The organism is Pseudomonas sp. JZ114 (assembly GCF_051027705.1).
Classification (GTDB): Bacteria; Pseudomonadota; Gammaproteobacteria; order Pseudomonadales; family Pseudomonadaceae; genus Chryseomonas; species Chryseomonas luteola.
Window position 1 is genome coordinate 57672 of sequence record NZ_CP069256.1, and the last position, 461373, is coordinate 519044.

Below are 461373 nucleotides of genomic sequence, written 5' to 3' on the forward strand. Positions count from 1 at the left end.
CAGCTATGTGGATGCCAATATAGGCAAGTTGCTCAAGACTCTGGAAGAGTGCGGACTTGCAGAGGATACGATCATTGTCTTCTCGGGCGATCATGGCGACATGCTGGGTGAACGCGGCCTCTGGTACAAGATGCACTGGTTCGAGATGTCTGCCCGTGTACCCCTGCTTATCCACGCCCCCAAACAGTTTGCGGCGCGGCACGTCAGTGCGTCGGTTTCCACCATGGACCTCCTGCCGACCCTCGTGGAGCTGGCCGGAGGCTGTGTGCAGGACGGCCTGCCCCTGGATGGTCGATCACTGCTGCCGCACCTGGAAAACCGTGAGGGCCACGATGAAGTGATCGGCGAATACATGGCCGAAGGTACTCATAGCCCGCTGATGATGATTCGGCGTGGCCGCTACAAGTTCATCTACTCCGAGCAGGACCCGCTGCTTCTATTCGATCTTGCCAATGATCCCCAGGAGCTGGAAAACCTTGCAACCAGCGGTGAATACCAGAGCGTGTTGGATACCTTTGTACAGGAGGCCCGTACCCGATGGTCCATACCCCATATCCATGCCGATGTGCTGGCCAGCCAGCGGCGTCGCCGCTTTGTCGCCGAGGCGCTGAATAAGGGCATGCGCACGGCGTGGGACCACCAGCCGTTCGTGGATGCGAGCCAGCAATACATGCGCAACCACATCGACCTGGATGATCTGGAGCGGCGTGCCCGTTATCCACAGCCGCTGTAATCAACCCTTGCCCGAAGGATGCTGACGGGCCACTGTAGACCCGATAACACACGCTGAAGGACGCACGCATGAAACCAATACCCACGCTTTTGATGGTTGGCGCCGCCCTGTTTGGTATGCAGGTTCACGCTGAAGATGCCGCTTGCGGCACTGTTCGTATGGCTGATCCGGGTTGGAGCGATATATCCACTACCAACGCCGTTGCCGGCTTTCTGCTCGAATCGCTGGGCTACCAGAGCACGGTCGACACGCTTTCCGTCCCCATCGTGTTTGGCGGCTTGAAGGATGGCAAGATCGACGCCTTCCTGGGCAACTGGATGCCTGCGCAGCAAGGGTATTACGATCAATTCGTTAAAAGCGGCCAGGTGACCGACCTCAGGGAAAACCTGAACGGGACCGAATTCACTCTGGCCGTGCCCAAGTATGTCTGGGACGCCGGTGTGAAAGACTTTAGCGATCTGGCCAAGCATGCTGGCAAGTTCAACAAGAAAGTCTACGGCATCGGCTCGGGTGCCCCGGGTAACCAGTCGATCCAGAAGATGATCGACGGTAACGAGTTTGATCTGGGCGGCTGGCAACTGGTGGAATCGAGTGAGCAGGCCATGCTGGCGCAGGTAGGCCGCTCTGTGAAGCGCAACCAGTGGGTGGTCTTCCTGGGCTGGACGCCTCACCCCATGAACATCAATTACGAGATGAAGTACCTCACCGGCGGTGAGAAATACTTTGGCGAGGCGGGCACGGTTCATACGTTGACACGTAAAGGGTATGCCGAGCAGTGCCCGAACGTAGGCAAGCTACTCTCCAACCTTGCGTTCACGTTGGATATGGAAAACGCCATCATGAACGACGTGGTGGAGAAAAAGATCAGTTATGCCGACTCTGTACAGAACTGGCTCAAGGCTAATCCACAGGCCATTGAGCCCTGGCTGCAGGGTGTGAAAACCAAGGACGGCAACGATGGTCTGGACGCGGTCAAGGCAAAGTTGTAGAACATGATTGCGCAGGGAAAACGGGATGTATTACTAACCCGTTTTCCCTGCAGCTACAGGCTGAAACAGCCCCTATCGATAGCCATATTCACTAGGCTGTCACAACACGGCGATAGCCTTTATCGCACCGTGTGCAGCGGAAAAAAAATGTCCCTTATCGGCTATACCCCCTTATTTCCTGTATTCCATGAGCTTATGAAACGTCATACGTCAGACATCGTATGACTTAAAAGGCTGTGCGAAATCGCCAGATAAATAGTCATACCTATTGCTAACGAAGTGGGGCGGTTATGAGTAACTTCACTGGGTCGTGTAGCGAGCTTTAGAGAGCGCTACACATGATTTCGCGGCCTACATTGGAGGGAATATCGGCGGTTAAGGAGCATGTTGAGCGAAGCGATTTTGCTGCTTTTCTCTGTATTCAGTGGCATGAGTGTTTTGATGATGGGTATCGCGTAGCTCAACCCATCCTGCTCGTCACGCCAGCGCTTCTTTCAACGCCTCCAGTGTCTCAAACACAAACCGCGGCCCTTCCGCTTCCAGCTCTGCACGGCCTCCATAACCGTAGCTCACACCGGCTGCATCTACACCATTGCGTCGAGCACCTATGAGGTCGTGTTTGCGGTCTCCAATCATCAGGCAGGTCTCGGGCTGCAGCTTTTCCGTCTCCAGCACATGTTTGATCAGATCGCCCTTATCCGTACGCGTGCCATCCAGCTCGCTGCCATAAATGGCCTTGAAATACCCCGTTAGCTCAAAGTGGCGCGCGATTTCATTAGCAAACACCCAAGGCTTGGACGTCACCACATACAGGCTGTACCCCTTCTCTTTGAGCGCTGCCAGCGTTTCACGGATGGCTGGGTACGGCGTATTTTCATACAGGCCCTTCTCTTTAAAGCGCACCCGATAGTGCTCCACGGCCTGCCAGGCCTGGGCATCGTCGAATCCATAAGATGCCATGAAGGCGCTGTGCAGCGGTGGGCCGATAAAATGAGTGAGCGTGTCTGGATCCGGCTCATTGATACCCATCTGAGCCAGTGCATATTGGATGGACAGTGTGATGCCGAGCTTGGGATCGGTCAGTGTGCCGTCCAGATCGAACAGGAGATTGGCATAAGGCATAAAGTCTTCTCATCAAGGCTGTGGATAACAGAGCCTACCCTAACCGCGCGGGCTGGTTTAGGCTCAGGCCTTACCTAATAAGAAGAAGGATTCACGCATGAACGCAGCCGGTAAAGTCGCGCTTGTCACCGGGGCCTCCCAAGGGATCGGCAAGGCCGTTGCCCAGGCGCTATTGAATGATGGGTATCGCGTCTTAGTCGCTGCTCGCCGCGAAGCGCCATTGCAGGCGTTTATGGAAGAAGCCAAGGCTGCAGGTCAGGAAGCCCTGGCCGTTGTCTGCGATGTGACGGACGAGCAAAGCGTAGACGCCCTATTCGAGCGCATTAAGGCTACTTATGGCCGGCTCGACGTCCTATTCAACAATGCGGGTATCGGTGCCCAGGCCGTACCTATTGATGAGCTGGACGTCAGTGCCTGGCGCGCTACGGTCGACACCAACCTGACCGGCGTCTTTCTGTGCAGCCGCGCCGCCTTCCGCCTCATGCGCCACCAGACACCCCGCGGCGGTCGGATCATCAATAATGGCTCCATCTCCGCCCACGCCCCACGGCCTTTCAGCGTAGCCTATACCGCGACCAAACATGCCATTACCGGCCTGACCAAATCCCTCTCCCTCGACGGCCGCGCTTATGACATCGCGTGCAGCCAAATCGACATCGGCAACGCCGCCACCGAAATGACCGAGCGCATGAGCACAGGCATCTTGCAAGCCAACGGCGAAAAAGCCATCGAGCCACGCATGGATGTGCAGCACGTGGCAGACGCGGTGCGTTATATGGCCGGTTTGCCGCTGGAGGCGAATGTGCAATTCATGACAGTGATGGCGACTAAGATGCCGTATATAGGGCGGGGATAAACATAGCGGTTGTCTTCGATTAATTAAGAAAAGCTGTATAAGAAGCTTAACTGACCCTGAAAGCTAATTTTATTTAAAGGGGAGTTTGCGATGTTAGGTAGATTTAGTCGTTATATGAGGTCGCAGCTAAGTTGTTTTGGAAAAGAATCATTATGGTCTGCGCGTGATATAAATGTAGGAATGCTGATTATATTTTGCTGGGCTATTCCTGCTTTTTTAATAGTTTGTCTTGTGGAGTATTTTCATGATTATCTTCCTGCTAATTATTTGAAGGCGGCTGTTTCAGAGGGAATAGGCCCTCATTTGTGGAATGTAATTGGGGTCATATCTTTTGTTTTTGTTGGCTTCGCAATTTTGTTGCCTCGATCAAAGTTTATTGCAAGGTGTGCTTATCATCTTTTGGTAAATACTTATGCGATTGGGGGGCTTTCACTTGGTTTATTGACTGGACAATTGCTGATATATTCAGATCCAGTGGTTGGGAGTGTTGATTTATGGAAGGCTTGGATTATAAGCACAGGATTAATACTATTAGTTGCGCTAGCCTTTTTACTTAACTTTTCTTTTTGGTATCTTGGGGTTTTAATGAATTCACAAGGGAAAAGTGGTGGTTTTCTTCACTGTATGGAAAGTGTGGATTTATGGATAAGAGTATTTGCATTTATATTTTTATCTATTTTATCCACTGTTTTTTTGTTTATGGAAACTTAGAGCCGTATTTTTAAGCTAGGCAAGCTGTAGCTGAAAGAATTTTAGCTTCAAAAAACAATTTACTAACGAACCTAAGGCTGAGTAGGCAGCTGTAAAAATACTAACTCTTGTAGCTGCGATACGGTCCGTTTTAGGAATGTAGATTTTTCATACCTTTTTGATCAATCTCTACTGCTCTTGGTATATTTTAGTTTGTTTTATATTTACTCCAATTTTTCTAAGTTTCTATAAGAAACAAGCCCATCCAACAATAAGTTTTACTTAGCTTCTAGCTCGAATACAGAGTGATTATAAATCTAGTTCCTATATCTATGATTTGCAGCCATTAGCACTTATGAAGCCGGAAGTTTTGAGGAGTCGTATTGAGGAAATATTTTGCGAATGAAGGTAAAGATCTGAATTAGCTATTAGGTAAACTTGTTTGATGCAGAAACTATTAAGTCACTCAATTTCTTTGTTCGGCGATTTCTTTTCTGCTTCACATAGTCTCGCGCCTTATTTAAAAGCCCGTGCTATAAATTAATGGCTCCCTAATCTTTGCCTGCATAAGGATTTTCTACTTATATAAATAGACAAATTTAATTTTTAGTGCTGCATGTCTGAGGTCTTCTAGGTTTTCAATAGGTGTTCAAATTCCATAAAAGCTGAATTATTTATTCTGCGAATAGAAATTTACTTTTTATATAGAATTAAGCTGGGTGATTTCATCATTCCCATGCGCTTAACCATATAATGGGTAGTTCCTCATAGAAGCAGCTCAGTATTTTTTAAACTTGTGTAGTTGTTACAAGCTTTATATTTTTAAGCAAGACCATATGCGCCTCAGAAAAGGATGGTCATTTTAAGTGCGATACATTGTGGCCATTCTAAAAGCTGAATTGAGCGCATAGCCTGCTTATGCTAACTACACAAGAATGCATGTTCTTTTTTGACTTGCCTATTTGAAAATTGTTGCCTCACTTAGCCATATCAAGCATGCGTCAAATACCACCGCCAATCCTGCTCCCCTACCTCCCCCATGAACTGGCGGTACTCGGCCCATTTAATGGCGAGATAGACTTTCAAGAACTCCTCACCCAAAGCCTCCCGGGCCCAGGTTGAAGTTTCCAGACTGCGCAGCGCCGTGAGCCAATCGGTGGGCAGGGTTTCGCGGGCTTGTTGGTAGCCATTGCCGGTGATGGGCTCGCCGGGTTCGATTTCTTCACGAATCCCTTTATGAATACCGGAAAGAAGCGCGGCGGCGGCGAGGTACGGGTTGGCGTCGGCGCCGCAGATGCGGTGCTCGATGTGGCGGCTGGGTGCCGGGCCGCCAGGAACACGGAAAGAGACGGTGCGGTTGTTTACACCCCAGCTCTTGGCCAGCGGGGCGTAGCTGTTGGCCTGGAAACGACGGAACGAGTTGGCGTTGGGGCAGAAGATCGCCAAGGCGTCATTCAGCGTCGCCATCATGCCGCCAATACTGTGGCGCAGTAACGGCGTACCGTGTGGGTCTTCGCTGGCCATAAGGTTGTTACCGTTGGCATCGGCCAGGCTCACGTGCAAATGCAGGCCGCTGCCCGCCAGATCACCAAAGGGTTTGGCCATAAAGCAGGCCTGCAAGCCGTGCCGGTTGGCTACGCCACGGACCAGCCGCTTGTAACGTACGCCCTCATCTACCGCCTGCAGCGCATCGAAGCGGTGCTCCAGGGTCAGTTCAATCTGGGATGGAGCGTATTCGGAGATGGCTGTGCGTACCGGCAGCCCTTGCACCTGGCAGGCGGCGTACAGGTCATCCAGGAACGGCTGTAGCTGCTCCAGCTCATACACTCCGTATACCTGCGGAGCCTGTGGGCGGATGCCATTCATTTGCACGGCAGGCTGTGGGCGGCCCTGGGCGTCGCGCTGCTTGTCCAACAGATAGAACTCAAGCTCCACCGCCATGACCGGGTGATAACCGTCCGCCTTGAGTCGATCCACGGCGCGCACCAGCACATGCCGAGGGTCTGCCGGAGCGGCAGGCAGGCCCTTCTCCGGGTGCATGCTGACCTGCACCTGCCCGGTGGGCACGGTGCGCCAGGGTTGCAGCGTCAGGCTGCCGGGCAGTGGGTATGTCCAACAGTCGGCATCCGCCACGTCCCAGACGAGCCCTGTCTCGTCAACGTCCTCTCCCTGGATGGTCAGCGCCAGGATAGAGCTGGGCAGCGGGCGACCATTTTCATAAATGGCCAGCAGCTCATCGCGATGCAGGAGCTTGCCGCGTGGGACACCGTTGGCGTCGATCAATATCAGCTCAATGCTACGCACGTCAGGGTGCTGGGCAAGAAAATCGTGGGCTTCCTGGGGATCGGCAAAGGTCATGATCAGAGCTCTTGTTGTTAGGGTTATTCGCGGGCGTTGGGCAGGGCCAGCAGATCGATCAGGGCATTATCCAGCGTGGCGATGAGACGATCCACGTCTGCCTCGGTGGTGTCGGGGCAGCACAACGTCATGTTGTGAAACGGCGTGATCAGGATGCCGCGATTGATCAGATACAGGTGCAGCGCCATCTGTAATTCATCATGAAAGGCTGCCTCGGCTTCGGCACCCGTCTTGGGCAGGGTTGGGCAGAACTGAAACTCACACCGTGCGCCCAGCTCGGTCACAGACCACTTCAAGTCATGTCCGGCGATCAACCGGCGGAAGCCATCAGCGAGGCGCTTGGCTAGCGGCAGCATGTGAGCATAGGCAGCGGGTGTCATCACCTGTTCCAGGTTGGCGCGCATGCAGTGCATGGCCAGGGCGTTGGCGGAAAGTGTGGTGCCCATGCCGCTATGGCCGTGCCCGTGGCTATGTGCCTGCGCCTGTTCGCGCGCCGTGTGCATGCGTTCGGCCATTTCCGCACTGCAACCAAATACGCCGCAGGGTACGCCGCCAGCGATGGGTTTACCCATCACAAAAAAGTCTGGCTCAAGGTTCCACAGGCGGGTGCAGCCGCCAATATCGGTAGAGATCGTGTGAGTCTCGTCGATGATCAACAGCACGCCATACTGGCGGGTCAGCTGCCGACACTTTTGTAGAAAGCCTGTTTCCGGCAGGACCATGCCGATATTGGTCATGGCGGGCTCGCATAACAGCGCGCAGACATCCCCTTCGGCCAGGGCCGCCTCCAAAGCTGCCACATCGTTGAAGGGAATAGCGCGGCTGTATTCGGTCAGGTCATACGCTTGGCCAATCAGGCCAGAACGAGGCACCGTCCGACCGTTGCGGTGGCGCACCATCACATCGTCCACCGTGCCATGGTAGCAGCCATCGAATACCAGAAGCGTCTTGCGCCCGGTTACGGCACGCGCCCAGCGCAGCACGTAGCGATTGGCATCGGTTGCCGTGGCGGTGACCTGCCAATACGGCAAGCCGAAGCGTTCGGCCAGCAACTCGCCGCACACGACCGCATCCTCGCCCGGTAACATGGTGGTAAGGCCGTTGGACGCCTGTTCGGCCAATGCCTTGGCAATGGGGGCCGGTGAGTGACCAAACATGGTACCGGTATCGCCCAGGCAGAAGTCCATGTATTCATGGCCATCCACGTCGTAGAAGCGTGCGCCCTTGGCCCGCTCGACGAACAGGGGCACCGGTGTCGACCAGTCGGCCATCCAGTGCATGGGAACGCCCCCGTAAAGCGACTTTCGGGCGCGTTCGGCCAGTGCCACGGAGTTCGGATTGTTGGCGAGAAAACGCTCGCGCTCTTGAGCGGTAAAGGTTTCTACAGCAGATGGGTGGATGCCACTGGCGGTCATGCCGATCACCTCGCTTGGACGTCTCCTCATGCTATGAGTAACCGCGTAAAACGCAAGGTGTTGGCGAGAGGCCGTTTTCTATTAAAAGGGCCTTACAACGTGTTCATGTCCCGGACATTGTAAGATGACGTTTTTGCTGCCGTGCGGCCTGACTCCTGTATGAGGTTACAGCCTTGATTCTCTACGATCTGGAACGATCCGGTAATTGCTACAAGATCCGTCTGCTACTGTCCGTGCTGGAGTTGAACTATCAGCGGGTCAAGGTCGATCTCAATGCCGGCGAGAACCGGCAGCCGGAGTTTCTAGCCATCAACCCTCGGGGGCAGATTCCGGTTCTGGTGGATGACAGCGTGACGCTCTGGGACTCCACATCGATCCTGGTGTATCTGGCTCGTCAGTATGGACGTGGTTTGTGGCTGCCTACCGATCCCGTGACCATGGCCAAGGTGATGCAATGGCTGGCCTTCGAACAGAACGAAGGTCGCTATGGACTAGGCCGTGCCCGGTCGATCAGCCTTAACAACACGTCGGTCTTTGCGCGTACCGGCAACCTGACGGATTGTCAGGCCTTGGGTCTGGCTGGACTAGAGGTTCTGGAGAAACAGCTGACTGGCGAAGAGTGGCTGGTGCCGGAGGCCGGCGGCCCGACGATTGCCGATATCGCCTGCTACCCATACACCGCCATGGCGCCGGAAGGCGGCATTGACCTTGCCCCCTTTGTAGCCGTTCAGAAATGGCTACGTCGTGTGCAGGCGTTGAAGGGTTATGTAGAGCTGCCAACGGCTACCCCTGCCTGAGCTTGATCTTAGGAAAGGTCCTGCTCAGTCGGGGCCTTAAGGGCCGACGCTTTTATGAGCGCTGTGTCCTGGGTGATTTGGGTGGCAGCTGACTCATGGAAGTGAGCCCGGCCTTTACCGGCGCGCTTGGCGCTATACAGTGCTTGGTCAGCCAAGGTTATAGCCTCTTCGATGTCCATCGCATCCTGTGGCCACAGGGCTATGCCTATGCTGCACCCTACCTTGATTTTTTCGTTGGCCAAGAAGAAGGGGTTATCAAGGGAACGGATGATGCGCAGGGCGACGGCATCGATAACCTCTTTCGTATCGGTGATAGCGAACGGTACAAGCATCAGAAATTCGTCACCGCCTAGCCGTACAACTAGATCATTCTCTCGAAAACATGTGAGCAATCGTTGTGCAACGCCTTGCAGAAGCAGGTCTCCCGTACCATGGCCGAAACGGTCATTGACGGGCTTGAACCCATCAAGGTCCAGGCATAGCAAAGCAAGGCTACCGCCCTGCTGTTGGATATGTTGTTGAACCTGCGGTAGATAGCGTTCAAGCGCAGCTCTATTGGCTAAACCAGTCAATGTGTCCTGGTAGGCAATGCTTTCCATCGCATCCAGTTGGTCTCCCTGATGGCTCAGGCTCTGAACGAGTTGGCGGATGGCCTGGCTCAAGCTGTGTACTTCGACAGTTCCCTTCAATTCGGGAATTTCAACGTTTTCACCGGCTGATAGACGCCTGGCGGCCGTTACGATTTGATTGAGCGGTTTGGTAATGAACCCCGCCAGCAGCCAGCCGATGACGGCAAATATCACAGCCAGCACAATGCCCCCTGTGAGTATTTCTGTCTGTAGTTCATGGGCAGAGGCATATGCAGCGTCCAGTGGTTGGCGTGCTACAACAGTCCAGCCCAGGCCGGGATAGTCACCGTGCCCATCACTCATTGCGAAGCCGGTAAGGTAAACCTGTCCATCCGGCCAACGTTGAAGCGACCAAGACTGTTGTTCAATAGCGTCCCATTTGAAGTTCAGCTGTTGGCCAATCATCTCCTTCGGGCCTAAGAGGATGGTGTGGTCTTTGCTAACCACCATGAACTCAAGCCCTGGCAAGCGTTGCTGAATGGGCTTGAGCAAAGACTGCCTCACCTCATCAGCCCAGCCCCAGGAGAGATGCGACGCCAATACCCCAATCAATTTTCCATTGTCGTCCTTGATGGGCAGGCTTATATCCACAAATTTCATTGCCTCACCAGTAGGGTTAGGCAAAAGCTTGGCCAGCAGTACAGCTTCGTGCACGTCTCCTATAAAAGGCTCTTGCAGCGCGTTCAAGTAAACCGGACGCTTGGCAATGCTGGCGCCTTCCAGAATACCGTCATTGGATGCCATGACGTTTCCTTGGGCATCTGTGAGCCCAATCCAGGCAATACTGGGGAACTGCTCCTGCAGGTGATTAAGTAGCCGCTTCGCCTCTTTGTTGTGACTAGGATCGCGCAGTGCCTGGAGCTGGCTCAATACAGTCAGCTCTCGGGCGCGGCCATCCATGTCCCGGTCGAGATGATCGACCATGTCGAGCGCCGATTCGGCCAGTTCGCGTCCGATCTGATCCCTCAAGCGGTTGACCGAGGCGGTTCCGATGAGCGCGCCAAAGATCCAGCTTAGGGAAATAATGAGAAGCGCCACAATTAACGCGAATCGAGTACGTAAACTGGAGAAAATGAGCATTTGTTCAGGAGTGCATGTGAAAGAGCAACAAGAAGCGCTGCGGCTTGTTAAGGGGAGGAAGTGTGAGACTTATCGGCCATTAGTGGCAAAGCTGTAGGCCATCAAAAAAGTGCTGGAGGCCCACAACTATCTAGTATGAAGCGAAACGGCCAATAGACGTTAACCGTTTCGTGGGCGGTTCGCTTAGGCAGACTAACTGTTACAACGCGCGGAACATCACGTAGCAGTCCACAAGCCCCTGGGTGCGGTGGCGGTAGGCCTTGGGCAGCGTGCCGACGATCTCAAAGCCATGCTTTTTCCACAGGGCGACCGCCACCTGATTGGTGGAGACCACCGAGTTGAACTGCATCGCCAGAAAGCCCAGCTCGCGGCCTGTTCCCAGCGAATGGGCGCACAAGGCACTGGCGACTCCCTGCCCACGTGCGGCTTCGGCAGTCATGTAGCCGCAGTTGCACACATGGCTGCCCGGCCCGGCGGCATTGGGCTTAATATAATAGGTACCCAGAATCTGCCCGTCCCGCTCAGCGACAAAGGTGGCCTTGGGTAGCTCGACCCAGAGCTTCCAGGCGGCGTCACGGTCCATGGCCGGATCAAGCGCATAGGTTTCCTGGCTTTGGACGACTGCCTGGATGATCGGCCAGACCTGATCAAAGTCAGCGGCGGTAATGGGGCGAATATTCATAAGAGCACTCCTGCGTTCGTTCTGGCTTTGATAATGCCAGCTCACGCCTGAAAACGTTACGTTTGTCGCTTTGCGAAACGTTCTGTTTCATCTCCACACTTTGCACACAATCCCTCGACAGGCCAGCAAGGTTGCCTTTGCACAATGCATGGCAGTTGTCATCGCGCGTCTGCTGTAGACCACGGTGATCCTCACCCAATCGCAGTCTGGAGCAATCCATGAACAACGAAGCCTTGCTGGCTGACGAAGCCAAATACTGTTCTTTTGGCGACACCGTCCACTACGTTAATCCGCCCAAGATTTTTACTGGCTGCGAAGGCAGCTACATGTATGACGCCGAGGGCACACCCTACCTCGACCTGCAGATGTGGTACTCGGCCGTCAACTTCGGCTACAAGAATCCGCGTCTCGACGCCGTGATGCGCAAGCAGCTGGATGTCCTGCCCCAGGTTGCCAGCCAGTATCTACACCCCACCAAGATCGAGTTGGCCAAGACCATCGCTCAGGACGCCGAGCGCAAGTTTGGTTTGCCGGGCCGCGTGCATTTCAACGTTGGCGGCTCTCAGTCCGTTGAAGACTCCCTGAAGATCGTCCGTAACGCTACTGGCGGCAAGAGCCTGATGTTTGCCTTCGAAGGCGGCTACCATGGCCGTACGCTGGGCGCATCGAGCATTACCTCCAGCTACCGCTACCGTCGCCGTTACGGCCACTTTGGCGAGCGCGCCAACTTCGTGCCGTTCCCTTATCCCTTCCGCCGCCCGAAAGGCATGACGGCCGAAGAGTACGGCGAGCACCTGGTGAAGGACTTTGCCCGTAAGTTCGAGAACGAATACCACGCAGTGTGGGATCCCAAGGCGAAGGAGTCGGAATATGCGGCCTTCTACGTCGAGGCCATCCAGGGCACCGGCGGCTATATCGTTCCACCGAAAAACTACTATACCGGCCTGAAAAAGGTCTTGGACGATCACGGCATTCTGATGGTGGTCGACGAGATCCAGATGGGCTTCTACCGTACCGGCAAGCTGTGGTCGATCGAGCATTTTGGCGTGAAGCCGGACATCATCGTCTTCGGCAAGGCGCTCACCAACGGCATGAACCCGCTGGGCGGCGTGTGGGCCCGCGAAGAGCTGATCAACCCCGATGTATTCCCGCCGGGCTCCACGCACTCCACTTTCGCGTCCAACCCGTTGGGTACGGCGCTGGGCCTCGAAACCCTGCGCATGACCTCGGAAGTGGACTACGAGAAGCACGTGATGGATCGCGGTGCGTACTTCCTGGAAGGCCTGAAGGACCTGCAGAAGCGTCACAAGGAAATCGGTGATGTCGACGGTCTGGGTCTGGCCCTGCGCGCCGAGATCTGCACCGAGGACGGCTTTACCCCGAACCGCGAGCTGTTGGACAAGATGGTGGACATCGGTCTGGCTGGCGATCTCGAATACCAGGGCAAGAAGACCGGTCTGGTGCTGGACGTGGGCGGCTACTACAAGAACGTCATCACGTTTGCACCGTCGCTGGAAATCTCCTTCGCCGAGATCGATCAGGCGATGGTACTGCTTGACCAGCTGATCACTCGCGCCAAGCAGGCCTGACGCGGTGGGGCTCGAACAAAGGTCCGGCTCTGCCGGACCGCTGTACGGCAATCAGCTCGAGCCTGGGGCGCTGATCAATCAGTTCAGCGCCCATCCGCCCGACGGGTTTCAGGTGCTGCGCCTGCCCCAGGCAACACCGGGCTTCGAGGCGGAGTTCGATCTGCTGACTACAGTAGACGGATCGCTCAAGCGCAGGATTGAATCACTCCCCCTTTATCGCCATTGGTCCAAATGGCTGCGTATCCGTACAGCCTTCATCGGCACGACGGTTTCCGAATATGCCCTCTTCCCGGCAGCCTGGTCGGCTCGCTCGCTGGTCAAGCGTCTGCGTAAGGCGCTGGGGTGGTGCTATCCGATGATGATCATCAAGGATATTCCCCAACACTCCCCCCTGCTGGACGACTCGGCCAACCGGTATGCGGAGCGGCTGCTTGAGGCCTGCAAGGCAGAGGGTTTCGTTCTGGTGGAAGGTCAGGCACTGGCCTATGTACCCATCGATTTCGCCTCCGTGGAGGAATACCTGGGCCGTCTTTCGTCGAGCCGCCGCAAGGATATTCGCCGTAAATGGCGCAAGCGCGAGGCGTTGACGATTTGTGAGGTGTCGACAGGCGATGCGCAGTTCCTGTGTGACGAGCTGATCGACGAGTATTACCGGCTATACCTGAATGTGTACGACCAGAGCGAGATTCACTTCGATCGTCTGTCTCGAGGGTTTTTCGAGCAGATGCTGCGAGATGCAGGCAGCGGTGGAATGGTATTCGAGTATCGCCATGAAGATCGTCTGATCGGCTATAACGTGTGCTTCGTGCATGACGGCAAGCTGATCGACAAGTACATCGGGCTGCAATATCCCGAAGCCCGGTCGTTCAACCTGTACTTCATCAGTTGGCTCATCAATCTGGACTATGCCCTCAGCCACGGCCTGACCCATTACGTAGCCGGCTGGACAGACCCGGAAATCAAATCCTACCTGGGTGCTTCCTTTACTTTCACCTGTCACGCCGTCTATGTGCGCAACACCCTGTTGCGTGGCCTGGCGCGACGCTTTTCCCGGTACTTTGAAAGTGACCGCCAATGGAGTGACAGCCGTGAACCAGCCTATCGTTCTGGATCTTGATGGCTCTATCGGTGCAGTAGACAACGCCCTGCGCCTGGACCTGCGTGACTGGCAGGCACGGGTGCGGTTTGGCTGCCGCGTCTCGACTCTCGATGCCTTCGGCCGTGATGTGGTGGCCCGCCTACCCGTCAACCACGGCCCTGTACTGATGGGTAGTGGTGATTTTCATCATTTGAGTTGGCCGCTCATTGCCCGGCAGACATCCCGTACACGGGGCGTTCGGGTCGTAGTGTTCGATAATCACCCGGACAACATGCGTTATCTGTTTGGTATCCATTGCGGTTCCTGGGTGCGTCGTGTCGCCCTGTTGCCGCAGGTCAGCCACGTTCATGTGGTGGGTATCACCTCGCCAGACATCGGCCGTGGACATGCTTGGGAGAATTACCTGACGCCACTGCGCAGCGGTAAGCTGAGCTACTGGAGCCTGGGCGTAGACACGGGGTGGGCGCGTTGGCTGGGTGTGCAGTCGGCCTTTCGCAACTTTGCCGATGCCGACACCCTGGCTGATACCCTGAGTGAGCTCCTGATCCGTGAGCAGCACCCCACGTACCTATCCATCGACAAGGATGTTTTCAGTCCTTCGGTCGTCCGCACCAACTGGGATCAGGGTGTCATGCTTGAGCATCATGTCATGCAGGCGATTGAGGCCTTGAAAGGGCAGCTCTTGGGCAGTGATATCACCGGTGATGTCTCAGTCTATCGGCACCCCAGTGCCTGGAAGCGTTGGCTAAGCGCCGGCGATGGCCAGACGCTGGAAATACCTGATTTGACCTTACAATCCTGGCAGGTGGAGCAGCATGTGCTCAATCAGCGTCTGGTTAGCCGGCTGAACACGGCGCAGGGCTATGAGCGTGTCATGCGCTCGGCGTGACAAGCCTCTTCAATCCCCCCATAGACCACATCGAAATCAGCCTCGCTCAACCAGGGGCTATTGCTGATGGCCAGGATTCGATCCGCCAGCCGGCGGGCTTCCTGGCATTCGACGGGCGGCTTGTAGGTAAGCGTCGTGTTCAGATAGTGGTAATCCGGCAAGGCATGCACGAAGGGAATGCTCAGACCATAGCCATTTCCCCAGAGTGCTTCCAGTACCGAGTCACGGGCCTCGCGGCTGGGCATGAGCACTAATAAAACGGGCCAGCTCCCCTCGCCCTCATGACCTACAAGGGGAACCAGCCCAGAAAGGGTGCGCAGGCGCTTGAGCCTGCGTTCGGCCTGCATGCGCTGTTGTGCGAGGAAGTCGGGCAGGCGCTTCAGGGCGCGAACGCCAACGGCCTGCCGCCAAGACCCAACCTGATGCAACGTAATGGGCAGGGAAAAATATTCATCGGCAGCGGCCACCCAATCCCCTTTCTTCAGCGCACGCCGCAGTGGCAGGCCGTAAGCGAGCCGCAGACCCGCAGGCCGATAGAGGGCGGCATAGCCCAGTAGCTCAACACTGCGCTTGAATTCCAGCCAGGGTTTTGGATGCGCCAGCGCCTGACTGGCATGACGCAAGGCCTGACGAATCGTCTCCTCGCGGGCGATAAGGGCGCCGCCTTCAAAAATCGTAAGCCCCTTGCCCACTGCCAGGCTGAAAAAGGCAATGTCGCTGCGTGTGCCGATGCTATGACCACCGACACGGCTGCCCAAGCCCTGGGCGGCATCCTCGATCACCCAGGCGCCTACCGCCCGGGCGCATTCAAGCGCTGGGTCGATATCGCTGATCCGGCCGCACAGGTGGGTTGGGACGACGGCCAAGGTCTGCTCGTTGCACAAAGCCTCGAGCATTAATGGATCAAGGTCGAGGCTGTCCGGCTTGAGGTCACAGAGTTGTAGCTCAAGCCCACACTGGACAACCGCCAGCGCCACCAGCGGGCAGGTATAGGCCGGAACGATAACGGTCGTACGTGCAGGTGACAGCCTTTTCAGCGCTGTAAGCGCAATGACCATTGCCGCGGTGCCAGAGCTTTCCAGCTGAACATGCTCCACGCCTAGAAAACGCGCCAGGGCGGTGCTCAGGTTACGCTCGCCGCCGGGCAGCAGGTCGCGCAACCGCAAGGGCAGGCCCGCTGTGGGCGGTGCGTCGAAGTAGGCTTTACGAGGAAGCGGCTTCACGGTGTTCACTCAGGGCCAGGCAAACGATGCCCAGGATGATCAAACCGGCAGCCAGCAGTTGCGGCCAGCCCAGATGCTCGTTGAACAGCCACACGGACAGCAGCATCACGGAGACGATCTCCAGATGCGAGGCCGCAAAGGCCGGGCCGACCGGCACGTGCTTGAGCAGGGTCATCCAGCAGAAAAAGGCGCCGATGTAGCCTACGAACGCACCGTAGATCCATGGATGGCCGAATACCCGCCACAGCCACTCGGTGGTCATCGACAGGGGTTCGGCCTGCATGGCGGCGTATTTGAAGCTCAGCTGCGCCAGCGTATCGAACGCCATGAGCAGCAGAAAACCAATCAGGTAGAAACGCTTCATGCCTGTATCCCCACTACGGCAACGCCAATGGAAATGAGGCTGATGCCCAACACCCGCAATGGCGTGAGCTTTTCAGCGAAGAAAAAGCGCCCCGCCAGCATGATGGCCACAATATTGATAGAGCCCAGCAGTACACCCTGGGACAGCGGCACCAACGACAGAAACGCCAGCCACACGACAAACTCCATCACGTAGCAGCCGATTCCCAGCCACAGCCACGGGCGACGGCTCATCTCTATCCAGTGCGCAAGTCCGTCCTTGTCCGCCGACTCGGTCGCTGCAGCCTTGAACGCCAGCTGGCCGACACTGTCGATCACCACATTGGCGATCCACAGCACGATGACGAGCCCCGGAAAGGTTTCGGCCGTCATGCCGTGACCCTGTCCGCCACAGGCGATACTGCCTGCTCGCCCAGCGCGCTCTTGATGAACGCAACCGTTTCGGAGGCCACCTTGCGCCGCTCACGGTCCACTGTGATCATGTGATAGCTGTCTTCCAGCCAGACCGTTGTCACCGGTCCCTTGACCGAGCGCTCTACCAGTCGCGCGTTGTAGTCGAGGCTGGCAATGTCGTCCTGGGTCGCGTGCATCACGAGACAGGGTGAGGTGATGTCGCCGAGCTGTTTGCGTACCTGGGTAGCCAGGGCATACATCTCTGCCACGGCCCACCAGGGATTGCCCGGCAAGCCTGCTGCGGCGCTGTCGCCAGAATTCATCTGGTCGACGATGTAGGTGCGCAGCATTTCATCCTTGATGCCATAGGGCGGCTGCTCGATGAACATGGTCTTGCGACCGATGCCCAGCGCCTTGCAGATCGGAAGGATGAAGCAGAAACGGGTGTAGAACGGCATGCTCCAGCCGTCGTGGCGGAACATGGTTGCCAGCGCGGCTACGCCGGCAATCCGGTCCGGCTGATCGGCTGCCAGCTTGAGTGCCAGTAGCGCGCCCATGGACAGGCCCGCCACGAAGACATGATCGACCTGCTCGCGCAGCTTGTCCGCTGCAGCGCAAACACTGGCATACCAGTCCTGCCAGCGTGTTTCGACCAGATCATCGGCTGTGCCGCAGTGGCCGGCCAGTTGAACACCATAGACTGTGAAGCCAGCCTTGTTCAGCCCACGGCCGAACAGGCGCATCTCGTTGGGCGTTCCGGTCAGGCCGTGGATCAGAAGGACGCCGGTGCGGCCGCCTTCCAGAAGAAATTCATGTTCAGTCATCGAGAGGGTTGCTCTTGAGGAACGAGCTCGTCCAGCCAGGACAGGGCGTCGTTGAAAGTGGAAATCGGTGCGAAGGGATAGCCGCGCTGGCGGCAATGATCGATCAGCTTGTACTTGGCCAGCACAAAGTCGGCACGGCCCGAGACGCAGAAGTCCGAAGTGCTGTCGCCAATGAATAACACGCGTTGCTGGCGCTGGTGCTGAAGGGCAAGCCGCTCGCACTTGCAGGTGCCGCTGTCGCGAAGGCAGTGCGGGCTGGCAAAGGGAGAGGCAAGTTCCCAGCTGCGCTCGCCGGTCTGGGTCAGGTAGTTAGCCTGCACGGGCAGCCCGCCCAGTCCGTGGCGGCGCAGGATATAGCGGATCGCATAATCCAGCCCGTCACTGATGACTTGAATCAGCAGCCCCCGCTCGCCAGCGGCCTCGACAAAAGCACGAAAGCCCGGATCGATGGCGATGCCGTCGAGATGCGCGTGGAACTCCTCCTGTGACATGTCCAGCAGTGCCACCTGGCCCTGCATGCAGTCCCGTGAGCCGATCCGACCGGCCTCCCAATCGTCTTCCAGCTCTTGCCAGCCGGGGCGGCCAAAGCGTTCGAGCAGGGAGTCGATCACATCGACCTGGCTGATGGTGCCGTCGAAATCGCACTGGATCATCCAGGGCTGCGAAGGGTTCGGCAAAACCTCGCGAACGACAGGCGTATAGGGCCTGAGCGATTCGTCGAGCACGGAGTGTGAAAGATTATTCATGGAAATTCACCCGTACATTCTGGCCGATACGAAGCGTCGGCGGCTGTTCGAACGCGAGCAGGCAGTCGACCACTCGCACGTTGGGATGTCCCTGGCTGTCGTCGTCCAGGTGGCTGCTGCCAAAGAGATCGCCCAGGCGTGTGACGTGCGCCTTCAGGGGCGGCTGGCCGGGTTCGGCTTCCAGCACAACATCTGCCGTCATGCCCGGCTTCACACGATGCACAAAGCTTTCATTGAGTTCGGCGCGGATTTGCAGCGGGCGCTCCGGCAGGATCACCAGCAGCGGCCTGGCATCCTCTGGCGAAACGAGCGAACCCTGGGTGGCGTTGACGCGCACTACCGTCCCGGCCTGCGGTGCGTGTAGAACGCGCTCGGCCAGCCGATCCTTGGCCAGCGCGACATGCTGGCGGGCAATCTCGACCCCTGCCTTGGCAACGGCCTGTGCCGATTCCAGCTGCTGAACCTGTTGCCGGGCCTCGGTTGCCTGTTGCGGGTCCACTGCACCCTGACGGGCGGCCTTCTGCAATTGCTGCGCGCGCTGGCGTGCTGGCGGCAGACGCTGCTCCGCCGCTTTCTGCCGGGCCTGCGCCTGCGCCAGCTCTGCTTCATAGGCCTTGAGTTCGGTACGGGCGCTCCGGTCGTCCAGCGCTGCCAGTTCGGCGCCGCGCTGGACCGTGTCGCCTTCGGCCACGGTAAGGCGTGCAAGTCGGCCGGCCTGCAGGGATTTAAGCTCCAGCAGCCCACCCTGCACCTCTACCTTGCCCCTCGCCATGGCTACATATTTTGCGGCTTCGGTCGCAGCCGGTTTCGCCGGTCGCGGAGGTTTCTTGTCCGAGCAGCCTACGACCGACGCGATCATCAAGGCGGCCAGCAGATTGTGGGTAATACGCATGTTCATCAGGCAAACTCCCTGCGGGCGTGGCTGCCCTGTTCGGAGGGTCGCCAGTCACGTTGAATCTGTCCGTCCTCCATCTCCAGCACCCGGTCGGCATGACGGATCAGGCGCGGATCGTGGCTGACGCACAACACGGTGGAGCCTTGCTCATGGGCGATGCGTTGCAGCATCCGGGCGACGTTTTGTCCGTTTTCGGCATCCAGGGCACTGGTAGGCTCATCGGCAAACAGCAGTTGGGGGCGCTTGGCCAAGGCGCGGGCAAGTGCCACACGCTGCCGCTCGCCGCCAGACAGCGAAGCCGGGCGCAGGTCGAGCCGGTGAGCCAGCCCCACTTCCTTGAGCACCTGCCGGGCGCGCTCCAAGGCGTCCTGGTTGGAAAAGCCCAGATAGCCCAACGGCAATGCCACCTGCTCGGTAGCGGTCAGCGCCGGAAACAGATTGAAGCCCTGAAAGACAAAGCCGGTGTGCTTGAGACGAAAGCGCTCAAGGGCACGCTTGGCCAGTCCACCTAGCTTCTGGCCCAGAGCGCGGGTCTCACCTTCGTCCGGCGCCTGCAACCCACTGAGCAGCGACAGCAAGGTGCTCTTGCCACAGCCCGAAGGCCCTGAAATCAGGGTCAGCTCACCCGGATAGATGGAGACGGACAGCCGTTGCAATACGTGCAGGCGAACCATGCCCATGAGGAAGGATTTGCTGACCTCATCGGCTTCCAGGCTGGGAGCGGGACGCTTCACAGGAGTCATGTCATTACCTCAACAGCAGTGCAGGGTCAGCGCGCAGCAGGCCGCGCATGGCAATGAGCCCGGACACGAGCGCAAGGCCCAGGACCAGGGCGGCGCAAATCAACGCGATCGGGGTGTTCATGGCCACGGGGACGTCATGGCGGGCGGCGACGCTTAGCAGGACCGTGCTGGTAAGCCCGGTAACAAGCAAGCCGAGCCCGCCAACCCAGCAGGACTGTTCAAGCACCACCTGACACAGTGATCGGAAGCTGGCGCCCAAGGCGTTGAGCACCGCATATTCGCGAGCAGAGGCGGCTACCATGGCCATCAGCGACTGGCTGGTGATCACCCCGCCGACCAGGCAGACAATGCCTGCCATGAACAGCACGGCTACCCCCGCGCCGGTATCGAACATCCAGTAGAGCTGGGAGCGCCAGGCAAACTGCTTGGCTGTCCAGACCTCGAAGGGACCGAAAGATGGGTTGGCGACCAGGCGGGCCTGGGCCGCCTCGACATGGCTGGGCTTGCGCACCTTGGCAACGTAATAGGTCGGTCCGCTGCCAGGATTGTCATCCCCCTGCAGCAGGCGGGCCGTGTCCAGTGAGGCCAGCACGTTGACGCCACCCAGGCCGCGCAGACCGGCAATGGCCGCGACGACATGAACGCGATGGCCATTGATCCATGCGGATTGATCCAGGCTGACGCCCAGCTGATTCAGTTCCGAGCGGTCGACAATGACGGCGTTGGGCTCTTCCAGGCGCTGGCGCAGTCCTGAGGAGAGCAGGCTGGAAAACATCATGCCCTGGCGGCCCGGATTGATCCCCGATACAAAGACCGAGACTCCACCGCTTTTCTCATGGGTGCCATGCCAGTCGCCTTCCACCCAGATATAGGGTTCTACATCGGTAACATCCGGGTCCATGCGCAGGCGCATTTCTACGTCAGGACTGATCGTCCGACCAAAGTTGACGCTCTGGGTACCTGGATAGCCCGCCCATAAATCGGCGGATGAGGACGAGACGTACACCGCCGCGCTGCCAAAGATACCCAGCACCAGTGCAGCCTGGACCGTCAGCAGCACACCGGAAAAGCCAATGGCCAGAATGGCGGGTAGAAAGCGGCGCCATTCGTGGAACAGCGTCTTGCGGGCCAAGGCAATCATGTGTGCTTCTCCCCGGCTCCGGCAGGAAGCGGTGCGCCGCCCAGCGCCTTATAGAGCGCCACGAATGCCAGGCTTCGACGAGCCTGGGCCGTGGTAAGTTGAAGCGAGGCCTGCAACTGGTCACGCTGGGCGTCTAGCTGCTCCCATTGGCTGGTCAGGCCTAGTTGAGTCAGGGTCAGGCCGTGCTGCGCCCGTTTGTCCAGTGCCGCTTCTGCCTGCTGCAGGTGCGTGACCCGCTCCTGCTCCTGGCCAAAGGCCGCCAGGGCTGCTTCGGTCTGGGCAACGCTGTCGAGCAAGACCTGGCGGTAACCCTGCAAGGCGGCCTTCATAGCGTACTTCTGGGCTTTCTCTGCGGCTTTGCGCTGGCCCCAATTGAAGATAGGCAGGTCGATAATCGGACCTACCATGGGAACGCTGTTTGAGCGGACCTTTTCGTGCATTGTCATGTTGTAGGCATACAGATAGGAAGTGCCCAGCGCGACGTGAGGATAGAGATTGGCATGGGCCAGACCCAGCTCACCGGCTGCCTGCAGGACGTCGGCTTCTGCCCTTTGGATATCGGGACGGGTGCGCAGGAGGTCACTGGGCACCTGCTGCACCGAGACCTGCTTGATGCGCGGCAGCGGCTGTACCGTATTCCAAGAGGCATCTGGTGAGGTCTGCCCCAGCAGGGCGGCCAGGGATTGCAGGGCTCGTGCCTGGACCTGGCGGGGTTGCGCCAGGCGTGCCAGGGTCTCGGCCTGTTGGGCCTGGAGTTGCAGGCGCTGATCGGGCGACGCCAGATGGCTGGGAATACGGATATCCAGCAGGGCCAGGGCCTTCTGATCCAGCGCCGCCAGGGCTTCAAGCGTCTGGATCTGTTGCTGGGCGGCGCGCAGTTCGAGGTACTGGCGCACCACTTCCGAAACTACAGTGACCTGGGCGGCCTGCTGCTCGGCTTTGGCCTGCTTTATCCTGGCTTCGGCCTGCTTTTCAGCACCTTCACGCGCGCCAAACAATCCCAGGTCCCAGACCGCGTCCAGGCTGATCTGGAAAAAGGTATCCGTGGCTGAGACTTCCTCGCTGCTGCGGGTTGCCAATGACAGTTGGGGCAGATAATCGGCGTCAGTCTGGCGTGTCAGCGCGCGGGCCTGCTTCAGACGGCTCGAGGCTTGGGCCAGCGTCAGGTTATCGGATACCGCACGTGCCAACAGCTTATCCAGTACGGGGTCGTTGAAGGACTTCCACCAGCCGTGCAGATCAACGGTCGGCGCTGCCGATGCAGGCTGGGCAACCTGTTGCTGCCACTGGCCCGGCAGCGTCTGGGGCAGCGCCGGTGCATCGATCTGCGAGCAACCCGCCAGCACCGTAAGTGCCAGGCTGCAGGTAGAGCAAAAACTGACCGGAAAGCGAACCATACGACAGCGAACCCTGGACAGCGAGTATCCAATCGAAAGAGGTTTGTGTAGCCCGAGGCTACGGCGTGAGGGAATTGTGCAAAGTCAAACTTGCGTGGCTTTGCAGGTTTTGTGGAGGAACGATGGAGACGCGAACGTCCGGTGCGGATGAATGAACGCGCAGGCATGAAGTCCAAGTCGATACGCTTGGTTTGCGCTAGTTTGGTAGTCCGCGGGCTACCCTCGTAGAGGTGTGAGCAGGTCCGTATACTGCTTCGGATTGAACTCAGAGGCGCTATGTATGAGTAACGACCCCCGGCCATCAGGTCCTCTCGTCCTGTTCGTGGAGGATGAGCCGAGCATCTCGGATATTCTGGTGGCTTATCTGCAACGTGACGGCTTGCGTACCGTGCATACGGCGGACGGGCTCGAAGCCCTCCAGCTGTTCCGTCGCCTGCGTCCGGATATCGTGCTGCTCGATATCCGCCTGCCCGGCATGGATGGTGTGGATATCCTCAAGACCATTCGCAACGAAAGCGAGACGCCGGTCATCATGGTCAGCGCCCTGGCCGACGATCTCGACAAAATGCTCAGCCTCCGCCTGGGGGCCGACGACTATGTGGTCAAGCCGTATAACCCGGCCGAGGTTGTGGCCCGTGTCCGGGCGGTATTGCGCCGCACCAGCGCTGTCCAGACGCAGACACATACGTCTGCCCCGCTGCGCGTAGGTCGTCTGGAAATCGACCAGCAGGCCTACATGGCCCGGGCATACAGCGAAGGCGGCGAAGCTCAGGTCCTGCCACTGACCCTGACCGAATTTCGTCTGTTGAGCACGCTGGCCAACCAGCCTCGCCGCTGCTTTTCGCGCAGCGAGCTGATCGAGTCCTGCCTGCCGGAAAGCGACGCGCTGGACCGGGTTATCGACTCGCACCTGAGCAAGCTGCGGCGCAAGCTTCAGGATGCCGGTTGTGATGATCTGATCGAAACTGTACGCGGCATTGGGTATCGACTATGGCCCGAGTCCTAGACCGCATATGGGTCCGCTTCGGGCTGAATATTGTTGCCACGGTCTTTGTGACCATCGGCCTGCTCTGGGCCACCATCTTCATCTACACACAGTACGAGTACGACCGCTTCTACAACAACCTACCCGTCAACGTCCGGCAGGAGATGGATCAGCTCGAGGCGCAGGATCAGGACAACAGTCCTCGGATGATTGAGATCTACAGCCAGTACTGGCGGGGCGATCCCTGGGACGGCGAGCAGCTGGCGCTTGTCCTGGGGCTGGTGTTCTGTCTGCCGTTCGGTCTGATCGCCGGGCTCTGGACGTCGCGACTCGTGACCTTGCCGGTGGGGTCCATTGCCGAGGCGGCCAACCGGATCGCCCTGGGCGATTTCAGCGTGCGGGCGCACAGCAAGAGCCAGCGTGGCGAGCTGGCGGATCTAGTACGCGATTTCAACCACATGACCGATTCCCTGGAATCTTTAGAGCATGAGCGCAAGGCCACTGCGGCTGCTATCTCCCATGAGCTGCGCACACCTATCGCTATCCTGCAGGCTCGGTTACATGCCTTGTGCGATGGCGTTATTCCGGCTGAGCCGCTGGAATTTCAAAAGCTACTCGAACAGGCTGAACACCTGGGGCGGCTGGTGGATGATCTGCATACCCTGTCGGTAGCCGATGCCGGGCGTTTGTCGCTCCATATGGTCACGGTGGATCTGGCTGAAGTGGCGCGGGACACCCTGGGCAAATATGCCAGCCGTCTGGACAGTTATGGGATTGAGGCCGAGCTGGCGGTGGAGGCCCCGGACCTCACGGTCAAGGCCGACGAGGATCGGCTGCGACAGATCCTTAACAACCTGATCGAAAATGCGCTGCGCTATGCACGGGAAGGCGGCTGGCTGGAGCTTCGCCTGAGTACCCATGCCGAACAGGCCGTAATCGTGCTGAGCGATGCCGGCCCCGGCCTGCCTGATGTCATCAAGGCCAATCTGTTCAAACGCTTTCAACGCGCGGATGCCTCGCGCAATCGGGCCAGTGGCGGAACCGGCCTGGGCCTTGCCATCGTCAAGACGCTCACGGTGCTGCAGGGTGGTCGCATTGAGGCCGGTGAGTCGGCGCGTGGCGGCGCACAGTTTCGTATCTATCTGCCGTTGAGCCGTGTCTGATCACGTATCAACATAGCCGATACCCAAGGCGATTGGCATAATCGCGCCGGCTTGCAGGCCTGAAACCGCAAGCCGGACCTTTCGACTGGCCGCGCCGCTGGTGCTCGACCGGCTGAAAATGGATTTTCACCCCTTATACGAGTTCTCTCATGAAAAAAGCAGCTGGAATTGCTGTCGGTGTTGCCCTGGTCGTTGGAGCGGTCGCTGTAGGCGGTGCCTGGTATACAAGTACCCAACTGGAAGGTGCGCTCAACCAGGCCATTGACCAGACCAATGCACAATGGGCCAAGACGCTACCTGATCAATCGGCGCATATGGAGCTGGTCAGTCTGGACAAGGGGCTCTTCAAGAGCACCGCCCATTACCGCATCGTCCTGCCGGGTAGCGGCTTGGGATTGGACACGCCGATTGAAGTGCTCATGGTCGACCACCTGGAGCACGGCCCTTTCCCTGCGTCCCGTCTGGCCTCCTTCAAGCTGGCGCCGGTCATGGCCAGCAGCCATTTTGCGCTGGAATCCAGCCCCAGCCTGCAGGCTTGGTTCACGGCTGCCAACAATGCGGTACCCGCGTACGGCACAGCGGTAATTGGTTACGACCAGCAGGTGAATGGCACGCTGACACTGCAGCCCTTCGAGCTTAATGAGGATGAGCGACACGTAGCCTTCGCTGGGGCAACGCTTGGGTTCAAGACTGACCTTGAGCTGAAACGCTATCAGCTCGACCTGTCGGCGGATAGCCTGGTATTGACCTCGCCGACCAAAAACGGAGCGATGGTCAGCACAACGTTGAAAGGCATGCGTGTTACCGCCGATCGCAGCCTGGGACAGAGCGGGCTGTATACGGGCCGCTCGGACCTGGGCCTCCAGTCGATGCAGATCCAGGGGGACACCCTTCCACCGGTGGTCATGCGCGATATTACCGCCCAGGACAATCTGCAGGAGCACGGCCTGAGGCTCGCCGATACCATCCACTACACACTGGGTGGTATGACGGTTGACGGTAAGGAGGTAGGAAGTGGCCGTATGTCCCTGAGTTTCAGGGATATCGATGCGGCAGCCTTGCAAGGCATGGCGACCACCTATTCGCAGTATGCCGAGCGTGTCCAAATCGATCCGGAAACCCAGCAGATGCCCGCAATGCTGCCGGAAGAGCGGGCCCGTATGCAGTCCTTTGGCAGTACGTTGCTGGCGGCCAATCCCGTGGTCACGCTGGACGAGTTGTCCTTCAAGACCGCCCACGGCGAGAGCCGCTTCAACATGGCGGTCAATCTGACGCGTCCGGCGGAATATGATCATCTGTCGCCCGCCGAGGTGTACCAGCAGATGATCAGCCGGCTGGATATGCAGCTTCGCCTTTCCAAGCCGATGATCGCTGACCTGCTTGCGCTCAAGAATGACCCGTCCCAGGATGTTGCCGACGCTGCCCAGGATGCCAAGGCGGCAGGTGAGGCGATAGGCGACATGGCGGCGTCGTCGCAGATGGCTCGGGTGGAAGGCGATGACATTGTCGCTACGCTCAACTATGCCGACCAGATGGTCGACTTCAACGGCCAGAAAATGACCCCGGAGCAGTTCGCCATGCTAATGCAGAACACCGCGCTGGCGGCTATCACCATGTCAGCACTGGCGCCCCAAGCACAGTGATTCTGGTGCACGCGGTGGCTGGCTGATGCCGCCGCGTTTCATCGGTCTCGGCAAATAGCACTCCCCGCCCCCGGACAATGGCGCTATAACTAACCCACCTTAGTCAGGGAGCGGTCGCCATGTTGTGGAGTCAGTTCGCCGAAACGCACGAGGTGTTAAATCAGGTCCCGCCGTTGGAAGGAGTCAACCTCTATCGGCTGGATACGCCACTTCAGGAGTGGATACACCGCTACCGCGGTGGTTGGGCGGATGACCGTCTCGGCGTCTATGGGGCGCTGGCGGGAGGACCTCTGATGGCGGCCGGTTTTCTGACGAACCGGTATCCCCCCGAATTTCACAGCCATGACCGGTACGGTCATCGTATCGACCAGGTCGAGTTTCACCCTGCCTACCACGAGTTGATGCGTACCGCCGTCGAGCACGGTATCCCTTCCCTGCCATGGACCGATCCGCAGCCTGGCGCTCATGTGGCACGGGCAGGCCTCATGTACCTGCATAATCAGGCCGAAGCCGGTACGAGCTGCCCGCTGACGATGACCTTTGCCAGCGTACCAGCCCTGTTGCACCAGCCGGAGCTGGCTGCGCGCTGGCTTCCCAAGGTCACGGCGCGCGTCTACGATCCGTCCCATGCGCCCATGGAGACCAAGGGCGGTGTGACACTTGGCATGGCCATGACCGAGAAGCAAGGCGGCACTGATGTGCGCGCCAACACCACTCAGGCTCACCCTGTGGGCTCCCCTGGCCCGGGCGAGGCCTATGAACTGGTTGGCCACAAGTGGTTCTGCTCGGCGCCCATGTGTGATGCCTTCCTGACGCTGGCACAGACCGCCCAAGGGCTCTCGTGCTTCCTGCTGCCACGCTTCCGGCCGGACGGCAGCCGCAATCAATTCTACATCCAGCGGCTCAAGGACAAGCTGGGTAACCGCTCCAATGCCTCCAGCGAGGTGGAGTACCGCGGTGCGCTGGCCTGGCTGATCGGCGAGGAAGGCCGTGGTGTGGCGAATATTCTGACCATGGTGGGGATGACCCGCTTCGACTGCATGATTGGCTCCAGCTCGCTCATGCGGCAGGCGCTTACGCAAGCCATGCACCATTGCGCCCATCGGCAGGTCAGTGGCAAACGGCTGATTGAGCAGCCGCTCATGCAAAATGTTCTGGCTGACCTGGCCCTGGAAAGCGAGGCCGCCCTGGCACTTACGCTGCGTCTGGCGCAAGCGCTGGATCAGCCGGACGATACGGGCGAACGGGCCTTCGCGCGGCTGGCCACAGCGGTGGGCAAATACTGGATCTGCAAGCGGGCTCCCGCCTTTATCAACGAGGCGCAGGAGTGCCTGGGCGGGGCGGGCTATATCGAGGACAGCCTCCTGCCACGGTTATATCGCGAGGCGCCGGTGAATTCCATCTGGGAGGGCTCCGGCAATGTGCAGTGTCTGGATGTGCTTCGTACGCTGTCACGTGATCCGGACGTGGCAGCCGTCCTGTTCCAACATCTGGATGAAGGCCGTGGAGATGTGCGGTTGCAAACCCATGTAGCGCGGTTGAAGGCCGCCTTGGCTAAGCAGGATGATCTGCCGTACCGCGCCCGACAGGTCACGGAGAGCATCGCCCTGGCCCTCCAGGCGCGTCTGCTGCTGGATGCGGGCAACCATGAGGTAAGCGATGCCTTTCTGGTCAGCCGGTTGGGCGAGCGCCACGGTTATGTCTATGGCACGCTGCCTCTGGGCGTGGCGCATGAGGCAATCCTGCGCCGCAGCGCACCCTTGATGGTATAGCGCCAGCTTTCCTGCCCAGGGATGAAACCTTGGGCGGCTCCTGCGGTTCATACCTGTATCGTGTACAAGCAGGTGACGACAGGCATGGGTATGCGCGCCTCCTTTCTGGTGCTGTTGCTGGGCTTCTTCCTTGGAAGTGGCTACGCCCAGGCATGCCGTGCGCCCGGATCTCCGTGCCCCTTCATGCAGGCCGAACAGATTGACGTTCGCTACTCGTCGCCCTCTCCTGCCTCTCAGAATACCCTGATGGTCAAGGCATGCTGCTGCGTTCCGGCACAGGCTGCTGCGGTACGACTAACATTTGCCCGTGCCCCCCTTCCTTCGGACCCTTACGCGCCGTTCTTCTACCACTCCGTATACCCCTCCCTGCCTGATCCACCTCCCAAGGCCGTGCCCGTTTGAGCCCATCGATTAACCCTTATTTCAAACGGAGAACGATCATGACGACTTCTGCTTACGACGCCTGCATCAAAGCCTGCTCCAACTGTGCCCTCGTCTGCGAAATGTGCGCATCGGCGTGCCTACGGGAAGAGGACGTGAAAATGATGGCACGCTGTATCCAGCTTGACCGGGACTGCGCCGACCTGTGCGCCCTGGCAGCGGTGCTGATGCAGCGCGAGAGCCCTTTGGCCAAGGAGTTTTGTGCACTGTGCGCCAAGGCCTGCCGTGCTTGCGGTGAAGAGTGTGCCAAGCATGACATGGACCACTGCCAGGCCTGTGCCAAGGCTTGCCTGAGCTGCGCGGAAGAATGCGAGCGCATGGCGGCCTGATCCATCCGTACCCCGGCGCTCCGGCGCCGGGCCCTTTCGCTTTGGAATGTGGCCAACCGTGAGCTGACAAGGTCAGCGGCCATCTGCCTGCAAGGAGCTACGCGTGAACAAACCTCGTTTCAAGCCTTATAAATCAGCCTCTGGTGGCTGGGGTTCAGCTTTCTCAGTCGCGAATATCCTGATCCGTGAGAAGTCGCCTGTCGGCTCCGGTCTTCTTTTACTCAAGCAAAACAAGCCGATCGAAGGCTTTGCCTGCGTCAGCTGCGCCTGGGCCAAACCCCACCCGGCCCGCCCTTTTGAATTCTGCGAAAACGGGGCCAAGGCCACCGCCTGGGAAAACACCAGCAACCGCTGCGGACCTGATTTTTTCGCGCAGCATACCGTGACGGAATTACTCAACTGGCGTGACTACGACCTAGAGCAGCAGGGTCGACTTACTCACCCGCTGCGCTGGAATGCCGAGACGGACAAATACGAGCCGATTCGCTGGGACGTTGCCTTTCGCGAGATTGGCGATGAGCTGAGGGCCATGGCCGACCCAAACGACGTGGTGTTCTACACCTCGGGCCGGGCGGCGCTGGAAACTTCCTACATGTTCCAGCTGTTTGCCCGTATGTATGGGACAAACAACCTGCCCGACAGCTCCAACATGTGTCACGAGAGCACCTCCATCGCCCTGCCGGAAAGCATTGGTGTGCCGGTGGCCACTGTGACGCTTAACGACATGGAAAAAACCGACGGCCTGTTTTTCTTCGGTCAGAACGTCGGTACCAGCAGTCCGCGCATGCTTCACCAGCTTGAAGAGGCGCGTCAGCGCGGCGCGCCTATCGTTACCTTTAACCCGATCCGTGAGCGCGGGCTGGAGAAATTTACTAACCCGCAGTCCCCGACCGAGATGGCGACCGGCAAGGAAATCACCATCAGCACCCATTACAATCAGGTCGCCATTGGGGGTGATATTGCGGCCATGGCCGGGATGTGCAAAAAGCTGTTCGAGATGGACGACCAGGCGCGTGCCGCCGGGAAACCACGCGTGTTGGATGTAGACTTTATCGAACAGCATACCCATGGCCTGGAGGCTTTCGAAGCGAAGATTCGCAGCTATACCTGGGAAGAGCTGGAGCGTCGTTCCGGCCTTACCCGCAGTGCCATGGAGCTGGCGGCAATGGTCTATGCCCGCTGCGAGCGCGTCATTGGCGTATATGGCATGGGGCTTACCCAGCACCGCCAGGGCGTAATGAACATCCAGATGCTTGTCAATTTGCTGCTGCTGCGCGGCAACATGGGCAAGGAAGGCGCCGGTATCCTGCCCGTTCGTGGTCATTCGAACGTGCAAGGGCAGCGTACCGTCGGAATCACCGAGAAGGCCAGCCACGTCCCGGCGGAAAACCTCAAGAAGCAGTTCGGCTTCCAAGCGCCCCAGGATGACGGCGTGAACACCGTCGAGGCGTGCGAAGGCATTGTCAGCGGTAAGGTAAAGGCCTTTATCGGTTTGGGCGGCAACTTTGTACGGGCCGTTCCGGAAACACTGCTGATGGAGCCGGCCTGGCGCAGGCTCAGGCTTACCGTGCAGATTTCCACCAAGCTCAACCGTAACCATCTGGTGCACGGTGAGAAATCCTACATCCTGCCATGCCTGGGCCGTACGGAAATCGATGTGCAGGCCACCGGTGAACAGCGCCATACCACCGAAGACAGCACAGGGTGCATCCGGGCCTGGCGCGGCGTTGCCAAGCCGGCGGCGCCTAATCTGTTATCGGAGCCCGCCATCGTGGCGGCACTGGCCAAGGCGACACTGGAGCCCAATCCCCGGCTCGACTGGGATGCCTGGGTCGCCGACTACAGTCTGATCCGTGACGCCATCGCCGAGAGCTATCCCGATATCTTCCATGACTTCAACGTGCGGATGCTGGAGCCCGGCGGTTTCCATCGTCCACTCGGTGCCTCCGAGCGCAAGTGGGCCACCGAGACCGGCAAGGCCAACTTCATCACTCCCGACAAGCTCACGCCTGATGATGACATCGAGCCTGATCTCAAAAAGCAGGGCGTGCTGCAGCTGATGACGCTGCGCAGTAACGATCAGTTCAACACCACCGTTTATGGCTACAGCGACCGCTTCCGCGGCGTCTATGGGACGCGGGCGGTCATCCTCATGAACCGTCGTGATATGGCCCGCCACGGGCTGGCCGAAGGCGACATGATCCAGGCCATTACTGCGGTGGATGATGGCGTACACCGGGAAGTCGGCCCACTCCGGGTGACGCCGTACGACATCCCTGAGGGCTGTTGCGGTGGCTACTACCCCGAATGCAATCCGCTGATTCCGCTCTGGCATTACGCGGAGCGCAGCAAAGTGCCTGCCGCCAAGTCCATTCCGATTCGGCTGCGCAAGGTCATCGCCGTGGTGAAGGATCGCAACGTCCCGTCCGAGCCGGCTTCACCGGCCGGGGTGGGCGCGGTGTAAGTGAACTGAGCCCTGGCAGTCCGGCCAGGGCTCAGCGATTGATCAGCCACAGCACGATGGATACCACCGCACTGATCAGAATCATGGTGGTGATAGGGAAAAAGAACGAGACGTTCTCCCGTTTGACGACGATATCGCCCGGTAGATGACCCAGCGGTAAGCGTCCGATCCAGGGCCATAGCAGGCCAACGGCAACTATCAGCAGTCCTATGACGATCAGAGTACGAGACATATCATCATTCGATTCGAGAGCCATGCCTAAACAGATTTCACGAGTGTGCCTTGCGTTCCTTTTAATCCTTTCTCTAGGCCACGCCCTAGCGGCCGATCAATCCGCAACGGCTGATGAAACCATTTCTCCAGGCGATGCTCGCCGCGCTGTTAGCGTACTGCAGGATGAACAGCAGCGCGCCGAGGCGGTGCGGGCCCTCAAGGCGATTGCCGACACGGCTCCAGCCAAGGACGCCGATGCAGCGAAGTCCGATGATCAATTGGCGGACGATACTGCTGCCGATACCGCTGCCCCTGCCGAAGCACCTGCTGCCGTGGCGATCGAAGCGAACGGTCTGATTGCCAGAACGCTCCGTCAGGTCAGTCGGTGGGGTGATGGGCTGGAAGATCAGCTTCACCAGATCAAACAGGCCGCCCTGGCGTTCCCGGTGTGGTTACGAACCCATTCCGCCAGTGGCCAGGGCAAGCATATCCTGAGCGAGGCGCTGGTCGATCTAACCATTGTTTTCGGCGTAGGCCTCGCCCTTGAATGGGGGTTGCGCTACCTGTTGGGCAGACCCCGCCGCGCCTTGATCCAGCATGCTGAAGAAGCAGACGAACGCGCCCGACGCGAGCAGGCCGAGCGGGATGAAAGGCAACGACTGGCTCAGGCCCAGGCCAGGGCGCGGGCCGAGCGGGAACAGGCCGAGCAGGCAGCTGCCGTTAATGCTGCCGAGGTGGGCGGCATTCGCCCGGCCAGCGAAGAAGTGGCGCTGGTACAGACGACGCGTGATGGTGTCGAGCAGATCGAGGCCGTACCGGTCGGTGCGACAAATGCCGCCAAGGGTGGCCCTGCCAGTACCGCGTCCGACTCCGCAGCCCAGTCCCAACAGCAGGCGACTGCTGATGCCGCTACGCATGATACAGCTGCTTCACCCCGGCATACCGCCATGCCGGGCGAGCATTGGAGTACCCTGCGCCACCTGCCCTATGCACTGGGCTCGCTAATCTTCGACCTGTTGCCGCTGGCGTTATTCTTTGGTGCAGCGGCGCTGATCATGCGGGCACTGTCGGGTGATGAACAGAGCGTCATGACGGTTGTTCAGGGCTTCGTGGGCGCCTACGTTACAGTGCGCGTCTGCATGGCCGTGGTTCGCCTGCTGATCTCGCCGATAGGCCACGGGATGCGCATCATCCGCGTCAGAACCGATATTGCCCAAACCCTGGAAACCTGGATACGGTTCACCGTTGTGCTGGCGGCGTTCGGTATCGCCCTGGCTGAGGCAGTCGAGGCGCTGGGCGCAGGCCGGGCGGGCCATCTGGCAATCGTCAAACTGTTCTCGCTGCTGGTTCACCTCTGTCTGGTCGTGCTTATCTTCAAGGTCCGCAAGCCGGTCGGTGCGTTGATCGAAGCACCTGCCGAGGCAACCGGGCCGGTGGCCGCCCTGCGTAACTGGCTGGCGCTCGTCTGGGCCTTCTTTGCCGCAGCATTCGTTATCGGGCTGTGGGTGGTGTGGGCGCTGGGTGTCGAGAACGGCTTTCCCAAGCTGATCAACTTTATTGCCCTATCGGGGGCGGTGGTCATTGCAGCGCGGCTGCTGGCGATCCTCGTCCTGGGCGCAGTAGGGCGTGCTTTTCAACCTAAGACCGACGCGCCTTCAGATGAGAGCAATACGCCTGCCTCGTCTGTACGCAGCCGCTTGGCTGATCGTTACTACCCGCTCGCCCGCCGGTTGATCACCGCAGCCATCACCGTGTGCACCGTCATTGTCCTGTTTCAGCTCTGGGGCCTTGACGCGCTGAGCTGGTTTGCCAGTGGCACCATCGGGCGCAGTCTGCTTTCTGCCGTATTGACGATCCTGGTGGCGGCTCTTGTGGCGATTGTTGTCTGGGAGTCGGCCAACGCCTCGGTGCAGCGGCGTCTGACGCAGTGGACAAACGAGGGGGATCTGGTCCGGGCTGCGCGCCTGCGTACGCTCTTGCCCATGCTACGCAGCTTCCTGCTCATCATTATCGTACTGGTGGTCGGCCTGACAGCACTCAGCCAGATCGGTATCAACACCACGCCGCTGCTGGCCGGTGCCAGTATTATCGGTGTGGCTGTCGGTTTCGGCTCGCAGAAACTGGTGCAGGACTTCATTACCGGTATCTTCCTGCTGATGGAAAACGCCATGCAGGTGGGGGACTGGGTCACCGTGGCAGGCGTCTCCGGTACGGTAGAGTACCTGTCGATTCGGACGGTACGTATCCGGGCCGGTGACGGTTCGCTGCATATCGTGCCGTTCAGTTCGGTCTCGACGGTCAACAATATCAACCGTGGAATCGGCAATGCGTCCATTCGTATCAACGTGGGCTACAACACCGACATCGATCAGGTCTTTGACGAGCTGAAAGCCATCGGTGCGGAAATGCGACAGGACCCGGCCTTCAAGGATCTGATCATCAATGATCTGGAGGTCTGGGGGGTGGACGCGGTCGACGGCTCCATGGTGACAGTACTGGGTCAGATGCGGTGTATCGACAAGGGCCGCTGGGGTGTGCAACGCGAAACCAACCGCCGCATCCTCAAGCGCTTCCGCGAGCTGGGTATCACCATTGCCGACCCACGTACCTATCTGGTCATGCCAAGCGAAACTGCTGCCACGGATCGGTCGCCCCTGCCACACGGTAACTATTTGCCCAGCAACCAGCCAAGCCCTGACGCCTGAGGGCTTGGCTGATAGGAGGAGGAGCGCTGTGCTCCGGCAAAGCGCTCTTCCTCTTCCCAACCGTAAATCCGTTGCCGCCGTGGCTCAGGCGTCGTGTTGGTCGTAGCCCTCGGCAAGGTGTTGGTCCTTCAACTTCACGTAGTTGGCTGCGCTGTACTCAAAGAAGCTACGCTCCTTTTCCGTTAGCGGGCGCGCCTGCTTGACCGGGCTGCCTACATACAAGAACCCGCTTTCCAGTGTCTTGCCCGGCGGCACCAGACTACCGGCGCCGATGATCACCTGACTCTCCACTACGGCCCCGTCCATGACGATGCTGCCCATCCCCACCAGGACCTGATTGCCGATGGTGCAGCCGTGCAGGGTGACCTTGTGGCCGACCGTCACATCATCGCCTACGATCAGAGGATAGCCGTCCGGGTTGTATGGGCCGGCATGGGTGATGTGTAGCACGCTGCCGTCCTGAATGCTGGTACGCGCACCAATGCGCACGCGGTGCATGTCACCGCGGATCACGGTCAGCGGCCAGACGGAGCTGTCTGCGCCCAGCTCCACGTCACCGATGACCACGGCGGTTGCGTCTACAAAAGCGCGTTCGCCCAGGACGGGCGTTTTATTCTGGTAAGTGCGAATGGTCACGATAGATACCTTTTCTAATCAGGCGAGCCTTGAGTCTGGTTAAGATGGGCTCCATATAGTCTTCTTTGAGAGCCTTTCGTTGACTGGGCAGACCCGGCCAATGCGTCCTCTGAGGCAGCATAGCCGTATCCCGGTCGGCGTGGGGCTCAAGCTACCCGTATATATCCTTAAGGGGAACACCGTGAGCGCCAGCAATCCTCTGTTACAGCCCTACGATCTGCCACCCTATTCCGCGATCAAGCCTGAATTTGTCGAGCCGGCCATTGATCAGATTCTGGCAGACAACCGCGCCGCCATTGCCGAGCTGCTGAAGACCCAAAAGGAAAACCCGACCTGGCAGGGGCTGGTCGTGGCGTTCGACGAGCTGAACGACCGCTTGGGCCAGGCATGGAGCCCGGTTACTCATCTGAATGCCGTGTGTAACAATCCTGAGCTGCGTACGGCCTATGAGGCCTGCCTGCCTAAGCTTTCTGCTTACTCCACGGAGATCGGGCAGAACAAGGACCTTTTTGAGGCCTACCGGAAACTGTCTGAAAGCGAAGAGGCCAAGGGCTTCGACGCTGCTCAGAAGAAGATTCTCGACAACGCCCTGCGTGATTTCCGCTTATCGGGTATCGATCTGCCGCCTGAACAGCAGAAGCGCTACGGCGAGATCCAGTCGCGCAAGTCCGAGCTGTCCAGCAAATTTTCCAACCAATTGTTGGATGCTACCCAGGCCTGGACCAAGCATGTGACTGACGAATCTGCTTTGGCAGGTCTACCAGATTCCGCCAAGGCCCAGATGGCCGCTGCTGCCCAGGCCAAAGGGCTCGACGGCTGGCTGATCAATCTGGAATTTCCCAGCTACTACGCCGTGATGACCTACGCCGACGACCGTGCCCTGCGTGAGGAAGTCTATGCGGCTTACTGCACCCGTGCCTCCGACCAAGGCCCCAATGCCGGCCAGTTCAACAATGGTCCGGTGATGGAGGAGATCCTCGACCTGCGCCAGGAGCTGGCGCGCCTGCTGGGCTACGCCAACTATGCCGAGCTATCCCTGGCGACCAAGATGGCTGAATCCAGCGAGCAGGTCCTGAATTTCCTGCGTGATCTGGCCCAGCGCAGCAAACCTTTTGCCCAGCGCGATCTGAATCAGCTTAAGGCCTTTGCTGCTGAGCAGGGCGTAACTGATCTCAAGAGCTGGGACACCGGCTACTTCGCCGAGAAGCTGCGCCAGGCCCGCTATTCACTTTCCCAGGAAGAGCTACGCGCCTACTTCCCGGTCGACAAGGTACTGTCCGGTCTCTTCGCTGTGGTGCAAAAGCTTTACGGTATCGAGATCAGCGAGATCAAGGATGGCTTCGACAAATGGCACCCGGACGTCCGTCTATTCGAAATCACCGAAAACGGTAAGCACGTAGGTCGTTTCTTCTTCGACCTCTACGCCCGTGCCAACAAGCGTGGCGGTGCCTGGATGGACGGTGCTCGCGACAAGCGTCGCAACGCCCAGGGCGAGCTGATCAACCCGATTGCTTACCTGGTCTGCAACTTCACCCCGGCCAGCGGTGGCAAGCCTGCCCTGCTGACCCATGATGAAGTGACCACCCTGTTCCACGAGTTCGGTCATGGCCTGCATCATCTGTTGACCCGCATTGAGCATGCAGGTGTTTCCGGCATCAACGGTGTGGCATGGGATGCGGTCGAGCTGCCGAGCCAGTTCATGGAAAACTGGTGCTGGGAGCCAGAAGGTCTGGCATTGATCTCCGGCCATTACGAGACCGGCGAGCCACTGCCCCAGGAACTCCTGGACAAAATGCTGGCTGCGAAAAACTTCCAGTCCGGACTGATGATGGTGCGTCAGCTGGAGTTCTCGCTCTTCGACTTCGAGCTGCATGCCACCCACGGCGATGGCCGTAGCGTACTGGACGTGCTGGAATCCATCCGCGATGAAGTCTCGGTTATGCGTCCGCCGGCCTACAACCGCTTCGCCAATAGCTTTGCCCACATCTTTGCTGGCGGTTATGCCGCGGGGTACTACAGCTACAAGTGGGCGGAAGTCCTGTCAGCCGATGCCTTCTCCAAGTTCGAGGAAGAAGGTGTGTTCAATGCTGAAACCGGCCGCGCCTTCCGTGAGGCCGTCCTGGCTCGTGGTGGTTCGCTGGAACCTATGGTGCTGTTCGTGGACTTCCGCGGCCGTGAGCCCAGCATCGACGCGCTGCTACGCCACTCCGGTCTTACCGAGGAGGCTGCATGAGCGGACCGGTAAAACGCTTCATCGCCGGGGCCGTGTGCCCCGCCTGCCAATCGGTAGACACGATGAAGATGTGGAATGAGGATGGCGTACCGCATCGCGAGTGCGCCTCCTGTGGCTATGGGGATACGCTGGACGAGCGAGGCAATTCGGTTCCCAAGGAATTGCCTACGCGCGTCAATGCGCCCAAGCAGTCAAAGCCTGCCACGGCTCAGGTCAAGGTGGCTCAGTTCTTTCCGAATCCCAAGCTCAAGAAGGACAAGCTTGACTGATGTGGCACGTTGTCTGTGGTGATGTCGCGGCTGAAGGTGTCCGTCAGGTGATTGATACCGAGGCCACTTCATCGCTACGGATAATGCGTGACGATCTGGCCGTAGGGCCGCTGGTGGATGTACATCAGCCGCCCTGTCCGGTTCGGTCGGCATTCTGGGAGGCCGTCTGGCCAGACGATGTTCCCGCTCCCGACTTTTCCCGCCAACTGGCGGACGATGCCACGTGGCTTGAGCATGCAGCACAAGGCAATCGCCCCATTACTGTCTGGCACGGCGATAGTGCCTCTGAGCAGCTTCTGCTCTATCGTATCGCTGCCGCTCTGCATGATTCTTCTGTTGCGCTATACAGTGTTCCATGTGGAACACATCGTAGCGATGTACAGACTCGCCGTGCGGTTGGCCAATGCTCACCTGAGTTGTTGAAGCAACTGTATAGCCCTGTCCTCATCCTGCCCGAGCAGCAACAGGATCTGGCTAAAGCCTGGCATGAGGCAGTCGAAGCCAAGGCCGGTATCAGGCGATGGTTAGACGGTGGTTTTTGGTACAGCGACTACGAAACGGTCGACACTATCCTCCTCCAGCATTGCACGCCAGAATGGCAACCGCTCGCACGAGTGATAGCCGAAGTCATGGTACGCAGCGAAGGATTTTTCGCGACGGATACCTTTCTAGGCTGGCGTGCCCGCGAGCTTAGCCATAAAGGCCACCTTATTTTGCAAGGGCCTGAAAAGGGACATTACTCCCAACAAATGGTCTGCCTGCCAACGGCCTGAACAATGACAGGTACAGGCCGGTCTTATCATGGCCTTCTGCCTTGCTCCTCTGAATTTAACTGCAACGTAAGCGTCGAAGGGATACGCATTCGACCTGGAGGGAATCTGTGTACGCCCGTTTATTACTGCTGTCCTTCGTCCTGTTGACGGGTTGCGCTCAGGTCCAGACACCAACTCCCTCATCCATGCTCGCGCCAGCCGGCACGCACCTCAACAGTGTGCTTCAACGGCAGGCCGTCAAGCATCCCGGACAATCAGGGTTTCGCCTTCTGGAGTCCAGCACCGACGCCTTTACCGCTCGCGCCGAGCTGATCCGCATGGCCCAGCGCAGTTTGGATATTCAGTACTACATTGTTCACGATGGGGTGACCACGCGCATGCTGGTCAATGAGCTGTTGGCCGCTGCTGACCGTGGTGTGCGGATTCGCTTCCTGCTTGACGACACCAGCAGCGATGGTAATGACTATGCCCTGGCGGCACTGGCAGCCCATCCCAACATCGAAGTTCGCGTCTTCAACCCGCTGCATATCGGTCGCAGTACCGGCGTTACGCGTTACATGGGGCGCTTCCTGCACCTGTCGCAGCAGCATCGCCGCATGCATAACAAGCTGCTGCTTGCCGATAACAGCGTAGCCATTGTAGGCGGTCGCAACCTGGGGGATGAGTATTTCGATGCCAAGCCCGAAATGAATTTCACGGACCTCGACCTGCTTGGAGCGGGTCCTGTCGCCCATCAGCTCGGTGTAAGCTTCGACCAATACTGGAACAGCGAGATCAGCCAGCCCATTACAGGCTTTCTGCGCCGCCCGCCCACAGCTCACGCGCTGACTCGAATGCGCACAGGGCTCAAGCGCTATCTGGACAGCGAGCGGGTAAAGGATTCGGCGCTCTACAACCGATTGCGCCGTTACGACACTGCACCGCAAATGGAGGGTTGGCTTCATGAGCTGACCTGGGCCAATGGCAAGGCGCTCTGGGACGCGCCACGTAAAGTGTTGGCAGAGGGCGAGCCGGACCGAAATCTGTTACTGACGACTCAGTTGATGCCCAGCCTTGACGACATGCACAAGGAGCTTTTCCTGGTCTCTGCCTATTTCGTTCCAACCCAGACAGGAGTGGAATACTTGGGTGAGAAAGCCCACGAGGGGGTAGATATTCGCGTGCTGACCAACTCGCTGGAGGCAACGGACGTTCCCGCTGTTCATGGCGGATATGCGCCGTACCGCGACGAACTGCTCAAGCAGGGCATCAAGCTCTATGAAATGCGCAACCGCCCGGAAAAGGGCCTGCATGCCTCGCCTTATAGCTTTGGTCAGTCGGCTTCCAGCCTGCACAGCAAAGCCATGGTGATTGACCGTGAGCATACCTTTGTCGGGTCCTTCAACTTCGACCCGCGTTCTATCCTGTGGAATACCGAGGTTGGCATCATGGTAGACAGCCCTGCCCTTGCCGGCCGGGTCCGTCAGCTGATTCTCGATGGTATGGCCTTGGGTGTCAGCTATCAGGTGAAGCGGGTCGACCGCGACGGAACAACCAAGCTGATCTGGCTGGAAGAACGCGACGGCAAACTGTATGAGCTGGACCATGAGCCTGGCGGATTGTGGCGCCGATTCAACGCCTGGATCGTGCGTGCAGTAGGCCTTGAGCGTATGCTCTGATCAGCCTTTTGCCGCCTTTACGCATTCCAGAAAGAACGACAGCGCCGCTTGCTTGCGCAGCCCCCGGCGGCAAATGGCGACCAGCTCGCGGTGAAACGTGAGCGGCCCTAGGGAAAGCGTGCGCACGCGCGCCTGAGCCAGCTGCAGACCAGCCTGAGGAATCAACGCCACCCCCAGGCCACACTCGACCATTCTGACGATAGCTTCCAGCTCATCAAGCTCTAGCGCTTCGCGAACGGTAATCCGGTGCTCCTGAAGGAACCGGCTCACCTGTCGGCCACCAAAGGAGCCTCGGTCATAACGAACGAAGGGCTGTGTTGCCAATAAGGCCAGCGGATCGTCGCCTGGCAACGTGGCGGGCGTGATGAGCACGAATGGCTCCTGGGCCAACGGAATTTCATCCAGCTCCTTGGGTAAGGCAAATGGCGGTTTGATCAGTAGCGCCAGATCGATCTCGCCAGCGTCCACACGGCCCAGGAGCTGCAGCGAGACACCAGGAATCAGCTTGAGGTCTACCTGGGGAGCATCTTGGCGAAAGTGCATCAGCGCCTCGGGCAGCACGCCGGTTTGAACCGTGGCGATTGCGCCGATCTTTAGTTCACCCTGCCAGTGGGCGACATCTGTGGGGGCCGCCATCTGCTCGTACAGCGAGAGGATCTGCTCCGCCAGCGGAAGCGCTTGCTGGCCGGAAGCATTGAGCAGCGCCGCGCGGCCGGTCCGGTCAAAGAGCCGTACGCCCAGGTCGCGTTCCAGCTGGCGCATTTGTGCACTGACTGCCGACTGCGTCAGGCCAACCTGTTGCCCAGCCGCTGAGAAGGTGCCATGTCGTGCAACTGCAATAAAGGTTTTCAATTCCCGAAGCACTGTCAGCCTCAAAATAGTTGCTGCTCGGCAGCAAGAATATTCGTTTTTCCATCGAAACGCTTGTGGCTGACAATAGGGTCTTGCCCAATCTGATGAGATTTCTCATGGCGCTCTCCCCTTTCCACCTGGCTATTCCTGTGTACGACCTGGCGGCCGCCCGGCATTTTTATGGTGACGTTTTTGGCTGCCCTGAAGGTCGCAGCAGCGAGCAATGGGTCGATTTCGACTTTTTTGGCCATCAGTTGGTGATTCACGAGCACCCGCCTACCGCTGCGCAGGAACATGCCCATACCAATCCGGTGGATGGCCATGATGTGCCTGTGCCGCACTTTGGTGTCGTATTGAGATGGGAGGAATGGGAAGCGTTGGCGGATCGCCTGAAGGCACGTGAAACAGCGTTTGTTATCGAGCCCTACGTGCGCTTCAAGGGACAAGTAGGTGAACAGGCCACCATGTTCCTGCTGGACCCATGCGGTAACGCGCTGGAGTTCAAGGCGTTCAAGGACATCGGTCAACTATTCGCCAAGTGAGGCTATTAGCCGTCGCTATAGGGTTCGCCATAAAAGCGCAGCAGGCAGAAGCCATGGCCAAAAGGATCACGAAGCACGGCCATGTCTCGAAATGCCGAACGCCGGACGTCACCCTCCAATGTAGCCCCGGCGGCTAACACCCTTGCCAGGGCAGCATCAAGATTATCGACTACAACGTCGAGATGTACAGGTGTCCAGTGCTGGCCGTACTGGCGCACCTGTCCTGCGGTTTCGCTACCCGCTGGCTTTTGTAGCAGATAGATCGGAACATCTGCCCCGGCTAGCTCAACGACTTGTCCATCATAGAGCTTACGCTGCACCGTCAGATCCAGCGCCTGCGTATAAAACTGGATGCCGCGCTCCAGGTCGTCGACATCCAGATTGATCAGCAAGCGTATAGTCATTAGCGCTTGGCTTCCATCAGACGTGGCAATTGCTGGGCCAACAGATCCAGCTGCATGGGCTGGCGTACATAACCGACAGCACGGCCGTTCGGGTCGATCAGAACCAGATTGGCGCCATGGTCCACGGTGTAGCTCTGCTGGGTGGTATCGGCCGGAATGAAGGGAATCCCGACGGTATTGGCCAGCGTCTGGGTGTCGGCCATGTCACCTGCCAGGGCTTTGAAGCCTGGGTTGAAAAACTCTACGTATTGTTTCAGCCGCTCCGGTGTATCCCGGGCAGGATCGACGGTTACAAACGTTACGCCCAGCGCATTGCGATCCTTTTCAGGCAGTTTGGTGAACAGCTGCTTGAGTTGCGCCAGGGTCGCCGGACAGACGTCCGGGCAGAAGGTATAGCCGAAGAACATCAATCGCCACTGCCCTTTCAGCGAGTCGAGCGTAATCGCTTCCTTGTCCTGATTCGTAAAGTTGAGTGCAGGAAGTGCCTTGCCTTGAGGCAGCATGACGATGCCCGCGTCCATCAGCTCGGCAGGTGTTGGCGCCGCATCGGTTCGATAGGCACGGTAGCCGAGGGCTGCCACCGCAATCACGGCAAGAAAGATGGCAAGAATAAGAACGAGACGGCGAGCATTGGTCATGACGGACAACCTTGAGCAACGGAATGTGCATCAGGGTACTGGATGTAGGCCCGCCTCGCACCGTCAGCAGGCCGGATTGACCCGCGAAGCGTTTCAAGACGCTTCGCGAGCCTGTAACAGCATCAGGTGGTAGGTTCGGTGGTATTGATGTAGTCCGGCACCTTGGCGAGCGGCAGTGTACGCACCTGCGCCTGAGTAGGACCCTGGCGGGGCGGCAATGGCTCCAGCGTCTGGGTCTGTCCGGTTTCCAGCGCCCGCTCGATGGCAGCCAACACCCGAATGTCCCGCCAGCCTTCATCGCCGTCCATTTCAGGTGCCCGATCATTCAGGATGCAGTCGGAAAAATACTCGGTCTCGCCACCAAACTGGTCGACAACAGGATGTTTATGTTCCTGCGTTTCACCCTCGATGGTCGCACGATAGGTGATAGCTACACCTTCACCAAAACCGAAACAGGGCGACGCCTCGATTTCGCCTTTCGAGCCGACTACCTGGAAGCGCTCGGTATTGGGTGCACTGTAGCTGACGGTAAACTGCGCCAGGCGCTCCTGAGGGAAGCGCAGGGTGACGGACACTGCGTCATAGGTCGTGATGTCACGCCCGGGTGTATTGACCCCCACGGCATGCACTTCGATCGGCTCGTCACCAAACAGGTTGCGAACGGCATTGAGTGGATATGGCCCCATGTCCGGAACTGGCCCTGCCCAGTAACCATTCAGGGCGCGATGATTCTGAGGGTCTAAAGGCTGGGCGAACGTGGAGGTGAAGATACGCGGGTCGCCAATGTCGCCGTTGCGAATGCGCTCGACCATCTCGACCGTCCCCGGCTCGCAGTGCAGCCTGTAAGCGATCATGAGCTTGGCACCCGACTTCTTGGACGCCTCGATAATGGCCTTGCAGTCTTCCTCGCTGGTGGCCATGGGCTTTTCCAGCAGCACGTGGATACCTGCCTCAAGTGCCGGTACGGCAAATTCGCGGTGGCGGAAGTTGGGTGTAGCCAGGTAAATGGCGTCGATCTCACCGGAGGACAGCAGTGCCGGAAAGTCCTCGTAGCGATAGCTCTTGAGGTTGTACCGTTTGGCCAGTTCGTCGGCCTTGACCGGATCGCCTGTCACCAACGCTGTCATGACCGAATTGCTGGTCTGGCCGACACCCGGCATGAACGCACCCTGGGAAATCCAGCCACCCGCGACAACCGCATAACGGATCTTGCCCTCTGCACTTGGCATGTTGCTTGTCCTCCATTCGATGGGCAGGCGAAAAGCCTGACCCTTATTTCTGTCGGCAAGCAAGCGAGGGGTGAAGTTCCTCAGGCTGGACGACTGTTCATGAAGAAAGCCGTCTAGCCTGCAGTTTTTACTGAGGCAGTTGAGACGCCAGTTCGCGCAGGGCCGCTTCGGCACCCATGATGCGGCTCAGGCATTCCTGCGCCTTTTCAGGAGTCAGCCCCAGGCGCTCATACAGCTCAGGCGGAATGGGACGTGCCGGGCCGCTGCCAATGCCTTCAGCGCGCAGCAGTTGCACGGCCATGAAGGTCAGGTTGGCATAGATGGCGTTGGGCCCGTCATAGGCCGGATAGGCCTGGAAGCGAAGCGCGGCTACCAGTTCTTCCGGCATTTCCCAGTTACGCATCAGCCAGGCGCCGATCTGCTCACGGGTGATGCCGATCAGGTGGCGCTCAATCAGGCTGCTGTCCAGATGCGGGTTGGCTTCCACGTGACGGCAGATCAGTGAGAAATGCGGCGGGAATACATGAGCCAGCACCAGATAGCCAAAGTTATGTAACAGTCCGCACAGGTAGGCAATGCCCATCTCAGGACGAACCTTGCGTGGCATGGCGCGTGCCAGCCCTTCGATGACGGCGGCGGTAAAGATGGACTGCTTCCAGTACGGCGTTGCGCTTTGCGGCTTGTCCTTGGGCAACGTGATCGTCTTGCCGAGTGTCAGGCCCAACGCCAGGTTGATGACTAGGTCGAAACCCAGAACCCGGACGATTGCATCTTCCACGGAGCGAATCTTGCCGGGTGCCGCGTAATACGGAGAAGACGCCCAGCTGATAACCTGAGCGGCTAGCGCCGGGTCGGTTTCCACCACGCCGGCCAGATCATCGACCGTCGCTTCGGGATTGACGCGCAGCTTGATGATTTTCTCGGCTGTCTTGGACAGCGGCGGAATTTCCAGCGTCTCATCGAGGCGCTGCTTGATACGGCGCGCCGTGAAATGCGTGACGGCGCGGGTGATTTCCGCATCGTCCGCTTCCGGGCGCGTCTGATTGGGTTGAATGTCCAGCAACGGCTCGCCGAAACGGCCCGGGTTGGCCTCGGCCAGCAAGCGACGGAAATCATCCACAGAGACTTCCAGCAAGACATCTTCCTCGCCAGACTCCAACAGCAGGTTGGGCTCCTTGAGCAGGCGTTCGTCATACAGGCAGGGCGAACTACTCAACGTAGGCAGGCCCGGCAGCACCTTGAGTTCGTGCTTGTGCAGCGCCTGGGACAGCCGTTCAGGCTTCATGACGGTCAGCGTGCGGCCGGTTAATTCCGACAGACGGTTAAGGTCGAGCAGCTGGTTCTGCGGAAACAGAACCATCAGAACCCCAGTCGAGTCATCCAGCAGGACGGCCTGTACGCGTTGGGCATTGGAAGAGAGGCCCATCGTGGAATTCACTTCACGATAGGACACCCCCAGCTTATCCAGCATCTCCTTGATGGGCGCTGGTGCATGAGGGGTTGGCTCGGAGGTGTGGGCTACGTCAGTCATGGTATTTCCGCTAGGCCAGATGTAGCCAGTATAACTACCTCGCGCCGCACTGGAATGCCTCTGACCAAAGGTCACAAACTTTTATTTAGACCTGGCCGTATTGCTGACCATGGCGTAGCCAACGTTCCAACAGTGGACTGACATGGGCGGGCCATTTTGCCAGCAGTTCCTGAGCGGCATCCCGTACCGCCGGGAGCAGATCGGCATCGCGCATCAGATCGGCGACCTTGAATTGCAGGAGACCGGTTTGCCGGGTACCCAGCATTTCACCCGGGCCACGCAATTCCAGATCCCGTTCGGCAATCACGAAGCCGTCGTTCGTCTCCCGCATGATCGCCAGCCGCTCACGGCCAATATGCGACAGCGGAGGATGGAACAGCAGCACACAGTGGCTGACCGCACTGCCCCGCCCTACCCGGCCGCGCAACTGGTGCAACTGGGCAAGGCCCAGCCGCTCGGGGTTCTCGATGATCATGAGGCTCGCGTTGGGTACGTCCACGCCAACCTCGATCACTGTGGTGGCTACCAGCAGCTGCAACTCGCCCGCCTTGAACTGCGCCATGATCTCGGCCTTCTCAGCGGGCTTCATCCGGCCGTGGATCAAGCCGACCCGCAGCTCGCCCAGGGCCAGCGACAATTCCTCGAAGGTGGTTTCCGCGGCCTGACAGGTCAGCTCCTCAGACTCTTCAATCAGCGTACACACCCAATAGGCCTGTCGGCCTTCCAGGCAGGCGGCGCGCACACGCTCCACGACTTCTTCGCGACGGGTATCGGTAATGGTGACGGTATTGACCGGCGTACGGCCTGGGGGCAATTCGTCCAGCACCGAGGTATCCAGATCCGCATAGGCGCTCATGGCTAGTGTGCGCGGAATGGGCGTTGCGGTCATGATGAGCTGATGGGGGCTCAGGCGCCCTTCTACACCCTTCTGCCTCAAGGCCAGCCGCTGTTGAACACCGAAGCGGTGCTGCTCATCAATGATGACAAGGGCCAGCCGTGCAAAGTGGACTTCACTTTGAAAAAGAGCATGCGTGCCGACAACCATGGGCGTTCCGGCCGCAATGCGCTCCAGTGACGCGGTGCGCGCCTTGCCCTTGAGCTTGCCAGCCAGCCAGGCAACCTCCAGCCCCAGAGGCTCGAACCAACGTTGAAAATTCAGGTAGTGCTGCTCGGCTAGGATTTCTGTCGGTGCCATCAGGGCGACCTGATACCCAGCCTCAATGGCCTGCAGTGCAGCCATGGCCGCGACCACGGTCTTGCCTGCCCCTACGTCACCCTGTACCAGACGCAGCATGGGCTCATGCTGGGCCAGATCATGGGCAATTTCTGCACCGACCCGCTGCTGGGCGCCGGTAGGCTTGAAGCCCAGGTTGGCCAGGTATTGTTTGGGTAGTTTTTTAGCAGGTGGCAATGGCGGTGCCTGCTGCGCGCGCATGGTTTCACGCAGGCGTTGCAGGGAGAGCTGATGGGTCAACAGCTCCTCGAAAACCAGCCGGCGCTGTGCCCAATGATGACCTATTGCCAGCTCCTCAACATCGGCGTCCGGCGGCGGGCGGTGGAGATAGCGCAGGGCCTCGGCCAGAGGGCCAAGCTTGTACTGTTTTGCCATTTCCGGCGGCAGCCAGTCTGGCAGGCTATGCGGCCCCAGTCGCTCCAGTGCCTGTTCGGTCAACTGTCGCAGACGCAGCTGGGTCAGCCCTTCGGTGGTCGGATAGATCGGCGTCAGTGTCTGTTCGACAGGCGCTGGCGCGTCATCCTTCAGGGCCCGGTATTCCGGATGATAGATTTCAAGCCCCGATGCACCGGGCCTTACTTCACCGTAGCAGCGCAGGTGCGTGCCACGCTTCATGCCATCCTTCTGGGCCTGGCTGAAATGAAAGAAGCGCAGGCTCAATGTGCCACTGCCGTCCTGCAGGCGAACCAGTAGGCTGCGTCGGCGACCCATGATGACATCAGCGGTGGCTACGACGCCTTCTACAACAGCGTCCTGCCCAGGGCGCAAGGCCCCGATCGGGACGACTCGGGTACGGTCCTGGTAGCGCAAAGGCAGATGAAACAGGACATCCTGCAGATTCTCGAGCCCTACCCTGGCCAACTTCTCTGCCATGGCCGCGCCGATGCCTTTCAGCGCGGTAACCGGGATAGCAGACAGTTCGGTCATGCCGGTTGTACGACTCCTGCCGCTTCAGGTCGGGCCACGGAGCACAGGCGTACCGAGTCGGCCAGCACCTCGATGGCGCGTGGACGCGGGAAGCTGGCTCGCCAGGCAATGGCGACCGTACGATAAGGCACCGGCGCGGTGAACGGGCGAACCTCGATCACGCCCGGCGCATAATGATGGCTTTCCACTGCCGAGAACGGCAGAACAGACACGCCTAGCCCGGAGGCCACCATGTGGCGGATGGTTTCCAGCGACGAGGACTCGACCTGGGTATGCTTGGCTTCGTCCCCATGCTTGCGCACCGTCGGACAGGCCTCAAGCACCTGATCGCGGAAGCAGTGCCCTTCACCCAGCAGCAACAGGCTCTTGTCGCTGAGCTGGGCATTATCGATCGACTTGAGCTCCGTCCATGGGTGGCGTGCGGGCATCATGACGTAGAAGGGCTCGTCATAGAGCGCCTTGGTCAGAACGTCCGGCTCGCTGAACGGCAACGCGATGATGATGGCGTCGAGTTCACCGGTGCGCAACTTGTCCCGCAGGACGTGCGTGAAATTCTCTTCGATATACAGCGGCATTTCCGGCGCCACACGGTTCAGCTGGGGAACCAGGTGGGGAAACAGATAAGGGCCAATCGTATAGATGGCGCCGATCTTCAGCGGAGCGCTGAGCTGGTTCTTGCCCGCCTGGGCCAGCTCGCGAATACCCTGGGCCTGTTCCAGCACCTTCTGGGCCTGGGCCACAATGCTTTCACCCGTGGGTGTCAGGCGAACCGCACTCTTGCTGCGTTCAAAGATCAGGATGCCCAATTCGTCCTCAAGCTTTTTCACCCCGACCGACAGAGTCGGCTGGCTGACATGGCAACGTTCGGCGGCACGGCCGAAATGCTGCTCCTGGGCAAGAGTCACGATATAGCGCAGTTCAGTGAGGGTCATGATTGAATCAATCCTTAGAGCCTTTCCATACACAGCGGCGCACGAGGCTCGGCGAGGTGTCAGGCAAGGCGCCATTCCGAAATGACGGCGACGCTTGAAGGTCGTCCGTTCCGAGTCGTTCGCCAGACGGGTCAGCTAATGACCAATTAACAAATACTATCACTTGCAAGCATAACGGCTGCTCTTTTTTGAACCAAGCTGTGTTGCAAGGCTTGAGGCTTAAAACGTGACTGGGCAAGCTACTCCATTCGATCGCTATTGATGCAGGTATTCCTATGTCCGTCTCCCCTCGTGTTCTGATTGCCGGCTGTGGCGACGTTGGCAGCCGCCTGGGTATACGCCTGCAGGCAGCTGGCTGGACGGTGCATGGGCTGCGCCGCTCGGTGGAGCAACTGCCCAAGGCTATTCTACCGGTCGCAGGCGACCTGACCGCCGCGGAGGCGCCAGCGCAATGGCCAACCGAGCCGCTGGATTATGTCGTATACGCCGCTGCGGCGACGCAGCACGATGAGGTCGGTTACCGCACTGCCTACATCGAGGGCCTTCAGCATGTGCTGGCGTGGCTTGAACAGCACCAGCAAACGCCGCGTCGGCTGGTCTTTATTTCCAGCTCTGGCGTATACGGGCAGAAAAACGGCGAGTGGGTGGACGAGACCTCAGCGACCGAGCCCGAAGGTTATTCCGGAAAGATCCTGCTGGAGGCCGAGCAGGTGGCACAGGCAAGCGGCCTGCCTGCTACAGCTGTACGCTTGAGCGGTATTTATGGCCCTGGCCGCGAATGGCTACTCAATCAGGTTCGCCAGGGGTATCGCGTCGCCAGTGAGCCACCGCTGTATGGCAACCGTATTCACGTTGACGATGCTGCCGCGCTGCTCGCTCATCTGTTGAGCGCGGATCAACAGGGCGTTGCGCTGGAGTCTGTTTACCTGGGGGTGGATGATGAGCCCGCTCCGCTCCACGATGTCGTCATGTGGTTGCGTGAGCAACTGGGCGTTACCCATTGGGCGGAGGAATCTGCCGTACGCCGGGCCGGTAGCAAGCGCTGCCGCAATACGCGCGCCCGTGAATTAGGATGGACGCCGCAATACCCCAACTTTCGCGAAGGCTATTCCGCTATCCTGAATGCCTAGGACAAGCAGGCGCAGCCGTGGGGCTGCGCCCTGTCGTGCTTATTCCAGAACCAGGATACCGTCCATTTCAACCTGGGCACCCTTGGGCAGCGCTGCTACGCCAATGGCGGCACGCGCCGGATAGGGCTGCTGGAAGTAACGACCCATGATCTCGTTCACCTTGGCAAAGTGGCTGAGGTCAGTCAGGAAGATGTTCAGCTTGGCGATATCAGCCAGCGAACCGCCCGCGGCTTCCGCAACGGCTTTCAGGTTCTCGAATACCTGTACGGTCTGCGCCTCGAAGCCTTCTACCAGCTCCATGGTCTTGGGATCCAGCGGGATCTGCCCGGACAGGTAAACCGTATTCCCGACCTTGATCGCCTGGGAGTAGGTGCCGATGGCGGCCGGTGCATTCTCGGTATGGATCACGGTCTTGCTCATGGAGTCGCTCCTTTATCCAGATGACAAAAAGCCTGTCGATAGAACCGACAGGCTAGCAGGCATCAGGGACAGGTGGAAAGGCTCGTTAACTGCGAACGCGTGTGATGCTGGCGACGCCGGAAAGCGTACGCAGTTTTCGAATGACCCGAGCCAGGTGTACACGGTCATGCACGCTGACCACCAGCTGAACCACGCTGATGCGGCCGTCGCGCTCGTTCATGCTGATCTTTTCAACGTTGGCATCTACTGCCGTTACGCTGGTCGCCAGCATGGCGATCAGGCCGCGCTGATGCTCCAGTTGAACGCGTAGCTCCACATTGAATTCGCCAACCACATCCTTTGCCCAGGTGAGCGGGATGCATTTCTCGGGATTCTGACGAATCTCGGCGATGTTCTTGCAGGTGTCCAGGTGGACGACCATGCCCTTGCCCGCCGACAGGTGCCCAACGATCGGGTCGCCTGGAATCGGCGTACAGCACTTGGCATAGCTGAGGACCAGCCCTTCGGTACCCCGAATCGCGAGCGGGCCTTCGGTCTGCGCCTTATCTTCCTGGCTTTCGGCATCGGCCGATACCAGGCGACGGGCGACCACGTAGGCCATCTGGTTGCCCAGGCCGATCTCTTCCAGCAGGTCTTCGAGTACCACTACCTTGTATTCCGCCAAGACCGGCAGGATACGCGGCAGGGAAATCCTGGAGAGCTGGGTATTGAAGTTGGCCAGCGCCTTGTTGAGCAGACGCTCGCCCAGGCTGATCGATTCGGATCGGCGCTGCTGCTTGAGTGCATGGCGGATATTCGTCCGCGCTTTGCCGGTCACGACAAAATTCAGCCAGGCCGGATTAGGCCGTGTGCCAGGTGCAGTAATGATCTCTACCGTCTCGCCACTGTTGAGCGGCTGTGACAGCGGTGCCAGACGGCGGTTGATGCGGCAGGCAATGCAGCTGTTGCCCACATCGGTGTGTACCGCATAAGCAAAGTCGACCGGCGTGGAGCCCTTGGGCAGCTCCATGATCCGGCCTTTTGGCGTGAAGACGTAGACCTCGTCCGGGAACAGGTCGATCTTCACGTTCTCGATGAATTCAAGGGAGTTGCCGGCGCGCTGCTGGAGTTCAAGGATGCCCTTTACCCACTGGCGAGCACGGGCGTGGGAGCCCTTTGGCTCCTCTTCACCTGACTTGTAGAGCCAGTGCGCTGCAATGCCGTTGTTAGCCATGTCTTCCATTTCGCGGGTGCGAATCTGGATTTCAATCGGTACGCCATGCATGCCGAACAGGGTCGTATGCAGGGATTGGTACCCGTTGGCCTTGGGAATGGCGATGTAATCCTTGAAGCGGCCCGGAATCGGCTTGTACAGGCTGTGCACCGCGCCCAGGACGCGGTAGCAGGTGTCGACCTTGTCGACGATAAGGCGGAAGGCATAGACGTCCATGATTTCATTGAACGACTTACGCTTGCCCCGCATCTTCTGGTAGATGCTGTAGAGGTGCTTTTCGCGACCGATCACCTCGCCCGGAAGCCCTTCACGCTGCAGACAGCTGGTCAGCGACTCCTGGATCTTGCTGACGATCTCGCGGCGATTGCCCCGGGCGGCCTTGACTGCACGCCGGATACGCTCGGCGCGCATGGGATGCATGGCCCGAAAACCCAGATCCTCGAACTCGGCATACATATTGTGCATGCCCAGCCGGTTGGCGATCGGCGCGTAGATTTCCAGGGTTTCCTTGGCGATGCGACGGCTCTTGTCCGGCGGCATGGCATCAAGGGTACGCATGTTGTGCAGCCGGTCGGCCAGCTTGACCAGAATGACGCGAATGTCACGCGCCATGGCCATGGCCATTTTCTGAAAGTTTTCCGCCTGGGCTTCGGCTTTGGTCTCGAATTGCATCTGGGTCAGTTTGCTGACCCCGTCCACCAGCTCGGCCACGGTTTCGCCGAACTGCGCCGTGAGCGCCTCTTTGGCAATGCCGGTATCCTCGATGACGTCGTGCAGCATGGCGGCCATCAGGCTCTGATGGTCCATGTGCATATCGGCCAGGATATTGGCGACCGCAAGCGGGTGGGTCACGTAGGGCTCACCGCTGCGGCGGCGCTGCCCATCGTGAGCTTGCTCGGCGTAGTAATAGGCGCGGCGGACCAGGTTGACCTGATCAGGGCCCAAATAGGACGCGAGCCGTTCGGAGAACGTGTCTATGGCTGGCATAGATGGCTTATCTCCTGCCGGCCCACGTAACGGCTCGTCGGTCCGGCATCTTACAGCGCCTCGCTATCGGCCTCGTTGTTTTCTTCGAAAGCAGCGAACAGCGGCTCTTCTTCAACGATATCTTCCTGACGAACCACTTCGTCATCGACCAGGCCTTCAGCGATTTCACGCAGGGCCACTACGGTCGGCTTGTCATTATCCCACGGTACTTTGGGCTCTTTGCCGCCGGTTGCGAGCTGACGCGAGCGCTTGGTGGCGAGCATGACCAGTTCGAAACGGTTATCGACGTTATCCAGGCAGTCTTCAACGGTGACGCGGGCCATGGTGTTCCTCGGTGGTAATGTGATCCCGAAGCGGGAGGACTGTGTAGTCTAAAAAATCGGCAGTGCTAAGGGAAGTGCCGTTTGGCTCATGACCGCTGGATCAGGAGCTTTTCGAGCAATTCGTTGTGTCGGCGTTGCTGGCGGTCCAGACGCAGTTGCCTGGCTCGGAAGACGGACTTTAGATCTTCCAGTGCCGAGGCGAAGTCATCATTGATGATCAGGTAGTCATATTCGACATAGTGGCTCATCTCGCTGACCGCTTCGTGCATGCGTCGCTCGATCACCTCATGGCTATCCTGCCCGCGGTTGTTCAGTCGCTGGCGCAGGGCTTCCTGGCTGGGCGGCAGGATAAAGATGGACTGAGCATGAGGCATCTTGCGACGCACCTGTTGGGCACCCTGCCAATCGATCTCGAGGATCAGGTCGTGACCTTCGGCGAGGGTCTGCTCCAGCTGGCGCTGGGACGTGCCGTAATAATTGCCGAACACTTCGGCGTGCTCCAGGAAATCGCCATGCTCCAGCAGGCCCTGGAAGGTCGAGACATCCACGAAGTGATAGTTGACCCCATCAACCTCGCCCGGGCGCATGGCGCGTGTGGTGTGGGAGACGGATACACGGACTTCAGGCAGGGCATCGAGCAGGGCCTTGACCAGGCTGGTCTTGCCTGCACCCGAAGGCGCCGAAACGATGTAAAGGGTGCCAGGGAGGGCTGTCATAGTGAATGGCCTATTCGATGTTCTGCACTTGTTCGCGCATTTGTTCTATCAATACTTTGAGGTTGACCGCCGCCTGGGTGGAGCGCGGGTCAAAGGCTTTTGAGCCTAGGGTGTTGGCTTCGCGGTTGAGTTCCTGCATGAGGAAGTCCAGGCGACGGCCGGCGGCGCCTCCAGCCTTGAGCACACGGCTCACCTCGCCTACGTGCGTCGTCAGACGGTCCAGCTCTTCTGCCACGTCGCTTTTCTGGGCCAGCATGACCAGCTCCTGTTCGAGCCGCTGTGGATCGGCCTCAAGGCTTAGCTCGGCAAAGCGGTCGAGAATCTTCTGGCGCTGGGCGGCGAGCATCTCGGGAATCAGCTCACGAAGCGCGGCCACTTCGACCAGAATGGCCTGCAGGCGCTCCTCGATCAGGCGGGCCAGCTCCGCTCCCTCACGGTTGCGGCCGGCCTTGAGTTCATCCAGTGCGGCTGCAAACAGGGCTTTTGCCTCGGCATTCAGGGCCTGTGGGTCGGCGCTCTGGGAAATCAGTACACCCGGCCAGCTCAGGACGGTCATCGGATCGATCAGGGCGGGCTGTTGGATCATCGACGCCAGGCGTTCGGCTGCTGCAATCAGCTGACCGGCGCGCTGTTCATCAATCTGTAGGCTGGGTGCGGCATTCTCTTCGCTGAAACGCAGGGTGCATTCCACCTTGCCACGTGACAGGCCCTGGCGCAGTGCCTCGCGGACACTGCCTTCAAGGTCACGAAACGCTTCAGGCAAACGCAGGTGCGGCTCCAGATAGCGATGATTGACCGAGCGCAACTCCCAGCTCAGCGTACCGTACACACCCGCGCGTTCAACGCGGGCGAAGGCCGTCATGCTATGCACCATGGAATGTCCTCGCTTAAGCAGTGCGGGAATACCCGGCAACGATCACGGAAGCGTTTTCGCTGCAGAGCGGTCCGCAAAAAAGAGGTAAGTCTACCCCAGCCTGACGGTGGGCCCAACGTAGTGATGTCGCATGATCCTCTATGGGGCCTATAATGACGACCAGTTTTCTCCTGCAACAGGTATCCCTACATGAATCGTCCGAGTGGTCGCGCTGCCGACCAGTTACGCGAGATCCGCATCACCCGTCACTACACCAAGCATGCCGAAGGTTCGGTTCTGGTGGAGTTCGGTGACACCAAAGTGATCTGCACGGTCAGCGTCGAGGCCGGAGTGCCACGCTTCCTGAAGGGCAAGGGTCAAGGTTGGCTGACGGCCGAATACGGCATGCTGCCACGTGCGACCGGCGAACGTACCCAGCGTGAAGCCTCCCGTGGCAAGCAGGGTGGCCGTACCCTGGAAATCCAGCGCCTGATCGGCCGCTCGCTGCGTGCGGCGGTAGATCTGACCAAGCTGGGCGAGAACACCCTGTACATCGACTGCGACGTGATCCAGGCCGATGGCGGTACCCGTACGGCCTCTGTGACCGGAGCCTGTGTGGCGCTGGTCGATGCGCTGGCGGCGCTCAAGAAGCGTAGCGGGCTCAAGGGCAACCCGCTCAAGCAGATGGTTGCAGCCGTCTCTGTGGGTATCTACCAGGGCGCACCGGTGCTGGATCTGGACTATCTTGAAGATTCCACTGCCGAGACCGATCTAAACGTGATCATGACCGATGCTGGCGGCTTCATCGAAGTCCAGGGCACGGCGGAAGGTGCACCCTTCCAACCTGAAGAGTTCAACGCCATGCTGGCGCTGGCTCAGAAAGGCATCAAGGATCTGTTCGAGATACAAAAGGCCGCCTTGGCCGAATGACCTGACGAGGGCGTATGAACGAACTACAGCAAGTCCCCAGTGCAGATGCACGCCGTTGGGCCATGCTCTGCCATTATTCGGCGTTTCTGTGGTTCGTGGCGCCCATGATCGGCAATGTCATCGGACCGCTCGTCGTGTGGCAGTTCAAGCGGGAAGCTGATCCATTCATTGATGATCAGGGCAAGGAAGCACTCAACTTCCAGCTCACCATCACGGTGGCCACCCTGCTCTGCTGGCTGCTCGCCTGGGTACTGATCGGTTTTCCTCTGATGGTTCTCGTAGGCGTGTGGGCCTTTGTGCTGACCGTTATCGCGGGCCTCAAGGCCAACAAGGGCCGCCCTTACCGGTATCCCTTCTGCTGGCGACCGGTGGACTGAGCGTCAGACAATAAAAAACCGGCCCTGGGCCGGTTTTTTATTTATTACCAACAACTCTCAGATGCTGAGCGCCCAATCGTAATCGATCATCAGCGGAGCATGCTGTGAGAAGCGCGGCTGCCGAGGCAGGCGTGCCGAACGCACGAAACGGCGCAGACCCGGTGTCAGGATCTGATAGTCGAAGCGCCAGCCAAGGTTCAGGTGCTCGGCCTGCTCACTGTCCGGCCACCAGCTGAACTGGTCGCCATCACGGCTGATCTCGCGCAGGGCATCCACATAGCCCATATTGCCGATCACTTCGTCCATCCAGGCCCGCTCAGGTGCCAGGAAGCCCGGCATCTGCTGGCATTCGCGCCAGTTTTTCACATCGATCTTCTGATGTGCGACGTAGAGCGAACCGCAATAGATGTACTCGCGGCGCTTGCGGCGCTGCTTGTTCAGGTAATTGGTGAAGTCGTCCATGAACTTGAACTTGTGGTTCAGTTCATCATCACCGCCCATGCCGGAAGGCAAAAGCAGTGTGGCAATACTCACCTTGTCAAAATCAGCTTGCAGGTAGCGTCCGTAACGATCTGCAGTCTCAAAACCCAGGCCGCTGATGACCGCTTTGGGCTGGAGCTTGCTATACAGCGCAACACCGCCCTGGCTGGGTACCTCGGCGTCGCAGGCATAGAGGAAGTAGCCATCCAGTTGGTAGGCAGGATCTTCCAGATCGAAGGCGGAGGCGCGGGTGTCCTGCAAGCAGATCACGTCGGCATTCTGGCCTTGAAGCCAATTGAGCAACCCTCGCTCAACGGCAGCCTGAATACCATTCACGTTCATACTAATGATCCGCATAAATGGCCCCCAAAAAATCGTGGATGTATGATACCCGAGCTCAAACGCTTTAGCTAAATTCATGCCGCCCGGGATTTTCGTAATGCAGGCGTATCAACGCAATTTCATTCGTTTTGCTATCGAGCGCGGAGTTCTGCGCTTCGGTGAATTCACATTGAAGTCCGGACGTGTTAGTCCGTATTTCTTCAATGCCGGTTTGTTCAACAGCGGAAACGCCTTGGCTCAGCTAGGACGTTTCTACGCCGCTGCGGTCACAGACTCAGGCCTTAATTTCGACGTATTGTTCGGTCCGGCCTATAAAGGGATTCCGCTGGCTGCCTCTACAGCCGTTGCGCTGGCCGAAGAACATGGTCGTGACCTGCCTTGGTGCTTCAACCGAAAAGAGGCCAAGGATCACGGTGAAGGCGGCATGTTGGTGGGGGCTCCGCTGGCGGGTCGCGTCCTGATTATCGACGATGTCATCACGGCCGGTACTGCAATCCGCGAGGTCATGCAGATCATTCAGGCACAAGGTGCCACGCCTGCTGGCGTATTGATTGCATTGAATCGCCAGGAGCGTGGTAAAGGCGAGCTGTCGGCCATTCAAGAGGTCGAGCGGGACTTTGGAATGCCGGTCGTCAGTATCGTGGCCCTGGATCAGGTACTGGAGTATCTGGCCGGTGACACTGAGCTGAAGCAGCATCTGCCGGCTGTTGAAGCCTACCGCGCGAATTACGGTATCTGAACTGACGCATGAGGCGAGATGGCGGTGGCGAGAAGAAAAAAGGCGGTGCTTGGGAGCGCCCTGATTTTACTGACAAGTAGTGTTCTGGCTGCTGAGTCCACCCCCATCCAGCTGTATCGCTATGTGGATCGCAACGGTGTGACCGTGATCGATCGGCAGGGCGTGCCGGCCGAATATGCAGGCAAGGGATACGATATTCTCAACGAGCAGGGGCGCGTCATGAAGGTCGTGCCCCCTGCCCCGCCTGCTGAAGAAATTCTCCGACGGGCGGCAGCCAAACAGCAGGCCCAGGCGGACGCAAATCTCCTCAGGCTGTACAGCAGTGTGGCGGATGTCGATCGCGCCAAGGTGCGTAAACTGAACGAGCTGGACGGCTTGGCGGCCGTCAAGCGCGGGAATCTTCAGGCGCTCAACCAGCAGCGCGACACGCTCATGAGCCAGGCGGCCAGTTATCAGCGTGGTGGTCAGGCTGTGCCGGACGATCTGCTTCAGCGGATCGAGGCGCTCAAGGGGGAAGAGCATCGCCTGCAGAGCGAGCTGGACCGGTATATCAAGGATCGCCAGACGGCAGAGGCCAACTTCAATGCGGATCGCGCCCGGATCGTACAGCTTCTGGATGAGTAAGCGATTCCACTGAAAACGGGGCCTGAGCCCCGTTTTTAGGCTTACAGCTGCTGATTGGTAATCAATGTGCCCACACCGATATCGGTGAAGATCTCCAGCAGTACAGCATTAGGGACGCGGCCATCAATAATGTGGGCGCTTTGTACCCCACCCTGCACCGCTTCCAGAGCACAGCGAATCTTGGGCAGCATGCCCCCGTAAATGGTGCCGTCGGCAATCAGGCCGTTTACCTGCTCAGTGGTCAATCCGGTCAGAACCTGCCCTTCTTTGTCCATCAAACCGGCGATATTTGTGAGAAGCATCAACTTTTCAGCCTTGAGGGCTTCGGCTACCTTCCCTGCCACCAGGTCCGCGTTGATGTTGTAGGACTCCCCGTTTGCGCCCACACCAATGGGTGCAATGACGGGAATGAAATCGCCTGATACCAGCATGTTCAAAAGTTCGGTGTTTACACCGCTGACCTCTCCGACCTGACCGATATCGATGATTTCCGGCTTGGTCATTTCCGGTGTCTGACGGCTGACAGTGAGCTTGGTCGCTCGAATCAGGTTGGCATCTTTGCCGGTCAGGCCAATGGCACGACCGCCATGACGGTTGATCAGGTTGACGATGTCCTTGTTCACCTGACCGCCCAGCACCATTTCCACGACGTCCATGGTCTGACTGTCGGTGACGCGCATGCCGTCGATGAAATTACTTTCGATGCTCAGGCGCTTGAGCAGATCACCGATCTGGGGGCCGCCACCATGCACCACGACCGGGTTGATCCCCACGGCCTTCATCAACACGATGTCTCGGGCGAAGCCGGCCTTGAGCTCATCGCTTTCCATGGCGTTGCCGCCGTACTTGATTACCAGCGTCTTGCCGACGAAACGGCGAATATAGGGCAGCGCTTCGGAAAGCACTTGGGCGACATGCGAGGCATCATCGCGGCTCAGGGTCATGGCGTACTCCTCAGGTCGATAAAAATAAAGGGCGCCTGGGCGCCCTTTATTCTGCGGTTCGAATGTTAGAACGGCAGGTTCAGGTCAGGCTGAACGGCAAGCAGCTGCTTGCGGAAGACATCCTTGATACGGTCCAGCTCTTCTTGGGTTTCAGCCTCGAAGCGCAGCACCAGTACCGGCGTGGTGTTGGACGCACGGACCAGACCCCAGCCTTCTTGATAGTCGACACGCACGCCGTCCAGTGTGGTGATCTGTGCGTCACCCCACTTGGCATCGCGCTGCAGGGCATCGATGATGCCGAACTTGCCTTCTTCGGTCACCTGGATATTGATCTCGGGTGTAGAGATATCCACCGGGAAGGTATCAAATACTTGCTGGGCGGTGCCCTTCTCCTGGCTCAGGATCTCGAGCAGACGCACGGCGCTGTAGATGCCATCGTCAAAGCCATACCAGCGCTCTTTGAAGAACACATGACCGCTCATCTCGCCCGCCAGCAGCGCGCCGGTTTCCTTCATCTTCTTCTTGATGAGGGAGTGACCGGTCTTCCACATGATCGGACGACCGCCGTAGCCGGCGATGAGGTTGTTCAGGCGGCGGGTGCACTTGACGTCAAAGATGATATCGGCGCCCGGGTTGCGGGATACCACATCCTTGGCGAACAGCATCAGCAGCTGGTCTGGATAGATAATGTTGCCTTCGTTGGTCACGACGCCTACGCGGTCGCCGTCGCCATCAAAGGCCAGACCCAGGTCGGCGCCGGTTTCCTTGACCTTGGCGATCAGGTCTTCCAGGTTCTCGGGCTTGCCCGGATCCGGATGGTGATTCGGGAAGTTGCCGTCAACGTCGCAGAACAGCGGAATAACCGTGCAGCCCAGGGCTTCGATCAGCTGGGGTGCAACCACACCGGCCACACCGTTGCCGCAGTCGACCACGACTTTCAGCTTCTTGGCCAGGACGATGTCGTTCTTGATCTGGTCGAAATAGCGATCCAGTACGTTGATCTTTTCAACGGTACCCTGACCGGTTGCAACGTCGCCGGTCTCGATGCGCTCGCGTAGGCGCTGAATGCTTTCGTTGGCCAGGGTCTCGCCGGCGATCACGATTTTGAAACCGTTGTAATCCGGCGGATTGTGGCTACCTGTGAGCATCACACCGGACTTGCCAGCCAGAACGTTGGCTGCGTAGTACAGAACGGGTGTGGGCACCATGCCGATGTCGCTGACGGTTGCGCCGGTATCAGCGATCCCCTTGATCAGCTGCTCGACCAGTTCCGGGCCGGACAAGCGGCCATCACGGCCTACGGCCACGTTGGGCTCGTTACGGGCCAGACTTTCGGAGCCGATGGCGCGACCGATCCAGTACGCGGTTTCCGGCGTCAGGGAGTCGCCCACTACGCCACGGATGTCGTAGGCGCGGAAAATGCTGGTATTGAGTTTCGGGGCTTGAACGGTGTTGCTCATTAGGGGTTTCTCCAATCCCAGGAGATCCTGGTCTTCGTCGAGGATATCGATATCAAGTATGTCGTCACTGCTTGGAAACATCGGGTCTGTATACGACGCGCTGCCTTGCTTGGCCAATGCCGTTACGGTCGCCTCTACAGGCGCCGTGACCGAAGCGGCTGCTTCGGTGGATTTCGGCGGTGGCCCGACCAGTGCCTGTGTCAGGGGTTCGAGTTGTGAGAACCGCAAAACAGGCCGTTGGGCCACAAGACCGCTAACAAGTTCCTGATGAAAACGGGAGAGACTGCACACATCGTCAACGAGACGCCGTTGCAGGTGCCTGCGCAGCAGCAAAAGCCCGGCCCCGGCCCCGGCCAGCGACAGGATGAGCGCCGCTGGCAACGTCCATAACGGCCAGCCAGCACTGAACGAGGTGGCCGGTATTACTTCCAGCGTCCAGAGAGGGTTATTGGTCTTGAAGGTATGCGTATCGGCAGTGACCGGTATGCCGCCCTCTGCCAACCGTTGAGGCGCAGCCTGGTTGAAGCGCTGGGTCAGCTGCCAGTGGCCCGCCTCGATGGGCATGCCTGTCAGGCCGCTTAGCAGGACGCGCAGGTCCTGTACCAGCAGGACGGTGCCAACGACCCGGCTGTCGCTTGCAGTAACGGGGGCTGCGGTATAGACCAGCCATTTCTGGCCGACCCGGTAGGCTTCTGATCCGGCAGGCTGCCCTGAGCTGACACGACGTGCCAGATCCAGAGCGGCGAAGTTCAAGGGCCCCGGCCTTGTCTCGTTGGGCTGGCTGCTGTTCTGACGAACCAGATGGGCATCGATCAGGCCGCCGTGCTGAAGAATCTGCTCAGCTGATGAGCGCAAGTCCTCGTTGGACTGGGTCAGTGCCTGGACCACCATGGGCTCGGCAGCAGTCATGCGGGCGCGATTTTCCAGCTGGCTCAGCGCCTGGCTCACAGCGGCGGCCTGCCCTTGTCCCCAGGCCTGGGTCAATTGTGTCTGGGAGTCCCGCTGCAGCGGCTCGATGGCGAGACCCCACAGCAGGCCCAGTCCCAGGAGGGAGCCCGCCAGGGCAGGTAGAAGACTGGGTAGCAGAGAGACGTTCTTGTTCTTTTCTTGAGCGGGGCCTTTGGGCGTGGCCTTGCGCTTGGTGTTTTTCAATGCAGCACCTCGTTTCTGTCCCTGGGAGGCAGGCTCGGCGGTCAGCGGGTACCGGAGTGTCCGAAACCACCTGCGCCTCGCTCGGTTTGCTCGAACTCGTCCACCAGTTTGAAATGCGCCTGAACGACCGGTACCAGCATGAGCTGGGCGATGCGTTCACCCACAGTAATGGTGAAAGTGGTTTGACCACGGTTCCAGCATGAGACCATCAGTTCGCCCTGATAGTCCGAGTCGATCAGACCAACCAGATTGCCCAGCACGATGCCGTGCTTATGGCCCAGGCCCGAGCGCGGCAGAACAAGAGCCGCCAGGCCCGGATCGGCAATGTAGATGGACAGGCCGGTTGGAATCAGAACCGTCTGGCCCGGCTCCAGGGTTATGTCGTCCTTGAGCATGGCGCGCAGATCGAGCCCGGCAGAGCCGGACGTTGCGTAGGCTGGCAACGGAAAATCAGTACCGAGGCGGGGATCGAGAATCTTGGCTTGAAGGCTATGCATGAGTCTGTGTTTGTCTGAGTCGGTTGGCGATAAAGTCGATCAGCTGGCGGGCGATCTTGCCCTTGCTGGTCTGGGCGAAGCGGGTTTCGTGCAGGTCGCGGTCAATGACGCTGACGGCATTGTCTTCGCTGTTGAAGCCAATGGCCGGGTTGGCTACGTCGTTGGCGACGATGAGGTCGAGATTCTTGTCCACCAGCTTGCGCGAGGCGTAGTCGAGCAGGTGCTCCGTCTCGGCGGCAAAACCTACGCTGAACGGCCGATCCGGGCGGCGCGCCAGGGTGGCCAGGATATCTGGGTTGCGCACCATCTGAAGCAGCATGCCCTCGCCGCTGGCGGGATCTTTCTTGAGCTTGTGTGGCGCGACGACTTCTGGGCGAAAGTCAGCCACGGCGGCTGCGGCGATCAACACATCACATGGCATGGCCGCCTCACAGGCGGCCAGCATGTCGCGGGCACTGACGACATCCACACGGCTGACGCGATCAGGCGTCGGCAGGTGGACGGGGCCCGTCACCAGGGTGACGCGAGCCCCTGCTTCCACGGCCGCCTCGGCCAGGGCAAAGCCCATTTTCCCAGAGCTGTGATTGGTGATGTAGCGCACCGGGTCGATGTTTTCCTGCGTGGGGCCTGCAGTGATCAGCATGTGCTGACCCGTCAGGCTCTGCCGGGCGAAACAGTCAGCGGCAAGTTGCGCCAGATCATCCGGTTCGAGCATGCGACCCATGCCCACATCTCCGCAGGCCTGGCTGCCTGAGGCGGGGCCGAAGAGCTTGAAGCCACGGCTTTTCAGCAGTTCGGTGTTGGCCAGGGTCGCCGGGTCCCGCCACATGGCCTGGTTCATGGCTGGAGCCAGCGCCACGGGTGCATCGGTCGCCAGCACGACCGTGGTCAGCAGGTCATTGGCGATGCCCTGGCTCAGGCGGGCCATCAGGTCGGCTGTAGCCGGCGCGATCAGGACGAGGTCCGCCCAGCGGGCCAGCTCGATATGTCCCATCGCCGCTTCGGCTGCCGGATCGAGCAGATCAAGATGCACCGGGTGGCCCGATAGGGCCTGAAGGGTCAGGGGAGTGATGAATTCACGGCCGCCCTGAGTCATGACGACCCGGACTTCCGCGCCACAGGTGCGCAAGCGACGCACCAGCTCGGCACTCTTGTATGCGGCGATTCCGCCGCCGACGCCAAGCACGATGCGTTTACGATAAAGCCGTTGCATGAGCCTGCCTTATGTTGAGCCTGACTGGCCCGGAGGCCGGTTACAGGAGCTTTTTATGACGGATATCGCGTCTGTACGAACGGCGGTCGATAAGCCGTTCGCCAGGCAAAAAGTGCGGCTAAGATAGCACAGCGCCCGCCATGGAGTAGCGGGCCGATATCGACAAGGAGCGTTCGATGAGTATTCGCGACTGGCCCGCCAACGAGCGGCCCCGTGAGAAGTTGCTGGAGCAGGGCGCGGCTGCCCTGACCGATGCCGAGCTGCTGGCTATCTTTCTGCGTACCGGTGTGACCGGAAAGAGCGCGGTAGACCTGGCGCGCCACCTGTTGCAGGAATTCGGCAGCCTGCGGGCGCTTCTGGAGGCTGATCTGCCCTCGTTCAGCGCGCATTTGGGACTGGGGCCGGCCAAGTTCACCCAGCTGCAGGCCGTTCTGGAAATGGGCCGCCGCCACTTGGCAGAGCGTCTGCGGCGTGATTCCGCGCTGGAGAGTCCGCAAGCCGTCAAGGACTACCTGAAGGCCCGCCTGCGTCATGAGCCCCATGAGATCTTCGGCTGCCTGTTCCTGGACGCCAAACACCGTGTTCTGGCGTTCGAAGCGCTGTTTCACGGCACCATCGATGGCGCTAGCGTCTACCCACGACAAGTCGTCAAGCGCGCCCTGGCCCATAACGCGGCAGCCCTGATCCTCACCCATAACCACCCTTCCGGCATCGCGGAACCCAGCCAGTCGGATCGCATTCTCACCCAGCGGCTCAAGGAAGCGCTTTCGCTGATCGATGTGCGGGTGCTCGATCACTTCATCGTGGGCGAAGGCGAGCCGTTGTCCATGGCTGAATATGGTTGGCTGTAAAAGTATTGAGGCGACAGGCTATTGCATGACGCAAGCCTGCCGCCCTCGCCTCATCGTCTGACGCTGGCCTTGGAGAAGTCCTGGCGACCGAAGGGGTTGGCCTGATAACCCTCAACACCCTGACGGGTCAGAACCGAGACGGTGGGATGAGCCAGCGGTAGCCATAGGGCCTGATCGTGAATGATCTGCTGAGCCGTGTGATAACGCTTGGTGCGTTCCGCCTGATTGGATACTGCCTTGCCCTCGCGTATGGCCGTGTCGAGCGTCTGATCGCAATAACGGGCGAAGTTAAGGCCGGATTTGACCGAAGCACAGGAGAACTGCGGTGTCAGGTAGTTATCCGGGTCGCCGTTATCGCCTGCCCAACCCATGAACAGGAGGTCGTGCTCGCCATTCTTGGCGCGGCGGATCAGCTCACCCCATTCAATCACGCGGATGTCTGCTTTGACGCCAATCTTGGCCAGGTCCGCCTGCAGCATCTGGGCGCCCAGGCTGGGATTGGGGTTCAACAGGCTGCCGCTGGGGCGCGTCCAGATGGTGGTACTGAAACCCTCTTTCTGCCCTGCATCGGCCAGTAGCGCCTTGGCTTTTTCCGGATCGTAGGCATACGGCGTGATGTCCTTGGCATAGCCCCAGGTAGTGGGGGGGTAGATACCGTCAGCCGGGGTTGCGCTGTTTTCAAATACAGCCTTCACATAGTTTTTCTTGTCGAACGCCAGGTTGATGGCCTGCCGGACCTTGGGATTATCAAGGGGAGCATGCTGGGTATTGATTCCTACGAAGGCAGTCATGAATGCTGGCGTCTGGACAACCTTCAGGGTCGAATCCTTCTGAGCATCGGTGACATCCTGTGGTTTGGGGGAAAGTGCAACCTGGCACTCGCCACGCTTGAGACGCTGCATGCGCACAGCGGCATCGGGCGTGATGGCATAGATCAGGTTATCGACCTTGGGCTTGCCGCCAAAATAATTGGCATTGGCCTCGTAACGGATGGCTGCATCTTTTTGAAAGCGGTTAAACACAAACGGGCCGGTGCCGATGGGCTCGCTGTTGAGCTGTTCGGGCTTGCCTGCCTTGAGCAGCTGATCGGCGTACTCGGCGGAATAGATCGAGGCGAACCCCATACTCAACGTGGGCAGGAATGTCGCATCCGGACGGTTCAGGACGATACGCACCTGATGGTCGCCAACCTTTTCCACTGACTTGATCAGGTCAGGCCACTGCATGGATTGCGCATGAGGATAGCCACCCTTGGCGACCCCATGCCAGGGATGCTTGGGGTCGAGCATGCGCTCGAAGCTGAACACCACATCGTCTGCATTGAGGTCCCGACTGGGCTTGAAGTAGTCGGTCTGGTGAAATTTCACATCCGGGCGCAGCGTGAAATCATAGGTTAGACCGTCCTGGGAGACCTGCCACCGCTCGGCAAGGCTCGGGACCAGCTCTCCACGCGTCGGATCGAACTCCACCAGTCGGTTCATTAACACATCTGCTGAAGCATTCGTCGTGGTCAGCGAGTTATACTGCACCACATCAAAGCCGTCAGGGCTTGCTTCGGTACAGACGCTCAATGTGGCGGCCTGGGCCAGCAGCGGCGCGAACAGCAGTGGCAAAGCGGCAAAGCGCATGGGGTGCTCCTTCTGAAGAGGTAGGTGGTCGTCCATGGAGCTCATGGTGCCAAGGGTCTACGCTAGACCACTGCACCGTTCATCTCAATTCAATTTCACGACGAATGGTCGAATTGTTTTGGGAAGCCCCTCTGCAGCGCAGTATCCATGCGGGTCTCACCTGGTCGGCCCAATAGGTTATGTCCTTGATACATCAAGGCTCTTCTGGTATAAAACAGCGCTCTTTTTTCGGGGCATGGCTCTGTGAGTGTTGCAGAAAAGCCGACACCGCCCCGACTAAACGGAATTTTCAAACGATTCAAGCGGCCAACCCATGCCGGGTTTGGCATGTGGTTTATGAGGGCTGAGGCATGTCTAGAGTCTGTCAAGTGACCGGTAAGGGTCCGGTTACTGGGAACAATGTTTCCCACGCTAACAACAAAACCCGTCGTCGTTTCCTGCCGAATCTGCACTACCATCGTTTCTGGGTTGAGTCCGAGAAGCGTTTCGTGCGTCTGCGCGTTTCTGCCAAGGGCATGCGTATCATCGACAAGCGCGGTATTGATACCGTACTGTCCGAGCTGCGCACTCGCGGCGAAAAATTCTAAGGAGCTTCATCATGCGTGAATTGATCCGTTTGGTGTCCAGTGCCGGTACCGGTCACTTCTACACCACCGACAAGAACAAGCGCACCAAGCCCGAAAAGATCGAAATCAAAAAGTTCGATCCGGTTGTGCGTAAGCACGTGATGTACAAGGAAGCCAAGATCAAGTAATTGATCCTGTCTTTCGTGACCGCTTCGGCGGAATCACGGCACACAAAAAACCCAGCCTAACCGCTGGGTTTTTTGCTTTTTGATATCGAAAAATGGTGTGCTGAAGCCTTAGCCCTTGGGCTTGTAGGCGCAGTAGCCTGGACGCGGCCCAATCTGCGGGTGGTTGCGGCACGTATCGGGGCGCTTGTCGTAGATGGTGCACAGGCGGCTCTTGCGATCCAGATAGAGGCAGTCGTTATTGGCCAGGCGGGTCAGGGTAAAGATGCCGCTTTTCTGGTTGAAGCGTTCGACAATGCCTTCCTTCATGAGGCGCTTGGCGACGTTCTTGGGCGGCTCGCCCGCTTCGAACTCATCCACTACACCAATCCGTATCAGGTCCTTGATGCGGACCTCTACGGGAAGCGTGCAGCAGGTAGCCATGCAATCACGGCACAGCCCTTTGTAGTATTTGGCCCAGGTATCAAGACGGTCGAGTTCGGCCGCGGCGACCAGTTGCGGTTTTTTCATGGATCAATCAGCAGGAGAAGCGGGGCGCGGATCATACCGGGCCTGACGAGCGCTTGCTCGCCGATTGATCGATCACATACGGCGATCCGTCGCTTTTATCGCGGGGTGAAAGCCCTGCCTTCGCGGTGTTAAGCGGCAGGCAGGGTAGGCAGCCTCAGTGTCGGCGTCCTTTTACCAGCGCACCAATGACGAGACCGCCCAGCACAGCCAGGGCTGTGCTGGCAATCGGATGCTGGGAGGCCTGGGTGTACAGGCTGTGCTGCATCTTGGGGCCGGGATTGCGGCCGCTGGCCTGACCGTAATTGCCTGGGGTGTAATCGGCCGAATACATCTCGCCCTCACGGTTATTGTCGGAGCGTCCGCTGGGAATGACATTAGCCAGGAGCTTCTCGCTGATGAGGTCATACAGCTGCGGGAAGTTTTGAGCGATCTTGGTCATGGTCTTGGCGGGGCTGCCGACAAACACATCGCGTTGCGGGTGGACGGCTGCCTTCAGGATGGCTCTGGCGACGGTTTCCGGGGTATAGATGGGTGGGGGAAGCACAGGCGCACTGGACAGGTAGTTCTTGGCGTGGTCGTTGAACAGCGTGTCGATGGAGGCTGGGCGGATCAGCGTCACCGATACAGGTGCCTTCTCCTTGCGCAGTTCGACCCGCAATACATCCGTCATCGCCTTGATAGCGTGTTTGCTGGCGCTGTACATGGAGTGGTAGGGAAGCGGTGCGGCGGACTCGAGGCTACCGATGTTAATGATCGAACCGCCACGCTCACGCAGGTGGGCCGCCGCGATTTTTGAGCCATATACGGTACCCCAGAAATTGGTCTCGAACAGTTGGCGGCAGTCCTCGTCGCTGACCTCCTCAACCGTGCCCCAGACGGAGGTCGCCGCGTTATTGATCCACGTATCGAAGCCACCAAAGCGCTCCAGTGCCTTATCGGCCACCTTCTGCAGCTCGTCACGCTGGCCAACATCGGCAACAACCGTCACTACCGTATCGCCGCCTCCAAGGCTGCGCTCGATCTCCTGCAGCGCTTCTTCATTGCGTGCCGTCAGAACCAGACGGGCACCCTGCTGCGCAGCCATTCGGGCCGTCGCAAGACCGATACCACTGGAGGCACCGGTAATAACGATCACTTGCTCGTTGAGCGGTTTAAGCCTGACGTTCATGTGTCCTCCTTTCTGTGAGGAAAAGAAACCGAGCACAACCGCTGGCTGTGTCGGGCATTCACATCAGTAGAAGGTCAGGCATTCAGCGAGGTTCCTTGTTTCCGGGAACCGACTGTCGATCAATCGTGAAGGATCGCAACCGTTTATGGCAAAAGACGGCTGTTTTCGTGCTAACGGCTTCGCGCGTCGCTATCGAGGCCAGGATTACTCGACGAACGTGACCTGTCCGCCTTCCAGCGATTTCACTCGAGCCAGGGACTCGACACGATACCCTTGTTTCTCAAGCTCCTGACGGCCGACCTGGAAGGACTTCTCGATCACGATGCCCAGTCCGGCGATGCTGGCGCCAGCCTGCTGGATGATGGAGATCAGTGCCTGGGCCGCCTTACCGTTGGCCAGGAAGTCATCAATGATCAGGACGTGGTCGTCGCTGGACAGATGCGTCATGGAGATCGCGATGGTGCTCTCGACACGCTTGGTGAACGAGTAGACCGTGGAGGTCAGCAGGTTGTCGGTAAGCGTCAGGGACTGATGCTTGCGAGCGAAAATCACCGGCACACCCATCTTCAGACCAGTCATGATGGCGGGCGCGATGCCAGAGGCCTCGATCGTAACGATCTTGGTCACGCCTGCATCGGCGAACCGGCGGGCAAACTCGTCGCCAATTTCACCCATCAGGCTCGGATCGATCTGATGGTTTAGAAAGGCATCGACTTTCAGTACTTGGTCGGAAAGAACTTGGCCTTCAGCCTGGATCTTGCTTTTAAGGGTGTCCACACAGGTGTCCTTCAAAGGCGATCAGAGACGGTAAAAAAATACTGTCAACGCCTTGGTAAGAGGCGCTGCTGATCGAAATCGTTTAAGGGGAAAAGACAATTTTGCCGGATATTAAGACGTATCGACATACCACTAATAAAAAACAGCAGTAATTTTGTTTCATCTCATCGTTTTTTGGCGTTATTACGCCTGCAGATCACCTCTGAATTGACTCTGTGCATGGATTGTTTACAGCACACCGCCCATGTTGAACGCCAGCGTGATACAACCACTTTATCGAAAAGGCGCGTACCGCTTCGATGGCCTAAAGACTTCTTGCATGACAGCACCGGCTTGCTCACTCTTTAGCGATTACACCAATTTTCTGGAAACGCTGTGATCGAGCAAACTCTGGCCGATGTGTTCGGCTATACCTCTTTTCGCCCTGGTCAGGGTCAGGTAGTTCGTACCGTCATGGCTAGCCGTTCGGCTGCTGCTATCTTTCCAACCGGCTCGGGTAAGTCGCTGTGCTATCAATTGCCCGCCTTGCTTCTGCCACACCTCACTCTGGTCATTTCGCCTCTGCTGGCCCTGATGCAGGACCAGCTTGCGTTTCTGAAGGCCCGCGGGATCGCTGCTGCCAGTATCGATTCGGCACAGCGCCGTGAAGATATCCAAGCCACTATGGCCAGAGCCCGCTCCGGTGAATTGAAGATTCTGATGATCTCGGTAGAGCGGCTTAAGAATGAACGCTTTCGCCAGTTTATCGCCCAAGTACCTATCTCTCTGTTGGTAATCGACGAAGCCCATTGCCTATCCGAATGGGGCCATAATTTTCGTCCTGACTACCTTAAGCTCCCTGATTATCAACGTGATTTCAGGATCCCTCAGGTCTTGCTGCTAACTGCGACGGCAACGCCTCGGGTTATTGCAGACATGCAGGCCCGCTTTGGAATCGCTCATGACGATGTGGTGACGACCGGCTTCTATCGCTCCAATCTGGACCTGCAGGTCGAACCTGTCAGCGGGGAGGACAAACGACGTTATTTGCTGGATTGGATTGCGCCACGGACCAGTCAATCCAGCATTGTTTATGTCACGCAGCAGAAAACAGCCGAGCAGCTGGCGGATGAGTTGGTACGTGCCGGGATTCGTGCCGGGGCTTACCACGCTGGTCTGCCTCATGAACGGCGCGACAGCATTCAGCAGCAGTTCATGGCCGGCACACTGACCTGCATTGTGGCCACCATTGCTTTTGGCATGGGAATCGACAAGCGCGATATCCGTTACGTAGTGCACTACGACCTGCCCAAATCAATCGAGAGCTATAGCCAGGAAATCGGTCGCGCCGGACGTGATGGTGAGCGCTCCGAGTGCCTGGTACTGGCTAACCGCGATGCCTTGAATGTGCTGGAAAATTTTGTTTATGGTGACACACCGGAGCTGAGTGGTATCCGCAGCGTTCTTGAGGACTTGCAGGCGGCGCCGAAAGGCGAATGGGTGCTGCAGTTCAACAGCCTGTCCGATCAAAGTGACATTCGCCTGTTGCCGCTCAAGACTTTGCTCGTGCAACTGGAGCTTCAGGGCCTGATTGCGCCGCAATACAGTTATTTCGCTGATTATCGTTTCAAATACCTTCGTGAACCTGAAGCCTTGATTGAACGATTTGAAGGTGAGCGTCGGCAATTTGTTGAGGCTATTGTCGAAACCTCTGTTCGGGCGCGTACCTGGTGCACGGTCAATTTTGATCAGTTGCACCGTGAGTATCGCGCTGAACGTAGCCGGGTAATCACTGCGCTGGAGTGGCTTCACGAGCAAGGCTGGATTGAACTGGAAAGTAAGCAGATGACCGAGGTGTATCGTCGCTTACAGGCTGCAATCGACGTCGAGACACTAGGCGCTACGTTGCATCGGTACTTCCAGGAAAAAGAGCAGGCCGAGGTTGCACGAACCCACGCCATGCTTGATCTATTCGCCAGTGACCGTTGCCTGAGCCACCGTCTGGCTGAGTGGTTTGGTGATACGCAGGCGCCTGAGCAATGCGGGCATTGTTCCGTCTGCCGCGGCACGGTGGCAGTCCTTCCAGCCCCGGCCGCCTTACCGCCTTTGGATAGGCAAAACCCTGAAACGCTATGTGGCGCCTTTCGGGAGCACTATATGGCCTCCCGGGGAGAAGTACCCAGTGTTGAGTCCATGACACGGTTTCTATGTGGCCTCAACACACCCGCCTTCACTCGACTCAAAGCCAGAAGCTTGCCTGGTTTTGCTGCGCTGGAGGCTTATCCCTATGCGGAAGTAAGAGCCTGGCTGGCCCAGGCCGGCTTCAACGTCAAATGATGACGTGCCCGTGATGAGATCACTGCGTCTGCCCATAACAGACGCAACTGTGCCACGGCTGCCCTGTCATGAGGCTTGAGGGCTCGTTGCCAGGCTAGTCACGCCCCTCCAGCGGGGTGAGAGTCGATAGGGTGTGCCTGAATCAACGGCTTACGCGGTCCGGCAGCCTATGGGCATCACTCTGTGGTGCAGGGCAGCTTGATGCAGGTGTGATCCATCCTGTTTTGCGCCGCCATAAGGGGTCAGTACTTGCATCGCTAACGAAGGCCGTATAGAACGCAGCTTTTGCTGCTGAATAACCCTCTGATGATCACTTCTGCTGCATCCTCCAGACCTGAGGCCCACGTCCCGCTGGTGTTTCTTCCCGGACTTCTGTGCGATGCCGCCTTGTGGCGTTTGCAAGCCGAAGCGCTGGCCGACGTGGCCGATACGCACATTGCCGACCTGACCCGTGACGGAAGCATTCAAGGCATGGCGAGACGGGTACTGGCCGAGGCACCGGCCCGGTTTGCGCTGGCGGGGTTGTCCATGGGGGGATACGTGGCGTTCGAGATCATGCGACAGGCGCCGGAGCGGGTCATGCGGCTGGCGCTTGTCGACACCATGGCCAGCCTCGATGCCCCTGAGCGTACCCGCCAGCGGGTCGGCATGAAGGCCCTGGCCGAGCGTGGACGCTTCTTGGGAATCAGCCCTCAGTTGTTGCCAAATCTGATCCATCCAAGCCGGATCGGTACGCCGGTTGCCGATGAGGTGATCGCCATGGGCAAGCGGGTAGGGCGCGATGCGTTTCTACGCCAGCAGCAGGCCATTATCGATCGTCCGGATTCGATTCCGACCCTGGCGAGCATTACTGTGCCGACGCTGATTATCGTGGGTGAAAACGACAAGCTCACTCCCGTCGATGAGGCGCAGAAGATGCACGCCAGCATCCCGGGCTCATGCCTGGAGATACTGCCCGAGTGCGGTCATTTACCGCCCCTAGAATGGCCGGAGCGGACTACCGAGCTGCTGAGGAACTGGCTGCACGGCCTGTGAAACTTCCCACCCGGATAGCCCTTCGAATCTGTTATACCTATCGGGGGAATAGCTATGGGTTCCACACGCTCTACCTACAATGCGGTGCTGTTTGCCTTGAGTCTTGCGCCCGCGGTGTCGGCGCTGAGTATGCCCGCCCAGGCGGGCGAGCCGGATCGGTTGTTCTTCAAGGATGATGGACGTATTCCCAACAGCCCATTCCCGGTGCTGGTCTATCGTGCCGTACCGCTTGAGGGTAAGGACAACGCCGCGGCCTTCGAAAAGCTGTTCGCTGCGAACGGCTGGCCACCGCAATGGCGGGCAGGCATCTTCGACTATCACCATTACCACTCGACTGCTCACGAGGTGCTAGGTGTGGCATCCGGACACGCGCGGATCATTCTGGGAGGCGAGTCCGGCCAGGAGCTGACGGTGGAGGCAGGGGATGTGCTGGTGTTGCCCGCCGGAACCGGGCACTGCCGCATCGAGGAAAGCGATGACTTCGTGGTCGTTGGGGCCTATCCGCGCGGGCAGGAGGACTATGATATCCAGCGTGCCAATGCCGCCACTCATGATGCCTCGGTTACTCGTATTGCTCACGTGCCCATGCCAGAGGCCGATCCGGTCACAGGCAAGGACGGCGTACTGCTTAAGGCATGGCGTCTACAGCAGTGATCAGAGCAAGGCTTCGACTTGCAGGCAACGAAAACACACTTCATCGCCATGGTGCTGAAGGATGATATGTCCCTCTGTGAGACCAAAATCAGGATTGTGTTTGAACTTACTCTGGCTGATGGCCTCACGCAGGGCAGTATCGTACAGGTCGTAGCGTAATACACATCGTCCAGCGAGCCAGTGTTCAACGTGGTTTTCGCGAACGATGAGTTGGCCGCTCATGAATTCGCCGGGCTGAATCGGAGTGGGCTCGGTAGGTGCCAATAGCTGATAAAGCGCGCCATGGGTGGTGAGCGGATTCTGCCCGTCCGGGTGGCTGGCATTGTCCAGGAGCTGCATCTCTGGGCCGCCCTGCCAGGATTCGGGCCAGGATTCGGCAACCCGGTACAGCACCCCGGCATTTCCACCCGCCGCCAGGCTGAATTCAAACGTCAGGGAAAAGTTTCGATACGATTGCCGTGAGATCAGATCGACTCGCGCGGCAGCAGGATCGGCACGCAGGATTCCGTTGTCGTCTTTCCAGCTGCCAAGCGGGAAGTCTTCACCTTGATAAGCCCGCCACTGATGGGCATCGAGTACCTCGATCATGGTGTTGCGCCTCCTGTAAAGCGATACGCCTGACCATAAGACTGGCATCCCGTCTGCCCGGTTCAGAGCCGTAAACCCGATGGGCGTCATCGCAGCGGAGTGAACTGGCTTCCTGACAGGGCAGTCCGTTGAAGACACCTCCAACAATGTCGGGGCATCAACATGGCGCATGAATCACCTGTAGTCGTCATCACGGGCGGCACGGCCGGTATCGGTCGCGCAACCGCTCACTATTTTGCTCAAGCGGGTTACAAGGTCGCAGTCATCGCCCGGGGCGAGCAGGGGCTGACCGAGACGGTTGCCGAGCTGGAGGCCTTGGGTGCCAAGGCGTTGGGCTGCAAGGCTGATGTGGCTGATGCCGCCCAGGTCGAGCAGGCCGCGGAGCGTGTGGAAACAGAACTCGGACCGATCAACGTCTGGGTCAATGCGGCCATGACCACAGTTCTTGGGGCTTTTGGCTCGATGACGCCGGAGGAATACCGCCGCGTGACAGATGTGACCTACCTGGGCTGCACGTACGGCACCATGGCTGCCCTCAAGCGCATGAAGGTGCGGGACCGTGGCACTATCGTGCAGGTTGGCTCGGCGGTGGCGTACCGGTCGATCCCTTTGCAATCGGCCTATTGCGGTGCCAAGGCGGCCATTCGTGGATTTACTGATTCCCTGCGCAGTGAGCTGATCCATGACAAGAGTCGTGTCCGGCTTACCATGGTTCACCTGCCAGCCCTCAACACGCCGCAATTCGACTGGGCCCGCAACAAGTTGGGCAAGCGCGGCCAGCCATTGCCTCCCATCTATCAGCCGGAAGTCGCAGCACGGGCCATCTTTGATGCCGCCATGCGTGCGCCCCGCGAGATCTGGCTGGGCAAGACTACGATCCAGGCCATCCTGGGCAATATGGTGGCGCCAGGGCTTCTGGATACGGTCATGGCTAAACAGGCCTACAGCGGGCAGATGACCAACGAGCCGGAAAACCCCGAGCGGGCGGATTACCTGTTCGAGCCGGTCGAAGGGTTGCACCGCACCCACGGGCGCTTCAACCAAAAGGCCAGCAACAAGGCCGTTTCGGTGGATTCGGATATCGTCAGCATGGTGGCCCTTGTGGCTGCGGGTGCCGGACTGATGGCGCTGGCCAAGCTGCGTCGCCTGAAGCCCTTCTAAATGCCTGTGCGGGAGGCATAAGTCTCCCGCAGACGCAAAGGCTCACGGACGAGTCGGCCATCTATTTTCAGATATTGAGGACCTTCTCGCCGAGTGAGCCTGTCTAGGTCAGTAAGCACCCATTCCGCTTACAGCCGATCTAGGGAGGTTCTCATGGCGATGACCGTCGGTGATTTCATAGTCGAACGCTTGTACCAGTGGGGCGTACGCCGCATCTATGGCTACCCGGGTGACGGGATCAATGGTGTCTTTGGCGCACTGAACCGTTCGAACGAGAAGATCAAGTTCATCCAGGCCCGCCATGAGGAAATGGCCGCCTTCATGGCGGCAGCCGATGCGAAATTCACCGGTGAACTGGGTGTCTGCATCTCTACCTCAGGCCCTGGCGCCTCGCATTTGCTGACCGGCCTTTACGATGCCCGCATGGACCACGTACCGGTGCTGGCCATCTGCGGACAGCAGGCCCGCACTGCCTTGGGCGGCCATTACCAGCAGGAGCTGGATCTGGTCTCCATGTTCAAGGACGTAGCGGGTGCGTTCGTACAACAGGCTTCGGCGCCGTCTCAGGTTCGTCATCTGGTGGATCGTGCGATTCGTACGGCGGTAGGTGAGCGGCGTGTCACGGCCATCATCCTGCCCAATGACATTCAGGAGCTTGAGTACTCCGATCCGCCCCACAAGCACGGCACCATCCACTCCGGTGTGGGCTACAGCAAGCCCAAGGTCGTACCCTACGAGGCGGATCTGCAACGCGCCGCCGACGTCCTCAATGCGGGCGAGAAGGTTGCCATTCTGGTGGGCGCCGGCGCGCTGGGCGCAACGGATGAAGTGATTTCGGTAGCCGAAAAGCTGGGTGCCGGCGTCGCCAAGGCACTGCTGGGCAAAGCCGCGCTTCCCGATGCGCTGCCTTGGGTGACCGGCTCCATCGGCCTGCTTGGCACCGAGGCGAGCTACAAGCTGATGAGCGAATGCGACACGCTTCTAATGATCGGTTCCGGCTTTCCTTATTCTGAGTTCCTCCCTGAAGAGGGCAAGGCTCGCGGCGTGCAAATCGATTTGAAGGCCGACATGCTCAGCCTGCGCTATCCCATGGAGGTGAACCTTGAAGGTGACTCGGCCGAGACCCTGCGCGCCCTGTTGCCGCTGCTGCGCGAGAAGACAGATCGCGCCTGGCGCTCGTCCATCGAAAACTGGCGCAAGGACTCGGACGAGACGCTCAAGGCCCGTGCACTCACGGATGCCAAACCGATCAATCCACAGCGGGTGGCCTACGAGCTGTCGCCGCGCCTGCCGGATCGCGCCATCGTGACGAGTGACTCGGGCTCCTGCGCCAACTGGTTTGCCCGTGACGTCCAGATGCGCCGCGGCATGATGTGCTCGTTGTCCGGTGGCCTTGCCTCCATGGGCGCGGCAGTGCCATACGCCATCGCCGCCAAGTTTGCCCACCCAGACCGCCCGGTGGTGGCCCTGGTGGGTGACGGTGCGATGCAGATGAACAACATGGCCGAGCTGATCACGGTAGCGAAATACTGGCGCGAGTGGGGCAACGGCAAATGGATCTGCGCCGTCTTCAATAACGAAGACCTGAACCAGGTGACCTGGGAGCAGCGGGTCATGAACGGCGATCCCAAGTTCGAAGCCTCGCAGAACATTCCGGATGTGCCCTATCACCAGTTCGCCGAGTCCATCGGTCTCAAGGGTATCTATGTCGACAGCGCCGACCGGGTAGCTTCCGCCTGGGAAGAGGCACTCGCCTCCGAGCGTCCAGTCGTTATCACCTTCAAGACCGATCCGGATGTACCACCGCTGCCACCGCATTTCACTATCGAGCAGGCCAAGAGCTTTGCCTCATCGCTTCTGCATGGCGACCCGAATGAAGGCGGCATCATCAAGGAAACGGCCAAGCAGGTACTTAATTCAGTGCTGCCCGGACGCAAGAACAAAGACAAGTAGGACCGCCGTTTCGGCGCTGCCAATAGACCGGGGCGTGTAGCGAATACAGCGCCCCGATCTATCAATGTACTCTCCCTTGGCAAGATGGGTAGAGCAGGGCGATCCCCATCGCTTGATCAGCAGGGCACAGTCCTTGCGTAAGGAAATACGTGGTCACAACCACGTTTTCCCGGTTCACAGTAAGGACATTGCATGCCTGTTCGTTTTACCCCTGCGTTCCTGAGCGTTGCCCTTGCGCTCTCTACAGCCTCCCTGTTTGCCGCAGACGCCAAGCCCGGCGTCGTCATCTACGCCACTGGCGGCACCATTGCTGGCAGCTCGGCATCCAGCACCGATACCACTGACTACGACGCCGGTAAGCTGGGTATCGAAACCCTGATCAAGGCTGTGCCGGAGCTGAATCAGGTGGCTACGGTGACAGGCGAGCAACTCGCTAACATGCCCAGCCAGGACATGGACCAGAAGACACTGTTGAAGCTGTCAAAAACGATCAGCCAAAAACTGGAAGACCCGGCAGTACATGGCGTGGTCGTAACCCATGGTACCGATACGCTGGAAGAAACGGCTTTCTTCCTCGACCTGACCGTCAAAAGCGAAAAGCCTGTGGTAGTAGTGGGAGCGATGCGCCCTGCTACAGCTGTAGGGGCCGACGGGCCCATGAACCTGCTCGAGGCGGTCAGTCTGGCAGCCAATGACAAGGCCAACGGCCGTGGCACCCTGGTCGTTCTGAACGACCGCATCGGCTCGGCCTTCTATACCACTAAGACCAACTCCACCACGCCCGACACCTTCCGCGCGGCCGAGCAGGGCTACCTGGGCGGTTTTGTCGGCGTTACGCCCCGGTTCTACTATTCTCCTGCCACACCGACCGGCAAGAGGCATTTCGATGTCTCCAAGCAGGAAAGCCTGCCCAAGGTCGTAATTCTCTACAGCTACCAAGACCAAGACAGTGCACTAATCGATGCAGCGATCAAGGATGGTGCAAAAGGCATTGTGATCGCCGGTACGGGTAACGGCTCCATCCCCACGCGCACCAAGGAGACGGTCAAACGGCTCATGGAGCAGGGCATTCCCGTGATCCGCTCTACCCGTACCAGCTCTGGATTCGTCAGCAGGAAGGAAGAGGGCATTGGCAGCGGCTTTTCCAATCCTCAGAAGTCACGCATTCTCCTGTCGCTGGCCCTCGCAACCGGGGCGGACATGGCCACTATCGAACGGTATTTCAGAGCAGAGGAATAGGGCGCGGTTGAGGGCTGATGTGGCTAGTCAGGTTGGCATATGCGAGAGGGGTATCGCTTCGCCTATTCTCTGTATGTGCCACTCACCGGCCTCGTCACAAAACGCTTCGTAGGATGGTTTGAGCAGAGCCATACCTATCATTTCATTCTCAAAAGACACCCGTCGAGCTAGGCATTCCGCCAGACTAAACCCTCTCCGGGCTGTCCTTCATACCGAACGCTTCGCCATCGCGTTCGGTCTACCGCTTTCCTGATCATTTCCGGTCGGGCTGTTCAAATAATGATCAATACGCCTAGGAGCAAGCATGCCTGCGAGTGCTTCACATCCCCGTCGCGCCTTTATTTGGGTGGCCTGTGCCTTTCTGATCACGATGATGGGTACCACACTGCCCACGCCGCTGTATGTGTTTTATCAACGGGAGATGGGCTTTGGTGAAACATGGGTGACGCTGATCTTTTCGATCTATGCGGCCGGTGTGATTGCGGCGCTGCTGGTGGCTGGAAGCTGGTCCGATCAGCTGGGACGGCGGCCGATGCTGTTGGCCGGTATCGCGTTGTCGGCCATCAGTACGGTGATGTTTCTTTTCAGCCACAGCATTAGCGGATTAATGCTGGCACGGTTGTTCTCCGGTTTTTCCGCCGGGATTTATACCGGTACGGCCACCGTGGCGGTGTTGGAGCTGGCGCCTGAGCCGTGGCGCAATGTCTCGACCCTGGTGGCTACGGCTTCCAACATGCTCGGGCTGGGGTTGGGCCCTCTGGTGGCAGGCATCCTATCGATGTATCTGCCCTATCCAACGCATCTGGTGTTCAGCCTGTACCTGATCTTATTGGTTGTTGCAGCAGTGGGTGTGCTGTTGGCACACGAGACGGTCCAGCGCCCGGCTAAGCCGAGGTTACGAATACAGAAGCCTCATCTGCCGCGGGAGGTGCGAGCCCTGTTTATCCCGGCTGCCCTCTCGGGGATGGCGGGTTTTAGCGTGGCGGGGCTGTTTACGGCCGTCGTGCCGGCCATTATGGGCCAAGTCATGGGGCATACCCATGGCGTTACCATTGGCGCGGTTATCTGCCTGCTGTTTGTCTCATCCATCATCGGGCAGGCATTGCTGAAAAAGCTGCCCGCACACTTACACATGACGATTGGCTGCATTGCCCTATCACTGGGCACGGCCACTATTGGTGTCAGCATTGCCACTGCACAGGTCGGGTTTCTGCTCTTGGGAACGGTAATCGCAGGAGCGGGCCAGGGCATCGTATTTCGAGCCGGTATGAACGCCGTGACAGGTGCCAGCCCGCGGGAGCACAAGGCAGCTGTAACCTCAACGCTCTTTGTGACCTATTACGTGGCGATGTCGGTGCCGGTGATTGGCGTAGGGGTATCGGCGGAGGCATTCGGGCTACGGCAGACAGGGGAATTCTTTGCCGCCGTGGTGACGCTGGTGCCGCTTCTGGCGATGGTAATCATGTGGATCGTGCAGTCCCGTCAGCGCGAGACTGGCAGGGCGTAAGGAGAAATGGCCCAACCTCATGCGGTTGGGCCATGCCATGCAGCGTCAGTGGTCGTGGCGCTGCTGGTAAGGGTAGAAGCGGTGCTCGCGCAACTCGTGTTCGATCTTCTCCAGGCTCTTGCCACGGGTTTCAGGCACGAAGCGCCAGATGAAGACCAGAGCCAGCAACGAGATTCCGGCATAAACCCAGAACGTATGGGCAGCGCCCAGCCACGTTACTAGGCTCAGCGTAGTCAGCGTGACGACCAGATCGAAGAACCAGTGGCTGAAGGCCCCAACACTGGCGCCCTTGCCGCGCACGAACAGTGGGTAGACTTCCGAGTTGATCAGCCAGATGCACACACCGAAGCCGCCGCAGTTGAACATCAGGTAGGCCGCCAGACAACCCACGACCAGCCAGCGCTGCACGTCAGTGGTGGGGCCTGCACCCTGGAACAGGTAGCCCATGATGGCCAGCGCAATGATCGAGCCGGGGATCAGGATCAGCAGGTAGCGACGGCGGCCGATGCGGTCCACCAGGAGGCTGCCGATCACGGTCATGATCACCACCAGGATGGTGCTGCAGCCAGTGGCCAGAACCGCCGTCTGATCGGAAAAGCCCGCCTGAGTCAGAATAGTCGGTGCGTAATAGACAAGGGCGTTGTTGCCGGTGATCTGCGAGAACATAGAGATGCAGGCACCCACGAGCAACGCAGGGCGAACCCAGGGCTGGAGCAGGTCCCGCCAGGTGCCTTCCGGTGCATCGCTCACGGTCTTGATTTCGGTCAGCTCCCGGCGGGCAGCCGCCTCATCACCACGGACGCGCTCCAGGACCGCCAGTGCGTCCTGCTCGCGTCCACGGGACAGGAGCCAGCGTGGACTTTCAGGCAGTACCGACATACCGGCGAGCAGGATCACGGCCGGAACCACGCCCAGCGCAAACATCCAGCGCCAGTGCTCGTCCAGCGCAAAGCCGGTGAAGTAGGCGACGGTAATGCCGCTGACCACCATGAACTGGAACAGTACCACCAGCTTTCCGCGATGCTGTGGCGGGGCCACTTCGGCAATGTAGACCGGAATGATCTGCGTCGAGCTGCCGGCACTCAGGCCAAGCAGAAAGCGCGACAGGATCAGCAGCGTCACGTTGGGCGAGACGGCCGATAGAATCGACCCGAGCGCGAATACTATGCCCACCAGGATGATGGTTCGGCGTCGGCCGAGTCGATCGGAGATCGGGCCGGTGCCCAGGCAGCCAAACAGCGCACCAAAGATGATGGCGCCCGTGACGAGCTGTTTGAGGGTGTCATTCAGCGCAAACTCACGGCCAAGGCCGAGCAGGGCGACGCCAATAATGCCAGTGTCGTAACCGAAGAGAAGGCCACCCAGGGCGGCAATGATTGCGATGAGAAGGACGAGGCCTTTACGCGCCGGAGCGGCAGGGGCCGAGAGGGTGAGCGTGGGAGATTCCATGTAATGCTGCCTGCTTTTATTGTATCCAGACGCGCCTGCCAGAGCAGGCGAACCGCTAAAAGACTGCTCTGACGCCACAGGGTTCAGAAACAAATTGTCATCAAACGGGATTCGATCACCTTTTTGCGCAATCGTTTCAGCAAAAACAGCTAGCGAAGCGGTATTGGCGATATCGATGGAATGAATCAGTACGCTTGATTGGATAAATGCGCGGCTATCCTTTACGTTCTGCGCCACGATTTCCAAACGGCCGTTGCGGCTCCAAACGCTTGTGCTGGCCTGACTTTTATTTAAAGGAACGCAGTATGAATATCCTTGAAACCATCAATGCACGTCGCGCCATCCGTCATTACGATGCTTCTCACCGGATGACCGATGACGAGCAACGCCAACTGCTGAGTCATGCCCTGCTGGCGCCGACGTCGTTCAACCTGCAGCATGTGCGTCTGGTGGCAGTGACAGATCCGGCGCTGCGTCAGCAGATTCGTGCGGTAGGTTGGGATCAGGCCCAGATCACCGATTCCTCGTTGCTCGTCATCGTGTGTGCCGATGTTGCCAGCTGGGAGAAGAATGCCGCCCGTATCTGGAGCGAAGCTCCCCAGGCCGTGCAGGACTTCATGGTGCCCGCTATCGACGCGTACTATCGTGACAAGCCACAGACCCAGCGTGACGAAGCCATGCGCAGCACCGGCCTGGTGGCCCAGACGCTGATGCTCGCTGCTAAGGGCATGGGCTATGACAGCTGCCCTATGGTCGGCTTTGATTTCGAGGCCGTTGGCCAGCTGATCAATCTGCCGGACGACCATGTTGTCAGCCTGATGATTTCCGTCGGTAAGGCCGCCGAGCCGGCGCATGCGCGCACTGGCAAGCTGCCCTACGACGAAGTGGTCATTCGCGACCGCTTCTAAGCTGTCCGTTATCAGGAGCCTGATCTTCGAGATCAGGCTCCTGTGATGAGAGCCGCTGCGTTCAACCATCCTGTGTATGAAAGTCGGATAGCCATCCGCTTTTCCAACAAGACATCCCTCGCCACACCAACCGATGATCGGTTGCAACCTCCCGCTGCGATTACCGGACTAAGCTAAAACAGCATTCATCGGTATTTCCTGGGAGGGACTCAAGATGATTACCGGTATTCCTGCACACACCTGCCGCCTGGCCAACTACAGCACCCTGCTTGCGGCCAATGAGCTCTGGTGCGCGGATCAGGCTCCTCTTAATGACCTGGACGAAGCCGATGGGGAGCTGGAGGATCTCGATCCCGAGACTCGCAGCCTGCCGGTGGAAGATCGCAAGAAGTTAATGGACGAATGATTTGCTGCCCCTTTGGCGTCCTGCCACGGGTGTCAATCGACTAACGGTCACGTTCTTCATGAGCTGTACGTGACCCCACAGTTGACCTCATAACCCCTCGCAACACACTATCCCGTCCTCCGGTGCGAAGCCTTCTCTTCGTATAGCCCATTAAAACTATAAGGACGTCCCCATGTATCTCTCTGCGCCTTGCCTGTTTGCTCCGTCCTGTATGACGTACGAGTAATCGGCCACCCCTGCGCCTGTTTCACACCTTCCCGTCTGCTTTCCTTCCTGTACCTGCAGTATGAATGTGCCGACGGGCGGATTTTTGAGCCACTTCTGACGGCTCGCCTCCTGTTATCAGTACCCAAGCCATGACCGCAATAACCCATGCAACCGACGCATCGCCCCCGGGGCGCTCCGATTCACAGGCCCGCAAGGCCGCCCTTGGCAGTTTTGTCGGGGCGGTTGTGGACTGGTACGACTTTCTGCTCTACGGCATCGTGGCGGCGCTGATTTTCAACAAGGAATTCTTTCCCAACGTAAGCCCGGCCATGGGGACATTGGCTGCTTTTGCCACGTTTGGCGTGGGCTTTCTGTTCCGTCCCCTGGGTGGTTTTATATTCGGTCACTACGGCGACAAACTTGGCCGCAAACGCATGCTGGTGCTGACGGTCATGCTCATGGGCATTTCGACCGCCCTGATTGGCCTGTTACCGACTTATGCGAGCATTGGCTGGTGGGCACCTGTGCTGTTGGTTATTTTGCGTGCAATCCAGGGGTTTGCCGTAGGCGGCGAGTGGGGCGGCGCGGCCCTGATGGCCGTGGAGAGTGCACCGCCGCTCCGGCGTGCCTTCTACAGCAGCGGCGTGCAGGTAGGCTTTGGCGTAGGGTTGATCCTGGCCACGGGCAGCGTATCGCTACTTGATCGTTTTTTGAGCGACGAAGCCTTTCACAGCTGGGGCTGGCGCCTGCCGTTCCTGTTTAGCATCGTGCTTGTGCTGATTGCCTTATGGGTGCGCTCCAGCATGGAAGAATCCCGCGAGTTCGTGCGTGAGGTCAGACAGGCTCACAAGGCCGTCAAGCTACCCATCGTGGAAGCGCTACGTCGCCATCCACGCGCGTTCCTCCTGATCATCGCGTTGCGTATGGCCGAATTGTTCACCATGTACATCGTGACGACCTTTGCGCTCAGTTATTCGACTGCCAACCTGGGCCTTTCCCGCGAGCTGTTCCTGAATATCGGCCTGCTGGTGGGTGCCATCAGCTGCGTAACCATTCCCTGCTTCGCCTGGCTGGCGGACCGCTATGGGCTGCGCCGTATCTACCTGATCGGCGCCACGATTGGTGTGCTCTCGGCTGTGCCCTTCTTCCTGGCCCTGGAAGCGCGCTCGATTGGCTGGATTGTGTTCTTTGCCGTCATGCTTGCCAACATGGCCCATGACATGATCGTCAGCGTGCAACAGCCGCTGTTCACGGAAGCCTTTGGCACCGAGTATCGCTACAGCGGGGCCGGTGTCGGTTATCAGGTTGCCAGCGTGGTTGGCGGCGGCTTTACACCGTTCATTGCCGCCTCGCTGGTCAGTGCCAATAACGGGTCCTGGCATCTGGTCGCGGCGTATCTGGCTGGCGGCTGTCTTGTTTCCTTGCTCGTAGCGGCACAAATGCGTCATCGGTAAGCGGTTGCAACCTATTCTCGGGTGGCTGGACTAAACAAAAGAGCCCAGCCATGAGGATATGCCGATGCTAACGCACCCAAGTCCTTCAGCGTTCACGCCTGATCCGGCCGTTATAGGCCTCTATTGTGCTGATCAGGCGCCTTTGAACGATCTTGACGAAGCCGATAGTGAGCTGGAAAGCGAGCTTGATCCCGAGACCCGCCCGGAAGACCTGCCTGAGGAAGCACGCGAAAACCTGGAAGAGCCAGCCAAGATTCCTGGCCCGATTCCGGACCCCGGCCCGCTGTAGAGAGACTTAACCGACGGCGAGGCCCAGTGTGGCCTCGTCCCGATGAAAATGCAGGAATGATCCTTTGTAGGCTTCGCCGGTACTTAGTACGCAGTCTGCTCGCGTACTCCGATACGAGTATTCCAGCTCCTCCATCTCACGGCAGAAGCTGGAGCGCTGGCGGCGGTCTGGGTCGACAATGATGATGTCCACTTCATCTGCCGAGTGCCGGTCAATGAAGTCGGCCAGGATGGCAGGCTGGTCGCGCTCGTAGATCAGGTCACTGCCGATGATGAGATCGAACTGGCCCAGGTCCAGGTCGGCTCTACCCCAATCTGCCGCCTGGTATTTGATCGGCCCCAGGTTGTTGAGCCGCAGATTCTCGTTCAGAAAGGTCGGGATCAACGGGTGGTAGTCACTCACCGTCATGTTGCCGCCCCGGCTATGCACCACAAGGCTGGCCAAGGCAAGACCCGCACCCAACTCCAGGATACGTTTGCCCTTGAGATCAATGGTCTGCATGGCCGTAGCCAGTACATAGCTTGAAGGCCAGACCTGACCAAACAGCGGCCAGCTTTCGGGCGAGATGCCCAGCAGCTCCGCTTCGCCATTGGGGTCATAGTATTGCTGATGGTCTTTCAGGGACTGGATGTGAAAATCCACATCACCAACGGTGACGGTTTGATATTTGATTCGATAACCGGACATGCTGATCCATTAGGTTGGATGATGTTGGCGTCAAGACAGGGCTTGATCGAACAGGCACCACTCTGAAAGAGCAGCAGTACAGGACGAAGGGCTTGCCATTGAGGCGATAGCGGCGAACAGCCGACTTTAAAAAACGCAGGCAATAAAAAAGCCCCGCTAGGCGGGGCTTTTTGGATCAGGCGTCTTAGACGACTTGAACCTGATCAGCCTGCATGCCTTTCTGGCCCTTGACGGCCACGAAAGAAACGCGCTGACCTTCGCTCAGGCTCTTGAAGCCGGCGCTTTCGATCGAACGGTAATGAACGAACAGGTCAGGACCGCTCTCAGGCGTGATGAAGCCGAAACCTTTCTCATCGTTGAACCACTTGACGGTACCCGTTTGGCGAGTAGACATGATGTATCTCCAAGGTAAAAGTAAGACTGCGGCGCTGAACCGTTCAGGCCGAGACTGAGATGCGAAAGTAAAACGAGCCAAGGAGATGAAACGTGAAGCAGTACATCAAGCCAGGGTATCGAAGTGACAATTGCAGAGCAGTGACGTCACCATACGCGCTTTTGAGCCGTTGTATACCTTTATTTTCCGGCAAGCAGCGGCAGTAGGCACAATTCTCTTATTTATCAACGCTCTGCCTGTTTAATTATTTTTGTACTCCTCGCCTTCTTTTACCGGGCCCTCGTTCAGAGTTCAACCGTTACCTGTGTAATGCCATAGCCAAGCCGTTCTGCAAACTCTTCAAGAAAGGTGGGCTGAAAGACGGCTTTTGCCCAGCCGTTGAAAATAAAGCCCAGATTAGAAAAGCCACAGGGCTGCAGGAACAGGAACCCGTTGATGTCATCTTCGTGTCCACATTCGGGGCAGCGGAAATTGTCGGTATGGCCGGGCATCCAGTCTTCCAGGCTGTCGAACAGCGCCTCGCCGATCTCCCGGCGGCACTCAGGGCAACCCGCCTCTTCCTTGAATCCCTTGTCCGGCGTAAAGATGCAGCGGCGAGTGATGATTTCCAGTCCGTTGACAGGATGACCGAACGGCAGGCGTTCAGGGTATCTGACCACCCGTTCGGCGCCTGGAGCAATGCCATAGGCCATGCCCCACGAGCCGCGGCCGCAGGTCGTTACCTGTTCCTGCACGATGCCCCTGCGTATCAGCCAGCGCAGCGCGCTCAATGCCTTGGCTTCATGGCCTGGCAGGGTGGAAATGGATGGAACGAGGATGAGCTGGTTATCGTACATACGTGCAATCTGTATAAGGGCTGGAAAGACGCGAACTGAACAGCCGACATTCACGTCCGTGTCTGAAAACAACAAACCGTTATTTTCGCTCAGGTCGACCCGTTGTGCAGGAGATGTTATGCAGGTGCCGAAGCAGCACGATTCATGACAGTTGCCACGCTGTATGTAAACAGCAGGCATAAAAAATCCGGAACCCCGCAGGATTCCGGATTGATCGAATTCGGCAGTGTTCAGGCATCTCTACAAAAGAGAGCCAAAGCCTGCCAATAATGCTTACTTACCGACAGTCTTGCCCAGGAACCAGGCGCGCTCTTCAGCTTGGTCGATCCACTCTTCCAGCAGGCTGGTGGTCGCCACGTCGTTACCATCGCTGGTCAGGGTGTGGGTGGTGCGCATGAACGCAGCCAGCGCCTGGTTATCGGCATGCAGCTCTTCCAGCATCTGCTCAGCGGTCAGGTCTTCAGCTTCGCTGCTGGCCAGACGCTTTTGCTGCACCATCTGCTCCAGAGAGCGAATGGTAGGCTGACCGATCTTGCGTGCACGCTCGGCCATGGGGTCAGTCATGGCGAACAACTGGGTTGCCTGCTCTTCCAGCAACAGGTGATAGTCGCGAAAGTGGGTGCCGTGCATGTGCCAGTGGTAATTCTTGGTCTTGATGTACAGGGCGAAGACATCCGACAGCAGGACACTTAGCGCCTTACCAATTTCACCCTGTTGAGTCAGGGTAGCGTCCTGACCAGTGGACGCGCGGGCATTAATGGTTTCAACGGATTTCAGTTCTTGCTTGGCATTTGCAGTAGCCATATCTAGACCTCTCTGTTGAGAACGATACAAAGGCCATCATTAAGGCCGTACATAGCTTGTATATATGTGAACTCTAAAGGCTAGGATAGTTCATTATAGTTATAATTTTTTAGCTCAATTTCTTGGCTAAAGGCTGCGGTTGCTTTAGCGCTATTCTTTGTAAATTATTTTTTACTTCTGAAGTCAGTGGTTCGTGCTTCTCTAATTACGCTTAAATTATTTATTATAAAGAGAGGAGCTTTAGCTTAGTTGGTAGGTAGATGCTATATACTTCTCCATGCTTTAGAAAACTTGCAGATAATTTAAATTTATTAAAGCTAGAGATGAGCAGGCCAAAAATCTTTAGATATTAAGTTGATATGTTCGATTAGTAAATTAACGCATTGATCAATAGTCAGTATCTCGGTGTTAAGCAACAGGTCAGGCGCTATAGGTGGTTCATAAGGTGAGCCGATGCCTGTAAAATCTTTGATAAGCCCCATTCTAGCTTTTTTATAAAGACCTTTGCAGTCTCTTTTTTCGCACGTATCTAAACTAGTATTTACATATACCTCATAAAAGCGTGATTTCCCAATAATTTCTCTTGCTAGTAATCTGTCTTTAGCTAAAGGTGAAATAAAGGCACTTATAGTTATTAGGCCTGCATTGTTCATTAAGTTGGATACTTCTGCTACGCGTCTTATGTTCTCAGAGCGATCTTCTTCACTAAATCCTAGATCTTTACAAAGCCCATGCCTAAGGTTGTCTCCATCTAATACAAAGGCTAGTTTATTTATATTCAACAAGGCTTTTTCTAAAGCAAAGGCGATAGTAGATTTTCCTGATCCGCTAAGGCCTGTGAGCCAAATGGTGACAGGCTCTTGACGTAGAATGTTAGACCTAATGCGAGGTAGGACTAAACTGTTTTGCCAGACAATATTTTTATCTTTTATCATAAAACCAAAATTTAAAATAAAGTTGTATAAATGGGTTTCTGTAAGCCTGCGTTGAACGCGGTGGTATAGTTGCAAACACTACCATGCTGTAACTTCTAATCTAATTTATTATTCTTGTGCAACTGGTTAGCCATCCATTCAGCAGTTCTAGCTATACCATCTTTCAGATGCACAGTAGGTGACCATCCTAACTCATGCTGGGCTAAGCTGTTTCCTAATACGCTAACCGGAACATCGAATGGCCTTCCAGGTAGGTAATTACAATGTATAGGTTTCCCTAATACATCCTCAATTGTGCTTACCAATTGATTTAAACTAGTTCCTCTACCGGAGCTAATATTAAAAACCGATTTAGATCCATCGTAGTGAACAATTTTTGCAAAGGCATCTGCTACGTCGCCAACATATAGATAATCACGCGTAACAGTACCGTCCCCCCAGATATCAATAGCTTTATTCCGCAGAGCTCTACTAAGGAAAACTCCTACCGCCCCTTGCGCTGTTTCTATCCTTTGCCTCTCTCCAAATGGATTTGTTACGCGTAAAATATGGGCTTTAATCCCATGCAAATGCTCATACATTAATAAATATTTTTCTATGGCTAGTTTTGTTATTCCATAAGACACTAGGGGTTCAGTAGGATGTCTTTCATCAATAGGAAGGTAGCTTGGAGGGCCGTATACTGTTCCTCCTGAAGATATAAATACGATTCGTCGTACGCCCTGAGCATCCATGGCATTTAACATTTGTAAGGTAGCGACTAAATTAGTCTGCACATCATAAAGAGGATCGTCATTTGAACTTTTAGGCAAAGTAGTTGAGACAAGGTGTAATACGACATCCGCGCCTGAAACCGCTTGGCTTACGTCATGAGTGCTCATGAGGTCGCCTGTTACCCATTCAACATGTTCAGTTGGTCTGAACTTTCGATAAGGTTCTATGCGAGGCCTTTCAAAAATCCTTAGCTCATGGTTATCCATAAGCAAGCGATCAGCGATAGCTGAACCAATAAAACCACCGCCGCCAAAAATCACAATCTTCATCTTGATACACCTGAAATATAAGTCACTGCACTATAACTGTTTGACTTTTCTAAGACCAACGGAAATATTCTTTCCAGTGCATGAAGCAACGAGCCATCATAGGGCAGCGGTTCTTTAGGATAGTCCTGCCAGCTGAGATTCAAATCCCATAGTGGCTTTAGGGCCGCTACTCTAGCCCAAAACATTGTACCAACGGGAAAATTGAAGTGCTCTGGTAGCTCCTTCAGTTTCAGTCGTGCCTTTAACTTTTCAGCGAATAGCTTATTGGCCCCCCAGCCGATAACATTAGGATCATCAGGAAAAACTAAACCTAAACTTGAATCATTTGCAAAATGACTAATTATGATATCAATCATTTTATTATAGTTATTACCTAATAAATTATCTTGCAAGAACTCATACCAAGTTTTTCCTATCTCTTTATCTGCAATATCGGCACTTGCTTTAGTATGCATGTGTCCTATTAAGTCATAGGAACAGATGTCATTTCTGAATGTGGTCAGGAACGGTCCTATGTCTCTACCAATGTTAGGTACAACTTCAATTTTATTGACACGCCCTTGGTAGTTGGATAGATATTTTTCAATGAGATCTAGAGACGCGCTATCTTTTACACTTATAAAGAGATCAGGATGGAAGCTGTTCTTGTTAATTCTATTTAAAAGCTCGGGAAATAATGCTGGGTAATAAGCGTGTATATGTAAGGCTACTTTGCCTTGGAATTTATTCGATAATGAAATTGTTCGGCTTTTTGGTGTAATTACTTTTTGGAGCCAAGGACCTTTAGGGCATCCTGCTCTCAAATAATCTGCATAGGGGTCACCGCCCCTTATACTTGTGCCGTGTCGTTCAGTGTATACATCTGGATGAAAACCTGGAAAAGGCTTACGCTTACCAATACCGCTAGCCCATGACCTAATGTAAACTCGTAATGAACTATCAAGGTCGTTTGTACGGGGATAGCAGAATTCGATATTAAGGTCTCCGTATTCTCTAACAGTTTCTAAATCAGCTTTCTCCTGTATGTTTTTCATGGCTACATTTCTAGCTAGCTGGTCTAGCTCTTTAATGTATTTTTCCATGTTAAAGTATTTTGTAGCAGTGCTCTTTGAAACTTGTGAAGTGTGCTTATAGTGGTCTTCAGAAAAAATAAGATTAATAGCCTTTTCAGCCATGTCTTTTGTATCAAGGTAGCTAGCTACACAGCTGTTGGAAATAGTTGCTTGTTCTAAGAACTCAGATATACCAGTCGTTTTTTCAAAGCAGACTATAGGTAAACCTGCTGTTAAGGCGTCAATAGCTACGTTTGGTAGAGGATCTAAGCGGGATGTTAATAAAAGAATTTTTGCTAAGCTATATATGCTTTCTATTTCTTCTGTTTCTCTTAAAAAGGTTACTGTGCTTTCTAAGTTTGATCTTTGAATTTGATCTTTTAGGTAAACAGAATAGTTGGCGTCATGTATTGGATCATATCCCTTACCGATCCAAACAAAATGAAAATTAGAGTTTGGACGTTTGCTTACCATATGGGCCGCACAATCAATAAATAAATCCACCCCTTTGCGAAGTTGTACTGAGCCTGCACCAAGGATCAGTATTTTTTCTTCCCTGATAATTTTTCCAAGCACTTTGTCTTTGATTAATTCTAATTCATAAGTGTCTCTTTTATGGATTGAGTTTTTCTGAACAAGGGTACATTTTCCCTGAGGGATAATAGGAGAGTTTTCAATTTTTAATTCAGGGTGGTCCTTAATTGCACTTTGTAGAGTTAGTTTCGTTGAGAATACGGTTGAGTTAGACCAAAATATTGCATCCTTAAAAGCTCCTAGAGGTCTAGTATATGCAGAGAACTCATGTAGTAAGCTTATCGTAGGGATTAATCTGTTCGCTAATGAAGGAAGTACAAAGCGGGACTCTATACTGTTTACAAATGCATATTTTATTTCTAATTTATCTAGATTTTTCTCAAAAAAACCATTGAGCGCCCACGGGTTCCTACGTAAGTCTATTGGGCCAATTAGTATGTTGCTAAGTTTTGAGAAAGATTCTTTTAAAGGGCCGTCGCCTAAAATTATAGTTATTATATTATAAGTATTAGCAAAGCCTTTTACCAAGTTAAGACTTAGAACTGGCGCGCCAGTGAGCGAGGCTTCATGACTTACTATTAGAATAGTTTCTCGCTCAGGTGATAAATTTTCAAAACTACCGGACCAAATAAGCTTTTCAGGCTTGGCTAGACGGCCCTCCCTTAAACCATACCGAAGATAGTGTTCGGCAGGGTCAATGCCTGCATTTCTTACGTCTGGATACTGCTCTAAATAAAATAATCTATCAAAATTTTTTGCTTTTCCTGCTATATGTAGAAGGGTTGTAGCAACAATTCTTTTTAATATGCTCACTATTAATAACATTAGCCTATCCCTGTACTATCTGGCTAAGACATATTAGCGAGATACATCTTTTACATAAGTAAGTAAGACTTCAAAGCCGGCCTCTTTGCATACAAGAGGAAAGAGACGCTCTAGCGCGTGCAGCATGCTACCGTCATAAGGTAGTGGCTCTGCTGGGTAAAGGTCCCAGCTTTTGAATTCATTAAACATAATTTTTAAAGCTTGAGAGCGAGCCCAAAACATAGTTCCAACAGGAAAGCTAAAGCTTTTAGGGAGTTCGTTGAGATGCAAACGGTGGGCTAGGTTTTCTGCATAGAATTTATTTAGGCCCCAAGATACGACATGTGGATCATCAGGAAATACTATGCCTATATTCTTCCTAGATCTCATAGTGGCTAATATTGTATCAGCCGCTGTTAAGTCGTCACTGCCTATTAAATTGTCGAGTAGGAAGCGATACCATGTCTGCCCCATTGTTTGGTCTGCGACATCAGCAGTTTTTTTAGTATGCAAATGTCCTACAAACTCATAATTTAGTAGTTTTTCACCGAAGGCTGTTAAGAAAGGGCCAATATCCCTGCCGCAGTTTTTTACAGCTTGAATAACTACAACCTTTCCTTGGTAAGACTCTAGTAGAGCAGAAATATGATTTACTGCAGAATTATCTTTAGTGCTAATGAAAAGGTCGGGTAATAACTGGTTTTTCTCAAGTCGAGATAATATTTCTGATAAAAGCTCCGGATAATATGCATGAATATGCAAAGCCACTTCACTATTTTGAGGGAGCTCTGATTTATTGTTTGAAAGCGAAAGGGTAGGGCTCAGCCAAGGCCCTTTAGGTTGACCATCGCGTAAAAATTCTGCAAAAGGATCCGCTCGTAACTCAGAACCTCCTTTATGCTCTAAGTAAATTTCGGGGTTGAAACCAGGAAAGGGTTTTCTTTTATTTATACCGGTAGCCCACGAACGGACATACTTTCGTAATATTTCAGCGTGAGTTTTGTCTTTTTCATCAGGTGCAGTAAGGAAGCCAAAGTCAGTTAAATTAGATTTAGCAATTTCTTCAAGATCCAGCTGTTCTTGATTTGATAGATTAATAACATGGTGAGCAATATTTTTAATTTCTTTAATATACTTCTTCATATTGAAATATTCTAAAGATTTATTTTTCGACGCATCACTAACGGTATTATATAGTTCCTTGTTGTTAACTAGCTTCAAAATTTTACTAGCCATGTCTGATGTATCTAAATATTTTGCCACACATGAATCTTCTAATTTAGCAGATTTTAAAAAGTCTACTATTCCTGTTGTCTTATCGAAGCAGACAACAGGCAGACCATGTGCCATTGCGTCAATAGCTACATTAGGTAAAGGATCTAAACGCGAAGACAGTAAAAGTAAATCTGCTTGCTCATATACAGCATCTATAGCAGAGGTCTCTTCAATAAACGTCAGGTTTTTTTCCAAGCCTGCACGGTGAATTTGATCAGCTAAATATACTGAATAAGAGGCGTCATTTTCTGAGTCGAAGCCTTTACCAACCCAGACAAATCTACATTTGCTTCCAACGGCCGATTGCGCAATTTTTGAAGCACAATCTATAAAAAGGTCAACGCCTTTACGAAGCTGCACATAACCTGCGCCTAATATTATGAAAGAATCTGTATTGCCATTATTATTAGGTCGCATAGCATGTCGAATGCGCTTGATCTCGTCTTCAACTAGTTTCTCATCAACTTCATCATTTGGTACCAGGCTACGCCCTTGCGGAAGCACATGAAAATTACGATTCCTCATCTCAGGATATTCTTTCTGTGCACTTTCTAATGTAAGGGATGTGGAGAAAATCGCTTCTCCTGACCAAAATAGCGCTTCATAGAAAGCATGTCTAGGTCTGGTATATGAAGCGAATTCATGGATTAGACTTAAAGTAGGTACGAAATTCTTAGCTAAGCTAGAAAGAACAACACGAGATTCAATGCTATTGATTATTGCAAAATCAAATTTACACATACTTACTAGCTGATTCATCATGAGCTCAGCAAGTATAGGATGCCCTCTTAACTCCAAAGGTCCTATACAAATAGCACCAGCTTTGTAAAATTCATTTACTAGAGGACCTGGCCCAAGTAATAAGGCTACTACATTATTTTCCTTAATCAACTCCTGGACGATGTTTAGACTTAATACAGGCGCGCCTGTTCTTGATGCTTCATGACTAACGACAAGAATTGTTTTCTTATTTTGAGAGAGTTTTTCAAGGTTTCCCTTATAAATCAGATCGGGCATTCGGCCTAAGCGTTTTTCACTTCGGCCATGGTTTATATAATGCTGATACGGATCTATCCCAGCGTTCTTTAAATCAGGATATAAGGCAAGATAGAACTCAGGATCAAGTTCGTTATCATGTAAGTAGTGTTGTCTATGAAGTTCACTTTCTACATTATTCAGTTGTGCTGATTCTACACCGTGAATTTCAATGCTTTCGTTGTTAGATGTTTTTTCCATTAATGGATTTAGATTTATATTATTTAAGACATCATGTTCTTCGATTGAATTATCATTTTTTTGCGCTTCTTTAACCGAGTGATCTCCATGCTCTATCGTTCGGACCATGCCTCCGCCATATTCTGTATTTTTGTTAGGCTTCCTCCTTTCTAATGCTCCGTATAAAATAAAGTGGTCCTCTGCGGAGATTTTAGAGGCCGCTACGTCCTTGTATTGACTTAAGTAAAAACTCTTATCGAAATCATAAAATTTCGTAAGTAAATGATTTAAAGGGTGAGCTTTAGATTTAACTTTGCTTAGGTTTTTTATAGATGTTGAAAAGCGCCAAACCTTAGACTTTAATATTGCCTCTAAAGTGCTGGAGGAAAATTTTGAATATTTTTCAAGATAATTTATATGCTCTGAGAGTTTAAGCTCTGATCTGGTCTTCTGCTCTATTAAAGAGAGATATGATTTTTCTTTTTCTTTCTCAGCTTCGATCTCTGAAAGGAAAGAAGCTATTTCTTTATCTTTTTTTGCAAGTAAATTATTTAAAGCTTCAATTTCTTGTGACATTTCTTCGGTTTTTCTAATTTGTAGCGAGGTGTATAATTTTTCCTTTTCTTTTCCGCTATTAATTTCTGAGAGAAGAGAGGATATTTCTTTTTCTTTTTCAGTAAGTGAATTTTTTAATGCTTCAATTTCTTGGGACATGGCTTTTATTCTACTGCTTTGTAGCGCTAGATTATTATTTTGCTCTGTAATAATTTCTTGTGTTTTTTTCAGTTGATCAATAGTGCTTTCTATAAGGCTGCTTTGGTTGATGATTTCCTTTGCACGATCATCTATTAAATTTTCTAACTCTATATTTCTATCAGCAGCGCTTGCGAGTTTTTGTTCTAAAGAAATTATATGGTCATTTAGCTCTTCAATATTTTTATTAGCTAACTGTAGTTTCGTTTCCAGGCTTAGATAGTTTTCTGTTATGTGCTTAATAGAGCTATCTCTGCTTACTATTTGCTCATTTGCGGAAATTAGACTACTCTCCCTTTTGGCTATAAGTTTAAGGGCTGGCTCGATTTCATTTAAATTTTGAAGAAGCTCATTAATAGAGTTGATATATTGGGGAGAGCTTATATCGATATGATCTAATGCCGCTGTGTGTAAAAAATTATAAGTTCTCTTCACGAGTTCTGGGACATCCTGGGCGGTCTCTAGGTCGTCTTGAGTATGCGCCGTATGCCTTAAGGAATTATCTATAAAGCTTTTTTCAAATTCTTGAAGCTCATCATTCGATACTTTTAAATCTAAGGCTTCTGCTATACGGGTAAGCTGATCTCTAGGCGCACTGAGAACTTGGTCATAACTAACAATGACATGGTTTTCATTCTTTACTATGTTTAATGCGGGCAGTACATGCTCTAGCCACAAATAGTAAGATTTGGAGCTTTCAAACCCATTTCTCTTTTCGAGGGAGGCCGCGACACTGAGGGGGTTTCTTAAAGAGATTACGTATCTTATATCTATTTCTAATGTCTCAAAAACCTTTTTCCAAAAAGGGAGTAGTCTGGAAATTCGAGGATCCTTAACTCCCCATAAAGAAGTGTTTTCAATTTTTTTCTTTAAGATACCAACAGCACGGCTAAGATGCTCTTGGATAATAGGCTCGCTCATAAAAGCTGATGAAGTAAGTCCTAATCTATCGTAGGCTGAGCCAATATCTCTTAATAGAAGCTCGTTTAGCTGGATAACGTCTTCGTCCTCCCAAAAGCCTTTAGGATTATCAAAGCCAGCCGGATGCAACTTGTCTCCTAAAGATACTCCTAGCGCTTGAAGGCTGCGGGTTATAGTGCTGGTCCCACTTCTATGCATGCCTAATACAACAATAATTTTTTTGCTATTCATATGTTATCAACGCCAGAAATTTCAAAGTTAGGTTCACAGCTAAAATCAACAAGGCTGGTTGCCAGTAAATTTTCTTCTGGCTGAACCCTGAAGGTCGCTACATCCAACAATCTATGAAGATATGTTTCTGCGCCGTCTCTTGTTCCCTGTACTCCTGCATTTAAGAAATACAGGCCTGGGTTTAGGGCGCAGGTAAATTTGAATTGCACTATTATCTTTTGCCCAGCGGCGACATAGGGTATTCCTTCGCTAGTTTTACTAGCGGAAATTGCTCCGCCTAACTCAATCCCACTAAGGCTTTTTATAAGCATGCCGAAACGTACTAAAAAAGCTGGTTCACTAAAGGACACGGTATATTTGTAAAAATAGTTTTTCCCGCGAATTATGTTATTAACTTTTTTGCCGTCTAAAGTTTCGATTCTTGGTGCCTCAATACAAGCGCCTTTTTCTTCATAAGCTATTGTACTTGAAGGTACAAGCGACGCATCAAAAGTTTCATTTTGATGGAACTCATCTAATTTTAATTTTTCGGTTTTTTTGTTTTGACTATTCTTATTTTTAGATGAATCAATAGATCCATTTAATATACTGTTTCTTATTTCTTCGCGGTTCTGTGGTGATGCATATAGCAACTTTTGATATTTGCCTACTACTTCTTTAGGGGCAGCGTCAATTAGTAGCTGGCCAGAGTCTATAAGTATAGCTCTATCACATAATTCAATTACTGTACCACCTGAGTGGGATACAAATAGTATGGTTGCACCGTTTTTCTTTATCTGCTCTATACGAGAGAAGCATTTTCTCTGAAATAATTCATCTCCTACCGAGAGCGCTTCATCAATAACTAGTATCTCCGGATCAGCATTTATAGCTACTGCGAAAGCTAAGCGCACACTCATGCCGCTTGAGTAAGATTTCACCGGTTGCTCAATAAAATCTCCAATATCTGCGAAATGGACAATAGCTTCGAATCGCTGGTCAATTTCCTCTTTACTTAACCCAAGAACTGCTCCATTTAAATAAATATTTTCTCGACCTGTAAATTCTGGGTTAAAGCCGGAGCCTAGCTCAAGCAGTGCAGCTACTCTTCCATTTGTTTCTACTCTTCCGGACGTGGGTGTCAATGTCCCACAAATAATTTGTAGAAGGGTAGACTTACCGGATCCATTCTTTCCAATAATTCCAATCGTCTCTCCTCTATATATTTTAAAGCTTATATCGCGTAGAGCCCAAAATTCCTTATAGAGCTTTAGGTTTTTATTAAATATCGGAGCGAAAATTAACTGTTGGAGCCTGTGTCGCGGAAGGTCATAAATATGGAAGCATTTGCTCAGCGCTGTGACGTCAATAGCTAAACTGTCTTTTAATGACACTGTGTAAGGCTTAGTCTGATTTAATTCAGAGGACATCTGAAAATCCTTTACGTGTTATTTGAAACCAAGCATAACCAAACCAAGCTACAGCTAAAGCAGAAATAAAATATACTAATAATCCTAGAAAGTCAGGCAAAATTCCTTCGACTAAGACCAGTCTGGCCTGCTCTATTATGAAGGTTAACGGGTTTGCCAAAATAAATGGCTGAAATTCTTTTGGTAATGCACTGATAGGGAAAAATACAGGAGATAGAAACAGCATTATGGTTGTTACTATCCCAATAGTTTGTGCTACATCTCTAAGGTAAGTTCCTATGGATGCTAGAAACAGGGCCAAGCCTATCGTCAAGATCATTAAAGGAATAAAAATAATAGGTATAAGAAAAGCTGTTATTGGCGGAAGGCCTATAAAAATTGTCTGAGCGACTAATAGGACTACAGTGCTTATAATTGCATGGAAAAATGCTGTTCCCATGGATATGAAAGGCAGTATTTCAAGAGGAAATATTACTTTTTTTACATAATTTGAGTTGCTTATTATTAGGCTAGGGGCTTTGTTTAGAACCTCTGCAAAGATGCCGTGAATGATCAGTCCTACAAAAAGCATAATTGCAAATATTGCTTGGTTACTCTCGCTCTGTACGTTGCTAGTGCTCCATTTGGCTTTAAAGACAACTGAGAAAACAAATGTATATACACTCAACATGAGAATAGGATTCAAGAACGACCATGCTAGGCCTAATGCAGAGCCTCTATAGCGTCCGATCACTTCCCGCTTCGTCATTTGTAAAATTAATTGTTTGTTGCTCCATAAACTAGAAATAATTGATTGAGGCGAGACAGGCTGTCTTGTGTGCGGGTTCATTGCTCTTAACCTTGCGTTGTTTTGCTAATTTTTAGTTTATTTTTATACCTTAATTTAAAATTAGGTAAAATTTTATTAAAAGTAATCCGCAAAAAAGTTTCTCTAAAAGCCATATAAATATGTTCAAAAGTTTCTGTTTTTTACAAGGCTTAGATATAGTTTCACATTACCTGACTGATTGGCAGATGTAGATACTACTATGCTTTATCGCTTGAGCATCGCCCTCATCGCAGCCAGTGCGTCATTGCCCCGCGCCGCTTTGACTTCTACCGGAGCATCTTCCTGTCCTTCCCACTCTAGGTCTTCAGGTGGTAGTTCATCAAGGAAACGGCTCGGGGTGCAATCAATCACCTCGCCGTACTGCTTGCGCTTGGCGGCAAAGGTGAAGGCCAGCGTCTGGCGAGCGCGGGTAATACCTACATAGGCCAGACGGCGCTCTTCCTCCACGCTGTCCGTCTCGATGCTGGAGCGGTGCGGAAGGATTTCCTCTTCCATGCCCATGATGAACACGTAGGGAAACTCCAGACCCTTGGAGGCGTGCAGCGTCATCATCTGCACACCATCGGCGCCTTCCTCTTCTTCCTGCTGGCGTTCAAGCATGTCCCGCAGGACCAGCTTGGCGATGGCCTCTTCGATGGTCATGTCGCCGTCTTCGTCCTTTTCGAGCGTGTTCTTCAGCGCGTCGATCAGGAACCAGACGTTGCCCATGCGGAATTCGGCCACCTTGTCGCTGGAGGCGTTCTGGCGAATCCAATTCTCGTAGTCGATGTCCATGACCATGCTGCGCAACGCCATGATCGGATCGTTCTGAGCGCACTGCTGGCGCACACCATCAATGAAGCGCTTGAAGCGGGCAAGGCGCTCGGTGTAGCGCGCATCCAAGTGCTCGGACAGCCCCATCTCGTCGGCTGCGGCATACATGGAGATCTGCCGCTGCGTGGCGTAGTTGCCAAGCTTTTCAAGCGTTGTCGAGCCGATCTCGCGGCGCGGTACGTTGATCACACGCAAAAAGGCGTTGTCATCATCCGGGTTTACCAACAGGCGGAAATAGGACATCAGGTCCTTTACCTCCTGACGAGAGAAGAAGCTCGTGCCGCCCGACAGCCGATACGGAATCTGATGGTGCTGGAGCTTGAGCTCCATCAGCTTGGCTTGGTGGTTGCCTCGGTAGAGGATGGCAAAGTCCGAATATGGTCGTTGCGTCTTCAGGTGCAGGGTAAGGATTTCCAGCGCGATGCGCTCGGCCTCGGCATCCTCGTTGCGGCAGCGGATCACGCGGATCGGATCGCCATGACCCATCTCGCTCCACAGCTGCTTTTCGAATACGTGCGGGTTGTTAGCGATCAGGATATTTGCGCACTTGAGAATACGGCTGGTGGAGCGATAGTTCTGCTCCAGCATCACGACCTTGAGCGAAGGAAAGTCATCCTTGAGCTGCATGAGGTTTTCCGGCCGTGCCCCACGCCACGCATAAATGGACTGGTCATCATCGCCCACCACAGTGAACTGCGCGCGATCCTGCACCAGGAGCTTGACCAGCAGGTACTGGCTCGCGTTGGTGTCCTGGTATTCGTCCACCAGCATGTAACGGATGCGGTTGCGCCACTTCTCCAGCACGTCGGGGTTGTCCTGGAAGAGCTTGACCGGCAGCAGGATCAGGTCGTCAAAGTCTACGGCGTTATAGGCCTTGAGCGTGCGCTGATAATGCAGGTACACCACGGCGGCCGTCTGCTCCTTGGGCGTACGGGCCTTAGCCAGCGCTTCCTCAGGCAGCACGAGGTCATTCTTCCAGTTGCCGATGTAGTTCTTGATCTCATCGGCGCCGTCGTCTCCGGAATACTCCTTCTGCATGATGTCCGTGAGCAGCGCCTTGATGTCGCCCTCATCGAAGATGGAAAAGCCCGGCTTGTACCCCAGCTTGGCGTATTCCTTGCGGATAATGTTCAGGCCCAGGTTGTGGAAGGTCGACACGGTCAGACCCTTGCCTTCCCCGCCACGCAACAGGCTGCTGACCCGCTCCTTCATCTCCCGCGCGGCTTTGTTGGTAAAAGTCACGGCACAAATGTACTGGGCGCGGATACCGCACTGCTGGATCAGGTAGGCGATCTTGCGGGTGATCACGCTGGTCTTGCCGGAACCGGCACCGGCCAGCACCAGGAGCGGCCCGCTGATGTAATTTACGGCTTCCTGTTGACGAGGATTCAATCGGGACATGGAGACATCGAGGGCTGGTGGAACAGGCGGCGCATTCTACCAGCGGTGATGGCACGATAGGGCACCGGTTGGCTGACGGTAGTCATATAGCGCCGCAGCCTGGATCGGAGCACCTGACCCGTAGGCAAGGCGATATCCATCAAGGGAGAGGCATCCGGCACGGCCGTACCAAACGCCTCCCTCCAATCACGCCTGCACTCTATCAAGGTGCGGGTGCTATGAACCTCAGTCTTTTCGGATATCCCACCAATTCTGGATTCAATACGGGACTGTCCAGAAACACCGCCATGCTTGTCCCCACTACCTGGGCGGATTTCACCAGCAGCTCTTGCCCATCCCCCAGGCGAACAATTGCGCCGGGCTTGAAGCCCTTGCGGTTCATGGTAGTAACGGGAATGGAAAAACCGGCTGCCTTTCGATACACGCCCTTGAGCCAGTCCTCGTTCGTAAGGTTATTGATACGCGTGCTGAACTCTTCCTGCGGCACGACCTTGGGCGGGACGGGATCGCCGCCATTGAGCCCAACCGTCAGCCGACGCGGATAACCTACGGTGCTGCCATCCAGCAGCGGACCCTCTACCCATACGGCCATGTTCTTGTCGCCGACCTGCACCTGCTTGACCAACACAACCGCGCCCGTTGCCAAGAGCACCTTTGCTCCAGGCTTGAACGCATTCTGGTTGGTCTGCGTGGCCGGGATCGAAAAGCCGGCGGCCTTGCGATAGACCCCGTTCTGCCAGTCCTCATTGGTGAAGTCATTGATGGAGCTGGTAACAGAAGTATTCACCTGACTGACGGCTACCGGCGTTGCGGTAGACGGCTCGGCAGCCAGCGCCGCATGGCTCCCCAAGGCTAAGGTCGTGAAGGCCAGCACGTTCAGTAAGGGGCGGGAAAGGAAAGTAGGTAGTCTCATATTGTTTTAGGGTATGAGTGACGGAGCCCCTTTGAGTACAAAAATGTGAAATAAATCGCTCTTGGCAAAAAAATAATGGCCGTTTGCCAACGATGGTTAAAACAGCGTGTCGTCCACCTTTTTAGGCACCGGCTCTTTTCAACGGGGCCGCTAATCGGTACACCGGATAAACCCGACCTTAACCTGGAGCGCCCACCCATGTTCTCTGGTTTTCAAAAAGCGCAGTGCCATGTCAACGGTGTCGATATTGCCTACCGGATCGGAGGTAGTGGGCCTGGATTGCTCCTGCTGCATGGGCATCCGCAAACACATATTATCTGGCGCAAGGTAGCGCCTGTGCTGGCTGAGCGATTCACCGTTGTGGCGGCGGACCTGCGTGGTTATGGCGATAGCGGCAAGCCGCCTGCTGACCCGCAGCACCTGACGTATGCCAAGCGCACCCTGGCGCAAGACAATATCGAGCTCATGCAAACGTTGGGCTTCGACACATTTGATCTGCTCGCCCATGACCGCGGCGCCCGAGTGGCCCACCGCCTGGCGATGGATCACCCCGCCGCGGTACGGCGAATGATCCTGCTCGATATCGCTCCTACGCTGGCCATGTACAGCCAGACCGACGAAACCTTTGCTCGCGCTTATTGGCACTGGTTTTTCCTGATCCGCCCGGCGCCGTTGCCAGAAACTCTTATCGACGCCGACCCGGATCTCTACCTGCGCAGCGTTATGGGCACTCGCAGCGCAGGCCTTGCGCCGTTCATGGATGGCGCGTTTGAAGAGTATCTGCGCTGCCTCAAATTGCCCGGCACGGCCAGAGGCATCTGCGAAGACTACCGGGCTAGCGCCACGATTGACCTTGAGCACGACCGCGCCGATCGCGCCGCCAATCGAATGCTGACCATGCCCACCCTTGCACTCTGGGGCGCTAACGGCATCGTAGGCAAATGCTTCGACCCGCTTGCAGAGTGGAAAAAGGTAGCCAGCGATGTGCAGGGCAGGGCGCTACCCGGTGGGCATTACTTGCCGGAAGAAGTGCCGGAAGCGTTATTGGATGAGGTAACGGCGTTTTTATAGGCATGAATAAAAAGAAGGGTGTCGGCTCACTCGTCAGGCTGACTGTTTAAGTTTGCATACCTGCAACGCCTCGAGTGATTCGGGGCGTTGTCGTTTCCGGCCTTTATCTCGCAATTCGTGGCAGGCGGGATGCCGACGTAAGGTCAGGAATTGCCGCAAAGGCGCTACGGTCTAGTCATGACAGCCATCTGTGCTGCTCCTCGCTTGATGTTTCCCCCTCGTATTCCAAGGACCGCTATGCACGAACAACAACTCCTGTTCGCTTTTGCCGGTATCGGCATTATTGCCCTGATGTGCCAGTGGCTGGCCTGGCGGCTGCGCTTGCCGGCGATCTTGTTTCTGCTGGTCTGCGGCATCCTCGCTGGCCCGGTCACGGGCTGGCTCGATCCGCAGGCGCTGCTGGGACCCCTCCTGTTTCCTGTCGTCTCGATGGCGGTGGCGCTGATCCTGTTCGAAGGCAGCCTTACGCTGCATCTGTCCGAGTGGCGGGAAATCGGCAGTGTGGTGCATCGGCTGGTGACGGCCGGAGCACTGGTGACGTGGGCGGTCATTACCATTGCCACCCACTATCTGCTCGACTTTGCCTGGGATCTGGCGCTGCTGTTTGGCAGCATGACACTGGTAACCGGCCCAACGGTGATCGTGCCGATGCTAAGGGTGGTGCGCCCTCGGGCGTCGGTGGCCAACATCCTGCGTTGGGAAGGCATCGTCATCGACCCTATTGGCGCGCTGCTGGCGGTAGTGGTGTACAGCTTTGTGGTCGCCCGGGATGCCGGTAGCGGGGTCAGTCAGAGCCTGACGACGTTTGCCGCAGTGATTGTGTGCGGCTGTGTGTTCGGTCTGGCCGGAGGCTGGCTGCTGGGGCAGGTACTGAAGCGGCAGTGGTTGCCGGATTACCTGTACAACCTGGCGAGCCTGGCAGCGGTGTTGGGCGTCTTCATCGTATCCAATCACTTTGTGCATGAGTCGGGTCTCCTGGCGGTTACGCTGATGGGCATGTGCCTGGCGAACATGAAGGATGTCGATGTACGGGAGATCCTGCATTTCAAGGAGAACCTGAGCGTCCTGCTCATTTCCGGGCTGTTCATTCTCCTGGCGGCGCGGCTGGACCTGAATGCCTTGCTGGCGCTAGGACCTGCGGTACTCATCCTGCTGCTGGTAATCCTGTTCGTGGCGCGACCGCTGAACGTGCTGGTCTCGACCTGGGGGTCGACGCTGTCGTGGCGCGAGCGGGTACTGCTGGGCTGGATTGCGCCGCGTGGCATCGTGGCGGCCGCCGTCTCGGCAATCTTTGCGATTCGCCTGACCAGCGAAGGAAATGATGATGCCGCCTTACTGGTGCCGCTCACCTTTGCAGTCATCATCGGCACGGTGGTGCTGCAAAGCGCAACGGCCCGTCCGCTCGCTCGTCTGCTCAAGGTGGCCGAACCCGCGCCGACCGGCTTTCTCATCATCGGTGCCAACCCAGTGGCTCGCGCCTTGGGCAAAGCCCTGCAACAGCTGGGCGTGCACGTCATGTTGACCGATTCGAACTGGGATAACATCAGTAGCGCGCGCATGGATGAGCTGCCCACTTACTTTGGCAATCCGGCGTCTCAGCACGCCGAGGCGCATATGGATCTGGTAGGGATCGGCCGTCTGCTTGGCGTATCTCCCGCGGGCGAACTGAACACCCTCGCCAGCATGCGGTTTCGCCATGAGTTCGGTGCCAACGAGCTGTACACCGTGTACAGCGGCAAGGACAGCCAGCGGAGCGATAAGCATCGCGCGAGTGAAGAGCACCGTGGTCAGGCGCTTGGCAGTCCGGCCCTTACTTATCCACAGCTGGCCGGGCGACTGGCGCGGGGAGACGAGATCCGAACCACGCGGCTAACGGACGGTTTTGGCTGGGCTGACTATCAGGCGCTGCATGAAGGCAAGGCGCTGGTACTGTTCGCCCGCGACCCGCAGGACAAGATCCGTGTCGTCACACCGGACAGCAGCTGGCAGCCCCAGGCAAGCTGGACGGTAGTAGCACTTATTGAACCTGTACAGAAGTTAGCATCAAGCGAGCCAGCATGATGGATAGTTAAACACAGCTCTTAGCTCATTTAGAACTTTTAACCTATAGGTTAGCGAAGAATACTCTGTTGAATAAGTAAACATTTACTCAGCAAAGGGCATTACTTGCTTTGGAACATTGATGGTAGGGTCGGGCAATTATTTACCCGACAATCCGCATGGCAGACGGCCATGCATCGCTCCAAGGTAGGACATGAAAGATAGATCTCGCACCTTCGCCGAATACTGGCGTAACTCTCTCGCTGATGCCGCATTAGGGTGTGGCAGTCTCTCTAAAAATGATTTGAATGCATACACTCGGCTGGATAAAAACATTCTATACGAAGGGCGGTTACCGCTACCCTTGACCGAAAAGCTATTCGAGGAACAGTTGCCTTCGGTAGATAGCCTCAACGTTATCGTGCGGCCACTTTTGTATCAGGTAAAGCTTGAACATGGGAAGCAGCGTAATCGAGGGCTTCCTGAATTTGTTGCACCGATTTTAAGCAAGGCTTGTCTTAGGCGTGACGGACGCCTATATCCGCAAGCCTGTACAGTAATCCCACGTGATTTGCTAGAACCCGTTGAGCAGGGATCGTTTGCGCTGGGGACTATGGACGACCTAGATACATACTTGACGACTTATCCATTCGAGGCCGTGACGGTATTTGTCGAGGATGAAGATGATGAGCAGGCTGTAGCGCGCTATAGGCAAGCGTGGACAAAATATCTTGAAGCTTGCCGGCGATTGCTGGAGAAGGTTGGGCGGGGATTTTCTTCAGACGATACTGGCTTCCTGCCTTTGGATCATGGGCTGCTATTGCCAGAGAATCAGCTCTCTAGTCCGAGCCATAAGCATGTTCTGCCTCTATATGATCACTTGCGCGAGTCGAATCCCGCCGTACCGTTGTTTGATACCTACGCTAACGAAACGGTAAGCGAGCCTGAACCGTGCTTGCCCAAACATGCAGCCTTTTCCGCTCGGTTGGCACATTCTGGAAATACTTTCCCCCTGGCTGAAGCTCAGCGAGATGCGCTGGCGCATTTGTTAGTGGCGCGGCACGGAGACATTCTGGCCGTGAATGGCCCGCCGGGAACAGGTAAGACAACCATGTTGCTGTCGGTTGTCGCGACCCTCTGGGCCCGCGCGGCTTTGGCTGGAGGCGAGCCTCCAGTGATTGTGGCAGCCTCCACCAATAATCAGGCGGTCACTAATGTAATCGATGCCTTTGGTAAGGACTTTGCTGAGGGAGAAGGGCCTCTGGCTGGACGCTGGTTACCCTCGGTAAAGAGTTTTGGCGCTTATTTCCCCGCTATCGGCAAAGAAGGCAAACAAACGGAGCACTATCAGACTCGTGCATTTTTCGAGCGTGTCGAAACGTCCGGATATGCTGACCAAGCTGAAATTGATTATTTGAAGGCAGGACGGATCGCATTTCCAGAGCTGGGTGACGCTGATGTTGGTGTATTGGTAGCGCGACTACGAAAGGAACTGCAAGGTGAGGCCGATAAGTTAATAGCGCTGGAGTCTGCATGGGCAGCTCTGGCACAGGCACGCATGGCAGTACAGGCCGAGCTAGGCGAAAACCCGGTGCAGACCATGGCTCAGCGCCGCGAACAGGCCGCCAAGCTCGAAGCGGCTGTACAACGCTATGCACACCTGTTGCAGCAATGGGAAGCATGGCGAGCTAATGAGTCACTATTTTACGGCTTATTCGCTTGGCTACCGCCAGTAGCCGCAAAGCGACTACGCCGGGCGCGTCTGTTCGTGCATGAGCATTGGCCTAGAGAAAACGAGGAATCGCCTATCTGGACGAGCCTTAACCACATTGAATCTACCGTGCAGACGCGCTTGTCAGATGCCAAACAAGCTGAGCATGTCCAGCGGCAGCGCATATTGAATGCCGAGTTCCTGCAACAAGCCGAGCAGCGTGCTTTAGGGCGCTGGAAAGATGCTCTTGCTGTACTGAATATCTCCAGTTCTGCAGAAACGCTTACCTTGTCAGAAGCTGATGCGCTTGCCGATACGCAGATCCGCTTTCACGCCTTCCGGCTTGCAACGCACTATTGGGAGGGGCGTTGGTTACTTGAAATGCGCGAGCTAGATGTAGAAAAGGAGCGGCGCAGTCAAGGTCCCAAGGCCATGCAGCGCCGCTGGCATCGTCGCATGAAGCTCACGCCGTGTGTGGTGTCAACGTTCTTCATGTTACCCAGCCTCATGGCCGTCAAGCGGCATGTCGCCGACAAGGATTTCCGCACGGACTATCTGTATGACTTTGCCGATCTATTGATCGTGGACGAGGCGGGTCAGGTATTACCTGAAGTAGCTGGTGCGTCATTTGCCCTGGCGAGGCAGGCATTAGTCATTGGCGATACCTTGCAGATCGAGCCTATTTGGTCGGTTCCATCTCGCGTAGATGTTGGCAATTTAATCAGTACTGGACTAATTAACACCGATACTTACGAACAGTTCTACAAACGGCTATCTGACTTAGGTAAGACCGCTGCAAGCGGGAGTGTCATGCGAATCGCACAGCAAGCCACACGTTACCATTACGACCCAAACTTGGCCCGCGGTATGTTCCTGTACGAGCACCGCCGCTGTTATGACGATATTATTCGCTACTGCAACCGGCTCTGTTATCACGACAAGCTAATACCACGGCGAGGCCCCAAAAGCGTTCAGAGTCAGTGGCCTGCCTTGGGCTATCTGCACGTTGACGGGATCTGTCAGCAGGGCCATGGTGGTAGCCGGCAAAACAGGCTGGAAGCTGACACTTTGGCGGCTTGGCTGGTATCACAAAAAGCTGAGCTTGAGAGTATCTATAACAAACCACTGGCTGACATTATTGGCGTAGTCACGCCCTTTAGCGGGCAAGTGGCTGCTATTGCACATGCTTGTGAAAAACATGGTATCGCTGTGGGTGGCAAGGATGGCATGACAGTAGGTACGGTACATTCGCTACAGGGTGCTGAACGCCCCGTCGTTATTTTCTCCGCTGTATATTCCAAGCACGCTGACGGTGGTTTTATCGATCGCAGTCCAAGTATGTTGAACGTAGCGGTTTCGCGAGCCAAGGATAGCTTCCTGGTGTTTGGTGACATGGATGTATTCGAGCTTGTACCCAAAAGCCAGCCACGCGGTCTTTTGGCGCATTACCTTTTCGCCCGAGCTGATAATCGGTTGTCCTTTGAGTATCTACCGCGGCCAGATTTGCGTGGGGCTTCTCACGGGCTGACCGTTCTGCGTGACGCGGTCGAGCATGACGCTTTTTTATTAAAGCTTTTTGATGAGGCCTGCCAGGAAGTCCATCTAGTAACCCCTTGGATAAACCTTGACCGTATTCATGAAATTGGAGCAATGGAGGCTATGCGTTTGGCCGTACAGCGGGGTGTTCGTATTCATGTGTATACGGACCCAGGCTGGGTGACAAAAGCGACCGACCCGGAGGCTAATGCAAAGCAATGGCAACGGTTGGAAAAAACGCGGCATGCGCTTGGACAGGAGGGAGTTGAACTCCTCTTTGTGCACCGTGTGCATAGCAAATCGTTGACTGGTGATGACACCGTGTACTGCAACGGCTCGTTCAACTGGTTCAGTGCCAGTCGCCATGAGCAATACGTTAATCACGAGACGTCGTTTGCTTACCGCGGCCCACAAATGGCGCATGAAATCGAGGCGCTAGTCGAAAGTTTGCGTAAGCGGACTAAGCGGTTCCAACAGGAAAGTAACCGTTGAGTAGGGCTTGATTACAGGAGCAGGCAGCTACATATGATCCACTTTAAAGGAGCCCCTTCATGACCACATCAACCCGCCGCCCCGTTCCTCTCCCCAAGGCCTATCGGCTGCTTAACCATGGGCCGACGGTGCTGGTCAGTGCGGCACACGAAGGCAAGCGCAACATCATGGCGGCGGCCTGGGCGATGGCGATCGATTTCGAGCCGCCCAAGGTGGCGGTTGTCCTGGATAAGTCCACCTGGACGCGGGAGCTGCTGGAGCAGTCCGGCACCTTTGTGCTGAACGTGCCGGTGGTAACGCAGGCGGACATCGCCCAGACCGTGGGAACCACGTCGGGCCGCGAGCTGGATCGGGGCGGAAAGGATAAGTTTGCGCTGTATGGGCTGGAGACCTTTACCGGTGAGCAGGCCGAAGCGCCGCTGCTGGAAGGCTGCGTGGCGTGGCTGGAGTGCCGCCTGCTGCCGGAGCCGCACAATGAGCAGCAGTATGATTTGTTCCTGGGTGAGGTGATTGCTGCCCAGGCCGACGAGCGCGTCTTCAAGGATGGGCACTGGTCATTCGAGGGGCACGATGAGCTGCGCACGCTGCACCATATTGCGGGCGGACATTTCCTGGTGATTGGCGATTCGGTGGTGGGAACGCCGCTGTCCCCCAAACAGGAATAGCCCCGCATTCACCGGCCCGGCAGCCTGTCGGGTCAGCCTTGATGCCTGCACTTCGGCATCCGTTTTTGACTCCATCTACTGCATTACGGCAGAGTACGCGCCTTTTTGGGTAGGCTTGCACTCCGCTGGAGGATGGTAATGAATGCAGTAGTCGCGGCCGTAGGACTCATGTTGGTCCTCAGCCTGTGCCGCGTAAACGTGGTGATCGCCATGGTCGCCAGTGCGCTCGTCGGCGGGATGCTGGGCGGGTTGGGAATGGATGGCACGCTCAAGGCCTTCAATACGGGGCTGGGTTCAGGGGCCACGGTGGCGTTGTCCTACGCCATGTTGGGAGCCTTTGCGGTCGCTATCAGCAAATCCGGGCTGGCACATGCGTTGGCGAGCAAGGTGCTCGTCATGGTCGGTCGCAGCGAGAACAAGGGCGGCGGCATGGTGAAATGGATCTTGATGGCCCTGATCCTGGCGGTTTCCATTTCGTCGCAAAACATCCTGCCGATTCATATTGCGTTTATTCCGTTGCTGATTCCGCCGCTCCTGTATGTGCTGACACGTCTGCAGATCGACCGTCGGCTGATTGCTTGTGTGATGACGTTTGGTCTGGTGACGCCCTACATGTTTCTGCCGGTGGGGTTTGGCACCATCTTCCTGAACGATATCCTGCTGGCCAATGTGGCAAAGGCGGGCGTGGATATCAGTGGTATCAGCATCACGCACGCGATGGCCATTCCGGCGCTGGGGATGGTGTGTGGGCTGGCAATCGCCTCTTTCAGCTATCGCCGCAAGCGTGTCTATGATCTGGCGCGGCTGGAGCAGGCCGAGCATGTCGAGGCGAGCTACAACCCCAAGAGTCTGCTGATGGCGGGTGTGGCGGTTGCGGTCGCCTTTAGCGTACAGCTGTGGCTGGACTCCATGATCATCGGTGCACTGGCTGGCTTTCTGGTGTTTTCGGCCTCCGGCGTTGTGCGGTGGAAGGAGTCGGATGACCTCTTTACCGAAGGCATGAAGATGATGGCGGCTATCGGCTTTATCATGATTACCGCCCAGGGCTTTGCCGAGGTAATGACCGCAACAGGACAGGTGAAGAGCCTGGTGGATGCGTCTGCGGACTGGATTGGCCATAGCAAGGCGGTAGGGGCATTCCTGATGCTGCTGGTAGGCCTTCTGGTCACCATGGGGATTGGTTCGTCGTTCTCGACGGTCCCGATTATTGCCGCGATCTTTGTGCCGCTTAGCGTGCAGCTGGGCTTTAGCCCGCTGGCTATCGTGACCCTGATCGGAACCGCAGGTGCGCTGGGTGACGCGGGTTCGCCGGCGTCTGACTCCACCCTTGGCCCAACCGCTGGCCTCAACGTGGACGGTCAGCACAACCACATCTGGGATACCGTGGTGCCCACCTTTCTGCATTACAACCTGCCGCTGCTGGTGTTCGGCTGGGTTGCCGCGATGGTGTTGTAAGCCTCGCTGCATACAAAAAGCCGCCCTTTCAAGGCGGCTTTTTTGTGGGTTAAGAATGTAGGGCGTAGCGTTTGTTGATGGGTTGAACAACGCGATACCCATCACTCCCACATCCCTGCCCCTTACTCAACGCGGTGTCCCAAACACCTGCGTCCAGTAGATAACCTCGCTGCTCTTGGGATTGACGGCATAAGCCGTACCCATCTGGGTGTAGTCCGGGTTCATGATGTTGCTGCAATGGCCGGGGCTGGCCAGCCAGCCGGAGACGACCTGCTTGGGTGAGCCGGGACCACCGGCAATGTTCTCGCCGATCCGTCGCCATTGATAACCTTGTTGCTGGGCGCGCTTGTCCACCTGACTGCCATCCTTGCCGGCATGGCTGAAGTAATCGAGCGAGGCCATCTCGCGGCTGTGAGCGAGGGCGGCGTTGGCCAGCTTGGCGTCCCAGGTGAGCGGCTTGGCACTCTTGAAGGATTGATTCCCGCAGCGGCGCGGCTTGGCGCGCGCCTCGTTGACCAGCCTGAGGACTTCCTTACCGGCAGACTGCCAGTCGCCGATATTGCCCGACAACACCGGCTGGGCCAGGACGATTTGCCAGCGATTACCCGAATGCGAGACGCCAACCTCGGCGTAATGTGAGTCCAAGAGCGCCTTGCAATAACTCTGGGTCAACACCTGCATGGCAGCTTCCGCCCCGACCGGTGCCGAAATAGCCATGGCTTGCACCTGGGCTGCCTGATAACCCGCCCCGCGCAAGACCTCACGCAGCTGCATGCCCTGTGAAAGACGCACCTGGGCCAATTTTTCGTTGGCGGCCAGTGGACCGGCAGGAGCCGTACGCTGCCCGTTACAGTGTTGTGGCGCAGCACGGTACTGGTTGATCAGGCTGATGAGCTGGCTGCTGTCGCTGGCCTGCGCAAAAGGCATCATGGACAGGTTTGCCAGCAGCGCGGCACCCATCACGGTGGATAAACGAAGCGTGGAGCAGGACGAAGTAGGCATGATAGTCATTGGCAGAACGGCAACCGATAGAAACAGTGGCTGCTCCAGGCTGGAACAGTCATCACCGCGCAGGCATGACGATACGTCAATTTGCCTGTATGGCATTTGAAAAAAGCGATTTTCGTTTAGTCAATCACTGGAGTGTCATGGATTGACTCATGCCTTCCTGTAAACGGTAGGGTGCCAGAAGTCCTTCAGGATCAAGTGAAGCGGTCCGGCCCAGCCCTGTTTACGCAGGTGGTGAGCGATCAGCACGTTCATGATCCCATGGCCCATCAACAGAACCGAGCCATGTTCCTGGGCGAGGGCGATCAGCTTGTCGGCGGCCTGCTTGGCCCGTCGGTTGGACGCAAAGATGGACTCAGTGTGAGTGGATAAGCCTAGAAACCAGGCTGACCGCAGCATCAAACGCCACATTTTTACGGGGAGTTTGGGCCAAGGGAGATCGAACCCAGGCAGGTGTGCCTCAGCAAAGGTTTTATCGCATGTATAAGGACGCTCACCGGCCAGATGATTGAGCGATTGCATGCAGCGTGACAAGGAGCTGCAAACCAACACACCGGCACTGCTCGCCAGCTCGACGAGATCGGCTGGAAGCTTATGGCAGAGTACATCGGCCTTCTGGTAGCCCTCGACCCACTCCATCATCTCTCGGGGTGATAGCCATTTCGTGCCGGAGTGATCGGGTTTGCCATGGCGTACAAGGGTGATTTGCATGAAGTCTCCGCTCCCGCGGGTGAGTCCGTTCAAAGGCAGGCGATACCTGTGAAGCGATATGACGGCTGCGCTCGCGTTTTATTCCGTAGGGGATAAAAAATAGCTGCCCTGAGTGTCGTCGAGTCATGAAATTGAGCATCAGCACCGGAATGCTCAAAAGTCTTCTGACCGGTCAGAGTGGATTGCGTTTGAGTATGTCTTGGGTTACGCATTCGAACTTATTTCGCTCCTGAATGGACATGCAAGTTCGATCGATTCCAGGAAAGCTTTTGAAATATTCCGCTGCTTCAAACGAGTCCGGCCTAACGCCTAACTACATATTTATTTGCATGTAAAAGTACATATTAATGGACGCCAAAACGAAACGGTTACCGCTCCGCTATAAAGCAGACTAGATGCCGCCTTGATGAGTATTGCGTCATTTTGGTGCCAGTCACCTGAAACCTAAAAACACTTATAAATCAGCCGCTTCGCTTGTTCTGAGTGGTAGCTGAACAGCTCCTGTACCGCTCGTCTGCACCTGATCGAGACGGTTAAAAAGTAGGAACTCCCTTCAATAACAACCCTCAGAAATTACGAACGCTGACGGAAAACGGTTAGCGAAACACAAGGCATGACGTCCCAATCCATTAGGAGAAAGACAATGGCAAACAGTAACTCAGGCAACTTTGCAAACGATCGTGAAAAAGCATCTGAAGCTGGAAAGAAAGGTGGTCAGAACAGCGGCGGTAACTTCGCCAATGACCGCGAAAAAGCTTCTGAAGCGGGCCGCAAAGGTGGTCAGAACAGCCACGGCGGTGGTCGTAGCTAATTCCTGAGCCGAACAGGTTTTTACAGTCCGTCCCAATCCGAAAGAAAAGAGGAGCAAGACCATGACTCAGAATTCCAATCCGGGCAACTTTGCCAACGATCGCGAGAAAGCGTCTGAAGCCGGTAAAAAAGGCGGCCAAAACAGTGGCGGTAATTTTGCCAATGATCGTGAAAAGGCTTCCGAAGCAGGCAAGAAAGGTGGTCAGAACAGCCATGGCGGTGGCCGTAGCTGATTGATCACTAAGAGGATGGAGCATGTGACTCCATCCACTCTGAACTGAGATGTTTATCAGTCCAGTCCCAATCCGAAAGAGGAGCAAGACCATGACTCAGAACAGCAATCCAGGCAACTTTGCAAACGATCGTGAAAAAGCGTCCGAAGCCGGCAAGAAAGGCGGACAGAACAGCGGCGGTAATTTCGCCAATGATCGCGAGAAAGCATCCGAAGCAGGTAAGAAAGGCGGTCAGAATAGCCACGGCGGCGGCCGTAGCTAAGTGACCCCAGACAGGCGAAGCCTTGTGCTTCGCTCACCTAGCTGAACTGACACGTTGTATTTCAGTCCAGTCCCAATCCGTATATGAGGAGAAAGACAATGGCAAATAACAACCCAGGCAATTTCGCAAACGATCGTGAGAAAGCATCTGAAGCAGGTCGTAAAGGCGGTCACAACAGCGGCGGTAACTTTGCCAATGACCGTGAAAAGGCTTCCGAAGCTGGCCGCAAAGGCGGTCAGAACAGTCACGGCGGTGGCCGTAGCTAAGTAGCTAAGTAGTATCAGGGGCAGTGGCGTCAAGCCATTGCCCCATTTCTTCATCCGTCCTGTTCTTGGTCGGATTCAGTTTTTACTTTATACAGCCAGTCATGAGCATCCGTACGGCAGCTCTGTATGGCATACCGTCTGCCTCCTGATTTCGTACACACCACTCTGTTTTCAAGGCGCTGTTACCAAGCAGCTTTGAACAGAATTTAAGCCGTTTCGAGTTACCCACATGCCTTTTATTTAATGCACATGGTCTTCGCCATCAGCGTGCTTGTGTATAACTCTGGGTTGGTGAGTGGATGGAGCAATCTTTTCCACAGGCTGATTTTCCTGGGCTTCACGCTCATCCTGTGGATAGCTCAGCGTTCCGTGTGCATGGCGGTCCAGTTGTCCACCGCCGTGAGAATGCCCTTCGCTGGAAGCTACTAATACATGGTACTGCTGGGCATCCAAGGTTGGCAGTTTTTGCAGGAACGCGACAAGTCCCCAGATATAGTCGTCGCTCATGCTTTTGCCCCAAGCCGGCATACCGGTGGCCTTGACGCCATGCTTGATAATCCAGAACGCCTCTGCCGGATCGGTGATTCCCTGCTGGCTGAGGTTGGGAGGAGGCGGATAAAGGCCTTTGCTCAGCTCCGTCTCATTGATTCCGGGTGCAAGATGGCAGGCGGCACACATCGCATCGTAATTACCCGCGCCGCTGCGAATCAGTGCCTTGCTTTCCAGGTTGGGGACCGTAATCCGTTCGGATCGCACTTCAATAGAGCGATCACGCAACATGACGATCAAGCGGTGTACCGGCTCTACGTGAGGCGTATCCGCTCCTATGTTGATCACACCTGAATAGACTGCCACTGCAATGAGCGCCAGAACAGCAAGCGTCAGCAGCAGGGCAGCCTTCAGGATGGTCATGGGTTAGAACCACATACGAACACCGGCTACCAGCCGGGCATCGTGAGTATCTTCGCCTTCTTCTCGAGCATAGGATGCCGTCTGACCATGGGTGTTGTTCCATGACACGCCAACATAGGGTGCAAACTGCGGGGTGATTTCGTAGCGCAAGCGCAGACCGAACTCGGTTTCGGAAATACCGGACCCCGTGCCACGAGCCTCATCGTTCTTGCCGTAGAAGTTGAGCTCGGTATGCGGCTGCAAGATGAGATTGTTGGTCAGCATCATGTCGTACTCGGCCTCTATGCGCAGACCGGTCTGGCTGCCTTCGCCAAGGAAGGCCGTTATTTCCAGATCCAGATCCTTGATGGCTTCGCCCTGGATACCAAACGCTGCCCATGTTTGAGGCGAACCGGGTTTGAAATCCTGCCGGACACCGGCCACCGTTTCCCACCAGGGCGTGATGGCATGTCCCCAGAGTGCCTGAATTTCGGCTTCTTCGGTATGACCGTTGGTACGCTGGCCTTCGGAGCGGAAGTTAAATCGGTTTACATCGCCACCAATCCAACCTTCGGCCTGCCAGTTAAGCGTGCTGCCCTCCTTGGCGTCCTGCCACTCCAATTGGTCGAAGAGCAGGTAGCTGTGGATGGCGCTGTCATGCACCGCATGGCCGGCGAGGGGAGGAAAGGCCGCCTCGCGCATGGCCGCGGTGACAGGCGGGATGGGTGTACGGCTCTGGGATGTGGCCGTGCTGTCTGGAGTAGGGCTGCCGTGCGCCATGCCGTCATGATTCATCGAATGGGAGTCCATGGAGCCGTGCGACATCCGGCTATGGTCCATCTGCCCATGATCCATGCCACCATGCGCGTGTTGCGCCTGGGTGGGATTTCCCGTGGCGCCAGCCTGAGAAGCCGGATCTGCCGCATGGGCTACAGAGATGCTGCCCAATACCAGCGCAAACGTACAAGCCGGCAGGCGGGTCGATAATGTGCTCACAGGCCTCTCCTTAAACATCGACAATAACTTCGCGGAACATGCCGGTTTCCATGTGGAAGAGCATGTGGCAATGATAGGCCCAGCGGCCAAGCGCATCGGCGGTCACGCGGTAGCTGCGCTTCGACCCGGGCGGCATGTCGATGGTGTGTTTGCGGACCATAAAGCGGCCGTGTTCGTCTTCCAGGTCACTCCACATGCCGTGCAGGTGGATGGGGTGCATCATCATGGTGTCGTTGACCAGCACGATACGAACCCGCTCGCCGTAAGTAAGCCTGATGGGCTCGGCATCCGAGAATTTCATCCCGTCGAATGACCAGGCAAAGCGCTCCATATGCCCCGTCAGGTGCAGCTCCAGGGTGCGGGTTGGCTCACGGCCATCCGGGTCGGGAAAGGTACTTTTGAGATCGGCATAGGTAAGGACACGGCGGCCGTTGTCCCGCAGGCCCATTCCGGGGTCGTCCAGTTTGGGGGCAGGCATCATGGTCTGCATGTCTACCAGCGGATTGCCGTCTTCGCTGGCCGGGTGCGTCTGCATGGCTCCGGTGTCATGCCCGCCGTGTGGTGTGCCATGGTTCATGGCGCTGTGATCCATGCCGTGACTGCCGTGATCCATCCCTGCGTGGCCCTGGGACGACGGTGCGCTGTGGTCGCCGTGCCCCATGTCCGCCATGCTTACCAGCGGGCGGGGGTCCATGTCTGGTACCGGTGCGTTAAGGCCTTCGCGAAGGGCCAGCGTGCCGCGGGCATAACCGGTGCGGTCCAGGGACTGGGCGAAAATCGTGTAGGCCTGCTGGTCGGACGGCTCGACGATGACGTCATAGGTCTCCGCCACCGCGATACGGAATTCGTCTACGCTGACCGGCTCGATGGGTTGGCCATCTGCCGCCACGACTGTCATCTTCAGACCGGGAATGCGCACATCGAAATAGGACATGGCCGACCCATTGATGAAGCGCAGCCGAATCTTTTCCCCAGGCTTGAAAATACCGGTCCAGTTGCCGTCAGGCGCTGCCCCGTTCATGAGATAGGTGTAGGTAGCGCCTGTCACATCAGCCAGATCGGTAGGCGTCATCCGCATCTCGGCCCACATTGCGCGGTCCTTTACCGTGGCGGACCAGCCGTTCTCGCTCACATCGTTGACGAAGTCGACCACGGTGCGCTGGTTGTTGTTGTAGTAATCGGCCTGCTTCTTGAGCGTCGAGAGGATATGCTCGGGCTTCTCATCGCTCCAGTCCGTCAGCATCACTACATAATCACGGTCATAGGCAAAGGCCTCCGGTTCACGCGGCTCGATGATCAGCGGGCCATAGACCCCCCGCTGCTCCTGAAAGCCCGAGTGGCTGTGATACCAGTACGTGCCGTGCTGCTGGACCTTGAAGCGGTACTCGTACAGACCGTCAGGTGCGATGCCGCTAAAGCTCAGCCCGGGTACGCCATCCATCGTGGCCGGCAGGATGATGCCGTGCCAGTGGATCGAGGTGGCCTCATCGAGTTGGTTGCGAACGCGCAGCGTAACGGTATCCCCTTCGCGCCAGCGCAGAAGCGGGCCGGGCAGGCTGCCGTTGATGGTCAGGGCGGTGCGCTTGGCACCGGTGATGGTGACGGGCGTTTCGCCAATGACCAGATCGAATTCGGTACCGGACAGCACGGTGGGTTGTCCGGGGCTGGTCAATGCCCAGACGGGGGTTCGCCAGAGGCCTAGGCCGCTCAGCAGACTGCCTGCTGCCAAGCCTTTCACGAACGTGCGCCTCGATGTAGTGGATGCCATGCAGTTGTTATCCCGTCGGTGGGCTGTGAGGGCCTTGTTCTTTTCACATAATCCGTTTCGGCTGAGGCGTATAAACCGCTTCGCCGCTACCTGTGGACGTTGCATAGACTGCCGATACGGCTGAGCGCTCCGTAACATCCGGAAATATTTAGCCGCCCTCTGGCCGATGCCGTATCGATAGCCTGAGGGGATGACAGTAGCGGAGCCAGGAGATGGTGGAAACAGGCAGAGCGCATGGCTGAGCTGACGGTATATGTCGGGTTGTTTCTGGTTGCCCTAGCCGCTGCTACCTTGTTGCCAGCCCAGTCTGAGGCAGCGCTGGCCGCGTTGTTATTACAGGGCAGTTATTCCGTGCCCTTGTTACTCTTGGCGGCGATTCTTGGTAATACGCTGGGCTCGGTGGTGAACTGGTTTCTAGGGCGCTCAATCGAGCACTTTCGGGACCGCCGCTGGTTCCCTGTTTCGCCCTGTCAGCTCAAACGCGCGCAACGGGGGTATCGCCGTTATGGACGTTGGTCGCTGCTACTGAGCTGGGTACCGGTCATTGGCGATCCGCTGACGCTGGTAGCAGGCGTTATGCGCGAACCGCTGCCCGTCTTTATCCTGCTCGTCGGCTTCGCCAAGACGGCGCGTTATCTGGCCGTCTCGGCACTGCTCCTTGGCTGGTACTGAGCGGACCGCGTGTCACCGCGGCTGCCATGACTGGCAATTCTCGAAAAGGCGCGCTTAACTCTGGGTAGCCCATTGTTTTTCCGCAGGCGATTCGACGTTCTTATGGCAGAGCAGACCCCGCATATGCCGCTCGAAGGCCCAGGTGAGCGCAACCGCTGCGCAGGCCAGACCCAGAGCCATCCCCCACCAGACGCCACGAGCATCAAAGCCTAATACCAGCCCTAAGAGCCAGGCTGAGACAATTCCCACACAGCAGTAGCAAACCAGGCCGATCAGCATGGCCTGGCGAGCCTGCCGGATACCCCGCAGCGCGCCCGAGGCGATGCCCTGAATACCATCGAAGAACTCAAACCAGGCGGCGATCGCCAGCAGGCTTACGGCCAATGCCATAACGGTGCGGCCGGCAGGGTCGTCCCGATCAATGAACAGACCCACCAGGGTCTCCGGCATGAGCCAGAATGCAATGGCGACGGCCAGCATGCAGGTGGCACCAACGGTAATGCCGATACGGCCAGCCAGACGTGATTCCGCAAACCGGCCCGCACCAAAGTGCAGCCCGACCCGCAGGCTGGAGGCATAAGCCAACCCCACCGGAATCATGAAGGCAACGTACACCAGCTGATTGGCGATCTGGTGCGCGGCGAGCTGAGTGCTTCCCAGCGCGCCCATGCACAGGGCAGCGGCGGCAAACAGGGCGGTCTCGACGGCATAGGTGCCGCCGATAGGCAGGCCCAGGCGCAGGGTTTCGCTGATAGCGCCCCGGTTGAGGCTGAGCAGTTTTCGCGCGATCGGGTAGGCTACATAGGCGCTGCGTGCCCGGATGGTCAGTGCCATGGCTAGTGCCATGGCCGTCATGACCAGCGCTGTGATCAGGCCGATACCCTTCAAACCAAGAAACGGCAGACCCATCCAGCCTTCGATAAAGGCCAGATTGAGCACCAGATTGGCCAGTGCGCCGCCAATAGCAATCGACATCACCGGCCCGGGGCGGCCGATACCGCTGGTAAAGCCGCGCAGGGACATGAACACCAGATAGCCGGGCAGGGCAAAGCTTACGGCGTGGATAAAGCCCATGGCTTCGCCTGTTGTTGCAGGGGCCTGCCCCAGGGTCAGCAGCGCCGGTTCCAGACTCCAGAGGATAAGCCCGGCGATCAATGCAAGGCCAAGGGCGATCCAGACGCCTGCGCAGGCGACATCTGTTACGCCCTCGGTATCGTCTTGACCGTGCCGGATTGCCACCAGATTACCGACCGCGGCGATGATCCCCACGCAAACTACCGTCACGAAGGAATAAGTGGCGGCCCCTAGTCCTCCACTGGCCAGCGCCTCGGAGCCGATGCGGCCCATCATGACCGTGTCGGTAAAGACCATGGCCACGTAGGCCAGCTGGGCGGTAATCAGTGGAACGGCCAGACGAGCCAGCGCGGACAGTTCGGTACGTAGCAGGGTCATGAATGAGTCAAACTCACCAAGGCAGAGAAGACGTCTGCCGGTCAGGCAGAAAGGCAGGGTGATTGTGGGTACACTTGGGCTGGCCCACAAACCGAAAATAAACCTGCCTGCCATGAGTTTTAATCATGTCTGAGTCGACTCGTCTTCCTCCGCTTTATGCCTTGCGCGCCTTTGAGTCGGCGGCCCGGCATTCGTCTTTCACGCGTGCCGCGCAGGAGCTTTCACTGACCCAGAGCGCCGTGAGCCGACATATCCGCACCCTGGAGGCCCATTTTGGGTGTCGACTGTTCGAGCGCTCGGGGCGGCAGCTGATCCTTACGGAACCGGCCAAACTGTTGCTGCCGGGCATCAGCGAAGGTTTCGAGGCATTGGGCCGGGCGTGCTCCGTGTTGTCGGTGGACGAAGGTGCGCTCCGGCTCAAGGCGCCCTCCACGTTGTCCCTACGCTGGTTGCTGGCGCGACTGTCCCGCTTTCGGCAGGCGAATGAGGGGATCGAAGTGCAGCTGACCAGTGCCTGGATGGACAGTGATCATGTCGACTTCATCCACGAACCCTTCGATTGTGCGGTGCTGCTGAGCCACGGTCGTTTCCCGGAAGAGTGGGAAAGCACCTTGTTGTTTCAGGAATGGCTGATTCCAGTTTGCTCGCCTGAAGCCGCAGCGGAGGGTCCCTGGGATGTACAGCGGTTGCGGGAGACCGAGCTGCTGCATCCCACGCCCGATCGTCGCGACTGGCGTCGCTGGCTTCAAGCTATGGCGCTGTCGGACGACATACCGATCAGAGGCGGACAGGTATTCGATACGTTGGAGCTTGGAATGGCGGCCGCTGCCCGTGGGTATGGGGTATCCATTGGAGACCTGGTAATGGTCTCGGAGGATCTTCAGCTTGGGCGGACGGCGCTCCCCTGGCCTACAGCGGTGGCGAGTGGTGAGGCGTATTACCTGGTATGGCCCAAGGCTCGACGCAACCCGAAGCGTTTCTCTCTGCTAAGAGATTTTCTTCTGGCTGAGGTCAACGCCATGACCTTACCTGATGTGACCTACCACTCATAATAAACATTCCGACGTCCATCGTGCTGATGGGTCAAGTTGTCTTACATCCCGCCGATAATCAAACGACCGACTTAGAAGATTCGCCCCGAAGAGGGCCTTGCGTGTACAGCATCTCAGGTCGTCAAAAGCCAACCTAACGTGAATGCCAGTCGGGGAATGCTGGTGTTCTTGAGGAGAATACCCCCATGTCGGGACGTCGTTTCGGTATCGCCGGGCAGCTTGCGCTTGCTCTGACGGTCATATTGGTTGTGGTTATCACAGGAAGTGGGCTGTTTGCGTTGCGCTCCTTGAGTATGTCGACGGAAGAGGCTCACCATCAACATCTGGCCAGTGAGGCACGGTTACTTGCTGATCAGCTCAAGACTTTCCATGGCACATTGAAAATCAGTACCCAACGCTTGGCCGGGTTGTTTGAGCGTCGCTTTGCGGCCGGACTGACACGCGATACGAGCGAGCGTGTCACCGTGGGAAGTGCCTCCACCCCTGCGCTTAGCCTGCAAGGCAATCGCCTGAACGGCGATTTCACACTGGTCGACGAGTTCACCTCGCTTACAGGCGGCGCCGCTACGGTATTCGTCCGTGATGGTGACGAATTTGTCCGTATCACCACGTCGGTCAAAAAAGAAGACGGCTCCCGTGCCATCGGTACGCAACTGGACCATAAGCACCCAGCGTATGCGGGCCTGCTCCAGGGGCAACCCTATGTTGGACGCGCGGTACTGTTTGGCCGCAACTACATGAACCAGTACACGCCGGTGCGTGATGCCTCGGGTCAGGTCATGGCTGTTCTGTATGTCGGCTTCGACTACACCGACGCCCAGAAAGAGCAGTTCGATAACCTGTCCGCGTTCCGTATCGGTAAGACCGGCTCGCTGGCCCTGCTGGATGAACAGAATAAATGGCTGGTAACACCGGCAGGTACCGACAAACCTGATGCGGCGCTGGCTTCCATCAACCTGAACACCAAGCAGGGCACGACGGTTGAGTGGGAGGATGGCAAGGCGGCATTCCAGAGCGTTGTCGCTCAGGTGCCAGGTGATGCCTGGAAAGTGATCGCCACGCTGCCAAAAGCGGAAGTGGGCGAGCTGATCTGGAAAGTAGGTACGCAGCTGGCGCTGGGTAGCCTGCTGGCCATGATCCTGGCAATTGGCGCCTCGGTCGTGATGCTGCGTCACAAGCTCAAGCCGCTGGATAACCTCGTCAAGCAGGCCCAGGCGCTAGGCGAAGGTCAATTGAGTGTCCGTCTGAAGGTTGAAAGCCACGATGAAATCGGCAAGCTTTCCCACAGCTTCAACCAGATGGCTGAAGCTCTGTCGAACACGGTAGATCGCGTACGTCATTCATCCCACGATGTGACTACTCGCTCCGATCAGCTGAGCACCCTGTCCGGTGCTACCCAGCGCCGTTCGGCCGAGCAGTCTTCCCAGATCGACAGCATGGCGAGCGCCGTGGAAGAGTTCAGCGCCACTGCACAGAACATTGCCGACAGCATGCGTAAAACCGAGCAGCTGACTAACGAAAACGCCGCTGAGACTCGTAACGGTACGGCCTCCATGCGTGCTGCCTCAAAAGCACTGGAGCAGATCGCCCAATCGCTGGGCACGACGGCTACCGTGGTCAATAACCTGGGCGAGCGTTCACAACAGATTGGCGGGATCATTAGCGTGATCAGTGGCATCGCCGAGCAGACCAACCTGCTGGCGCTCAACGCCGCCATCGAGGCTGCGCGAGCGGGTGAGCAGGGCCGTGGCTTTGCCGTGGTGGCTGACGAGGTTCGCAGCCTGGCCGGCCGTACCAGTCAGGCGACGCGTGAAATTTCCGAGATGATCGGTTCGGTGCAGGAAGAAACCAACCGCGCCATGAGTTCTATCGATGAAGGCAACCGCCTGATGCAGCAAGGTTTGTCGCTTAACGGTGACGTTGCCCAGGCCCTGCAGCGTATTGAAGCGCAGATCGATCAGGCCGTAGAGCAGTTCACCAGCATTGCCCAGGCTACCCAGGAGCAGAGCAGCACGGCGACTGCCCTGAGCCGCAACATCCAGACCATTGCCGTCGATAACGCCTCCCAGCGCGAAGCGGCGGAAGAGCTAGCCAGCACGGCCTATGAGCTCAAGCGTCTGGCAGAAGAGCTGAGCCATGAGGTAAATCGCTTTAGCTGATCGATGCGGTAGCAGGCACAAAAAAGCCGGTGCAGAGGCACCGGCTTTTTTATGGGTAACGATCAGCGAACGATATGCAGGAAATGCATGTGCCGCTCGTACTGATCCAGAATGTCGCCGATCACGTCGTCCCGGCTCCAGCCCATCACGTCATAATCCTGACCGCCTTCCTTCAGGTGCACATCGGCGCGGAAGTATTTGCGATCCTCGCGCTCGTTCTGGTCGCTCTGTGTGTCCCCCATGACAAAGCTCGGCATGGCATACGCGCGCGGGCGAACCTCATACACGAACTCAGGGTTCTCCTCAGGACCGACCTCAATACGTACCCGGCCATCGTCGCCATCTTTTACGCTGACAAGATAGCTCTGCTTACGTAGTTCTTCAGCAACAGATTCACACGCAGGCTTAACCACCTCCCCGATGAAGCGCACCACGTGGGTACGACGCGGGAACATGGCCAGATTACGCAGGCGACGCTGCCAGCCACCGGCTGAACGAGGCGCAGGGCGAGAGATGTTCAGCGCCTGGTAGCGGATACCCCGCTTGGTGGCATCGAGCTTGAGCGCCTTGAGCAGACCCCACATCGAACAGAGCAGTGCGATGGTAAAGGGCAGCGCCGTGGCAATTGTCGCCGTTTGCAGGGCCTTGAGACCATCGGCCAGGAGCAGTGCAATCGCCACGATGCCCATGGAGGAGGCCCAAAATACTCGCTGCCAGATCGGTGTCTTGTCGAGCCCGCCTGAAGCAAGCATGTCGACGACCATGGCACCGGAGTCGGCCGAGGTAACAAAAAACACCACAACCATGATAATGGCCACTATTGAAATAGCCGACGCAAAGGGGAAATGCTCGAGGAAGGCAAATAGCGCCAGGGAGCTGTCTTTGTTCACGGCATCGCCTAGTGACGTAATGCCCTGCCAGGAGATCATGTGGATGGCGGTATCGCCAAACACCGTCATCCAGAACAATGTAAAGCCGGCCGGTACTAATAATACCCCGGAAACAAACTCGCGGATCGTGCGGCCACGGGAGATGCGGGCGATGAACAGGCCCACGAAAGGCGACCATGCCAGCCACCAGCCCCAGTAGAACAGCGTCCAGCCGCCGATCCAATCGTTGGGCTTATAGGCATAGAGGTTAAAGGTACGGCTGACAATCTCAGTCAGGTAGCCACCGGTGTTCTGCACAAAGGTTTGCAGAATGAACACGGTGGGCCCCAGGACCAGCACCATCAGGAGCAGCAGCACGGCCAGTCCCAGGTTCAGCTCTGACAGGCGACGAACCCCCTTGTCCAGGCCGGTAACCACCGACAGGGTCGCCAGGGCCGTAGTCGCAATGATCAGGCCGATCTGCACCGGTACCGACACTTCCAGGCCAAACAGGTAGTTGAGACCGGTATTGATCTGCGCGACGCCAAAGCCCAGGGATGTTGCCACCCCTAGAACGGTACCCAGGATGGCGAAAATATCCACCGCATGGCCGATTGGCCCGTAGATACGTTCACCAATCAGGGGATACAACGCTGAGCGCAGCGTTAGCGGCAGCCCGTGACGGAAGCTGAAGTACGCCAGGATCAGCGCCACGATGGCGTAGATGGCCCAGGCATGCAGGCCCCAGTGGAAGAAGGTGATGATCAACGCCTCACGGGCGGCGTCCACTGTGCCAGACTGGCCAGTGGGCGGCGACAGGAAGTGCATGACCGGCTCGGCCACGCCAAAGAACATCAGGCCGATCCCCATGCCCGCCGAAAACAACATGGCAAACCAGGTCGTGCTGCTGTAGTCCGGCTCGCTGTGGTCCGGGCCGAGCTTGATGTCGCCATAACGGCTGACGCCCAGAAAGACTACGGTCAAGAGGATCAGCGCCACCGCCAGAATGTAGAACCAGCTGACGTTCGTAATAATCCAGGACTGAATGAGACCAAAGACGCTTTGCGCGCTCTCGTGAAAGGCACTGGCATAGATGACCAGGATAAGGATAAGCAAGGTCGAGCCCCAGAAAACCGGGGGATTGAGGGTACGGGTAGGTGGTGATTGGCTTTCGGTGGCCATCAGGCACTTTCTCCTTTTCTGTCGGCGCCAAGGTGGCTGCAAAGGAGTGCCTAGCCGACCCGCTCCGAGGGTCGGCATTGAAACACGAGGTGGTTGTCGCTCAGGTCACCTCAGGCACTCGCGGGTCTGTACTGCAATGCTTCAGCCAGATGAGACCGCAAAATCTGCGGCTCTGCTGCAAGATCGGCTAACGTACGTGCCACCTTGATCACTCGGTGCAGGGCGCGCAGGGACAGCCCCAGCCGTTCACCTGCGCTCTCGATCCACCGCTGGTCGTCTGCCGTCAATGCACAGTGTTGGTGCAAGGCACGCAAATCCAGAAAGGCATTCGCCACCCCTTGGCGAGCCAGTTGCCGCTCACGGGCGGCGGCGACCTGTTCGGCAGCCTGTTGCGTTGTAAGGCGGCCGGAATCGTTCTTGGTGTCAGGGCCGCCCAGACGCACACTTTCCCGGGCGACAGTGATATGCATGTCGATCCGGTCCAGCAGTGGACCGGAAAGTTTACCACGATAACGTTGTACCTGATCGGGCGAGCAACGGCAGCGGCCGGCCGGATCACCCAGATAGCCGCATGGGCAGGGGTTCATGGCGGCGACCAGTTGGAAGCGGGCCGGAAAGCGGACACGGTCCCGGGCACGGGAAATCACGATCTCGCCACTTTCCAGCGGCTCGCGCAGGACTTCCAGCACCTTGCGGTCAAATTCGGGCAGCTCGTCCAGAAACAGCACGCCCTGATGCGCCAGAGTGATCTCGCCCGGGCGAGGGCGACTACCGCCACCCACCAGGGCGGGGCCCGAGGCCGAGTGATGCGGCTGCCGGAATGGCCGCTGCGGCCAGTGAGCCATGGGCGTGTGGCTGGCAACCGAATGAATTGCAGCCACTTCCAGGGCTTCGAATTCATTCAGGGGCGGCAGCAGACCGGGCAGCCGGCTGGCTAGCAGAGTTTTTCCAGTCCCAGGAGGGCCTGCCAGCAAGAGGTTGTGCGAGCCTGCCGCTGCAACCACCAGAGCGCGTTTGGCAGCCACTTGGCCCTGCACGTCAACAAGGTCGGGATAGGGTTGCTCCTGCCGTCTCAACCCCTGGGCTTCGTACGGCGTAAGGGGCGTCTGCCCGGTAAAGTGCGCTGCGATCTCCAGCAGATGGCCCACCGCGATGACTTTAAGCCCGCCAGCCAGGCTGGCTTCCTCGGCGTTTTCATGGGGCACGATCAGTGTGCGTCCGGCTTCCCGTGCGGCAAGCGCTGCGGGTAATACGCCCTGGACGGGGCGCAGTGCACCGGAGAGCGCCAGCTCACCCAGGCATTCGATATCGGCCAGGGCATCCGCGGGTAACTGCGCACTGGCCGCCAGAATGCCAAGAGCAATGGCCAGATCGAAGCGGCCACCATCCTTGGGCAGGTCGGCAGGAGCAAGATTTAGGGTGATGCGGCGTGCCGGAAAGTCGAAGCCTGAATTGAGGATGGCGCTACGCACGCGATCCTTACTCTCCTTGACGGCGGTTTCCGGCAGGCCGACCAGGGTTAATGCTGGCAGACCGTTGGCCAGATGCGCTTCTACAGTGACGCAGGGGGCTTCCACGCCCACCTGGGCGCGGCTACAAACGATGGCGAGGGACATGATCACTCCTTGATCAGTGTCCCGCCGGCCGGGTTATTCGGCGGTCGGCGGGGTGGGTTCCGTTTTGTTGTTCTGGAAAGCCATTTTGGCTGATGTCGGTGTGTCTTGTGCAGGCTGGGCGGCAGCAACAGGCTCTTTGCCCTGGCCTTCCAATTCGGCCAGGCGAGCTTCCAAGGCCTCAAGGCGAGCGCGGGTGCGTTCAAGGACCAGCATCTGGGTGTCGAATTCTTCACGGCTAACCAGATCGAGCTTGCTGAATCCGCTCTGCATCAGCGCCTTGAACTGGTTTTCGATATCGGCACGGGGCGAGCCTTCACCAAATAGACGGCTGGCTTGTTGGGTCAGGGAGTCGAGTAGCGCTTTGGGTGGGAACATACGCTTCATCCATTAAAAAGTGTTCGGACCAGTGTATCACGCTCCTTTCCAGCGCCAGGATGCCGGGCATCTGCACATTTTTTGGGCACTTCTTCCGGGCGCTGTGCGCCAAGATGGTGCGATCTGCTGTGAAATAGACGCTATCTCATTCAACCGAAGCGCATAGAGGCGTTGCGCCATGCGGCTTTGCACGAAATGGCAAGGTTTCTGCTTTAGCCGTTATGACAGAGGCATCACGCACCAGGGATGCGGAAGCGAAGCGGTGATTGCTTCGTAGGCGGGCGAGGGTGGCGGCGAACCGTTTTAGAGCGGGGCGACGTTACAAAGCCACAGACTGCGCTTAGACTTGAGACGGGGTTCGTTCCTGGGGCAAGTCCACTTTTCGGGAGAAGTTCATGAAACTAGTCACCGCCATCATCAAGCCGTTCAAGCTCGACGACGTCCGCGAGTCGTTGTCCGAGATCGGCGTTCAAGGCATTACCGTCACCGAGGTCAAGGGTTTCGGTCGCCAGAAGGGGCACACGGAGCTATACCGTGGCGCCGAGTACGTTGTCGATTTCCTGCCAAAGGTGAAGATCGACGTCGCCATTGCCGATGACCAGCTCGACCGTGTCATCGAGGCCATTACCAAGGCAGCCAACACCGGCAAGATCGGTGACGGCAAGATTTTCGTTGTAAATCTGGAACAAGCCATCCGCATCCGGACCGGCGAAACCGATACCGACGCTATTTAAAAAACACCGTACTCCATACCCCCAAAGCCCCAGGAGAACATCATGACTCTGCGCAAGTACGCAGGGCTAGGAGCCCTTTTGTCCCTCGCTATGCCGAGCCTTGCTATGGCTCAGGAAGCAGCGGCGGAGCCGACGTTGAATAGCGGCGATACGGCATGGATGCTGGTGTCTACAGCACTCGTGCTTTTCATGACCATTCCGGGTCTGGCGCTGTTTTATGGCGGCATGGTTCGTGCCAAGAACATCCTGTCGGTAATGATGCAGTGTTTCGCCATTACCGGCCTGATCAGTATTCTCTGGATGATCTACGGTTATAGCCTTGCCTTCGATACCACAGGCATGGAAAAAGGCGTAACCAATTTCAATTCCTTTATTGGCGGTTTCGGCAAGGCCTTCCTGAGTTCCATTACCCATGATGGGCTGACAGGACCGGCTGCGCTGTTCCCCGAAAGCATTTTCGTCACCTTTCAGATGACCTTTGCGATCATCACCCCGGCGCTGATCGTGGGTGCATTCGCCGAGCGCATGAAGTTCTCTGCCATGCTGGTCTTTACCGGTGTGTGGTTCACCCTGGTCTATGCACCGATCGCCCACATGGTGTGGAGCGGTGACGGTGGCCTGATGTGGGATTGGGGCGTGCTGGATTTTGCTGGCGGCACCGTGGTTCACATCAACGCCGGTATTGCTGGTCTCGTGGCTGCCCTGGTGCTGGGCAAGCGCAAGGGCTATCCGACCACCCCGATGGCACCGCACAACCTGGGGTATACCTTGGTCGGCGCCGCCATGCTGTGGGTGGGCTGGTTCGGTTTCAACGCAGGCTCCGCCGTTGCGGCAAACGGCACTGCCGGCATGGCGATGCTGGTTACCCAGATCGCAACCGCCTCGGCAGCTCTGGCCTGGATGTTTGCTGAATGGATCACCCACGGTAAGCCCAGCGCCCTGGGGATTGCCTCGGGTGTGGTTGCCGGTCTGGTGGCCATTACTCCGGCTGCCGGTACAGTCGGCCCGATGGGTGCGCTGATCATTGGTGCGGTCTCGGGTGTGATCTGTTTCTTCTGCGCCACCAGCCTCAAGCGCAAGATTGGGTATGACGATTCCCTGGACGCCTTTGGTGTGCATGGCGTCGGCGGTATCGTGGGCGCGCTGCTGACCGGTATCTTCGCAGCACCGGCTCTGGGCGGCTTCGGCACCGTGACCGATATTGGCGGCCAGCTGTGGATTCAGCTCAAAGGCGTGCTGTTCACACTGGTGTATACCGGCATCCTGACCTTTGTCATCCTGAAGGTGATCGACATGGTCATGGGCCTGCGTGTCAGCGATGAGGAAGAGACCGTGGGTCTGGACCTGACGCTGCACAACGAGCGTGGTTACAATATGTAATAGCGAGCCGGCTACCGTTTGTCGGTCAAAAAAGGGCGCCTTCGGGCGCTCTTTTCGTATGCGCGAAAGAAAGTCATTTTTCGTGCGTTATTGCCCGGAACACCCGCTCGCAGCCCCGGTCTGAACGTCAGCTTTAAAGAGCCTCTTTGTTTTTTCGAAAGCCGCGCTAGAATGCGCGCCCAGCAAGCCTAGGAGTCCGCCATGTGGCATCAGCGACAGATCACGCTGCGCGCCCGAAGCCGTGGATTCCATCTCATCACGGATGAGGTGGAATCGGCCTTGCCCGAACTGGAAAGCTGTCAGATCGGGCTGCTGAACCTGTGGCTGCAGCACACGTCGGCTTCATTGACGATCAATGAAAATGCCGACAGTGCGGTGCGTCGCGATTTCGAGCGGTTCTTCAACCAGCTTGTGCCGCAGAACGTGCCAGGGTACGAACACGATTACGAAGGGCCGGACGATCTACCGGCACACTTCAAGAGCAGCCTTCTGGGCTGCAGCCTGACCATACCTGTGCAGGCCGGAAGACTGGCGCTAGGGACGTGGCAGGGGATTTACCTGGGTGAGCACCGCGACCATGGCGGCGCTCGTCGGATAATGGCTACCTTACAGGGTGTGCCAGCATGAATTTTTCTTGAGCAGCCACGTCAAACTCGCGGCTGGTCAGTAACTAACCTGGTTTTCGAGGGTTTTTTATGAGTGATGAAGAGCTGGAACAGGACGATATCGAATCCACTGACGATGACGATACCGAGGACTTTGCTGCGGCCGCAGACGAGCCCGATGTAGAAGTCGACGACAGTGCCGAGGCGGAAGAACCTGCTGCAGGCAAAGGGAAGAAGAAAAAAGAAGCCGAGCCCGAGGAGTTGCCCTCCATCGAGGCCAAGCAGAAGGAGCGTGATGCGCTCGCCAAGGCCATGGAAGAGTTTCTGGCCCGTGGCGGTAAAGTGCAGGAGATCGACGCGAATGTTGTTGCTGACCCGCCTAAAAAGCCTGACAGCAAGTACGGCAGCCGCCCGATATGATTTTAAAACCCGCCTGTATGGCGGGTTTTTTATGGGTGGCGGATTCTGGCGTGGACATTATCCTGTGCAGTCCATCTGCAGGAAGACTTCATACCGATGACCTCAACCCCAACCCTTCAGGCGCGCTGGCAGAGCCTGCGTGACCTTGCCTCCAGTACCATTGTCCAGGAGCGCGCCCTGGAGCCCTGGCTGACCGAATCCATTCTGGAGCAGAAAGAGCTGGGGAGTGCCCTGGCGTTTCGCCTGAGCCGAACGCTTACCGTCGATGCGGTGCAACGGCAGACGCTGCACGCGCGTTTCGTGAGCGTGCAGCAGGAGCATCCTGCGCTGATCGAGAGCGCCTGGGCTGACCTTGAGGCCACTGTTACACGCGATCCTGCCTTCGATACCCCGTTGGAGGTTTTCCTGTTTTCCAAGGGCTTCCTGGCGATCCAGGCCTACCGCCTCGGACACCGGCTCTGGCTCGACGGGAACCGCATGCTGCCGCTTTATATACAGGCTCGCTGTAACGAGATGCTGGCTGTAGACATCCATCCGGCCAGCCGTATCGGGCAGGGCATCATGCTTGATCATGGTACCGGGATCGTGATTGGCGAGACGGCGGTGGTCGAGGATGACGTGTCCATTCTGCAGGCGGTCACCCTCGGCGGGACGGGCAAGGAGTGTGGTGACCGGCATCCCAAGGTGCGACGCGGCGTGATGATCGGCGCCGGCGCGAAGATTCTGGGCAACATCGAAATTGGCGAAGGAGCCAAAGTTGGGGCGGGCAGCATCGTGCTCAAGCCGGTCGCACCGCATACCACCGTGGTCGGCAACCCGGCCCGACCGGTTGGCACGCCACGCCACGAACAACCGGCACTGGTGATGGATCAGTCGTTCGATCAGGACTGATCCACCGTGTCGGTTAGCTCCAGCGCTCCAATACCACGGGGAGCTCGTTGAGGCTGCGGATCTCGGCATCCGGCGCATTTTCACCGGACCAGGGCTTGCCTGTAGGGTTGAACCAGATGGCCCGTAGCCCGGCCTGCTGAGCGCCCTGGATGTCATCGACAGGGTTATCGCCTACGTGCACCGCCGCATCGGCGGTCACGCCTGCCCGGCGTAGCGCTTCGTTGAAGGGGTGCGGGTCGGGCTTGCCGATACCCAGCTCTTCTGCGCATAGGGCAAAACGGAAATAGTCAGCCAGGCCGATCTCGTGAACATCAGCATTGCCATTGGTCAGTACGCCCAGGTCATAGCGCAGCGATAGCTGCTCCAGCGTCTCGTGCACGTCCTCGTACAGGGTGACCTGCTGACGAGCAGCCAGGTAGATGGCGAAACCGGCTTCGGCCAGCTGCCCGGCCTCAGGTTCTTCGTAACCAGCATCCTGCAAGGCCCCATGAATGACGCGGCGACGCAGTTCGCTGACGCGGTGCCGGAGGCCGGGGTCGCGCTCCAGGAGCCGATCCCTGATCTGCCACAGGTGCTCAACCGGGACCGGTCCCAGCCGTGATGCCTCGGTTTCCATCCAGGTACGAAGCGCATCTTCGGCGCTGTGGATGACCGGGGCTATATCCCAGAGGGTGTCATCGAGATCGAAGGTAATCAGGCGGATAGTCATGTGGATTCTGTTTTTCGCTTGGCACGTGGATGGGCATCATCATAGACCTGTGCCAGGTGCTGGAAATCCAGATGGGTATAGATCTGGGTTGTGGCGATGTCCGCGTGGCCCAGCAGCTCCTGTACGGCGCGCAGATCACGGGAAGTTTCCAGCATATGGCTGGCAAAGCTATGGCGCAGCATGTGTGGGTGCAGGTGCTGGCCCAGTTCGCGTACGCCCGCTTCACGGACGCGCAGCTGAATCGCTCTTGGCGTGAGGCGTCGGCCGCTCTGACCGATGAACACGGCATCATCCTGGGCGGCCAGGGCGCGTGGCGGCAGCCAGCGTTCCATAGCCTCCCGCGCCTTGCTGCCCACCGGGACGATACGCCGCTTGTTGCCCTTGCCGCGAACACTGATCAGGCCATCTTTAAGGTCCAGATCGACAATATCCAGCCCGACCAGCTCGGACAGGCGTAGACCAGAGGAGTAGAAGAGCTCAAGCATCGCCTGGTCGCGCAGGGCAATGAAGTCATCCTCCACAGCGCCATCCAGGAGCTGTGTGGTGCGGTCCACGTCGAGGTTCTTGGGTAGCTGTTTCTGGCCTTTGGGTGCACTGACACCATTGGCGGGATCATGCTGGCAGATCCCCTCGCGAATGAGGTACTGATAAAAGCCCCGGATAGCTGAGAGCAGACGGGAAAGACTGCGGCTGGACTGTCCCTTGCGGTGCAGCTGAACGATCAGGGCGCGCAGCCGACGCGCATCGAGGCTGCTCCAGTCGGTGAGCTGTTCCTCGCGGCAGAAGGCCAGGAGTTTCAGCAGGTCACGGCGGTAACCATCGAGAGTATGGACCGACACCTGACGCTCGCTGCGTAGGTGTTGGCAGTAAGCGTCGAGGCGTTCTTCCATGTCAGCGTACCGAGCGAAGGGGAGTGGGAAAGCGCAGCAGGGCGCGAGACAGCACTTCGGCAACATGGGTTAGAAACACCGTGCCTAGTGAACTCTTGTAATGCTGTGGATCAGGACTGCCAATGGCAAGTACGCCATGCATGCCTTGGTGAATCAAGGGTGCAACCGCGGCCGATCCAACCTCGTCCTGCGCGGCTTCGCCAAACAGGAATTTCAGTTCATGTGAGCGCAACGCCCCGCTGACCGCCTTGCCGCCCGACAGCAGTCCACCAATACACTGGTGCGCCTCGGCGCTGGTCACGCTGCGGCCTACCGGCAAGGGCGATTCATGGAACAGAATCAGCCCTACATAAGGCACCTTGAACTCATGGCGCAAGCTGTCTTCGACTGTGCTGATCACATCTTCCAATGTATTGGCATCCATGAGATCAAGCACGAGACGGCGGGTTTTATCGAACAACCGGTCATTATCACGAGCCACATCCATCAGATGCGCCAGCCGATGACGCATCTCGACGTTGCGGTCGCGCAGCAGACCCAGCTGGCGCTCCACAAGGGAGACCGCCGTGCCGCGCTGGTGCGGAATGCGCATCTCGGCCAGCAGGTCCTCGCGGTCTGCAAAGAAGTCCGGATGCTGTTCCAGCCAGGCCGCAACCTGATCGGCATCGAGCGGGGGCGTTTGGTCTGTCATAAACGTACCTGGCCTTCGTATACACGGACGGCGGGTCCTGTCATGAGCACCGGCTTGCCGGGGCCGGCCCATTCGATATCGAGCAGGCCGCCGGGCAGCTCGATCTGTACAGGCGAATTTAGCCAGCCCTGGCGAATACCCGCAACCACGGCTGCACAGGCGCCGGTCCCGCAGGCCTGGGTTTCACCGGCACCGCGCTCCCAGACGCGCAGGCGCGCCCGGTGTTCATCGATGACCTGGAGAAAACCGATATTGGCCCGGTTCGGAAAACGGGGATGATGCTCAAGTTTGGGGCCGAGTTCATGCACTGGCGCGGTATCGACATTGTCGACCCGCAGGACGCCGTGAGGGTTGCCCATGGACACCGCTGCAAGTTCGACGGTACGACCCTCGACCTGTACCGGGTAGCTGATCGCCTCGGCGTCGGCCTCGAATGGAATCTGCCTGGGCTCAAGGCGTGGCGCACCCATGTCGACCATCACCTGATTGTCGTTACGCAGCCGCAGCTCGATAATGCCGCCTTTGGTCTCGACCTTGATAACTTTCTTGACCGTCAGACGCTTGTCGAAGACAAAGCGGGCAAAGCAGCGAGCACCATTGCCGCACTGCTCGACCTCTGAGCCGTCGGAGTTGAAAATCCGATAGCGGAAATCGACATCCGGGTTGCTTGGCGTTTCGACGATCAGGAGCTGATCGAAGCCGACCCCCGTGTGCCGATCGCCCCACTGGCGGGCGTGCTTGGGCTGGATATGCGCGTGCTGGCTGATCAGGTCAAGGACCATGAAATCATTGCCAAGCCCGTGCATCTTGGTAAACCGCAATAGCATGAGAGGTCACTCCGGTAGCCGGCTTTCGCCTGCATAGAGTTCCTTGACCGTCTCACGGCGGCGCACCTCGAAGGCCTGCTCGCCATCTACCAGCACCTCAGCCGCACGACCGCGACTGTTGTAATTCGAACTCATGGTAAAGCCATAGGCACCTGCTGAGCGAATGGCCAGCAGATCACCTTCAGCCAGAGCCAGGTCGCGGTTCTTGGCTAGAAAGTCACCGGTCTCGCAGATAGGGCCGACCAGATCATACGCACGAGTTTGGCTGTCGCGAGGCGTAACCGGCACAACGTCCATCCAGGCGTCGTAAAGCGCTGGGCGGATCAGGTCGTTCATGGCTGCATCGATAATGGCGAAGTCCTTGTGCTCGGTGTGCTTGAGATATTCCACACGCGTAAGCAGCACGCCCGCATTGGCCACGATGAAGCGGCCGGGCTCGAAAACCAGAGCGATATTCCGTCCGGCAATGCGCTCGCGGATCGCCTTGATGTAATCGCTCGCCAGAGGCGGCTCCTCGTTGCGGTAGCGCACGCCCAGGCCGCCACCGAGGTCCAGGTGACGGATTGTGATGCCACGCTCGGCCAAGCGGTCAATCAGTGCCAGCAAACGATCCAGCGCATCGATGAACGGCTCGAGCGTGGTGAGCTGGGAGCCGATGTGGCAGTCCACTCCGATGATCTCAAGGTTTGGCAGCTCCGCTGCGCGGGCGTATACGGCCTCGGCCTCGGCGATATCGATACCAAACTTGTTTTCCTTGAGGCCGGTGGAGATGTACGGGTGGGTGCCGGCATCCACATCAGGATTCACCCGCAGCGAGACGGGTGCCTTGCGGCCCATTTCGGCGGCGACTTCCTGCAGGCGCTCAAGCTCCACCCGGGACTCCACATTGAAGCAGTGCACGCCGACTTCCAACGCACGGCGCATGTCGTCACGGGTCTTGCCGACCCCGGAGAACACCACCTTGGCGGCTTCGCCGCCAGCGGCCAGTACACGCTCCAGCTCGCCGCGGGACACGATGTCGAACCCTGCACCCATCCGTGCCAGGACGTTAAGAACGCCCAGGTTGGAGTTGGCCTTGACGGCAAAGCAGACGAGATGAGGCAGCCCGGCCAGCGCATCGGTATAGGCGCGGTACTGGCCCTCGATGTGTGCCCGGGAATACACGTAAGTGGGCGTGCCGAAGCGCTCTGCAATAGCGCTCAGCGGCACACCTTCCGCATGCAGACTACCTGCGCGGGATGTAAATGACTCCATGGAAGGCTCCCTGGTCAGAACGTGTCGTGGCGATGCTCGTGAGCCGCTTTTTCATCGTCCGGAAGGTACAGGTCACCTTTTTGGCCGCAGCCTGCCAGCAGGCATGCGAAAGCAATTAGAGCAAGGGAAAGGCGCTTCATGGCGAATCCTTTGAAAAGCATGATTGACCCGGAGTATACCCGGCACCTGCCCCCTTGCCTATGTAACGCCGCGCGTGCCTGACAGGCCTGGGCGGTGCAGCCGTCTTTGCGACTGGACGAGGGGCGGTCTCCGGGGTAACGTCGAGGTCTTTTCAATACCGATTCAAGGAATCCCATGAGCAGTCTGAGCGAAGCCCGCTTCCACGATCTTGTCGATACTACCCAGCAGGCGGTCGAAGACATCCTCGACGACAGCGATCTGGACCTGGATCTGGAGAACAGCGCCGGTGTCCTCACGATTCGCCTGGAAAACGGCAGTCAGGTCATTCTGAGTCGTCAGCCTCCGCTACGGCAGCTCTGGGTGGCGGCCCGCTCGGGTGGCTATCACTTCGATTATGACGAGGCGGGCAGCCAGTGGATCTGCGACAGCACCCAGGAGCCGCTGGGCGAACTGCTGACCCGTGTCATTCGCGAGCAGACGGGCGATGAGCTCGATTTCAGCCAGCTCTGATCTCTCGTTATCAGGGGAGGACGCCGAATCGGTGCCCTCGCCCTGCATTCGACGCTGTTGCCTGGACGGTCATGATATCTGCCTAGGCTGCGGCCGCACGCTGGATGAGATTCTGGCCTGGGGCGAAGCGTCAGCCGAAGCGCGTCGGGCCATCATTCTGGCCGCACAGGCGCGCAGGAACCATCGATCCGCTACTAGCTGACCGGTGGTTCCGTCTACCCTGATCCCTGTGTTACGGTCAGTCCATCTGCAGCCGAAGGGCTGCACTCCCAACGCCGCCCATGCGGCATCCGTTTCGGCATGAGACATGCTGTTCAGTACCTCGAAGCGCCGCCTGTAGCCGTTGCTGCAAGCGCGTTTCCGACATCCAGCCGCCAAAGGAGGCATCATGCGCCAGATCGCTCAGCCCATCATTACGCAGACTGACTATCAGCAGCTCGACCGCCTGCTCGATAGCCTTGAGGAATTTGGCCCTGCCGCCGAGGCGCTCGAAGAGGAGCTGGAGCGCGCCAAGGTGGTACCGCCTGATGAGGCGGAAGGTGTTGTGACCATGCATTCCCAAGTGCATTGCCGCGAAGAAGGCAGTGGCAAGGAATACCATCTGCGTCTGGTGTATCCCAACGAAGCCCGGGAAGAAGGCACCGTATCCGTGCTGACGCCCGTGGGCAGTGCACTGCTAGGGCAGACGGTAGGTCAGCGCGTTGAGTGCACGGCACCCGGCGGGAAAACGCTGCACCTATCGCTACTTGAGCTGGAGCCGACGGCCAAGGCAGTCGGCTACTGATCAGACTGCCATGAACGCCTGGTTGAGCGCCTCTTCCAGCTCTGCCTTGAGCCTCAGGTAGGCCAGGGTGTGCGGGCGAGGCTCGCCAGGCACGTGCAGAAGATCCAGATCCGTCAGGTAGCAGCGGTAACGTTCTCCGGTACGGCGGCGCGCCAGGATATGGCGTGCCACCTCCTGGTACAGCCGTGGGCCGTAGTCGAGCTCGGAAAACTCACGGTGATCGCAGTATAGGGTTACCAGACGGCGCCCGGCCTTGGTGGCGGTCACAATGGCCTGAACCGCATAGTACGGCACCGTTTCCAGGGGCAGATCAATCTGTCGCCGCTCCAGATGCCGCGCCCGTTGAGGTGCTGGGGGCAGGACCTGGAAATAGTGCATCTCAGCCAGCGGTACCCGACTGGCCTCCAGGGGCACTTGGGCACTCTGCCGGCGGTGAATGGAATGCAGGAAACGCTGCAGGGGGGCCAGCAGCGTATGCTCATCATGGAAAGGCAAGCGCTGTGACCAGAGGGCGTTGTGCTCATCCAGTACGTAGACACGTGCCGTTTCACCTTCCTGTCGATAAAACACCTGAATGCTGCCGGTACGGCCCAGCGGCAGGATAAGGCCGAGTTCGTCACCCTCCAGCGCATGGGGGTCCAGGCTCAGGGGCGTCCATTCCTGCTTTGGAGCGGACAGGTGCAGCAGCAACGAATCCCGGTCGGCCAGTGGCGTATGGCTCAGCTTGCCCTCGCGCAGCTCGAGCATGTGGAAACGCTGCTGGATCTGGAGCAGATAGCGCGTCTTGTGCTCACGCAGCATGGCCGTGCGGACTTCGTCGAACACTGCTTCCACGCGTTCTACGATCAGCGGTGCCCGGTTCCGGCAAAAGCTGCGTATCGACAGGCGAGGCAATGACTCCTGATCGCCAGAGGGCAGGCTGTTGAAGTAGGCGCATAAGCAGTCGAGCAGGGCATTGGCCCCTTCGAAGCGGTTGACGTACAGTTCGTTCCAGCTGTTGAGGGTGATCTGGTCCAGCGTCAGCACCAGGTTTTCACGCATCCCGGCGTAGCCCAGGGCGTCGATACGATCGCTGGTGAGGTAGACGTTGCGCTGACTGTGCTGGTAGAGCGGATCGATCCCTACGTTGATCAGCAGCAACACCTCGCGGGGCGCGGCCGGGCGTAGCAAGACGGCTTCCGGTACGGTGTCCGGTCGGTCGTTGAAGCTCTGCTGGAAACTCTGGATCAGATTGTTGAGTTCGAACGGGGTAAGGTCGCTCTCGCCGGCATGCAAGGTCAGGCGGGTGGCATTGTCGATAATGCCGTTGTAGCGACACCAGGCCAGCAGCTCGGCCAGTTCCCAGGTGCGCTTGAGTGGGGAGTGCGAATGGCACTCTTCTGCCGTCAGGTTGCCACGGTGCAATGACCACGGGCGGCGGCGCTCGCCAAAGGGGCGCTCTTCCTGCACCAGGGTAACGAACTCTTCGGCCAAGTCTGGCGCAATGCCCGGGTTGATAAAGTCGATTTTGCCGGCCTTGCGCTCGAACGCCGCATACAGGCGGCGCCCCAGAATACTCAGGTCGCGCGGGGCGAGGTGGCTTTCAACCTGCTGTTGCTGGGCGAACTGCGCCAGGAAGCGGTAGCTGTGAGTCAGGGCATTGACCAGAATCCGACGCTCGGCGCTGACGTCATCTACCTTCCAGCCCTGGCGCTCGTCCAGCTTGCGCAGCATATGCTCATCCCAGCCCCAGGACTGGGTCAGCTTTTCCATCAGCAGACGTTGCCAGCTCTTGCGGCCTTGCCGGGGCGGACGGCTCAGGGGCTTGCCAACCTTGAGGTACAGGCAACGACGGACCAGTTCGAGCCGATCCAGGTCGCCGCGCAGGAGCAGATATTCTTCCAGGCGCTGGTACACCAGCCTATAGGGATCGACCTGATCGAGATCCGTGACGCCCGAATGGACCAGCTGTTTGAGGCGTCGGCTGAGCGTGACCGTGTGCGGGTGCTCGCAGGCGTACAGCTCGGTCACCATGAGTTTCAGGACTGATTTGTAGGGCGAGCTGATCCCTTTGAATAGTTGCCACAGCCCGGCGCCAATGTATTCGCCTGGAGGGATGTGGTCGATATGGCCGAAATCCAGTACCTCGCGCGCCTTGATGAAGCGATGGTGCAATAGTCGCTGGGTAAAGCCTTCGTAGTCGCTCTCCTCCTGAGCGACCGGCACCTGCCACCATAAAGGCGTACGGCCGCCTAGCCAGATGGCGGTGCGATAGAACTCGTCGAGTAGCAGAAAGTGCTGCGCCGTACCGCAATCGTCCGACGTCAGGAGCCCCGGGCGCTGGCCCTGGCTGAACTGGTCGGCGTCAATCAGAAAGATATGCAGCTCGGCATTGAGCGAGGCCGCCCAGGTTTCAAGCAGGGCACACTTGCGCTGCAACTCGGCGAGCGCCTGTGCACTCATGCCGGGGGCATGGCAGAGCCAGATATCCAGGTCGCTGCTGTCGGCCTGGGTCAGGGTGCCCAGGCTGCCCATGAGGTAAAGGCCATGCAGCGGCTCGTCCCGATGTGTACGTGCGGGCTTATAGGCAAACGAGCGGGTCAGGCGACGGGCTTCTGCCAGCTGCTCGTCCGTCGGCTCAAAGCCGGTCAGGCCGGCCGGCGTACTGGCCGAGACATAGCCCGGCAGCATGGGATGATTGACGTGCAGCAACAGGGGCAGCAGGGTCAATACCGGCTGCTGTCGGCTGGGCAGGCCTTCCAGAGCGCGAACGAGGCGACCAGTGTTGATGGTCAGAAAGCGCGCGCGCACCTGCTTGAGGGCTTTGCGATCAATGCCCTCGTCGTCATCCAGTTGAAGGTCAGGGAAACGGGTCATGACGGGTCCATAGCTAAGCCGCAAGCGTACCAGTCGTACCCATAAAGTACGACTGGTTCACAGTGCGTTCGTCTCGCTGGACGCTACCGCCTGTCCAAAAGCACCGGTGGGCGGTTCGCTCTGTGCTACTCCACGTCCGTACCAGTTTCCGGCAGGTCCGGCAGCGCCCGCAGCAATTGTTCGTAGCGGGCCGTGTCGAAGGGGCGGTCTTCGGTCATCATGGTTTCGATCTCGTTGGCCAGCACGATCGCCATCAGGTGGACGATTTCCTCACGTTCGTGCCCTACCAGGGTCAGTTTATTGAAGACGGCCTGTGTAAAAGGCGGTTCGCCGGCCGCCAACTGGTTCTCGATCGCCGAGATCAGATGGGATTCGACAAAGGATTCTTCGTTGTCATCATGGTCAGACATGGTATTGGTTCACTCAGGACAGTTGATGCCAGTCACTGGCAGATAATGGAGTTCAAGCAGCAATGATTACCTGCTACACCCTCGTTAACGGTATGTTAACCCCTAAGACCATCACGCCCGACGAGCCTTTCCCTCAGGATGCCTTGTGGATCGATCTTTTATCGCCTACCGATGAGGAAGAGCAGTTCCTGGAAAAGAGCCTGGCGGTAAACATTCCGACCCGGGAAGAGATGGCCGAAATCGAAGAGTCGTCCCGTCTGTACGAGAGTGAGCGGGCCCTGCACATGACGACAACGGTCGTCAGCGGATTCAGCGAACACCAGCCGACGGCTTCGGTGCTCAACTTTGTTTTGACGCCCGAGTGGCTGGTAACGGTGCGTTACGCTGAGCTGTCAGCGTTTCGTGCGTTTCGCACCAAGCTCAGCCAGCACCCGGGACTGCACAAGCGCAGCGACACCATTTTCATCTCGCTGCTCGACAGTCTGGTCGACCGGATCGCTGATATTCTCGAATCGGTGCAGGCCCATCATAACCGGCTGGCCAATGCCATTTTTCGGGAGCCCAAGCCTGATGACGAAGGCCCCAAGGCACCCAAGTCGGATCTGCAATCCATTCTGAAGCAGTTAGGACGCAGCAGCCTGCTGCTGGCCCGGTTGAGCGATAGCCTTCTGGGCATCAATCGATTGCTCAGCTACCTGCGCCGAGCCGCCAGCGAGTGGATCTGTCGTGAAGCCAAAGCCTGGATGAAAACCGTCGAGCGTGACTCCCGCTCGCTGGGGGACTACCAGAACCGCATGAACAACGAAATCAGCTTTCTACTTGATGCCACCCTGGGCCTGATCAATATCGAGCAGAACGGCATCATCAAGGTGTTCTCGATTGCTGCCGTTCTGTTCCTGCCGCCCACGCTGGTCGGTACGGTGTACGGGATGAACTTTGAAAACATGCCCGAACTGAGCTGGCACTTCGGTTATCCCCTTGCCCTGGTGGCCATGGTGGTATCGGCCATCATTCCATATGCCTGGTTCAAATTCCGCGACTGGCTGTAAGAATCAGGTTGTCGTGCTGACAACGGAGCCCGTGCTACCGCTGGTGGCTTGCAGCAGCGCCGCATAGGCCTGTTGCAGCGAGGCACTGAGGCTGCTGATCTGGGCTTGCGCCGCCTGTACTCGTATCTGCTTTTCCTGCTCGGAGGCATTGCTGGCCTGGGCCTGCTGCAACTCCTTTTGTGCACGCTGCAGCTGTTTTTCCAGATCCTTGATGGTCTTCTTGAGCTTTTCGATCGTGCTATCGGAGTCACTGCCGCTCTGAACCTGACCGCCACCGGCAGGCGCATCCTTTAGTGTCAGGCCTTGATCGGTTTTCCCGCTCTTTTCCACGGACGTCGCAGAGGTGTCAGTGTCTGCAGAAGTGGCAGATGAAGGCGAAGTGGATGGCGGTTGGAAGGCAACGTTCAGCGAGGTGGCGAGTCGGTCGGTTATTGTGGACATGGCATCCTGTCTCTTCGAAAGGGTGCCATGCCATCGGCTGGTTATCGCGGAAGTTGATTCAGTATCGATGAGTGGTTGCTAACCGTTACTCGTCGGTCGTAACGGCGTTGTTGGCAACGTTTGTAGAGGCTGACCGATGATCAGCAGCTCACATCCGTAGCCTTTTACTTAGCCGTACAGCAGATGCAGCGAGACCGCCAGCACACCCAGAAACGCCCATACCACACTAAAGATAAGCGGGGAGCGCAGCGAAAACAGCAGCGATTTTCGGTAACGGCTGCCATTGAGAGGCTCGTTTCCTGCGCCGTAAAGCGGCGTCACGCGGATTACACAGGGTTCGTTCAGGGTGTCCAGCAGCTCGCATTGTTTGCGGTGCCAATGCTCGATTACATCAAAGGCAGCCTTGATGCCAGGCCAGGCGTGGATCGATGTCACCAACCCCAACAATGCCAGCAGAGTGGGCACATATAGGGTGAACTGAGTGCCCCATTGGCTGTTGGTATTGCTCATTGAAGACGCGAACGCAATCATCAGAAAGGACTGCGACGACAGATAGGCGTTGGTCCGGTTGGACAACATCGACGACTCAAACTGGATCTCCGCGCGGTAGAAATCAAGCTGCTCCCGGAGGCTGCCAAAGAGTGTTTCCGCCTTGTCCGTACGGGGATGCGCGGCTCCCGTAGAGCTCATCATGTGGATCGCTCCTGCTCAAAAAGCTCTCTTGTAGGGCTTTTAAGACCGTGTAGAGTTCCGGTTCAAAGGCAGCGCGCGAAGTCTTGTACAAGAAAAACTTTTCACCGACGCATTGGGCGTCTACGGTTATCTGGCTTATCTGTCCAATGCCTTGGAGGCATGTCGAATGCTCAAGCTCTATGGGTTTCCCGTCAGCAACTACTACAACATGGTTAAGTTTGCGTTGCTCGAAAAGGGGCTGGAATTCGAATCCGTTACGGTTTTCCCCAGCCAGGACGAACAGTTTCTTGCGATCAGCCCCTGCGGCAAGATACCGGTGCTGGAAACCGAACATGGCTTTATCAGCGAAACCAGCGTGATTCTCGAGTACATCGAGGAAACCCAACCGGGAACGCCGCTGTTGCCGACCGATCCGTTCGCGCGTGCCCGCGTGCGTACTCTCATGCGCGAAATCGAACTCTATATCGAGCTGCCGGCGCGCCAGTGTTACCCGGAAGTGTTCTTTGGCGCCAAGGTCGACGAAGCCATCAAGGAAAAGGCCCGTCACGAATTAAGGTCCGGTATCGCTACGCTCAAGCGGCAGGGGTCGTTCTCGCCTTATGTGGCAGGCGATACTCTGACCCTGGCCGATGTCTACTTTCTCTACAGCATCGACCTTGCCCGTGGGGTTGCCGAGCAATTGTTCAGTCTTGACCTGATGGCAGGCTTTCCGGCTGCCCAGGCGCTGCTGGATCGCCTGAAGCAGAACGCCCATGTGCAGCAGCTATATGAAGAAAAGGCTCAATCCATGAGCAGTTTCCTGGCCATGGTTCGCAAGCGTCTGGAAAGCGCCTGACCCAAGCGTTTTGTCGATCGCAGGGCACACTCGTCTGGCATGATGGTCAATCCAGCACTTAGCCATCAGTAACGAGGACATTGTCATGCGTATCGGATTCATCGGTTTGGGTGGAATGGGCAAGGGCATGGCCGGCAACCTGATCAAGGCCGGCCATGAGGTCCTGGTCTGGAATCGCTCGCAGCAGGCGGTTCAGGAAATGGTCAGCCAGGGTGCCAAGGCCGCCAGCGAGCCCGCGGACGCATTTGATGCCGAGGTGGTGGTGTCCATGCTGGCGGACGACGCCTCTACCCGCGCCGTCATTCTCGACAGTGGCGCGCTGGACCGTGCCCGCGCGGGGGCGATCCACCTCAGCATGGCCACGCTGTCGGTTGCCTTTGTAGCCGAATTGATCGAGCGTCATGCCAAGGCAGGCGTCGACTACATCTCCGCACCAGTCTTCGGGCGTACCGATGTGGCCGTGGCGGGCAAGCTGAACATTGTGGTGGCCGGCCCGCAGGCTGCGGTGGATAAGGTCCAACCGTTGTTGGATGCCATGGGCCAAACGACGTGGCCGCTGGGCGAGGACCCGCTACGGGCCAATATCGTCAAGATTGCCGGTAATTTCATGCTGGCAAGCGCTATCGAGACGATGGGCGAAGCGTCCGCCTTGACCAAGAGTTATGGCGTCGAGCCAGCCGATCTGCTGAATATCCTCACCAACACCCTGTTTGCGGCACCGGCTTACAAGAATTACGGAGCAATGATTGCTGAGCAGCGCTTCGAGCCGGCTGCCTTCAAGCTGACCCTTGGTCTGAAGGATGTCGGGCTGGCGCTGAGTGCTGGTCAGGCGAAGAACGTACCGCTGCCGTTTGGCAGTGTGCTGCGGGATAACTTGCTGGAAGCCGTCGCCCAGGGCGAGGGGCATCTGGACTGGTCTGCATTGGGCGGTCGTGCGCTCAAGCGCTCCGGGCAGGCATAGGCAGAGCAGGGCGCCATCACGTATATGGCGCCCTGTTCCGATTTACCGGCTCGCCAGTAATTCCCGGCCGCGCTGAACGGCGGCGCGGACCTGCGCCGGTGCGGTGCCGCCGATGTGGTCACGGGCGTTGACCGAGCCTTCCAGGGTGAGGACTTCAAATACGTCCTGCTCGATCTGGTCGCTAAAGCGGCGCAGTTCTTCCAGGCTCATCTCGGCCAGATCCTTGCCGGAATCCACGCCATACTTCACTGCATGTCCCACGATCTCGTGGCAGTCACGGAAGGGCAGCCCCTTGCGCACCAGATAATCAGCCAGGTCGGTAGCCGTGGAGAAACCACGACGGGCGGCTTCACGCATGACGTCGCGTTTGGGCTTGATAGCCGGGATCATATCGGCAAAGGCGCGCAGGGAGTCACGCAGCGTGTCGGCAGCGTCGAACAGCGGCTCCTTGTCTTCCTGGTTGTCCTTGTTGTAGGCCAGGGGCTGGCCCTTCATCAGCGTCAACAGGCCTGTGAGGGCACCGAATACGCGACCTGTCTTACCACGTACCAGCTCCGGCACATCCGGGTTCTTCTTTTGCGGCATGATCGAGGAGCCCGTGCAAAAGCGGTCGGGCAGGTCGATGAACTGGAACTGGGCGCTCGTCCACAGTACTAGCTCTTCAGAGAAGCGCGACAGGTGCATCATGGCCAGCGAGGCAGCTGAGCAGAATTCGATAGCGAAGTCACGATCGGATACACCATCCAGCGAATTACCGCCAACGGCCTCGAAGCCCAGCAGCTCGCATGTGATCTCGCGTTGGATCGGGTACGTGGTTCCGGCCAGGGCGGCGCTGCCCAGCGGCATGCGGTTCACGCGCTTGCGGCAGTCCACCAGACGCTCATGGTCGCGTGACAGCATCTCGAACCAGGCCAGCAGGTGATGCCCGAACGTCACGGGCTGCGCGGTCTGCAAATGTGTGAAGCCGGGCATGATGGTGTCGGCTTCACGCTCGGCCTGCTCCAGCAGACCCTGCTGCAAGCGGGTGATCTCTGCGAGGATCACATCGATCTCGTCGCGTAGCCACAACCGAATGTCTGTCGCGACTTGATCATTTCGACTGCGACCGGTGTGAAGTTTTTTACCAGTGATGCCGATACGGTCAGTAAGACGGGCTTCTATGTTCATGTGCACGTCTTCGAGATCGACGCGCCACTCGAACTGGCCTGTCTCGATTTCGTGCTGGATCTGGTTCAGTCCGTCTGCAATGGCGTCGCGTTCGGCATCCGTCAATACACCCACTTTGGCCAGCATGGTGGCGTGAGCGATGGAGCCCATGATGTCGTGGCGGTACAGGCGCTTATCGAAGTCGACCGAAGCGGTAAAACGTGCGACGAAGGCGTCGACGGGTTCGCTGAAGCGACCGCCCCAGGATTGATTGGTTTTTTCGTTGCTCATTGGTGGGCTCGCAAATGGCACTGAACGTGAATGGACGTAACGGGATGATAACAGCCTTGCGCTGGTGCAACGTGCACCACAGTTATCCCGTTAACTTTAAAACAACCTTGCCGTTCGTCGGATAGTAGTAAACACTTTGACCATGCCTATCAAATACCTGACCAAGCGCCGGCCTGCCCCGGTCGATGAGTTTTTCGTACCGGAGCTATGCGAGTCGGAAGCCCTGCTTGTCCTGATTGTGCTGGCGGAACTGCTGGTCCTGGTGCTCGTTTTGGCCGATCCCCTGACCACATCCTTCAACTGGGTACGGTTGGCGCTGGTCTCGCTGTTCGTGCAATGGAACGTGCTGCTCTCGGCTGCCGTTCTCTGCCGTTTGCGGCCTTTTCTGGCACGCCTGAAGCCGGCATTGGCTGGAGTTATCTGCTGCGCCCTGGTGGTGGGGCTGACCCTGGCCTGCACTGCCGTGGCTGACTGGCTGGAGCTGGCCGGCCCTATGCAGCAGTCCGGCGAGGTCAAGCTGTATGAGCGGCATGCCCTTATCGCGCTGATCATGTCGGCCTTGATGCTGCGGTATTTCTACCTGCAGAGCCAGTGGCGGCGCCAGCAGCAGGCCGAACTCAAGGCACGGATCGAGTCGCTTCAGGCCCGTATCCGTCCGCATTTTCTATTCAACAGCCTCAACAGTATTGCCAGCCTGATCGCCATCGATGCCGACAAGGCTGAGCGTGCCGTGCTAGACCTGTCCAGCCTGTTCAGGGCAAGCCTGTCCAAGCCTGGAACACGGGTTCGCTGGTCGGAAGAACTGGAGCTGTCACGTCGCTACCTGGAGATCGAGAAGCTACGCTTGGGAGATCGTCTTCAGGTCGACTGGCGCATCGATGGTGTGCCGGATGATCTGCCGATCCCGCAGTTGACGCTGCAACCGCTTCTGGAAAACGCCTTGATCTACGGGATTGCGCCGCGGATCGAGGGTGGATGTGTGGTGGTCGAGGCGACCTATGTCGCAGGGATATTCGAATTGTCGATGAGCAATCCATTCGATGAGCAGGCCGAGCAACATCCTCGGCCGCCAAAAGGTACGAAACAGGCTTTAACCAATATCGAATCGCGACTAACGGCACTTTTCGGCCCGGGAGCGAGTCTCAAAATCGAACGCCGTGACCAACGGCACATAACCTGTCTTCGCTATCCATGCGAGCGACTCACGCAGGAAGCCTGAGCCTATGAACGTCCTAATCGTCGATGACGAACCGTTGGCGCGCGAGCGTCTGGCCCGTCTGGTTGGGCAACTAGACGGCTATAAAGTCTTGGAGCCCTCCGCCAGCAATGGCGAAGAAGCGTTGGCCCTGGTCGAAAGCCTGAAGCCGGATATCGTATTGCTCGATATTCGTATGCCAGGTCTGGACGGGCTACAAGTAGCTGCCCGACTATGCGAGCGAGAAGCACCGCCTGCGGTTATTTTCGTAACCGCCCATGATGAATTTGCACTGGAGGCCTTCAAGGTCAGTGCCGTGGGGTATCTGGTCAAGCCGGTACGCCAGGAAGATCTTGAGGAGGCCCTGAAAAAAGCCGAACGCCCTAATCGCGTTCAGCTGGCTGCACTGACCAAGCCGCCGTCCAGCGGCGGTCCGGGGCCGCGCAGCCATATCAGCGCCCGGACCCGCAAGGGCATCGAGCTGATTCCGCTGGATGATGTCGTTTATTTCATTGCCGATCACAAATACGTGACCCTGCGTCACGGCAACGGTGAAGTCCTGCTGGACGAGCCGCTGAAGGCGCTGGAAGACGAGTTCGGTGACCGGTTCGTCCGTATCCACCGCAATGCCCTGGTGGCGCGGGAGCGGATCGAGCGCTTGCAGCGTACGCCGCTGGGCCATTTCCAGCTGTATCTGAAAGGGCTCAATGGCGATGCGTTGACGGTCAGCCGACGACATGTAGCCGGTGTACGACGCCTGATGCAGAACCTGTGACGCTGAGGGGCAGGACCTGCCGTTCTGTGCGCACGGCGCGCGGACGATTGGTCTTGCCTATCAGGGCGAAAGCGGCTTGCGACAGGAGAGCCTGTTATCATTCCGGTCATGTTTCAATCCCGGAATAGGCTCATGAACCGCGAGATTCGCATTGCCACGCGTCAAAGTGCGCTTGCCCTGTGGCAGGCCGAGTATGTAAAGGCCCGTCTGGAGGCAGCCCACCCGGGGTTGCACGTCAGTCTGTTGCCGATGACCAGCCGGGGCGACAAGCTGCTCGATGCACCGCTGGCGAAGATTGGTGGCAAGGGCTTGTTCGTCAAGGAGTTGGAAACGGCGCTGCTCGAAGGCGAGGCCGACATTGCCGTGCATTCCATGAAGGATGTGCCGATGGAGTTTCCCGAAGGCCTTGGGCTCTACGCCATCTGCGAGCGGGAAGATGCACGCGATGCCTTCGTTTCCAACACCTATTCCAGTCTGGCGGATCTGCCGGCCGGTAGCATTGTGGGTACTTCCAGTCTGCGCCGTCAGGCCCAGCTGCTGGCCCAACGCCCAGACCTTGAGATCCGTTTCCTAAGGGGCAACGTCAATACGCGCCTTGCCAAGCTGGATGCAGGCGATTATCACGCCATCATTCTGGCAGCGGCCGGGCTGATCCGTCTGGGTTTTCAGGACCGCATCCGTGAATCCATCAGTGTCGAAGACAGCCTTCCGGCAGGTGGACAGGGCGCGGTAGGCATCGAGTGCCGCACGGACGATGCCGAAGTCCACGAACTCCTGAAGCCGCTCCATCATCTGGAGACCGAGCAGCGCGTCATTGCCGAGCGCGCCATGAACCGCCATCTCAACGGCGGTTGCCAGGTGCCCATTGCCTGCTATGCCATCCGCGAAGGCGAAGAACTCTGGTTGCGTGGCCTGGTGGGTCAGCCGGATGGCACCCTGCTGCTGCGCGCCGAGGCGCGGGGATCGGTTATCGACCCGTCTGCATTGGGTATCCAGGTTGCGGATGAGCTACTTGCCCAGGGCGCCGGTGACATTCTACGGGCCGTTTACGACGAGGCTGCCCAGCCATGACGGCTTGGCGGCTGCTTCTGACCCGTCCGGCCGAAGAGTGCATACCCCTGGCGGCTGCACTGGACGAGCGGGGCATTTACAGCGCCAGCCTGCCGTTACTGGCCATCGAGCCGCTGCCTGAGACACCGGAGCAGCGCACCCTTATGCTGGATCTGGACCGCTACAAGGCGGTCATCGTGGTCAGCAAGCCGGCCGCCCGACTCGGCCTGGAGCGGCTTGACCAGTACTGGCCGCAGCTGCCCATTAACCAGACCTGGTTCGCCGTAGGCGCCGCCACGGCGGATATTCTCGAAGCGTATGGTCTTTCGATCATCACGCCCGACCAGAGCGAAGACAGCGAGGGCATCCTGGCCTTGCCGCAGCTTGATCAAGCCTTGCAGGAGGCCGATTCCCGCGTGCTGATCCTGCGGGGCGAAGGTGGCCGGGAAACCATGGCCGACACGCTGCGTGAGCGAGGCGTGCAGGTCGACTACCTTGAGTTGTACCGGCGCGTATTGCCGGATCATCCACAAAATGCCCTGACCGAGTGCCTTGCAGCGGAACGCCTCAATGGCATCATGGTCAGCAGTGGGCAGAGTTTCGCGCACCTGCGTACCCTGGCCGGCTCCGCATGGCCGGACGTGTGTTCGGTGCCGCTGCTGGTACCCAGCGAGCGTGTGGCCGAGCAGGCCCGCGCGGCCGGTATCCAGCGTGTCATTACCTGTCATGGCGCCAGTACCGCTGCGGTACTGGCGGCGCTTGAAGAGCATCATCCTTGAATAACCGATCAAAGGAAGGACTTGTGAGCGAAACAGTCACTCCCACTGACGATGCCGTACCGGCATCTGGCGAGACCGTCAACGCGACGCCTCCACCTGCCCCGACTCCGGAAAAGCCCCGGCGTGGCAGTGCCGGGCTGGCTCTGCTGGCATTGCTGGTAGGCGCTGCCGGCCTGGCGGCCGGTGGCTGGAGCCTCTGGCAGACACGGACCCTGCATGAGCAGGATCATGCCCAGCTGGCTCAGCTTGAAGATGCCCGTAGCCTGACGCGTCAGGTCGAGCAGCGTGAGCAGGCCCTGGCCGCTCAGCTGGAAAAACTGCCCAATGCAGAAGATTTCGAAAGCCGCCGCCGGCTGATGAGCCAGCTGCAGGCCGACCAGCAGCACCTGGCCCAGCAATTCAATGAAGTGGTTGGGCAGAGCCGGCAAGTCTGGCGCCTGACCGAGGCCGAGCACCTGATGCGCATGGCCACGCTGCGCCTGACAGCGCTGCAGGATGTGCCCAGCGCGCAAAACCTGCTCCAGGCGGTCGATGAGATTCTCAAGTCGCAGAACGATCCGGGCGCCTTTGCCGTGCGCCAGCAGCTGGCGAACAGTCAGCAGGCGCTGCGCCAGCTGCCGGACTTGGACCGCACCGGCCTGTTCGTTCAGCTGTCCGCTTTGCGAGATCAGGTACAAACGCTTGAGCCGCTGCCGCCGCGCTTTGTGCATCCCGAAGGGGATCAGCCCGGTGTCCAGGCCAGCGAGGAAAGCACGAACCGCTTCGTGCGTGCCTGGCAGCGTCTGCGCGAGCGTGTTTCCGGCTACTTCCGGATCGATTTTTCAGCGGACAAACCCATCAAGCCGCTGCTGGCTGAGGAAAGCCTGGCCCAGGTCCGCCTGGCCATGAACCTGGCCCTTGAGCAAGCTCAGTGGGGAGCACTCAATGGCAACCAGGCGGTCTACCAGCGTGCGCTGACCCAGGCGCAAGGCGTTCTTGAGGCTCACTTCAATAGCCAGAACGCTGAAAGCCGCGCGGTTCGTGAGACCTTGAGCGAGCTGGCGGACAAGCCTGTAACGCTCAATCCACCGGATCTCAGCCCGACGCTGTCGGCTCTTCAGGCGTATATCGCCCGCCGTCAGCAACCTGAATCGACTACTTCTGCCCAGCCTGCACCCCCGGCTGCGTCGCCTGCCCAGGAGGAGCAACTGTGAAACGATTGACCCTGCTGTTCCTATTTGCCGTACTGGTTGCCCTCGGGGTAGCCGTCATCATGGCGGATGAGTCAGGCTATGTGCTGTTCTCCTACAACAGCTTCCGTTACGAATCGAGCTTCTGGGGGTTCCTCGCCCTGATCGTAGCGGCCGTGATCGTCCTGTACCTGTTGCGGCTGGCCTTGTCGGCCCTTGGCGTTTCGGGCCGAGTGGTCAATCCCTGGTCGCGTTACAACAAGCAACGCCGTGTCGCCCAGGCCGCTCATCGTGGTCAGCTGGAGCTGGCTGAAGGTGACTGGTCGTCAGCGCTCAAGCACCTGAAGACTGCAGCGGAAAGCGATGCACACCCGCTGACTCACTATCTGGGTGCCGCCCGGGCTGCCAACGAGATGGGTCAGTACGAAGAAAGCGACGCGCTTCTGCAGAAGGCCCGAGAGCGCGAGCCCCATGCCGATGTGGCCATCGGTCTGACTCAGACTCAATTGCAGATCCATCGGGCGCAGTATTCCGAGGCACTGGCAAGCCTGGCGCCTTTGCATGCAAAGTATCCCAAGCATCCCTACGTACTCTCACTGATGCAGCGCCTGTATGTGACCACGCGTGATTGGCCGGCACTGATCGGCCTGTTGCCGGAGTTGCGCAAACAGCGGGTTCTGGGCGAATCGGAATTAAGTGATCTTGAGCGCCGCGCCTGGTTGGCCTCGCTGGATGAGGTTAGCCCCATTGGCGATGAGGCACCTACACAGGCAATAGCGCGCCAATGGCAGCAGGTCCCCAGTGCGCTGAAAAGCGACGTGGAAATCGCCCATGCCTACGCGGCTCGTTTGCATGAGCTGAACCGAGAGGATGATGCCGAGGACGTACTGCGTGCTGCCATCAAGCGTAATTACGACGACCGGTTGGTCCGCCTGTATGGCTACATCAAGAGCCGTGACCCGGCCAAACAGCTGCAGTTGGCCGAGGGTTGGCTGCGCAACCGTCCAAACGACCCCGTTCTGTTGCTGACGCTGGGCCGTCTGTGTCAGACCAACCAACTCTGGGGTAAGGCGCGGGATTATCTCGAGGCCAGCCTGAGCGCCCAGCGCACACCCGAGGCCTGCGGTGAATTGGCGCGTCTTCTGATCCATCTGGGCGAGACGGATCGCAGCAACCAATTGCTGCTGGAAAGCACCGGCAGCCGCCCGACTCCTCCGGCGCTGCGGGCTTAAGAGGTGTTCAGGCAGGGTCTGGTGCGGTTCTTCACGCCAGACCCTTTATCCCTCTTGCAGCACCTCTCATCCGCCCTACCGCGTATAAGCTGCTTTACTTCGCTTGAAAGGCCGCAACGCTTTCACTACCGTAGCGACCTCTATTTCTTTTGGAGCCGTCCTGCTCGTGACTAGCCCGCGTTTTATTTTTTCGCTGATCGCTATTGCTTGCGCCGTGCTCATGGCCGCCGGCCTTTACCTTGAGCACGTCCTCGGCCTTGAACCCTGCCCGCTCTGTATCGTCCAGCGGATATTCTTCATCATCGCCGGTATCCTGGCGTTCATCGCGGCCCTGCATAATCCGGCTACCCGCGGCCAGCGTGTCTATGCGGTCCTGATCTTTCTGTCCTCGGCCCTGGGCGCTGCGACCGCCGGTCGGCAAGTGTGGCTGCAGACATTACCGGCCGACCAGCTGCCTGCCTGCCTGCCCAGCCTGGATTACATGATGCAGGCCCTGCCATTCCAGGACGTTGTGCGCCTGGTTCTGCATGGCACGGCCGATTGCGCTGAAGTGAACTGGACATTGTTTGGCATGAGCGTGCCGGAGTGGAGCCTGCTGGCCTTTACCGGCTTTATTCTGCTTTCGATCTATCAGTTCTTCCGCCGCTCCCGTGGTGTCATTGTCCGATAATCGGAATGCCGTTCAGCAGGTCACAGGGGTTGCAGTCGATCACTGAACGGCACTACTCTGCTTCGACGGTGTCCGAACAGTCTCTGGTTGGATTAACCGGGTCGAACGCCTTACGACGAAGACCGTCGGGGCTATTGTTTCGCCGCTGAGGAAGAGTTCGTCATGCTTGAACGTTGCCGAAATGCACAAGAACGTTGGGGTGGGGTGCACCAGATGATTGATCGCTGGTTGCAGGAACGTCAAAAACTGGTAACGGCATATCAAGCCCTGCAGCTAGAGCCTCAGTTGGCTCCGATGGTAAACCACAAGGGCCTTGAGCAGCTGTGCGATCTGCTCGTGGACTATGTATCGGCAGGGCACTTCGAAATCTATGAGCAACTGATGAACGAGGCAAAGGCCTTTGATGATCAGCGTGCCATGGAATTTGCCCATACCGTTTATCCACGCCTGCAGGCCTTGACCGAGGCTGCCCTGAATTTCAATGACCGTTGCGACAGTGGCGACTGCCATGAGCCGGCTCGCCTGCTGGTTGAGCTGCAGCAACTGGGCAAACTGCTCGATGAGCGCTTCGAGCTTGAAGACTGCCTGATCGAAGTGCTGCACAATTCGCATCAGCTGCAGCCAATGTCCACGCCCGGCGTGGCCGCGTCTCAACAGCCGGTCTATTGAGTGACGCGCTGATCGATGCACATGAAAAACCCCGCCTAAGCGGGGTTTTTTGTGCCCGATGGATTAGCAGAATTCTGCCGGGTCCGGGCCCAGGCGCTTGCCTTCATCCAGAGCGGCGATCTTTTGCATGTCATCGCTGTCGAGGCTGAAGTCGAAAATATCGGCATTTTCGCGGATACGTTCGGGATTGGTGGATTTGGGAAAAATGATTGAACCAAGCTCGACATGCCAGCGCAGGATGACTTGGGCAGGCGTCTTGCCATGCTTTTTCGCCAGTTCCTGGAACAAGGGATGCTTGAGCAGCTCGCCGCCCTGAGCGAGCGGACTCCAGGCTTCGGTCAGGATATTCTTCTGACGGTTCACTTCGCGCAGGTCATTTTGCTGTAGCAGCGGATGAACTTCGATCTGGTTCACCACTGGGGTTACACCAGTCTCCAGAATGATCTGCTCCAGATCTTCCTGGCGGAAGTTGGATACGCCTACCGAGCGAACGCGACCCTCTTCACGCAGGCGCAGGAACGCTTTCCAGGTATCCAGAAACTTGCCAGCCTTGGGGCAGGGCCAGTGAATGAGGTAGAGGTCTACGTAGTCCAGCTTGAGCTTGGACAGGCTCTCGTCAAAGGCCTTGAGGGTTTCGTCGAAGCCCTGGCGCTCGTTCCACAGCTTGGTTGTCACGAAGAGTTCGCTGCGGTCGATGCCGGATTCGGCGATGCCCTGGCCTACGCCTTCCTCGTTGTTATAGGCAGCCGCTGTATCGATGTGGCGGTAGCCCATTTCGAGGGCTGAGCGGATCAGCTGGGGCGCTTCTTCGTTCGGGGTTTTCCAAGTGCCCAGGCCGAACTGGGGAATATGGTGACCGTCATTGAGTTGAAGGCTCGGAATCGAGGACATGATTACTCCTGTGTCGAGATGAAGGGAGTCGTATATTTCCGGCGGTATCGGTGATACGACCGGGGAGGAGCCGTTTCTATCCCGGCGCGTTACGAACGGGCTCGGGAGCATTGGGCAGGCGCGCCTCCAACGCTTGGGCCAGATAGCGGACAAAGACCTTGATACGGCGAGGCACGTGCCGGCGGTACGGGTAGACCGCGTAGATGTCGGCACGGGGTGCCTCGTACGCGGTCAGCAGCGGCAGCAGGGCGCCCGAGGCGAGGTGCTCATGGACATCCCACCAGGAGCGCAGGATCAGGCCATGGCCGTCCAGCGCCCATTGCAGGGCAACTTCTCCATCATTGCTCGACAGGCTGCCGCTGACCTTGTGAGCGTACTCACGTCCCTCCTTATGGAAACGCCAGATAGCGTAGTCGCTGCCATCCTGGCGCAGCACGATGCAGTTATGTGCACTCAGCTCGGATACCTCATGGGGCGTACCGGCGCGGCTCAGATAGGCTGGAGAGGCACAGAGCAGGCGCGGATTGCCCAGCAGGCGATGGCCGACCAGGCGTGAGTCCGGCGGCTCGCCCATGCGAATACCGATATCCATGCCCTGGTCCAGCAGGCTGAGCGGCTGGCTGGTCAGCTCAAGGGATAGCTCGACATCAGGGTACTCCTGGGCAAAGCGGGACAGGACAGGGGCGAGGTGGCGTCGCCCAAAGCCAAAGGTTGCGTTGATTCTGAGCTGCCCGCGCAAGGTCTGGCGTTGGTTGCCCAAGGCGCTTTCTAACTCCTCCAGCTGCTGGAGAATCGGCCGGGCGCCCTCCAGGTACAGCTCGCCTTCTGCCGTCAGGTCAAGCCGTCTCGTCGTGCGTTGTACCAGCTGAACACCCAGGCGCTGTTCCAGCTGCGTCAGTCGCTTGCTTACTGCAGGGAGTGACAGCCCCAGCTCACGCGCCACGGCGGTAAGGCTGCCCCGTGTGGCGACGCGCTGGAAAAAGCTGAGGTCATCAATGGCGGACATGCAATTCTTTACCTGAATTCAATAATGGCTTTCTTCAAAGGCGAATTGTGTGGATCGGAGGAGTGAATAACACTGGCCGGACTGTGTATCAACTACAAGAGGATTCGCCCATGAGCACGCCCTGTTACCGGATTGCAGTCATTCCCGGCGATGGCATCGGCAAGGAAGTCATGCCTGAGGGCATTCGGGTCATGGATGCCGCTGCAAAGGCATTCAACCTGACGCTGCAATGGGACTGGTTTGATTTTGCCTGTGCGGATTACTACGTGAAGCACGGCAAGATGATGCCGGACAACTGGTTCGAACGGCTCAAGGGCTACGACGCGATTTACTTTGGCGCGGTGGGCTGGCCCGAGGTGGTTCCTGATCATGTCTCCTTGTGGGAGTCGCTGCTGAAATTCCGCCGTGACTTCGACCAGTACGTGAACCTGCGCCCCTGCCGCCTGATGCCGGGCGTGAGAAGCCCGCTGGCCAACCGCAAGCCGGGTGATATCGATTTCTATGTGGTGCGCGAGAATACCGAAGGCGAATACTCCAGCATCGGCGGCAAGATGTTTGCCGGCACCGAGCGCGAAGTGGTCATGCAGGAAACGGTCATGAGCCGTATCGGGGTCGATCGCATCCTCAAGTTCGCCTTTGAGCTGGCGCAGCGGCGTCCGAAGAAACACCTGACCTCGGCCACCAAATCCAACGGCATTTCCATCACCATGCCTTACTGGGACGAGCGGGTGGAAGCCATGGCGGCAGGCTATCCAGAGGTCAAGATCGACAAATACCACATCGATATCCTGACGGCGAATTTTGTGCTGCATCCGAACTGGTTCGACGTCGTCGTGGCAAGCAATCTGTTCGGGGACATTCTTTCCGACCTTGGCCCGGCCTGCACGGGTACGATCGGTATTGCGCCTTCGGCCAACATCAATCCGGACCGCCGCTTCCCTAGCCTGTTCGAGCCCGTCCATGGCTCGGCGCCGGACATTGCAGGCCAGGGGATTGCCAATCCCATCGGGCAGATCTGGTGCGGCGCGATGATGCTGGAGCACCTGGGCCACCATGACGCTGGCGCGGCAGTACTGGCTGCCATCGAGACCGTTCTGGCAAAAGGTCCGGACAATGCACCGCTGACACGGGATATTGGCGGGACGGGAACGACCGAGGCGCTTGGCAAGGCCATTGCCGCGCAGTTCTAAAGAGTGTTCTCTGACCAATAAAAAAGCCCCGCCTAGGCGGGGCTTTTCAGGTCCAGTGACGCTTAAGCCCGTCGGGGCAGGGTAAAGCTGAGCAGGAAGAGCGCTGCGGCCGAGACCACGATGGAGGGGCCGGCAGGCGTGTCCTGATACCACGACAGCGATAGGCCCAGGCACACCGCAATGATCCCCAGCACACTGGCGCCAAAGGCCATTTGCTCGGGGCTGCGGGCATGGCGCTGCGCGGCAGCGGCGGGAATGATGAGCAGCGACGTGATCAGCAGGACGCCGACGATTTTCATCGCGACCGCAATCACGATGGCAATGAGCAGCATCAGGGCCATGCGGATGGCCGTAACCGGCAGGCCTTCCACCTGGGCCAATTCCTCGTGGACGGTAATGGCTAGCAGGGGGCGCCAGAGCGCGGCCAGCGCGGCCAGTACGATCACGCTGCCGATCAGAATCCACCACAGATCGCTCTGGCTGACGGCAAGCAGATCCCCAAAGAGATAGCTCATCAGGTCGATCCGTACGTCCTTCATGAAGGACAAAGCCACCAGGCCTAGCGACAAGGTGCTGTGGGACATGATGCCCAGCAGCGTATCGGCGGCCAGGCCCCGGCGGCGCTGGAGCAATACCAGAAGGACAGCCAGAACGACGCAGCCAACGGTAACCGCCAGGGTCGGGCTGACATCAAGCAAAAAGCCCATCGCCACACCGAGCAGGGCTGCGTGGGAAAGGGTGTCGCCAAAATAGGCCATACGTCGCCAGACCACGAACGAGCCCAGCGGCCCGGCAACAACCGCCAATGCAAGCCCGGCGAGCAAGGCGTAAAGAAGAAAATCAGCCATGCTTGCAGTGTTCACCATGGACGTGGGGTTTCATCACGACGCCGCCATGCAGTTCATGGGCATGGTCGTGGTGATGGTGGTAGATCGCGAGGCTGCGCGCGTCCTGGCCGAACAGTTCGACAAAGGCCGGATCGCCGCTGACCTGCTCGGGATGGCCGGAGCAGCAGATGTGATGATTCAGGCAGACGACCTGATCAGTGGTGCTCATGACCAGATGCAGGTCATGGGAAACCATCAGCACGCCACAGCCGTAGCGGTTGCGCAATTGGGTAATGAGCCGATAGAGCTCCGCCTGACCGCTTACGTCCACACCCTGGACCGGCTCGTCGAGCACCAGCAGCTCGGGCTTGCGCAAGAGCGCACGGGCCAGCAGCACGCGCTGCAACTCGCCTCCGGAAATGGTTTGCAAAGGGCTGTCGAGTAAGTGATCTGCACCTACCTCGGCCAGGGCGCTGGCGGCACTTGTACGGTCTACACCCGGCACGAGCCGCAGGAACCGCAGCACAGAGAGCGGAAGCGTTGCATCTACGTGCAGCTTTTGCGGCATGTAGCCAATCGTCAGGCGTGGCTGACGCCAGACGCTGCCGGTGTCCGGCTTGAGCAGACCCAGTACGGTGCGCACCAGTGTTGTCTTGCCGGCCCCGTTGGGCCCGATCAGCGTGACGATTTCGCCACGCGTGAGGGTCAGGTTTACCTGATCAAGAATGTTCTGCCCGGAAAAGCGCACGCCCACATCGGACAGCTGGATCAGCGCATCGCTCATTGAGCGTCCTGGCAGGCAGAGCAGAGGCCGATGACTTCAACTGTCTGGCCTTCGACCTTGAAGCCGACCGTGCCGGCACCTGCCTGAATAGCCTCATGAATGGCAGGCTGTTCAAGCTCGATTGCCACATGGCAATGGCGGCAGATCAGGAACTGACCCTGGTGGGCATGCCCTGGGTGATTGCAGCCAATAAAGGCGTTCAGGGAGGCGATGCGGTGCACCAGGCCGTTTTCGAGCAGGAAATCCAGCGCACGATAAACGGTCGGCGGTGCAGCACGGCGGCCGTCCTGCTCGCTGAGAACCGCCAGGATGTCATAGGCCCCGAGCGGCTTGTGGCTTTGCCAGACCAGCTCCAGCACGCGGCGGCGCAGGTCGGTCAGGCGTACACCGGACTTCGTGCACAGCGATTCGGCCTCACCCAGCGCATGGGTGACGCAATGGGAATGGTCATGCGGGCGAGAAGCCAGAGGGATACTCGTCATTGAAATGAGCCGTTTATGAATAGGGACGTTATTATATTGCAAACGTACTGCTTTGAGACCCTTCCGTGATCCGATCCCTGATTGCCGGCGCTCTGTTCGGCCTGACCGCTTTTGCAGCCTCGGCCCATGCCGAGGTCAACGTACTGACCAGCATCAAACCCCTACAGCTGATTGCTGCGGCGGTGCAAGAGGGTGTCGATACGCCCGATGTCCTGCTGCCACCAGGCGCCTCCCCGCACAACTACGCCCTGCGGCCTTCCGACATACGGCGCATCCGCGAGGCGCAGCTGTTCTATTGGGTAGGGCCGGACATGGAAGTCTTTCTCAAGGATGTGTTGCCCGGCCGGGACAAGCCCAGCGTCGCCATACAGGAGCTACCTGATCTGCACCTGCGGCGCTTCGTCAATTTCAGCGCCGAAGCAGATCACGAGCACGAACACGACCATGGCCATGACGAAGCTTTCGAGCACGACCATGACCATCGTCCCGGCTCCATCGATGCGCATCTCTGGCTCTCGCTGAACAACGCACGTGTGATCGCTGCCAGGATGGCGGCTGATCTTTCGGCCCAGGACAGTGCCAACGCCGACCGCTACAAGGCGAATCTGGCAGCCTTCAATCAGCGGCTCGACCGCCTCGATGGCCAGCTCAAGCAGGATCTGACGCCCTTGATCGGCAAGCCGTATTTCGTCTTCCATGAGGCCTTCGACTACCTCGAGGAAGCCTACGGCCTGTCACACCGTGGTGTATTTGCCATCAGTGGGGATGTGCAGCCGGGCGCCCGCCATGTTGCCGCAATGCGCGCCATGCTGAAGAGCGCCGGGCCCACCTGTGTCTTTACCGAGCCGCCGCTGCGCCCACGTCTGGCCGATACGCTAAGCCAGGGCCTGCCAGTCACGCTGTCCGAACTGGATCCGCTGGGCGCTGATGCGCCAGTCAATGCCTCCGGTTATGAGACGCTGCTGACCAACCTGACGGGCAAGCTGACGGATTGCCTGGGTAAAATTTAGGCAAAGGCGATTTTGACTAGCTGAGTCGTTGAGGCAGGGGCTTCGTATACAGGACGAAGCCCTCGAAAAGCTCACAGCGACAGGGGGAGTCGCAGCGCAACACTCTGGCGCTGGGCGAGACGGTGCTCGAACTCGGCAGGGTCGTGGATCAGCACATCCTGACCGGCAAAGGCCTTGGCGGCAATCAGGCGGGACAGCCAGAAGCGTACGCAGGCAATCCGCAGCATAACCGGCCAGAGTTCGACTTCGAGCGGCGTGAAGCGGCGCTTGGCGGCATAGGCGGCCAGTAATGAGCGGGCGCGCGGCTCGTCGAGCGAGCCGTCTTCGCGGGAGCACCAGTCATTCACCGTGATGGCGAGGTCATAGAGCATCCAGCCTGAGCAGGCATTGTAGAAGTCGATTACGCCAGACAGGTGCGGCCCGTCGAACATTACGTTGTCGCGGAACAGGTCGGCATGCAGGTTGGCGCATGGCAGGTTGGGGTTTCGCTCCTGCAGCGCGCGAATCTCCTCCAGTGTGTTATGCAACATCGCCTGGGCCGATTCGGGTAGCTCGTTTGCCAGTTGTGGGCCCTGCTCCAGCATCCAGGCAAGACCCCGGTCGCTTGGGCGCTCGATGATTCGATCGCGTGTTGCCAAGTGGATGCAGGCCAGCAGCGAGCCGACTTCCTGGCAGTGATGAGGGTTCGGTACGCGCTCATGCTTGCCTGGTAGCCGCGGCTGCAGCAGGGCAGGCTTGCCCTTCAGGGTCCGTAGTCCGTCTCCCGCCTCGGTGCGCAGCGCATACGGCACTGGCAGATCGGCTTCATGCAGCACATCCAGGAGCTGGATGAAAAACGGCAGATCGGCTGCCGGACCGCGCTCGACCAGTGTCAGCACGAACTCACCGCCTTCCAGGCTGATGAAGTAGTTGGTGTTCTCGGACCCTTCGGCAATACCGCGAAAGTCGCGCAGGCGGCCAAGGCCATAGTCTGCCAGGAAAGCTTCAAGCGTCGGGCGGTCGAGCGGGGTAAAGACAGACATGGGGCGAAGCTTTCCTCAAAGCGTCATGGACGAGAACGGCCTGCAAGCCGAAAAACGGCGGGCAGTTTACCGCCTGCTGCCGCCTGAGGAACAGCCACCCGTACCGACAGGGCCGAATAAAATCACCAGCGGAAGATTTCCCATTGGGGAATCAGCATGTCGGGCTGGTCCGAGCGGATGAAATTGCTGTCGCCATCGGCGCGCACCAGAAAATACGGCTTGCCGTGCTTGGGAGTGATTTTGATGGCATACAGAAAACCGTTCACGCGGTATTCCTGGATGGTCTTGTCGCCATCATGACGGATAGTCACGTCCGGCTCGGGCGAAGGGTCCTCCTGGGCCAGTACGGGTACGGTAGGGGCAGCTAAAAGACCGATGAGTAAAAGTCTGCTGAGCACTCGCATGGTAACCTTGTCCTTTTGAATAGGTCAGAGGAAATTCTACCTCTAGGCCTCGCGAAAAGGTTGATCTCGCTCATGAGCCAAGCGCCTCTCGTCCTGGTGGACGGTTCCTCCTATCTCTACCGTGCCTTCCATGCCCTGCCGCCGTTGATGACATCGACCGGCCGGCCGACCGGCGCCGTGAAAGGCGTCCTCAACATGCTGCTGTCCCTGCGCAGACAATACCCGGACAGCCCCTTTGCCGTAGTCTTCGATGCCAAGGGCCCAACGTTCCGCGATGAACTCTTCGCCGACTACAAGGCCCATCGCCCGGCCATGCCCGATGACCTGCGCAGTCAGGTCGAGCCGCTGCACGCCTGCATTCGCGCCCTGGGCCTGCCGCTGCTCAATGTGGAAGGCGTCGAGGCGGACGATGTGATCGGCACTCTGGCCCGCAGCTGCGCAGCTGCTTCTCGTCCGGTGGTGATTTCCACAGGCGACAAGGACATGGCCCAGCTGGTCTGCGAACATGTCACGCTGGTCAACACCATGAGCGGCAGCGTGCTGGACGTCGATGGTGTGAAAGAGAAGTTTGGTGTGGGGCCTGAGCACATTATCGACTTCCTGGCACTCATGGGCGACAAGATCGACAACATTCCCGGCGTACCGGGCATTGGCGAGAAGACGGCCTGTGGCCTGCTCAACGGGATTGGCGGCGGCTTGGACGCGCTGTATGCCAATTTGGACAAGGTGGCTACGCTACCGATCCGCGGCGCCAAGTCGCTGGCGGCCAAGCTCGAGCAGCACCGCGATCAGGCGTATCTTTCGTATCAGCTGGCAACTATCAAGATCGATGTTCCGCTCGACGTAAAATTCGATGAGCTGATGCCGGAGGAACCTCACCGCGAAGCGCTGATCGCCCTGTACAAGGAAATGGAATTCAAATCCTGGCTGGACGACCTGCTGCGGGAGGCCAAGGACAGCGGCGAACCGCTGCCACTGGGTGAAAGCGAGCAGGCGACACTGGAGCTCGATTACCAAACGGTCCTGACCCAGGACGAATTCGACGCCTGGCTGGAAAAGCTGAAGGCGGCCGACCTGTTTGCCCTGGACACCGAAACCAACAGCCTGGACGCTCATCAGGCGGATCTGGCCGGTATCTCGTTCGCGGTAACAGCAGGCGAGGCGGCCTATGTGCCGGTTGCGCACAATTACATGGGGGCGCCCGCCCAGCTTGACCGTGACGCCGTACTGGCTGCGCTCAAGCCATTGCTGGAAGACGAGACCAAGCTCAAGATCATGCAGCACGGCAAGTACGACAAGAACGTCTTTGCCCGCTATGGCATCACCCTGCGCGGCATTGCCTTCGACACCATGCTCGAATCCTACGTGCTGGACGCCACCGCCACCCGTCATGACATGGACAGCCTGGCGCTCAAATATCTTGGCCATAGCACCATCCGCTTCGAGGACATTGCCGGCAAGGGCGCCAAGCAGCTGACCTTCGACCAGATTGCCCTGGAGCAGGCCGGCCCTTACGCCGCCGAAGATGCTGACGTTACCCTGCGCCTGCATCAGGCCCTCTGGCCCAAGCTGGAGGCCGTTCCGGCGCTGGCCAGCGTGCTGAAAGACATCGAGATGCCACTGGTGCCGGTACTGGCGCGTATCGAGCAGAACGGGGCCTATGTGGACCGCGATCTGCTTGGCGTGCAGAGCCGCGAGCTGGGTGAAAAGATGATCGCGTTGGAGAAAGAGGCCTACGAATTGGCCGGCCAGGAGTTCAACCTGGGCTCGCCCAAGCAGCTCGGCGAGATCCTGTTTGTGAAGCTAGGCCTGCCGGTGGTATCCAAGACCGCGTCCGGCCAGCCGTCCACGGCTGAAGCGGTGCTTCAGGAGTTGGCTGATCAGGACTACCCACTGCCCAAGGTCATCATGCAGCACCGCTCGATGAGCAAGCTCAAGAGCACCTATACCGACAAGCTGCCCCAGCAGATCAACCCGCACACCGGGCGTATCCACACCTCTTATCATCAGGCGGTGACGGCGACGGGACGGCTGTCTTCGTCTGACCCGAACCTGCAGAATATCCCGATCCGCACCGCCGAGGGCCGCCGCATCCGTCAGGCCTTTATCGCGCCCAAGGGATACAAGCTGATGGCGGCGGACTATTCGCAGATTGAGCTGCGCATCATGGCGCATCTGGCCCAGGACGAAGGCCTTTTGCATGCATTCCAGAACGACCTGGACGTACACCGTGCCACGGCTGCCGAAGTCATGGGCGTAAGCCTGGACGAGGTAACCAACGAGCAGCGTCGCCGCGCCAAGGCCATCAACTTTGGCTTGATCTACGGCATGAGTTCGTTTGGCCTGGCCAAGCAGATCGGTGTGGATCGTAAGGAGGCCCAGGCCTATATCGACCGATACTTCCTGCGTTACCCCGGCGTGCTGGCCTACATGGAGCGCACCCGCGCCCAGGTCGTGGATCAGGGCTATGTGGAAACGCTGTTTGGCCGCCGTCTGTACCTGCCGGATATTCACTCCAAGAACCAGAACATCCGTCGTGGTGCCGAACGTGCGGCGATCAACGCGCCCATGCAGGGCACGGCGGCCGACATCATGAAGCGCGCCATGGTGCGTGTGGATGATTGGCTACAGCGTTCGGGTATTGATGCCCGCGTCATTTTGCAGGTACACGACGAACTGGTACTGGAAGTACGGGAAGATCTCGTCGAGACCGTACGTGAAGAACTCTGCCCGTTGATGAGTGGTGCGGCTGAACTGGACGTACCGCTGCTTGTGGAAGCAGGCGTTGGCTGTAATTGGGACGAGGCGCACTAAGAAGACATGCAGAAGGCTCCGCTGAGGCCTTTTGCAGCGTTTTATGGCGAAATAATGGCTAAAAGGAGCGAATTGGCCAGCATCTTGAGGTTCAGGAATGAGTCTTCGAAAAAATAACAAGCGGTTATGACATTTTTTCGATGAACGGAGAACTTTTGTGAAGCCGTTCTGTCTGATTTTGTGAATGGCTTGGAGAAGCCCTTCGATGCTCCTTTGCTGTTTAGTGTTGGCAGATTAACGGACCCCGCCCTAGCGGTCCGAACTTAAACCCCGATCTTTTCCCCTCCCCAATGAAGATCGGGGTTTTTTTTGCGTCCGGAAAAATGCGGCAGAGGTTTTTGCCTGAACAAGAGCGGTAGCGCTTCGATGGACATGTGCTGCCAGCCTATGGCGCACCCACAATTCAGTGCGCCATGCTCCTGTGCTTATTCCACGTCGCTGGCCGCTTCGTCCTCAAGCAGCCCCAGCCATTGAGCCAACACCTTGTGAGCTTCTTCGATTCCCTGACGCTTGGGAGCCGAGAACAGCTGTACGCTGGCGTTGTCGCCCCAGCCTTTCTTGATGTCGCGCTGCACCTTGAGCAGTGCATTCTTGGCTGCGCCAAAAGCCAGCTTGTCGGCCTTGGTCAACAGAACATGGATCGGCATATGGCTTGCCTTGCCCCAGTCCAGCATCAGGAGGTCAAACTCGGTCAGTGGGTGGCGTATATCCATCAGCAAGACGATACCCACAAGGCTCTCACGGCTGCCCAGATAGGCTTCCAGGTGCTGCTGCCAGTGCTGTTTGAGCGGAATCGGGACCTTGGCATAGCCATAGCCAGGCAGGTCGACCAGACGTCGCTCCTCATCCAACTGGAAAAAGTTGAGCATCTGGGTACGGCCAGGGGTTTTGGAGGTACGGGCCAGGCTGGCATGGGTCAGGGTATTGAGTGCACTGGATTTGCCCGCGTTAGAGCGGCCGGCAAAGGCGACTTCGTAGCCAATATCCGGCGGGCACTGGTCCACCCGGGTGGCGCTGATCTGGTAGGTCGCTTGTTGGCAAAGGCCGATAATAGGGTTTTTAAACGTCATAGTAGGTCTCGATGGCGCCGCAGCGCTGCGACTCCCGCTTTCGCTCAGCGGAGCCGTCTCTATAGAATGATGCAGATTCTGTACGCATAGTATGCCTGGGGTCGAGCAGGCTGGCTTGCGTCCCGTACACAGGCGTAATGGATCGACGGATGAAAACACTGATGGTGAGCCTTTTGCTCACCCTGGGAATCAGCATGACGGCCCAGGCCGCAGGCGATGTTGCCGCCGGACAAAGCAAGTCGATGGTCTGTGGCGCCTGCCATGGTCCCGATGGTAACAGCCCTATACCCAGTTTTCCCAAGATTGCCGGTCAGGGCGAGCGCTATCTGATCAAACAGCTCCACGATATCAAGAGCGGCGCCCGGCCCGTGCCTGAAATGATGGCGTTCATGCCAGGCCTGAGCGATCAGGATATAGAAGACCTGGCGGCCTATTTTGCCTCGCAGAAGCCGGTGATCGGTGCCGCTGACCCTGCGCTTGTGGCTGCTGGCGAAGCGCTTTATCGAGGCGGGCGTCTGGAAACGGGTCTGCCTGCCTGTACGGGCTGTCACGCGCCGGATGGTGTCGGCAATCGCCAGGCCGGTTTTCCATTGCTTTCAGGCCAGCACGCCGTTTATACCCTCAAGCAGTTGACCGCCTTTCGCGAAGGACAGCGTACCAATGATGGCGAAGCCATGATGATGCGCAGCATTGCCGGCAAGCTGTCTGACCAGGATATTTCAGCCTTGGCAACCTATATTGAAGGATTGCACTAGAGCTGTTTATGGTGCGTCCCATTGGGTGGACGCGTTGAGAAGTTGAATCAAGCCTGAATGTCACGTTAAAAAGCGCCGCACCGGCCGTCATTTTGGTGGTTATGACCGCTACAATGGCAGACCCCGTCGCACGCTTCGATTGAAGCATGGCTTTATCCGGCGTGGCCTGCCTGCTGCGGGCTTCGCAGTATGGCCTTTCAGCCCAGGAGTAGATTAATGCGTAACCTGATTCTTACCGCTGTATTAGCCTTTTCCGGCCTGTTTGGTACGTTTGCCAACGCCCAGGAGATTGAGGCTGGCAAACAATACACGGAAATGAGCAACCCGGTCCCAGTGGCTACACCGGGCAAGATCGAAGTGGTCGAACTGTTTTGGTATGGCTGCCCGCACTGCTATGCCTTCGAGCCGACGTTGAATGCCTGGGCCAAAAAGCTGCCTGACGATGTGAGTTTCCGTCGCGTGCCGGCCATGTTTGGTGGTGTCTGGAACGTTCATGGCCAGCTGTTCGTGACGCTGGAAGCCATGGGCGTCGAGCAGAAGGTGCATGAGGCGATTTTTGCGGCCATTCACAACGGCCAACAGAAGCTGGCCACTCCTGAGGAGATGGCGGACTTTCTGGCCAATCAGGGTGTTGATCGCGAGAAATTCCTGAGCACCTACAATTCCTTCGCTGTGAAGGGACAGGTCGAGAAGGACAAGAAACTGGCAATGGCCTACCAGATCAGCGGCGTTCCGACCATGGTCGTCAACGGTAAATACCGCTTTGACTTGGGTAGCGCAGGTGGTCCGGACCAGGCCCTGCAAGTGGCTGATTTCTTGATCCAGAAGGAACGCGCCGCCAAGTAATACCCTGCCGGGCCTGCCATTCTGGCGGGCCCTTCCAGGCGGCGCTGCTGGCTGAATCTTCCATGCTGCCCAACCAGCTGGCGCAGACCTGTCGCTATTTACAACCTGTATCACACTTCTGCTGTGTACGTTAAAGGCCGGGTTATTTCGGCCGTTACAACTGCCATGAACCTTATCGAAGCGATACAACCTGTGGCGTGTGCTAAAACATGCATAACGCTTTAGATTTACCCATGCTCTTCTCTCGGGGCCTGACATGAGCCAGGACGATCTCGAACGCTGGAAAAACAAGTACCTGGAGGTCGTCGAGCGCCAGGAGGAAGTGGAGGCGCGCTGGGAAGCGCGTCTTGACCTGGTACGCCGCGGCTTGACCCGCACCAGTATCGCAGCCGAAGGCAACGACAAGGCTGTGGATGAGTGTCTCCATGATCTGCGCAATATCCTGCGCCACGAGAACATGGACGACGAGCTCTCGCGCATGATTCCGCGTCTGGAGAAAACTGTACTCGAGTCGGAGCGTCGCCGTAGCGAGCGCGCCGAGCATGCGGCCAAGGCCTTTGCGGACCTGTCTCATATGCTGATGGCGCTACCGCTGCCTCGGGATATCCGCAAGTCGCTGAAGCGCTTTGCCAAGAAGGCGGCCAATTCAGCCGAGCAGCCAGGTGATTTCCCCAAACTGGTGATCGAGTTGAGCCGACTGCAGCGTCAGGCCCTGGAAGCTCAGGCCAATGCCCAGCCCCATAAGCCTGGTTTTCTGGAGCGGCTGCTGGGTAAGGGAAAGGAGGAGGCGCCTGTTGTTGCCAAACCCGTACCAGCCCCGCATGACGAGGCGGATGACGAAGACGACCTGGAGGACGAGCCGGCTTCGAACGCTGCCGACCTGCCAGTGGTTGCGGAGCCCGCTACGCCTGAGCAAGTCGTACTGCCCGTAGCAGAGACGCCTCAGCCCTCGCCTATCACTGTGCCGATCGAGGGAGCCAGCTCTGCGGGCGAGCAGGAACCGCTTGCCAAGCCTATTGCTCAGGCTGAGCCGATTGCTGCCATCGCACCGGATGTACCCAGCGAGACGCCAGCCAGCACACCCGTTGAGGCTGAGGCCGATAAGCTTGAGGTCGCTGAGCCTACAGAAACTGCTATTGAAACCGCTACTGTCGAAGACGAGAAGCCCGCCGAGCTAGAAGCCGCAGTAGAAGAGCCGTCTCAAGTCATGGAAAGTACTGAGGCCGAGCAGTCTAAAATGGCTACGGCTGAAGTTACGTCAGACGAGTCCCATTTTGATCTGCCACCACCGCCAGAGCCTGGATACAGCGCTATCGCTCCGCATATCGAGGCGACGCTGATTCATCTATTGGACGAGCTGCAGCTGCCGGATAGCCACAAACCGCAGGCTGAAGCCTTGCGACAGCGCATGTTCGGACGGTTGAACTGGTATGAGCTGGTGCCGTTGCTGGATGACCTGTCGGGCCTGGTGCTTTCACTCAACGACCAAGGCCATCGCGAGTTCGAGGGCTATCTCAAGCAGCTCAATCAGCGCCTGGACAGCTTCCAGAATCACCTGCAACAGGTCAACGAAGGCCATGACGAGGCTCGTGAGCAAGAGCGCTCCTTCAGCGAAGAGCTCCGTGAGCAGGTCAGCGACCTGCAGACTCATGTGCAGGAAGCCGCTGAGCCGGATAATGTGAAAAAGGCGCTGGAAAGCCGCCTGGATGGCATGCTGACTCACATGGAGCAGTATCAGCAACAGCGTGAGGCGCGCGAGCTGGAAATGGCCGAGCGGCTGAAAACGCTTTCGGAGCGTGTGGTCAGCATGGAGCAGGAGGCCAACGACTATCGCTCCCACGTCGAAGAGCAGCGCAAGAAAGCTCTGACCGATCCGCTGACCGGCCTGCCTAACCGTGCGGCCTGGACCGAGCGCCTGGATGCCGAAGTCTCGCTTTGGCAGCGTTACCATAGCAGTCTGCTGCTGGCAGTGATCGACGTGGATCACTTCAAGCGGGTCAACGATGATTTCGGCCATCTGGCGGGAGACAAGGTGCTCAAGATCATCGGTACCCAGTTGAGCAAGAAGCTACGGCGGACCGACTTTATTGCGCGCTTCGGTGGAGAGGAATTTGTCGTCCTGTTGCCTAACACGTCCATGGAGGAGGGCGAGCCCCTGATTCAGGCGTTACGTGCAGCCATTGAAGCCTGCCCATTTCATTTCAAGGGCGAGCGCGTCACCATAACCTGCTCGGCCGGCCTCACGGCGTTCCAGACAGGCGAAGGCAGCAAGCAGGCTTTCGAACGTGCGGATCAGGCGCTTTACCGCGCCAAGCGCGGAGGGCGGAACCGAATCGAGCTGGCCTGACGGCCTGCCATACCCTACAAAAGTTGTCCGAGGTTCTTGCGTCATGCGTCTGCTACTGCCCTTGTTATTGCTCTTCAGCACCTTGCTCGCCGGTTGTGCCGGCGGGCTTCGCATCAATACGGACCACACGGCCAAGGATCAGGATAGCCGTGTGCAGTACATCGTGCTGCACTACACCGCATCGGACTCGCAACGCTCCCTGGCCATGCTGACCCATGGCGGTGTAAGCGCCCACTACATGATTGACCGGGACGGCACGATCTACCGGTTGGTCGACGAAAATCGCCGTGCCTGGCACGCCGGGGAGAGCGAGTGGGAAGGGCGGACCTGGCTCAACGCGACGTCCATCGGGATCGAGATGGTAAACCTGGGCTTCCGTGACACGCCCACAGGACGTCAGTGGTATCCCTTCACGGAAGAGCAGATCAAGGCGCTTATCCCGCTACTCAAGGATATCCAGCAGCGTCACCGCCTGGGGCCGAATGCCGTGATTGGCCACAGCGACATCGCACCGTCCCGCAAGCAGGACCCGGGCCCGATGTTCCCTTGGGCGCGTCTGGCCGCTGCCGGTATCATCAACTGGCCAACCTCGGCCACGGTCGCACAGCGGCAGGCCAGCCTGGGTGGCGTTCTCCCTCCGCCTGCGTGGTTCCAGCAGCAGCTGGCCCGTGTTGGTTATGCCGTACCGCAGACCGGCCTGCTGGATAAGGCGACCCGCGATGTGATTGCGGCCTTCCAGATGAAGTACCGCCCAGGTCGATTCGACGGTGAGCCGGATCTGCAGACGGCAGCCTTGCTGCTCAGCCTGCCAACGGGCCGCTAACCTCCCTTCGGGTTCGCGTCACGAACCTTGCCGAGCAGGCGCAGCAGCTGCGCCTGCTCATCGGCTTCAAGCGGTGCAAAGACAGCCTCCAACGCCTGCCGACGGGGTGCCTGCGCGAGCGTAAGCGCATGCCGGCCGGCATCAGTCAGGTACACCAGGACCGCCCGGCGGTCATCCGGGTGGGGCTCACGGCGAACCAGTCCGTCACGTTCCAGTGCATCAATGGCATCTGTCAGGGTGCGGGGCGCGTGCTTCAAATGTTCCGCAAGCACACCGGGGCGACAGGGGCCTAGCTTATCCAGAAGGCTCATGACCTTATAACGGGCAAACGAGAGCCCCGAGGCTTGCAGCGCGCTATCCAGATGCTGACGCATGCTGCGCTTGATGTCGTGCAGGGCTTCGGCAATTTCAAAAATGGTTGACATGGTGCATCACTTATCTTGAATATAGTGAGGAACCTCAATGAATGGGTCCTCTTTAATGACTGCATCATTTCATAGCCGCACGGCAGATTCCAGTACACGTCACGTTTTTCAGCGCGTCCGCCATGAACTCAAACGTCGCTGGGCCCAGGTCGTCCGCCGTGAAAGCCTGGGTGGCGATATGCTGCGCCTGACCTTTGGCGGCCCGGATCTCGCGGATTTCAACAGCCCGGCCTTCGATGACCATATCAAACTGTTTCTCCCAGCCGATGGGGCGCCTATCCGCAGCGTTCCGCTGGATAGACTTGTGGGCCGCCATTACACGCCGCGCCGCTATGACTCTGCTACCGGTGAACTCGACATCGACTTTTACCTGCACGAAACAGGTGTAGTCACCGCGTGGGCTGCCCAGGCCCAGCCGGGCGATGAGATCGTGATTGGCGGTCCCAGAGGCTCGATGCTTCCGCCCAGCGACTTTGACTGGTATCTGCTGGCTGGTGACGAAACGGCCCTGCCGGCCATGGCACGCCGTCTTGAGGAGCTGCCCGCCGACAAGACAGCTATTGCGCTGGTAGAGGTAGCCCGACCAGGCGGCGAAATCCCCTTGCCGAGTCAGGCGGCCGTGACGCTGATCTGGGTCTACCGCGAGACGACGAGTGATTCGCTGGCGGACTCGCTGGCGCGATTGCAACTGCCCGCAGGTGAAGGCTACGCCTGGATCGCCAGTGAAGCCGGTGCTGCCCGCGCCGCTCGGCAGGTGATGATCGAACAGCACGGACTGCCTCGCGAATGGGTCAAGGCAGCCGGCTACTGGAAACGCGGCGAAAGCGATCAGCACGTGAAGCTTGAAGATTGAACACAACCACCTCTTCCTCAGCTCCTGCGGGCAGTGATGGCCTGCCAACGCCCCGGCGCTATCAGGCCATTGCGGCGCTGCTGGCGGCCATCAGCATGACAGTTCTGGATTCGGGCATTGCCAATCTGGCGCTGCCTACCATTGCCCAGGCACTTGATGTTTCCGCCGCGCAGTCAGTCTGGATCGTCAGTGCCTATCAGCTGGCGCTGGTGGCCCTGCTGCTGCCCTTGGCAGCGTTGTCTGAGCGCATCAGTCTGCGCCGTGTATTCGGCGCCGGGGTCTGTCTGTTCAGCCTGGCGTCGCTCGGGTGTGCCCTGGCGCCGGATCTCTTCTGGCTGGTGCTGGCGCGAGCACTTCAGGGCATTGGGGCTGCTGCCATCATGTGTGTCAGCGCTGGCATCGTAAAGCTGACCTATCCCAGGCATCTGCTGGGACGGGGCATCGGTATCAATGCACTTTGCGTTGCCCTGGGATCAGCCCTGGCACCCAGCCTGGGCGCCGGCATCCTGGCCTTGGGTGGATGGCCCTGGCTGTTTGCAATCAACCTGCCCATAGGACTGGCTGTCCTGATGCTGCTCAAGGCCTTGCCGGATAACCCACGGGCGCAGCGCCGTATCGATCCACTCAGCGCACTGCTCAATGTCGGCTTGTTCTGCGGTGCCATCGGTGGGCTTGAGCGACTGGCAGTAGAGCCCCTGCAAGGTGCTGCGCTATTGCTCTTGGCGGTCGGCTGCCTGTGGGGGTTGTTACGTCGTGAACGGGGTCAGACGGCGCCGCTGCTGCCGGTGGATCTGCTTGAACACTCAGCGTTCCGCCATGCGATCATGGCATCTATCTGCTCGTTCGCTGCACAAATGCTGTGCTTTCTGGCTATTCCGTTTTACCTGCAGCATCAACTGGGGCTCACACCGGTACACGTAGCCTTGCTGATGCTGTCCTGGCCGCTGACGGTGGCCGTGGCCGCTCAGGTCGCCGGGCGTCTGGCGGATCGTTACCGCCCCCAGACACTGTGCATGCTGGGTGGATTGGGTATCGCCCTGGGATTGGGAATTACCGCGGTCTGGCCGCTGGCACAAGGGCAAGGCCCACTGGTGGCTTTCATGATCATCGGCGGGCTGGGCTTCGGCTTTTTTCAGGTGCCCAACAACCGGGTCATGCTGACGTCCACGCCGTCTTCCCGGACCGGAGCGACAGGAGGCATGCAGGCGACTGCACGGCAAACCGGCATGGCCCTGGGCGCCGCCGCGCTGGCCATCTTGCTGCATCTGTGGCCGGAGGGAGCGCCTCGTCTGGGATTGGCCCTGGCTTCGGCATTGGGTCTGCTGGCGGCCTGGATCAACTGGCACGTGCCTAAGGAAGACAAGGCATGAAAAAAGCCGCCCGGTGGGCGGCTTTTGCGTTCAGGTCGGCAGGGTCATGAAGAATTGCGTACCCTGGCCCGGTCGCGAGACGACGCCAATACGCCCGCCATGGAGCTGAATGATCTCCTTGCAGAGCGCAAGGCCAAGACCGGCACCGCCTTTCTTGGAACCAATCTGCACAAACGGCTCGAATACCCGGCCTTGTTGGGCATAGGCGATCCCTTCACCGTTGTCCTGTACAGCCATGAGCAGGCGATCGTTCTGACGCATGGCCTGAAGCGAAACGCGGCCGCCCGCAGGGGTATGGCGAAGGGCATTGCTGATGAGGTTGTCCAGCACCCGGCCCATTTGTGCCGGGTCCAGCGTGACGCGGGGAAGCGGGGTGTGCAGCAATTCCACCACCAGCTCGACCGACTTGTCCCGAGCGGCATCGGCATGCCTTGCGCGGGCCTGATCGAGCAGCTCGCTGACTTCACTCGGGACCTTCTCGGGACGTTGCAGGCCGCTCTGGTAGCGTGAGAAGTCCAGCAGGTCGTTGATCAGGCGGACCAGGCGATGGGTTTCTTCATCCACTGTCTGCAGCAGGTAAGCCTCGCGCGAGTCTTCGGGAAACTTCAGGCGCTCCTGCAACAGGGCAAAGGCCATGTGCATGCCGGTTACCGGCGTCCGTAGCTCATGGGAGGCTCGCAGGACGAACTCGTTGCGGACCCGGTCGAAGGCACGCTGCTCGGTCACATCACGCAGGACCATCAAGGCACCAACACTGCGGCCGTCGGCATGGTTGACCGGCGTGACTGTCCAGGCAAGTAGGCGTGTCTCACCCGCAATATCGATCTGCAGATCTTCCGGGACGGCTTCCAGCGTCTTGCCGGACAGGACACGCTGGACGGCTTCGTCAATATCCGGGCGTTGCAGGGCCGCGCCCAGGAGCTGACCCTGACGCTCGTCATCCCAGCCTAGCTGACGGTTCGCCACCGGGTTGGCATGTTCGATATGCCCAAGGTAGTCCAGGATGATCAGGCCGTAATCGATACTGTCCAGCACCGCTTGCAGACGACGTTGCCCGGCCACCAGGGCCTCGATGTTGGTCTGGCTCAGCTGGCGCAGGGACTCCGCCATGGAACCGAAGCGGCGACTCAGCAAGGCCAGCTCGGTTACCTTGGAGGTCGGCAGGGTAATGTCGAAATGCCCTTGGCTGATCTGGTCGGCTGCCTTGGCCAGCGAGTCGATGGGACCGCCAAAGCGACGTGCAATGGTGTTGGCCGTTGCAAATCCAATCCCCAGGATAGCCAGCCCGACGAGCCCCAGCAGGACGGCAATCAGCGTGGCCCGGTTATGGGCGTGTTGCTGGGTACTGTCCATGTCGCTGATAAAGCTGGTCTGCAGGTCATACACCTGATTGCGCAGGCTGTTGACCAGGTCCAGAAAAACCTTGTTTTCCCTGAGCGCAGAGTATCCATCCGGTGGATTGCCCAGCATCTTGTAGTACTGGTTGTACTTGCTCTCGAGCTGACTCAGCTGCTGGATATCGTCCGGATGGCTGACCAGGCTCTGGGTCGTGGCCAGGTAGTTGCGAAACTCCTGATCATGATTGCGAAGCTGATTAGCGTCCGGCGCCCCATCCATGAGCGAGTACAGCTCGTTGCTCAGCTCCTGCCGCATGCCCAGTGAGGCGTTGATGAACAGCAGCGTGTGCTTGTTGTAACTCTCCTGGCTATTGGAGAACTGCAGGACACTGACCAACCCGATAATGAGTCCGAGCAGCGCAACGGTAATGAGCGCGGAAATGCTCAGGAACAGGCGTGTCCTAAGTTTTATCGGAAGCTTCATAGCCCGTACTGCTTGCGTTTACGGTAGAGCGTCGACGAGTCGATGCCGAGAATTTTGGCGGCCTGATCCAACGTCTCGCTTGTCGCCATGACCGCCGCAATATGCGCCTTCTCGAGCGCTTCCAGGCTCATGGTCTCACCCACACGCGGAGCGCTACTGGCGGAGCTGGGCTGTTCGGTCAGGCCAAGGTTGGTAACGTCCACCAGATCCTTGCTGCAGATAATGCTGGCGCGCTCGATTACGTTGCGCAGCTCGCGGACGTTGCCGGGCCAGTCATACTTGCGCAGCGCTTCCTTGGCTTCCTCACTGAATCCATGGGCCGGACGGCCATAGTCCTTGACGAAGCGCGCCAGGAAACGCTCGGCCAGATCAATGATGTCTTCCTTACGCTCGCGAAGCGGCGGCAGGGTCAGCACGATGACGTTCAGGCGGTAGAGCAGGTCTTCGCGGAACTCACCTTCGGCCACCATCTGCTCGAGGTTGCGGTTAGTCGCGGCAAGAATGCGTACATCCGCACGGCGCGTGACCGGATCGCCCACCCGCTCATATTCCTTATCCTGGATGAAGCGCAGCAGCTTGGGTTGCAGGGCAAGCGGGAAATCACCGATTTCGTCGAGAAACAGAGTACCGCCATCGGCTTGGCTGACGCGACCCAGGGTGCTTTCACTGGCTCCGGTAAACGCGCCGCGGGTGTGGCCAAACAACTCGCTTTCCATCAGGTCGGCGGACAGGGACGGGCAATTGATGGTGACAAAGGTTTTCTTGGCGCGGCGGCTCCAGGCATGGATGGAGCGGGCCAGCTCACCCTTGCCGGAACCGGATTCGCCCAGAATAAGAATATTGGCGTCGGTCGTAGCGACCTGTCGGGCCGTTTCCAGTATCGACATCATGGCCGGACTACGAGATTCCAGACCCAGGCTGGACTTGCGTACTTCACCTTCGAGCGCTTCAAGGCGAGCGGACAGCTGGCGAAACTCCAGCTGCTTGGCCGCGGCCATGCGCAGCTGATCAGGGCTGCAAGGTTTAACCAGGTAATCGGCAGCACCAGCCTGCATGGCATCGACCGCTGTATCCACCGCCGAATGGGCGGTAACGATGACTACCCGCATCCAGGGTGCCTGGATACGCATCTGTTGCAATACATCCAGACCGTTGTCCTCGCCCAGGCGTAGGTCGAGAAAACAAAGGTCGTATACCTGCCGCAGCAGCAGGGCTTCGGCCTGAGCGGCCGAGTTGGCCGTAGCGACACTATAACCAGCATCTTCAAGGCAGAAACGGAAAGTACGCAGGATCGCTGCCTCGACATCGACGAGAAGAATCCTTCCGCTCGGTTGATCCATGGAATGTTCTCCGTAGGTACATCCCGCACCTATATAAACAGAAGGGGGCGGGAGGTCTGTGCCTTAGTCAGTTGTAAGTCGTGCAAGTTGCAATATGCACGACAAACGATGCAAGTCTTTTGATGAGATGTCATGACGCGCTGACAGGGGCAGATGGAGGAGGGGCCATGCAAATTGCAGGGAAGCCTCGAAAAACACCAGCCTTACTACCGATCCGGCCAGGAATTCGGTACAGACAACGAGGCACTGACGCTGAGGTTTCGCCTTTTCCTTTAAGGAAGGCAACACAAGTAGAGGCCGTTTGGCTTGAGAAGTTCGCCAGGACGGTCAGTTTTTCTCTATAGGCATCATGCAAAACGCAATGCTTGAAACCCTGCATCTTGCAGTATGCAAGCGGCAGAAAGCGGATCTAATTTTTAACTTATTGATTTTAAAGGATTTTTTTTATTCAAAAACTTGGCATGCCGTCTGCAATATCTCTTGCATAGAGCCTGAAACGGCCAATAACAGTTGAAGGAGTAAACCCATGGTCAGCCAGATTGCACGTAACAATATGATCTGTTCGGCATTCTTCGCAGGTGTAGCAGCAGTGCTGTTCACCACTGGCCATACCTCTACTCCTGTTGCTGCTCCGCAAGCCGTACCTCACATTGAAGTGAAGGCACCGGCGGCCAAGCCTCTGGCAAGCCATATAAGCGTCGAGCAGCAAAAAGCTATTCCGGCTCAATCTACTGTTGACCGTTTCCCCCGTCAGACTCGCTGGGTTTTCTAAGGAGACGCTTGCGATGTCCGGGACCTACACAACCTTCGCTTTGACCTTCGCCAGCGCGATAGTTCTATTGGGCCTTGTAGCCAGCATGATTTTGATCGGCCGTGCGTTAAAACAGACGGATAGCCGGAACACACGCGATTTAGAAGTATCCATACCGAGGAGCCTATCTTTCTCGGAAAGCGGTGCCAGAGAGTCTCGGATAAGACAGTCGGCCTGGCCTGAGAAAGTAAGTGTGTCTCGATAATCAACTAGAAATCCAAACTAGAAACCAGAGAAAAGTAAGACGAGGAGAATCATCATGCTGAGCTGGGCTATCACGTTTCTAATCATCGCTATCATTGCAGGTGTTTTGGGCTTCGGCGGCATCGCCGGTACAGCAGCAGGTATTGCCAAGATCCTGTTCGTTCTGTTCCTGATCCTGTTTGTGGTGTCCTTCTTCTTCGGTCGCCGCCGACCCTGACACGGGGCCTGCGATTGTCATCAAATCGTAGCCGTAGGCCGGTTTAATGACCTGACCGAACACACGCCCCGACTTGTCGGGGCGTTTAGGCCAAGGGGCTTGGGTGCTTTGCGGTAAGAGGAGCATCCTCAGGGTACAGGGAGTACCTTCGTTGAAACGAGCCAGGCTGGACGATATATCCCCCAGACGTTTTGGGCCTCGACCGTGGGTCTTGAGGACTAAAACGCCTGGGGGGCATAATTTTGGGTTACTGCATTTTTACCGCCAGTTTGGCGACATGCTCGCCCTGATGGCTCGCCAGTTGTAGTTCCTTGGCGCTGGGCAATCGAGAGCCATCGGCTCCTGCCAGCGTGGCTGCGCCGTAAGGCGAGCCTCCCCTCACTTCAGTAATATCCGCCAGCATGGGGTCGGTATAAGGCATACCGACAATCAACATGCCATGGTGCGCCAGCGTGTTCCAGAAGGACGTAATGGTAGTCTCACTACCGCCCCCGGTTCCCGTCGAAACGAACACACTGCCCAGCTTGCCCACCAATGCACCCTTGACCCACAGACCGCCCGTCTGATCGAGGAAGGTGCGCATCTGGCCCGCCATGTTGCCGAAACGGGTTGGTGTTCCAAAGATGATTGCATCGTAGTCAGCCAGCTCTTGAGGCGTGGCGACTGGCGCTGCCTGATCAAGCTTGGCGCCAGCATTGCGGGCCACGTCTTCAGGCATGGTTTCGGGGACGCGCTTGATCGTCACTTCAACGCCCGGTACACGTCGCGCACCTTCTGCCATGGCTTCAGCCAGGCGCTCGATATGTCCATACATGGAATAGTACAGAACCAGAACTTTCTTCATGTCGTCTCCTTGGTTAAAACAGAGGGCCGAGTGACGGCCTTTTGATGGCTTAAGAAAGGACAACAGCGGTCAGGAATCGTCGGCAGGTTTCTCTTCCTGAACCATCTCAATTCTGATTGATACCTATCGACGCGTTCGACTTTTTACAGGCGCAGGGCTGCTCGACCTTCGCCATCGGGAGTCAACCCTCGTATCATCCCCGGCTGGTTTCGGGGAGATGCATCATGCTGAACGGGTTATGGCTGGGCTTTTTCATCGTGGCGGCGATCAGTGCGCTGGGACGATGGTTGATCGGAGACGATGCAGGCGTGTTTGCAGCCATGGTCGAGAGCCTGTTTGCCATGGCCAAGCTGTCGGTAGAGGTGATGATCCTGTTATTCGGCACACTGACGCTCTGGCTGGGTATCCTGCGTATTGCCGAGAAGGCCGGGCTGGTCGAAAAGCTGGCTTATGTCCTTGGGCCGCTGTTCCGCCGTTTGATGCCGGAAGTACCTGCCGGCCACCCGGCGCTGGGGCTGATCACGCTCAACTTTGCAGCTAACGGCCTGGGGCTCGATAATGCGGCTACGCCCATTGGCCTCAAGGCCATGCGGGCTTTACAGGACCTGAACCCCAAGCCGGAAACGGCCAGTAATGCACAGATTCTATTTCTGGTGCTCAATGCGTCCTCCCTGACATTACTGCCCGTCACTATCTTCATGTATCGCGCCCAACAGGGTGCGCCTGATCCAACCCTGGTCTTTCTGCCTATCCTGCTGGCGACCAGTGTCTCCTCGCTGGTCGGGCTGCTATCCGTTTCATTCATGCAACGGCTCAAGCTGTGGGATCCGGTCGTCCTGGCGTGGCTGGGTGGCGGCGCACTGCTTTTGGGCGGCTTCATGAGCATTCTGGTCACCTTGTCGGCAACGGCCCTGGCGGCATTGTCGTCGCTATTGGGTAATCTGGTGCTGTTCGGCCTGATCCTGATGTTCCTGATCTTTGGCGCGCTCAAGCGGGTGCCGGTTTACGAAACCTTTGTCGAGGGTGCAAAAGAAGGGTTCGAGGTTGCCAAGAACCTGTTGCCCTATCTGGTTGCCATGTTGTGCGCGGTGGGCGTGTTACGGGCATCAGGCGCACTGGAAATCATTCTTGACGGTGTTCGCCATGCCGTGGGCTGGCTGGGTTGGGATACCCGCTTCGTCGATGCGCTGCCTACAGCACTGGTCAAGCCGTTTTCGGGCAGCGCCGCCCGCGCCATGCTGATCGAGACGATGCAGGCCAAAGGCGTGGACAGTTTTCCAGCCCTGATTGCGGCCACTGTCCAGGGCAGTACCGAGACGACCTTTTATGTGCTGGCTGTCTACTTCGGTTCGGTAGGAATCCAGCGGGCTCGCCATGCTGTCGGATGCGCACTGTTGGCCGATGGCGCCGGGGTGCTGGCGTCCATCCTGGTCTGCTATTGGTTTTTCGGCTGAGTCATCAATTTTCGAATTCCGCCATCCAGTGCTTGCGAACGATGCGGCGCTGGCGACGGGTCGTGAACTGTTCTGTCTGCCGGCTTTCGGCAATCAGTGAACAGTAATGCCCTTTGTACTGACCCAGGCGGAAGCGGCGGCGTACACCGATGGGGTGCCTGTCGGAGCCATAAAATGCGATCACGTGGATTTCCAGACCATCAAAGACCCAGCCTTCCGGCGGGTGCATGCCATTGAGTTCCAGATCGTGTGCAGCGGCTACCCGGGAGATCAATCGTTGAAAGGTGCCAATGTGCGTAAAGTCACCCGTTTTCAGCGGTCCCTGGCGGGTGGCTTTATACAGCTCGGCATCCTGATCGAAATCATCCTCGCTGCTCTCGCGAACATCGGTCACATCCGCCTTGAGCGTACCGCGCGAGGTGTGCAGGTGCACGATCAGCTGGTTAATGAAGATCGGCTCGGCGCTCATGTTGGAAAGCAGACACAGGGCGCCTACTCCCTTGCCTGCGCCGCGGTTGATAATGAGCCGCGGTTGACGCTGGCGCTTGAAGCCGCTCAGCAGCAGCTGCGCATAAAAGATCCATACCAGCAACGTGCAACCGGAGATGAACAGCGTCAGGACGTCACGGTACTCGCGTAACCAATCCAGCATTGGGCTACCTTTAAGGGAAAATTTGCACCTTATTGGAAGAGTCCCCGGTAGGCTGGTTCCCCGCGTGTTGCCTTTCCGTGATCGGGTACTAGAAACTCAATGTGACGGCCCTAGTCAAAAACCAAGAAGGGCATTTCCCGCTCAAGGAGTGAAACCATGAAAACGCTTGGATTGTTCGTTGCAGCCAGCCTGTTTACAGCCCCGCTCTGGGCGGCACCGTTACCATGCGATCAGCTCAAATCTGAGATCGAGGTAAAGATCCAGGCTGCCGGAGTCAGCTCGTACACGCTGGAAATCGTACCGAACGCAGACGTCACCGATCCCAACATGGTAGTGGGCAGCTGTGAAAACGGCACCAAGAAGATCATTTACCAGCGTAACGACGGCTAGAGCGGGATGCACTGACGCTGACGAACCGTTCCAACCGACTGCCCCCGGCTATCGTGCAGCTCCAGCCGGGGCTGGTCCATGTAGGCTGATGCCTCGATGCGGTAGCGTTCGCCTGCCTTGAAATCACCGTACTGGACGATCATGTAACAGTTGATCTCCACCGGCTCGTAGCCAAAGCCCATCATGCCGCCGCCCGGAACCATGCCACCCAGCTCGAACTGATAGCGAACCTGTAGCTCATGCGCGCCGGGCGAGACCTGGAAATAGCGTCCATCGTCGAGCCGCTTGCCATCCAGACGATCCGCCATCAGCACGTTGCCTACCGAGGCCATCTGCATGTGCAGATCCACCCAGGCCATGTTGGGGTCTTTGGGCGGAAGAGGGCTGGCGCAGCCTGCCAGCAGTACGGCGGCGAACAACAGGTGCTTTTTCATGGCCTTTAGCCCGAGCGAGTCTAAGAGTATCGATTAGACATCGCCGCAGCGACTTTCTCCACCCCGTGCGACTTCTTGCTGACTGGCATCATACAGCTTGGCCCAGGCGCGGAACCCGGCTTGCTCAGCTTGTAGCCGATAGCGTTCGCCCGCCGAGAAATCCTTGTAATGGACATTGAGCAGGCAAGTGCGGACCAGGGGCGTGGCACTGGGGCCGATATTGGCCGGATCGACCTTGAACTGGTAGCGCACCTGAAGATCATGGCTACCGGGTTGCACCTGGAAGTAACGGTCGTCCTCAAGGGTCTGGCGATCGGCTTGCTGGGCTTGGAGCAGATCCGGTTTTTCGGTCTTGAGGTCGATCCAGGCCTGGGAAGGGTCCGGCTTGGGCAGCGGCATCAGGGAACAGGCAGTCAGTGCCAGGGCAGGGCACAACAGGAGAATACGACGCATGAATGAGCTCCAGACAAAGGTAATGCAACGGGGCAGGATTCTCGGCTTCCTTCCTCAGTGCCGGTTTCCATGGGGCCGATACTCATACTAGAGTGTCGCCTCCTCATACCGGCGCTCCAGGTTATTTACCATGTCCCGTCTCTGGTTAGCCCAAGTCGACCTTAAAAGCTTGAGATGGGTTCCATTTATCGCGGCCCTTTGGCTGTGCGGCTGCTCGTCTGTCGGATATTACGGGCAGATGGCAAAGGGGCAGGCGGCCCTGTTATGGCAGCGCACACCCATCACCCAGGTCATTGATGATCCTTCTACCGATCCGGCCCTGAGGCGTCGCCTTGAGCTGGCCCTGCGCGCCCGTGAGTTCGCCAGTCGGCAATTGGGCTTGCCGGATAACCGCAGCTATCGTCTGTTCGTAAAGCTGGACCGGCCCTACGTTGTCTGGAATGTCTTTGCAGCACCGGAGTTCTCACTCTCGCCCCTGACGCATTGCTTTCCCATTGCCGGTTGCGTGGCATATCGCGGTTACTACCATGAAGAGGCAGCGCAAAAGGCGGCAGAGCCGCTCAAGGCCAAGGGGTGGGATACCTATGTGGCAGGTGTGCCAGCGTATTCGACGCTGGGATGGTTCGATGACCCGCTGCTCAGCAGCATGCTGCGTTGGGATGACGATCAGTTGATTGCAACGATCTTCCACGAGCTGGCCCATCAGAACCTCTATGTGCAGGACGACACGACCTTTAATGAGTCCTATGCCAACTTCGTCCAGCAGGAAGGGCTTCGCCAGTGGTGTGCGGCTCAAGGGTTACCGCCACCTGATCCGCTCCGCGAACAACAGTACCGGCAATTCGTAGGGCTGATACTGGATACACGTAAGCAGCTTGAGTCGCTTTATGCTCAGCCGCTTGCAGTCGAGGCGATGCGACAAGCAAAGGGCAAGGTATTTGAGACGATGCGGCGTGACTACGCAGAGCTGAGGGATACACAGTGGCGAGGCGATCACCGCTTTGATGCCTGGATGGCGGGTCCGCTAAATAACGCAAAGCTCTTGCCGTTCGGGCTATATGAGCAGTGGGTGCCGGCCTTTGCTGCCTTGTATGCCGAGCATCCCGGAAACTGGCCAGCCTTTTATGCACGTGTCCGGGCGTTGGCAGCGTTACCAGCCGCCGACCGCCAGGCTCGGTTGAAAGCCCTGGCGGAGCGGCAGGCAGAACAAGACGATTAGAGCGGTTCGCTCCAGAGCGTGGCGCTGATCTGACCGGTCTCGCCGGGAGCCAGCACCATCACATCGTCCATGACACGGGCGGTCTCGATGCACAGCATGCGCTGCCAGGCATCATCGGCGAACGGTGTCAGACGCTTGGATTTTTCGATCCAGGGGTTCCATAGCACAGCAGACGAGGTGTTCTTGGTCTCGATGAAAATACGGCGATTCCACTGAGGGTCACGAATTCCCAGGCGGGAGGGCAGACCCTGATAGACGCGGTCCACTTCCTGGTCGATGACCGGCTCGCCGTTCTGGCGCTTGCGCTCCCAGCCGTCGAGGCAATCGTAGTAGTCAGCGTGGGTAAAGCCCTCGATACCGACCTGACGGGAGTCGCTCACGGCAAAGTAGGTATGCAGGGCCTGACTCAGGGTCAGCGTCTGATCACCAATGTTGCGGGTGGTAAGCGTCATGGTGAGACGATCGCTTACCTCAACCGACAGGGTCAAGTCGGCGGCATGGGGCCAGCCAGGCATGTGGGCGGCAGAGGTCTGGTAGTGGAAGTCCAGGCGGACGCGATCCACATCCACATCCATGTCACCGGTTGCCCACCCGGCCTGACGAACGAGGCCATGCTGCGGAGCGCCTTCTACCTCGGTCAGCATGTGCTGAACGGCCGGCGGGTTGCGCTTGATATCGCCAAACCAGGGCCAGCAGACCGGTACGCCGCCACGAATGGGTTGGCCATGAATGAATTCGGCATCCGGATTATCCCAGATGATCGGCTGCTCGCCATCAAGGCCGAAGCTGAGGATATGGGCGCCCTGGCAGGCAATCACGGCTTCGGCACGGCCGATACGGATACGCCAGCAGGGCAATTCGCCCTTCTGGATCTGTTCAACGAGGGGAGCGGCTTGGGTCATCAATAATTCCTTGGTCGTTATTATCAGTGAGCGCTGGGCCTGTTCGGTTTGGCCGCGTCAATCGGTTCCGGCAGGACATGACAAGACCTGCCGGATAAGGTGAGTAGAGTAGCGCTATCTCGCGCCACGGTGTGCGTTTCGAAGGCTACGACTCATGAAGGTCGGGTGGGGTTTCCATTGAAGCTGCGTGCTCGGTCTCATATCCGGATTCCGCCTGCTCCAGGACGCCATAGGCGATACTGCAGAACAGCGAATTGAGACGCTTCATGTCTGACAGCAGGCCAAGGTGTAGCGAGCTGGTCTCGATGCTTTGTACGACCTGATGGTGCAGGCGCTCCACATGGGCGTGGGCGTACCGCCGCTCTAGGACGCGAAAGCGCTGCTTGGCACGCCGCAGGCGACGGGCCGAGTCGGCATCGCCAGACAGAAAGACTGACAGGCATAGCCTCAGGTTGGCCATCAGGTGGCCGTGCAATGCGGCGAGTTCTTCAAGGCCTTGCTCGGAAAAGGAGCGATTGGCCGAGATTTTCTTGTTTTCCAAATCACTGGCCATGCGCTCGATGATATCTCCGGCCTGCTCAAGGTTGATGGCCAGTTCGATGATCTGCGCCCAGCGACGGCTGTCCCGATCCCCCAGATCTTCTCGCGGAATACGGGCCAGATAGAGCTTGATGGCGGTGTAGAGCGCATCAACATCATCATCCAGGCGGCGGACTTCCCGTCCCTGGGCCTTGGTGCCACCGCTTATCAAGGCCATCAGCTCCGTGAGCATATGCTCCACCACATCGCCCATGCGCAGCGCCTCACGGGCGGCGTTGGCAAGCGCCAGGGCGGGGGTATCCAGTACGGACGTATCCAGATGACGTGGGTTCATGGTGATGTCTGCCTGCGGCCGATCCGGCAGGACGAGTGTGCAGAAGCGCGCCATCGGACGTGTCAGGGGCAGGAACACCACACAGCGGACGAGGTTGTAGAGTACATGGAAGCCGATCACCAGCTCTGCGGCCGCCAGTTCCCAGTTGTCCATCCAGTCGGCCACGGTGTCGACCCACGGCAGTACCAGCGCGCAGCCGGCCAGCTTGAACAGCAGGCTGCCCAGGGCTACCCGTCGACCGGCCGGTGTCTGGCGGGACGCACTCAACATGGCCAGAAGACCGCTGCCCAGATTGGCACCCACCACCAGGCAGAGAGCCACTTTCAGCGAAATGACGCCTGAACCGGCCAGCGTTGCCGTCAGCAGGACAGCCGCAAGACTGGAGTAGGAGATCATGGCAAACAGAGCCCCGGTCAGGGCGTCGAGCATTTCGTCTCCGGTCAGTGAGGAGAACAGCACCTTGACGCCCGCAGCCTGGGTCATGGGTGTTGCGGCCGCTACGATCAACTCCAGCGCCAGAATGATCAGTCCCAGCCCGATCGCCACTCGGCCCAATTGCCCGGGACGGGACTGCTTGTGACCAATGAAAAGAATGACGCCCACCAGGATCAGCAGCGGAGAAAGCCACGACAGATCAAAGGTGAGCACACGGGCCATTAGTGCCGTCCCTACGTCGGCGCCCAACATGATCGCAAGGGCAGGCCTGAGGGTCATAAGCCCCTGGCCTACGAAGGAGGTTGCCAGCAGCGCGGTGGCATTGCTGCTTTGCACGAGTGCGGTAACCCCAATGCCAGCGGCAAAGGCTAGCGGGGTGTGACGTACGCTGCGGCTGAGTACGCGACGCAGGTTCGCCCCGTAGACCCGCATGATGCCGGTCCGGACGATGTGCGTTCCCCATACCAGCAGGGCCACCGCAGAAAGAAGGTTCAGTAGTGTCAGCATTCAGGCGCCCTCCCGGCGCAACTGCTTCCCGGCTGCCTGGCCAGGCTGTAACAAAAGTTTCACATTCATATGACATGCAGGCCGCAGCGTCTGCTGAGACGGCAGGACGGTAATCGGGGCTATACAGGGTTAGTCGCCTGTGTAAGGCATATGTTCAGCCTGTGGAGAGCGGCCTTTTCGCGCTAGGGGCGCAGGAGCACACCGTAAACGCTCTAGCTCGGCAGACGGCGCGAGTTAGGTCGGGAGCGTTTTCGCTGAATATGGCGTCTGACTGATTGTGAATCGACACAAGGTAAGGTGTTCGCGGCAGGGGTGCGTTATAGTCCGCCGCCGTGTCCATATGCCATTTTTGCCGCTGCATTTAGAAAACAAATATTAAGAAGATATAAACAGCCGCGGTAAACTGTGCGTTTATGTGGGCGCTTTGCCAGCGTCATATCGATAAATCAGGAGGCACAGCCGCTTATCAGGGCTGACCACGCCTACAGCAATACCCACAAGGTTTCGCGTTAAGTGATCGAATTTCAGAACGTTCAAAAGACCTACCTCGTTTCAGGTCGCCAGGTGCCGGCGCTCCAGTCGACCAACCTGCGCGTCGAGGCGGGCGAAGTCTTCGGCCTCATCGGCCACTCCGGGGCCGGCAAGAGCACCATGCTGCGCCTGATCAACCGGCTGGAAGCACCCAGCGGCGGCCGGATCATTGTGGATGGCGAAGACGTCACCGCGCTGGACAGCGCCGGTCTACGTGCCTTCCGCCGTCGCGTCGGCATGATCTTTCAGCATTTCAATCTGCTGTCATCCAAGACCGTGGCGGCCAATATCGCCATGCCGCTTGAGCTGGCAGGTGGACATTCCCGCGCCGAGATCAACGCGCGCGTGGATGAATTGCTGGCCCGTGTTGGCCTGACTGACCATGCCCGCAAATACCCGGCACAGCTCTCGGGCGGCCAGAAACAGCGGGTCGGCATTGCCCGTGCGCTGGCGACGCGGCCAAAGATCCTGTTGTGCGACGAGGCCACCAGTGCTCTCGACCCGCAGACCACCGGACAGGTGCTGCAGCTGCTGGCGGAGATCAACCGTGAGCTGGGTCTGACCATTGTGCTCATCACCCATGAGATGGATGTGATCCGTCGCGTCTGTGACCGCGTGGCGGTACTCGATGCCGGCACAGTTGTCGAGCAGGGCACGGTGGCGGATGTCTTCCTGCATCCCAAGCATGCCACCACTCGGCGCTTTGTGTTCGAGGCCGAACACGTGGACGAGGGCGATCTGATGTCGTCCTACAGCCATGTGGAGGGTCGTATCTTGCGCCTGACCTTCCGTGGCGAAGCCACCTATGCGCCTCTTCTGGGTCAGGTAGCCCGGGAAACCGGCGTGGATTACAGCATTCTGGGCGGTCGAATCGACCGTATTCGCGAAGAACCCTACGGCCAGCTGACCATTGCCCTCGTGGGAGGGGATCTGGACGCCGCTCTGGCTCGTTTCGACGCCGCTGATGTAACCGTGGAGGTCATTCGTTGATGGACGCTTTTCTCGCCTTTTTTGCCGATATCGACTGGCCTGAAATCTGGCAGGCTACCCTCGACACCCTGCAAATGCTGGGCTGGTCGATGTTGTTTACCGTACTGCTCGGCTTGCCGCTGGGCGTTCTGCTCTTTTTGACCGGCAAGCGGCAGTTGCTGGAACAGCCCATCGTGTATGGCCTGCTGTCGTTCCTGGTGAACGTCCTGCGTTCGATTCCCTTCATTATCCTGTTGATTCTGATGATCCCGATTACCGTATGGCTGATCGGCACCTCGCTGGGCGTCGAGGGTGCTATTCCGCCGCTGGTGGTGGGGGCTGCGCCCTTCCTGGCACGTCTGGTCGAGACGGCGCTGCGCGAAGTGGATCGTGGCATCATCGAGGCAACCCAGGCCATGGGCGCAAGCCTCTGGCAGATCGTGACCCGTACCCTGCTGCCCGAGGCCCTGCCTGGCCTGATCGCCGCTGCAACCGTTACAGCGATTGCGCTGGTGTCCTACACGGCCATGGCGGGCGTGATCGGTGGCGGTGGTTTGGGTGATCTGGCGATCCGCTTCGGATACCAGCGCTTCCAGACCAATGTCATGGTGGTCACCGTCGTACTTCTGCTGATCCTGGTACAGGTGCTGCAGATGGTTGGTGACCGTCTGGTTGTAAAGTTCAGCCGCCGCTAACAGGTTGCCCGCCGGGCCTCAAGGTCCGGCGGAAAACACTAGCATTACACGCTGTTCCCTCTTATTTTCGAAAGGAATCCGCTATGTCTCTGAAACGTACCCTGCTTTCCGTTGCGCTTGGTTTTGGTCTGGTGACAGCGGCTCATGCCGAGACCCTGAAGGTGGCAGCGAGCCCTATTCCCCACGCGGAGATCCTTGAGCTGGTCAAACCCCAGCTGGCAAAGGAAGGTGTAGATCTGGAGATCAAGGTCTTCAACGACTATATCCAGCCGGATCGCCAGACCGACCAGAAGCAGGTCGATGCCAACTATTTCCAGAGCAAGCCCTATTACGAGTCCTACCAGAAGAGCAACAAGGACAGTAATCAGGTGCCGGTCGTAGCCGTACACGTCGAGCCGTTTGGCGCCTATTCCCAGAAGATCAAGTCGGTTTCCGAACTGAAAGACGGCGCGACCATTGCCATCCCCAACGATCCAACCAACTCGGGTCGCGCGCTGCTGCTGATCGCCAAGCAGGGTTTGATCACCCTGAAAGACCCGAGCAACATCTCTGCTACCCAGCGCGACATCGTGGATAACCCCAAGCACCTGAAGTTCAAGGAGCTTGAAGCCGCTACGCTGCCGCGTGTACTGAACCAGGTGGACCTGGCGCTGATCAACGCCAACTATGCGCTGCAGGCCAAGCTGGTGCCGACCAAGGATGCGCTGTTCATCGAAAGCGCCGAGTCGCCCTACGCCAATTACCTGTACACCCGTGCGGAAAAAGCCAACGATCCAGCCATCCAGAAGCTGGCCAAGGCCCTGACCACACCTGAAGTGAAGAAATTCATTCAGGAGAAATATCAGGGTGGCGTTGTTCCCGCGTTCTGATCGTAATGACTTGATCGGGTATAAGGAGAGGGGTTGAGGGGTAGATCTTGAACCCCCATCTCCTGGACTGATCCGCGTGTCGTTGACATGCTTTTGAATCTGCCGAGGAGTTTGACCATGAAGAAACTGATTGCCGCTGCTGCCCTGCTGGCTGCCGCCGTCACTGCCCATGCGGCAGAAAAGCTGAGCGTGGCGGCAACGCCTGTTCCGCATGCCGAGATTCTGGAATTCGTAAAGCCCCAGCTGGCGAAGGAAGGCGTGGACCTGGACGTCAAGATTTTCACTGACTACGTTCAGCCCAACCTACAGGTAGCCCAGAAGCGTCTGGATGCCAACTTCTATCAGCACAAGCCTTACCTGGACGAATTCAACAAGAGCCGCGGAACCGATCTGGTGCCGGTCGCTCAAGTGCATGTGGAGCCGTTCGGTATCTACTCCCAGAAGGTCAAAAGCCTGGATGAGGTCAAGGAAGGCGCAACCGTTGCCATTCCTAGCGACGCCACCAATGGTGGCCGTGCCTTGCTGCTCCTGGAAAAAGCCGGTCTGATCGCTCTCAAGGATAACTCCAATATCCTGGCGACCCCGCGTGACATCGCCACCAATCCCAAGCACCTGAAGTTCAAGGAGCTTGAAGCCGCTACGCTGCCGCGTGTGCTGAACCAGGTGGACCTGGCGCTGATCAACACCAACTATGCGCTGGAAGCCAAGCTGAACCCGACCAAGGATGCGCTCCTGCTGGAAGGCAAGGAATCGCCTTATGCCAACCTGCTGGTTGCCCGCCCGGACAACAAGGACAGCGATGCCATGCAAAAGCTGGCCAAGGCCCTGACCAGCCCGGAAACCAAGAAATTCATCGAAGACAAGTACAACGGTGCGGTTGCTCCGGCGTTCTGATCGCTTCGATAACAAAAAGCCCGCCCTGAACCGGCGGGCTTTTTTTATGGGTACGATCCGGATTAGCCGGGCTGCATCAGCTCAACCACAACCCGATCGGGCCCGTGGATCGTCACGACTTGCCAGCCCTCACGGGGACCCTGGGTAATGATACGGGGCGCTGGCGCCTCATACCCCGCCTTGCGAATGTGCACCAGTCGCGCCTCAAGGTCATGGACCTGAAACAGGAGGGGAACGACCGCAGGGATTTCAGGCTCCGGTAGCTGATGCGCAGGGATAGGCTGCTCGATCAGCAGCACACGGTAGTCATGAACTTCAAGCTCGGCAACAGCGGTCGCCTGGGTGCCCGCAAGCGCTTCATCACAGGGGGACTTGCTCTGGCGGATGAGCGTAAAGCCAAGGGCAACCGCCCAAAAATTCAGCGACTCAGCCAGTGACGGAACAACAAGTCTGAGGTAATCGGAACGGCGTAAGACGGTAATAGGCTCGCTTGAAAACATCAAAAATATCCATGGCTAGTCGCCTAAGGGTATCTCGTTGAGCCTCTTGCACTGAGAACAGGTAAGTAAAGATTGAGTAAAGCTTGGCCGTTCAGGCTATACCGCGGATGAAAACCAAACTCCATTAAAGATGATGCAACAGACGGGGAAAGGCTTGAATCTGTGGGGCATTTACGTTCGGGCTCTTACCGGTAGTCAGCATTGGAGCGCTAAGGTCCTAATAGAAAGCCCGCTTCTTGAAAAGCGGGCTTCAGCTCTACACGGCGTTGAAAGCCTTTGTTACTTGAACCAGCTGGAAGCCTCTTTCTCTCTAGCTTGACCTTCGCTCTTGAGCAGGTCTTTACCGCCTTCTGACAGGTTTCGCGTTGCATCGGCCTGAGATTGAATGACCTCAGTTTCCGCCGCTTTCTGCTTGAGCTCTTGGTCGATGTAATCGTCCGTGCGATTGGTTTTTGCTTTGAGCGCAGTAAGCTTTAGCTTGCGCTCTTCAATCTCAAGCTGACGGAGCTCATCTTCGTATGCCTGATCACGTTTTTTATCGGAGTAGGCTTCGGCGGCCACTGCTGCGCGTTGCTGTTCAGCCTTTTTAATTTGTGCAGCTCTAGCCTGTTCAGCTCTTCTCTGCTCTGCCGCGCGGGCTTGTGCGGCGCGATCCAGCTCAGCTTGGCGGGCTTGTGCCGCAGCACGTTCTGCAGCTTGCTGGTTCAGCTCCGCCTGATGGATTGCAGAAATCTGATCCTGCAGACTAGGTGCGGCATGCGCTTGTGCCGCCAGAATCAACAGACAGGCACTGGCAAATCTTCTTTTCATCGACCTTACCCTTTTGTTGCGACAGGGCAGGTAGCGTTTGGCTGGATACGGGTCTCATTCATTTCAGTTGAAACTACAACCGCCATGCCAGGGCTGAACTCACAGGAGCGGCCAACCTGGGCAGAGTTGAATGTCTTACCTTCTTCTACATAGGTGATGGAAACACCGTCTACCAGCGTCGTGTCTTTAACCAGAGAACCTGTGGCAACACCGGCGACACCACCGCCAACAGCGCCAATTGTCGTGTTCGTGCCGCTGCGAGAACCTACATTATGTCCGATCGCGCCGCCTGCAAGAGCACCCAATACAGCGCCAAGGACCTGAGCGCCCTGCTTGGCCTGAGTATTGTCGACTTCGATCTTGGCAGGCATGACAGCCAGAATGTTTACCGTCTTGGCATCTTGACGGGCGTTGACTTGCCCAGCCTTGTAAACATTTGCAGCGTAATTTTCTCCGGTGGCTTGGCAACCGGAAAGGGCAATTACTGCAGCCGCGACAGCAGATAACGCGAGTCCATTTTTTCTCATTTCAATCCCTAGCATTTTTGAATTGGCAGAATAGGTAGCAGGTGAGTGCAGCCTGTCAAAGGTTGGGCCAAGGAAGACAGAGGGAGACGGACAAAAAGAGAGGCTAAAGTCCTTGTACATGCGTTCGCCTACCTTGGCGCGCGCAAAGATAGCATTAAAAGGCCATCATTAAAATTGAGAATTGAATCACGCAAAAAAAAATCTGCCAGTTCATATATCTCTAACAGGCTTTGCTTTTAGTCTCAGGCAGTATGCCGCGCAGCTGTGTAATAGCGATCAGTCCGAGTGCCCCTGCGGCCAGCACTAAGGGCATCGCATGACCGGTCAGCCATTGGCTGGCGGCTCCGGTGGTTAAGGGGCCGAGCAGGCAGCCGAAGCCCCAGAGCTGGGCGATACGGGCATTGGCCTGGACCAGCTCGGCGTCCCGGTAACGCTCGCCAATCAGGATCAGGGCGAGGGTGAAAATACCACCGGCGCTGGCACCAAAGATCACCAGTAGCGGCCAGATGTAGGTGGTGTGCAGCAGGAGCGGCATGGCGAGGCTGGTCAGCAGCAGTGTGACACCACATGCCTTGAACAGACCGGTGCGCGAAACACGGTCAGCCAGTGCGCCCAGCGGCAGTTGTAGCAGGGCGTCTCCGGTCACGACCGTGCTGGCCATGAGCAGGGCGGTACGCTGGTCAAAGCCCTGGTTCAATGCGTACACCGGCAGCAGTGTCAGCATCATGGCCTCGAAGGCGGCAAATAGCACAACAGCCCAGGCGATGGCGGGGAGTTGCCGGCAAAAGCGCAAAAGGCCGCGGCCAATGGAGCCATGATCGCTGGCTTTGGGCGCACCGCTGCGGCCTACAAGCGCAAGGGAGCCCATGATGAGCAGGGCGGTACTGATCCAGAAGCCGCCGTTGCCTTCAGTGCCAATCAGGGTCAGAACCAGGGGGCCGGTCAGCTGGCTCAGCGCATAGGCGCTGCCATACAACGCCACCAGTTTACCGCGCCACTGTTCAACGATGATCTGGTTGATCCAGCTTTCACCGAGCACGAAGACCATGGTCAGAATAACGCCCAGCAGTAACCGGAGCAGTACCCAGACGCTGTAATAGGGCAGGAGGGACAGCAGCAGTACGGACAGCGCACCCGCCAGAAGGCAGAGCTGCATCAGCCGCGGCGTACCGATACGAGCGGCCAGGCGCCCGGTTATACCGGCCCCCACGATGATACCGATGGCCGGCGTGGCCGCCATGAACCCAATGGCGAACGGGCCGTAGCCCCAGTTTTCCAGCCTCAATGATACCAGTGGCATGGTGATGCCCAATGCCAGACCCACACTGATGATGGCGCCCAGCACGGCAAAATAGGTCCCCCAGCGCATGAGCGCTCCTTGTGGTGCAGAGGGTAATAGGACAGCACGTGCCGGCGAGAGTTACGCCTTGTTCAGCTTGCCGAAATGCTCGCAGGCGGCATCGCAGAAACGCTCCAGCCGGTCGACGATATCCGGTGTCAGGCTGACCCAGCGCACCCGACGGTCAACATCGCCATTGGTTTCAGTCAGATAGCCCCGGTCGATCAGATGCTGGACATATTTGACGGCGGTGCGCCGGCTGATGCTGGGCATGAACGCATAGAGATCGGTTTTGCGCAGGGATTGATCCTGCCGCTGCCACATGTTGATGAACAAGTCGGAGTAGCTGAGATCGCTTAGCCCCAAATTGCCGAAATGAGCAATCCAGCTGTTGTCCATGGCCAGAATGGCGTGTGCAACAGCGCGGCGTTTGGTTTGACTGAAGCGACGGGTCATGTTCGTTACCGGTAAGTGCAGACAGGCAGGGCCTGTTTGTTGGCTTTCTTGTCTCGGTGGCTAACGCTTGGCACCCACCGTTTACAGGGCAACACAGGTTAAGCGGCTCGCGGCAGCTGACGAGCACGCGCAGTGTAATAGCTGGACGATATCCGCCGGTAGCGTTTGTATACAGGCGCGCGCCTGTTGTGCGCTAGTGGTCATGCGTGACACGCAGGACAGATGAACTAGAGGAGAAAATACGTTTCCGATAGGCTGAGAAGAACCGGTGACACGTGTGATGCCCAGAGCCTCACCTGATCACCAGCCCTGATGAGTTTTTAAGGACACGATAACGATGCGTAAGTGGCAATGTATTGTCTGCGGTTACATTTATGACGAAGCGGCAGGCTGGCCGGATGATGGTATTGCGCCTGGGACCCGTTGGGAGGATGTTCCAGAAGACTGGATGTGCCCGGATTGCGGCGTCGGCAAATCCGATTTTGAAATGATCGAGATCGCCTGATTTGCTCCTTCCCAAGCGGCCGACCGGTTGCTGTCTTCGTCCCGGGTCTGCGTTGATGACAGGCCCGGTGACACATTCAATAATGCGTGAACCTATCTGAGCGGGGCGCCCGGTGACGCCACGCCTGAACCAACGCAGAGAGAACGTTATGAGCGAAATTTTACCCCTGGTCATCATCGGCACAGGGTTGGCGGGCTACAACCTGGCCAAGGAATGGCGCAAGCTCGATAGCCAGACGCCTCTACTCATGATTACGGCCGATGACGGGCGTTCCTATTCCAAGCCCATGCTGTCCAACGGCTACGCCAAGAACAAGCAGCCGGATGAGCTAGTCATGGCGGAGCCGGGGGCAATGGCTGATCAGTTCAATGCCCGAATCTTTACCAATACCCGCGTCACGGCTATCGACCCTGGCCACAAGCGAATCTGGCTAGGTGAGGAAGAGATTCGCTACGAAAACCTTGTCCTGGCCTGGGGCGCAGAACCTATTCAGGTGCCCGTTGCAGGAGGGTGCGAGGACGCTTTCTTCCCAATCAACGACCTGCAGGACTATGCCCGTTTTCGTCAGGCAGCTGAAGGCAAGCAGCGCGTGCTGATTCTGGGGGCCGGGTTGATTGGCTGTGAGTTTGCCAATGACCTGCGAAGCGGCGGCTATGACGTGGATGTGGTCGCACCGTGTGAGCAGGTCATGCCCAATCTTGTTCCTGCCCAGGTGGCAGCAGCCGTTCAGAGCGGGTTGGAAAGCATTGGCGCGCGGTTTCACCTGGGGCAGACGGTGACACGGCTGGAGCGCGAAGGGGATGGGTATCTGGCGCACCTTTCCGATGGTGCGACTCTACCCTGCGACGTAGTGGTGTCGGCTGTAGGTCTCAAACCACGGGTTGATCTGGCGCAGGCGGCAGGCCTTGAGGTCGAGCGCGGCATTGTGGTCAATCGCGAGCTGCGTACCTCCCATGAAAACATCTATGCCTTGGGAGACTGCGCCGAAGTGGAAGGGCAAAGCCTGATGTATGTGATGCCGCTGATGGCCTGTGCCCGTGCTCTGGCCCAGACGCTGGCCGGAAAGCCCACGGCAGTTACTTATGGTCCGATGCCAGTAACGGTAAAAACGCCAGCCTGCCCGCTGGTTGTCGCATTGGTCAACAAAGGGGGCAAGGGTGAATGGCGGGTTGAAGGAAGTGGAGCGGATATCAAGGCGTTGTGCGTTGATAGTGAAGGTAAATTGCTGGGTTATGCCTTGAGCGGAGCAGCCGTCAGCGAAAAATTGGCGTTAAACAAGCAATTACCACCCGTTCTGGCGTAGTGACTGAAATACAACGTTACATTCAAGACGCATCAGTCGTATGGAAAAAGCGCTGAATGCGACTGGCGCGCGGGTTTGGGCCGTGCCATGCTCAGAGTGCCTGCTTAAACGCGGCTGCTCCGCTCCAGACAAGGGGTGGAGAGTACGGATACAACAACAATAAACACCTACAAGAGGCATCTTTATGCGCAAACCGGAACTCGCCAGCGCCATCGCTGAAAAAGTCGGTCTTTCCAAGGAACAGGCCAATACCGTTCTCAATGCCGTGCTTGATGAAATTGCCAATGCATTGCACCGCAAGGATAACGTCACGTTGGTAGGCTTCGGTACTTTCCTTCCCCGCCATCGCGGAGCCCGTACAGGCAAGAACCCGCAAACCGGTGAACCGGTCAAGATTCGCGCCAGCAATACCGTGGCCTTCAAGCCCGGCAAGGCCTTGCGCGACAGCATCAGCTGATCTCTCCTGCATTTGCCCGATGACGGTGTGTCAGGTATGCCTGTCTGGCCTTCTTCCGCCTTCCAGACAGTTTTATCCGGTTCTGACTGTTACAAGGCATTTGCTTTCAACTATCCGGCGGGCACCTCTGTACCCGCCGGACACACAGGCTAGGCGGCCGTCTGCACGCCGCCTGTCGAGGGTGATCCGCCCAGCGAAGCCGCTTTATGGTAGCGACCTTCCAGACGACGCTTGAGCGCGCGAGGCTCAATGATCAGCTTGACGCCATTGGACTCGTTGGTCCGTTCCCAGTCTGCCAGCAGCTCCATGCAGGCATGATCGATATAGCTCACGCGATCCAGTGGTACATGCAGGGTTGTACCCGGCTTAACGCCTTCCAGCACTTGAGTGATCTTGGGCACCTTCAGGAAGGTGGCCGAGCCGCTCATGCGCAGTTCTGCCTGGGTCTCGTCTTCCTTGTCATAGACCAGAGCCACTTTAAGGCGTGAGGCCTTGAACGCCAGGGTGGCTACCGACAGGGCAAAGCCTAGAACGACACCCGTGAGCAGGTCGGTAAAGACAATGGTCAGCGCCGTCACGGCATAGATCAGGATAGGCGTACGTCCATACTGCTTCAGGCCTTGCAACGCCGAAGGACTGGCCAGTTTTACGCCGGTATAGACCAGGACGCCTGCCAGGCTGGCAATCGGGATTTGCTTGAGCACGAAGGGGAGCGCGGCGACGAACGCCAGGAGCCAGGCACCATGCATAATGGCCGATGCACGTGTTTTAGCGCCAGCCTGAACATTGGCTGAGCTACGAACGATTACCCCGGTCATAGGTAGCGCACCGACGATACCGCACAGCAGGTTACCGACGCCCTGGGCTGACAGCTCACGATCGAACTGGGAACGGGGCCCCTGGTGCATCCGGTCAACCGCTGCGGCGGACAGCAGCGTTTCGGCACTGGCAATAAACGCCATGGCAACCGCTGCCATGAACAGTGTCGGGTTGGTCAGCATGCCCAGGTCGGCAAAGGTGATCCAGTCAATGGCATCGCCGAGGTTGTCCGGCACGTTGACCCGGTTGACGTCCAGATTCATCCACAGGCTGGCCATCGTAGCTGCCGTTACGGCGATCAGCGCGCCTGGCAAAAAGCGTAGCGAATGTGGCCGTTTCTTCTCCCAAAGCCACATGATGGCGATGGTGGCGATACCCAGCATGGCCGCATAGGCACCGCTGCCCTCGTGTCCGCCCCATTCACCGGCTGCCTGTACGGCGGCCTTCGGAAAACCGACCAGGTTGGAAAGGCCCGACGCTTGCGGTGAGGCATCGAGCATCACATGGACTTGGGACAAGACAATCAGAATACCGATACCGGCCAACATGCCGTACACCACGGCAGGCGAGGTGACGCGGAACCAGGCGCCCAGCCGGGCAAAGCCCGCTGCGACCTGAATGATCCCGGCCAGGATCAGCACCGGCCCGAGGGCCTTCATGCCATGCTGGTTGACCAGTTCGAATACCAGTACGGCAAGCCCTGCGGCCGGGCCGCTGACCTGCAAGGGGGAGCCGGCCAGAAAGCCGACGATGAGGCCACCAATGATGCCGGTCACCAAGCCCTTGGCTGGCGGCATTCCGGAGGCGATGGCGATGCCCATGCACAAGGGCAGGGCAACGAGAAAGACTACCAGCGAGGCCAAGGCATCGCGTGGAAAGGTCTGCTTGAGTGATGCTGCAGAAGTGTTTCCGAGCATGGTCCTATCCTCCGTAAAAACGCATAGCAACCTGTGCCAGAGCCCTCCCTAACCGGCTCTGGCAAAGTCGTTTACCCACACGAAGACGGACAGCGCCCATAACTGCAGGCAGCCATGGGCCTCGTCTGAAAATGACCAGCTATGTTGTTTTTATTGAGGTGCTGGCGACTTCGGCGCGCAAGGCGCGCCGAAGGCTTGGATCAGTTTGAGTTCAAACGGGGACGTGGCGTGGCGATTGGCATCGGACCTTCTCCATCCAAGGGACGGAAGCGGCCTTCGATAGCGTCGTATGCCTTGATTTCACTGGTTTCGATCGAGTAGACCCAGCCGTGAATGAACAATTGCCCACTTGCCAGACGCGAAGCCACGGATGGATGCGTTTGCAGGTGAGTCAACTGCGCCACAACGTTTTCCTCGGTGAGGAAGTTCAGCTCTCCATCATGAGTGTGTTCACACATCTGGTGGTCGGCAACAACCGTTCTGGCAATTTCAGCATGGCGTAGCCAGGCTCTCACAGTAGGCATTTTTTCCAGCGATGCCGGGTTCAACACCGCTTTCATGGCGCCGCAGTCGGAGTGACCGCAGACAATGATGTGCTGGACACCCAGTGCCGATACGGCGTATTCGATCGCCGTCGAAACACCGCCGTTCATTTGCCCATAGGGCGGAACGACGTTGCCAACGTTACGGGTAACGAACAGATCGCCTGGGGAGCTCTGGGTGATCAGCTCAGGCACGATGCGCGAGTCGGCACACGTAATGAACATGGCGCGTGGCGATTGTGCATTGGCCAGCTTTTTAAATAACTCCTCCTGTTCTGGGAACACTTCCTTTCGGAAGCGCTTGAAGCCATCGACAATTTGTTGCAAGGCGTCATCCGCACAAGGGATGTTCATGTTTTTCTCGTTCATGGTCCAACCTCTTTACGTGGACGAAACAACTAACCATTGTCCGATCGGGTACTGCTTGAAGCAGACGCTGCCCACCAACGTCTGGTTACAGCTTAATCCCGAAACCCTCCGGACCACGTAGCGTTGGGCATATGCCCCAGGCTCGAAACAAGCCTAGAGCGCGAAGCTTAATTCACCCTGAAGAAAAAGTAGTGAAAGGAACGGTTTGAAGATATTTCCAAATTTTATTGCGATCAAATAGCCATCATGTGGTGGCTAATTGCTTAAAAGAGGTTTTTGGAGCTATTGAATTTTTTAAGGCAGGGGTTAAATCTGGAATAGTTCACAGATAGAACATTTTTATTCAATGCTGAAGTGAGCAAATGTCTATTGCGCCACATTGCACGGCTTGAAGTGAGATAAAGGTGTAATGGGTTATCAGGTAAAGCAGTACGTCAGTACCAGGATACCGGGCAGGTAGATCATCAACCTGCCCAGCGAAATCCGATCAGCGGACACCGATTCCGCGCATGGCCGCGTCCAGCGCGTTAGCACTCAGGTACTGATGATCGGCGCCCAGACCACTCTGCAGGGCCTCTTCCAATGCAGGACGCAGCCGATTCCACTTGTGCTCATCCTCCATCCACTCGAACAGCTCCTGCCCCAGCGGCTTGATACCCCTGATCTCCGAATCCTTCTCGAACGGATAAGGCGCGTCGATAAAGCCGTTGCGGACCAGTTCATCCGCTGCTTTGAGAATGGCTTCGATGACTTGAGGATCATCGGCAGATGTGTCCTGACGGCGGGCAACGTCTACCGCAATGGTGCGTACCGAGACGCTGTCCTCGCGGGTGCCTGCGCGTAGTACGTCACGGGTGGTATCCCAATCAACCTTCAGCTTTTGCATGGTTCCTCCTGTAATTCAGGTAGTGGCTATAACTCCTGACCACAGAAAGAGGCCTTCGGCTCGTTCCAGCGATCGGCAGTCCACCATTAGACCGGCGGCATGGGCAGGGGTGAGTGTCGGGTGGAACGCAAGGTCCAACCGTTTACACGCCTGGTTTTTCTGGAGGCCGTATGCCGTTGCCTGATATCCAGCTTATCGAGTCGGCTGCCTTGCCATATCTGCTTTCCGTGCCCGAGGGCCTTCCACCCGCGGAAGGTTGGCCGGTGCTCTGTTTTCTGCATGGCTACGATGAGGGCGCGCCCATGGCGATCCATAAGGCGTTGACGGTGCATGGTCCGCTCAACCCGGGCAATCCGGAACAGGTAAGGGAGACCTTTATTGTGGTGGCGCCACAGATGCCATCCAAGGGTGATCGCTGGCATCGCTTTGCTGATGAGGTCAGCCGCCTTGTGGCAGACGTACAGACAGTTCATCACGGCGACCGCAGGCGAACCTACCTGACCGGCTTTAGCTTTGGCGGAAACGGTGTATTCGATCTGGCGCTCTCCCAGCCTGACTTCTGGGCGGCGTTATGGCCGGTAGACCTGACGCGCGTGCCTCAATCCGATCCGCAACGACCGGTCTGGATCAGTGTTGGCGAGGTGACGCGCGGGGCAACGCCTGCCTTTATCAGCCGCCTGGGCCTGACCTCGGCTGAGACCTCCCAGGAGGGAGACCGCCTGTATCTGGATCAGGGGCAGGACCATGTAGGTGCTGCTCGCCTGGCTTATCGGGACATGCGAATCTACCAGTGGCTGCTGGCCAGGCAGTTGTAACATGCATCCTTCCTGGCTTGCCGACAGGAAGGATGCTCAAGGCTGAACTACGCTGTGCAGAGGGCTTGATGTGCCCTTCAAGGAGAACCCGCAGTGAGATTTGCCCGACGTATCGCCCTTGCCCTTCCGGCTTGCCTGCTGGCCACACTAACCTTGGCGGCCGAGCCGTCACAGCCACCGTCCAGCCCTGAAAAGACCACGCAACCGATGCCTGCATCGTCACTAGCCTCGCCAGCCGATACCGGCGCGTCAGGGAGCACGGCTTCAGGCGTGCTGCTGACCATTATCCTGCGGCACGACCAGTCCAAGCCACTGACCGAAACCAAGCAGGAGCTCAGGCGTCAGGGCTTTTTTGACAATTTTCCGCCCCCGGGCACGGAGGTGGTGTCCTGGTATGTCGTGATGGGAATTGGTCAGATCGTGACCCTGCGCGTACCGCCGGACAAACTGCCGGACGTGAACATGGCGGTGGAAAAGGGCGCCTGGGGCTCCTTTCATACCGAGTTCTATCCGACCTATGACTACCGGGAGGCTGCCAAGAGCGAATACAAGTCGCTCAAGTAGACAGGGCGGGAGCCAGCGGGCTCCCGCTGTCACCCATTAGCCGGGATGCGGATGCAGGTCTTCTCCACGCTCCTGGGTGGGCAGGCCCAGCTCGGTAAACATACCTCGAGCAATCTCGCGCTCGCCCATGATGACAACGTTGGCGCCACTTTCCTGCAGGTGCTGCACCAACTCGTCGTAATGGGCGCGGGAAACGATATTGAGGGACGCATTCAGCTCTCGCGCACGCCTCGAGACCTCGCAGGCCTCAATCCCGTTCGGGATGGCGATCAGCAGCGTATGCGCCTGCTTGATATGAGCCTTTTGAAGCACGTTCGGCTGAGCAGCATTACCCAGCACGGCACTGATCTGCTCTGCCCGCAGCTCCTCGATATGATCGCGATCATTCTCGATCACCACGAACGGCATGTGTTCACGGCGCAGGCGAGCACTGACCAGCCTGCCAACCCGACCATGGCCGACCAGGACCACATGATCGGTTTCGGTAATCGGTGGCGGCTCTACCACTTCGGGCGCATGGGGCGCCTTGGCATTGGGAAGCGCCTGCCCTTCGCGTCGCTCGAGCCATGGCTGGAGACGGTCGATAATGCTGAACAGCGCAGGGTTCAGAATGATGGAAATGATCGCACCGCCCAGAATCAGGTCGCGGCCTTCCTCAGGCAGCAGCTCCAGGCTGACGCCCAGGCTCGCCAGGATGAATGAAAACTCACCAATCTGGGCAAGACTTGCTGAAATGGTCAGGGCTACGCTGAGTGGGCGCCGGGCCAGCAGTACGATGATCAGCGCCGCCAGGGACTTGCCAACGATGATGATCAGTACCGTGGCCAACAGGTGCAGCGGGTGCGAGAGCAGCACCTCCGGATTGAACAGCATGCCGACGGAAAAGAAGAACAGCACGGCAAAGGCTTCACGCAACGGCAGGGAATTGTCGGCTGCCTCGTGACTGAGTTCCGACTCGTTCAGGACCATGCCGGCAAAAAAGGCACCCAGCGCAAAGGACACGCCGAACAGGACCGATGAGCCAAAGGCAATCCCCATGGCCAGTGCCAGTACGGCGAGGGTAAACAACTCCCGTGATCCGGTGCGGGCGACACGCTTGAGTAGCCACGGGACTACTCTCCGGCCCACGATCAGCATCAGCGCTACGAAGGCGCTCACTTTCACCAGCGTCAGCAGAAGTTGCATGCTCAGGCTAGTGTCGCTTTCGGCGGCCTTGCCGCCCAGCATGCCGGAGAGTGCTGGCAGCAGAACCAGTGCCAGCACCATCATCAGGTCTTCCACAATCAGCCAGCCGACGGCGATGCGACCGCGGCGACTTTCCATCATCTGTCGTTCCTCCATGGCCCTGAGCAGCACCACGGTACTGGCGACCGAGAGTGATAGGCCAAAGACCAGCCCTGCACCCAACCCCCAGCCCAGGAGGTGCGCAAGGCCCATCCCCATAAGCGTGGCTACGGCAATTTGCCCAATGGCACCGGGAATGGCGATTTTGCGGACCGACATCAGGTCCTTGATGGAAAAATGCAGGCCTACGCCAAACATCAGCAGAATCACACCGATTTCGGACAGCTCATGGGCAATATCACTGTCGGCTACAAAGCCTGGCGTAAAGGGACCGGCCAGTACGCCGGCCAGAAGGTAGCCCGCCAGAGGAGGCAGGCGCAGGCGGTTGGCGAGGAGGCCTAGAAAAAAGGCCAGAACCAGGCCGGCAGCCAAGGTAGTAATCAGGGGCATTTCATGCATGCGGAGGCTCCATGTGGGGCTGGGGCAAAAAGAACCCGCAAGGCTTGGAGACCCAGCCTATGGACTGGCCTCACCATGGCGCTCAGATATTCAAGGCATCATGCACGCAGCGATAAAGTACGCACCGTATTGGAGTTATAGCTACAAAAATGCTGGCGCCAAACCTTATAAGGCCAGGCAGGGTGTAGTAAGGACAAGCGGTAAAGGCTGAAAGTTGCCGTTCTCTTTTCAGCGTGTCTGAATAAAGTGTTTTCAGGGTTATCTCAGATATTTCCCGATATTACGCACGCTTTACCAACAAAGGTCAGAACAGTGGCATCTGCTGACCGGGAGGGCTGAACTGGGTGCAGTCCAGCGAGATGCGTGCTTCGCGACGATTCAGGCCCAGGCGGCGCAGGGCGATACGAAATCGCTGCTCAAGCAGATCGGCAAATACCCCCTCGCCATGCATGCGCGTGGTAAAGCGACTGTCGTAGACCTCACCACCTCGACTCTGGCGAATCAGGCTCATGACGTGGGCCGCACGCTGCGGATAGTGAGCTCCGAGCCATTCCTCGAACAAGGGAGCCACTTCCCGCGGCAGGCGCAGCAGAACATACCCTGCCGAGCGAGCCCCGGCATCATGGGCTGCTTCAAGCAGATGCTCCAGTTCTCGGTCGTTAATCATTGGAATAATCGGGGCACACATGACGCCAACCGGAACCTCGGCCTCACGCAGGGTGCGAATAATCTTGAGCCGCGCGGACGGGGCCGCTGCCCTGGGCTCCAAGGTACGTTTCAGCTCATCGTCCAGTGTGGTCAGGCTGATTCCGACCTTGATCAGGCCACGGGCCGCCAGCTCGCTTAACAGGTCAAGGTCACGCAGGATAAGCGTACCCTTGGTAATAATCGTGGCCGGATGCCGATACCGGAGGAGTACCTCAAGCGCCTGGCGCGTCAGGCGCTGCTCGCGTTCGATGGGCTGATAGGGATCGGTATTACCCCCGATGGCGATGGGCTTGCAGATATAACCCGGTTTGGACAGCTCCCTCTCCAGAGTTTCGGCCAGATTGGTCTTGGCAATCAGCCGGGTCTCGAAGTCGAGGCCGGGCGAGAGGTCCCAATAGGCATGGGTTGGGCGGGCATAGCAGTAGATACAGCCATGTTCGCAGCCGCGATAGGGATTAAGAGACTGTTCGAAGGGAATGTCCGGCGAGGTATTACGCGAGATAACCGTCTTGGCCGTTTCCAGCCGAATCTCGGTTGCCTGGGTGGGAGGAATATCCTGGAACCAGCCATCGTCATAAGCTTCCGACCGGGTAGGGGCATAGCGGTTGTGCGGATTACTACCGGTCCCCCGACCGCGTGGAGGCTTTTGATGAGTCATGACCTTGTCTCAGAGATATACTGTTTGAATATACAGTATATCTTTAGCAGGTGTTAAGCCAGACGGTATAGCCGAAAAAGGCAGGACGGCGCGGAACGCCGCCCTGAAGGTCTTACGCGACCGGCGTGAACTGGATGATTTCTACCCAGTAGCCATCGGGGTCCTTGATAAACGCGATATCTTTCATGCTGCCGTCGGTCAGGCGCTTCTGGAAGGTAACGCCCAGCTCTTCGAAGCGCGCGCAGGCGGCGTGGATATCCGGTACGGCAACGCACAGGTGGCCAAAACCGCGCGGATCGCTGTTACCACTGTGGTAGCTGAAGTCCGCATCATCTTCGGTGCCGTGGTTGTGGGTCAGCTCCAGAATGCCTGGAATGGACTTGCGCCAGCGGTGACGTTCTTCCGGATCCGTCGGGATCTGGGACTTGTCGGCAATCAGCGCCAGGAAGTACAGGCTGAACTTGGCAGCCGGAAAGTCTTTCTTTTCCAGCATGGTGAAGCCCAGGACACGGGTATAGAAGTCCAGGGACTTCTCGATATCCTTTACCCGGACCATGGTGTGGTTGTAGACGTACTCGGCAGTGGCCGCGTCAGGCTGGGCCGTGACGCCCGGCAGGTTGTTCAGTTCGTTCAAGGTCATCGTATTTCTCCAGACGATCAATCCAGACGTTACTTAGATAGCCAGCTTATCACTTTCGCGTGTCGTTTAGGCTGAGTAGACCCTGGCTGTGGCAAATGGCCACGAAGGCCGTTGAGGATCAGGACAATTCCAGCAGAGCCTGCTGCTTTGCCTGCCAGACGATCTCATAGGACCGCAGACGCTCCTTAAAGTCATAGGTCTCGGTATGAATCAGGAGTTCATCGGCTTGGGTGCTTTCCAGCAATTTCTGCAAACCTGCCCGCACCTCATCAGGGTCTCCAATGATGGCCGCTGCATACTGGTCTTCCACGGCCAGCCGCTCTTGAGGCGTCCACTCCATCGTTTCGGGCGGAGGCTTCAGCCGGCTGGAGCGGCCGCGCCCGACATCCAGCGCCTTTTGATACAGGGAGTGCATCAAACGCTTGGCTCTTGACCGGGTATCCGCCGCCATGACGGGAACAGCCACGATGACCCGCGGCCGCGGCTGGTGCAGAGAAGGTTTGAAATGCTCGCGATAGGCCGCTATCGCCTCATGCAGGCGGGCCGGCGAAAAATGCGCGGCAAACGCATAGGGCAGCCCAAGCTCAGCGGCCAAGCGGGCACTGATCAGGCTGGAGCCCAGCATCCAGATCGGAACGCTCAGCCCTTCGCCTGGGGCGCGGGTGAAGGGCTGCGTATTCAAGGCTGATTCCGTGCCCTCGTCGAATAGCGCAAGCAGTTCACGGACGCGCTCAGGAAACTCCCGGCTCGCCGTGATCATGTTGACCCGCAGCGCTTCCATGGTGGCGTAATCCCCGCCGGGAGAGCGACCTATGCCCAAATCGATGCGGCCTGGGTACAGGATTTCCAGCGTACCGAACTGCTCGGCCACGTATTGAGGGGTATGGTTCGGCAACATGACACCGCCCGCTCCCACACGGATACGGTGGGTAACAGCGGCCACCTGCCCAATCAGCACGGCGGTGGCCGAGGCGGCTACACCGTCCATGTTGTGGTGTTCGGACAACCAGTAACGGTGATAACCCCAGCGATCGGCCTGCTCGGCCAGGGTAAGGGTGTTGCGAAGTGCCTCGCCTACCGACTGGCCAGCCGTGACAGGGGCAAGGTCAAGTATCGACAGGCGGGTCTTGGCTAATGTCCGCATGGGCCTCTCCTTGATGATCGGCAGCGCAACAGGCGCTTTCAGACAAAATCCGAGAGTCGCGTACGATGCGCTGCTCAGGCGGGAGAATCAAGGCGTGCAGGTGGTTGATGCCAAAAAGATCGCACACGTCTGGCATGTTCAGACCCGATGGAAACGGTTGGACTGAAGGCCCGGATCTGTCGAGCCTTCAGTTGGATCACACCTCGTCGAGCTCAGGATAATGGCGAAAGATGCCATTTTCGCTGAAGGGCAGGCGTCGATCGGAGGCCAGATAGGCCTTGATATTGGGACGCTGGGCTACCCGGGAGACCAGATCGACGACCTTGGGCATATCCGCCTCGATCCGCTGCATGGCCTTGGGCAGGGCATAACGCAGCCCGCTTACGACCTGAAAGAGCGACAGGTCGACATAGGAGAGTGAATCTCCAACCAGATAGCGATCTCCCTTGGGGTTGTCCTCTAGAACGTGCTCGAAATAGTCGAGAAACTTGGGGATACGTTCCTTGATGAACCCTTCCGCACGGCGCTTGGCTTCCGTCTTCTGGTCTTCGTAATACAGCGAAGAGCCTATGGGATGATGAATGTCGTGGGCTTCGGTTACAAGGTCGGCAAGGGTCAGCTGCAGACCATGGGCCCACAGGCGTAAGGCCTCATCTTCCGGAGCCAGCCCGAGGCGAGGTCCCAGGAACTGCAGGATATTGGCAACATGGGAGACGATCAGATCGCCCGCCTTGAGAAACGGCAGGGCGAAGGGGGGAAAGGGCGTTGCCTCACCGTTCAGATAGGATTCCATGGCAGGCATGCCCAGGCCATCCTCTTCGGAGCCATTGCCCACATCCACGTAGTCAGCGCCGGCTTCTTCCAGCGCGAGGCGGATGAACTCGCCTCGTCCCTGAATGGTGGGCCAGTAATGCAGTTCGTAACGCATTGCTCGTCTCCTTTCAATGAGGGTCTCCCTGTGGGACAGACGATCCCTCCAGGAGTTGTTTGCCTGTTTTCACGAACGAACAGCCGTCACAGTATCGGATTGCTCGGCTTATGGCGGGAAGGCGCGAACAGTCGTTTGATTCTTCTGCGGTGACATCTGCCGCTCAGTCCGGTCTACCCCCTACAAGGCTATGCCTTCACCTTTACAAACAGCCAAGTCCGGTTGCCTGTAGATAAAGTATGAGAGGAGATGGGGATGTTGGGATTCAGTCTTCGTGGGTTGGGCCCGCTGGACGTACTCAAGCGGGCGGTCAAGGAATTCAATGAAGACGATATGGCGACTTATGCTTCGGCATTGGCCTATCAGATGTTCTTTTCGATGTTTCCTTTCATTCTGTTCCTGATCTCGCTGGTGGGCTTTCTGCATCTGCCCGACTTCTTCAACTGGCTACGCGAGCAGGCCAACTATGTCCTGCCGGCGCAGGCACTGGAGCAAGTTAATCCAGTGATCGATCAGCTTCAGCAAAATCAGCAGGGCGGCTTGCTGTCGGTAGGGATCATCGTGGCGCTGTGGTCAGCTTCTGCGGCAGTGCGCTCGCTGATGACGGCCTTGAACATGGCCTATGATGTCGAGGAAGGACGACCCGTCTGGAAGCGGTTACCACTGTCGGTGTTTTATACTATCGGGCTGGCGCTGATGCTCATCAGCGCTGCCGCCCTGATGGTTACTGGCCCGCAGTTCCTGAATTGGCTGACCAGCTACATTGGCCTTGAACAGGTCTTTATCACGGTCTGGACCTGGATCCGCTGGCCCGTTGCTGTGATCCTCCTGATGCTGGCCGTGGCGATCATTTATTACGCAGCGCCCGATGTGGAGCAGGACTTTCGGTTCATTACACCCGGCTCGGTGCTCGCTGTAGTGGTTTGGATTGCCGCCTCCTTGGGCTTTGCCTTTTACGTCCAGAACTTTGGCAACTACAACGCCATGTATGGCGGGATCGGCACGATCATTATCATGCTCTTATACCTGTACATCTCATCAGCAGTGCTGCTGTTTGGCGCGGAAATCAACGCGGTGATCGAGCACCACTCCAACGAGGGCAAAGAAAAGGGCGACAAGAAGCTGGACGAGTAAACCACTCTAAGTTAGGGGCGCTGCCAGTCCGCATGGGTGAGCCGGTACAGGCAGTGCCGGCGCAGGGGGTGGCCAGCAGGGACACGGGGATGATCGAAATCTTCCTGGGTATTTCGCATTCCGAGCCGCTCCATCACGGCTCGGGAGCGGTGATTGCCTAGGGCTGTAAAGGCGACGATCTCGTCTAGCGCCAGTTGCTCGAACCCGATGCGCAAGGCTTCACGCGCGGCCTCTGAGGCATATCCCTTTCCCCAATAGGCCCTGGCCAATCGCCAGCTAATTTCCACGCACGGCGAGCAGGGCAGACCTTCTGAAGCATTCAGGCCGGTAAAGCCGATGAATGCGCCTGTCTCCTTCAGTTCGACTGCCCAGAAGCCCCAGCCCTGCTGTTCGATTCTGTCCTGGATACGCTCACGCTCGGCCTCGCTGCCGGCAAAATCCAGTACACCCGGAAAGTATTCACGTACTTCTGGATCAGCGTTCAGCGCGGCATAAGGGAGACGGTCTTCGTCACGCCATGGGCGAAGCCGCAGGCGGACCGTTTCGTAAAGGGCAGGCTCCAGAGGCGGGCGCATATGGCTACCTTTGTTGCAAGGCCGCCACGGTCAGGCCAGACGTGATGAAGGCAATACCCGCGCCCCAATTGAGACCGCCTACGACGCGTGGGCGATGCTTTAGCCAGCGGGCCAGCCGCGAAGCACAGGAGCCCATGATGGAAAAGCCGATAAAGGTCAGCAAGGCAAACCAGGCGCCGTAGACCAGCATCTGGATCGTCACGGAGCCGCGGGCAGGGCTTACGAATTGGGGTAGAAAGGCCAGGACAAACAGGCCCGGCTTGGGGTTGAGCACAGCCGACAGCAGCCCGGTAAGGAAGATGGTTTTCAGCGGCTGGTGAGCAGCCGGGGTGAAGGTGATCAGGTTGCGCGAACGCAATACCTTGATCCCCAGCCACAGCAGGTAGGCGGCGCCCACCAGCTTGACGACCCAGAACGCCACGGCTGATGTTTTCATCAGTAGCGTCAGGCCGAAGGTGGCGGCTGTGACGTGAAACAGGATGCCAACGCCTGAGGACAGTCCGGAAACGATGGCGGCCCGGCTACCCTGGCTCAGGCCACGGCCAATGGCAAGCAGATTGTCCGGGCCGGGAGACAGGATCAACAACGCGCAGGCTGCGGTATAGGCGAGCCAGATATCGATTGGAAACATGATCAGTCCTTGGATATTTTTTGTTCAGACCCAATAGTGATACAGGCGGATAAAGCCACGCCAGATCATACCCAGCCAACCGGGAAACAGGGTGGGCCAGATGAATGCTGCCAGCAAAAATAATCCCAGGCAGCCCCAGAAGTATCCTGTCCCGAGAAATCCGCCCGTGAAAGCCAGCCCCTGATTGAGCGCAAGCCATAGCAGCGCCGCTGTTACCAGGGTAAACGGCAGGGCGACCAGGAGGCTGATAATGCGGGTTTCAAGTGAGTGTCCGTCGTCCTTGCGGGCCATTGCAACTCCCTATCCATGAAAGGCACCTCCAGAGTATGGCAGTGTTCTGGTTGATCCAGCGTGCGGCAGTACCTGAATCGCGCCTATTCAGACGTTGCCCTTGTTGGCTTCGATCAGGCTAGACAATAGCTCGATGGCCCCTTCAGGATGCTCGACTTCGATGATCAGACGTTTGTACTGCTCATCTTCCAGGTCGATGATGATCGCCCGTTCCGCATGGCTGACATCCCAGAATACCTGCTCGCCCTCAAGGTAGAAGGTCCCGGCCGTCAGAATATTCGGAATCTTGGTGCCCGGCGCCTTCCAGCCTTTCCAGCCCTGCAGGACCGTATCGTCTTGGCGAGCCGCCAGGATATGCGATTGGGGGATCGTCAGCTGGCTCTTGAGTGCCCACAGCTTGTGAATGCCTTTGACGGTGAAGACGACGTTATTGCCTTCGATTTCGATCTCGACCATCCGCTGCTCCTCTCATCAGCCCGTTCTACAATAGGGCTGGCTAATACGTTTCTTGAATAGATAAGGAACAGCGTAGCCGCGGATCGTTCGTCGGGTAGAAAAGTGTCTATGCCGTTTCAAAACAGACAGGCTGGGCCAGAGTGCTCAAGCGTCCGGCACAGAGGATGTTGGCGCTGGGTCAGCCGCCGTCTGGTGGCTGATACCGTGAAACCAGAAAGCGGCCATCCGGCTGTAACACAACGCGATGGATCTCATCGAACCCTTCCTCGAAGCGTGGCCGCTCCAACCGTTTAAGGGTTCCGAAGAGTCCCGCTGGCGGCACCTGGCGGGCGCGTGACTGATTTCGCGCCTCGCAGCCACGCGGGTCCGGCTCGAAAAAATAGCCGATCACGGTAAAGCTGGCCGTTCGAGCGGGCTCGATGTAGCGTGCCCGCTCGGCAGCAGTGGGATTGGTGTTATCGATAACCACCTTCTGTTTGCCTTCCAGGCAGGCCGTCAGCAGAAGCCGCTCACGGTGGCGGGTGCGCAGCATGTCCCGGTTGATACGGACATGCGTGTCGAAAAAGCAGCGTTGGTAAAACGTCGACTTGCCCGCGGCCTGAATGCCTATGAATACGATCAGCTCCATGGCATCACAGTTCAGGCGATCCGGGCATATACGCGGGTGTTGCGTAGCGTGCCGTCCGGTGCCTTGCGCTCATGGTGCAGTGTCCCTTCAAGGCTGAAGCCTGCCCGTTCGCAGACCCGGCAGGAGGCAAGATTTTCCTCATCCGTGAGGATCTGGATGCGCTCGGCCTTGAGGTCAGTGAACGCCAGGTGCGTCATGGCGCTGACCGCTTCGGTGATGTAGCCCTGTCGGCACTGGCTGTCCCGGCACCAATAACCGATCTCCATGCTGGGTACGTTCCAGTCGATATGGTGAAAGCTGGCGCAGCCCACCAGCATACCGGTGGTTTTGTCGATCAACAGAAACGGAAGGTCCTTGCGTACGATAAAGCTCGATGCCGCAAGACGGCAGTAGGCTTCGGACGTATCGACTGATGGCTCGGTCATCACCCACGGCAGCGAGGCCGGAAAGCGGCGCAACGAGGCAAGCGACTCCACCACGGCCGCGTAGACCATGGGGCCATCACCGGCACGGGGAACCCGTAGCAACAGCCGTTGGGTTTCAAATTGTTCGGGAATGGTGCGCAGCAAGGGAGGAGTCATCGCAGTCCTTGGGGTATGTAATGGTTTAGACGCTGCTGGCCGGGTTGATCAAGGCGTTGAGGACGTGATCCTCCCAGACGCCATTGATCTTGAGATAGGCCCGTGCGTACCCCTCACGCTCGAAACCCAGACGCTTGAGCAGCCGCGCGCTGCGCTCGTTATGGGGAATATAGTTGGCCATGATGCGATGCAGCCTGCGCTGGGTGAACATGTAGTCGATACCGGTCCTGGCCGCTTCGAACATGAACCCCTTGCCCTGATGGCTTTCAGCGATGGAATAACCCAGGTGGCAGGCCAGAAACGAGCCCCGGATGATATTGGAAAAGTTGCAGCAGCCGATGATCGCCTCGGTGCGCTTGTCGACAATGCTGAAACAGCAGGAAGCACCGGCCATGAAATCCTGCAGGTTCAGGCGAATCCGCTGGCGAACCGTCTCGGGTGTATAGAAGGTCTCCTCCCGCAAGGGCTCCCAGATGCGCAGATGCTCGCGGTTTTCAAGCTCGAACCGCCGTCGCCGCACGACATCACGCTCGGTGGGGATGATCAGTCGGACCCGCTCTGCCTCTAACGTCAGGATGCTCATGGACTTTTATCTCTTATAAGCGCCTGAGCGTTATAACCGGAACATCACCCGGTTTTGTAGCGTTTTGGCAGATAAACCTCACTAGGCAAGCTCAAGTCGCATACGCTGTGGCTGATCTTCCCGTCCATCAGGCATGACGCGACCGGGCAGGTCGTGTTGCCACTTGAACCCGTGCGCTGCGTATACATGAATAGCCCGCCGATTGGATGTGTAGACATCCAGCTCAAGCGCGATAAAGCCGAATGCCCGGCTGCTTTCGATAAGTGTGCCCAGCAGGCGTGTGCCAAACCCCTGGTTACGAAAGGCTTTGTGAATCTGCATGCCCAGGAAACCCACTGAATCATCCCGGTCCGTCTGACCACAAACACTGGCCGGAAAGATTTCTCCCGAGCCGATAATCTGGCCCTCATGCTCAATAGCTTGATTGGGCCAGCCATGCGCCAGAGCCTGAATCAGGCTTTCCAGAATACGCTCCCGGGCAGGCGGCAGTTGCCGGTGAGTGTACAGCCCCTCCGCGCAGACGGAGGCGAAGAGACTGTAAAAGCCATCAAGGTCGGCAAGCTCCGTCTGACGTATCAGCATACGAGTCCTTTCAGACGCTGCCCTCGCGCTCCACCACCAGAATGCGCGCCTCGCCATGAGGATGTGCGACATGCTCACAGCCGATTCCGGCAAAGAACACATCTCCTGTTTCCAGGCGTACGGATTTCTCCTCTCCGGCTTCGCGGTAATGCATATCGACAACGCCGTCGAGAACAGCAAAGACCTCTTCGCCATCGTTGACATGCCATTTGTAGGGCTGATCCGTCCAATGCAGACGGGTAGTGATTCCGCCCATGTTGGCAATGTCGAGCGCTCCCCAGGCTCGGCTGGCGGTAAAGTGCTTGCTGCGGATGATGTTCATGTAGACCTTGTATGCGGCTCAGGGGTGGAATTGGCCCAACGCGGCCATGAGTGACACGGCCAGCGCAGCGATAGCAGTGGCTCGAACGCAGTTGGCTTGCATCGTCTCGTCCAGACATTTCTGGCCATGAGGATAGCGACCCAAGGTCAGAACCTTGACGATGGGCCAGCCGATCCAGAACAGAATGGCCGCGAAAAGGGTGCCGAAAACGAACTCCAGAATGAAGTTGCCAATGACACTCAGAAGTCCATCCATGGTTCGCCTGCCTCCATCAATCAGTGGTCCTAGACAAAGACCGTTGCCTTGAACGCGTCGAGTGTTTCTGCCTGCGCCGACAGCTCGCGCAGGTGTGGAAAGCTGTCGGCAATAACGGCATTGGGCGTCATGTGCTGGGTAAAGCGCCACGCTACAGCCGTGGTGATGCCAGCCTGATTGATGTCGTCGGCGCCTGCCTTGAGCGGGCGGTTCGCCACTTCGGCTTCCAGCGTACCGTAGGCAGCCAGCAACTGCCCGATTACGCGGTCAATCCAGGGTTCATGCACCTTGTCAGCCGGGCGCAGCTTGCGCTCGTAGACGATCTGGACGGTTTTCTCACAGGCGGTCAAGGCGAGCCCGATGATGCGCAGCGCATGCTGACGCTCGGCCAGATCGCGTGGCATGAGGGTGCGTCCCGACTCGGCCGCCAGCGCCTCCACGTAATCCAGGATCAATGTCGAGTCCATCAGCACCGTGCCGTCATCGCACACCAGTGACGGTGCCTTCACGACCGGGTTGATTGACCGGAACTCCTCGAAGGCGCTGAAGACCGAAAGGGGATTGTGCTCGAAGGGCTGGTCCAGCAGGTTCAGCGAGACGGCTACGCGACGGACGTAGGGCGAGTCGAACATTCCGATCAGTTGCATGGTGGCTCCTGTGAGGTAGAGGCAAATCCCTTTCCTTATAACGGCTGCCGAGGCGGACTGCACGCGTTGTGCTCGTGCCTTGGATGTCAGGTACAGGCCCCTGAAGCATGGAGACCGCACTGTGCGCTGGGACAGGCGTTCAGAACAGCCATGACCGTTCGTCGCCAGGACTAACTGGTCCATCTAAAGCACATCCGCTCTAGCCTGCGGTTGCCTGGTGGCCAACGGCTGCCATTGATCCCCAGCCCCTTCAAAACCGCTGAAAATGACCTTCAGGCCGCTTCAGTCGGCATGATGTCAAGCCGATAGCCTGGAAGTGAAAAGCCAGAATGCCTTCGATTCTGGCACCTCGCGCCGTGTTGTTGACCCCTGAATAATGACAAACGTACGGGTTACTATCATGACCATCCTCCAACGTGTGATTGGTGGTTTTGCGCTGCTGTTAGTACTGCTGCTCTCCATCGTGGGCATCAGCTACCAGAGCACGCATTCCATCAGTGACCGGCTTTCCATCATTACCGGGCAATCGGCGCCGCTCAGTCAGGCCGCCAGTGAGCTCAACGTGCATATCTTGCGCGCCAATCAGGCTGTACTGGCCGTTCTTATCAGCCGTGACGGCCAACAGATTGCCGAAGGCAAGAAGCCCTTCGATGATAGCCTGGGGCGTTTCAATGAGCTCCTGGGAACCACGGTGCGTTACATTGACGATCGTCCCGAACTCAAGGAAAACCTGACTCAGCAGCGTGAGCTGAGCACGGCCTATGCCGAGCAGGCTGCCACGCTGATGAAGCTGCACGGCCAGCAGGTTGCCCTGAACATCCAGGCCCGTACGCTGCAAGGTTTTGCGACTCAGGAAGGCACGCGGCTGTCCAATATGCTGCGGGATTACATGGCCAGGCAGCGTGCCAATGGGTCCACTGACAGTGCAGCCGCTGCCGAGGCGCTGCTGCTGGAAATCGGTAAGACCTATGACCAGTTCGCCGGGCATGCGGCTGTTTCTGATATCGACAAGCTCAAACGCGCCTTGACGCTTCAGGATGAGGTCATCCGTGATCGACTCAAGGTGTTTGTCGCGCAGGATGGTCGGACTGGCCGGATTGTGACGGTGATGGTGAACCATTTGTTAAGGGACCTGACCGCTAACGATGGCCTTTTCTACATCTACCAGCAGGACGCAGCGCTGGCAGGGCAGGTTGCAGCCCAGCGTCAGGCTGTAGACGGCAATCTGCAAGCCGTGCTGGGCAAGATCGCTGAGTTTGGCAGTCAGGCCGTTGCCGTGGCCAACAGTGCCAAGGCCGGTGCCGATTCGACCATTTCCACCAGCCGCAGCCTGTTGCTGGTCGCTTGCGTCCTGGCTGTTCTGGCTGCCGTCCTGATCGGTGGTTGGGTCGCGCACAGTATCCGGCGTCCGCTGGCAACCTTCCGCGAGGTGCTCAAGCAGGTCACGAGCGGTGACATGCGCGTGCGCTTCGATGTCTCCCGCAAGGATGAGTTTGGCGAGCTGGGCGGCTATCTGAACGAGCTGACCGCCTCCCTGCAGGACACGCTGCGTGAGCTGACCCGCTCAGCCGACAGCCTGGCGCAGACGGCGGACAGTAATGCCGAGATCAGCGAGCGCACCACGCGTGCCGTGGATGAGCAGCGTGATCGCCTCAACTCTGCCGCCTCGGCCATGACCGAGATGGAAAGTACCGTGCATGAGGTCGCCAGACGGGCCAACGATACCCGTCAGGCGGTAGACGACACCCATGAGCTGACCAGTAAGGTGCAGGAGCGCGTCGCCGAAACCATCAGCAGCATTCGTCTGCAGGCCGACCAGATCAACAAGGCCTCGCTGGAAACCGACGAGCTTCAGGGCTACGGCAAGCAGATCGATGGCATTGTGGATGCGATTCGCACCATCGCCGAGCAGACCAACCTGCTGGCCCTCAACGCGGCCATCGAGGCGGCGCGCGCCGGTGAGCAGGGGCGTGGGTTTGCCGTGGTGGCGGACGAGGTGCGCTCCCTGGCGAGTCGTACACAGACCTCCACCAGCGAGATCCAGAAGATGATCGAGCAGATGCAGGGCAAGATCCACTCGGTCGTGAAGGTCATGAACGAGAGCCAGACCCAGTCCAACGACTGTGTTCGCCTGGCCTCCGGCGCAGATGAGCTGCTGGGCTCCATGAGCAGCGCGGTGAACAGCATCCGTGACATGAACATCCAGATCGCGGCGGCCACTGAAGAGCAAAGCGCGACCGTGCAGGAAACCAGCCGCATGGTCACGTACATCAACGATGCGGCCCAGCTGGCCGCCGAGGGTGCCGAGCGTACCGCACAAAGCAGCCAGGACCTGTCCGAAATGGCTCAGGTGCAGCGTCGGCTACTTCATCATTTCAGCGTGTGAGGCGAACATGAAACACTGGATGACCTCTCTACTCAGTGCCGGCCTGCTCCTGAGCAGTCTGGCCCAGGCCGCCACGCCCCTGATCGGCGTGGGTGTCGCCAAGAACAACGACAACTTCCAGGTCCTGCTGCGCAATAACGTACAGCGCCACGCCAGCAGTCTGGAGGCCGATGTCTTTATGGAGGATGCGCAGGATAACGGCACCTTGCAGATGCGACAGATTCGCAACCTGATCGCCTCTAAGGTGGATGCCATTATCGTGACCGTGGTGGACATGAAAACCGCACCGGAAATGACCCGGCTCGCCAACGAGGCGAAGATTCCGCTGGTTTTCATCAACCGTAATCCCGAACCAGCCGCCTGGGCGCCGCAGACTGCGTTCGTCGGTTCGAATGAGATCGAGTCAGGCACCTTGCAAATGGAAGAGCTGGCGCGCCGGGCCAACTACAAGGGCAACGTCGTTATTCTGGTTGGCGATCCAGGCAACAAGGCTTCGAAAATTCGTACCGAAGACGTAGAGAACGTTGTGGCCAAATATCCGAACATGAAGATCGTACAGAAGACCATTGCCCACTGGCAGCGTAGCGAGGCGGCGAGCACTGTCATGGACTGGCTCAAGCAAGGCGTGAGCTTTGACATCATCGCCGCAAATAATGATGAGATGGCTATCGGCGCTGTGATGGGGCTGGAGAAGGCAGGCAAGAATCCCAAGGACTACCTGATCGGCGGTATCGACGGCACACCCGATGCGCTCAAGTTGATGGATCAGGGCAAGCTGACCGTCAGCGTACTCCAGGATGCGGCAGGGCAAGCCAACGGTGCCGTAGAGGTTGCACTGCACATGATCCGGGGTGAGCGGGTCGAGCCTGCGAACTGGGTGCCTTTCAAGCTGATCACACCGGAAAACCGCAGTCAGTTCCAGTAACACAGACGAAAAAAGACCGGGCCAGGCCCGGTCTTTTCATATCAGTACCCTGCTGCCGCGCCGTTGCTACGGGGATCAAACGCGCCCTCGAACACACCGCTCGGATGGCGTACGGCCGCACCGGCATGGCCCATGGTCTCGCTGAAGGGGGGCAGGCTTTCCACGTCATGACCGCGCGCGCGCAGCGCCTCGAACACGTCTGCCGTAAAGCGGGACTCGAGCTTGAGCGTATCGGTGCTTTCACCCCAGGTCCGACCCAGCAGCCAGCGGGGCGCAGTGACTGCCTGCTGGAGCGGCTGATTGAAGATGGCGTAGCGGCTGAAAACCGCTGCCTGAGTTTGCGGCTGGCCATCGCCACCCATGGTGCCGTACACCAGGGTTCTTCCATCCTGGAGCCGTGCCGCGGCGGGGTTGAGGGTGTGAAAGGGCTTCTTGCCAGGCATGAGGGCCAGCAGATGATTGGGGTCCAGACTGAACGATGCGCCCCGGTTCTGCCAGTTGAGACCACTGGCTGGCAAGACCACACCGCTGCCGAACTCATGGTAGATGCTTTGGATAAACGAAACGGCCAGCCCGTTCCCATCGATCACGCCCATCCAAATGGTATCACCCGGCCCTTTGCCTTCGCCCCAGGGCGCCGCCTTTTGCGGGTCGATGGCCGCGGCCAGTCCTTCAAGATAGTCGGGGGTGAGGCACGCTTGTGGATCGATGGTCATGTGCTCGGGGTCGGTAATGTGCTCATCGCGTACCCGGAAGGCCAGTTTGGTCGCCTCGACCAGCGTATGAATGTGCTCGGCGCTGTCGGCCGTGCAGCTGTCCAGCCCGGCGTGGTCGGCAATGCCAAGAATGAGCTGGGAAACCAGACCCTGGGATGGAGGTGTCAGGTTGTAGACCATCCCGGCGCTATGCTGAAGCGCCAGTGGCTTTACCCGGCGGGCGTAGTAGGCGGCCAGATCATTGCGTGAAACAGGAGAGCCCAGCGCCTCCAGATCATGGGCGATACTGGCTGCCAGGGCGCCACGGTAGAAGGTATCCAGCCCTTCTTCCGCCAGCTGATGCAGGGTGGCGGCCAGTCGTGGTTGTCTGAATAGGCTTCCGGCTACGGGTGCCTCGCCATTTTCCAGAAAGGTTTCGGCAAAGCCGGGAACAGACTCCAACTCGTGCCGCTTGCTGGAGGTGGCAAGATGCTGGGACAGCGTGACCGGAATACCGTCTGCGGCGTAATGGATGGCATCAGCCAGAAGGCGTGGTAATGGCATCTTACCGCCCAGCTCCCCGGAAACCGCCAACGCCTCCTGCCAGCCACCAACTGTGCCCGCAACGGTAAGCGCGGCTTTCGGGCCGCGTGTTGGAATACGATCCATACCCGCGTAGTGCTCGAGGGTGGCGTGGCTGCCTGCCGGGCCGCTGGCATCAATGGCAACCGGATCACCTTCAGGCGGAACGATCAGCCAGAAGCCATCCCCACCCAGGCTGTTCATATGGGGATAGACAACGGCAATGCTGGCCGCCGCGGCGACCATGGCCTCGATGGCATTGCCACCTTCACGCAGCACGGCCAGGGCCGATTGAGCAGCAAGACTGTGAGGAGCGACGGCAATTCCGCGGGCAGCAACAGTGGTATTAAGCATTCTTCTTTTCCTTGACGAACAAAGGGTCCCGCCGGGAGAGCAGAGGGGGAGACTCCGCTTATCTGGAGCCTCCCAGCCACTTCAGTTAAGCGACGCTGGAGTTCTTGGCGAGCCATTGACGGCGCATGCGTTTGAGCACGAACAGGGCCAGGGCCGCTGTGATCAGGTCAAAGCTGATGGCCACGGCGAACACCGGCATCCAGCTGTCTGTGGACTGGTGGAGCAGGGCGGCCATCGGACCGCCAAAGATGGAGCCGATCCCTTGAGCCATGTACAGGAAACCGTAATTGGTCGTGGCGTTGCGGGTGCCAAAGGTGTCGGTCAGGGTGGAGGGAAACAGGGAGAAGATTTCGCCCCAGCCCAGGAAGACTACACCGGAGAGCAATACGAACAGCACAGGGTTATCGCTGGTCAGTAGCCACAGGGTCATGGCAATGCCTTCTGCGAAAAAGGCGAAGGCCATAGTGTTTTCGCGGCCATATCGGTCCGAGATCCAGCCAAACAGCGGGCGGGTCAGGCCATTGCAGACACGGTCGATGGTCATTGCGAGCGGCAGTGCAGCCATGCCAAAGACCATGACACCGGTCATGCCAAAATCCTTGGCAAAGCTGGCCATCTGCGACGTTACCATCAGGCCTGAGGTCGACATCATCGCGAACATGGCAAACATGAGCCAGAACAGCGGCGTCTTGAGCATAGCCTTGGGTGCAATGTCCGGTGCGGTGCTGGAGGCAGGGCTGGTGTCGGCAATCCGCTCTGCCAACTCGGCTGGCGGTTGGCGCAGGAACTGTGCGGCGAGCAGGCCGACAATCCCTAGGATCAGACCAAAGGTGACCAGGGTATTTTCCATGCCAGCCGCTGCGAGGCTATTGCTGATGGGAAAGGTCGTGATCATCGCACCCATGCCGTAACCTGCGGCAACCGCACCGGCTGCCAGCCCCCGGTGATCAGGAAACCAGCGAACCATCAAGCCAACGATGCCCACATACACGATGCCGGTTCCCAAGCCCCCCATTAGGCCGTAGGTCAGGTAGATCATGGCGAGTGAATTGGCCTGACTTGCCAGAATCCAGGACAGCCCTGTGAGGGCACAACCAAAGGCGATCAGTTTGCGTAAGCCGAAACGGTCAATCAGAAAACCTTGTACTGGCGAGAAAAACGTTTGCAGGACGATCAGAATGGAAAAGGTAATCTGGATCTGAGCCAGTGAGACACCCAGCTTTTGGGTCAATGGCGCCGTAAACAATGTCCAGACATATTGCGGGCTTGAAATGGCCATCATGCAGACAACGCCTGCGGCCAGTTGAAACCAGCGAGTGCCCAGAGCGCTGCCTGGCGCGCGACTATCTACCAATATCTTCGTATTCATGGAAGTTTCCGAGGGCTATATAACGATATGAATACGAGAGCAATGGATATGCCAGCTTTATATATTCCTTATGTTTTAAGGTGTTGGCGTTAAAATATAAGGATATGTTCATCCATAAGTATAATTTGCTGCTCTAACTTGGTGCGCTTGGCACTTTTTTGAAGCTATTTAATATCTTTGTGAAATAAAAAAGCCCGCTTTAAGGGCGGGCTTTTTTATTCGAAATCAATGGGATGCAGTCTTAATAAATGTGTAAGGTAAATTTGCTCTGCTTCAAGATAAGTTAAGCATTGGTTTGAATAATATATTCAACTAAATATTTAATGCATACATATTAAATATCACAGGTTAGAACTTAACCCGATTATGCTTTTCGGGATAGCGCTAAAAAGCCAATGTATAGCGTGAAACGGACATCTTGCGGCTTGATGTTTTCCAGACGCATATAACCGCCCTGCCAATGGCGTTTTGCCCCGGCGTTCAATGGGCGAGCGCAGGTCACTGTCCGGGCGGGGCGTAGGCATTATGGGGACGCATGAAGACCCACATCGGCTACGGCATTGCTCACGATAAGGTGTCGACAGGGATTGGTTCTGATCTGCGTGGTCGACCAATGCCACTATCGGCTCGAACGGCAAGGGCAGTGGCAGAAAATGTCTGGGTGGGCCTTGCCATCAGTTACCGATGCGCAATCGGCTATACGGACAACAGTCCAAGAGAAGCCAAGAGAAACTCCACGATTGAAGACGGGGCGGACTATAGGCCTGGAAAGGACCTACTCAGCCGCTTGGCTGGCTAACATATGGGCTTGTTCAGGTTTTATTCAGAGTCCTGGGTACGCTGTTGGACAAGGGGTAGTGACGGGGCGACAAAATAATAGGCGGTAGTATCAAGCCGGATCCGGCTCAGCCGATAGCATCGTTATCGCAAAAACCATAGGGCGGTTTTTTGCCCACGAATGCTACCGGAGAGAAATCCAATGAATGCCCCCCAAGACTTCAACGCTGACGCCCAGGCGGCGGAGTTCAATTCACTCTGGTCAGCGATTGATCGCTCCCAAGCCGTCATCGAGTTTAACCTTGATGGCACCATCCTGCGCGCCAACCAGAATTTCCTCGACGCCTTGGGGTATCGGCTTGAGGAGATCGCCGGGCAGCATCACCGGATCTTCTGCGATGCCGAATACGCCAGTAGCATGTCCTATCGCCAGTTCTGGGAAAAGCTTGGCCGCGGCGAGTTCGATGCAGGGCAGTACAAGCGCCTGGGTAAGGGCGGCCGGGAGGTTTGGATTCAGGCGACCTACAACCCGATTTTCAATGCCGAAGGCAAACCGTACAAGGTGGTCAAGTTCGCGTCCGATGTGACCGAGGCTGTATTACGCAGCACCGACCACCAGGGCAAGGTCAATGCTATCGAACGCGCCCAGGCGGTTATCGAGTTCGATCTGACCGGCCATGTGCTGCGGGCCAACGATAATTTCCTGTCTGTGCTGGGCTATAGCCTGGAAGAGATCAAGGGCAAGCATCACCGCATGTTCTGTGACGAAGAACATGCCAACTCCACTGCGTACCATCTGCTTTGGGAAAAGCTTGGCCGTGGTAAGTTCGACACAGGGGTCTACAAGCGCATCAGCAAGGAAGGGCGTGAAATCTGGATTCAAGCGACCTATAACCCGATCCTGGACGCCGAGGGCAAGCCTTACAAAATCGTGAAGTTCGCTACTGATATCACGGCCTTGCAGATCAAGAGTGCCGAGTATGAAGGCAAGATTGCGGCCATTGATCGTAGCCAGGCGGTCATCGAGTTCGATCTGCTGGGCAACATTCTCCATGCCAACCAGAACTTCCTGTCGACCCTGGGCTATCGCCTGGAAGAGATCGTCGGCAAGCACCACCGCATGTTCTGTGAGGAGCATTACGTCACTTCAACCGCGTATCGGGACTTCTGGCAGCGTCTGGGGCAGGGGCAGTTCTTCAGCGACCGTTACATGCGCCTGGGCAAGTTCGGACAGAAGATCTGGATCCAGGCGACTTATAACCCGATCTTCAATGCCGACGGCCAGCCATACAAAGTTATCAAGTTTGCGACAGACATTACCCAGCAGGTGGAAATGGAGCAGTTGGTCAAGGCCAAGACGCAAGCCATGAGCAGCTCCGTACAAAACCTGACGCAATCGATCAACCACATTGCCCAAAGCACCGGGGAGGCAAATGGGCTGGCGCGCATGACGCAGGAAGAGGCCGCCCAAGGCGCCGAGACGCTCAAGCGCTCCGTTGAAGCTATGGCCGTTATTGCCAAGTCTGCTGAGGACATCCAGGACATCATTCAGGTCATCAGCGACATCGCCAGCCAGACGAACATGCTGGCCTTCAACGCAGCCATCGAGGCGGCGCGGGCGGGCGAGCATGGCCTGGGCTTTTCGGTCGTGGCGGACGAGGTGCGCAAGCTGGCCGAGAAATCGTCCCAGGCGACCAAGGAGATCAACAAGCTGATTCAGGAGTCCTCCAAGCGCATCACGGTGGGTAATGAAATCTCTCGAAGCGTAGGCGAAGCCTTCGAGCGTATCGCCAAGGGTGTAGTGCGTACCACGCGCTCCATCGATGCCATCAACGCCTCGACGGGCGACCAGCTGACGACGGCAGGTGAAGTGAACGAGCTGATTCGTGACCTCAATAACGTCACGTCCGGTGTTGGACCGCGTGGATGACCGCCATCATGACTGGCAGCGCATATGGAGTAGTCCGTGTCGGTGGCATCGAGATCGCCATTCCGGCATCGGCCCTGCAACAGGTAGTGCGCTGGCCTGACCAGATACAGCCACGCCCTCCGGTAGCGTCTTACATGCGTGGTGTGTTCAGCCTGCGGGGCCGCGCGGTCCCGCTGGTGGACCTGCACGTGCTGCTCGGGCTCACACCGGCTGGGGAGGACGGAATGCCCAGCGAAGTGGCACTCCTGCATCATCAGGAAGGACGTTTTGGGATTGGGATTGACGCCGTGGCGGATGTCATCCACATCGATGAAAGGCAACTCAGCGAACTGGGCACCCACAAACGTGGACAGGGTTTGTTGCCGCGCCTTTTCATGGGCGGCAGCCAGGGCGAGCGCATCATCTACCTGCTTGATATCGAGGCGCTGGCGTCGCTGCCGGAGTTGTTCATGGCCTTCGATCATGCACAGGAGTTGCGTGAGCGCGGCCGTACGGCTCGCTTCAAGCTCAAGCATTACATACTGCTGGGCTGTGATGGTCGCCGGTTCTGCCTGGAGGCTACGGCAGTCAGTGAGCTGGTCGAACATCCCCGGATCGATACGACGTTCTTTCAGAGTGAGTATTGCCTGGGTGTCACGGAGCTGCGGGGTACCCCGATTCCAGTGCTCAATCTTTCCCGCATCCTAGGGCTTGAAGAGGTCCCCGGCGAGACCAAAAAACAGCTGCTGGTCATGACAGCCAACGGCCATGCTTTTGGTTTTGCCTTTACCGAACTTCTGGCCATGATGCGGCGCAACCCGGACGATCTTGTGCCTATGCCGCGTTTCGGCCTGCAGCACCCCGCCATGTTTTCCGGGGTCATGAGCGGCGAAGATGGCCATGATGCGTTGCTGCTCAACCATACGGCGCTGCTGCGTCGCAAGGATATCCAGGCGTTTTCCAAAATCTTTGAAAACGCCAAGGGCCGCAGCAGCGAGGCCTCCAGTATCGTGCCCAAGGCGCGATCCCGGCAGGCGTGTCTGGTATACGAGGCCGGTATCCAGTTTGCATCGCCGCTGCATCAGGTGGATGAGATTCTTCATATCCCCACGCAGTTCATGCGTCTCAAGCAAGCCCAAGGACATCTGATTGGGATGATCAACGTTCGCGGGCAACAGGTCTCGCTGATCTGCCTGAGCAGCCTGATCAATTCGTCGCCGCGTGAGGCAACCGAAAGCTCGCGTATTCTTTTAGTGACTGGCGAGGCAATGACCTTTGGCTTTGCGGTCTGCCAGATCGATGCGATCGAGACGTTCAACGATTTCGATCCCGGCATGCTCGAAAAGGGTTGGCAAACCCCGACAGGTGATTCCCTCTCCGTTGGGCAGCGGGCGCGAACGCTGGTAAGCATTGGCTCCGGCCTCAATCGCTGGCGCGCTACATTGCTGGACCTGAAAGCCGTGGCACGCGAACTGGAGGCAGAATTAGCTAGCCAGGAAATGCTGCCGGTATAGGACTGGTGCCTGAGAACAAGGTGATCGACAATGCGGCGATTACCTTGTCCGGGAGTTGCCCATGTCCATCCGCTGGATCGCCACACCGCAAACCGATCTCACCGTTCAGACCCTGTATGCCATTCTTGCGCTACGTACCGAGGTCTTCGTGGTAGAGCAGAAGTGTCCTTATCAGGAGGTGGACGGCCAGGACCTGACCGGCAATACCTATCACCTCATGGGCTGGGAAGGCGATACGCTGGCGGCTTATCTGCGAGTGCTGGATCCGGTACTGCATGACGGGCAAGTAGTGATTGGCCGCGTCGTAACCGCGCCCGCCGCACGGGGTCGCGGGCTGGGGCATGAGCTGATGAAGCAGGGCCTGACCTTTTGCGAGACGCACTGGGCCGGTCTTCCCATCTATTTATCTGCCCAGGCGCACCTGCAGGATTACTACGGCCGCTACGGCTTCGAGCCGGTTACAGACATCTACCTTGAAGATGACATCCCGCATATCGGGATGCGTCGTACGGCAACCTCCTGAGATGCTCACCGGCCTGAATCATCTCACCCTGGCCGTGAGCGACCTGGACCGCAGCGTTACCTTTTACCAGGCGCTGCTGGGTGGTCGGCTGGTTGCCCGATGGGCGCAAGGTGCTTATCTGGAGCTGGGATCGCTATGGTTGTGCCTTTCTCTGGACGCTATTGTGAAAGGACCGCGAGCAGACTACACGCACTATGCGTTTTCTATCTCCCAGCCTGACTTCGGGCCTTTCATGGATCGGCTCAAGACGCACGACGTTGACGTCTGGAAAGACAACCGCAGCGAGGGCGACTCGTTCTATTTTCTCGATCCGGATGGGCACAAGCTGGAGCTGCATGTCGGCACCCTGGCAACACGCCTGGCGCAGTGCCGTGTCAAACCCTATGCGGGAATGCAATTCTTCGATTAAAGCTCTATTGCTGCGCAAAGAGTATGAGATTCGCGCTCCCGGCAGGAGCGGCCCGGAAAGGGGGGCTTATTTAGCCGGAGGCTGTGCCTTATCCAGTGCAATGAGTTGCTGTTTCCCGTCCGCAATGATTTTATTGAATTCGGGCGCTATGTTCATCGTGCTGGCCTGGATAGCCTGCATGCTGTTTTGCATGGCAATGGGCATCTTGGTCACCACTGAGCGCCCTTCTTAAGACTGGTAGAACTTCATTTCGCGCTGGTTGAAGGACTTCTTATAGATGTCCGTCATCACAGGCTCCATGTTCTTCCATGACAGCGCCTTCTAGATAACGGCCAGGCTCTTGCGCTGCATATTGTCGACGATCTTCTGCTGTTCGGCAGTCAGCGTCTTGCCCGGCAGGCCTTGCTCAAGAACGGCCTTGAAATAACTGTTCATCTGGCTAATCGATGAGTCGATCAACTGTGAGGTATTGATCACCATCAGCAGCTCATGGACAGAGCTGTCGCTTGGCGCCGAGTCTGCCGCAAACGCATGTGCAGCTGAAAGCAGGACAAGGGCAGCGAGGGTCTTTTCATTTCAATTCCCTCTGTACGAGTTACGTCCTTATAGGACAGCAAGCGCGCGTCTCAACACGTCGTGCGCGTAACCATAACGTGCTTAAAACGATTTAAAAATCGAATCCGATCTGAGTCCGATTCGGTTCGGCCTTTCTATGGGGTTTGCGGTGGGGGGTAGTAACGTTGTTTTGGGCCTTGGGCGCCTTGAAGACAAGTGTGGTGAGGCGGATTGTTCGCATCGGGTCATCAGGCAGGCGGAGCGTTACCTCGCTACCGTGCTCAGGCTGCTCTTCCGGCGCCTCCTGGTAAGCGGGATGAGCACGGTTTTGTGCACGGACATCGTTGATCGTTCGGGTCAGCCGTTGACCTCTATAAAAAACCAGCAGGATAAGCCGAGCTTCCCGGCTCAACGGATGGGCCAGCAGGTAGTCAAGTTGCTCCCGATACGCCTCGGCACTCTTCCAAAACAGGCAGTCGGCCAGACAGGCGATCCGCTCCCGATGACGCAGGCCAAGTGCGCTATAGCCGACAGGCACAAAGGGCTCGATTGTTTCCGGGCGCTCGAACTGGCCGTTCAGTGCAATACCCAGGTAGTTTCTTAACGGCGCCTCATTCCATGTGGCGAACAGTGATGGACTGTAGGCCAGCAGCGTAATGGCGCTTTGCAAGGTTTCCACGATCTGCTCATGCTGATCACGGCTCAGCGCTGGCTCCGGCAAGTCGGGCCCATGGCCCATGCGAGGGAGCTCAGGAAACAGCTGCTCCTGTGAAACAGGCGTAAGCCGTGCCAGTGGACCGTCGGAGCGCTTGTGCAGTGGAATACCCAACGTTTGCGCCAGGGCCTGATGGGAGAGCAGCCGCGTGCGGCGGGTGTTGATGACCGTCTCCACGGTAGCCGACAGGCTGTCGTTGTAGGCATTCACTTCCTGTCGAATCCAGGCGAGCGCTTTTTCGATCTCGTTGACTTCACGGTCGATCAGCGCGCGTGCGGCCTGCTCCGCGCCGCGCTTGATCTCGAAGGTCAGAATCAGGGATTGCCCGCTGATCCGTACTGTACCTGACGTACCCGCCCAGGGACCGGCCTGTGCGCCAAACCACTCCGCGTCGCCATCGAAGGGTATATCGATATCGAGTCGATGGCTGGCCGCATTGCCCTCGAAATCCGCATGGTCATCGGTTTCAGCCTGCCACTCATGGCGACGCAGCGCCGGCGGCTCGATCCGATAGACCGCGATGAAGTAATCGATCAGCGCCTTTGGCGCCGTGTTGAGCAGGCGGTGTTCATCCAGCGCGGCCAATGCCTCGTCGAGGCGGCTCCGCTGGTTATCGAGTCGCTCCCTGGGGTCGAAAGTGGAAAACAGCTCGTCCTGCAACACGTGTGCACTCATTCGCCTGTCCCGGTGACTACTACCCGTCAACATCGTCTTTTATTGGAGCTGGAGAAGGCAAGGGAATATCCCGGACCGACCGTCAATAAAAGGGGCCATATAGGCCCCTTGCGAACCTTTCGTATCAGGCCTTCTTGAACTCCTCTTCAATGGCTTCCAGCGTCTTGTTCCGGGTCTCGGGTAAATAACGGACCACGAACGCAATGGCCAGCAGGCCGAACGCGAAGAACATGAAGAACGTCGTGGAGATACTGAACCACGCCACCAACTGCAGGAAGAAAAAGCCTACCAGGAATGTGGTCAGCCATAGCACGCCGCCGGTAAAGCCCAGGGCCAGGCCCCGGATACGCATGGGAAAGATCTCAGACAGCATCAACCAGGTCACTGGTGAGATGGCCCCTTGCTGGAAAGCCAGAAAGCTGACCGTAAGGCCCAGGATAATAAACGCGCGCTCCGTGCCTGGCGCCATGTTCATCGAGACCAGACCGATCAGCAGCAGACACGTAGTCGTGCCGATCAGGCCGGTGATCAGCATCGGCCGGCGGCCGACCCGGCCCAGTAGCCAGATGCCCAGAAAGGTAGCCAGTACGGAGATCACGCCATTGGCGATGTTGGCTGTGAGCGCAGCCTGCGTATCAAAGCCGGACTCCTTCAGGATCTGGGTGCCGTAATACATGATCGAGTTGACGCCGGTGATCTGCTGCACGACGGCGATACCTATACCAATCAGAAAGATCTTGCGAATCCAGGGCGTTTTCAGGTCTTCCCAACTACCCTCTTTGGCCTTGGAGTCCTCCTGCGCGGCTTGGCGTACTTCCTTGGCCTCCTTATGTGCCTGGTGCTCGGCGCGAACCTCTTTAAGCGTACGCAGCATTTCGCCGAAGCGGCCTTTGGACGCGAGCCAACGGGGACTTTCCGGCATGACCAGCATGCCTAGCCAGAGCACCACGGCTGGAAGCGTGGCAATGACCAGCATCCAGCGCCAGATATGGCTGCCCTCGAAGAAATGGGCGATCGCAGCGTTGCAGGTAAAGGCCAGTAACTGGCCCGACACGATCATCAGTTCATTGCGCGTCACCATCTGCCCGCGCTTGTGCGCAGGCGACATCTCCGCCAGGTAGACCGGAACGGTGACCGAGGCACCACCAACGGCAAGCCCCAGGATGAAGCGGGCCAGCACCATGATCTCGGCGTTGGGCGCAAGGGTGCTGCCCAATGTGCCAAGGATGAAAATGATCGACAGCAAGAGGATGATCTTGCGTCGGCCACGGGCGTCGGAGAGGCGGCCGCTGATAGCGGCACCGATGGCACCGCCAAAGACTAGGGAAGACGCCACCAGACTTTCAGAAAAAGGCGTGAGGCCAAAGTCTTCCTTGATGAAGGGAAGCGCGCCGTTGATGACGCCAGTATCATACCCAAACAGCAAGCCGCCAAAGGTTGAGATCGTGGTGATGATCTGCATCTTGCGCTTGTGGTTGGTAGGCGAGGAGTCTGTTGTCGAAGGCTCTGCATTTGCAGGCGAGGCGAGGGATGATGGGGTTTTTATCATAGATTTCTCTTTGCACGTTAAGCCGTGACGCTCATCCATCCCTGGTTGATCACGAGGCAGTCCAAGGTGCCTTGATACTGGGCGGGTCCGCTAAATGCACGTGCTTCGGCCGGGAGATTGATTGCCCGTGCGACGCTATCGATGCGTTTGGAACCCACGTTATCGAGCGTATGGGGCTCATAGGAATAGACTGACGTGCTTGGAGAGTGGTTTCAAAAAAAGCCACTGAGGAGTATCTGCATCACAGAATCCTGAGTGAAAGGCTGACGAATTCCCAGGCGGTGGGCGTCAGTGATGGCTGCCAGAACACGGCCTGAGGAAATCAATAGCCGGTAGGGTAAACATCGTCGAAAAGAGGCAATTACTTGATACCGAGTCGGTATCGGACCAGGCAGGTTAGCCAGGCGGCAAAACCGCCTGGCTGGCTTGACTCAGTTAAGGCTGACCATTTCCGCCGGAGGCGCCAAAGACTTGACCTGTGACATAGCTGGCCTCGGTGGAAGCCAACTGCACGTAAAGCGGTGCGATTTCCACAGGCTGGCCGGGACGCTTGAGCGGGGTGTCGCCTCCAAAGCTCTTGAGCTTTTCCATGGTCTGGCCACCGCAGACCTGCAAGGGTGTCCAGAACGGGCCGGGTGCTACGGCGTTGACGCGGATACCCTTGTCTGCCAGCTGTTTGGCCAATCCCTTGCTGAAGTTGGCAATGCCGGCCTTGGTCAACGCGTAATCGACCAGATTGGCCGAAGGATCGTAGGCATTGACCGATGATGTGTTGATGATCGAAGCGCCTTCCGGCAGATGCGGAATGGCAGCCTTGGTAATCCAGAACATGGCGTACAGATTGGTTTTGAGCGTCCAGTCGAACTGCTCATTGCTCAGGTCAAGAATCGAATCGTGGCTCTGCTGGCGCGCAGCATTGTTGACCAGGATATCCAGTCCACCCAGTTCCTTTACGGCGCGGTCCACCAGCTCGCGGCAGAATGCTTCGTCGCGAATGTCACCGGGAATGGCTACCGCCTTGCGGCCGGCCTGCTGGATCAGCTGAACCACTTCCTTTGCATCGGGTTCCTCATCCGGCAGGTAGTTGATGGCTACATCCGCGCCTTCGCGGGCAAAGGCGATGGCTGCGGCACGGCCGATACCCGAGTCGCCTCCGGTGATCAGGGCCTTGCGGCCGGCGAGGCGGTTATTGCCTTTGTAGCTTTCTTCACCGTGATCTGGCCGAGGCGTCATCTTGCTGGCCAGCCCTGGCCAGGGTTGGGTTTGCTCCTGAAACGGAGGGCGGGGATGGCCGCTCTTGGGATCGCTCAACGGGGCTGGGTCGGCTGCAGCCTTGCCATTGGCCGTCTGAGCAAAGGCGGGGGCCGCTGCGGCGGCGGCAATCGTGACAGCCGCACCTTGCATGAGTTTACGGCGGGACGTGGAGAGGTCGTTCGGATTCATGGCTGGCTCCTGAGAATGGGAATAAGCGGTGATCGAAACGGCAAGGCAGCAGCGCCCATCGGGGCATCTGCCGGGTAAGCACCTGATGCGATGCTTGAATCGTTGTGACCGGGATAGACGTACAGACCGTACGCATCGTTCCCCAACCAAGGCAATAATGGGCGAATGGTCTGTTAGGTAAGAGCCTGGAGCTAGAGCGGATGACAGTCGACGCGGACAGGGCAGGGGCTTTGCAGATAGGGCCCGTTCATGACTAAGGGCTGAACAACAGACAGGCAAACCTGCCTCGCGCCTGAAAGGCGCAAGCCAGGGTGCAGGGAGGCTTACAGCGTTGGGTCTACTTCACGTACCAGCACATAATGGCGACCGGTTTCGTCTTCACAGTAGTCGTACACATAGAACATCTCGACCACTCCGGCTCCTGGCATGGCAGCCACGAGGTCACCCGGCTCAGGTGTAAAAAAACCTGCCGTGCCCGGCTCGGCTTCGCTCTCGATGCGAGCAGTGGAAAACAATTCGGGGTCCATGTCGCCAAAAAAATCGTCGCGTGTTTCCTGGTCCCAGTCCTCGGGCACCTTGAATTCACCCGTAAACAGGATCTTGGCATCACCCAGGTCGTCAGCATCAACTTCCGGATTTTCGTCCGGGCGGTAGACCGTGCAGTCCAGAACGTTGCTGTCGCTCAGGATGGTTTCCCGTGCGGCAAGACGCTTTTTCGAGCCAAACGAATCTGCCGTATAGGATACGGAATCCGGGCCGTTGGTTATGCGATCGTTGGGACTCATAGCACTCTCCATGGTCATGGTTCTGCCTTCATAGCAGATAAGGCGAAAATTGCTGTGTTTTCCAGTCATTTTGGCGCTTTGTCATACGGCAGAACCATCTTTTTTGTGTAAGCGTCTGTCTTATGACTGCTTACGGGTGCGGTTTACGCCTGAGGGCTCTTCAATGACCGTTCAGGCACCGGAGCGGCGAGGGGCAATAAGGGTTGGGATACAAACGCGAACCGGCGCAGTCCAAGTTACAAATTCACTGTTCAGGGTCCGATATGACAGCGCCAGACACAGAAGAGCAGGTAAACGCGCCTGATCTAGAATACGTTCAATGGTTAGTCAACCAGTCGATGCTCTACAAGGCTCGTCAACGTGCCAAGGCGTATGGCGGTCAGGCGCGGCTCTGGATGCATCCCTATGCTGAAACGCGTCCGCGTCGGGCCACGGCCATTGCCTCCGTCTGGTTCACGGCCTACCCCAGCTCAGTGATCACCGGATCAGGCGATTCCGTCATCAAGACACTGGGGAGCGCTCCGCTATGGAATGCGTTGTCTTCCATTGGCGTGCAGGCGATCCATACGGGGCCGACCAAGCTGTCCGGCGGGCTCAAGGGACGGGAGATTACGCCTACCATCGACGGCAACTTCGACCGGATCAGTCTCGACATCGACCCGCTCTACGGAACGGAAGAAGAGTTCATCGCCCTGAGCCGAATGGCCTCTGCCCACAACGCGGTAGTTGTGGACGACATCATCCCGGCTCACACTGGCAAGGGCGCCGATTTTCGGCTCGCCGAATTGGGCTATGAAGATTATCCGGGCCTTTACCATATGGTGGAGATCAAGCCGGAGGACTGGGAATTGCTGCCGGAGGTGCCGGAAGGACGCGATGCAGTCAACCTGTCGCCCGAGGTCGTCGATGCCCTGAAAGAGAAGTGCTATATCGTCGGCCAGCTCCAGCGCGTCATCTTTTTCGAGCCGGGTGTGAAAGAGACTGACTGGAGTGCCACACCGGTCGTTACCGGTGTGGATGGCAAGAACCGGCGCTGGGTATACCTGCATTACTTCAAGGAAGGTCAACCTTCCCTGAACTGGCTCGACCCCAGTTTCGCTGCACAGCAACTGATCATTGGCGATGCACTGCATTCGCTGGATGTGCTTGGTGCACGCGGGTTGCGTCTGGATGCCAACGGCTTCTTGGGTGTTGAACGGCGCGCCAACGACAAAGCCTGGTCTGAAGGGCATCCCTTGTCCATCGTCGGCAACCAACTGATTGGCGGCATGGTGCGCAAGGCCGGCGGCTTTAGCTTTCAGGAGCTGAACCTGACCGTGGATGATATCGCGGCCATGGGCCAGGGCGGGGCAGATCTCTCTTACGACTTCATCACCCGTCCGGCCTACCATCACGCCGTGCTAACGGGCGATACCGAATTCCTGCGCCTGATGCTGCGTACCATGCATCAATTCAACATCGACCCGGCGTCGCTTATCCATGCCCTGCAAAACCACGATGAGCTGACCCTGGAGCTGGTGCACTTCTGGACCCTGCATGCCGACACTAATTTCGTCTACCAGGGCCAGACCTGGCGCGGCAGCATCTTGCGCGAGCATATTCGTGAGGTCATGTACGAGCGTCTTAGCGGTGAGCATGCGCCCTACAACCTGCGGTTTGTCACCAACGGCGTAGCCTGCACCACGGCGAGCGTGATTGCCGCAGCCCTGGGCATTCGTGAACTGGACAGCATGACCGACGAGGACAAGGAACGGGTCAAGCGGGTCCATCTGCTCCTTGCCATGTATAACGCCTTGCAACCTGGCGTATTCGCCCTGTCCGGGTGGGATCTGGTAGGGGCGTTGCCCTTGCCGTTCGGTCTGGTGGAAGACCGCATGCGCGATGGCGATACACGATGGATTCAGCGCGGTGCCTATGATCTGGCAGACGCCAATAACGAGGCGACCCATTCCGGCGAAGGTCTGCCCAAGGCCGTCAACCTTTATGGCAGCCTGACCGAGCAGCTGGCCGACCCGGACTCCTTTGCCAACAAGCTCAAGCGCATCCTCTCGGTACGCCAGGCCTATGGCATTGCGTCCAGCCACCAGATTGCGGTGCCGGATGTCACCTCGCCGGGGCTTCTGATCATGGTGCACGAGCTGCCCGCCGGGCGTGGCACCCAGATTACCGCGCTAAACTTTGGCGCCACCTCGATCCAGGAAACCATCACCCTGACCAACGTTACGCCGGGGCCGGTCGTGGATATGATCAACGAGACGGTTGAAGGTGATCTCACCGACAACGGCGAGCTGACGATCAATCTGGAAGGGTATGAGGGGCTGAGCCTGCGGATCGTAGGTGCCCTGCCCAACACGCCGTTCGACGTGTAAAGGCTGAAAAGGGCTGCGAGGCAAAATGTATTTGCTCGCAGCCCTTTATAGATTCAATCGTCCCGGGTGAGGACTTCCAGCAGCTCGATCTCGAAGATCAGGTTCGAGTTCGGTTTGATATGCGCGCCAATCTGGCGCTCACCATAGGCCAGGTGCGCCGGCACGAAAAGCCTGCGTTTGCCGCCCACCTTCATCCCCATTAACCCGATATCCCAACCCTTGATGACTCGGCCCGTGCCGATGACGCACTGGAACGGCCGACCCTTTTCGTATGAAGAGTCGAATACGGTGCCATCTTCCAGAGTGCCTCGGTACTGGGTCGTGATCAGGGCACCTTTGACAGCTTCCTTGCCTTCGCCCAGTTGGATATCTTCAATTGTCAGTTCGTCGCTCATGGGGTGTTCTCTGTGTTCGTTGGATTCTGCGGCTTTTCAGGCGTAACCGCAGGTTTGGGCGCTGCGTCCGGCAGGGGAGCGCCTTTTGGCCAGAGCATCCAGATCCGGCCGTCCTGCTTCATATGGCCGGCCAGCTCGCCGGCATCATCACCTGTGCCCCAGAAAAGATCGGCACGGACCTCTCCCGTAATGGCGCCACCGGTATCCTGTGCGGCTACCGGGCGAATCACGGGGCTGCCATCCGGGCGGGTAGTGGACAGCCAGAGCAGGCTGCCCAGCGGAATCACCTTGCGATCAATGGCCACGCTGTAGCCAGGCGTCAATGGAACGTTCAACGAGCCGCGGGGTGCTTCGTTGCTGTCCGGGCGTTGGCTGAAAAACACATAGCTCGGGTTACTGCCCAAGAGCTCCGGCACACGATCCGGGTTGGCCGTGGCCCACTCGCGAATCTTGCTCATGCTGACCTCTTCCTTTTGCAGCAGCCCCTGTTCCACCAGCCAGCGGCCGATAGGCTTGTAGGGATATCCGTTCTGATTTGCGTATCCGATACGCAGCTGTCGACCATCTTCCAGTTCAACACGGCCCGAGCCCTGGATCTGTAAGAATTGCAGGTCCATCGGATCACGCAGCCAGGCCAGTACAGGGGCATCTACACCCTGCTGCATGATGGTGGCGGCGTCGTCATAGGGTTTGAGCGTCTGGCCTTCGAGTCGGCCTCGCAGACGTTTCCCCTTGAGTTCAGGGTAAATGCTGGCCAGATCGACGGTAATCAGGTCGGTAGGTGTGCCATAGACCGGCACGGGATGGGCCTCATCCTGCACGAGGCTGCCGTGGTAGACCGGCTCGTAATAGCCCGTAATAAGGCCATGCTCGCCCTTCAGAGAGCGCAGGCTGTAGACCTGTAGCTGGCTTTTGAGAAAGTCCCGTACGGCGCGTGGATCATACGGGACCTGCGCGGCTGCCTGACATGGTCCACTCCAAGCCTCGTTGTTCTTGAGCTTCTCGCAGCCTGCCAGCCAAGCCTTGAAGCCTGCCATAAGGTCGGCGTCACTGGTGACAGGAAGATCCTCCCAGCGGACAGGAGTGTAGGTGGCAACTTCCGGCGGTTTGGGCGGCGGCTTTTGCTTGAACTTGGAGCCGTCGTCACAACCGGCCAGCAAGGCTAATAGAGATACGGCGGCACAGGCCATGAGCCGCCAGGGGTAACGATAGGCAAGCACGTCAACTGTTCTTGTCGATGAGTGAGCCGGTAGCTTGGTGAAATCAGGCCGTGACGTCAAATGCCGATCCTGACTTTCCCACCTGCTGAATCATGTTGCAAAACAGTCAGGTAGGCCTGCCGAGGCTGGTTGAATTATAACCAACTCTATACGGAAGATCATGGCGTTACAGTGCTTGGAATGCGTTCCAGCGGCATGCGCTGATGTTCTTTCCAGACGCCATTTTCCAAGGCGATACGGCCGGTGACATCCAGTGTCGGACAGCAGGACGCATCGGCTGCCTTGAAGGTGAGTCCCTGATACCAGAGGTCATCGTTTCGGATAAAAAGGCTACTGATGTGCTTGGGAAGTTCTGTTGAGCTCTGCTTGGGCATCGAGTAATCGGCATCGATGAAATAGTCGCCGCCCGGGCTCTGGCGCAGGATGGCCATGAGCGGCCGAGTGGCGGTAGGTGTGCCGCTGCAGCCGACATCCAGCTCGTACACCGCCAGGAAAACCGATTTTCCCTCCAGCTGGTAAGGGATGATATTGCGTGGGTCCATCGAGAAGGAGCAGCCCAGCGACTTGCCGAACTGTTCAACGATAGGCGGCAACTTGGTTGAGATCTCGGCCCGCTTGGGTTCCGAGGCCTGCGCGATGTAATCGGCCAGGTCAACTTTGATATCTGCCAGACAGCTCAGGGGTAAAAGTGACAAAGCCATCCAAAAGGCCTTAAAACGCATTAGGCTTCCTCTCCGTGGAACAGAACGCAAGGATCATTTCAGTTGGTCGATATTGACGCGCATAAAGGGCATCGGTTCGCCGGTTGTACAACTATTGTTCAATTGATCGGCAGATTCGCCTTTTGAGAGCGCCCTACCTATTGTTTGATCTGTCGACAAGGGTTTCTAAAACGCTCAAGCGTATATAACACCGCGCATACAGGCCTACATACAGCAGAGGGGAGCGCTAATTAGCCTATCCATCAGAGTGTGCTCTGGTTATCAGAAGGCGTTGCGCTCTTCCAGGCAATCGTCCCCACCCATCTCGAATTCGCGGCAGATCAAGGGGCGATTCTCATAGATGCTGCATCGCATGGTTTCTCGATCCAGCGCGGCGCACCAGCCGTCGTCCAGGCGCGCCATGGTCATCGAGCCCCATTGGTCCTCCTCGATAAAGCGCATGGGAACGCCGGTATCCGTAATCAGCATGACTTCCAGACGGCAGCACTTGGCCGCACAGGTGTCACAGGTGACACTGGGTTCGGGCTTGGTGGGCGGCGCAGAGGCAGGCAGGTTATGGAGCGGAATCACGTGATCACCGGGGTAAAGGCAGGCTGCAAGGTTACCGGCAGTTAAGGCCTGCTCAAAACGAAGAATGATCCATCAGGAGGAAAACTGACGGACCGCAGGCCTCTCATGTCTGCCTGCGTTCCGTCAGCGACCGATTACCGGGGCGTCGGATTCTGCTCCGGCTGATTGCCATACGCCGTTTGCCCGATGTCATCGCCCGAGGTGGTGCGATTATCGCTGTTGCGCAGTTTGGCGACGGCATCGGCATCCACCGGACCGCCCTTGTTGCCCCAACTGGTTCGGATAAAGGTCACCACATCCGCTACCTGCTGATCGCTCAACCGCCAGCCGAAGGCAGGCATGACGATGGTCGAGGGCGCACTCTTGAGACCCGGCAGCTTGCCCCCTTCCAGCACAATGTGGATAAGGGACGTCGGGTCTTCCGTCTGCACCACCGTGTTACCGGCCAGTGCCGGGAACGCCCGGGTGTAGCCCAGGCCATCCGAGCGGTGGCAGGCGTTGCAGTTGTCGATGTAGACCGCTGCGCCGCGCTTGCTTTCATCCCCTTTTACCAGCATTTCCGAAACGGCATTGTTGCGCTGATAGGGTGGGGCGTCCGGATGGACCGGCGAAAGCGTCTTCAGGTAACGGACGATTGCGGTCAAATCCTCGTCGCTCATGTACTGCAGGCTGTGCTCAACCACCTGCGTCATGCCACCAAAGACGGCCATGTCATCCGAGCGGCCTGTCTTGAGGAATTCCACCAGCTGCGCCTCGTCCCACCGGGCAATGCCTTCCTTGTGGTCATTGCGCAGGCTTTTGGCAACCCAGCCTTCCAGCGGGGCGCTACCCGCGAGGAAGTCCTTGCCGTCGGCATCGCTGAGGGCTTTTTCCTGCATGGCAATGCCGCGGGGTGTGTGGCAGGCACCGCAATGGCCCAGGCCCTCCACCAGATAGGCGCCACGGGCAACCACCGGGTCCATGCCCTGCGCCGGTTTGAAGTCGGCAACCTCCGGCGCGAACAGCTTGCGCCAGACAGCCAGGGGCCAGCGCATCGACAGCGGCCAGGGAATCGCCACGTCCTGGTTGGGCTGAGTCACCGGCTGAACGCCGTGCATGAAGTAGGCGTACAGGGCCCGCATGTCCTCTTCGATGACGCGTGCATAAGAGGGATACGGCATGGCCGGATAGAGCGAATGCCCTTCCTTGGCGATGCCGTGGCGTACCGCCTTGTCGAAATCCTCGAAACTGTAATTGCCAATGCCGGTTTCTTTATCCGGCGTGATGTTGGTCGAGTAAATAGTGCCGATGGGTGTTCCCATGGGCAGGCCGCCAGCGAAGGGCTTGCCACCGGCTGCCGTATGGCAGGCCACACAGTCACCAGCGCGGGCCAGGTATTCGCCTTTCTTGATCAATTCCTGATCAGGTCCGGCCTCTTGAGCAAAAGCAGGCAGAGCGATGAACCCCAGGGCCAGTGCAGAGATGAGTGCTTTCATGGTCGACGTCCTCATGCCTGCACCAGTGGGCCAGGGTTTTTCAGGTACTGCTCGCGGATGGCGCGTGCCGACCAGTAGGTGAGGGCTGCCACAAGGCCTGTCGGGTTGTAGCCCAGCCCCTGTGGGAAGGCCGAGGCGCCCGGAACGAACACGTTGTGCACATCCCAGCTCTGCAGGTAACGGTTGAGGGCGCTGGTCTTGGGGTCGGTTCCCATGATGGCGCCGCCGTTCAGGTGGGTAGTCTGATAGCTGACCGTATTGAAATGCGTTCCCGGCGCCTTGACTTGTACGTTGATGGCCTTGGGATTCATGGCTTCGGCGATGCGCTTCATCTTGTCGACCATGAAGTGCGTCATCTTGATGTCGTTTTCCTTCCAGTCGAAGGTCATGCGCAGGAGCGGCATTCCATACGCATCCTTGTAGGTCGGATCGAGGTCCAGGTAGTTGTCGCGGTAGGACTGGTGCGCTCCGTGGGCATCCATGGACAGTTGATGGTTGTAGTAATCGGCCGCTGCCGCCTTCCACTGGCTGCCCCAATTGGGTGTGCCCGGAGGATTGCTTACACCGGCGATGGGGCGCGTGCCCGCTTGGTTCACCCAGAACGGCGAGCCACCTACAAAGCCGTGAGGGCCGTGGTCGAAGTTATCGGCATTGAAGTCATCCACCGCCACGCCATTACCGCCCGCACCGATAAAGGGGTTGGTGAAGTGCTGGTCCTTGTCGAAATAGGCCTTGATGGTCGCCATGTTCTGGTAGGCGAAATTTTTGCCGACCACACCTTCGCCGGTTTTTGGGTCATAGGGCTTGCCGATGCCTGAAAGCAGCATCAGCCGCACGTTGTTGAACTGGAAAGCGCCGAGAATGACGATATCGGCTGGCTGCTCAATCTCGTTGCCCTGGGCGTCCACATAGGTCACGCCGGTGGCGAGCTTCTTGTCGTCGGTCAAGTTGACCTTCAGCACGTGGGTATCGGCGCGCAGTTCGAACTTGGGTTCCTGGCGCAGCGCCGGCAGGATGTTCAGGTTGGGCGAAGACTTGGAGTACATGTAGCAGACGTACCCGCTGCAATATCCGCAGAAATTGCACGGCCCCATCTGGCAGCCGTAGGGATTGGTGTAAGGGCCGGAGGTATTAGCCGAGGGCAGGTCATAGGGGTGGTAGCCCACATCCCAGGCGGCCTTCTGAAACAGCTGCGCTGACACCGTGTTCTTTTGCGGCGTGAGCGGAAAGTGATCGGAGCGGTCCGGTGCAAAGGGGTTACCGCCCTTGCCTTTGCCAACCAGCTCGCCCTTTACCGTCCAGGCCTGACCGGAGGTGCCGAAGACTTTTTCGGCAAAATCGAAATACGGCTCCAGCTCCTCGTAGGTCACGCCAAAGTCCTGGATGGTCATGCCATCCGGGATGAAGTTCTTGCCGTACCGCTCCTCATAGTGACTGCGCAGGCGCAGCTCTACCGGGTCGACCCGCAGATGCACGCCGGACCAGTGCAGACCCGCACCGCCTACGCCATCGCCGGGCAGAAAGGCGCCAAGCTGACGATAGGGCAGTGCCGTCTGGCTCACGTTGTGGCGAATGGTGACGGTTTCTTTGGACGTGTCCACGAACAGCTTGCGACGGATGCTGTAGGTCAGCTCGTCGATCACCTGTGGGTAGGAACCATCCGGGTAGGTGTCGCGCATCGGGCCACGCTCCAGCGCGACCACGGAAAGGCCCGCCTCGGTCAGTTCCTTGGCCATGATGGCCCCGGTCCAGCCAAAGCCCACGATCACCGCATCGGCTTTCTGCATCACTTTTGCCATGGATCAAGCCCTCTCGCCGCGGATGGAAACCGGCGGGAAGGGGTACGCCACATCGCGTTCCACCCAATCCATGAAGTCGGCACGGGCGCCGGGAAAGCCCACCAGCTTCCAGCCCACCATATCCTTGTTGCCACCATGAATCGGGTCGCAGAAAAAGCCCTCTTTAGTGCTTTGCAGCAGGGCGGCAAAGAAGGTCTTGGCAGGAAGCGGGGCGAACTCGGCCTCACCGGCTTCAAACTGACGAAGTGCGGCATCCTGGGTGCCGGTATCCAGCTCGGCAAACGGCTTGCCGTGTTGCTGGCGCGACCAGTCATCCGCGGCCTTGATGCCCAGGCGGAAAACCTGTTGCGGATTAAGCTTGAGCTGGTACCCCATCTCCGAAGGTGCATCGGGTTGGAAAGGCCCCTGCATGTACCACTTCGCCCCTTGGGCGTAAGGCGTGTTCATCTGCCGGTCGATGTACTCCGGTACACCAGCCTCCACCGCACCGGGGCCGCGATCATCAGCGGGAATCAGCCGGGCGACGGCGGCGTGGATAAACGTCCATTCTTCCGGCGTGAAAAAGGTGGGCTGATAGGCGTCTGCGCGGGCGCTCTGGCCCGGCTTGTCCTCGTCACGCTGTCGCTCCTTCGTCTCGGCCAGAGCCAGGCTGGCGCCGCCTGTAGTGGCAAGTGTCACCACGGGGATCAGGGTTAGAGACTTACGTAGAAAGTCGCGGCGGGCGTTAGACGTATCATCAGCGGACATGAGGGTTCCCATCAGCCATCAGGCTTTAAATGTTAGTAAGCTAAGCATTTAAGTGTAACAATTTGTGCGGATCTGCGACAGATTGCCTCATCATCGACCGGCGCGCCGCGGGCAGGTTCCTGATGACCCTTTAAAAGGTAGGGATAAGAATGTATAGCCCGTCAGGCCTGGGTATGCTCAAGCGCCTCCAGAAACCGCTGGAGGATCAGGTTGGGGCGGCGGCCCTTGCGCATCGCGGCACAGAGCGGAATAGAGTAGAAGAAACGCTCCGGCTTGAGGGGCCGCAGGACACCCTGCATCACCCAGCTAGCGGCATAATGATCTGGCAGATACCCGATGTAACTGCCGGTATGCAGTAGAAAGGCAATCCCTTCGCGGTCCGATGCAGTGGCCGTGCAGTTGAGCGTCTGGTGCCGCTCCAACGCCTCGGCCGTCAATCGATAGTTCGGCGCCACAGCATCGGCCATGCGTAGCGCCTCGTCCGGGATCTCTTCATCGGGCCGGTGGAACAAAGGGTGCTCATGGCTGCAATACAGTTGCGAGCGTTCCTCATAAAGCGCTGTGTATTCCAGGCCGGACAGCGGGTTGATCAGCGGGACCACGCCAATATGCAGCCGTCCATCCAGTACCCCGCGTTCGATTTCGCCCGGCGTCATCATGCCAATGTTCACCCGCACACCCGGTCCCAATGCCTTCAGTTTGCGCAGCGCATGGGTCACGCGCATTTGCGGCAAGGTGACGAGGTTGTTGATGATGCCGATGTTCAGCTCGCCCCGCAGTTGCTGGTGCAGGGCGTTTACTTCACTGCGAAAGCCTTCCAGCGCGGCCAGTAGGCTCTGGCTGGCCCGCAGCACTTCCCGGCCTTCATCCGTGAGTGCAAACCCGGCGCGGCCACGCTGGCACAAGCGCATCCCCAACCGTTTTTCCAGGTCGCCCATGTGCAGGCTGATGGCCGACCGGGTGATACCCAGGGCACTTTCTGCCGCTGCAAAGCTGCCGCACTCCGCCACCGTCTTGAACAGACGCAGGAGGCGGATATCGAAATCGCTGACTTGGCCAAGCGGGGCTTTGCGAGGTGTGCTCATTAGGTGAGTTTTTTCTTGAGTAAACGTAAGAAGAATACGCTTTAACTCATCCAAGGTCAGGCTCAAGCTGAGGCTTTCGTCGGGACGATTCCTATTGCCCCGTCCAGCTCATGTCTTGTACCCCGAGGCCCTGCATGAACCAGCCCCTGACCGTATCGCCACCGCTTGCCAGCGAACTCGACCTGACCCACCACTGGATGCCCTATACCGCCAACCGCGCGTTCAAGAAGGACCCACGCATTCTGGTGGCGGCTGAGGGCGCGTACCTGACGGACGATCAGGGCCGCAAGCTGTACGACAGCCTTTCCGCACTGTGGTGTGTAGGCGCCGGGCATGGGCGTAAGGAGATTGCCGAGGCGGTAGGCAAACAGGCCCTGCAACTCGACTATTCACCGGGCTTCCAGTACGGCCATCCGCTGTCCTTCAAGCTGGCCGAAAAGATCGCCAGCCTGACACCGGGCGACCTGAACCACGTGTTCTTTGTCAACTCAGGCTCCGAATGCGCCGACACGGCGGTAAAAATGGCCCGCGCCTACTGGCGCCTGAAAGGGCAGGCCACCAAGACCAAGATGATCGGCCGTGCCCGTGGCTATCATGGGGTGAACATCGCTGGCACTAGCCTGGGCGGCATTGGGGCTAACCGCAAGATGTACGGCCAGTTGATGGACGCAGACCACCTGCCGCATACCCTGCTGCCGGGCAACGAGTTCACCAAAGGCATGCCCAAGACTGGCGTCGAGCTGGCGAACGAAATGCTCAAGCTGATCGAACTGCACGATGCCTCCAACATTGCGGCGGTTATCGTCGAGCCTATGTCCGGTTCGGCCGGTGTAATCGTGCCGCCGGAGGGCTACCTGCAACGTCTGCGCGAGATCTGCACGCAGCACAATATCCTGCTGATCTTTGACGAAGTGATTACCGGCTTTGGCCGCACCGGTTCCATGTTTGGTGCGGACAGCTTTGGCGTTACGCCCGATATCATGAACCTTGCCAAGCAGATCACCAATGGCGTGATCCCCATGGGCGCGGTGGTAGCGACCAAGGAAATCCACGACACCTTTATGAACCAGGGCACGCCGGATTATGCCGTCGAGTTTGGTCATGGCTACACCTACTCCGCGCATCCAGTCGCCTGTGCGGCAGGTCTGGCTGCGCTGGAAATCCTGGAGCGGGACAACCTTATTCAGCGTGTGGCTGAACTGGCCCCGCATTTTGAGCAGCGTATCCATGGTGTGCGCGGTGCCAAGCACATCGTCGATATCCGTAACTACGGCCTGGCCGGCGCGATCCAGCTCGCTTCGCGTGATGGCGATGCGATCGTCCGCCCTTACGAGGCCTCGCTGAAACTGTGGAAGGCCGGGTTCTACGTCCGCTTCGGCGGCGACACCCTGCAATTCGGTCCGCCCTTTATCAGCACGCCGGAAGAACTGGATCGCCTGTTCGATGCCGTGGGCGAAGCCCTCAACGCCACAGCCTGATTATTTTTCGTACAGCGGCGCGCCACGGCTACCCGACGCGCCGCCTTTACAAGGAATCGATATGACCACCTTGAATCACCTCATCAACGGCGAAGCCTTTGCCGAGAACGGCCGCACGGCAGATGTCTACAACCCTTCGACTGGCGACGTCATTCATCAGGTGCCATTGGCTAGCCGCGACACGGTGCAAAAGGCCATCGACGCGGCCAAGGCGGCTTTCCCCGCGTGGCGCAACACCCCGCCGGCCAAGCGCGCCCAGGTCCTGTTCCGCTTCAAGCAACTGCTGGAGCAGAACGAGCAGCGCATCGTGCAGTTGATCAGCGAAGAGCACGGCAAGACGCTGGAAGACGCCTCCGGTGAACTCAAGCGCGGTATCGAGAACGTCGAGTACGCCACCGCCGCGCCCGAACTGCTCAAGGGCGAGTACAGCCGCAACGCCGGTCCCGCCATCGATAGCTGGTCCGACTTCCAGCCGCTGGGCGTGGTTGCCGGTATCACACCGTTCAACTTCCCGGCCATGGTGCCGCTGTGGATGTATCCGCTGGCGATTGCCTGCGGCAACTGCTTTATCCTCAAACCCTCCGAGCGCGACCCCAGCTCCACGCTGCTAATTGCCGAACTCCTATATGAAGCTGGCCTGCCCAAGGGCGTGCTCAACGTGGTGCATGGCGACAAGGATGCCGTGGATGCGCTGATCCAGGCGCCTGAGGTCAAGGCGCTGAGCTTTGTCGGCTCTACCCCAATTGCCGAATACATCTATAAGGAAGGCGCGGCCCGCGGCAAGCGCGTCCAGGCCCTGGGCGGTGCGAAGAACCATGCGGTGCTGATGCCTGATGCCGACCTGGACAACGCCGTCAGCGCACTGATGGGCGCTGCCTACGGCTCCTGCGGCGAGCGCTGCATGGCCATCTCCGTGGCCGTGTGTGTGGGCGACCAGATTGCCGATGCGCTGATCGAGCGCCTGACGCCACAAATCCAGAGCCTCAAGGTTGGCCCCGGCACCTGCAAAGGCCTCGACATGGGCCCACTGGTCACCAAGGCCGCGCTGGAAAAAGTCACCGGCTATGTACAAGACGGCGAAGCGGCAGGCGCCAAGCTGGTTGTTGATGGTCGCAGTCTCAAGGTTGCCGACCACAGCAACGGTTTCTTCCTCGGCGGCTGCCTGTTCGATCAGGTCACGCCGGAGATGCGTATCTATAAAGAAGAGATCTTTGGCCCGGTGCTATGCGTGGTGCGCGTCAACAGCCTGGAAGACGCCATCGCGCTGATCAACGCCCATGAATATGGCAACGGCACCTGTATCTTTACCCGCGACGGCGAGTCTGCCCGCCTCTTCAGCGATGAGATCGAAGTAGGCATGGTCGGCATCAATGTCCCGCTACCCGTTCCGGTGGCTTACCACAGCTTTGGCGGCTGGAAGCGCTCCATCTTCGGCGACCTCGCCGCCTACGGCCCGGACGGCGTACGCTTCTACACCCGCCGCAAAACCATCACCCAACGCTGGCCACAACGCGCCAGCCATGAAGCGGCGCAGTTTGCGTTTCCGAGTAATGAATAATTGAACTATAGGGACCAGCTAGTAGAGTGGCCCCTATATTTCTCTAATGATGTCTGCAAGCTTTCTTTTAATTCTCTTGTAAGAATTAGGTAGATTCCTGTTCTCTAGACTGTTTAGCGTATAGAGTATGTTATCAATTTTTTTTATTGCTTTGTGTCTTTGTGTCAGAAGAAAACACCTATTTCTATTGTCTCCGTTAATATTTAACTTGTCGCTCATAACTTCTACAGCGAAATCTGAGCAAAGTAGGTCCATTTCTAAGTTATAATTCATACAAATTATACTGTGTTGAGAAAGTAAATCTAAGGCTTTGCTGTGATTTTCTTTAAATGCATTTAGTATACCTGAGCGAGCCCTTTCGCTAGGTATTAGCTCTCCAAGAAGGTTTCCTGTTTTGAAGACATATCTATATTTTGGGAGGCCCTGATTGTCTCTGCTTTTTTCTAAATCGTCGTTCAGATAAGGGATAAAATAGTCTTTGTCTAATATTAAAAGGTGAGGTAGTCCGAGCTGCTTCACTATGTGATATGGATAAGGGAGATTATTAACTCCATCTATGTTGATAATAGTTATTCCGTAAAGGTCAAGGTCGACATTAATCTTCTTTGCAAGATGTTTTACTACCTCAGCATCGTTTTTGCTTTCACAGAAAATCACATAATTTGCATAAAAGAAGTCGCTATTTCTATATTGATGGAATTGATAATAGTTAAATTCTTCAATTTCGTTATCTTCAAAAAAACCTTCATTAATACTTCTTATTTCAGATTTAAATCCTCTATTTATGTCTGGCTGTTTTCTAACTAGTGATATATGTTTGTGATCTATGTTGTCAATTAGGACGGTTGAATGTGTTGTTAAAATTAATTGAGCTACTCCTTGTTGTGGGGGCGGATTAGATATTGAGCTTATTAGTTCACGCTGCGCTTGTGGGTGTAAGTTAGTTTCTGGCTCTTCTAGGCCTAATATGATGTTCTTATGTCTCAGCTTTGCTAGCGATCTATGCAGCGAGATGATTGTTAAGCTTTGTAAACCGGTTCCGCAATCATCTAAATTGTGCGTCATACCCGCTTCTTTTATAAAAAGCTGAATGCCCGTTAAAAAGTTCGCATAGTTTGTTTCTTTTCCAAAGTTGATGGAGAAATTGAATTTATGCCTAAGGGAATAAAATTTTTCTAATTCTTTGGATATTTTTGTAAGTGCTCCGTCTTCTAAATATTTAGTGGCACTTCTAAATTTGGGCGTCAGTGTGTCTCTGCGGAGTGTTTCGTTCTCTAGATATTCCTCAATAAGTTGCTTAATTAATGTGTTTTCTTCCCACTTCAACTCAGCTGAATTTCTGTTCGGAGGAACGTAGATAAAAGCAATGCTTGCGCTAACTAAATCTATTAGTTCCTGTGGGGCTGTCGAGAATTCATTAGCTTTTTTATATCTATATATTATTTTCTTAGATGAAGGATAATATTGCATCTGGATAGTAAGTACGCCTCCATGACAATATTGAGTGACGTCATTATTTTGAAAGTTTGAAAATGTTGCTGTTATCTTAGGTTGGGAGTTTGGAGTATATGCATGCTTTCCTTGAATGAAATTTATCTCTTCTTGGTCTTTATTGAAGAAAGCATTCATTGCTCTAATTATTGCGGATTTTCCGCTATTATTTTGACCTACAATTGCATTGATTTTATTAAATGATATAAAGCAGCTGTCGATTGATCTGAATTTTCTTATTTCAAGTGTTTTTATTTCCATTTTTAGATCTTCAAGTCTGGTGGTTGTGCTGCTTAAGCTGCGTTTTAAATTGAAAGGCTAGCAATGCTTTAATTAGTCGGCTGGCCAGCACAAGGGTTGAGTATCGCTTCGCTCAACGCGAACCTACGGCACGGTGCGTTTTGTAGGACGGCTCATACGATACCCATCAAAAAGGCAAGCGTTGCTGCCTACTTGTCGCCTTTCTTCCCCTGACGATTCCGCACATATAACGCCCGGCCGCCATTGATCCTGTGCTCTTTCACTTCGAAGCGGTGTTGTTGCGCCTTGAGCAGTTCACTGAGTTTCTTGAAGCCGTACAGGCGTGGGTCAAAAGCAGGGCGGAGCTTAGTGATGTTCTGGCCGAGTGGGCTGAGGTAGGCCCAGCCGTCTTCGTCCGAAAGGTCGTCAATAACCTTGGCGATGAAGTCCACCGGGACTTTCTGCGGTTTGGGTTTTGCGGCAGGTTTGGGTTCTTCGCCAGTGGGTTGCCCTGGCGTACCCGCCTTGTCGGATGGGGTGGACTCGGGGGCTGGCTCGGCATCAGCGCGCAAGATTTCGGTGTAGATGAACTTGTCGCAGGCGGCGACGAAGGGCTTGGGCGTCTTTTCTTCACCAAAGCCGTAGACCGTCAAACCCTCTTCACGCAGGCGCATGGCCAGGCGAGTGAAGTCGCTGTCGCTGGAGACGAGACAGAAACCATCGAAGCGCCGGGTGTAAAGCAGGTCCATGGCGTCGATGATGAGAGAGCTGTCAGTCGAGTTCTTGCCCTTGGTATAGGCGAACTGCTGCATGGGCTGGATGGAATGGTCGAGCAGGACCTGCTTCCACTTGCCCAGCTGTGGGCCGGTCCAGTCACCATAGATACGCCGCACACTGGCGACGCCGTATTTGGCGATCTCTTCGAACAGCCCTTCGACAATGGCCGCCGGGGCGTTATCGGCATCGATGAGGACGGCGAGGTGTTTCTGTTGAGGCGACGCACTTCCTTTGCTTGGCATGGCTCGATCCGTGAGAGCAGGATTTCGCTAACATACGCTTAATTTAAAGTGTGTGCTATGTCTCGTTTGTCGGATTTTCAGCCAGCCTCCACAGAGACATGCGTGCGTCTGGCAGCCTCTTCTGAGAGGCAAAGCCATAACCCTTTCCGCTGATACAAAAAACCGCCTCTAAGGGCGGTTTTGTTTTTCCGTTAACACTGGGCAACGGTGGGTATGTTCAGGCCTGAGGACTCGGTTTGGTCACGGCCAGAAACTTGGCTTGCAGGTCATTGATCTGCGCGTGTGACACCGAGTACTGAACATTGCAGAGCTGAACGTTCAAGGTGTCATTACCTACCAGACGCTGCATCTGAGCGTTGCTCAGTGTCACGTCGTACGTGACGTTGTAGTCCGACTTGGTGTACTGCTGGCGTTGCACAACATCGGCCTGGAACTGGTCCGTGCCGGAGGTGATCAGCGCAGTGCTGCAATCCGAGTAGGAGGGGTGCTGCGCTGTTGTCGAGAGGCTCAGGACGTATTGTCCTGCAGCGGGCTCGATGCGATTGACGGTCAGCGATCCGCCCTGGGTTCTAGCCGGTGCCTGAACTGTGTTGCTTTCGGGGGCTGCGTTAAACGGGGCACTGATTGCACAGCCTGCCAGTAACAGGGGCGCGATCAGTAAGGCTGCCTTACCGTGTTGGATAAGCGTGTTCATGGTTGCCTCAGCAAGAAGATTCGATACGTTCATTATCGAATCAATCGCTTGATGCTAGAAATGAAGCGCAGAGATAACGACCATTGCGGAAATTGATGTTTCAGGGAAGGCGGTCGATGTGTGGCCAAGGTGTTTCAGCGCGCTAACACATCCTGCAACGAGCCGGCGTCCAATGTTGGCATAATGACGGTTCGATGACTGCTTTGATCGTTTCGCCTTCACTATGACCAAGCATTACTACGGCCTTGAATGGCTTCGTTTTCTGATGGCCCTTTACATGGTGGTCTACCACCTGGGCGGCCTGTACGGTGACGCACCGTGGCTTTTTCAAAAGCTCGTCGGCATGGGCTTTTACGCGACTAGCACTTTCTTCCTGTTGTCCGGCTTTCTGCTGGCGCATGTCTGCCTGGATGATCAGGGCAAAATGAAGGGCAGCCAGGCCGGCTTTATCGCGCGGCGATTGTGCAATCTCTATCCCATCCACCTGATGACGTTGGCCATCGCGCTGGGTGTACTGGCGATGAATGCCCCCTCGGCAGACGGTGTGCCGGTGTATTACAACCAGCATCCCTACGCGTCGCTGGAGGATGGCGAGGGGCTGGAGGAATTGCTGCCCATCTCCTGGCTCATGGCGGGTGTTCACATCCTAATGCAGATTCTGCTGCTTCAGTCCTGGGAGCCGCGCTTTCTCTGGCTCAACGGTGCGACCTGGTCCATTTCTGCACTGCTGTTCTTCTATATCCTGTTCCCCTTGCTCGCACCACGCCTGATGGCGGCGCGCCGCTGGATACTGATAGGGTTCGCATTATGGGGCGCTTACCTGCTGGTGCCTTTGTTGGCGACCTGGCTGCATGCCTATGACTATGTAACCGTAGGCGTTATCCATCGCAACCCGGTAATCCGCCTGCCGGAGTTTCTGATTGGCATCATTCTTTATCGCGCCTTGCAGGAGCCTTCTCTGGCCCAACTGGCAGAGCGCTACCGGTACTGCCTGATTGCCGTTGGCTTGAGTGGCCTTTTCATCGGGGCATGGCTCTTGCAGCAGGACGGCCGCCGCTGGTTCTATCTGGTTCACAATGGTCTGCTGACGCCTTTTCAGGGCTTGCTACTGCTGGCCTGCGCTACCTTCCGCGCACCGGAAAGCGCCTCCCTGCAACAACTGGCCCGGCGGCTGGGTGAGGCATCGCTGTGCATCTTTGCCATCCACACACCCATGATCAGCCTGATCGATCCGTGGACGCGGCATCTGTTAGCCTTCTTTACCCAGGCGCATGAGGCCGCTAGCGACGCGATCAGTGATGCCGTCAGCGATGTGTTGGGCGATGTGGTCACCATTCCCCTGTGGAGCCTCATCCCTCACCTGATCGTAGTTATTGGCCTGGGGCTGTTGATTCAACGTTTTCTGATCGGCCCCCTGCGCCGTTGGCTGGAGGCGCACCTGCCTCAGAAGTACCGGAAAGGTCGGGGCGCTTAGACGCACTCTGGATTAGCTATAAAAAACCGCCCTTAGAGGCGGTTTTTTATAGAGGTTACCGCGCGTCTGGCGGAGAGCCGGGCGGGGCGCCGTCTTTGGGTGGCGGTGGCATATGCTCAGGCATGGCGGCGAGCCGGCCTTGGAAGTCCTTGCAGACGCCTTTGAGTGCCTTGCCGTCAGGCAGAGTAAGCATGACTGGCGCGCCGACAGGCTTGCCTTCGCATACTTCAAACGCCGCGGGCGGCGGCATACGGTCATGCTGGCCGGGGGGAGGCGGCTCCTGATCGGCCAGCGCAACGCTGCCAAACAGGCCCAACGCCAGTGCAGCTGCAGAAAGAAGGGGTGCTTGTTTCATACCCGGTCCTTGTCGTGTTGTTGAGCTATCTAAGCACAGCCCTCCCGGCTGTCGTGCCGACTTTACCCAGGCGATACACAGCCGCATAGCAGGCGAAATGGCCGAAAGTCTACTGTAGAGCGGTTTTTACGCCTATTCAGAACGAAAGTAGCCGCGTGAGGCAGATCGCTTCTGTATCAGCGCCTTTACATGGCTTTTACCTACTCGAAACCTTAAATGGCGAGGGCCTCTGCTAGCCTTTTAGCCTTATCAGCCATGCGTATCTGCGGGTGGCTTGGCGCAGAATTCAGGCGGTACAAACAGGTATGTTGCAGCGGTATCTATGGAAGCTTATTCCCAAGGCGCAGCGAAGCTTTCTGCTGGGTCGTCTTTCGGTGGTCGATCGGCAGGTGGTGAACAAGGTAATGTCGGGGAAGGTAGTCTTTCCCAAACCATTTGCCGACCGAGGCTGCCTGTTCATCCATGTGCCCAAGTGCGCTGGAAGCAGCCTGTGCAAGGCCTTGTTTGATGGCTGGCGACCGGGGCATCTGCCGCTGTATTGGTATGAGCAGCAGTTTCCCGAGGCCTTCGAACAGAGTTTCAAATTTACCTTTGTGCGCCATCCGCTGGAGCGAGCGTATTCGGCATTTGCCTTTTTAAAGGGAAATGAGCCCATCGCGCGTGATCTTTCCGCATGGCGGTTGATGTCGCGCTATGACAATTTCAATACATTCGTCGCACAGTGGCTGCATGAGGACAACATCCGGCGGCAGATTCACTTCGCGCCGCAGACCGACTTTCTGACAGATTCCCTGGGGCGACTAGCAATGGATTTCATTGGGCGCCAGGAGTCGCTTGAGGAAGATTTCGCTCGACTGACGGATATCTTGGACCTGTCGGCGACGCTGCCACATATCAATCCGTCGCGGCAGCGGGAGGCGGGGCCTGCGCATGCCTTTTGTACGGCGCGCACACGGCGGCTGATTCGCCGGGTGTATGCACGTGATTTCGAATTATTAGGTTATGCGTGAGGACACTGATGGGAAGCTGTATCCGGCCTTATGATCTGACCCTGCCCGCCTCGGCGCGTGCACAGGCGTTGGGGCAAAAGCCTTGTTGCCTGTGGCTGACCGGGCTTTCCGGTGCGGGCAAGTCTACCCTGGCGAACAGCCTTGATCTGGCACTGCACCAGCGCGGGCTGCATGCCTACGTGCTGGACGGCGATAACCTGCGCAATGGGCTATGCCGTGACCTGGGGATGTCGGCGGCGGAGCGGAGCGAAAATATCCGGCGAATAGCCGAGGTGGCGAAGCTGATGGTAGAGGCGGGATTGGTGGTGATCGTCTCGGCGATTTCACCGTTCCAGGCCGATCGTGATGCCGCGCGGGCCTTGTTCGAGCCGGGCCAGTTTCGTTGCGTGTACGTCAGCACATCATTTGAGGAGTGTGCACGGCGTGATCCCAAGGGGCTGTACCGCGCCGCGCGGGAGGGAAGAATCCACAATTTTACCGGGTTCGATAGTCCCTATGAGCCACCTTATGATGCTGATTGCGAAATCGACACAGCGCGCCTGTCTATTCCCGAGGCAACGCAGGCATTGACCGGATTGCTGACGCCGGAGGCCTGAGCTGAACGGGTAAGTAAGACAGCCGAAAGGGTTGAGCGGAGGATGCGTTTCCGAAGTACTTAGAGGTAAGCGGATGGGTAGGGGCACGCAATACCCATCCACTGTCCGCCCTGTTACTGACTTCTGTCGTTCCGGTAGCATGCCTGCTTTTTCCAGGCAGAGCGGACGATGGAACAGCGCGGGACGTTGAAGAGCTGGAATGACGAAAAGGGCTTTGGGTTCATCCGGCCGGAGCAGGGCGGGGATGAGGTGTTCGCTCATATTTCAGCGGTACGGGGTGATCGGCGGCCGGTAGCCGGTGAAAAGGTCCTGTATGTCGCGAGGCCTGACGGCAAAGGGCGTCTGCGGGCGGAGCATATCCGTCTGAATGCAGGTATGACGCTGGACAAACCGTCCATTCGACAACGATCCAAGCCTGCCAGAACGGCTTCCCGGTCTACCCAGGCACCACGTCCGCGTCAACAGCGCCATGGCGGTATTCAGGACCTGCCGGTCAAGCTCGTCCTCTTCGCGGTACTTTGCGTGTTGCCTGTTTGGGGAAGTTTGCATGTTCTGTCTACACGATACAGTTTCTTCCCGATGGCCCTCTATGGTAGCGCAAGCCTGGTGGCCTTCCTGTTCTATTGGCATGACAAGCAGAGCGCACTGAAGGCGCAGCGGCGTATCCCTGAGAAAACCCTGCACATACTTGAGTTGGCCGGCGGTTGGCCGGGTGGTCTTGTGGCGCAACAGGTCTTTCGCCACAAGACCCGCAAGGTGAGCTATCAGGCTGTCTTCTGGATCATCGTGCTGCTGCATGAGGCGTTGTGGGCAGATGAGCTATTTTTTCACCGCTTGCATCTGTTTGACCGCGTGCCTCTGTTCTTTTAAACGAAATGAAACAGCCCGGCATAAAAGCCGGGCTGCAAGGACAGGCACAGTAAGCGATCAGCTCATGCCTAGCCAGTTAGGCAACGCCAGCGAGATCGCCGGGATGTAGGTGATGATCAGAAGGAAGCTGATCAGCAGCATCAGCCACGGCATGGCCGCGCGGATGACGTTGGCCAGCGGCATGCCTGTCACGGCGGATGTTACGAACAGGTTCAGCCCTACCGGCGGCGTAATCAGGCCGATCTCCATGTTTACGACCATGATAATGCCCAGGTGGATCGGATCTATCCCCAACTGCATGGCGATGGGGAAGAGGATCGGCGCCAGGATCAGAATGATGGCCGACGGCTCCATGAACGCACCGGCTACCAGCAGCAGAACGTTCACAACCAGTAGGAACTGCCAGGGTTGCAGGCCCATTTCAACCACCCAGGCGGTGATCTGCTGAGGTATCTGTTCCGTAGTCAGTACATGGGCAAAGAGCATGGCGTTGGCAATAATGAACATCAGCATGATGCTCAGCTTGCCGGACTCCAGCAGCACCTTTGGGCAGTCGCGGAAGGTCATGTCCTTGTACACGAACAGGGCCACGAATCCGGCATAAACCGCGGCGACAGCTGCGGCTTCGGTCGGAGTGAACATGCCCGAATAGATCCCGCCGAGGATGATCACCATCAACAGCAAGCCCCAGATCGCCTTGCGTCCCGTGGTAAGAAGCTCACGCAGCGACGCACGAGGCAAGGCGGGCAGGTTCATCTTTCGGGCGACAATATAGATCGCCACCATCAGCACCACGCCCAGCAGCAGACCGGGGATCACGCCGGCCATGAACAGTTTGCCAACCGACTGTTCGGTAGCTGCCGCATAGACCACCATCACGATAGATGGCGGAATCAGAATGCCCAGGGTACCCGCATTACAAACGATTCCCGCACCAAAAGCCTGTGGGTAGCCGGAGCGGACCATGCCGGCAATGGCAATGGAACCTACCGCCGCCACCGTGGCCGGAGACGAGCCGGACAGGGCTGCAAACAGCATGCACGCCAGTACGGCCGAAATCGCTAGGCCACCCCGAATATGACCTACGCAGGCGTTAGCGAAATCGATCAGCCGCTTTGCCACACCGCCCGTTGTCATGAACGCGCCAGACAGCAGGAAGAACGGAATCGCCAGCAGGGTGTAATGCTCGGACGTCTCGAACAGCTTGATCGCCAGTGAACGAACCGAGTCGGGGCTGAACAGCATGATGGTGACCGAGCCGGCCAGACCCAGCGACACGGCAATCGGAACGCCGATAAACATCAGTGCAAACAGCACGACGAAGAGAAAGATGACGGTCATGGTTTCTCTCCCTCATGCTCTTTGAGTTTCAAGGCATCGGCGGCCTCGTCGGCCAGCCCAAGGCCGGTTTGCTGGTTGCGTATGATCCTGACCAGAATTTCTAGGAAGCGAATGAATACCATGGCATAGCCGAACGGCACGATCAGGGTGATATGCCATTGTTTGATCCCGAAATGGCCCAGGTCCTCTGCGCCAATGCTGGCGCCTAGCAGAGTCTGGACCCAATCGAAGCTGGCAACGGCGATGAGGCCCGCATAACCCAGGCAGCACAGACAGGCGATCAGGCCAATGATGCGCTGGACCGGCTTGCTGGCCAGCTTGACCAGTGCGTCGACACCAATATGGCCTGCCGTGCGCACGCCATAGGCCAGACCGAAAAAGATCAGCCAGGCGAACAGGGCTTTGGTCAGGGCGCTGCTCCAGGTCATGGACTGCGCCATGTCGAGGATTTTGTCACCAATGGCCAGCACCGTTTCGTTGCCGCCCAGGTAGTCGCCCAGGGTATAGAAAGGCGTATAGAAGTTATTGAGGATTACGTAGGTGAAGGTCACAAGCGTCATGGCCGCCAGGAGAAAGGCAATGAAACCTTCCTCGAAGTGGTCCCAGATACGTCGTAGGGCGCTCATCGATTGATCTCCCGCCAAGCAGGGCAGACGTGGGATGGGCCAGCCGAGGGCCGCCCATCCGTCACTGCGCAGGCGGCACGGGGCTCGCCTGCGCTACAGGGGTGTGCTTAGATCTGGTTGGACGCGTCAGCGGCCTTGATCAAGTCAGCACCGATCTCGCCTTCGAACTTCTGCCAAACCGGCTTCATGGCATCGCGCCACTTGGCCCGCTCTTCAGGCGTCAGGGTGATGATCTCGGTGGTCTTGGCATCCAGGATGCGCTGCTTGTCGCCCTGGTTCAGGGCATCAGCCTGCTTGTTCACTTCAGCCGTGACTTCCACAACGATCTTGTCCAGCTCGCTGCGCACATCGGCAGGCAGACCATTCCAGAACTTGGTATTGGTGATCAGCATGTAGTCCAGAAGACCGTGGTTGGACTCGGTGATGTACTTCTGCACTTCATACATCTTCTGGCTGTAGATGTTGGAGTAAGGGTTTTCAGCACCATTGACCACACCGGTCTGCAGGCCCTGATACACCTCGGCAAAGCTCATCTTGCGCGGGTTAGCGCGCACTGCCTTGAACTGCTCTTCAAGCACGGCAGACGCCTGGACACGGAACTTCAATCCACGGGCATCTTTGGGTTCGCGTAAAGGCTTGTTGGCAGACAGCTGCTTCAGCCCGTTATGCCAGTACCCCAGCCCGGTGATGTTCTTGTCTTCCATGGACTTGAGCAGGTTCTGCCCCGCGGGGCTCTGCTGGAAGCGGTCCACGGCGGCCATGTCATTGAACAGGAAGGGCAGGTCAAATACCTGTATCTGCTTGGTGTAATGCTCGAACTTGGCCAGTGACGGCGCAATGATCTGCACATCACCCAGCAATAGCGCTTCCATTTCCTTGCCGTCGCCGAACAGGGACGAGTTCGGATAGACCTCGACCTTTACCTTGCCGGGTAGTCGCTCTTCCGCCAGCTTCTTGAACAGAATGGCGCCTTGCCCTTTGGGTGTGTGCTCGGCTACGACATGGGAGAACTTGATTACGATGGGATCTGCAGCATTAGCCAATCCGGCAGCACCAAGCGCGAGTGCGCAGGCCAGAGCCTTGAGCGTCATCTTGAACATACCTGTATTCCTTTGTTGTGATTATTGGTGAGGCAGTGAGGGCAGCATGTATATCAGAATTCGTTAATCATTAACGACCTTAGACGGCACACGCAGAGTTCGCCTCTACAAATCATAGGGCAAGCAATATGCCGAGAAACGGTAGGGATCGCTGGTGTGCAATACCATGTCACAATGATTTCAAGACAGGCGCTCTAGAGCACCGCCTGGAAGTCTCTTGGGTACCATCGGTCTAGCCCTCTTAACGAGGCGGCAGAGCTTTTGCTAAGCGTTGGCGGTAATCCGCCACTAATGTCGCTGGTTGGCGGTTTTTCGCCACTGCTGGACTGCCTAATTGCGACATATTTTGCTCAGTTGTGTCGTAATTGGCATTTTTTGCTAACTGTTTGAGTTGAAAACCGTGCGTCGATTAAACGCAGCATTTGCGAATCAGCACTTTTAAGGGCCGATCTTTATTTCCTAGGGGTATCGCACAGCATCAGGTGAGCGCATCGTTTTTACTGTCCGGCTGAACTGGCCTACCTTGCGCGGGACTAAGCGTCCGGGCAGTAATTGACGAAAGCCGATGATCTCTGTGTTTCCCTGTTTTTTTCCGCTCGCTGCGCTGATCCGACGCGTACAGCTGTACCGTCCTTGCTGCACAATGCTGCTGGTGGTTTCCCTGCTCTTCACGTTGGGCGGCTGCGGGCAGCTCAGCCATTCCGACATCATGAACAAGGATGATTCGGCTGATGCCGGCGAGTTCTTCCAGACCAATGTGGATCGTATGGCCACGCTGGCGATGCGTGACAACCTCAACAGCCTTTATCGACTGCTGGATAAGCTGTACCGCCGCAATCCGGCCGAGTGGCGCAAGACGGGTCAGCCAACGATCGAGGCGGCAGAAAAGCTCATCCAGACGGCTATCGAGCAGAACCGTGACCTGCCTTCGCTCAATGGCCTGAGGGATATCCAGGCGCTCAGCTATGCCTTGAGTCCCGAGTTTCAGGGCGACCGGGCCGGTGCGTTCATCTATGCCATTGGCACCATGCTGATCACCGCCCACGGCGGTCGGATGGAGTTCTATATCACCGATACGATCAGCGCCGAGTTCATCAACAATGCTGCCCGCAATATCGAAAAGGCAACCTGGATGCTGGGGCAGCGCAAGGACTTGCAGGGTAAGCGTTTGCTGCTGGCCAATCAGTTGTCCAAGGATGGACGCAACCTGAGCTTTGCGGTGGAGTTTGGCAAGATTGTGGCGCGGCTCGATCTTATCAGCGAGGTGCTGGACGAGCGTTATCGGCGCCTGGGGGTGAGTTATGCACAAAGCCTGCTATTCATGAACTTCCTGCCGGTTCAGTAATGCGGCGTGGCTGCCCTGTCTATTCACAGGGCACGCTAACCAAGGACGGCAGGATCAGCGAGGTATCAGACCTTTCTCACGAATTCCGACTTGAGCTTCATCGCACCAATGCCGTCGATCTTACAATCGATATCGTGATCGCCTTCAACCAGACGAATATTCTTGACCTTGGTGCCGACCTTCACGACCAGGGATGAGCCTTTCACTTTCAAATCCTTGATGACCGTTACGGTATCGCCGTCCTGCAGCGTATTGCCTACTGAATCCTTGATGACCTTACCGCCCTCGGAGGCTTCCGCCGTTTCGGTGGCAGACCACTCGTGTCCGCACTCTGGGCAAACGAGCTGGGTGCCATCTTCATAGGTGAATTCGGAGTTGCATTGAGGGCAGGGCGGCAATGTGCTCACTGGACTTCCTTGGTGGGCGATAAAAGCCTGACATTATATAGGGTTTTATTGGCTTTCGCTGACGCTGACGCTGAACGTTAGCGGAGCGCTATAGGTAAAGTTTCTTGGGAGGCCGCCAGCGCACCATAGAGCTGTTCGATATCTGCTCGTGTATAAGCTGCATTTGGCGGGATCGGGGCTATCCAGCCTCGAGCTGAATAATTGAGTACCTTTTTCAGCTCGCCAGCCAGTTTTTGCTTAAAAAGAGGGTTACGCTGAAAATCTTCCAGCGCTTCTTCGAATAGATTGACGGTAAAACCGTAGCACTCATGGCCGTTGCGGTAACGCTCGAAGGTAAGTCGACATCGGAGGCTTGCGTAGTTCTTGCAAACATAGCCTACGCGTTGTTTGCCAGGGAGGTTATTTACAAGCGCCAATGAGTACCTGACATTTTCTTCTGTGTGACGCGCCTGCTGTTCTAGTACGAAACGCTCAGCAGGGGCACCGCGCTTGATGCAGGCATGGGCCAAGGCCTCGGCTTCGCCCTGATAACCACTCGGAATGATGACGCGGGGTTTGGTTATCTGGATGATGATGTTCGCTGCCTGTGCAATCTCATCGATATGGTGCGGGCTGCCCATGATGATCAGTGCATCGACGGGCACCAGTACGTCTGCGCCAAAGAGCTGTGTGACGAGTGCGGTAACGCTATCTGAGTGCATGGCTCGTGGCTCTAAGGTCGGTAAGCGTGCGCCAGGCAAGCACGCGAGTATGAAGGAAACTGTCTTTGACAGTCTCCTTCCAGAGCGGTCAGCTTATTTCATCAGCGCCCGGGTGCGCTCGGCCGCCTTGGTAAAGCCTTTGAGTGACAGCGGGCCGTGGGCCTCGCCGCCGGTGGCGATGGCCGCCGTTACATTAAGCGCCTTGCCCTTGCGCAGGGCCTTGAGCTGGTTGTTGTCAAAGTCCAGTGGGGCGATGCAGCCTACTGGCAGACAGGTATGGAAATCCACCGTGCGGGTGTCCTGGTCGTCTACCTGCAAGCGCACGCCTTTGGTTACGGCAACGCCAAAGGGCAATACCATGAATCCGCCCAAGCCCTCTTTTCCAGGACGCAGCTCGATGGCCAGCATGCGCTGCCCATCCTTGTTGTTGATAACCTGAGACATGGCGCAAACCTTGCCTTCTTCAGGAACGTTCCGGCAGATCACCGACCAGTCACCGTAGGTCTCTGTCGCGGTAGGCTTGCCCTGTGCATCGCCAGGCGCGGTTTGTGCCTGTACCGTAGTGGACAGGCCGGCTCCCGTCAGCAGCATGGTCGAAAAGGCCAGCGCCGGGAGAAAGCCGTTCTGTTTCATGTTTCTTCCTTGCAGTTGTGAAGAGTGATGACGTACAGCATAGGTCATTTGACCCGATTGATGCTGCCCTTATGACGACCCAGGAAGATCAGAATGCCGTCACGGCAGGCTGATGGCGAGGCTACATAATGCCTCATGGCCTCCTCTAGAGGTGGCCGCTTCCTTATCAGACGTGATTGTGAGACCTCCAATGCCCCTCTACCGTGAAGCGACACCCGATGACATCGCTGAAATTTCCAGGCTGGGGCAGCTGCTCAATGATATGCACCACCAGGCTTGGCCGCAGATCTTTGCGTCGGCCGAAGACGTGCGACGTGACGAGGCGAATTGGCGGCGCGCGATTGGGGCGGCGAATGCCACAACCTTTGTGGCGCAAGAGGACAGTGAACTGATCGGGTTCATCAGCGTTTACCTCATCAGTGAAACGCATTCCTTTTTCAATCCAATGCGTTATGCCCACGTAGGCTCGATCTGTGTGGACGAAACGCGCCGGGGAGAGGGCGTTGGCCGTACGTTGATGGTTCTAGCCGAGCAATGGGCCCAGGAGAAAGGTGCAGTGGATATGCGCCTCACCGTGTGGGCCTTCAATGAGGACGCGCAGCGGCTGTATGAGGAGCTGGGCTACGGGATACGGTCGGTTTCGATGGGAAAGCAGCTGTCGTCACGTTAGGCAGCTATGTTCTTTAGCTGGTAAATAACACATAAAATTGCAAGGAGGTGCCGATGCGTTATCGCATTGCTGGGTTGCTAGGTCTTGTCCTCTCTGTCGGTATTACCCCTACGACGTCTGCAGAGACGCCGGTGACCATATTAGGCAAGACTTTTGGTTCGCTTGATTGCCTCTCTGTGCAGGACCTAGATAAGAAATTTGCATGCAATGCGGGTGGGCTATCCAATGGCAAAGGCTGCAAAAGCCTGGCCAATCCAGCGCTACGGGAGCAATGTCACGACCAGAAGTTTATTCCTCAAGGCTATGTTTCAAGTAAACCCAAGCTTGCCATATCGCTAGACAATGCCTCTTTGCACGAGACCGTTAATGAGCAGATAACTCAACCCGTTTCATCTAGCAAGGCCATAAAGGCCATCCCTTTGATGGATGATGAGTCTGCATTGAGTGAAGTGGAGCGCATCTTGAATCTGCACACGCTCCGGTAGTCTGGCATTTTGAAATCAGCCGAACCCTCCTGCGAGGCTCCTGTCAGGACTATAGATACCTTTCTGACAGGAGATGAACATGGCGAAGCTACCTCTCAAGCCTCTCAGCCAACAGGTGATAGTGATTACCGGGGCGTCCAGCGGCATTGGGCTGGTTACAGCCCGCATGGCTGGGCGTGCCGGTGCCAAGGTCGTTGTGGCGGCGCGGAATGAAGAGGCGCTCCAGCAATTGTGCGCCGAGATTCAGCAGCAGGGCGGTCAGGCGGCCTATGTGGTGGCGGATGTTGGCAAGGAAGAGGATGTTTCCCGCATTGCTGAGCAGGCTATCGAGACGTTTGGCGATATCGATACCTGGGTCAATAACGCTGGCGTTTCCATTTTTGGCGATTGCCTGGAAGTGACCATCGAAGACATGAAGCGCATGTTCGACACTAATTTCTGGGGTGTCGTCTACGGTTCGCGTCTGGCGGCCAGTTATTTCATCAAGCGCGGCGGCCCGGGTGCGATCATTAATGTGGGCAGCTTTTTCGGTGATCGGGCAACGCCGGTCCAGTCGACCTATTCGACCAGCAAGCATGCCCTGCACGGTTGGACCGATGCCCTGCGCATGGAGCTGGAACACAAGCAGTACCCTATCTCGGTCACGCTGGTGCATCCGGCGCGAATCGATACGCCCTATAACGAGCACGCCCGTAGCTACATGCCCAACCAGCCGGCACATCGGGGCATGATCTATCCCCCGGAGGCGGTGGCCGAGGCTATTTTGTTCGCTGCGGAAAATCCCAAACGGGATATGTTCGTGGGCAGCGAGGCCAAGGTTCTGGCATGGCTGTCGGCGCTGTCGCCGCGGCTGACCGACAAGCTGATGAACAAGATCATGTACCACTCCCAGTATGCCGACCGGCCCTCCCGTAGCCGGGAAGACAATGCCTTGTACGAGCCGGGTTATGGGCTGCATGAGCGTGGTACGCACCAGGGCTGCTCGTATCGCTCGCGCAGCTATTACGTGAAAATGTCCAAACACCCGGTGGTGTCATCGGTGGCGATTGCAGGATTGGGGCTAATGGCGTTGAGGCTGATGAAGCGCTCGTAAAGTCTACCCGGCAAAGGCTCAAGGCTTTTGCCGGGTATTAAGCACCAACGCGATACCGCCCAGCACTGCCAGGGCGGTGAGCAAAAGGCGTAACGTCAGGGCTTCGCCCAACAGCAGCGCGCCGGCCAGGGCCGTCAGTACCGGTACGCTGAGCTGTACCGTAGCGGCTTGCAATGAGCCCAGCCCTCGCAGGGCGGTATACCAGAGCGCATATCCCACTCCCGAGGTAACGGCACCCGAGAGTACGGCGTAGAGCACTCCCATTAGATCCGAATGGCTATAGGCAATCGAGGCCAGGCTGATGAGCAGCGCCGGAACAGACGCCAGCAGGAAGTTGCCTGCCGTAGCGGCCAGCGGGCTGGTAACCCCTCGGCCCTTGAGGGAGTAGAGCCCCCAGGCTACGCCAGATGTCAGCATCAACAGTGCACCCGTCAACGAAGGCGCGGTCGCGCCGGGTAGGAGCAGGACGACCAGCCCACCCAGCGCAAGGAGCAGCCCTGTTGTCGCCCAACGGTTCAGCCGCTCGCCACGTAACAGCCCGAGGCTGATCATGGTGACCTGCACTGCCCCAAAGAGCAGCAGTGCACCCGTACCTGCTTCCAGGTGCGTATAGGCAAAGGAAAAGGCCGCCGCATAGATAAAGAGATAGATTGCCGAAGGCCAGTTGCCGGCCGGTTTGCCGTTCTGCTGGCGTAGTAGAAGCCACAGCACGAGTGCGCCTGAAAAAATGCGTAGCGTTGTAAAACTGGCCGGGTCGATTTCAGCGTGCTTGAGCGCCAGACGGCAAAGCAGGGAGTTGCCCGCAAAGGCCAGCATGGCCAGCGCGGTGAAAGTCAGTGTGCGTATTGTTGTAGGCATGCGTGTTCTGCATCAGAAGACGTGCCTAGAGTGTAGGCTGAATTGGCAGGTGTGAAAGCGGATTGCGCGATTAAGGTTTGAGCAGTAGCGGAGCAGCCTGAGCTGCCCCGCCTCAGCATCAGGCCTGTGCCGCCTTCAGTGTCGCCATGTCGATGACGAAGCGGTATTTCACGTCGCCCTTGATCATGCGTTCGTAGGCGTCGTTGATGTTGCGGATATCCAGCATCTCGATATCGCAGGTAATGCCATGCTCGGCGCAGAAATCCAGTACTTCCTGGGTTTCCGCCATTCCGCCAATGAGCGAGCCGGCAATGACGCGGCGCTTCATGACCAGGTTGCCTGCATGAAGGGCGGGCTCGATAGGTTCGATCAGACCGACCAGGATATGCACACCGTCAAAGCGCAGGGTTTCGAGGTAGGGGTTCAGGTCATGCTGCACCGGAATGGTGTCGAGCAGGAAGTCGAAACGACCGGCTGCGGCCTTCATCTGGGCCTCGTCGGTAGAAACGATTACATGGTCCGCACCCTGACGCTTGGCCTCATCCACCTTGGATAGCGAACGGGTAAACACGGTGACTTCCGCGCCCATGGCCTTGGCGAACTTGATGCCCATGTGGCCCAGGCCACCCATGCCCAGCACGCCTACCTTGTCGCCTGCCTTTACACCGTAGTGCTTGAGCGGCGAATAGGTGGTGATACCGGCGCACAGGATGGGTGCTGCGGAAGCCAGATCCAGCTTTTCAGGAATGCTGACAACGAAGCGATCGCTGACCACGATGCTGTCGGAGTAGCCACCCATGGTATTGCTGCCATCCACGCGATCCGGGGAAGCGTAGGTCATGGTGGGGCCTTCCAGGCAGTACTGCTCAAGATCCTTCTGGCATGCTTCGCAATGACGGCAGGAGTCGACCATACAGCCTACACCAACCAGATCGCCCACCTTGTAGCGGCTGACATCGGCGCCCACGGCGGTCACCTTGCCTACGATTTCGTGGCCGGGCATCAGCGGATACACCGCAATTCCCCATTCGTTACGGGCCTGATGGATATCGGAGTGGCATACACCGCAATACAGGATCTCAATGGCTACATCGTCGTTGCGCGGAGCACGGCGCACAAAGGTGTGCGGGACAAGAGGGGTGGTAGGTGACAGGGCGGCATAGCCGAATGCTTTGGTCATATAGAGCCTCACAAGACAAAGGATAGCGCTTCGAATCTGGCGACTGCCTGGCATAGGCAACGCACATCACCGTTGGGCGATGGCAGGCGCCGCATCAGACTCATCGAAAAGGGGGGAGGCCTATTGTGAGGAATCGGCGAGGACAGGTCATGACGATTCCTCCTGAGCTTATGCCTATTTCTCCAGCATGTAGGTGTTATAGGCTCTTTACCTTTCTGTTTTTACGATTATGGTAATGCCTGTTTCTCTTGCCGATGCCGTTTCCATGCAGCTGACCCGCCATCTCGATGCCAATGCCACCCTGGTTTCCCTGGTCCAGCCACTTGCCACGCGCGAAGGGTTTTTGCCAACGCCTATGGAGCAGGTTCGAATCGTGACGGCGCGCAGCAATGTGTCGCGATCGCCTCAGATCTACGAGCCCAGCCTGATGGTGGTGGCGCAAGGCAGCAAGCTGGCCTATCTCGGCGAGCGAACCCTGGAATACGGTGCCGGCCATTACCTCGTCCAGGCGCTGCCCGTGCCGTTCGAGTGTGAGACGTTCGCAACACCTGAGGCCCCCTTACTGGGAGTGTCCATTGGCATTGACCGAAGCGTATTGGGCGAGCTGGTGCTGGCGATGGGACCGGAAGAGGTTCAGCCGGCCCGTGTGCAGACGCCAGAGTCCATGGTGTCTTCCCCACTCGACACCGCCATGCGGGAGGCGGTGGAGCGACTGCTGCGGTGCCTGCACGATCCGCTGGAATGCCGGATCTTGGGCGCGATGCGCCTGCGCGAGGTCTTGTTCGTGGCGCTGCGAGGGCCGCAGGGCGGAGCACTGAAAGCACTGGTCGAGCAGCGGGGGCAGTTTGCCCGGATCGCGGCCTCGTTGACGTATCTGCATCATCACTACGCCGAGCCGCTGAACGTCGATCAGCTGGCCCGCTGCGCTAATATGAGCACGTCGGCGTTTCATGAGCACTTCAAACGCAGCACCCTGGTGTCACCTGTGCAGTACCTGAAGCGGCTGCGGCTTATCAAGGCACAGCAACTGCTCGTGGCTCAGCGGTTCAACGTCTCCCAGGTAGCGCTCCAGGTTGGCTACCAGAGTGCGTCCCAGTTCAGCCGCGAGTACAAACGTTACTTCGACCACAGTCCGGCGGCCGAGCGCCATGAGCATCCATCTGCTGAGGCCGCCTCGTAAGGCCTGTCAGCTGACGGGGCGGCGAGCGGTAAACAACGCCACCTTGCCTTCTACAGTGATATTTACCTGCTCGAAATGAGTGCCTAAGGCGTGCTTCAATCCTGGCACGTCGTCATGACGGTTGGAAAAGATGCCCTTGCGGTTATAGACATTCATCAGTGTGCGTCCAAACCCGTTATGCCCGGCTCGGTCCCCCAGGATGGTTGCCCCAAACAAGACGCCTTCAGGTTTCAGGTGCGGCTTCAGGTTGGCAAAGACGCGAACCTTGTCGGTCAGGGTGCCTGGAAGGCAATGCAACAGATAGAAAAGCGAGATGGAATCGAACTGAGCGGGCACAGGCCAGGGCTGCATGACGTCATGCCGCACGGTTCGTGTCGACACGCGGCTCACCCTGCGCTTGGCAGCAGCAAGGCTGCTGGTATTGAGGTCCATCAGCGTGATATCAGCGGTGTCTGGCAGATCTGCCTTTGCCAGATAAAAGCCTGTCCCCACGCCAACGTCCAGATGCTGCGTACCGACATGGCGCTTGAAGAACGGTAATAGAACATCCCGTGTACCGCATTGCCAGGCAAAGCGGTTGGAAATTCCCAGCACCCAGACGTCATACAGGGCCAGGGTCAAGGGAGAATAGACTGCAGCGCCAGACTCTGTATCGATGTTCATCGGTACGGCTCGCCTTGAAGAAGAGCCTGAGCCTAGCCGCGGTCTGGCAGAGCGACAACTCCCAGTATCCAGCGACGGAACCTGGTTCCGTTTCGTTTGTGGCGAGGCCGGTCTGGTCTTGACCGACCCGTTTCCCAGCAACCGCTCCGGTGGAGCCATCTATACCTACCAGGTGCCGGCCCCTGTCGATTCAGGCAGCGTCAACTCGCCCTTGTCCTTGAACCGTACTGTTCCCAAAAGACCCCCTGCCAGCTTGCCGTGGATGGTATAGGGCACGCTTTTGGTAGGGGTATGCTCGGCAAAGCCCCAGAACTGGCGTACAGCCGAGAAAGCCGAGACGGTAACCGGAACGGTCAGTACCGTCTCGCCATACCGAGGTACGCTGCCACTCTGGCTGCTGACACCGCTGGCCAGCGGCTGGCCGTTGATGTCCATATCTAGCGCCAGGCCGTTGTAGTCGATGGCTGTATCGTTTGGGTTCTGCACACGCAGCTTCACATTGAAGCGCATTTCCAGCCCTTGTCCTGGCAGCGGCTCGATGCCTGCCACGGCAATTCGCAACGGATCCCGCTGGCCCAGGGTGCTACAGGCTGCAAGACCCAGTAGAAACAAGGCGCCGATCAACAGGCGAGCGCAAGTGCGGTAGGCAGATAACAACATGAAAAGGCTCCGGTCGGCGATACATCACGATACAGGTGGGACCGGTCATTGGTCGCTTCTACTCCTCGTCCACGGGGCGATATCGCAAAAGCGTGAACCAGCAAGCCTCGAACCTTTGTGCAGACTCGAGGCGCGCCGGGCTAAAGGGCAGCCGGTAAAGCGTTCTGACGCGCACGAAGGTTTTGCGCCACGCAGGCACCGATCACGAGTATCACCAGAATGGCGCCCAGGATGGCAGAGGAGCCGACCGTACCCAAATCCAGCCCACCCTTGTCATGCGCCTTGGTCAGGAAGTCGCCCAGCGTGGCGCCAAACGGACGGGTGAGAATAAACGCCATCCAGAACAGCAGAATGGTCGAGAGGCGTGTGAAAAAGTGGGCCAGTACGATCACACCGATAATGCTGCCAATCAGCAGCGCTCCCCCCGCAAAACCCAGGCCCGAGTCGTCGGCCAAGTAGTCACCCAGGGCGGTACCCAGCGTGTTAGAGAACAGAATCGTAACCCAGTAGAACAGCTCGGCTTTGAAGGTATGGATCCTGTCGACCGAGAACGATGGACCGCTCAGGCGCCACAGCACGAAAATTGCGATTAGGATCATGATCAGCACGGCCGAACCGGTGGCGTAGCCCAGCCCCAGGGCTCGATCCATAAAGTCGGAAATGGTCGTGCCTGCCGTGCTGGTAGACAGGATCACCGCCCAGTACAGCGGGGGGATGTAGCGTTTGACTGATAGCTGAGCAATCAAGGTGACCAAAAACGCACTGATCAGAATCAGGGAACTCAAGGCATAGCCTATATCCAGGGTCATTGACAGCAGGTCACCGGCCGTCTCGCCCAATGTCGTGGCGCAGATTTTCATGACCCAGAATGCAAGGGTAATCTGTGGAAGTTTGTTCATTGTTGTTCCCTGCTCAAGGGCTCGATGGGGGAGAGAAAGCTGAGCGCATGGATGGCACTTCAGAGGCCCTAAGGTGCAGGGGAGCAGGTCAAAAATCGGTCAAAAGCACATCAACGATTCGTGTAACAGAATATTTCGGCGTCAACTCAGTCGTATTCTGCCGGTTCATGCTCGCCGAGCAGACGTCGCTGTCGGGGCGTACAGGCATCCAGCACCGCCGGATTGAACTGCCAGGCGAGGTAAGGTGAGAACTTCTGAGCCACCATGCGCCGGCCATAATGAATCTGGAGAAGATAGCGGGTCCGGTCACGGGTGCGGTTGCGGCTGCCGGCATGCCACAGCTCGCTGCGCAGAAACAGCACGTCGCCCGGCTGGCAGAGCACCGGCTGCGCCTCCCGGCCTTGCCAGTTTGTCTCGCCTTCCAGTGGTTTACGACCTGCACGGTGGCTGCCTGGAATGACCAGCGTCGGGCACAGGTCCTCGGTGATCTCATCCAGATAGACCTGGGCGGTACAGATCTGTATGGGCAGTTCAAATGTCGGGTCTGCCAGCAGGGACCGGGGCAGTGTCATCGCCAGGTAATCCACGTGCAGGTCTGCGCCGATAAAGCCGGGGTGGCAGCGCCAGGCTGTCTGCCCAATGATATGGCAATCTTCGCCTAGGGACGCTTCGGCCAGTTCGATCACGCCGGGCAGATCCAGGTAAGGCAGCCATACGGGATCGCGATTGAAAACGCATTTGTAATGGTCAACGAGACCGGTGTAGTCCCAGTGGATGGCCTCCAGCTGATCAATGGCCGCGCGGACTTCGTCGACCAGAGCGGGACTCAGCACGCCATGCAGCAAGACGAAACCCTGTTCGTGCATGGCCTGCAGGCGATGATCAATAGCCGTATGGGCAGGAAGCGGATTCATGGCGACGTTTCATGGACGGTGCTTCATTAGAACCTGCCACGTTGCTCGGGTTGCACCTGAAGGCAATGCTTCATGGTGTCGCAGGCCTGTTGAATAAGTCATATATGCGACATTTTTGTGACTGATTCCTCGCTAGAGCCAGGGAAACGTCGTTTATAGAGTTGAAAAGCCGTCCAAGTATCGCTGATATGGCAGGGTTACTTAGCCTTGCGCTAAATCATTTCAGCAAGTGACAGGCACTATTATGACAATAACGAAACAGTCTTCTTCGGATGGAACCTCCCTTTCCCCGGCGCTGAAACCGCGCCACGTCACCATGCTTTCCATTGCCGGTGTTATCGGTGCCGGGCTCTTTGTGGGCTCAGGTCATGCCATTGCCGCGGCAGGGCCTGCCGTGCTGCTGGCCTATGCCTTGGCTGGAACCCTTGTGGTGCTGGTGATGCGAATGCTTGGTGAGATGGCCGTGGCCTCGCCAGATACCGGCTCCTTTTCATCCTATGCCCATCAGGCTATCGGACGCTGGGCCGGCTTTACCATTGGCTGGTTGTACTGGTGGTTCTGGGTATTGGTGATTCCGCTCGAAGCAGTGGCGGCTGCGGCCATCCTCAATGCCTGGTTTCCGGCAATTGCCACTTGGCAGTTCGCGCTGGCGATTACAGCCTTTCTGACGGTGACCAACCTCTTCAGCGTCGCCAAGTATGGTGAGTTTGAATTCTGGTTCGCGCTGCTCAAGGTACTCGCGATCATCGCATTCATCGTATTGGGTGCAGTGGCCATGGTCGGAGCACTGCCAGGGCGCGAAGTCAGCGGCCTGGGTACGCTGATGGCTGCCCATGGCGGCTTCATGCCCAACGGCTTCAATGCCGTTATCGGGGCACTGCTGACCACCATGTTCAGCTTCATGGGCACCGAGATCGTAACCATTGCTGCGGCCGAGTCGAAAAACCCTTCCAAGCAGATCGGCAAGGCGACCAACTCGGTCATCTGGCGTATCGGTCTGTTCTATATCGTCTCGATCTTCCTGGTCATCTCCATCGTGCCCTGGCAGGACCCACAGCTTCCGGTAGTAGGCTCCTACCAGCGTGCGCTGGAATTTCTGTCTATTCCCCACGCCAAGCTGATCGTTGATCTGGTGGTGCTGGTCGCGGTGGCGAGCTGCCTGAACTCGGCGCTTTATACGGCATCGCGCATGCTGTTCTCCCTGAGCCGCCGGGGTGATGCACCGGCTGCCTTTGGCCGGACGGCTGCCGGCGGCGTGCCGCGTGCCGCCGTTCTGGCAAGCACTGCTGTGGGCTTTGCAACGACGATCGCCAACTTCACCATGCCAGAGGCCGTGTTCAGCTTCCTATTGGCAACCTCCGGTGCAGTGGCCCTGCTGGTTTATCTGGTGATTGCCGTGTCGCAGCTGCGCATGCGTCGCAAGCTGAACGCAAGTGGTCAGCCCATCGAGTGCCGCATGTGGTTGTTCCCTTGGCTGACCTGGTTGGTGATCGGCTTCATCATCATGGCGCTGGGTATCATGCTAATGACAGAAGCGCACCGCATGGAAATCCTGGCCACCGGCCTGCTGGCCTTGGTTGTGGTTGCCATCGGTTCCTGGCTAGGCGCCAGGGATCGTAGCAACGCTACCCTGATGACGGCCTCGCAAAGCCGTTGATCCTCCAGGACCGGTAACGAGGGCTCGTTACCGGTCTCCCCTTCCTGGTTTCTTAATTAATAGCTACTCCCTTTTTGTAACGCCGGCACGTCTAATTTATACCGTGAGAGACTACCTGATCTGTTCTGTTGCTCTCGGCATAGTGGCAAGTTTTGTCAGAAAGAGCTACGCACCGTTTCAGGGCTTTTTTCTGAGACGAAGCGGCAAAAAGGTAGACATTTCTGCGACGCTTGGGTAAAAAAGGATTATCTCTCGGCGCCAAACGCGCCATGCTGTTATGAAAACGCAGGTCTTGTTTCCATCGGTAACGCAGAAATGCCCATTTATGGTGCGTTGCGTTACAGATTGACCCAATTTGGACCATAACAGTTACCATTTTCTCGCTTCTGCTCCTGCACAATTCTTCCTGACTGTTTATGGCGGTAACACTTCCGCGGCACGACAATGTGCGCATCTTAAATAGTTAGCTACCTGTCATAAGCAGGAAGGAAAGCATCATGGAACACACCCTACGTTCCAACTCATTTACCGCTTCAAACGCTTCTAAATCCGATACTTCGCTGGTGTTGCGCGTTCTGACAGCGCTGTCGGTCTGGCATCGTCGTATCGTCAGCCGCAACGAGCTGGCCCGCCTGGATGCCCGTATGCTGGCCGACGCCGGTATCACTGAAGCCCAGCGTTACGAAGAACTGCACAAGCCGTTCTGGCGTTAAGTGTTACGGTTACGCACACCATAACCGGCAAGACCTGTCGGGAGCCGTCATCGATAGCGGCTCCCATGACATCCCTCCCGCGTTTTTCTTCTCTTTCCTCTCTATTTAGCCGGCCTCTTGCCTTGCCGGATTTTCCTGCGTGCGCGTTTTTCAGCACCGTGCCCGGGCTTCTATTGAATTGCCGGAACCTTGCCTGAGGCTTAAAGTCAGTCGCCTATAACCAGAACAACCCCTGCGCAGCAGACCTTGATGGACGACTCGCGGGTAAATCGCCACGTCGACTGCTGGCATGCATATGGACTGTGAGGGAGGTTAATTGGCAATGCTTTTCTTTTCGCGGCGCGCTAGACCCCTGTTTCAGCGCACTTCCGCGTTGTTTCTGCTAGGGACGGCCCTGACCGGTATGGCAGGCTGCTCGGACGATTCACAACCGGCCCCCAATCCTCCTCACGTAAGAGTCCAGCGTGTAGCCCTGGAAGAGGTAGCGACTACTACCACCCTGACAGGCGATGTGCAGGCGCGTATTCAGACCACACTGTCATTTCGTATCAACGGCAAGATCAATGAGCGTCTGGTCGATGTGGGTGATCACGTCAAGCAGGGGCAGGTTCTTGCCCGTCTCGATCCGCAGGATCAGCGCAACAACGTAGCCGCCGCTGAAGCGCAGGTCTTTTCCCAGCAGTCCAGGGCGAATCTTGCCCGCGTGCAGTTCGAACGGCAAAAGGCGTTGATGCCCAAGGGCTACACCACCCAAAGCCAATATGACGAGGCCCTGGCTGCCCTGAAGGGCGCAGAAAGTGCCTTGAGTGCTGCGCGTGCTCAGCTGGACGATGCACGCAAGCAGCTCAGTTATGCCAATCTGGTATCGGCCGCCAGCGGCGTGATCACCGAGCGGCAGGCCGAGGTCGGGCAGGTCGTTCAGGCATCCATGCCGATCTTTACCCTGGCGCAGGAGGGCGACCGCGATGCCGTCTTCAATGTGCAGGAATCGCTACTTGCCCGCGATCCGGGCAACCAGCCTATCGAGGTCGCCCTGTTGAATGATCCGACGGTGCGCACTACCGGCCATGTGCGCGAGGTTTCGCCGGTCATTTCCCAGCAGAGCGGCACCGTGCGTGTGAAGGTGCTGCTCGACAAGGTCCCGCCGCAGATGGCGCTGGGGTCAACCGTTACGGCGTCATTGGGTACGCCAGACAAGCAGCGCGTCGTGCTGCCCTGGACAGCGCTCAATGGCACCGTGGAAAAGCCCGCCGTGTGGGTACTGGACGCTGACAACCGCGCCCACCTCAAACCGGTGACAGTTGCCCGGTACATCACCGGACAGGTCATGATCGATGACGGATTGGCACCTGATGACCGCGTCGTGACGGCTGGTGGTCAGCTGCTTTATGACGGACTCAAGGTCGAAGTCGTCGAGGTCACGGATCATGCGCCCCCTGTTCAGCCTGCTGCCATCCACCCTGATGATAACGCTAAGGCTCAACAGGGAGCGTCGTCATGAGCAGGGTACGTGTTCTTCTACTGGGCCTCGTAGCGCTGCTGGCCGCGTGCTCCGACAAGCAGGAGCCGCCGCCTCCGGTCCGCCCGGTACTGTTCGTTGAGGCCAAACCCCAGCAGGCACGCGCGCTCGGTGCCTTTACCGGGAATATTCAGGCACGGTATGAATCAACCTTGAGCTTTCGCGTAGGCGGGCGCATTGCCCAACGCAAGGCTGATGTAGGCGATGTGGTGAAGAAAGGCACCTTGCTGGCTGCGCTGGACCCGACCGATCAGCAGAATGCTTACCGCAGCAGCGAAGGTGATCTGGCCCAGGCTCAGGCCCAGTGGATGGACGCCGAGGCTGATGCCAAGCGGCAGCAGGCCTTGTATGCCAAGGGTGTCGGGTCCAAGGCTCAGCTGGATCAGGTCATGGCCCAGTTGCATACGGCTCGCGCTGCACGTGATCGTGCCCTGGCCGCCCGGGATCAGGCCCGCAACCAGCTCTCCTACAGTGAGCTGTATACCGATTTCGATGGTGTGATTACGGCCTGGCATGCCGAAACCGGGCAGGTGGTATCCCCTGGCCAACAGGTAGTCACCCTGGCGCGTCCCGAAGTGAAGGAGGCGGTTGTAGACCTGCCGGCAGGGCTGGCAGAGACACTGCCGGCTGACACGACGTTTACCATCACCTCGCAGTTGGAGCCTTCGGTCTCTACCACCGGCCGCATCCGTGAGCTGGCGCCTCAGGCCGACGCCATGACGCGAACCCGGAGGGTACGACTCACGCTGGCCGAACTGCCCCCAACGTTCCGCCTGGGCTCGCTGGTAACGGTAACGCTGACCAATGATGCGCCCCGTGAACTTACCGAGCTGCCGGCCAGTGCATTGCTCGAGCGGGATGGCAAGACGTGCGTCTGGATCGTCGACCCTGATACCAAAACCGTTTCACTGCGCGAGGTCCATGTGCTGACCCGAGATGAGCGGAGCATTACGGTCGATAACGGCCTGAACGCGGGCGAGCGGGTCGTGACGGCCGGCGTACACAGCCTCAAACCTGGACAAGACGTGAAAATGGATGTGGAACAGCGCTGATGAAATCCTTCAACCTTTCTGACTGGGCGCTGCGTCACCAGTCTTTTATCTGGTACATCATGTTTGTCGCGCTGTTGATGGGAACCTATTCCTACTTCAACCTTGGCCGCGAAGAGGACCCCTCCTTCACCATCAAGACCATGGTGATCCAGACCCAGTGGCCGGGCGCGACCACCCAGGAAACCCTGGAGCAGGTCACCGACCGGATCGAAAAGAAACTCGAAGAGCTGGATTCGCTGGATTACACCAAGAGCTTTACCCGGCCGGGCTTGAGCACGGTGTTTGTGTACCTGCGCGATACCACCAGCGATAAGGAAATCCCCAATATCTGGTATCAGGTCCGCAAGAAGATTTCCGATATCCAGGGGCAGTTTCCGCAAGGGATACAGGGACCGGCCTTCAATGACGAGTTCGGCGATGTATTCGGCAGCATTTATGCCTTTACTGGCGACGGTATCTCGTACCGGCAGCTGCGCGATTACGTAGAGCGGGTGCGCCTGGACATCCGCGCAGTGCCGGACCTGGGTAAGGTTGAGCTCATGGGGGCGCAGAACGAGGTCATCTACCTCGACTTCTCGACGCGCAAACTGGCAGCACTGGGGCTCGATCAGCGACAGATCATGCAGAGCCTGCAGGCACAGAATGCCGTGACGCCCTCCGGCGTAATCGAGGCCGGTCCAGAACGCGTTTCGGTACGTACCTCCGGTGAATTCAAGTCAGAGAAAGATCTGGAGGCTGTCAACCTTCGGATCAATGACCGCTTCTACCGTCTGGCTGATCTGGCCACCATCCACCGTGATTACGCCGATCCGCCTACATCCCTGTTCCGCTTCAACGGCGAGCCGGCCCTGGGCCTGGCAATTGCCATGCGCAAGGGCGGCAACGTGCAGACCTTTGGTGCGGCGCTGTCCGAACGGATGAAGGCGATTACCGGTGAGCTACCGGTCGGGGTGGGCGTGCATCAGGTGTCCAACCAAGCCGAGGTGGTAGAGAAGGCGTCCAGCAGCTTTACCCATGCGCTGTTCGAGGCGGTCATCATCGTGTTGGTGGTGAGCTTTATCAGCCTGGGTCTGCGTGCCGGGCTGGTGGTGGCCTGCTCAATCCCTCTCGTGCTCGCCATGGTGTTTCTGTTCATGGAATACAGCGGTATCACCATGCAGCGGATCTCCCTGGGCGCCTTAATCATTGCTCTAGGCCTTCTGGTGGATGACGCCATGATCACCGTCGAGATGATGGTGACTCGGCTGGAAGAGGGCGACTCGCTCCACAAGGCGGCCACCTACGCTTATGACCACACGGCCTTTCCGATGCTGACCGGCACGCTGGTTACCGTGGCGGGATTCGTGCCTATCGGCCTCAACAAGAGTACCGCCGGGCAATACACCTTTACGTTGTTTGCCGTGATTGCCGTGGCGCTGATCCTGTCGTGGATCGTGGCGGTGCTGTTCTCACCGGTGATGGGCGTACACCTGCTACCCAAGTCGCTCAAGCATAAAAAGGAAAAGGGGCCGGGACGACTGGCGCGCTGGTCCCAGAGCTCGCTGGTCTGGTCCATGCGGCACCGCTGGCTGACCATCATCATGACGGTGTTGCTCTTTGCGGCCGCGCTGTTCTGCATGCGTTTCGTGCAGAACCAGTTCTTCCCGTCCTCGGATCGGCCGGAAATTCTGGTGGACTTGAACCTGCCGCAGAACAGCTCCGTGCTGGAAACCCGTGCGCAAATGGATCGTTTCGAGGCATCCCTCAAGGGAGACCCAGACATTGCCCGCTGGAGTTCGTATGTAGGACAGGGCGCGGTGCGCTTCTACCTGCCGCTGGATCAGCAGCTCAATAACCCGTTTTATGGACAGGTCGTTATTGTCAGCAAGGACCTGGAAGCCCGTAATCGACTCATTCCCAAGCTCAAGGAGCGGCTCAAGAACGAATTCGTGGGGCTTGATGGGTATGTTCAGCCTCTGGAGATGGGGCCGCCAGTAGGACGGCCGATCCAGTATCGCGTCAGTGGTCCAAGCATTTCCGAGGTGCGTAAGCAGGCGCTGGCATTGGCCAGCGCCATCAGTACCAACCCGCATATCAGCGATATCCTTTTCGACTGGAACGAGCCGGGGCGGATGCTGAAAATCGATGTGAACCAGGACCGTGCCCGCCAGTTGGGGCTATCGTCCCAGGACGTGGCCCAAATCATGAACGGCGTGGTGAGTGGTACGCCCATTACCCAGGTGCGTGACAGCATCTACCTCGTCAACGTGGTAGGACGCTCTGAAGATGCCGAGCGCAGCTCTATCGAGACCGTGGAAAACCTGCAGATCGTGACGCCCTCGGGCACCTCGATTCCGCTCAAATCCTTTGCCACGGTGGGGTATGAGATGGAGCAGCCGCTAGTATGGCGGCGTAACCGCCAGCCAACCATTACGCTTAAGGCCACTATCGAGGGTTCTATCCAGGCGCCGGATCTGATCAAGGCTCTTCAGCCCAAGATTGATGAGTTCAAAGGTAACCTGCCACTCAACTATCAGGTCAACGTAGGCGGTACCGTAGAGGAAAGCGGCAAGGCGCAAAAGCCTATTGCAAGCGTAATCCCGCTCATGCTGTTCCTGATGGCCACGTTCCTGATGATCCAGCTCCAAAGCGTTCAGAAGATGTTCCTGGTTGCCAGTGTGGCGCCGCTGGGGCTGATCGGGGTCGTACTGGCGCTGGTGCCCACGGGAACGCCGCTGGGCTTCGTGGCCATTCTAGGGGTGCTGGCGTTGATTGGGATCATCATCCGCAACTCGGTCATCCTGGTAACCCAGATTGATGAGTTCGAGCAGGATGGGCGTCATCCCTGGGATGCGGTCATTGAGGCGACCAATCATCGACGTCGGCCGATTCTGCTGACAGCCGCTGCCGCTAGCCTAGGCATGATTCCCATCGCCCGGGAGGTCTTCTGGGGGCCGATGGCCTATGCGATGATCGGTGGCATTGTGGCAGCAACCCTGCTCACGCTGCTGTTCCTGCCAGCGTTATACGTGACCTGGTATCGCATCCGCGAACCAAGCAAAGCGCAATAAGGAAAGAAGGAAAAAACGGCAGCTGAACCGCCCCGGAGGGGTCGGGCGGTTCCAGCATGCCACAAGGAGCTATCTCCGGAGCTGCAGCAGGGTACGGGAGGGAGAAACCCAGTGCTAAAAGATTCTCGTCAGGGCTAACGAGAAGAGCACCGGCAGTACTGCAGCTCACATGGACAAGAATAAAAGCGTAACATCTGGAAATAAATAGGCTGCTAAGCGAAACAGCGTTACGGAGCAGGCAACAATAATGGATACGTTACAAGGCATGCGGATTTTTACCCGGGTGGTCGACGCGGGCAGTTTTACGGCCGCTGCGGCCTTGCTGGACTTATCGACGGCGCAGGTTTCCCGGGTGATTTCCGACCTGGAGACGCATCTACAAACACGGTTGTTACACCGTACCACCCGCCGGCTGGCGCTAACGGAGGCTGGGGAGCGCTATCTGGAGCGCTGCCGAGGCATTCTCGATTCGGTAGCCGAAGCCGAGGCTGAGGCCAGTGGTGCACACCTTAAGCCTTCCGGCCGGTTGCGCGTGCACTCCCTGACTGGCCTGGGAACCGAACACCTGGCGCCTCTGGCGGCGCTCTATGCCGAGCGCTATCCAGATGTCACGCTGGATTTCACCCTGTCCCAGAATCGTCCTGACCTGATCGAAGAAGGCTACGACGTTGCGATTACCATGGATCGGCATCTGCCTGACTCCGAACTGGTCGCCCAACGGCTTGGTGAGGTCTATAGCGTCGTCTGTGCCTCGCCCGATTACTTGGCCAAATGGGGCACGCCCCATCACCCACGCGATCTGGACCAGCACACATGCCTGTTGCTTCAGGACCCGACATTTCCCGAGGAGTGGGTATTTACCAAGCCGGACGAAGAAACGTCGATCAAGCCTCGCTCGATCTATCAGGTAAATGTTGCGGATGCACTGGCCAATACGGCCAAGGCCGGACTCGGCCTGTGCCTGTTGCCCAGCTTTATTGCTGCACCGGCCTTGCGGGAAGGCGGACTCGTGCGGGTATTGCCCGAGTATCGCCTGCGTGAGCGCAGTGTCTATGCGCTGTATCCGTCCCGACGCTTCCTGGATGCCAAGATCAAGGCGTGGGTGGATATCCTCAAGGAAGAGCTACCCAGACGTTTCAGCAACGATGATGACATCGTAGCCATGCATTCCTACTGGGCCATCTGAGCCTGCCTCGCCTGGAATACTTGCGCAATTGGTAAATCTCTATGTACCCAGGCGATATTTTTCAATAATTGTTACGCGTTATCCTAGTGATGAACCCAATCCAAGGGTGTCAGGAGTTCATCATGTTACGTTTGTTTACTGCCTCGATTCTTGCTGTATCTGCTGTTGCTTTTACCCAGGTGAGCTTTGCCCGTGATTCCTACGAGCAGAACTACAAGCTCGTTAACCAGAACCATGCTGTCATGGAGCGCTTCCAGCAAGCGCAACAGACTCAGAAAGCCCAGCAAGACCAGCAGGTTTCCCAGCGTTAATCCCGTTTGGCCCAGGCGCCCGCCGCGCCAAACGTCGTCTTCAGGACCTGCTCGTTTTCGGAGCGTTTCCGCCACTGCCAGAAGTTTCCCCCCTTATGGACCATGCTCACGGTGTGAGGATGTGCATTTCCATTGCCTTCAGGCGTGACGCAACTGCTTGTCGATAGCGCAGGTTCTCAAGGAAAAACCATTCTGCTCCTTTGGTTTTTCATGTTTTAGCCGCATCCCTTGATGCGGCTTTTTTATATCTGCGGTATTTATTGCAGGACTGCTTCAACTGCATCCCTTGCCTACCGGAGAGTACATGTCCCATCAAGACCTCGTTTCCATTCCTGATCGTCTGGCCGCCTTGCGTCAGGTCATGCATGAAGAGGGCGTCGATGCCTGCCTGATTCCGTCCGCCGATCCGCACCTGTCGGAGTACCTGCCCGAGCGTTGGCAAGGGCGGTCATGGCTATCGGGTTTCACGGGCTCGGCCGGTACGCTGATCGTGGCAAAGGATTTTGCTGGCGTCTGGACGGACAGCCGCTACTGGGAACAGGCCCAGGCTGAGCTGGCAGGTTCGGGCGTGGAGCTGATGAAGCTGGTGGCCGGCGGCATGCAGGCCCACATCGACTGGATGGCCGAGCATGTACCGACGGGTGGCGCCGTGGCGGTGGATGGGGCTGTGCTGTCGCTGGGTGCCGCCGAGGCGCTGCGCAAGGCTTTTGCCGATAAGAACATTTCGCTACGCACCACTATCGACCTGATCGACCGTATCTGGCCCGAGCGGCCCGCATTGCCTGCGGCGCCGGTATACGCTCACGAGGCGCCATACGCACCGGTATCCCGCACTGAAAAGCTGGAGCAGGTACGCAAGGCGATGGCCGGGCAAGGGGCTGACTGGCATTTCATTTCCAGCCTGGATGATATTGCCTGGCTGTTCAACCTGCGTGGTGCCGATGTGTCCTATAACCCGGTCTTTCTGGCCCATGCGTTGATCGGGCCGGGTCAGGTGCAGCTGTTCGTGGGTGCCGGGAAAATTCCGGCGGCTCTTGAGCGCACCCTGAACGAAGCCGGTATCCAGCTGGCCGCCTATGGCGCGGCCCATGGTGCTCTGGCGGCGCTGCCTGCCGGGTCAAGTCTGCTGGTCGATCCGGCGCGCGTCACCTACGGCCTGGTGGAAGGCGTGCCCTCCAGCGTCAAGCGCATCGAAGCGATCAACCCTTCCACCCTGTTCAAGTCCCGCAAGACGGCAGCCGAAGCACAGCATGTGCGTGAGGCCATGGAGCAGGATGGCGCGGCCTTGTGCGAATTCTTCGCCCAGTTCGAGGCGGCACTTGAGGCTGGAGAGCGGGTGACCGAGCTGACGGTGGATGAATGGCTGACCGCTGCCCGTGCACGCCGCCCCAATTTTGTCTCCCTGAGTTTCTCTACTATTGCAGGCTATAACGCAGGGGGGGCGCTGCCCCATTACCATGCAACAGAAGAGGCACATTCTGTTATCGAGGGCGACGGCCTCCTGCTGATCGACTCCGGCGGTCAGTACCTGGGAGGCACGACGGATATCACCCGCGTTGTGCCCATTGGCACGCCTAACGACGAGCAGAAGCGTGACTTCACCCGTGTACTCAAGGGCATGATCGCATTGTCCAGAGCACGTTTTCCGGCAGGCATCGCGTCACAGATGCTCGATGCGATTGCCCGTGCGCCCATCTGGGAAGCGGGCATCGATTACGGTCATGGAACCGGGCATGGGGTAGGATACTTCCTGAACGTACACGAGGGGCCGCAATCCATCACGTTCTATGGTCAACCATCCCCCAACAGTGCCATGCGGGAAGGTATGATCACGTCCAACGAACCCGGTATCTACCGGCCCGGGCAATGGGGCGTGCGGATCGAGAACCTGCTGCTCAACGTGGCCGAGCCTGAAACCGAGTTCGGCCAGTTCATGCGTTTCGAAACCTTGACGCTGTGCCCGATCGATACCCGCTGTATCGACCGTACGCTCATGCGTGAAGATGAGATCGCCTGGCTGAACGCCTACCACACCGAGGTGCGTGAGCGTGTCCGTCCGCTGGTCAGCGGTGCGGCGCGCGATTGGTTGGACACTCGAACCCGGCCGCTATAAGCGTCCGTTTATTTACCGCCATGGAAGTCGGCCACAAGCGGGCTTCCTCGGGTGGTTCTCAAGGAATACCCATGAACGACCATAGTCAGCAATTCGCCAGCGACAACTATTCAGGGATCTGCCCGGAAGCTTGGGCGGCCATGGCCGAAGCCAATCACGGGCACGATACCGCCTATGGTAATGATGCCTGGACGGCCCGCGCCGCAGATCATTTCCGCGAATTGTTCGAAACCGATTGCGAAGTCTTCTTTGCTTTCAACGGTACTGCTGCAAACTCCCTGGCCCTGGCGGCCCTATGCCAGTCCTATCACAGCGTAATCTGCGCCGAGACGGCCCACGTGGAGACGGACGAATGCGGTGCCCCGGAGTTCTTTTCCAACGGCTCCAAACTCCTGTTGGCCCCCACTACCCAAGGCAAGCTGACGCCTGATGCCATTCGCCAGATTGCCACCAAGCGCAAGGATATTCATTTTCCCAAGCCCCGAGCGGTCAGCATTACCCAGGTCACAGAAGTAGGCACGCTGTATAGCCTCGACGAGCTGAATGCAGTAGCCGATACCTGCCGCGACCTCGGCTTGCGTCTGCATATGGACGGCTCGCGCTTTTCCAACGCGGTGGCAAGCCTTGGCTGCACACCGGCCGAGGTGACGTGGAAGGCCGGCGTTGACGTACTCTGCTTTGGTGGCACCAAGAACGGCATGGCGGTAGGTGAGGCGATCCTGTTCTTCAACCGTGAGCTGGCCGAAGACTTTGAGTACCGCTGCAAGCAGGCCGGTCAGCTGGCGTCGAAGATGCGTTTTCTCTCCGCGCCATGGGTCGGCATCCTCGAAAACAATGCCTGGCTGCGTTATGCCGAACACGCCAACCACTGCGCCCAGCTCCTGGCTGATCTGGTGAAAGACGTGCCCGGGCTGAGCCTGATGTTTCCGGTGCAGGCCAACTCGGTGTTCCTGCAGCTTTCCGAGCCGGCACTGGAGCGGTTGCGTGCTCGTGGTTGGCGCTTCTATACCTTTATCGGTAGCGGTGGTGCCCGTTTCATGTGTTCCTGGGACACTCAGGAGTCCCGCGTACGTGAGCTGGCTCGGGATATCCGCGACGCCATGCAGTCCTGATCGGGCCTGCGCTCTTGAAAACGCCGTACAGCGATCCTGTACGGCGTTTTTGTTAGTGCGCGATATCTTCCAGCGCCAGGTTGCGAGTCTTGGGTCCGAAGCCGCCAATGGTAATCATCACGATCAGCATGCTGGTCACGATAAACGTGATCACGCCCGGCGTACCGAAGTGCTGGAGAAAGAGACCGATCAGTACACTGCTGAAGACTGTGGAAAGGCGACTGAAGGAATAGCAGAACCCGACAGCTCGGGCACGAATGGGCGTGGGAAACAGCTCGCTCTGGTAGGAGTGGAAGCTAAAGGTCAGCCAGGCGTTGCACAGGGTAATCATCACCCCACATGCGATCAGACCAGTGGCTGAGCTTTGAAACGCGAACAGGGTGCCGAACAGCATGGTGCCGATTGATGAACCCACGATCTGCCATTTGTTCTCGAAACGGTTGGCGATCTTTACGAACAACAAAGGTCCCAACGGGTAGGCCAGACTGATCACGAAGGCATAGGTCAGACTGTGGGTAACGCTGACGCCCTGGCCAGACAGCAAGGCTGGAAGCCAGTTGCCAAAACCGAAGAATCCAATAGCCTGGAAGATGTTGAAGACGATCAGCATGAGGGCGCGCCGGCGGTAGGGCGGCTGCCAGATTTCGGTAAAGCGCCCCTGGGTCTCGAACGTAACCGCTTCGACGTGTGGCTCGGGAAGCGGGGCCTTGATGTCCCTGGCACAGCGGGCTTCCAGGGTCGACAAAACCTGATCCGCCTCGTCCAGACGGCCACGTTGCGCGAGCCAGCGGGGCGACTCGGGCAAGCGTGAGCGCAGCCACCAGATAAACAAGGCGAATACTGCACTGGCCAGTACAACCCAGCGCCAGCCGGAAATTCCGAAGGGGTCCTGCGGCACCAGCCAGGCCGACATCAGGGCGACCGCGGGTACGGACAGGAACTGGACGAAAAAGGCAAAGGCGAAGGCTGACGTACGGATGCGCTTGGGCACCAGCTCGGATAGATAGGCGTCAATAGTGACCAGCTCGATTCCCAGCCCGATACCGACGAAGAACCGCATCACGATAATGCCTAGTGCTGTGCTTTGCAGACCCATGAGCACCGTAGCCGCGGTGTACCAGATAAGCGCAAAGGTAAAGATGCGCCGGCGGCCGAAACGGTCTGCGATAGGACTCAGCAGACTTGCCCCTACGAACAGGCCCAGAAAGGTTGCCGAAGCGAACGCGGCCTGGTCGGCGATACCGAATACACCGGCGCTGCCAGTGGCAAACAGCCCGGCGCGTATCAAGCCAGGGCTGATATAGGCGGTCTGAAACAGGTCGTACAGTTCGAAGAAACCGCCGATGGAAAGCAGGGCGATTAGTCGCCAGAGCGTTGCCGTGGCGGGTAGCCGGTCGATACGTGCCGGAATTTCGGCGGCACGCCGGTTGGAGAAAGCGGACGCTTCGGTGTCGGCAACCGATGAACCTGTCGTGAGCGAAGAAGAGGACATGCGCGAACATCCACAGAAGGGCGATACGCTCATCCTAGGAGAGTAGTGCTGATGTTAGGTTGCTAAAGATAAGGTTGGAAAGGGTATTTGCGACACCTAAGCATAGGTTTTCAGCGGAAATTGGTGAATTCTGCTTTTCCTGAGCATCTTGTTGGCAGTAATAAAAAAGAGCAGAGCCCCTAGAGTCATTCCGAACCAGGGGCCTGTCTATTACTTCAGATGCTTGCGCAATTCATCACCCGCCTGGGCGATGGCGCTCTGTACCGCAGGAACATCGTGGAAGACGTTAAGCAGACCGTAGTCATGGATGAGGCCGTTGTAGCGGACCTGCACCACATCCACCCCGGCTGCATTAAGCTTGCGGGCGTATGCCTCACCCTCATCGCGCAGCACATCGTACTCTGCGGTCTGTACCAGTGCGGGCGGCAAGCCTTTGAGCTGCTCAGTCGTGGCCTGCAGCGGCGAGGCATGAATTTCCTGGCGCTGCTTGGGATCGGTGGTGTAGCTATCCCAGAACCACTTCATCATGTTGCGGGTCAGGAAGTGCCCTTCGGCATAGGTGTCATACGAGCCGGTGTCAAAGTTGGCATCGGTGACAGGCCAGAGCAGCACCTGATAGCGGAGCTTGGGCGTGCCTTGCTCTTTCGCCATCAAGCTGACAACTGCCGCCATATTGCCGCCTACGCTGTTGCCTGCGACAGCCAGGCGAGAGCCATCTACGTTGATTTCTTTGCCATGCTCGGCGACCCAGCGGGTAGCGGCATAGGCCTGATTGATGGCTACCGGATAATGCGCCTCAGGCGAAGGCGTGTAATTCACGAAAACGGCCACCGCACCCGAGTCGACCACCAGATCCCGCACCAGACGCTGGTGAGTGGGGAAGTCACCCAGCACCCAGCCGCCACCGTGGAAGAACATGAACGCCGGCAGCGCCTTGGTGACACCGGCAGGTCGGACGATGGTCAGCGAAATCCTCTGCCCATCAGCGGTAATAGTCTTCTCGCTCACCTCTACGTTGGACAGATCGACCTTCACGCCTGATTGGGCACCCGTCAGGACAGCACGGGCATCCTTGGGCGAAAGTTGCTCGAGAGGCTTACCCCCGCTCTGGTTCAAGGTGTTCAGAAAACCTTGGGTGGTACGTTCAAGGCCGGCGTCATCTGCGGCCAGGGCATGACCAACGACCAGGGAAAGGGCAGAAACAGTGAACAGCTGAGCAAGCATTTTCATGATCCGGTTCTCCAGGGACGCCGCGCTGGGGCGTCCCGCGTCAGGCTTAGACGAGGGTCAGGCGTACATCCACGTTGCCGCGGGTGGCATTTGAGTATGGGCAGACCTGATGGGCCTTCTCGATGATGTCCTGGGCTTTGGCACGATCCAGGCCCGGCACGCTGACGCGCAGTTCGATGTCCAGGGCAAAGCCGGTGGGGATCGGACCGATACCGACTTCTGCCGTCACGCTGAGATCACTGGGCAGCGCCACTTTTTCCTTAGCCGCTACAAACTTCATGGCGCCGATAAAGCAGGCCGAGTAACCCGCTGCAAACAGCTGCTCAGGATTGGTTGCTTCGCCGCCTTGTCCGCCCAGCGCTTTTGGGGTAGCCAGTTTTACATCGAGAATACCGTCGGCGCTGATGGAACGACCGTCACGGCCACCGGTGCTGGTTGCGGAAGTCTTGTACAGAATGTTCATGTGCATCGTCCTCGGATTAATTTGATTATTGCGATAATCATTTGGTCTTTAAAAAACGACGTGGAAGTCGTTGCTCGTTACCGCGTTGTCTACAGGAATTAAGTTATTACGATATTGATTATCGCGCAAACTATTTATTTGCGAGTCCGACGAACGGTTATTCCATGGGTTGGAGGGCGCGTCAGTGCTGCGGCCGCTTAGGCATGCCTCTATTGATTCAGGCTGTCGCGTAGCTTGATCAGGCTGGACCGAAGCTGCCCCATGTCATCATTACCCAGGCCACAGGCCAGTTGTACTGAGCCGTTGATTTCTTCGGCTTTCTTACGCAAGGTCTTCCCGGCAGCCGTCAGCTCGATCGAGAGGTTGCGTTCGTCCTGAAGGCTGCGCTTGCGGGTGACATAGCCTTCCGCTTCGAGCCGCTTGAGTACCGGTGTCAGCGCGCCGGAGTCCTGATGCAGGCGTTTGGCCAACTCCTTGAGCGTGAGACCGTCGCTTTCCCAGAGCACCAGCATCATCAGGTATTGCGGATAGGTCAGGCCGACGGCTTCCAGGAGCGGCTTGTAGACCTTCGTCATGGCGAGGGAGGTGGAATACAGGGCAAAGCAGAGCTGCTGATCAAGTTTCAAACGGTCTTCGTCTTTCATAGGATGGAGGTCTCGCAGGACGGCCCGGCTAATAGAAAAGAGCCATCATTCTAGCGTAGACGCTTCGCCAGGCGGAGCAACAATAAATACAAGGAATTCTGGGGTTGGGTGCCCATGGGGAAGTGGCATCCGGTACGATACGGGCTTGCCCTTGGCTATACCTGTTCGAGACCCCGCCCACCCCATGCGAATCCACGTCAGTTTTATCGACCGTGTCGGCATTACCCAGGAAGTGCTGGCGCTTCTGGGGGCGCGCAACCTCAATCTTGATGCAGTCGAGATGGTGCCGCCCAATGTCTACATCGATGCGCCGACTCTAAGTGCCGAGGTACTGGAAGAGCTGCGTGGTGCCCTGCTCACGGTGCGTGGGGTACAGGCTGTCCGAGTGGTGGATATCCTGCCAGGGCAGCGCCGTACGTTGCACCTGGATGCCTTACTTGCCGCTATGGCCGACCCGGTTCTGGCCGTGGACCGCGAAGGTAGCATTCTGTTGGCCAACCCGGCCTTTGCCGCCATGGTGGACGACCCGTCGCCCCAGGGCGCGACGGTGGCTACGCTGTTCGATGATCCAGCTCTACAGCGGGAACTGCTGGAGCAGGCCTTTCGGATTCCCATGCGCGAGGTCACCTTGCGCGGGCAGGCACTCCTGCTGGATTCGACCCCAATCAGCGAGGCTGCCGAAGGCAACGCCCAGCGGCTAGCCGGTGGTCTGCTGACGCTTTACGCCCCCAACCGGATAGGAGCCCGTCTTTCAGCGCTGCGCCATGACCCGGCCGAAGGCTTCGAATCGATCCTGGGCGACTCGGCACCGATACGTGCGCTCAAGGCCCGCGCCCAGCGAGTCGCGGCGCTGGATGCACCGCTGCTGATTCAGGGTGAGACAGGGACTGGTAAGGAGCTGGTAGCGCGGGCCTGTCATACGGTCAGCCCTCGTCGCAATGCGCCATTTCTGGCACTCAACTGTGCGGCTCTGCCGGAAAGCCTCGCGGAAAGCGAGCTGTTTGGCTATGCGCCGGGCGCGTTCACCGGTGCCCAGCGCGGCGGCAAGCCCGGTCTTCTCGAGCTGGCCGACAAGGGCACCGTGTTTCTCGACGAAATTGGGGAGATGTCCCCGTATCTTCAGGCCAAGTTACTGCGGTTTTTGTCCGACGGTACGTTTCGCCGGGTGGGCGGTGAGCGCGAACTGAAGGTCAATGTACGTATTTTGAGTGCCACGCACCGGGATCTGGAAAAGCGCGTTGCCGAAGGGACCTTTCGGGAGGATCTGTTCTACCGACTCAACGTCCTGAATCTCGACGTACCGCCGCTGCGTGAGCGTGGGCAGGATATTCTGGTGCTGGCCCGGCATTTCATGCAGCAGGCCTGCGCCCAGATCCAGCGGCCCCCTTGCCGACTGTCGCCGGGAACGTATCCGGCGCTTCTGAGCAATCGCTGGCCCGGCAATGTGCGGCAGCTTCAGAATGTCATTTTCCGGGCGGCGGCCATTAGCGAAAGCACCGTGGTGGATATTGGCGATCTGGATATTGCCGGTACGGAAGTCGCACGGCAGGTAGATGGCGAGGTAGACAGCTTGGATGAGGCAGTCTCAAGCTATGAGAAAGCCCTGCTCGAAAAACTCTACCCACATTACCCGTCCAGTCGTCAACTGGCGGCCCGTCTCAAGACCTCTCACACCGCCATTGCCCACCGGCTGCGCAAGTATGGCATTCCCGGCAAGAGCTGAGTGTTTTTCTACAAGGACACTGTTTGAAGACCTGGGCGAATTCGTCCGCGTCTTGCTGGTCTATGAGCCATAGACCGTTCGCGACGGACCTCCATGGAGGGGCTGTCATTAGTTTCTCAAGGATGAGCGGTGCTTATGCCCCCAAACACGACCCAGTTGTACATGACCAACGCTCACCAAGACCCCGAGCAGCCACCTGCTGCGCTACAGGATGCGCTTGAACGCTACGGCCTGTTAGCCCATCCACGTTTGCCCGAACTTGCCGATATTGCCCGGCGAGCCCAGGAGACCTATTCCGTTTCGCAAGCCGTCATCCACTTATGTGATGCAGAAGGGCTCTGGCTGGCCGCGGAGCAGGGCGGCTGTCCTACGGCCGAGGCCTATGCGCCCTGGGAAGAGGCATTAACGGCGACCGATATTCTGGAGTTCAGCGAGCCGAGGGGCGATCTGAGCTTTACTCCGCCATCGGCCCTGAATGCCAGTACCGGTTCGTCCTACTATGCAGGGGTTGCGCTGAAAACGGCTGCGGGTGTGCCTGTTGGTGTGCTCAGCCTCATGGACACAGTGCCACGCCGGCTGGATGCTACGCAGCGCCTGTTGCTTCAGGAACTGGCCCGTTCAACCGTGGCGCAACTGGAGATTCACGGCCTTACGGTCGAGCGAAACAGGGCCCGCCAGGCTGAAGAGCAGCAATATGCAGAACATGCGACTTCCCAACGCGAACAGATTCTCGACAGCGCGGTGGATTACGCCATTTTCTGCATGGACCTTGAGGGTCACATCACCACGTGGAACGAAGGTGCTCGTCGCACGCTTGGCTGGACAGAGGCGGAAGTGCTGGGCAAGCCTGCTGCGATCATCTTCACACCCGAAGACCGCGCTGCCAATATTCCTGAAAAAGAACGCGACACAGCCCTAGAACAGGGGCGCAGCATGGACGAGCGCTGGCATGTGCTCAAAAGCGGACAGCGCTTCTGGGCAAGTGGCGAACTCATGCCACTTAGGAATACATCCGGTCAGGTCGACGGATTCATCAAGATTCTCCGTGACCGTACCGAGCAGCGTCTGGCCGCACAGGAGCTTCGCGCCAGCCGCGACAGTTATCGCCTGCTGCTGGATTCGATTTCTGAAGGATTCTATTCAATCGACCAGCACGGCGTGGTTACCCTGTGCAACGTTGCTTTCGTCAGGCTGTTCGGCGCCGAAAGTGAAAAAGATATTGTCGGATGGCGCCTGGAGGAGCTGATTGATCCGGCTCATGAGGCGGCACGCCGGGCGATGGCGGACTATCCTATTTATCGCACGGCCCGCGAGGGGACTGCTGAATACGTGGCGGACGGTGCCTTCTACCGGCGTGACGGTATTTGTATTCCTGTAGAGTATCGGGCCCAGGCCATTTTCCAGAATGGCAAGCCGCAGGGCGCCATCTGCACGATCGTGGATAACAGCGAGCAGGTCCGTGCCTATGAGGGTTGGCGCCGGGCAATGATGATCGTTGAGCAGTCGGATGACTTCATTGGCATCGCTGCGCCGGACGGTCAGGCCTATTTTGTCAACGAAGCCGGACGCCGGCTGGTTGGGCTGGCCAGTGAAGAGGCGGTCAGGCAGAGCCATGTGCTGGATTATTTCCTGCCTGAGGATCGTGCCTTTGCCGAGTCGACCATTCTTCCGACCGTTTTGAACGAGGGCAAGTGGGTAGGCGAATTTCGGTTCCGCCATCATCACACCGGAGCGGCTATCCCGGTCCACTATTCCGTCTTCTCGATACGGGACGAACAAGACGAGGTCATGGGGATTGCTGCCATTGCGCGCGATCTGTCCGAACAGCGGCGGACCTTACGGCGGCTGGAAGTCAGCGAGACGCGACTAAGGCAAATGACAGACCTGTCACCTGCCATCGTCTGGTTCGGCAATCCTGATGGCTCGCTCAGCTACCTGAACAGTTACTGGTACGACTACACCGGCCAGACACCAGAAGAAGCGCTGCCGATGGGCTGGGCGCAAGTCATTCATCCTGATGACACCCAGCGGCTCCTGGATGTCTGGCTCGATGCCCGCAGCCGAGGCGTGTTCTATCAGCTTGAAGCACGGCTACGGCGCAAGGACGGAGCCTATCGCTGGTTCGATATCCGTGCGGAGGTCTTGCGTGATGAGGCCGGAAACGTCACCGGCTGGATGGGCAATAACAGTGACATCCATGACCGCAAGGAGGCCGAGGAAGCGTCCCGGCGTCTGACGGAGACCCTGGAGCAGCGGGTGGCCGAGCGTACCGCAGACCTTGACCGCATGTGGCGCCTGACTACCGATGTGATGCTGGTCGCGCGCTTTGACGGCGTCGTGATGGCCGCCAACCCGGCCTGGAAGCACCTGTTGGGCTGGCAGGAAGATGAACTGCTGGGCAAGGTACTGCTGGATTTCGTTCACCCCGACGATGTGGAAAGCACCCTGGCTGAAGTGGGCAAACTTTCCCTAGGACATACCACACTGCGGTTCGAGAACCGCTATCGGCACAAGGATGGTAGCTACCGGTGGCTTTCGTGGACCGCAGTGCCCGATGCGCGCTACATCCATGCGGTTGGCCGTGATATCGAGTCGGAAAAAGTGGCAGCAGCCGAGCTGGCCCAGGCGCAGGAGCAACTCCGCCAGAGCCAGAAAATGGAAGCGGTTGGCCAGCTCACAGGCGGTATTGCCCATGACTTCAACAACCTGTTGACCGGGATCATCGGCTCGCTCGACCTGATCCGCATGCGAATTCAGCAGGGCAAATTGGCGGATCTTGACCGCTTCGCCAGCACGGCCATGTCCTCGGCCAGTCGAGCGGCCGCTCTGACGCACCGGCTACTGGCCTTTTCCCGCCGGCAGCCGTTGGTGCCCAAAGTTGTCAATGCCAATGACCTGATCACCGGTATGGATGATCTATTGCACCGCACCATGGGTGAATCGGTGCAGCTGGAAATCGTCAAGACGGGCGCGCTCTGGCTGACGCTGTGTGATCCTCATCAGCTGGAAAACGCCATCCTTAATCTGGCCATCAATGCCCGCGCTGCCATGCCGGACGGAGGCAGGCTGACCATCGAAACCAGCAACACTCATCTGGACGAGGCCTATGCGTCCCGTGACCGGGACATCAAGCCTGGCCAGTACATCTGCATCAGCGTGACCGACACCGGAACCGGGATGACTCCAGATGTTATCGCCAAGGCGTTCGACCCGTTCTTTACGACCAAGCCGCTGGGCGAGGGGACCGGGCTTGGGCTGTCGATGATCTATGGCTTTGCCCGGCAATCGGAAGGGGCAGCCAAGATCTACTCGGAGGTTGGTCGGGGTACGACCATCAAGCTGTACCTGCCGCGCTACTACGGTGAGCGCAGGGAAGAACCTCAGGTCCGGCAGCCGGTATCGTTGAGTCGGCAGTCCGAGGCCAGCGAAGTCGTGCTGGTGGTCGAAGACGAGCATGCTGTCCGCAGCCTAGTGGTAGAGGTCTTGAGTGAGTTGGGTTACTGGGTGCTGGAGGCTGTCGACGGCCCTTCCGGTCTGGAGATACTCAAGTCCGATCTGCGCATCGACCTGCTGGTAACCGACGTTGGTCTACCGGGCATCAATGGGCGGCAGATGGCTGATGCGGCCCGAGTCACGCGGCCAGACCTCAAGGTCCTGTTCATGACCGGATATGCGGAAAATGCGGTGATTGCCAATGGTTTCCTGGAGCCAAACATGGCCATGATCACCAAGCCTTTCCCGATCGAGATGCTGGCAGCCCGCGTGCAGGACATGGTCCACCGTAGCAAGGGGGAGTGACCAGCGGAGCGGCTGGCGGATAGAGAGCATGGATGAACGGGCGCGAAGTTGCGAAAATGCGCGCCCCCGGCAGGTGCCTTAGCCTGCCGGCTCATTCGTGACAAGGAGTGTCCCATGCTTGCCAGCGTGCTTGACTACCTCAGTGGTCTGCCGGCGTTCGCCATTTATTTCATTCTCTCGCTCGCGCTTCTGGGCGCGTTTGCTTTCACTTTCAGCTGGCTTACTCCACACCGTGAGTGGCAGCTGATTCGCAACAACGTGCCAGCGGCGGCCCTGGCGTTCGGTGGTACGTTGCTGGGGTTTGTCCTGCCGTTGGCCAGCGCGATGCGGGTCTCGGTCAGTGCGCTGGACTACCTACTCTGGGCCCTGATCGCAGCAGTCGCTCAGCTGGTTACATTCGTCGTGCTGCGCCTTCTCGTGCCGGGGCTGCCCCAACGGCTCAGCAATAACGAAATGGCCAGCGGTATTCTCGTGGCGACGATGTCTGTATCGATTGGCGTGCTTAATGCCGCCGCCATCAGCGGGTGAGGGCAGGGCATGAAACGCAGCCGAGCCATCCAACTGGTACTGGTTGGAGTGACACCCCTCATGCTGGCCGGGTGTGATCAACCCAAGCCGGGTTATCTGTACCGATCCGTTGCCGAGTGCATCCGCGACGGCACTTTCACGCCCAGCCTCTGCTCCTCGGAGTATGAATCTTCCCGTGCGGTCCATCACCGTAGTGCGCCGCGTTATGCCTCCCTGGGTGAATGCGAGATCGACTTTGGTACCAATGGCTGCGAGCTGCTGGAGCCCCGGTCTTCGTTCTACGTTCCGCTCATGACCGGCTTTCTGCTGGGCCAGCGCCCGCCGCGGGAGAGTGAATCATCGTCCTCGGGCGGTGCCTCTTATGGTTATTCCAGTAGCGTCAGCGGAGGACAACGCCAGCGCGAGTACACGCGTACCTTTCCCAGCCAGCCGCTGTACCAGTCACGGGACGACCTGGCGCATTACCGCACTGCCAATAACGAGGTGGTCGGTTCACGACCGGGTATCGCCTATCTGAACAGGAGCGCCTATGCCTCCAGCGAGTCTAGGGTTGTCAGCCGGGGCGGTTTTGGAGCACGGGCAGCCTCTTACTCGTCACGGTCGAGCGGATCATGAAGCGGATCGATATGACCGAGCGCCCGGACTGGCGCGAGCAGGCGGAGCAGCTTGGCTTTCTGTTCCACACCTTTGATGGCGAACCCTATTGGGATGAGCGGGCCGCGTACCAGTTCAGCCTGAAGCAGATCGAAAACGATCTGGAAGCCCCCACGGCCGAGTTGCATCAGATGTGCATGGCACTGGTCGACGAGATCGTCGGCAGCGAGGCACTGCTCTCGCGTCTGGCTGTACCGGAGTACTTCTGGGCGTGTGCGGCTGCCAGCTGGAGACGTCGGGACCGCCATCTGTATGGCCGTATGGATCTGGTCTATAGCGGTCAGGGACCGGCCAAGCTGTTCGAGCTGAATTACGACACGCCGACCTCGCTGTACGAGGCAGCCTTTTTCCAGTGGCTATGGCTGGAGCAGATGCAACAGGCGGGCAGGCTTCCCGCCGGGGCGGATCAGTACAACAGCATTCAGGAGCAGCTAATCCAGACAATTCGTGCCTTGCGACCGCATCAGCCCCTGTATCTGGCCTCGGTCAGAGAGTCGCAGGAGGATCGCGGCACGGTCGAATATCTGCGGGACTGTGCCACCCAGGCGGGTATTCAGACGCGTTATATCGCTGTGGAGGATATCGGGCTGGACAGGTCACAGGGGTTTGTGGACCTGAACGATGAATTCATCCCGTCACTGTTCAAGCTCTACCCGTGGGAGTTCATGCTGGACGAGGCGTTTGGACATTCTATTCCCAGCTCCTTTACGCAATTCTATGAGCCGCCGTGGAAGGCGCTGCTCAGCAACAAAGGTATTCTGGCCTTGCTGTGGGAGCGACATGAAGGGCATCCCAATCTGCTTCCAGCCTTTTTCGATAAAGAGGCCGGTAGTCCGGTCGCGCCAGGCTGGGTGCGCAAGCCGCTGTTCTCACGGGAGGGTGCCAACATCGAACTGCACAGTCTGGACGGCACGCGTCTGGACGTGCCGGGCCCATACGCGGGCCCCAGCATCGTGCAGCAATGTCACCCGTTGCCTTGTTTTTCCGGTAACTACCCTGTTATTGGCAGTTGGGTGGTAGGTGACACGGCCTGTGGGGTGGGTATCCGTGAGGATGCAACATTAATTACCCAAGACAGCTCGCGCTTCCTGCCCCACTTCATCCTAGATTAAATCTGTATCGAATTCATTGCACTGTAATGGATTCGATACGAACGCTGACAATGCCTTATCTGTTCTAGGCTCGCATGGCCTCTGGGAGACTTCTTTCCATGGGGTGTAGCACTTTCGTTACACCGCCTTTTATTACCTCATTTTTCTGTAGGCCGCGCGTGCTCTGGCATTGCGCCATCGGTAAGACCTTGGCATCTGCCTTGCTATGAAGGAGGTCAGCTAGTGCCCAGCTGGGTTACCCCTATTCAGGAGTCTGCAATGGTTATGCGCTTTACCGAAGAACACGAATGGCTGCGTCTGGAAGCCGATGGCACTGTAACCGTAGGCATTACAGACTATGCTCAGGATGCGCTGGGCGACTTGGTCTTCGTGCAATTGCCGGAGCTGCGCACCTACGCCAAGGGCGAAGAGGTGGCGGTACTGGAGTCGGTCAAGGCCGCCAGCAACATTGCCATGCCGATCGATGGCGAGATCCTGGAAATCAACGAAGCGCTTGGCGATGCCCCTGAGAAAGTCAACCAGGACCCTCTCGACGCCGGCTGGTTCTTCCGCATGCGTCCTGCCGATCCAGAAGCACTCGGCACGCTGCTCACCGAAGACGGCTACGCTCAATTGATCAAGGCTTGAGGAGGTGACCATGACCGATTTTCGCGACTCATTCAGCACCGCTGACGAATTCATTTCGCGCCACATCGGCCCGCGCGAGCTGGACATCGTGTCCATGCTCGACCTGCTGGGCTACGATTCGCTGGACGCCATGACAGCCAAGGTCATCCCGGATAGCATCAAGGGCACCAGCGTACTGGATTTGCCCCAGGGGCTGTCCGAAGCCGACGCCCTGGCCGAATTGCGTGGCATCGCCCGCAAGAACAAGCTGTTCAAGTCCTTTATCGGACAGGGCTATTACAACTGCCATACCCCGGCGCCCATCCTGCGCAACCTGCTGGAAAATCCCGCCTGGTACACGGCCTATACGCCTTACCAGCCGGAAATCTCCCAGGGTCGTCTGGAGGCACTGCTGAACTTCCAGACATTGATCGGCGATCTGACCGGGCTACCTGTAGCCAATGCGTCCCTATTGGACGAGGCCACGGCTGCCGCCGAGGCCATGACATTCTGCCGTCGTCTGTCCAAAAGCAAGGCCGAGGCCTTCTTCGTTTCCCTGCATTGCCACCCGCAGACCATCGATGTGATCCGCACCCGCGCCGAGCCGCTGGGTATTGAAATCGTAGTGGGTGTGGAAACGGACATCGACGATCACGGCCGTTTCTTTGGTGCCCTGTTCCAGTACCCGATGACCACGGGCGAAATCCGCGATTACCGTGAAGTCATCGAGGCCTTCCATCAGGCGGGTGCCCTGGTCGCCGTCGCGGCTGACCTGATGGCCCTGACATTGTTGACCCCACCCGGCGAGTTTGGCGCGGATGTCGCTATCGGCACGGCCCAGCGCTTTGGCGTACCGCTCGGCTTTGGCGGCCCGCACGCTGCGTATTTTGCCACTCAGGACAAATACAAGCGTGACATGCCCGGCCGTGTGGTGGGCGTATCCATTGACCGTCATGGCAACCCGGCCTATCGGCTGGCGCTTCAGACCCGTGAGCAGCACATCCGTCGTGAGAAGGCGACGAGCAACATTTGCACAGCTCAGGTCCTGCTGGCCAACATTGCCAGCATGTATGCCGTCTACCACGGTCCGGAAGGTCTCAAGCACATCGCTACGCGCATTCATCGCCTGACTGCCCTGCTGGCGACCGGTCTGCATGCACTAGGCCATCGCACCCAGGAAACCTTTTTCGATACGCTGACGCTGGTATTTGGCGACAAAACCAATGCGATTCACGAAGCGGCCCGCGCCAAAGGCTTCAACCTGCGCGTGATCCGTGACACCGACCTGGGGGTTTCGCTGGACGAGACCACCACAGTCGAAGACGTCATGGCCCTGCTGGAGATTTTCAGCGATGGCCAGCCCGTGCCTTCCCTGGATAGCCTGCTGGACCAGGCCGAGGAGCATTTGCCTGCGACGCTGCGTCGTCAGTCCACCTTCCTGACGCACCCTGTTTTCTCCCAATACCGCTCCGAAACCCAGCTGATGCGCTACCTGCGCACCCTGGCGGACAAGGATCTGGCGCTGGATCGCACCATGATCCCGCTGGGCTCCTGCACCATGAAGCTCAACGCGGCCAGCGAGATGATTCCGATCACCTGGGCCGAATTTGGCAATCTGCATCCCTTCGCACCAGCCGACCAGACCGAGGGCTATGCCCAGATGACCGCCGAGCTGGAGCAGATGCTGTGCGCCGCTACGGGCTACGACGCCATCTCCCTGCAACCCAACGCCGGCTCCCAGGGTGAATACGCGGGCCTGTTGGCCATTCGCGCCTATCATGAAAGCCGCGGCGACACCCAGCGCGATATCTGCCTGATCCCGTCGTCTGCCCATGGCACCAACCCGGCAACCGCCTCGATGGCCGGTATGCGTGTGGTCGTGGTGGCCTGTGACAGCCGCGGCAACGTGGATGTGGGTGATCTGCGTGCCAAGGCCCAGCAGCACGCTGCCAATCTGGCCGCGCTGATGATTACGTATCCTTCCACTCACGGTGTGTTCGAAGAGGCGATCCGCGAGATCTGCAGCATCGTTCACGAGCATGGCGGTCAGGTCTACATCGATGGCGCCAACATGAACGCCATGGTGGGCCTGTGCGCGCCAGGCAAGTTTGGCGGCGATGTGTCTCACCTGAACCTGCACAAGACCTTTTGCATCCCGCACGGTGGTGGCGGTCCGGGCGTAGGCCCGATTGGTGTGAAGTCCCATCTGGCGCCGTTCATGCCGGGTCATGCCGGGCTCGAGCGCAAAGAAGGTGCAGTGTCGGCAGCGCCCTATGGCAGCGCGAGCATCCTGCCCATCTCCTGGATGTACATGAAGATGATGGGCGGCGAGGGGCTGACCCGCGCCTCGCAGATTGCGATCCTGAATGCCAACTACATCGCCCGTCGTCTGGAAACCCACTACCCAGTGCTGTACTCGGGTGAAGGCGGCCTGGTGGCGCACGAGTGCATTCTCGATCTGCGTCCGCTCAAGGAAACGAGTGGCGTGACCGTGGACGATGTGGCCAAGCGCCTGATCGACTTTGGCTTCCATGCGCCTACCATGTCCTTCCCGGTAGCCGGCACGCTGATGATCGAGCCGACCGAGAGCGAGTCCAAGGCCGAGCTGGATCGCTTCTGCGACGCCATGATCGCTATTCGCGAAGAGATTCGTGCCATCGAGGCCGGTACGCTGGATGCCAATGACAATCCGCTCAAGAACGCGCCGCATACCGCACGCGAGCTGACCGGCGAATGGACGCATCCCTACAGCCGCGAACAGGCGGTGTACCCGTTGCCATCGCTGGTGAACGGCAAGTACTTCCCGCCCGTGGCGCGGATCGACAATGTGTACGGTGACCGCAACCTGATCTGCTCCTGCCCGCCGATCGAGGCGTATCAGGACGCGTGATCCGCAGCGGATGCGTATCACCTTGCCCATCTCCTCCTGCCTATTCCACAGGAGGAGATGGAGCGCCGTGATGCCTGTCAACTGGCCGGGCACATGGCCTCAACGCGGTTTTCACCGTTACGGCTTTTACGGCTTTACTGTAAGGCACGTCCATGCTTGGCGCGGTGTGCCGTTAGCCATGCCTGACCGGCCCTTTTGCTCGCGTTGGACGCGACTGCACGACTCATGAAGGAGTCCCCGTGACCGAATCACTGCTCAAAACTCCACTCCATGCCCTGCACCTTGAACTGGGCGCACGCATGGTGCCGTTCGCCGGTTATGACATGCCGGTGCAATACCCCCTTGGCGTGCTCAAGGAGCACCAGTACACCCGCGCCCAGGCCGGATTGTTCGACGTTTCCCACATGGGCCAGATCCTGCTGACGGGCGACAGTACCGCCGCCGCGCTGGAAGGGCTCGTTCCGGTCGATATCGTAGGCCTGCCGGTAGGCATGCAGCGGTACGCCTTGTTCACCAACGAGCAGGGCGGCATTCTCGACGACCTCATGGTCGCGAACCTGGGCGATTGCCTGTATCTGGTCGTAAATGCCGCGTGCAAGCATCAGGATCTGGCTCACCTCAAAGAGCATATCGGCTCGCGCTGTCATGTCGAACCCCTGTTCGAAGAGCGGGCGCTCCTGGCCTTGCAGGGACCGGCAGCCGTGGCCGTGCTGGCGCGACTGGCGCCGCAGGTGTCCGGCATGACGTTCATGAACATTGCCCGCGTCACGCTGCTGGATTACGACTGCATCGTCAGCCGCAGCGGGTATACCGGTGAAGACGGCTTTGAAATTTCCGTGCCGGTAGAAGGCGCCGAAGCGTTGGCCCGGGCCCTGCTGGCCGAGCCGGAAGTACAAGCCATTGGCCTGGGCGCGCGTGACTCCCTGCGTCTGGAGGCAGGCCTGTGCCTGTACGGCCATGATATGGATACGCAGACAACGCCGGTTGAAGCCAGTCTGGTCTGGGCGCTATCCAAGCCGCGCCGTGCAGACGGTGCGAGGGCCGGTGGTTTTCCTGGCGCCGAGACCATCTTTGCCCAGCAACAGAATGGTGTGGCGCGTAAGCGTGTCGGTCTGCTGGTGCAGGAGCGGGTGCCGGTCCGTGAGGGTGCGGAACTGGTGGACGCAAACGGTGCGGTGATCGGAAAGGTGACCAGTGGCGGCTTTGGCCCAACCCTGGGTGCGCCGGTTGCGATGGGTTATGTCGACAGCGCCTATGCAGCTCTGGACACTGAGCTGTTTGCCATGGTGCGCAACAAGCCGGTTGCCGTTAAGGTCGCCAGGATGCCTTTCGTACCGCAGCGCTATTACCGAGGATAAGCCTTCCGGTTGTGGCGTCAGAAAGGCAGGTACAAAAAAGCCGTGCGCGGTCAAACCGGCACGGCTTTCTTACATCCATTGCTTCAGCGATTCAGCAGTTTACGACGGCCATCGGGCCAAACTTCCCACAACTGATCGTTGATCCGCTGGACCTGACTGGTCACGCGGTTGCGCTGTACATTGATAGCGGCCTGGATCGACTGGCTGACAGAACGATCGGCGTGCTGATAGCCCACCCCTTGCATGGCAGGCTGACCCAAAGTGTACTCTCTCATACGCATGTCCTGCTCGTTAAGGGATTGACCGGCGCGCATAGTACGCGCTGTCGCTAGAGACAGGCTAGAGAGGGATTTGCTCACACCGTTGGTCAGAAGCGTGATCGGCAAAGCAAATCAGGCCTTATTAATTCGCTTCGCCATAGGTTTCCACCCTGAACAGGTACGCGCCAGCAGCAACGATGACGCAAAACTACCCCTTATAGGAGCGCTGGGGCTGGGCTGGTAAGGGTACTGCGCTACGCTCAATTGCGGCAGGGCAATGATAAGCGCAGCGCAGAAAAGGTCGATCGGCTTATAGCTTGATCCAGGTCGCCTTGATCTCGGTGTACTTGTCAAAGGCATGCAGCGACTTGTCCCGCCCATTGCCCGACTGCTTGAAGCCACCGAAGGGAGCTGTCATGTCACCACCATCATATTGGTTGACCCATACGCTGCCGGCCCGTAGCGCCTTGGCTGTCAGATGCGCCTTGGAGATGTCACGCGTCCAGACCGCCGCGGCCAATCCGTACTGGGTGTCGTTGGCGATCTTGATCGCTTCCTCAGCCGTGTCAAAGGTAATGACAGACAATACCGGCCCGAAGATTTCTTCCTGAGCGATCTTCATGGCATTGGAAACGCCATCAAAAATGGTCGGCTCCACATACACACCACCGGTTTCCTCCAGGGTGCGCTTGCCCCCAGCTACCAGCTGAGCACCGTCAGCGTGACCGGCTTCGATGTAGCCGAGCACGGTATTGAGCTGCTGCGTATCCACCAGGGCGCCGACATTGGTTTCCGGGTCCAGCGGGTGGCCTGGTTTCCAGGTTTTCAACGCCTCGATCACCAACGGCAAGAACTGATCCTTGATCGAACGCTCGACCAGCAGGCGTGATCCGGCTGTACAGACTTCGCCCTGGTTGAAGGCGATGCCACTGGCTGCTGCCTTGGCGGCTTCCTCCAGGTCTGGTGCATCGGCAAACACGATGTTCGGGCTCTTGCCGCCCGCTTCCAGCCAAACGCGCTTCATGTTGGATTCGCCCGCGTAGACCATCAGCTGCTTGGCGGTGCGGGTCGACCCGGTAAACACAAGGGTGTCTACGTCCATGTGCAGGCCCAGCGCCTTGCCTACGGTATGACCATAGCCTGGCAGCACGTTGAGTACGCCCGCCGGAATGCCGGCCTCGATGGCCAGCTGGGCAATGCGGATAGCGGTCAGCGGGGACTTCTCGGAAGGTTTGAGCACAACCGAGTTACCGGTCGCCAGGGCCGGGCCGAGCTTCCAGCAGGCCATCATCAGCGGGAAATTCCACGGCACGATAGCGGCAACGACACCCACTGGCTCACGCGTGACGAGGCCCAGCTCGTCGTGGGCAGTGGCTGCGACTTCATCGTAGATCTTGTCGATGGCCTCGCCATTCCAGCGCAGGGCGCGGGCGGAGAGTGGAATATCGATGTGATAGGAGTCGCTGATGGGCTTGCCCATATCCAGCGTTTCCAGAAGGCCAAGCTCTGCAGCGTGCTGCTCGAGCAGATCGGCGAAACGGATGATGATCGCTTTGCGCTTGACGGGTGCCATGCGCGACCAGACGCCGGATTCGAACGTGGCACGGGCGCTAGCAACTGCCCGGTCGGCATCGGCAACATCACAGCTTGCTACCTTGGCCAGAAAGCGGCCGTCGACGGGGCTGATGCAGTCAAAGGTCTCACCGGAGGCAGCATCACAGTATTCGCCCTGGATGAAGGCGCGGCCTTCAATGGTTAGGCTCTGGAAGCGCTGTTCCCATTCGGCGCGGGTTGGCGTGCTCATGCTGGTTTCCTCTCAAACAGGGTAGAAGAGGCGGTGGCCGTGAAGCCTGGCGCATCCGCAAAGCTGTCAGCCACCCTAAACCAGCCCAAGGGTGTTAGCAATATTTAACAAAGCCTTTGTTACAAGGCTGATATGTTCAAATTATTGAACACTTTTCGATCCTAGCGGGTGGCCTCCAGCGTGACCTCGAAGACCAGTGGCGAATAAGGCGGGATCAAATCACCGGCGCCTTCATCGCCATAGGCCTGTGACGAGGGCACCACGATGCGCCATTGCGAGCCAACCGGCATTTGGGTAAGGGCTGTGCGCCAGCCGGGAATGACGCTGGACAGTTTGAACCATTGAGGAGTCTGCTGTTCATCGAAAGTGCTGCCATCAGGCAGTTTACCGATATAGCGGACCTGCACCTGGCCATCGGCTTTGGGCTGCGGCCCGGCACCCTGGCGGATAACGGTTACCAGCACGCCGCCTGGCAATTCCTTCACACCATAACGGGTCTTCTCATTGACCAGAAAGCGGGTTTCCGCCTGCCTGGCGGCTTCCACATTGCTGGATTCTTCCTGCTGGTCGATCGCTTCCTCATGTTGGGCCACCAGCTCATCGATCTTTTTCTGATCCAGTGCCAGCGGCTCGCCCTTGTAGGACTGGTTCAGGCCCTTGATCAGATCGTCGATTTGCAAATCCGGCAGCTCGCTTTTCAAGCGGTTGCCGATTTCGGTCCCCAGGCTATAGGCCAGCTCGTCCTTGACCTTGTCCTCGGCGTGCGCCGCCAGAGGAAGGAGCAGACACAGGCTTAACAGCGAAAGGCGTAACATCTACAACATCCTCATGCATGAAGAGCGGCCTGGATAAGCGTATCCAGGGCGCCAGGTTCAGCCGTACCCGCCGGACCAGCCAGTGCGGTCAGCCAGCCAGCCGGGTCAGGCTGGGAAGTAAGGGGCCAGCCTACACTGGCCTGCTCCAGTCGTGTAAGCAGTTCGTGCTCGGCGTCCAGCTCCAATTGTTTCAAGCGTTCACGCAGCGCGGCGAGTGCCGTATCGGTTTGCGCGGCTGGCTTCCAGTAAGTGCGTAGCACGCGCAGGGGCTCCACAACAGTCGACCGCCAGGGGGCCGCCATGATCTCCAATAGCCGCTGGCGCTCAATCATTGGTGTCACGCCTCGGTTGCCCAGCCAGGCACCGGTCAGCAGCAGGCAGACATCCGCGCCGGCGCTCTGTAACGTCAGGCAGGCCTGGGTGACATCGGGTCTGGCATACAGCGCAAGTGCATAGGGCCAGAGCATTTTTTCCATGATAAGAGTCCTGTAGGCAAGGCGGTCCTGTTAACGATGGGCATGACGGTCAGCGAAGAGTGCTTGCCAGCGGGCGCGAAACCGCCTTTACTCGCCAGTTTCCAAAGGCACCGGTGCTGTCCGGCTCGCCTCACCAGGTCAATAGGCTCTACACTCGCCGCCATGATTCGAATACATAACCTTACCTTACAACGTGGCCCACAGCGTTTGCTGGAAGGTGCCGAACTGACGCTGCACCCAGGCCAGAAGGCCGGTCTTGTGGGTGCCAACGGAGCGGGCAAGTCCAGTCTCTTTGCCCTGCTGCGGGGGCAGCTCGTGCCGGATGCCGGTGATTGCCAGCTACCGGCGGCCTGGCGAATTGCCCACATGCGCCAGGAAGTCGATACCCTTGATCGGCTGGCAGTCGACTATGTCCTGGATGGGGACGTTCACCTGCGTGATATTCAGACCGGGCTGGTAGCGGCAGAAGCCGCGCACGACGGCAATGCTCTGGCGCGCCTGCATGCCGAGCTGGAAGCGGCCGATGGGTATACTGCGGACGCCCGAGCCCGCAAACTGCTGGCTGGGCTTGGTTTCATGCCGGAGCAGATGGAGCGTCGTGTAGGCGACTTCTCAGGCGGCTGGCGGATGCGTCTGAACCTTGCACAGGCACTGATGTGTCCTTCCGACCTGCTGCTGCTTGATGAACCCACCAACCACCTTGATCTCGACGCCATCCTCTGGCTGGAAGACTGGCTCAAGGGCTATCCCGGTACGTTGCTGCTGATCTCCCACGACCGCGACTTCCTTGATGCCGTGGTCGATCAGATCGTTCACCTCGAACAGCAAAAGCTGACGCTTTACCGTGGCGGTTACTCTGCTTTCGAGCGTACCCGCGTCGAGCGGCTGGCCCAACAGCAGCAAGCGTACGAGAAGCAGCAGGCGCAACGCGCGCACATGGAAAAATTCATTGCGCGCTTCAAGGCACAGGCTACCAAGGCACGCCAGGCCCAGAGCCGGATCAAGGCCCTGGAGCGGCTGGAAGAACTGGCGCCTGCCCATGTGGATTCGCCGTTCGATTTCAGTTTTCGTGAGTCCGACAAGCTGTCCAATCCGCTGCTGGACCTGAGCGAAGGCCGTCTCGGCTATGGCGACAAGACCATTCTGCACCCGGTCAAGCTGCAGCTGGCGCCCGGTGCCCGTATCGGCCTGCTGGGGCCGAACGGGGCGGGTAAGTCCACCCTGATCAAGACCCTGGCTGGCGAACTGCAACCGCTGGGCGGCCGCCTGACCTGCGGTGAGAATCTGGCCATCGGCTACTTTGCCCAGCATCAGCTGGACTCGCTTGACCCCAAGGCCAGCCCGCTGTTGCACCTGCAGCGTATCGCGCCGGGTGAGCGTGAGCAGACGCTACGGGATTTCCTCGGAGGATTCGACTTCCGTGGCAATCGCTGCGATGAGGCTGTCCTGAATTTTTCCGGTGGTGAAAAGGCGCGTCTGGCCCTGGCATTGATCGCCTGGCAAAAGCCCAACCTTCTGTTGCTCGACGAACCGACCAACCACCTGGACCTCGATATGCGCCTGGCGCTGACCATGGCCCTGCAGGAGTTTTCCGGCGCGGTGCTGGTGGTCTCCCACGACCGTCATCTGCTCAAGAGCACGACGGATGAGTTCCTGCTGGTCGCCGATGGCCGCGTACAGGCTTTTGACGGCGACCTGGACGATTATGCCCGTTGGCTCGTGGAGTTTCGCGCCCGCCAGCAACCCGTGTCCGCCCCGGATGCCAATGCCGACAAGGTCGACAAGCGTGCCCAGCGCCAGGCGGCGGCTGCGCTGCGCCAGCAGCTCGCCCCGCTCAAGCGCGAGGCAGACAAGCTCGAAAAGGAGCTGGGCAAGGTCCAGGAAAAGCTGGCCGCACTCGAAACACGTCTGGGCGACAGTGGTCTGTATGAAGCATCACGTAAAGAGGAGCTTCGAGTGGCCTTGGCGGAACAGGCACAACTGAAATCACGCGAGAGCGAACTGGAAGAAGGCTGGCTGGAAGCCCTTGAGCGGCTGGAAAGTCTGCAGCTGGAACTGGAGAACGCCTCGTGATCGAAGAACTTCATTCTCTTATTCCGGCAGGTTGGGAGCGCGGCGTCATTCTGGGCGTGCAGGTCCTGGCTATCCTGCTTGCCGGGTATATCCTGCAACGCTTCATCGCACGGGCCATTACCCGCATCGGCGAGCGTTACCACTTGCCGCCGCAATTCGTACTGGTCATGCGGGGCTTGCTGCGCTGGCTGATCATGGGCAGTGCACTGCTCATGGTTCTAGAGCGCTTTGGTGTGTCCGGCTCGGTTCTCTGGGCGGCACTTTCCGGCTTTATCGCGGTGGCTGCAGTTGCGTTCTTTGCTATCTGGAGCGTCCTGTCCAACCTGTTCTGTGCGCTGCTCATCTTTACGGTGGGGCCGTTTCGGCTGGGCGATCGGGTCGAGATCATCGATGCGGCGGACAAGCCCGGCGTGAAAGGACGTGTCGTGGCGATCAACATGCTGTATACCACGCTGGAAGACATGACCGAAGGCGTCAACAGCGAGGAAGCTGCGCTGTTACAGATTCCCAATTCGCTGTTTTTCCAGAAGGCTGTTCGCCGCTGGCGTGGTACAGACGTACCCTTCACCTTCCTGGATCGCTGATAAAAGGAGTTCCCGATGGCGCTGCATACATGGCTGGCCTTTCTGCTGGCCTGCTGGGTGATCAGTCTTTCCCCTGGCGCAGGCGCCATTGCTTCCATGTCGGCGGGGTTGCGTCATGGTTTCTGGCATGGCTACTGGAACGCTATTGGCCTGCAGTTGGGGCTTGCTCTGCAGATTGCGATCGTGGCCGCCGGGGTAGGGGCTCTGCTCGCAACCTCGCAACTGGCGTTCGCGGTAATCAAATGGTTCGGCGTGCTGTACCTGGTCTACCTCGCCATCCGGCAGTGGAAAGCCGCACCCATGGACTTTTCCAACGCACCCAAACCCGGCGCTACCGCCAGCGCCTCTTCGCTAGTCTTTCGTGGTTTCCTGGTGAATGCCAGCAACCCCAAGGCCGTTGTGTTCATGCTGGCGGTATTGCCTCAGTTCATCAATCCCAGTCAGCCGTTGCTGGCTCAGTACCTGATCATTGGCGCTACCATGGTCACGGTCGACCTGATCGTTATGGCTGGCTATACCGGTCTTGCCGCCAGGGTGCTGCGCGTATTGCGCACGCCACGTCAGCAGCGGCTCACCAACCGCGTCTTCTCTGGCTTATTCATGGGCGCTGCCGGGCTGCTGGCCACGGTTCGGCAAGCTGTCAGCTGAGTCTGCTACACCGCTAATCCTTTCATGCCAGCTGATCCGCTTGCCAGAGCGGTTTGGCTGAGCGCTCTCGCCTGTTGATATCTCGTTGCGCGCCCTTGCGCCAATCCCGTCTCCCGACGAAAACCTGAAAACAGCGACTCGGCAGGCTTGTAACAAAGCATTACAAGTAGAACACTATGGCTAATGCCATCCATTCTTGTTTGGAATCCGTTCATGTTTAAGCTGTACCGGCTGTTTGCTGTACTGTTGTTGCCCATGCTTGCTTCACTCAGTCCGGCCGTGCAGGCCGAGCCTGAGGATGAGGCCGCCCACGCCTTGCATATCCTGGGCTACCTTGGCGCGGATTATCCCGCCACGGTGAGTAAGGGCGCCGTTATCAAGGAAGCGGAATACCGCGATCAGCTGGATCTCCTGCATACCTTGCAAACCCTGATCGAAGGTCTGCCGGCGCGTCCTGAACGGACCGAGTTGGAGCAGGGCGTCACCCACCTGCGCGAGGCCATCACGCAGAAGGCCGACGGCGATGCGGTCGGACAGGAAGCGAGGGCGCTAGCCGCTCGACTGGCTCAGCTGTACCACGTGGCGCAGGCGCCAGCTATTACCCCAGACCCAACCCGTGGCGCACCGCTCTACGCCCAACAGTGCGGGGTCTGTCATGGTAATACCGGGGCGGGCGACGGCCCGGCCGGCATCGGTCTGGAACCCCCTCCCGGCGATCTGCGCGATCCGGCGCGAATGGATCACCTGAGCCTCTACGATATCTACAACACCGTCACGCGAGGCATCGACGGCACGGACATGCCTTCCTTTGCCAATCAACTCGATGAACGTCAGCGTTGGGATGTGGCGTCCTACATTGCAAGCTTTAGTGCCGACCCGGCAAAAGCGGGTGCGGCCTCGTTCGATCTAGCGCAGCTGGCGGGCCGCACACCTGCCGAAGTGGCCGCCGCACAAGGGGATGAGGCTGCGGCCGCGTTCCGTGCCCAGCGTGCCAAGCCGCCTGTGCAGCAACGCGGCCCTGCCCAGCTGATCGATTACACCCGGGCAACCCTGGATAAAAGTCTGGCGGTCTATCGCGAAGGCGAACATGACCAGGCTTATGACCTGTCTGTGGCAGCCTATCTGGAAGGTTTCGAACTGGTGGAAAGCGCCCTGGATAACCTGGACGCGACCCTGCGCAAGGACACCGAAAAGGCGCTCATGGCTTATCGGCAGTCCTTACAGGATGGCCTTGCCGTGGAGGAAGCCCAGGCTCGCCTGGACATAGCCAAGACGAAACTGGCAGCAGCCAGCGACCTGTTGAGCGGTGGTGGCATGTCTACCTCGCTGAGCTTTTTCGCCAGCCTTCTGATTCTTGTCCGTGAAGGTCTGGAAGCCATTCTGGTATTGGCCGCTGTGCTGGCTTTCCTGCGTAAGACCGGCCAGCAGTCCGCCATCCGTAGCGTGAACATCGGCTGGGGCCTGGCCATGCTGGCTGGTGTCGCTACCTGGGCGGTGGCAGCGTATGCGCTCAATATCAGTGGTGCCCAGCGGGAATTGATGGAAGGCATTACCGGTCTGTTCGCCAGTGTAGTGCTGCTCTGGGTCGGTGTCTGGATGCATGACCGCCGCAACGCCGCCGCTTGGCAGGACTACATCAAGAACAGCCTCGTGGGTGGCGGTGGTCGTTTCGGCTTTGCCGTGCTGGCGTTCTTTTCGGTTTATCGCGAGCTATTCGAAGTGATCCTATTCTACGAGACCCTGTGGCTACAGGCCGGCCCGGCAGGTCATGCGGCGGTACTGGGCGGTGCGATTACCGCGGTTGTCCTGCTGGTAGGGCTTGCCTGGATCATCCTGCGGGGTTCCATGCGTCTGCCGCTGGGCCTGTTCTTCAGCGCCAATGCTGTCCTGTTGTGTCTGTTGTCAGTGATTTTCGCCGGGCATGGCGTCGCAGCGCTGCAAGAAGCAGGTGTGATCGGTACCCGTCCGGTACCGTTCTTTGATTTCGACTGGCTGGGTATCCACGCCGATGCCTATACCTTGACCGCCCAGGGCATCGCGATCGTGGCCATTGCGCTACTCTATGCCCGCAGCCGCTATGCCGAACGCCGTCGTGAGGTGTCAGGCGGCTCTGTCGGAAACGCGTAAGAGGTTTACATGCATATCTGGATCGACGCGGACGCCTGTCCGCGGGCTGCCAAAGAGCTGGTCTTTAAGTTTGCCCTGAAGCGCAAGCTCAACGTGATCATGGTGGCGGGCCAGCCACAGATCAAACCACCGTATGCCTGCGTGCGGTTGATTATTGTGGAAAGCGGGATGGATGCGGCAGACGACTACTTGGTCGAGCAGGCCCAACCGGGTGATCTGGTCATCTGCAGCGACGTGCCGCTGGCGGATCGGTTGGTGAAAAAGGGCGTGGATGCGCTCGACCCGCGCGGCAAGGAGTTCGATACCCGTAATATGGGCGAGCGTCTGGCGGTGCGTAACCTGATGACGGACCTGCGCGATCAAGGCCAGATGGGCGGTGGTCAGCCGCCCTATGGGGAAAAGGAAAAGCAGGCCTTTGCCAATTCGCTCGACCGCCTGCTTACCCGGTTGACCCGCTCGGCGTAGAGCTGGTTCAGGCTGGCTCTACGTTCTGCTCCTGGTCGGCTCTTGCCAGCCAGACTTGCAGCTGCGGCAATGATAGGGGCTTGCTGAAAAAATAACCCTGGATGAAGTCGCACTGGTTTTCCCTGAGGAAAGTCAGCTGCTCCAGGGTCTCCACACCTTCGGCCACAACTCTGAGCTGCAGTTTGTGCGCCATGGCAATAATCGCGGCAGTAATCTCCATATCGGTCTGCTGATTAGGAATATCACGCACAAACGAGCGATCGACCTTGAGCGTATCGACCTTGAACTTGCTTAGGTACGCCAGGGAGGAGTAGCCACTGCCAAAATCATCGATCGAAACCTTTACGCCAAGCGCTCGAATTCGTTCTAACAACTCAATCGCCAGGTTGAGGTTATGCATCAGAGCATTTTCAGTCAGCTCGAGCGTCAGCGCCTCGGGCGGCAGGTCGGCCGCGCTGAGCGCTTCTTCCACCCGCTTGGGAAGCGTGCGGTCGGTGAGGTTCAGCGGCGAGCAGTTTACAGCGACCCGTAGATCACTATAACCCAGCTCCCGTAGGGTTTTGAGGTCTCGACAGGCACGCCGCATGACCCAATGATCCAGCTCACCAATTTGCCCGCTCAGCTCTGCTACATGGACAAAGCGGTCAGGTCTAATGGGACCAAGCGTCGGATGATTCCAGCGAACCAACGCTTCCAAGCTGGCGGTAGTCCGCGCATCACTGGTAACAATAGGCTGGTAATGTACTTCCAGCGTGCCTTCAGTAATGGCCTGACGCAGTTCCTGCTCTAGATGAAGCGTTTCCTCCGCCTGGGTCTGCAATTCTGGAGCAAAATGCAGGAAGCGATTACGCCCGTTGCGCTTGCATTGCCCCAAGGCGAGGCCTGCATTGCGCAGCAGTTCATTGGCGGATCGGCCATCCTTGGGATAGTGGGCAATGCCGATGCTCAGCGTCATGCCTATCTGCTGTCCGCTCAGGTTGAAGGGCGGACGAAGCTGCTCCAACAGCCGCATGGCAAGGTTTTCGCTGTGCTCAGGCTGTGCCTCAGGAGCTAGGACTAGAAACTCGTTACCCTGACGAGCGACGTGCACGGTGCTATCAAGCACGGCCGTGATGCGTTGGGCAACCTGGGTAAGCAGATCGTCGCCCACGTTGTAACCCAGGCTGTCATTGATTCGCTTGAAGTGATCTAGATCCAGATTGAGCAGGGCAAGGCCTTCTTCAGGGGTGGCCTTGTTGATGATGCGCGCCAGCGTCTGGGTAAAGCTGTAATCGTTCAGCAGCTGGGTGAGCGGATCGAGCAGCGTAACCTGACTCAGCGCCGTCGATACTTCCTCCAGGCGCACGCTCTGCTCATGGAAGCGTTGCTCTAGGCGGGCGGCTGTCAGGCCTGCACAGATCACAGTCATGGTCAGAAACGCGATGATGGTGCCCAGAAGCCCATGATGGGTTTCATGGGACATCATGAGAGGCGTGTTTTCAGGCACTGCCAGTGTCAGGGCGGCCATGCCAGTGAAGTGCATAGACACGATCGCACCGCCTAGAATCAGGCTACCCAAGATCATAAGTAATTGGGTATGGCGACCGGCTTGGTTACGGACGTAAAACGCCATGATCAATGCCGCCAGAGACGCCAGGATAGCCACTAGGATCGAGACCAGGAACAGGAGCGGGTCGTACACCTGGACACCAATGGAATTGATTGCGGACATTCCGGTGTAGTGCATGGCTGCAATGCCGCAGCCCGCCGCGACCGATGCTGCCAGGTATTCCCAGGTAGCAAGCCGCTCACGACTGATAAGCCACATGACAACGCAGGACACGGCAACGGCGATGCCTAACGACAGCAACGTCATGCTGTAGCCGTACTGCATGCTGACCGGCGAGGCATAGGAAAGCATCGCAATGAAGTGCATTGACCAGATACCGCTGCCCAGCGCCAGGCCGCCTACACCACACCAGAGCAGACGGTTCTTACTCAAGGCGGCCGACGAGGCGCGTCTGGCCATATAAAGCGCGGTATAACCGGCCGCTGTTGCCACCAGATAGGACAGCAGAACCAGAACGAAATGATGATGATCGGAGCCGACCGGTACGAAGCCGTCAGGCAGGGATGTGGCAAGCAACATGATTACAGACTCGAAAGGACATCCTACTGCATCGATATCTTCAATATCGCCACGGCAAGGCTACTGAATACGTTGGTAATGGCCTTATCGGCCGCCCGTCGGCCAAGCTTGAGGGTGACCGACAGGTGGAGGCGGGAAAAAGAAAGAAAAACTATTTTTTCGGAGCGCGTATCCGGCGCCACAGCCAGAGTACCACGCCCAGGACCAGCAGGGCGCCGAGCACCATCAGTTCGTAGCGCTTGAGATTGCCCAAGGCCCCTTCGAGCACTGCTCCAAAGTGATAGGCCGCCAATCCCAGGACCGTGGCCCAGACAATGGCGCCGATACCATTGAGAAGCAGGTAGCGCGCCGGAGGATAGCCCGACATGCCAATGGCCACCGGCATTACCGTTCTCAGGCCGTAGACGAAGCGAAAGCTGAGCACCCACAGATCGGGATGACGGCGAATATGATCCAGCGCCTTGTCTCCCATGGCTTCCCAGCGAGGCTTTCGCTTGAGCAGCTTGCGACCGTGACGGCGACCCAGGAAATACCACAGCTGGTCGCCTGCATAACTTCCCATGAAGGCCACCATGATGACCGTCTGGATGTTCATGTATTCGCGGAAGGCTAGAAAACCTGCCAGAACCAGAATGGTTTCACCCTCGAAGAACGTGCCGAGGAAGAGGGCGAAATAACCGAAATCATGGAGGAATTGTTGCAGCATCGTCACGACAACAGGGCGAAATGAAGGCGCAGCCTAACTCGGTTAGCCGCCGGAAGGAAGCTATCGCTTCGTCTAACCCTTTTTAAAAGCAGGGGATTTGCATAGCGATGTGCCAAGCCGAAGCTAGAGGTCGTCTGCCTTAAACAGGGTTGATAGACATGCCTTATTGTCATCAGTTGTTACCATTCGGTCATGATAGTGACTTATAACTCATCACAATGACTCTGCTTGAGTCCGGGAGTACACCGTGAGTTTCACTTCAGTAAGCCGTTCCTTTCCATTCACGCGGATGCGCCGCCAGCGCCGGGATGACTTTTCCCGCCGTTTGATGCGTGAGCACACGCTGACCGTAGACGACCTGATCCTGCCGATGTTCGTGCTCGACGGCGAAAATCGCCGTGAAAGCGTGCCCTCCATGCCGGGCGTCGAGCGTCTATCCATCGATCTTCTACTGGAAGAAACGGCTGAGCTTGTAGCATTAGGCATTCCTGCCGTCGCTCTGTTCCCCGTCACACCGCCTGAGAAGAAATCTCTCGATGGTGCCGAGGCTTACAACCCTGATGGTATCGCCCAGCGGGCCACGCGTGCGCTCCGTGAACACTTTCCAGAGCTGGGCGTGATTACTGACGTTGCGCTCGATCCGTTTACCACCCACGGACAGGATGGCATTCTCGATGAGAAGGGCTATGTGCTGAACGACATATCCGTCGAGGTGCTGGTCAGGCAGGCGCTGTCCCATGCGGCCGCCGGTGCCCAAGTCGTTGCGCCGTCGGACATGATGGATGGCCGAGTAGGTGCCATTCGCGCGGCCCTGGAAGACGCGGGTTATCACAACGTGCAGATCATGGCCTACTCGGCCAAGTATGCGAGTGCCTATTATGGGCCTTTCCGGGATGCGGTCGGCTCGGCCGCCAACCTGGGCAAAGGCAACAAGGCGACCTACCAGATGGATCCGGCCAACAGTGACGAAGCCTTGCAGGAGGTGGCGGGCGATCTGGCCGAGGGGGCCGATTCCGTCATGGTTAAGCCGGGCATGCCTTACCTGGACATTGTGCGCCGGGTGAAGGACGAGTTCCGCGTGCCGACCTTTGTGTATCAGGTCAGCGGTGAATACGCCATGCACATGGCCGCAATCCAGAACGGCTGGCTATCCGAGGCGGTGATTCTGGAGTCTCTGCTCGCTTTCAAACGTGCCGGCGCTGATGGCATTCTGACTTACTTTGCCAAACGCGCTGCCCAACAATTACGTCAGGAGCGTTAACGCTCCCAAGGAGCTGCCATGAACAGCCAAGGACTCATTGATACTACTGCGCGCACCGAGGAGGCCGCATTGACCGACGCTACGCCCACCGTTGAAACCACGCCTGCGGTCGCGGTGCCAGAAGCACCGGCCGTGCCGGCCTTAAGTGTTGACGACAGTAGCCTGTATATTCACCGGGAACTGTCTCAGCTGCAATTCAACATCCGGGTGCTCGAACAGGCCCTCGATGAGTCCTATCCGCTGCTTGAGCGGCTCAAGTTCCTGCTGATCTTTTCCAGCAACCTGGACGAGTTTTTCGAGATTCGTGTCGCGGGTCTGAAAAAGCAGGTCGCCTTTGCCCGCGAGCAGGCCGGTGCCGACGGCTTGCTGCCGCATCAGGCCCTGGCCCGCATCAGCGACATCGTGCATGAGCAGGTGGCGCGCCAGTACACCATTCTCAACGATGTGCTGTTGCCGGAGCTGTCCAAACATCAGATCCGCTTCATTCGCCGCCGCAACTGGGACCTGAAGATCAAGGGCTGGGTGCGTAAGTTCTTCCGCGACGAGATCGCCCCAATTATCACGCCCATCGGGCTGGATCCGACACACCCGTTCCCGCTCCTGGTTAACAAGAGTCTCAACTTCATCGTTGAGCTGGAAGGGATGGACGCCTTTGGCCGCGACTCGGGTCTGGCCATTATTCCGGCGCCGCGTTCGCTGCCGCGTATCATCAGCGTGCCCGAAGAAATTGGCGGCCCGGGCGACAACTACGTTTTCCTATCTTCGATGATCCATGCTCATGCCGACGACCTGTTCCCCGGCATGAAGGTGAAGGGCTGCTTCCAGTTCCGTCTGACCCGTAACGCCGACCTGTCGGTGGACGCCGAAGATGTAGACGACCTGGCCCGCGCACTGCGAGGCGAGCTGTTCTCCCGCCGCTACGGGGATGCGGTACGCCTGGAGGTGGTCGAAAGCTGCCCGAAGAACCTTACGGACTATCTGCTCAAGCAGTTCAATCTGGCTGAAAGCGAGCTGTACAAGGTCAACGGCCCGGTCAACCTGACGCGCTTGTTCAGTGTGACGGGACTCGACAGCCACCCTGAGCTGCAGAACGCCCCGCTGACGCCCAGCATTCCCAAGCTGCTTCAGAAGAAGGAAAACCTCTTCAACGTACTGGGCAAGATCGATGTGCTGCTGATGCACCCGTTCGAGTCCTTTACGCCTGTGGTTGACCTGCTGCGCCAGGCTGCCAAGGATCCCAGCGTTCTGGCCATCAAACAGACCCTGTACCGCAGCGGTGCCAACTCGGAAATCGTCGATGCGTTGGTAGAAGCGGCGCGTAGCGGCAAGGAAGTGACGGCTGTCATCGAATTGCGGGCGCGTTTCGACGAGGAATCCAACCTGCAACTGGCGAGCCGTCTCCAGCAGGCAGGGGCCGTGGTGATCTATGGGGTGGTCGGCTTCAAGACTCACGCCAAGATGATGCTCATTCTGCGCCGTGAAAATGGTGAGTTGCGGCGTTATGCGCACCTGGGCACTGGTAACTACCATGCCGGCAACGCGAAGCTGTACACCGACTACAGCCTGCTGACGGCCGACATAGCCCTGACCGAAGACGTTCACAAGCTGTTCAACCAGTTGATCGGTATGGGCAAGACCCTGCGCATGAAAAAGCTCCTGCATGCGCCGTTTACGCTCAAGAAGAACCTGCTGGAAATGATCAATCGTGAGGCCGCCGCAGCCGCCGAGGGTCGCCCTGCGCACATCATGGCCAAGGTCAACGGTCTGACCGATCCCAAGGTCATCCGAGCGCTATACAAGGCAAGTCAGGCGGGTGTGAAAATCGATCTGGTCGTTCGCGGAATGTGCTGTCTGCGTCCGGGCGTACCGGGCGTGTCGCATAACATCCAGGTGCGTTCGATCATCGGCCGCTTCCTGGAGCACAGCCGGATCTATTACTTCCTCAATGGGGGAGACGAGCGTATGTACCTGTCCAGTGCGGACTGGATGGAGCGAAACCTCGACATGCGTGTGGAGACCTGCTTCCCGGTGGAAGGCAAAAAGCTCATTTCACGGGTCAAGAAGGATCTGGAAGCCTACCTCACTGACAACACCCAGAGCTGGGTGCTGCAGGAGGACGGGAGTTACCAGCGCATTTCGCCAACGGGCAACCAGAACCCGCGGACTGTGCAGGCGACGCTCATGGAGCGCCTGAGCAGTCCGGGTATCAACACACGGTAAGGGTATAGCCGATCCGCGTGAGCCACTGCGCTTCCTGTTCGAAATCAGCCTGGGTCAGCGGATTCTGCTCCAGCCAGCCGACCGGGAAGCATACCGCGAGGCTGCGCGGGCCTGCCTTGAGCGTCACGATGGGGCGCTCCTGGTTGCTGCGGATATGATGGAACAGAATGGCAAAGCGCAGCAGGATGCACAGGCGGATCAGGCTTTCGCCTTCTTCGTCACCCAGCTCGGCGAAGCGATCTCGCGGGATATTGCGGCGATGGCCGCGCACCAGAAGGGCCAGCATCTGCTGGTCGCGTCGGGAAAACCCAGGTAGATCGGAATGCTCGATCAGATAGGCGCCGTGCTTGTGATAGTGGTAGTGGGCAATGTCCAGCCCGATCTCATGCACGCGCGCTGCCCAGGTCAGCAGTTCCCGATAGCAAGGATTGCTCAGGTTCCAGGCTTCGGTAACCTGCTCGAAGGCCTTCAGAGCACGGCGCTCGACCCGTTCGGCCTGACGCTTGTCCACGTGGTAGCGCTCTGCCAGGGCTGACAGCGTACGCTCCCGTACATCCTCGTGGTGCTGGCGACCGATCATGTCATAGAGCACACCTTCACGCAGTGCGCCTTCGGACAGGTTCATCTCCTGCAGCTCCAGCGCCTTGAAGATTGCTTCAAGAATAGCCAGGCCGCCCGGTAGAATAGTGCGGCGGTCAGGTTTCACCCCCTCGATATCGAGCTTGTCGATCTCGCCCTGCTTGAAGATCTTGCGCTTGAGCCACTCGATACCTTCGGCATTGACCTCACCCTTGCCGCGTCCGGCGGCCTGGATGGCCAGGGCCACGGCACGGATGGTGCCGGAGGCGCCTACGGCTTCCTGCCAGCCTTTTTCGCGCAGGCTCTGGTCGATGTTCATCAATTCCAGCCGGGCGGCCGTGTAGGCCTGGGCATAGCGGGACGGCGTAATCTTGCCGTCCGCGAAGAACCGCTTGGTATAACTGACGCAGCCCATCTGCAGGCTTTCGCGCTGATGGGTTTCAAAGCGCTGGCCGATAATGAACTCGGTGCTGCCACCACCGATATCAGTCACCAGGCGACGGCCTTCCATATCTGGCATGGTATGGGAAACGCCCAGGTAGATCAGGCGGGCTTCTTCACGGCCGGAGATGACTTCCACGGAATGCCCCAGTACCTGCTGGGCACGCATGATGAAGTCGCTGCGGTTCCTGGCCTCGCGAAGCGCGTTGGTGCCCACGATACGTACGGCGCCCAGCGGCAGGCCGGTGATCAACTGGGCAAAGCGGCGCAGGCATTCAAGCCCGCGTTCCATGGCTTCTTCGCTGAGCATCCGTGATTCGTCCAGCCCAGCGGCCAGCTGAATCTTTTCGCCCATACGTTCAAGGATACGAATTTCGCCATGGTCAGTCCGCGCCCGAACAATGTGAAAGCTATTGGAGCCAAGATCGATGGCAGCAATCAGGGGAAACGGTTCTGCGGATGAATGCGGCATGCTGACGGTCTCATACATAAACGTCGACAATCGTGCCACGATCGAAGAGGTCTGCCAAACCTCAACGTGCAGTCAGACTGTTTCAGTCGATGGGCTGTGGCCTGGATCAATGAACCGAACCGATGAACTGTGCCAGCTCCGGCGTTCCGGGTTAGCGAATATTTTCTTGGGATTGCCCAGTTCATGCACCTTGCCTCGATGCATGAACACCTGCACATCGCCCGCTTGGCGGGCAAAGCGCGTCTCATGAGGCATCATGATCAGTGTCATGCCATCCTGGACCCGCTGCTTCCTGCTAAAGATTCTTGCCTAGGCTGAAAATCACTTAATCAACCTTGCCTTGATTTTAAAAGGAATACGATTGGTGCTGGTTATTGGTACCAGCTCGAGTCTGGTATCCAGCTTCTCGGCACCCGCTGTGCCGTGTCGATATTGAGACCATGCGGATAAGGCATGCTGCTCCGTTCTAGTGCGCAGCTTCACTGAGAAGGGCAAAACAAGGCGTATTCGTACAGGCAGCCCGCTGATTTTCCAATAGTCTGCCAAATGGTGTAATTGAGAGGCTTTAGCTGTCCCAATAAAGAGACTTAATGGCTTGTGCCTTCCTGTTAAGCGCTGGCAGGGCTATAGTGGTCGTTCTTTTTTGTCGTTTCCGAATTCGGAGAAAGTCCATGAGCGAATACATCACCAACGTCAGCGATGCCAGCTTCGAGCAGGACGTGCTCAAGGCTGACGGTCCCGTGCTGGTCGACTACTGGGCCGAATGGTGTGGTCCCTGCAAAATGATTGCGCCGGTTCTGGATGAAATCGCCAAGGACTATCAGGGCAAGCTGAAGGTTTGCAAACTCAACATTGATGAAAACCAGGACACCCCGCCGAAGTATGGCGTACGCGGTATCCCGACGCTGATGCTGTTCAAGAACGGCTCCGTTGAAGCCACCAAGGTGGGTGCGTTGTCCAAATCCCAGCTGGCGGCATTCCTCGATAGCAATATCTGATTTTATTGCTCTCGATCAAAGGCCCTGCGTTTAGCGGGGCTTTTTGTTATTTAGCACTAGACGTCCTGTCTAGCAGGGTGCTACATTCGATCTCGCAACGACACAAACGCGTGTCGCCCTCTGCATGCCTTCGCCGATTCTCTTACTAGAATAACCAACGCGATTCTGTCGTTAGCCGCGGCGAGGCCTCTCAAGCCAAAAAGATTCTTACTCCCTCCTTTTCTCAGTTAGCAACGTCTATGAACCTTACCGAACTCAAGCAAAAGCCAATCACGGAACTGTTGGAAATGGCGGAAGCCATGGGCCTGGAAAACATGGCTCGCTCCCGCAAGCAGGACGTGATTTTCTCTCTGCTGAAAAAACACGCAAAAAGCGGTGAAGAGATTTCCGGTGATGGCGTGCTGGAGATTCTGCAGGATGGCTTCGGCTTCCTGCGTAGTGCGGACTCCTCCTACCTGGCCGGCCCCGACGATATCTACGTCTCTCCCAGTCAGATCCGCCGTTTCAATCTGCGCACCGGTGATACCATCATCGGCAAGATTCGCCCGCCGAAAGAAGGCGAGCGTTACTTCGCGCTGCTCAAGGTCGATACCATCAACTATGATCGACCCGAGAATGCGAAGAACAAGATCCTGTTCGAAAACCTGACGCCGCTGTTCCCCAACAAGCGCCTGACGATGGAAGCCGGTAATGGTTCCACCGAAGACCTCACCGGCCGAGTGATCGACCTGTGTGCGCCGATTGGCAAGGGCCAGCGTGGTCTGATCGTCGCTCCGCCGAAAGCGGGCAAGACGCTGATGCTGCAGAACATCGCCAGCAACATCACCCGTAACAACCCCGAGTGCCACCTGATCGTTCTGTTGATCGACGAGCGCCCGGAAGAAGTAACCGAAATGCAGCGTACCGTGCGCGGCGAAGTAGTGGCGTCCACCTTTGACGAGCCGCCAACCCGCCACGTACAGGTTGCTGAAATGGTAATCGAGAAGGCCAAGCGTCTGGTCGAGCACAAGAAAGACGTGGTAATCCTGTTGGACTCCATTACCCGTCTGGCACGTGCCTACAACACCGTGATCCCGAGCTCCGGCAAGGTACTGACCGGTGGTGTGGACGCCCATGCGCTCGAAAAGCCCAAGCGTTTCTTCGGTGCGGCACGTAACATCGAAGAAGGCGGTAGCCTGACCATTCTGGCAACAGCTCTGGTCGATACCGGCTCGAAGATGGACGAAGTCATCTACGAAGAATTCAAGGGCACCGGTAACATGGAGCTTCAGCTGGATCGCAAGATCTCCGAGAAGCGCGTATTCCCTGCCATCAACATCAACCGCTCCGGCACCCGCCGCGAAGAGTTGCTGACCGGTGAGGAAGAGCTGCAGCGCATCTGGATTCTGCGCAAGATCCTGCATCCGATGGAAGAGATCGGTGCCATCGAGTTCCTGCTCGATAAGTTGCGTCAGACCAAGACCAACGACGAGTTCTTCGACTCGATGAAGCGCAAGTAAGACTAAAAAGGCCGGGGTTTCCCGGCCTTTTTACATTCCGGGCAGGCTTTTCATTTTCGAAAAGGGGGCCAGGAGCGGTACACTTTCCGCTTCATTCTCTGCCGAGATACCTCCCGCTATGCAATACCGCGACCTTCGCGACTTCATCCGCGGCCTGGAACAGCGTGGCGAGCTGAAGCGCATCCAGACCCCCGTCTCGCCCAACCTCGAAATGACCGAAGTGTGTGACCGTACCCTGCGTCGCAAGGGGCCGGCTCTGCTGTTCGAAAATCCGACCGGATACGACATGCCTGTGCTAGGCAACCTGTTTGGCACACCTGAGCGGGTTGCGATGGGCATGGGTGCAGAAGATGTCGGTGAACTGCGCGAGATTGGCAAGCTGCTGGCATTTCTGAAGGAGCCGGAGCCGCCCAAGGGATTGAAGGATGCCTGGTCAAAGCTGCCGATCTACAAGAAGGTCATCAGCATGGCGCCCAAGGTGATGAAGGACGCCCCTTGCCATGAGGTGATCGAAGAGGGCGAGGCGGTTGATCTGTCCCGCTTGCCGATCCAGCACTGCTGGCCGGGCGATGTCGGTCCGTTGATCACCTGGGGCCTGACCGTTACCAAAGGACCGAACAAGGAACGGCAGAACCTGGGTATCTACCGTCAGCAGGTCATTGGTCGCAACAAGGTCATCATGCGTTGGCTTAGCCATCGTGGCGGCGCCCTGGATTTTCGTGAATGGTGCGCCAAGTATCCAGGCAAGCCCTATCCCGTGGCGGTAGCCCTGGGTGCAGATCCGGCAACGATTCTGGGCGCTGTTACGCCGGTTCCGGATACGCTGTCCGAATATGCATTTGCTGGCCTTCTGCGTGGCAGCCGTACCGAGTTGGTGAAATGCATCGGCAGCGATCTGCAGGTTCCAGCCAGCGCCGAGATCATTCTGGAAGGCTTCATCTATCCCGGCGAGATGGCTGATGAGGGGCCTTACGGTGACCATACCGGCTATTACAATGAAGTAGATCGTTTCCCAGTGTTTACCGTCGAGCGTATCACTCGCCGCCGTGACGCGATCTACCACAGTACCTATACCGGACGTCCGCCGGATGAGCCGGCCATTCTTGGTGTGGCATTGAACGAAGTGTTCGTGCCGATCCTGCAAAAGCAATTTCCCGAGATCGTCGATTTCTACCTGCCGCCGGAAGGGTGCTCCTACCGCATGGCTGTGGTCACCATGAAAAAGCAGTACCCAGGCCATGCCAAGCGGGTAATGCTGGGCGTCTGGAGCTTCCTGCGCCAGTTCATGTACACCAAGTTCGTGATCGTGACCGATGATGACATCAACGCTCGGGACTGGAATGATGTGATCTGGGCTATCACGACCCGCATGGACCCCAAGCGCGACACCGTGATGATCGACAATACGCCTATCGACTATCTGGATTTCGCTTCACCGATTTCGGGCCTGGGCTCGAAGATGGGGTTGGATGCCACCAACAAGTGGCCCGGAGAGACCAATCGGGAATGGGGGCGGGCTATCGTCAAAGACGAAGCCGTGGTCAAGCGGGTCGATGAGATCTGGTCCAGCCTGGGGATCGATTGATGGATACTGTTGGCCCGACGGGGATAAGTTGCGCACATTGTGCGTCGAACCCTATGCATACAGAGGAATTTGCAGGCATGGGATTCGTGCAGAGCTATCCCCAGACATCCACTTCCATTCACAAGGCGTCCTGAGATGAAGGTCACGTTACGTCCCTCTGGGGCGGTACTCGAGACGTTACCTGGCGAGCGTATCCTGGATGCGGCACGCAGGCTGGGGTATGAGTGTCCGCACAGCTGCCGCAACGGTAATTGCCATGTCTGTGCAGCCTTGTTGATCGAAGGGCGGGTCAGGCAGCAGAACGATGTCATCGACCACGGTGAGATTTTTGTCTGCCTGGCCGAGCCGCTCGAAACATGCGAGTTGCATTGGGATGGAGTATTGGCGCCGGGCGAGCTTCCAGTAGGCACCTTTGCCTGTCAGGTTCTGGCATGTGAGGATGTGGGCGGAGATGTACGCCGTGTTCGGCTGCTGGCTCCAGCAGGCAAGCCCCCGCGCTATCACGCTGGACAATACCTGATGCTTGAGCGGGACGATGGCAAGCAGTCGGCCTTTTCGCTGGCATCCGCACCACATCAGGGGCGTGAGCTGGAGTTGCATATTCTGACGCGTGAAGAGAGCAGTCAGGCGATTATCCAGCAGCTTGAGCGAGAACGCATGGTGCGCGTCCAGCTGCCTTTTGGCGATGCGCATCTGGCCGATCTGCCTCCAGGTCCGCTTGTTCTGATCGCGGCCGGAACGGGAATGGCACAAATGCACAGCCTTATCGAGGATTGCCGCGCGCGCGGCTTCGATCAACCCCTGCACCTGTATTGGGGCGTGCGTCATCCCGATGACTTCTATGCATTACCCCATTGGGAAGAGTGGGAGCAGGACCCCCGTCTTCACTTGAACAAGGTAGTGAGTGACCTGTGTGGGTGGGAGGGACGTTGTGGCCTTCTGCATGAAGCGGTGCGAGAGGACTTCACCGATCTGAAGTCACTCCACGTGTATGCCAGTGGGTCGCCTGCCATGGTTTATGCCACATTGGATGCGCTGGTCGAAGGTGGGATGGATCCTCACCAAATGCGGGCCGACGTGTTCGCCTATGCGCCAAGAGAGGCGCTGGGGTTGTAAGCCGGACCGATCCAGCCCGTAGCTGGATCGGTCCGCTACCTTAACTCAATACCGGGTTTTTATGGCGCAGCGTCAAGGCCAGGAACACAATGGCCAATACGCATGACGCGACCAGCAGCATGAAGCCGCCGTCCCAGCCGTACAGGTCCACTGTGTAGCCAACCAGTGCGTTGGCGGCTACCGAGCCCCCCAGGTAGCCGAACAGGCCGGTAAAGCCGGCAGCTGTCCCGGCGGCTTTCTTGGGCACCAGCTCCAGGGCCTGCAAACCGATCAGCATCACCGGGCCGTAGATCAGAAAGCCAATGGCGATCAGTGCGAACATATCGACCATGGGATTTCCTGGCGGGTTGAGCCAGTAAACCACGGTGCCGACTGCCACCAGAGCCATAAACACTACACCGGTGGCGCCACGATTGCCCTTGAACAGTTTGTCCGATAGCCAGCCGCACAGCAGCGTGCCGGGAATACCGGCCCACTCATACAGAAAGTACGCCCAGGATGACTTGTCCACCGTGAAATGCTTGGCTTCCTTCAGGTAGGTAGGCGCCCAATCCAGCACGCCGTAACGCAGCAGATAGACGAATACGTTGGCCAGTGCGATGTACCAGAGCATGCGGTTTTTCAGCACGTATTTGACAAAGATTTCCTTTGTACTGAATTCGCGTTCATGGCTCTCGTTGTAGCCTTCCGGGTAGTCTTGCTTGTATTCCTCGATAGGTGGCAACCCACAGGACTGCGGCGTATCGCGCATGGTCAGGAACGCGAAAACTGCAACACCCAGCGCTACGGCCGCTGGAACATAGAAGGCTGAGTGCCAATCGTTGAACCAGCCGAGCCCCAGCAGAAACAGCGGGCCAATCAGGCCACCGCCTACGTTATGGGCAACGTTCCAGACCGAGACCACGCCGCCGCGTTCCTTCTGGGACCACCAATGCACCATGGTTCGCCCGCTGGGTGGCCAGCCCATCCCTTGCGCCCAACCATTGATGAACAGCAGGATGAACATGATGGTCACGCTTGAGGTTGCCCAATGTGCGAAACCGAAAATGAACATCACACCCGCCGAGACCAGCAGGCCGAAGGGCAGAAAGTAGCGGGGATTCGAGCGGTCGGACACCATGCCCATGAGGAATTTGGAAAGACCATAGGCGATGGCAACGGCCGATAACGCAATACCCAGCTCTCCTCGGCTGTAGCCTTCCTCTACTAGGTAGGGCATCGCCAGAGAAAAGTTTTTGCGCAGAAGGTAATACCCGGCATAACCGATGAAGATACCGGCAAAGATCTGCCAGCGCAGGCGTTTGTAAGCAGGATCGATGCGATCGGAAGGCAGGCGCGCCGTATGCGGGGCCGGACGAAAAATACCAAGCATTTGAGCTCCGAAGATCGTTGTTTTTATGAGAAGAGACGTGCAGGGCAAATATTACAGTTTCATTTCAGAAAAATGACCGATACCGCTGTGCGATAAACGAAAATAAACGCTCGCAAAAATGTTGCTTTCCGAACGTATAGGTCCTAATGGCCGTTCAGTCACAGGTTGTGACGTGTGAACTGAACGCGGTTGGCGTTCTATAAGGGGATGCGTATGCTGCCCCGCCGGACCGCACTTGACCGCACGTGATGGGTCTCAACCATAACCGCCTGTGTTCTGATCGTTATGCCCACCTGGAAGCGCTACGTATCACGTCTGGTTGATCTCGCTACCGTCCTGATCAACCGTTATCCACGCCTGATTGCCCTGGCAGGCTTTGTTTCGGGTGTGTGCAGCTTTTTGCTGGTTGATCGCCAGCATGGCTTTGCGAAGGTAATGGCCATCGTAATGTTGGCCAGCTGGTTATGGCTGATGGTAGAGAACGTGCTGCGTCAGTGGGTGACTAGGCGGTTTGGCTGGAACCTGCCCCCTGGGCTGTTTCGCTACGCAACCCAGATGATTCATCAGGAAAGCCTGTTCTTTGTCCTGCCGTTCCTGTTTGTCACAACCACCTGGAACAGCGGACAGGCCATCTTTACCGGCCTGCTGGCCGCCATGGCTGTCGTATCGATTGTCGACCCGCTGTACTACAAAGCGCTGTCGAGCCGGCGCTGGATCTTTCTGGGCTATCACACGCTGACGTTGTTTGCCGTTCTGCTTACGTCCCTGCCCATCATCCTGCAACTGACCACCACGCAGAGCTACCGGCTGGCATTAGGCGTGGCGGTATTGTTGTCGTTTCCAAGCATTCTTGTGGCGCTCTCGATCCGACGCCTGTGGCAATGGCCTGTCGTGCTTGGTCTGAGCCTGATGGTGGGAGGCCTAGGATGGGTACTGCGTACCTGGGTGCCGCCCGCCACGCTGTGGCTGACCGATGTGGCGGTTACCAGCAGCTTTGACAACCTCAAGCGCGAACCGGGTAAGAGTCTGAAAAAAATCAGTGCTGTCCAGCTGCGTTCACAAGGTCTCTATGCCTATACGGCCATCAACGCGCCCCGTGGGCTGAGTGAGCGGATTTACCATGTCTGGCTGCATAATGGGGATGAGGTCGACCGTATCCCACTCGAGATCAGCGGAGGCCGCGAGGCTGGCTACCGGGCCTGGACACACAAGCAGAACTTCCCGAGTGATGTGGCCGGCCGATGGCAGGTACAGATCATAACCGAGGACGGGCAGATGATCGGCACCTTGCGCTTCGAGGTAACGCCCTAACGGCTATTTGGGCATGTAATGCAACTGCCAACGCCTAGGAATCCACAGGGATGCCAGGCCGATCAGGGCCGCCCAAGCGCTGCTGACAAAGAGAGCCTTGAGGCCAAGGTGGTGTTGGAGCCATGCGCCCATTATGGCGCCGGCTAGCATGCCGCCCCACGGAATCGCTTGCATCAGCCAGCCTGAATAGCGCTCACCCAGCAGCCAGCGTCCCAGGCCTCGTCCCAGTCGTGAAAGTGCACCCGTGACATAGGTCAGCCAATGGACTGCCCGTTCACCTGTTCCACGGCGGCGTTGATCATGCCCATGGCGAGCACGGCGGCTACAAGAGGTAGCAAGACTGCACCTGGAAGACCGCCGGTGGACCAGCCCGCCGCCGCGGCCAACAAGGCCGATGTCAGCAGCAGGAGAGGCAACGCCCGACGGCCGCTCACGCGCACCATGACAATTCCGAGTGCATTGCCGAGGACAAACAGGGCGACAATCAGGAGCAGCCGCAAGAGGGTGGTGCTGTCGCCCAAGGCAACGGCTACGGCCAGTCGCGTCGTATTGCCGCTCATGAAGGATACGTAGTCACCAGCCGACAAGAAGCCAATGGCATCTGTCATGCCAGCCAGGATCGACAAGGCGGCAACCAGTACCAGCCCTACACGGCAATGCCGATGCATGCTCAGGTAGAGAGGTTGGGTGTGAGCGTCTGCTGATGAAAGGTCAAGCGTGAGGCAGGTGCTATCCTGTTGTTTCAAAGCGCCATCCTGGGCGGAACCTGTCCGCGACGACTAAAGAGGCTGTTTTTATAGTCTGTCATATTCGGGTGGTTGCCCATCTGAATCCTATGGCTTCAGAAATGCACCGTTTAGTCGATAAGCTGTGACAGGCATAGCTATCGGTTGGCTATGCACCACTCTTTTTGTTCGAGGAATTGCCCCGTGAAAGCCCTGCTTGCGTTCGTACTTGCTTTCTCACTCGCTCTGCCAGCCTGGGCGGAGGAAAAAAAGGAGGCCGAAGAGGGCGCCCCACAACCTAACTACATCAACCTGACGCCCGCGCTGGTCGGTAATTACGGCTCTGGTCCAAAGCTCAAGTACTACAAAGCCGATATTGCCCTGATGACGATGAGCAAGGAAGACTCGGCGCGCGTGTCCTTTCATGAGCCCTTGATCCGCAATCAGCTCATCATGCTGTTCGAGCAGCAGACCGATGAGACCCTGACCGGTGCCGATGCCCGTGAAGCGCTGCGTCAGGCGGCGCTCAAGCAGGTCCAGGACATCATCAATGGCGAAGAAGGCAAACCAATGGTCGAGGACCTGTTGTTCAACAACCTGATCGTTCAGCCCTAAGTCATCGGCAGGCCAGGATGGCCTGCCATTCTTCGTCAGTTACTGGCATGACTGACAGGCGGCTGCCCTTTTGCAGCAATGCAAAACTGCTCAGGGCAGCCACCTCGCGCAGACGCGCCAGTGAAATGACCTGATCGAATACCTCGACAATACTGACGTCGCGGGCAATCCAGGGGTTTTTCTCCGGGGTGGCTTTCGACGAATGGTATGGGCTTTTCGGATCCAGCGCGGTCGGATCAGGAAAGGAATCATTTTCTATGCGGCCAATACCGGCTACGCCTGGTTCGGGGCAGCTGGAGTGGTAGAACAGAAAGAGATCCCCGGCAGCCATGGCCCGCATGAAGTTGCGTGCCTGATAGTTACGAACGCCATCCCAGCGCCCACTGCCGAGACGTTGCAAATCATGGATGGAAAACTCATCGGGTTCCGATTTCATCAGCCAATAAGGCACGAAGATTGCTCCTGGCAAAACGGTTCTGGACTTTCTGACGGTTGGTTGACGCAATGTTTGCGTCAGAAAACTGGTTAGCGCAGAATGCCGCGGTTTTTGAGTAGCCGTACGGCCTGGCATATAAACAGGTCGGCGGTGTCGTTAATTATGCCAATGAAGGGGTAGGCACATAGATGAAACGCAAGCCGGACTTGCTTTGGGTACTGGTCGCGCTGTTTAGCTTGGGCGTTGTGACGACAGGCTATACCCAAAGTCTCTGGGAAAAGCAGCAGGACAATTCACCGTCCGCTCATGTAATTCAGCAAGTGTCCCGCTGAATCTTCGCAACACGCTGTGGAATACCCTGCGTTGTAGTCTGGCGCAGGGTTCAGGCCTTCTCTTCCTTCCCGTACCATCCCTTATCCGTCACGGTTGCCTTCATCGGCACATCCCAACTGGCCAAGGCCAGCTGATCCACCTTCTGACATTCGTGGGCCAATCCTAACAATTTAGGTGAGCGCCAGGCGATGCGACGTTTGAGATAAGCCAGGCTCCGATCATAAAAGCCGCCACCCATACCCAGGCGACCGCCCTGTGCGTCAAATCCTACCAATGGCATCAGAATCAGATCGAGTGTCCAGGGTTTGCGCTGCTGTACCCGATTCGGTCTGGGTTCGACGATCCTGAAGCGATTGCGCACCCAGCGCTCGTGGGGGCGGACACGCTGAAAATTCATACGTGTGGCTGGCCAACGGCTCAATACAGGCAGGAAGGTGGCCTTGCCGCGGCGCTGGGCTGTTCGAAGCAGCGGACGCGGGTCGATTTCACCGTCATTGGGAAGATAAAAGGCAATCTGCCGGGCACGGCGAAACAAGGGATGATGGCTGAGCTGACGATGCAGCTGTCGAGCAGCCTGCTTTTGCTCGGTAGGGCTCAATGCCCGACGTTTCTGACGCAGGATTCGGCGCAGGGCCGGACGAGAATGATCAGAAGCTTTGATCATGAGTGAAGGTAGCTCCCCGGAATGCCGCTGCCGGTGTAGCCCTTGAACCCGAGAGTTCAAGGTGGGAGAAGTCGTGGGCCATTAGGCTTTCCGGCGTGCGGACATGCACACAAACCCAGCGAGCGACCCCCGTGGTGTTGCTTATCGGCTCAGGGACATGACCGACTGGCAAACACACCAGAGAGTGTGTCCAGTATACCCCTTCGCCACGAGAATCAAACCCCCCGTTCGTCCTGCTCTGTCGTCAGAGCCCGGTCGACACGGTCCAGCAGGTCGCGAACGCGCTCGCGCGTGCTGCTGACTTCGAAGTTCACGCCATCCTGGCGGTGCAGCAGGTCGTGAGTGATGTTAAGGGCTGCCATGACCGCAATGCGGTCGGCGCCAATCACTTTGCCGCTGGCACGGATTTCTCGCATCTTGCCGTCGAGGTAGCGCGCAGTGGTTTCAAGATTGGCGCGCTCGTCCGGTGGACAGCTGATGCAGTAGTCCTTGTCGAGGATGTGGACGGTGACGGTGTCGGTGCTCATGAGTCCTGCTCCAGGGCTTTCAGGCGTAAAATCATCGCTTCGACCTTATGTCGAGCCAAATCGTTCTTTTCGATTAGCTTGGCGCGTTCTTCTCGCCAGCCACGCTCATGGGCGCGCAGCTGGCGATTCTCTTTCCTAAGCTGTTCGATGTGTTCGAGCAGTTGCTCAATTTTATCGGTCAGTACTTGGAGATCGTTTTCGATCGAGGACTCGCGCATGGATGGCTGCTGCTCCGAGCTATACAAGGTTGGCCGGTAACAAGGTCAACGCGTAGGATACAAGGTTCATTCTAGCCATCACGTCGACTAACGACCATAGCCATCCATGACGAGTACATCATCTGCATACGCCGCGTTCACACAATTATTGAGCGAAGCGGCTCTTCCTGTCTCCCCGGCCGAGCTTCATGGCCATCTGATGGGCCGTATCTGCGCCGGCGCCGGGTTTGACGAATCCGACTGGCTCGTTGCCGCTACCGACCTCCTGGGCGGGGCGCCAAGCGACCGCCTGAAGTCAGCATTGATAGGGCTTCTGGGCATGGTACAGCAGGAATTTGCCACCAACGAAGTGGCCATCGTGCTGCTCCTGCCAACCGACGAAGCGCCGCTCAAGGAGCGCCTGGCCGCTATGGCGCAATGGTGCCAGGGCTTCCTGTCCGGCTTTGGGCTGGCCAGTCGTACGGCGGAGCTGTCCAACGAAGCCAAAGAAGTTTTGCAGGATCTTGCCGCCATCGCGCAGGTGCAGGACACGCTCGAGGAGTCCGAGGAGGGCGAAAACGATTACATGGAGGTCACCGAGTATCTTCGTGTGGCGCCTGTCATTCTTTATAGCGAGTACGGCAAGAATCCTTCGCCTGCACCCAAGCCTTCAATCCATTGAGGATTGACCCGGCGGGCGAGGGCGCGCTTTCCGTTAAGGAGTTCGCATGATCCGCATTCCGAAGGCCGAATTCGCCCGTCGGCGTCGAGCGCTCATGGCCGAGATGGCGGCGGGCAGTATTGCGATATTGCCCGCTGCGCCTGTGCGTGTGCGTAACCGCGATATTGAATATGCCTACCGTCAGGACAGCGACTTTCAATACCTGACCGGCTTTCCCGAGCCGGATGCCGTCATGGCGTTGATTCCGGGGCGGGAACACGGTGAGTACGTGCTGTTCTGCCGGGAGAAGGATCCTGTCCAGGAGATGTGGACGGGCCCGCGCGCCGGTCAGGAAGGCGCGATTCGTCAATACGGGGCTGACGATGCCTTTCCCATCAGCGACATCCACGACATCCTGCCGGGGCTGATCGAAGGGCGGGAGCGGGTCTATTACGCCATGGGCTCAAACCCCGATTTCGATCGTCAGTTACTGGACTGGATCAACCTGATCCGCGCCAAGGCCAACCAGGGGGCACAGCCACCCAAGGAGCTGATTGCACTTGATCCTCTCCTGCATGAAGCCCGTCTCTTCAAGACCGCGGCTGAGATCAAGGTTATGCGTGAGGCGGCAAGTGTGTCGGGTGATGCTCATATTCGGGCCATGCAGGCCTGTCGGCCGGGGCTCAGGGAGTATCATCTAGAGGCGGAGCTTGATTATGCGTTTCGCAAGGGCGGGGCGCGGATGCCAGCCTACGGTTCCATCGTCGCTTCCGGCCGCAACGCCTGTATCATGCACTACCAGCAGAACGATGCGCTGCTCAAGGACGGCGATCTGGTGTTGATCGACGCCGGCTGCGAGATTGACTGCTACGCCAGTGACATTACCCGTACCTTTCCGGTCAATGGTCGGTTTTCGCCTGAACAGAAGGCTATCTACGAGATCGTGCTGGCAGCCAACGAGGCGGCTTTTGCCTGCATTGCGCCCGGGCGCCATTGGGACGAGGCCCATGAGGTCACGGTCCGTATCATTACGGAAGGGCTGGTCGATCTTGGCCTGTTACGGGGTGAGATCAATACCCTGATCGAAGAGGGCGCGTATCGTGATTTTTACATGCATCGGGCCGGACACTGGCTGGGGCTGGATGTACACGACGTTGGCGACTACCGCATCGGTGATCAGTGGCGGATGCTGGAGCCGGGCATGACCATGACGGTTGAGCCGGGCATTTACGTGGCGTCAGACAATCTACGCGTAGCGAAGAAATGGCGGGGCATTGGCGTCCGTATCGAGGATGATGTCGTGGTCAACCGCCACGGCTGCGAAATTTTGAGCCGCCATGTACCCAAGGCGGTCGATGAGATTGAACGATTGATGGCTGATACCCGTGGCGCTTCGGCGTCCGACGCGGCCGTGTAAGGAGAGAAGACATGCAGCGCTGCACGGTGGCAATCATTGGTGGCGGATTGGTAGGCGCCAGCCTGGCCCTGTCGCTTCAGGAGCTGGCAAGGGCGCGTGGCTGGAAGATCGTGATGGTCGAGCCCTTCGCGCCGGGTGATGCCTTTCAGCCCAGCTATGATGCCCGCTCCTCGGCGCTGTCCTATGGCTCGCGTCTGATTTACGAACGGCTGGGCGTATGGAAGGCCCTGGCCGAGCGCGCCGAGGCGATCAAACACATCCATGTCTCGGATCGTGGACGCTTTGGTGCAGCTCGCCTGGATGCTGCCGAGCAGCGCGTCGATGCGCTGGGCTACGTCATCGAGAATGCCTGGCTGGGGCATTGCCTGTGGCGCGCCTTGGACCGTGACATCATCGAATGGCGTTGTCCTGCCGAGGTTCGTCGTCTGGTTGCAGGGCCGGATGGCTATACATTGACCCTGGATGATGACAGTGAGCTGACCTGCGATCTGGCGGTTCTGGCCGATGGCGGCCGCTCGGCGCTGCGCGAGCAGCTGAGCATTCATGTGGAACAGACGACCTATGACCAGACGGCCCTGATTGCCAACATCACTCCGGGTGATCCGCATCAGGGCTGGGCCTTCGAGCGCTTTACCGATACCGGGCCGCTGGCCCTGCTGCCGCTGCCTGAAAACCGCTGCGCCCTGATCTGGACCCGCCCGCAGGCTGATGCAGAACGGCTGGCCGCGATTGATGAACGATCGTTTCTGGCTGAGCTGCAACAGGCTTTCGGCTATCGACTGGGCACATTCCGGCAGGTAGGCGTACGCCACAGCTATCCGCTGACCCTGATCAAGTCGCAGGAGCAGGTAAGGCCGCACCTTGTGGTGCTGGGCAATGCCGCCCATAGTCTGCATCCGATTGCCGGACAGGGTTTCAACCTGTCGCTACGGGATGTGTCCGCGTTGGCTGAAGCACTGGAAAACAGCGAAGCCAAGCCCGGTGACTTTGCAACCTTGCAACAGTACCTGGAGGGCCAGCGTCTTGATCAGCAGCTGACCATCGGTTTCTCCGACCAGGTGACGCGGCTGTTTTCCAATGGCAATCCGTGGCTGGCGGCGGGGCGTAATGCCGGGCTGATCGGCCTGGAACTATGGCCCTCTGCAAAGGGGACGTTTGCCCGTCAGGCAATGGGACTTGGGACACGCCCGGCCCATGCCCTGTTTTGATCATTCCTGTCCTGTTAGATCTATAACCGCTGCAAAGGAGCTTTGACCGTGGAAACCCAAGTAGACATCGCGATTGTCGGTGCCGGCATGGTGGGTAGCGCCCTGGCGCTGGCATTGGAGGGCAGCGGCCTGAAGGTGCTCCTCCTGGACCGCGGTCCGATGACGGTAAAGCCCTTCGACTCCACCCAGCCCTTTGAGGCGCGTGTCAGTGCCTTGTCCGAAGCCAGCCGGCGTATCCTGCAGAACCTCGGGGCCTGGGAGGGTATTGCCTCTCGCCGTACCAGTCCCTATCGACGCATGCATGTCTGGGACGGCTCAGGCACCGGTGCCATTGATTTTACCGCCAGTAGCGTTCATGCCGATGTGCTGGGACACATCATTGAAAACCGTGTCATTCAGGATGCGCTGATGGAGCGCTTGCAGGCCTCCAGTGTCCAGCTGATGCCTGAAGCCCGCATGGAGCTGTTGCGTCATTCTGGTGACGATTGGCTGATTCAGCTGGCTGGCGGGCAGGCCGTCCGTACCTCGCTGGTCATTGCGGCGGATGGTGCCCACTCGGCGGTACGGCGTCTGGCCGGTGTCGAGACGCGGGAGTGGGATTATCTGCATAACGCCATCGTGACCAGTGTCCGCTGCGCGCATCCCCACCAGAAAACCGCCTGGCAACGCTTTACGGACGATGGCCCGCTGGCGTTCCTGCCTCTGGATCGCGAGGGGGACTTACATTGGTGCTCAATCGTCTGGTCCTGCACGCCCAAGGAAAGCGAGCGGTTGATGGCGATGGACGACAATGCATTCTGCGCCGCATTGGGTCGTGCATTTGAAAACCGACTGGGCGCGATCGAGCAGTCCGATCCGCGCGTCTGTATTCCGCTGCGCCAGCGCCATGCCAAGCGTTATGTCGAGCCGGGGCTGGCTCTGATTGGCGATGCCGCCCACGTCATTCATCCGTTGGCCGGGCAGGGGGTGAACCTGGGCTTTCTGGACGCCGCTGTCCTGGCTGAGGTCCTGCTGCATGCGCACAAGCGGGGCGAACATTTGGCCGATGTGCGTGTGCTGAGCCGCTATGAGCGCCGTCGCATGCCGCATAACCTTGCCATGATGGGCGCGATGGAAGGCTTTCAGCGCCTGTTCCAGAACGACAATTTGGCCGTGCGCTGGCTGCGTAACACCGGCCTCAAGCTGGTCAACGATCACTTTGAGGCGAAGGCTGTCTTTGTCCGTCAGGCATTGGGCCAGAACGGCGATCTGCCGACACTGGCCCGTGTCTGATGAGGGTAATGACACAACTCGACACATTTGTTGAGACGGCTCGATAAGCGAGAGTCTTTATCATTTGCACCTGTCTTTCACGGAGGTGCTTTACATGCCGTTTCGCAAAGTGGTTGCTGCGTGCGCAGTGTGGCTAACGGCTGGGGTCACCCAGGCGGCTGATGAGGTGGTGGTCTACTCATCGCGAATCGATGAGCTGATCAAGCCTGTGTTTGATGCCTATACCCAGCAGACCGGCGTAAGCGTCAAGTTCATCACCGACAAGGAAGCGCCCCTGATGGCCAGGATCAAGGCAGAGGGCGCCAACACGCCAGCTGATCTGCTGATCACCGTCGATGCTGGCAACCTCTGGCAGGCCGAGCAGATGGGTATTCTGCAACCGATGCAGTCGGCCATCATTGACCAGAACATTCCATCACAGTACCGCTCCTCGACGGGGCGCTGGACAGGGCTCACGCTCCGGGCGCGCACCATTGCATATGCACCGGACCGCGTTTCCGAGGACGAGCTGAGTACCTATGAAGCCTTGGCTGGCCCGGAATGGGAGGGCCGCCTGTGTCTGCGTACCGCCAAGAAGGTATACAACCAATCGCTGACGGCTACCCTGATCGAAGCCCATGGTGCCGCCAAGACTGAAGAAATCCTGGCGGGCTGGGTACGCAACCTGTCTACCAGCGTTTTCCCGGACGATAACGCCGTGTTGCAGGCTATCGATGCAGGGCAGTGCGATGTGGGTATCGTGAACACCTATTACTACGGCCGGATGCACAAGCAGAACCCTGATTTGGGCGTGAAGTTGTTCTGGCCCAACCAAGACGACCGTGGCGTGCACGTGAATCTGTCGGGTGTTGGCCTGACGCAGCATGCGCCTCATCCAGAAGCCGCCAAGGCATTGGTCGAATGGATGACCGGCCCAGACGCACAGGCACTGTTTGCCGGTATCAACCAGGAGTACCCGGCCAACCCGAGCGTACCGGCTTCGGCAGAGGTTGCCAGCTGGGGCCAGTTCAAGGCCGATACGATTCCTGTCGAGGTCGCAGGGCGGCGTCAGGCAGAAGCCATCAAAATGATGGACCGCGTCGGCTGGAATTGATATCCAGAGCACCGCTATCACGCGGTGCGCCCAGCCCTGACAGTTACGAATCTACTGCCATACCGTCCTGAGGCGATGCCTAGACCGCACGCCCTTGGACTGCTTTCAGGTATACCCCGTGTCTCATTTCGCTGCTCGCCGCTGGTATGTCATTGCTTTCATGGCAGCAGGTCTGGTGCTCATGCCACTGTGCGTGCTCCTGCTTAGCTGGCAGCACATCGATACCGAGATCTGGTCGCACCTGTGGAGCACGCAGCTGCCCCGCCTGCTAGGCAATACCGTGATGCTTCTGATTGGCGTTGGGGTGGGCGTCACACTGTTGGGGGTAAGCCTGGCTTGGCTGACTAGCCTTTGCGAGTTTCCAGGCCGGCGTTGGCTGGATTGGGCCCTAATGTTGCCCTTTGCGATCCCGGCCTATGTATTGGCGTTTGTGTTCGTAGGGCTGCTGGATTTTTCCGGTCCCGTACAGAGCTTTCTGCGCGAGCTGTTTCACATGCGCCTGCGGTTTCCACCAGTGCGATCAACGGGCGGTGTCATCGTCGTCCTGGTGCTGGTGTTCTATCCCTACGTGTATCTTTTGGCCCGCAGCGCCTTTCTGGCGCAGGGCAGAGGGCTTACAGAGGCAGCCCGCACACTGGGGCTTTCGCCCTGGCAGGCCTTCTGGCGGATAGCCTTACCGATGGCCTGGCCGGCCATCGGTGCTGGCCTGGCATTGGCCATCATGGAGACGCTGGCCGATTTTGGTGCCGTTTCGGTATTCAATTTCGACACGTTCACCACGGCAATCTACAAGACGTGGTATGGCTTTTTCAGCCTCTCCAGCGCGGCCCAGCTGGCCAGTCTGCTCCTGCTTGGGGTCGGTGTGGTGCTGCTGGGAGAGCGCAGGCTGCGTGGCGTAGCCCGGCCCGCCAATGAACGGGCTCGTAGCGGCGCGCTGTATCGGCTGACAGGCTGGAAGGCAATCCTTGCCACGGGCTGGTGCAGCCTTGTTTTTGCCTGCGCCTTTGCCGTTCCGGTCGTGCAGCTAGTCGTCTGGTTCTGGCAGCGTGGCCGTTTCGATCTGGATGAGCGCTATGTCGGTTTGATCCTGCATAGCCTGGGGCTGGGGCTGATTGCCGCGCTGCTGGCCGTAGGCGTAGGGTTGCTGCTGGTGTTTGCTCGTCGTCAGGCGCCGCGCCGCACGGTTCGCTCCGCTATCGGGCTCGCCAACCTGGGCTATGCACTGCCGGGCTCGGTACTGGCGGTGGCTATCATGCTAGCCTTCAGTCTGCTGGACCGTGAGCTGATCGTGCCGATGTCTCAATGGCTGGGCGGTGCGGGCAAGCCGCTTCTGCTGGGAAGTCTGGGTGCGCTGCTGCTGGCTTATCTGATCCGCTTTCTGGCAGTCGCTTACGGGCCGCTGGAATCCGCCCTGGCGCGTATCCGCCGGTCCCTGCCGGAGGCTTCCCGGAGTCTGGGTATCGGCGGACTGGGGCTGTTCATTCGCGTGTATCTTCCATTGCTGACGCCAGGAGCGCTGTCGGCTGCCTTGTTGGTCTTCGTGGATGTACTCAAGGAGATGCCCGCCACGCTGCTGATGCGCCCGTTCGGCTGGGACACACTGGCTGTACGGATCTTCGAGATGACCAGTGAAGGCGAATGGGCGCGTGCGGCGCTGCCGGCTCTGACGCTGGTCCTGGTAGGGTTGTTGCCGGTCATTGGACTGATTCGTCGTTCGGCACGGCACTGATCGCGTCTGCCGCGGTCTGTGTCTGCCATCAAGACAGACGGGAGAAATTCAAACGCCCGCTTGTCATCTCGAACGACTACAATGCCGGCCGCTGCAGCCAGCCGGACAACAAGGAGATCCCCATGGGACAGCGCACCCCGCTTTACGACTTGCATGTGGCCCTGGGCGCCAAGCTTGTGGATTTCGGTGGCTGGGATATGCCGCTGCACTATGGATCGCAAGTCGAAGAGCATCATCAGGTGCGGCGTGACTGTGGTGTGTTCGATGTCTCTCATATGACCATTGTCGATATCGACGGTGCGCAGGCTGAAAGCTATCTCTCCCGCCTGCTGGTCGGTGACGTGGCGCGTCTTTCCGCGCCGGGCAAGGCGCTGTACTCCATCATGCTCAACGCCCATGGCGGCGTGGTGGACGATCTGATCCTGTATCGCCTCGAACAGGGCTATCGACTGGTTACCAATGCTTCGACCCGCGAAAAGGTGCTCATTTGGCTGGACGTGCAGTCCGAGGGGTACGCCGTTACCCTCACGCCCCGCCCGGAGCTGGCTATCCTGGCCATTCAGGGTCCAGAGGCCCGCGAGAAGGTTGCGGATGTAGTCTCGCCGGAGCGCGCCGAGCTGATTCGCTCACTCAAGCCGTTCCAGGCCATGCCGGAGGGACAATGGTTCATTGCCCGGACCGGCTATACCGGCGAGGATGGACTGGAGATCATCCTGCCTGCGGATGAAGTCGTCAGCTTTATGAATGAGCTAGTAGGGGCCGGAATCGGGCCGGTGGGGTTGGGGGCGCGCGATACGTTACGCCTGGAAGCCGGTTTGAACTTGTATGGTCATGAGATGGATGAGCATGTCTCTCCTCTGGCCTCCAATCTGGACTGGACCATTGCCTGGGCACCGGAAGGACGTGATTTCATTGGCCGCAAGGCCCTTGAGGAAGAGCGTGATGCCGGACCCCGCTCACGGCTGGTGGGCCTGGTGCTGGAGGAGCGAGGTGTATTGCGCGCGCATCAGGTGGTACGTATCGCCGGTTGTGGCGAAGGCGAGATCACCAGCGGCAGCTATGCGCCTACCCTGGGAAAGTCCATTGCGCTGGCCCGAGTACCGGTAGAGACAGGAGACCGGGCTGAGGTCGAGATTCGTGGGAAATGGCTGCCGGTGCGTGTGGTCAAGCCGTGTTTTGTACGTTTTGGCAAGACACTTATTTGAGCACGTTGACAGGTAATCGGCTATTTTGCGCTTTTTTCACGTCAGGCGTGGCGAGCAGACCATTCGACACGCTACGCTTGGGCTATAACGATTAGCCGATTGCCTTACAAGGAGCCGAACATGAGCACGATTCCCGCTGAACTTCGCTATGCATCCAGTCACGAGTGGGCCCGCCAGGAAAGCGATGGCACTATCACGGTCGGCATTACTGACCATGCGCAGGAGGCGTTGGGTGATGTGGTGTTCATCGAGCTGCCTGAAGTGGGCAAAACATTGGCGGCTGGTCAGGAAGCAGGCGTTGTGGAATCGGTAAAGGCAGCATCGGATATCTATGCACCGGTTTCCGGTGAGGTCATCGCTGTAAACGAGGCGCTGGCTGATGCGCCTGAGCAAGTTAACACCGACGCCTACACGGCGTGGTTCTTCAAGCTCAAGCCCAGCGATACGGCTGAGCTGGACAAGCTGATGGATGCCGACGCCTATAGCGCCGCTAACGACTGATCCCATTCAAAGAAAAAGCCCCGCCGGGCGATTCCGGCGGGGCTTTTTCATGGCCGCATGGTTTTACTGCTGGGCCGTCAGGATCTTGGTCGCCAGGTCGATATCGCTGGCAGAGCTTCCTGGCGTTGCGTTGCGCATTTCGCGCAGGGCGGCTTCCAGGTAAGGACCGCGAATTTCACCATTGCTCGCGAGGAAGGCGCTGGCGTCGTCCTGGGTTGCAATGACCATCTTGTGGTCGTCACGGCTGCTCAGGTAGGTCGAGCCGGTTGTCGCTCCCGAGGTGGCGACATGACGCCAGAATTTGGCATCGGCCATAGCAGATCCGGCAGCAAACGGCAGCAGTACAAGGGGAACCAATGCAAACTTCTTGAGGCGCATAGCAACATCTCCTTCTAAAGGTTCCCTTTAGATAAGGCGCGGGCCAAACGAGTTCCTTTGAAGGCAAAGTGCCTTCAAAGGACGTGAGCCGCTTGGCTTTCGAGCGGGTACTTGGTTCTAGCTTTAGGGCGCCTGAATCATTTCGTGGATCTTGCTGGCCAATGCATCGATATCGAAGGGCTTGGTCAGCATGTCCATATCCTTCCCTAGGAATTGGCTACGGATCTCGGCATTCTTGGCATAACCGGTAATGAACAGGACTTTCAGATTCGGTCGGTGCTTGCGCGCCACCTCTGCCAGCTGGCGGCCATTCATGCCGGGCAGCCCCACATCACTTACCAGGAGATCGATTCGCTGGTCGCTCTGGAGGAGAGGAATGGCCTGTTCGGCATCGCCGGCCTCGAAGGCGGTGTAGCCAAGCTCGGACAGCACTTCGAGTACGATCATGCGTACCGCCGCCTCGTCCTCGACCACCAGTACCGTCTGGCCCTCCTGGGCGCGGGGCATTCCATGGGGTGTTTCGGTCACGAGAGTTTCCATTACAGGGTCGAGGTGGCGCGGCAACAACAAGGTGATGGCTGTTCCTCGTCCCACTTCACTATCGATCCGTACGTTTCCGCCGGATTGCTTGATAAAACCGTAGATCATCGCCAGACCAAGCCCAGTACCTTGTCCGGAGGGCTTGGTGGTAAAGAACGGCTCGAATGCCTTGGTCATGACTTCGGGTGTCATGCCTTGGCCGGTATCTTTGACCTGGATACGAATGTAATCGCCCGGTTCGATGGTTTCACGTCGTGCCGTTTCGGCGTCCAGGGTAACATTTGAGGTCTCGATGCTCAGGTCACCGCCATCCGGCATAGCATCGCGCGCGTTGATGACCAGATTGAGCAAGGCATTTTCAAGCTGGTGGGCATCGCTGAATGCCATCCACAGCTCAGTGTCCAGGTGTGTTCGGATTTTGATCTGCTCGCCTACGGTGCGGACGAACAGATCACACAGGGAATCGATAAGCTCGTTCAGATTGACCGGCTTCGTATCCAGGGTTTGACGGCGGGCAAATGCCAGCAACCGATGGGTCAACGCTGAGGCTCGGTCGGCTGAAGCTGTAGCGGCATTGATGTAGCGATCCAGATCATCGGTACGGCCACTGATGACACGCATGCGGATAAGATCGAGCGCTCCGACGATTCCGGTCAGCATATTATTGAAATCGTGCGCGATCCCACCGGTAAGCTGGCCGATGGCTTCCATCTTCTGAGACTGGCGCAAGGCCTCTTCCGCACGTTCACGCTCATAGATTTCCGTAATGAGTCGTGTATGGCTTTCGCCCAGCTCTTGCGTACGCTCGGCAATCTTGGCTTCCAGGGCATCGGTTGCTAGACGTGCCTCGGTAATGTCAACATTACAGCCGATGTAACCCAGGAACCCGCCTTTGTCGTCGAAGCGGGGGACGGCCTCGCAGCGTAACCAGCGAACCTCACCTTGGATGTCTCGCATCCGTATTTCACTGCGGTAGAGTTGACGCGCTTCGAAGGCCTGCTGGTACTCGGCAACGCAGTGTTCGCGGTCTTCCTCGAAAATCATGCGTGTCCATCCACCGTCCCGGGCACTTTCATAAGAAAGGCCATACTCGCGTTCGTAGCGGCTGTTGACGAAGAGGGTGTTACCTTCGGCATCCACGGCCCAGATCAGGGCCGGTGCGTTGTCCGCCATCAGCCGGAAGCGCGCCTCGCTCTGCCGGAGCGCCTGTTCAGAGTGGGCCCGCTCGATAGCCGCCCAGACGCGATCGGCGATATCGCGCAAAAAGCTGACTTCCTCATTGGACCAGGAGCGTACCTGGTTATCGCAGATGAACAGATAGGCTGCAAAGCGGCCATGCTCGATCAGAGGGACGCTGACAAAGGCCCTAACATCGTTGGGCTCATACAAGGCTTGATAGTCCCGGGTGCGCGGATCCTGCTCGACATCCTGAACCACAACAGCCTCGCCCCGTTGCAGTTCGTCAAGGTAGGTGCCGTAGTCACTAATATGGAACGTGCCGGTCAGGCTAGTTGTACTATGGCTCCAGTCATGGGTAACAACGGCTGTTTCACCGTCAGGCTCGACTTGGGCATAACCAACCCGTGAAACATTCAGGATGTGCGCGAGGGTGCGGGAGACAATACCGCCGATATCATCGGTGTCGCTTGCTTCACGCAGGGCGTCACCCAGCTCGATCAGCGCCGTTTGTCGCTCGGCGGCAGCGGTGCGCTCCTGAATCTGGCGAGTGAGCTCGCGATTGATGGCGTTGAGCGCATCGGCATTCCGGCGCTCTTTGCTGATGTCTCGCGCAATACCAATGATGCGGCGGGTGCCATCCGGGTCGGTCACACGGCGGCCTCTCACGCTTAGCCAGACCGGTTCGGTGCTGCTATGGGCGCGTACGCGAAATTCCAATTGTGCTTCGCTATCGCTATCGCCAGCGGTAGCCGTCCTGAACATAGCCTGGACGCTCTCGCTGTCCTCCGGGTGCAGAATGTTGATGAGCAGATCGGTCACGCTGCGGGAGGCGCTGGCTGGAATACCGGTCATCTCGGTGATTCGGTTGTCCCAGGTGATCACATCGCGGTCGATATCGTAATCCCAGACGCCCAGCGCCGCGACATCGACGGCAAGGCTGATCCGTTGTTCAGCCAGCCGCAGGTCTTCTGCAGCACGGGTACGCTCGACAACTACACGGATGCGTTCAGCCACTTCGCGAACCAGCGCAATATCTTCGGCCGACCAGCTGTGCGGGGTGCTGGCATGGACATACAGCACGCCCTTGAGCTGGCCCTTGTCATGCTGGGGAACCAGCATCATGGCGCGAATGGCCCATTGTTCGAGATTTTCCCGCTGGGCATGAGTACGTGGATCGGTAGCCGTATCGTCTACCACGATAATCGCACCGCTAATCAGGTCGGCATTCAGGTCCGCGCTGAAGTCACTGAGCGAAAAGCTGCCGATTTCTGGAGTAACACTATTATCGTTCCAGCTGCTCTCGGCATTAAGCGCGCCAAAGCGGTCGAGCAGCGCATAGCCGATACGCTGTACGCCCAGTACGTTGCCAAGACTTTGGCCCAGGGCGTCGGCCACGTCGGTAGGCGTCAGGGTGCCGTGCAGGCGGTCCCCCAGTTCAAGCAGGAAGCGCTGGCGGTCGTGGGTACGAATCCGCTCGCTGATATCCATGAACGTGCAGATGGCGCCCTGTAGCTCGCCGTCACGCCAGATGGGCTCGGAGCGGTATTCGACGGGGAAGCGGCTACCGTCCTGGCGGAAAAACCAATCCTGCTCGATATGGTGGGGCGTGCCGGTGTTGGCTGTTTGGAAAATCGGGCATTCGGTTTCTGGGAGCGGCGTCCCGTCTGCACGGCTGTGGTGGATGATGCCGTGCAGGGCTCGCCCGAGAACCTGGCTGCGGTCAGCAAAGCCCAACATGCGCAAGAACGCCTCATTGCACAGGGTGGTCCTGCCCTGCTGATCTACAGAGTAGAACCCTTCGCTGATCGAGTCGATCAAGAGGCGTGTGAAGGCTTCGCTTTCAAGGCGCGCCGCTTCTGCCCGCTTGCGGTCATCAATGTCCAGCGCCACACCCACCCAGCGCTCGATTTCGCCGGCTGCGTTGAACGCCGGGGTGACGCGCGCTTCAAACCAGCGGTATTGGCCGTCTGCGGCACGGAAGGGCGCCTCGATCTTGGCGGCTGTACGGCGAAGGATGGTGTCACGCCAGGTGCTTTTGACGCGCTGGATATGATCCGGATGGACCGCTCGCATCCAGCTGTCTGGATTCATGTCGTCCGGGTCAAGGCCGGTATAGGTGTACCAATAGCGGTTGGTGTATTCCATGAAACCGTGGCGGTCACCAAACCAGACGATCTGTGGGCTGACATCCATTAAAGCCCGGTAGCGGGCTTCGTTTTGCTCCGCTGTCCGCTGTTGCAGGCGTTCAGCTGTAAGGTCTTGCAGGGTCAGAAGGAATCCGTTGGTCTCGTCCCGCTCGGTCTGCAAGGCGTGGAGACTGTAGCTGGCCTGCAGGATGTGCTTGTCCTTGCGCAGGTAAAGCCCTTCGCCCTGATGACGCCCTTGCTGCCGAGCGTAGGTCAACAAGGTCTGGGTAAGCTGGCGGGCTTGGTCTTCGGCCGTGAAGAGCAGTTCCAGCGACTGTCCGCTCAATTCATGCTCATCCCAACCCAGGGCCGATTCGGCGCCAGGGTTGCAGGCCAGTATGCGCCCCTGGTTATCCAGAATCAGCAGTGCCTGACCCGGCTGGTTATGCATCAGCTGACGGTTCATCGACTCGCTGCGTTCGTACGCAGCCTTCACCAGGCGCAGATCCAGGAGCTGCATGACCTGCCGGCCAAGTGCCTCAAGGGATTGCGTCTGGGCTGCAGTCAGAACGCGAGGCTGCCAGTCCAGCACACACAGCGTTCCAAGAGGTATGCCGGCAGATGAAACCAGCGGAACGCCGGCATAGAAGCGCAGACCGTCTGCGGTCTTGACGAGCGGATTGCTGGCGAAGCGATCATCCCCACGTAGATCGGGAATCACCACCGGGCCTGGGTGCTCAATGGTCTTGGCGCAAATGGAGAGATGCAAAGGCATCTCCCGCACGCCAAAGCCTTTTTCAGCCAGAAACCATTCCCGATTCTCGGCAATCAGGTTGATGACAGCGATGGGCGCATGGCAGATCTGCGAGGCCAGCTGGACGATATCGTCAAAGGCGGGCTCGGAGGGGGCGTCGAGGATGTCGTAACGGTCAAGCTCCGCGAGTCGCTCGCGTTCGCTCCAGCCTGTTGGCAGTACGGGGGCATTACTCAACACAGGCTCCGCATGATTCATCATCGTCCATAAAACCCATATACAACATCAGGGAATTTCCATTCTGCGTCACTTCATTATGCAGTGATACCCTTTTTTGGCGAAGTTCATAGATCATTCATCGCTCGCTTTGTGGTGTAACGCGGAGGACTTCTTCCATAGTAGTCAAACCTGCCGCAATTTTTTGCGCACCGGAAAGACGAAGGCTTCGCATGCCCTCTTTGAAGGCCTGTCGACGCAGCGCCGTGATATCGGTATCCGGTGAAATCAACTGTCGGGTCGCATCCGAAAGCACCATGATTTCGTACACGCCAGCCCGGCCTCGATAGCCCGTATCACGGCATTCAGAGCAGCCTACGGGCTGCATGGCACCGGTGGGAAGCGGCGCGCTCCAGGGGCGGGTAAGCTCCTGCCAGTCCTGCTCGTTGAGCTCGATCGGCGCTTTGCAATGGGGGCAGAGCGTCCGCACCAGACGCTGCGCCATGACGCCCAACACCGTTGCCCGAATCAGATAATAGGGCACACCGAGCTCGATCAGGCGGCTGATGGAGCTGGGTGCATCGTTGGTGTGCAGGGTGGAGAGCACCAGGTGGCCGGTGAGGGCTGCCTGGATGGCCATCTCTGCCGTCTCCAAGTCGCGGATCTCACCGATCATGATGATATCGGGGTCCTGGCGCATTAGAGCACGCACACCGCTGGCGAAATTCACATCGATATTGTGTTGCACCTGCATCTGATTGAACGAGTCCTCGACCATTTCGATCGGGTCTTCGATGGTGCACACGTTGACTTCCGGCGTCGCCAGCTGCTTGAGCGTGGTGTACAGCGTCGTGGTCTTGCCTGAGCCGGTCGGACCGGTTACCAGGATAATGCCGTTGGGCTGGCCGGTCATGGCGGACCAGCGGCGCAGGTCATCGGCCGAAAAGCCCAGCTGGTCAAAACTCTTGAGCAACACATCAGGGTCGAAGATACGCATCACCAGCTTTTCGCCAAAGGCGGTCGGCATGGTGGAAAGGCGTAGTTCCACTTCTTTGTCGCCGGGCATACGCGTCTTGACGCGACCGTCCTGCGGCTTGCGCTTCTCGGCCACATTCATGCGGCCCAGGTTCTTGATGCGGCTGATAACTGCCAGGGTTACCTGCGCTGGAAACTGGTAAACGCTATGGAGCACGCCGTCGATACGAAAGCGAACGGTACCCTGGTCACGGCGCGGCTCTACGTGAATATCACTGGCGCGCTGTTGGAAGGCGTACTGGAATAGCCAGTCCACGATGTTGACGATATGGGCATCGTTGGCGTCCGGTTCCTGATCGCTGGCGCCGAGGTTGACCAGCTGTTCGAAGTTGCCGACGTTGATGCCGCGCTGCTCGACTGCCGAGGCGCCGCTGACCGATTTGGCCAGGCGAAAGAATTCCTGTGTGTAGCGTTGAATGTCGACAGGGTTGGCCACTACACGCTTGATGGGTCGCTTGAGCACATGGGTGAGGTTGCTTTCCCAGCTGCTGACAAACGGCTGGGCGCTGGCAATGGTCACCTCATCGGGAGCAACGGCCACCGCCAGGATCTTGTTGCGCTGGGCAAAAGCATAGGACATCAGTGGTGTGATCGAGGCCACGTCGATCTTCAACGGATCGATTCGGAAGTAGGGCTGGCCAGAAAACTCTGCCAGCCACTGAGTCAGGGTTTCCAGGTCCAGTTTCTTCCCGGAACGCTTCAAATCCTCTACGTTCTGGGCGGCCAGAAATTCGAGCGGGTGCTGCTGGGGATTATTAGCGCCGCGGCGAATGGTCAGACATTGCTCGGCGGCCTGCTGGTCGATCCGACCTTGTGTAACCAATTCACGCAGGACGTCGGAGAGCTCCAGCCAACGGTCCTGAGCGGGGGATGCGATAGCGGACATGCAGGTCTCCTCGTCTGTAATGTACTGCTTTAACCTTCGATCGGGGCGCCTGGCCGTACGGATAACGGCAGACAGCAGTTTCGTTTGATCGTCAGGCTTGCGCTCGGCCGCTTATACACAGCTGAGCCTTTAGACTATAGGAAGTTCGGTGCGTCCGACGATACGTCAATGAGCGCCAGATAGGCGCCCAGAGGATGGCTGATCATTATATGAACAGCGCCGTCGCGGTGAAATCATGGCGCACCGCCATTAGGGCCGGTACGCCATGCTGTCTGATTAGCGGGGCAGGGCTTTCCAGGCTGGCAGTGAAATAAGCGTTCGTGCCTGGTTGGCTACTGCGTCGTGTTGCTCATGGGCGATCAGCGCTGGCAGCTTGGCAAGCTCGCCATAGAGACGATCCGTTTCGGGCAGGTCAAGCACCGGACGGGCGAGGCGTAGCCAGACCAGCATACGCTCGACGCGTGGCAACTGCTCTGCTACCAGCTCGGGCTGGTTCATGCCGCGCTGAAGAGGAATGGCATCAGCCTCTTCGCTCAAGGTTCGGGGCAACCACTTGCCCAACGACAGCTGGCCTAGCTTGTTGCCTCGGTCATTACGGGCTTCTGTCCAGCGACGATCATGCAGCCAGCGGGCCGCCACCAACGAGAAGTGGCCCCAGCGCGGCTTTGCCAACTCGTTGGCAAAGCGCTCTGGTGCCTGCTGACGTGCTTCTTCATCTTCTTGGCCAATGGTTGCAAACGTTTTCCAATCTGCCAGCAGCGCGTCCAGTGCCTGGCGCAGGTCACGGCTGGACGTACGGGGAACTGCTTGGCCCAGACTGCTCAGCAGCGCCCGCAGGTCGACGAGTTGATGTACCCACTCTACAAGCAGACGCCAGTGGCCATTCCAGCGATATTGTTCTGCCAGACGCTGGCTGCTGCCGAGCAGGTGCCAGGCAATGGCCGCGAATGCGTCATCCAAGGTGCTTTCCGCCGTCAGGGTAGGGGGCGTCAGATGCAGGGTGTAGCTGGCTGCATCGTGCAGGCGATAGCCGCGTTCGGCCTTGCTGATGTCGCAAGGCATTAGCGGCAGGTCAGCCGCCAGCTGTTCAGCCAGCTCAAGAAGGTCGGCCGGCTCGCCCTCGCGCAGCTCAAGCTCCAGCTCGCAGATGGCTTCCTGATGCTCGCCAGCCAGGACCGCACCCTGGTCCAGCGCTGCCTCGACTACCGCACGGCTCTTGCCGCGTTCCCATGCGATATCGGCATAGTCGCGAGTGAAATCGGTTGTGAAGATCGGCTTGAGCTGGTGCTTGTCCAGATCAGCCAAAGCCGCTGGCCAACATTCAGGGCCCAGCAGGCTGGTGTCCAGGTCTGGACCGCTCAGGTTCCACTCCCACTCGTTGCGCTCGGACAGGCCTGCCATGCTCTGGCCGCGGCTCTTGAGGGTCTGGATGTACTGGTCACCATCGCGACGGACCCGCAGCGCCACTCGGGCATGGGCCAGCTCACGGGTGTCGGTGTCGTAGTATTGGTTGTACAGCTCGCGGCGCTTCCAGCCTTCCTTGTTGCGTTTTTTCAGCACAGGGTGCTCACGCAGGGCAGCGAGGGTTTCGGGAGTCGCGCGTAATTTGATTTCGGTTTCTTTGGCCATGGCAAAAAGGTCTGGTGCCTGAAAGATCTGTGAAGTGAAGCGTTCGACCGGCGCCTTGGCGCAGCGGTATAGCTAGGCCGGCAAGGCTCGCTGGGCTATGAGTCGACTGATTGGGTATCAGTGTATCTAACCCTGCGGCCCATGACAGGAGATTCGCATGGCGCTGGCGTCATCTTTTCGAGGAGCGGCGTTGACCCAGTCATTCAGCACTCTAAGATGGGAGCTAGCCGAAGGAGTACGCCCATGCCCATCCCCGCGCTCAAACAGCAATTCAAGGCCCTGTTGGCCGAATCGTCCGTCAGTTGCACGCAACCACAGCTGGACCAGTCCAACGCGGGCGTCATTACGGAGTTGTCGAGCTGGTTGGGGGATCTGGGCTTTCGCTGTGAGACCCAGGAGATTCTGCCCGGCAAATACAACCTGATCGCGACCTATGGCAGCGGACCGGGTGGGCTGGTTCTATCCGGGCATACTGACACCGTGCCTTACGATGAGCCGCTCTGGGCCAGCGACCCGCTAACACTACGCGAGGCGGATGATCGCTGGTATGGGTTGGGTAGCTGCGACATGAAGGGCTTTTTCGCCTTGGTGATCGAGGCGGTTCGTACGCTGATCGACCAGCCGTTCCGTCATCCCCTGATCATCCTGGCGACCTGTGATGAAGAATGCTCCATGGACGGTGCCCGGGCGATCGCCGAGGCAGGCAGGCCATTGGGGCGTGCCGCGGTGATCGGCGAGCCGACCAGTCTCAGGCCCATCCGCATGCACAAAGGCATCATGATGGAGCGTATCGATATCCTGGGGCAGAGCGGCCATTCGTCTGACCCGAGCCTTGGGCGAAGCGCCATGGAGGCCATGCATGCCGTCATGGGCGAACTCATGGCGCTGCGGCAGCAGTGGCAGCATGAGCACCACAACCCTTTTTTCAACGTGCCGCAGCCGACCCTGAATCTGGGCTGTATCCACGGTGGTGACAATCCCAACCGGATCTGCGGGCAGTGTGCGTTGGAGTTTGACCTGCGTCCCCTGCCGGGCATGCAGGCGGACGAGCTGCGCAATCTGATCAAGGGGCGGCTGAGACCGATTGCAGAGCGCCATGCCGTCAAGATCGACTACCAACCCTTGTTTCCGGCGGTTCCACCCTTCGAGCAGTCAGCTACCAGCGAACTGGTCCGCATCGCCGAACAACTCACCGGCTGCGAGGCCCAGGCGGTAGCCTTTGGCACCGAAGCGCCGTATCTTCAACAGCTGGGGATCGAGACGTTGGTCATGGGGCCTGGAAATATTGCCTGCGCCCATCAGCCAGACGAACATCTGGAGCTTTCCCAGATCGAACCAACCGTAAAGGTGCTTCGTCAATTGATTCACCATTACTGCATAACGCTACCAATAGCCAAGGAGTGACCGTGTTGCTGCGACGACGATGAACGAGCCCTCACCGTTCACCTTTTACTTTTGCTGCACAAGGTTTTCTCTTTAATGCACGATTACGTTAATTGGCTTCGCCACGCGTCTCCCTACATTAATGCTCACCGTGACCGGACCTTTGTGGTCATGCTGCCTGGCGACGGGCTGGAGCATCCAAATTTCGGCAATATCGTCCACGACCTCGTGCTGCTGCACAGCCTGGGTGTGCGCCTGGTACTGGTGCATGGCTCGCGGCCACAGATCGAGACGCGACTGGCTGCGCGCGGAATTGCCCCACGCTTTCACCGTGACCTGCGCATCACCGACGCTGCGACGCTGGAGTGCGTGATCGATGCCGTGGGCAGTCTGCGCCTGTCCATCGAGGCCCGTCTGTCCATGGACATGGCTGCCTCCCCCATGCAGGGCGCGCGATTGCGGGTAGCCAGCGGCAACCTCGTCACCGCGCGACCCTACGGTATCCATGACGGTGTCGATTTTCACCATACCGGTGAGGTCCGCCGCATCGACCGCAAGGGCATCAGTCGTCTTCTGGATGAGCGCACTATTGTGCTGCTGTCACCGCTGGGGTATTCGCCCACCGGGGAGATTTTTAATATTGCCTGTGAAGACGTTGCGACCCGTGCCGCTGTCGATCTGGCCGCCGACAAGCTGGTGCTCTACAGTGCCGAGCAAGGTCTGCTGGATGCCGAAGGCAACCTGATCCGTGAGCTACGTCCTCAACAAGTGCCGCCGCATCTGGAGCGGCTTGGCAGTGGCAACTACCAGGCGGAGCTGCTGGATGCGGCCGCTCAGGCCTGCCGGGGTGGGGTGCGCCGCACGCATATCGTGAGCTACGCCGAGGATGGCGCACTGCTCAACGAGCTCTTTACCCGCAGCGGTAGCGGCACGCTGGTGGCGCAGGAGCAGTTCGAGTCCATTCGCGAGGCGGATATTGGCGATGTGGGCGGTCTGATCGAACTGATCCGTCCGCTGGAAGAACAGGGGATTCTGGTACGCCGCTCGCGGGAAGTGCTGGAGCGTGAGATCGACAAGTTCAGTATCGTCGAGCGGGAAGGGCTCATTATCGCCTGTGCCGCGCTGTATCCGATCGCTGATTCAAACGCAGGCGAGCTGGCCTGTCTGGCGGTCAATCCCGACTATCGACATGGTGGGCGGGGGGACGAGTTGCTGGAACGCATCGAGCAGAGGGCCCGCGCTCAGGGCATCAAGACCCTGTTCGTCCTGACGACCCGCACGGCTCACTGGTTTCGCGAGCGAGGCTTTGAGCCCAGCAGCGTCGATCGACTGCCCAGTGCTCGTGCATCGCTGTACAACTATCAGCGCAACTCAAAGATCTTTGAAAAAGCGCTATAGGTGATTCTGGCCGGATAGCCCGGCCAGAGCCCGAACGCTACACGCTCAGCGTGCCGAGGATGCTGGCTTGGTAGGCCGCTGCAAAAGTATCGAAGTCGCCTTGGTCGGCAGTCTCCAGTTCTTCTTGGTCCTTCAATGACTGTTCTGCCATCCGTTCGAAAAGGGCCTGCTGTTCGGGGCTTAGCTCCGCCTGGCGGAAGTAGTCAGCATGGACCTTGCTCTGCCGCAGAGAGAATTCGGCAAAGCTTTCGCCATGCTCGCGCATTTCAGCCAGGACTTGAGCCGAAGGCGTCAGGGCCGGGTTGATAAACTTGTGGCGCTGCTCTTCGACTGATGCATGGTAGGCGCTGCCACCGTAGGCGGTATCCAGCAGTTTGGCACAGCGATCAATGCAGCCCAGCAGCCGCTCGGCCCAGTCCAACATCGAAATCGGGGCGCCCTGGCGTTGTAGGAACAAGCCTGGCTTGCGGCCCTCCTTCACAACCTTGGTAAAGTTCTGCGTACATTCGCCACACTCGCCGTTCAGCGGCGGACTTTCCTCAAGTGCGCAGAACAGCAGGAACGCATCCAGGAAACGTGACTCCATCACGTCGATACCCAATGGCAGGAACGGGTTAATATCTAGGCACCGGACTTCGATGTACTGCACGCCCCGGGCAATCAGTGCCTGAACGGGGCGCTCGCCCGTACGGGTAACCCGCTTGGGCCGGATATTCGAGTAATACTCGTTTTCAATTTGCAGGATATTGGTGTTGAGCTGCACCCATTCACCATCGCGGTGAGTGCCGATTTCAGCGTAAGGCGGGTAGGGCGTCGCCACTGCCTTGCGCAGGCTCTCCGTGTAGCTCTGCAGGTCGTTGTAACACGGCGTCAGGCTGGCTTGCGCCTCGCTCTGATAGCCCAGGTCGCTCATGCGCAGACTGGTCGCGTACGGCAGGTACAGCGTGTCGGCATCAAAGGTCTCCAACTGATGCGGGCGGGCACGCATGAATCCGACATCCAGCGCAGGAGAGGCACCGAACAGGTACATCAGCATCCAGCTGTAACGGCGGAAGTTACGGATCAGCGCAATATAGCGGGAGGATTGGTAGTCACGATCGCTACGGGTATCGCCTTCGGCCTGGCGTAATAAGGGCCAGAGCGTTTCCGGCAGCGAAAAGTTGTAATGGATACCAGCGATGCACTGCATGGTCCGACCGTAGCGCACGGCCAGCCCGCGGCGGTAGACATGCTTGAGCTTGCCGATATGGGAATCGCCATAATGGGCAATCGGAATCTGCTCTTCCTCCGGTAGCGGACACGGCATCGACGGGCTCCACAGGAGCTCACCGTCAAGCTGTCGCGTAGCGAAGCGGTGAATGATGTCGAGCTGCTCAAGCACCTTGGCAGGGTCATGCGCCGTGGGAGTAATGAATTCAAGCAGGGCTTCGGAGTAGTCCGTCGTGATCTGAGGGTGAGTCAGAGCCGAGCCCAGGGCTGCCGGATGAGGTGTCTGAGCCAATTGGCCGTGCTCGTCCACACGCAGGGTTTCACGTTCGATGCCGTGCTGACACTCAGTCAACAGCGACAGATGGGCAGAATCGCCGAGCAGGGCCAGGCGGCGGGTCAAGATATCGCTCAAGATGTTTTCCTTCACTCGACAGTGGCCCCACTATGGGGATGAGTGAGCCGGTGTACAAGTCTGTCGAATAGACTTCAATAGGCCTACCGCGGTTGCATCCGAAAGTGGACGAAGTGCACCGCGGGTACGATCGCCGTTGTGGCAGGGTAAAAGCCCGGCGCAGAGCACGCCGGGCGAACGCATTACAGGCAGGCGAACGTTGCCTGGGCTTTAGCCACCAGTTTGTCGTTCTGATGCACTTCTGCTTCGATGACGTGCGTCTTGCGCCCGGGATGGATCACCTTGGCGCGGCAGACGATTTCACCGTCGCTGACGCCCCGAATGTAGTTGACCTTGCACTCCAGGGTCACGCTGCCCGGCTTGCCCTCGAACAGGCTGTGGCTCGCCTGCCCAAGCGCTGTATCGATCAGCGAGAACAACGCGCCACCATGCATCTTGCCGTGCAGATTGAGCAGCTTGTCCTGCATGCTCATCCGGACTTCGGATTCTCCCCGCTCGGCTTTGAGGATACGCATCCCCAGCAGCTGGCTGAACGCACTGTCATTACCTGCCACGGACTGGCTCATGTTACTTCCTCAATTGTTTAGCATTGGCAAACAGTGCTGCCATGGCACCGCTGGCAGCAGGCTTGCTTTCGTTATTGGATGCATTACGGTCACGTGATGGGTTGCTGCCAGGCTTACCGCTGCGGGGTTGCCCGCCACGTTGGCCTTCGACCTTTTCACCAGGCGTATCGCTCATGCGCATGGACAGACCCACACGGTTACGGGGAATGTCCACTTCCATGACCTTGACCTTGACGATATCGCCTGCCTTGACCACTTCGTACGGATCTTTGACAAACTTTTCGGACAGGGCGCTGATGTGGACCAAGCCATCCTGATGGACGCCAATATCGACGAACGCGCCAAAGTTGGTCACGTTGGTCACGACGCCTTCGAGAACCATGCCAGGCTTCAGATCCTTGAGGGATTCAACACCTTCCTGGAATTCCGCTGTCTTGAACTCGGGCCGCGGGTCGCGCCCTGGCTTGTCCAGCTCGCTCAGGATATCTGTCACGGTCGGCAGGCCGAAGGTTTCATCGGTAAACTTCTTCGGGTCCAGGCGCTTTAGGAAGCTGGAGTCTCCGATCAGGGATCGAATGTCTCGGCCGGTATCAGCGGCGATGCGCTCGACGACGGGGTAGGCTTCCGGGTGAACGCCAGAGGCATCCAGCGGATTGTTGCCGCTCATGACCCGCAAGAAGCCTGCTGCCTGCTCGAATGTCTTGTCTCCCAGGCGACTCACTTTCTTCAGCTCATTACGGGACTTAAAGGCGCCATTCAGGTCGCGGTAGGCCACGATATTCTGCGCCAGCGTTGCGTTCAGACCGGAGATACGGGCCAACAGCGCCGCCGAAGCCGTGTTCACGTCTACGCCCACGGCGTTTACGCAGTCTTCCACCACGGCATCCAGGCTACGAGCCAGCTTGAGTTGTGAGACATCATGCTGGTACTGGCCCACGCCAATGGACTTGGGCTCGATCTTGACCAGCTCAGCCAGCGGATCCTGCAAGCGGCGAGCGATAGATACAGCGCCACGCAAAGAAACATCCAAATCCGGAAATTCCTTGGCGGCGAGCTCGGAGGCCGAGTAAACCGAGGCGCCGGCTTCGCTGACCATGATCTTGGTCATCTTGAGGCCCGGGTATTTCTTGATCAGCTCACCCGCCAGTTTGTCGGTCTCGCGGCTAGCCGTGCCGTTGCCAATGGCAATCAGGTCGACGCCATGCTTGGCACACAGCTTCGCCAGCGTATCGATGGTCTGGTCCCACTGGTTTTTCGGGGCGTGCGGATACACGGTATCGGTGGCCAGCAGCTTGCCGGTTGAGTCGACCACGGCGACTTTCACGCCCGTCCGCAGTCCTGGGTCCAGACCCAGCGTGGCACGTGGGCCAGCAGGTGCTGCCAGTAACAGATCATGCAGGTTGCGTGCGAATACGCTGATGGCATCATCTTCAGCCTTTTCACGCAGCTCGCCCAGCAGATCGGTTTCCAGTGAGGTGTACAGCTTGACCTTCCAGGTCCAGCGTACGACTTCCGCCAGCCATTTGTCTGCTGCGCGATTCTGATTTTTCACCTCGAAATGCTCGGCAATCATTACCTCGCAAGGGTGCATGGTCCCAGGTGCTTCATCGCCTACCTTGAGCGAGGCACTCAGGATGCCTTCGTTACGGCCGCGGAAGATCGCAAGGGCTCGGTGGGACGGTACATTCCTGAAAAGCTCGTCATGTTCGAAATAGTCACTGAACTTGGCGCCTTCCTGCTCCTTCCCGGTCACCAGACGAGCTGAAAGTGTCGCCTCCTGCTTCAGGAATGCGCGCAGCTTTTCCAAAAGGTCGGCATCTTCGGCAAAACGCTCCATCAGAATATATTTGGCACCCTCCAGGGCCGCTTTTACATCGGCGACGCCTTTGTCCGCATCTATATAGCCAGCGGCTTCGGTCTCGGGAGAAAGCATTGGATCATTGAGCAGGGCATCCGCTAGCGGGCCAAGGCCAGCTTCCAAGGCAATCTGGCCTTTGGTACGACGCTTCTGCTTATAGGGCAGATAAAGATCTTCAAGACGGGTCTTGGTATCGGCCTGCTTGATCTCGCGGGCTAGCTCCGGCGTGAGTTTACCTTGCTCGTCGATGCTGGCCAGGATCGCCGTGCGACGCTCCTCCAGCTCGCGCAGGTAGCGCAGACGCTCTTCCAGATGACGCAGGTGCGTATCGTCAAGGCTGCCGGTGACTTCTTTTCTATAACGGGCGATGAAAGGAACCGTCGATCCCTCATCAAGCAGCGCCACGGCTGCGGCGACCTGTTGTGGGCGGACGCCGAGCTCTTCGGCGATGCGGGAGTTGATACTGTCCATGAAACCACCTGAAAACCAGAGAAGCGGGCCTGACCGGCAGGCTTGAAGCGCTGCATTATACCCGTCGGGTATCAACGCGCTGCGGCAATTTGCCAAGGATAAGTGTGTGCTTTCAACTTCTTATGCAGGCTAATCCCCCATTCTCAGGAAAAATCTGCTAACAATGGACTGTCCCTCTGCGGACGAGGCCTGCGCCATAATCCACTTCCCTATTTGAAGGAGTTGACATGAGCACCACCCCCGTTACGGAAGGTGAAAAGATTCTGGTCGTAGATGACGATGCTCGTCTGCGTCGCCTGCTCGAGCGTTTCCTGGCCGAGCAGGGCTACCGTGTGCGTACCGTGGAAAGCACCGAGCAGATGGACCGCCTGATGTCCCGTGAGCTTTTCCATCTGGTCGTGCTGGATCTGATGATGCCGGGCGAAGACGGTATGTCGGCCTGCGCCCGTCTGCGTGAGCAGAACAACCAGATCCCGATCATCATGCTGACGGCCAAGGGCGATGAGGGCAGTCGCATCCAGGGGCTTGAGCAGGGCGCCGATGACTATCTGGCCAAGCCTTTCAACCCTCGCGAACTTCTGGCTCGTATCAAGGCCGTTCTGCGCCGGCAAGCACCCCAGGTTCCGGGCGCACCGGGCAGCGAAGATGCCGTCGTAACCTTTGGTGATTATGAGCTTTCGCTGGCGACCCGCGAACTCAAACGCGGTGATGAAGTGCATATGCTGACCACCGGTGAATTTGCCGTGCTCAAGGCACTGGTCCAGCATGCGCGCGAGCCGCTGACCCGCGACAAGTTGATGAACCTGGCACGTGGCCGTGAGTGGGATGCGCTAGAACGGTCGATCGATGTACAGATTTCCCGTCTGCGCCGCATGATTGAGCCTGATCCCTCCAAGCCTCGCTATATCCAGACGGTTTGGGGTGTTGGCTACGTATTCGTGCCGGACGGCAACAAGTAACAGTCCGGCACACAAGGACGCCTTCAGGCGAACAAGCCGTTGTGAACACCTACCAACAGGAAGATGCCCAGCAGCGCTCGATAGACAATGAAGATCCAGGTCGAAAAGCGTTCCAGAAAGCGCATCAGACCCCAGATGGCAGCAAACGCCGAAAGGCTTGCCACCAGGATGCCTACCAGCAGAAGCGACCAGGCTTCTGCCGGGATGGACGCATGCCAGAGAACGACCAGTTCTTTCAAGCCAGCCAGGGCAATCGCGGGCAGGCCCAGCAGGAAAGAAAAGCGGGCTGCTTCTTCACGCTTTAAGTTGAGGAACATGGCGGCAGTCAATGTCGAGCCGGAGCGGGATACTCCTGGAATCAACGCGCCAATCTGGGCAATTCCAACAATCAGGGCGTCACGCAGGCGCATTTCACTCATGTCGCGCTTGTGCTTGCAGGTCAGCTCGGCAATGGCCAGCAACGCCGCCATGCCCAGACAGGCATAGCCAATGACATTCAAGCCCCGTAAAGGCGAGTCGCAGGCATTGAGCACAGGGGAAAGCGCAAGCCCGACCACACAGATAGGGATTGTCGCCAGAATGATTGCCATGGCCAGGACAAAGGCGCGACTGTTGTAGTCCTTATGACGAATTGCATTGACGCTGCCGGTGGTAACGGAGCTGACGTCACGCCAGAAATAACTGATGACAGCTGCCAGAGCTGCCATCTGCATTGCAGCGGAAAAGGCGGAACCAGGATCTTGCCAACCTAACAGGGCTGGAACGACACGCATGTGAGCAGTAGAGGAAATTGGCAGGAGCTCGGTGATACCCTGCACAACACCTAGGAAAATAACCTGGGCGTAACTAAGGGAAGCAAAGCCAATGTCCAAGCCGGTATGGCACATATCGGACACGAAATATCTCCAGTGTGGGAGGTCTTTGAAAAGAGTCGGGCAAATGTATCAAAGTGTTTCTTAGCGAAACGAGGCTGTGAGGCATTTAAAAAGCCGTTTTGTTCAGTCACTCAACAAAATCGATGCCTTTTCTATGAAGCAAGTCTTTATAGGGTGGCAATATGCTCGGAGCGTCAATGACGTGTGGTTACTATGAAAACGCCTGCCTGGTTCCCTCAAAGCTTCTTCGCACGCTCGCTCTGGCTGGTTCTGATTGCCGTACTGTTTTCCAAGGCGCTGACGCTGGTTTACCTGCTGCTCAACGAAGATGTATTGGTTGATCGCCAATACAGTCATGGCGCTGCACTGACGTTGCGGGCCTACTGGGCCGCTGATCCGGATGACCGTCCCGCTGTCGCTCAGGCATCCGGGCTGCACTATGAATCGCCGGAAACGGTGCCAGCGGGTGAGTATCATTGGCCTTACAGTGAAATTTTCGACCGCCAGATGCAGCAGGAGCTGGGGCCGGATACTCAAGTCAGGGTTCGTGTACAGCAGGGGCCTGCACTTTGGGTGCTGGCGCCATCGCTGGGGCCTGATTGGATCAAGATACCGCTGTACGCTCACCCCCTGCGAGGCCAGCGAATCTGGAGTGTGCTGGGTTGGTTCTTCGGGATTGGCCTGTTTTCTACTGCCGTGGCCTGGGTGTTTGTCGGCCAGCTGAACCGACCACTCAAACGGCTCGTCTATGCCGCCCGCGAGCTGGGTAAAGGGCATAGCGTACGCTTGCCGGAAAGTGATGCGCCAAGCGAGATCATGGAGGTCTATCATGCCTTCAATCAGATGGCTCACGATGTCGAGCAGGCTGGACGCGAGCGTGAGCTGATGCTGGCCGGCGTGTCCCACGACCTGCGCACGCCGCTTACCCGTCTACGCCTCTCAGTCGAATTGCTGCCTGAAATGGACGAGATGACTGAGGACATGGTCCGCGATATCGAGGATATGAACCTGATTCTCGATCAGTTCCTGGCATTTATACGTGATGGACGCGATGAGCCTTTAGAAGAAACGAACCTGAATGACCTGATTCAGGAAACCGTGGCGCCTTACAACCAGAATGAGGAGCGGGTCCGTCTCTCCCAAACCGATGTGCCGCCCGTGGCTTTGCGGCGTGTGTCGATCAAGCGGATGCTGACCAACCTCCTGGAAAATGCGTTCAAGCATGGAGGCGGCGCCGTGGAGGTCAGGGCTCACGTAGGTGGAGATTCGACAGCGCCCTATGTTGTGCTGAGCGTTCTGGACCAGGGACCGGGCATTGATCCCAGTGAGATAGAGGAAATTTTCAATCCCTTCATTCGCGGCAACCGGGCGCGTACCGGCTCTGGTACCGGGCTGGGGCTGGCCATCGTCAGGCGTATTGCCGCCCAACATGGTGGCAGCGTAGAGCTGCGTAATCGTGAAGGTGGCGGAGTCGAGGCACGCGTCCTGTTGCCACTAGGTCTGCTGCTGCCTCGTACCGCCAGCTGATCTGACGCTACCAGTGGAGTCCGTCATGATCGAGGCGGGCTTCCTGACCATATGGCCAGGCCTGGTTATCCGGGCCGTGTCCACTAGGCAGACCCGAGAACAACGGAACACCATAAGGCTCTAGCCATTCAGCAATAATCTCTTGAAGGCTGTGTGCCACACCCTTGCGTGGGCAATCCGTAAAGGTGCCCAGGCATACGGCGCCAAGCCTGGCGCTATCGATACTGTTCAATAGCTGCCACAGGCTACGCTCGATGCGATAGTACGGCTCACCTACATCCTCCAGGATCAGAATGGCGTCGTCAGGCGCATACAGTCCATAGCCGGTGCCCTCGGTACTGGCCAGTGCCGTCAGGTTGCCGCCAATCAGCGGTCCTTGTATGGACTTGAGCGAGTGATTGACCGATTGGGCTGGCAGATGCCCTCCGGCCGTTCTCAGCAGCCGATCGAGACTGCGAAACGAGTCCTCATGACGCAGCTGTTCTTCACCGTCATATCGTTTGGCCAACGCCGTAGCCACTGGACCATGTACCGCAGGCAGACTTTGCCGATGAAAGGCACTGAGCATGATCGAGATATCGGAGAAACCAATCAGCGGTTTAGGGCCAGCCCGCCTGATGCGCTCCCAATCAAGGTACGGTAAAAGCTGAGCGCATCCATAACCGCCCCGCAGACACCAGACTGCCTTGATCTCTGGATTCTCAAAGGCCGCATAAATATCGGCCAGGCGCTGGTCTACTGTGCCTGCGAGGTAGCGATGACGCGCTTGTACGTGCTTGCCTGCAACATACGGAACCCCCATTTCGCTCAGCCGAGCATAGGTGGTTTCCAGCGCATCGTTGGCAATCGCCGCCGCTGGTGCGATTAGCGCCACCTTGCCTCCAAAGCTGGAGGCATCAAGAAGAGACGTGCTGCCTGTCATCCCTTAGCCTTTGCCTTTGGTACGTGTCAGGTTGGGGCCACTGTTCTTTTCCAGATACTGGATGATCATGCCCGCAATGTCCTGGTTGGTCGTTTGCTCGATGCCTTCCAGGCCCGGTGAAGAGTTCACCTCCATGACCAGCGGACCATGATTGGAGCGAAGAATATCGACACCGGCCACATTCAGCCCCAGCACCTTGGCGGCTCTAATGGCGGCCATACGCTCTTCAGGCGTAATTTTCACCAGGCTTGCCGTTCCGCCGCGATGCAGGTTGGAGCGAAACTCACCGGGCTTGGCCTGGCGTTTCATGGCGGCAATCACCTTGTCACCCACCACAAAGCAGCGAATATCCGCACCGCCTGCCTCGCGGATGTACTCCTGCACCATGATGTTCTGCTTGAGTCCCATGAAGGCTTCCAGTACCGACTCGGCAGCCTTTTCGGTTTCACACAGCACCACGCCGATTCCCTGAGTACCCTCCAGCAGCTTGATGACCAGCGGAGCACCACCCACCATGCGGATAAGGTCCGGTACATCATCTGGAGAGTGCGCAAACCCTGTCACCGGCAGGCCAACACCCTTGCGTGACATCAACTGCAGGGAGCGCAGCTTGTCTCGGGCTCGGCTGATGGCGACGGACTCATTGAGCGGAAAGACGCCCATCATTTCGAACTGCCGCAGCACTGCGCAGCCATAAAACGTTACCGATGCCCCAATTCGCGGAATCACGGCATCGAAGTCTTCGAGCGGCTTGCCTCTATAGTGAATCTGCGGTTTGTGGCTTGCGATATTCATATACGCGCGCAACGTATCGATCACGACCATCTGATGACCACGTTGCTCCCCGGCTTCCACCAGGCGACGAGTGGAATACAGGCGAGGATTACGCGACAGCACAGCGATTTTCATGCAGCACCCGGAGCGGGAGAGAGGGATAGGATGGGTTTGTCTTGCGCATAGCTGACGGCCGGATTCACGATCAGGCCACCCTCGACCAAGGCTTTCGAGCCTAGAAGCATGCGGTAACGCATGCTCTTGCGGCAGGCCAGGGTAAATTCCACTGGCCAGGATCGATTACCCAGGGCGAGATTGGTTCGAATCACATAGCGGTTCTGAGCATGGCCATTGGAGCTTCGTATGGTCTTCTTGGCTACCAACGGCGCTTCGCAATGCCGGTGCCGGGACTGCACCAGTGTGCCCAGATGGACCGTAAAACGCACCCAGCGTTCACCGTTACGCTCAAAAGGAACAACTTCCGTTGCATGCAGGGCTGAAGTGCTCGCACCTGTGTCGATCTTGGCCCTCAGGCCGATTACGCCCAGGTCCGGCAGGGCGACCCATTCACGTAGGCCGATAATGGCCAGCTCGTCGAGTGTGTCCAAGCGTAATCCTTGAAGTCGGGATCAGTGTCCCCATATCTGCTTATCGATGGAGGCCAGCGCATTGAACGCAGGCTTGGCAAACCAGTAACCCTGCATCAACGTGATACCGATGTCACGCAGGCAATCACGCTCGGCAGCGGTTTCAATACCTTCGGCAATGATCCGGATGTTCAACTCCGTACACATGGAGACGACGGCTCGAACAATGGCCTGCCGGACTCGATCATGATCGATATTGCGAATCAAGGCCATATCCAGCTTGATCAGATCCGGTTGAAAAGCGGCTAGCAGGTTCAAGCCTGAATGTCCGGCACCAAAGTCGTCAATCGCCGTCATGAAGCCGAACTGCCGATATTCCTTCAGGATATGCGTTAGATGCTGGCTATCACCAATATGCTCGCTTTCAACTGTTTCAAAAATAAGATTGCTCAACGGAAAGTCATGCCGTTTGGCCGCCTCCAGTGTGCTGCGAATGCACAGCTCCGGTCGATAGACGGCATTTGGAAGAAAGTTGATGGAAAGTTTTTCCTTCATTCCAAGCTTTGCTGCGCCTGAAATCGCCTTGGTGCGGCATAACTGATCGAAACGATAGCGGTTATGCGCATCCACCCGCTCAAGCACTGAAAGCGCACCCTGGCCTTCCGGGCCACGGACCAGCGCCTCGTGAGCAAAGATACTGCGAGTGGTTACGTCAACAATAGGCTGATAGGCAAAGGCGAAATCGAACCCAAGGGGTTCACTCTGGTGGCAGCCTTGGCAGCGCATAGGGTTGGTTAATTCTTCAGGAAAGAAGGTCTTCATGATCGTACCGTTAGAATGCCCGTAACCAGCCCTGGTCTAATGGCAAAAATTGATAAGTATTCGGAGCGTTTTCGTTAATGACGTCTATTCAAGATATAGATGAAAAAGTCCGCCTGGATAAGTGGCTGTGGGCTGCACGGTTCTTCAAGACACGAGCACTGGCCAAGGCTGCTATAGAAGGAGGCAAGGTTCAATGTCGGGGTGAGCGGTGTAAGCCCAGCAAAGAGCCCAAGGTCGGTGATGAGCTGACGATTCGTCAGGGGTTCGATGAGAAGACCGTCATAGTCCTCTCCCTGTCTCAACAGCGTCGCGGAGCACCCGAGGCCCAGTTACTGTATCGGGAGACAGAGGAAAGTCTTGAGCGTCGCGAGCGGGCTACGGCCATGCGCAAGGCAGGAGCGCTTGGGTTGGCAACGGATGGAAGGCCAACCAAGAAACAGCGCCGTCAGATTCATCGATTCCGGGGCGACGCTGATTCTCGGGCCAATGACTAGATGAGCAGTCAGTAGTGCTTGACCAGGCTCATCTGCCGGATAACAGGAATATGAGCTGCTACACGAAACAGCGGCGCAGTTAAACGAAGGAACATGCGGCTACCGGCATTGGCCAGCGGCGTATAAAACCCCCAGGCCATTGCCAGTAGTGCAACGGCAATACCGCCCATATAGTCATCCGAAGCCCAGTGAGCACCGGCGACCAGGCGCGGCATCATGAAAAGCATTACCAGTAGCCAAGTGACGACAAGTTGTAATGGGTTGCGCGTAAAAGCCGTTAGAAAGAGGCCCCAGAGCAGAAGAACCGAAGCATGATCCCCCGGAAAGCTGGCGCCGGATCGATCCTTGAGCTCTCAGGCCCTTTCCCAGGACTGGAAGTAATCGCTCATGTGAATGGCATACGTCAGCATGTCGGATGGACTGGCATGCTGCAGGCCGGCGGCTTCGATAGCCTTGGTGAACAGGTTGCGGATCAGCAGCAAGGCTAGCAGTACCGTAAGCAAGCCGAAGAAGGCGCTACGGACCTGCTCTGGTTTGAACACCCAATTCCCACGTATCGTAAGTGTGAGAAGAATGATGCCCACAACGATGTCGAATGGCCTCAGGCTGGCAACGGCCCAGACGTGTAGCCAGACCGTATTGCTTTCCAGCGGTGCGTTCAGCGCACGGAAGAGATGCGCATCCAGATCCAGAAGAGTGGTGCGTACGGAAGGGATAAGCCAGAGAATAATCAACAGCAGCGCCACGAGGTGGCTGATTAGAAATGCTCGCCATTGCCACTTGGCTTGGAAGAGTGTGGCATTGTCCATAGAATGAAATGAATCCATATGAATAAACAGAAAGCGTGACCGCACGGGAGTGTTGTCACGCTTTTGTCATTTTCCCTGTTCAAGCGTACTTTTGTCATGACCCCATTCGATTACACACAGCGTTTCCTGTTTGAAGACACCGACGTTCGCGGCGAACTTGCATTGCTTGAAAGAAGCTATGTAGAGGTGCTTGCCAAACACCCCTATCCGGAACCCGTCGCGCAGCTGTTGGGTGAAATGCTTGCAGCAGCTGCCTTGCTGTGCGGCACGCTCAAGTTCGACGGTCTGCTGGTATTGCAGGCACGCTCCAGCGGTGCGATTCCTCTATTGATGGTGGAGTGCTCGAGCGCCCGAGAGGTGCGCGGTATCGCCCGCTACAATGCCGACGACATCGCTCCTGATGCCGCGCTGAAAGATCTAATGCCCGAAGGTATTCTTGCCATCACGATCGATCCGACCAACGGTCAGCGTTATCAAGGGATCGTTCCTCTCGAAGGCCAGACGCTCGCTGAATGCCTTTCAGGCTACTTCGCCACGTCCGAGCAGCTGCCTACCCGCTTCTGGCTCAATGCCGATGGACGGCGCGCTCGTGGGCTCCTGCTCCAACAGCTGCCAGCGGACAAACACAAGGACAAAGAGTCGCGCGACGCCAGCTGGGAGCACCTTACAACCCTTGGCAATACGCTGACTGCAGAAGAACTGTTGGGGTTACCCAACGAAACGGTACTTCATCGCCTCTATCATGAAGAAACCGTCAGAGTCTTTGATCCTCAAATCGTCGAATTCCATTGTGGCTGTTCTAGGGAACGTTCTGCCAATGCGCTTGTCTCTGTGGGCCAGGAAGATGTCGAACTGCTATTGCAGGAGCAGGGTGGTCAGATAGAAATCGACTGCCAGTTCTGCAATCAGCGATACCTGTTCGACGCTGCCGATGTCGCGCAGATTTTTGCAGGCGGTGGAAGCCAAACACCGCAAGAAACCCGTCACTAAGCATTGCATTCAGGAATAGGCTTTCTGGCATAATCGCGCGACTTCGTTTTTTATGTAGCCAAACTCGGGTTAAGCTACAAAACGCAAAAGGACCGGCCGAGGGCCGACGGGGAACTACATGACGCAAGCCAACGTTTATACCGATATTAGCGCCGCGCAGCTGGTAGAAGAGGCGCTTCGGCGCGGCGAGGGTGAGTTAGCCGCCAATGGCTCTCTTGTAGTCAAGACTGGACATCGCACCGGCCGCTCGCCAGCCGACCGCTTCATTGTTGAAGAGTCGTCTACCCGTGATGCCATCGATTGGGGTTCTATCAACCGTCCTTTTCCAGCGGAAAAGTTCGATGCGCTATGGGATCGCGTTTCAACCTATGTAGGTGAGCGGGATCACTTCGTTTCGCATGTGCATGTAGGCTCCGATCCAGAGCACTACCTTGCAGTCAAGATGACTACGGAAACCGCCTGGCACAACCTGTTTGGCCGTTGCCTGTTCATCAATCCGGAAAGTTACAACCCTCAGTCCCGCCAGGAGTGGGAAATCCTTAACGCCCCTTGGTTTGTCTGCGAGCCGGAGCGTGATGGAACCAATTCCGATGGCACCGTCATCATTAACTTTGCTGCTCGCAAGGTATTAATCGCGGGCATGCGTTATGCCGGTGAAATGAAGAAGGCCATGTTCTCGGTGCAAAATTTCCTGCTGCCTGAGCATGATGTACTTCCTATGCACTGTGCGGCCAACATGGGCGAAGAGGGCGACGTTACGCTGTTCTTTGGCCTGTCGGGAACAGGTAAGACGACGCTATCTGCCGATGAAAGCCGTTACCTGATCGGTGACGATGAGCATGGCTGGGGTGTCGGCACCGTCTTTAATATAGAAGGCGGCTGCTACGCTAAGTGTATCGACCTGTCCGAAAAGAATGAGCCTGTCATCTGGAAAGCCATTCAGTTCGGCGCTGTGCTGGAAAACGTGGTGCTTGATCCACAGTCGCGCCAGCCAGATTATTCGGACGATAGTCTGACCCAGAACAGCCGGGCGGCCTATCCTCGTGAGTTGATCGAAAAGCGTGCGGAACTGAACCGCGGTGGCGAGCCTAATGCAGTAATCTTTCTCACCTGCGATCTGACGGGTGTGCTGCCTCCTGTATCTATCCTTAATAACGAGCAGACGGCTTATCATTTTCTTTCGGGTTACACTGCGCTGGTGGGTTCTACTGAAATGGGATCGGGGGCTGGCATCAAATCCACTTTCTCTACCTGTTTCGGTGCACCCTTCTTCCCGCGTCCGGCGGCCGAGTACGCTGAGCTTCTCATCAAGCGTATCAATGGGTTCGGCTCCAAAGTTTACCTGGTGAACACTGGGTGGACCGGGGGCGGTTACGGTGTAGGCAAGCGCTTCAATATCCCAACGACACGAGCAGTGATTGCCGCTATTCAAAGTGGGGCGCTGGTCGATGTTGAAACCGAGCATTTGCCCATTATCAACCTTGATGTTCCCAAGGTCGTAGCTGGTGTCGATACTGCATTGCTCAACCCGCGTAACACTTGGGAAGATAAAAATGCCTATGATGAATCGGCCAAGGCGCTGGCAGGCAAGTTCATCGAGAACTTCAAAAAGTTCAGTGGCGTCTCCGAAGCGATTAAGGCAGCTGGTCCACAGTTATAATCGTTAGGCTGAAAACAAAGGGTCGCTTAAGCGACCCTTTGTTTTTTAAGAAAAAATTTAAGAAAACCGCATTTAATGATTGCATGTGAAAAATTAAATGCATAAAATGCGCCCGCCTTGAACATGTAAGTCCACTGGTTGGCGGTCAAGGCAACGTAAGTTGAGGAAAAGTAAGAAAATCCTTGACACGACGGCAGCAGACAAATAGAATGCTGCCTCCTTTGGAGGGATTCCCGAGCGGCCAAAGGGATCAGACTGTAAATCTGACGTCTACGACTTCGAAGGTTCGAATCCTTCTCCCTCCACCAAATTGCAAGAGCTACAGGCTCTGCGGGTATAGTTCAGTGGTAGAACCTCAGCCTTCCAAGCTGATGATGCGGGTTCGATTCCCGCTACCCGCTCCAGTTTGTTGTAGTTTGCTCATGTAGCTCAGTTGGTAGAGCACACCCTTGGTAAGGGTGAGGTCAGCGGTTCAAATCCGCTCATGAGCTCCATTATTAAGGGCAGATATGAGAATATCTGCCTTTATTTTATGGCGGCGTTACTTGCTCAATTCTTGATGGGAGAGAGTGTCGATGGCTAAAGAAAAATTTGAACGTAACAAACCGCACGTCAACGTCGGCACCATCGGCCACGTCGACCATGGTAAGACAACGCTGACTGCAGCACTGACCAAGGTTTGCTCTGAAACTTGGGGTGGTTCTGCTCGTAACTTCGACCAGATCGATAACGCTCCGGAAGAAAAAGCGCGCGGTATTACCATTAACACTTCCCACGTTGAGTACGATTCGGCCACTCGCCACTACGCTCACGTTGACTGCCCTGGCCACGCTGACTATGTGAAGAACATGATCACCGGTGCTGCGCAGATGGACGGTGCGATCCTGGTTTGCTCGGCAGCTGACGGCCCCATGCCGCAGACTCGTGAGCACATCCTGCTGTCCCGTCAGGTAGGCGTTCCTTACATTGTCGTGTTCCTGAACAAGGCTGACATGGTTGACGACGCTGAGCTGCTCGAGCTGGTAGAAATGGAAGTTCGCGATCTGCTGAACACCTATGACTTCCCAGGTGACGACACTCCGATCGTTGTAGGTTCCGCGCTGATGGCGCTGGAAGGCAAAGACGACAACGAAATCGGTGTTTCTGCTGTGCGTAAGCTGGTTGAAACTCTGGATGCCTATATCCCTGAGCCAGTTCGTGCAATCGACCAGCCGTTCCTGATGCCGATCGAAGACGTATTCTCCATCTCTGGTCGCGGTACTGTAGTAACAGGCCGTGTTGAGCGTGGTATCGTCAAGGTGGGTGAGGAAGTTGAAATCGTAGGTATCAAAGCTACGACCAAAACTACCTGCACCGGCGTTGAGATGTTCCGTAAGCTGCTAGACGAAGGTCGTGCAGGTGAGAACGTTGGCGCCCTGCTGCGTGGTACCAAGCGTGAAGACGTTGAGCGTGGTCAGGTTCTGGCCAAGCCGGGCACCATCAAGCCGCACACTAAGTTCGAGTGCGAAGTGTACGTTCTGTCCAAGGAAGAAGGTGGTCGTCATACTCCGTTCTTCAAGGGCTACCGTCCTCAGTTCTACTTCCGTACTACTGATGTGACTGGTAACTGCGAACTGCCGGAAGGCGTTGAGATGGTAATGCCGGGCGACAACATCAAGATGGTTGTTACCTTGATCGCTCCGATTGCCATGGAAGAAGGTCTGCGTTTCGCTATTCGCGAAGGCGGCCGTACCGTAGGCGCCGGCGTGGTTGCCAAGATCGTCGAATAAGTTCTTGATCTTGGGTTGTTAGGCCGGCATAATAGCCGGCCTGATTTAAGTTACAGGCCAGTAGCTCAATTGGCAGAGCGGCGGTCTCCAAAACCGCAGGTTGGGGGTTCGATTCCCTCCTGGCCTGCCAGATTTAATCTGGCATTTCCTGACAGGATTTCAATTGATGAGCGTCAAGGCGGAAGCCAAAGAGTCACGCTTCGATGCGATGAAGTGGCTTGTGGTCGTCTTGCTGGTAGCAGTAGGTGTTGTTGCTAACCACTACTACTCAGCCCAGCCGATCCTGTATCGCGTTATCGGTTTGCTGGTTCTGGGTGCTGTAGCTGCTTTCGTTGCATTACAGACTGTCAAAGGGCAAGCGTTTTTCACGCTGCTCAAAGAGGCGCGCACCGAGATTCGTAAGGTTGTCTGGCCTAGTAGGCAAGAGACAGCTCAGACCACATTGATTGTGGTTGCAGTAGTGCTGGTCATGGCGCTGCTGCTATGGGGATTAGATTCCCTGCTCGGATGGCTTGTTTCCATGATCGTAGGTTAAGGGTTCGCCGTGGCTAAGCGTTGGTACGTAGTGCATGCATACTCGGGTTACGAGAAGCATGTCATGCGCTCTTTGATTGAGCGCGTCAAGCTTGCCGGAATGGAAGATGAGTTCGGTGATATTCTGGTTCCCACTGAAGAAGTAGTGGAGATGCGTAATGGCCAGAAGCGCAAAAGCGAACGTAAATTCTTTCCAGGTTATGTGCTCGTTCAGATGGAAATGAGCGAAGGTACATGGCACCTCGTTAAAGATACCCCGCGGGTTATGGGTTTTATTGGTGGAACGGCTGATAAGCCAGCACCGATTACTGATCGTGAGGCAGAGGCGATTCTTCGTCGTGTTTCCGATAGTAGCGATAAGCCCAAGCCGAAAACATTGTTTGAGCCAGGTGAGACTGTTCGTGTTATCGATGGTCCGTTTGCTGACTTCAATGGTGTTGTGGAAGAAGTGAATTACGAAAAAAGCCGGATTCAAGTGGCTGTCCTGATTTTTGGACGTTCTACGCCGGTTGAGCTGGAATTCAGTCAGGTCGAAAAAGTCGTCTAACTGATGCCTGGTCCCATACCCCGCAGTTTAGGCTGCGGGGTTTTGTCGTCAGTGGGATAAGGTGAATCAAACCGGGGAGCCTTAAGGCGTTAGACCCGTCATTGGAGTAGCAAATGGCTAAGAAAATCCAAGCTTATATCAAGCTGCAAGTTAAAGCGGCTCAAGCTAACCCGAGCCCGCCAGTAGGTCCGGCGCTGGGTCAGCATGGCGTGAACATCATGGAATTCTGTAAGGCATTCAACGCCCGTACCCAAGGTATGGAACCAGGTCTGCCTACTCCGGTAATTATTACCGTTTACAGTGACCGTAGCTTCACGTTTGAGACCAAGAGTACTCCTGCTTCTGTTCTTCTGAAGAAGGCTGCGGGCATTCAGAGCGGTTCTAGCCGTCCTAACTCTCAGAAAGTAGGCACCGTAACGCGTGCTCAGCTTGAAGAGATTGCTAAGACCAAGAATGCTGATCTGACTGCTGCTGATATGGATGCAGCTGTACGTACTATCGCTGGCTCTGCTCGTAGCATGGGCCTCAATGTGGAGGGCGTGTAATGGCCAAGCTCACTAAGCGTCAAAAGGCTATTGCTGCCAAGATTGAAGCAGGCAAGCAGTACAGCTTTGAAGAGGCTGCTGCGCTTCTGTCTCAGCTGTCCACTGTCAAGTTCAAAGAGTCGGTAGACGTTTCAGTTAATCTGGGCGTCGATCCTCGTAAATCTGACCAGGTTGTTCGTGGTGCTACCGTTCTGCCAAACGGTACTGGCAAGAGCGTCCGTGTAGCCGTGTTTACTCAGGGCCCCAATGCTGAAGCAGCGCTGGCTGCTGGTGCAGAAAAAGTGGGTATGGACGACTTGGCTGCCGAGATGAAAGCTGGCGATCTGAGCTATGACGTCGTGATTGCTTCTCCAGATGCAATGCGCGTAGTAGGTCAGTTGGGTCAGATCCTTGGTCCTCGTGGTCTGATGCCTAACCCCAAAGTTGGCACTGTGACTCCGGACGTTGCTACTGCAGTCAAGAACGCAAAGGCCGGTCAGGTTCGTTTCCGTACCGACAAGAACGGCATCATCCATGCCTCCGTTGGCAAGGTTGATTTCGAACCCGTTAAGCTCAAGCAGAACGTTGAAGCGCTGCTGGCTGACCTGAAGAGACTCAAGCCGTCTACTTCCAAAGGTATTTATGTCAAGCGCGTGACTCTGAGCACCACTATGGGCCCAGGTCTGCAGATTGATCAGGCTTCCCTGGAAGCCTAAGTGATTCGAGCGAAGCACTGCTTCGCTCTCTTATTGGGGTCCCTGCCTGGCGGGGGCTGTCCAAGACCGTAGGTGACGAAAGTCTTAAATTAAGCCTACGCAGATGGTGCTCCCGATTCGGTTACCGAGTCAGACACCAAAACGACGTCCGGCTTAGGTTGGGCGATACGGTAACATCCAGGAGTAAAACCCGTGGCAATTAAACTCGAAGACAAGAAGGCTATCGTCGCTGAAGTCAACGAGGCTGCCCAAAGTGCCCTGTCTGCTGTCGTGGCTGATGCCCGTGGCGTGACAGTAGGTGCAATGACCGGACTCCGTAAAGAGGCCCGTGCGGCTGGTGTTTACGTGAAAGTTGTGCGTAACACACTGCTGCGTCGCGCTGTTGAAGGTACTTCATTTGACGTACTGAACGACGCGTTCAAAGGCCCGACCCTGATTGCTTTTTCCACTGAACATCCGGGCGCTGCTGCTCGCATTTTCAAGGAATTCGCCAAGGGTCAGGACAAGTTCGAGATCAAGGCGGCCGCGTTTGAAGGCAAGCTGATCCCAGCTAACCAGATCGACGTACTGGCAACTCTGCCAACCTACGACGAAGCTGTGTCCCAGCTGATGAGCGTTATCCAGGGCGCAACCAGCAAGCTGGCTCGTACTCTGGCAGCTATTCGCGACCAGAAAGAATCTGCTGCAGCCTAAGGCTAAGCATCTACTTTCTCGCTTTTTTGTTTAATTCTAGTGGCTACGAAGCCCCTAAACGATACAGGAATTAGAGTCATGGCTCTGACCAACGAAGATATCATCAACGCCGTATCCGAAATGTCCGTCATGCAAGTGGTCGAACTGATCAAGGCGATGGAAGAGAAGTTCGGTGTAACTGCTGCTGCCGCTGTAGCTGCTGGTCCGGCTGCTGCCGCTCCTGCTGCTGAAGAGCAGACTGAATTCACTATCATGTTGACCGAAGCTGGCGACAAGAAAGTGAACGTCATTAAGGTCGTTCGTGAACTGACTGGTCTGGGCCTGAAAGAAGCCAAGGCAGTTGTTGACGGCGCTCCTGGCGTTGTTAAAGAGGGCGTTTCCAAAGAGGAAGCCGAGGCTGCCAAGAAGTCTCTGGAAGAAGCTGGCGCCAAGGTCGAGCTCAAGTAAGCTCAGACATTGCGTCTACAGCCTGAGCGTTAAAGTTCGGCTGATGGCTGGTGGCAATAGCCACCGGCCTTTTTCTGTTTCGATGCAGCCCGGTCGGGCTTGTGATCAAATAGAAATAAAGAAGGCCATCATAGGTGATGGCGCAAACGATAACGTTTGCAAGATTTTCCGGCTGCTCCCGTCGGAGAGGCCAAACAAGCAGGTGACCAAGCTGGGGAACGCTGATGGCTTACTCATACACTGAGAAAAAACGTATCCGCAAGGACTTTAGCAAGTTGCCGCACGTTATGGACGTGCCGTATCTATTGGCTATCCAGCTGGATTCGTATCGCGAATTCCTGCAGGCGGGCGCAGGCAAAGATCAGCTCCGCGATATCGGTCTGCACGCGGCCTTCAAGTCCGTTTTCCCGATTATCAGTTATTCCGGCAATGCTGCCTTGGAATATGTCGGTTATCGCCTTGGCGAGCCGGCGTTCGATGTTAAAGAATGTGTTCTGCGCGGCGTGACATTTGCTGTTCCGCTGCGAGTAAAAGTGCGCCTGATTATTTTTGATCGTGAGTCGTCCAACAAGGCGATCAAAGACATCAAGGAGCAAGAAGTTTACATGGGGGAAATTCCCCTGATGACAGAAAACGGCACCTTCATTATCAATGGTACCGAGCGTGTCATCGTTTCCCAGTTGCACCGTTCTCCTGGTGTCTTCTTCGATCACGACCGTGGTAAGACCCACAGCTCCGGTAAGCTGCTGTATTCCGCTCGTATTATTCCTTACCGTGGTTCTTGGTTAGACTTCGAGTTCGACCCCAAGGACAGCGTATTCGTTCGTATCGACCGTCGCCGCAAACTACCTGCGACCGTTCTACTGCGCGCGCTTGGTTACGGTACTGAAGAAGTGCTGGATATGTTCTACGACACCAACGTGTTCCACATCAAGGGTGAAACCTTGAATCTGGAACTGGTGCCGCAGCGTCTGCGTGGCGAAATTGCCAGCTTTGATATTAAGGACAATGCAGGCAAGGTGATTGTAGAGCAGGGGCGTCGTGTTACTGCGCGCCATATCAATCAGCTTGAAAAATCAGGTATTACCGAGCTGGAAGTGCCATTCGATTATGTTATTGGCCGTACTACTGCCAAGGCGATCGTGCATCCTGCTACTGGTGAAATTATTGCCGAGTGCAATACCGAGTTAACCCTCGATATGCTGGCAAAAATTGCAAAGGCAAATGTCGTCCGCATCGAAACGTTGTACACCAACGACATTGACTGTGGTCCGTTTGTTTCCGATACGCTGAAGATCGATTCCACAACCAATCAACTCGAAGCATTGGTTGAAATCTATCGTATGATGCGTCCAGGCGAGCCTCCAACCAAGGAAGCTGCCGAGACACTATTTAACAACCTGTTCTTCAGCGCCGAGCGTTACGATCTATCTGCCGTTGGCCGTATGAAGTTCAACCGTCGTATCGGCCGTGACGAAATCGAAGGCCAGGGTGTACTGAGCCGCGAAGACATCGTTGACGTGCTCAGAACGCTGGTAGATATTCGGAACGGTAAAGGTATCGTCGATGATATCGATCACTTAGGTAACCGCCGTGTACGTTGCGTAGGTGAGATGGCTGAAAATCAGTTCCGTGTTGGCCTGGTGCGTGTTGAGCGCGCGGTCAAGGAACGTCTATCGATGGCCGAAAGTGAAGGACTGATGCCGCAAGACCTGATCAATGCAAAGCCGGTGGCTGCTGCGATCAAGGAGTTTTTCGGATCGAGCCAGTTGTCTCAGTTCATGGACCAGAACAACCCGCTTTCTGAGATCACGCACAAGCGTCGTGTCTCAGCACTCGGCCCGGGTGGTTTAACACGGGAGCGTGCGGGCTTTGAGGTTCGTGACGTTCACCCGACTCATTACGGTCGCGTATGTCCGATTGAGACACCAGAAGGCCCGAACATTGGTCTGATCAACTCGCTGGCAACCTATGCACGCACGAACCAGTATGGTTTCCTGGAAAGTCCTTATCGCGTAGTCAAGGATGCCGTGGCCTCTGATGAGATTGTGTTCCTGTCAGCGATCGAAGAAGCCAATCATGTCATCGCTCAGGCCTCTGCGGCTCTGGACGAAAATAACCGACTGGTCGATGAGCTTGTAGCGGTACGCCATCAGAACGAATTCACGGTTAAGAGCCCGGAAGACGTAACTCTGATGGATGTGTCACCCAAGCAGGTGGTTTCCGTTGCTGCTTCGCTGATTCCTTTCCTCGAGCACGATGATGCGAACCGTGCCCTTATGGGTTCGAACATGCAGCGTCAGGCTGTCCCGACTCTGCGTTCGGACAAGCCGCTAGTCGGAACAGGTATGGAGCGTAACGTAGCACGCGACTCTGGTGTTTGTGTTGTGGCACGTCGAGGCGGTGTGATCGACTCCGTTGACGCAAGCCGTATCGTGGTACGCGTTGCTAATGCCGAAGTTGAAACGGGCGAGGCGGGTGTAGATATCTACAACCTGACCAAATATACCCGCTCCAACCAGAACACCTGCATTAACCAGCGTCCGCTGGTAAATAAGGGTGACGTCATTGCGCGTGGCGACATTCTGGCTGATGGCCCGTCTACCGATATGGGTGAGCTGGCACTGGGTCAGAATATGCGCGTTGCGTTTATGACCTGGAACGGCTTCAACTTCGAAGACTCGATCCTGTTGTCTGAGCGCGTTGTGCAGGAAGACCGCTTTACTACGATCCACATTCAGGAGTTGACCTGTGTGGCTCGTGATACAAAGCTTGGCCCAGAAGAAATCACTTCTGATATCCCGAACGTAGGTGAGGCAGCGCTTAACAAGCTTGATGAAGCCGGTATTGTTTACGTTGGTGCCGAGGTACAAGCAGGTGACATTCTGGTCGGTAAGGTAACGCCGAAAGGTGAAACCCAGCTGACTCCAGAAGAAAAGCTGCTACGTGCCATCTTCGGCGAAAAGGCGTCCGATGTTAAGGATACTTCCCTGCGGGTACCAACGGGTACTAAGGGTACGGTCATTGATGTACAAGTCTTTACCCGTGATGGGGTAGAGCGTGACTCTCGTGCACTGGCAATCGAGAAGTCCCAGCTCGACGAGATTCGCAAAGACCTCAACGAGGAGTTCCGTATCGTTGAAGGTGCCACCTTCGAGCGTCTCCGTCAGGCACTTGTAGGTCAGGTTGCGGATGGCGGACCGAATGTCAAAAAAGGTTCTGTCATTACTGACGAATACCTGGATGGTCTGGAGCGTGGCCAGTGGTTCAAGCTGCGTATGGCAGAAGATGCGCAAAACGAGCAGTTGGAAAAGGCTCAAGCCTATCTATCCGATCGCCGTCAGCTCTTGGACGACAAGTTCGAGGACAAGAAGCGCAAGCTGCAGCAAGGCGATGACCTGGCACCTGGCGTGCTTAAGATCGTGAAGGTTTACCTGGCAATCCGTCGCCGTATCCAGCCTGGTGACAAGATGGCAGGTCGTCACGGTAACAAGGGTGTGGTATCGGTCATCATGCCGGTTGAAGACATGCCTTACGATGAGACGGGTACTCCGGTTGACATCGTATTGAACCCGCTGGGTGTTCCGTCACGGATGAACGTTGGTCAGATTCTTGAAACGCACCTAGGCCTTGCTGCCAAGGGGTTGGGCGAGAAGATCAATCGCATGCTTGAAGAGCAACGCAAAGTAGCTGAGCTGCGTAGTTTCCTGCATGAGCTCTATAACGAGATCGGTGGCCGCCAGGAAAACCTGGATGAGCTGAGCGACGAAGAAGTGTTGCGTTTGGCTAAAAACCTGCGTGGTGGCGTGCCGATGGCTACGCCGGTCTTCGATGGTGCTAAGGAACGTGAAATCAAGGCTATGCTGAAGCTGGCTGATCTGCCCGAAAGTGGTCAGATGTGCCTGTTTGACGGCCGTACCGGTAATCAGTTCGAGCGTCCGGTTACTGTCGGCTACATGTATATGCTGAAGCTCAACCACCTGGTCGATGACAAGATGCATGCCCGTTCCACAGGATCGTATAGCCTGGTTACTCAGCAGCCGCTGGGTGGTAAGGCGCAGTTCGGTGGACAGCGTTTCGGAGAGATGGAGGTCTGGGCGCTGGAAGCTTATGGTGCCGCCTACACCCTTCAGGAGATGCTGACGGTCAAGTCGGACGATGTGAATGGCCGGACCAAGATGTACAAGAACATCGTGGACGGAGATCATCGTATGGAGGCCGGTATGCCGGAGTCCTTCAACGTACTGATCAAGGAAATTCGCTCGCTCGGTATCGATATCGAATTGGAAACCGAATAACACGCGACGCCAAGAAGGCATGGCCGTCAAGGCGGTCATGCCTGGTCCGTGAGGAGGAAAGGCCTTGAAAGACTTGCTGAATCTGTTGAAAAACCAGGGTCAACTCGAAGAGTTCGATGCCATTCGTATCGGTCTGGCCTCGCCCGAGATGATCCGTTCCTGGTCCTTTGGCGAAGTGAAGAAGCCCGAGACCATCAATTACCGTACGTTCAAGCCTGAGCGTGATGGTCTTTTCTGTGCCAAGATCTTTGGTCCAGTAAAGGACTACGAGTGCCTGTGCGGAAAGTACAAGCGCCTTAAGCACCGTGGCGTTATTTGTGAAAAGTGTGGTGTAGAAGTTGCGCTGGCCAAAGTGCGTCGTGAGCGCATGGGTCATATTGAGCTGGCGTCCCCAGTTGCACACATTTGGTTTCTGAAGTCACTGCCGTCCCGTATCGGCCTGCTGCTGGACATGACTCTGCGGGATATCGAGCGAGTGCTCTATTTCGAGAGCTACGTTGTCATCGATCCGGGCATGACCACGCTTGAAAAATATCAGCTGCTCAATGACGAGCAGTACTTTGAAGCTCTTGAAGAGTTCGGTGACGATTTTGACGCCCGCATGGGCGCCGAAGCGGTTTTCGAATTGCTGGGCGGCATTGATCTGGAGCACGAAATTGGCCGCCTGCGCGAAGAAATTCCGCAAACCAATTCTGAAACCAAGATCAAGAAGCTATCCAAGCGCTTAAAGCTGATGGAAGCCTTCCAGGGCTCTGGCAATAAGCCTGAATGGATGGTCATGACGGTGCTGCCCGTTCTGCCTCCAGATCTGCGTCCGCTAGTTCCGCTGGATGGCGGCCGTTTTGCAACGTCTGATCTAAACGACCTTTATCGTCGCGTTATCAACCGTAATAACCGACTGAAGCGCCTGCTTGATCTGTCTGCGCCCGATATTATCGTGCGTAACGAAAAGCGGATGCTGCAGGAGGCGGTTGATGCACTGCTGGATAATGGCCGTCGCGGTCGCGCAATCACGGGCTCTAACAAGCGTCCGCTGAAATCGCTGGCTGATATGATCAAGGGTAAGCAGGGCCGCTTCCGTCAAAACCTGCTGGGTAAGCGCGTGGATTATTCAGGCCGTTCGGTTATTACCGTAGGTCCGACCTTGCGTCTGCATCAGTGCGGTCTGCCCAAGAAAATGGCGTTGGAGCTATTCAAGCCATTCATCTTTGGCAAGCTGGAAGCTCGCGGTATGGCGACTACCATCAAGGCCGCCAAGAAAATGGTTGAGCGTGAGCTGCCTGAGGTCTGGGACGTTCTCGCCGAAGTCATTCGCGAACACCCTGTATTGCTGAACCGTGCTCCGACGTTGCACCGTTTGGGTATTCAGGCGTTCGAGCCTGTGCTCATTGAAGGCAAGGCGATTCAGTTGCACCCATTGGTGTGTGCGGCTTATAACGCTGACTTCGATGGTGACCAGATGGCTGTCCACGTGCCGCTGACACTGGAAGCTCAGCTGGAAGCTCGCGCATTGATGATGTCGACCAACAACATCCTGTCGCCTGCTAATGGTGAGCCGATTATCGTGCCGTCGCAGGACGTGGTGCTGGGCCTTTATTACATGACGCGCGAGGCGGTGAACGCCAAGGGTGAAGGTCGTGTATTTGCTGACCTGCAGGAAGTCGATCGCGTATTCCGCGCTGGCGAAGCTGCGCTGCATGCCAAGATCAAGGTTCGTATCAATGAAAAGGTGAAGCAGAAGGACGGCTCTGTCGTTAGCAACACCCGTATCGTTGATACGACAGTAGGTCGTGCCTTGCTATTCCAGGTTGTTCCTGCCGGTTTGCCGTTCGATGTCGTAAACCAGTCGATGAAGAAAAAGGCGATCTCCAAACTGATCAACCATTGCTATCGCGTGGTAGGTCTAAAGGATACCGTCATTTTTGCAGACCAACTCATGTACACCGGTTTCGCCTATTCGACCTTGTCGGGCGTTTCCATTGGCGTGAACGACTTCGTTATTCCAGACGAGAAGGCTCGTATCATTGATGCCGCTACGTCTGAAGTAAAAGAGATCGAAAGCCAGTATGCCTCTGGTCTGGTTACTCAGGGTGAGAAGTACAACAAGGTGATCGACCTTTGGTCGAAGGCTAACGACGAAGTATCCAAGGCGATGATGACCAATCTCTCGAAGGAGAAGGTGATCGATCGTGAGGGTAAGGAAGTTGATCAGGAGTCATTTAACTCCATGTATATGATGGCTGACTCAGGTGCGCGGGGCTCCGCTGCACAGATTCGTCAGTTAGCCGGTATGCGTGGTTTGATGGCCAAGCCTGATGGCTCCATCATCGAGACGCCTATTACTGCGAACTTCCGTGAAGGTCTGAACGTACTCCAGTACTTCATTTCCACGCACGGTGCACGTAAAGGCTTGGCGGATACCGCCTTGAAAACTGCGAACTCAGGTTACCTGACTCGCCGTCTGGTTGACGTTGCGCAAGACTTGGTTGTAACCGAAGTCGACTGTGGTACCGAGCATGGCCTGGTTATGACGCCGCACATCGAAGGTGGCGACGTGGTCGAGCCGTTGGGCGAGCGCGTCCTTGGTCGGACCATTGCACGTGATGTCTTCAAGCCCGGTGCGGATGACGAAGTCATTGTTCCTGCAGGCACTCTGGTAGATGAGCGTTGGGTTGAGTTCCTCGAGCTGAATAGCGTAGACGAGGTAGTGGTTCGCTCTCCAATTACCTGTGAAACACGTCATGGTATCTGTGCCAAGTGCTACGGCCGTGATCTGGCTCGCGGACATCAGGTTAATATCGGTGAGGCGGTTGGTGTTATTGCTGCTCAGTCGATCGGTGAGCCTGGTACACAGCTGACCATGCGTACGTTCCACATTGGTGGCGCGGCCAGCCGTACATCCGCAGCGGACAATGTTCAGGTGAAGAACGGCGGTACCATCCGTCTGCATAACCTGAAACACGTTGAACGCGCTGACGGTGCGTTGGTTGCTGTATCCCGTTCCGGTGAGCTAGCTATTGCGGATGACTTTGGTCGTGAACGTGAGCGCTATCGTCTGCCGTACGGTGCAGTAATCTCTGTCAAGGAAGGTGACAAGGTTGAGCCGGGTGCTGTGGTGGCCAAGTGGGATCCGCATACCCACCCGATCGTAACCGAGATGGACGGTACCGTAGCCTTTGTCGGCATGGAAGAAGGTATCACGATCAAGCGTCAGACCGATGAGTTGACAGGTTTGACCAATATCGAAGTATTGGATATCAAAGATCGTCCAAGCTCCGGTAAAGACATTCGTCCGGCTGTAAAGTTGATTGATGCAAATGGTCGCGACTTACTGTTGCCAGGTACTGACGTACCGGCCCAGTACTTCCTGCCGCCCAATGCATTGGTTAACCTGAACGATGGTGCCAAGGTTCATGTGGGTGATGTCATTGCACGTATCCCGCAGGAAACATCGAAGACCCGAGATATTACGGGTGGTCTGCCGCGTGTGGCTGACCTGTTCGAAGCGCGTCGTCCAAAAGAGCCGGCTATTCTTGCGGAAATCAGCGGTACGATTTCTTTTGGTAAGGAAACAAAAGGCAAGCGTCGTTTGGTAATTACGCCTACCGACGGTAGTGAGCCGTACGAGGAGCTAATTCCTAAGTGGCGTCACCTTAACGTCTTTGAGGGCGAGCAGGTGAGTCGCGGTGAGGTTATCTCCGATGGCCCAAGCAATCCGCATGACATCCTTCGGTTGTTAGGCGTAAGTGCGCTGGCGAAATACATCGTGAACGAAATTCAGGATGTATATCGTCTGCAAGGCGTGAAGATCAACGACAAGCACATTGAGACCATCCTGCGCCAGATGCTGCGCAAGGTGGAGGTAAGTGAAGTTGGTGATTCAAGCTTCATCAAGGGTGATCAGATGGAGCTGACCCAGGTGCTGGAAGAAAATGAGCGCCTGGTTGCAGAAGATAAGTTCATTTCCAAGTACGAGCGTGTGCTGCTGGGTATCACGAAGGCATCCTTGTCAACGGAGTCCTTTATTTCGGCAGCTTCCTTCCAGGAGACAACGCGCGTTCTTACTGAGGCGGCGGTAACAGGTAAGCGTGACTTCCTGCGTGGCCTGAAGGAGAACGTTGTTGTGGGTCGTCTGATTCCGGCGGGTACTGGTCTGGCTTATCACAGCGAGCGCAAGCGTCAACGGGAGATTGGCAAGCCTCAGCGTGTGAGTGCGAGCGAGGCGGAAGCTGCGCTGACCGAAGCGTTGAACTCAAGTGGTAGCTAAGCAGTAAATCAAACGAAGCCTTGGCCGAGTGGTCAGGGCTTCGTATTGACGGTACGGGAGAACCTCTTTAGACTTTCGTACCCCGAAAATTGGCAGGGCCCATGGTCCTGCCATTTCGTTTGTGTCGTAAGACAATCAGTGGAGCTATAGATGGCAACTATCAACCAGCTGGTGCGTAAGCCGCGCAAGCGTCTCGTCGAAAAGAGCGACGTGCCTGCGCTGCAAAACTGCCCGCAACGTCGTGGTGTTTGCACCCGCGTATATACAACTACCCCTAAGAAGCCTAACTCGGCACTGCGTAAAGTATGCCGTGTACGTTTGACAAACGGCTTCGAAGTGACTTCCTACATTGGTGGTGAAGGTCACAACCTGCAAGAGCACAGCGTGGTACTGATCCGTGGCGGTCGTGTAAAGGACCTTCCGGGTGTGCGCTACCACACTGTACGCGGCTCTCTGGACACCTCTGGTGTTAAAGACCGTAAGCAGGGTCGTTCTAAGTACGGCGCGAAGCGTCCGAAGTAATCTATTCTTTTTGTTCGAGTCGATAAGAGTAAGGTCAGGCGTAACCTGCTTGTTACAGTCCTGAGCTAACCTGAAGACCGTTTTGAGGGCTTATCAATGCCAAGACGTCGTGTAGCGGCCAAGCGCGAAATACTTGACGATCCAAAATACGGAAGCCAGATCCTGGCCAAGTTCATGAACCACGTAATGGAAAGCGGCAAGAAAGCCGTTGCTGAGCGTATCGTTTATGGTGCTCTGGACAAGGTCAAAGAGCGTTCCAAGAATGCCGACCCCCTGGAAGTTTTCGAAAAAGCGCTCGACGCCATCGCTCCGCTGGTCGAAGTGAAGTCCCGCCGTGTAGGCGGTGCTACCTACCAGGTGCCGGTCGAAGTTCGTCCGTCCCGTCGTAACGCTCTGGCCATGCGCTGGCTTGTGGACTCTGCGCGTAAGCGTGGTGAGAAGTCCATGGCTCTGCGGCTGGCGGGAGAGCTCATGGATGCATTCGAAGGCAAGGGCGCCGCAGTCAAGAAGCGCGAAGACGTGCATCGCATGGCAGAGGCCAACAAGGCCTTCTCGCACTACCGCTTCTAATCAAGCGAGGACCTTATCGTGGCTCGTACTACCTCAATTAATCGCTACCGTAATATCGGTATCTGCGCCCACGTGGACGCAGGTAAAACGACTACCACGGAGCGTATTCTGTTCTACACCGGCGTGAACCATAAGATGGGTGAGGTTCATGACGGCGCAGCTACCATGGACTGGATGGTTCAGGAGCAGGAGCGTGGTATTACCATTACTTCTGCTGCTACCACAGCGTTCTGGTCCGGCTCCACTAAGCAGTATGACAAGTACCGTGTAAACATCATTGATACCCCTGGTCACGTTGACTTCACTATTGAAGTTGAGCGTTCCTTACGTGTGCTGGACGGTGCTGTTGTTGTTTTCTGCGGTACTTCGGGTGTTGAGCCTCAGTCTGAAACTGTATGGCGTCAGGCTAACAAGTACGGTGTTCCGCGTATTGTCTATGTCAACAAGATGGACCGCGCTGGTGCCAACTTCCTGCGTGTTGTTGAGCAGATCAAAAAGCGTCTAGGTCATACACCTGTCCCGGTTCAGCTGGCTATCGGTGCTGAAGATAACTTTCAGGGTCAGATTGACCTTCTGAAGATGAAAGCGATCTTCTGGAACGATGATGACCAGGGCATGACCTATCGCGAGGAAGAAATTCCTGCAGAGCTTCAGGACTTGGCTGATGAGTGGCGCTCCAACATGGTTGAAGCAGCAGCTGAAGCTAACGAAGAGCTGATGAACAAGTACCTGGAAGAAGGTGAGCTGTCGATCGAAGAGATCAAGGCTGGCCTGCGTCAGCGTACTATCGCATGCGAAATCGTTCCGGCTGTGTGTGGTTCCTCCTTCAAGAACAAGGGCGTTCCACTGGTTCTTGATGCCGTGATTGACTTCCTGCCGGCTCCGACAGAAATTCCTGCGATCAAAGGTGTCCATCCGGACAACGAGGAGCAGGAAGATGAGCGTCATGCTAATGACGAAGAGCCCTTCTCTGCTCTAGCGTTCAAGATTGCCACCGACCCGTTTGTAGGTACGCTGACTTTTGCGCGCGTTTATTCTGGTGTTCTGAATTCAGGTGATTCGGTTCTGAACTCTGTGAAGGGTAAGAAAGAGCGTGTGGGTCGTATGGTGCAGATGCACGCGAACACCCGTGAAGAGATCAAGGAAGTTCGTGCAGGTGACATTGCTGCTCTGATTGGTATGAAGGATGTTACTACGGGCGATACTCTTTGCTCGCTAGAAAAGCCGATTATCCTTGAGCGTATGGACTTCCCTGAGCCGGTAATCTCGGTTGCGGTTGAGCCGAAGACCAAGGCTGACCAGGAGAAAATGGGTATTGCATTGGGCAAGCTGGCCCAGGAAGACCCGTCTTTCCGAGTTAAGACCGACGAAGAGTCTGGTCAAACCATTATTTCCGGTATGGGTGAGCTGCACCTGGATATTCTGGTTGATCGTATGAAGCGCGAGTTTGGTGTTGAGGCTAACATCGGCAAGCCTCAGGTAGCCTACCGTGAAACTATCCGGAACAAGTGCGAAATCGAAGGTAAGTTCGTTCGCCAGTCCGGTGGTCGTGGTCAGTTCGGTCACTGCTGGATTCGTTTCGCCCCGGCTGATGAAGGTCAGGAAGGTCTCGAATTTACCAGTGAGGTAGTAGGTGGTGTGATTCCGAAAGAATACATCCCTGCTATTCAGAAGGGCATCGAAGAGCAGATGAAAAACGGTATCGTTGCCGGTTATCCGCTGCTTGGCCTGAAAGCAACTGTATTCGACGGCTCTTATCATGACGTCGACTCCAACGAAATGGCGTTCAAAATCGCTGCTTCGATGGCGACTAAGCAGTTGACCCAGAAGGGTGGTGCTGTTCTGCTTGAGCCAATCATGAAGGTCGAGGTGGTAACGCCTGAAGACTACATGGGCGACGTAATGGGTGACCTGAACCGTCGTCGCGGCCTGATCCAGGGTATGGAAGATACTGTATCCGGTAAGGTGATTCGTGCTGAAGTTCCGCTGGGCGAGATGTTTGGCTACGCTACTGATGTGCGTTCCATGTCTCAAGGTCGTGCTAGCTACTCCATGGAGTTCGCCAAGTACGCTGAAGCGCCATCGAACATCGCCGAAGCTATTATCAAGAAACAAGCTTAATAAACGCTTTCTAGTAGGGGTTTATACTCGTGGCTAAAGAAAAATTTGAACGTAACAAACCGCACGTCAACGTCGGCACCATCGGCCACGTCGACCATGGTAAGACAACGCTGACTGCAGCACTGACCAAGGTTTGCTCTGAAACTTGGGGTGGTTCTGCCCGTAACTTCGACCAGATCGATAACGCTCCGGAAGAAAAAGCGCGCGGTATTACCATTAACACTTCCCACGTTGAGTACGATTCGGCCACTCGCCACTACGCTCACGTTGACTGCCCTGGCCACGCTGACTATGTGAAGAACATGATCACCGGTGCTGCGCAGATGGACGGTGCGATCCTGGTTTGCTCGGCAGCTGACGGCCCCATGCCGCAGACTCGTGAGCACATCCTGCTGTCCCGTCAGGTAGGCGTTCCTTACATTGTCGTGTTCCTGAACAAGGCTGACATGGTTGACGACGCTGAGCTGCTCGAGCTGGTAGAAATGGAAGTTCGCGATCTGCTGAACACCTATGACTTCCCAGGTGACGACACTCCGATCGTTGTAGGTTCCGCGCTGATGGCGCTGGAAGGCAAAGACGACAACGAAATCGGTGTTTCTGCTGTGCGTAAGCTGGTTGAAACTCTGGATGCCTATATCCCTGAGCCAGTTCGTGCAATCGACCAGCCGTTCCTGATGCCGATCGAAGACGTATTCTCCATCTCTGGTCGCGGTACTGTAGTAACAGGCCGTGTTGAGCGTGGTATCGTCAAGGTGGGTGAGGAAGTTGAAATCGTAGGTATCAAAGCTACGACCAAAACTACCTGCACCGGCGTTGAAATGTTCCGTAAGCTGCTAGACGAAGGTCGTGCAGGTGAGAACGTTGGCGCCCTGCTGCGTGGTACCAAGCGTGAAGACGTTGAGCGTGGTCAGGTTCTGGCCAAGCCGGGCACCATCAAGCCGCACACCAAGTTCGAGTGCGAAGTGTACGTTCTGTCCAAGGAAGAAGGTGGTCGTCATACTCCGTTCTTCAAGGGCTACCGTCCTCAGTTCTACTTCCGTACTACTGATGTGACTGGTAACTGCGAACTGCCGGAAGGCGTTGAAATGGTAATGCCGGGCGACAACATCAAGATGGTTGTTACCCTGATCGCTCCGATCGCCATGGAAGAAGGTCTGCGTTTCGCTATTCGCGAAGGCGGCCGTACCGTAGGCGCCGGCGTGGTTGCCAAGATCGTCGAATAATATCGACGTTCGTCCAGAGAAGGCCCTTCGGGGCCTTTTCTGCTTTGTCTATTATTGACACCCCTCTGGCGTCTCTATAGAATTGCGCCTCCTTTTATCGGGCATATTCTGCCTGAGGGGAAAGCTTGGAGTCTGAGGTCAAATGCAAAACCAACAAATCCGTATTCGGTTGAAGGCTTTTGATCATCGCCTGATTGATCAGTCCACCCAGGAAATCGTGGAAACCGCGAAACGTACTGGTGCTCAGGTGCGTGGTCCGATTCCTCTGCCTACCCGCAAGGAACGTTACACAGTGCTGATTTCTCCGCACGTCAACAAGGATGCACGTGACCAGTACGAGATTCGTACTCACAAGCGTGTGCTGGATATCGTCCAGCCAACGGATAAAACCGTTGATGCGCTGATGAAGCTCGACCTTGCTGCTGGTGTAGAAGTACAAATCAGCCTCGGCTAAAACCTTGGGGTTTTAGTCGTGTAACGCTCTGAAATGGGCGGCCATAGCGGGTGAAAGCCCCGTACACTCAAGAGGTTTATACAATGACTATTGGTGTAGTCGGTCGTAAGTGCGGCATGACCCGCGTTTTCACCGAGGAAGGTGTTTCCGTTCCGGTTACAGTCATCGAGATTGAGCCGAACCGTGTAACACAGATGAAAGTAGAAGAGACTGATGGCTATCGTGCTGTTCAAGTGACAGTGGGTGAGCGTCGTGCTTCTCGTGTTAGCAAGGCTCAGGCAGGTCACTTTGCCAAAGCTAGCGTTGCTGCTGGTCGTAGCGTTCTGGAGTTTCGTCTTGAAGAAGGCGAGTACAACGCTGGTGATCAGATCACGGTTGATATTTTCCAAGCTGGACAGCTGGTCGATGTGACTGGTCAGTCCAAAGGTAAAGGCTATGCCGGTACCATTAAGCGTTGGAACTTCCGTGGCCAAGATAATACTCACGGTAACTCCGTTTCTCACCGCGCACCTGGCTCTATCGGCCAGTGCCAGACTCCTGGTCGAGTGTTCAAGGGCAAGAAGATGTCCGGTCACCTGGGTGCTGAGCGTGTAACTGTGCAGTCCCTTGAAATTGTCCGTGTTGATGCTGAGCGCAACCTGCTTCTGGTCAAGGGTGCCATTCCTGGCGCGCCTGGCGGTGATGTGGTTGTTCGTCCTGCAGCCAAGGCTCGCGGTTAAGAGGGGAACGGAACATGCAACTAAATGTAAATGGCTCGCAGGCTATTGAAGTCTCTGAGCGCGCCTTTGGTGGCGAATTCAACGAGACGCTGGTCCATCAGGCAGTAGTCGCCTACATGGCTGGCGGTCGTCAGGGTACTCGCGCTCAAAAGACTCGCTCCGAAGTATCTGGCGGCGGCAAAAAGCCCTGGCGTCAAAAGGGTAGCGGTCGTGCCCGTGCAGGTACTATTCGTAGCCCTATCTGGCGTGGCGGTGGTACCACTTTTGCTGCTAAGCCGCAGAACCATGAGCAGAAGCTCAACAAGAAGATGTATCGCGCCGCGCTGCGCTCCATTCTGGCGGAGCTGGTACGTCTGGATCGTCTGGTCGTAGTGGACGAGTTTTCTATCGATGCCCCTAAGACTAAAGGGTTGGTAAACAAGCTTGACGGCCTTGGCCTGAAAGATGTCCTGATTGTGACTGATAACGTCGATCAGAACCTTTACTTGGCTGCCCGCAACCTGCCTTTCGTTGACGTTCGTGATGTACAGGGTTCCGACCCTGTTAGCCTGATCGCTTACGACAAGGTTTTGGTCACAGTGTCTGCCGTGAAGAAATTCGAGGAGCTGCTGGGATGAACCAGGAACGTGTATTCAAGGTACTGCTTGGTCCGCACATCTCCGAGAAGGCAACTGTGCTAGCGGAAAACCAAAAGCAGTTTATTTTCAAGGTTGCTACTGATGCAACCAAGCTGGAAATCAAGAAGGCGGTCGAGCAGCTGTTCGACGTTAAAGTGCGCAGCGTTAGCACCCTGAATGTAAAGGGTAAGACTAAGCGTACCGCACGTGGTCTGGGCAAGCGTAACGATTGGAAGAAGGCATATATTGCTCTCCAGCCGGGCCAAGACCTCGATTTCTCCAGCAATGCTGAGTAAGTAAGGGGGCATCATGGCAATCGTAAAATGCAAGCCGACCTCCGCTGGCCGCCGTTTCGTGGTCAAGGTTGTCAATGCTGATCTGCACAAGGGCGCCCCGTATGCTCCTCTTCTGGAGAAGCAGGGTAAGTCCGGTGGCCGTAATAACAACGGTCGTATCACCACTCGTCACAAGGGTGGTGGTCATAAGCAGCACTATCGTCTAGTTGATTTCCGTCGCGATAAGGATGGTATCCCGGCTGTTGTTGAGCGCGTTGAGTACGATCCAAACCGTACTGCTCACATCGCGCTGCTGAAGTACGCTGATGGCGAACGTCGTTACATCATCGCTCCGAAAGGTGTGACAGCAGGTGATCAGCTGATCTCTGGTGCTGGTGCTCCAATCAAAGCAGGTAATAGCTTGCCTCTGCGCAATATCCCGGTAGGTAGTACTGTTCACGGTATTGAGCTCAAGCCAGGCAAAGGCGCACAGATCGCCCGCTCAGCTGGTGCTTCCGCCCAGCTAGTTGCCCGTGAAGGCGCTTATGTAACGCTGCGTCTACGCTCCGGCGAGATGCGCAAGGTTCTAAGTGAATGTCGCGCAACGTTGGGTGAAGTATCCAATACCGAGCACAGCCTGCGTTCCCTGGGTAAAGCAGGTGCTAAGCGCTGGCGTGGTATTCGTCCAACCGTCCGCGGTGTGGCGATGAACCCTGTTGATCACCCGCATGGTGGTGGTGAGGGTCGTACCTCCGGTGGCCGTCATCCGGTGTCTCCATGGGGCTTCCCGACCAAGGGCGCGAAGACCCGTGCGAACAAGCGCACTGACAAGATGATCGTCCGTCGCCGCAAGTAACGAATTGAGGATACGACTGTGCCACGTTCTCTTAAGAAAGGTCCTTTTATCGATCTTCACCTACTGAAGAAGATCGAAGTTGCGGTAGAGAAGAACGATCGTAAGCCAATTAAGACTTGGTCGCGTCGTTCGATGATTCTTCCGCAGATGGTCGGCCTGACCATCGCTGTACACAACGGCCGCCAGCATGTCCCGGTGCTAGTCAACGAAGACATGGTTGGTCATAAACTCGGCGAGTTCGCTGCTACCCGCACTTATCGCGGTCATGCGGCTGACAAGAAAGCCAAGCGTTAAGGGGTAAGGAAAGATGGAAGTAGCCGCTAAGCTGTCGGGCGCTCGAATCTCCGCCCAGAAAGCCCGCTTGGTCGCCGACCAGATTCGCGGGAAGAAGGTGGGCGAGGCGCTCAACCTCCTGGCTTTCAGCAGTAAGAAAGCTGCCGAGATCATGAAAAAAGTGTTGGAGTCGGCTGTTGCCAATGCCGAGCACAACGAAGGCGCAGACGTGGATGACCTAAAAGTCTCCACGGTTTTCGTCAACGAAGGGCGTTCGCTGAAGCGCATCATGCCGCGCGCCAAAGGTCGTGCTGATCGCATCGTGAAGCGGTCTTGCCATATCACGGTCAAGGTTGCGGACAAGTAACGGAGTCGATCAGATGGGTCAGAAAGTACATCCCAATGGCATTCGCCTGGGCATCGTCAAGGAGCATACTTCCGTTTGGTATGCAGATAAGCGCACTTATGCTGATTATCTGCTCTCCGACCTGAAGGTTCGTGAGTACCTCCAAGACAAACTAAAAAGCGCGTCCGTAAGCCGTATCGATATTCATCGTCCGGCGCAAACTGCACGCATTACCATCCACACTGCTCGTCCCGGTATCGTTATCGGCAAGAAAGGTGAGGATGTAGAAAAGCTGCGTCAGGACCTGACCAAGCAAATGGGTGTGCCTGTGCACATCAACATCGAAGAGATCCGTAAGCCGGAACTCGACGGTGCGCTGGTTGCGCAAAGCGTGGCTCAGCAGCTCGAGCGTCGCGTTATGTTCCGTCGTGCGATGAAGCGCGCGGTGCAGAGTGCGATGCGTCTAGGTGCCAAAGGCATCAAGATTCAGGTGAGTGGTCGTCTTGGCGGGGCAGAAATTGCTCGTACCGAGTGGTATCGCGAAGGTCGTGTGCCGCTGCACACACTGCGTGCCGATATTGACTACGCAACTGCGGAAGCGCACACCACTTATGGTGTGATCGGTGTGAAGGTTTGGATCTTCAAGGGCGAGGTCATTGGTGGCCGCCAGGAAGAGCTTAAGCCTGTAGCTCCTGCTCCGCGTAAAAAAGCTGCTAAGTAAGGAGTACGCATCATGCTGCAACCTAAGCGTACAAAATTCCGCAAGCAGATGACTGGTCACAACCGTGGCTTGGCTCATCGCGGTAGTAAAGTAAGCTTTGGCGAATATGCGCTGAAAGCTGTTGGCCGTGGCCGTCTTACTGCTCGCCAGATCGAAGCAGCTCGTCGTGCCTTGACTCGTCACGTTAAGCGTGGCGGTAAAATCTGGATCCGTGTGTTCCCGGACAAGCCTGTTACCAAGAAGCCCCTTGAAGTGCGTATGGGTAAAGGTAAGGGTAGTGTTGAGTACTGGGTAGCCCAGATCCAGCCGGGCAAGGTCCTCTACGAGATCGAGGGTGTTTCTGAGGTTCTGGCTCGTGAAGCTTTTGCGCTCGCGGCTGCCAAGCTTCCCGTTGAAACCTCCTTTGTTAAGCGGACGGTGATGTAATGAAAGCGCAAGAATTACGTGAGAAATCCGTCGAGGAGCTGAACGAGCAGCTCCTCAGCCTGCTGCGTGACCAGTTTAATCTGCGTATGCAGAAGGCAACTGGCCAATTGGGGCAGTCTCACATGCTCTCGCAAGTGAAGCGCGACATTGCTCGTGTCAAGACTGTGCTGAACCAGCAAGCAGGTAAGTGATCATGGCTGAAGCTGAAAAGACCGTCCGTACACTGACCGGCCGAGTGGTCAGTGATAAAATGGACAAAACCATCACTGTATTGATCGAGCGTCGCGTTAAGCACCCGATCTACGGTAAATACGTCAAGCGTTCCACTAAGCTGCACGCCCACGACGAAAACAATCAGTGCCGCGCTGGTGACCTGGTCACCATTCGTGAAACCCGCCCTCTGGCAAAGACCAAGGCGTGGACGCTGGTTGATGTCGTTGAGCGCGCCGTACAAGTGTAAGGGTGAAGAGCCATGATTCAGACTCAATCCATGCTCGATGTGGCCGATAACAGCGGCGCTCGTCGTGTTATGTGCATCAAGGTGCTGGGTGGTTCGCATCGCCGCTACGCAGGTATTGGCGACATCATCAAGGTCACCGTAAAAGAAGCCATTCCTCGTGGAAAGGTGAAGAAGGGCCAGGTGATGACGGCTGTTGTGGTACGTACTAAGCACGGTGTGCGCCGTACTGACGGCTCCATCATCCGCTTCGACGGTAACGCGGCTGTTCTGTTGAACAACAAGCAGGAGCCTATCGGTACCCGTATCTTTGGGCCGGTGACGCGTGAACTTCGCTCTGAGAAGTTCATGAAGATCGTCTCCCTTGCCCCCGAAGTGCTGTAAGGAGTAGCCGTCATGCAAAAGATTCGTCGTGACGATGAAGTAATCGTCATCGCAGGCAAGGACAAGGGCAAGCGCGGTAAGGTGCTCAAGGTTCTGGCTGATGACCGTTTGGTTGTTGGTGGTGTTAACCTTGTCAAGCGTCACACCAAGCCTAACCCCATGCTGGGCGCGCAAGGTGGCATTGTTGAGAAGGAAGCTCCTCTGCATGTCTCCAACGTTGCTATCTTCAACCCTGAAACTAACAAGGCTGACCGCGTAGGTTTCAAGGTAGAGGACGGTAAAAAAATTCGTATCTTTAAGTCGAACCAGAAAGCGGTTCAGGCTTAAGGTTGCTAGGTAGATCACCATGGCACGATTGAAAGAAGTTTATCGGAAGGACATCGCGCCCAAGCTGAAAGAACAGCTTCAGCTGGCTAACGTGATGGAAGTTCCGCGTATCACTAAAATCACTCTGAATATGGGTGTTGGTGAGGCGGTAGGCGATAAGAAGATTATCGACAATGCGCTGGCTGACCTTGAGAAAATTGCTGGTCAGAAGCCGGTTGTAACTTATGCGCGTAAGTCGATCGCTGGTTTTAAGATCCGTGATGGTTGGCCGATTGGCGTCAAGGTAACTCTGCGTAGCGATCGCATGTACGAGTTCCTGGATCGTCTGCTGGCTATCTCTTTGCCGCGCGTTCGTGACTTCCGTGGTCTGAATGCCAAGTCCTTTGATGGTCGCGGTAACTACAGCATGGGTGTTAAAGAGCAAATCATCTTCCCGGAAATCGATTACGATAAAATCGATGCGCTCCGCGGTATGGATATTACTCTGACTACAACTGCTCGTACGGATGAGGAAGGTCGTGCACTGCTTCGTGCATTTAACTTCCCGTTCCGTAACTGATAGGAGCTACGTATGGCTAAGCAAAGCATGAAGAACCGTGAGCTGAAGCGTCAGCAAACGGTTGCTAAGTTTGCAGCTAAGCGCGCTGAGTTAAAGGCAGCTATTGCCAATCCCAACACTTCTCCGGAAGATCGTTGGGCTGCACAGGTTGCACTTCAAAAGCAGCCTCGCGACGCTAGCGCCAGTCGTCTGCGTAATCGCTGCCGTTTGACTGGTCGTCCGCACGGTGTATACCGTAAGTTCGGTCTGTCGCGTATTATGTTGCGCGAAGCTGCAATGCGTGGTGATGTTCCTGGTCTGGTTAAAGCCAGCTGGTAATTTCATAGCAATTTGCAGTAAGTATGCGAATCAAGCCCCTTTTGGGGCTTGATTCGTTTTTGTATGCCTACTAGAATATCCGGCTCGCCCGAGTCGGCATGTTTTCGGCTGGGCAGTTTCAGAGCTATAGGCTCATTTATGCATTTAGGAGCTACAAGCCCATGAGTATGCAGGACCCGTTAGCAGATATGCTAACTCGTATCCGTAATGCCCAGATGGCTGAAAAGTCCGTCGTAAGCATGCCTTCCTCCAAGCTGAAGGTGGCGGTAGCTAAAGTCCTTAAGGACGAAGGTTACATCGCGGGTTTTCAGGTCAGCACGGAAGTTAAGCCGCTGCTGTCCATCGAGCTGAAGTACTTCGAAGGTAAGCCTGTAATCGAAGAGCTTAAGCGTTCTAGCCGTCCTGGCCTTCGCCAGTACAAATCTGTTGACCAGTTGCCGAAAGTGCGCGGCGGTTTGGGTGTATCGATCGTGTCCACCAACAAGGGTGTGATGACTGATCGTGCAGCCCGTGCTGCTGGTGTTGGCGGCGAAGTGCTCTGCACTGTTTTCTAAGGGGAAGAAGCATGTCTCGCGTTGCTAAAAACCCCGTTAAGCTTCCTGCCGGTGTTGAAATTAACCTGGCTGGTCAACAGCTTTCTATTAAGGGTTCCAAAGGCTCTCTTGAGCTTAAGGTTCATCCTTCTGTTGAAGTCTCTCAAGAGTCCGGTGAGCTTCGTTTCGCCGCTCGTAATGGTGATCAGCAGACTCGTGCCATGGCTGGTACTACCCGTGCGCTGGTCAACAATATGGTCATTGGCGTGAGCCAAGGCTTTGAGCGCAAGCTTCAGCTGGTTGGTGTTGGTTATAAAGCTCAGGCCAAGGGCCAGGTTCTTTCGCTTTCCCTGGGTTTCTCTCATCCGGTCGACTATGAATTGCCGCAAGGCATTACTGCTGAGACCCCGAGCCAGACTGATATCCTGATTAAGGGTATTGATAAGCAGCTCGTTGGACAGGTGGCAGCAGAGATTCGTGATTTCCGTCCGCCAGAGCCCTATAAGGGCAAAGGTGTACGTTATTCCGATGAAGTCGTTCGCCGTAAAGAAGCCAAGAAAAAGTAGGGCATAGCAAATGAGCGTAAAGAAAGAAACTCGACTGCGTCGCGCTCGCAAGGCACGCCTGAGAATGCGCGAGCTGGAAACTGTACGCCTGTGCGTCTACCGTTCCTCTCAGCACATCTATGCCCAGGTCATCGCGGCCGACGGCAGCAAGGTTCTGGCCAGTGCGTCTACGCTGGACAAAGACCTGCGCGAAGGCGCAACCAGCAACATCGAAGCGGCGCAAAAGGTCGGCAAGCTGGTAGCAGAGCGTGCCAAAGCGGCTGGCGTTACTCAAGTAGCGTTTGATCGTTCTGGCTTCAAGTATCATGGTCGCGTTAAGGCGCTGGCCGATGCCGCTCGTGAAGGCGGGCTGGAGTTCTAAGTCATGGCAAACAACGATCAAAAGCGCGACGAAGGTTACATCGAGAAGCTCGTTCAAGTTAACCGTGTTGCTAAAACCGTTAAAGGTGGCCGTATCTTCGCTTTCACTGCACTAACCGTGGTGGGTGATGGTAAGGGTCGTGTTGGTTTTGGCCGTGGTAAGGCGCGCGAAGTTCCTGCAGCTATTCAAAAGGCTATGGAAGCTGCGCGCCGTAACATGATTCAGGTTGATCTGAACGGCAACACACTTCAATACCCAGTGAAGTCTGCTCATGGCGCATCCAAAGTTTTCATGCAGCCTGCTTCTGAAGGTACGGGTATCATTGCCGGCGGTGCCATGCGTGCCGTTCTAGAGGTGGCTGGCGTTCAGAACGTTCTGGCTAAGTGCTATGGCTCCACTAATCCAGTAAACGTTGTCTATGCAACGTTTGAGGGTTTGAAGCACATGCAGTCGCCTGAGTCGGTCGCGGCCAAGCGTGGCAAGAGCGTCGAGGAGATTCTCTGATCATGGCTACTTCAACTGTTAAAGTTACGCTGATCAAAAGCGTGAATGGCCGTTTGGCTAATCACAAAGCCTGCGTCAAGGGTCTCGGCCTGCGTCGCATCGGTCATACCGTTGAAGTTCTGGATACTCCAGAAAACCGCGGCATGATTAATAAGGCTTACTATTTACTGCGTGTGGAGGGTTAAGTTATGAAACTTAACGATCTACGTTCCGCTCCTGGTGCACGTCGTGAAAAGCTGCGTCCAGGTCGTGGTATCGGTAGCGGTCTTGGTAAGACTGGCGGCCGTGGCCACAAGGGTGCTACTTCCCGTTCCGGCGGTAAGGTTGCTCCTGGTTTCGAGGGTGGTCAACAGCCCCTTCACCGTCGTCTGCCGAAGTTTGGTTTCGTATCGCTGAAAGCCCTTGATCGCGCTGAGGTTCGTACTTCAGAGCTGGCAAAGGTAGAAGGCGGCGTGATCACTTTGCAAGCGCTGAAAGATGCCAATGTTATCAATCGTAGCGTTGTGCGCGTTAAGGTCGTTCTCTCTGGCGAAATCGGTCACGCTATTACCTTGAAGGGCATTCCTGCCACTAAGGGCGCTCGCGCGGCTATCGAAGCAGCTGGCGGTAAGATCGAGGAATAAATGGCTAAGCAAGGTTCTCTCTCTGCGCTCAACAATGGCGGTTTGTCGGAACTGTGGGCGCGCTTGCGCTTCCTGTTTCTGGCAATCATCGTTTATCGAATTGGTGCGCATATTCCAGTTCCAGGTATAAATCCTGATCAATTGGCTGCACTGTTTCGGCAGAACGAGGGGACCATTCTTAGCCTGTTCAACATGTTCTCTGGCGGTGCGCTGGAGCGGATGAGTATATTTGCACTTGGGATCATGCCGTATATCTCGGCGTCGATCATCATGCAGCTTCTCACTGCTATCAGCCCACAGCTAGAGCAGTTGAAAAAAGAAGGCGAGTCTGGTCGCCGCAAGATCAGTCAGTACACTCGTTACGGTACGCTCGTGCTTGCGCTGGTTCAGGCTACGGGTATGTCTGTAGGACTGGCGAGTCAAGGTGTAGCCTTTTCAGCAGGGTTCAGCTTCTATTTTGTTGCTGTAACCACGTTTGTTGCAGGCGCACTTTTTATGATGTGGCTGGGTGAGCAGATAACCGAGCGAGGTGTTGGTAATGGAATTTCCATGCTGATCTTCTCGGGTATCGTTGCTGGCTTACCGCGAGCGATTGGTCAATCCTTCGAGTCTGCTCGTCAAGGCGATATTAATATCTTCGCTCTGATAGCGGTGGGCCTTGTTGCTGTTGCTATCATTGCGTTCGTGGTCTTCATCGAGCGCGGCCAGCGTCGTATCGCTGTTCATTATGCTAAGCGCCAGCAAGGCCGCAAGGTGTTTGCAGCGCAAAATAGTCATTTGCCACTGAAAGTAAATATGGCGGGTGTCATACCTGCTATCTTTGCAAGTAGCATTTTGCTATTCCCGGCCTCGCTAGGCTCGTGGTTCGGTCAGTCTCAAGGGCTCGGTTGGCTTCAGGATGTGGCTCAGGCCATTGCTCCAGGACAGCCGCTTAATATCTTGCTGTTTAGTGCAGGGATCATATTCTTCTGCTTCTTCTATACAGCCTTGATGTTTAACCCCAAAGACGTTGCCGAGAACCTAAAGAAGTCTGGTGCGTTTATTCCAGGAATCCGTCCTGGTGAGCAGTCTGCACGCTATATAGATGGTGTGTTGACGCGTTTGACCATGTTCGGCGCCCTGTATATGACGGCGGTCTGCTTGTTGCCCCAGTTTCTGGTGGTTGCAGCCAACGTGCCGTTTTACCTCGGCGGGACTTCGCTGCTGATCGTAGTTGTGGTGGTCATGGACTTTATGTCCCAGGTCCAATCGCATCTTGTATCCCACCAGTATGAGTCTCTGATGAAGAAAGCCAACCTGAAGGGCTACGGCGGCGGAATGCTCCGCTGATCAGTACCCGTAAGGTTAAGGAGTTGGTGATGAAAGTTCGTGCATCGGTCAAGAAGCTGTGCCGTAACTGCAAAATCATCCGTCGCGACGGCGTCGTTCGGGTGATCTGCAGCGCGGAGCCGCGTCACAAGCAGCGCCAAGGCTGAGTGTGAATACACGCGTATAACCCGACAGCTAGTGTGCTGTCGGGTTGATCATTTTTTATTACAGCGTTAATATCTCGCGCCCTTTTCTTGGCTTCCAGGGCGTGGGTTGCTGTCACATGGAGTTTTTCTAGAATGGCCCGTATTGCAGGCGTTAACATTCCGGATAACAAGCATACTGTTATCTCGCTGACCTATATCTATGGTATTGGTCGCACTACTGCTCAGAATATCTGTGCGGCCACAGGCATCAGCCCGTCCGCCAAAATCAAGGATCTGAGCGACGAGCAGATCGATCAGCTGCGTAATGAAGTCGCTAAGCTCGTCACTGAAGGTGACCTGCGTCGCGAACTCAACATGAACATCAAGCGCTTGATGGACCTGGGTTGCTACCGTGGCCTTCGCCATCGTCGCGGTCTGCCGGTTCGTGGTCAGCGTACCAAGACCAACGCGCGTACCCGTAAGGGCCCGCGTAAGCCGATCCGCAAGTAATCGCATCCGCGAATCGACAGGAATTTAGTCATGGCAAAACCTGCTGCTCGTCCTCGTAAGAAAGTCAAAAAGACAGTGGTTGATGGCATCGCCCACATCCATGCGTCTTTCAATAACACCATCGTAACCATTACTGATCGTCAAGGTAATGCGTTGTCCTGGGCTACTTCTGGTGGTTCCGGTTTCCGTGGCTCCCGTAAGAGCACTCCGTTCGCTGCCCAGGTTGCAGCTGAGCGTGCCGGACAGGCAGCTCTTGAGTACGGTCTCAAGAACCTTGACGTAAACGTCAAAGGCCCAGGCCCGGGCCGTGAATCTGCAGTGCGTGCATTGAACGCCTGTGGTTACAAGATCGCCAGCATTACCGACGTGACGCCCATCCCGCATAATGGATGCCGTCCGCCGAAGAAGCGTCGCGTGTAATAGGAGACAGTAAGAAATGGCTCGTTACATTGGTCCCAAGTGCAAACTGTCCCGCCGTGAAGGCACCGATCTCTTCCTGAAGAGCGGTGTGCGCGCGATTGAATCCAAGTGCAATATTGAAACTGCTCCTGGAGCTCACGGTCAGCGTCGTGGTCGTCTATCCGACTATGGTCTGCAGTTACGTGAGAAGCAAAAAGTTCGTCGTATCTACGGCGTCCTGGAGCGTCAGTTTGCTGGTTATTACAAAGAAGCTGCTCGTCGCAAAGGTGCAACAGGCGAAAACCTGCTGCAGCTGCTAGAAACTCGTTTGGATAACGTTGTTTACCGTATGGGTTTCGGTGCTACTCGTGCAGAGTCTCGCCAGCTGGTTTCTCACAAGTCCATTACTGTTAATGGCCAGACTGTAAACATCCCGTCCTACCAAGTTAAGCCTGGTGATGTGGTAGCAGTACGCGAGAAGGCAAAGAATCAACTGCGTATCGCCCAAGCTCTCGAGCTTTGCGCCCAGCGCGGTCGTGTTGAGTGGGTAGAAGTCGACTCCGAGAAGAAGTCTGGTACGTTCAAGAGCGTTCCGGCTCGTGGCGACCTTTCCGCCGACATCAACGAAAACCTGATTGTCGAGCTCTACTCCAAGTAAGGGCTAGAAAATAGGTGCATCCATGCAGAGTTCGGTAAATGAGTTCCTGACCCCCCGGCACATTGATGTGCAGGCGGTCAGTCCAACCCGCGCCAAAATCACGCTCGAGCCTCTCGAGCGCGGTTTTGGTCATACCTTGGGCAACGCGCTTCGTCGCATCTTGTTGTCCTCCATGCCTGGCTGCGCGGTGGTCGAAGCCGAAATTGATGGCGTACTACACGAGTACAGCGCAATCGAAGGCGTGCAGGAAGACGTTATTGAAATCCTGCTTAACCTTAAAGGTCTGGCTATCAAGCTTCATGGTCGTGACGAGGTGACTCTGACCCTTTCCAAGAAAGGCCAAGGTCCCGTTCTGGCTTCCGATATTCAGCTTGAGCATGACGTTGAAATCGTCAACGGCGATCATGTCATTGCTCATCTGGCTGATAACGGTTCGCTGAACATGCGGCTTAAGATTGCTCGTGGCCGTGGCTATGAGCCGGCTGATGCTCGCCAGAGTGAAGAAGACGAGACGCGTGCCATTGGTCGCCTGCAGCTCGATTCCTCTTTTAGCCCGGTTCGCCGTGTGGCCTATGTGGTCGAAAACGCTCGTGTTGAGCAGCGTACTAACCTGGATAAGCTGGTTCTTGATCTTGAGACCAATGGTACTCTAGATCCTGAGGAAGCTATCCGTCGTGCTGCAACCATCTTGCAACAGCAATTGGCTGCTTTCGTTGATCTCAAAGGTGACAGTGAGCCTGTTGTCGTTGAGCAGGAAGACGAAATTGATCCGATTCTGCTGCGTCCGGTTGATGACCTTGAACTGACCGTCCGTTCGGCTAACTGCTTGAAAGCTGAGAATATCTACTATATCGGTGATCTGATTCAGCGTACCGAAGTAGAGCTGCTCAAGACGCCTAACCTAGGTAAGAAGTCGCTTACCGAGATTAAGGATGTCCTAGCTTCACGTGGTTTGTCGCTTGGCATGCGCCTGGACAACTGGCCCCCGGCAAGTCTTAAGAAGGACGATAAGGCTACAGCCTGATCGTTATTAGTCACCGAACGTTAGTTTGGTAAGGAATTTAACCATGCGTCATCGTAAAAGTGGTCGTCACCTGAACCGCACGAGCGCACACCGCAAGGCTATGTTCCAGAACATGGCTGTGTCGCTGTTCGAGCATGAACTGATCAAAACTACTCTTCCGAAAGCCAAGGAACTGCGTCGCGTTGCCGAGCCGCTGATTACTCTGGCCAAAGAAGATAGCGTTGCCAACCGTCGTCTGGCTTTCGACCGTACTCGTTCGAAAGCTGCTGTCGGCAAGCTGTTTAACGATCTGGGCAAGCGTTATGCAAATCGTCCAGGTGGTTACCTGCGTATTCTCAAGTGCGGCTTCCGTGCTGGTGATAACGCTCCTATGGCCTATGTTGAGCTGGTTGACCGTCCTATTGGCGGCACAGTTGAGGCTGAATCTGCTGAATAAGCAGTGAGTGTTATCAAAAGCCGGGCCTAGTGTCCGGCTTTTTTATGCTTAAAGTAGTTGGGTTTTCTATCACAAGGCTAGATCTAATAAATTAGATCTACCGTCCCGCTTTTAACATACTTCTCTGCAAGACGCGCTGAAGCGCAATTCCAAGGGAGAAGTTTTTCATGAGCCAGAACAATACGCTCACTACTGCTAGCGGCATTCCAGTTGCCGACAATCAAAACTCTCGCTCTGCCGGTGAACGTGGCCCGTTGCTGTTAGATGATTTTCATCTTGTTGAAAAGCTGGCTCACTTCAACCGTGAAGTGATTCCTGAGCGTCGTGTACATGCGAAAGGTTCTGGGGCTTACGGCACTTTTACCGTTACTCAAAATATTACCCATCTATCCTCTGCTCGGCTTTTTGAAAGCGTAGGTAAGCAGACGCCGGTATTCTTGCGCTTTTCTACTGTTGGCGGTGAGCGTGGCTCGGCAGATACCGAACGTGATCCTCGTGGTTTTGCCTTGAAGTTTTATACGGAAGAGGGCAACTGGGATATTGTTGGTAACAACACGCCTGTTTTCTTCCTGCGTGATCCACTGAAGTTTCCCGATTTCATACATACGCAGAAGCGCAATCCGCAGACTAACCTAAAGAGCCCGCAAATGATGTGGGACTTCTGGTCGCATTCTCCGGAGTCACTGCACCAGGTAACCATTCTATTCTCTGATCGTGGTATTCCTGACGGCTATCGCTTCATGCATGGCTTTGGGAGCCATACGTTTAGCGTTATCAATGAAGCGGGTGAGCGGCGCTTCGTGAAGTGGCATTTTAAGAGCAAGCAGGGCATCAAGAACCTATCTCCCGCGGAAGCTACGAGGTTGGCCGGTACTGATCCAGATTATGCTCAGCGTGATCTGTTCGATGCAATCGAGCGGGGTGACTTTCCGAAATGGCGCGTTTGCATTCAGGTGATGGACGAAGCTGAAGCGTTTAGCCGCACAGAGAATCCGTTCGATGTCACCAAGGTATGGTCGCAAAAAGCGTTTCCGTTGATTGAAGTGGGTGAGCTGGTGCTTAACCGTAATCCGCTCAACTATTTTGCAGAGGTTGAACAGGCAGCTTTTGCTCCTAGCAATGTAGTGCCAGGGGTTGGTCTGTCGCCTGATCGAATGTTGCAGGGGCGCGTGTTCGCTTATGCTGATGCTCAGCGTTATCGCGTCGGAACCAACTATCAGCAGCTGCCTGTAAATGTTCCGCGTTCGCCTTACCAGAACTACCAGCGTGATGGTGCCATGCGTTTTGATGGTAATGGTGGGGCAGCACCCAACTATGAGCCAAACAGCTTTAGCAATGCACCCAAGCAGGCCCCTCAGTACCGTGAGCCTGCAATGACATTGAGTGGTGCAGCGGATCGTTATGATCATCGCCTGGACGAGGATTATTATTCTCAAGCAGGAGCGTTGTTCCGCCTGATGTCCGATGCGCAAAAGGCATTGTTGATCGATAACATCACTGGTGCTATGCGTTCTGTTACGCGTGACGTTCAATGCCGCCAGATTGCTCATTTCCTTAAGGCGGATCGCGCTTATGGTGAGGGGATCGCCAGTGGTTTGGGTGTGTCCTTAAGCGAAGTGGAATAAGTATCGTCAGTTCAGAAGGCCCCTCCTACGAGGGGCTTTTTTATTGTCTGCAAATAAATGTACAGATAGAGGAAACACCTGACGCCCGCGGTGTGTCGCAATAAAAGAACCACACTGGGATTGATCTCATGCGTATACATCATCTTAACTGCGGTTGTATGTGTCCGTGGGGCGGTGCGCTTTTTGATGGATTCAGCAAAGGCCTGACAGGACATCTTGTTTGTCATTGTCTGTTGATTGAGACAGACAACGATGGCCTTGTCTTGGTTGATACAGGGTTTGGTGCCCGTGATGTTCATGCACCGCACAAGCGTCTTAGCGGATTTTTCATTGGGTTCAACAATATCCAGTTTGAGATGCGTTATACCGCTATCGAGCAAATTCGGCAGCTTGGATTCCAGGCCAGCGATGTACGCCATATTGTGCTTACCCATCTGGACTTCGACCATGCGGGTGGTCTGGAGGATTTTCCAGACGCCACGGTTCATGTGCTAGAACGTGAGATAAGTATGGCCCGTTTGCCTCATGGCTATATAGGCAAGCGACGCTACCGTTTTCATCAATGGGACCAGGTAAGGCGCTGGGAACTATATGAGTCTCAAGGCGAGGCATGGTATGGCTTTTCTGCAGTTCGGGATTTGAAAGGTCTGCCTCCAGAAATTCTCATGATTCCATTGGCAGGCCATACTTGGGGGCATGCGGGGATTGCCATTCAGACACCGACAGGTTGGTTGCTTCACGCTGGCGATGCTTACTTTTATCGTGAAGAAGTCGGGCAGCCGAAGCGTTCCTGTACGCCAGGTTTGCGTTTTTATCAAACGATGATGGAAGTTAACCGAGAGCTACGTCTGCGTAATCAGCAGCGGCTGCGTGAGCTTTCGTTGACACATAAGAGTGAGGTGGAGCTTTTTTGTAGTCATGATGCAAAGGAGCTGGAGCGCTGCCAGCAAAGTAGACCGACAGAGCTCCAAGTTGTAGATGCAACGCCTACTAACCTATAAAGGTTAGTAGGGGGCATCACGCCCGGTCACGCTCCAGCAATGGTTGCAGAAACCGTCCGGTATGCGAGGCTGGATTCTCGGCTACGTCTTCTGGTGTACCTGTTGCGATGATCTGACCGCCCTTCGAGCCGCCTTCAGGTCCTAGGTCCACCAGCCAGTCTGCCGTCTTGATAACATCCAGGTTATGCTCGATCACTACGACGGTATTGCCGTGGTCACGTAGGCGGTGAAGTACGTCAAGCAATTGCTGGATATCCGCAAAGTGAAGACCGGTTGTGGGCTCGTCAAGGATATAGAGTGTCTTGCCTGTATCACGCTTGGATAGCTCTCGAGCCAGTTTGACGCGCTGGGCTTCTCCACCAGAGAGCGTGGTTGCGCTTTGGCCCAGGCGGATATAGGACAGGCCGACATCCATCAGGGTTTGAAGCTTACGCGCCAGGGCAGGCACTGCATCAAAGAACTCACGCGCTTCTTCGATGGTCATGTCCAACACCTCTGTGATGGTCTTACCCTTGTATTTGACCTCAAGTGTTTCACGGTTATAGCGCTTGCCTTTACAGACATCGCATGACACATAAATGTCGGGCAAGAAGTGCATCTCTACCTTGATAACGCCGTCACCCTGACACGCCTCACAGCGGCCACCTTTCACGTTAAAGGAGAAGCGGCCCGGCCCGTATCCTCTGGAGCGCGCCTCTGGCACACCCGCGAACAGCTCACGTATGGGTGTGAAAATGCCCGTATAAGTCGCCGGGTTTGATCGAGGGGTGCGTCCAATAGGGCTTTGGTCGATATCGACAACTTTGTCGATATGCTGCAGGCCATCGAACGAATCATAGGGTGCTACTTCCAGCGTAGTGGCGCCGTTGAGTGCGGTAGCTGTAATAGGGAACAGGGTATTATTGATGAGGGTTGACTTGCCTGAGCCTGAAACACCTGTAATGCATGTGAACAAGCCTACTGGAATACGCAGCTCAACGTTCTGTAGGTTATTGCCGCGGGCACCTTTAATGACCAGTTCTTTCTTCTTGTCACGCTTGGTGCGCTCGGCAGGCACGACGATTTTCTTTCGTCCTGAAAGATACATCCCCGTTACGGACTCTGGGTGTGCCATGACTTCTGCCGGTGTACCTTGGGCAATGATCTGGCCGCCGTGTACGCCTGCCCCTGGGCCAATATCTACAACATAATCGGCAAGGCGGATTGCATCCTCATCGTGCTCTACGACGATGACAGTATTGCCCAGGTTACGCAGGTGCGTAAGTGTTCCTAACAGGCGTTCGTTGTCCCGTTGATGCAGGCCAATAGAAGGCTCATCAAGAATGTACATGACCCCGACAAGGCCTGCGCCAATCTGGCTGGCGAGGCGAATACGCTGAGCCTCGCCCCCGGAAAGTGTGTCGGCGCTGCGGTCCAGGGTGAGGTAGTCCAGTCCTACATTGACCAGGAACTGCAAGCGCTCGCGGATTTCCTTGAGAATCTTGTCTGCGATCTGGCCTTTATGTCCGGCCAGGGTCAGGTCCGCAAAGTAGCTGGTTGCATCTCCTACCGGTAAGCGCGTCACGGCAGGTAGCGTTTTGTCCCCGACCCATACGTGACGTGACTCACGGCGCAGACGTGTACCATTACACTCCGAACACGGCTGTGTGCTCAGGTATTTGGCCAGCTCGTCCCGTACGCTTTGTGATTCGGTTTCACGATAGCGTCGCTCCAGATTCGGCAGAATGCCTTCGAATGGGTGAGAGCGCTTGACAATGTCTCCGCGATCGTTGAGATAGCGAAACTCTACGCCCTCACGACCAGAGCCGTTGAGCACCGCTTTCTGATGGTTGGCGCTGAGGTTCTTAAAGGGTTCTTCAAGGCTGAAGCCGTAATGGGCTGCGAGTGAACCCAGCATTTGGAAGTAATAGACGTTGCGGCGATCCCACCCGCGTACGGCCCCTTCTGCCAGGGAAAGCTCGCTATTTACAACCCGGCGTGCATCGAAAAACTGCCTAACGCCTAGGCCGTCACAGGTAGGGCAGGCACCGGCCGGGTTGTTGAACGAGAATAGCTTGGGCTCAAGCTCGCCGATGGAAAATCCGCAAATCGGGCAGGAGAAGCGAGCTGAAAAGAGCACTTCTTCACCGTCCTCGCCCTCCAAGGGAGCGATTACGGCAATATCATCGGCCAGTTTAAGCGCTGTCTCAAACGATTCTGCCAAGCGCTGCTGGATGTCGCCGCGTACTTTAAAGCGATCGACCACGATTTCGATGGTGTGCTTTTTTTGCTTGTCTAGCTTGGGCAGGTCGTCTAATTCGTACAGGCGACCATCTACCCGAGCACGAACAAAGCCCTGCGCACGCATCTCTTCGAAGATAGCCTGATGCTCACCCTTGCGCTCACGGATGACAGGAGCCAGCAACATAAGGCGGCGACCTTCCGGCATGCTGACGACCTGATCGACCATCTGACTGACGGTCTGTGCTTCCAGAGGCACGTCGTGATCGGGACACCGTGGCGTGCCTACACGCGCGTAAAGCAGGCGCAGGTAATCGTAGATCTCGGTGATAGTCCCTACCGTTGAGCGAGGGTTGTGCGAGGTAGACTTCTGCTCAATGGAAATCGCAGGTGACAAGCCTTCTATGCTATCGACCTCAGGCTTTTCCATCATTGATAGGAATTGGCGAGCATAAGCCGATAATGATTCGACGTAGCGGCGCTGCCCTTCGGCATAAAGCGTATCGAATGCCAGAGACGATTTGCCCGAGCCGGACAAGCCTGTAATGACGATGAGCTGATCGCGGGGTAGGGTAAGGTCGAAATTTTTTAGATTGTGGGTTCGCGCCCCACGGATAAGGATCTTATCCACGTATGTTATGGCCTCGCTTGGCGGGCATCTGAGAACCCGCAATTGTACGACGTCGGCCGGGTGCGCGTCGAAACGTCGCGCCTGTGCCGGACAGGTCAAGACTGGTAAAATTGTGAGTGCTCTTCAGCAGTAATTGCCGCGTTGCCAAATTGGCAACGGTACAGCCAAGGGACAGCATGTCTGGGGTATAAGTCGGCATGCTTGGGCTTCGTCCCGCTTTCCTATATGTGGTCATTCTTTCGCTATTTTTAAAGTTATCCGGCACGATGAATTTTGAGGTGCCGACAAGAGGAGTATTCATGCACGATAAGCTCAGCGACCGCATGAGCGCTTTAGAGCGCCGCGCGGCGGTCGGACTGGCCCTTGTGTTTGCCTTTCGCATGCTTGGTATGTTCATGGTGTTACCGGTGCTAGCCACCTATGGTCAGGAGCTGGCATATGCGACGCCAGCCCTCATCGGTTTGGCAATCGGTGCTTATGGTTTGACCCAGGCTGTACTGCAAATTCCCTTCGGTACGCTTTCTGATCGTATTGGTCGGCGGCCGGTTATCATTGCAGGCCTGCTGGTGTTTGCTGCAGGTGCTGCAGTGGCTGCTAATGCGCACAGCATATGGGGTGTTATTCTGGGTCGTGTCATTCAAGGGGGCGGAGCTATTTCTGCCGCTGTGATGGCACTGCTGTCCGATCTGACTCGCGAACAGCATCGTACGAAGGCCATGGCTACCATTGGAATGAGTATTGGCGTGTCCTTTGCAGTTGCAATGGTGTCCGGTCCTCTGCTGACGCGCTCGTTTGGTTTGTCAGGTCTCTTCTGGGCGACTTCTGCGCTGGCGCTGATTGGACTCCTGTTGATTCTTTTCCTCGTGCCCAAGGGGTCGCGCGTCATGCAACATCGCGAGTCCAGTGTTGCCAAACAGGCATTGGGCAAAACGTTGCGCAACAAGGATCTTTTGCGGCTGGACCTTGGCATTGGCGTATTGCATGCCGTGCTGATGTCCAGCTTTGTAGCGCTGCCATTAGCGCTGGCTGAGCATGCCGGGTTGGCCAAGGAGCAGCACTGGTGGGTTTATCTGACTGCCTTGGTCGTAGGGTTCTTTGCCATGGTGCCCTTTATCATCTATGGCGAAAAGAAGCGGCAGATGAAGCGGGTGCTCGTGGGCGCTATTGCGGTACTGGCTTTGTGTGAGCTGTTTTTCTTTGCCTTTGATGAAAGTCTGACGGCACTGGTAATTGGCATCGTTGTGTTCTTTGCTGCCTTTAATCTGTTGGAAGCTTCACTGCCCTCGCTAGTAAGCAAGGTGGCCCCTGCTGGAGGAAAGGGGACGGCAATGGGCATCTATTCCACCAGTCAGTTTCTAGGTTCGGCGGCCGGTGGCATTCTGGGTGGCTGGCTGTTCCAGCATGGGGGGTTGAATACCGTTTTTCTAGGGTGTGCGGCGCTTTGTGTCGTTTGGCTGCTAATAGCTGTTACGATGCGCGAACCCCCTTATGTCACCAGTCTGCGCATGCCGTTGGCGCCATCCGTTGCCCAGGATGCGGCATTGACTGATAGGCTAATGGCTTTGCCCGGCGTTACTGACGCGGTAGTCGTAGCGGAAGAAGCTGCGGTCTACGTTAAAATAGATACCAAACAGGTCAATCGTGAGGCCTTGGAGCGGTTGGTAAATCCCGCGGCGGTAGCTCATTGATTGATGAAGATTTCAGGAGAAGTAAATGGCTCGTGGTGTTAATAAAGTAATCCTGGTCGGGAACGTCGGCGGCGACCCGGAAACTCGTTATATGCCCAATGGCAATGCAGTGACCAATGTCACGTTGGCAACCAGTGATAGCTGGAAAGACAAGCAGACCGGCCAGCAGCAAGAGCGTACCGAGTGGCACCGCGTGGTTTTCTTTGGCAAGTTGGCTGAAATTGCCGGGGAATACCTGCGTAAAGGCTCACAGGTCTATGTGGAAGGTAGCTTGCGCACCCGTAAGTGGCAGGGCCAGGACGGACAGGACCGCTATACCACCGAGATCGTGGTAGATATCAACGGTACCATGCAGCTCCTGGGCGGCCGTGGTGGCGCGTCTGCTAGTGGTGGCGATGAATACAATCAGACTCAACAGGCGCCTCGGGCACCTCGTCCCCAGCAAGCTGCGGCGCCTCAGCGTGAAAACCGTCCGGCACCTGCGCCACAGCAGCCGGCACCAGACTACGACAGCTTTGATGACGATATCCCGTTCTAGGGGATACCTTAGATAGGAATGTATAGTTCTGGCTCAAAGCCCTCGCATTGCGGGGGTTTTTTGTTTTTGTGTGTATAAAAAATTATTGACGTAAATATGAAGTAAAATACTGTGTAAATATGTATGTTTTTAGGGGCAGTAATGAAGCTTTCGGTTAGGCATATCCTTTTTGATGACGGTGAGCGCTACATGCTTCTCGTTGACGAAAGGGGCACGCCTCTTTACTTCCCGACTCTGTACATCACCGTGGTTGTCCGTGGTAGCAGCAGGGCGGCGAATACCGTCAGAAATGCTTTGCATGCAATTAAGGCTCTTTATGACTGGCAGGTCGACTACAAGATCAATCTTGAATCGAGCTTTGCCTGTGGCGAGCTTCTTGAGGCCTATCAAATTCACGCATTGCGCGATTTCATGCAGCGCTCAATCAGGGATGATGCGCAGCCCGAAAAAAAAGTCGCATCAATTTCGGCGCGTAGGCGTCAGCAACCGATCGTCTCGACAAAGGTGCAATATGCTCGCCTGACGGTGATTGCTGATTACCTTGGCTTTCTAGCGGTTCAGCTTCAGCATGGCTCTGAGGAAAGCAAGAAGCGTGTTCAGGCCATGGTCAACACGATCAAGGCCAACCGCCCGAGAATTTCCGACAAGTCGCAAAAAGATCGAGATGAGATGAATCTTGACGTTGAGTTGCTCCACAGGCTCGAAAATGCACTCAAACCTGGCTCTAAGAACAATCCGGTTAAAGACTATGGCGCTCAAGTTCGCAATGCGCTGATGTTCGCCATTTTGCGCGTCACAGGCATGCGGCGCGGCGAAATGTTGAGCTTGAAAGTCGAAGACATCGACTTTGCTGCCAATACGTTGTCGGTTGTGCGACGGCCAGATGCAAAAGGCGATCTGCGCTCATATCAGCCCGTTGCGAAGACGCGGGAGCGCACCATTCCCGTCGATCCTTTATTGGCTGGTCGAATTCATGACTACGTGCTCAAGTATCGGAGCAAAGTGTCTGGAGCGAAGAGGCACGGCTATCTATTTGTGACGCACAAATCCGGCCCTTCCTGCGGGCGTCCATTGTCGATTGCCGGATTTGCCAAGTTCATGCGTGAAATCAAAAGCATAGGACCAGAGTTTAGCGGCGTGCATGCTCATGCTTTGCGCCATGCTTGGAATTATGTGTTCTCGAAGCAGTTGGATGACAACGGAGTGACTCCTGAACGCGAGCAGCAAGTGCGCTCCTATCTGATGGGGTGGAGCCCAACATCTGGCACTGCGGGGACATACAACAAGCGGCACATAAAAGAAGAAGCGGCTAAGGCGGTGCTTGGATTGCAAGAGCGCTATTTGAACAACAAGGACAAGACATGAACCGGTGGGCTGAGCAGGCGGAGGCAGATGAAGAGCTTATTTCCCGAGACGGCTACAAGTTCAGGTTTGGCGATGATCGTTGGAGACTTAGCAAGGACGAGGCGGTTCCGGTTTATGCGGTCAAAGAACTGCTGAGTCCGGACCTGTATCTGGCATTTCGACTAGTGCTTGCGTTCTATGCCACTACAACCTCAGCTGGGTTTGTTAGAAGTTGTTTTTACCATTGTAAAATCTATTTAAAGGCCACCAATGGGCAACAGCCATTTAGCGTCGAGTCGCTGATATCGTACAGATCCATGCTCGACAAAAAGACCGAGTGGTATCTAGGTAATCTGCGTATTGTCATCAAGCAGTGGCATGCAATGGGGTACCCAGGCATTGCCGAAGAGGTTATTCAGGTGCTGTCCAAGTGGCGCCTCAAAGCCGGTGAAAAAGGCTACGCAGTCCAGTCAATGTGCCCTGAGAGCGGACCTTTGACGGATACAGAAATGCAAGGTGTGATCCAAGCCATAACCACTGCCTTTAGCGAAGGGCGCTTGGCGCTTGTGGACACCGCTCTGACGCTCACTTTTGCGCTGACAGGTCGGCGTCCAGTACAGGTTACTGCACTGAAGATCAAAGATCTCATCAAGCAGACCGGCAAAGACGGAATCGACAGGTTTGTTATCAGCTTTCCGCGTGCTAAGCAGTTTTATCAGGGCTGGCGTAGGTCATTCAGTAAGTTCCCAATCAGCGAAGACCTCTGGCTTGTTTTGCAGCAGCAAGCAACGGCTGTTCAGCAAGAATTCACGAACATGATCGGCGGTAAAGTGCCCGCCAAGTTGATTCCCGAGTTGCCGCTGTTCCCCAATCTGAGTGTGCTCAATCCCAATATCAGTTTAGAAGAACAGTTGAGGATGGATTACTTGCACATGCGAACCAGCAAAACGGGCAACTTGATGTGTAAGGTCTCAAAGGCAATTAATGTAACCAGCGAGCGCACCGGCCAGCCGATCAAGCTCTTTCCCTATCGCTTCCGGTATACGCTGGGTACGAACCTAGCGCGTGAAGGCAAGCGTGAATACTTGATTGCTGAAGCACTGGATCACACTGATACACAGCATGTTGGTGTTTATGTCAAAAACATTCCCGATATCGTCAAGCATATCAACAAGGCTGTAGCCCTGCGGCTTGCGCCGCTAGCTCAGGCATTTCAGGGAGTTATTGTTGTATCTGAGAAAGATGCGGTGCGCGGCAATGACCAAGCTAGTCGCATCACTAATGGGTCGAAAGGCCTCGGCACGTGCGGGAGCTATGGCTTTTGTGGAGCGATTGCCCCCATTGCCTGTTACACCTGCAACAGATTCCAACCGTGGCTCGACGGCCCTCACGAAACAGTCCTTGAGAGGCTAATCAATGAAAGAGACCTCGTTCTTAAACAGACCAACGACTTAGAAATTGCGTCAGTCAATGACCGCTTGATACTTGCGGTTAGCGATGTTGTGAGTCGTTGCAAGGCTCTGAAGGAGGAGGCCGAGTATGTCTGATATTCTGCTTTTTAAGCCTAAAGCAGAGCTTGATGCTCGGACTAACTTGGAAGCGTTCATTGCCATGTGCCGTGACAAGCTGACAGTGTTCGGGGTTAATTGGGACTGGGAAAGCCATGCTTGGCCAAAAGTATGCAATTTTACTGTCATGGGAGCGCCCTCGCGTGGGTACTCACAAGAACAGTTGCTGAGCGCAGAGATTATCCCGTTCGCCAAGGCTTATATACGTTACCAGCAGGGCCACAATCCAACAAAGCTCAAAATGAAATCAAGGCCATTCGCTGCATTGAAAAAGCCTTGTTGCAAGTCAAAGGCAAAGCCGATATCACCTTGGCAGATGCAAATGTCATGGATATTGCTGTGGATGTTGCGCGTGCATCCCCTGCGACTGCTTATCAATCTGGAATTGCCCTTCGCAAGCTCGTTGAGTTCCTCAATGACAGTGGAATAGTCTCGTGCCAAATTATCTGGAAAAATCCGATCTCAAAGCCTGCAGAGCTCATACGAACAGACTCAGATAGTAAGGCTAAGCGCAATGCGAAGATCCCAGCTGAGCAATGGTTAGACTGGATGGCCGAGATGTTCGCAAATGACCTTCAGGCGCCGCGAGACCGATTCACCACGTCTATCTTCGCTCTGTTGATGTGCGCGCCTTCGCGCATTACTGAGATTCAGGATTTACCTGTTAACTGCTTGCACTACGAAGATGATGACCAGCACACCAAATGCATTGGTCTTCGGTTTTATGGCGGAAAGGGGTTTGGCTCTGACATCAAATGGTCTTCTGAAGTCTTTAACGAGACGGCCATCGAGGCTGTTCGGCGGCTCACCGAGTTGTCCAAAAAAGGGCGCGATTTAGCCAAATGGTACGAACAGAACCCTGATAAGTTCTTTCGCCATGAGAGCTGCCCCAATGTGGGGGAGACGCAGTCGTTGACTGATGAACAGGCATGCATGGCGCTGGGCTTGACTAATGAAAATTCACGCACCGCCATAAGGCAATATTTTAAGGCATATGAGCCTTATCAGATGCTTAAGGCTAAAGGCGAGCCGTTGACTCTCGCGTTTCTTAATGCCTATTGCCGAAGTCAGTTGCCCAAAGGCTGGCCTTGGAAAAACAAGGAGCGGCATATCAAGTACTCCGATGCGCTCTGCTGCTTTCGCTGGAACGAACTGCGTGGAGATATGAGCCCAAGCCCAGTGCTGTTGTGGGTGCCTTCCAAGAGTACCTTCACAACCGACTTGAATTATATCAATGGCCAAGAAAGAAGCATCTGGAAGCGTAATGGCTATAAGAATTTAGATGGGTCCGACATATCGATGACCTCTCATCAAGTTAGGCACTATTTGAATACCATTGGTCAGCAGAACGCCCTTGGTGAGCTTTACATTGCTCGCTGGTCTGGGCGGGCAAATATTCACCAAAATGCCACTTACAACCACATGACCACCGATGAGTACGTGACTCTAGCTAAAGGGGTTGGTGTCGGCTCGGCGCTAGCAAAGATCAAGGCCAACATGCCGGTGAGCTTTGCCGATCTTGAAGCTGCCGGCGAGGGTATTGCTCATGTGACTGAGTACGGTTTCTGTGTTCATGATTTTTCAATGTTGCCCTGTCAAAAGTATAGGGACTGTCTTAATTGCACGGAGCAGGTATGCGTGAAAGGCGATGACAGCAAATTGCAGCGTTTGAAGCAGCAGCGCGAGGGTATTCGATTGCAACTCAAGAAAGCGCAGGACGCCAGCAGTTCTGGTGAATTCGATATAGGCAGTGTTGACCGTTGGACAGCGCACCAGATCAAGACGCTTGAGCGAGTTGAACAACTCATTCAAATTCTTGAGTCGCCTGACACTACAGATGGTGCAGTCATTCGTATGCGACATGATCAGGAATTCAGTCCGCTAAAGCGGGCACTCACCGCTAAGTCCGCAACACCTAAGCTTTCAGCTCCAGCTAAAGATATTGAGGAGCCGAAAATCGATGAACTGCGCGCGCTGCTGGGGGTTTAGGTCATGGCCAAACATCTAGCGGGAAAAGATATCGATATCATTATCAACCAGATCGACAGTACGCGGGACAAGCTGACCTGGGATGGCTTATGTGACGCCGTTGCTCCATTGATCGGTACGCGGCCTACTAGACAGACATTGAATGCCCAGGAGCGCGTCAAGACGGCATTCGCTCTCAAAAAACAGCAGATTAAGTCCGGATTCCAAAGCTCAAAGAGACCTGCAAGCTTAGCTATTGCGGAGCAGCGTATCAGTCGTCTGGAAAGCGAAAATGATCGGCTCAGGCGTGAAAATCAGCTTCTGCTGCAACGGTTCGCTACTTGGCAGTACAACGCCTACAAGCACGGAATGACACCCGCAAAGCTCAATGCGCCACTCCCTACCATTGATCGCGATTCATCAAAAAGGAACTGACCAAGGCACGCTAACAGCCGGCTGCGGTGTTTCAGGATAAGAAAACTAAATGAGCCATATCCTTTCGCTAGGTATGCAGGGGGGCTACCTTGCTGAATCCCGGGCCTAGTACGATTGCTATTCGTGGCTTTTGCTTGGTTTTTAAGGGTAATGCTCGGGCCTAAAACTGACGCAATACGTGCAAGAAGGCGGCGATGTATCATGGTAGGGCTGATTACACCCTGTCACGCAATAGACCGAGTCTGGCTCCGAATGCCGCCCTCTCTTATTCGTACCGGCTGCAGGTCTTGTGCTTCGGAGTTTTAGCCTGAGAAGAAGGACTAAGGAGTGGCCTAATGGCATCTGAAGCAGATACCCGAGCCAACTATATCGATCCAGCCTTACGGGCAGCGAACTGGCAACCAAGCAATATCATTCGGGAGCATTACTTCACCGACGGTAGAAAGATGGCTGGCGGTGTACGTGGGAGACGTTGCTTTGTGGACTACCTACTTCACAAAGACAACCGCTATCTGGCCGTTGTAGAAGCCAAGAAAGAATCCGAACATCCAACCAAAGGCCTGCAACAAGCCATCGCCTATGCGAACAAGCTTCGCGTACGTTTCGTCTATTCCAGTAATGGCAAGCAAACCTACGAATTCGATCTGGAAACAGGCAAAGGCGAATACATTGAGTTTTACCCAACACCTGCTGAGCTGGAAAAGCGCTATGATGGTGAAACAACGGATTTAAGCCAAGAACTAAGAAACATCCCTTTCCATTTGGAAGGGGCTATGCAACCGCGTTACTACCAAGAGCTGGCAGTTCATGCTGCCACAGATGCCATCGGCCAAGGCAAATCCCGCGTCTTGCTCACACTGGCCACCGGTACCGGTAAAACATTTATTGCATTTCAAATCGTTCACAAAGTATTTCAGGCTCGCTGGAACCGCGATAATGCTGGTTCACGCAGGCCGCGCGTCCTGTTCCTGGCCGACCGTAATATCCTGGCCGACCAAGCCATTAACACGTTCAACCCCTATGAAAAAGACCTAATCAAAATCAATGGGGAAGAAGTGCGCAAGCGCAATGGAGTGGTACCCACCAATGCGCACATCTTTTTTGCGATTTATCAGGCGATTGCGGAGCGAGAAAACATTGGTGGCTATTACAAAGCCTATCCCAAGAATTTCTTTGATCTGGTGTTGATTGATGAATGTCACCGTGGTGCTGCCAATGAAGCTGGATCTTGGCGGGCCATTCTCGATCACTTCAGCAGCGCCGTTCACCTGGGTTTAACGGCCACCCCCAAACGCACAGACAACGTGGACACCTATGAATATTTTGGCCAGCCCGCTTATGTGTATTCACTTAAAAACGGTATCAACGACGGCTTCTTAACGCCCTACCGGGTTAAGCGTATAAGAACCAACCTTGATGAGTTGGTGCTTACCAAAGATGACGTGATAGTCGAAGGTGAGTCCGGTCAGGGTATATATCAGGTCGAAGATTACGACCGCAAAATAATTGTTGATGAACGCACTGAATTGGTCGCCAAAGCCATCTTGCAAAACATCAACCCGTTGGAAAAAACCATAGTCTTCTGTGAGAACCAGAACCACGCGCTGACCATGCGCGACATGATCAACAAATACAAAGCCGTTAAAGACCCGCATTACTGTGTGCGAGTGACCAGTGACGAAGGCAAGGTTGGCCGCGAGCTGCTGGAAAAATTTCAGGACAACGACAAAGACATCCCAACCATTATTACCTCATCACAAATGCTCACTACCGGTGTCGATGCCCGAAATGTGCGAAATGTGGTACTGGATCGAACCATTGGTACGATGGTGGAATTCAAGCAGATTGTTGGACGTGGCACCCGAGTATTTGACGGGAAAGACTACTTCACTATCGTCGATTTTCGAGGCGCTACCAACAACTTTTATGATGAAGAATGGGACGGCGAGCCCGAGGCGCCGGAACCAGGCGGAATCAGAGAACCAACCACACCGCCCAACACACCTGAACCGCCCGAAGGCGGCGATAGTGAACCAAGTGAGCCGCGTCCAAGGTTGAAGATAAAACTTGGCAAGCACCGCGAGCTCAAGGTCATCGATATTGAAACCCGTTATATCGACGAAAACGGTAGGCCCCTTACTATTCAAGAGTTTGTTGAACGGTTAATTGAACAACTGCCGGGCCTGTTCAAAAGTGTTGATGATCTTCGTGATATCTGGTCAGACCCAGACCTGCGTGAACAAATCTTGGCCAAGCTGGTGCAGGCGGGCTTTGACAAAGAGCAGCTCACAACCTTGCGCCGTATGTTTGAGGCCGACGACTGCGACATGTTCGATCTGCTGGCGTTTTTAGCGTTCGAACAACCCATGGCTACCCGTAAATCACGAGCGGAAGCAGTAAGAGCCAATAATGCCTTCTTCAATCAGTACCAACAGGAAAAGGCCAGGCAGTTCCTGCATTTTGTGCTGAATCGCTACGAGCAGACGGGTGTGACCGAGCTGGCGCGTGAGCGCCTGCCAGCGCTGATTGAGCTATCTGACCTTGGCACCAATAAAGAGGCCTCCATGGCTTTTGGTGGAAAACCTGCTCAATTGCTCGCTGCATTTAAACAACTACAACACCAGTTATACCATTTGAGCTAACCAATGGAACTTAACTTAGCCCCAAATCCATTACATGAACAAGTGCAGACCTTAACGATTGATAAGGTCGCAACGCTGATCGGCGAGAATGGCTCAGGCAAATCCAGTATTTTGCAGTCGGTGTTTGAACAACGATTAGCCGGGCGCGACCACGAAAACCTAAAGGTTGTGTGCTTCTCGTCTGGCCAGAACGAGAACTACTCAGAAAAATTCAGGGCGTATTTGAAAAGAGAAAGGCAAGCTGGGCGCGGTCTCAATCTTGACTGCTTTTATTTCGACAAATCTTGGTCGAAGCTTCTGATTTTTTTAGCTACAGCCATCAAACGCAATGGCAAAGTTAGATCTTTCCTGGTTGAGCATGAATACGTTAATGAGTCGCAGCCAGATAAAGATGATCTGAGCACAGTCTTCAAATGCGCCTTTAAAGTGGATAAAAACTACATCGCACGTGTGCAAGATGCACTCAAGCGTGAGGAGCGCGGTGAGGCTGACACGCTGCGTGCAACGCCATACTTTCGCTCACTTGAAAGCTTTATTACCAACCTGATATCTCATAATTATGAGTTTGAAGAGCCACTGCGAAAGCGAGCCGTTGATCTCACAGCCAATGGGTTAATCCAAGTCTCTTTCGACTATCCACGGCAAGTTCAAGCTGGTGATGATGAAGCCGGTGAGCCAAACGCCCAAGCCATGACTACCAACTGGGACCCGGAAGTGGCTTTTTTCACTCAGGCTGCCGACAACAACTACTTTATAGATAAACCGCGTTGTCAGCTCGTATTCAACAATAATATCGAGTTGGATCAGCTAAGCGACGGCGAATACCAGCTCTTATTCTTGTATGCCCTCATTGACCTATTCGACTCAGAAAATACGCTGTTCTTATTCGATGAGGCAGATTCGCATCTTCACTATAAAAACGTCGAAAAGCTTTGGGCATTGCTGCACAGCATAAAAGGGCACGCCATCACTACCACACACTTACTCGACTCCATTTCAGCAAAAGAGAATCGTATAGAGCACCTGAAAGTCGTCGAAAAAGGCAAGATCAACGAAGACAACAAAATTAAGCAATTGATCAATCGCCTGAGTGTGCTGTCACGAGCGAAATCGGTGGAATTTGAGGTGTGCGGTAAACTGCCAAACATCGCCTTGCTAGATGACTATAACGACTGGATTATCTTCACCAAACTCGCGGCACGTGCAGGGCTAGACGTAAACCGGCTAGCCGCTGTGCATGCCATGAAAAAGTCATCCAGTTACGCTACTTCCAACGAAACCTTTGGCAAGGGCAAGATTGATTGGCTACATGGCCTTAGCAAGATCGAGTCCACGCTGGTCACAACCAAAATTTTTATGATTTGCGATCGTGACGAGGCCACCCTCGATTGGAATGCTGCCAATGGCGTTCAGGTGAATGGGCAAGTGTACCGCGACTTACTGACTGCCATTCTCTGGCCGCAAACCATAAGGGTGACACCTTATTTGCTCGCGTGGAAACGCCGCGAAATTAAAAACTATTTGCTCTCCTACACCGCATTGGCGCACCGCAATCTGCTTGGACAAATAAACAATGTTGATATTGCGCAGCGCAATCACCTGCAACCAAATAACCCTGGTGATAACGATGATATTCGCAGGTTGAATGTCAAAGATGTTATCAATCCGCTGATTAATACCGATGGTGAGGGTTTAGACCCTGCAAAACTCCAAGCCTATATTGACCTGATTCCACCCGCAGAAATCAGCGAAGACATCACCAATATGTACAATTTTATTATCGGAAAGCTCTAAGCATGTCACTGCAACAGAAAATTGATCGCATTACCGACATCCTGCGCCGCGACGATGGAATCAGCGGTGCCATGCATTATACAGAGCAAACTTCATGGGTTTTATTCCTGAAGTTTCTCGATGATTATGAGTCAGAGAAAGAAGACGAAGCGGTATTTTCCGGCAAGAACTATCAGCCGGTATTGGATGATGAACACCGTTGGTCAAACTGGGCTTGCCCTAAAACAACTGATGGCAAGTTGGATCTTGCACGTGCTAAAACCGGGGATGACCTCACCTATTATGTAAACAAGCAGCTATTCCCTTACTTGAAAAGCTTTTCCAATGCAGCCGCAACCGGTGCAGACCCAAAATCCTTTACCTATAAAATTGGTGCGATATTTCAGTATCTGGATAATAAGGTAGCATCCGGCCATACCTTGCGTGAAGTGCTGGATATTGTGGATAGCCTGAGCTTCCAGTCAGAATCTGATCTGTTTGAGCTCTCGTTAGTCTATGAAGGCTTACTCCAGAATATGGGGGATGCAGGTGGTTATGCTGGTGAATTCTATACGCCGCGTCCTGTCGTACGCGCGATGGTGCAGGCAGTTGATCCAAAACCCGGCAAGACCATTTATGACGCGGCAGCCGGTTCCTGTGGATTTTTGGTGGAAGCTTTTGAACACCTGAAGAGGAAAAAGAAGCAGCTCTCTACCGAGCAGTGGGAGTTTATCCAGCGCGATACTTTCTTCGGTTACGAGAAAACCTCGCTGGCTTATGTGATGGGGATGATGAACATGATTTTGCATGGCATCGAGTCACCCAATCTGTTCCGTGGTAATACTCTGACCCAGAATATTCGCGACATTCAGGAGAAAGATCGATACGACATTATTCTGGCTAACCCGCCGTTTGGCGGTAAAGAGAAGTCGCAGATCCAGCAGAACTTCCCTATCCAGAGTAACGCTACCGAATTGCTGTTCTTACAGCACTTTATGAAAACTCTAAAAAGCGGGGGCAAGGCCGCGGTTGTCGTGCCTGAGGGTGTGTTGTTCCAAACCAACAGCGCTTTTAAACAGGTTAAACAAGAACTGCTAGAAAACTTCAACCTGCACACTATTTTGAGCCTGCCTGCCGGGGTGTTTTTGCCTTACTCGGGTGTAAAAACCAACGTGCTATTTTTTGAGCGCAGCGGCGGCACTAGCGATGTTTGGTACTACGAGTGCGAACCCGAGCAAAAGCTCACCAAAAACAAACCTATCACCGATCAGCACTTAAAAGAATTTGTTGAGTTGTATATCAGTCGCGAAGTCACTGATCGCTCTTGGATAGTCTCGGCTAGCAAACTGGCTGAAGACTATGACTTGTCCGTTAAAAACCCCACCAAGCAAAAAGATGCCGAGCATTTAGCACCAAGCGATATTCTGAAGCGGATCCGCATCAAGGAGGAACTGGTATCTGGGCTGCTGAATGAAATTGAAGATCTGCTGGCGGAGAAATAAGCATGGAACAGGTTTTATCTCCATTGCCGGATGGATGGAAATACACGGAATTAGCCTCACTCTGTAAGTTTGAAAATGGAGATCGAGGAAAAAACTATCCATCCAAAGATGCTTTTGTAAACTCGGGGATTCCTGTCATTAACGCAGGAAGCTTGGATGGACGAAAAATAGTTGAGGCTGGTTTAAATTACATAACCCGTGAGCGTTACGATATTTTGGGTTCCGGGAAAGTTCGCCAGGGCGATCTTCTGTTCTGCTTAAGAGGATCACTTGGAAAGTGCGCTATAGTAAATAATCTTACCGAGGGTGCAATTGCCTCATCTTTGGTGATTGTTAGACCATCTGACGCTCTCGATCCAAATTACTTGCTGTATTATTTTAATAGTTCGCTGTGCGCAAATTTCATTGAGCGCTACAATAATGGCGCTGCGCAGCCTAATTTGTCTGCTAAAAGTTTATCAAGATTTCTTATTCCACTGGCTCCGCAAAAAGAACAAAAACGTATTGTCGAAAAACTCGATGAACTGCTTACCCGCGTCGACACCGCCATCGAGCATTTGCAGGAAAGCGCTGCGCTAAAAAGCAGCCTTCTTCAATCAGCACTCGACGGGCAATTCTCGGCCATCGCCGAGCGCATGACGATTGATTCGCTGGCCGAGGTAAAAGGTGGAAAGCGCTTGCCAAAAGGTGAAAAACTAAGTGATGAAGCGACTGCGCATCCTTATATCCGAGTGGCAGATTTTACTGATAAAGGAACGATAGACCTATGTGATATCAAGTACATATCCAAAGAAGTCCATGAGCAAATAAAGCGCTATGTTATTTCTAAGGATGATCTGTATATCAGTATCGCCGGCACTATCGGTAAGACAGGCTTTGTACCACCAGAATTAAACGGCGCAAACTTGACGGAAAACGCAGCCAAATTAGTTATCAAAGACAAGCAGCAGTTGAACTTAAACTACCTGTATCTGTTCACTTTAACTTCGGATTTCTCTGCGCAAGCAGGGCTAGCCACAAAAACAGTTGCTCAGCCAAAGTTAGCGTTAACTCGCTTAGGCAAAATTGAGGTTCCGATGTGCTGCTTAGAGGACCAAAAAGCTTTAGTGGCAACTATTGAAGCACTGAAAAGCAAAGTTCACGATGCAGAAGAAGTCCTGCTCGGAAAAATAGAAGATCTTAAAAGCTTGAAAGCATCGATTCTCGACTCTGCCTTTAAAGGGGATCTCTAATTCAATAAAGTGAATGGAGTTTACAAACTAAACTCAAAGACCGCTTGCGAAACACCTCTTTTCCGAAAAGCCACGGTCTAACGCCGGTGTTGAGGTGGTTGAAAACTCCATTCACTCTATCGAAGAAAAAGCGAATGCCGAAAATGGCAAGATTGTTCTTCGTATCAATCACGCTAGCTAGGGCGGTCTGGATTGAGACGTTAAATCTCTATCCACAATCATCGGCTTCGCTATCTCCGACAATGGCTGCGTTTTTGACCAGGCCAATTTGAAACCATTTAAAACCCTCGATTCCGACCATAAAATTGACAAGTAGGGCCGAGGATTTGGTCGCCTGATGTATCTAAAGGTGTCTGATCTGGTTGAAGTGGATAGCCACTTTCTCGATGTTTATGGTGAACTTCAAATAGCGCTATTCTGCTTTGATAATAAATTGGCTTTCCATGCTTAAAAGTTGAGGCGGCTACCGCACAGCAATTAGGTACTATTATCAAGCTATTAGGATTTGATGAGAACTTTAAAAAGCAGGCTCCCGCCGCGGGACGATTTAGTGCGCCTTAATGAGGCACTGAGCTTAGACGTCGCTCAACCTATCTATAGAGCAATACCTACGAAACCATGGGCGACTTCATCACTGCTGCCTACCGTTCAATAATAGTAATTTACTTCCCATCTCAAGGACTCACTATCAGGAACGGTGATTGGCAGTCGGCGTCGTTGTATACGGCATCTTCAATGAGGAGCATGCTGGAGTCTCTGCTTTGTACAGCGGGTAGGTGGCTGACCTAAATCAGCATAGGCAAGAGGTTTTCCCTCCAAGCATTTTAATGCTCGGCCGGCCCTATAGGGCAAGAAATGTAAAGATTCTGGCTCCTTTAGGTTGGTGATTTTACAAAAAACCTTACAGAATTTCTTTTTTTGTTTTTTTATTTATTAAAAATCAATAAGTTACGGCTAATTAAAATGATCTGTGGTATGTACAACCGTTCTGATACGTATTGAGCTGGTTCTGAACGAAAAGCCCGACTTGAAAGAGTTGGGCTTTTTTATTTTTACCGCTCAAGACGTGTGTTTCAGTTATTCCTGTTCGAGCCGATCTTTAAGGCTGCTTGTCCTTGTATTGGTGGATTGGCCTGGAAACAATAAAAACACTTTCATCTGTAGGATGTCTTTTCCTCTTTGCCCAGCGTCTATTGGTAACAGCCTCGCTGAAGAGGCACAACGGAGCTAACGAAGCCTCACTATGACTTTATTCGGCAAACCTCTGCGTCATTTGTGGGCCCATGATAAGGCCAGCTACAGTGTTCGTGTGTTTGTCGCCCTGACAGGGGCTATGGCCGTATGCTGGTATCTAGGGGATCTACGCTCCATTTCTCCTGTCTTTCTCGGAATTATTGCCAGTGCCCTGGCCGAGACCGATGACAATTGGCTGGGACGATTGAAGTCCCTGCTGGTAACGCTGGTCTGCTTTGCCATCGCTGCATTTTCTGTGGAGATACTGTTCCCCTATCCTTGGATCTTTGTCTGCGGGCTGGCGCTGGCTACATTCTTGTTGACGTTGCTGGGCGCGCTTGGCGAGAGGTATGGCTCAATAGCCCAAGCAACAGTGATCTTGTCCATCTACGGAATGATCGGTGTGGATCAGCGGCTTGGAGGCGAGGTGCCGATCTGGCATGAGCCCGCGCTTTTGTTGGCGGGTGCCACGTGGTACGGCTTTCTATCGGTGTTATGGTGTGCCTTGTTTGCGCATCAGCCGGTGCGGCAGCACCTAGCAGCTTTGTATTATGAACTGGGTCTCTTTCTACGCTACAAGGCTGATCTGCTTGAGCCGGTGCGTCAGGTAGATCTCCATGAGCGCCGTTTGAAACTGGCGCAGCAGAATGGGCGTGTTGTCGATGCACTGAACAAGGCCAAGGCCACTATTCTGATTCGCTTTGGCCGCTCAGGTAGACCAGGCGTACGTTCGGGGTTCTATTTCAAGCTCTATTTCATGGCTCAGGATATTCACGAGCGGGCCAGCTCTTCCCATTATCCTTATAGCGCATTGACCGAGGCGTTTTTCCATAGCGATGTGCTGTTTCGTTGCCAGCGCTTGCTGAGTCTGCAGGCAAAGGCTTGTGCCTTGCTAGGTGAGGCTACTCGATTGCGTCAGCCCTTTGAGTATGGCCAGCAGAGTCATCAGGCTATGGCTGATCTGCACGCATCGATCGAACACCTCAAACAGCAGAACAACCCCCGTTGGCGTGGGCTGTTACGTTCTCTGGATTCGTTATCCACCAATCTGACGACTCTGGAGCGCCAGCTTTCCAATGCCAGCCAGCCTGATGTCAATATAGGAGAGTTGGATACCAGCCTGCTTGATCCAACGCCGCGCTCCCTCAAGGACATGTTGCAACGCATACGGCTGCAACTTACGCCAACATCGCTTCTGTTTCGCCATGGGCTGAGAATGGCTATTGCTCTGGCTGCCGGCTATGGCATCTTGCATCTGATTCACCCGAACTACGGCTATTGGATATTGCTCACGACTGTTTTCGTATGCCGTCCAAATTATGGCGCTACACGGGTGCGCCTGGTTCAGCGAATAGTGGGTACCGTCATAGGTCTATTGTTGGGAAATGCCTTGCTGCAGCTTTTTGGCAGTACCGAGGCTCAGCTGTCGTTGGCGGTTATCGCAGGTACGGTCTTTTTCGTGACCCGGACCGATCGATATACCATCGCCACAGCGGCTATCACGGTCATGGTGCTGTTCTGCTTCAACCAGGTGGGCGATGGTTTCGGCCTGATCTGGCCGCGTCTGATCGATACCCTTATCGGTTGCCTAATTGCAGTATTGGCTGTCTTCTTTATCTTGCCCGACTGGCAGGGAAGACGCTTGCATCAGGTGATGGCCAACACACTGCTGACCAGCAATAACTACCTGCGTAGCGTTATCGACCAGTATCGCCACGGCAAGCGGGATGATCTGAACTACCGGGTGGCGCGGCGTAACGTACACAACGCAGACGCGACGTTATCGGCAGCACTGGCTAACATGTTGCGAGAGCCTGGGCATTTTCGCCGTAATTTAGAGGCAGGGTTTCGCTTTCTGGCGTTATCCAATACCTTGTTGGGTTATCTCTCAGCATTAGGGGCTCACCGTATACAGCTGGCTGAGCATCCCGTAGATGTCCTGATTGAAAAAGCCATGGAACGCTTGAGCGCAGGGCTGCTTGAAATAGCCCAAGCGCTCAATGAGCGGCGTTCTCTGGTGCCTACGGCAGAAGAAGAAAATGCCTTGGCTGATGAGCTGGAACAGTTTCCGGATGATCTTGACGATGGGCATCGTCTGGTACTGACCCAATTGGCCTTGATCAGCCGTCTGCTACCCAACCTCAAGAGCGCAGCGGCCTATGTGCTACGTGCGCCAAAAGAAAATACCGAAGATGAGACAACCGTTGAGGCTGTCCCATCCTGACGCGGATGACGAAAGCTTCCGCTATGCTGCACAATGATGACACTGTCGGCGTGCCTGTTTTCAGGCACGCCATTTATGATTAGATTTTGGAAGATACCCGAACTCCATGCGCATGCGCCTCATGCTGTTGGGCGGCGGTAATGCCCTGGGTCAGGCGCTGATCCGTCTGGGTGCTGAAGAAGATATTCACTTTCTTGCACCTCGTCCGCCAGCGCAGGGCTGGAACGCCAGCCACCTGACTCAGTTGCTTGATGACACCCGTCCCGATGTAATTATCAACCTGGCCTATTATTTCGACTGGTTTCAGGCCGAGCACGTCGATGATGACCAGCTCTCTCGGCAGGCCAGCGCTATCGAGCGGCTGGCTGAACTCTGCCAACATTACTCAATTGCCTTGATACAGCCCTCCAGCTACCGTGTTTTCGATGGGAGTAGAGCGAGTGCGTATAGCGAGAAAGATGAGCCCAATCCTCTTGGTGTGCGCGGACAGGCGCTATTGACTATAGAGCAAACAGTACGTGCCTTGTGCCCCCAGCATGTTCTGTTGCGATTGGGATGGCTTCTGGATGAAAGCCCGCAAGGTGAACTGGACCGTTTCCTGTCGCGGGCTGAGGTAGGGCAATTGATGCCGCTTGCTGATGACCGTCGTGGAAGCCCAACCCCTGTCGATGACGCCGGGCGGGTTATCCTAGCCGTCATCAAGCAACTGGATTGCAGTGCTCCTCTGTGGGGGACCTATCATTACGGCGGTATTGAGGCTGTTACTCAATTGACGCTGGGACAGGCGATTATTGCCGAGGCCCTGACTCTGCACGGGATGCCAGAGCCGAACCTTGAGCCAAGAGCTCATGGCGCGACTCTTGATGCTTCTGAAGAGCCGCAAAATGCAGTGTTAGCTTGCAGAAAGATTTTGAACACGTTTGGCGTCAAGCCGCGTAACTGGCGTAGCGGAATGTCCGCTTTGCTGGACCGTTATTATCGGCAAACAGGAAGTCGCCATGACTGAGCAACCAATTCTCATAACGGGCGGAGCCGGGTTCATCGGTTCTCATCTGGTTGATGTGCTACTAGCCAAAGGCAAACGTGTCCGGGTACTGGACGATTTCTCTACCGGTAAACGGGACAATCTCCCAGCAGATAATGCTTGGTTGGAAATCATTCAAGGGGACGTGGCCGATACCGATACGGTCCACCAAGCGATGACAGGTTGCTGTGCTGTTGTGCATTTGGCAGCTGTCGCCTCGGTTCAGGCGTCGGTAGACAACCCAGTTAGTACACATCAGAGCAATTTTATAGGCACGTTGAATGTCTGCGAAGCCATGCGCAAGCATCATGTTCGCCGTGTGGTTTTTGCTTCAAGTGCTGCGGTATATGGGCCGAACGGAGAAGGGCAGGCCATTGCCGAGGAAACGCCCAAGGCGCCGCTTACGCCCTATGCAGCTGATAAGCTGGCTGGCGAGTATTACTTTGATTTCTACCGCCGTGAGCACGCTCTGGAGCCGGTCGTCTTCCGATTCTTCAATATATATGGCCCTCGGCAGGATCCGTCTTCACCATACTCGGGGGTCATCAGTATCTTTACAAATCGAGCACGTCAGGGAGAGCCAATAACCGTTTACGGCGATGGCGAGCAGACCCGCGATTTTGTATATGTGGGCGATCTGGTAGGGCTTATTGTCCAAGGCCTTGAAAGGGCTGAACCCGTGGTTGGGGCTGTCAATGTAGGACACGGCCAAGTCGTTAGCCTGAATCAATTGTTACAGGAAGTTGGCGACTTAGTAGGCGGTCTTCCCAAGATCACACATGCAGCAACACGCGCAGGTGATATCCGTCATTCAAAAGCAGATAACTCGCGTCTCAAGGCATATTTCACTTTTGATCACGTTACGTCTATGCGTGAGGGGCTGAGCCTGTTGTTAAAGACAGACAGCTAACCATGGCGCCCCTATAAAAAAGCCCCGTCAACCGGGGCTTTTTTATTTGAAATAGATAATGGAATCTATTCGTTCTGTGTATCAATGGGGGCTGGCGTAGGGACTGGAGTCGACTGTGTTCTATCGATTTCCTGCTGGATCTGCTCTTCAACTGAGCCAGGTGCTGGCGGTTGATCAACCGGCTGCTGAGGTTGTTGTTGAGCGGGCTGGTCCGCTGGGCTGGAAGTCTCTGGAGCAGCGGTTTGACCGTCTGTGCCCATGATTTCCTGCTCCCGGGTAACACCCGGTTTGAAGTCGCCGGCGAGGCCTACAAGATGATCGCTGTCATCGAAAACCAGGCTCACACGCTCCTGCTGGCGCTGACCGCCACCCGGCTGCATGCTATAGAGGTAATCCCAGCGATTAGCGTGAAAAGTATCGGTAATCAGGGGGCTCCCCATGATAAACCTTACTTGTCGTCGGGTCATTCCTGGGCGAAGCTGGTCTATCATGTCCTGCGTGACAACGTTGCCCTGCTGGATATCAATTTTGTAGACCCCCGGAAAAGAACATCCGGCGAGCGTGGCGAGGCTCAGAAAGGTAAGCCCGGTCAGCGTTAGCTTGAGGTTTTGCATCGGGGGAAGACTTCCACTATCTTGCTAGGCAATGAACTCTGATCATACCTGCATTCCGAAGTGCTGCGAAGCGTTCGAAGCCGAGAAAGAACATGGTTGAAAATAACGAGCTCCGTAAAGCCGGGCTAAAAGTGACTCTTCCAAGGGTCAAGATCCTGCAAATGCTGGATTCCGCCGGTCAGCGCCATATGAGTGCTGAAGATGTATACAAGGCGTTAATGGAGGCCGGCGAGGATGTCGGGCTCGCTACTGTTTATCGTGTATTGACCCAGTTTGAAGCCGCTGGACTGGTGGATCGCCACAATTTCGATGGTGGCCATGCTGTGTTTGAGCTGGCAGATACGGGACATCACGATCACATGGTGTGTGTAGACTCAGGCGAGGTCATCGAGTTCACAGATGCCTCAATCGAAAAGCGTCAGCGTGAGATTGTTGAAGAGCACGGCTATGAGCTGGTCGATCACAATCTTGTGCTGTACGTCAAAAAAAGAAAATAAGCCTTGCTGCGCAATAAAAAACAGCGGCCTTTGCCGCTGTTTTTGTTTCGTCTTAACGCTGTTATTTCGCTGTAACCATCTTTTTGGCATGCGCAAGGGATTCGCGCGTCAGGTCGATGCCCCCTAGCATGCGGGCCACTTCCTCAATGCGGCGCTGTTTGTCGAGTATCGCAACCGCCGTCCGTGTTTCACTGACGCCACGCTCCTTGTGAACAAAGAGGTGGTGATGTCCCTGAGCCGCTACTTGTGGCAGGTGAGTAACGGTTAAAACCTGTCCATCTTCGCCGAGGCGTCGTAGCAATTGACCTACAATTTCAGCGGTAGGCCCGCCGATCCCTACATCCACTTCGTCGAATACAAGCGTAGGGACGCGTGACGTCTGGGCTGTGATGACCTGAATGGCCAAGCTGATACGAGACAGCTCGCCTCCTGACGCTACCTTAGCCAGAGTTTTCAACGGCTGACCAGGGTTTGCGCTTACGCGAAACTCCACCGTTTCTTGACCGTAAGGTTGCAGGTCGTCTGAGGGTTCAGGCTGTAGCGTAATAGAGAAACGACCACCAGGCATGCCGAGGCGCTGCATCTCTGTCTCTACGGCTGCCGCCAACTCGGGCGCACGGGTTTGTCGCCGTTCGCTCAGTTCATTGGCCTTTTCTTGATAATGACGTGCATACGCTGCCAGCTCTTCCTGGAGGCGCTCAACCGCTGCATCATCAGCATTAAGCGACTCGAGCTCACTCTGAAGCTGTGTCTGCAAGTGAACAAGTTCTTCGGGCTGTACGCGATGTTTACGCGCCATGGTGTAGATGGCATCCAGGCGCTCCTGTACTACCTGTTGGCGCTCTGGATCGGCCTCGAAGTTATCGATAAAGCGGTTGAGTTCGGACACGGCTTCTTCGATCTGTATCTGCGCCGAACCAATTAGGTTTGTCGCTTCCTCCAGCGGTTTGGGCGCATGACTGAATCCGCCCAGGCGGTGAGTGCTTGTGTTCAGGGCCGACAGGACGTTGCCGCCTTCACCCTCACTGCATAGGTCGATGACCTGACGACAGGCAACAAGAAGCTGCTCTGCGCTGGCTAGTGTCTTCTGCTCCTGTTCAAGTGCTTCGATTTCCCCTTCGCTCAAAGCGAGATTTGCCAGCTCTTCAAGCTGGTAACTCAGCAACTGATAGCGAGCTCGTTGTTCTTCACTGCTACTCGACAGTCGCTCAAGGGTTTGCTTGGTCTGGCGCCACCGCTGTGAAGCCAGCTGTACCTGGCGTGCCAGCTCTTTTGCCTCGGCAAATTCATCCAGCAAGCGGCGATGGGTATCCGTTTTCAGCAGAGACTGATGTTCATGCTGGCTATGGATGTCGATGAGCAGGCTGCCCAATGCTTTAAGGTCCCCTTGAGGGCAGGGCGACCCGTTGATGTAGGCCCGCGAGCGACCTTCGGCTGTAATAACACGACGCAAAATACACAACCCATCATTATCAAGGTCTCGCTCGGCCAGCCAGCTTTGCGCCTCGGGGATGCGTTTCAGATCAAAGGTGGCCAGGATGTCCGCCTTGTCAGCGCCAGGGCGTACTACGCCGCTATCTGCCCTGTCGCCCATGGTAAGGCCGAGCGCATCGAGCATGATCGATTTGCCGGCGCCCGTTTCGCCGGTAATCACTGTCATGCCACGCTCAAGTTCAAGATCGAGATGTTCAACAATCGCGTAATTACGGACGGACAGATGCACCAGCATGTGGGTGGGCTCCGAAATCTGTTGATCTGGTTATTTATTCAGTGGTGTTCATTTATACAGTTTTTCTTTTCGTTCTGGCAATAAGCTCAACCCTTGAAGCTTTAAATGCCGGCCCCATATAGCGGGCAGAACCGCAGGCTTTGCAGCGCTTTATATGGTGCCTCGCCTGCCAACTGATTCGACAGGAGGACGACATGGCTGACGAACAAAATCCAGATATTCAAAAGCCTGAAACCAATCAAGACGCCCAGGCTTCTCAGGGAGATGACCTGGCTGCTCGCGTAGCGTCATTGGAAGAGCAGCTAGCGGCTGCACAAGATCAGATGCTGCGTAGCGCAGCTGAGTTGCAGAACGTCCGTCGCCGCGCTGAGCAGGATGTCGAGAAAGCGCACAAGTTTGCCTTGGAAAAGTTCGCGGGCGACCTATTGGCTGTGATCGATAGCCTTGAGCGTGGTCTTGAGATGTCGGATGCCAACAACGAGGCGCTGCGCCCTATGCGTGAAGGCATGGAGCTGACGCTCAAGGTTTTCCAGGACACGCTCAAGCGTTACCAGGTAGAGGTTATTGATCCGCATGGTGCGCCCTTTAATCCAGAGCATCACCAGGCTATGGCAATGGAGGAAAGTGCCAATGTCGAGCCGGGCAGTGTGCTGAAAGTTTTCCAGAAGGGCTATTCCATCAATGGACGCCTGTTGCGTCCGGCCATGGTGGTTGTCAGCAAGGCGCCTTCGAGTCAGCAGCCGACAATTAACGAAAAGGCTTGAAATAATCTGCTCGATCCCCATTTGGTGAAACAACCGAGCAAAAAAGATCCGCAGACGGATCGCACGGAATCAAGATTTCTGGAGAGTGAACATGGGTAAGATCATTGGTATCGACCTGGGGACGACCAACTCCTGCGTGGCCATCCTCGAAAACGGCAATGTAAAGGTGCTTGAGAACGCTGAAGGCGCTCGCACCACGCCGTCCATTATTGCCTACACCAACGATGGCGAAACACTGGTAGGTCAGCCTGCTAAGCGTCAGGCGGTGACTAACCCGCAAAACACGCTGTACGCCGTCAAGCGTCTGATCGGCCGCCGCTTCGAAGAGAATGTGGTACAGAAAGATATCCAGATGGTGCCCTACAGCATCGTCAAGGCAGACAATGGTGATGCGTGGGTAGAAGTGAAGGGCCAGAAGATGGCTCCTCCGCAGATTTCTGCCGAAGTGCTGAAGAAGATGAAGAAAACCGCCGAGGATTACCTGGGCGAGACAGTAAGCGAAGCGGTAATTACCGTTCCGGCCTACTTCAATGATAGCCAGCGTCAGGCTACCAAGGATGCCGGTCGTATCGCAGGCTTGGATGTTAAGCGAATCATCAACGAGCCGACGGCTGCTGCGCTGGCGTATGGCCTGGACAAGGCCAAGGGCGACCACACCGTTATCGTGTACGATCTGGGTGGCGGTACCTTCGACGTGTCCGTGATTGAAATCGCGGAAGTGGATGGGGAACACCAGTTCGAAGTACTGGCGACCAATGGTGATACCTTCCTGGGTGGTGAAGACTTCGATATTCGTCTGATCGACTATCTGGTAGACGAATTCAAAAAAGAAAGCGGCATCAACCTCAAGGGCGATCCGCTAGCTATGCAGCGTCTGAAAGAAGCTGCTGAGAAAGCCAAGATCGAGCTTTCTTCTGCTCAACAGACTGATGTGAACCTGCCGTACATTACCGCAGACGCAACAGGTCCCAAGCACCTGAACGTGAAGATCTCCCGTGCCAAGTTGGAGTCGCTGGTTGAGGACTTGGTCGAGCGCACCATCGAGCCCTGCCGTACGGCACTGAAGGATGCCGGTATCGATGTGTCCAGCATCGATGAGGTGATCCTGGTTGGTGGTCAGACGCGTATGCCTCTGGTTCAGAAGCGTGTAGCTGAGTTCTTTGGCAAAGAAGCACGTAAAGATGTCAATCCTGACGAAGCGGTAGCTATCGGCGCTGCGATTCAGGGTGCCGTACTGGCAGGTGACGTTAAAGATGTTCTGCTGCTGGACGTAAGTCCGCTGACGCTGGGCATCGAAACCATGGGCGGCGTGATGACTCCGCTGATCGAGAAAAACACTACGATTCCAACCAAAAAGTCGCAGGTGTTCTCGACGGCAGATGATAACCAGAGCGCTGTGACTATTCATGTGCTGCAGGGTGAGCGTAAGCAGGCTGCACAGAACAAGTCCCTGGGTAAGTTTGACCTGGCTGAGATTCCGCCAGCACCCCGCGGCGTACCGCAGATCGAGGTCACATTCGATATTGATGCCAACGGCATTCTGCATGTGTCTGCCAAGGACAAGGCCACTGGTAAGCAGCAGTCCATTGTCATCAAGGCGTCTTCTGGTCTTTCCGAAGAAGAGATCCAGCAGATGGTTCGTGATGCCGAGGCCAATGCTGATGAGGACCGTAAGTTCGAAGAGCTGGTAACTGCACGTAACCAGGGCGATGCGCTGGCGCACGGCACGCGCAAGATGCTTACCGAAGCGGGTGACAAGGCGAGCGCTGACGAAAAAGCGGCCATCGAAAAAGCGCTTGGTGAGCTTGAAGCAGCGGTGAAGGGTGATGACAAAGAGGCCATCGAGGCCAAGATGAACGCTTTGTCTCAGGCTTCTGCTCCGTTGGCTCAGAAGATGTATGCTGAGCAGCCTGCTCCAAATGCAGAAGGCGCAGCCAAGGCAGATACCAACAGCGACAAGCCTGCCGGCGATGACGTTGTGGATGCCGAGTTCGAAGAGGTCAAGGACAATAAGTAAGCCTCGCGCTTGCTTGAGCCCCGGCAGGTCACTTGACCTGCCTGATCCGCTGCGCGGGAGCCTGCCTCCCGCGTTGGCGTGTCTGGAGGGTTGAAAAATGAAGGTGCAGGAAACTTATGGCCAAGCGTGATTATTACGAGATTCTTGGTGTCGAGCGTGGCGCTAGTGATGCTGACCTGAAAAAGGCTTACAGGCGCCTTGCGATGAAATATCACCCGGACCGTAATCCGGGCGATAAGGCCGCTGAGGAAAAATTCAAAGAGGCCAATGAGGCCTATGAAGTGCTGTCTGATGCGGGTAAGCGCTCTGCATACGACCAATATGGGCATGCAGGGGTTGATCCCAGCATGGGGGCTGGTGGCTTCGGCGCCGGAGCAGCAGGCGCCAGCTTCTCCGACATATTTGGCGATGTGTTTAGTGATTTCTTTGGTAACGCTCGTGGAGGCGGACGTGGTGGTCCGCAGCGTGGCGCAGACCTGCGTTATACGCTGGATCTAGACCTTGAAGAGGCTGTACGTGGCACTAATGTCACGATCCGTGTCCCAACACTGGTCGGGTGTAAGACCTGTGATGGCAGCGGTGCAAAGCCCGGCACGTCGCCAACTACCTGTACGACCTGTGGTGGTATTGGTCAGGTTCGCATGCAGCAAGGCTTCTTTTCGGTTCAACAGACCTGTCCGCGGTGTCATGGCACTGGCAAGATCATTCCTGAGCCATGCCAGACCTGTCATGGTCAGGGGCGTATCGAAGAGCAGAAGACGCTGTCGGTCAAGGTTCCGGCAGGTGTTGATACCGGTGACCGCATCCGCCTTTCTGGCGAGGGCGAGGCGGGAACAATGGGTGGCCCGGCCGGCGATCTATACGTGGTTGTGAACGTTCGTGAGCATGCCATCTTCCAACGTGACGGTAAGCATCTCTATTGTGAAGTGCCGATCAGCTTTGCCGATGCGGCGCTGGGAGGCGAACTAGAGGTGCCAACGCTCGACGGCCGCGTGAAGCTCAAGATTCCAGAAGCCACCCAGACAGGCAAAATGTTCCGCTTGCGCGGTAAGGGTGTTGTGCCTGTGCGCGGGGGTGGTGCGGGTGATCTGATGTGCCGTGTGGTGGTCGAGACGCCTGTTAATCTGGACAAGCGCCAGCGTGAGCTGCTCGAAGAGTTCCGTAATACACTTCAAGGCAATAGCTCGCACTCGCCGCGTGCCAGTGGGTGGTTCGATGGTATGAAGCGGTTTTTCGACGATCTATAAGCTAGGCGGGCACAGGCCTGGCGGCGTGTCGGCCTGTTGCTAGCGGCATGGAGCATAACAATGCGACGTATAGCAGTAATGGGCGCCGCCGGGCGCATGGGTAAGACGCTGGTTGAAGCCGTGCAGCAAACCAGTGGCGCGGCGGGACTGACGGCAGCGGTGGATCGTCCTGACAGTACCTTGGTTGGAGCGGATGCCGGTGAGTTGGCTGGCATTGGTCGTATCGGTGTGCCTTTATCTGGCGATCTGGCGCGGGTTGCCGATGAGTTCGATGTGCTGATTGATTTTACTCATCCAACCGTAACGCTACAGAATCTGACTTATTGCCGTCAGGCAGGCAAAGCCATGGTCATTGGGACCACCGGCTTTACTGCAGAGCAGAAACTTATGCTCATGGAGGCGAGTAAACAGGTTCCGATCGTGTTTGCAGCCAATTTCAGTGTAGGCGTCAACCTGTGTTTGAAGCTTCTTGACACGGCTGCTCGTGTGCTTGGAGATGAAGTTGACATTGAAGTCATTGAGGCTCACCACCGGCATAAAGTTGATGCTCCTTCCGGTACAGCGTTGCGTATGGGCGAAGTCGTTGCGCAGGCCTTGGGCCGAGATCTGAATGAGGTGGCTGTATACGGTCGTGAAGGTCAAACCGGAGCACGTGACCGCAAGACGATTGGTTTTGCTACTGTCCGGGCGGGCGATGTGGTTGGAGACCATACGGTATTGTTTGCTGCCGAGGGTGAGCGAGTCGAGATTACCCACAAGGCGTCAAGTCGCATGACCTTTGCAAAGGGTGCGGTCCGCGCAGCGCTGTGGCTGGAGGGGAAAGAGCCTGGCCTTTACGACATGCAGGATGTTTTAGGGCTGCGTTAAATTATCTTTTCGCTAGGCACTTATGAGGTGCGCTTAGAGGTGCTTTAGATTATCTAGTTTCGTTTTAGCATCTAAGCCGATGAGTTGCATCAATAAGTGTGGATTTGCTCAAGTAATTTCCGTATAATGCAGCTTTAGTGTGTCCACTAAAGCCAGCGCGGCATAATCTAATAAAAAAGCGGGATGCGGTTCATACCACATCCCGCTTTTTTACAGCCTGCGTTTGCCTCTTCAGACTAGATTTTGGGAGGTCTCTTGACTAAGCCAGCCATTCTCGCACTTGCCGATGGCACGATTTTCCACGGAGAATCCATCGGTGCCGACGGTCTTACAGTCGGTGAGGTGGTGTTTAATACCGCTATGACCGGCTATCAGGAAATCCTCACCGATCCTTCCTATGCCAAGCAACTCGTAACCCTTACTTATCCTCATATTGGCAACACCGGTACGACACCTGAAGACGGTGAGGCCAATCAGGTATGGGCCTCCGGCCTGATTATTCGTGATCTTCCCCTGGTAGCCAGCAACTGGCGTAACAAGCAGTCACTTCCTGACTATCTTCGTACCAATCAGACCGTAGCCATTGCTGGAATTGATACCCGCAAGCTGACCCGGATTCTGCGTGAAAAGGGCGCTCAAAACGGCTGCATTCTTGCGGGTGATAACATCACTGAGGCGCAGGCGCTTGAAGCAGCCCGTGCGTTCCCAGGCCTCAAGGGAATGGATCTTGCCAAAGAGGTGAGCGTCAAGCAGTCCTACGAATGGCGCCGCTCTGTTTGGGGGCTGGAGACAGATAGTGCTCCAGAGATTCCGGCTGACCAGTTGCCTTACCATGTGGTTGCGTTTGACTACGGTGTCAAATACAACATCCTCAGGATGTTGGTTGCTCGTGGCTGCCGAATTACTGTTCTGCCCGCGCAAACCCCAGCTAGCGAAGCCTTGGCGTTAAATCCTGATGGTATATTCCTAGCCAATGGTCCGGGAGATCCTGAGCCTTGTGATTATGCAATCCGGGCTATTCAGGAAGTGCTCGAAACAGACATTCCCGTTTTCGGTATCTGTTTGGGGCATCAGCTTTTAGCGTTGGCCTCTGGTGCGCGTACAGTGAAAATGCCTAACGGGCACCATGGTGCAAACCACCCGGTGCAGGACCTCGATACGGGTGTTGTGATGATCACCAGTCAAAACCACGGTTTTGCTGTAGATGAAGCGACATTGCCGGGCAACGTTCGTGCAACTCACAAGTCGCTGTTCGACGGTACCCTCCAGGGCATCGAGCGTACTGATAAGGTCGCGTTCAGCTTCCAGGGTCATCCGGAAGCAAGTCCGGGGCCGCATGATGTGGCGCCACTGTTTGATCGCTTCATCAATGCCATGGCGGGGCGGCGTTAATAAATGGCCTGGTCGGAGTTGGGTATCACTGACCTTTGGACATATATAGCGGGTGTGATTTTCGTCGTATTGCTGCCCGGTCCCAACTCCCTCTTTGTGCTGGCGTCCTCTGCAAGAAGAGGCGTGGCAGCCGGTTATCGTGCTGCCTTTGGCGTCTTCTTTGGGGATGCGTTGCTTATGACGCTATCCGCGTTGGGAGTAGCCTCACTCCTGAAAGCCGAGCCCCTGTTTTTCATGGGACTCAAGTACCTGGGCGCAGCTTATCTACTGTATCTAGGTGTAGGAATATTACGTGGCGCTTGGCGTCAGTGGCGTTATCCCCTGTCGCCCATTGAGCAGCAGACTCAAGAAGAGGGCATCGACAAGCCTTTTAGAAAGGCACTTCTATTGAGTTTGTCGAATCCAAAGGCCATTTTGTTCTTTGTGTCTTTCTTCATACAGTTTGTCGATCCCGGGTACGCTCATCCAGGGTTGGCATTCGGGGTGCTCGGGCTGATTCTTGAAGTGATTAGCGCGATATACCTCAGTTTTCTGATTTTTACCGGTGTGCGTTTGGCGGCCTGGTTCCGCCAGCGGCAGCGGCTCGCCGCCAGTGCCAATACTGGTGTAGGCGCATTATTCGTTGGCTTTGGTGTGAAGCTGGCGACCGCAACTCTGACTTGATTACTGCAACGAGAATCCCATGCCCAAGCGTACAGACATAAAGAGCATCCTGATCCTCGGTGCCGGCCCTATCGTTATCGGCCAGGCCTGCGAATTCGATTACTCCGGTGCACAGGCCTGTAAGGCCCTGAAAGAAGAAGGTTTCCGCGTCATTCTGGTGAACTCCAATCCGGCCACCATTATGACTGACCCATCCATGGCTGATGCGACCTACATCGAGCCTATCAAGTGGGCGACGGTAGCTAAAATCATTGAGAAAGAGCGCCCTGACGCGCTGCTGCCTACCATGGGTGGCCAGACAGCGTTGAACTGTGCGCTGGACCTTGAGCGTCATGGCGTCCTGGAAAAGTTTGGCGTCGAAATGATCGGTGCCAATGCTGATACGATTGATAAGGCAGAGGACCGCTCCCGTTTCGACAAGGCCATGCGTGCCATCGGCCTGGCCTGTCCGCGCTCGGGTATTGCCCACAGCATGGAAGAGGCGTACGGCGTGCTGGAGCAGGTTGGTTTCCCTTGTATCATCCGCCCATCCTTCACTATGGGTGGCAGTGGTGGCGGTATTGCCTATAACCGTGAAGAATTCGAAGAGATTTGCTCTCGCGGTCTGGACCTTTCACCAACCAACGAGCTTTTGATCGATGAGTCTCTGATCGGTTGGAAAGAATACGAAATGGAAGTTGTCCGCGACAAAAAGGACAACTGCATCATCGTCTGCTCCATCGAAAACTTCGATCCTATGGGGGTGCATACGGGCGACTCCATCACCGTTGCGCCTGCGCAGACGCTAACCGATAAGGAATACCAGATCATGCGTAACGCCTCCCTGGCGGTGCTGCGTGAAATTGGTGTAGAAACCGGTGGCTCCAACGTGCAGTTCGGTATCTGCCCTGATACAGGTCGCATGGTTGTCATCGAGATGAACCCGCGTGTCAGCCGCTCTTCAGCGCTGGCATCCAAGGCCACAGGTTTCCCGATTGCCAAAATTGCAGCCAAACTCGCAGTTGGCTACACGCTGGACGAGCTGCAGAACGACATTACCGGTGGGCGCACCCCGGCATCGTTCGAGCCGGCTATCGATTATGTCGTAACCAAGATACCGCGCTTTGCCTTTGAGAAATTCCCTAAGGCTGATGCTCGCCTGACTACCCAGATGAAGTCAGTGGGTGAGGTAATGGCGATCGGTCGTACCTTCCAGGAATCGGTCCAAAAAGCATTGCGTGGCCTGGAGGTTGGCGTAAATGGATTTGATCCCAAGCTCAATCCAGAAGATCCTGAAGCCGATAGCATTCTCAAGCGCGAACTTACAGTGCCTGGCGCAGAGCGTATCTGGTACGTCGGAGATGCGTTCCGACGTGGTCTGAGCGTTGAGCGTGTGTTTGAGCTGACCAAGATCGATCCGTGGTTCCTGGTGCAGATCGAGGACCTGATCAAGGATGAAGAAAAGGTCAAAACCCTGGGGTTGGCGGATGTCGATCGTAATCTCATGTGGAAGCTCAAGCGCAAGGGCTTCTCGGACGCACGTCTGGCCAAGCTGCTCGGTGTGACGGAAAAAAGCCTGCGTCGCCATCGCTACAAGCTGGAAGTGCTCCCGGTCTACAAGCGTGTCGATACCTGCGCCGCAGAGTTCGCGACCGACACTGCGTACATGTACTCCACGTATGAGGAGGAGTGTGAGGCCAACCCATCCAGCCGTGACAAGATCATGGTGATTGGGGGTGGCCCCAACCGTATCGGACAAGGTATCGAGTTCGACTACTGCTGTGTTCATGCGGCTCTGGCTATGCGTGAAGATGGTTACGAAACCATCATGATCAACTGCAACCCCGAAACCGTGTCGACGGATTACGACACGTCTGACCGCCTGTATTTTGAGCCGGTTACGCTTGAGGACGTGTTGGAAATCGTGCGTGTCGAGCAGCCTAAGGGTGTAATCGTTCAGTTCGGTGGCCAGACACCGTTGAAGCTGGCTCGCGCGCTGGAGGAGGCCGGGGTTCCGATTATCGGTACCAGTCCCGATGCAATCGATCGTGCTGAGGATCGTGAGCGCTTCCAGCAGATGATCGAGCGTTTGAATCTGCGCCAGCCGCCGAATGCTACTGCTCGCAGCGAAGAAGAAGCGATTGCTGGTGCCAAGCGTATCGGTTATCCGTTGGTGGTTCGCCCTTCATATGTGTTGGGTGGCCGTGCCATGGAAATCGTTTACGAAGAAGAAGAGCTCAAGCGCTACATGCGCGAAGCGGTGCAGGTGTCCAATGATAGCCCTGTGTTGCTGGATCACTTCCTGAACTGCGCGATAGAAGTAGACGTGGATGCAGTATGTGACGGCAAGGACGTAGTCATTGGCGCTATCATGCAGCACATCGAGCAGGCGGGTATCCACTCGGGTGATTCGGCGTGCTCATTGCCTCCGTACTCCCTGCCGGCACACATACAGGATGAAATGCGTGAGCAGATCCGGAAAATGGCGCTGGAGCTTGGCGTGGTCGGACTGATGAACGTGCAGTTGGCCCTTCAGGGGAACGATGTTTATGTGCTGGAAGTAAACCCGCGTGCCTCCCGTACAGTGCCATTCGTTTCCAAGTGCATTGGCGAGTCACTGGCCAAGGTAGCGGCACGTGTAATGGCGGGTAAAACCCTGGAAGAGATCGGGTTTACCAAGGAGATCATTCCGCCTTATTACAGTGTTAAGGAGGCAGTGTTCCCCTTCGCCAAATTCCCTGGCGTCGATCCGCTTCTCGGCCCAGAAATGAAATCTACCGGAGAGGTCATGGGCGTAGGCGACAGCTTCGCCGAGGCATTCTCGAAAGCCCAGTTGGGTGCGAGTGAGATTCTTCCTAATAGTGGTTGTGCCTTTATCAGTGTTCGGGATGACGATAAGCCTTTTGTCGCTGAAGTGGCTAAAGAGCTGGTTGAGCTGGGCTTTGAGGTTGTTGCTACAGCTGGTACGGCCCGTGTCATTGAGGAAGCTGGCCTGCCGGTTCGCCGTGTTAACAAGGTGACTGAAGGTCGCCCACACGTTGTCGACATGATCAAAAATGATGAAATTACATTGGTGATCAATACAACCGAAGGTCGTCAGTCTATTGCTGACTCCTACTCAATTCGCCGGAATGCGCTTCAACACAAGATCTGCTGCACGACAACGCTTGCAGGCGGCCAAGCGATTTGTGAAGCTTTGAAGTTTGGTGCAGAAAAGACTGTGCGCCGGCTTCAAGATTTACATGCAGGAATCAAGGCATGAACAAATATCCTATGACAATCCAGGGCGCTCGCGCCCTGGAGGAAGAGCTCAAGCATCTCAAGACGGAGCTTCGTCCCCAAATTACACAGGCGATTGCCGAGGCGCGCGAGCTGGGTGATTTGAAAGAAAATGCGGAATATCATGCGGCTCGCGAGCAGCAGGGCATGGTCGAGGCGCGTATTCGTGATATCGAAGGGCGTTTATCCAATGCCCAGGTAATCGATATCACAACGATTCCGCGCTCGGGCAAGGTGATTTTTGGTACAACCGTTGAGATCATAAATGTTGATACGGACGAGTCGGTGACGTATCAGATCGTTGGTGACGACGAGGCAGATATAAAGTCTGGCAAGATCTCAGTTAGTTCTCCAATTGCTCGCGCATTAATCGGCAAGCAAGAGGGCGACGCGGTGATCGTTAAGACCCCGGGCGGCGATGTTGAATACGAAATCGTCGAAGTGCGTCATATCTGATGTAGGTAGCCAGCTGTCCAATCGCTTCCCTTGAGGTAGCGATTGGAGGCGGGTAGGCAGGTTGTCAAAAGATGACTTGCCGAACAAGCATTAAGGTGAGAGGTCTGCCCAAGGTGGGCCTGCTTTCTCTTCCCATCAGACAGAATGCAATTATCTGTATGCCTGATTCGTCCCGGGCATTACAGGCTGTGGCGGACTACGTTTGAAAGCGAACGGTTCTGCGGCTGAGCCTTGCGATAGATAAGTGCCATTTTGCCAATGGTCTGAATCAGGTCGCATTTGGCGGACTGGCAAAGTTCTTCCATTAGGGTTCGCCGATCTTCGCGCTCACTTAAATTGAACTTGACCTTGATGAGTTCATGATCGTTGAGTGCCCGCTCAAGCTCAGCCAGTACACCTTCAGTAAGACCATTTTCACCTACTATCAATACAGGCTTTAAATGGTGTCCGATAGATTTGAATTGCTTTTTCTGCTCTTGATTGAGAGCCATAATTAAACCCCAGAGAAAAGGTATCTATTGTACCCTAGCGGCTAGGTATAGCCCAGAAGGACAGGATAAAGTACGCGTGGCTCGATCAGAAAAGCAGCGTGTTTTTGCTCAGGTAACATTGTTCAGAGTGTTTTCGCGCAACATAAAGTTTTGAACGAATTGGCGAGGCGACTAGTGGAGCTTCCGAAGACCTTGTTATTTCTGATAGGGCCCCAATATGTGGGGTTTGAGTACAGTAAGTCAGCTGCAAGCTAAGTATTTTGTAAGCTGGCGCCTGATCCTGCGCAGTGTCTACTGCGTCCGGCTGGTGAATTCTTAATCAAAATATTTCAAGACGAGGGGTTTGGCAGTTACCTGAAGCTGGAGCGGGAGAACTTCGACAAGGTTGTTATGCGCACGTCTTCTGCGTCACAAGATCGTCTGCATGAGCAGTATTTGCTGGTGCGAGGCCTAAAGGTAACGCGCAGTCAGATGCAACGGCAGACTCTTCTGAAAGTCTCAGCTAAAGTGAGAAGAGCGACGGATCTCATAAAGGGTTACAGACGGCCGCTGCTCAGCGTCAGCGTTGTGTAGTAACTTACCGGCCAATAGCCGGTTTCGATACGAACGGTTCCAAGCGAAGCCGGCTCAGAGGGTAGTCAATTGAACGATATGGCAAAGAATCTGATTCTATGGCTCATCATCGCAGCCGTACTGGTCACGGTGATGAACAATTTCTCCAGTCCCAATGAGCCGCAAACGCTCAATTATTCTGACTTCATTCAGCAAGTGAAGGACGGTCAGGTTGAGCGTGTGACTGTCGACGGTTACGTCATCACGGGAAAACATCGTGGCGGCGATACGTTCAAGACGGTTCGGCCTGCTATTCAGGACAACGGTCTGATTGGTGATCTGGTCAACAATAATGTGGTCATTGAAGGCAAAATGCCTGAACAGCAGAGCATCTGGACGCAGCTACTTGTAGCGAGCTTCCCGATTCTGGTGATCATTGCCGTGTTCATGTTCTTTATGAGGCAGATGCAAGGCGGCGCAGGTGGACGCGGCGGCCCCATGAGCTTCGGCAAGAGCAAGGCACGACTACTATCTGAAGATCAGGTGCGAACAACGTTTGCAGACGTTGCTGGCTGTGATGAGGCGAAAGAAGAAGTTACCGAGCTGGTAGAGTTTCTGCGTGACCCCGGTAAGTTTCAGCGTCTGGGTGGACGTATTCCTCGTGGTGTGCTGATGGTAGGTCCGCCCGGTACAGGCAAGACCCTGTTGGCAAAGGCTGTTGCCGGTGAGGCCAAGGTACCTTTTTTCACTATTTCAGGTTCCGACTTCGTTGAAATGTTCGTGGGCGTTGGTGCTAGCCGCGTTCGTGACATGTTTGATCAGGCGAAAAAACATGCGCCCTGCATTATTTTTATCGACGAGATCGATGCGGTTGGCCGCCACCGTGGAGCGGGTATGGGCGGTGGTCATGATGAGCGTGAGCAGACCCTGAACCAATTGCTGGTTGAGATGGACGGCTTCGAAATGAATGACGGTATTATCGTCATAGCTGCTACCAACCGTCCTGATGTACTTGACCCTGCTTTACTACGCCCGGGTCGCTTCGATCGTCAGGTCGTAGTAGGTCTTCCAGATATTCGTGGTCGTGAGCAAATCCTTAAGGTTCACATGCGGAAAGTTCCAATGGGAGATCGTGTGGATGCCGCTGTTATTGCGCGTGGCACCCCGGGGTTTTCGGGCGCTGACCTTGCCAATCTGGTAAACGAAGCCTCTCTATTTGCAGCGCGTTCCAATAAGCGCACCGTAGATATGCGTGAATTCGAGTTGGCCAAAGACAAGATCATGATGGGCGCAGAGCGCAAGACAATGGTCATGTCCGAGAAGGAGAAGCGCAACACTGCTTATCACGAGGCGGGGCACGCTATCGTAGGTCGCCTGGTGCCTGAGCATGACCCTGTCTACAAGGTCTCGATTATTCCTCGTGGACGCGCTTTAGGTGTAACCATGTTCCTGCCTGAGGAGGATCGTTACAGTCTGTCCAAACGGGCGTTGGAGAGTCAGATCTGCTCGCTGTTTGGAGGACGAATCGCTGAGGAGATGACGCTTGGCTTCGAAGGTGTCACTACTGGCGCTTCGAATGACATCATGCGCGCTACTCAGTTGGCTCGCAATATGGTCACCAAGTGGGGCTTGTCTGAAAAGCTCGGCCCGCTACTCTACGGTGAGGAAGAAAGTGAAAGCTTCCTGGGTCGTGGTTCGGGTGGTGGTAGCGGCAGCATGTCAGGTGAGACAGCCAAAGAGATCGACTCTGAAATCCGGCGAATCATCAATGACTGTTACAACACAGCCAAGCGTCTGTTGGATGAGAATCGAGACAAGCTGGAAATGATGTCTGACGCTCTGATGAAGTACGAGACGATTGATGCTGATCAGATCGACGACATCATGGCAGGTCGTGTACCGAGGGAGCCGCGTGATTGGCAGGACGGTTCAGGTCCTACCGGCACCAATGCTACTCAAGGAGATAGTCGTCCCGAAACACCAATAGGTGGACCGGCAGGCGAGCACTAATTTCTCCATGATTCCTGTTTCAATCCAAACCCGACTGCTTTGCGGCAGTCGGGTTCTTGATTTATCACATCCCCATGTCATGGGGATCCTCAATGTCACCCCTGATTCCTTTTCTGATGGCGGCCGGTTCAATACCTTGGATAGCGCGCTGTTTCATGCACGTGCTTTGGTATCGGCAGGTGCCACCCTTGTTGATATTGGCGGCGAGTCAACAAGGCCTGGAGCTCCTGCTGTTTCAGAGGACGAAGAGCTCAGTCGGGTAGTGCCTGTAGTTGAAGCTATATCTAAAGAATTGGACGTTATCATTTCGGTTGATACCTCTTCACCTCAGGTGATGCTTGAGAGTGCAAAGGTGGGGGCGGGACTGATTAATGACGTGCGTGCCTTGAAGCGTCCCGGTGCGCTTGAGGCTGCCGCTGCAGCAGGCTTACCTGTCTGTCTGATGCATATGCAGGGTGAGCCTGGGACAATGCAGCAAAACCCTCATTATGAGGATGTGGTTACCGATGTGATTGCCTTCTTGAGTGAGCGGGTTGCTGCTTGTGAAAATGAAGGGATTCGTCGCGACCAACTTATTCTTGATCCTGGCTTCGGGTTTGCCAAAACGCTTGAGCATAACCTTGTTCTGTTCAAGCGTATGCCAGAGTTGTTTGAGCTAGCGTTGCCGCTGTTAGTAGGCGTTTCACGTAAGAGCATGATCGGGGCGGTCCTGACCAAACCTGTCGAAGAGCGTTTATATGGCAGTCTCGCTTTAGCTGCACTCGCGGTTGCCAAGGGAGCCAGTATTATCCGGGTGCATGATGTAGAGCAGACGGTTGATGTTATAAAAATGATTGCTGCGGTAGAGCAGGCTTAAGGCAAGGCGATAGCAATGGCTAGAAAGTATTTTGGAACAGATGGAATTCGTGGTCGCGTAGGTGAGTATCCCATTACGCCTGACTTTATGTTGAAGTTGGGATGGGCTGCGGGCATTGCGTTTCGTAGTCAGGGTATCTGTCGTGTCTTAGTAGGTAAGGATACGCGTAACTCTGGTTATATGTTCGAATCTGCACTTGAGGCCGGCCTTTCAGCCGCTGGCGCAGATGTCATGCTTTTAGGGCCGATGCCAACGCCAGGTATCGCTTATCTTACACGTACATTCCAGGCTAATGCCGGCATTGTTATCAGTGCCTCCCATAACCCGTTCTACGATAACGGGATCAAGTTCTTTTCCGGGTTGGGCACTAAGTTGCCTGATGAGGTAGAGCTGATGATTGAGGAGTTACTGGATCAGCCGATGACTGTTGTGGAGTCTGCTCGCATCGGTAAAGTGTCTCGTATCAATGATGCCGCAGGGCGCTATATAGAGTTCTGCAAAAGTAGTGTGCCAGCGGGTACCAGTTTTGCTGGTATGCGGATCGTAGTCGACTGTGCTCACGGTGCGACTTACAAGATTGCCCCAAGTGTCTTCCGTGAGCTGGGTGCTCAGGTTAGTGTTATCGGTGCTCAGCCAGATGGTCTCAATATCAACAAAAATTGCGGCTCTACTCATTTAGGCGAGCTGCAGAAGGCTGTGCGGGATCAGCATGCTGACCTTGGTATTGCCTTTGATGGCGATGGTGATCGTGTGTTGATGGTTGATCATACAGGCGCAATCGTTGATGGGGACGAGCTCTTGTTCCTGATTGCGAAGGATCTCAAGGGCCGCAATCGCCTTGATGGTGGGGTCGTGGGTACTCAGATGAGCAATCTGGGGTTGGAGCTTGGTCTGGCTGAGTTGGGAATTCCATTTGCCAGGGCCAAGGTCGGCGACCGCTATGTCATGGCTGAGCTCTTGTCCAAGAAATGGACGCTAGGTGGCGAGAGTTCTGGTCACATTGTATGTTGCCAGTACACCACAACGGGCGATGCCATTATTTCCGCTTTGCAGGTTTTGATGGCATTGAGGCGCGCTGGGCAAACATTGGCAGAGGCGCGTAAGGGCCTCAAAAAGTATCCTCAAGTGCTTATCAATGTGCGCTACTCCGGAGACGTAGATCCCTTGGCGCATCCTGACGTACAAAAAGCATGTACAGAAGTGACCGAGCAAATGGCGGGTAAAGGGCGTGTTTTACTGCGTAAGTCGGGAACAGAACCGCTTGTTCGAGTAATGGTTGAAGGCAGCGACGAACGCCAGGTTCACAAGCATGCAGAAGCCTTGGCTAAGCTGGTAAGTGAGGTATGTGCTTGATTTGGCTTGTCAAAGCAAAAAAACTTAGATAATATCTGCGCCCACTTCGCTCACTGAGGCATTAGCATGCGCAAGCCTTTGGTCGCTGGTAACTGGAAAATGCACGGAACACGTGCAGATGTAGCCGAGCTGATAGAAGGGTTGAGTAAGCTCGCCTTGTCTGATGAAGTTGAGATGGTAGTGTTTCCGCCATTTCTGTTTATTGATCAGGTAGAGGTAGGCCTTGCGGATAGTAGTATAGGCCTCGGCGCGCAAGATTGTGCCGTGCAGCCTGAGCAAGGTGCGCTCACTGGTGAGATAGCAGCTTCTCAGTTGCGTGATGTGGGCTGTGGATATGTCCTTGTAGGGCATTCCGAGCGTCGTTTGATCTTGCTAGAAGATGACGATACGGTTGCAAAAAAGTTTGCTTCAGCCCAAAAGATGGGTATAGTGCCGGTCCTTTGTGTTGGTGAGACTCGAGAGCAGCGAGAAGCTGGTAAGACCTTTGACGTTGTTAAAGGGCAGCTCAAATCTGTAATAGATGTGCTGGGTATCGAGGCTTTTGAGTCTGCGGTTGTAGCCTATGAGCCTGTATGGGCGATAGGTACAGGATTGACAGCAACTCCTGATGAAGCTCAGGCGGTGCATCAGGAACTGCGACAGTTTATCCGCTCTTATAGCAATGTTGTGGCTGATAAAGTTCGGCTGCTATACGGTGGAAGTGTAAAGGGCGGTAATGCTGCCGAATTGTTCGGTATGCCTGATATCGATGGTGGGCTTGTAGGTGGAGCCTCCCTAAATGCGAATGAATTTGGCGTGATTTATCACGCTGCTGGAAGTAAATGATGTTAGAAACTCTAGTTGTTGTCGTGCATCTGCTAATGGCGCTGGGACTGGTTGTCCTAGTTCTTCTTCAGCAGGGTAAAGGTGCGGACGCTGGTGCTTCTTTTGGTGCAGGTGCTTCGGGTACTGTTTTTGGAAGCCAAGGTTCTGCTACCTTTTTGAGTCGTTTTACTGCTATACTGGCGGCGGTTTTTTTTGCTACTAGTTTAGGTTTGGCTTATTTCGCTAAGGAAAAAGCCAACGCGTTGCAGGAAGTGGGGCTTCCTAAGCCTGCAGCCATGCAGCAGGCGCCTGAAGTTCAGAAGCCTGCGGCAAATGATGATGTTCCCATGCCACAGCAGAAACCTTCGGCATCCTCAGAAGGTGATGTTCCGGGAAATCAGAAATAGTAAGAAGTTTTTGCCGAAGTGGTGGAATTGGTAGACACGCTATCTTGAGGGGGTAGTGGCCAACGGCTGTATGGGTTCGAGTCCCATCTTCGGCACCATATTTAGACACTGAAAATAGTGTCGTGAGCGTAAGTAGATTGACCTGAAAGAGACTCTTTCTTATACTTTCGCTCCAGCTTTGACGCGGGGTGGAGCAGTCTGGTAGCTCGTCGGGCTCATAACCCGAAGGTCGTAGGTTCAAATCCTGCCCCCGCAACCAGTCAACAAAGGCCCCTTTATAGGGGCTTTTTGTTAGCTGAACAATCAGGTCGTGCGTTCTTGCAGCGACCACAAGGGATGGGCGTTATCGCCCATTTTTTATTTGCACAGCATGCGTGAGGCAACCAGGTGTCGAGCAAGCTAGAACAGTTGCAAGCCATGCTGGCCCCCGTCATCGAAGCGCTTGGCTATGAATGCTGGGGCATCGAGTACATTTCCCAGGGCCGGCATTCTCTGCTAAGGGTCTATATCGATCATTCAAACGGAATTCTGGTTGAGGACTGTGAAAAAGTCAGTCGTCAAGTTAGCGGGATTTTAGACGTAGAAGATCCTATTCCGGGCGAATACACCTTGGAGGTTTCATCTCCAGGTATGGATAGACCTTTATTCACTCTTGAGCAATTCAACGCTTTTGTCGGTGAGCAAGTAAAAATAAGGCTTCGTTCGCCTTATGAAGGCCGCCGCAATTTTCAAGGCCTTTTGCGCGGTGTGGAAGAACAGGATGTCGTGGTTCAGGTTGATGACCATGAATATCTGCTTCCCGTCGAGATGATCGATAAGGCTAATGTCATTCCCCGATTTGAATAAGGCGCAAATCCGCGGATCCCAAAGGATTGCGACAGGCGAGGCGTACGATGAGTAAAGAAGTTCTACTGGTAGTGGAATCGGTTTCCAATGAAAAAGGTGTTCCGCCCGGTGTCATTTTCGAGGCATTGGAGCTAGCCCTGGCCACTGCCACAAAGAAACGCTACGAAGAAGATGTAGAGCTGCGTGTGGCTATTAATCGCCACAACGGTAGTTATGAAACGTTTCGCTGCTGGACAGTTGTCAAAGATGAAGACTTTGATAATCCAGCAGCAAACCTGACGCTCGATGAGGCTCAGGAAATCAATCCAGATGCCAAGATTGGCGATCTGATTGAAGAAAAGATCGAATCCATAGAGTTCGGCCGCATCGCGGCTCAAACAGCCAAGCAAGTTATTGTCCAGAAAGTGCGTGAAGCTGAGCGTGCTCAGATTGTTGATGCTTACCGGGAAAAAGTGGGTGAGATCATTTCTGGTACAGTCAAAAAAGTTACGCGAGACAATGTAATCGTCGACTTGGGCAACAATGCAGAAGCCTTACTGGCTCGTGATCAGATCATCCCACGGGAAAACTTCCGTGTTGGCGTTCGGGTTCGTGCACTGCTCAAGGAAATCCGTACGGAAAATCGTGGCCCTCAGCTAATCCTGTCGCGCACAGCGCCTGAAATGTTGATTGAGCTGTTCCGGATTGAAGTACCGGAAATATCTGAGCAGCTGATTGATGTTATGGCCGCTGCTCGGGATCCAGGCTCGCGTGCAAAAATTGCCGTGCGCTCGAAAGACAAGCGTATCGATCCGCAGGGTGCCTGTATCGGCATGCGGGGATCGCGTGTCCAGGCCGTGTCTGGCGAATTGGGCGGTGAGCGAGTAGACATCGTTTTGTGGGATGACAACCCTGCTCAGTTCGTTATCAATGCCATGGCGCCTGCTGAGGTTGCGTCAATCATTGTTGATGAAGATACCCACACCATGGATATCGCAGTTGCCGCTGATAATTTGGCTCAGGCTATTGGTCGTAGTGGCCAAAACGTTCGCCTTGCAAGTCAATTGACAGGCTGGACGCTGAACGTGATGACCGAAGAGGACATCATGGCCAAGCAGCAGGCAGAGACGGGCGATATTCTTCAGCAGTTTGTAGACGAACTGGACGTAGATGAAGAGTTGGCTCAAGTGTTGGTTGAAGAAGGTTTCACCACGCTCGAAGAAATCGCCTACGTTCCCATGGAGGAAATGCTCAATATTGATGGTTTCGATGAAGACATCGTCAATGAGCTTCGTAATAGGGCTAAGGACCGCCTGTTAACCCGTGCCATCGCGACGGAAGAACAACTGGCTGACAAGAAGCCGGAAGAAGATTTGCTTAGTCTCGAAGGCATGACTGAGGAACTCGCGCTTGAGCTGGCGCAGCGAGGCGTTGCCAATCGCGAAGATCTTGCCGAGCAGTCCATTGATGATCTGCTCGATATTAACGGCATGAATGAAGAGCGTGCCGGCAAGTTGATCATGGCTGCCCGTGCCCATTGGTTTGAGTGAGCGGTGCTGCCTGAGGAGAAGAGTGCATGACGCAAGTCACGGTGAAAGAACTGGCCCAAACGGTCAATACACCGGTTGAACGCCTGCTGCAGCAAATGCGGGAAGCGGGTCTGTCCCATAGCAGTGCAGACCAGGTTGTGACCGACACTGAAAAGCAAAAACTGCTGTCTCATCTGAAAGGAAACACCAAGCTGGACGAACCGCGTAAAATAACGCTCCAGCGCAAGACTCAAACGACATTGAAGGTGTCTGGAAGCAAGACGGTTAATGTCGAAGTCCGTAAAAAGAAGACCTACGTCAAGCAAAGTCCCGATGAGTTGGCGACCGAACAGCAGCGTGAGCTTGAGGCGCAGCGCGAGGCCGAAGAGGCTGCTCGCTTGAAGGCCGAAGAAGAAGCTCGCCAGCGAGCAGAAGAAGAGATTCGCTTGAAGGCCGAAGAGGAAGCTCGCCTTAAAGCTGAAGAAGAAGCTCGCCAGCAAGCTGCTGCCAAGGCCGCTCAAGAAGTGGCAGAAGCGGCTGCGAAAGCCGCTACAGAAACCAAGCCCGAGGAAGTAGTGGAAGAAGTGGTTGCAAATAAAGCAGCACCGGCAGCGCCGGCAGCTGCATCTGATGAGCGTAAGCGCGAAGAACCGCGTCGTCCCGTAGCGCCGCCTGTAGCAGGCAAGCGGGATGAGGATGAGCGTCGCGATCGCAAGCATGCACAGCACCGTCCTTCCTTGAAGGAGAAGGATAAGGTTAGTAGTCCGCGCGTTGTTCGTAGCGCCGGCGATGATGAAGATGATGGTTTTGGCGGTCGCCGTGGCGGCCGAAACAAGTCCAAGCTCAAAAAGCGTAACCAGCATGGCTTCCAGAACCCTACAGGGCCGGTTGTTCGTGAAGTCGCTTTAGGCGAAACAATTACTGTTGCTGAGCTGGCCCAGCAGATGTCTGTCAAGGCAGCTGAAGTCATCAAGTTCATGTTTAAGATGGGCTCGCCTGCCACGATCAACCAAGTGCTGGATCGTGAAACCGCTCAGCTGGTTGCTGAGGAGCTTGGTCACAAGGTTAAGCTGGTTAGCGAAAATGCATTGGAAGAGCAGCTGGCTGAGTCCCTCAAGTTCGAGGGCGAGCAGGTTCACCGTGCGCCGGTGGTTACGGTCATGGGTCACGTTGACCATGGCAAGACTTCCTTGCTGGACTACATCCGTCGCGCCAAGGTTGCAGCAGGCGAAGCGGGTGGCATTACCCAGCATATCGGCGCCTACCATGTAAACACTGATCGTGGCATGGTGACGTTCCTGGATACCCCTGGTCACGCAGCATTTACCGCCATGCGTGCTCGTGGTGCTCAGGCAACCGACATTGTTATTCTGGTTGTCGCTGCCGATGACGGTGTCATGCCACAGACAGAAGAAGCTATCCAGCACGCTAAGGCTGCTGGTGTGCCGATCGTTGTTGCAGTAAACAAGATCGACAAGCCTGATGCAGATCCGGACCGTGTTAAACATGATCTGGCTGGGCGTGATGTCATCCCAGAAGAGTGGGGCGGTGATACTCAGTTTGTTCATGTATCTGCCAAAGCAGGTACTGGCGTTGATGAGCTGTTAGAAGCCATTCTTCTGCAGGCTGAAGTTCTTGAATTGACTGCAACACCTTCGGCTCCAGGTCGTGGTGTAGTAATTGAGTCGCGCCTTGATAAGGGTCGCGGACCGGTTGCTACTGTTCTGGTGCAAAACGGTACTCTGCGTCAGGGTGATATGGCCCTGGTCGGTGTTAACTTCGGTCGTATCCGTGCCATGCTCGATGAGAACGGCAAGCCGATCAAAGAGGCAGGCCCATCCATCCCCGTCGAAATTCTTGGCTTGGATGGCACGCCGGATGCCGGTGATGAGCTGACTGTTCTGACCGATGAGAAAAAAGCGCGTGAAGTTGCCTTGTTCCGTCAGGGTAAGTTCCGTGAGGTCAAGCTGGCACGTGCTCAGGCAGGCAAGCTCGAAAATATTTTCGAAAACATGGGCCAAGACGAGAAAAAGACGCTTAACATCGTTCTCAAGTCCGATGTGCGCGGTTCTCTAGAGGCTCTGCAAAGCTCGCTAAGTGGTCTGGGTAACGATGAAGTTCAGGTGCGTGTTGTTGCTGGTGGTGTAGGGGGTATCACTGAAAGTGATGCGAACTTAGCGCTGGCTTCTAATGCGGTTCTCTTCGGCTTTAACGTTCGTGCCGATGCTGGTGCTCGTAAGATCATTGAGCAGGAAGGTTTGGATCTACGTTATTACAACGTGATCTACGACATTATCGAAGATGTTAAGAAAGCGCTAACGGGTATGCTGGGCAGCGATGTTCGCGAGAACATTCTGGGCATTGCAGAAGTTCGTGACGTCTTCCGCTCGCCGAAGTTTGGTGCTGTTGCAGGCTGTATGGTTGTTGAAGGCATGGTCCATCGCAATCGTCCGATTCGTGTTCTACGTGAAGATATTGTGATCTTTGAAGGTGAACTTGAATCTCTGCGTCGCTTCAAAGATGACGTGGCTGAAGTTCGTGCCGGCATGGAATGCGGTATCGGTGTGAAGAGCTATAACGACGTTAAGGTCGGCGATAAGATCGAAGTTTTCGAGAAGGTCGAAGTAGCACGCTCGCTGTAATTCACGCAAGCGAAAAGCCAGGAGCTGGAAGTTGCCGCAAGGCAGCTTCCAGCTTCGTCTTTTTAACAGCACCTGGCTTTAAGAGAGAGCGAAGATGGCTAAAGAATACACTCGTACTCAGCGCATCGGTGATCAGATGCAGCGTGAGTTAGCGCTTTTGATTCAGCGGGAAATTAAAGATCCTCGTCTGGGCCTGGTAACGATTACTGGCGTCAATGTGGCGCGTGATCTTTCCCACGCCAAAGTATTTATTACTGTTTTGGGTAAAGATTCGTCTAAGGATATTGCCCAGAATTTAGGGATTCTGAATGAAGCCTCTGGCTTTTTGCGTCAGCAGTTAGGACGCGCAATGAAGCTTAGGACGATCCCGCAAATGCGCTTTCATTATGATGAGAGCATCCGTCGCGGAGCGGAACTGTCTGCGTTGATCGAGCGTGCAGTATCTGAAGATCGTCGTCACGAGGATGGAGAGTAAGCGTGGCGCAAGTGAAACGAATCCGTCGATCGGTTAACGGTATTCTGGTACTCGACAAGCCGAGAGGCCTGACCTCTAATGCGGCCCTGCAGAAGGTACGCTGGTTGCTTAATGCTGAAAAAGCGGGGCATACCGGTAGCCTTGATCCATTGGCAACAGGTGTTTTGCCGTTGTGCTTTGGTGAGGCAACAAAGTTCTCCCAGTATCTGCTTGATGCGGATAAAGGGTATGAAACGGTTATGCAGCTAGGTGTCACTACAACGACAGGTGATGCCGAGGGAGAAATAGTTGACCGTCGAGAGGTAAACCTTGACGCCTCGGCTGTAGAAGCAGCCCTGCCAGTGTTTCGAGGTGATATCCTACAGGTTCCGCCTATGTATTCGGCACTGAAGCGAGACGGTCAGCCGCTCTATAAGCTGGCTCGTGCAGGCGAGGTGGTGGAGCGTGAACCGCGTTCTGTTACTATTAGCCGTCTCGAGCTGCTGGCGCTGACAACGGATCGCGCTACACTCGATGTGCACTGTAGCAAGGGCACCTACATTCGGTCCCTGGTCGAAGACTTAGGCCAGACGCTTGGTTGCGGAGCTCATGTAGCGGAACTACGCAGAACTCAGGCAGGCCCCTTCGCTCTGGCTCAGTCTGTAAGCCTTGAGGTGCTTGAAAAAGCGCACGAAGAAGGTGGTGCAGAAGCGTTGGATGCCTTCCTGCTCCCGGTTGATAGTGGTCTGGAGCACTGGCCGCTGCTACAACTGACCGAGCACACAGCCTACTATTGGTTGCATGGTCAGCCGGTGCGAGCGGCGAACGCGCCCAAATTTGGCTGGATGCGAGTACAGGATAATGAAGGTCGCTTCATCGGTATCGGTGAGGTGACTGACGACGGGCGTATTGCGCCGCGTCGTTTGGTTCGGTCGTAAGACTGATATGAGGGTGGCTGTTAACAGGCATGGTCATTCCTCTTCTCTGAACACGGGGGTAGTTCCCTCGGCCTGTTATATCTAGGAGCCCTATCATGGCACTTAGCGTTGAAGAAAAAGCCCAGATCGTTAACGACTACAAGCGCGGCGAAGGCGATACCGGTTCTCCGGAAGTGCAGGTTGCTCTGCTGTCTGCCAATATCGACAAGCTGCAGGGTCACTTCAAGGCCAACAGCAAGGACCACCACAGCCGTCGTGGTCTGATCCGTATGGTTAACCAGCGTCGTAAGCTGCTGGACTACCTGAAGGCCAAGGACACTACTCGTTACAGTGACCTGATCAGCCGTCTGGGCCTGCGTCGTTGATCACGATGCAAGCTGGACGCTAGTCGCTTAAAAGCTGGGGGTCGGCTATGCCGGTTTCCAGCTTTTTTGCTTCATGCGTCCCCTGAGATCGCGCCGGGTCCGATACCCCGCCGCTCTCAAGATTTCCCCAAGGGCAATACAAGAAGGAAATACTGTGAATCCAGTAATCAAGACATTCAAATTCGGTCAGCAGACCGTAACCCTGGAGACGGGCCGTATTGCGCGTCAGGCCAGTGGTGCAGTACTTGTCAGTACTGAAGACGTTAGCGTTCTGGTCACTGTTGTGGGTGCCAAGTCTCCAGCAGAAGGCCGTGACTTCTTCCCGCTGTCTGTCCACTATCAGGAAAAGACGTATGCGGCAGGTCGTATCCCCGGTGGCTATTTCAAGCGTGAAGGTCGTCCAAGCGAAAAGGAAACATTGACCTCCCGCCTGATCGATCGCCCGATTCGTCCTCTATTCCCCGAAGGCTTCATGAACGAAGTACAGGTTGTCTGTACTGTAGTTTCTACCAACAAGAAGTCTGATCCGGATATTGCTGCCATGATCGGTACGTCTGCCGCTCTGGCTATTTCCGGCATTCCGTTCGCAGGTCCGATTGGTGCTGCACGCGTAGGGTTCCACCCAGAGCTGGGCTATATCATCAACCCAAGCTATGAGCAGCTTCAGAGTTCCAGCCTGGACATGGTTGTCGCAGGTACCTCTGACGCGGTTCTAATGGTTGAGTCCGAAGCGGACGAGCTGACTGAAGACCAGATGCTGGGCGCTGTACTGTTTGCCCATGAAGAGTTCCAGGTTGTCATCGAGGCAATTAAGGCATTTGCTGCTGAAGCAGGCAAGCCTACGTGGGACTGGCAAGCTCCGGTCGAGAACACAGCTTTGGTTAACCAGCTGCGTGCCGAATTTGGTGAGGCAATCTCTCAGGCTTATACCATTACCATCAAGCAGGACCGTTATGCGGCTCTGGGTGAGCTGCGCGATCAGGCTGTGGCCAAGTTTGCGGGTGAGGAAGAGGGTCAGTACAGTGCCGCCGAGGTCAAGGAAATTTTTGGCCTGCTGGAATATCGCACTGTACGTGAGAACATCGTAGGCGGTAAGCCGCGTATCGATGGTCGTGATACCCGTACTGTTCGTCCGCTGAATATTGAAGTGGGTGTGCTGCCCAAGACTCACGGCTCCGCATTGTTTACGCGTGGTGAAACTCAGGCGCTGGTAGCGACTACCCTGGGTACTGCCCGCGATGCTCAGATCCTCGACATGCTGGAAGGCGAGCGCCGTGACACCTTTATGCTGCACTACAACTTCCCGCCTTTCTCGGTCGGTGAGTGCGGACGTATGGGTAGCCCAGGCCGCCGTGAAATTGGTCATGGCCGTCTGGCACGCCGTGGTGTGCAGGCTATGCTGCCTTCTCAGGAAGAGTTTCCCTACAGCATTCGTGTTGTTTCAGAGATCACTGAGTCAAACGGCTCAAGCTCCATGGCTTCTGTCTGCGGTGCCTCGTTGGCATTGATGGATGCTGGTGTTCCAGTTCGCGCTCCGGTTGCTGGCGTTGCGATGGGCCTGGTAAAGGAAGGCGACAGATTTGCTGTTCTGACCGATATTCTAGGTGATGAAGATCACCTCGGCGATATGGACTTCAAGGTGGCCGGTACTGACAAGGGCGTTACCGCTCTGCAGATGGACATCAAGATCAACGGTATTACCGAAGAGATCATGGAAGTCGCTTTGGCTCAGGCTCTAGAGGCTCGCCTCAATATCCTGTCCCAAATGAATCAGATAATCGCCAAGCCGCGTGCAGAGCTGTCTGCCAATGCACCGACCATGATTGCCATGAAGATCGAGCCGGACAAGATCCGCGACGTCATCGGTAAAGGCGGCGCTGTTATTCGTGGAATCTGTGAAGAAACCAAGGCGTCGATCGACATCGAAGATGATGGCAGCGTCAAGATTTACGGCGAAACCCGTGAAGCTGCCGAGGCCGCCAAACAGCGCGTTCTGGGTATTACTGCAGAAGCTGAAATCGGCAAGATCTACGTTGGTAAGGTCGAGCGCATTGTCGATTTCGGTGCGTTCGTAAATATTCTGCCTGGCAAAGATGGTCTGGTACACATTTCCCAGATCAGCGATCAGCGCATCGAGAAGGTTTCCGATGTACTGAAAGAAGGACAGGAAGTGAAGGTATTGGTATTGGACGTGGATAACCGCGGCCGTATCAAGCTCTCTATCAAGGATGTCGCAGCAGCTGAAGCTTCTGGCGCCTGATAGTTAGTAAGTTGAAAGCCCAGCCTTGGCTGGGCTTTTTTATGTCCGTTGTTCATGCAACTTGCATGTATTGCATGAACGATTTATTGCAATGTGCAACGGTTTATTAAAAAGCTAAATTATTAACTTATTGATATTTAATGATTTTTTTGTGAAGCCGACTTGGCATGCTGATTGCGATCATGATTAGTGCTAGCGCCAGGATACGGCGTACACTCAAAACAGGAGTCACACCATGAAGAAGACTTTCAGCCATTTCGCTCTTGCCGCCGCTGCTGTTACCGCTCTAAGCATGCCGCTTGCCGGAGGTGCGTTTGCTGCCACAAACCATCAAACGATGACGTTGGCCGCTAATGACAACGTGGAGAAGGCAGAGGAAACAGTTTCCGACACATGGATCACTGGAAAGGTGAAATCTTCTTTCCTTGCTGATGATCATATCAAAGGGACCGATATCAAGGTCGAGACCAACAAAGGTGTAGTCTCCCTTTCAGGTACCGTTGCGACAGACGCTCAGCGTGAGCTGGCTGTTGAAAAAGCGAAAAATATCAAAGGTGTTAAAGCCGTATCGGCTGATGGCTTGAAATCGGCCGAGTAATCTAAGGTGGCGGGCTTGAAGCCCGCCACTTTTAGTATCTGTGAGGTAAGTGCCATGTCTGGAAAAGCAGATGCCTTTGTGGATCTGATTGAAGTTTCTCGTAATGGCAGAACATTCTACGAGTCAGCGATCAATGCAGTGAGCAGTCCCCAGCTCAAAGCGTTGTTCTCTGAGATGGCTCAGATGAAAGCGGGTCTGGTTATCCTGTTAAGTAGCCAGACATCCTTGCATGGCAGGCAGCCTGCTAATGACAGTCTTTTTGTAAGCTCTTTCAAAGTGCTTTATGAACAGACTAGAGCTGCTCTGGCAGAAGCGGGGGATACCACCTATATTCAAGTATTAGAGGAGTCTGAGGACCAGCTTCTCCACCTGCTGGAGCAGGCCATACACGATATGCCCGAACTGGAAGCCAAGCCGCTGGTTCAGGAGCAGCTACAAAAAGCCAAGCTGTGCCATGATCACCTTTTAGAGCTCAAGCTTCGCCTTAACGTGGCCTAATTACTGGCCGCGCTTGCTTTCAATCTTGAACAGCCGGTCGCCGCGAAACGTCAAATAGTGATACATGCCGTTCCATGGGCCATACACCCATTCTTCGACTTTAACGTCGCTGCGTCTTCTGTAACTGTCTACGACCTCAATGTAACCCAGGTTAGCACGGCTGCCGGGCCTTCCACATTTACGGTAAATTTCGCTGATATGGTCATCTGTATTGACCAGCTGACTACCGCATCGTAAGGACTCGGCATGAGCAGGCCACACTATGGTAGAGAGGATGAGCAGTACAGAGACTCGAAGAGCATTAAAGGGCATGAACAGGCTCTAATCACGTGTGAATTCGATGCTGACAAGTCGGTTGGCTTCAAATGTCAAAATGTAGGTTCCACCATTCCAGGGACCGTAAACCCATTCTTCCCGTGTCGATTCCCTACGACCATAGTCACCCTGCGTGTAGCCTATAAAATCTCGATGCGCAGGTTCGCCGCATTTCCGTTGTACCTCAAACGTACGGTCGCCCCGGTTAACCAAGTTACTGCCGCAGCGGAGCGTGTCACCTAGCGCCACCGAGGCGGAGAGCGCTAGTAATAGGGCTATGGCGGTTGTGGTGTATCTCATCTGCTGTCCTAGCTACTGCCAAGATGAAGTTGTGCCGCGATACGCCCATTATTGCCTTGCTGGCTTGTATTGACATCAATTAAATAAATACGCCCTTCCTCAAGCCCGGTCTTTTCTACGAGGTATTGCTTGATGTTTTGAGCACGCGCCTGTGCCAGTCGTCGCAGAAGCAGATCACTCGTTTTCCATGAGTCAAGAATGGCGGCACTCAGACGCTGCTGCCGCTCGGTATCGCTCAGGTGTGTCCACTCGGCAGGCGGCTGTTGTTTAAGGCGGGTACGGTAAATCCCTTCTAGCAAGGCAGGTCGCATATCTTCCGGTACGGCAAGCTGGGTGGCATCTGCGGGAACCTTGTCGCCTCGCCGCTGCAGCAAATTGTAGTACTGTGTCTGGAATTCGCGCTCCAAGCGCTGCGCAGAAAGTGAAGGGCCGTCGATCTCAACCGCGCTACGGCCTTCTACATCCAGTTGCAGCTGCGGACGCCTTTTTAGCGCCTGGGCCAGCGTATCGAGCGACTGACGCGCCTCACCCGTTAAGTTGACCGAGGCCGCTTCAAAGGGTATCTCGTTGAGGTCCGTTTCTGCTCGACCTGCCAGGCCTGCCAGCATCTTGAAGGGCGATTGGACGGCCCTTGCAATGACGTTGCGCATCGTTTGCCAGATGATGGGCGCCACGCTGAAGTTAGGGTCGTTGAGGTTACCCGCGACAGGGAGAGTCAGGTCAATTCTGCCGTGGGAGTCCTTGAGTAGCGCAACCGCAAGCCTGACAGGCAGGTCGACGGCATCAGGGCTGTCAATCCGTTCACCTAGCTCAAGTTGATCCAATACCAGATGGTTTTGAGCATCCAGCTTGCTGTTGTCGATCCGGTAGTTGAGATCCAAGTCCAGGCGCCCTTTGCGGATAGCATAGCCGGCGAATTTTCCGGAATAGGGCGTGAGGGTTGTAAGTTCAACATGACGGAATGCCGCTGTCACGTTGAGTTTGTTGAGCGGATCCAGTGGGTTCAGACGACCTTTGATATTGACGGGTGCAAAGCGATCCACCTTGCCGGTCAGGCTTATTTCCGCCGGATCGGAGGCCTTTGTATCCAGCGTGCCGATCTGACCGTTCAGCTCCTGAATAGCCGTTATGAAGCTGGGCGTAAGGCTATAGTCTGCAAAATTGGCCGAGCCGTTAACGACATGAATACCGCCGATGTGCAGGGTTAGCGGAGGGGTGTTGTCAGGTGCTTCGTCTTTGGGTTGAGGAATCAGCAGCTGACGAAAGTTGGTGGTCAGGTCTTCGTTGATAATAAGACGGGCATAGGGGCGCAGCAGGGTAATGTCATCAATGGCGAGACGCTGGCCATGCTCGTAGCTGATACCTTTGAGCGTAAGCGTTTGCCAGCGCAGGAAGTCACGCTGGCGCTGGGTATCTAGAGTATGCAGCTGGGTGAGCTGGGCCTGCCCGGTCACGGACAAGGCAAGAGGCGCTGTATCATGGAGAGAGAGGTTGATGTCGCTTGCCAGCATGCCGCTCCGCACTTCAAGACGGATATAGGGGGCAATATAGGCTTGGGCTAGGCGTAGATCGATATCATTGTTAATGATATGCAGGCGAGCAGTCACAGGATTCAATGCCAGCTCACCGCTAACCTCAAGCTGCCCATGTAGACCAACTTGAGCGTTGAGGTTGACCGTGGTCGGCATTTGGCCTGCCAGATCAAGGCTGGATAACGCCAGGTTGATGTTCTTTATATCCAGATCTACAGGTGCTGAAGCGGCCAGGTCTTTTAGATGAAGGCGGCCGCCTTGTAGGTCAGTCTTGCCAATGCTGATCTGCCAATTCGGTGTGTCGGGCAACGCCTCGGGTTGCTTCGGGAAGGTGAACAACTTGGCCCAATCCAGCTGACCGTCCCGATCCTGAGATACCCAGGCCTCCAAGTTTCGGGTCTCGAGCTTTCCCAGATGAATCTGGCGTTTGGTCAGGTCCAGTGTGGCATCGGCAATAGCGAGGTGGTTTAGATGTATCTGTGGCGTGGCATTGACTGCTTTGCTGGAAAACTCATCAAGGCTCAGGCTGGTCTTGGACAGTTGTAGTTGAAAGGTTTTTCCTCTTTCGAGGTGGTACTGAGCATGCCCATTCAACCGACCCTTATCGAGTGAAAGCGGTAGCGCTTCGCTGACATAGGCCCACCAGGGGGCCAGCGCAGCCTCCTTGAGTTCCAGGGAGCCATTAAGGGTGAAAGGGACCAGCTGGAGAGCTCCTTCGCTTGTGAGTGCACCATCCTGGCCTGCTTGGGCACTCAGGCTGTAGCGGCCTGGATTTTCTGTGCGGGTGCCGATGTTTTCCAGGGTCAGATCAATGGGGTTGAAACTGACTTCGACGGGCTGTTTGAGCTGTTGATCTCGGTAATGCACTTGGGCCCTCTGAAGGACAAGAGCATCGATGGTCAAGGGAAAGGGTGGTTCGGTTGCATTTGTCGTAGGCTTGCCTTGAGGGTCGGTATTCTCAGGCGTTTTAAACAGCTCGGTAAGATTTAGCGTACCGTCTTTCTCTAGCGTAACGTCGACAACGGGCTCTTTCAGCTCCAGACGCGCCAGATGCGCTTCCCTTCGCCATAAGCTGTTCAGTTCAAGGTCAGCATAGAGGCGCTTGGCTGCCAAGACAGGGTGTTCGGGAGAACCAATGCGAAACCCCTTCAGTTCTACTTCAAATGTGAAGGGATTGAAGGTGATCTCATCAATCTGAGCAGGCTGCGTGGTGTAACGCGTCAACTGTTGGTTTGCAACGTGCAACGCAACGCGCGGGAGAATCAAAAAACCAAGCAGGCAATACAGCAGGAGGAGCGACAACACAATGGCGGCGCGTTTCAATGCTTTGGGCATGGCGTCTATCCATCAAGAGTGCTCTCCAGTATCGCACGTGCCGCTGTGGTGCCAACGGCAGCATGCGCAAAGCGTGATCGTTACAACTGTAAAATCAAGGTCTTAAGGGGCGGTTGGCCGTCAAAGGACGGGAAGTCCTCGTCTGGCGCGATAACCTGACAGTCACGTACCGGTCTTCCTTGTTTGCTGGCGCAGAGCAGGACAGACTCGCGCCATTCTGCCATGGAGACTTTGGCCAGGTTGTTACAGCACACCAGGGTGCCGTTTTCGGCAGTAGCCAGGAGCGCTGGTTTAAGCAGGCTTTGATAGTCACGCTGAAGATCTACCGTTCCAAAGGCACTTTTGGCCCAGGCCGGTGGATCAAGAAACACAAGGTCGAATTGCTTTGGGTCCAGGCGAGGATAACTGGGCAAGCGCTGGCCTCGACGATGAGTGATAGGTAAGCCGGCTAGCTGGCGAATAGCGGGGAAATAGTCCGACTGAACGAACTGCATGGGCGGCAATGAAGGATTGAGAGTACCGTTTTCCTGACCTACAGCCAGATTGCGCGTAGCGAAGTCCAGATTCCAGACCTCCTGCGCTCCACCAGCCGCCGCGCAGAGTCCTACACCGCAGGTATAGGCAAAGAGATTCAGGACTGACTTGCCCTGGCTGTTCTGCTTGACCCAGCCTCGCGCGTTACGCAAGTCAAGAAAGAGTAACGGGTCTTGGCCAGCATGGCGGCCCCGCACACGATAGGTCAAGCCCCATTCGTGAGCGGTAGTGGCCTCCAGTGCATCTGGTTCGGTTGTATGGGCGGTGCTGCTGCGATCAATTCGGGAATTGCCTTGCGACCGGTCGTTATAGACGAGAAATAATTCCTGGCCCAAAAAACGCTGGACCTGCTGATGCAGTGCAAGGATTACGTCATTTTCGACAGGGGCGTGAAAGCTCTGAATCAGTAATTGTGGGCCGTACCGGTCGAGCGTAAGTCCTGCTGCTCCCTCCTGTGATCCATGAAACAGTCGATAGCAGTCCGTACCCTGGGTGTGGAGTCGTGCCAGGAGCGACTCACGGCGGGACAATGCTGCGTCCAGAGCGGAGAAAAGGGTTTGCATGGGCAGGCCTTGAAGCGAAGAGCAATAAAGGCGTACAGAATACAGATTATTGTGGGCTGCCGTGCGACCGATCAGGGCTTGGTGGGCTGACCCATGCGGCGGCGTGCCCGATGTGAAGAGCCGTTGCGAACCGCCCAGCGTAGCAGGGGAGCTGTACGGTTGACTCCAGCCCTTACCAGATGCCGCTCCGCATGGCCGGGCAGGATATCCAATTGCTGGGCGGCCCATTCAGGTAGCAGATCAATCCCTGCTCTCATGATCAGTGAACCGAACGGCTTGGCCAGCGCACTGGGTGCCGGCGCTGAAAGCAGGATCTGCGTAATCTCACGCGTACGTTCGTCACAGACCAGCTCTGGGCGCATCGTATTGAGGTAATGTTCGATTTCTACCCGTGATACCGGGACTTGCTGAGCGCCCAGTTGCCTGGCAATCAGAGAAACTTCGCGGTAATAGCGGTCCTGCTCCGCAAGGGAAAAGTGGGGATTGAAATAGCGAAGGTAGGCTTTTAGGAAGCTGCTCACCTCCGCGACATGTACCCACGTCAAAAGATCAGGGTCATCGGCTGCGTAAGGGCGTCCATCCAGAGCAACTCCTTTGATATGGCCATGAATCATCCGGACTTTTTCGATCAACCGTTGTGCATCGGCCTGGTTGCCAAAGGTAGTGGCGGCAATGAATTGGCCGGTACGCCGTAATCGGCCCAGCATATCTTCTCGAAAGCGGGAGTGATCCCAGACACCTGCCAGTGCCAAGGGATGCAGCATTTGCAGAAGCAGGGCGGCGACCCCGCCGATCATCATGCAGGTAAAGTCACTGTGTACCTTCCAGCAGGCGGAATCAGGTCCGAATAGGCCAGGGTCCCCAGGTGGGTTTTCGTAATCGACTCCGCCCAGGCTTAGCCCGGTAAGGCTCATGACCTGACTTTCAATACGGCGTCGCAGGATTTCCATTACAGCCCCAAATGATGCTTCATCACGTAAAGCTTAATGGATAACGAGCCGCCAGACATCCAACGCTATGCCCGGCGGCGGTTTTACTCACTTTTTGGCTGCAAGATTCTGCCGATGCTCAATCAGCTCCTGCACGACGGAAGGATCGGCCAGGGTGGAGGTATCGCCCAGAGTATCCAGCTCATCACAGGCAATCTTGCGCAGGATACGTCGCATGATTTTGCCAGAGCGTGTCTTGGGTAGCCGCGGTGCCCACTGGAGGAAGTCCGGTTTTGCAAAGCTGCCAATCTCGGAACTGACCTGAGCCAGCAGGCGCTTTTTCAGCTCATCCGTGGGTTGCACACCGCCCATTGGGGTGACAAATGCATAGACGCACTGGCCTTTCACATCATGGGGGCAGCCTACTACAGCGGCCTCGGCCACTTCGTCATGTAAAGCCAGCACGCTTTCCACTTCTGCCGTGCCGATCCGGTGGCCGGATACGTTGATTACGTCATCCACGCGGCCGGTAATCCAGTAATACCCATCTTCATCACGGCGGGCACCGTCACCGGTGAAATAGTAGCCGGGGTAAGCCTTGAAGTAGGTATCGATCATACGTTGATGATCGCCATAGATGCTTCGGATCTGGCTGGGCCAGCTGGCCTTGATAGCCAGAACACCCGCGGCAGGACCTTCGACCTCCTTGCCCTTGTCATCCAGAAGAACAGGCTGAACGCCAAAGAAGGGGAGTGTAGCCGAGCCGGGCTTGAGGTCCGTTGCGCCAGGGAGCGGTGCGATCAGGATGCTGCCTGTTTCGGTCTGCCACCATGTGTCGACAATAGGGCAGCGCTTTTCACCTACGACGCGGTAGTACCATTCCCACGCTTCAGGGTTAATGGGCTCGCCTACACTACCCAGCAAGCGGAGGCTGGCGCGGGAGCTTTTGTGCACATGGGCGTCTCCCTCACGCATTAGTGCCCGAATGGCGGTAGGGGCTGTATAGAAGATATTGACCTGATGCTTATCCACGACCTGCCAGAAGCGTGAGGCATCCGGATAACTGGGCATGCCTTCGTACATCAGCGTTGTTGCCCCATTGGCCAAGGGACCATAAACGATGTAACTGTGGCCGGTTACCCAGCCGACGTCCGCGGTGCACCAGAAGATCTCACCTTCGTGATAATCGAATACATACTTGAAGGTCATTGCAGAGCCCAGCAGGTAACCCCCGGTGGTATGTAACACCCCTTTGGGTTTGCCGGTCGAGCCCGAGGTGTAGAGGATGAAGAGCGGATCTTCCGCATCCACCGGTTCGGCTGGACATTCATCACTGACGTTTTGCACGGCGTCGTGGTACCAAACGTCCCGACCTTCGGTCCATGCAATATTGCCCTTGGTGCGCTGTACTACGATCACGTTGGAAACATTCGGGCATGAGGCCAAGGCCTTATCCACATTGTTTTTGAGCGGGACACATTTGCCGCCGCGGGTCCCTTCATCGGCGGTAATGACGGTACGGCAATCGGCATCCAGGATACGGTCGCGCAGGGCATCGGGAGAAAAACCGCCAAACACCACGGAGTGGACCGCACCCAGCCGGGAGCAGGCCAGCATGGCATAGGCCGCTTCGGGAATCATGGGGAGATACAGGCACACACGGTCGCCTTTCTTGACGCCATGCGCCTTCAGAACGTTAGCCAGCCTGCAAACATTCTGGTGCAACTCACGGTAGGTGATTTTCTGGGAGTCGGAGGGATTGTCGCCTTCCCAGATAATGGCGACCTGGTCCGCACGCTTGTCCAGATGGCGGTCGACACAGTTGTAGGACACATTCAGTTGACCACCCTTGAACCATGAGGCTTCACCCTTGGCCAGATCGCTATGGTGAACTTCATCCCACGGTTTGAACCAGTCAAGCATGGCTTTGGCCTGCTCACCCCAAAAGCGCTCAGGGTTTTCAATGGACTGGCGATAGAGACGCTCATAGCCTTCTTTATCCAGAAGGGCTTGCTTTTGCACTGTTTCGGGCACGGGGTAGCGATGGTGTTCCGACATGGCGGGCTCCTGTTGTGGTTGTTCTCCGCTTCCATCCACATTAGGCGCTATTTGGGCGATGGGGTTCAGCCAGGCGATAGAGTGTGTGTATTTCTGGCCGAAAGTCGTAGGTGAAAATAAAAAAACGCCGCAAGAGCGGCGTTTTGAGCGGAGCGGATTGGTCAGCCGCGATGGTGCTGGCGGAAGTACTCGATCAGGCCTTGAGTCGAGGCATCTTCCGCATCCTCTTCTCCATTGCCAACCAAATGCTGATAGACGCTGTTACCCAGCTCTTTACCCAGCTCTACGCCCCACTGGTCAAAGGCATTGATACCCCAGATCACGCTTTGTACGAATACCTTGTGCTCATAGAGCGCCACCAGGGCGCCTAGGCTGCTCGGGGTTACGCGCTCGAATACCAGCGTATTGCTGGGGCGGTTGCCCGGGATGACCTTGTGCGGAGCCAGGAATGCTACTTGCTCATCAGGCAGGCCCTTAGCGCGCAGTTCGGCTTCCGCTTCTTCAAGCGTCTTGCCGCGCATGAGGGCCTGGCTCTGGGAGAGGCAATTGGCATACAACCAGGGGTGATGGTCAGCAATGGGATGATGGCTGGAGGCCGGCACGATGAAATCGCATGGAATCATCGGGGTGCCCTGGTGCATCAGCTGGTGATACGCGTGTTGCCCATTGGTGCCTACGCCACCCCAGATGACCGGGCCGGTTGCCGTGGCGACGGGAGTACCGTCCTGGCGAACACGCTTGCCATTGGACTCCATATCCAGCTGCTGCAAATGCTTAGTGAAGTCGCGCAGATAGTAATCGTAGGTCAGTACAGCGTGGCTCTGAGCATCCCAGAAGTTGCCATACCACACACCCAGCAGGCCCAGCAGCACGGGCAGGTTGCTTTCGAAGGGCGTGTTCAGGAAGTGCTGGTCCATAGCATAGGCGCCGGCCAGCAATTCCTTGAAATTGGATACACCGATGGCAATGGCAACAGGCAGGCCGATTGCCGACCACAGCGAGTAACGGCCGCCGACCCAATCCCACATCGGGAAAATGTTTTCTTCGCTGATCCCGAATTCAACGGCTGTCTTCACGTTGCTGGAAACCGCAATGAAATGCTTATGCAGATCCTGCTCGGCGCAACCCTGACCGAGGCACCAGGCACGTGCAGCCTGGGCGTTTTTCAGGGTTTCCAGGGTACCGAAGGATTTGGAGGAAACGATGAATAAGGTCGTTTCGGCTTCCAAGCCGGTCACCAGCTCATGGAATTCGCTGCCATCGATGTTTGCGAGGTAATGGCAGCGGACCTGCGACTGTGCGTAAGGCGTGAGTGCCTCGGCAACCTGCTGGGGCCCGAGGAAGGAGCCGCCGATTCCGATATTGACGACATCTGTGATCGGCTTGCCTGTGTGTCCTCGCCAGAGGCGGTTATGGATACGGTTGACCAAGTCGGTCATGCGGCCCAGTACGCGATGTACCTCCGGCATGACATCCTGCCCGTTCACCATCACCTTGTCGCCTAGCGGGCGGCGCAGGGCTGTATGGAGTGCAGGACGATTTTCCGAGGAATTGACGGGCTCGCCTGACAATAACGCCTTGATCGCGCCTTCAAGGTTTGCTTCACGTGCCAGGTTGATTAGCAGGTCGCGAGTCTGCTGAGTTAGCAGATTCTTGGAGTAGTCCAGAAACAGCCCGCAGGCGCTCAATGAAAATTGCTTGAAGCGTCCTGGGTCCGCCGCGAACGCATTACGCATAGTGAAGGACTGCATCTCCTGACGATGTTCTGTCAGTGCCTGCCAGGACTTCAACTCGGTAACGTTGATAGGCTGTTTGTAATACTCCATTGGGATTCGCTTCCTTCTGTAGGTATTGTCGTACGTTGTGCACTACATCTTGGGGTAAAGCTTGTGGCACGCCCGGCTATAGCACGCCAGATAGAGCGCGTCAGTCAAGCTAATGATGGCCGTCAGACACGAAAAAGCCCGGGGTGTTCCGGGCTTTAGCGAAGCGGTGCTCATCCTGCTGATTAGATATCAAGCTCGAGTGACAAATTATCAATCAACCGCGTGTTTCCAACATAGACGGCCAATAGTATTACCAGTTGCCGATCGGCTTCTGCCGCCGGGCGCAATGTGCCTTGCTGACGAAGCTCCAGATAATCCACTCGCAGGCCATCCGCTTCAAGCTGCTGTCTGGCCTCGTCGAGCAGGGCAGGGTAATCGCGGCGACCTGCCTGGATACGCTCGGCCACTTGTTTCAGCAGGCTGTACAGGCAAGGGGCCGTGGCGCGCTGTTCGCCATTGAGGTAGCCGTTACGTGATGATAGTGCCAGCCCATCGGTGTCTCGAACGGTAGGCTGACCTATGATCTCGATAGGCATGTTCAGGTCATTGACCATCTTGCGGATAACAGCGAGCTGCTGGTAGTCCTTTTCACCAAACACAGCGACATCAGGCTGGACCATGTTGAACAGCTTGCTGACAACCGTGGCGACGCCTTCGAAATGACCGGGGCGGCTGGCGCCACACAGGCCTTCTGGAACGACCGGGACGCTGACCCGCGTCTGGTGGTCCATCCCTTCGGGATACATCTCCGATACGGTAGGTGCAAACAGAACTGCGCAGCCGGCCGCTGCCAGTTTCTCCTGGTCAGCGGCAAGCGTTCTCGGGTATTTGTCCAAGTCTTCGGTGGGACCGAACTGCAGCGGATTGACGAAAATACTGGCAACCACAAAATCGCTATGGGCCCGCGCTGTATCAACCAGGGCGACATGGCCTGCATGCAGATTGCCCATGGTGGGAACAAAGCCGATGCGCTTGCCTGAGCGACGGGCCTCGGCGACTGCGTTTCGCAGCTCGCTGATAGTGTGTACGGTAATCATGCCGAAAATCCGTGTTCTGGTGCGGGAAAGGTGCCGCTCTTGACAGCCTGAACATAGGCTGTGAAGGCTTCCTGGATACTGCTCTGGCCGGCCATGAAATTCTTCACGAACTTGGGTGAGCGGCCTGTCAGAGCAAGGCCTAGCATGTCGTGCATGACCAGTACCTGCCCATCCGTGTCCGCGCCAGCACCGATACCGATGACCGGTATGTTGGCAGCGCGTGTGATGTCGGCCGCCAGCGGGCTGGGGACACACTCAAGCACAATCATGGCAGCTCCGGCTGCCTCAAGCGCCTTGGCATCTTCACGCAGCTGCTGGGCGCGAGCCTCATCACGCCCTTGTACCTTGAAGCCACCAAACACATTTACTGACTGAGGCGTAAGGCCCAGGTGCGCGCAGACCGGAACGCCCCGTTCAGCCAGCTGGCGAATAGGCTCTGCCAGCCAGGCAGCGCCTTCCAGCTTGATCATGTGCGCGCCGGCCTGCATCAGTGCGCCAGCATTCTGGAAGGTCTGCTCCAGTGTCGAGTAAGCCATAAAGGACATATCGGCCACGATAAGTGCGCCACGATTGCCGCGTTTTACACAGGCCGTGTGATAGGCCATATCGGCCGTGGTAACAGGCAGGGTGCTGTCGTGGCCCTGAAGGACCATGCCCAGGGAGTCGCCTACCAGCAGTATTTCGACGCCCGCCTGGCTAGCCGTATGGGCAAAGGTCGCGTCATAGCAGGTCAGCATGGTGATTTTTTCACCACGCTGTTTCAGCGCCTGCAAAGTGGTGAGGGTAACCTCAGGCATATCAAACTTCCTCTTCAGGCTGTGTCCTGAATGGCTGGGGACATACAGTCGTATCTTTTTATTCTGGTTGATGGCTGTAGCGAACTACAGATCTCATCGCTTGCCTGCCAATTCTGCAGAGGACACAGCCTGTCTGTAGGCAGTAACAAAGGGATGGCCAGGCAAGTGGGTGCCTATAGTCTCGGCGAGTTCAGGGGAAGTCAATCACGATGTGTTACCGGAACGTTACGGTAACACTATGACTTGCAAGTCCCTTATTCCAGTCGCTCCAGGCCCACGAACGGGCACTGGTCCAGCAGAGCCTGCAACAGGCTGCCATCGGGCAGGCGCAACTCATCCGAGGCAATTTCGGCCAGAGGGTAGAGAACGAACGCCCGGGCATGCATATGATAGTGCGGTACGGTCAGGCGGGGCTCATTGATCGTGTGGCTGCCGAATAGCAGGATATCAAGGTCTAGTGTTCTGGGGCCCCAGCGCTCATCCTTGCGGACTCGACCCTGCTGTTGCTCGATGGCTTGCAGCTCATCCAGCAGCGCAAGTGGTTCCAGAGCGGTATCAAGCGCTGCGACAGCATTTACATAGCGGGGCTGATCAGCCGGACCCAATGGGTCGCTTCCATAAAAGGAGGATCGGGAGACAAGTCGGCTTTGCGGAAGTGTACTCAACGCCGCCAGCGCTGATTCAAGCTGGGTACGGGGCTCCGCCAGATTACTGCCGAGCCCGATGTAAACACGCTCCATCGATTACTCCGCTGACGGGGTAGGTTTGTCGGTGCCAGGTGTGCGACGCTTGCGTGACCCACCGCCACGGCGGCGCTTGCGGACCGCGCCCTTGCCGTCTTCCTGACTCAATTCACGAATCATCTCTCGACGTTGACTGTCGCTGACTTCCTGATAACGCGTCCACCATTGACCCAGGTTACCGGTACGCTCGCCGGCGCTCTCACGCAACAGAAGGAAGTCATAGCCTGCCCGGAAGCGGGGGTTTTCCAAGAGCATATCGGCGCGTTTGCCCTGACGACGAGGCAAGCGTTCCTGCATGTCCCAGATCTCGCGCATGGGAATAGTAAAGCGCTTGGGAATGGCGATCCGGCGACACTGTTCAAGCGTAATGTCGTGAGCCGCTTCCTGCATGGCTGGAATCGGTGGCAGCCCCTTTTCCTGATGGTAATCCACGCGGGCGGGAAGGGCAGGCCAGAGCAGCGCTGCAAACAGGAAGGCGGGTGTTACCGGCTTGCCTTCACGAATACGTGCGTCCGTATTGGCCAACGCCTGCTTGATGAGACGGCCTGTGTATTCAGGGTTCTTTTCGAGCGCTTCAGCTGTTGCCGGGAATAGAGGGGCAAAGAGATCATAGGTGACCAGCAGCTCATAGGTGCGCTCTGCGTTACCGCTCAGGAACAACTTGAGCACTTCATCGAACAGACGGGAGGCTGGGATATCCCTTAACAGGTGTGCCAGGCGGCGAATAGGTGCTGCTGTCTGCTCTTCGATCTCGAAGCCCAGCTTAGCCGCGAAGCGTACGGCTCGCAGCATGCGCACTGGATCTTCCTGGTAGCGCTGCTCGGGATCTCCAATCAGGCGAATCAGGCGATTACGAATATCCGAGGCGCCATTGGCATAATCGAAGATACGTTCCTGGGTAGCTTCGTAGTACAGGGCATTGATCGTGAAGTCACGCCGCTGTGCATCCTGCTCCTGATTGCCATAGATGTTGTCACGAAGGATGCGTCCACTTTCGTGGCGGGCGGAGTGAACGGAGTCTTCATCCTCTTCTTCTTCGGGGTGATTGGCGCGGAAAGTCGCCACTTCAATGATCTCTCGGCCAAAATGTACGTGGACCAGCTTGAAGCGACGTCCAATGACGCGTGCATTGCGAAATTCAGCGCGTACCTGCTCAGGCGTTGCGTTGGTCGCGACGTCGAAATCCTTCGGCTCAACGCCCAGCATCAGATCTCTTACGCAACCACCGACCAGATAGGCCTGGTAGCCAGCCTTCTCCAGCCGATCCACAACGCTCAGGGCATGGCGACTAATCTGTTCACGCTCCAGCGCGTGCTGGCTACGAGGAATCACGATAGGTAGTTCAGGCTTACTGGGTGCGCGACGTAATGGCGAACGCAGGGACTGGATCAGCTTTTTCAGCATTGATAGCACTGTTCTTGAGGTCGGCGGAGCGAGCGGAAACCCGCGGTTATGGCGGATTCTAGCATTATAGGAGGGGATCTTGAATGATGGCTGGCGTGAAGCTTAAGGCACTGGGGGAGCCGAAGCTCCCCCCCAAATTGGTACGTGCTTTGTTTTTATTGTTATATCGAACCTGTTGTTTTTCTTGTCTGGTCCGTCCTGGTCGGATACCTGCCGCCAGGAGGGCTCCCAAATTCGGGGCCAAGAGCAAACGGATTACTTTGGACGCTGATGTCGTCATGATCACAATTGATCTATCCAGTGCAGGTGCTGCCTCAGGGCAGTTTTATTGTTCTCGGCCTGGTACGGGGCAAATGCTCCGCAATCGACTCTTCTCCAAAATGATCAGTTAGCTACGCCTCCGCCTGCTTGTTCTTATTGTGCTGGAGTCGTTACGTCTTATTTTTATTAGGGGTTTTACTGATTTTTTATTTTTGTTGTGCCAGATATAAAGCAGATGCTGTGCCAACTTTTAAAAATCGTTTTAAAACAATGGCTTATGAAAATATGTAGTGTTTTTTGAGGCGGGCAACATGAGAAATTCGTTACCGTTAACCTCGCCTGATGTTACGGCGGTAACACATTCTGAAACGATGGCCCTGTGTTACCCGCAAAAAAAACGCATCGGTAACGATGCGTTTTCTGTCTATCAGGACAGGTCGGTGCTGGTAGCGCCCGTTTTTCGGCGCGGAATACCAAGCCGTTGACGTCGCTCCCACAAGCACTTGCGACTTATGCCAAGCTTGCGGGCTAATTCGGTCTCGGTCATGTGGTCCTGGTGTTCAAGCACAAAGTGCTGGAAATAGTCCTCCAGGGAGAGGTCTTCCGTAGGCTCATGGCTGACATTGGAGGAGCCCAGAGGCGTCTCGAGTGGATCAAGGAAGTGTTCGGAAAGGTCCAAATCTTCCAGTTCAATATCGATGCCGAGCAGGTCCGGTTCGATTTCGTTCTTCTCGCTGAGAATGACGGCTCGTTCGATTGCATTCTCCAGCTCCCGAACGTTACCCGGCCAGCTGTAATGGCGAATGGCGAGTTCAGCTTCCTGGCTGAAATGCATGGTCTCGCGACCCATGCGGTTGGACTGGCGGGCCAGAAATACGCGGGCGATTTCTAGCACGTCATTGCTTCGCTCACGCAACGGCGGAAGGCGCAGGGAAATAACATTCAGACGATAATAGAGGTCTTCCCGGAATTGCCCGGTCTTGGCCAACGTCTTCAAATCACGGTGAGTGGCTGCAATCAGGCGGACATTGACCTTTTGCGACTGCACCGAGCCGACGCGGCGAATCTCGCCCTCCTGCAAGACACGCAGCAGGCGTGCCTGAGCTTCCAGCGGCAGCTCGCCGATTTCGTCCAAAAAGAGCGTACCGCCATCAGCTGCCTCGACCAGGCCAGTGCGGCTTGCGCTAGCACCTGTAAAGGCACCTTTCTCATGGCCGAACAGTTCGGACTCGATCAACGTTTCGGGAATGGCAGCGCAGTTCACAGAAATCAGAGGCGCTTTTACCCGGCGTGACAGGTTATGAAGTGCACGAGCCACCAGCTCCTTGCCCGTACCGGACTCCCCCTGAATGAGCACGGTGGAATCGGTAGGGGCAACCTTGCGAATCTTGCCATACAGATCCTGCATGGGAGCACAACTGCCGATGATACCAATGTCGCTGTCGTGGACTGGCAGCGCTTCGCCGCGAGTGGCTGGACGCTCCGGCGGTGTCTGCTGCGGGGCCTGTTCGCGCTCGATGAGAATGCGCGCAACCGCTTGCAGCATCTCGTCATGGTCGAATGGCTTGGCGATGTAGTCGACAGCGCCTTGCTTCATGGAGTCTACGGCAGAGCGCAGGCTGGCATAGCTGGTCATGATCAGCACCGGCTTGCCTGCCGCCAGGTCGATCAGCTCAGTCCCAGGGGCACCGGGCAGGCGCAGGTCACTGATAATCAGGTCGAACGATGGAATGTCGTAACGATCCTGCGCTTCCTGCACAGAGCCAGCCTCGCTGACCTGAAACTGATTGCGCTCGAGCAATCGGCGCAGGGCCGAGCGAATGATGGTTTCGTCTTCGACGATCAAAATATGTGCCATATTGGGCTCTCTCGACGGTGGCAGAGCGGAGGCGCCAGGCAGTGGCGCATCTCGTTTCCGCTCTACGTTCCGGTTACGGCTCGATCAGGTTGTTCAAAATGACGCGGCAAATTCACACGTATACGCGTACCGCGGCCTTGCACAAGGTCGATCGGGCTGTCGATCATTATGTCTCCATAATGCTCTTCCACGATGGAATAGACCAGAGCAAGGCCAAGTCCCGTCCCTTTACCAGGGTCTTTGGTTGTAAAGAAGGGCTCGAAAAGACGGCTGATTATGGCTTTTGGGATGCCGGAGCCTTCGTCCTCGACGATAAGCGTTACCGTCTGCCCACGGGCTTCGCTACGCACCTTAATCGTGCCGGTGGGTGGCGAGGCATCGCGAGCATTGGACAATAGATTGATCAATACCTGAGCAAGCCGCTGCGGGTCGCCTTTGACCCAGTGCTCCGGATCGCACAGGTTCTGGAACTCGACATCGACGCTGCGGCGGTTAAGCGACAACAGCGAGATGGCTTCTTGTGCAGTATCTAACAGTCTGACCGGCTCTGGGTCATGTTGCCGACCACCGGCATGGGCAAAGCTCATCAGCGATTGAACGATGCGGGTGATGCGGCGTGTCTGCTCGACGATCTGTCCGCTAATCTCCTGAATTTCTGCATCCGCTTCGCGTTCTTCCTGAAGGATCTGTGCCAGGCAGGCAATACCGGTAACCGGATTACCAATCTCGTGGGCGACTCCTGCTGCGAGGCGGCCAATAGAGGCGAGGCGCTCGGAGTGAATCAGTCGATCTTCGAGCAGCTGGGTCTCACTGATGTCTTCCACGACCAGAACGTTGCCGCTGTTACCGGGGGCAAGGGGCTCGTCGATGGCCGCCTTGTGCAAATTGAGCCAGCGCTGGTTGCTGTCGAGTGCCAGGCGCTGTTTGTATAGATGCTGGTCGGGAGAGCGGAGAAAGCGTTCGAACAGGGCTTTCCAGGGCTCAGGTAGTGCCGAAAGGCGCGAGCCTACAACTTGCACTGAGTCGATGTTTGTCAGCCGCTCCATGGCCCGGTTCCACATCAGGATCTCGCAGTCCTGGGCTAGCGCGCAAACACCCATGGGCAGTTCCTGCAGGGTTTGCCGGTGGTAACGACGCAATGCGTCCAGTTCGGCTGCAAGACCTGTAAGACGGGACTGATAATCTTCCAGACGGCTTTCAATAAAATGGATGTCTTCGGTGACATAGGCCTCGCTGCCTTCCTTGTAAGGCAGGAACGTTTCGACGATATCCTGGGCGACCCGTGGCCCCATCAGGCCTGACAGGTTGGCCTCGATACGGTCTCTGAGCCGACGTAGCGCGTACGGGCGGCGCTCGTCGAAGGGAAGCAGCAGATCGCTGAGGGCGCGCTCTACTTCCTTCTGGGCGGTCTTGGCACCCAGGGGCTTGGCCAGCTGAGTAGCGAACTCCTGGGGCGAGGCGGCAATCAGCTCCCGTCGCTGGGGCCGTCTGACATTGTCTAC

Annotated in this window: 426 protein-coding genes, 6 tRNA genes, 1 other RNA gene and 7 pseudogenes (2 of these 440 running past the window's edge); 247 read left to right on the top strand and 193 right to left on the bottom strand. The window is 56.8% G+C overall.

Annotated features, from left to right (window positions below; all coding sequences use genetic code 11):
* Both betC and JQR90_RS00305 read left to right on the top strand, forming a co-directional pair.
* Nucleotides 1-733 carry the 3' end of a choline-sulfatase gene (gene betC / locus JQR90_RS00300; RefSeq protein ID WP_037030615.1) on the top strand. 752 nt of this gene lie to the left of the window's left edge, so 733 of the gene's 1485 nt are visible here — the last part of the coding sequence; its start codon lies beyond the left edge, outside the window; its stop codon occupies nucleotides 731-733.
* A 68-nt stretch (nucleotides 734-801) separates the two neighbouring features.
* Nucleotides 802-1722: a choline ABC transporter substrate-binding protein gene (locus JQR90_RS00305; RefSeq protein WP_010796398.1), complete on the top strand. Its 921-nt coding sequence runs from the start codon at nucleotides 802-804 to the stop codon at nucleotides 1720-1722.
* A 477-nt stretch (nucleotides 1723-2199) separates the two neighbouring features.
* Here the strand turns inward: JQR90_RS00305 and JQR90_RS00310 are convergent, their stop codons facing one another.
* On the bottom strand, nucleotides 2200-2844 hold the full coding sequence (locus JQR90_RS00310) for an HAD family hydrolase (protein WP_010796399.1): 645 nt from the start codon (nucleotides 2842-2844) through the stop codon (nucleotides 2200-2202).
* A 97-nt stretch (nucleotides 2845-2941) separates the two neighbouring features.
* On the opposite strand from JQR90_RS00310, the gene JQR90_RS00315 reads away from it, so the two are divergent.
* Nucleotides 2942-3700: an SDR family oxidoreductase gene (locus JQR90_RS00315; protein WP_010796400.1), complete on the top strand. Its 759-nt coding sequence runs from the start codon at nucleotides 2942-2944 to the stop codon at nucleotides 3698-3700.
* Nucleotides 3701-3790: 90 nt separating this feature from the next.
* Nucleotides 3791-4411, top strand: a complete 621-nt coding sequence (locus JQR90_RS00320; RefSeq protein WP_010796401.1) for a hypothetical protein — start codon at nucleotides 3791-3793, stop codon at nucleotides 4409-4411.
* Between the two features lie 969 nt (nucleotides 4412-5380).
* Here the strand turns inward: JQR90_RS00320 and JQR90_RS00325 are convergent.
* Nucleotides 5381-6748, bottom strand: a complete 1368-nt coding sequence (locus JQR90_RS00325; RefSeq protein ID WP_073450132.1) for a glutamine synthetase family protein — start codon at nucleotides 6746-6748, stop codon at nucleotides 5381-5383.
* Between the two features lie 23 nt (nucleotides 6749-6771).
* Nucleotides 6772-8163, bottom strand: a complete 1392-nt coding sequence (locus JQR90_RS00330; protein WP_434140267.1) for an aspartate aminotransferase family protein — start codon at nucleotides 8161-8163, stop codon at nucleotides 6772-6774.
* Between the two features lie 173 nt (nucleotides 8164-8336).
* Between JQR90_RS00330 and JQR90_RS00335 the strand changes: the two genes are divergently transcribed.
* Nucleotides 8337-8960, top strand: coding sequence for a glutathione S-transferase family protein (locus JQR90_RS00335; protein ID WP_404626852.1), 624 nt, complete (start codon nucleotides 8337-8339; stop codon nucleotides 8958-8960).
* Between the two features lie 8 nt (nucleotides 8961-8968).
* On the opposite strand, the gene JQR90_RS00340 is transcribed toward JQR90_RS00335, so the two are convergent.
* Nucleotides 8969-10627 (bottom strand): sensor domain-containing diguanylate cyclase, encoded by a 1659-nt coding sequence (locus JQR90_RS00340; protein WP_244294394.1) that lies wholly within the window; start codon nucleotides 10625-10627, stop codon nucleotides 8969-8971.
* 241 nt (nucleotides 10628-10868) lie between these two features.
* Nucleotides 10869-11351 carry a GNAT family N-acetyltransferase gene (locus tag JQR90_RS00345; protein WP_010796406.1) on the bottom strand — a complete coding sequence of 161 codons (483 nt, stop codon included), beginning with the start codon at nucleotides 11349-11351 and terminating at the stop codon, nucleotides 10869-10871.
* 218 nt (nucleotides 11352-11569) lie between these two features.
* Between JQR90_RS00345 and JQR90_RS00350 the strand changes: the two genes are divergently transcribed.
* From JQR90_RS00350 to JQR90_RS00360, 3 genes are read left to right on the top strand one after another with little or no spacing between them, the layout of a single operon-like run.
* A complete protein-coding gene (locus tag JQR90_RS00350; protein WP_010796407.1) occupies nucleotides 11570-12940 on the top strand; it encodes an aspartate aminotransferase family protein in 1371 nt (456 codons plus the stop codon).
* Nucleotides 12941-12944: 4 nt separating this feature from the next.
* Nucleotides 12945-14057 carry a GNAT family N-acetyltransferase gene (locus JQR90_RS00355; protein WP_010796408.1) on the top strand — a complete coding sequence of 371 codons (1113 nt, stop codon included), beginning with the start codon at nucleotides 12945-12947 and terminating at the stop codon, nucleotides 14055-14057.
* Entirely contained in the window at nucleotides 14029-14928 is a 900-nt protein-coding gene (locus JQR90_RS00360) for an arginase family protein (protein WP_010796409.1), read from the top strand. Before JQR90_RS00355 ends, JQR90_RS00360 begins: the two co-directional genes overlap by 29 nt.
* On the opposite strand, the gene JQR90_RS00365 is transcribed toward JQR90_RS00360, so the two are convergent.
* The 9 genes from JQR90_RS00365 to JQR90_RS00405 are packed head-to-tail and all read right to left on the bottom strand — an operon-like array spanning nucleotide 14901 to nucleotide 22653.
* On the bottom strand, nucleotides 14901-16151 hold the full coding sequence (locus JQR90_RS00365) for a DegT/DnrJ/EryC1/StrS family aminotransferase (protein WP_434140270.1): 1251 nt from the start codon (nucleotides 16149-16151) through the stop codon (nucleotides 14901-14903). The genes JQR90_RS00360 and JQR90_RS00365 overlap by 28 nt on opposite strands.
* Nucleotides 16132-16515: a DMT family transporter gene (locus JQR90_RS00370; protein ID WP_010796411.1), complete on the bottom strand. Its 384-nt coding sequence runs from the start codon at nucleotides 16513-16515 to the stop codon at nucleotides 16132-16134. Before JQR90_RS00370 ends, JQR90_RS00365 begins: the two co-directional genes overlap by 20 nt.
* On the bottom strand, nucleotides 16512-16886 hold the full coding sequence (locus tag JQR90_RS00375) for an EamA family transporter (RefSeq protein ID WP_122041166.1): 375 nt from the start codon (nucleotides 16884-16886) through the stop codon (nucleotides 16512-16514). The genes JQR90_RS00370 and JQR90_RS00375 overlap by 4 nt, the downstream gene beginning before the upstream one ends.
* Nucleotides 16883-17731 (bottom strand): alpha/beta hydrolase, encoded by an 849-nt coding sequence (locus tag JQR90_RS00380; protein WP_122041165.1) that lies wholly within the window; start codon nucleotides 17729-17731, stop codon nucleotides 16883-16885. The genes JQR90_RS00375 and JQR90_RS00380 overlap by 4 nt, the downstream gene beginning before the upstream one ends.
* Nucleotides 17728-18477, bottom strand: coding sequence for an MtnX-like HAD-IB family phosphatase (locus JQR90_RS00385; protein ID WP_010796414.1), 750 nt, complete (start codon nucleotides 18475-18477; stop codon nucleotides 17728-17730). The genes JQR90_RS00380 and JQR90_RS00385 overlap by 4 nt, the downstream gene beginning before the upstream one ends.
* On the bottom strand, nucleotides 18470-19375 hold the full coding sequence (locus tag JQR90_RS00390; RefSeq protein ID WP_434140271.1) for an efflux RND transporter periplasmic adaptor subunit: 906 nt from the start codon (nucleotides 19373-19375) through the stop codon (nucleotides 18470-18472). Before JQR90_RS00390 ends, JQR90_RS00385 begins: the two co-directional genes overlap by 8 nt.
* A complete protein-coding gene (locus JQR90_RS00395) occupies nucleotides 19375-20115 on the bottom strand; it encodes an ABC transporter ATP-binding protein (RefSeq protein WP_010796416.1) in 741 nt (246 codons plus the stop codon). Before JQR90_RS00395 ends, JQR90_RS00390 begins: the two co-directional genes overlap by 1 nt.
* Before the next feature lie 4 nt (nucleotides 20116-20119).
* Nucleotides 20120-21256 (bottom strand): ABC transporter permease, encoded by a 1137-nt coding sequence (locus JQR90_RS00400; protein WP_312271231.1) that lies wholly within the window; start codon nucleotides 21254-21256, stop codon nucleotides 20120-20122.
* A complete protein-coding gene (locus JQR90_RS00405) occupies nucleotides 21253-22653 on the bottom strand; it encodes an efflux transporter outer membrane subunit (protein WP_434140273.1) in 1401 nt (466 codons plus the stop codon). The genes JQR90_RS00400 and JQR90_RS00405 overlap by 4 nt, the downstream gene beginning before the upstream one ends.
* A 280-nt stretch (nucleotides 22654-22933) precedes the next feature.
* Between JQR90_RS00405 and JQR90_RS00410 the strand changes: the two genes are divergently transcribed.
* The 7 genes from JQR90_RS00410 to JQR90_RS00440 all read left to right on the top strand — a co-directional run bounded on the left by JQR90_RS00410 (nucleotide 22934) and on the right by JQR90_RS00440 (nucleotide 31450).
* Complete coding sequence (locus JQR90_RS00410; RefSeq protein WP_010796419.1) at nucleotides 22934-23659, top strand: response regulator; 726 nt, start codon at nucleotides 22934-22936, stop codon at nucleotides 23657-23659.
* Complete coding sequence (locus JQR90_RS00415; protein ID WP_010796420.1) at nucleotides 23644-24801, top strand: sensor histidine kinase; 1158 nt, start codon at nucleotides 23644-23646, stop codon at nucleotides 24799-24801. The genes JQR90_RS00410 and JQR90_RS00415 overlap by 16 nt, the downstream gene beginning before the upstream one ends.
* 149 nt (nucleotides 24802-24950) lie before the next feature.
* Nucleotides 24951-26444, top strand: a complete 1494-nt coding sequence (locus JQR90_RS00420; protein WP_010796421.1) for a YdgA family protein — start codon at nucleotides 24951-24953, stop codon at nucleotides 26442-26444.
* 119 nt (nucleotides 26445-26563) lie between these two features.
* The gene (locus JQR90_RS00425; RefSeq protein WP_073450134.1) at nucleotides 26564-28216 is read left to right on the top strand and encodes an isovaleryl-CoA dehydrogenase; all 1653 of its coding nucleotides are present in this window, start codon (nucleotides 26564-26566) and stop codon (nucleotides 28214-28216) included.
* Nucleotides 28217-28306: 90 nt separating this feature from the next.
* Complete coding sequence (locus JQR90_RS00430) at nucleotides 28307-28618, top strand: hypothetical protein (protein WP_434140274.1); 312 nt, start codon at nucleotides 28307-28309, stop codon at nucleotides 28616-28618.
* 38 nt (nucleotides 28619-28656) lie between these two features.
* Nucleotides 28657-28986, top strand: a complete 330-nt coding sequence (locus tag JQR90_RS00435; RefSeq protein ID WP_010796424.1) for a four-helix bundle copper-binding protein — start codon at nucleotides 28657-28659, stop codon at nucleotides 28984-28986.
* A 103-nt stretch (nucleotides 28987-29089) separates the two neighbouring features.
* On the top strand, nucleotides 29090-31450 hold the full coding sequence (locus JQR90_RS00440; protein ID WP_010796425.1) for an FdhF/YdeP family oxidoreductase: 2361 nt from the start codon (nucleotides 29090-29092) through the stop codon (nucleotides 31448-31450).
* A gap of 31 nt (nucleotides 31451-31481) precedes the next feature.
* On the opposite strand, the gene JQR90_RS00445 is transcribed toward JQR90_RS00440, so the two are convergent.
* On the bottom strand, nucleotides 31482-31682 hold the full coding sequence (locus JQR90_RS00445; RefSeq protein ID WP_010796426.1) for a DUF2905 domain-containing protein: 201 nt from the start codon (nucleotides 31680-31682) through the stop codon (nucleotides 31482-31484).
* 22 nt (nucleotides 31683-31704) lie between these two features.
* Here JQR90_RS00445 and JQR90_RS00450 point away from each other — a divergent pair, with 22 nt between their 5' ends.
* Entirely contained in the window at nucleotides 31705-34368 is a 2664-nt protein-coding gene (locus JQR90_RS00450; RefSeq protein ID WP_010796427.1) for a mechanosensitive ion channel family protein, read from the top strand.
* A gap of 84 nt (nucleotides 34369-34452) precedes the next feature.
* On the opposite strand, the gene JQR90_RS00455 is transcribed toward JQR90_RS00450, so the two are convergent.
* Entirely contained in the window at nucleotides 34453-35004 is a 552-nt protein-coding gene (locus JQR90_RS00455) for a gamma carbonic anhydrase family protein (RefSeq protein WP_010796428.1), read from the bottom strand.
* 181 nt (nucleotides 35005-35185) lie between these two features.
* Here JQR90_RS00455 and prlC point away from each other — a divergent pair, with 181 nt between their 5' ends.
* The 4 genes from prlC (at nucleotide 35186) to JQR90_RS00475 (ending at nucleotide 39937) form a co-directional block, all read left to right on the top strand.
* Nucleotides 35186-37237, top strand: coding sequence for an oligopeptidase A (gene prlC, locus JQR90_RS00460; protein ID WP_037030631.1), 2052 nt, complete (start codon nucleotides 35186-35188; stop codon nucleotides 37235-37237).
* Nucleotides 37234-37506: a YheV family putative zinc ribbon protein gene (locus JQR90_RS00465; RefSeq protein WP_010796430.1), complete on the top strand. Its 273-nt coding sequence runs from the start codon at nucleotides 37234-37236 to the stop codon at nucleotides 37504-37506. Before prlC ends, JQR90_RS00465 begins: the two co-directional genes overlap by 4 nt.
* Nucleotides 37506-38279, top strand: a complete 774-nt coding sequence (locus JQR90_RS00470) for a DUF1835 domain-containing protein (RefSeq protein ID WP_010796431.1) — start codon at nucleotides 37506-37508, stop codon at nucleotides 38277-38279. The genes JQR90_RS00465 and JQR90_RS00470 overlap by 1 nt, the downstream gene beginning before the upstream one ends.
* A 107-nt stretch (nucleotides 38280-38386) precedes the next feature.
* Entirely contained in the window at nucleotides 38387-39937 is a 1551-nt protein-coding gene (locus JQR90_RS00475) for a phospholipase D-like domain-containing protein (RefSeq protein ID WP_010796432.1), read from the top strand.
* Here the strand turns inward: JQR90_RS00475 and JQR90_RS00480 are convergent, their stop codons facing one another.
* Entirely contained in the window at nucleotides 39938-40801 is an 864-nt protein-coding gene (locus tag JQR90_RS00480) for a LysR family transcriptional regulator (RefSeq protein ID WP_010796433.1), read from the bottom strand.
* A 104-nt stretch (nucleotides 40802-40905) separates the two neighbouring features.
* Here JQR90_RS00480 and JQR90_RS00485 point away from each other — a divergent pair, with 104 nt between their 5' ends.
* Nucleotides 40906-41331, top strand: a complete 426-nt coding sequence (locus JQR90_RS00485) for a VOC family protein (protein ID WP_010796434.1) — start codon at nucleotides 40906-40908, stop codon at nucleotides 41329-41331.
* A gap of 5 nt (nucleotides 41332-41336) precedes the next feature.
* Here the strand turns inward: JQR90_RS00485 and JQR90_RS00490 are convergent, their stop codons facing one another.
* The 6 genes from JQR90_RS00490 to JQR90_RS00515 form a co-directional block, all read right to left on the bottom strand.
* Nucleotides 41337-41735 carry a VOC family protein gene (locus JQR90_RS00490; RefSeq protein WP_010796435.1) on the bottom strand — a complete coding sequence of 133 codons (399 nt, stop codon included), beginning with the start codon at nucleotides 41733-41735 and terminating at the stop codon, nucleotides 41337-41339.
* A complete protein-coding gene (locus JQR90_RS00495) occupies nucleotides 41735-42373 on the bottom strand; it encodes an SCO family protein (RefSeq protein ID WP_010796436.1) in 639 nt (212 codons plus the stop codon). The genes JQR90_RS00490 and JQR90_RS00495 overlap by 1 nt, the downstream gene beginning before the upstream one ends.
* 122 nt (nucleotides 42374-42495) lie before the next feature.
* The gene (locus JQR90_RS00500; RefSeq protein WP_010796437.1) at nucleotides 42496-43602 is read right to left on the bottom strand and encodes a Gfo/Idh/MocA family protein; all 1107 of its coding nucleotides are present in this window, start codon (nucleotides 43600-43602) and stop codon (nucleotides 42496-42498) included.
* 127 nt (nucleotides 43603-43729) lie between these two features.
* Nucleotides 43730-45133, bottom strand: a complete 1404-nt coding sequence (locus JQR90_RS00505) for an aminoacyl-tRNA deacylase and HDOD domain-containing protein (RefSeq protein WP_010796438.1) — start codon at nucleotides 45131-45133, stop codon at nucleotides 43730-43732.
* 85 nt (nucleotides 45134-45218) lie between these two features.
* Complete coding sequence (gene recG / locus JQR90_RS00510) at nucleotides 45219-47294, bottom strand: ATP-dependent DNA helicase RecG (RefSeq protein WP_073450138.1); 2076 nt, start codon at nucleotides 47292-47294, stop codon at nucleotides 45219-45221.
* Nucleotides 47291-48226 carry a hydrogen peroxide-inducible genes activator gene (locus tag JQR90_RS00515; protein WP_010796440.1) on the bottom strand — a complete coding sequence of 312 codons (936 nt, stop codon included), beginning with the start codon at nucleotides 48224-48226 and terminating at the stop codon, nucleotides 47291-47293. Before JQR90_RS00515 ends, recG begins: the two co-directional genes overlap by 4 nt.
* Before the next feature lie 275 nt (nucleotides 48227-48501).
* Between JQR90_RS00515 and JQR90_RS00520 the strand changes: the two genes are divergently transcribed.
* A complete protein-coding gene (locus JQR90_RS00520) occupies nucleotides 48502-49356 on the top strand; it encodes an NAD-dependent epimerase/dehydratase family protein (protein ID WP_434140275.1) in 855 nt (284 codons plus the stop codon).
* A 39-nt stretch (nucleotides 49357-49395) separates the two neighbouring features.
* Here the strand turns inward: JQR90_RS00520 and JQR90_RS00525 are convergent, their stop codons facing one another.
* From JQR90_RS00525 to JQR90_RS00545, 5 genes are all read right to left on the bottom strand, one after another.
* Nucleotides 49396-49776, bottom strand: a complete 381-nt coding sequence (locus JQR90_RS00525; RefSeq protein WP_010796442.1) for a RidA family protein — start codon at nucleotides 49774-49776, stop codon at nucleotides 49396-49398.
* Between the two features lie 85 nt (nucleotides 49777-49861).
* Nucleotides 49862-51976, bottom strand: a complete 2115-nt coding sequence (gene spoT / locus JQR90_RS00530) for a bifunctional GTP diphosphokinase/guanosine-3',5'-bis pyrophosphate 3'-pyrophosphohydrolase (RefSeq protein ID WP_010796443.1) — start codon at nucleotides 51974-51976, stop codon at nucleotides 49862-49864.
* A 50-nt stretch (nucleotides 51977-52026) separates the two neighbouring features.
* The gene (gene rpoZ / locus JQR90_RS00535) at nucleotides 52027-52299 is read right to left on the bottom strand and encodes a DNA-directed RNA polymerase subunit omega (RefSeq protein WP_010796444.1); all 273 of its coding nucleotides are present in this window, start codon (nucleotides 52297-52299) and stop codon (nucleotides 52027-52029) included.
* An 86-nt stretch (nucleotides 52300-52385) separates the two neighbouring features.
* On the bottom strand, nucleotides 52386-53015 hold the full coding sequence (gene gmk, locus JQR90_RS00540; protein WP_010796445.1) for a guanylate kinase: 630 nt from the start codon (nucleotides 53013-53015) through the stop codon (nucleotides 52386-52388).
* A 10-nt stretch (nucleotides 53016-53025) separates the two neighbouring features.
* Nucleotides 53026-53889 (bottom strand): YicC/YloC family endoribonuclease, encoded by an 864-nt coding sequence (locus tag JQR90_RS00545; protein WP_010796446.1) that lies wholly within the window; start codon nucleotides 53887-53889, stop codon nucleotides 53026-53028.
* 189 nt (nucleotides 53890-54078) lie between these two features.
* Here JQR90_RS00545 and rph point away from each other — a divergent pair, with 189 nt between their 5' ends.
* Nucleotides 54079-54798 (top strand): ribonuclease PH, encoded by a 720-nt coding sequence (rph, locus tag JQR90_RS00550; RefSeq protein WP_010796447.1) that lies wholly within the window; start codon nucleotides 54079-54081, stop codon nucleotides 54796-54798.
* 14 nt (nucleotides 54799-54812) lie between these two features.
* Entirely contained in the window at nucleotides 54813-55175 is a 363-nt protein-coding gene (locus JQR90_RS00555) for a DUF4870 domain-containing protein (protein ID WP_010796448.1), read from the top strand.
* A 57-nt stretch (nucleotides 55176-55232) separates the two neighbouring features.
* Here JQR90_RS00555 and JQR90_RS00560 read toward each other — a convergent pair whose 3' ends face one another.
* Nucleotides 55233-56012, bottom strand: a complete 780-nt coding sequence (locus tag JQR90_RS00560) for an exodeoxyribonuclease III (protein WP_037029885.1) — start codon at nucleotides 56010-56012, stop codon at nucleotides 55233-55235.
* A gap of 82 nt (nucleotides 56013-56094) precedes the next feature.
* On the opposite strand from JQR90_RS00560, the gene pyrE reads away from it, so the two are divergent.
* Together pyrE and JQR90_RS00570 are read left to right on the top strand one after the other, a co-directional pair.
* Nucleotides 56095-56736: an orotate phosphoribosyltransferase gene (gene pyrE / locus JQR90_RS00565; RefSeq protein ID WP_010796450.1), complete on the top strand. Its 642-nt coding sequence runs from the start codon at nucleotides 56095-56097 to the stop codon at nucleotides 56734-56736.
* A gap of 24 nt (nucleotides 56737-56760) precedes the next feature.
* Complete coding sequence (locus JQR90_RS00570) at nucleotides 56761-57360, top strand: DUF4124 domain-containing protein (RefSeq protein ID WP_371106364.1); 600 nt, start codon at nucleotides 56761-56763, stop codon at nucleotides 57358-57360.
* A gap of 41 nt (nucleotides 57361-57401) precedes the next feature.
* Here the strand turns inward: JQR90_RS00570 and argB are convergent, their stop codons facing one another.
* The 4 genes from argB to coaBC all read right to left on the bottom strand — a co-directional run bounded on the left by argB (nucleotide 57402) and on the right by coaBC (nucleotide 62626).
* A complete protein-coding gene (gene argB / locus JQR90_RS00575) occupies nucleotides 57402-58304 on the bottom strand; it encodes an acetylglutamate kinase (protein ID WP_010796452.1) in 903 nt (300 codons plus the stop codon).
* A gap of 65 nt (nucleotides 58305-58369) precedes the next feature.
* On the bottom strand, nucleotides 58370-59764 hold the full coding sequence (gene algC, locus JQR90_RS00580; protein WP_196122108.1) for a phosphomannomutase/phosphoglucomutase: 1395 nt from the start codon (nucleotides 59762-59764) through the stop codon (nucleotides 58370-58372).
* 1193 nt (nucleotides 59765-60957) lie between these two features.
* Nucleotides 60958-61413: a dUTP diphosphatase gene (dut, locus tag JQR90_RS00585; protein ID WP_010796454.1), complete on the bottom strand. Its 456-nt coding sequence runs from the start codon at nucleotides 61411-61413 to the stop codon at nucleotides 60958-60960.
* A complete protein-coding gene (gene coaBC, locus JQR90_RS00590; RefSeq protein WP_010796455.1) occupies nucleotides 61406-62626 on the bottom strand; it encodes a bifunctional phosphopantothenoylcysteine decarboxylase/phosphopantothenate--cysteine ligase CoaBC in 1221 nt (406 codons plus the stop codon). The genes dut and coaBC overlap by 8 nt, the downstream gene beginning before the upstream one ends.
* A gap of 176 nt (nucleotides 62627-62802) precedes the next feature.
* Here coaBC and radC point away from each other — a divergent pair, with 176 nt between their 5' ends.
* Entirely contained in the window at nucleotides 62803-63477 is a 675-nt protein-coding gene (gene radC, locus JQR90_RS00595) for a RadC family protein (RefSeq protein WP_010796456.1), read from the top strand.
* Between the two features lie 50 nt (nucleotides 63478-63527).
* Here the strand turns inward: radC and JQR90_RS00600 are convergent, their stop codons facing one another.
* Complete coding sequence (locus JQR90_RS00600) at nucleotides 63528-65105, bottom strand: ABC transporter substrate-binding protein (protein WP_010796457.1); 1578 nt, start codon at nucleotides 65103-65105, stop codon at nucleotides 63528-63530.
* A 350-nt stretch (nucleotides 65106-65455) separates the two neighbouring features.
* On the opposite strand from JQR90_RS00600, the gene rpmB reads away from it, so the two are divergent.
* Nucleotides 65456-65692 carry a 50S ribosomal protein L28 gene (gene rpmB / locus JQR90_RS00605; protein WP_010796458.1) on the top strand — a complete coding sequence of 79 codons (237 nt, stop codon included), beginning with the start codon at nucleotides 65456-65458 and terminating at the stop codon, nucleotides 65690-65692.
* Between the two features lie 11 nt (nucleotides 65693-65703).
* Entirely contained in the window at nucleotides 65704-65859 is a 156-nt protein-coding gene (gene rpmG, locus JQR90_RS00610; protein WP_010796459.1) for a 50S ribosomal protein L33, read from the top strand.
* A gap of 108 nt (nucleotides 65860-65967) precedes the next feature.
* On the opposite strand, the gene JQR90_RS00615 is transcribed toward rpmG, so the two are convergent.
* The 3 genes from JQR90_RS00615 to xpt form a co-directional block, all read right to left on the bottom strand.
* Nucleotides 65968-66366 carry a YkgJ family cysteine cluster protein gene (locus tag JQR90_RS00615; protein ID WP_010796460.1) on the bottom strand — a complete coding sequence of 133 codons (399 nt, stop codon included), beginning with the start codon at nucleotides 66364-66366 and terminating at the stop codon, nucleotides 65968-65970.
* A 154-nt stretch (nucleotides 66367-66520) separates the two neighbouring features.
* The gene (locus JQR90_RS00620) at nucleotides 66521-67534 is read right to left on the bottom strand and encodes an SDR family oxidoreductase (protein ID WP_010796461.1); all 1014 of its coding nucleotides are present in this window, start codon (nucleotides 67532-67534) and stop codon (nucleotides 66521-66523) included.
* A gap of 204 nt (nucleotides 67535-67738) precedes the next feature.
* On the bottom strand, nucleotides 67739-68311 hold the full coding sequence (gene xpt / locus JQR90_RS00625) for a xanthine phosphoribosyltransferase (RefSeq protein ID WP_010796462.1): 573 nt from the start codon (nucleotides 68309-68311) through the stop codon (nucleotides 67739-67741).
* 378 nt (nucleotides 68312-68689) lie between these two features.
* Here xpt and JQR90_RS00630 point away from each other — a divergent pair, with 378 nt between their 5' ends.
* The 3 genes from JQR90_RS00630 to JQR90_RS00640 all read left to right on the top strand — a co-directional run bounded on the left by JQR90_RS00630 (nucleotide 68690) and on the right by JQR90_RS00640 (nucleotide 72316).
* Nucleotides 68690-70627 (top strand): RecQ family ATP-dependent DNA helicase, encoded by a 1938-nt coding sequence (locus JQR90_RS00630; RefSeq protein WP_037030638.1) that lies wholly within the window; start codon nucleotides 68690-68692, stop codon nucleotides 70625-70627.
* Nucleotides 70628-70933: 306 nt separating this feature from the next.
* Nucleotides 70934-71662: an alpha/beta fold hydrolase gene (locus tag JQR90_RS00635; protein ID WP_434140276.1), complete on the top strand. Its 729-nt coding sequence runs from the start codon at nucleotides 70934-70936 to the stop codon at nucleotides 71660-71662.
* Nucleotides 71663-71791: 129 nt separating this feature from the next.
* Nucleotides 71792-72316, top strand: a complete 525-nt coding sequence (locus JQR90_RS00640) for a cupin domain-containing protein (protein ID WP_150348688.1) — start codon at nucleotides 71792-71794, stop codon at nucleotides 72314-72316.
* Here the strand turns inward: JQR90_RS00640 and JQR90_RS00645 are convergent, their stop codons facing one another.
* Entirely contained in the window at nucleotides 72317-72904 is a 588-nt protein-coding gene (locus JQR90_RS00645) for a 3-keto-disaccharide hydrolase (RefSeq protein WP_125888090.1), read from the bottom strand.
* 162 nt (nucleotides 72905-73066) lie between these two features.
* Between JQR90_RS00645 and JQR90_RS00650 the strand changes: the two genes are divergently transcribed.
* The 4 genes from JQR90_RS00650 (at nucleotide 73067) to JQR90_RS00665 (ending at nucleotide 78764) form a co-directional block, all read left to right on the top strand.
* Entirely contained in the window at nucleotides 73067-74065 is a 999-nt protein-coding gene (locus tag JQR90_RS00650) for an SDR family oxidoreductase (RefSeq protein ID WP_010796467.1), read from the top strand.
* A gap of 153 nt (nucleotides 74066-74218) precedes the next feature.
* Nucleotides 74219-76018, top strand: coding sequence for a thiamine pyrophosphate-requiring protein (locus JQR90_RS00655; RefSeq protein WP_150348318.1), 1800 nt, complete (start codon nucleotides 74219-74221; stop codon nucleotides 76016-76018).
* 192 nt (nucleotides 76019-76210) lie between these two features.
* Complete coding sequence (locus tag JQR90_RS00660) at nucleotides 76211-77257, top strand: asparaginase (RefSeq protein ID WP_434140277.1); 1047 nt, start codon at nucleotides 76211-76213, stop codon at nucleotides 77255-77257.
* Nucleotides 77258-77561: 304 nt separating this feature from the next.
* Complete coding sequence (locus tag JQR90_RS00665; protein ID WP_434140278.1) at nucleotides 77562-78764, top strand: MFS transporter; 1203 nt, start codon at nucleotides 77562-77564, stop codon at nucleotides 78762-78764.
* A gap of 45 nt (nucleotides 78765-78809) precedes the next feature.
* Here the strand turns inward: JQR90_RS00665 and JQR90_RS00670 are convergent, their stop codons facing one another.
* Nucleotides 78810-80213, bottom strand: coding sequence for a sugar porter family MFS transporter (locus tag JQR90_RS00670; protein WP_122044686.1), 1404 nt, complete (start codon nucleotides 80211-80213; stop codon nucleotides 78810-78812).
* A 305-nt stretch (nucleotides 80214-80518) separates the two neighbouring features.
* Between JQR90_RS00670 and JQR90_RS00675 the strand changes: the two genes are divergently transcribed.
* The 4 genes from JQR90_RS00675 (at nucleotide 80519) to JQR90_RS00690 (ending at nucleotide 83477) form a co-directional block, all read left to right on the top strand.
* Entirely contained in the window at nucleotides 80519-81121 is a 603-nt protein-coding gene (locus JQR90_RS00675; RefSeq protein WP_434140279.1) for a nitroreductase family protein, read from the top strand.
* Between the two features lie 214 nt (nucleotides 81122-81335).
* Complete coding sequence (locus JQR90_RS00680; RefSeq protein ID WP_010796474.1) at nucleotides 81336-81527, top strand: hypothetical protein; 192 nt, start codon at nucleotides 81336-81338, stop codon at nucleotides 81525-81527.
* Nucleotides 81528-81883: 356 nt separating this feature from the next.
* Complete coding sequence (shiA, locus tag JQR90_RS00685) at nucleotides 81884-83188, top strand: shikimate transporter (RefSeq protein WP_434140280.1); 1305 nt, start codon at nucleotides 81884-81886, stop codon at nucleotides 83186-83188.
* Nucleotides 83189-83252: 64 nt separating this feature from the next.
* On the top strand, nucleotides 83253-83477 hold the full coding sequence (locus tag JQR90_RS00690; protein ID WP_010796476.1) for a hypothetical protein: 225 nt from the start codon (nucleotides 83253-83255) through the stop codon (nucleotides 83475-83477).
* A 6-nt stretch (nucleotides 83478-83483) separates the two neighbouring features.
* On the opposite strand, the gene JQR90_RS00695 is transcribed toward JQR90_RS00690, so the two are convergent.
* The 12 genes from JQR90_RS00695 to JQR90_RS00750 all read right to left on the bottom strand — a co-directional run bounded on the left by JQR90_RS00695 (nucleotide 83484) and on the right by JQR90_RS00750 (nucleotide 100326).
* On the bottom strand, nucleotides 83484-84164 hold the full coding sequence (locus JQR90_RS00695) for a class I SAM-dependent methyltransferase (RefSeq protein WP_434140281.1): 681 nt from the start codon (nucleotides 84162-84164) through the stop codon (nucleotides 83484-83486).
* 184 nt (nucleotides 84165-84348) lie between these two features.
* On the bottom strand, nucleotides 84349-84558 hold the full coding sequence (locus tag JQR90_RS00700) for a cold-shock protein (RefSeq protein WP_010796478.1): 210 nt from the start codon (nucleotides 84556-84558) through the stop codon (nucleotides 84349-84351).
* A 284-nt stretch (nucleotides 84559-84842) separates the two neighbouring features.
* Nucleotides 84843-85394 (bottom strand): sugar ABC transporter ATPase, encoded by a 552-nt coding sequence (locus JQR90_RS00705; protein ID WP_434140282.1) that lies wholly within the window; start codon nucleotides 85392-85394, stop codon nucleotides 84843-84845.
* A 273-nt stretch (nucleotides 85395-85667) separates the two neighbouring features.
* On the bottom strand, nucleotides 85668-86198 hold the full coding sequence (locus JQR90_RS00710) for a Dps family protein (RefSeq protein ID WP_010796480.1): 531 nt from the start codon (nucleotides 86196-86198) through the stop codon (nucleotides 85668-85670).
* A 317-nt stretch (nucleotides 86199-86515) separates the two neighbouring features.
* Nucleotides 86516-87133 carry an adenylyl-sulfate kinase gene (cysC, locus tag JQR90_RS00715; RefSeq protein WP_286787360.1) on the bottom strand — a complete coding sequence of 206 codons (618 nt, stop codon included), beginning with the start codon at nucleotides 87131-87133 and terminating at the stop codon, nucleotides 86516-86518.
* Nucleotides 87134-87228: 95 nt separating this feature from the next.
* Nucleotides 87229-88176: an NAD-dependent epimerase/dehydratase family protein gene (locus JQR90_RS00720; protein WP_434140283.1), complete on the bottom strand. Its 948-nt coding sequence runs from the start codon at nucleotides 88174-88176 to the stop codon at nucleotides 87229-87231.
* Nucleotides 88173-90587 (bottom strand): rhamnan synthesis F family protein, encoded by a 2415-nt coding sequence (locus JQR90_RS00725; protein WP_312124233.1) that lies wholly within the window; start codon nucleotides 90585-90587, stop codon nucleotides 88173-88175. The genes JQR90_RS00720 and JQR90_RS00725 overlap by 4 nt, the downstream gene beginning before the upstream one ends.
* 33 nt (nucleotides 90588-90620) lie before the next feature.
* The gene (locus JQR90_RS00730; protein WP_434140284.1) at nucleotides 90621-94961 is read right to left on the bottom strand and encodes a rhamnan synthesis F family protein; all 4341 of its coding nucleotides are present in this window, start codon (nucleotides 94959-94961) and stop codon (nucleotides 90621-90623) included.
* Entirely contained in the window at nucleotides 94958-96370 is a 1413-nt protein-coding gene (locus JQR90_RS00735) for an ABC transporter ATP-binding protein (protein WP_286787267.1), read from the bottom strand. Before JQR90_RS00735 ends, JQR90_RS00730 begins: the two co-directional genes overlap by 4 nt.
* Nucleotides 96360-97199 carry an ABC transporter permease gene (locus JQR90_RS00740; RefSeq protein WP_286787266.1) on the bottom strand — a complete coding sequence of 280 codons (840 nt, stop codon included), beginning with the start codon at nucleotides 97197-97199 and terminating at the stop codon, nucleotides 96360-96362. Before JQR90_RS00740 ends, JQR90_RS00735 begins: the two co-directional genes overlap by 11 nt.
* Before the next feature lie 204 nt (nucleotides 97200-97403).
* Nucleotides 97404-99413, bottom strand: coding sequence for a DNA helicase Rep (gene rep, locus JQR90_RS00745; protein WP_074821216.1), 2010 nt, complete (start codon nucleotides 99411-99413; stop codon nucleotides 97404-97406).
* Nucleotides 99414-99615: 202 nt separating this feature from the next.
* Complete coding sequence (locus JQR90_RS00750) at nucleotides 99616-100326, bottom strand: hypothetical protein (RefSeq protein ID WP_434140285.1); 711 nt, start codon at nucleotides 100324-100326, stop codon at nucleotides 99616-99618.
* Nucleotides 100327-100524: 198 nt separating this feature from the next.
* On the opposite strand from JQR90_RS00750, the gene JQR90_RS00755 reads away from it, so the two are divergent.
* From JQR90_RS00755 to JQR90_RS00775, 5 genes are all read left to right on the top strand, one after another.
* On the top strand, nucleotides 100525-101397 hold the full coding sequence (locus JQR90_RS00755) for an alpha/beta fold hydrolase (RefSeq protein WP_312271253.1): 873 nt from the start codon (nucleotides 100525-100527) through the stop codon (nucleotides 101395-101397).
* 237 nt (nucleotides 101398-101634) lie between these two features.
* Complete coding sequence (locus JQR90_RS00760) at nucleotides 101635-103458, top strand: cation:proton antiporter (RefSeq protein ID WP_434140286.1); 1824 nt, start codon at nucleotides 101635-101637, stop codon at nucleotides 103456-103458.
* Between the two features lie 193 nt (nucleotides 103459-103651).
* On the top strand, nucleotides 103652-107176 hold the full coding sequence (locus JQR90_RS00765; RefSeq protein WP_010796494.1) for an AAA domain-containing protein: 3525 nt from the start codon (nucleotides 103652-103654) through the stop codon (nucleotides 107174-107176).
* A gap of 59 nt (nucleotides 107177-107235) precedes the next feature.
* Nucleotides 107236-107841 carry a flavin reductase family protein gene (locus JQR90_RS00770; RefSeq protein WP_010796495.1) on the top strand — a complete coding sequence of 202 codons (606 nt, stop codon included), beginning with the start codon at nucleotides 107236-107238 and terminating at the stop codon, nucleotides 107839-107841.
* Nucleotides 107842-107979: 138 nt separating this feature from the next.
* Nucleotides 107980-109296: a Na+/H+ antiporter family protein gene (locus JQR90_RS00775; RefSeq protein ID WP_404626768.1), complete on the top strand. Its 1317-nt coding sequence runs from the start codon at nucleotides 107980-107982 to the stop codon at nucleotides 109294-109296.
* 126 nt (nucleotides 109297-109422) lie between these two features.
* Here the strand turns inward: JQR90_RS00775 and JQR90_RS00780 are convergent, their stop codons facing one another.
* Nucleotides 109423-110298 carry a CAP domain-containing protein gene (locus JQR90_RS00780; RefSeq protein WP_434140287.1) on the bottom strand — a complete coding sequence of 292 codons (876 nt, stop codon included), beginning with the start codon at nucleotides 110296-110298 and terminating at the stop codon, nucleotides 109423-109425.
* A gap of 156 nt (nucleotides 110299-110454) precedes the next feature.
* Nucleotides 110455-111015, bottom strand: a complete 561-nt coding sequence (locus JQR90_RS00785) for a histidine phosphatase family protein (protein WP_074821233.1) — start codon at nucleotides 111013-111015, stop codon at nucleotides 110455-110457.
* A 643-nt stretch (nucleotides 111016-111658) separates the two neighbouring features.
* Here JQR90_RS00785 and JQR90_RS00790 point away from each other — a divergent pair.
* The 4 genes and pseudogenes from JQR90_RS00790 to JQR90_RS00805 form a co-directional block, all read left to right on the top strand.
* Nucleotides 111659-111826, top strand: a complete 168-nt coding sequence (locus JQR90_RS00790; protein ID WP_073450083.1) for a general stress protein — start codon at nucleotides 111659-111661, stop codon at nucleotides 111824-111826.
* A gap of 61 nt (nucleotides 111827-111887) precedes the next feature.
* Nucleotides 111888-112058, top strand: coding sequence for a general stress protein (locus JQR90_RS00795; RefSeq protein WP_010796500.1), 171 nt, complete (start codon nucleotides 111888-111890; stop codon nucleotides 112056-112058).
* Between the two features lie 91 nt (nucleotides 112059-112149).
* Nucleotides 112150-112320: a general stress protein gene (locus tag JQR90_RS00800; protein ID WP_010796500.1), complete on the top strand. Its 171-nt coding sequence runs from the start codon at nucleotides 112150-112152 to the stop codon at nucleotides 112318-112320.
* A 116-nt stretch (nucleotides 112321-112436) separates the two neighbouring features.
* Nucleotides 112437-112586, top strand: a pseudogene (locus tag JQR90_RS00805) (general stress protein); the annotation flags it as partial.
* Nucleotides 112587-112826: 240 nt separating this feature from the next.
* Here JQR90_RS00805 and JQR90_RS00810 read toward each other — a convergent pair.
* The 3 genes from JQR90_RS00810 to JQR90_RS00820 form a co-directional block, all read right to left on the bottom strand.
* Entirely contained in the window at nucleotides 112827-113498 is a 672-nt protein-coding gene (locus JQR90_RS00810; protein ID WP_434140288.1) for a c-type cytochrome, read from the bottom strand.
* A gap of 3 nt (nucleotides 113499-113501) precedes the next feature.
* The gene (locus tag JQR90_RS00815) at nucleotides 113502-114332 is read right to left on the bottom strand and encodes a copper resistance protein B (RefSeq protein WP_404626944.1); all 831 of its coding nucleotides are present in this window, start codon (nucleotides 114330-114332) and stop codon (nucleotides 113502-113504) included.
* 151 nt (nucleotides 114333-114483) lie between these two features.
* Nucleotides 114484-116241 carry a copper resistance system multicopper oxidase gene (locus tag JQR90_RS00820; protein ID WP_434140289.1) on the bottom strand — a complete coding sequence of 586 codons (1758 nt, stop codon included), beginning with the start codon at nucleotides 116239-116241 and terminating at the stop codon, nucleotides 114484-114486.
* Nucleotides 116242-116475: 234 nt separating this feature from the next.
* Between JQR90_RS00820 and JQR90_RS00825 the strand changes: the two genes are divergently transcribed.
* Nucleotides 116476-116913 (top strand): YqaA family protein, encoded by a 438-nt coding sequence (locus tag JQR90_RS00825; protein WP_434140290.1) that lies wholly within the window; start codon nucleotides 116476-116478, stop codon nucleotides 116911-116913.
* A 54-nt stretch (nucleotides 116914-116967) separates the two neighbouring features.
* On the opposite strand, the gene JQR90_RS00830 is transcribed toward JQR90_RS00825, so the two are convergent.
* Nucleotides 116968-118365: a NorM family multidrug efflux MATE transporter gene (locus JQR90_RS00830; RefSeq protein WP_434140291.1), complete on the bottom strand. Its 1398-nt coding sequence runs from the start codon at nucleotides 118363-118365 to the stop codon at nucleotides 116968-116970.
* Between the two features lie 125 nt (nucleotides 118366-118490).
* Here JQR90_RS00830 and JQR90_RS00835 point away from each other — a divergent pair, with 125 nt between their 5' ends.
* From JQR90_RS00835 to JQR90_RS00845, 3 genes and pseudogenes are all read left to right on the top strand, one after another.
* The gene (locus tag JQR90_RS00835) at nucleotides 118491-119417 is read left to right on the top strand and encodes a LysR substrate-binding domain-containing protein (protein ID WP_434140292.1); all 927 of its coding nucleotides are present in this window, start codon (nucleotides 118491-118493) and stop codon (nucleotides 119415-119417) included.
* 293 nt (nucleotides 119418-119710) lie between these two features.
* A pseudogene (locus JQR90_RS00840) lies at nucleotides 119711-120673 on the top strand (Cache 3/Cache 2 fusion domain-containing protein); the annotation flags it as partial.
* Nucleotides 120674-120853: 180 nt separating this feature from the next.
* Nucleotides 120854-121576 (top strand): methyl-accepting chemotaxis protein, encoded by a 723-nt coding sequence (locus JQR90_RS00845; protein ID WP_371106377.1) that lies wholly within the window; start codon nucleotides 120854-120856, stop codon nucleotides 121574-121576.
* Nucleotides 121577-121638: 62 nt separating this feature from the next.
* On the opposite strand, the gene JQR90_RS00850 is transcribed toward JQR90_RS00845, so the two are convergent.
* The 3 genes and pseudogenes from JQR90_RS00850 to JQR90_RS00860 all read right to left on the bottom strand — a co-directional run.
* Nucleotides 121639-123627 carry a BCCT family transporter gene (locus JQR90_RS00850; RefSeq protein ID WP_239383203.1) on the bottom strand — a complete coding sequence of 663 codons (1989 nt, stop codon included), beginning with the start codon at nucleotides 123625-123627 and terminating at the stop codon, nucleotides 121639-121641.
* Nucleotides 123628-123737: 110 nt separating this feature from the next.
* Entirely contained in the window at nucleotides 123738-125243 is a 1506-nt protein-coding gene (locus tag JQR90_RS00855) for a YifB family Mg chelatase-like AAA ATPase (protein WP_010796510.1), read from the bottom strand.
* A 129-nt stretch (nucleotides 125244-125372) separates the two neighbouring features.
* Nucleotides 125373-125618: pseudogene (locus tag JQR90_RS00860) on the bottom strand (accessory factor UbiK family protein); the annotation flags it as partial.
* 395 nt (nucleotides 125619-126013) lie between these two features.
* Here JQR90_RS00860 and glnK point away from each other — a divergent pair.
* The 5 genes from glnK to cysE all read left to right on the top strand — a co-directional run bounded on the left by glnK (nucleotide 126014) and on the right by cysE (nucleotide 129648).
* On the top strand, nucleotides 126014-126352 hold the full coding sequence (glnK, locus tag JQR90_RS00865; protein WP_003096476.1) for a P-II family nitrogen regulator: 339 nt from the start codon (nucleotides 126014-126016) through the stop codon (nucleotides 126350-126352).
* 42 nt (nucleotides 126353-126394) lie between these two features.
* The gene (locus JQR90_RS00870; RefSeq protein ID WP_434140293.1) at nucleotides 126395-127732 is read left to right on the top strand and encodes an ammonium transporter; all 1338 of its coding nucleotides are present in this window, start codon (nucleotides 126395-126397) and stop codon (nucleotides 127730-127732) included.
* Nucleotides 127733-127933: 201 nt separating this feature from the next.
* Nucleotides 127934-128359, top strand: coding sequence for a secondary thiamine-phosphate synthase enzyme YjbQ (locus JQR90_RS00875; protein WP_434140295.1), 426 nt, complete (start codon nucleotides 127934-127936; stop codon nucleotides 128357-128359).
* Between the two features lie 68 nt (nucleotides 128360-128427).
* Nucleotides 128428-128757: a transcriptional regulator SutA gene (gene sutA / locus JQR90_RS00880; protein WP_010796514.1), complete on the top strand. Its 330-nt coding sequence runs from the start codon at nucleotides 128428-128430 to the stop codon at nucleotides 128755-128757.
* A 96-nt stretch (nucleotides 128758-128853) separates the two neighbouring features.
* Nucleotides 128854-129648, top strand: a complete 795-nt coding sequence (gene cysE / locus JQR90_RS00885; protein ID WP_434140296.1) for a serine O-acetyltransferase — start codon at nucleotides 128854-128856, stop codon at nucleotides 129646-129648.
* Nucleotides 129649-129661: 13 nt separating this feature from the next.
* Here the strand turns inward: cysE and JQR90_RS00890 are convergent, their stop codons facing one another.
* From JQR90_RS00890 to lptM, 6 genes are read right to left on the bottom strand one after another with little or no spacing between them, the layout of a single operon-like run.
* A complete protein-coding gene (locus JQR90_RS00890; protein ID WP_074821264.1) occupies nucleotides 129662-130357 on the bottom strand; it encodes an HAD family hydrolase in 696 nt (231 codons plus the stop codon).
* Nucleotides 130354-131247: a tyrosine recombinase XerC gene (gene xerC, locus JQR90_RS00895; RefSeq protein WP_219651443.1), complete on the bottom strand. Its 894-nt coding sequence runs from the start codon at nucleotides 131245-131247 to the stop codon at nucleotides 130354-130356. Before xerC ends, JQR90_RS00890 begins: the two co-directional genes overlap by 4 nt.
* Before the next feature lies 1 nt (nucleotide 131248).
* Entirely contained in the window at nucleotides 131249-131938 is a 690-nt protein-coding gene (locus JQR90_RS00900) for a DUF484 family protein (protein WP_074821270.1), read from the bottom strand.
* Nucleotides 131935-132765 (bottom strand): diaminopimelate epimerase, encoded by an 831-nt coding sequence (gene dapF / locus JQR90_RS00905; RefSeq protein ID WP_434140297.1) that lies wholly within the window; start codon nucleotides 132763-132765, stop codon nucleotides 131935-131937. Before dapF ends, JQR90_RS00900 begins: the two co-directional genes overlap by 4 nt.
* Nucleotides 132766-132771: 6 nt before the next feature.
* Complete coding sequence (lysA, locus tag JQR90_RS00910) at nucleotides 132772-134019, bottom strand: diaminopimelate decarboxylase (protein WP_010796521.1); 1248 nt, start codon at nucleotides 134017-134019, stop codon at nucleotides 132772-132774.
* 14 nt (nucleotides 134020-134033) lie between these two features.
* A complete protein-coding gene (gene lptM / locus JQR90_RS00915) occupies nucleotides 134034-134159 on the bottom strand; it encodes an LPS translocon maturation chaperone LptM (RefSeq protein WP_010796522.1) in 126 nt (41 codons plus the stop codon).
* 175 nt (nucleotides 134160-134334) lie between these two features.
* Between lptM and cyaY the strand changes: the two genes are divergently transcribed.
* From cyaY to rnk, 3 genes are all read left to right on the top strand, one after another.
* Nucleotides 134335-134670, top strand: coding sequence for an iron donor protein CyaY (gene cyaY / locus JQR90_RS00920; protein WP_286787254.1), 336 nt, complete (start codon nucleotides 134335-134337; stop codon nucleotides 134668-134670).
* Entirely contained in the window at nucleotides 134645-134872 is a 228-nt protein-coding gene (locus tag JQR90_RS00925) for a DUF1289 domain-containing protein (RefSeq protein ID WP_010796524.1), read from the top strand. The genes cyaY and JQR90_RS00925 overlap by 26 nt, the downstream gene beginning before the upstream one ends.
* Before the next feature lie 186 nt (nucleotides 134873-135058).
* On the top strand, nucleotides 135059-135454 hold the full coding sequence (rnk, locus tag JQR90_RS00930) for a nucleoside diphosphate kinase regulator (RefSeq protein WP_074821715.1): 396 nt from the start codon (nucleotides 135059-135061) through the stop codon (nucleotides 135452-135454).
* On the opposite strand, the gene JQR90_RS00935 is transcribed toward rnk, so the two are convergent.
* Together JQR90_RS00935 and JQR90_RS00940 are read right to left on the bottom strand one after the other, a co-directional pair.
* A complete protein-coding gene (locus tag JQR90_RS00935; protein ID WP_010796526.1) occupies nucleotides 135455-138310 on the bottom strand; it encodes a class I adenylate cyclase in 2856 nt (951 codons plus the stop codon).
* Between the two features lie 125 nt (nucleotides 138311-138435).
* Nucleotides 138436-138720 carry a hypothetical protein gene (locus tag JQR90_RS00940; RefSeq protein ID WP_010796527.1) on the bottom strand — a complete coding sequence of 95 codons (285 nt, stop codon included), beginning with the start codon at nucleotides 138718-138720 and terminating at the stop codon, nucleotides 138436-138438.
* A gap of 62 nt (nucleotides 138721-138782) precedes the next feature.
* Here JQR90_RS00940 and JQR90_RS00945 point away from each other — a divergent pair, with 62 nt between their 5' ends.
* Entirely contained in the window at nucleotides 138783-139769 is a 987-nt protein-coding gene (locus tag JQR90_RS00945; protein ID WP_010796528.1) for a magnesium transporter CorA family protein, read from the top strand.
* Nucleotides 139770-139772: 3 nt separating this feature from the next.
* Here the strand turns inward: JQR90_RS00945 and JQR90_RS00950 are convergent, their stop codons facing one another.
* Complete coding sequence (locus JQR90_RS00950) at nucleotides 139773-140210, bottom strand: hypothetical protein (protein WP_010796529.1); 438 nt, start codon at nucleotides 140208-140210, stop codon at nucleotides 139773-139775.
* Nucleotides 140211-140378: 168 nt separating this feature from the next.
* Nucleotides 140379-140903, bottom strand: coding sequence for a RipA family octameric membrane protein (locus tag JQR90_RS00955; RefSeq protein WP_010796530.1), 525 nt, complete (start codon nucleotides 140901-140903; stop codon nucleotides 140379-140381).
* A 166-nt stretch (nucleotides 140904-141069) separates the two neighbouring features.
* On the opposite strand from JQR90_RS00955, the gene JQR90_RS00960 reads away from it, so the two are divergent.
* Both JQR90_RS00960 and JQR90_RS00965 read left to right on the top strand, forming a co-directional pair.
* Nucleotides 141070-141738 carry a glutathione S-transferase family protein gene (locus JQR90_RS00960; RefSeq protein WP_010796531.1) on the top strand — a complete coding sequence of 223 codons (669 nt, stop codon included), beginning with the start codon at nucleotides 141070-141072 and terminating at the stop codon, nucleotides 141736-141738.
* 85 nt (nucleotides 141739-141823) lie between these two features.
* Nucleotides 141824-142699, top strand: coding sequence for an NAD(P)-dependent oxidoreductase (locus tag JQR90_RS00965; protein ID WP_010796532.1), 876 nt, complete (start codon nucleotides 141824-141826; stop codon nucleotides 142697-142699).
* Between the two features lie 42 nt (nucleotides 142700-142741).
* On the opposite strand, the gene argH is transcribed toward JQR90_RS00965, so the two are convergent.
* Nucleotides 142742-144136 (bottom strand): argininosuccinate lyase, encoded by a 1395-nt coding sequence (gene argH / locus JQR90_RS00970; RefSeq protein ID WP_010796533.1) that lies wholly within the window; start codon nucleotides 144134-144136, stop codon nucleotides 142742-142744.
* A gap of 142 nt (nucleotides 144137-144278) precedes the next feature.
* Here argH and JQR90_RS00975 point away from each other — a divergent pair, with 142 nt between their 5' ends.
* From JQR90_RS00975 to JQR90_RS01010, 8 genes are all read left to right on the top strand, one after another.
* On the top strand, nucleotides 144279-145355 hold the full coding sequence (locus tag JQR90_RS00975) for a sensor histidine kinase (RefSeq protein ID WP_010796534.1): 1077 nt from the start codon (nucleotides 144279-144281) through the stop codon (nucleotides 145353-145355).
* A gap of 4 nt (nucleotides 145356-145359) precedes the next feature.
* Nucleotides 145360-146106, top strand: coding sequence for a LytR/AlgR family response regulator transcription factor (locus JQR90_RS00980; RefSeq protein ID WP_010796535.1), 747 nt, complete (start codon nucleotides 145360-145362; stop codon nucleotides 146104-146106).
* Between the two features lie 108 nt (nucleotides 146107-146214).
* On the top strand, nucleotides 146215-147177 hold the full coding sequence (gene hemC, locus JQR90_RS00985; RefSeq protein ID WP_230382228.1) for a hydroxymethylbilane synthase: 963 nt from the start codon (nucleotides 146215-146217) through the stop codon (nucleotides 147175-147177).
* Nucleotides 147174-147935, top strand: coding sequence for a uroporphyrinogen-III synthase (locus tag JQR90_RS00990; RefSeq protein ID WP_010796537.1), 762 nt, complete (start codon nucleotides 147174-147176; stop codon nucleotides 147933-147935). The genes hemC and JQR90_RS00990 overlap by 4 nt, the downstream gene beginning before the upstream one ends.
* Before the next feature lie 23 nt (nucleotides 147936-147958).
* Complete coding sequence (locus JQR90_RS00995) at nucleotides 147959-149128, top strand: uroporphyrinogen-III C-methyltransferase (RefSeq protein ID WP_073450077.1); 1170 nt, start codon at nucleotides 147959-147961, stop codon at nucleotides 149126-149128.
* Nucleotides 149125-150336 (top strand): heme biosynthesis protein HemY, encoded by a 1212-nt coding sequence (locus JQR90_RS01000; RefSeq protein ID WP_010796539.1) that lies wholly within the window; start codon nucleotides 149125-149127, stop codon nucleotides 150334-150336. The genes JQR90_RS00995 and JQR90_RS01000 overlap by 4 nt, the downstream gene beginning before the upstream one ends.
* Before the next feature lie 160 nt (nucleotides 150337-150496).
* Complete coding sequence (locus tag JQR90_RS01005) at nucleotides 150497-151006, top strand: disulfide bond formation protein B (RefSeq protein ID WP_037030661.1); 510 nt, start codon at nucleotides 150497-150499, stop codon at nucleotides 151004-151006.
* 162 nt (nucleotides 151007-151168) lie between these two features.
* Complete coding sequence (locus tag JQR90_RS01010) at nucleotides 151169-151675, top strand: Rsd/AlgQ family anti-sigma factor (RefSeq protein ID WP_010796541.1); 507 nt, start codon at nucleotides 151169-151171, stop codon at nucleotides 151673-151675.
* A 63-nt stretch (nucleotides 151676-151738) separates the two neighbouring features.
* Here the strand turns inward: JQR90_RS01010 and JQR90_RS01015 are convergent, their stop codons facing one another.
* Together JQR90_RS01015 and JQR90_RS01020 are read right to left on the bottom strand one after the other, a co-directional pair.
* On the bottom strand, nucleotides 151739-152566 hold the full coding sequence (locus tag JQR90_RS01015) for an aldo/keto reductase (protein WP_010796542.1): 828 nt from the start codon (nucleotides 152564-152566) through the stop codon (nucleotides 151739-151741).
* A gap of 76 nt (nucleotides 152567-152642) precedes the next feature.
* Nucleotides 152643-153572, bottom strand: coding sequence for a LysR substrate-binding domain-containing protein (locus tag JQR90_RS01020; protein WP_010796543.1), 930 nt, complete (start codon nucleotides 153570-153572; stop codon nucleotides 152643-152645).
* Nucleotides 153573-153682: 110 nt separating this feature from the next.
* On the opposite strand from JQR90_RS01020, the gene JQR90_RS01025 reads away from it, so the two are divergent.
* Nucleotides 153683-154762 carry a tartrate dehydrogenase gene (locus JQR90_RS01025; RefSeq protein ID WP_010796544.1) on the top strand — a complete coding sequence of 360 codons (1080 nt, stop codon included), beginning with the start codon at nucleotides 153683-153685 and terminating at the stop codon, nucleotides 154760-154762.
* Between the two features lie 62 nt (nucleotides 154763-154824).
* On the opposite strand, the gene znuB is transcribed toward JQR90_RS01025, so the two are convergent.
* The 3 genes from znuB to JQR90_RS01040 are packed head-to-tail and all read right to left on the bottom strand — an operon-like array spanning nucleotide 154825 to nucleotide 156855.
* Complete coding sequence (znuB, locus tag JQR90_RS01030; RefSeq protein WP_037029903.1) at nucleotides 154825-155610, bottom strand: zinc ABC transporter permease subunit ZnuB; 786 nt, start codon at nucleotides 155608-155610, stop codon at nucleotides 154825-154827.
* Entirely contained in the window at nucleotides 155603-156373 is a 771-nt protein-coding gene (gene znuC / locus JQR90_RS01035; RefSeq protein ID WP_010796546.1) for a zinc ABC transporter ATP-binding protein ZnuC, read from the bottom strand. The genes znuB and znuC overlap by 8 nt, the downstream gene beginning before the upstream one ends.
* Nucleotides 156370-156855: a Fur family transcriptional regulator gene (locus JQR90_RS01040; protein ID WP_010796547.1), complete on the bottom strand. Its 486-nt coding sequence runs from the start codon at nucleotides 156853-156855 to the stop codon at nucleotides 156370-156372. Before JQR90_RS01040 ends, znuC begins: the two co-directional genes overlap by 4 nt.
* Before the next feature lie 65 nt (nucleotides 156856-156920).
* Here JQR90_RS01040 and znuA point away from each other — a divergent pair, with 65 nt between their 5' ends.
* The gene (znuA, locus tag JQR90_RS01045; RefSeq protein ID WP_010796548.1) at nucleotides 156921-157865 is read left to right on the top strand and encodes a zinc ABC transporter substrate-binding protein ZnuA; all 945 of its coding nucleotides are present in this window, start codon (nucleotides 156921-156923) and stop codon (nucleotides 157863-157865) included.
* Between the two features lie 71 nt (nucleotides 157866-157936).
* On the opposite strand, the gene JQR90_RS01050 is transcribed toward znuA, so the two are convergent.
* Together JQR90_RS01050 and JQR90_RS01055 are read right to left on the bottom strand one after the other, a co-directional pair.
* Nucleotides 157937-158887 carry a homoserine kinase gene (locus JQR90_RS01050; RefSeq protein WP_010796549.1) on the bottom strand — a complete coding sequence of 317 codons (951 nt, stop codon included), beginning with the start codon at nucleotides 158885-158887 and terminating at the stop codon, nucleotides 157937-157939.
* Between the two features lie 122 nt (nucleotides 158888-159009).
* Nucleotides 159010-159291 carry a DUF2782 domain-containing protein gene (locus JQR90_RS01055; protein WP_010796550.1) on the bottom strand — a complete coding sequence of 94 codons (282 nt, stop codon included), beginning with the start codon at nucleotides 159289-159291 and terminating at the stop codon, nucleotides 159010-159012.
* A gap of 72 nt (nucleotides 159292-159363) precedes the next feature.
* On the opposite strand from JQR90_RS01055, the gene polA reads away from it, so the two are divergent.
* Nucleotides 159364-162105, top strand: coding sequence for a DNA polymerase I (gene polA / locus JQR90_RS01060; protein ID WP_434140298.1), 2742 nt, complete (start codon nucleotides 159364-159366; stop codon nucleotides 162103-162105).
* A gap of 425 nt (nucleotides 162106-162530) precedes the next feature.
* On the opposite strand, the gene yihA is transcribed toward polA, so the two are convergent.
* The gene (yihA, locus tag JQR90_RS01065) at nucleotides 162531-163175 is read right to left on the bottom strand and encodes a ribosome biogenesis GTP-binding protein YihA/YsxC (protein WP_074821308.1); all 645 of its coding nucleotides are present in this window, start codon (nucleotides 163173-163175) and stop codon (nucleotides 162531-162533) included.
* Nucleotides 163176-163324: 149 nt separating this feature from the next.
* Here yihA and JQR90_RS01070 point away from each other — a divergent pair, with 149 nt between their 5' ends.
* The 4 genes from JQR90_RS01070 to JQR90_RS01085 all read left to right on the top strand — a co-directional run bounded on the left by JQR90_RS01070 (nucleotide 163325) and on the right by JQR90_RS01085 (nucleotide 167946).
* Nucleotides 163325-163930, top strand: coding sequence for a c-type cytochrome (locus JQR90_RS01070; RefSeq protein WP_312798895.1), 606 nt, complete (start codon nucleotides 163325-163327; stop codon nucleotides 163928-163930).
* Between the two features lie 216 nt (nucleotides 163931-164146).
* A complete protein-coding gene (locus JQR90_RS01075; RefSeq protein ID WP_150348274.1) occupies nucleotides 164147-164776 on the top strand; it encodes a thiol:disulfide interchange protein DsbA/DsbL in 630 nt (209 codons plus the stop codon).
* A gap of 256 nt (nucleotides 164777-165032) precedes the next feature.
* Nucleotides 165033-167123, top strand: a complete 2091-nt coding sequence (locus JQR90_RS01080; protein WP_010796555.1) for a GGDEF domain-containing protein — start codon at nucleotides 165033-165035, stop codon at nucleotides 167121-167123.
* Nucleotides 167124-167166: 43 nt separating this feature from the next.
* Nucleotides 167167-167946 (top strand): N-acetylmuramoyl-L-alanine amidase, encoded by a 780-nt coding sequence (locus tag JQR90_RS01085; RefSeq protein ID WP_434140300.1) that lies wholly within the window; start codon nucleotides 167167-167169, stop codon nucleotides 167944-167946.
* Here JQR90_RS01085 and JQR90_RS01090 read toward each other — a convergent pair.
* The gene (locus tag JQR90_RS01090) at nucleotides 167943-168371 is read right to left on the bottom strand and encodes a MarR family winged helix-turn-helix transcriptional regulator (protein WP_286787239.1); all 429 of its coding nucleotides are present in this window, start codon (nucleotides 168369-168371) and stop codon (nucleotides 167943-167945) included. The two genes, JQR90_RS01085 and JQR90_RS01090, sit on opposite strands and share 4 nt — an antisense overlap.
* A 55-nt stretch (nucleotides 168372-168426) precedes the next feature.
* Between JQR90_RS01090 and JQR90_RS01095 the strand changes: the two genes are divergently transcribed.
* Nucleotides 168427-169224, top strand: coding sequence for a siderophore-interacting protein (locus JQR90_RS01095; protein ID WP_037029906.1), 798 nt, complete (start codon nucleotides 168427-168429; stop codon nucleotides 169222-169224).
* Nucleotides 169221-170594: an MFS transporter gene (locus JQR90_RS01100; RefSeq protein WP_434140301.1), complete on the top strand. Its 1374-nt coding sequence runs from the start codon at nucleotides 169221-169223 to the stop codon at nucleotides 170592-170594. The genes JQR90_RS01095 and JQR90_RS01100 overlap by 4 nt, the downstream gene beginning before the upstream one ends.
* 30 nt (nucleotides 170595-170624) lie before the next feature.
* Here JQR90_RS01100 and JQR90_RS01105 read toward each other — a convergent pair whose 3' ends face one another.
* Together JQR90_RS01105 and algB are read right to left on the bottom strand one after the other, a co-directional pair.
* Complete coding sequence (locus tag JQR90_RS01105) at nucleotides 170625-172415, bottom strand: ATP-binding protein (protein WP_010796560.1); 1791 nt, start codon at nucleotides 172413-172415, stop codon at nucleotides 170625-170627.
* Nucleotides 172412-173755, bottom strand: coding sequence for a sigma-54-dependent response regulator transcription factor AlgB (algB, locus tag JQR90_RS01110; protein ID WP_434156943.1), 1344 nt, complete (start codon nucleotides 173753-173755; stop codon nucleotides 172412-172414). The genes JQR90_RS01105 and algB overlap by 4 nt, the downstream gene beginning before the upstream one ends.
* Before the next feature lie 526 nt (nucleotides 173756-174281).
* On the opposite strand from algB, the gene JQR90_RS01115 reads away from it, so the two are divergent.
* Together JQR90_RS01115 and JQR90_RS01120 are read left to right on the top strand one after the other, a co-directional pair.
* Nucleotides 174282-174527 carry a hypothetical protein gene (locus JQR90_RS01115; RefSeq protein ID WP_434140302.1) on the top strand — a complete coding sequence of 82 codons (246 nt, stop codon included), beginning with the start codon at nucleotides 174282-174284 and terminating at the stop codon, nucleotides 174525-174527.
* Nucleotides 174528-174825: 298 nt separating this feature from the next.
* A complete protein-coding gene (locus JQR90_RS01120) occupies nucleotides 174826-174987 on the top strand; it encodes a DUF1328 domain-containing protein (RefSeq protein WP_010796564.1) in 162 nt (53 codons plus the stop codon).
* A gap of 247 nt (nucleotides 174988-175234) precedes the next feature.
* Here JQR90_RS01120 and wrbA read toward each other — a convergent pair whose 3' ends face one another.
* On the bottom strand, nucleotides 175235-175831 hold the full coding sequence (gene wrbA, locus JQR90_RS01125; RefSeq protein WP_150348269.1) for an NAD(P)H:quinone oxidoreductase: 597 nt from the start codon (nucleotides 175829-175831) through the stop codon (nucleotides 175235-175237).
* A gap of 224 nt (nucleotides 175832-176055) precedes the next feature.
* Between wrbA and JQR90_RS01130 the strand changes: the two genes are divergently transcribed.
* Nucleotides 176056-177285 carry a nucleoside recognition domain-containing protein gene (locus JQR90_RS01130; protein ID WP_010796566.1) on the top strand — a complete coding sequence of 410 codons (1230 nt, stop codon included), beginning with the start codon at nucleotides 176056-176058 and terminating at the stop codon, nucleotides 177283-177285.
* Nucleotides 177286-177289: 4 nt separating this feature from the next.
* Here the strand turns inward: JQR90_RS01130 and JQR90_RS01135 are convergent, their stop codons facing one another.
* Nucleotides 177290-177937: a hypothetical protein gene (locus JQR90_RS01135; RefSeq protein ID WP_073450068.1), complete on the bottom strand. Its 648-nt coding sequence runs from the start codon at nucleotides 177935-177937 to the stop codon at nucleotides 177290-177292.
* Nucleotides 177938-178093: 156 nt separating this feature from the next.
* Between JQR90_RS01135 and JQR90_RS01140 the strand changes: the two genes are divergently transcribed.
* Nucleotides 178094-178327, top strand: a complete 234-nt coding sequence (locus tag JQR90_RS01140) for a DUF1161 domain-containing protein (protein ID WP_010796568.1) — start codon at nucleotides 178094-178096, stop codon at nucleotides 178325-178327.
* On the opposite strand, the gene JQR90_RS01145 is transcribed toward JQR90_RS01140, so the two are convergent.
* Together JQR90_RS01145 and JQR90_RS01150 are read right to left on the bottom strand one after the other, a co-directional pair.
* Nucleotides 178324-178761 carry a hypothetical protein gene (locus JQR90_RS01145; protein ID WP_122041077.1) on the bottom strand — a complete coding sequence of 146 codons (438 nt, stop codon included), beginning with the start codon at nucleotides 178759-178761 and terminating at the stop codon, nucleotides 178324-178326. The two genes, JQR90_RS01140 and JQR90_RS01145, sit on opposite strands and share 4 nt — an antisense overlap.
* 33 nt (nucleotides 178762-178794) lie before the next feature.
* Nucleotides 178795-179214 (bottom strand): hypothetical protein, encoded by a 420-nt coding sequence (locus JQR90_RS01150; protein ID WP_010796570.1) that lies wholly within the window; start codon nucleotides 179212-179214, stop codon nucleotides 178795-178797.
* Nucleotides 179215-179344: 130 nt separating this feature from the next.
* On the opposite strand from JQR90_RS01150, the gene JQR90_RS01155 reads away from it, so the two are divergent.
* Nucleotides 179345-180433, top strand: a complete 1089-nt coding sequence (locus JQR90_RS01155) for an aminopeptidase (RefSeq protein WP_434140303.1) — start codon at nucleotides 179345-179347, stop codon at nucleotides 180431-180433.
* On the opposite strand, the gene JQR90_RS01160 is transcribed toward JQR90_RS01155, so the two are convergent.
* Both JQR90_RS01160 and JQR90_RS01165 read right to left on the bottom strand, forming a co-directional pair.
* Complete coding sequence (locus tag JQR90_RS01160) at nucleotides 180430-181335, bottom strand: D-hexose-6-phosphate mutarotase (protein ID WP_010796572.1); 906 nt, start codon at nucleotides 181333-181335, stop codon at nucleotides 180430-180432. The genes JQR90_RS01155 and JQR90_RS01160 overlap by 4 nt on opposite strands.
* A 145-nt stretch (nucleotides 181336-181480) precedes the next feature.
* Nucleotides 181481-183151 (bottom strand): Na/Pi cotransporter family protein, encoded by a 1671-nt coding sequence (locus JQR90_RS01165; protein ID WP_010796573.1) that lies wholly within the window; start codon nucleotides 183149-183151, stop codon nucleotides 181481-181483.
* 513 nt (nucleotides 183152-183664) lie between these two features.
* On the opposite strand from JQR90_RS01165, the gene JQR90_RS01170 reads away from it, so the two are divergent.
* The 4 genes from JQR90_RS01170 to JQR90_RS01185 all read left to right on the top strand — a co-directional run bounded on the left by JQR90_RS01170 (nucleotide 183665) and on the right by JQR90_RS01185 (nucleotide 187109).
* Nucleotides 183665-184672 (top strand): methionine ABC transporter ATP-binding protein, encoded by a 1008-nt coding sequence (locus JQR90_RS01170; RefSeq protein WP_010796574.1) that lies wholly within the window; start codon nucleotides 183665-183667, stop codon nucleotides 184670-184672.
* Complete coding sequence (locus tag JQR90_RS01175; protein ID WP_010796575.1) at nucleotides 184672-185346, top strand: methionine ABC transporter permease; 675 nt, start codon at nucleotides 184672-184674, stop codon at nucleotides 185344-185346. The genes JQR90_RS01170 and JQR90_RS01175 overlap by 1 nt, the downstream gene beginning before the upstream one ends.
* Before the next feature lie 89 nt (nucleotides 185347-185435).
* Complete coding sequence (locus tag JQR90_RS01180; protein ID WP_112297980.1) at nucleotides 185436-186215, top strand: MetQ/NlpA family ABC transporter substrate-binding protein; 780 nt, start codon at nucleotides 185436-185438, stop codon at nucleotides 186213-186215.
* Nucleotides 186216-186332: 117 nt separating this feature from the next.
* Nucleotides 186333-187109: a MetQ/NlpA family ABC transporter substrate-binding protein gene (locus JQR90_RS01185; protein WP_010796577.1), complete on the top strand. Its 777-nt coding sequence runs from the start codon at nucleotides 186333-186335 to the stop codon at nucleotides 187107-187109.
* A gap of 62 nt (nucleotides 187110-187171) precedes the next feature.
* Here JQR90_RS01185 and JQR90_RS01190 read toward each other — a convergent pair whose 3' ends face one another.
* The 5 genes from JQR90_RS01190 to JQR90_RS01210 form a co-directional block, all read right to left on the bottom strand.
* A complete protein-coding gene (locus JQR90_RS01190) occupies nucleotides 187172-187609 on the bottom strand; it encodes a VOC family protein (RefSeq protein ID WP_010796578.1) in 438 nt (145 codons plus the stop codon).
* Between the two features lie 279 nt (nucleotides 187610-187888).
* Nucleotides 187889-188389, bottom strand: coding sequence for a DUF5384 family protein (locus JQR90_RS01195; protein WP_208859640.1), 501 nt, complete (start codon nucleotides 188387-188389; stop codon nucleotides 187889-187891).
* Between the two features lie 35 nt (nucleotides 188390-188424).
* Nucleotides 188425-188946, bottom strand: a complete 522-nt coding sequence (locus JQR90_RS01200) for a glycine zipper 2TM domain-containing protein (RefSeq protein ID WP_037029910.1) — start codon at nucleotides 188944-188946, stop codon at nucleotides 188425-188427.
* A 220-nt stretch (nucleotides 188947-189166) separates the two neighbouring features.
* Nucleotides 189167-190315, bottom strand: a complete 1149-nt coding sequence (locus JQR90_RS01205; RefSeq protein ID WP_434140304.1) for an MFS transporter — start codon at nucleotides 190313-190315, stop codon at nucleotides 189167-189169.
* A 51-nt stretch (nucleotides 190316-190366) separates the two neighbouring features.
* Complete coding sequence (locus tag JQR90_RS01210; protein WP_197872364.1) at nucleotides 190367-190741, bottom strand: MarR family winged helix-turn-helix transcriptional regulator; 375 nt, start codon at nucleotides 190739-190741, stop codon at nucleotides 190367-190369.
* A 337-nt stretch (nucleotides 190742-191078) separates the two neighbouring features.
* Between JQR90_RS01210 and JQR90_RS01215 the strand changes: the two genes are divergently transcribed.
* The 3 genes from JQR90_RS01215 (at nucleotide 191079) to JQR90_RS01225 (ending at nucleotide 193006) form a co-directional block, all read left to right on the top strand.
* Entirely contained in the window at nucleotides 191079-191246 is a 168-nt protein-coding gene (locus tag JQR90_RS01215; RefSeq protein ID WP_010796583.1) for a rubredoxin, read from the top strand.
* Between the two features lie 148 nt (nucleotides 191247-191394).
* The gene (locus JQR90_RS01220; RefSeq protein ID WP_010796584.1) at nucleotides 191395-192549 is read left to right on the top strand and encodes an NAD(P)/FAD-dependent oxidoreductase; all 1155 of its coding nucleotides are present in this window, start codon (nucleotides 191395-191397) and stop codon (nucleotides 192547-192549) included.
* Nucleotides 192550-192733: 184 nt separating this feature from the next.
* A complete protein-coding gene (locus JQR90_RS01225; RefSeq protein WP_010796585.1) occupies nucleotides 192734-193006 on the top strand; it encodes an HU family DNA-binding protein in 273 nt (90 codons plus the stop codon).
* 149 nt (nucleotides 193007-193155) lie between these two features.
* Here JQR90_RS01225 and JQR90_RS01230 read toward each other — a convergent pair whose 3' ends face one another.
* The 3 genes from JQR90_RS01230 to JQR90_RS01240 all read right to left on the bottom strand — a co-directional run bounded on the left by JQR90_RS01230 (nucleotide 193156) and on the right by JQR90_RS01240 (nucleotide 196539).
* Nucleotides 193156-194742 (bottom strand): SulP family inorganic anion transporter, encoded by a 1587-nt coding sequence (locus JQR90_RS01230; RefSeq protein WP_010796586.1) that lies wholly within the window; start codon nucleotides 194740-194742, stop codon nucleotides 193156-193158.
* A 200-nt stretch (nucleotides 194743-194942) separates the two neighbouring features.
* Nucleotides 194943-195653: a carbonic anhydrase gene (locus JQR90_RS01235; protein WP_010796587.1), complete on the bottom strand. Its 711-nt coding sequence runs from the start codon at nucleotides 195651-195653 to the stop codon at nucleotides 194943-194945.
* A gap of 487 nt (nucleotides 195654-196140) precedes the next feature.
* A complete protein-coding gene (locus JQR90_RS01240; protein ID WP_434140305.1) occupies nucleotides 196141-196539 on the bottom strand; it encodes a hypothetical protein in 399 nt (132 codons plus the stop codon).
* 170 nt (nucleotides 196540-196709) lie between these two features.
* Here JQR90_RS01240 and JQR90_RS01245 point away from each other — a divergent pair, with 170 nt between their 5' ends.
* Together JQR90_RS01245 and JQR90_RS01250 are read left to right on the top strand one after the other, a co-directional pair.
* Nucleotides 196710-197354, top strand: a complete 645-nt coding sequence (locus tag JQR90_RS01245) for a hypothetical protein (protein ID WP_434140306.1) — start codon at nucleotides 196710-196712, stop codon at nucleotides 197352-197354.
* A gap of 93 nt (nucleotides 197355-197447) precedes the next feature.
* Nucleotides 197448-197918: a hypothetical protein gene (locus tag JQR90_RS01250; protein ID WP_434140307.1), complete on the top strand. Its 471-nt coding sequence runs from the start codon at nucleotides 197448-197450 to the stop codon at nucleotides 197916-197918.
* A gap of 36 nt (nucleotides 197919-197954) precedes the next feature.
* Here JQR90_RS01250 and ybaL read toward each other — a convergent pair whose 3' ends face one another.
* The 5 genes from ybaL to JQR90_RS01275 all read right to left on the bottom strand — a co-directional run bounded on the left by ybaL (nucleotide 197955) and on the right by JQR90_RS01275 (nucleotide 203739).
* Nucleotides 197955-199661, bottom strand: coding sequence for a YbaL family putative K(+) efflux transporter (gene ybaL / locus JQR90_RS01255; protein ID WP_312271299.1), 1707 nt, complete (start codon nucleotides 199659-199661; stop codon nucleotides 197955-197957).
* Nucleotides 199662-199965: 304 nt separating this feature from the next.
* Complete coding sequence (locus JQR90_RS01260; RefSeq protein WP_010796592.1) at nucleotides 199966-201027, bottom strand: PA0069 family radical SAM protein; 1062 nt, start codon at nucleotides 201025-201027, stop codon at nucleotides 199966-199968.
* Between the two features lie 112 nt (nucleotides 201028-201139).
* Nucleotides 201140-201667: a lactoylglutathione lyase gene (gloA, locus tag JQR90_RS01265; protein ID WP_122041061.1), complete on the bottom strand. Its 528-nt coding sequence runs from the start codon at nucleotides 201665-201667 to the stop codon at nucleotides 201140-201142.
* Nucleotides 201668-201785: 118 nt separating this feature from the next.
* Complete coding sequence (locus tag JQR90_RS01270; RefSeq protein ID WP_434140308.1) at nucleotides 201786-202811, bottom strand: LLM class flavin-dependent oxidoreductase; 1026 nt, start codon at nucleotides 202809-202811, stop codon at nucleotides 201786-201788.
* Nucleotides 202812-203007: 196 nt separating this feature from the next.
* Complete coding sequence (locus tag JQR90_RS01275) at nucleotides 203008-203739, bottom strand: glutathione S-transferase family protein (protein ID WP_150348252.1); 732 nt, start codon at nucleotides 203737-203739, stop codon at nucleotides 203008-203010.
* Between the two features lie 255 nt (nucleotides 203740-203994).
* On the opposite strand from JQR90_RS01275, the gene JQR90_RS01280 reads away from it, so the two are divergent.
* On the top strand, nucleotides 203995-204873 hold the full coding sequence (locus JQR90_RS01280; RefSeq protein WP_010796596.1) for a YihY/virulence factor BrkB family protein: 879 nt from the start codon (nucleotides 203995-203997) through the stop codon (nucleotides 204871-204873).
* Between the two features lie 11 nt (nucleotides 204874-204884).
* On the opposite strand, the gene JQR90_RS01285 is transcribed toward JQR90_RS01280, so the two are convergent.
* The 11 genes from JQR90_RS01285 to JQR90_RS01335 all read right to left on the bottom strand — a co-directional run bounded on the left by JQR90_RS01285 (nucleotide 204885) and on the right by JQR90_RS01335 (nucleotide 210424).
* Complete coding sequence (locus JQR90_RS01285; protein WP_434140793.1) at nucleotides 204885-205436, bottom strand: GNAT family N-acetyltransferase; 552 nt, start codon at nucleotides 205434-205436, stop codon at nucleotides 204885-204887.
* Between the two features lie 16 nt (nucleotides 205437-205452).
* A complete protein-coding gene (locus tag JQR90_RS01290; RefSeq protein WP_010796598.1) occupies nucleotides 205453-206079 on the bottom strand; it encodes a LysE family translocator in 627 nt (208 codons plus the stop codon).
* A 24-nt stretch (nucleotides 206080-206103) separates the two neighbouring features.
* Nucleotides 206104-206370, bottom strand: coding sequence for a hypothetical protein (locus tag JQR90_RS01295; protein WP_010796599.1), 267 nt, complete (start codon nucleotides 206368-206370; stop codon nucleotides 206104-206106).
* An 87-nt stretch (nucleotides 206371-206457) separates the two neighbouring features.
* Nucleotides 206458-206826: a hypothetical protein gene (locus JQR90_RS01300; RefSeq protein ID WP_010796600.1), complete on the bottom strand. Its 369-nt coding sequence runs from the start codon at nucleotides 206824-206826 to the stop codon at nucleotides 206458-206460.
* Nucleotides 206827-207004: 178 nt separating this feature from the next.
* A complete protein-coding gene (locus JQR90_RS01305; RefSeq protein ID WP_010796601.1) occupies nucleotides 207005-207454 on the bottom strand; it encodes an AAA family ATPase in 450 nt (149 codons plus the stop codon).
* Between the two features lie 11 nt (nucleotides 207455-207465).
* A complete protein-coding gene (locus JQR90_RS01310; RefSeq protein ID WP_010796602.1) occupies nucleotides 207466-208035 on the bottom strand; it encodes a GNAT family N-acetyltransferase in 570 nt (189 codons plus the stop codon).
* A gap of 25 nt (nucleotides 208036-208060) precedes the next feature.
* Nucleotides 208061-208618 (bottom strand): ribosomal protein S5-alanine N-acetyltransferase, encoded by a 558-nt coding sequence (gene rimJ / locus JQR90_RS01315; RefSeq protein ID WP_010796603.1) that lies wholly within the window; start codon nucleotides 208616-208618, stop codon nucleotides 208061-208063.
* Nucleotides 208619-208699: 81 nt separating this feature from the next.
* Nucleotides 208700-209200 (bottom strand): GNAT family N-acetyltransferase, encoded by a 501-nt coding sequence (locus JQR90_RS01320; protein WP_167670405.1) that lies wholly within the window; start codon nucleotides 209198-209200, stop codon nucleotides 208700-208702.
* 10 nt (nucleotides 209201-209210) lie between these two features.
* Nucleotides 209211-209522: a hypothetical protein gene (locus JQR90_RS01325; protein ID WP_010796605.1), complete on the bottom strand. Its 312-nt coding sequence runs from the start codon at nucleotides 209520-209522 to the stop codon at nucleotides 209211-209213.
* Between the two features lie 18 nt (nucleotides 209523-209540).
* Nucleotides 209541-209777, bottom strand: coding sequence for a hypothetical protein (locus tag JQR90_RS01330; protein ID WP_010796606.1), 237 nt, complete (start codon nucleotides 209775-209777; stop codon nucleotides 209541-209543).
* Between the two features lie 29 nt (nucleotides 209778-209806).
* Entirely contained in the window at nucleotides 209807-210424 is a 618-nt protein-coding gene (locus tag JQR90_RS01335) for a glutathione S-transferase (protein ID WP_073450055.1), read from the bottom strand.
* 1108 nt (nucleotides 210425-211532) lie between these two features.
* On the opposite strand from JQR90_RS01335, the pseudogene JQR90_RS01340 reads away from it, so the two are divergent.
* The 3 genes and pseudogenes from JQR90_RS01340 to JQR90_RS01350 all read left to right on the top strand — a co-directional run.
* A pseudogene (locus tag JQR90_RS01340) lies at nucleotides 211533-211907 on the top strand (methyl-accepting chemotaxis protein); the annotation flags it as partial.
* Nucleotides 211908-212105: 198 nt separating this feature from the next.
* Nucleotides 212106-212810 (top strand): methyl-accepting chemotaxis protein, encoded by a 705-nt coding sequence (locus JQR90_RS01345; RefSeq protein ID WP_407363422.1) that lies wholly within the window; start codon nucleotides 212106-212108, stop codon nucleotides 212808-212810.
* Nucleotides 212811-212817: 7 nt separating this feature from the next.
* Complete coding sequence (locus JQR90_RS01350; RefSeq protein WP_434140309.1) at nucleotides 212818-213735, top strand: substrate-binding domain-containing protein; 918 nt, start codon at nucleotides 212818-212820, stop codon at nucleotides 213733-213735.
* A gap of 41 nt (nucleotides 213736-213776) precedes the next feature.
* Here the strand turns inward: JQR90_RS01350 and JQR90_RS01355 are convergent, their stop codons facing one another.
* Together JQR90_RS01355 and oxlT are read right to left on the bottom strand one after the other, a co-directional pair.
* Nucleotides 213777-215366, bottom strand: a complete 1590-nt coding sequence (locus JQR90_RS01355) for a gamma-glutamyltransferase family protein (protein WP_286790108.1) — start codon at nucleotides 215364-215366, stop codon at nucleotides 213777-213779.
* Nucleotides 215367-215451: 85 nt separating this feature from the next.
* Nucleotides 215452-216735: an oxalate/formate MFS antiporter gene (gene oxlT, locus JQR90_RS01360; RefSeq protein ID WP_010796611.1), complete on the bottom strand. Its 1284-nt coding sequence runs from the start codon at nucleotides 216733-216735 to the stop codon at nucleotides 215452-215454.
* Between the two features lie 979 nt (nucleotides 216736-217714).
* Between oxlT and JQR90_RS01365 the strand changes: the two genes are divergently transcribed.
* The 4 genes from JQR90_RS01365 to fos all read left to right on the top strand — a co-directional run bounded on the left by JQR90_RS01365 (nucleotide 217715) and on the right by fos (nucleotide 221867).
* A complete protein-coding gene (locus JQR90_RS01365) occupies nucleotides 217715-219442 on the top strand; it encodes a methyl-accepting chemotaxis protein (protein WP_010796612.1) in 1728 nt (575 codons plus the stop codon).
* Nucleotides 219443-219450: 8 nt separating this feature from the next.
* Complete coding sequence (locus JQR90_RS01370) at nucleotides 219451-220935, top strand: chemotaxis protein CheW (protein ID WP_177325219.1); 1485 nt, start codon at nucleotides 219451-219453, stop codon at nucleotides 220933-220935.
* 61 nt (nucleotides 220936-220996) lie between these two features.
* Nucleotides 220997-221458 (top strand): GNAT family N-acetyltransferase, encoded by a 462-nt coding sequence (locus JQR90_RS01375; RefSeq protein WP_010796614.1) that lies wholly within the window; start codon nucleotides 220997-220999, stop codon nucleotides 221456-221458.
* Nucleotide 221459: 1 nt separating this feature from the next.
* Nucleotides 221460-221867: a fosfomycin resistance glutathione transferase gene (fos, locus tag JQR90_RS01380; RefSeq protein WP_010796615.1), complete on the top strand. Its 408-nt coding sequence runs from the start codon at nucleotides 221460-221462 to the stop codon at nucleotides 221865-221867.
* Between the two features lie 66 nt (nucleotides 221868-221933).
* Here the strand turns inward: fos and JQR90_RS01385 are convergent, their stop codons facing one another.
* From JQR90_RS01385 to JQR90_RS01410, 6 genes are all read right to left on the bottom strand, one after another.
* Nucleotides 221934-222071 carry a hypothetical protein gene (locus JQR90_RS01385; protein ID WP_434156952.1) on the bottom strand — a complete coding sequence of 46 codons (138 nt, stop codon included), beginning with the start codon at nucleotides 222069-222071 and terminating at the stop codon, nucleotides 221934-221936.
* A 117-nt stretch (nucleotides 222072-222188) separates the two neighbouring features.
* A complete protein-coding gene (locus tag JQR90_RS01390; RefSeq protein WP_010796617.1) occupies nucleotides 222189-222347 on the bottom strand; it encodes a hypothetical protein in 159 nt (52 codons plus the stop codon).
* A 187-nt stretch (nucleotides 222348-222534) separates the two neighbouring features.
* Nucleotides 222535-223812: a hypothetical protein gene (locus JQR90_RS01395; protein ID WP_010796618.1), complete on the bottom strand. Its 1278-nt coding sequence runs from the start codon at nucleotides 223810-223812 to the stop codon at nucleotides 222535-222537.
* 124 nt (nucleotides 223813-223936) lie between these two features.
* Nucleotides 223937-225361: a sugar porter family MFS transporter gene (locus JQR90_RS01400; RefSeq protein WP_010796619.1), complete on the bottom strand. Its 1425-nt coding sequence runs from the start codon at nucleotides 225359-225361 to the stop codon at nucleotides 223937-223939.
* Nucleotides 225362-225796: 435 nt separating this feature from the next.
* The gene (locus JQR90_RS01405) at nucleotides 225797-226804 is read right to left on the bottom strand and encodes an SDR family oxidoreductase (protein ID WP_010796620.1); all 1008 of its coding nucleotides are present in this window, start codon (nucleotides 226802-226804) and stop codon (nucleotides 225797-225799) included.
* A 323-nt stretch (nucleotides 226805-227127) separates the two neighbouring features.
* Nucleotides 227128-227589 (bottom strand): hypothetical protein, encoded by a 462-nt coding sequence (locus tag JQR90_RS01410; protein ID WP_010796621.1) that lies wholly within the window; start codon nucleotides 227587-227589, stop codon nucleotides 227128-227130.
* A gap of 263 nt (nucleotides 227590-227852) precedes the next feature.
* Between JQR90_RS01410 and treS the strand changes: the two genes are divergently transcribed.
* Nucleotides 227853-229958, top strand: a complete 2106-nt coding sequence (treS, locus tag JQR90_RS01415) for a maltose alpha-D-glucosyltransferase (protein ID WP_434140310.1) — start codon at nucleotides 227853-227855, stop codon at nucleotides 229956-229958.
* 53 nt (nucleotides 229959-230011) lie between these two features.
* Here the strand turns inward: treS and JQR90_RS01420 are convergent, their stop codons facing one another.
* The 8 genes from JQR90_RS01420 to JQR90_RS01455 all read right to left on the bottom strand — a co-directional run bounded on the left by JQR90_RS01420 (nucleotide 230012) and on the right by JQR90_RS01455 (nucleotide 237971).
* Nucleotides 230012-230353: an FKBP-type peptidyl-prolyl cis-trans isomerase gene (locus JQR90_RS01420; protein WP_125888178.1), complete on the bottom strand. Its 342-nt coding sequence runs from the start codon at nucleotides 230351-230353 to the stop codon at nucleotides 230012-230014.
* Entirely contained in the window at nucleotides 230350-231543 is a 1194-nt protein-coding gene (gene mltA, locus JQR90_RS01425; RefSeq protein WP_434140794.1) for a murein transglycosylase A, read from the bottom strand. The genes JQR90_RS01420 and mltA overlap by 4 nt, the downstream gene beginning before the upstream one ends.
* Before the next feature lie 188 nt (nucleotides 231544-231731).
* Complete coding sequence (locus JQR90_RS01430) at nucleotides 231732-232274, bottom strand: hypothetical protein (protein WP_139208661.1); 543 nt, start codon at nucleotides 232272-232274, stop codon at nucleotides 231732-231734.
* A gap of 282 nt (nucleotides 232275-232556) precedes the next feature.
* Nucleotides 232557-232865, bottom strand: a complete 309-nt coding sequence (locus JQR90_RS01435) for a YkgJ family cysteine cluster protein (protein ID WP_434140311.1) — start codon at nucleotides 232863-232865, stop codon at nucleotides 232557-232559.
* 134 nt (nucleotides 232866-232999) lie between these two features.
* Entirely contained in the window at nucleotides 233000-234340 is a 1341-nt protein-coding gene (locus JQR90_RS01440; RefSeq protein WP_434140312.1) for a c-type cytochrome, read from the bottom strand.
* A gap of 11 nt (nucleotides 234341-234351) precedes the next feature.
* Entirely contained in the window at nucleotides 234352-236139 is a 1788-nt protein-coding gene (locus tag JQR90_RS01445) for a GMC family oxidoreductase (protein WP_434140313.1), read from the bottom strand.
* Nucleotides 236140-236142: 3 nt separating this feature from the next.
* Nucleotides 236143-236886, bottom strand: a complete 744-nt coding sequence (locus JQR90_RS01450; protein WP_010796629.1) for a gluconate 2-dehydrogenase subunit 3 family protein — start codon at nucleotides 236884-236886, stop codon at nucleotides 236143-236145.
* Nucleotides 236887-237047: 161 nt separating this feature from the next.
* Nucleotides 237048-237971 (bottom strand): LysR family transcriptional regulator, encoded by a 924-nt coding sequence (locus JQR90_RS01455; protein WP_219652460.1) that lies wholly within the window; start codon nucleotides 237969-237971, stop codon nucleotides 237048-237050.
* Nucleotides 237972-238105: 134 nt separating this feature from the next.
* Between JQR90_RS01455 and JQR90_RS01460 the strand changes: the two genes are divergently transcribed.
* Together JQR90_RS01460 and JQR90_RS01465 are read left to right on the top strand one after the other, a co-directional pair.
* Nucleotides 238106-239449 carry an aspartate aminotransferase family protein gene (locus tag JQR90_RS01460; protein ID WP_434140314.1) on the top strand — a complete coding sequence of 448 codons (1344 nt, stop codon included), beginning with the start codon at nucleotides 238106-238108 and terminating at the stop codon, nucleotides 239447-239449.
* Nucleotides 239450-239510: 61 nt separating this feature from the next.
* On the top strand, nucleotides 239511-241007 hold the full coding sequence (locus tag JQR90_RS01465) for a CoA-acylating methylmalonate-semialdehyde dehydrogenase (RefSeq protein ID WP_434140315.1): 1497 nt from the start codon (nucleotides 239511-239513) through the stop codon (nucleotides 241005-241007).
* 33 nt (nucleotides 241008-241040) lie between these two features.
* Here the strand turns inward: JQR90_RS01465 and JQR90_RS01470 are convergent, their stop codons facing one another.
* The 3 genes from JQR90_RS01470 to JQR90_RS01480 form a co-directional block, all read right to left on the bottom strand.
* On the bottom strand, nucleotides 241041-242759 hold the full coding sequence (locus JQR90_RS01470; protein WP_434135404.1) for an ATP-dependent nuclease: 1719 nt from the start codon (nucleotides 242757-242759) through the stop codon (nucleotides 241041-241043).
* A gap of 188 nt (nucleotides 242760-242947) precedes the next feature.
* On the bottom strand, nucleotides 242948-243757 hold the full coding sequence (locus JQR90_RS01475) for an NYN domain-containing protein (protein ID WP_434140316.1): 810 nt from the start codon (nucleotides 243755-243757) through the stop codon (nucleotides 242948-242950).
* A gap of 217 nt (nucleotides 243758-243974) precedes the next feature.
* Complete coding sequence (locus JQR90_RS01480; RefSeq protein ID WP_434140317.1) at nucleotides 243975-244451, bottom strand: hypothetical protein; 477 nt, start codon at nucleotides 244449-244451, stop codon at nucleotides 243975-243977.
* Between the two features lie 223 nt (nucleotides 244452-244674).
* On the opposite strand from JQR90_RS01480, the gene JQR90_RS01485 reads away from it, so the two are divergent.
* On the top strand, nucleotides 244675-245925 hold the full coding sequence (locus JQR90_RS01485) for an acyltransferase family protein (protein ID WP_239382290.1): 1251 nt from the start codon (nucleotides 244675-244677) through the stop codon (nucleotides 245923-245925).
* Nucleotides 245926-245980: 55 nt separating this feature from the next.
* Here JQR90_RS01485 and JQR90_RS01490 read toward each other — a convergent pair whose 3' ends face one another.
* Nucleotides 245981-246280: a hypothetical protein gene (locus JQR90_RS01490; RefSeq protein ID WP_434140318.1), complete on the bottom strand. Its 300-nt coding sequence runs from the start codon at nucleotides 246278-246280 to the stop codon at nucleotides 245981-245983.
* A 305-nt stretch (nucleotides 246281-246585) separates the two neighbouring features.
* Here JQR90_RS01490 and JQR90_RS01495 point away from each other — a divergent pair, with 305 nt between their 5' ends.
* From JQR90_RS01495 to JQR90_RS01505, 3 genes are all read left to right on the top strand, one after another.
* Nucleotides 246586-247290: a sulfotransferase family 2 domain-containing protein gene (locus JQR90_RS01495; protein WP_434140319.1), complete on the top strand. Its 705-nt coding sequence runs from the start codon at nucleotides 246586-246588 to the stop codon at nucleotides 247288-247290.
* Nucleotides 247291-247298: 8 nt separating this feature from the next.
* Nucleotides 247299-247886 carry an adenylyl-sulfate kinase gene (gene cysC, locus JQR90_RS01500; protein ID WP_434140320.1) on the top strand — a complete coding sequence of 196 codons (588 nt, stop codon included), beginning with the start codon at nucleotides 247299-247301 and terminating at the stop codon, nucleotides 247884-247886.
* Between the two features lie 168 nt (nucleotides 247887-248054).
* Nucleotides 248055-248756: a DUF1294 domain-containing protein gene (locus tag JQR90_RS01505; protein WP_434140321.1), complete on the top strand. Its 702-nt coding sequence runs from the start codon at nucleotides 248055-248057 to the stop codon at nucleotides 248754-248756.
* A gap of 57 nt (nucleotides 248757-248813) precedes the next feature.
* On the opposite strand, the gene dctM is transcribed toward JQR90_RS01505, so the two are convergent.
* The 3 genes from dctM to dctP all read right to left on the bottom strand — a co-directional run bounded on the left by dctM (nucleotide 248814) and on the right by dctP (nucleotide 251823).
* On the bottom strand, nucleotides 248814-250097 hold the full coding sequence (gene dctM / locus JQR90_RS01510; RefSeq protein WP_434140322.1) for a C4-dicarboxylate TRAP transporter large permease protein DctM: 1284 nt from the start codon (nucleotides 250095-250097) through the stop codon (nucleotides 248814-248816).
* Nucleotides 250094-250723 (bottom strand): TRAP transporter small permease, encoded by a 630-nt coding sequence (locus tag JQR90_RS01515; RefSeq protein ID WP_010796642.1) that lies wholly within the window; start codon nucleotides 250721-250723, stop codon nucleotides 250094-250096. The genes dctM and JQR90_RS01515 overlap by 4 nt, the downstream gene beginning before the upstream one ends.
* Nucleotides 250724-250830: 107 nt before the next feature.
* Nucleotides 250831-251823, bottom strand: coding sequence for a C4-dicarboxylate TRAP substrate-binding protein DctP (gene dctP, locus JQR90_RS01520; RefSeq protein WP_010796643.1), 993 nt, complete (start codon nucleotides 251821-251823; stop codon nucleotides 250831-250833).
* 565 nt (nucleotides 251824-252388) lie between these two features.
* Here dctP and JQR90_RS01525 point away from each other — a divergent pair.
* Nucleotides 252389-253168 carry a hypothetical protein gene (locus tag JQR90_RS01525; protein WP_083603127.1) on the top strand — a complete coding sequence of 260 codons (780 nt, stop codon included), beginning with the start codon at nucleotides 252389-252391 and terminating at the stop codon, nucleotides 253166-253168.
* Nucleotides 253169-253233: 65 nt separating this feature from the next.
* Here JQR90_RS01525 and JQR90_RS01530 read toward each other — a convergent pair whose 3' ends face one another.
* From JQR90_RS01530 to JQR90_RS01540, 3 genes are all read right to left on the bottom strand, one after another.
* A complete protein-coding gene (locus JQR90_RS01530) occupies nucleotides 253234-253575 on the bottom strand; it encodes a zinc ribbon domain-containing protein YjdM (RefSeq protein ID WP_010796645.1) in 342 nt (113 codons plus the stop codon).
* 77 nt (nucleotides 253576-253652) lie between these two features.
* Entirely contained in the window at nucleotides 253653-254276 is a 624-nt protein-coding gene (locus tag JQR90_RS01535; protein WP_010796646.1) for a YdcF family protein, read from the bottom strand.
* Between the two features lie 93 nt (nucleotides 254277-254369).
* Nucleotides 254370-254909 (bottom strand): invasion associated locus B family protein, encoded by a 540-nt coding sequence (locus JQR90_RS01540; protein WP_010796647.1) that lies wholly within the window; start codon nucleotides 254907-254909, stop codon nucleotides 254370-254372.
* Between the two features lie 190 nt (nucleotides 254910-255099).
* Between JQR90_RS01540 and JQR90_RS01545 the strand changes: the two genes are divergently transcribed.
* The 3 genes from JQR90_RS01545 (at nucleotide 255100) to JQR90_RS01555 (ending at nucleotide 257157) form a co-directional block, all read left to right on the top strand.
* Nucleotides 255100-255579 (top strand): GNAT family N-acetyltransferase, encoded by a 480-nt coding sequence (locus tag JQR90_RS01545; protein WP_010796648.1) that lies wholly within the window; start codon nucleotides 255100-255102, stop codon nucleotides 255577-255579.
* 53 nt (nucleotides 255580-255632) lie between these two features.
* On the top strand, nucleotides 255633-256064 hold the full coding sequence (locus JQR90_RS01550) for a hypothetical protein (RefSeq protein WP_010796649.1): 432 nt from the start codon (nucleotides 255633-255635) through the stop codon (nucleotides 256062-256064).
* Nucleotides 256065-256143: 79 nt separating this feature from the next.
* On the top strand, nucleotides 256144-257157 hold the full coding sequence (locus tag JQR90_RS01555; protein ID WP_010796650.1) for an SDR family oxidoreductase: 1014 nt from the start codon (nucleotides 256144-256146) through the stop codon (nucleotides 257155-257157).
* A gap of 18 nt (nucleotides 257158-257175) precedes the next feature.
* Here JQR90_RS01555 and JQR90_RS01560 read toward each other — a convergent pair whose 3' ends face one another.
* Together JQR90_RS01560 and JQR90_RS01565 are read right to left on the bottom strand one after the other, a co-directional pair.
* Nucleotides 257176-258015 carry a DMT family transporter gene (locus JQR90_RS01560; RefSeq protein WP_010796651.1) on the bottom strand — a complete coding sequence of 280 codons (840 nt, stop codon included), beginning with the start codon at nucleotides 258013-258015 and terminating at the stop codon, nucleotides 257176-257178.
* Nucleotides 258016-258133: 118 nt separating this feature from the next.
* Complete coding sequence (locus tag JQR90_RS01565; protein ID WP_434140323.1) at nucleotides 258134-259195, bottom strand: NAD(P)-dependent alcohol dehydrogenase; 1062 nt, start codon at nucleotides 259193-259195, stop codon at nucleotides 258134-258136.
* Nucleotides 259196-259460: 265 nt separating this feature from the next.
* Here JQR90_RS01565 and JQR90_RS01570 point away from each other — a divergent pair, with 265 nt between their 5' ends.
* Nucleotides 259461-260375 (top strand): AraC family transcriptional regulator N-terminal domain-containing protein, encoded by a 915-nt coding sequence (locus JQR90_RS01570; protein WP_434140795.1) that lies wholly within the window; start codon nucleotides 259461-259463, stop codon nucleotides 260373-260375.
* A gap of 6 nt (nucleotides 260376-260381) precedes the next feature.
* On the opposite strand, the gene JQR90_RS01575 is transcribed toward JQR90_RS01570, so the two are convergent.
* From JQR90_RS01575 to JQR90_RS01590, 4 genes are all read right to left on the bottom strand, one after another.
* Nucleotides 260382-261038 (bottom strand): class I SAM-dependent methyltransferase, encoded by a 657-nt coding sequence (locus JQR90_RS01575; protein WP_434140324.1) that lies wholly within the window; start codon nucleotides 261036-261038, stop codon nucleotides 260382-260384.
* 165 nt (nucleotides 261039-261203) lie between these two features.
* Nucleotides 261204-261698, bottom strand: a complete 495-nt coding sequence (locus JQR90_RS01580; RefSeq protein WP_010796655.1) for an LEA type 2 family protein — start codon at nucleotides 261696-261698, stop codon at nucleotides 261204-261206.
* 140 nt (nucleotides 261699-261838) lie between these two features.
* The gene (locus JQR90_RS01585; protein ID WP_434140325.1) at nucleotides 261839-262597 is read right to left on the bottom strand and encodes a COG4705 family protein; all 759 of its coding nucleotides are present in this window, start codon (nucleotides 262595-262597) and stop codon (nucleotides 261839-261841) included.
* Nucleotides 262598-262743: 146 nt separating this feature from the next.
* A complete protein-coding gene (locus tag JQR90_RS01590) occupies nucleotides 262744-263511 on the bottom strand; it encodes a phytanoyl-CoA dioxygenase family protein (RefSeq protein ID WP_434140327.1) in 768 nt (255 codons plus the stop codon).
* A 244-nt stretch (nucleotides 263512-263755) separates the two neighbouring features.
* On the opposite strand from JQR90_RS01590, the gene gabP reads away from it, so the two are divergent.
* From gabP to JQR90_RS01635, 9 genes are all read left to right on the top strand, one after another.
* A complete protein-coding gene (gabP, locus tag JQR90_RS01595) occupies nucleotides 263756-265168 on the top strand; it encodes a GABA permease (protein ID WP_150348211.1) in 1413 nt (470 codons plus the stop codon).
* 497 nt (nucleotides 265169-265665) lie between these two features.
* The gene (locus JQR90_RS01600; RefSeq protein ID WP_434140328.1) at nucleotides 265666-265881 is read left to right on the top strand and encodes a DUF1127 domain-containing protein; all 216 of its coding nucleotides are present in this window, start codon (nucleotides 265666-265668) and stop codon (nucleotides 265879-265881) included.
* Between the two features lie 403 nt (nucleotides 265882-266284).
* Nucleotides 266285-267382 carry an efflux RND transporter periplasmic adaptor subunit gene (locus JQR90_RS01605; RefSeq protein ID WP_434140796.1) on the top strand — a complete coding sequence of 366 codons (1098 nt, stop codon included), beginning with the start codon at nucleotides 266285-266287 and terminating at the stop codon, nucleotides 267380-267382.
* Nucleotides 267379-268452, top strand: coding sequence for an efflux RND transporter periplasmic adaptor subunit (locus JQR90_RS01610; protein ID WP_434140329.1), 1074 nt, complete (start codon nucleotides 267379-267381; stop codon nucleotides 268450-268452). Before JQR90_RS01605 ends, JQR90_RS01610 begins: the two co-directional genes overlap by 4 nt.
* Nucleotides 268449-271502: an efflux RND transporter permease subunit gene (locus JQR90_RS01615; RefSeq protein ID WP_112297945.1), complete on the top strand. Its 3054-nt coding sequence runs from the start codon at nucleotides 268449-268451 to the stop codon at nucleotides 271500-271502. Before JQR90_RS01610 ends, JQR90_RS01615 begins: the two co-directional genes overlap by 4 nt.
* Nucleotides 271503-271749: 247 nt before the next feature.
* On the top strand, nucleotides 271750-272688 hold the full coding sequence (locus JQR90_RS01620) for a LysR family transcriptional regulator (protein WP_074821503.1): 939 nt from the start codon (nucleotides 271750-271752) through the stop codon (nucleotides 272686-272688).
* A 122-nt stretch (nucleotides 272689-272810) separates the two neighbouring features.
* Nucleotides 272811-272999, top strand: a complete 189-nt coding sequence (locus tag JQR90_RS01625; RefSeq protein ID WP_010796664.1) for a hypothetical protein — start codon at nucleotides 272811-272813, stop codon at nucleotides 272997-272999.
* Between the two features lie 304 nt (nucleotides 273000-273303).
* Nucleotides 273304-275112: an aminopeptidase P family protein gene (locus JQR90_RS01630; RefSeq protein WP_010796665.1), complete on the top strand. Its 1809-nt coding sequence runs from the start codon at nucleotides 273304-273306 to the stop codon at nucleotides 275110-275112.
* A gap of 71 nt (nucleotides 275113-275183) precedes the next feature.
* Nucleotides 275184-276224 carry a threonine aldolase family protein gene (locus JQR90_RS01635; protein WP_010796666.1) on the top strand — a complete coding sequence of 347 codons (1041 nt, stop codon included), beginning with the start codon at nucleotides 275184-275186 and terminating at the stop codon, nucleotides 276222-276224.
* Between the two features lie 52 nt (nucleotides 276225-276276).
* Here JQR90_RS01635 and JQR90_RS01640 read toward each other — a convergent pair whose 3' ends face one another.
* The 4 genes from JQR90_RS01640 to JQR90_RS01655 all read right to left on the bottom strand — a co-directional run bounded on the left by JQR90_RS01640 (nucleotide 276277) and on the right by JQR90_RS01655 (nucleotide 280053).
* Nucleotides 276277-277716, bottom strand: a complete 1440-nt coding sequence (locus JQR90_RS01640; protein WP_434140330.1) for an MFS transporter — start codon at nucleotides 277714-277716, stop codon at nucleotides 276277-276279.
* 210 nt (nucleotides 277717-277926) lie between these two features.
* Nucleotides 277927-278946 carry an alpha/beta hydrolase gene (locus tag JQR90_RS01645; RefSeq protein WP_434140331.1) on the bottom strand — a complete coding sequence of 340 codons (1020 nt, stop codon included), beginning with the start codon at nucleotides 278944-278946 and terminating at the stop codon, nucleotides 277927-277929.
* A gap of 46 nt (nucleotides 278947-278992) precedes the next feature.
* Nucleotides 278993-279409, bottom strand: coding sequence for an organic hydroperoxide resistance protein (locus tag JQR90_RS01650; protein WP_010796669.1), 417 nt, complete (start codon nucleotides 279407-279409; stop codon nucleotides 278993-278995).
* Nucleotides 279410-279618: 209 nt separating this feature from the next.
* The gene (locus JQR90_RS01655; protein WP_010796670.1) at nucleotides 279619-280053 is read right to left on the bottom strand and encodes a MarR family winged helix-turn-helix transcriptional regulator; all 435 of its coding nucleotides are present in this window, start codon (nucleotides 280051-280053) and stop codon (nucleotides 279619-279621) included.
* A gap of 184 nt (nucleotides 280054-280237) precedes the next feature.
* On the opposite strand from JQR90_RS01655, the gene JQR90_RS01660 reads away from it, so the two are divergent.
* From JQR90_RS01660 to gcvT (JQR90_RS01695), 8 genes are all read left to right on the top strand, one after another.
* On the top strand, nucleotides 280238-281776 hold the full coding sequence (locus JQR90_RS01660) for a sigma-54-dependent transcriptional regulator (protein ID WP_434140332.1): 1539 nt from the start codon (nucleotides 280238-280240) through the stop codon (nucleotides 281774-281776).
* A gap of 135 nt (nucleotides 281777-281911) precedes the next feature.
* Nucleotides 281912-285574: a hybrid sensor histidine kinase/response regulator gene (locus JQR90_RS01665; protein ID WP_010796672.1), complete on the top strand. Its 3663-nt coding sequence runs from the start codon at nucleotides 281912-281914 to the stop codon at nucleotides 285572-285574.
* Between the two features lie 114 nt (nucleotides 285575-285688).
* Complete coding sequence (locus JQR90_RS01670) at nucleotides 285689-286102, top strand: DUF350 domain-containing protein (protein ID WP_010796673.1); 414 nt, start codon at nucleotides 285689-285691, stop codon at nucleotides 286100-286102.
* 9 nt (nucleotides 286103-286111) lie between these two features.
* Nucleotides 286112-286717, top strand: a complete 606-nt coding sequence (locus JQR90_RS01675; protein ID WP_434140333.1) for a DUF1190 domain-containing protein — start codon at nucleotides 286112-286114, stop codon at nucleotides 286715-286717.
* Nucleotides 286714-287868, top strand: a complete 1155-nt coding sequence (locus JQR90_RS01680; RefSeq protein ID WP_073450045.1) for a glutathionylspermidine synthase family protein — start codon at nucleotides 286714-286716, stop codon at nucleotides 287866-287868. The genes JQR90_RS01675 and JQR90_RS01680 overlap by 4 nt, the downstream gene beginning before the upstream one ends.
* Before the next feature lie 258 nt (nucleotides 287869-288126).
* Nucleotides 288127-288495: a glycine cleavage system protein GcvH gene (gcvH, locus tag JQR90_RS01685; protein WP_010796676.1), complete on the top strand. Its 369-nt coding sequence runs from the start codon at nucleotides 288127-288129 to the stop codon at nucleotides 288493-288495.
* Between the two features lie 10 nt (nucleotides 288496-288505).
* Nucleotides 288506-291364 (top strand): aminomethyl-transferring glycine dehydrogenase, encoded by a 2859-nt coding sequence (gene gcvP / locus JQR90_RS01690; RefSeq protein WP_010796677.1) that lies wholly within the window; start codon nucleotides 288506-288508, stop codon nucleotides 291362-291364.
* Nucleotides 291365-291663: 299 nt separating this feature from the next.
* Entirely contained in the window at nucleotides 291664-292722 is a 1059-nt protein-coding gene (gene gcvT / locus JQR90_RS01695) for a glycine cleavage system aminomethyltransferase GcvT (RefSeq protein ID WP_434140797.1), read from the top strand.
* An 83-nt stretch (nucleotides 292723-292805) separates the two neighbouring features.
* Here gcvT (JQR90_RS01695) and JQR90_RS01700 read toward each other — a convergent pair whose 3' ends face one another.
* The 4 genes from JQR90_RS01700 to JQR90_RS01715 form a co-directional block, all read right to left on the bottom strand.
* Nucleotides 292806-292997 (bottom strand): hypothetical protein, encoded by a 192-nt coding sequence (locus JQR90_RS01700; RefSeq protein ID WP_037029926.1) that lies wholly within the window; start codon nucleotides 292995-292997, stop codon nucleotides 292806-292808.
* A gap of 295 nt (nucleotides 292998-293292) precedes the next feature.
* Nucleotides 293293-294786 (bottom strand): aldehyde dehydrogenase, encoded by a 1494-nt coding sequence (locus JQR90_RS01705; protein ID WP_073450043.1) that lies wholly within the window; start codon nucleotides 294784-294786, stop codon nucleotides 293293-293295.
* Between the two features lie 161 nt (nucleotides 294787-294947).
* The gene (locus JQR90_RS01710; protein ID WP_434140334.1) at nucleotides 294948-295601 is read right to left on the bottom strand and encodes an FKBP-type peptidyl-prolyl cis-trans isomerase; all 654 of its coding nucleotides are present in this window, start codon (nucleotides 295599-295601) and stop codon (nucleotides 294948-294950) included.
* A gap of 11 nt (nucleotides 295602-295612) precedes the next feature.
* Nucleotides 295613-296077: a TIGR02444 family protein gene (locus JQR90_RS01715; RefSeq protein WP_434140335.1), complete on the bottom strand. Its 465-nt coding sequence runs from the start codon at nucleotides 296075-296077 to the stop codon at nucleotides 295613-295615.
* Between the two features lie 162 nt (nucleotides 296078-296239).
* On the opposite strand from JQR90_RS01715, the gene JQR90_RS01720 reads away from it, so the two are divergent.
* The 5 genes from JQR90_RS01720 to JQR90_RS01740 all read left to right on the top strand — a co-directional run bounded on the left by JQR90_RS01720 (nucleotide 296240) and on the right by JQR90_RS01740 (nucleotide 301974).
* Nucleotides 296240-298150, top strand: a complete 1911-nt coding sequence (locus JQR90_RS01720) for an ATP-binding cassette domain-containing protein (RefSeq protein ID WP_122040990.1) — start codon at nucleotides 296240-296242, stop codon at nucleotides 298148-298150.
* On the top strand, nucleotides 298150-298734 hold the full coding sequence (locus JQR90_RS01725) for a mechanosensitive ion channel family protein (protein ID WP_233432108.1): 585 nt from the start codon (nucleotides 298150-298152) through the stop codon (nucleotides 298732-298734). The genes JQR90_RS01720 and JQR90_RS01725 overlap by 1 nt, the downstream gene beginning before the upstream one ends.
* 15 nt (nucleotides 298735-298749) lie before the next feature.
* Nucleotides 298750-299382, top strand: coding sequence for a homoserine/homoserine lactone efflux protein (gene rhtB, locus JQR90_RS01730; protein ID WP_010796685.1), 633 nt, complete (start codon nucleotides 298750-298752; stop codon nucleotides 299380-299382).
* A gap of 213 nt (nucleotides 299383-299595) precedes the next feature.
* Entirely contained in the window at nucleotides 299596-301509 is a 1914-nt protein-coding gene (locus JQR90_RS01735) for an FTR1 family protein (protein WP_434140336.1), read from the top strand.
* A gap of 9 nt (nucleotides 301510-301518) precedes the next feature.
* Nucleotides 301519-301974: a YaiI/YqxD family protein gene (locus JQR90_RS01740; RefSeq protein WP_010796687.1), complete on the top strand. Its 456-nt coding sequence runs from the start codon at nucleotides 301519-301521 to the stop codon at nucleotides 301972-301974.
* Nucleotides 301975-301981: 7 nt separating this feature from the next.
* On the opposite strand, the gene JQR90_RS01745 is transcribed toward JQR90_RS01740, so the two are convergent.
* On the bottom strand, nucleotides 301982-304102 hold the full coding sequence (locus JQR90_RS01745) for a putative bifunctional diguanylate cyclase/phosphodiesterase (protein WP_010796688.1): 2121 nt from the start codon (nucleotides 304100-304102) through the stop codon (nucleotides 301982-301984).
* Nucleotides 304103-304253: 151 nt separating this feature from the next.
* Nucleotides 304254-304808, bottom strand: coding sequence for a DedA family protein (locus JQR90_RS01750; protein WP_010796689.1), 555 nt, complete (start codon nucleotides 304806-304808; stop codon nucleotides 304254-304256).
* 289 nt (nucleotides 304809-305097) lie between these two features.
* Between JQR90_RS01750 and hemB the strand changes: the two genes are divergently transcribed.
* Both hemB and ppk1 read left to right on the top strand, forming a co-directional pair.
* Complete coding sequence (hemB, locus tag JQR90_RS01755) at nucleotides 305098-306069, top strand: porphobilinogen synthase (RefSeq protein ID WP_230382237.1); 972 nt, start codon at nucleotides 305098-305100, stop codon at nucleotides 306067-306069.
* 18 nt (nucleotides 306070-306087) lie between these two features.
* Complete coding sequence (gene ppk1 / locus JQR90_RS01760; protein ID WP_010796691.1) at nucleotides 306088-308289, top strand: polyphosphate kinase 1; 2202 nt, start codon at nucleotides 306088-306090, stop codon at nucleotides 308287-308289.
* On the opposite strand, the gene ppx is transcribed toward ppk1, so the two are convergent.
* On the bottom strand, nucleotides 308276-309781 hold the full coding sequence (gene ppx, locus JQR90_RS01765) for an exopolyphosphatase (RefSeq protein WP_010796692.1): 1506 nt from the start codon (nucleotides 309779-309781) through the stop codon (nucleotides 308276-308278). The two genes, ppk1 and ppx, sit on opposite strands and share 14 nt — an antisense overlap.
* Before the next feature lie 106 nt (nucleotides 309782-309887).
* Nucleotides 309888-310072, bottom strand: a pseudogene (locus tag JQR90_RS01770) (amino acid ABC transporter ATP-binding protein); the annotation flags it as partial.
* Between the two features lie 380 nt (nucleotides 310073-310452).
* On the opposite strand from JQR90_RS01770, the gene trxA reads away from it, so the two are divergent.
* From trxA to JQR90_RS01790, 4 genes are all read left to right on the top strand, one after another.
* Nucleotides 310453-310779: a thioredoxin TrxA gene (gene trxA / locus JQR90_RS01775; protein ID WP_010796694.1), complete on the top strand. Its 327-nt coding sequence runs from the start codon at nucleotides 310453-310455 to the stop codon at nucleotides 310777-310779.
* A 239-nt stretch (nucleotides 310780-311018) separates the two neighbouring features.
* The gene (gene rho / locus JQR90_RS01780) at nucleotides 311019-312278 is read left to right on the top strand and encodes a transcription termination factor Rho (RefSeq protein WP_010796695.1); all 1260 of its coding nucleotides are present in this window, start codon (nucleotides 311019-311021) and stop codon (nucleotides 312276-312278) included.
* A 118-nt stretch (nucleotides 312279-312396) separates the two neighbouring features.
* Entirely contained in the window at nucleotides 312397-313863 is a 1467-nt protein-coding gene (ubiD, locus tag JQR90_RS01785; protein ID WP_010796696.1) for a 4-hydroxy-3-polyprenylbenzoate decarboxylase, read from the top strand.
* 135 nt (nucleotides 313864-313998) lie between these two features.
* The gene (locus JQR90_RS01790; RefSeq protein ID WP_010796697.1) at nucleotides 313999-314979 is read left to right on the top strand and encodes a CDP-6-deoxy-delta-3,4-glucoseen reductase; all 981 of its coding nucleotides are present in this window, start codon (nucleotides 313999-314001) and stop codon (nucleotides 314977-314979) included.
* Between the two features lie 40 nt (nucleotides 314980-315019).
* Here the strand turns inward: JQR90_RS01790 and glpT are convergent, their stop codons facing one another.
* Nucleotides 315020-316351 carry a glycerol-3-phosphate transporter gene (gene glpT, locus JQR90_RS01795; RefSeq protein WP_010796698.1) on the bottom strand — a complete coding sequence of 444 codons (1332 nt, stop codon included), beginning with the start codon at nucleotides 316349-316351 and terminating at the stop codon, nucleotides 315020-315022.
* Nucleotides 316352-316636: 285 nt separating this feature from the next.
* Between glpT and JQR90_RS01800 the strand changes: the two genes are divergently transcribed.
* Nucleotides 316637-317662, top strand: coding sequence for a DUF5924 family protein (locus JQR90_RS01800; protein WP_073450033.1), 1026 nt, complete (start codon nucleotides 316637-316639; stop codon nucleotides 317660-317662).
* Nucleotides 317663-317665: 3 nt separating this feature from the next.
* Here JQR90_RS01800 and JQR90_RS01805 read toward each other — a convergent pair.
* Nucleotides 317666-318330: pseudogene (locus JQR90_RS01805) on the bottom strand (YoaK family protein).
* A 261-nt stretch (nucleotides 318331-318591) separates the two neighbouring features.
* On the opposite strand from JQR90_RS01805, the gene JQR90_RS01810 reads away from it, so the two are divergent.
* A complete protein-coding gene (locus JQR90_RS01810) occupies nucleotides 318592-319002 on the top strand; it encodes a flagellar basal body-associated FliL family protein (protein ID WP_010796702.1) in 411 nt (136 codons plus the stop codon).
* 1 nt (nucleotide 319003) lies between these two features.
* Here JQR90_RS01810 and JQR90_RS01815 read toward each other — a convergent pair whose 3' ends face one another.
* On the bottom strand, nucleotides 319004-319453 hold the full coding sequence (locus JQR90_RS01815) for an EVE domain-containing protein (protein WP_434140338.1): 450 nt from the start codon (nucleotides 319451-319453) through the stop codon (nucleotides 319004-319006).
* A gap of 173 nt (nucleotides 319454-319626) precedes the next feature.
* Between JQR90_RS01815 and JQR90_RS01820 the strand changes: the two genes are divergently transcribed.
* Nucleotides 319627-319770 carry a hypothetical protein gene (locus tag JQR90_RS01820; protein WP_010796704.1) on the top strand — a complete coding sequence of 48 codons (144 nt, stop codon included), beginning with the start codon at nucleotides 319627-319629 and terminating at the stop codon, nucleotides 319768-319770.
* 50 nt (nucleotides 319771-319820) lie between these two features.
* Here JQR90_RS01820 and JQR90_RS01825 read toward each other — a convergent pair whose 3' ends face one another.
* The 4 genes from JQR90_RS01825 to JQR90_RS01840 all read right to left on the bottom strand — a co-directional run bounded on the left by JQR90_RS01825 (nucleotide 319821) and on the right by JQR90_RS01840 (nucleotide 321180).
* The gene (locus JQR90_RS01825; protein WP_434140340.1) at nucleotides 319821-320435 is read right to left on the bottom strand and encodes a 5-formyltetrahydrofolate cyclo-ligase; all 615 of its coding nucleotides are present in this window, start codon (nucleotides 320433-320435) and stop codon (nucleotides 319821-319823) included.
* A 9-nt stretch (nucleotides 320436-320444) separates the two neighbouring features.
* Nucleotides 320445-320622, bottom strand: a non-coding RNA gene (ssrS, locus tag JQR90_RS01830) — 6S RNA.
* Nucleotides 320623-320650: 28 nt separating this feature from the next.
* Nucleotides 320651-320962: a cell division protein ZapA gene (locus tag JQR90_RS01835; RefSeq protein WP_010796706.1), complete on the bottom strand. Its 312-nt coding sequence runs from the start codon at nucleotides 320960-320962 to the stop codon at nucleotides 320651-320653.
* A complete protein-coding gene (locus JQR90_RS01840; RefSeq protein WP_010796707.1) occupies nucleotides 320959-321180 on the bottom strand; it encodes a TIGR02449 family protein in 222 nt (73 codons plus the stop codon). The genes JQR90_RS01835 and JQR90_RS01840 overlap by 4 nt, the downstream gene beginning before the upstream one ends.
* Before the next feature lie 106 nt (nucleotides 321181-321286).
* Here JQR90_RS01840 and JQR90_RS01845 point away from each other — a divergent pair, with 106 nt between their 5' ends.
* The 8 genes from JQR90_RS01845 to gcvH (JQR90_RS01880) all read left to right on the top strand — a co-directional run bounded on the left by JQR90_RS01845 (nucleotide 321287) and on the right by gcvH (JQR90_RS01880) (nucleotide 330245).
* Nucleotides 321287-321841, top strand: coding sequence for a UPF0149 family protein (locus tag JQR90_RS01845; RefSeq protein ID WP_073450029.1), 555 nt, complete (start codon nucleotides 321287-321289; stop codon nucleotides 321839-321841).
* Nucleotides 321842-321887: 46 nt separating this feature from the next.
* The gene (gene pepP / locus JQR90_RS01850; protein ID WP_239382224.1) at nucleotides 321888-323237 is read left to right on the top strand and encodes a Xaa-Pro aminopeptidase; all 1350 of its coding nucleotides are present in this window, start codon (nucleotides 321888-321890) and stop codon (nucleotides 323235-323237) included.
* Between the two features lie 11 nt (nucleotides 323238-323248).
* Nucleotides 323249-324445 (top strand): 2-octaprenyl-6-methoxyphenyl hydroxylase, encoded by a 1197-nt coding sequence (ubiH, locus tag JQR90_RS01855; protein ID WP_434140341.1) that lies wholly within the window; start codon nucleotides 323249-323251, stop codon nucleotides 324443-324445.
* An 87-nt stretch (nucleotides 324446-324532) separates the two neighbouring features.
* Nucleotides 324533-325717 (top strand): 2-octaprenyl-3-methyl-6-methoxy-1,4-benzoquinol hydroxylase, encoded by a 1185-nt coding sequence (locus JQR90_RS01860; RefSeq protein WP_434140768.1) that lies wholly within the window; start codon nucleotides 324533-324535, stop codon nucleotides 325715-325717.
* Between the two features lie 94 nt (nucleotides 325718-325811).
* On the top strand, nucleotides 325812-326810 hold the full coding sequence (locus JQR90_RS01865; RefSeq protein WP_150348187.1) for an extracellular solute-binding protein: 999 nt from the start codon (nucleotides 325812-325814) through the stop codon (nucleotides 326808-326810).
* A 118-nt stretch (nucleotides 326811-326928) separates the two neighbouring features.
* Complete coding sequence (locus tag JQR90_RS01870; RefSeq protein ID WP_239382218.1) at nucleotides 326929-328539, top strand: ABC transporter permease; 1611 nt, start codon at nucleotides 326929-326931, stop codon at nucleotides 328537-328539.
* A gap of 122 nt (nucleotides 328540-328661) precedes the next feature.
* Complete coding sequence (gcvT, locus tag JQR90_RS01875; protein WP_074821585.1) at nucleotides 328662-329744, top strand: glycine cleavage system aminomethyltransferase GcvT; 1083 nt, start codon at nucleotides 328662-328664, stop codon at nucleotides 329742-329744.
* A 120-nt stretch (nucleotides 329745-329864) separates the two neighbouring features.
* Nucleotides 329865-330245, top strand: coding sequence for a glycine cleavage system protein GcvH (gcvH, locus tag JQR90_RS01880; protein WP_150348185.1), 381 nt, complete (start codon nucleotides 329865-329867; stop codon nucleotides 330243-330245).
* A 63-nt stretch (nucleotides 330246-330308) separates the two neighbouring features.
* On the opposite strand, the gene JQR90_RS01885 is transcribed toward gcvH (JQR90_RS01880), so the two are convergent.
* The 4 genes from JQR90_RS01885 to JQR90_RS01900 form a co-directional block, all read right to left on the bottom strand.
* Complete coding sequence (locus tag JQR90_RS01885; RefSeq protein ID WP_010796716.1) at nucleotides 330309-330623, bottom strand: DUF2388 domain-containing protein; 315 nt, start codon at nucleotides 330621-330623, stop codon at nucleotides 330309-330311.
* Nucleotides 330624-330746: 123 nt separating this feature from the next.
* The gene (locus JQR90_RS01890) at nucleotides 330747-335459 is read right to left on the bottom strand and encodes a PAS domain S-box protein (protein ID WP_434140343.1); all 4713 of its coding nucleotides are present in this window, start codon (nucleotides 335457-335459) and stop codon (nucleotides 330747-330749) included.
* 118 nt (nucleotides 335460-335577) lie between these two features.
* Entirely contained in the window at nucleotides 335578-337359 is a 1782-nt protein-coding gene (locus JQR90_RS01895; protein WP_434140345.1) for a GspE/PulE family protein, read from the bottom strand.
* A gap of 276 nt (nucleotides 337360-337635) precedes the next feature.
* On the bottom strand, nucleotides 337636-338988 hold the full coding sequence (locus tag JQR90_RS01900; RefSeq protein WP_434140346.1) for an inorganic triphosphatase: 1353 nt from the start codon (nucleotides 338986-338988) through the stop codon (nucleotides 337636-337638).
* A 243-nt stretch (nucleotides 338989-339231) separates the two neighbouring features.
* On the opposite strand from JQR90_RS01900, the gene argE reads away from it, so the two are divergent.
* Complete coding sequence (argE, locus tag JQR90_RS01905) at nucleotides 339232-340392, top strand: acetylornithine deacetylase (RefSeq protein ID WP_434140347.1); 1161 nt, start codon at nucleotides 339232-339234, stop codon at nucleotides 340390-340392.
* 75 nt (nucleotides 340393-340467) lie between these two features.
* Complete coding sequence (gene argA, locus JQR90_RS01910; protein ID WP_434140348.1) at nucleotides 340468-341769, top strand: amino-acid N-acetyltransferase; 1302 nt, start codon at nucleotides 340468-340470, stop codon at nucleotides 341767-341769.
* Between the two features lie 37 nt (nucleotides 341770-341806).
* Here the strand turns inward: argA and gshA are convergent, their stop codons facing one another.
* From gshA to JQR90_RS01925, 3 genes are all read right to left on the bottom strand, one after another.
* Entirely contained in the window at nucleotides 341807-343390 is a 1584-nt protein-coding gene (gene gshA / locus JQR90_RS01915) for a glutamate--cysteine ligase (RefSeq protein ID WP_434140350.1), read from the bottom strand.
* Nucleotides 343391-343572: 182 nt separating this feature from the next.
* Complete coding sequence (locus JQR90_RS01920) at nucleotides 343573-343956, bottom strand: PaaI family thioesterase (protein WP_074821619.1); 384 nt, start codon at nucleotides 343954-343956, stop codon at nucleotides 343573-343575.
* Nucleotide 343957: 1 nt separating this feature from the next.
* Complete coding sequence (locus tag JQR90_RS01925) at nucleotides 343958-346285, bottom strand: Tex family protein (protein WP_434140351.1); 2328 nt, start codon at nucleotides 346283-346285, stop codon at nucleotides 343958-343960.
* Between the two features lie 227 nt (nucleotides 346286-346512).
* On the opposite strand from JQR90_RS01925, the gene ompR reads away from it, so the two are divergent.
* Nucleotides 346513-347244 carry an osmolarity response regulator transcription factor OmpR gene (ompR, locus tag JQR90_RS01930; protein WP_010796726.1) on the top strand — a complete coding sequence of 244 codons (732 nt, stop codon included), beginning with the start codon at nucleotides 346513-346515 and terminating at the stop codon, nucleotides 347242-347244.
* Between the two features lie 23 nt (nucleotides 347245-347267).
* Here the strand turns inward: ompR and JQR90_RS01935 are convergent, their stop codons facing one another.
* Nucleotides 347268-348131, bottom strand: a complete 864-nt coding sequence (locus tag JQR90_RS01935; protein ID WP_219854971.1) for an undecaprenyl-diphosphate phosphatase — start codon at nucleotides 348129-348131, stop codon at nucleotides 347268-347270.
* 201 nt (nucleotides 348132-348332) lie between these two features.
* On the opposite strand from JQR90_RS01935, the gene JQR90_RS01940 reads away from it, so the two are divergent.
* Nucleotides 348333-349646 carry an ATP-binding protein gene (locus tag JQR90_RS01940; protein WP_074821627.1) on the top strand — a complete coding sequence of 438 codons (1314 nt, stop codon included), beginning with the start codon at nucleotides 348333-348335 and terminating at the stop codon, nucleotides 349644-349646.
* A gap of 7 nt (nucleotides 349647-349653) precedes the next feature.
* Here JQR90_RS01940 and JQR90_RS01945 read toward each other — a convergent pair whose 3' ends face one another.
* From JQR90_RS01945 to JQR90_RS01960, 4 genes are all read right to left on the bottom strand, one after another.
* A complete protein-coding gene (locus JQR90_RS01945; protein WP_434140352.1) occupies nucleotides 349654-350568 on the bottom strand; it encodes a S66 peptidase family protein in 915 nt (304 codons plus the stop codon).
* A 3-nt stretch (nucleotides 350569-350571) separates the two neighbouring features.
* Nucleotides 350572-351477: a 30S ribosomal protein S6--L-glutamate ligase gene (gene rimK, locus JQR90_RS01950; RefSeq protein ID WP_010796730.1), complete on the bottom strand. Its 906-nt coding sequence runs from the start codon at nucleotides 351475-351477 to the stop codon at nucleotides 350572-350574.
* Nucleotides 351474-351890 carry an ATP-dependent zinc protease family protein gene (locus JQR90_RS01955; protein ID WP_230382241.1) on the bottom strand — a complete coding sequence of 139 codons (417 nt, stop codon included), beginning with the start codon at nucleotides 351888-351890 and terminating at the stop codon, nucleotides 351474-351476. The genes rimK and JQR90_RS01955 overlap by 4 nt, the downstream gene beginning before the upstream one ends.
* A gap of 81 nt (nucleotides 351891-351971) precedes the next feature.
* Complete coding sequence (locus JQR90_RS01960; protein WP_112297950.1) at nucleotides 351972-352751, bottom strand: EAL domain-containing protein; 780 nt, start codon at nucleotides 352749-352751, stop codon at nucleotides 351972-351974.
* A gap of 77 nt (nucleotides 352752-352828) precedes the next feature.
* Between JQR90_RS01960 and JQR90_RS01965 the strand changes: the two genes are divergently transcribed.
* Nucleotides 352829-353245, top strand: coding sequence for an RNA-binding S4 domain-containing protein (locus tag JQR90_RS01965; protein WP_010796733.1), 417 nt, complete (start codon nucleotides 352829-352831; stop codon nucleotides 353243-353245).
* Nucleotides 353246-353253: 8 nt separating this feature from the next.
* On the opposite strand, the pseudogene JQR90_RS01970 reads toward JQR90_RS01965, so the two are convergent.
* Nucleotides 353254-354054, bottom strand: a pseudogene (locus JQR90_RS01970) (phosphatase PAP2 family protein).
* A gap of 96 nt (nucleotides 354055-354150) precedes the next feature.
* Here JQR90_RS01970 and hslO point away from each other — a divergent pair.
* The 49 genes from hslO to JQR90_RS02215 all read left to right on the top strand — a co-directional run bounded on the left by hslO (nucleotide 354151) and on the right by JQR90_RS02215 (nucleotide 391361).
* Nucleotides 354151-355044, top strand: a complete 894-nt coding sequence (hslO, locus tag JQR90_RS01975) for an Hsp33 family molecular chaperone HslO (protein ID WP_010796736.1) — start codon at nucleotides 354151-354153, stop codon at nucleotides 355042-355044.
* A 118-nt stretch (nucleotides 355045-355162) separates the two neighbouring features.
* Entirely contained in the window at nucleotides 355163-356704 is a 1542-nt protein-coding gene (locus JQR90_RS01980) for a phosphoenolpyruvate carboxykinase (RefSeq protein ID WP_010796737.1), read from the top strand.
* Nucleotides 356705-356927: 223 nt separating this feature from the next.
* Nucleotides 356928-357012, top strand: a tRNA-Tyr gene (locus JQR90_RS01985).
* Nucleotides 357013-357034: 22 nt separating this feature from the next.
* A tRNA-Gly gene (locus JQR90_RS01990) sits at nucleotides 357035-357108 on the top strand.
* A 14-nt stretch (nucleotides 357109-357122) separates the two neighbouring features.
* A tRNA-Thr gene (locus tag JQR90_RS01995) sits at nucleotides 357123-357198 on the top strand.
* An 81-nt stretch (nucleotides 357199-357279) separates the two neighbouring features.
* Complete coding sequence (gene tuf / locus JQR90_RS02000; protein ID WP_010796738.1) at nucleotides 357280-358473, top strand: elongation factor Tu; 1194 nt, start codon at nucleotides 357280-357282, stop codon at nucleotides 358471-358473.
* 54 nt (nucleotides 358474-358527) lie between these two features.
* Nucleotides 358528-358603: transfer RNA gene (locus JQR90_RS02005), tRNA-Trp, on the top strand.
* A gap of 36 nt (nucleotides 358604-358639) precedes the next feature.
* Nucleotides 358640-359008 (top strand): preprotein translocase subunit SecE, encoded by a 369-nt coding sequence (gene secE / locus JQR90_RS02010; RefSeq protein ID WP_010796739.1) that lies wholly within the window; start codon nucleotides 358640-358642, stop codon nucleotides 359006-359008.
* 9 nt (nucleotides 359009-359017) lie between these two features.
* Nucleotides 359018-359554: a transcription termination/antitermination protein NusG gene (gene nusG, locus JQR90_RS02015; protein WP_010796740.1), complete on the top strand. Its 537-nt coding sequence runs from the start codon at nucleotides 359018-359020 to the stop codon at nucleotides 359552-359554.
* A 113-nt stretch (nucleotides 359555-359667) separates the two neighbouring features.
* A complete protein-coding gene (gene rplK, locus JQR90_RS02020; protein ID WP_010796741.1) occupies nucleotides 359668-360099 on the top strand; it encodes a 50S ribosomal protein L11 in 432 nt (143 codons plus the stop codon).
* Nucleotides 360099-360794 carry a 50S ribosomal protein L1 gene (gene rplA, locus JQR90_RS02025; RefSeq protein ID WP_010796742.1) on the top strand — a complete coding sequence of 232 codons (696 nt, stop codon included), beginning with the start codon at nucleotides 360099-360101 and terminating at the stop codon, nucleotides 360792-360794. Before rplK ends, rplA begins: the two co-directional genes overlap by 1 nt.
* A gap of 192 nt (nucleotides 360795-360986) precedes the next feature.
* A complete protein-coding gene (gene rplJ / locus JQR90_RS02030; protein ID WP_010796743.1) occupies nucleotides 360987-361487 on the top strand; it encodes a 50S ribosomal protein L10 in 501 nt (166 codons plus the stop codon).
* Nucleotides 361488-361565: 78 nt separating this feature from the next.
* Nucleotides 361566-361934 carry a 50S ribosomal protein L7/L12 gene (rplL, locus tag JQR90_RS02035; protein ID WP_010796744.1) on the top strand — a complete coding sequence of 123 codons (369 nt, stop codon included), beginning with the start codon at nucleotides 361566-361568 and terminating at the stop codon, nucleotides 361932-361934.
* Between the two features lie 224 nt (nucleotides 361935-362158).
* Nucleotides 362159-366232, top strand: coding sequence for a DNA-directed RNA polymerase subunit beta (gene rpoB / locus JQR90_RS02040; protein WP_010796745.1), 4074 nt, complete (start codon nucleotides 362159-362161; stop codon nucleotides 366230-366232).
* 64 nt (nucleotides 366233-366296) lie between these two features.
* Nucleotides 366297-370499, top strand: coding sequence for a DNA-directed RNA polymerase subunit beta' (gene rpoC / locus JQR90_RS02045; protein ID WP_010796746.1), 4203 nt, complete (start codon nucleotides 366297-366299; stop codon nucleotides 370497-370499).
* 150 nt (nucleotides 370500-370649) lie between these two features.
* Entirely contained in the window at nucleotides 370650-371021 is a 372-nt protein-coding gene (rpsL, locus tag JQR90_RS02050; RefSeq protein ID WP_010796747.1) for a 30S ribosomal protein S12, read from the top strand.
* 96 nt (nucleotides 371022-371117) lie between these two features.
* Nucleotides 371118-371591 carry a 30S ribosomal protein S7 gene (gene rpsG, locus JQR90_RS02055; protein WP_010796748.1) on the top strand — a complete coding sequence of 158 codons (474 nt, stop codon included), beginning with the start codon at nucleotides 371118-371120 and terminating at the stop codon, nucleotides 371589-371591.
* Between the two features lie 18 nt (nucleotides 371592-371609).
* Complete coding sequence (fusA, locus tag JQR90_RS02060; RefSeq protein ID WP_010796749.1) at nucleotides 371610-373712, top strand: elongation factor G; 2103 nt, start codon at nucleotides 371610-371612, stop codon at nucleotides 373710-373712.
* A gap of 29 nt (nucleotides 373713-373741) precedes the next feature.
* Nucleotides 373742-374935 carry an elongation factor Tu gene (gene tuf / locus JQR90_RS02065; RefSeq protein WP_010796738.1) on the top strand — a complete coding sequence of 398 codons (1194 nt, stop codon included), beginning with the start codon at nucleotides 373742-373744 and terminating at the stop codon, nucleotides 374933-374935.
* Between the two features lie 142 nt (nucleotides 374936-375077).
* Entirely contained in the window at nucleotides 375078-375389 is a 312-nt protein-coding gene (rpsJ, locus tag JQR90_RS02070; RefSeq protein WP_003243886.1) for a 30S ribosomal protein S10, read from the top strand.
* Nucleotides 375390-375472: 83 nt separating this feature from the next.
* Nucleotides 375473-376108, top strand: coding sequence for a 50S ribosomal protein L3 (gene rplC, locus JQR90_RS02075; RefSeq protein WP_010796750.1), 636 nt, complete (start codon nucleotides 375473-375475; stop codon nucleotides 376106-376108).
* Nucleotides 376109-376122: 14 nt separating this feature from the next.
* Nucleotides 376123-376725, top strand: coding sequence for a 50S ribosomal protein L4 (gene rplD / locus JQR90_RS02080; RefSeq protein WP_010796751.1), 603 nt, complete (start codon nucleotides 376123-376125; stop codon nucleotides 376723-376725).
* Nucleotides 376722-377021 carry a 50S ribosomal protein L23 gene (rplW, locus tag JQR90_RS02085; RefSeq protein WP_010796752.1) on the top strand — a complete coding sequence of 100 codons (300 nt, stop codon included), beginning with the start codon at nucleotides 376722-376724 and terminating at the stop codon, nucleotides 377019-377021. The genes rplD and rplW overlap by 4 nt, the downstream gene beginning before the upstream one ends.
* A gap of 13 nt (nucleotides 377022-377034) precedes the next feature.
* Nucleotides 377035-377856, top strand: a complete 822-nt coding sequence (rplB, locus tag JQR90_RS02090) for a 50S ribosomal protein L2 (RefSeq protein ID WP_010796753.1) — start codon at nucleotides 377035-377037, stop codon at nucleotides 377854-377856.
* Nucleotides 377857-377874: 18 nt separating this feature from the next.
* Nucleotides 377875-378150 carry a 30S ribosomal protein S19 gene (gene rpsS, locus JQR90_RS02095; RefSeq protein WP_010796754.1) on the top strand — a complete coding sequence of 92 codons (276 nt, stop codon included), beginning with the start codon at nucleotides 377875-377877 and terminating at the stop codon, nucleotides 378148-378150.
* Nucleotides 378151-378163: 13 nt separating this feature from the next.
* On the top strand, nucleotides 378164-378496 hold the full coding sequence (gene rplV / locus JQR90_RS02100) for a 50S ribosomal protein L22 (protein WP_003103908.1): 333 nt from the start codon (nucleotides 378164-378166) through the stop codon (nucleotides 378494-378496).
* A gap of 13 nt (nucleotides 378497-378509) precedes the next feature.
* Complete coding sequence (rpsC, locus tag JQR90_RS02105) at nucleotides 378510-379196, top strand: 30S ribosomal protein S3 (protein WP_010796755.1); 687 nt, start codon at nucleotides 378510-378512, stop codon at nucleotides 379194-379196.
* A 12-nt stretch (nucleotides 379197-379208) separates the two neighbouring features.
* On the top strand, nucleotides 379209-379622 hold the full coding sequence (gene rplP, locus JQR90_RS02110) for a 50S ribosomal protein L16 (RefSeq protein ID WP_010796756.1): 414 nt from the start codon (nucleotides 379209-379211) through the stop codon (nucleotides 379620-379622).
* Nucleotides 379622-379813 (top strand): 50S ribosomal protein L29, encoded by a 192-nt coding sequence (rpmC, locus tag JQR90_RS02115; protein ID WP_010796757.1) that lies wholly within the window; start codon nucleotides 379622-379624, stop codon nucleotides 379811-379813. The genes rplP and rpmC overlap by 1 nt, the downstream gene beginning before the upstream one ends.
* A 2-nt stretch (nucleotides 379814-379815) precedes the next feature.
* Complete coding sequence (gene rpsQ / locus JQR90_RS02120; RefSeq protein WP_010796758.1) at nucleotides 379816-380082, top strand: 30S ribosomal protein S17; 267 nt, start codon at nucleotides 379816-379818, stop codon at nucleotides 380080-380082.
* 12 nt (nucleotides 380083-380094) lie between these two features.
* Nucleotides 380095-380463, top strand: a complete 369-nt coding sequence (gene rplN, locus JQR90_RS02125) for a 50S ribosomal protein L14 (RefSeq protein ID WP_007161241.1) — start codon at nucleotides 380095-380097, stop codon at nucleotides 380461-380463.
* A 12-nt stretch (nucleotides 380464-380475) separates the two neighbouring features.
* A complete protein-coding gene (gene rplX, locus JQR90_RS02130; protein ID WP_010796759.1) occupies nucleotides 380476-380790 on the top strand; it encodes a 50S ribosomal protein L24 in 315 nt (104 codons plus the stop codon).
* Nucleotides 380791-380809: 19 nt separating this feature from the next.
* Nucleotides 380810-381349, top strand: a complete 540-nt coding sequence (rplE, locus tag JQR90_RS02135) for a 50S ribosomal protein L5 (protein WP_010796760.1) — start codon at nucleotides 380810-380812, stop codon at nucleotides 381347-381349.
* A 12-nt stretch (nucleotides 381350-381361) separates the two neighbouring features.
* Nucleotides 381362-381667, top strand: coding sequence for a 30S ribosomal protein S14 (gene rpsN, locus JQR90_RS02140; RefSeq protein WP_010796761.1), 306 nt, complete (start codon nucleotides 381362-381364; stop codon nucleotides 381665-381667).
* 161 nt (nucleotides 381668-381828) lie between these two features.
* Nucleotides 381829-382221 carry a 30S ribosomal protein S8 gene (rpsH, locus tag JQR90_RS02145; RefSeq protein ID WP_010796762.1) on the top strand — a complete coding sequence of 131 codons (393 nt, stop codon included), beginning with the start codon at nucleotides 381829-381831 and terminating at the stop codon, nucleotides 382219-382221.
* A gap of 11 nt (nucleotides 382222-382232) precedes the next feature.
* A complete protein-coding gene (gene rplF / locus JQR90_RS02150; protein ID WP_010796763.1) occupies nucleotides 382233-382766 on the top strand; it encodes a 50S ribosomal protein L6 in 534 nt (177 codons plus the stop codon).
* A gap of 10 nt (nucleotides 382767-382776) precedes the next feature.
* The gene (gene rplR, locus JQR90_RS02155) at nucleotides 382777-383127 is read left to right on the top strand and encodes a 50S ribosomal protein L18 (protein ID WP_010796764.1); all 351 of its coding nucleotides are present in this window, start codon (nucleotides 382777-382779) and stop codon (nucleotides 383125-383127) included.
* Nucleotides 383128-383130: 3 nt separating this feature from the next.
* Entirely contained in the window at nucleotides 383131-383631 is a 501-nt protein-coding gene (gene rpsE, locus JQR90_RS02160; RefSeq protein ID WP_010796765.1) for a 30S ribosomal protein S5, read from the top strand.
* 2 nt (nucleotides 383632-383633) lie between these two features.
* Nucleotides 383634-383816, top strand: a complete 183-nt coding sequence (gene rpmD / locus JQR90_RS02165) for a 50S ribosomal protein L30 (protein WP_010796766.1) — start codon at nucleotides 383634-383636, stop codon at nucleotides 383814-383816.
* 3 nt (nucleotides 383817-383819) lie between these two features.
* A complete protein-coding gene (rplO, locus tag JQR90_RS02170; RefSeq protein WP_010796767.1) occupies nucleotides 383820-384254 on the top strand; it encodes a 50S ribosomal protein L15 in 435 nt (144 codons plus the stop codon).
* Nucleotides 384255-385583: a preprotein translocase subunit SecY gene (gene secY / locus JQR90_RS02175; RefSeq protein WP_010796768.1), complete on the top strand. Its 1329-nt coding sequence runs from the start codon at nucleotides 384255-384257 to the stop codon at nucleotides 385581-385583.
* Between the two features lie 29 nt (nucleotides 385584-385612).
* Nucleotides 385613-385729 carry a 50S ribosomal protein L36 gene (gene rpmJ, locus JQR90_RS02180; protein ID WP_003281814.1) on the top strand — a complete coding sequence of 39 codons (117 nt, stop codon included), beginning with the start codon at nucleotides 385613-385615 and terminating at the stop codon, nucleotides 385727-385729.
* 132 nt (nucleotides 385730-385861) lie between these two features.
* Entirely contained in the window at nucleotides 385862-386218 is a 357-nt protein-coding gene (gene rpsM / locus JQR90_RS02185) for a 30S ribosomal protein S13 (protein ID WP_010796769.1), read from the top strand.
* 30 nt (nucleotides 386219-386248) lie between these two features.
* Nucleotides 386249-386638: a 30S ribosomal protein S11 gene (gene rpsK, locus JQR90_RS02190; RefSeq protein ID WP_003093689.1), complete on the top strand. Its 390-nt coding sequence runs from the start codon at nucleotides 386249-386251 to the stop codon at nucleotides 386636-386638.
* 16 nt (nucleotides 386639-386654) lie between these two features.
* Complete coding sequence (gene rpsD / locus JQR90_RS02195) at nucleotides 386655-387275, top strand: 30S ribosomal protein S4 (protein ID WP_010796770.1); 621 nt, start codon at nucleotides 386655-386657, stop codon at nucleotides 387273-387275.
* 22 nt (nucleotides 387276-387297) lie between these two features.
* Nucleotides 387298-388299, top strand: a complete 1002-nt coding sequence (locus tag JQR90_RS02200) for a DNA-directed RNA polymerase subunit alpha (RefSeq protein WP_010796771.1) — start codon at nucleotides 387298-387300, stop codon at nucleotides 388297-388299.
* 43 nt (nucleotides 388300-388342) lie between these two features.
* Complete coding sequence (gene rplQ, locus JQR90_RS02205; RefSeq protein WP_010796772.1) at nucleotides 388343-388735, top strand: 50S ribosomal protein L17; 393 nt, start codon at nucleotides 388343-388345, stop codon at nucleotides 388733-388735.
* A gap of 167 nt (nucleotides 388736-388902) precedes the next feature.
* Nucleotides 388903-390360 carry a catalase gene (locus tag JQR90_RS02210; RefSeq protein WP_010796773.1) on the top strand — a complete coding sequence of 486 codons (1458 nt, stop codon included), beginning with the start codon at nucleotides 388903-388905 and terminating at the stop codon, nucleotides 390358-390360.
* A 128-nt stretch (nucleotides 390361-390488) separates the two neighbouring features.
* A complete protein-coding gene (locus JQR90_RS02215) occupies nucleotides 390489-391361 on the top strand; it encodes an MBL fold metallo-hydrolase (protein WP_010796774.1) in 873 nt (290 codons plus the stop codon).
* A 16-nt stretch (nucleotides 391362-391377) separates the two neighbouring features.
* On the opposite strand, the gene uvrA is transcribed toward JQR90_RS02215, so the two are convergent.
* Entirely contained in the window at nucleotides 391378-394212 is a 2835-nt protein-coding gene (gene uvrA / locus JQR90_RS02220; protein ID WP_019366100.1) for an excinuclease ABC subunit UvrA, read from the bottom strand.
* A gap of 299 nt (nucleotides 394213-394511) precedes the next feature.
* On the opposite strand from uvrA, the gene JQR90_RS02225 reads away from it, so the two are divergent.
* The 13 genes from JQR90_RS02225 (at nucleotide 394512) to JQR90_RS02285 (ending at nucleotide 414293) form a co-directional block, all read left to right on the top strand.
* Complete coding sequence (locus tag JQR90_RS02225) at nucleotides 394512-395900, top strand: MFS transporter (protein WP_434140354.1); 1389 nt, start codon at nucleotides 394512-394514, stop codon at nucleotides 395898-395900.
* Nucleotides 395901-395925: 25 nt separating this feature from the next.
* Nucleotides 395926-396438, top strand: a complete 513-nt coding sequence (gene ssb / locus JQR90_RS02230; protein WP_010796777.1) for a single-stranded DNA-binding protein — start codon at nucleotides 395926-395928, stop codon at nucleotides 396436-396438.
* A gap of 141 nt (nucleotides 396439-396579) precedes the next feature.
* On the top strand, nucleotides 396580-397803 hold the full coding sequence (locus JQR90_RS02235; protein ID WP_010796778.1) for a tyrosine-type recombinase/integrase: 1224 nt from the start codon (nucleotides 396580-396582) through the stop codon (nucleotides 397801-397803).
* Entirely contained in the window at nucleotides 397800-399329 is a 1530-nt protein-coding gene (locus JQR90_RS02240; protein WP_434140355.1) for a site-specific integrase, read from the top strand. Before JQR90_RS02235 ends, JQR90_RS02240 begins: the two co-directional genes overlap by 4 nt.
* A gap of 120 nt (nucleotides 399330-399449) precedes the next feature.
* Nucleotides 399450-401339: an integrase gene (locus JQR90_RS02245; protein ID WP_230382318.1), complete on the top strand. Its 1890-nt coding sequence runs from the start codon at nucleotides 399450-399452 to the stop codon at nucleotides 401337-401339.
* A gap of 3 nt (nucleotides 401340-401342) precedes the next feature.
* Nucleotides 401343-401753: a hypothetical protein gene (locus tag JQR90_RS02250; protein WP_010796782.1), complete on the top strand. Its 411-nt coding sequence runs from the start codon at nucleotides 401343-401345 to the stop codon at nucleotides 401751-401753.
* 335 nt (nucleotides 401754-402088) lie between these two features.
* Nucleotides 402089-404395 (top strand): EcoAI/FtnUII family type I restriction enzme subunit R, encoded by a 2307-nt coding sequence (gene hsdR / locus JQR90_RS02255; RefSeq protein ID WP_010796783.1) that lies wholly within the window; start codon nucleotides 402089-402091, stop codon nucleotides 404393-404395.
* A gap of 3 nt (nucleotides 404396-404398) precedes the next feature.
* On the top strand, nucleotides 404399-406189 hold the full coding sequence (locus tag JQR90_RS02260) for a hypothetical protein (RefSeq protein ID WP_434140356.1): 1791 nt from the start codon (nucleotides 404399-404401) through the stop codon (nucleotides 406187-406189).
* Nucleotides 406190-406191: 2 nt separating this feature from the next.
* Nucleotides 406192-407670 (top strand): N-6 DNA methylase, encoded by a 1479-nt coding sequence (locus JQR90_RS02265; RefSeq protein ID WP_434140357.1) that lies wholly within the window; start codon nucleotides 406192-406194, stop codon nucleotides 407668-407670.
* Nucleotides 407671-407672: 2 nt separating this feature from the next.
* Nucleotides 407673-408902: a restriction endonuclease subunit S gene (locus tag JQR90_RS02270; protein WP_073450671.1), complete on the top strand. Its 1230-nt coding sequence runs from the start codon at nucleotides 407673-407675 to the stop codon at nucleotides 408900-408902.
* Between the two features lie 1243 nt (nucleotides 408903-410145).
* Nucleotides 410146-412359: a YccS family putative transporter gene (gene yccS, locus JQR90_RS02275; RefSeq protein WP_010796787.1), complete on the top strand. Its 2214-nt coding sequence runs from the start codon at nucleotides 410146-410148 to the stop codon at nucleotides 412357-412359.
* A gap of 106 nt (nucleotides 412360-412465) precedes the next feature.
* Entirely contained in the window at nucleotides 412466-413365 is a 900-nt protein-coding gene (locus tag JQR90_RS02280) for a sugar nucleotide-binding protein (protein ID WP_010796788.1), read from the top strand.
* Nucleotides 413358-414293, top strand: a complete 936-nt coding sequence (locus JQR90_RS02285) for an NAD-dependent epimerase/dehydratase family protein (RefSeq protein WP_010796789.1) — start codon at nucleotides 413358-413360, stop codon at nucleotides 414291-414293. The genes JQR90_RS02280 and JQR90_RS02285 overlap by 8 nt, the downstream gene beginning before the upstream one ends.
* 65 nt (nucleotides 414294-414358) lie before the next feature.
* Here JQR90_RS02285 and JQR90_RS02290 read toward each other — a convergent pair whose 3' ends face one another.
* A complete protein-coding gene (locus tag JQR90_RS02290; RefSeq protein ID WP_010796790.1) occupies nucleotides 414359-414907 on the bottom strand; it encodes an outer membrane protein assembly factor BamE in 549 nt (182 codons plus the stop codon).
* Between the two features lie 92 nt (nucleotides 414908-414999).
* Between JQR90_RS02290 and fur the strand changes: the two genes are divergently transcribed.
* Nucleotides 415000-415404 (top strand): ferric iron uptake transcriptional regulator, encoded by a 405-nt coding sequence (gene fur, locus JQR90_RS02295; RefSeq protein WP_010796791.1) that lies wholly within the window; start codon nucleotides 415000-415002, stop codon nucleotides 415402-415404.
* A gap of 61 nt (nucleotides 415405-415465) precedes the next feature.
* On the opposite strand, the gene recN is transcribed toward fur, so the two are convergent.
* Entirely contained in the window at nucleotides 415466-417133 is a 1668-nt protein-coding gene (gene recN / locus JQR90_RS02300; protein ID WP_010796792.1) for a DNA repair protein RecN, read from the bottom strand.
* Nucleotides 417134-417327: 194 nt separating this feature from the next.
* Between recN and grpE the strand changes: the two genes are divergently transcribed.
* The 8 genes from grpE (at nucleotide 417328) to greA (ending at nucleotide 427797) form a co-directional block, all read left to right on the top strand.
* Nucleotides 417328-417897: a nucleotide exchange factor GrpE gene (gene grpE, locus JQR90_RS02305; RefSeq protein ID WP_010796793.1), complete on the top strand. Its 570-nt coding sequence runs from the start codon at nucleotides 417328-417330 to the stop codon at nucleotides 417895-417897.
* Between the two features lie 91 nt (nucleotides 417898-417988).
* A complete protein-coding gene (dnaK, locus tag JQR90_RS02310) occupies nucleotides 417989-419914 on the top strand; it encodes a molecular chaperone DnaK (protein WP_010796794.1) in 1926 nt (641 codons plus the stop codon).
* Between the two features lie 116 nt (nucleotides 419915-420030).
* A complete protein-coding gene (gene dnaJ / locus JQR90_RS02315; RefSeq protein WP_010796795.1) occupies nucleotides 420031-421161 on the top strand; it encodes a molecular chaperone DnaJ in 1131 nt (376 codons plus the stop codon).
* Nucleotides 421162-421221: 60 nt separating this feature from the next.
* Nucleotides 421222-422028 (top strand): 4-hydroxy-tetrahydrodipicolinate reductase, encoded by an 807-nt coding sequence (dapB, locus tag JQR90_RS02320; protein ID WP_010796796.1) that lies wholly within the window; start codon nucleotides 421222-421224, stop codon nucleotides 422026-422028.
* A 255-nt stretch (nucleotides 422029-422283) separates the two neighbouring features.
* Nucleotides 422284-423420: a glutamine-hydrolyzing carbamoyl-phosphate synthase small subunit gene (gene carA / locus JQR90_RS02325; protein WP_010796797.1), complete on the top strand. Its 1137-nt coding sequence runs from the start codon at nucleotides 422284-422286 to the stop codon at nucleotides 423418-423420.
* A 3-nt stretch (nucleotides 423421-423423) separates the two neighbouring features.
* Complete coding sequence (gene leuE, locus JQR90_RS02330; protein WP_010796798.1) at nucleotides 423424-424083, top strand: leucine efflux protein LeuE; 660 nt, start codon at nucleotides 423424-423426, stop codon at nucleotides 424081-424083.
* Nucleotides 424084-424102: 19 nt separating this feature from the next.
* The gene (gene carB / locus JQR90_RS02335; protein WP_010796799.1) at nucleotides 424103-427324 is read left to right on the top strand and encodes a carbamoyl-phosphate synthase large subunit; all 3222 of its coding nucleotides are present in this window, start codon (nucleotides 424103-424105) and stop codon (nucleotides 427322-427324) included.
* Nucleotides 427321-427797 (top strand): transcription elongation factor GreA, encoded by a 477-nt coding sequence (gene greA, locus JQR90_RS02340; protein ID WP_010796800.1) that lies wholly within the window; start codon nucleotides 427321-427323, stop codon nucleotides 427795-427797. Before carB ends, greA begins: the two co-directional genes overlap by 4 nt.
* Nucleotides 427798-427976: 179 nt before the next feature.
* Here greA and yhbY read toward each other — a convergent pair whose 3' ends face one another.
* Nucleotides 427977-428288: a ribosome assembly RNA-binding protein YhbY gene (gene yhbY, locus JQR90_RS02345; protein ID WP_010796801.1), complete on the bottom strand. Its 312-nt coding sequence runs from the start codon at nucleotides 428286-428288 to the stop codon at nucleotides 427977-427979.
* Between the two features lie 318 nt (nucleotides 428289-428606).
* Here yhbY and JQR90_RS02350 point away from each other — a divergent pair, with 318 nt between their 5' ends.
* The 17 genes from JQR90_RS02350 to JQR90_RS02430 all read left to right on the top strand — a co-directional run bounded on the left by JQR90_RS02350 (nucleotide 428607) and on the right by JQR90_RS02430 (nucleotide 444379).
* On the top strand, nucleotides 428607-428861 hold the full coding sequence (locus JQR90_RS02350) for a hypothetical protein (RefSeq protein ID WP_434136218.1): 255 nt from the start codon (nucleotides 428607-428609) through the stop codon (nucleotides 428859-428861).
* 78 nt (nucleotides 428862-428939) lie between these two features.
* Complete coding sequence (ftsH, locus tag JQR90_RS02355; RefSeq protein WP_019366086.1) at nucleotides 428940-430850, top strand: ATP-dependent zinc metalloprotease FtsH; 1911 nt, start codon at nucleotides 428940-428942, stop codon at nucleotides 430848-430850.
* Nucleotides 430851-430857: 7 nt separating this feature from the next.
* Nucleotides 430858-431706 (top strand): dihydropteroate synthase, encoded by an 849-nt coding sequence (gene folP, locus JQR90_RS02360; protein WP_037030717.1) that lies wholly within the window; start codon nucleotides 430858-430860, stop codon nucleotides 431704-431706.
* Between the two features lie 15 nt (nucleotides 431707-431721).
* Nucleotides 431722-433059, top strand: coding sequence for a phosphoglucosamine mutase (gene glmM / locus JQR90_RS02365; protein WP_010796805.1), 1338 nt, complete (start codon nucleotides 431722-431724; stop codon nucleotides 433057-433059).
* 66 nt (nucleotides 433060-433125) lie between these two features.
* Nucleotides 433126-433884: a triose-phosphate isomerase gene (gene tpiA, locus JQR90_RS02370; protein WP_286790295.1), complete on the top strand. Its 759-nt coding sequence runs from the start codon at nucleotides 433126-433128 to the stop codon at nucleotides 433882-433884.
* Nucleotides 433884-434270 carry a preprotein translocase subunit SecG gene (gene secG / locus JQR90_RS02375; protein WP_010796807.1) on the top strand — a complete coding sequence of 129 codons (387 nt, stop codon included), beginning with the start codon at nucleotides 433884-433886 and terminating at the stop codon, nucleotides 434268-434270. Before tpiA ends, secG begins: the two co-directional genes overlap by 1 nt.
* Before the next feature lie 12 nt (nucleotides 434271-434282).
* Nucleotides 434283-434368, top strand: a tRNA-Leu gene (locus JQR90_RS02380).
* Between the two features lie 84 nt (nucleotides 434369-434452).
* Nucleotides 434453-434529, top strand: a tRNA-Met gene (locus tag JQR90_RS02385).
* A 128-nt stretch (nucleotides 434530-434657) separates the two neighbouring features.
* Nucleotides 434658-435116, top strand: a complete 459-nt coding sequence (gene rimP / locus JQR90_RS02390; protein ID WP_010796808.1) for a ribosome maturation factor RimP — start codon at nucleotides 434658-434660, stop codon at nucleotides 435114-435116.
* A 47-nt stretch (nucleotides 435117-435163) separates the two neighbouring features.
* Nucleotides 435164-436645: a transcription termination factor NusA gene (nusA, locus tag JQR90_RS02395; protein WP_010796809.1), complete on the top strand. Its 1482-nt coding sequence runs from the start codon at nucleotides 435164-435166 to the stop codon at nucleotides 436643-436645.
* 26 nt (nucleotides 436646-436671) lie between these two features.
* Nucleotides 436672-439266, top strand: a complete 2595-nt coding sequence (gene infB / locus JQR90_RS02400; protein ID WP_010796810.1) for a translation initiation factor IF-2 — start codon at nucleotides 436672-436674, stop codon at nucleotides 439264-439266.
* A 94-nt stretch (nucleotides 439267-439360) separates the two neighbouring features.
* Nucleotides 439361-439741, top strand: coding sequence for a 30S ribosome-binding factor RbfA (gene rbfA / locus JQR90_RS02405; RefSeq protein WP_010796811.1), 381 nt, complete (start codon nucleotides 439361-439363; stop codon nucleotides 439739-439741).
* Nucleotides 439742-439743: 2 nt separating this feature from the next.
* Complete coding sequence (gene truB / locus JQR90_RS02410; protein WP_010796812.1) at nucleotides 439744-440658, top strand: tRNA pseudouridine(55) synthase TruB; 915 nt, start codon at nucleotides 439744-439746, stop codon at nucleotides 440656-440658.
* Nucleotides 440659-440753: 95 nt separating this feature from the next.
* On the top strand, nucleotides 440754-441023 hold the full coding sequence (gene rpsO / locus JQR90_RS02415; RefSeq protein ID WP_010796813.1) for a 30S ribosomal protein S15: 270 nt from the start codon (nucleotides 440754-440756) through the stop codon (nucleotides 441021-441023).
* A gap of 154 nt (nucleotides 441024-441177) precedes the next feature.
* A complete protein-coding gene (gene pnp / locus JQR90_RS02420) occupies nucleotides 441178-443283 on the top strand; it encodes a polyribonucleotide nucleotidyltransferase (RefSeq protein ID WP_010796814.1) in 2106 nt (701 codons plus the stop codon).
* A 235-nt stretch (nucleotides 443284-443518) separates the two neighbouring features.
* On the top strand, nucleotides 443519-443881 hold the full coding sequence (locus JQR90_RS02425; RefSeq protein ID WP_010796815.1) for a BON domain-containing protein: 363 nt from the start codon (nucleotides 443519-443521) through the stop codon (nucleotides 443879-443881).
* Between the two features lie 54 nt (nucleotides 443882-443935).
* A complete protein-coding gene (locus JQR90_RS02430) occupies nucleotides 443936-444379 on the top strand; it encodes a PA2169 family four-helix-bundle protein (RefSeq protein WP_010796816.1) in 444 nt (147 codons plus the stop codon).
* On the opposite strand, the gene JQR90_RS02435 is transcribed toward JQR90_RS02430, so the two are convergent.
* The 13 genes from JQR90_RS02435 to JQR90_RS02495 form a co-directional block, all read right to left on the bottom strand.
* On the bottom strand, nucleotides 444380-444691 hold the full coding sequence (locus tag JQR90_RS02435; RefSeq protein ID WP_010796817.1) for a DUF2845 domain-containing protein: 312 nt from the start codon (nucleotides 444689-444691) through the stop codon (nucleotides 444380-444382). It abuts the gene before it with no gap.
* Between the two features lie 9 nt (nucleotides 444692-444700).
* Nucleotides 444701-444994, bottom strand: a complete 294-nt coding sequence (locus JQR90_RS02440) for a DUF2845 domain-containing protein (RefSeq protein WP_010796818.1) — start codon at nucleotides 444992-444994, stop codon at nucleotides 444701-444703.
* An 8-nt stretch (nucleotides 444995-445002) separates the two neighbouring features.
* Nucleotides 445003-447861 carry a DUF748 domain-containing protein gene (locus tag JQR90_RS02445; protein WP_434140361.1) on the bottom strand — a complete coding sequence of 953 codons (2859 nt, stop codon included), beginning with the start codon at nucleotides 447859-447861 and terminating at the stop codon, nucleotides 445003-445005.
* 80 nt (nucleotides 447862-447941) lie between these two features.
* Nucleotides 447942-448958 (bottom strand): class I SAM-dependent rRNA methyltransferase, encoded by a 1017-nt coding sequence (locus JQR90_RS02450; protein WP_434140363.1) that lies wholly within the window; start codon nucleotides 448956-448958, stop codon nucleotides 447942-447944.
* A gap of 71 nt (nucleotides 448959-449029) precedes the next feature.
* Entirely contained in the window at nucleotides 449030-449908 is an 879-nt protein-coding gene (locus JQR90_RS02455) for an oxygenase MpaB family protein (RefSeq protein WP_150348156.1), read from the bottom strand.
* A gap of 87 nt (nucleotides 449909-449995) precedes the next feature.
* Nucleotides 449996-451945, bottom strand: a complete 1950-nt coding sequence (acs, locus tag JQR90_RS02460; RefSeq protein ID WP_434140365.1) for an acetate--CoA ligase — start codon at nucleotides 451943-451945, stop codon at nucleotides 449996-449998.
* 161 nt (nucleotides 451946-452106) lie between these two features.
* Nucleotides 452107-453771: a glucose-6-phosphate isomerase gene (gene pgi, locus JQR90_RS02465; RefSeq protein ID WP_434140367.1), complete on the bottom strand. Its 1665-nt coding sequence runs from the start codon at nucleotides 453769-453771 to the stop codon at nucleotides 452107-452109.
* A 182-nt stretch (nucleotides 453772-453953) separates the two neighbouring features.
* Nucleotides 453954-454808, bottom strand: a complete 855-nt coding sequence (gene panC / locus JQR90_RS02470; protein ID WP_434140370.1) for a pantoate--beta-alanine ligase — start codon at nucleotides 454806-454808, stop codon at nucleotides 453954-453956.
* Nucleotides 454805-455605: a 3-methyl-2-oxobutanoate hydroxymethyltransferase gene (gene panB, locus JQR90_RS02475; protein ID WP_019367423.1), complete on the bottom strand. Its 801-nt coding sequence runs from the start codon at nucleotides 455603-455605 to the stop codon at nucleotides 454805-454807. Before panB ends, panC begins: the two co-directional genes overlap by 4 nt.
* Before the next feature lie 254 nt (nucleotides 455606-455859).
* Complete coding sequence (folK, locus tag JQR90_RS02480; protein WP_010796826.1) at nucleotides 455860-456345, bottom strand: 2-amino-4-hydroxy-6-hydroxymethyldihydropteridine diphosphokinase; 486 nt, start codon at nucleotides 456343-456345, stop codon at nucleotides 455860-455862.
* A 3-nt stretch (nucleotides 456346-456348) separates the two neighbouring features.
* Entirely contained in the window at nucleotides 456349-457752 is a 1404-nt protein-coding gene (locus tag JQR90_RS02485; protein ID WP_010796827.1) for a polynucleotide adenylyltransferase PcnB, read from the bottom strand.
* A 688-nt stretch (nucleotides 457753-458440) separates the two neighbouring features.
* Complete coding sequence (locus JQR90_RS02490; RefSeq protein ID WP_010796829.1) at nucleotides 458441-459871, bottom strand: sigma-54-dependent transcriptional regulator; 1431 nt, start codon at nucleotides 459869-459871, stop codon at nucleotides 458441-458443.
* Nucleotides 459872-459933: 62 nt separating this feature from the next.
* On the bottom strand, nucleotides 459934-461373 hold the 3' end of the coding sequence (locus JQR90_RS02495) for a sensor histidine kinase (RefSeq protein ID WP_074829436.1). 1518 nt of this gene lie beyond the right edge of the window; 1440 of the gene's 2958 nt are visible here — the last part of the coding sequence; its start codon lies beyond the right edge, outside the window; it ends in the stop codon at nucleotides 459934-459936.

Coding starts and splice junctions, on each gene's coding strand:
- JQR90_RS00305 (WP_010796398.1), top strand. CDS start 802: ATGAAACCAATACCCACGCTTTTGATGGTTGGCGCCGCCCTGTTTGGT.
- JQR90_RS00310 (WP_010796399.1), bottom strand. CDS start 2,844: ATGCCTTATGCCAATCTCCTGTTCGATCTGGACGGCACACTGACCGAT.
- JQR90_RS00315 (WP_010796400.1), top strand. CDS start 2,942: ATGAACGCAGCCGGTAAAGTCGCGCTTGTCACCGGGGCCTCCCAAGGG.
- JQR90_RS00320 (WP_010796401.1), top strand. CDS start 3,791: ATGTTAGGTAGATTTAGTCGTTATATGAGGTCGCAGCTAAGTTGTTTT.
- JQR90_RS00325 (WP_073450132.1), bottom strand. CDS start 6,748: ATGACCTTTGCCGATCCCCAGGAAGCCCACGATTTTCTTGCCCAGCAC.
- JQR90_RS00330 (WP_434140267.1), bottom strand. CDS start 8,163: ATGACCGCCAGTGGCATCCACCCATCTGCTGTAGAAACCTTTACCGCT.
- JQR90_RS00345 (WP_010796406.1), bottom strand. CDS start 11,351: ATGAATATTCGCCCCATTACCGCCGCTGACTTTGATCAGGTCTGGCCG.
- JQR90_RS00350 (WP_010796407.1), top strand. CDS start 11,570: ATGAACAACGAAGCCTTGCTGGCTGACGAAGCCAAATACTGTTCTTTT.
- JQR90_RS00370 (WP_010796411.1), bottom strand. CDS start 16,515: ATGAAGCGTTTCTACCTGATTGGTTTTCTGCTGCTCATGGCGTTCGAT.
- JQR90_RS00375 (WP_122041166.1), bottom strand. CDS start 16,886: ATGACGGCCGAAACCTTTCCGGGGCTCGTCATCGTGCTGTGGATCGCC.
- JQR90_RS00380 (WP_122041165.1), bottom strand. CDS start 17,731: ATGACTGAACATGAATTTCTTCTGGAAGGCGGCCGCACCGGCGTCCTT.
- JQR90_RS00385 (WP_010796414.1), bottom strand. CDS start 18,477: ATGAATAATCTTTCACACTCCGTGCTCGACGAATCGCTCAGGCCCTAT.
- JQR90_RS00390 (WP_434140271.1), bottom strand. CDS start 19,375: ATGAACATGCGTATTACCCACAATCTGCTGGCCGCCTTGATGATCGCG.
- JQR90_RS00395 (WP_010796416.1), bottom strand. CDS start 20,115: ATGACTCCTGTGAAGCGTCCCGCTCCCAGCCTGGAAGCCGATGAGGTC.
- JQR90_RS00400 (WP_312271231.1), bottom strand. CDS start 21,256: ATGATTGCCTTGGCCCGCAAGACGCTGTTCCACGAATGGCGCCGCTTT.
- JQR90_RS00405 (WP_434140273.1), bottom strand. CDS start 22,653: ATGGTTCGCTTTCCGGTCAGTTTTTGCTCTACCTGCAGCCTGGCACTT.
- JQR90_RS00410 (WP_010796419.1), top strand. CDS start 22,934: ATGAGTAACGACCCCCGGCCATCAGGTCCTCTCGTCCTGTTCGTGGAG.
- JQR90_RS00415 (WP_010796420.1), top strand. CDS start 23,644: ATGGCCCGAGTCCTAGACCGCATATGGGTCCGCTTCGGGCTGAATATT.
- JQR90_RS00420 (WP_010796421.1), top strand. CDS start 24,951: ATGAAAAAAGCAGCTGGAATTGCTGTCGGTGTTGCCCTGGTCGTTGGA.
- JQR90_RS00425 (WP_073450134.1), top strand. CDS start 26,564: ATGTTGTGGAGTCAGTTCGCCGAAACGCACGAGGTGTTAAATCAGGTC.
- JQR90_RS00430 (WP_434140274.1), top strand. CDS start 28,307: ATGCGCGCCTCCTTTCTGGTGCTGTTGCTGGGCTTCTTCCTTGGAAGT.
- JQR90_RS00435 (WP_010796424.1), top strand. CDS start 28,657: ATGACGACTTCTGCTTACGACGCCTGCATCAAAGCCTGCTCCAACTGT.
- JQR90_RS00445 (WP_010796426.1), bottom strand. CDS start 31,682: ATGTCTCGTACTCTGATCGTCATAGGACTGCTGATAGTTGCCGTTGGC.
- JQR90_RS00450 (WP_010796427.1), top strand. CDS start 31,705: ATGCCTAAACAGATTTCACGAGTGTGCCTTGCGTTCCTTTTAATCCTT.
- JQR90_RS00465 (WP_010796430.1), top strand. CDS start 37,234: ATGAGCGGACCGGTAAAACGCTTCATCGCCGGGGCCGTGTGCCCCGCC.
- JQR90_RS00470 (WP_010796431.1), top strand. CDS start 37,506: ATGTGGCACGTTGTCTGTGGTGATGTCGCGGCTGAAGGTGTCCGTCAG.
- JQR90_RS00485 (WP_010796434.1), top strand. CDS start 40,906: ATGGCGCTCTCCCCTTTCCACCTGGCTATTCCTGTGTACGACCTGGCG.
- JQR90_RS00490 (WP_010796435.1), bottom strand. CDS start 41,735: ATGACTATACGCTTGCTGATCAATCTGGATGTCGACGACCTGGAGCGC.
- JQR90_RS00495 (WP_010796436.1), bottom strand. CDS start 42,373: ATGACCAATGCTCGCCGTCTCGTTCTTATTCTTGCCATCTTTCTTGCC.
- JQR90_RS00500 (WP_010796437.1), bottom strand. CDS start 43,602: ATGCCAAGTGCAGAGGGCAAGATCCGTTATGCGGTTGTCGCGGGTGGC.
- JQR90_RS00505 (WP_010796438.1), bottom strand. CDS start 45,133: ATGACTGACGTAGCCCACACCTCCGAGCCAACCCCTCATGCACCAGCG.
- recG (WP_073450138.1), bottom strand. CDS start 47,294: ATGACCGAACTGTCTGCTATCCCGGTTACCGCGCTGAAAGGCATCGGC.
- JQR90_RS00515 (WP_010796440.1), bottom strand. CDS start 48,226: ATGACCCTCACTGAACTGCGCTATATCGTGACTCTTGCCCAGGAGCAG.
- JQR90_RS00520 (WP_434140275.1), top strand. CDS start 48,502: ATGTCCGTCTCCCCTCGTGTTCTGATTGCCGGCTGTGGCGACGTTGGC.
- JQR90_RS00525 (WP_010796442.1), bottom strand. CDS start 49,776: ATGAGCAAGACCGTGATCCATACCGAGAATGCACCGGCCGCCATCGGC.
- spoT (WP_010796443.1), bottom strand. CDS start 51,976: ATGCCAGCCATAGACACGTTCTCCGAACGGCTCGCGTCCTATTTGGGC.
- rpoZ (WP_010796444.1), bottom strand. CDS start 52,299: ATGGCCCGCGTCACCGTTGAAGACTGCCTGGATAACGTCGATAACCGT.
- gmk (WP_010796445.1), bottom strand. CDS start 53,015: ATGACAGCCCTCCCTGGCACCCTTTACATCGTTTCGGCGCCTTCGGGT.
- JQR90_RS00545 (WP_010796446.1), bottom strand. CDS start 53,889: ATGGTGCATAGCATGACGGCCTTCGCCCGCGTTGAACGCGCGGGTGTG.
- rph (WP_010796447.1), top strand. CDS start 54,079: ATGAATCGTCCGAGTGGTCGCGCTGCCGACCAGTTACGCGAGATCCGC.
- JQR90_RS00555 (WP_010796448.1), top strand. CDS start 54,813: ATGAACGAACTACAGCAAGTCCCCAGTGCAGATGCACGCCGTTGGGCC.
- JQR90_RS00560 (WP_037029885.1), bottom strand. CDS start 56,012: ATGCGGATCATTAGTATGAACGTGAATGGTATTCAGGCTGCCGTTGAG.
- pyrE (WP_010796450.1), top strand. CDS start 56,095: ATGCAGGCGTATCAACGCAATTTCATTCGTTTTGCTATCGAGCGCGGA.
- argB (WP_010796452.1), bottom strand. CDS start 58,304: ATGACCCTGAGCCGCGATGATGCCTCGCATGTCGCCCAAGTGCTTTCC.
- algC (WP_196122108.1), bottom strand. CDS start 59,764: ATGAGCAACACCGTTCAAGCCCCGAAACTCAATACCAGCATTTTCCGC.
- dut (WP_010796454.1), bottom strand. CDS start 61,413: ATGCATAGCCTTCAAGCCAAGATTCTCGATCCCCGCCTCGGTACTGAT.
- coaBC (WP_010796455.1), bottom strand. CDS start 62,626: ATGCAACGGCTTTATCGTAAACGCATCGTGCTTGGCGTCGGCGGCGGA.
- radC (WP_010796456.1), top strand. CDS start 62,803: ATGAGTATTCGCGACTGGCCCGCCAACGAGCGGCCCCGTGAGAAGTTG.
- JQR90_RS00600 (WP_010796457.1), bottom strand. CDS start 65,105: ATGCGCTTTGCCGCTTTGCCACTGCTGTTCGCGCCGCTGCTGGCCCAG.
- rpmB (WP_010796458.1), top strand. CDS start 65,456: ATGTCTAGAGTCTGTCAAGTGACCGGTAAGGGTCCGGTTACTGGGAAC.
- rpmG (WP_010796459.1), top strand. CDS start 65,704: ATGCGTGAATTGATCCGTTTGGTGTCCAGTGCCGGTACCGGTCACTTC.
- JQR90_RS00615 (WP_010796460.1), bottom strand. CDS start 66,366: ATGAAAAAACCGCAACTGGTCGCCGCGGCCGAACTCGACCGTCTTGAT.
- JQR90_RS00620 (WP_010796461.1), bottom strand. CDS start 67,534: ATGAACGTCAGGCTTAAACCGCTCAACGAGCAAGTGATCGTTATTACC.
- JQR90_RS00635 (WP_434140276.1), top strand. CDS start 70,934: ATGATCACTTCTGCTGCATCCTCCAGACCTGAGGCCCACGTCCCGCTG.
- JQR90_RS00640 (WP_150348688.1), top strand. CDS start 71,792: ATGCCCGCCCAGGCGGGCGAGCCGGATCGGTTGTTCTTCAAGGATGAT.
- JQR90_RS00645 (WP_125888090.1), bottom strand. CDS start 72,904: ATGATCGAGGTACTCGATGCCCATCAGTGGCGGGCTTATCAAGGTGAA.
- JQR90_RS00650 (WP_010796467.1), top strand. CDS start 73,067: ATGGCGCATGAATCACCTGTAGTCGTCATCACGGGCGGCACGGCCGGT.
- JQR90_RS00655 (WP_150348318.1), top strand. CDS start 74,219: ATGGCGATGACCGTCGGTGATTTCATAGTCGAACGCTTGTACCAGTGG.
- JQR90_RS00660 (WP_434140277.1), top strand. CDS start 76,211: ATGCCTGTTCGTTTTACCCCTGCGTTCCTGAGCGTTGCCCTTGCGCTC.
- JQR90_RS00665 (WP_434140278.1), top strand. CDS start 77,562: ATGCCTGCGAGTGCTTCACATCCCCGTCGCGCCTTTATTTGGGTGGCC.
- JQR90_RS00670 (WP_122044686.1), bottom strand. CDS start 80,213: ATGGAATCTCCCACGCTCACCCTCTCGGCCCCTGCCGCTCCGGCGCGT.
- JQR90_RS00675 (WP_434140279.1), top strand. CDS start 80,519: ATGAATATCCTTGAAACCATCAATGCACGTCGCGCCATCCGTCATTAC.
- JQR90_RS00680 (WP_010796474.1), top strand. CDS start 81,336: ATGATTACCGGTATTCCTGCACACACCTGCCGCCTGGCCAACTACAGC.
- shiA (WP_434140280.1), top strand. CDS start 81,884: ATGACCGCAATAACCCATGCAACCGACGCATCGCCCCCGGGGCGCTCC.
- JQR90_RS00690 (WP_010796476.1), top strand. CDS start 83,253: ATGCTAACGCACCCAAGTCCTTCAGCGTTCACGCCTGATCCGGCCGTT.
- JQR90_RS00695 (WP_434140281.1), bottom strand. CDS start 84,164: ATGTCCGGTTATCGAATCAAATATCAAACCGTCACCGTTGGTGATGTG.
- JQR90_RS00700 (WP_010796478.1), bottom strand. CDS start 84,558: ATGTCTACTCGCCAAACGGGTACCGTCAAGTGGTTCAACGATGAGAAA.
- JQR90_RS00705 (WP_434140282.1), bottom strand. CDS start 85,394: ATGTACGATAACCAGCTCATCCTCGTTCCATCCATTTCCACCCTGCCA.
- JQR90_RS00710 (WP_010796480.1), bottom strand. CDS start 86,198: ATGGCTACTGCAAATGCCAAGCAAGAACTGAAATCCGTTGAAACCATT.
- cysC (WP_286787360.1), bottom strand. CDS start 87,133: ATGATAAAAGATAAAAATATTGTCTGGCAAAACAGTTTAGTCCTACCT.
- JQR90_RS00720 (WP_434140283.1), bottom strand. CDS start 88,176: ATGAAGATTGTGATTTTTGGCGGCGGTGGTTTTATTGGTTCAGCTATC.
- JQR90_RS00725 (WP_312124233.1), bottom strand. CDS start 90,587: ATGTTATTAATAGTGAGCATATTAAAAAGAATTGTTGCTACAACCCTT.
- JQR90_RS00730 (WP_434140284.1), bottom strand. CDS start 94,961: ATGAATAGCAAAAAAATTATTGTTGTATTAGGCATGCATAGAAGTGGG.
- JQR90_RS00735 (WP_286787267.1), bottom strand. CDS start 96,370: ATGTCCTCTGAATTAAATCAGACTAAGCCTTACACAGTGTCATTAAAA.
- JQR90_RS00740 (WP_286787266.1), bottom strand. CDS start 97,199: ATGAACCCGCACACAAGACAGCCTGTCTCGCCTCAATCAATTATTTCT.
- rep (WP_074821216.1), bottom strand. CDS start 99,413: ATGTCCCGATTGAATCCTCGTCAACAGGAAGCCGTAAATTACATCAGC.
- JQR90_RS00750 (WP_434140285.1), bottom strand. CDS start 100,326: ATGAGACTACCTACTTTCCTTTCCCGCCCCTTACTGAACGTGCTGGCC.
- JQR90_RS00755 (WP_312271253.1), top strand. CDS start 100,525: ATGTTCTCTGGTTTTCAAAAAGCGCAGTGCCATGTCAACGGTGTCGAT.
- JQR90_RS00760 (WP_434140286.1), top strand. CDS start 101,635: ATGCACGAACAACAACTCCTGTTCGCTTTTGCCGGTATCGGCATTATT.
- JQR90_RS00765 (WP_010796494.1), top strand. CDS start 103,652: ATGAAAGATAGATCTCGCACCTTCGCCGAATACTGGCGTAACTCTCTC.
- JQR90_RS00770 (WP_010796495.1), top strand. CDS start 107,236: ATGACCACATCAACCCGCCGCCCCGTTCCTCTCCCCAAGGCCTATCGG.
- JQR90_RS00775 (WP_404626768.1), top strand. CDS start 107,980: ATGAATGCAGTAGTCGCGGCCGTAGGACTCATGTTGGTCCTCAGCCTG.
- JQR90_RS00780 (WP_434140287.1), bottom strand. CDS start 110,298: ATGCCTACTTCGTCCTGCTCCACGCTTCGTTTATCCACCGTGATGGGT.
- JQR90_RS00785 (WP_074821233.1), bottom strand. CDS start 111,015: ATGCAAATCACCCTTGTACGCCATGGCAAACCCGATCACTCCGGCACG.
- JQR90_RS00790 (WP_073450083.1), top strand. CDS start 111,659: ATGGCAAACAGTAACTCAGGCAACTTTGCAAACGATCGTGAAAAAGCA.
- JQR90_RS00795 (WP_010796500.1), top strand. CDS start 111,888: ATGACTCAGAATTCCAATCCGGGCAACTTTGCCAACGATCGCGAGAAA.
- JQR90_RS00800 (WP_010796500.1), top strand. CDS start 112,150: ATGACTCAGAACAGCAATCCAGGCAACTTTGCAAACGATCGTGAAAAA.
- JQR90_RS00810 (WP_434140288.1), bottom strand. CDS start 113,498: ATGACCATCCTGAAGGCTGCCCTGCTGCTGACGCTTGCTGTTCTGGCG.
- JQR90_RS00815 (WP_404626944.1), bottom strand. CDS start 114,332: ATGGATCATGGGCAGATGGACCATAGCCGGATGTCGCACGGCTCCATG.
- JQR90_RS00820 (WP_434140289.1), bottom strand. CDS start 116,241: ATGGCATCCACTACATCGAGGCGCACGTTCGTGAAAGGCTTGGCAGCA.
- JQR90_RS00825 (WP_434140290.1), top strand. CDS start 116,476: ATGGCTGAGCTGACGGTATATGTCGGGTTGTTTCTGGTTGCCCTAGCC.
- JQR90_RS00830 (WP_434140291.1), bottom strand. CDS start 118,365: ATGACCCTGCTACGTACCGAACTGTCCGCGCTGGCTCGTCTGGCCGTT.
- JQR90_RS00835 (WP_434140292.1), top strand. CDS start 118,491: ATGTCTGAGTCGACTCGTCTTCCTCCGCTTTATGCCTTGCGCGCCTTT.
- JQR90_RS00845 (WP_371106377.1), top strand. CDS start 120,854: ATGGCGAGCGCCGTGGAAGAGTTCAGCGCCACTGCACAGAACATTGCC.
- JQR90_RS00850 (WP_239383203.1), bottom strand. CDS start 123,627: ATGGCCACCGAAAGCCAATCACCACCTACCCGTACCCTCAATCCCCCG.
- JQR90_RS00855 (WP_010796510.1), bottom strand. CDS start 125,243: ATGTCCCTCGCCATCGTTTGTAGCCGCGCCCAGGTGGGCGTGGAAGCC.
- glnK (WP_003096476.1), top strand. CDS start 126,014: ATGAAACTAGTCACCGCCATCATCAAGCCGTTCAAGCTCGACGACGTC.
- JQR90_RS00870 (WP_434140293.1), top strand. CDS start 126,395: ATGACTCTGCGCAAGTACGCAGGGCTAGGAGCCCTTTTGTCCCTCGCT.
- JQR90_RS00875 (WP_434140295.1), top strand. CDS start 127,934: ATGTGGCATCAGCGACAGATCACGCTGCGCGCCCGAAGCCGTGGATTC.
- sutA (WP_010796514.1), top strand. CDS start 128,428: ATGAGTGATGAAGAGCTGGAACAGGACGATATCGAATCCACTGACGAT.
- cysE (WP_434140296.1), top strand. CDS start 128,854: ATGACCTCAACCCCAACCCTTCAGGCGCGCTGGCAGAGCCTGCGTGAC.
- JQR90_RS00890 (WP_074821264.1), bottom strand. CDS start 130,357: ATGACTATCCGCCTGATTACCTTCGATCTCGATGACACCCTCTGGGAT.
- xerC (WP_219651443.1), bottom strand. CDS start 131,247: ATGGAAGAACGCCTCGACGCTTACTGCCAACACCTACGCAGCGAGCGT.
- JQR90_RS00900 (WP_074821270.1), bottom strand. CDS start 131,938: ATGACAGACCAAACGCCCCCGCTCGATGCCGATCAGGTTGCGGCCTGG.
- dapF (WP_434140297.1), bottom strand. CDS start 132,765: ATGCTATTGCGGTTTACCAAGATGCACGGGCTTGGCAATGATTTCATG.
- lysA (WP_010796521.1), bottom strand. CDS start 134,019: ATGGAGTCATTTACATCCCGCGCAGGTAGTCTGCATGCGGAAGGTGTG.
- lptM (WP_010796522.1), bottom strand. CDS start 134,159: ATGAAGCGCCTTTCCCTTGCTCTAATTGCTTTCGCATGCCTGCTGGCA.
- cyaY (WP_286787254.1), top strand. CDS start 134,335: ATGAGCAGTCTGAGCGAAGCCCGCTTCCACGATCTTGTCGATACTACC.
- JQR90_RS00925 (WP_010796524.1), top strand. CDS start 134,645: ATGAGCTCGATTTCAGCCAGCTCTGATCTCTCGTTATCAGGGGAGGAC.
- rnk (WP_074821715.1), top strand. CDS start 135,059: ATGCGCCAGATCGCTCAGCCCATCATTACGCAGACTGACTATCAGCAG.
- JQR90_RS00935 (WP_010796526.1), bottom strand. CDS start 138,310: ATGACCCGTTTCCCTGACCTTCAACTGGATGACGACGAGGGCATTGAT.
- JQR90_RS00940 (WP_010796527.1), bottom strand. CDS start 138,720: ATGTCTGACCATGATGACAACGAAGAATCCTTTGTCGAATCCCATCTG.
- JQR90_RS00945 (WP_010796528.1), top strand. CDS start 138,783: ATGATTACCTGCTACACCCTCGTTAACGGTATGTTAACCCCTAAGACC.
- JQR90_RS00950 (WP_010796529.1), bottom strand. CDS start 140,210: ATGTCCACAATAACCGACCGACTCGCCACCTCGCTGAACGTTGCCTTC.
- JQR90_RS00955 (WP_010796530.1), bottom strand. CDS start 140,903: ATGATGAGCTCTACGGGAGCCGCGCATCCCCGTACGGACAAGGCGGAA.
- JQR90_RS00960 (WP_010796531.1), top strand. CDS start 141,070: ATGCTCAAGCTCTATGGGTTTCCCGTCAGCAACTACTACAACATGGTT.
- JQR90_RS00965 (WP_010796532.1), top strand. CDS start 141,824: ATGCGTATCGGATTCATCGGTTTGGGTGGAATGGGCAAGGGCATGGCC.
- argH (WP_010796533.1), bottom strand. CDS start 144,136: ATGAGCAACGAAAAAACCAATCAATCCTGGGGCGGTCGCTTCAGCGAA.
- JQR90_RS00975 (WP_010796534.1), top strand. CDS start 144,279: ATGCCTATCAAATACCTGACCAAGCGCCGGCCTGCCCCGGTCGATGAG.
- JQR90_RS00980 (WP_010796535.1), top strand. CDS start 145,360: ATGAACGTCCTAATCGTCGATGACGAACCGTTGGCGCGCGAGCGTCTG.
- hemC (WP_230382228.1), top strand. CDS start 146,215: ATGTTTCAATCCCGGAATAGGCTCATGAACCGCGAGATTCGCATTGCC.
- JQR90_RS00990 (WP_010796537.1), top strand. CDS start 147,174: ATGACGGCTTGGCGGCTGCTTCTGACCCGTCCGGCCGAAGAGTGCATA.
- JQR90_RS01010 (WP_010796541.1), top strand. CDS start 151,169: ATGCTTGAACGTTGCCGAAATGCACAAGAACGTTGGGGTGGGGTGCAC.
- JQR90_RS01015 (WP_010796542.1), bottom strand. CDS start 152,566: ATGTCCTCGATTCCGAGCCTTCAACTCAATGACGGTCACCATATTCCC.
- JQR90_RS01020 (WP_010796543.1), bottom strand. CDS start 153,572: ATGTCCGCCATTGATGACCTCAGCTTTTTCCAGCGCGTCGCCACACGG.
- JQR90_RS01025 (WP_010796544.1), top strand. CDS start 153,683: ATGAGCACGCCCTGTTACCGGATTGCAGTCATTCCCGGCGATGGCATC.
- znuB (WP_037029903.1), bottom strand. CDS start 155,610: ATGGCTGATTTTCTTCTTTACGCCTTGCTCGCCGGGCTTGCATTGGCG.
- znuC (WP_010796546.1), bottom strand. CDS start 156,373: ATGAGCGATGCGCTGATCCAGCTGTCCGATGTGGGCGTGCGCTTTTCC.
- JQR90_RS01040 (WP_010796547.1), bottom strand. CDS start 156,855: ATGACGAGTATCCCTCTGGCTTCTCGCCCGCATGACCATTCCCATTGC.
- JQR90_RS01050 (WP_010796549.1), bottom strand. CDS start 158,887: ATGTCTGTCTTTACCCCGCTCGACCGCCCGACGCTTGAAGCTTTCCTG.
- JQR90_RS01055 (WP_010796550.1), bottom strand. CDS start 159,291: ATGCGAGTGCTCAGCAGACTTTTACTCATCGGTCTTTTAGCTGCCCCT.
- polA (WP_434140298.1), top strand. CDS start 159,364: ATGAGCCAAGCGCCTCTCGTCCTGGTGGACGGTTCCTCCTATCTCTAC.
- yihA (WP_074821308.1), bottom strand. CDS start 163,175: ATGACGTTTAAAAACCCTATTATCGGCCTTTGCCAACAAGCGACCTAC.
- JQR90_RS01070 (WP_312798895.1), top strand. CDS start 163,325: ATGAAAACACTGATGGTGAGCCTTTTGCTCACCCTGGGAATCAGCATG.
- JQR90_RS01075 (WP_150348274.1), top strand. CDS start 164,147: ATGCGTAACCTGATTCTTACCGCTGTATTAGCCTTTTCCGGCCTGTTT.
- JQR90_RS01080 (WP_010796555.1), top strand. CDS start 165,033: ATGAGCCAGGACGATCTCGAACGCTGGAAAAACAAGTACCTGGAGGTC.
- JQR90_RS01085 (WP_434140300.1), top strand. CDS start 167,167: ATGCGTCTGCTACTGCCCTTGTTATTGCTCTTCAGCACCTTGCTCGCC.
- JQR90_RS01090 (WP_286787239.1), bottom strand. CDS start 168,371: ATGTCAACCATTTTTGAAATTGCCGAAGCCCTGCACGACATCAAGCGC.
- JQR90_RS01095 (WP_037029906.1), top strand. CDS start 168,427: ATGACTGCATCATTTCATAGCCGCACGGCAGATTCCAGTACACGTCAC.
- JQR90_RS01105 (WP_010796560.1), bottom strand. CDS start 172,415: ATGAAGCTTCCGATAAAACTTAGGACACGCCTGTTCCTGAGCATTTCC.
- algB (WP_434156943.1), bottom strand. CDS start 173,755: ATGGATCAACCGAGCGGAAGGATTCTTCTCGTCGATGTCGAGGCAGCG.
- JQR90_RS01115 (WP_434140302.1), top strand. CDS start 174,282: ATGGTCAGCCAGATTGCACGTAACAATATGATCTGTTCGGCATTCTTC.
- JQR90_RS01120 (WP_010796564.1), top strand. CDS start 174,826: ATGCTGAGCTGGGCTATCACGTTTCTAATCATCGCTATCATTGCAGGT.
- wrbA (WP_150348269.1), bottom strand. CDS start 175,831: ATGAAGAAAGTTCTGGTTCTGTACTATTCCATGTATGGACATATCGAG.
- JQR90_RS01130 (WP_010796566.1), top strand. CDS start 176,056: ATGCTGAACGGGTTATGGCTGGGCTTTTTCATCGTGGCGGCGATCAGT.
- JQR90_RS01135 (WP_073450068.1), bottom strand. CDS start 177,937: ATGCTGGATTGGTTACGCGAGTACCGTGACGTCCTGACGCTGTTCATC.
- JQR90_RS01140 (WP_010796568.1), top strand. CDS start 178,094: ATGAAAACGCTTGGATTGTTCGTTGCAGCCAGCCTGTTTACAGCCCCG.
- JQR90_RS01145 (WP_122041077.1), bottom strand. CDS start 178,761: ATGAAAAAGCACCTGTTGTTCGCCGCCGTACTGCTGGCAGGCTGCGCC.
- JQR90_RS01150 (WP_010796570.1), bottom strand. CDS start 179,214: ATGCGTCGTATTCTCCTGTTGTGCCCTGCCCTGGCACTGACTGCCTGT.
- JQR90_RS01155 (WP_434140303.1), top strand. CDS start 179,345: ATGTCCCGTCTCTGGTTAGCCCAAGTCGACCTTAAAAGCTTGAGATGG.
- JQR90_RS01160 (WP_010796572.1), bottom strand. CDS start 181,335: ATGACCCAAGCCGCTCCCCTCGTTGAACAGATCCAGAAGGGCGAATTG.
- JQR90_RS01165 (WP_010796573.1), bottom strand. CDS start 183,151: ATGCTGACACTACTGAACCTTCTTTCTGCGGTGGCCCTGCTGGTATGG.
- JQR90_RS01175 (WP_010796575.1), top strand. CDS start 184,672: ATGGACGCTTTTCTCGCCTTTTTTGCCGATATCGACTGGCCTGAAATC.
- JQR90_RS01185 (WP_010796577.1), top strand. CDS start 186,333: ATGAAGAAACTGATTGCCGCTGCTGCCCTGCTGGCTGCCGCCGTCACT.
- JQR90_RS01190 (WP_010796578.1), bottom strand. CDS start 187,609: ATGTTTTCAAGCGAGCCTATTACCGTCTTACGCCGTTCCGATTACCTC.
- JQR90_RS01200 (WP_037029910.1), bottom strand. CDS start 188,946: ATGAGAAAAAATGGACTCGCGTTATCTGCTGTCGCGGCTGCAGTAATT.
- JQR90_RS01205 (WP_434140304.1), bottom strand. CDS start 190,315: ATGCGCTGGGGGACCTATTTTGCCGTGCTGGGCGCCATCATCAGTGTG.
- JQR90_RS01210 (WP_197872364.1), bottom strand. CDS start 190,741: ATGACCCGTCGCTTCAGTCAAACCAAACGCCGCGCTGTTGCACACGCC.
- JQR90_RS01215 (WP_010796583.1), top strand. CDS start 191,079: ATGCGTAAGTGGCAATGTATTGTCTGCGGTTACATTTATGACGAAGCG.
- JQR90_RS01220 (WP_010796584.1), top strand. CDS start 191,395: ATGAGCGAAATTTTACCCCTGGTCATCATCGGCACAGGGTTGGCGGGC.
- JQR90_RS01225 (WP_010796585.1), top strand. CDS start 192,734: ATGCGCAAACCGGAACTCGCCAGCGCCATCGCTGAAAAAGTCGGTCTT.
- JQR90_RS01230 (WP_010796586.1), bottom strand. CDS start 194,742: ATGCTCGGAAACACTTCTGCAGCATCACTCAAGCAGACCTTTCCACGC.
- JQR90_RS01235 (WP_010796587.1), bottom strand. CDS start 195,653: ATGAACGAGAAAAACATGAACATCCCTTGTGCGGATGACGCCTTGCAA.
- JQR90_RS01240 (WP_434140305.1), bottom strand. CDS start 196,539: ATGCAAAAGCTGAAGGTTGATTGGGATACCACCCGTGACGTACTACGC.
- JQR90_RS01245 (WP_434140306.1), top strand. CDS start 196,710: ATGCCGTTGCCTGATATCCAGCTTATCGAGTCGGCTGCCTTGCCATAT.
- ybaL (WP_312271299.1), bottom strand. CDS start 199,661: ATGCATGAAATGCCCCTGATTACTACCTTGGCTGCCGGCCTGGTTCTG.
- JQR90_RS01260 (WP_010796592.1), bottom strand. CDS start 201,027: ATGACTCATCAAAAGCCTCCACGCGGTCGGGGGACCGGTAGTAATCCG.
- gloA (WP_122041061.1), bottom strand. CDS start 201,667: ATGACCTTGAACGAACTGAACAACCTGCCGGGCGTCACGGCCCAGCCT.
- JQR90_RS01270 (WP_434140308.1), bottom strand. CDS start 202,811: ATGCGGACATTAGCCAAGACCCGCCTGTCGATACTTGACCTTGCCCCT.
- JQR90_RS01275 (WP_150348252.1), bottom strand. CDS start 203,739: ATGCGTTACGAACTGCATTACTGGCCCACCATTCAGGGACGAGGCGAG.
- JQR90_RS01280 (WP_010796596.1), top strand. CDS start 203,995: ATGTTGGGATTCAGTCTTCGTGGGTTGGGCCCGCTGGACGTACTCAAG.
- JQR90_RS01290 (WP_010796598.1), bottom strand. CDS start 206,079: ATGTTTCCAATCGATATCTGGCTCGCCTATACCGCAGCCTGCGCGTTG.
- JQR90_RS01295 (WP_010796599.1), bottom strand. CDS start 206,370: ATGGCCCGCAAGGACGACGGACACTCACTTGAAACCCGCATTATCAGC.
- JQR90_RS01300 (WP_010796600.1), bottom strand. CDS start 206,826: ATGGTCGAGATCGAAATCGAAGGCAATAACGTCGTCTTCACCGTCAAA.
- JQR90_RS01305 (WP_010796601.1), bottom strand. CDS start 207,454: ATGGAGCTGATCGTATTCATAGGCATTCAGGCCGCGGGCAAGTCGACG.
- JQR90_RS01310 (WP_010796602.1), bottom strand. CDS start 208,035: ATGACTCCTCCCTTGCTGCGCACCATTCCCGAACAATTTGAAACCCAA.
- rimJ (WP_010796603.1), bottom strand. CDS start 208,618: ATGAGCATCCTGACGTTAGAGGCAGAGCGGGTCCGACTGATCATCCCC.
- JQR90_RS01320 (WP_167670405.1), bottom strand. CDS start 209,200: ATGCTGATACGTCAGACGGAGCTTGCCGACCTTGATGGCTTTTACAGT.
- JQR90_RS01325 (WP_010796605.1), bottom strand. CDS start 209,522: ATGAACATCATCCGCAGCAAGCACTTTACCGCCAGCCGAGCCTGGGGA.
- JQR90_RS01330 (WP_010796606.1), bottom strand. CDS start 209,777: ATGGATGGACTTCTGAGTGTCATTGGCAACTTCATTCTGGAGTTCGTT.
- JQR90_RS01335 (WP_073450055.1), bottom strand. CDS start 210,424: ATGCAACTGATCGGAATGTTCGACTCGCCCTACGTCCGTCGCGTAGCC.
- JQR90_RS01345 (WP_407363422.1), top strand. CDS start 212,106: ATGGAAAGTACCGTGCATGAGGTCGCCAGACGGGCCAACGATACCCGT.
- JQR90_RS01350 (WP_434140309.1), top strand. CDS start 212,818: ATGAAACACTGGATGACCTCTCTACTCAGTGCCGGCCTGCTCCTGAGC.
- JQR90_RS01355 (WP_286790108.1), bottom strand. CDS start 215,366: ATGCTTAATACCACTGTTGCTGCCCGCGGAATTGCCGTCGCTCCTCAC.
- oxlT (WP_010796611.1), bottom strand. CDS start 216,735: ATGAATACGAAGATATTGGTAGATAGTCGCGCGCCAGGCAGCGCTCTG.
- JQR90_RS01365 (WP_010796612.1), top strand. CDS start 217,715: ATGAATGCCCCCCAAGACTTCAACGCTGACGCCCAGGCGGCGGAGTTC.
- JQR90_RS01370 (WP_177325219.1), top strand. CDS start 219,451: ATGACTGGCAGCGCATATGGAGTAGTCCGTGTCGGTGGCATCGAGATC.
- JQR90_RS01375 (WP_010796614.1), top strand. CDS start 220,997: ATGTCCATCCGCTGGATCGCCACACCGCAAACCGATCTCACCGTTCAG.
- fos (WP_010796615.1), top strand. CDS start 221,460: ATGCTCACCGGCCTGAATCATCTCACCCTGGCCGTGAGCGACCTGGAC.
- JQR90_RS01385 (WP_434156952.1), bottom strand. CDS start 222,071: ATGCCCATTGCCATGCAAAACAGCATGCAGGCTATCCAGGCCAGCACG.
- JQR90_RS01390 (WP_010796617.1), bottom strand. CDS start 222,347: ATGGTGATCAATACCTCACAGTTGATCGACTCATCGATTAGCCAGATG.
- JQR90_RS01395 (WP_010796618.1), bottom strand. CDS start 223,812: ATGAGTGCACACGTGTTGCAGGACGAGCTGTTTTCCACTTTCGACCCC.
- JQR90_RS01400 (WP_010796619.1), bottom strand. CDS start 225,361: ATGATAAAAACCCCATCATCCCTCGCCTCGCCTGCAAATGCAGAGCCT.
- JQR90_RS01405 (WP_010796620.1), bottom strand. CDS start 226,804: ATGAATCCGAACGACCTCTCCACGTCCCGCCGTAAACTCATGCAAGGT.
- JQR90_RS01410 (WP_010796621.1), bottom strand. CDS start 227,589: ATGAGTCCCAACGATCGCATAACCAACGGCCCGGATTCCGTATCCTAT.
- treS (WP_434140310.1), top strand. CDS start 227,853: ATGACAGCGCCAGACACAGAAGAGCAGGTAAACGCGCCTGATCTAGAA.
- JQR90_RS01420 (WP_125888178.1), bottom strand. CDS start 230,353: ATGAGCGACGAACTGACAATTGAAGATATCCAACTGGGCGAAGGCAAG.
- mltA (WP_434140794.1), bottom strand. CDS start 231,543: ATGGCCTGTGCCGCCGTATCTCTATTAGCCTTGCTGGCCGGTTGTGAC.
- JQR90_RS01430 (WP_139208661.1), bottom strand. CDS start 232,274: ATGGCTTTGTCACTTTTACCCCTGAGCTGTCTGGCAGATATCAAAGTT.
- JQR90_RS01440 (WP_434140312.1), bottom strand. CDS start 234,340: ATGAAAGCACTCATCTCTGCACTGGCCCTGGGGTTCATCGCTCTGCCT.
- JQR90_RS01445 (WP_434140313.1), bottom strand. CDS start 236,139: ATGGCAAAAGTGATGCAGAAAGCCGATGCGGTGATCGTGGGCTTTGGC.
- JQR90_RS01450 (WP_010796629.1), bottom strand. CDS start 236,886: ATGTCCGCTGATGATACGTCTAACGCCCGCCGCGACTTTCTACGTAAG.
- JQR90_RS01455 (WP_219652460.1), bottom strand. CDS start 237,971: ATGAGCACACCTCGCAAAGCCCCGCTTGGCCAAGTCAGCGATTTCGAT.
- JQR90_RS01460 (WP_434140314.1), top strand. CDS start 238,106: ATGAACCAGCCCCTGACCGTATCGCCACCGCTTGCCAGCGAACTCGAC.
- JQR90_RS01465 (WP_434140315.1), top strand. CDS start 239,511: ATGACCACCTTGAATCACCTCATCAACGGCGAAGCCTTTGCCGAGAAC.
- JQR90_RS01470 (WP_434135404.1), bottom strand. CDS start 242,759: ATGGAAATAAAAACACTTGAAATAAGAAAATTCAGATCAATCGACAGC.
- JQR90_RS01475 (WP_434140316.1), bottom strand. CDS start 243,757: ATGCCAAGCAAAGGAAGTGCGTCGCCTCAACAGAAACACCTCGCCGTC.
- JQR90_RS01480 (WP_434140317.1), bottom strand. CDS start 244,451: ATGAACACGCTTATCCAACACGGTAAGGCAGCCTTACTGATCGCGCCC.
- JQR90_RS01485 (WP_239382290.1), top strand. CDS start 244,675: ATGACCAAGCATTACTACGGCCTTGAATGGCTTCGTTTTCTGATGGCC.
- JQR90_RS01490 (WP_434140318.1), bottom strand. CDS start 246,280: ATGAAACAAGCACCCCTTCTTTCTGCAGCTGCACTGGCGTTGGGCCTG.
- JQR90_RS01495 (WP_434140319.1), top strand. CDS start 246,586: ATGTTGCAGCGGTATCTATGGAAGCTTATTCCCAAGGCGCAGCGAAGC.
- cysC (WP_434140320.1), top strand. CDS start 247,299: ATGGGAAGCTGTATCCGGCCTTATGATCTGACCCTGCCCGCCTCGGCG.
- JQR90_RS01505 (WP_434140321.1), top strand. CDS start 248,055: ATGGAACAGCGCGGGACGTTGAAGAGCTGGAATGACGAAAAGGGCTTT.
- dctM (WP_434140322.1), bottom strand. CDS start 250,097: ATGACCGTCATCTTTCTCTTCGTCGTGCTGTTTGCACTGATGTTTATC.
- JQR90_RS01515 (WP_010796642.1), bottom strand. CDS start 250,723: ATGAGCGCCCTACGACGTATCTGGGACCACTTCGAGGAAGGTTTCATT.
- dctP (WP_010796643.1), bottom strand. CDS start 251,823: ATGTTCAAGATGACGCTCAAGGCTCTGGCCTGCGCACTCGCGCTTGGT.
- JQR90_RS01525 (WP_083603127.1), top strand. CDS start 252,389: ATGATCTCTGTGTTTCCCTGTTTTTTTCCGCTCGCTGCGCTGATCCGA.
- JQR90_RS01535 (WP_010796646.1), bottom strand. CDS start 254,276: ATGCACTCAGATAGCGTTACCGCACTCGTCACACAGCTCTTTGGCGCA.
- JQR90_RS01540 (WP_010796647.1), bottom strand. CDS start 254,909: ATGAAACAGAACGGCTTTCTCCCGGCGCTGGCCTTTTCGACCATGCTG.
- JQR90_RS01545 (WP_010796648.1), top strand. CDS start 255,100: ATGCCCCTCTACCGTGAAGCGACACCCGATGACATCGCTGAAATTTCC.
- JQR90_RS01550 (WP_010796649.1), top strand. CDS start 255,633: ATGCGTTATCGCATTGCTGGGTTGCTAGGTCTTGTCCTCTCTGTCGGT.
- JQR90_RS01555 (WP_010796650.1), top strand. CDS start 256,144: ATGGCGAAGCTACCTCTCAAGCCTCTCAGCCAACAGGTGATAGTGATT.
- JQR90_RS01560 (WP_010796651.1), bottom strand. CDS start 258,015: ATGCCTACAACAATACGCACACTGACTTTCACCGCGCTGGCCATGCTG.
- JQR90_RS01565 (WP_434140323.1), bottom strand. CDS start 259,195: ATGACCAAAGCATTCGGCTATGCCGCCCTGTCACCTACCACCCCTCTT.
- JQR90_RS01570 (WP_434140795.1), top strand. CDS start 259,461: ATGCAGCTGACCCGCCATCTCGATGCCAATGCCACCCTGGTTTCCCTG.
- JQR90_RS01575 (WP_434140324.1), bottom strand. CDS start 261,038: ATGAACATCGATACAGAGTCTGGCGCTGCAGTCTATTCTCCCTTGACC.
- JQR90_RS01580 (WP_010796655.1), bottom strand. CDS start 261,698: ATGTTGTTATCTGCCTACCGCACTTGCGCTCGCCTGTTGATCGGCGCC.
- JQR90_RS01585 (WP_434140325.1), bottom strand. CDS start 262,597: ATGAACAAACTTCCACAGATTACCCTTGCATTCTGGGTCATGAAAATC.
- JQR90_RS01590 (WP_434140327.1), bottom strand. CDS start 263,511: ATGAATCCGCTTCCTGCCCATACGGCTATTGATCATCGCCTGCAGGCC.
- gabP (WP_150348211.1), top strand. CDS start 263,756: ATGACAATAACGAAACAGTCTTCTTCGGATGGAACCTCCCTTTCCCCG.
- JQR90_RS01600 (WP_434140328.1), top strand. CDS start 265,666: ATGGAACACACCCTACGTTCCAACTCATTTACCGCTTCAAACGCTTCT.
- JQR90_RS01605 (WP_434140796.1), top strand. CDS start 266,285: ATGGCAGGCTGCTCGGACGATTCACAACCGGCCCCCAATCCTCCTCAC.
- JQR90_RS01610 (WP_434140329.1), top strand. CDS start 267,379: ATGAGCAGGGTACGTGTTCTTCTACTGGGCCTCGTAGCGCTGCTGGCC.
- JQR90_RS01620 (WP_074821503.1), top strand. CDS start 271,750: ATGGATACGTTACAAGGCATGCGGATTTTTACCCGGGTGGTCGACGCG.
- JQR90_RS01625 (WP_010796664.1), top strand. CDS start 272,811: ATGTTACGTTTGTTTACTGCCTCGATTCTTGCTGTATCTGCTGTTGCT.
- JQR90_RS01630 (WP_010796665.1), top strand. CDS start 273,304: ATGTCCCATCAAGACCTCGTTTCCATTCCTGATCGTCTGGCCGCCTTG.
- JQR90_RS01635 (WP_010796666.1), top strand. CDS start 275,184: ATGAACGACCATAGTCAGCAATTCGCCAGCGACAACTATTCAGGGATC.
- JQR90_RS01640 (WP_434140330.1), bottom strand. CDS start 277,716: ATGTCCTCTTCTTCGCTCACGACAGGTTCATCGGTTGCCGACACCGAA.
- JQR90_RS01645 (WP_434140331.1), bottom strand. CDS start 278,946: ATGAAAATGCTTGCTCAGCTGTTCACTGTTTCTGCCCTTTCCCTGGTC.
- JQR90_RS01650 (WP_010796669.1), bottom strand. CDS start 279,409: ATGAACATTCTGTACAAGACTTCCGCAACCAGCACCGGTGGCCGTGAC.
- JQR90_RS01655 (WP_010796670.1), bottom strand. CDS start 280,053: ATGAAAGACGAAGACCGTTTGAAACTTGATCAGCAGCTCTGCTTTGCC.
- JQR90_RS01660 (WP_434140332.1), top strand. CDS start 280,238: ATGCGAATCCACGTCAGTTTTATCGACCGTGTCGGCATTACCCAGGAA.
- JQR90_RS01665 (WP_010796672.1), top strand. CDS start 281,912: ATGCCCCCAAACACGACCCAGTTGTACATGACCAACGCTCACCAAGAC.
- JQR90_RS01670 (WP_010796673.1), top strand. CDS start 285,689: ATGCTTGCCAGCGTGCTTGACTACCTCAGTGGTCTGCCGGCGTTCGCC.
- JQR90_RS01675 (WP_434140333.1), top strand. CDS start 286,112: ATGAAACGCAGCCGAGCCATCCAACTGGTACTGGTTGGAGTGACACCC.
- JQR90_RS01680 (WP_073450045.1), top strand. CDS start 286,714: ATGAAGCGGATCGATATGACCGAGCGCCCGGACTGGCGCGAGCAGGCG.
- gcvH (WP_010796676.1), top strand. CDS start 288,127: ATGGTTATGCGCTTTACCGAAGAACACGAATGGCTGCGTCTGGAAGCC.
- gcvP (WP_010796677.1), top strand. CDS start 288,506: ATGACCGATTTTCGCGACTCATTCAGCACCGCTGACGAATTCATTTCG.
- gcvT (WP_434140797.1), top strand. CDS start 291,664: ATGGTGCCGTTCGCCGGTTATGACATGCCGGTGCAATACCCCCTTGGC.
- JQR90_RS01700 (WP_037029926.1), bottom strand. CDS start 292,997: ATGAGAGAGTACACTTTGGGTCAGCCTGCCATGCAAGGGGTGGGCTAT.
- JQR90_RS01705 (WP_073450043.1), bottom strand. CDS start 294,786: ATGAGCACGCCAACCCGCGCCGAATGGGAACAGCGCTTCCAGAGCCTA.
- JQR90_RS01710 (WP_434140334.1), bottom strand. CDS start 295,601: ATGTTACGCCTTTCGCTGTTAAGCCTGTGTCTGCTCCTTCCTCTGGCG.
- JQR90_RS01715 (WP_434140335.1), bottom strand. CDS start 296,077: ATGGAAAAAATGCTCTGGCCCTATGCACTTGCGCTGTATGCCAGACCC.
- JQR90_RS01720 (WP_122040990.1), top strand. CDS start 296,240: ATGATTCGAATACATAACCTTACCTTACAACGTGGCCCACAGCGTTTG.
- rhtB (WP_010796685.1), top strand. CDS start 298,750: ATGGCGCTGCATACATGGCTGGCCTTTCTGCTGGCCTGCTGGGTGATC.
- JQR90_RS01735 (WP_434140336.1), top strand. CDS start 299,596: ATGTTTAAGCTGTACCGGCTGTTTGCTGTACTGTTGTTGCCCATGCTT.
- JQR90_RS01740 (WP_010796687.1), top strand. CDS start 301,519: ATGCATATCTGGATCGACGCGGACGCCTGTCCGCGGGCTGCCAAAGAG.
- JQR90_RS01745 (WP_010796688.1), bottom strand. CDS start 304,102: ATGTTGCTTGCCACATCCCTGCCTGACGGCTTCGTACCGGTCGGCTCC.
- JQR90_RS01750 (WP_010796689.1), bottom strand. CDS start 304,808: ATGCTGCAACAATTCCTCCATGATTTCGGTTATTTCGCCCTCTTCCTC.
- hemB (WP_230382237.1), top strand. CDS start 305,098: ATGCGCCGCCAGCGCCGGGATGACTTTTCCCGCCGTTTGATGCGTGAG.
- ppk1 (WP_010796691.1), top strand. CDS start 306,088: ATGAACAGCCAAGGACTCATTGATACTACTGCGCGCACCGAGGAGGCC.
- ppx (WP_010796692.1), bottom strand. CDS start 309,781: ATGCCGCATTCATCCGCAGAACCGTTTCCCCTGATTGCTGCCATCGAT.
- trxA (WP_010796694.1), top strand. CDS start 310,453: ATGAGCGAATACATCACCAACGTCAGCGATGCCAGCTTCGAGCAGGAC.
- rho (WP_010796695.1), top strand. CDS start 311,019: ATGAACCTTACCGAACTCAAGCAAAAGCCAATCACGGAACTGTTGGAA.
- ubiD (WP_010796696.1), top strand. CDS start 312,397: ATGCAATACCGCGACCTTCGCGACTTCATCCGCGGCCTGGAACAGCGT.
- JQR90_RS01790 (WP_010796697.1), top strand. CDS start 313,999: ATGAAGGTCACGTTACGTCCCTCTGGGGCGGTACTCGAGACGTTACCT.
- glpT (WP_010796698.1), bottom strand. CDS start 316,351: ATGCTTGGTATTTTTCGTCCGGCCCCGCATACGGCGCGCCTGCCTTCC.
- JQR90_RS01800 (WP_073450033.1), top strand. CDS start 316,637: ATGCCCACCTGGAAGCGCTACGTATCACGTCTGGTTGATCTCGCTACC.
- JQR90_RS01820 (WP_010796704.1), top strand. CDS start 319,627: ATGAAACGCAAGCCGGACTTGCTTTGGGTACTGGTCGCGCTGTTTAGC.
- JQR90_RS01825 (WP_434140340.1), bottom strand. CDS start 320,435: ATGATCAAAGCTTCTGATCATTCTCGTCCGGCCCTGCGCCGAATCCTG.
- JQR90_RS01835 (WP_010796706.1), bottom strand. CDS start 320,962: ATGAGCACCGACACCGTCACCGTCCACATCCTCGACAAGGACTACTGC.
- JQR90_RS01840 (WP_010796707.1), bottom strand. CDS start 321,180: ATGCGCGAGTCCTCGATCGAAAACGATCTCCAAGTACTGACCGATAAA.
- JQR90_RS01845 (WP_073450029.1), top strand. CDS start 321,287: ATGACGAGTACATCATCTGCATACGCCGCGTTCACACAATTATTGAGC.
- pepP (WP_239382224.1), top strand. CDS start 321,888: ATGATCCGCATTCCGAAGGCCGAATTCGCCCGTCGGCGTCGAGCGCTC.
- ubiH (WP_434140341.1), top strand. CDS start 323,249: ATGCAGCGCTGCACGGTGGCAATCATTGGTGGCGGATTGGTAGGCGCC.
- JQR90_RS01860 (WP_434140768.1), top strand. CDS start 324,533: ATGGTGGGTAGCGCCCTGGCGCTGGCATTGGAGGGCAGCGGCCTGAAG.
- JQR90_RS01865 (WP_150348187.1), top strand. CDS start 325,812: ATGCCGTTTCGCAAAGTGGTTGCTGCGTGCGCAGTGTGGCTAACGGCT.
- gcvT (WP_074821585.1), top strand. CDS start 328,662: ATGGGACAGCGCACCCCGCTTTACGACTTGCATGTGGCCCTGGGCGCC.
- gcvH (WP_150348185.1), top strand. CDS start 329,865: ATGAGCACGATTCCCGCTGAACTTCGCTATGCATCCAGTCACGAGTGG.
- JQR90_RS01885 (WP_010796716.1), bottom strand. CDS start 330,623: ATGCGCCTCAAGAAGTTTGCATTGGTTCCCCTTGTACTGCTGCCGTTT.
- JQR90_RS01895 (WP_434140345.1), bottom strand. CDS start 337,359: ATGTCCGCTATCGCATCCCCCGCTCAGGACCGTTGGCTGGAGCTCTCC.
- JQR90_RS01900 (WP_434140346.1), bottom strand. CDS start 338,988: ATGGCCAAAGAAACCGAAATCAAATTACGCGCGACTCCCGAAACCCTC.
- argE (WP_434140347.1), top strand. CDS start 339,232: ATGCCCATCCCCGCGCTCAAACAGCAATTCAAGGCCCTGTTGGCCGAA.
- argA (WP_434140348.1), top strand. CDS start 340,468: ATGCACGATTACGTTAATTGGCTTCGCCACGCGTCTCCCTACATTAAT.
- JQR90_RS01920 (WP_074821619.1), bottom strand. CDS start 343,956: ATGAGCCAGTCCGTGGCAGGTAATGACAGTGCGTTCAGCCAGCTGCTG.
- JQR90_RS01925 (WP_434140351.1), bottom strand. CDS start 346,285: ATGGACAGTATCAACTCCCGCATCGCCGAAGAGCTCGGCGTCCGCCCA.
- ompR (WP_010796726.1), top strand. CDS start 346,513: ATGAGCACCACCCCCGTTACGGAAGGTGAAAAGATTCTGGTCGTAGAT.
- JQR90_RS01935 (WP_219854971.1), bottom strand. CDS start 348,131: ATGTGCCATACCGGCTTGGACATTGGCTTTGCTTCCCTTAGTTACGCC.
- JQR90_RS01940 (WP_074821627.1), top strand. CDS start 348,333: ATGAAAACGCCTGCCTGGTTCCCTCAAAGCTTCTTCGCACGCTCGCTC.
- JQR90_RS01945 (WP_434140352.1), bottom strand. CDS start 350,568: ATGACAGGCAGCACGTCTCTTCTTGATGCCTCCAGCTTTGGAGGCAAG.
- rimK (WP_010796730.1), bottom strand. CDS start 351,477: ATGAAAATCGCTGTGCTGTCGCGTAATCCTCGCCTGTATTCCACTCGT.
- JQR90_RS01960 (WP_112297950.1), bottom strand. CDS start 352,751: ATGAAGACCTTCTTTCCTGAAGAATTAACCAACCCTATGCGCTGCCAA.
- JQR90_RS01965 (WP_010796733.1), top strand. CDS start 352,829: ATGACGTCTATTCAAGATATAGATGAAAAAGTCCGCCTGGATAAGTGG.
- hslO (WP_010796736.1), top strand. CDS start 354,151: ATGACCCCATTCGATTACACACAGCGTTTCCTGTTTGAAGACACCGAC.
- JQR90_RS01980 (WP_010796737.1), top strand. CDS start 355,163: ATGACGCAAGCCAACGTTTATACCGATATTAGCGCCGCGCAGCTGGTA.
- tuf (WP_010796738.1), top strand. CDS start 357,280: ATGGCTAAAGAAAAATTTGAACGTAACAAACCGCACGTCAACGTCGGC.
- secE (WP_010796739.1), top strand. CDS start 358,640: ATGAGCGTCAAGGCGGAAGCCAAAGAGTCACGCTTCGATGCGATGAAG.
- rplK (WP_010796741.1), top strand. CDS start 359,668: ATGGCTAAGAAAATCCAAGCTTATATCAAGCTGCAAGTTAAAGCGGCT.
- rplA (WP_010796742.1), top strand. CDS start 360,099: ATGGCCAAGCTCACTAAGCGTCAAAAGGCTATTGCTGCCAAGATTGAA.
- rplL (WP_010796744.1), top strand. CDS start 361,566: ATGGCTCTGACCAACGAAGATATCATCAACGCCGTATCCGAAATGTCC.
- rpoB (WP_010796745.1), top strand. CDS start 362,159: ATGGCTTACTCATACACTGAGAAAAAACGTATCCGCAAGGACTTTAGC.
- rpsL (WP_010796747.1), top strand. CDS start 370,650: ATGGCAACTATCAACCAGCTGGTGCGTAAGCCGCGCAAGCGTCTCGTC.
- rpsG (WP_010796748.1), top strand. CDS start 371,118: ATGCCAAGACGTCGTGTAGCGGCCAAGCGCGAAATACTTGACGATCCA.
- rpsJ (WP_003243886.1), top strand. CDS start 375,078: ATGCAAAACCAACAAATCCGTATTCGGTTGAAGGCTTTTGATCATCGC.
- rplC (WP_010796750.1), top strand. CDS start 375,473: ATGACTATTGGTGTAGTCGGTCGTAAGTGCGGCATGACCCGCGTTTTC.
- rplD (WP_010796751.1), top strand. CDS start 376,123: ATGCAACTAAATGTAAATGGCTCGCAGGCTATTGAAGTCTCTGAGCGC.
- rplW (WP_010796752.1), top strand. CDS start 376,722: ATGAACCAGGAACGTGTATTCAAGGTACTGCTTGGTCCGCACATCTCC.
- rplB (WP_010796753.1), top strand. CDS start 377,035: ATGGCAATCGTAAAATGCAAGCCGACCTCCGCTGGCCGCCGTTTCGTG.
- rplV (WP_003103908.1), top strand. CDS start 378,164: ATGGAAGTAGCCGCTAAGCTGTCGGGCGCTCGAATCTCCGCCCAGAAA.
- rpsC (WP_010796755.1), top strand. CDS start 378,510: ATGGGTCAGAAAGTACATCCCAATGGCATTCGCCTGGGCATCGTCAAG.
- rplP (WP_010796756.1), top strand. CDS start 379,209: ATGCTGCAACCTAAGCGTACAAAATTCCGCAAGCAGATGACTGGTCAC.
- rpmC (WP_010796757.1), top strand. CDS start 379,622: ATGAAAGCGCAAGAATTACGTGAGAAATCCGTCGAGGAGCTGAACGAG.
- rpsQ (WP_010796758.1), top strand. CDS start 379,816: ATGGCTGAAGCTGAAAAGACCGTCCGTACACTGACCGGCCGAGTGGTC.
- rplN (WP_007161241.1), top strand. CDS start 380,095: ATGATTCAGACTCAATCCATGCTCGATGTGGCCGATAACAGCGGCGCT.
- rplX (WP_010796759.1), top strand. CDS start 380,476: ATGCAAAAGATTCGTCGTGACGATGAAGTAATCGTCATCGCAGGCAAG.
- rplE (WP_010796760.1), top strand. CDS start 380,810: ATGGCACGATTGAAAGAAGTTTATCGGAAGGACATCGCGCCCAAGCTG.
- rpsN (WP_010796761.1), top strand. CDS start 381,362: ATGGCTAAGCAAAGCATGAAGAACCGTGAGCTGAAGCGTCAGCAAACG.
- rpsH (WP_010796762.1), top strand. CDS start 381,829: ATGAGTATGCAGGACCCGTTAGCAGATATGCTAACTCGTATCCGTAAT.
- rplF (WP_010796763.1), top strand. CDS start 382,233: ATGTCTCGCGTTGCTAAAAACCCCGTTAAGCTTCCTGCCGGTGTTGAA.
- rplR (WP_010796764.1), top strand. CDS start 382,777: ATGAGCGTAAAGAAAGAAACTCGACTGCGTCGCGCTCGCAAGGCACGC.
- rpsE (WP_010796765.1), top strand. CDS start 383,131: ATGGCAAACAACGATCAAAAGCGCGACGAAGGTTACATCGAGAAGCTC.
- rpmD (WP_010796766.1), top strand. CDS start 383,634: ATGGCTACTTCAACTGTTAAAGTTACGCTGATCAAAAGCGTGAATGGC.
- rplO (WP_010796767.1), top strand. CDS start 383,820: ATGAAACTTAACGATCTACGTTCCGCTCCTGGTGCACGTCGTGAAAAG.
- secY (WP_010796768.1), top strand. CDS start 384,255: ATGGCTAAGCAAGGTTCTCTCTCTGCGCTCAACAATGGCGGTTTGTCG.
- rpmJ (WP_003281814.1), top strand. CDS start 385,613: ATGAAAGTTCGTGCATCGGTCAAGAAGCTGTGCCGTAACTGCAAAATC.
- rpsM (WP_010796769.1), top strand. CDS start 385,862: ATGGCCCGTATTGCAGGCGTTAACATTCCGGATAACAAGCATACTGTT.
- rpsK (WP_003093689.1), top strand. CDS start 386,249: ATGGCAAAACCTGCTGCTCGTCCTCGTAAGAAAGTCAAAAAGACAGTG.
- rpsD (WP_010796770.1), top strand. CDS start 386,655: ATGGCTCGTTACATTGGTCCCAAGTGCAAACTGTCCCGCCGTGAAGGC.
- JQR90_RS02200 (WP_010796771.1), top strand. CDS start 387,298: ATGCAGAGTTCGGTAAATGAGTTCCTGACCCCCCGGCACATTGATGTG.
- rplQ (WP_010796772.1), top strand. CDS start 388,343: ATGCGTCATCGTAAAAGTGGTCGTCACCTGAACCGCACGAGCGCACAC.
- JQR90_RS02210 (WP_010796773.1), top strand. CDS start 388,903: ATGAGCCAGAACAATACGCTCACTACTGCTAGCGGCATTCCAGTTGCC.
- JQR90_RS02215 (WP_010796774.1), top strand. CDS start 390,489: ATGCGTATACATCATCTTAACTGCGGTTGTATGTGTCCGTGGGGCGGT.
- JQR90_RS02225 (WP_434140354.1), top strand. CDS start 394,512: ATGCACGATAAGCTCAGCGACCGCATGAGCGCTTTAGAGCGCCGCGCG.
- ssb (WP_010796777.1), top strand. CDS start 395,926: ATGGCTCGTGGTGTTAATAAAGTAATCCTGGTCGGGAACGTCGGCGGC.
- JQR90_RS02235 (WP_010796778.1), top strand. CDS start 396,580: ATGAAGCTTTCGGTTAGGCATATCCTTTTTGATGACGGTGAGCGCTAC.
- JQR90_RS02240 (WP_434140355.1), top strand. CDS start 397,800: ATGAACCGGTGGGCTGAGCAGGCGGAGGCAGATGAAGAGCTTATTTCC.
- JQR90_RS02250 (WP_010796782.1), top strand. CDS start 401,343: ATGGCCAAACATCTAGCGGGAAAAGATATCGATATCATTATCAACCAG.
- hsdR (WP_010796783.1), top strand. CDS start 402,089: ATGGCATCTGAAGCAGATACCCGAGCCAACTATATCGATCCAGCCTTA.
- JQR90_RS02260 (WP_434140356.1), top strand. CDS start 404,399: ATGGAACTTAACTTAGCCCCAAATCCATTACATGAACAAGTGCAGACC.
- JQR90_RS02265 (WP_434140357.1), top strand. CDS start 406,192: ATGTCACTGCAACAGAAAATTGATCGCATTACCGACATCCTGCGCCGC.
- JQR90_RS02270 (WP_073450671.1), top strand. CDS start 407,673: ATGGAACAGGTTTTATCTCCATTGCCGGATGGATGGAAATACACGGAA.
- yccS (WP_010796787.1), top strand. CDS start 410,146: ATGACTTTATTCGGCAAACCTCTGCGTCATTTGTGGGCCCATGATAAG.
- JQR90_RS02280 (WP_010796788.1), top strand. CDS start 412,466: ATGCGCATGCGCCTCATGCTGTTGGGCGGCGGTAATGCCCTGGGTCAG.
- JQR90_RS02285 (WP_010796789.1), top strand. CDS start 413,358: ATGACTGAGCAACCAATTCTCATAACGGGCGGAGCCGGGTTCATCGGT.
- JQR90_RS02290 (WP_010796790.1), bottom strand. CDS start 414,907: ATGCAAAACCTCAAGCTAACGCTGACCGGGCTTACCTTTCTGAGCCTC.
- fur (WP_010796791.1), top strand. CDS start 415,000: ATGGTTGAAAATAACGAGCTCCGTAAAGCCGGGCTAAAAGTGACTCTT.
- recN (WP_010796792.1), bottom strand. CDS start 417,133: ATGCTGGTGCATCTGTCCGTCCGTAATTACGCGATTGTTGAACATCTC.
- grpE (WP_010796793.1), top strand. CDS start 417,328: ATGGCTGACGAACAAAATCCAGATATTCAAAAGCCTGAAACCAATCAA.
- dnaK (WP_010796794.1), top strand. CDS start 417,989: ATGGGTAAGATCATTGGTATCGACCTGGGGACGACCAACTCCTGCGTG.
- dnaJ (WP_010796795.1), top strand. CDS start 420,031: ATGGCCAAGCGTGATTATTACGAGATTCTTGGTGTCGAGCGTGGCGCT.
- dapB (WP_010796796.1), top strand. CDS start 421,222: ATGCGACGTATAGCAGTAATGGGCGCCGCCGGGCGCATGGGTAAGACG.
- leuE (WP_010796798.1), top strand. CDS start 423,424: ATGGCCTGGTCGGAGTTGGGTATCACTGACCTTTGGACATATATAGCG.
- carB (WP_010796799.1), top strand. CDS start 424,103: ATGCCCAAGCGTACAGACATAAAGAGCATCCTGATCCTCGGTGCCGGC.
- greA (WP_010796800.1), top strand. CDS start 427,321: ATGAACAAATATCCTATGACAATCCAGGGCGCTCGCGCCCTGGAGGAA.
- yhbY (WP_010796801.1), bottom strand. CDS start 428,288: ATGGCTCTCAATCAAGAGCAGAAAAAGCAATTCAAATCTATCGGACAC.
- ftsH (WP_019366086.1), top strand. CDS start 428,940: ATGGCAAAGAATCTGATTCTATGGCTCATCATCGCAGCCGTACTGGTC.
- folP (WP_037030717.1), top strand. CDS start 430,858: ATGATTCCTGTTTCAATCCAAACCCGACTGCTTTGCGGCAGTCGGGTT.
- glmM (WP_010796805.1), top strand. CDS start 431,722: ATGGCTAGAAAGTATTTTGGAACAGATGGAATTCGTGGTCGCGTAGGT.
- tpiA (WP_286790295.1), top strand. CDS start 433,126: ATGCGCAAGCCTTTGGTCGCTGGTAACTGGAAAATGCACGGAACACGT.
- secG (WP_010796807.1), top strand. CDS start 433,884: ATGTTAGAAACTCTAGTTGTTGTCGTGCATCTGCTAATGGCGCTGGGA.
- nusA (WP_010796809.1), top strand. CDS start 435,164: ATGAGTAAAGAAGTTCTACTGGTAGTGGAATCGGTTTCCAATGAAAAA.
- infB (WP_010796810.1), top strand. CDS start 436,672: ATGACGCAAGTCACGGTGAAAGAACTGGCCCAAACGGTCAATACACCG.
- rbfA (WP_010796811.1), top strand. CDS start 439,361: ATGGCTAAAGAATACACTCGTACTCAGCGCATCGGTGATCAGATGCAG.
- rpsO (WP_010796813.1), top strand. CDS start 440,754: ATGGCACTTAGCGTTGAAGAAAAAGCCCAGATCGTTAACGACTACAAG.
- JQR90_RS02425 (WP_010796815.1), top strand. CDS start 443,519: ATGAAGAAGACTTTCAGCCATTTCGCTCTTGCCGCCGCTGCTGTTACC.
- JQR90_RS02430 (WP_010796816.1), top strand. CDS start 443,936: ATGTCTGGAAAAGCAGATGCCTTTGTGGATCTGATTGAAGTTTCTCGT.
- JQR90_RS02435 (WP_010796817.1), bottom strand. CDS start 444,691: ATGCCCTTTAATGCTCTTCGAGTCTCTGTACTGCTCATCCTCTCTACC.
- JQR90_RS02440 (WP_010796818.1), bottom strand. CDS start 444,994: ATGAGATACACCACAACCGCCATAGCCCTATTACTAGCGCTCTCCGCC.
- JQR90_RS02445 (WP_434140361.1), bottom strand. CDS start 447,861: ATGCCCAAAGCATTGAAACGCGCCGCCATTGTGTTGTCGCTCCTCCTG.
- JQR90_RS02450 (WP_434140363.1), bottom strand. CDS start 448,958: ATGCAAACCCTTTTCTCCGCTCTGGACGCAGCATTGTCCCGCCGTGAG.
- JQR90_RS02455 (WP_150348156.1), bottom strand. CDS start 449,908: ATGGAAATCCTGCGACGCCGTATTGAAAGTCAGGTCATGAGCCTTACC.
- acs (WP_434140365.1), bottom strand. CDS start 451,945: ATGTCGGAACACCATCGCTACCCCGTGCCCGAAACAGTGCAAAAGCAA.
- pgi (WP_434140367.1), bottom strand. CDS start 453,771: ATGGAGTATTACAAACAGCCTATCAACGTTACCGAGTTGAAGTCCTGG.
- panC (WP_434140370.1), bottom strand. CDS start 454,808: ATGATTACCGTACACACTATCAGCGAGCTGCGAAACGCAGTCGCCGAG.
- panB (WP_019367423.1), bottom strand. CDS start 455,605: ATGCCTGAGGTTACCCTCACCACTTTGCAGGCGCTGAAACAGCGTGGT.
- folK (WP_010796826.1), bottom strand. CDS start 456,345: ATGGAGCGTGTTTACATCGGGCTCGGCAGTAATCTGGCGGAGCCCCGT.
- JQR90_RS02485 (WP_010796827.1), bottom strand. CDS start 457,752: ATGCTGAAAAAGCTGATCCAGTCCCTGCGTTCGCCATTACGTCGCGCA.
- JQR90_RS02490 (WP_010796829.1), bottom strand. CDS start 459,871: ATGGCACATATTTTGATCGTCGAAGACGAAACCATCATTCGCTCGGCC.